The following is a 461,373-nucleotide window of genomic DNA, read 5'->3' as shown; positions in this document are numbered from 1 at the left end:
GGTGGCGGCCGACGCGGATGATGCGGGCGGCTGCGTGCAGCAGCCGGTAGCGGAGCTTCTTCGGCTCAGCGATGGCCGACTTCGACTTTCAGCAACGGTGTTTGAGTCCAGGCGAGCAGATCGACGCCGGTCAGAGCCAGTTCGAGCCAGGCGGCGTTGATCGGGAAGTGGCGGGAGGGCAAGCGACCGAAGCCGGTGGTCTTTCCGCGGATGCGGTCCTCGACGCGGGCGTGGGCGCGGTGGCGTACGTCCAGGTGCTGCAGCGAGCCTTCGCCGTCGGGGGTGTCGGTGAGGAAGACCTGGTGGTGCATGCCTTCGTCGAGGTCGAACAGGGAGAGCTGGGCGCCGGGACGGGGACGCTCGCGCCACACCAGGATGCGGGTGCCGCCGGAGTAGCCGTCAAGGTCGACCGCGCCGGTCAGCTCGGCGACCTCGGCCCCCCTCGCGCAAGGAGCCGTCCTGCTCCAGCGCGGGATGCCAGACATAGTCGGGCAGGGCTCGGATTGCCCGACGAACTGGTTCGGTGACGGGGTGTCAGACAGAGAATGAGGCGAGGACGCCCCGGTCACGCAGGGCACGGATGTGATGCAGGAATGCCTGCGCGCCTCCGGCGCTGTCGGTGTCCCGGTCTCGGCGGCCTGCAGCCACGCGACCTCCTGGGGGGGGCGGCCTGGCCGAGCGCAGGAGGGCGCGCGCCGTCGAGTCGATGTCGGCCAGCAGACGCCAGGTAGTCGGAGTGGAGGCGACGGGCCGAACACCTCCGTCTGGTCACGCAGCACGGCCAGCTCCGCTATCGCCTTGCCGCCGTCGGCGAGCATGACCGCGAGATCGATCGCGATCCGGCCGGGGTCGTGCCCGGTACCACGCGGTCGCAGTTGACGCAGCGCGTCCGCATAGGCGCTGGTCGAGCCGGTGACATCGGCGAGATCGGCCTGCAGGCGGAAGCCGGCGTGGCTCACCACCCCGTAACCGTCGGCCGACACGACGACCTTGGGACGCGACCGGGTAGTGTGCACGCAGAAGGTGCCTTCCTGCTGTAGTGATGGCAGCCCTAGACAGGCATCACCTTCCCAGCGCAGAAGGCACTTTCGCTTTTCCGATCAAGATCCGGACACCGCAGCAGGTGAAACGCGCAGGCTAGCGTCTCCACCCAGTACCGGACATCCCTGCAGACGGGTCCCGTGCACGTCGCTGCCGCTCGCGGCGGCGGCGTGCACGTGGGTGGATCGCCCCGCCCGCTCGCGCATCCGTGGAACAGACGCGGCGGCGTCCCCCGGGCCTTCCCTCTCCCTTCGCCCCGCCTCGTCACTCACCGACCCGTTCAGTGTCTTTGTCAGCGCCCGAGCGGGTGTACGGAACAGACTTCCTGCTCCTGACGTACCGCGGTCGTCCGAACGGTCGTCCGCGTGTGCCGCCACGGCTCGACACTTGTGACGCGGCGTGGCGAACCCCGGGGTCGGACGATGCCTCCAGGGCGTACGCCTGGTGGAGACGGGCCGATTGGACGGCAGGGGTGTGTTCGAGGAACGAGTCCGCGAGGAAGGCCAGGTGCTGGTCCCGGATCCCGCCGGGTACCGCGAGGTGCCCGGCAAGCTCCGCGAGACCGGCGGGTGTCCTGGCCAGATCACGCAGTCCCAGAGCCGCAAGCGCAGGAATGTACCGAGCCGCCACGGGAAGTCCGGCGCCGACGGCTTCCAGAAGGGCGAGGGGTGCGCCCTCCCAGGCAGCGGTGTGGACGTACACACTGGCTTCACCCAGCCGACGACGGATCTCGCGGCGGTCCAGCCAGCCCGTCACTCGTACCCCGGCGTCTTCAAGCAACTGCCGCAGCCGCGTGTCCCCTTCACCGATCCACACCCAGTCGAGCGACGGCGCGGCCGCCGCTGCCCGAGCGAAGAAGGCGGGGTCCTTCTGTGGGCACAGCCTCCCGACCGCGACGGCCACAGGACGCCGGTTCCGGCACGGAGAGGACAGCGGAACATCCGAGACGGGTAGGACGATATTGGGGACATGAACGACCCGCGCGGCCCCCATACGACGGGCGAGTTGAGCTTCCCGCGGGCTGCAAGCCGCCACGACGCCGGTACGCACCGTCATCAGACGCTCGGCGATCCAAAAGGCGGCCCGGACCGCTGAAGAGGTGTCCTGCCGTTCGAAGGCGTAACAGTGTGGGGTGTAGACGATGTTGTCGCTCGGAATGGTCAGCAACTGACGGCAGTAGGCGCCCGCCAGGGAGGAGTGTGCATGGACCCGGTCCGGTCGCAGTCTCCCGTAGGCCTCGGCAATGGCCCGCCTTCGGGCACGGTGCCCGCTCGGAAGGTGGATCACGGCAGCGGGGTTCACCCCCTTGGGCAGGGGCGCCGGGCATTCGGGGCGGCGAGACACCAGCAGCCAGTGCTCCAGATCGGGAGCCGCGGACACATAGTCCCCGATCGCGGCGGCGACTCCCCCGCCGAAGGCTTCCGTGACATGCAGGATGCGGCCCGGGCGGGCGTCGATGCCGAGCGACGGCTTCCGCCTGCCATGTGGAACCGTGACCTGATTCCCGGCCAAGCCCATTGCGTTACCTCCGACGGGGTCGCTCGGCATGCGCTTCTCCTGATGTCGTTCGGCCGGCAGCCCCGGAACGGAAGCCGGCCATGGTCCGGGCAGAGACGTGTTCGAGCCGGCGTGCCGATCGTCCGGCCGCGCCACGCAGGGGACAGCCTGGCTAGCGGATGAACTCGGCCACCCACAGGTCGTGGGCATTACGGCCCCGTAGGTCGTAGTGCGGCGTGGCGTGGAGCGCGATGGCCCGGGGCTGCTCAACCCAGCCGTCCCGTTCCCGGTGCAGGAACCACTCGGCCGCTGGTCTCAGACTGCCCTCGGTGATGGCGGTGTCCAGGCATGTGTTGTAGCCGCGAGGGCACGTCACCAGTATCCGGCCGTGCGGGGCCAGCAACGTCCGCAGATGCTTCACGGCGGCCGTGATTTTCCCCGGCTCCCGAGGGTGCTCGTCCCAGCCCACGTGTTCCAGGGTCGAGACGGCCAGAATCGCGTCGAACCGGGCGGCGGGCTGGTAGTCGATCACATCGACGTTCAGTACCCCGGCCGCCCTTTCGTACTTGTCGACCACGGTGTGCTCGGTCGGCTGATAGTAGGCCAGTACGTTGCCGACCTCGAGCACGCACCCCGGGTGTCGGTCGAGGAACCGACGGGCGACCGGAATCTCCACCATCCGCTCGCCGCGCCATGTCGCGTTGTACGGGTGGATGGCGTACGGCAACACCTCTTCCGCCAGGGTGAACGTGCGCCCGCCCCACCGGCGTCGTTGCACCGGTGTCATCGCGAACGCCGCCAGCTTGTCCGCCCCCCGCGTGAAAACCCCCTTGACTCCCCATCGGCGGTGCACTTCCGGAATCCGACTCGCCAGGCGCCCTACTTCCGCCAGAGCCATCATTCGATCCTGCTCTCTTCACTCGACGTGGCATGGACACCGGGCTCGACGCGTGTTCGCTGGTTCCACCCCGTTCCACGCTGCGCTTTTCGCATCCTCGCGTCAGACAGATGCCGGTTCGGTCACATGCACGCACCCATTCCCGAGCTCGTATCGGATTAACTCCCCAATCCGGGTCATGTTGAGGCACCGCGGCCACGCGGCACTGTTCCCTCCGGCCATCTGGATACTTCCTGTGCGCTATTAGACGGATGTACTGCGCCTAAGGCGGCTCTTGTCAACCGTCACCGTTAGGGTGCACGCGTGAGCCAGCGTCATTTTCCGAGGTTGAGGGGCATGTCCATGTCCACTGAAATCCGAACCAGAACCCGTTACCTGGCAAAGTCCGCCCTTCGCCCGCTGCTCTACCGGCATACACCGATCGGACTCGAACCGCAGCGACTGCACGTATGGACCGACCGCCTGGTGCGCACCCGGCAAGTTCCCGGAGCCGTAGTGGAGATCGGCTGCTCCCTCGGTGGAACTGCCGCGTGGTCGGACCGGTTGCTGCGGAATATCGGCGCTCCGAAGCGATACGTCTGTGTCGATACTTTCAACGGCTTTGTGGAAGAGCAGTTCAAGGCCGACGTCCGCCACGGTGTCGCCCCTCAGAGGCAGCGCATTTTCGCCGCCAATTCACCGAGTCTGGTCAAGCGCATCGTGACCGGGCTCGGCTCTCCGGGCATCGAGCTGATCGCGGGCGACATCATGTCGCTGCCACCGGCCCGTCTACCGCAGCAGATCTCCGCCTGCCTGGTCGACGTGGACCTGTCCGATCCGGTGCACGCGGCTCTGGAACTCGTCTACCCACGGCTCGCGTCGGGCGGGGTGATCGTTGTCGACGACTGTGACGGCCAGACCTGGCAGGCCCGGCTGGGTTACGAGCGGTTCGTCGAGGAGCGTGGCCTGCGGAAGGAATACACCTTCGGCATGGGCATCATCTCGCGGCAATCGGACGGTGAGCCGTCAAAGGCAGCGAACGCCGTCGCCGGGACCGGTTCACCGACGGCCGCCCCTCGGCCCTCACACGACCGGCCCCGTCATTCCTGAACAGCGGAGCCTTCGGGAGGCCGCGCGTACGTCGTGGCGGCCGACGCCTGAGGGGGCAGGTCTCGTACGCCGGACCGGCGATCCGCCGGCTCCTCCGCCGAGACAGTGACCGGTACGAGCATCAGGGCTCCGGTGTAGCCGACCAGTTCCGCGGCGGTGACGGCTGCCATCCCCCACGTGCCGCCGACGGCTCCCGCCCATTTCGCTCCGACCACCGCTCCCACGGGCAGCAGCACGGCGATCGACAGGCGCAGCCACATCACCACCCGGATCTGGTGCAGGGCTCTCAACCCTGCCAGAGGGCCGACAGCCGCCGCGGAGCAGGCCCGATAGGCCGTCATCGCGGGCAGGACGGCCAGGGCGCCACTCCATGAAGGGCCGAACAGCGCTTCGCCCGCCTCGTCCGGGAGGGCGAAAACGGCCGCAGCGCACAGTGCCGTGATGCCCGCGAGCCCAGCCCCCGTCATCAGACAGCGCCCTCGCAGAGCGGCCGCGGTGAGCCCTGGGGCCGCTTTGGCGTACTCGACGATGACCGCGACACGCACAGCGTTGGCCACCAGTGCGGCAGGGCCGAGTACGGTCTGCGCACTGCGCAGGGCGCCTGCGGCCACCAGCCCCGCGACGTGTCCCAACAGATAGAGCGTGGCGTATGTGCTGGTGGCCAAGGCGAGTACTTCGACCAGATAGGACCGCGACAGCGTTCCGTACGTGCGCAGCCATACCCGCAGTTGCAACGGGCGAGGGCGTACTCCGGCAACGGCGATGGCCGCCGTCGCCGAGGCCACCCCGCTTGCGGTGAAGCCGAGTAGCAGACCTGACAAGGAGTTTCCGGCTCGCGCTGCCGCCATGAGCCCGACGCACTGGGAAGCCCCCCAGAAGAGGTCGACGGCGAGGGCCGAGCCCGTGCGGCCCTCGGCGATGAGACCGAGGCGGAGCGTGTCGCACAGGAGCGCGCCGGGCAAGGCCGCGGCCATGATGCATGCCGGGGCCAACGGAGTCTGCTGGAACAGCAGGGCGAGTAGGGGCAGCGTGCCCGCTCCGGCCAGAGAGAAGAGCAGTGCACCTCCCGCCGCACCGCTCAGGGTGGCGCGAGCGGCCGCCGGAGTGCGCTGTACCAGCAGCGGTTCGGCGAAGGCCGCCTGTGACAACTGCAGCATCAGCACGTAGTAGCCGTATAGCAGGGCGAAGGCGCCGAACTCCGCGGCAGTGGTGCGGGAGGCTGCCACCGGCACGACGGCCACGCTGGTCAGGGCGAAGACAGCCTGGTCGGCCAGGGCGAACACGCGCCGGCGACGAGCGGTCACGGCCGCTCTTCTCGGCGGTCACGGCCGCTGTGCAACGCCCAGGAGAGCAGCACGGCGGCCAGGATCCCGGGAATCGCTCTGCCCTGCCCCCAGTAGAAGTAGCGGGCCAGTTCCACAGTCCCGATGAACAGGACGCTGTAGAGCAGCAGGGCTCCGGGATGCCCCGCTCTCAGGGCCCGGTAGCAGCGCCCCAGGCCATACCCGAGAACACCCCAGAACACCACCGCGCCGAAGGGCCCGTAGTCGACCACGGACGGCAGGATGCCGCCCTCGTTGTTGAACTCCGGGTTGGCGTAGCGAAACAGCGCGGCCTTCCACCCGCTCTCGGGCTCGATACCGAGGAGCAGTGGCCGGTCGATGAACAGGTGAAGTCCGGGGAAGTTCCACAGGAACTTCATAGTGTAATAGGGAAGTTCGAGATGCGGGGCCAGGTAGGTACGCAGAACGCCGAAGTTGTTGGCCGGCGTCGCGTAGTACCCGCCGAGCCGATGGACGACGAATTCCTGGTAGCTGCCGCCCTGCCGGCTGTAGTAGTCGTTCCAGCTGCGGGTGTACTCGAAGGTGCCGAACACACAGATCAGCAGTGCGGGGGCAGCCAGGGGCGCCAGCGCCCACTTCCGGTCGCTGGAGGGCCTGCTCGGAGACGGCAGGCGGATCCGGGTGCGGGGCCTCGGAGCGAGGACGGCGGCCAGCACGATCATGGGCGTGATCACTTCGAGCAGGGCGAGACGCTCCGCGTGAATCAGCGCGCGCACCGTGGCGAGCAGCAGCAGCATCGTGATCGCGACGTAATGGTTCTTTCCCGTGGCACGCTGATGGACCATCAGACACGCGGCGGCAAGGGGACCGAACTGCACCTGGGTGGTCACGCCGGCCACCGGAGTGAGCAGGCGTTTGACCTCGACGATTGCTCCTGCTTCCAGCCGCACCACGGCGAACAGCTGCGCCAGGTGGAGACCGCGCACCACTCCGATGAGCAGCCATGCGGCGTAACCGGCGAAGGTCAGCACGATCAGCAGTCGCCCGACATGCAGGAGCAGCCGCTGCTGCACGGGAGACAGCACCACGTACCGCTGTTCCCGCTTGGCCCTGTCCGATGACCTCTCCATGGTGGCGAGCAGCACACCGGCTACGAATGCAGCCAGCAATGTGAGCACGAGAGCCGCCATGGTGCCGGTGAAGAGTTTCGGCGTACGCCACCAGCTCCGGAAGGACGCGTCACTGACCAAGGTGGCGATCAGCACGCCGGGCAGTACGGACAGCACCACCGGCCACGAGGGTTGCAGCCACCACGCTCCGCGGCGCAGGGGCAGGTGCGTCTGCTGGGGACGGGGGGGCAAGCCCGGTTGCGCCGAGCACTTCTCGAGCGTGCCAGTGAGGGGCGTATGCCTAGACACCGGACCCCTCCAGGCCCGCAACGGGGACGGCGGGCAGCCCGAGGGCCCGGGCGGCCCAGGCGTCCAGCCGCGCCGCCTCGGCCCGCAGCCGCGGCAGCGCCCGGTGCACCTGTTGCCAGTACGGGTCCGGGTCTTCCTTCAGGGTGTCGATCTGGGCGCGCAGGCGTACGGGATCGAAATGCCGCGCGGAATGCAGCCATCGTTCAAGACCCAGGTCGCTGAAGGCGGCGGGACCCTTGCGCTCGTAGCTCAGGTGGATCGCGGGCACTCCGGCCAGCAGAGCTGTCAGGGCACCGTGCAGACGCACTGATACCACGGCCGCGGGCCCGGCGGTGGCGAGAGCTTCCTTGAACCGCGGCACGCCGCCCTGAGTGAGCCCGGTACCGGCCCAGAATGCCCGGTCGTCATTACTGTTTCCGGCGCATGCCTGCACCACCGGCACCAGGTCGCTGCGCCCGGCGGAAGCGTGGAACAGGGAGCGCAGTGCGTCGGGATATCCCGAACGGCCGGGCAGGGAACGCGCGGCCACCAGCACCGGGCCGTCGCGCCGAGGCTCGGCCGGAGCGACGCCGGCACGCGCGAGCCGCAGCAGCGCCATGTCGGGGAAACGGCAAGCGTGCGGCAGCGAATGCAGACTTCGTCCGTCGCGCACGGCGACTGACGGGATGTCTCGCAGCCAGCGTCGCAGGAGACGTCCTGCCGGCCCGCACAAGGGGCCGATGCTGGCGGGCAGATACAGCACCGGAACGCCTCGCCGGGCCGCAGCAGCGGCGGCCCGCAGCTGACCTCCGTGCGCCAGCAGCGTCCGGGCTCCTTCTTCCAGTCTTCCGCTGCGCAGATAGCCGCCTCCGACGGCCAGTACGGCATCGGCCTCACGGATCGCGGCACGGACCGGGTGCGGCAGGCCGGACAGCAGCGCGGCCCCGCCCAGCAGCCGTCGTCCCATGCCGCGGCCGTGGGCGAGACCATCCGTGACGTCCGGAAGGTCGGAGAAGGACGCCGGATGGAGCGCCACGACCCGTACCCGGCCGGCGGGGGTACCGAGGCGTTCCAGGAGGCTCAGGGCTTCATCGACGAGAAGTCCGTCTCCGGCATTTCCCCGGCTGTAGGCGTGCAGCACCGCGATCATCGGACAGCCCTCGCACCGGTCCGCCCTCGGCGGGCTCCGCCCCCTGCCAGCTCGGCGAACAGCTCGTGGTGGGCGGCGGCGGACTTCTCCCAGGAGAACAGGCGAGCCCGGGCCCGTCCCGCCTCGCGCAGTCGCGCCAGCTCGCCATCGTCCTGAAGCAGGCCGTTCAGCACGGATGCCAGGGCGGAGGGCGAGGGATCAGCCACGGTCAGTGCCGCCTCCCCCGCCACCTCGGGGAGCGCTCCGGCTCGCGTGGTCACCACCGGCGTCCCGCAGGCCATCGCCTCCAGTACGGGCATCCCGAACCCTTCGTAGCGGGAGGGGAACGCGAACACCCTGGCAGCCCGCATCAGCGGTGCCACAGCCTCGTGGGCGACCGGCCCGAGATATCTCACCCGGGGTGACCTGTGAAGTGCCTTGAGAATGGGGCCGGCGTCCCAAGCGGGAGCGCCGGCCACCACCAGCGGCACCCCGGCTCGTACCAGTTGCGGGTCGTCCATGGCCGCGATCAGCGCAGGAACGTTCTTACGAGGGTCCAGGTTTCCGAGGTAGAGCACGAACCGTTCGGGGAGCGCGAACTTCGCCAGCACAGCGGCGTCGGAGCGTGCGTCGGTGTGGAACCGGGCTGTGTCGACGCCATGAGGGATGACGTGGATGCGCTGCGCAGGCACGTCGAACACCCCTACCAGATCGTCGGCCGAGGAACGCGAGACGGTCACCACCGCATCCGCGAGCCTGGCCAGACGTCCTGTGCGTGTCTGCCAGAGCCACGCCGCACCCGGACGCCGAACCGGCAGATGCAGCGAGGCCGCCCCGTGCACGGTCGCGACCATGGGTGCCCTGCTGTGGATCAACGCGCCCGTGTCGGCGGGGTAGTGGAGCAGGTCGGCGTCACGCAGTGCAAACGGCAGCGGCGAGAGCACGGCGTCTGCGAGAGCGTAGGCCGTGGCGCGGCCGGCCCCGGTGAGACTGCCCAGAGTCGGCCACAGGAGCCGGTGCGTGACTCCTCGCTGGGCGAGGTGGCGGTAGAGCGTAGTGGCATAGCTGGTATTGCCGCCCACATTGCGGGTGAAGACCTTGGAACTGATCGCCACTCGCAGTGGAGACGACACGTGCACCCGCGTGACGGTCATGCTGTCACCTCCGGGTACCGAAGGGGCGAGCGGATGAGGCCGCGGGAGAGGCCAAGGGTGTTCTCGGCCGGGATGTGATGGGTGAATTCGTCGTCTCCTGCCCCGTTCCGCCGGTCCTCCGCATCGATGCCGAAGGCGGCAGCGGCACTTGCTCGCCAGGCCAGTGATCCACGCACCCTTTCCGCGTCCCTTCAAGCCGAACAGACTCCTGGGCCGAAAGCCCGTGTGAAGCTGAGCATGCTCGCCCCTGTGCGGCGTCGACACGCAACACGCTCCACGGCCGCGAAATCGACCCCTAATGCCACATTGCTTGCGCAACTACAGCTCATTCGGCGGACATTGCCTCGCCAACTCCTGCATCTCTGCGGAGCACGGGCAGGTATTACCCACCTTCATCGTGTTTGCTGCAACATGCCATCTTTGCCACTCTTTGTCGTAAAGTGGTCTGCATTTACTGGATCCGATCGGGGACGGACATCTTGGACCTGCGCGACTATCTACGGGCTCTGTCTCGCCGTTGGCGGGCCATCACTCTGCTGGCCCTCCTCGGAACGGCGGTCGGTGTGCTCACCACGCACACAGCGACCCGTGAGTACCGGGCCAGTGCGGAACTCTTCGTCTCCATGCGGGAGGGGTCCGACACGGTCCAGCTCGCTCAGGGAAATGTCTTCACCCAGGCTCGGGTTCAGTCGTACGCGGAAGTGGCCGCCAGCCCCCTGGTGACCCGCCATGTCGTGCAGACGTTGGGGCTCGACATGACGCCGACTCAACTGGGCCGCCGGATCATGGCCACCACGCAGCCCGACACCGTGCTGATCCGGCTGACCGTCACCGACAGCCGGCCGGAGCGGGCTGCCCGCATCAGCAATGCCGTGGCGGATCGCTTCGCCGAGGTGGTCCGCGGCCTCGAACGCCCGGAGGACACCCAAACGTCCCCCGTGCGGCTGAGCGTCACGCAGCCGGCCTCCGTGCCCTCCGCGCCGCATTCCCCCAAGCCGGTGCTGAACCTCGCGATCGGGCTGATGGCCGGGTTGGCCCTCGGGGCCGGCCTGGCCGTGGCAAGGGAGTCGATGGATCGCTCCGTACGCAACCTTACGGCTCTGACGGAACTCCTGGCCGGATCCGGTGGTCCTCCTGTGCTCGGCAGCATCGTGCAGGACGCACGGGCCAGCCGCCACCCCGTGGCGGTCCGCGACGACCTGCACGGACCGCGCGCCGAGGGCTTCCGGCGGCTGCGCACCAGCCTGCGGTTCGTGGACGTGGACCAGCCGCCGAAGGTGATCGCGGTGACCAGCCCGTTGCCCCGGGAGGGGAAGACCAGTGTCGCGGTCAACCTGGCGGCGGCACTGGCCGAGACGGGCGCCTCGGTGTGCCTGGTCGACACCGATCTGCGCCGTCCCTCCACTGCCCGCATTCTGGGCCTCGTCCGGGACGCCGGGCTCACCACCGTATTGATCGGCCAGGCCGAGGTGCACCAAGTACTGCAGTCCGCGGGCTCCTTCTCGGTGCTGACCAGCGGCGCTGTGCCGCCCAATCCGACCGAGTTGCTGGGCAGCGACCAGCTGAGGGCCGTGCTGCGCGTCCTCGCCGAGAAGTACGACCATGTCGTGGTGGACACCGCGCCTGCGCTGCCGGTGGCGGACGCTTCCGTGATCGCCTCCGCCGTAGATGGCTACCTGCTGGTCGTGCGTGCTTCACGTACCAGCCGCGACCAGGTCGGCGCGGCCCTGCGTACGCTCCAGCACGTCGGTGCCTCCGTGCTCGGAACCGTCCTCAATATGTCGTCGTCGAAGCAGGATGGCGGCACGTACGGCTATGCGTACGAGTACCGGCCGCAGCGCCAGGCAACCAGCCGCTTCTTCAGGCTACGCGGCCGCAAGGACGTGCCGCCCGTCGGTGAAACTCCGGCTCTGCCGACTCCTGGCGGGGAACGGGATGTCCAGGCCACCGGCACGAAGCAAGTACTCGCCGACGAGCCGTGCTCCATGACCGCCGAGCGGAGCTCTCAGCGATGAACGTCATGGCCTCGGCAGTGTGCGACGCGGCCCACCACTCGCTGGACAAGGTCCCGGCGCGGGAATCGGAGCCGGGGCCTGCTAGCCCGTCAGCAGTATGAGCGGACCTGTGTGGTTGCCTCCGGGCCGCTCCAGGGCCGGGAGCGCATCCTGGCCTCTGGTCGGCGACATCCCGGGCGTCGGCTTTTCCCTCACCGCAGTAGCCGTCGGAAGCCCGGTTCACCGGGCGGCCGGGCATGCAGAGGACCTCCTGGCCGTGGTTGGCCAGCGGGGCCAGCAGCAGCGCGGATTCCCCCGCCGGCCATGTCGATGGCTCAGGTGACGTGACGGCCGTCGGCCAGGTCGGGGCCGTCGCCGATCAGGTTCAGCAGCTCGCGCCCCAATCGGCGGCCAAGTCGTCGTGGGAAGCAGGGTGGCCAAGCTTCCGGAGCCACGAACAACGGCAGCCAGCCTGAGAGCCACACCCCGCCCCACAAGTGCCACTACGAGTGGCTGGGGTTCAGCCGTGTCCTGAAAGGTAGGGCCGCCTGATGGCCAACCCGAAGAAGAACGCCAACAACCAAGGCACCATCTACCAGCGCAAGGACGGCCGTTGGGAGGGCAGTTTCTACGTTCTGACAACGGACGGCACGTACAAGCGGCGCAGCCTCTACGGCAAGGCCTGGGACGAAGCACACGAGAAGCTGACGTGAGCTGACCAAGCTCAAAACCGACTGCCTCAACGGTCTGCCGGTCGCCACCAGCAAGATGACCATCGCCCAGTACCTGACGTACTGGCTCGCGAACGTTGCCCAGGGCAAGGTCCGCACGAGGACGTTACGTCGACTACGAGTCCTCGTCCGCAATTACGTCAAGCCCGAGTTCGGCAGGAAGAAGCTGACCCGGCTCACCGCCCGCGACATCGGGCCTTCCTGACCAAGACGGCGGCCACCTGCCAGTGCTGCGCGCAGAGCAAGGACAAGATGCGAAGAAGCGGCCCGAGCGCAAGCGGCACTGCTGCGCCCTCGGCAAGTGCTGCAGCACGCCGTACGTGAAAGCGAGTTGCCCCGCAACGTAGCCCGGAACGCGGAGCTGAGCATGGGAACGAAGCGCGCGATCGAACCGCTCACCGCCCGGGAGGGGCGTCAGCTCCTGGCGGCGGCCGTGACAACCGGCTGTGGGCGCGTACGAACTGGCGGTCCGCATCGGTCTGCGGCGGGGGGGAGCTGCTCGGGCTGCGCTAATCGGACGTGGACCTCCACGAAGGTGTGCTCATCGTCCGGCAGGCTCTACAGCGGGTCGGCGGCGAACTGCTGATCGTCGCGCCGAAGCGCAGCGCTCGGCTCGCCGCGTGGCCCTGCCGTCCGAGTGCGTGACTGCGCTCCGTGCTCAGCGTGCCCAGCAGATCGCCGACCGGAAGGCCGCTGGCGCGAACTGGAAGGGGCCCAGGGGCTCGTCTTCGCCACGAAGAACGGGACCGCCATCGAGCCGCGCAACCTGAACCGGTCGTTCGAAGCGCTGTGCGCTCGCGCCGGAGTCCGTAAGGTCCGCTTGTTGAGTCGGCCCGGGGCGCGGTGCCGGGATTGCTCCCCGTCCGTTTCCTCGGACCGCTCGCCGAACCCGCCGTACCGATCTCTCACGAACAGGGCGCCGACGCTCGCATGATCATGGAGGTCCTGGGCCACAGCTTCATCCGCGTGACCATGCACATCTACACCTTCGTCCGGCTCGACTCGCAGCGCTCGGCGTTCGATCGCGTCGGGGGTGCCCCGAGGGGTGACGGCAACGGCACGGACGATGACGACGGCACAGCCGATGTCCCCGTAGCCGTCTGATCGGCTCCCCATCCGTCTCCTGAGGCGGTTGCCGTCAAACACTGCCGTCAAGGCATGATTCAGAGGCCGGACATACCACCACCTGCGGCAAAGTCGAACGCTTCCAGCAGACGATGAAGATCTGGCTGCACGCCCAGCCCGACCAGCCCACCACCCTGCCCCAGATGCAGGCCCTGACCGACCGGTTCACCCACGCATACAACCACGAGCGCCCTCACCGGTCCCTGCCCCACCGCGCCACCCCGGCCACCGTCTACACCACCCTGCCCAAGGCCCTCCCCACGCACAGCCGCGATGCCGACATCCACACCCGCGTCCACCACGACCGCATCGACCAATCCGGCCCGGTCACCCTGCGCGTGGGCGGCCGGCTCTACCACATAGGCGTCGGACGGACCCACGCCCGAACCAGCGTGATCCTGCTCGTCGACGATCTCCACGTCCGCATCGTTAACGCCGACACCGGGGAACTACTGCGCGAGCTGATCATCGACCCCACCCGCGACTACCAGCCCCAGCACCCCACCAACACGACGAAACCCCCGAACCCATAGGTTCGAGGGTTTCCGATGTCCTGAGACATCACACTGCGCACTCGGCAGGATTCGAACCTGCAACCTTCTGATCCGTAGTCAGATGCTCTATCCGTTAAGCTACGAGTGCTTGTCTGTGTTCTGTTTTCCCGCCGCTCCCGTTCCTTCCGGCCCGCTCGCGGCGACAGGAAGAACATTACATGACTGCCGCCGTCATGTGAAATCCATTAGCCGCACCCCTTGCGACCTGCGAAAACGCGTCTTATGGGGTCCGGGGCGACCGGCCCGGAACGGCCGAAGCCCCGGTCCGGGGACCAGGGCTTCGGTGAGTGCGGAGGCGGAGGGATTTGAACCCTCGATGGGCTTTAAGGCCCAAACCGCATTAGCAGTGCGGCGCCATAGACCGGACTAGGCGACGCCTCCACTACAGCCGCTCGCGCGGGCGCGAGCGGTGTGTGCAGATGATGACACAGTCGAGCGTGCTGTCACCAATCGCCCCCTACGGTACTAGGCAGGCGGCCCGCAGGGCAAAGGGCTTCCCCGCCGGTCGGGGCGGGTGTGCCGGACGCCGGGGGCGTAGGGGCGCGCAACGTCCGGGGGCGTAGGGCGTTAGTCAGGTCATGTTGCAGGCCATGAGTCTTACGCTGCCCCGGCTCGCCCTCGCCGCCGGCGCCTCCCTCGCCGCCCTCACCTCACTGTCCGCACTGTCCGCCGCCCCCGCGGCCGCCGACGTGCCCTCCCCCTTCTTCGGCCAGCACCGCGGACCCCACCACAGCGCCGCCGATCACCTCACCGTCACCGTCCGTGGTGTGGGCAGTGGTGCTGACGGGACCTTCGAGGTGCGGTGCCACCCCAGTGGCGGGAGTCACCCGGAGGCGGGCGGGGCGTGCCGGGCGCTGGAGAGGGAGACCCGGTGGGGGCGGGGCGTCTTCGGTCCCGTGGCCCGGGACAGCATGTGCACCATGCAGTACGGCGGCCCCGCCACCGCCCGCGTCACCGGAACGTGGGCCGGACGCCCCGTCGATGCCACGTTCGATCGCAGCAACGGCTGCGAGATCGCCCGCTGGGACCGGCTCGTGCCATTTCTTCCCGAGGCCCGCGCGTAAACCTTCGTGCAGGTGCCGCCCAAGTCGCGCACAACCTTCACGCCGGTGCCGCCCGAGAGCTGCGCACAGGCCCTCGCACCCCCGTTCCCGGAAGCCCGCACCCAGACCTTCCCAGAGGCACACCGGCAAGACGTAAAGGTCCGGCGCAGGGCCCGCGAACGGCGCGTGGCGGCGATGTGCGCGGGCGCGTGACGCGCATCCGCTCCGTGTCACTTCGTCGTGCGACCTCTCTCGCATCCAGCGTCGCGAGCACAACCTCAGCCCTTAGACTCCCTCGCGTGACACGTCGCGGGCCGGTTGGCAAGATGGCTCGAGCGGTCGGCAAGGTGCGGTAACAGGAGGGAAGCGTCTCGTGAGCAGCAGGCCATCCCGAGGCGCTGCTCGCCTCGCAGCCATACTGGACGCGCTGCCCGACGCGTTGGTGCTGGTCAACGCAAACGGGACCGTCGTCAACGCGAACACGATCGCCCTGGAGGCCTTCGAGGCGCCCGGGACCGCGCTCGTCGGGCGCGGGCTGCTGGACCTGCTGCCGCAGTTCGACTCCAGGCTGATTCCCGGGTCCATGCGGCGGCCCGACCACATCGACCCGCGCGGCCGGACCAAGCCGACCCGGATGATCGCCCGGCGCACCGACGGCAGCGAGTTCCCCGTCGAGGTCACGAGCGCGAATCTCGAGAACGGTCAGCAGGCCTACGACAGTTACGGCTACGCCAGCGACGAGCTGCTCATGCTCGTGGTGCGCGACCTCTCCGGCACCGTCGACACCGAGGCCGAGCTCGCCCGCTCGCAGCGGCAGACCGAGATGATCCTGCGCGCCGCGTCCGAGGGCGTCGTCGGCACCGACACCGACGGCCGGATCGTGCTCGTCAACCCGGCCGCCGCGCAGATCCTGGGCTACCGCGCCGGCGAACTCGGCGGCAAGGAGCTGCACACCCTCGTACTGCACTCGCGCGCCGACGGCTCGCCGTTCCCGTACGACGAGTCCGCGCTCGCAGACACCCTGCGCTCCGGGCGCAAGCACCGGGTGCGCGGGCAGGTGCTGTGGTCCAAGGGCGGGGACAAGGTCTCCGTCGACCTCACGACCGCGCCCGTGCGGGACGGCGACCAGCTCGTCGGCGCCGTGATGACCTTCACCGACCGGCGGCCGTACGACGCCCTCGCCGAGGAGAAGGCCGCCGTCGAGAAGCGGCACACCGAGGAACTGGAGCGGCTGTCCGAGGAGCACGCCTCCGACCTCACCGCCCTGCGCCAGCAGCACGTCACCGAACTGGAGGACCTGCGCGAGCGGCACGCGGAGGAGGTGGCGTCGAGCGAGGAGCGGTACGCCGCACTCGCCGAGCGGGAGAAGGACCGGTACGAGGCCCTGGCCGGGCGGCACGAGCAGCTGCTGACGCTGCTCGGGCGCTCCCTGCGCGGGCCGCTCGACGAACTGCGCCGCGACCTCGCGGCCCTCGCCGCGGACGACGCCGGTCAGCTGTGGCCCGAGGCCAACCAGGTCCTGCACCACCTCTCCGCCGGGTACTCGCGGATCACCCAGCTCATCGACAACGTCCTCGGCTACCAGCGGCTCGACGCGGGCACCGAGGAGATCACGCGTACGAAGGTGATGCTGGACGCGGTCGTCGCGGCCGGTGTCGACGGGGCCGTCGAACTCGTCGGCCCGGGGCGCGTGCAGTTCGCCGTGCACGCGCCGCCCATCGAGGCCGAGGTCGACCCGCAGCGCCTCGCCACCGCCCTCGCGCATCTCGTCGCGGATGTCGCGGGCGTCGACGCGACCGGCAACGCGCCCACGTCGGCGGGCGGTTATCTGGACAACACCGTCGTGGTCGCGGCGGCACAGCGCGGCGAGGTCGTACGGATCGAGGTGCGCGGGCCGTACGCCGGGGGAGACCCGGTGCACGAGCCGATCGTGCGCGGGATCGTGCGCGCCCACGGTGGCGTGCTGCAGACACATGAAGTGCCGGGTATGAGCGGCAGTGCGTACGTCCTTGAGGTGCCGCTCGGCGGTGGAGCGGGGGCCGTTGCCGCTCCGGAAGCCGCGCCCGAGGGGGGAGAGGAGACCTCCGGTGGCGGGCGGCGGCGCGCACGGCGCGCGTCCACGGACGCCTTCCTGGAGAGCGAGGTGCCGGGGGCCAAGGCCGCCGAGCTGGAGGCCGCCGCTCCCACCGGGCGGCGCCGGCGCCGGGCCGCGCCCCAGGTGGCGGAGGCGACCGGTGAGGCTGCTGAGGCAAGTGGGGGTACCGGGCGGCGGCGTGGGCGGTCGGCCGAGGGTGCCGAGGTCGCCGTGGCGGACGGTACGGCCCTGGCGGACGGTACGACGGACAGCGCGGCGGCGGACGGAGTCGCCGAGGGCGCTGTCGTCACGGCCGCCGAGCATGCCGCGGGCACCGCGGCGGTCGCGAGCGGCCTGGGCGGGACGGTCCCGCCGCAGGGCGTGCCCGCGTCCGGCGGCGGGCGGCGGGCCCGGCGTGCGGCGGGGGAACAGCATGCGCTGCCGGCGGCGTTGCCCGCGGCCGGGTCGGAGGCTCCTGCGCCGGATGCGTCTGCCGCGGTGGTTCCGGCCGGGGCCGGTGCCGGTGCCGAGGGGCAGCAGCAGTCGACCGGGCGTCGGCGGCGGGCGCTCGCCGCGGCTCAGGAGCGGGCCGCCGCACAGGAGGCGGGACCGCGCACGGTGTTCGCGCTGCCGCCCGCCGAGGCGGATCGGGGGGCGGCCCCCGCGCCCGCACAGCCGCAGGGCCTGGGGCCGGCCGCTGTCCCGGTGCCGGGGCAGGCTGCCCCGCAGGCCGGTCCCGCGCAGGCGCAGATGCCGAGCCAGGGCACTCCCGGTGCCGTGCCCGCCGACGATCACGGCCGGCATGACGCCGTACCGCACGACCAGTCCGACGACCACACCCCGCCACAGCCGCATCCGGCGAGCGCCCCGACGGGACGCCGCCGTCGGGTGGCCGCACCGCAGGCCGAGGGGAACGGGGCGCCCGCGCAGTCGATTCCGGCCCAGGTGACTCCGGTGCAGACGGCCCAGCCGCAGGCTCGGCCTCAGGTTCAGGCCCAGCCTCAAGTCCAGGCCCCGGTCCAGGGCCAGGTCCAGGCCCTGCCTCAAGTCCAGGCTCAGCCTCAGGTCCAAGCCCAGCCCCCGCTCCCATCGGCCCCCGCCACACCCGCGGCCCAACTGCAGAACGTCCCCGCGCAGCAGCCGTCCGGGCAGGTCAGCGTGCCCGCGCAGGGCGTCGCACAGCCAGTCCCCGGGCAGCCCGCGCCGACTCAGCCCGCCCCCGGCCAGCCCGTCCCGCCGCAGCCACAGCCACAGCCCGCCCAGGCGGCCGTACCCCCGCAGGCCCCGGCCCCCGCCCGGCCCCTTCCCACCGAGGCGGCACCGGCGCACAGCGCCACCCCGCCGCCGCAGCAGTGGCCCGCCAGCGCCGGTGCGGACGAGACCCCCGCCACGGGCACACCCGCCACGGGCACCCCGGTACCTCAGCCCGGCGTCGGCACCCCCGTGCCGCCGAACGCCGCCGCGCCCGTACCGAACGCGCCCGGGATGCCCGTACCCCCGACTCCGGTCCCCGAGCAGGCACCCCCCGCACCACAGCCCCCGGCCCCCGGCGCCGCCCCGCTGCCGCCCGAGGCGGCGGCCGGTCCGAGCAGTGCGACCCAGGCGCGGATGGCGCAGCCCCTGCCCGCCGAAGCGGCCGGTTCCGGTGCCGCCGCGCCCGTGGACCCGAACTCCACCCAGGGCCGGGCGATCAGTGTGCGGACGCTGGGGCAGGGTGTGCCGTTCACGCGGCAGGCGGCGCAGGTGCAGCAGCCGTCGGCCGGGGCCACGCCTCCGCCCCATCAGCCGTCGGCCGGGGCCACGCCTCCGCCGCATCAGTCGTCGGGCGGGGGCAGGCGCCGCAAGCTGGGGACGCCGCCGGAACCGGCCGCCGCGCGCTCGCATCCGCAGGGGGAGCAGCCGTCCGCCGCCCAGCAGAAGCAGCCGTCGCTCGCCGGGCAGTCGCGGCTCGCCGGACCGGCGAGTGAGGGGGCGGGACGGTCGTACGCCATAGGCGCACCGGACGAGAACGCCGCCGAGGGTCCCGAACCGCTGGACGGTCCCGGTGGGGCCGTCGAGGTGGCGGACCCGCCCCGGCCGCAGCCGATGGACGACGAGCTGCCGCCGGAGCCGCTCGACAACCCGCGTCGGCTGCTGGTGTGGCCCGCGCCGGACGTGTCGACCCAGCAGGCGCTCAGCGACCGCGGCTACCGGCCGGTGATCGTGCACTCGCGCGAGGAGGTGGACGCGCAGATCGCCGCGTTCCCGGCGGCGCTGTTCGTCGACCCGCTGACCGGGCCGATCACGCGGACCGCGCTGCAGTCGCTGCGGCAGGCGGCCGTGGCGGCGGAGGTGCCGGTCATGGTGACGGCCGGGCTCGGACAGGCCACGCGCGAGGCGGCGTACGGCGCCGATCCCGCCGTACTGCTGAAGGCGCTCGCCCCGCGCGACAGTGAGCAGCACCCGCCGCGCGTGCTGCTGATCGAGGAGCACGCGGAGATCGCGCTGGCGCTGACCGCGACGCTGGAGCGGCGCGGGATGCAGGTGGCGCGGGCGGCGAGTGACGCGGACGCGGTGACGCTGGCGGGGCAGTTCCGGCCGAACCTGGTGGTGATGGACCTGATGCAGGTGCATCGGCGCCGGGCGGGAATCGTGGACTGGCTGCGCGCGAACGGGCAGCTCAACCGCACCCCGCTCGTCGTCTACACGGCCGCCGTCGACCAGGCCGACCTGCCGCGGCTCGCCTCCGGCGAGACGGTGCTGTTCCTCGCGGAGCGGTCCACGAGTACGGAGGTGCAGAGCCGGATCGTGGATCTGCTGGCGCGGATCGGGACCAACTGAGCCACGCCGGTCAGCTGCGGCCGGCGCCTTCCAGCGCGCTGACGACGGCCTGTTCGTCGCGGCCGTGCACGGCCTTTTCCAGGCTGTCGTCGGCCCGGCGGGAGAAGCGTTCGCCGCGTGCCACGTCCTCCTCGGTCAGGATCCGGCCGCACCATTCGCCCCGCCCGGCCGTGCGGTCGTCGAACGGGATGGCGGCGCCCTCCCCCAGGACGGCCCATCCGTCGGCCGTCCAGCGCACGGCGAGCAGATAGGTGTGGCCGGGCTCCAGGCGGGGTGCGTAGGCGGCGGTCCGTTTGACCCGGTTGCCGCTCGCGCGGTGGATGCGCCAGCCGGGGGCGGTCAGGTCGAAGCCCTCGGCGATGGGCCGGTCGGGGCGCGGGGCGGACCAGAGGACGTCGTCCGTGCGGAAGGTGACCGTCCGGTCGGTCTGGAAGCGGTACGCGCCCTTCTTGAACTCGCGCCGGTTGGTCTCCTCCTCGCGGACCGGGGTCGCCACGACGACGTGGTCGGCGTTCTCGACCCAGTCCCGCGCCGTCTGCGAGGGGTGGGGATCGTCGGCCACACCGCAGCCCACGACGGTGTCCAGACCGCCCCGGCCGACCAGCAGCGCTCCGGCGACACCGGCGAGCGCCAGGAACAACGCGACGGGGCGGCGTGGGATGCGGTCGGCTGCATACGTCAGGTCCATGACGTTCTAGACGATCACTCGGCCGGTCCGGATGCGCCGGGTGCTGTGCGTTCCTGATCACTTCCGCGGTCCCGCCCCTGCTCACTTCCGGGGTCCCGCCCGACGAAGTCAGCGTGCCGTCAGCCGCCGTGCCGCCTCCTTCACCGACGCCCGCAACCGCTCCCGGTCCGCGTCGTCCGCGCCCACCAGGATGCGCTTCATCTGCGGGACGACGGCCGCCCAGTTGGCCAGCGCGGTGAGCAGGAAGAGCAGGTCGGAGGCCGGGATGGCGTCGGTGACGACGCCCCGTTCCTGGCCGTCCCGCATCGCGGCGACCTTGCGGGCGTAGTGCTCCTGGCGTTCGGGCTCGTCGGGCAGTTCGGTGGTGCCGTACTCCAGGCCCTCCCAGAAGAGCAGGCGCAGCAGTTCGGGGTGGGCGGCGTGGTAGTCCATCAGGCGGTCGATCCAGGCCTCGATGTCGTCCGGGTCGACGGGGACCGAGATCGCGAGGTCGAGCATCTTCTTCTCCAGGACGTGGGTGAAGAGCTCCGCCTTGTTGCCGAAGTAGGCGTAGATCAGCTGTTTGTTGGCCTTGGCCTCGGCGGCGATGCGGTCGATGCGGGCGCCGGCGATGCCGTGTCGGGCGAACTCGGCGACGGCCGCGTCGAAAATGCGGGCCTTGGTGGCTTCGGGGTCCCTGACTGCCATGGATAGAGGGTAGCCGGAGAGGTAACCAACTGTTTGGTTGACGGGGAATGAGTGGTGCGCGCAGACTGTTGGGCGGTAGGTAGGTCAACCAACTGGTTAGTTGCTAGAGCAGGCTCGAGCAACTGGTTAGTTGCTAGAGCAGGCTCGAAGCGCCCGAATCGAAGCAACTGAAGCATCCGCCCCGCAGATCTGACCGGCAGATCCGACCCGCAGATCCGACTCGAACATCCGACTCGAAGGAATCCTCCGCCGATGCCGTCAGCAACCTCGGCGACCACCGCCGACCAGGCGCCCCCGACCACCCCCACGAAGCAGCCGACGCCCGCCGCCCCCACCCTCTTCCTCACCCTCATCGCCGTCTGCAGCGCCGTCACGGCAGCCAACATCTACCTCGCCGCCCCGCTGCTCACCCTCATCGCCCGCGACTTCGGCTCGGCCCCCTCCGCCGTGGCGTGGATCGCCTCGGTCGCGCAGTTCGGGTACGCGATCGGCCTGCTGCTGTTCGCCCCGCTCGGCGACACCGTCAACCGGCGCCGCCTGGTCACCGGCCTCACCCTGCTGACCACGGCCGCGCTGGCCGCCTCCGCCGGCGCGGGCGGCACGGGCACCCTCGCGGTCGCCGTGTTGGTCGCGTCCGCCGCGACCGTCATACCCCAGCTGCTCGTGCCGCTGGTCGCCGAACGCGCCCCCGCCGCACACCGGGCCCGCCATGTCGCCGTCGTGATCTCGGGCCTGTTCGCGGGCATCGTCGCGGCCCGCGTGGTCGGCGGACTCGCCGGGCAGGCCTTCGGCTGGCGGGCGGTGTTCCTGGGGGCGGGCGCCCTGACCCTCGTCCTGGGCCTGACCACGGCGCTGGTCCTGCCGTCGGAGCGGCGCCCCCGCACCGGCCGTCTGTTCTCCGGCATCCCCGCGCTGCCCGGCCTCGTCCGCCGCTCGCCCGACCTGTGGCGCGCGTGCGTACGGCAGGCGGGGATGTTCGGCGCGTGGAGCGCGCTGTGGACGTCGCTGGCGCTGCTGCTGACCGGGCCGTCGTACGGCCTCTCCATCGCCACCGCCGGGCTCTTCGGCCTCTTCGGGCTGGCGGCCAGCGTGGTCGCTCCGCTGGCGGGCGGCCTGGTGGACCGTTTCGGCACCGCGCGGGTCGTACGCTCCGCGTATCTGCTCGCGGCCGTGTCCGTGCCGCTCTTCTGGCTGGGCGGGCAGGTGATGTGGGCGCTCTTCGCGGCCGCGATCGCCGTTCACGCCGCCCTGGTCGCCTCCCACGTCGCCAACCAGACCCTGGCCCTCACCACGACCTCGACCCCGGCCACCGCCAACACCGCGTACGTGGTCGCCGGCTTCGCGGGCGGCGCGATCGCCTCCGCCCTGGCCGGGACCGCGTACAGCCACTGGGGCTGGGCCGGTGTGTGTGCGGTGGCGGGGGTGTGGCTCCTGCTGGGGTGGACGACCACGTCCGTACGGCGGTGAGGGCCACCGCCGTACGGACGTACGGGCCGCTGAGAACGGACGTACGGGCCGCTCAGAGCTTGGTGACGTCCAGCTCCCCCTCCGCGTACTGCCTGCGCAGCACCTTCTTGTCGAACTTGCCGACGCTCGTCTTCGGCACCGACTCGATGACCGTCCAGCGCTCCGGGAGCTGCCACTTGGCGATCCCGCCCTGGTCGGCCAGGAAGGTGCGGAGGGTTTCGAAGTCGGCGGTGGCGCCCTCCTTCAGCACCACGGTGGCCAGCGGGCGTTCGCCCCACTTCTCGTCGGGGACGGCGACCACGGCGGCCTCGGCGACGTCCGGGTGGGACATCAGGGCGTTCTCCAGCTCCACGGAGGAGATCCACTCACCGCCGGACTTGATGACGTCCTTGGCGCGGTCGGTGAGGGTGAGGTAGCCGTCGGGCGAGATCGTGCCGACGTCTCCGGTCTTCAGCCAGCCGTCCTCGCTGAACTTGTCGGCGGGGCGCAGGGCTTCGGCGTCCGGGCCGTTGTAGTAGGCGCCCGCGATCCAGGGGCCGCGGACCTCCAGCTCACCGGCGGACTCGCCGTCCCAGGGGAGGCGCTCGCCGCCGGGACCGGTGAGGCGGGCCTCGACGCTCGCGGGGAAACGGCCCTGCGTGAGACGGTACGCCAACTCCTCCTCCGTACCGACCGCGTGCGCCGGCGGACGGGCGATTGTGCCGAGCGGCGAGGTCTCCGTCATGCCCCAGGCGTGACAGACCCGCATGCCCAGCTTGTCGAACGCCTCCATCAGCGAGGGCGGGCAGGCCGAGCCGCCGATGGTGACCTGAGTGAGGGAGGAGACGTCACGGGGCCGGGCGTTCACCTCGGCGAGCAGGCCCTGCCAGATGGTGGGGACCGCGGCGGCGTGCGTCGGCTTCTCCCGCTCGATCATCTCGGCGAGCGGGGCGGGCTGCAGGAAGCGGTCCGGCATCAGCAGGTTGACGCCGGTCATGAAGGTGGCGTGCGGCAGGCCCCAGGCGTTGACATGGAACTGGGGAACTACCACGAGGGACGTGTCCTCGTCGGTCAGGCCCATCGACTGGGCCATGTTGACCTGCATGGAGTGCAGATAGACCGAACGGTGGCTGTAGACCACGCCCTTGGGGTCGCCCGTGGTGCCGGAGGTGTAGCACATGGCGGCGGCCTGGCGTTCGTCCAGTTCCGGCCAGTCGTACGTGGTCGGCTTGCCGGCGATCAGGTCCTCGTACTCGTGCACCTGTGCGGTGGCGTCAGCGAGGAGGGAGCGGTCACCCGGGCCGGAGACGACGACGTGCTCGACCGTCTTCAGGTGCGGCAGAAGGGGGGCCAGCAGCGGGAGCAGGGAGCCGTTGGCGATCACCACCCGGTCGGCGGCGTGGTTGACGATCCAGGCCAGTTGTTCGGGGGGCAGGCGGAGGTTGAGGGTGTGCAGGACCGCGCCCATGGAGGGAATCGCGAAGTATGCCTCGATGTGCTCGGAGTTGTTCCACATCAGGGTGCCGACCCTGTCGTCGTCCTGGACCCCGAGGTCGTCGCGCAGGGCGTGTGCCAGCTGGGCCGCGCGGGTGCCGATCTCGGCGTAGGAGCGGCGGTGCGGGTCGCCCTCGCCGGTCCAGGTGATCACATGCGACGATCCGTGGATCGTGGACCCGTGGGTCAGGATCCTGGAGATCAACAGCGGTACGTCCTGCATGGTGCTCAGCACGGCGGCCTCCCGGGGCGACATTGCCTACGCGGCGGTAAGGTGTGCGGCTGATTCTGCGCACATACCAAGCGGTATGTCACTAGATCCGGATGATCGATCGCCTCACGTTGCCCGACAGAACGGCTCGGGATCGAACAAAGCGCAGCTCACGTCACCGGACGAGCCCGAGCTCGGGGTCCTCGCGGAGCTTGCCCAGCGCCCGTGACACCGCCGACTTCACCGTGCCGACCGACACGCCGAGCACCTCGGCCGTTTGGGCCTCGCTCAGGTCCTCGTAGTACCTGAGGACGACCATCGCCCGCTGCCGGGCCGGGAGTCTCATGATCGCCCGCCACATCGCGTCGTGCAGCGCCTGCTGCTCGGCCGGGTCGTCGCCGCCGGGCAGCGGCTCCGGCTCGGGCAGCTCGTCGCAGGCGAACTCGTCCACCCGGCGCTTGCGCCACTGCGACGTACGCGTGTTCAGCAGCGCGCGGCGGACATAGCCGTCCAGCGCGCGGTGGTCCTCTATGCGCTCCCAGGCGACATACGTCTTGGTGAGCGCGGTCTGCAGCAGGTCCTCCGCGTCGCACGGGTTCGCGGTGAGCGACCGGGCGGTGCGCAGCAGCACGGGCTGGCGGGCCCGGACGTACGACGCGAAGGACGGGTACGTGAGGGTCTGCGTCCGGGGTACGGCCGCGTTCGAGGCGGTGGTGCAGACGGGTGTGGTCATGGCTCCAAGCTAGGTTCGCGGCCCCCTCGTCCGGATCGCCCGCAGGTCCCGAAGAAGAGTCCCCCTCAGGGTGTAGAGGTGGGGCTGACTGCACCTCCTGGAGGTGGACGAGGGAGGGAGTCCTACTGCGGGTGTGTCCCCTAAGGGGCGCGCAGGGGGCGTGGGGAGGGGCGGTCACCTCGGGGTCGTTGGGCGGCGGTCAGGGGGCTCGCCCTCTCGGCGGTCAGGCGGTCAGGCGGTCAGGGGGTCAGGGGGCGCGTTTCCAGGAGTCACCTCGCGGCGGTCAGGCGGCCAAGCGTCCCTCACGGGGCGTCATCCCCCCGCCGTCAGCACCAGCCCCGACGTCGGCACGCCCGTGCCCGCCGTCACCAGCACCCGCTCCGCGCCGGGCACCTGGTTCACGGACGTGCCGCGCAGCTGTCGTACCGCCTCCGCGATCCCGTTCATGCCGTGCAGGTACGCCTCCCCGAGCTGCCCCCCGTGCGTGTTCAGCGGCAGCCGGTCCTCGGCGACGAAACCGGCCCCCTCGCCGCGCCCGCAGAACCCGTACTCCTCCAGTTGCATGACCACGAAGGGCGTGAAGTGGTCGTACAGGATCCCCACGTCGATGTCGCCCGGACCGCAGCCCGCCGTCCGCCACAGCTGCCGTGCCACCACCGCCGCCTCCGGCAGCCCGGTCAGATCACCGGCGTAGAAGCTCGTCATCTGCTCCTGCCCCCGGCCCGCGCCCTGGGCGGCCGCCGCGATCACGGCCGGGCTGTGCGGCAGGTCCCGGGCGCGTTCGAGCGAGGTGACGACGATGGCCTGGCCGCCGTCCGTCTCCTGGCAGCAGTCCAGCAGCCGCAGCGGCTCGGCGATCCAGCGGGAGGCGGCGTGGTCGGCGAGGGTGATCGGGCGGCCGTGGAAGTACGCCGCCGGGTTGGCCGCGGCGTACCGGCGGGCCGTGACGGCGACCGGCCCGAAGGCCTCCTCGGGAGTCAGGCCGTAGGTGTGCAGATACCGCTGCGCCGCCATCGCCACCCACGACGCGGGCGTCAACAGCCCGAACGGCATCACCCAGCCCAGTGCCACACCCTCCGCCGACGGCTCCCGATGCCGGACGCCGGAACCGAAGCGCCGCCCCGAACGTTCATTGAACGCGCGGTAGCAGACCACCACCTCCGCCGCCCCGGACGCCACCGCCAACGCCGCCTGCTGCACGGTCGCGCACGCCGCGCCGCCGCCGTAGTGGACGCGGGAGAAGAAGGACAGCTCGCCGATGCCGCACGCCCGGGCGACGGTGATCTCCGGGTTGGTGTCCATGGTGAAGGTCACCATGCCGTCCACGTCGTCCGGCGTCAGCCCGGCATCGTCGAGCGCCGCCCGCACGGCCTCGGCGGCCAGGCGCAGTTCGCTGCGCCCGGAGTCCTTGGAGAAGTCGGTGGCGCCGATGCCGGCGATCGCCGCCCTCATGAGGTGCCCCCGGCCGAAGTGCCCCCGGCGGGCAGCCTGAGGGTCACCGTGCCGGTGACATGCCGGCCGATGCCGTTGTCGCCGGTCACCCGGACCACGGCCGTCCCTCCGTCTATCGCCTCGACGCGGCCGGTCAGCACCATGGTGTCGCCGGGGTAGTTGGGCGCGCCGAGCCGGATGGCGACCTTGCGCAGAACGGCGGCGGGGCCGAAGTGGTCGGTGACATAGCGGCCGACCAGGCCGTTGGTGGTCAGGATGTTCATGAAAATGTCCGGGGAGCCCTTCTGCCGGGCGACGTCCGGGTCGTGGTGCACGTCCTGGTAGTCCCGCGAGGCGATCGCCCCGGCCACGATCAGGGTGCGGGTGACCTCGATCTCCAGCACCGGCAGCTCGTCACCCACGTTCACGACAGCCCTCCTCGGAACAGCTCTCCTCGGAACACGGGCAGCACCAACTCGTCGTCGTACCGCCGGAACTCCAGCCGCACCGGCATCCCGATCCGCACCTTGTCGTACGGCACCCCGACCACGTTGCTGACGATCCGCACACCCTCCGCCAGCTCGATCAGGCCGACGGCGTAAGGAGGGTCGAAGGCCGGGAAGGGCGGATCGTGCATGACGACGTACGAATGGACCGTGCCGTCCCCGGCCGCGCGGACGGTGTCCCAGTCCAGACCGCCGCACGCGTCGCAGCCGGGGAGCCAGGGGAAGCGCAGGGTACGGCAGTCGGCGCAGCGCTGGATCAGCAGCTCGTGCCGCTGGACGCCCTCCCAGAAACCGGCGTTGTCACGGTTGACGACAGGGCGGGGGCGGGTGTCGGCCGGGGCCTTCTTCCGGCGGGCGGGAGCGTACTTGAGGATGCGGAAGCGATGGGTACCGGCGAGTTCGCCACCGGCGTGGATGCGGGTGCGGGTGGTGACGAAGTAGCCGGTGCCGAGCTTGGTGGTCTTCCTCGCCGACACCGACTCGATCACCGTGTCGAAGGTGATCTCGTCGCCGGGACGCAGCGGGCGCAGATACTCCTGCTCGCAGTCGGTGGCGACGACCGAGGTGCAGCCGGCCTCGTCGAGGAGGCCGAGGAGTTCGTCGTACGCCGGTGTCCGCGTCGTATGGCCTGCGAGTCCTCCCATCGTCCAGGCCTGGAGCATGGTGGGCGGGGCGATGGCGCCGGGGCCGGTGTACGCCGGGTTGGTGTCGCCGAGGGCCTCGCACCAGTGGCGGATCATGGGCAGGTTGACGGGGTCCTTGCCGGTACCGGCGAGGGTGGCGGGGCGGCCCTCGTAGGCCTTGAGGCGCGCGAAGAGGTCGTCGCCGCCGGTGCGATCCGTGCCGTCCATGGCCGTCGTACCCCCTTCCCGTAGACAGTTTCTGACTGTCCGTCAGATGACCACTGCCTGTCAAGGGCAGCACCCGCCGATGAAAATGCCTGCGCGGCGGCGCCGAAGCACCGCCGCGCGGACTGACCTTGTTCACCCCACTGAGCACACCCCACACGGAAGCCGAGGGGGCCGGCGCCGGTGCACCGGCCCCCTCGGATCACCACCAGGGATAGAAGTTGACGGCGACGTTCCCGTTGCCCTGCTGGAGGGCCGTGTACGCCGAGTCGTCGACCTGAGCGGTGTTGCTCTGGTTCGAGGCGCCGGTGCCGACCGCCTGCTGCTGGGTGGTGGACGAGTTGCCGTTGTTGTCGTCGCCGACACCGCTGCCGATGATGCCCGCGAACGCGTTGGTGACGGAGGCGGTCGATCCGTTGTCCGCGAAGGAGCCGTTGTCCGCCGTCGCAACACCGGCGAAGAGGGCGGCTGCGAGCGGAAGGGCGGAGACTGCGGCGACAACGCGGGCGGTACGGATACTTGCCATGTTTGCTTCCTCCAGTAGCAGATACGCCCGGCCGGACGGCCGTGAGCGTGAAGTACTGCGTGGACCAGGGCAGTTGGCCGACCACCCCGGCGCTGTGAGCACGACGTCGCGTGATCAGAATTGCCCACCGAATCCCCGGCGAACCATCCCGGAAGGCGCGATTCGCCCTCAAGCGTGATGACAAGTCGATAAACCCCTTAGGTCACATCGGCCTCTCACTTCAGGGCGCACGGGACGCCTCGTCCCCAAGCGACACAAGGGATGAAGCGCTCCGCCAACCTTCCGCACAATCCCCGACCCCCCGGCGCGCCGCACGCTCCCCCCTTCCCTTCTTCGAACACTCGTACGAAAATAAATCCATGGCCACCATCGATCGGCAGGCCACGACGCTGGCCCTCGCACACGCCCTGTCAGCCGCCGAGCGCGGCCTGGCCGTCATCCCCCTCTCCCGGACCAAACTCCCGGCCCTCCGCTCCCCCCACCGCGCCGACCCGACGGCCCCCGCCTGCCACGGTGAGTGCGGCCGTTTCGGACACGGGGTGTACGACGCCTCGACCGACCCGCGCCGGATCCGCGAACTCTTCGCCGCCGCCCCCTGGGCCACCGGCTACGGCATCGCCTGCGGCCTGCCCCCACGCCACCTCATCGGCATCGACCTGGACACCAAGTCGGGTACGGACTCCTCGGCCGCCCTGCGCGAACTGGCGCTGCGGCATCTGTTCACGATCCCCGAGACGGTGGTCGTCCTCACCCCCAGCGGCGGCCGCCACCTGTGGCTGACCGGACCGCCGGACGTGGCCGTCCCCAACTCGGCCGGCCGCCTCGCCCCCGGCATCGACATCCGCGGCGCCGGCGGCTACCTCGTCGGCCCCGGCTCCCGCACCGACCACGGGGTCTACGGCACGGCACCGGGCACGGCCCACCTGGCCCCGGCCCCCTGCCCACCGGCCCTGCTGCGCCTGCTGCTCCCCCCGCCGCGCACGCCAACCACACCGAGCGGCAGAACCGGCGGCCACGGCCAAGGCCTCGTCCAGTTCGTCCTCGCGGCACACGAGGGCCAACGCAACACCCGCCTCTTCTGGGCGGCCTGCCGCGCCTACGAGAACGGCCTGGCCCCCGACCTGATCCCCGCCCTGCTCGAAGCGGCCCTCGGGACGGGGCTCAGCGAACGGGAGGCCCGAGCAACCATCGCGTCGGCGGCCCGGCTGACGGGGCACCGGCCGTGAAACGCCCACGATCAGGCCGGTGGGTTCGGGCCGGGCAAGGCACGGCGGCCCCTGCCCGTTTCACGGCACCGGAAGGTCCCGCGCAGATCAGATGGGCACGAGCGCCCCGCCAAGGCCATTGGCAGCTCCGGCAGCCCGTGGGTGATCCCGCCAGGCGCCCCCATGCCGTTCGATCGGGCCCAGGAGTGACAAGCGACGCGTGCCCCTCGCGTGCCCGATCGCCCGGGAACTCACGGGGAACCGCAGTGCTCCGCGGTACTCGGACATGAACAAGCCCCCGACCTCAATCCCAGGTCAGGGGCCGTTCACCTGCGGTGGGTGTGGGATTTGAACCCACGGTGACATCGCTGCCACGACGGTTTTCAAGACCAGCCAGTTTCCCGCGCCTCCATCCCGCGTGACCTGCGCCTATCGCTCCGCACAGCGTGTGTGGTGTCCCAAGTTGGCCGGAGGTTGGCCACAGCGGGCCTCACAGGGCTCACGTGATGCCGTTACTTCCGAGCTGCGGTATCTGCCACGAGTCGGCTTGTGAACCCGGTGTCGCGCAGGCGCTCGTACGCTGCGGCCACCTCATCGGGTATGTGCTGCTCGATCATGAATCCTTGCTGCGGATAGATCATGAGCCGCTGCTGCGCACCGACCAACATGTCGATTACCAGGCGTGCGTCTCCGATCGAGTCGACGTAGTCAGCCAGGGTCATGGGTGTGGACGCGCTGAGCCACTCGACTTCGGGCCACAGTTTGCGGGCGGTCGCGTAGGCCCGTCGTTCCTCGTACGGCTTGCTGACCAGCAGGACGGACGACACGGAGACCCGGTGCTCTTCGAGCAGTGCGCGAGAGAAGCGAATGTTCTCTCCTGTGTTCCGGGCCCGCGGCTCGACGAGGATGGCGTCAGCCGGCACCCCCAGTTCCATCGCCCGCTCGCGGTAGTGCTCAGCCTCTCCTCGCGGCATTCGGTCGCGTGTGGTGCGGCTGGTCGCCCCGGTGAAGACGATCAGCGGCATCATGCCCCGGTGATAGAGATCAGCGGTTGTGTCCGCGACTCCTAGGTCATGACTGCCAAGTCCGATCGCGACAGAGCATGGGCGCGGGTCGTGGCCCATCTGCTGAAAGTCCCAGAGCCGTTGAGCGTCGGCCCATGCCTGTGCTGAGATCACTTGCTCTCGCCCTCCGCATTCGCTGAGTCGGGAACCTTGAAGTCGTACGTCCAGGCGAAGCGTGTCGCCGCGTGAACGCCGATCGCGAATTCCACCACGGTGCCGTCGGCCGTGTACGTCGTCCGGTGCAACTCCACCACCCATTCGCCCGGCGCGAGTTGGAGGAGCTGGGCCTCATCCGCCGTGGGGATGCGCGCGAAAAGCGTTTCCTGCATGTGGTCGATCTCGTATCCGGCGTCGTACAGGACACGGAAGCCACCGCCCCGACCGGCGGGCCCCGGCGTCGGGTCGACGATGCGCGTCCCTTCTACGTGCTCGGGACGGTAGTAGCTGGTCAGCGTGTGCGTCGGCTGTGAACCTTCCTTGACCACCCGCGCACGTGCGTAGACCTCGGCACCCTCCGGCAGACCGTGCGCCTGGGCGACGGCGGCTGACGCCGGGACCCGGCTGACGGTCTGAGTCTGTTCGCTCCGCTTGTACGTGCGTCCGGAAGCCACGCGGTCCGCGATGAACGCAACTTCATCGCCGTCCCGCCACTTCGCCTTGTCGTATCGCGCGATGCCGAGCCGTTTGAGCGGGGCCCGCTCACGGACGACCGTGCCGTGTCCGCGCGACGACGTGACCAGCCCCTCGGCTTCCAACGCCTTGTAGGCCGCATGAACCGTGGACTTCGAGCCTTCGCCCGCTTCCACTAGGTCCCTGATCTGCGGCAACTGGGCACCGGGCGCGTACTCGCCGTTCCTGATCTGTTCGGCCAGTCGGTCCGCAAGCTCCCGCCACTTGGGCGCCATGCAGCACTCCTTTCGACACCGACCAGTGAAACACAGTCCCAGGACTGTTGACAGTCCTGGGACTGTGCGTCATGGTCTTACTGGAACGGCCGCAGTCCTAGGACAGCGGCCCGGAGCGTCCCTATTGGGCTGCTCCTATGCCGCCCGGAGGGCTCCGTGAAACGGGCTCGAAGGAAGCGCAAGCGCCTTGAGAACTTCACACAGGGAACTGCCGGTAACCCGTGGTCCGCCTGCCCGAAGGGGTCGGAAACAAGGCGGAGAAGACCGGCGTGCCCCCTACGGCAACCCGATCGGTTCGAGTCCGATCCGGGGCACTTCGGCCGCTGCTCAGTGGCCGCGCCGCGTGTGACACGCGGCTTTCTCCAACAACGGCACACACCCCCCGGAGGCCCAACTCCGGGGGGTGCTGTTCGGGCCGTTCCACCGCTGAGAGGAACACGACCCAATGAGCCACATCGTCACTGTTCAGGACGCTGTTACCGCGTTCGCCGACTTCATGGAGCCGACGGATGCGGAGCTGGACGCGATCGAGGCCGAGTCTCCGCTGATCCTGGCGGAGGTCGACCTGTTGGACGCGCAGATCAAGACCCTCGACTGCCCCGTGAACGAGGTCGACACCCGCCGCATCCGCAGGGCCCGCAACCGGGTCCTGACCGCGCGGCGGGACCTGGCCAACCGCACGGCTGGCGCGAGCGCGCCCGGCGGTGCGGCGTGAAGGCCCGGACGGTTCTGCCCGCCGTCGCGATGACGGCGGTGTCCATGGTGCTCACCCTCGCCGTGGTGGTGATGTGGCTGGGCACCGCGATGCCGTGGCCCGTCGCTCTGGTCGTCGGTCTCGGCATCGACGGCGGATGGCTGGCCACCCTCGCCTACGAGCGCCGGTTGGCCGCGCAGGGCGACCACAGCCGCCCGGTGACCGCCGTCGGCTGGTCCTTCGGCCTGATCGCTACTGGCGTGCTGGTCGCTCACGCGCTGATGGCCGACCACTCGCGCGGCGCGTGGCTGGCCGTGGCGTGGCTCCCGGTCGCGGCGAAGGCGCTGTGGCTGGTGCATGGTCTGTGGGAGCGCACCGCGCTGACCCCGGTGGCGCTGGACGCCATCGCGGGAATCCAGCAGGAAGCCCGCGACGAAGCGGCCGTAGCCCGTGCCCGATTGCGGGCCGAAGCGGCCACCGAGGAGACCCGGCTGACGGCCGTGACGCAGGCGGGGGCGCGCGTCGCACGCGTCCAGGCCAGGACCGCCGAAACCCTCGCCGATGCGTGGTCGATGCTGGAGACGGCGCGGCGGGGCGAGGACACCGGCAGGGCGCTGACCAGCGTGACGGCCCGCGTCACACCCGACGTCACACCCGCGTGGGAACTGCCCGTGTGGGGGCCCACGGAGCCGGTTGCCGCGCTCCCTGCGGGGGACGGCAACGCCCTCTCGGACGCCGCCCTTGACGCGCTGGTCGACGAGATCCGGCACAGCGAGACGCCCGCCCTGTCCTACCGCGAGATGGCCATCCGCTTCCGCGCGTCCGGCCACTCCGCATCCGAGATGCGCCTGCGCGCCGCATGGAAGCGCGTCGTGGCCCACCCCTCCCGCTCCGCACCGTGACTGTCTGAGGAGTCCACCCATGGGCAAGCCCGACACCCGCAGCATCGACCGCGAGATCACCAAGACGAACCGGAAGCTGGAGGCGGTCCGCCGGGGCGAGACGTGGCCCCTGAACAGCTCCGAGCGGCGCGCCGTGCTCGGGGCGCTCGCCGGGGGTTCGTACCGGGTCCTGCGCGGCAGGAGCACCACCCGGCAGGAGAACCGACTGGAGTCCGTCTCGGAGCAGGCGGTCACGCGGCTGACGGCCGAGATCACCGCGCTGCACATCGAGCGGGCGCGGATCGTGCGCGAGTACGCCGCCGCCAAGGCCGCCAAGAAGGGCGCGTCGCGGTGGTGGTGAACACACCGCCCGCGAGCGGCCGTTGCCCGGCCGCGCACCCGGACGACCCGACCCCATGCGGCGGTGAGGTCGTGGTGACCGTGCTGGACCGCGTCAACGCGGGCGCGGACGGCTGCGAGCACCACGGCGCCCGCCTGCTCGCCTCCCTCGACGGCGCACGCGTCTACGGCCTGCCGCACGCCGCGCCCGGTACGGCCGTCCGCGTGTTCAGGGCGGCCGACGGTATCCGCCCGTTCTGCTGGTACGAGGACGCCCCGCGTACCGAGCCGTCCCAGTTCAGTCACGCGGAGAACCGCGCCCGTCGCGGCGCCTGAACCACCGCCCCGCCCCCGCCCGCCCTAGTTGCAGGCGGGGTCTCCCTCAACTTCCCGCCCCGCATGGGGCAGTCAGGAGTGCTCCCGTCATGGGTGACACCGTCGTCCACCTGCACAAGAACACCGACCCGTCCACCGAACCCGCCGCCGTGACCACGCTGACCGTGGTCCCCGACCCCGCACCGCCCGCCCCCGTCCCGCTGTGGGTGCGCTCCGGACGCGCGGTGAAGACTGCGCTCACGCACGAGCGGACCCGCACCGCCGCGCGAGCCGCCGCCCGCCACAGCCTCTACACCTTCAACGGCGGGCGGATCGTGGCCCGCCGGACCTGGGACGGCCGAACCGGCTCCCGCTACGAGCGGATGATCCGGGCTGCGGAAGCCGCGGGGAACCTCGAAGCGGCCGAAGAGTGGGAGGAGCGGTTGCAGCGCTTCCGCGCCGCCCGCCACCACCGCCGCATGGACCTGCTCCACTCCCCGGTGGAGGCCGCCAAGGGCGTGGCCGTCGGCACCGGGATGGGCGTCGGTGTCCTGGTCGCCCTGGGAGTGGTGATGGCCCTCAACACGGGGCAGGTCGGGGACGTCATCACGCCCCTGTCGGCGACGTTCGACTTCATCGCCCTGCTCATCCGGATCGTGCAGGTCGTCTGGGGTCCCGCGCTCACGATCGGCCCGTTCCTTGCCCTGCTCGCCCTGTGGTCGGTCGGCCGCAAGCAGCAGGCCGCGCCGAACTGGGCACTGCCCGCCAACGTCCGCAACGGTGAGGGTGAGCCGATCACGCCGTCCATCGTGGTCAAGGCCCTGCGCGACCTCGGAGTCCCCGCCCTGGCGCGAGCCATCAAGGAGATGGGCGACGCCGGCGCGTCCATGCTCGGACCGATCACCATCGCTGGATGCGGTGTCGAGGTCGACGTGACCCTTCCCTCCGGAGTGTCCACCAACGAGGTGCAGAACAAGCGCCGCAAGCTTGCCGAGAACCTGACCCGGCACGAACACGAGGTGTTCATCACCATCCCGACCGCCGCGCGGACGGTGCGGCTGTGGATCGCGGACTCCGGCGCGCTGGACGAGCCGATCGGCCCGTCCCCGCTGGTCACCGACGACACGATGACCGCCGACTACGCCAAGGGCAAGGCCCCATGGGGTCAGGACCTGCGCGGGGACGCTGCCGCGCTGAGCCTGTACCAGCGCCACCTGCTCATCACGGGCCTGTCGAACCAGGGCAAGACCGTTGCCCTGCGTTCCCTGGCTCTGTGGCTGTCGCTGGACAAGTCGGTGCAGTTCCTCATGGGTGACCTCAAGGGTGTGGGCGACTGGGCCATGTTCGACGGGCTCGCCACGACTCTGATCCAGGGTCCGACGGATGAGCACGTGATCCAGGTGACCGAGATGGTTGAGGGCGCGGTGGACGAGATGAACCTCCGTATCCAGGCGCCGCCCGGCACCGTGTTCCCGCCGCTGATCGTGCTGGTCGACGAAGCACAGGTGGCGTTCATGTGCCCGGCCAAGGACGCGGACAAGCGCCCCTACGGCGGTTCCAAGGCCAACTCCCGGTACTTCATGGCCGTCCGGAAGATCCACAACCAGGGGCGGGCCGTGAACGTGCTGATGTGGCAGGGCACCCAGGACCCGACCAACGAGAACCTGCCCAAGCTGGTCCGCGAGGGCGCCCACACCCGCGCATCCCTCGCCCTGGGCACCGAGTCGCAGGCCCGCATGGCCCTGGGAGACAAGGCCGTCGACGGCGGGGCGGCCCCGAACCTGCTGCGTCCAGGCCTGGACCGGGGAACCCTGGTCGTCGCCTCCGACGGCATCACCATCCCGGCCGGACAGTCGTCCATCACGGTGCGCACGCACTACATCGACGACGACGCCGCCGAAGCCATCACCGACCGGGCCAAGGCCCTGCGCGACGGCGTGACCACCCTGCACGCCATCGAGCGGGGCGAGGAACACGATCCGCTCGCCGACATCGCCGCCGTCGTCGGCGACGCGCCCCGCGTGCGGACCAAGGACGTGCTGGCGCGGCTCGCCACACGGAATGCGGACGCCTACGGCGGCTGGTCGTTCATCGACCTCAAGCGCGTCCTGGACGACGCCGGCGCGGAGCCGTACAAGTCCGACGGCGTGATGGTCGTCGCCCGCGACCGCGTCGCCCGCGCCCTCGCCAACCGCAACACCGAGGGTTCCGCTTCCGCCCACGGATGACAGGGAGCCGACCCCCGACGGGTCAGGGAGGCAGGGAGAACTCCCTGAACACCTCCCTGACCCGCCTCCCTCGCCCTGACCTGCGTAAATGATCGTTCAGGGAGTCAGGGAGGCGCGCAGGTCAGACTCCTGAAACACCCCTCAACACCGCACCCCGAAGGGGGTGTCTTCGCCTCCCTGACTACGCGCCGGAAGGGATTCCGCATGTACCCCGACAACACCAGCCACGCCCCCGTACCGGGGGCCGTGGAGGTCCACCAGCCGACCCCGATACAGCCGCCCGTCGTCGTCCAGACGGCGTCGCTCATCCCGGTGCAGCCCGGCGCCGTCCCGGCCGTGGCGAGCGTCGTCCTCCCGGACGGCCGCGTCGTCATCGGCTACGCCATGAACCCCATGCAGCCCGAACCGGTCACGGCCAAGCCGGTCGTCTCCCGCGCGGCCGTGAACGTCGCCCTCGGGGGCGTCGGCTTCCTCGCCGTATGCGGCGGACTGCTGCTGCTCACCACGTTCATCACCGCCCTGACCGCGCTCATCACCCAGCTCATCACCCTCGCCGCCGTCATCTTCGGCGGATGGATCGCCGTCCAGGTCTTCAGCGCCAACCGCCACAGCGCCCCCGGGACCACGGTCAACATCCGCAAGGCCGTCTTCAAGCGCAACCACTTCAACGGCTGACAGGGAGCCCCCGAGTGTTCGAGATCCGCGTCATCTGCGACCCCGCCGACACCTACCGCGTCACCACCGCCCTGACCACCACCTTCGCCACCGGGGACGTGCGCCGGTACCCGACCCGCGACGCCAAGCGCACCCGCCTCTACCTCACCGCCGACCACCGCCCCACCCCGGAGAACTGGCCCACCCCCGAGCAGGCGTACGCGAGCGCCCCGAGCATCAACAGCGAGATCGGATGGACGGCCCGCTTCCTCGCCGACGCCGAGTGCTACAGCGAGTTGGACCGGGAGTTCTACCTGCGCAAGGCGGCCCTGCTGGACCGCATCGCCCTGCTCGACAAGCCCGGCCACGCGGACGGCGACGCCACCGAGACCGCGTACGCGGCGGCCGTGTTCCTGCTCGACATGGACCAGCCCGGCCTCATCTGCGACCCGCGCGCCTACGTCCGCCAGCAGTACGCCCTCACGCTCACCGACCACCAGTAGCTACGCCAAGGGCGGCCCCCACATCTCGCCAAAGACCCGGGGCCGCCCCTGCCAACCAGCGCCCTTCAAGGAACTGGAGACATCCAGCATGACCCATGACCACCGGTCCGCGCTGCTGCGCGCGGCACTGGACGCCGCCGAACGCGGCTGGCCCGTCATCCCGCTGCGCCCGCGCAGCAAGGTCCCCGCCCTGCACGGTGAACGCCGTTGCCCCGGTACCGGCGAGTGCGCCGACGGGCACCGCACGTTCGAGCAACGCGCCACCACCGACCCCGCCCGCATCGAACGGTGCTGGGCAACGGGCCCGTTCAACGTCGGCATCGCCACCGGCCCCGCCGGGCTGCTGGTCGTCGACCTCGACACGCTCAAGCCCACAGACGAAAAGGACGCGCCTGACGGCGCGGCCAACTTCCAAGCGCTCTGCGAGCGCTCCGGCCACACCGTCCCCACCACCCGCCGGATCCGGACCCCCAGCGGCGGCCAGCACCTGTACTTCACCGCCCCCACCGGAGTCCGGTTCACCAACACAACCGGCACCCTCACACCCAAGGTCGACACCCGCGCATGGGGCGGACAGGTCGTCGCCCCCGGCAGCACGACGCCACACGGCCCGTACACGGTCCTGGACGACGCGCCGGTTACAAACCTGCCCGAATGGCTCCAAAAGGCCCTGACTGCCCCTCACAGGCCCGCCACGGCCCCGATCCTGCCCACAGCGCCCCGTGACACCAGCCGGTACGCCGCCGTGGCCCTGGAACGCGAAGTCGCGGCAGTCGCAGCCACCCGAGAGGGCGGGCGACAGGCCCAACTCCTGCGCGCGGTCCGGGCGGTGGGCCGGTTCGTGGCCTGGGGCGACCTCGACCGCGCCACCGTGGAAGCGGCCTTTACCTGCGGGGGCGAGTCGGCGGGACTGCCGCCGGCCGAGTGCCGCGCCACCATCCGCAAGGCCCTGGACTACTCCATCCGCACCGCCTGGCCCCGGGAGACGGCATGACCGCCCCCCGCCCTCGCCCCCCAGGTAAAGGCACCACACCCACCCCTGACCGGCCGCATCCCGCCGACCCGCCCGCGCCGTCGGCGGCCGTGGGCGAGCCGACAGGCGCCGCCCGTAAGGGCGTCCGAACTGCTCTTCGCCCTGACCCGCAGACCGGAGACGGCCGCCACCCGATCGCGTGGCTGCACATCGTCGCCCCGCGCGGCGCCGCACCGACCGCCACCTCCCGGTGCGCGTGCGGGCGCGACCGCAGCGCCGTCGGCCGTGCCCGCGTCCTGGCTCTGATCGCCAGCCACGCCGCCCACCGCGAGACCTGCCCGCTGCGCAACCCCCAGGAAGGGAGGCACGCGGCATGAGCGACCGCCCCGCCCCCGATGCCGAGGAACTTCCCCCGCCGTCCCACCCCATGGCCGTCGCCCGCCGTCTGCTGCCCGACTGGCAGACCGAGGACGGACAGCTCACGTACCGCCGTTGGCGCGCGTCCTGGATGCGCTGGAACGGCACCTGCTGGCGCGAGATCGATGAGGCTCAGGTACGCAAGGCCATGTACGAGCGCCTTGAGCACGCCGTCTACCAGGCACCGGTCAAGGACGGCGAGACCGAGGAACGCGACTGGGCCCCCACCAAGCAGAAGATCAGCAACCTCCTGGACGCCCTGGGATCCATCGCCCTGCTGCCGACCGACACCGACGCGCCCGCGTGGCTCGACGAGAGCGGCGCCAGCGCGAGCGAGCAGGACGGCGGGCCGATCGTCGCGTGTGAGAACGGCCTGCTCAGGATCCGCGACCGGGAGCTTCTGCCGCACACCCCCGGCTTCTTCAACATCGTGTCCGTCCCCTTCGCCTACGACGCCGCCGCCACGGCGCCGACCTGGGAGCGCTTCCTGTCCGAGGTCTGGCCCGACGACGCCGACTCCATCACCGCTCTACAGGAGTGGTTCGGCTACGTCCTCTCGGGCCGCACCGACCTACAGAAGATCCTGCTCATGGTCGGCCCCTCCCGTTCGGGCAAGGGCACCATCGCGCGGGTGCTGAAAGCGCTGGTCGGCAAAGAGAACCTTGCCGGGCCGACCCTGGCCGGACTGGGCTCGAACTTCGGGCTGTCCACGCTGATCGGCAAATCGCTCGCGGTCATCTCCGACGCCCGCCTGTCCGGCAACGACAACAGTCAGGTGGTCGAGCGGCTGCTGACCGTCTCGGGCGAAGACACCATCGACGTCGACCGTAAGTACCGCGCCGTGTGGACCGGCAAGCTGCCCTCCCGGCTGATGATCCTGTCCAACGAACTGCCGCACTTCGGCGACTCCTCCGGTGTCATCGCCAACCGGTTCGTCCTGCTCAACACGCGCCTGTCGTGGCTGGGCAAGGAAGACCCCACCCTGACCGACCGCCTCATCGCGGAGATGCCCGGCATCTTCAACTGGGCGCTGGACGGGCTCGCCCGCCTCCAGCGCACCGGCCGGATCACCGAACCGAAGTCCAGCCGCGACGCGGTCACCACCATGCGCGACACCGCGTCCCCCACTAGCGCGTTCGTCCGCGAACGCTGCACCACCGGACCCACGTGCAGCGTGCCCGTGGAAACCCTATGGGCCGTCTGGCGGGACTGGGCCGAGGACAACGGCGTCCGCCCCGGCACGAAGCAAGTGTTCGGCCGCAACCTGCTCTCCGTCGTCCCCCAGCTCAACCGCACCCGCCCCCGCGACGCCTACAACCGGCAGGTGGCCACCTACGCCGGAATCACGTTGAAGCCCTCCGAACCACATTTGCCTGAGTCGTGACTCACCGCGACTCAAGCCCCCGCCAACCCGCTCTGAGTCGCGATGAGTCGCGACTCAGAGCAATGTCACTCCAACTCTCTCCTGGTCCGATCCGCCTTCTCCGAGGAGTGTCATGGCCCGCCCCGAGAAGCTGAAGCTCTCCGAAGTGCTCACCGAGATCAAGATGAGCCGCGCCGCCTTCTACCGGATGCGCGCCCGCGGCAAGGCCCCCAAGCTCATCAAGCTCCCCAACGGACAGATCCGCTGCCGCCGCAGCGACCTGGACGCGTGGTGGGCGGAACACGAGACCGCAGCCTGATCCGACCACCCGAAGGGGGCCCCGCAGCTCAGCGGGGCCCCCTTCGCCATGAAGGAGAGCGATGCACAGCTACAACGTGCGTGTATGGAGCATCCGCAAACGCCCCAGCAAGGCCGCCCCGTTCCAACTCCGATGGCAGGTGGACGGCAAAGAAAATCAGGAGAAGTTCGCCACCAAGACGCTTGCCGACGCCCGCCGCGCGGAGCTGCTGACCGCTACCCGCAAGGGCGAGCCGTTCGACACCGAAACCGGCCTCCCCGTATCGGAGGTACGCGAGCGGAACCGCACGAGTTGGTACGCCCATGCCCGCGCGCACGCCGCGCGAAAGTGGCCGACTGCCGCAGCAAAACACCGTGCGAGCATCGCAGAGAGCCTGACCATCGCCACGATGGCTCTGTGCCCGGATGGGAAGGGACGCCCGGCGGACGATCTCTTGCGCCGTGCGCTCTACCAGTGGGGATTCAACGCGGGACGCCACGACCAGGACCCGCCGGAAGCGGAGGCCAAGGCATTGGCCTGGGTGGCACGTAACGCGCCGGCCGTCGTCGACCTGGACAGCGCGAAGCGCGTACGCATGGTGCTGGAAGCCCTGGCCAAGCGGCAGGACGGCAAGGCAGCAGCGGCGAACACGTTCCGGCGTCGCCGAGCGGTGCTGAGCAACTGCCTTCGTCTCGCCGTGGAACAGGAGCTCTTGCCCGGCAACCCCCTACACCGCGTGCACTGGGAGACCCCCAAGGCAGTGGAGGAGCTGGACGTTCGCAGCGTCGCCACACCAGCACAGGCGCGGGCCCTGCTGGACGCGGTCCGTGCGCAGGGGCCGCGCGGCGCCCACCTGGTCGCGTTCTTCGCATGCATCTACTACGCCGCTCTCCGACCGGAAGAGGTATCCATGCTGAGCGCTGATCAGTGCGAGCTCCCCGCGGAAGGCTGGGGACGGCTCATGCTCGCCGGCGCCCGTCCGCAGGTGGGGTCCGCCTGGACCGACGACGGCAAGCCGTACGAGGAGAGGCAGCTCAAGCACCGTGCCCGCCGTGCGGTCCGACCGGTGCCCATCCCGCCGGTATTGGTCGCCATCCTGCGCGCCCACCTCGAAGCCTGCGGGACCACGACCGAGGGGCGGCTGTTCAGCGCCGTACGAGGCGGGCCCGTCCGGTCGCAGGAGTACGGCGCGGTGTGGAAGGAGGCCCGCAGGAAGGCGCTCACCGCCGCGCAGGTCGCCTCTCCGCTGGCCGCGATCCCGTACGACCTGCGGCACGCCTGTGTGTCGTTCTGGCTTCGCTCCGGGGTGAGCCTTGCCGAGACCGCCCGGCGCGCGGGTCAGAGCGTCGCGGTGCTCCAGCGCTACTACGCCAAGGTGCTGGACGGCGAGGAAGCGAGGATGAACGCGCTGATCGAGCAGGGGTTGGCGGAGCAGGAAGGCGGGTCCGAAGAGCCGTAGATCCTGGCCGCAGGTTGGCCGCACGCGCTGGTCAAAGGTGGGAAACCGGCGAGTCAGGGTGAGACAAGGTCACGCCGAAGGGGTGCCCCTCCGGAGAGTGGCACCCCTTCTGACCTGCAACGCTCTGACCTGCTGCGGTGGGTGTGGGATTTGAACCCACGGTGACATCGCTGCCACGACGGTTTTCAAGACCGTTCCCTTAGGCCGCTCGGGCAACCCACCTTCGCTCCGGCCACCTGGCGCGGAGCGGGTACAGCGTACCGGCCCCGTGCGTCAGCCGTGCGAGCGTCGGGATTCCCGGACGGCGCGGGCACGGGTGACCGCGGCCGTGAACCGGTCAGCTGTCGCCCACCCGGGAGCCGAGGGTGACCTCGACCGTGTTGGTCTTGCCGTCGCGTTCGTAGGTGATCGTGACCCTGTCGCCGGGCTTGTGGGTCCAGATCTCGCCGATCAGGGTCGGGCCGCTGTCGATCACCGTGTCGTCGAGCTTGGTGATGACGTCGCCGGGCTTCAGGCCGGCCTTGTCGGCGGGGCCGCCCGCCTCGACCGGATCCGTGCCGCCCGCGCCCCTGTCGGTGATCTTCGCGCCGTCGCTGGTGTCCTCCAGGGAGACGGACGCGCCGATCTTCGCGTACACCGGCTTACCGGTCTTGATCAGCTCCTGGGCGACGTACTTCGCCTGGTTGATCGGGATGGCGAAGCCCAGGCCGATGGAGCCGGACTGGCCGGTGCCGAAGCCGCCGTTGCTGCTGGACTGGATCGCGGAGTTGATGCCGATGACATTGCCCTTGGCGTCCAGCAGCGGGCCGCCGGAGTTGCCGGGGTTGATGGAGGCGTCGGTCTGCAGGGCGCTCATGTACGACGCCTGGCTGCCGGTGCCGTCGCTGGAGGCCACCGGGCGGTTCTTGGCGCTGATGATGCCGGTCGTGACCGTGTCCGAGAGGCCGAAGGGGGCGCCGATCGCGATCGTGGCGTCGCCCACGGCCACCTTGTCGGAGTCGCCGAGGGGGAGCGGCTTCAGGCCGGACGGGGCGTTCTTGAGCTTGATCACCGCCACGTCGTAACCCTGCGCGTTGCCGACGACCTGGGCGTCGTACTTCTTGCCGTTCGGGAACGTGGCCGTCAGCTGGCCACCGTCGACCGCGTCCGCCACCACGTGGTTGTTGGTGACGATGTGGCCTTCGGTGTCGAAGACGAAGCCCGTGCCCGTGCCGCCCTCGCCGCTGCTGCTCTCGGCCTCGATCGTGACCGTGCTCGGCAGCGCCTTGGCGGTCACCGCGGCGACCGTACCGGGATCGCGCTTGAAGTCGCCGCCACCGTCGGGGGCGGAGACGGTGGTGGAGCTGGAGTCGTCGTTCCTGGCCAGCGTGTAGCCGAGACCGCCGCCCAGGCCGCCCGCGACCAGCGCGGCCACCAGGACCGCCGCGAGCAGACCACCGCGCCGGCCGCCGGGCTTCGGCGCGGGCTGCGCGTACGAGGTTCCCCAGCCGGAGCCGTCACCCGCCCCGCCGGTGCCCTGCTCGGGGTACGCGTGCGTGGGCGGCGGCGGGGGCGGCCAGCCGCCCTCGGGAGCGGTGTTCGGGGAGCCGCCCTGCGGGGTCGCCGACGCGTACGCCGGTACGCCGGGGGCGTGCGGCGGCTGCTCCGGTGCGCCGGGGGTGCCCGGAGGCGTCACCGGCATCGGTGTCGTCGGCGCGTCGGCCTCGGGGGCGTGGGTGGGCGCGGGTGCGGGCTGCCGCGGGGAGGCTGCGGGGGTGTCCACCGGCACAGGAGGTGCGGACGGGGCCGGGGGTACCGCAGTGCCCTCGTTCTCGGTGCTCACAGCTTTTCTCCTCGGTCCACTGCTGTTCGGTCAGGCGGCGATGCGCGGCGATGCGCTGGGCCTGTGCTCGCTTGTGAATTTTGTATGCCGTCAGCTTTTCCCACAGGACGTCAGGGCACCATAAGCGGTCGCTGTGGGAGTCCGACTCACCTTTATATGGGACCAGTCGGACAAAAGGTACGCATTCCCACCGCACCCGAACCGCCTCCGCCCCACGGCTACCCCGTCCCGGTGGCACCATGACGCGGTGACCCACGCACGACAGCACCGGATCCAGGTCGTAGCCCACCGCGGCGCCTCGGAGGACGCCCCCGAGCACACCCTGGCCGCGTACCGGAAAGCGATCGAGGACGGGGCGGACGCCCTGGAGTGCGATGTCCGGCTGACCGCCGACGGGCATCTCGTGTGCGTCCACGACCGCCGCATCAACCGTACGTCCAACGGTCGCGGCGCGGTCTCCGCGCTGGAGCTGGCCGATCTCGCCACCCTGGACTTCGGCTCCTGGAAGTACCGCGGGTCACTGCACCACCGGGACGAGGAGCCCGACTGGGTGCACCGCCCGGAGGACCCGGCGGAGACCTCCGTACTCACCCTGGAGCGGCTGCTCGCCCTCGTCGCGGACGCCGGGCGGCGGGTGGAGCTGGCGATCGAGACCAAGCACCCCACGCGATGGGCCGGGCAGGTGGAGGAGCGGCTGCTGACGCTCCTGAAGCGGTTCGGGCTGGACGCCCCGGCGACCCCCGAGGAGTCCGCGGTGCGCGTCATGAGTTTCTCGGCGCGCTCCCTGCAACGGATCCGGGCGGCCTCGCCGACGCTGCCGACGGTCTATCTGATGCAGTTCGTCTCGCCCCGGCTGCGTGACGGACGGCTGCCCGCGGGTGTCCGGATCGCGGGCCCCTCGATCCGCATCGTGCGCAATCACCCGACGTACATCGAGCGGCTGAAGCGGGCCGGGCACCAGGTGCACGTGTGGACCGTGAACGAGCCCGCGGACGTCGATCTCTGCGTTGGCCTGGGCGTTGACGCCATCATCACCAACCGCCCGCGCGCGGTGCTGGACCAGCTGGGTCGCTGACCCATGAAACCAACCTTGACCTGCGGGCGCGCCTGCACCATCCTCCGGTCTCGGCCACACCGTCGAAATCCAGCCAGGTACTGACCGGCCCATTACGGGGAGTGCTCCGGCGCGTTCGGTCCGTGTTCGATCGTTGCGAATGCGTCGCCGGACATGGATTGGCCGGTTTCCGGTACAGGCCAATGGGGCATCCACACCGTGGCGTGGGGCGAAGGAGGTCTCGGGGGTGGCGTTGGTGGTGGCACAGGAGGTGCCCACGTCGTCGAGCATGGCCGTACCCCATGGCCCTGCGGGCGTGGGGAAGGCGCGGCACCGGATGCGCGATCAGTTGCGCAGCGGTGGCGTGGCGGAAGCGGTCATCGACGATGCCGTACTGATCCTTTCCGAACTTTTGAGCAATGCGTGCAAACACGGCCGACCACTGGGCGACGCCCTGGCCGGGGACGGTGACGTCAGGGCCGCGTGGCGCGTGGACCCGGGCGGCAGGCTGGTCGTGGAGGTGACGGACGGCGGCGGACCGACCCGTCCGGCCCCGTCGACCCCCTCGGTCACCGCACACGGCGGCCGCGGGCTGAACATCATCACGGCACTGGCCGACGACTGGGGCGTACGGGACGACGCCCAGGGCGAGGTCACGGTCTGGGTCGTGGTCCACGACGGCGTGCACGATCCCGCTGCGGGGCACCGGCGCGACGACTTCGCTACGCGTGTCACGGCCCCGCCGGTCTCGGCCATACCCGAGCTGGACTTCGCCGACGCGTTCGACGACCTGGACTGAGACCGCGGCGGACGGCTTGGGCCGACGCCGGGTGGCTCAAGAGCTACGCCCCCAGGCACCACGCCGACGTCTTCTCCGCCCACGTTGTCCACAACGCTTCTCCGTCTACGTTTTCCACAACGCTTTCTCCGTCTACGTTCTCCACAACGCTTCTCCCCCCACGTCGTACACAACGCCCCCGTCATCCACAGGGTCCCGTTCCCCCCGCGCGCAAGCGGCTAGGCTCCCGCCGTACAGGACGAGCCGTAACCGGGAGACACCCACCATGGCCAAGAAGCGACCCCAGACGAAGGCCACGCGCCCGCAGCTCACGGATGGAGAGATCCCGGTGGTCGGCGCCCGTGAGCCCTGCCCCTGCGGCAGCGGACGCCGTTACAAGGCGTGCCACGGCCGAGCCGCCGCACAGGCCGCGACCGAGCTGGTGCACCGCCCGTTCGAAGGGCTGCCCGGCGAGTGCGACTGGGTCGCCCTGCGCGAGCTGGTCCCGGCGGCCACCGCAGAGCTGACCCTGAAGGACGGTCTCCCCGAGGGCGTCCCCTCGGTCACCCTCGCCACGGTGCTGCCGATGGCCTGGCCCGCCCTGCGCCGCGACGACGGCTCGGTCCTGCTCGGCCTGCAGAACGACACCGCCTCCGGCGACATCAGCCGCGACCTCGCCGACACGCTGCTGCGGGCGCTCCAGGCGCAGCCCGGCACCCCGGTGAAGGGCCGCCGCGCCCCCGCCGACGGGCCCCGCCTGCAGGACCTGCTCGACCCCAAGGCCCCGTTCGAGCCCGTCGTGCACCCCGGCTTCGAGTTCTGGGTGCCGGACCCGGAGAACGCCACGCCGGACGTGACCGCCTCCCTGGAGCGGGCCAACGCCGCCGCCATCCCCACGGTCAAGCTGCAGGGCGTCGACGCGGCGTACTGGTGCCAGACCCCGGAGAAGAACCACCTGCGCTGGGTCATGCCACACCCGGAGGAGCAGCTTCTGGACGCCCTCGCGCGCCTGCACGCGGCCGGCCGGTCCCACCTCGGCGAGGGCACCCGGCTCGTCGGCTCCTTCCGGGCGCACGGTCTGACCGTGCCGGTGTGGGACCTGCCGAGCGGGGTCACCGCCGATGACATCGAGAAGCCGGCGGCCGAGTTCGCCGAGCGGCTCGCCGCCGCGCTGGCCACGGACGCACCGCTCACCGCGGACGAGCGCCGCGCGCGTGGCGGCCTGACCAACCGACAGGTGACCCTCAGCTGACGCCAAGGGCGACTCACCAGCTGACTGGTCGGTCAGCCGAACGGCTCACCTGATCGGGTGAGCCGTCATAACTCCCGCTGCCAACAAGCCAGTCGGTGTCCGAATAACCGAGGAAAACAGGAGATCGAATTTGCGAACCGCCGATCTCTTGTTACCGTTCCAGTAGCCCGGTTGCTGGTGCATCCCCCGTCGCCAGCAACCGGGTCTTTCCATGTGCGGAGACCTCACGCAACGCCGCCGTTGATCAACTGCCCGTAGGCGCCCAGGAGTTGCTCCCCGAACGCAGCAGCGACGAGCCCTGTCCGCCGCGGGCCGCGAATTCCGCGACCGCCGAGTACGCCGTCGGCTCGCCCCGCGTCCGTTCCCGAGGCGTCTCGCAACTGGCCCGCTCGTCCTCGGCGCCCACCGGGCACCGCATCTGCACCGTCCGTCCGCCCGGCCCCATCAGGCTCAGTACGGCGTCCAGGGCTTCGCCGGTCGGGTTGCGGTAGTAGGTGCGCGCCCAGGACTCCTCGCCCTGCGTGAGCACACAGGTCTGTGCCTCGATGCCGTCGGGGGAGGTGACCTCGGGTCCGCAGCGGGTGGCAGTGGCCAGGCCGAGGCCGAGCAGGGAGGGGGAGCGGGCGGGGTCGGACGCGGCGGCCTCCTCGCCGGGAGCCTCGCCGTCACCGCGAGACACCTCGGCGTCAGCACGAGACCCCTCGGTGACCGGCACCTTGGCATCCCCGCGCCCCGACACCCGTACGGCCCCGGACTCATGGTCGTCGCCCACGGGTCCCGCGGACGCCATGGCCAGCGGCAGCGCGATCGCGCACGTCACGACCGCCCCGAGGGCGAGCAGGCGGAGATTCATGAGGGGACGATAACGACCGGAACGGGGCGCCCGGTCCCGCGCGCGCCCGACACCCTCAGAACTCGGGCGCGCTCACACCCGTACGAGTGAGGGCGTCGACCACGGCGTCCACCACGGCCTCCACATCGGGCACCCACGGAGCGGCCGAGCCGGGCAGCGGCGCGCGCTCCCAGCGGATCTGCCCCTGACCGGTCTCGGACGGCGGCAGCGCGAGATAGCCGCCCTCGCTGTGGAAGCGCAGGGAGCCGGGGACGAAGTCCTTGGCGTAGAGCAGTTCGCCCAGTTGTTCCATGGAGTACGGCCGGACGAGCACGGCCCAGCGGGTGCGGGAGGCGAGGACCGGGCCGAGACGCATCCCGGTGCGGTCCAGCGCGGCCAGGGCACGCGCGGCCGCGGGGGCCGGCAGGCTGACCGCGCAGGGTGCCTTGCCGCCGGTGGCCAGGATGATCGGCGCCGTGGGCCGGTTGGTCCACCACCAGCGCACCATGCGCTCGTCGGTGGTGGCCGCGAGCAGTCCGGGGTCGAAGGAGTGCGCGCCGGGCACCGTGCATTCCGGGTCCGGGCAGCCGCAGCGGGCCCGGCCCTGCGGGTCCGCCGTGACACCCGGGAGTACGGGCCATTTCCATTCCGTCGCGAAGGTCAGGGCCGCGCTGATCACCTCAGGCCTCCCGTCGTTCCGCCTGGACAGGAGCCTGCGTCGCCTTCCGAGGATCTCGCGCATGAGCGCTCGTTCCTTTCCGTTGCACGCCTGGCAACACCGTGGTCCACATCACACCATGTGTCGATCACTTCACTGTGCGTACCTGTTGGCGCATCACACCCCGGCTATCGAGCACGGGGAGCCCCTATGGGCCGAGCGTTGGCTGCGTCCGCGTCCATACTGCGTCCATCAAAAGCATGGGCGTGGCGTGGGGTGGCGAAGTGTGGCGTTTGCCGTCCCGCGTATTTCTCTTCGCCGCCGTCACGGGAGGATGGGGCTCGGTCGTCGGTGGCTAAGACGCCCGGCTCCGTCACCAGGTTCCGGGTGCCCCCCAACCACCCCTGGCCTTCACCGAGTACGTACCCATCACGACCGCTGTGACGCTCCGTCGAGCAGGCCCAGTCGACCGCAATAGGGCATTACCTCAAGCAGTTTTCAGCCAACTTCCGCTTTCCGCAAGAGATCCCGGGAGATCCGGTCCCGGAACCACGACAGAACCACGGACACCAGGAATCCCAGCAGGACAATGCTGGACATCTCCTCACGACTGCGTGTAGATGTGGAGACACTGCTAGCGGCGCAAAATGACATGGGGGTTTGCGATGCTTTTGAGCAAAACGCGCCGGTCGGAAAGCCGGACGCCATGAACGCCCCGCACCCTCCGAAAGTGGCTGGAATCGATTCAACGGTTCCGGCACCCGCACACACTGTCGCGCCCTCCTCCCCGACCGCCTCCGCCGTCACCACCGGCCCCGGCGCCCTGCTCCAGGACCGGCTCGCCGGCTGGGTCTCCGACCTCACCACGCTGCACGAACTCACCGAACGCCTGGCCCGTACGGGCACCCTGGCCGACGCGCTCCAGGAACTGCTGCGCGCCGGAGCGGCCCTGGTGGGCGCCCGGCGCGGTCTCGTCGTACTGGAACCGGCCGACGGCCTCGGCCCGCGCAGCACCATCGGTCTGGGCCTCGCCCCGGCGGATCTCGGACACATCGAGACCGTGCCGCGCGGTTCGATGCCGTACGGCGATCTGCTCGACGCCCCGGTCGGGCCGCCGGGCGGCGTCCGCGACATCGTCCGGCCCGATCTGTTCGCCGAGGACGGCCTCGACCCCCGCCACCGCGAGGTGGCCCGCCGCCTCGGCTACGCCGCCAGCTACGCCCTCCCCCTGTCCACCGACGCCGCGGGCCGCCTCGGCGCCGCCGTGTGGCTCTACGACGAACCCGCCGAGCCGGTCGAACGGCAGCGGCACCTCGTCGGCCTGTACGCCCGTTACGCCGGCGAGCACCTCGCCCGGCTGCTCGAAGTCGAGCGCACGCGCGCGTGCATGGCGACCATCTCCGAGGAACTGCTCCCCTCCCGGCTCCCCCGCGTCTCCGGCGTCCAGCTCGCCTCCCGGCACCGCACCGGCCCACGCGGCGGCGGCGACTGGTACGACGCGCTGCCCCTGCCGGACGCGGCCCTCGGTCTCGCCGTCGGGTCCGTCACCGGGTCGGGGCCCAGCGCGGTCGCCGCGATGGGACGGCTGCGGGCGTCCTTGCGCGCGTACGCCGTGATGGAGGGCGAGGACCCGGTCGCCGTCCTGTCCGACCTGGAGCTGTTGCTCCGGCTGACCGAGCCCGCCCGTTCGGCCACCGCCCTGTTCGCCTACATCGAGCCCGCACTGCACAAGATCACGCTGGCGGGGGCCGGGCACAGTCCGCCGCTGCTGATCGGGGAGCGGCGCACGGAGTTCGTGGAGACGTCGGTCTCGGCGCCGCTCGGGATGCTCGCCTGCTGGGAGGCGCCCAGCGTGGAGGTGCAGGCGGAGCGCGGAGAGACGGTTCTGCTGTACACCGACGGGCTGCTCCAGCGCACCGGCGACCCCGTGGACCGCGCGTTCGCCCGGCTGCACGCGGCGGCGGCCGGGTTGCCGCGGGCCAAGCGCCGGGATCCGGACGCGCTCGTCGACCACGTCCTGCGGACCGTGCTGCCGGACGGGCTGGACTCGGCGGACAACGAGGAGGACGTGGTGCTGCTGGCGGCGCGGTTCGAGTGACGCGCGCCTCCCGGGAGAGTTCGGTAACAGGTCCTTCGGCCCTGGGCCCCCTTTCGTGCGACCGTACGATGGAGGAGGTCCAGTGCCGTATCAAGGAGGATGACCGTGGCCGAAGAGCTCCCGGAGACCCCGGTGGAGGCTTCTGAGGAAGAGCCCGTCAAGCAGCGCAAGAACGGCCTGTACCCGGGCGTGTCCGACGAGCTGGCCGAGAACATGAAGTCCGGCTGGGCCGACACCGAGCTGCGCGACCTGGGGCCGATCCCCCAGGCCGCCGAGACCGCCGCCCGCCGCGCCGCGCTCTCCGCGCGCTTCCCGGGCGAGCGCCTGGTCGTCCCCGCGGGCAACCTGAAGACCCGCTCGAACGACACGGAGTACCCCTTCCGCGCGTCGGTGGAGTACGCGTACCTCACGGGCAACCAGACCGAGGACGGCGTCCTGGTCATGGAGCCGGTCGCCGGCGGTCACCAGTCGACGATCTACCTGCTGCCGCGTTCCAACCGCGAGAACGGCGAGTTCTGGCTGAACGGCCAGGGCGAGCTGTGGGTCGGCCGCCGGCACTCGCTCACCGAGGCGGAGCAGCTGTACGGCATCCCCGCGTCGGACGTCCGCGAGCTGGCCGACACGCTGCGCGAGGCGACCGGCCCGGTGCGGGTCGTACGCGGGTACGACGCCGGCATCGAGGCCGCGCTGACGGACAAGGTCACCGCCGAGCGGGACGAGGAGCTGCGGGTCTTCCTGTCCGAGGCGCGGCTGGTCAAGGACGAGTTCGAGATCGGCGAGCTGCAGAAGGCCGTCGACTCGACCGTACGGGGCTTCGAGGACGTGGTGAAGGTCCTCGACAAGGCCGAGGCGACGAGTGAGCGCTACATCGAGGGCACGTTCTTCCTCCGTGCGCGGGTCGAGGGCAACGACGTGGGCTACGGCTCCATCTGCGCGGCCGGGCCGCACGCCTGCACGCTGCACTGGGTGCGCAACGACGGGCCCGTGCGGTCGGGTGATCTGCTGCTGCTGGACGCGGGCGTGGAGACGCACACGTACTACACCGCGGACGTGACCCGGACGCTGCCGATCAACGGGCGGTTCAGCGAGATCCAGCGGAAGATCTACGACGCGGTGTACGAGGCCCAGGAGGCCGGGATCGCGGCGGTGAAGCCGGGGGCGAAGTACCGGGACTTCCATGACGCTGCGCAGCGGGTGCTCGCCGAGAAGCTGGTCGAGTGGGGGCTCGTCGAGGGGCCGGTCGAGCGGGTGCTGGAGTTGGGGCTGCAGCGGCGGTGGACGCTGCACGGGACCGGGCACATGCTCGGCATGGACGTGCACGACTGTGCGGCGGCGCGGACCGAGACGTACGTCGACGGTGTGCTGGAGCCGGGGATGTGTCTGACCGTTGAGCCCGGGTTGTACTTCCAGGCCGATGATCTGACCGTGCCGGAGGAGTACCGGGGGATCGGCGTCCGGATCGAGGACGACATCCTCGTGACCGAGGGCGGGAACCGGAACCTGTCGGCGGGGCTTCCTCGGCAGGCGGACGAGATCGAGGAGTGGATGGCCTCGCTGAAGGGCTGACCAGGTCACCCCCTGATTGCCCGCCCCTGAGCCTGCACCACCGGCACTAGACGGCCATCAGAGGGGCGTCCTCCCGCCACTTGAGGATCTTGTCGAAGCTCACCACGGCCCCGTCCCGGCCGGGGTTGTTGCCGATGTGGACGTGGTCGGCCAGTTCCTCGATGAGGCACAGGCCGCGGCCGTGTTCGGCGTCGGCGCGGGCGGGCAGGGGGCGCGGGTGGGGGCGGGTGAAGCCCGGGCCGGAGTCGGTGACTTCGATGCGGCACTTCTCGCCGTCGAGATAGGCGGTGACCCGGTACGCCCCCGAGGAGCGGCCCTGCGCGGTGTCCCCGCCGTGCTCCACGGCGTTCGCGCAGGCCTCGGTGAGGGCGACGGAGAGGTCGTAGGAGACGTCGGGGTCGACGCCCGCCGTCTCCATCGTGCCGAGCAGCAGGCGCCGGGCGAGCGGCACGCTCGCGGCCTCGCGCCGCAGATGGAGTGACCACCAGATGCTCATGCTCCAGCCTCCTGGCCGCGGCTCGACATACCGTTACGTATTACCGCGCGTACGCGTGCGTAAGCGCGGATTCAACGTGATGCCGCCCATATGGGGGATGCGCTGAGGGTGGCCGACGGTGTATGTGGGACCTGAGTGTTCCAGACGGGTGACCGGCGGTAGCAGGCGTGCCGGGCAGACCGGTACAGAAGGGGACCTTCCGGATCGTACGGAATCTTGCGGACCTGCCGTATGGCCGCGATAAGCCCAGTGCGATGATGAGCCCGCCATGTCTGCCCCCCACCCGCGCACAGCGCGCTCCGGAGCCGGGCTCCGGATACTGCGGGCCGCGGTCTTCGCCGCGGTCTGCGTCGTGCTGTCCGGAGCCGGACACGCCATCGCCTCCTGCGCCACGGTTCCGCTGTGGACGCTGGGCGCGGGGTTCCTGGGCATGCTCGCGGTCGCGGCGCCGCTCGCCGGGCGGGAGCGCTCACTGCCGGGGATCGCGGCGCTGCTGGCGGTCGGGCAGACCGTGTTGCACACGCTGTTCGGGCTGGGGCAGCACGGTACGGCGGCGACCGATGCCGCACACAGCGACGCCGCGCTGGTCGCGCAGGCCGCGCGGCTGGTGTGCGGGACCACGGCGGCGGCGCTCAGTCCGGCGCAGGCCCAGCGGATCCTCGTCGAGGCCCGGCTGTATCAGGGTGGCGGCGGCGAATCGGGCGCGCACGCCGGGCAGCACCCGGCGGACGCCGTGTCCGCCACCGCCGGCTCCTCCGCCGCGCTGCTGCCGTCCCTGCCCATGCTGCTCGTTCACGTCCTCGCGGCGGTCGTCGCGGGCTGGCTCCTGCGCCGCGGGGACCTCGCCCTGCTGCGGATCGCCGAGCTCTCGGCGCATTCGGTCGCGGAGGGGGCGCCCGTACGATCCCTGCGCGCGGCGTTCGCGCTGGCGCGCGCCCTGCGTGCCGGGCTCCCGGGGGCGCCGGACGCCCGCCCGCGCTTCCGACGCGCTCTCGCCCGCACGGCCCCCGAGCCTCGTACCACCGCACTCCAGCACACCGTGATCCGGCGCGGACCGCCTGCCGCCGTACTCGTTCTCGCCGCCTGACGCGACGCGCGCCGCCACTTCCTTCCGTGGGCCGCCGCCGTCGCGCGGCACGCGCGCGCGTACGGCTCGATTTCCGCGGGGCCCGCAACGGGCACCTCCACGCGCGCGTACCCCTCTTGACCAACGGAATCTCACTCGAAGTGGAGTGCTCATCGCCATGAAGGCTTCCCGTCTCGCCGGCGCCGCCGCCGTCGCCGTCTCGGCCGTCGTCGTCCTGTCCACCCCCTGCTTCGCGCACGTCACCGTGCAGCCGGAGGGCACGGCCGCCAAGGGCGGCTACGCGGTCGTCGACTTCAAGGTCCCCAACGAGCGCGACAACGCCTCGACCACCAAGCTGGAGATCAGCTTCCCGACCGAGCACCCGCTGTCCTCGGTGATGCCGGAGCCGGTGCCGGGCTGGGAGGCCAAGGTCACCAAGTCGACGCTGGACAAGCCGATCGAGTCGCACGGCCGGCAGATCACCGAGGCGGTCACCAAGGTCACCTGGACCGCCGACGGCAAGGGCATCCAGCCGGGCTTCTTCCAGAAGTTCCCGGTCTCCGTGGGCGCCCTGCCCGAGGACGCCGACGAACTCGTCTTCAAGGCGATCCAGACGTACTCCAACGACGAGGTCGTGCGCTGGATCGAGGTGCCGCAGGAGGGCCAGGAGGAGCCGGACAACCCGGCGCCCGTGCTGGAGCTGTCCGCCGCCGAGGACGGCCACCACGGCTCGTCCGGGTCCAAGGCCTCCGACGACGCCTCCGCCGCCGCCGCGAACACCACCACCACCGAGGCCGCCGAGCCGGCCGACAGCACCGACACCACCGCCCGAGTCCTCGGCGTCGTCGGCATCGTCGTCGGCGCGGCCGGTGTGGCGTACGGCGTCCTGGCCGGCCGTCGGCGCGACACCACCGCCTGACACCTCCCCCTCCGACGGTGTGCGCCGGGGCGCACGGCACGTGTCCTACGACCCGTAAGGCATCGCCGCACGACCCGTAGGGCATCGCTGCACGCCCCCGGCGCGCGCCGGAGATCTCACATCTGGGACATTTTTCTATGCGCAAGAAGACGTTCGCGGCGGCCGCGCTGCTCGCCGCCGCCAGCCTGACCCTGTCCGCCTGCGGCGGCGGTGGTGACGACGCCGGTTCGCCCGTCTCCGTGGTCTCGGAGGAAGCGGGCTCCGACAAGGCGGCCACCGTCCTCGACCAGCCGTTCGAGAAGCCGGATCTGGTGCTGACGGACACGAAGGGCGAGAAGTACGACCTCCGCAAGGAGACCGCGGGCAGGCCGACGCTGATCTACTTCGGCTACACCAACTGCCCCGACGTGTGCCCGCTGACGATGAACAACATCGCCGTCGCCAAGACGAAGCTGCCCAAGGCGGAGCAGGACGAGCTGCGGATCGTGTTCGTCACCACCGACCCGGACCGGGACACCCCGGCCGCGCTCGGCAAGTGGCTCAAGGGCATCGATCCCCAAGTCATCGGCCTGACCGGCGACTTCGACACCATCCAGGCCGCCGCCCGCACGCTCGGCATCACCATCGAGCCGCCGCACAAGGAGAAGGGCAAGATCGTCTCCACGCACGGCACCCAGGTCGTCGCCTTCTCACCGAAGACCGACGCGGGGTACGTCCTCTACGGCGAGGACGCCACCGTCGACGACTACATCAAGGACCTCCCCAAGCTCGTCAAGGGGGAGAAGCCGTGAGGCGTACGGCGGTGACGGCGGCCCTGCTGACGGGGGCGCTGGCGCTCTCGGGGTGCGGTTCGGACTCGGCGGCGGACTCCAAGGCGGACGCGAAGGCGGAACTTTCCGTCAGCGCCGCCTATATGCCGCAGCCCGTCTCGGACTCCATGGCGGCGGGCTTTCTGACCATCGCCAACAAGGGCGGTACGGCGGACGAGTTGACGTCCGTGACCAGCGACATCGGCGAGGTGACCGTGCACGAGACGGTCGACTCGGCGATGCAGGAGGTCAAGGAGCTCCCGGTGCCCGCACACGGAGAACTCGTACTGAAGAGCGGCGGAAGCCATCTGATGTTCGAGAAGCTGAAGCGCAAGCCGAAGCAGGGCGAGACGGTCTCCGTCGAACTGCACTTCGCCCAGTCCGACCCCGTCACGGTGAAGATGCCGGTGAAGTCCGCCACGTACACCCCGGGTTCCGGGCACTGAGGGAGGGACCACCTTGACACCGACCATCGCTCCCCGCGTCCGGAGCCTGGTGCTGCTGCTCCTGGCCGCCGCCGGGCTGCTCCTCGGCGGCGCCGGGCCCGCCTCCGCGCATGCCGCGCTCACCGGCAGCGACCCCCAGCAGGGGGCGGTGGTCGACAAGGCCCCCGCGCAGGTCTCACTCACCTTCTCCGAGGCCGTCTCGCTCTCCGACGACTCGCTCCAGGTGCTCGACCCCAAGGGCAAGCGGGCCGACACCGGCGGGGCGAGCAACGTCAGCGGGACGACGTACGCCGTGAAACTGCACTCGGGCCTGCCCGACGGCACGTACACGGTGGCCTATCAGGTGGTGTCCGCCGACAGCCATCCCGTCTCCGGCGCCTACACCTTCTCCATCGGCGCGCCCTCCTCGACCTCCGTCTCGCTGACGGAACAGACGGCCGGGGGCGGGGTCGTCGGGTGGCTGTACGGATTCGGGCGGTATGTATCGTACGCCGGGTTCATTGTGCTGGCGGGCGGGGCCGCCTTCGTCCTGGCGTGCTGGCCGCGCGGCTCGGGCGTTCGGGCGGTGCAGCGGCTCGTCGTCTCCGGGTGGGTGGCGCTCACGGCGGCGACGCTGGGGCTGCTGTTGCTGCGCGGCTCGTACACGCGGTCCGGGGCGCTCGGCGATGTCTTCGACCTCGACCTGCTCGGGCAGGTGCTGCAGACCAAGACGGGAGCGGCGCTGATCTCGCGGTTGCTGCTGCTCGCGGCGGCGGCGCTGTTCATCGCCGTGCTCTTCGGGGCGTACGACAAGCGGGACGACGAGGAGAAGCGTGATCTGACGTTCGGGCTGGCGGTCGGCGGGGGTGTCGTGGCCGCGGGGATCGCCGCGACCTGGGCGATGGCCGAGCACGCGTCCACCGGATTGCAGCCGGGGATCGCGATGCCGGTCGACGTGGTGCATCTGCTGGCGGTGGCGGCCTGGCTCGGTGGGCTGAGCGCGCTGCTCGTGTCGCTGTACTGGGCACCGGCGGAGACTCCGCTGCAGGCGAGTGCGGTACGGCGGTTCTCGCAGGTCGCCTTCGGCAGTGTGATCGCGCTCGTCCTGACCGGCCTCTACCAGTCGTGGCGGCAGGTCGGCTCCTGGTCGGCGCTCACCGGGACGCGGTACGGCCAGCTGCTGCTGCTCAAGGTGGGGCTGGTGGTGCTGCTGGTCGGCGTCGCGTGGATTTCGCGGCGGTGGACCGGGCGGTTGGCGGACGCCGTGGTCGCCGGTGGGGCGGGGAAGCGTAGGGAGCGGGAGAGCGCCAAGGCCGGGACGCGGTCGGGGGCCGGGGGCTCCAAGGGGGCAGGGGCGGGTTCCGGGGGCTCCAAGGGAGCTGCGGCTGGTTCCGGGGCCTCCAAGGGAGCTGCGGCTGGTTCCGGGGGCTCCAAGGGAGCTGCGGCTGGTTCCGGGGGCTCCAGAGGTTCCGGGGATTCCAAGGGCGCCGGGGCCGGTTCCGGGGATTCCAAGCGGGCCGCCCAGCTCGCCCGGCAGCGGGCCGCCGTGGACGTGGCCCGGCAGAAGCGGGAACGGGACGCCGATCCGAACCGTTACGGGCTGCGCCGCTCGGTGCTGGCCGAGGCGGGCGTCGCGGTGGTCCTGCTCGCGGTGACGACCGCGCTGACGTCCACCGAGCCGGGGCGCACCGTGGAGGAGGCCGAGGCGGCCGCCGCGTCCTCGTCGTCCGCCGCGTCCTCGGCCGCCGGGGTGGTCACCCTGGACATGGCCTTCGACACGGGCGGCACGGACGGCAAGGGCGTCGTACGGGTCGACATCGACCCCGCGCGCGTGGGCGGCAACGACATGCATGTCTACGTACAGCGCCCCAATGGGCGTGCCTTCGACATCCCCGAGGTGAAGGTCGCCTTCACCCTGGAGTCCAAGAACCTCGGGCCCCTGCCCGTCACCCCCGACCACATCACCACCGGACACTGGTCTGCGAGCGGAGTGCAGATCCCCATGGCGGGCGAATGGAAGATCGCCGTGACCGTGCGGACCTCCGACATCGACCAGGTGACCGTCTCCAAGAACGCGCAGATCGGCTGAACATCACCATGGCTGAGCACAGGGCCGACCACACGGCTGAACCGTCCATTCCGGAGGCTCGCACCGCCGGGACGTCTGAGACGCCTCCAATGGGGGGCGTTTCAGAGGACACCCTCCCCAGGGAGGGCCTCTCGCGGCGGGCGCTGCTCGGTACCGCCGGTGCCACCGGGCTGGTCCTGGGTGCGGCGGGCGGTGCCGTCGGGTACGCCGCCGCGCCCGCGCAGGCGACGCCGCTCACCTCGCTGGGCGCCGACCAGGTGATGTTTCACGGGAAACATCAGCCCGGGATCACCTCGCCGATGCAGGCGCGCGGCCACCTCGTCGCCTTCGACCTGGCCGCGGGCGCGGGCCGCAAGGAGGCGGCCGCGCTGCTGCGCCGCTGGTCGGAGACGGCCCGGCGGCTGATGGCGGGCGAGCCCGCGAGGGACGGCGACACGGATGTGGCGCGGGACGCCGGGCCGTCGTCACTGACGATCACCTTCGGGTTCGGGCACAGCTTCTTCGGCCGCACGGGCCTGGAGAAGCAGCGCCCGGTCGCCCTCGATCCGCTGCCCGCCTTCTCCTCCGACCAGCTCGACAAGGCGCGCAGCGACGGCGACCTGTGGGTGCAGATCGGCGCGAACGACGCCCTGGTCGCCTTTCACGCCCTGCGCGCGATCCAGAAGGACGCGGGCAGCGCGGCCCGGGTCCGCTGGCAGATGAACGGCTTCAACCGGTCGCCGGGGGCCACGGCCCACCCCATGACGGCTCGCAACCTGATGGGCCAGATCGACGGCACGCGGAATCCGAAGCCGACGGAGCCCGACTTCGACCGGCGGATCTTCGTGCCGGAGTCCGGTGCGGCCGACCCGGCGTGGATGGCGGGCGGCTCCTACGCCGTCGTACGCCGCATCCGCATGCTTCTCGACGACTGGGAGCAGCTCTCGCTCACGGAGCAGGAGGACGTCATCGGGCGGCGCAAGTCCGACGGGGCGCCGCTGTCGGGCGGGACCGAGACGACCGAGATGGACCTGGAGAAGACGGACGCCGAGGGCAACCTGGTCGTCCCGATCAACGCGCACGCCCGGATCAGCCGACCCGACCAGAACGGGGGTGCGGCGATGCTGCGGCGCCCGTTCTCGTACCACGACGGCTTCGCCGGGGACGGGGTGCCGGACGCGGGGCTGCTGTTCATCTGCTGGCAGGCGGATCCGCTGCGGGGGTTCGTCACCGTGCAGCGGAAGCTGGACCGGGGGGACGCGCTGTCGCGGTTCATCCGGCATGAGGCGAGCGGGCTGTTCGCCGTGCCGGGTGGGGCGGCGGACGGCACATATGTGGGGCAGGCGTTGCTGGAGGGGTGACTGGTGCTTCGGGCGCACTCCTTGGGCCCGGAGGCCCATTAGGGTGAGGACATGCCAGCGAGCTATGCGTATCTCGGTCCCGAGGGCACCTTCACCGAAGTCGCTCTGCGTACGCTGCCGGAGGCGGCGACCCGCGAGCTGATCCCGTACGTGTCCGTGCAGTCCGCGCTCGACGCGGTGCGCGCGGGTGAGGCCGAGGCCGCGTTCGTGCCGATCGAGAACTCCGTCGAGGGCGGCATCACGACGACCCTCGACGAGCTGGTCGCGGGCGAGCCGCTGATGATCTACCGCGAGGTGCTGCTGTCGATCACCTTCGCGCTGCTGGTCAGGCCGGGCACCCAGCTCTCGGACATCAAGACGGTCTCCGCGCATCCGGCGGCCCAGCCGCAGGTGCGCAACTGGCTGAAGAAGCACCTCCCGGACGCGATCTGGGAGTCGGCCGCCTCGAACGCCGATGCCGCACGCCTGGTCCAGGAGGGTCAGTACGACGCCGCCTTCGCGGGCGAGTTCGCGGCCGCCCGGTACGGCCTGGTGGCCCTGGAGACCGGGATCCACGACGCGGAGAACGCGCAGACCCGGTTCGTGCTGGTCGGCCGGCCCGCCCGGCCCGCCGCGCCGAGCGGGGCGGACAAGACGTCCGTGGTGCTGTGGCAGCGCGACGACCACCCCGGCGGCCTGCGCGACCTGCTGGGCGAGTTCGCCACCCGGGGCATCAACCTGATGCTGCTCCAGTCCCGGCCCACCGGCGCCGGTATCGGCAACTACTGCTTCTGCGTCGACGCCGAGGGCCACATCTCCGACCGCCGGGTCGCCGAGGCGCTGATGGGGCTCAAGCGGATCTGCCTGCAGGTGCGCTTCCTCGGCTCGTACCCCCGCGCGGACGTGAAGCCGGCGGATGTGCAGCCTCCGCTGCCCGGGACGTCGGACGACGAGTTCACGTCGGCGGCGGACTGGGTGGCTCGGTGCCAGGACGGCCGGTTCTAGCCAGTCTGGCCAGTCAGGTTCCAACCAGTCACCGGTCAGTCCTACCTGCTTATTTTCGTTATCCACAGGCGTTATCCACAGGTCCGCTTCTCGACCTGGGGACAAGTCGACAGTGAACCATGACACTGTCGACAAATCGCCCTACAGGGCCTCGCGACGTCCACCAGCGCGCAGGTCACCCTTCGTCCACTCTTTTCCTTCGGGCAACCCTCTGGAGCGATGCATTTCCACTCGAAAGCGGGCGTAAGGGAGGTTTGCCCTGGGAATCCAAAGATCCATCGACACCCTCCGGATTGATCAATTCCGAATCCACAGATCTTCCGCACACCCTGTGGATAACTTTTCGGGAGGTGTGCACCCCTGTGGACAACCGAGACCCCAAGTCCCGCCCCACACAAGGAAATCCAGTCAACCGGCCACCCCTCGACTTACCCGATCAAGGGATCGGGAAGATCTTTATTGACGAGGGTGCACAACAGCCGACGATTACTGCATAACGGAATGTAAGCCGCAGCTCGGAATAGTGAGTCGTGGGCCGTCGCCCCGCACCGGTAGCCTTGAGCGCGTGATTGACCTTCGCCTGCTCCGTGAGGACCCCGACCGTGTGCGCGCCTCCCAGCGCGCCCGTGGAGAGGACGTCGCGCTCGTCGACGCTCTCCTGTCTGCCGACGAGCGGCGCAGGTCGTCCGGCGTCCGCTTCGACGAGCTGCGCGCCGAGCAGAAGGGGCTCGGCAAGCTGATCCCCAAGGCCACCGGGGACGAGAAGGCCGAGCTGCTGAAGAAGGCAAGCCAGCTCGCCGCCGACGTCAAGGCGGCCGACGCGGAGCGCGACGCGGCCGACGCCGAGACCCAGGAGCTGCTCCTCAAGCTCGGCAACCTCGTCCACCCGGACGTGCCCGTGGGCGGCGAGGAGGACTTCGTCACCCTGGAGACGCACGGCACGATCCGCGACTTCACCGCCGAGGGCTTCGAGCCCAAGGATCACCTGGAGCTCGGCCAGCTGCTCGGCGCGATCGACGTCGAGCGCGGCGCGAAGGTCTCCGGCTCGCGCTTCTACTTCCTCACCGGGGTGGGCGCACTGCTGGAGCTGGCCCTGGTGAACGCCGCGATGGCGCAGGCCACGGCGGCCGGCTTCACGCCGATGCTGACGCCGGCGCTGGTCCGCCCGCAGGCCATGGGCGGTACGGGCTTCCTCGGCCAGGCCTCCCAGGACGTCTACCGCCTCGACAGCGACGACCTGTACCTGGTCGGCACCTCCGAGGTGGCGCTCGCCGGCTACCACATGGACGAGATCCTCGACGCCGACCGCCTCCCCCTGCGCTACGCGGGCTTCTCGCCCTGCTTCCGCCGCGAAGCGGGCTCGCACGGCAAGGACACCCGGGGCATCTTCCGCGTGCACCAGTTCGACAAGGTCGAGATGTTCTCGTACGTCGCTCCCGAGGACTCGCAGGCCGAGCACCAGCGCCTGCTGGAGTGGGAGAAGCAGTGGCTGACCTCGCTGGAGCTGCCGTACCGGGTCATCGACGTCGCCTCGGGTGACCTGGGCGCCTCGGCCTCCCGCAAGTTCGACTGCGAGGCGTGGATCCCGACGCAGGGCAAGTACCGCGAGCTGACCTCGACCTCGGACTGCACCGAGTTCCAGTCCCGCCGCCTGTCGATCCGCGTCCGTGAGGGGAAGACCGTACGGCCGCTGGCGACGCTGAACGGCACCCTGTGCGCCGTACCGCGCACGATCGTCGCGATCCTCGAGAACCACCAGCAGGCCGACGGCTCCGTGCGTGTGCCCGAGGTGCTGCGTCCGTATCTGGGCGGCCGGGAGGTCCTGGAGCCGGTGGCCAAGTGAGCGATACGGCTCCTGCCACCGGGTTCCCCTACCGGCTGATCGCCACCGACCTCGACGGCACCCTGCTGCGCTCCGACGAGTCGGTCTCGCGACGCACCCGGGATGCGCTCGCCAAGGCCACCGCGGCGGGCGCCGCGCACATCGTCGTCACCGGGCGCGCGGTCCCGTGGACCCGGCACATCCTCGACGACCTCGGCTACACCGGCCTCGCCGTCTGCGGCCAGGGCGCACAGGTGTACGACGCCGGTGAGCACCGCCTGCTGACGTCGGTGACCCTGGACCGGCAGCTGGCGGGGGTGGCCCTGGCCAAGATCGAGGCGGAGGTCGGCCCGCTGTATCTGGCGGCGAGCCGCGACGGCCTGGACGGCGAGGTGCTGGTCGGGCCGGGCTATGCGCTCCAGGGCGGGCTCCCCGCGACGCCCTTCACGGAGGTCTCCGACCTGTGGTCGGCGCCGCTGAACAAGATCTACATCCAGCACCCGACCCTGACCGACGACGAACTCGTGGAGGTGGCCCAGCGGGCCGCAGGCGGTTTCGTCACCGTCACCATGGCGGGCCAGGGCATCGTCGAACTCCTCCCGCTCGGCCTGTCCAAGGCGACGGGGCTGTCGCTGGCGGCCCGGCGGCTGGGTGTGAAGGCCGCGGACACCATCGCCTTCGGCGACATGCCCAACGACATCCCGATGTTCGCCTGGGCGGCCCGGGGCGTGGCGATGGCCAACGCCCACGAGGAACTGCGGGCGGTGGCGGACGAGGTGACCGCGTCCAACGAGGAGGACGGGATCGCGGTGGTGGTGGAGCGGTTGCTGGGCTGACCCAGCGGTTACCTACCCCCTGAAGTCGACCCAGTTGCAGTGACAACGTTGCGCGGAGGATGCACGGATCGAACGTGCGCGGGCTTTCCAGGCCCGACCACGGTTTAGCAAACCGGTGCCTTACCACTCGGCCAATCCTCCGGGTGGGCGGCCCACGCGAGAGCGACATCGCGTGCTCGAAGCGGCCGCCCCGGGCAGCTCCCCGTGCGGGGCGGGCTCGACGGAGCGGTAGCGACTACTCCGGAGTCCGCCGCGGGCTGCCCTGACGGGAGCTGGACGTACTGCCGTGCATGGACATCGTCCGGCTCCTCTCCCAGACCGTGGCGCCGAACTCACCGTCCGGCGATGTGGACACAACCACTATGTAGTCACGGTGAGTTGGGCGCCACCGATTAAAGGGCCGGGCAAGGCCGCGTACGTCCGCTACCGGCGGCGCCACTTGCGGCGGCGCGCCTTGCTGAAGAACCATCCCGCCGGCGGCTCGTCGGAGCGCCACGGCTGTGGCTCGGGCTCCTCACGGCGCCAGCGGGCGGTCAGCATGCGGGCTCTGGCGGACGGTTCCGACGATTCGGCCGCGCGTATGAAGTCGTCGTCCAGGACGAGGTCGTCGTCCCAGGCGTCGTCCCCGGACTGTCCGCGCTCCTCGTGCCCCGACGTACCGCCTGCCATCCCCAGTCCTCCAGTTCGTGCAGTGCATCCCCTTCGTCCAGTGTGCCTGGACAGAGGTGAAGCCCCCGTCAGGTCCGGGCCCCGTCAGGGGCCCGACCCTTTACTCCTCGCCTGCCAGCGTCAGCGACCGCAACTTCTGCCCGGCGTACCAGGTGGCCAGCACGGTGACCACGACCAGCAGCACCGTCGCCGTCGGCAGCCCGACGTCCGAGGTCACCAGCTCACTGTCCCCGACCCGCTGGGCGACCGCCAGCGACCACTGCTGGACGCTGAGCGTGCGCGCCCCGGACACCAGGGAGCCGAACAGGGCCTCCCAGACCAGCGCGTAGACCAGGCCGAACACCACCGCGTGCCGGGACACCGTGCCGAGCAGCAGGAAGAGCGCGGCGTAGGCGATGGAGGCGACCAGCGCGGCCACCGTGTAGGCGACGGCGATCTGCTGGCTGTTGCCGTTCAGGATGAACCCGGCGATCAGCGTGGGCACCGCCGAGAACACCATGGTCACCGCGATCGCCACGATCAGCTTGGTGAAGATGATCGTCGGCCGCTTCACCGGCTTGGACAGCAGATACACCACCGAGCCGTCGTCGATCTCCGGGCCGATCGCGCCCGTGCCCGCGATGACGCCGATGATCGGCACCATCGTGGCCAGCGCGAGCCCGCCCAGCAGGTCGGCCGCCGTCTGGTCGTCGGCCCCGGCGAGGCCGCGTACGACCACGGAGATCGCGATGAGCAGCAGCGGCAGCGCGCCGAGGATGAGGGCCCGGCGCCGGCCGAGCAGGGCCCGGTAGGTGAGCCGGGCGACTGTGGGGTCGTACATCTTTGGCCTCCTACGCCGCGACCAGATACGAGAACACGGACTCGAGGGACTCGTCGGACGGCGAGACCGTCAGCAGACGGATGCCGTGGTCCCGGGCCACCCGCGGCAGCAGGGCGGTGAAGCGGCCGAAGTCGACGGCCTGGACGCGCAGCGCGCCCTCGGTGAGGTCGACTTCGATGCCGGATGTCGACGGGTCGGCGATCAGCGCGGCCGCGAGGGCGCGATCGTCGCTGGAACGCACCAGGTAGCGGTGCGGCCGGTCGGTCATCAGGCGGCGGATCTTGCGGAAGTCACCGCTGGCCGCGTGCCGTCCGGCGACCACGACCTCGATGTGCCAGGCGAGTTGCTCGACCTCTTCGAGGATGTGGGAGGAGAACAGCACCGTGCGGCCCTCGTCGCCCATCCGCCGCAGCAGGTCCATCAGCTGCATGCGCTGGCGCGGGTCCATTCCGTTGAACGGCTCGTCCAGCAGGAGCAGCGAGGGGTCGTGGACCAGCGCGCTCGCCATCTTCACGCGCTGTCGCATGCCCTTGGAGTACGTGGCGATCTTGCGGTCCTGCGCGTACTCCATCTCGACGGTCGCGAGGGCCTTCTGGGCGGCCTTGGCGCCGAGGCCGTGCAACTCTGCGTTGGCGACGACGAATTCGCGGCCGGTGAGGAAGTCGTACATCGCCTCGCGCTCGGGGACGATGCCGATGTGCTGGTAGATCTTCTCGTTGCGCCACACCGGCTGCCCGTCGAGCGTGACCGTGCCGGTCGAGGGGGCCAGGAAGCCGCCCATCATGTTGATCAGGGTGGACTTCCCGGCGCCGTTGGGGCCGAGCAGGCCGGTGACGCCGGGGCCGATCGTCATGGTGATGTCGTTGACGGCGACGACGTTGCCGAACCAGCGGGAGACATGGTCGAGGGAGAGCGTGGTCACAGTCCCACCTTCTTGTAGCGGCGCATCAGCAGGCCGTAGCTCGCGGCGATGAGGCCCAGGGCGACGATGACGTAGACGACGCCCTCGGCGTTCGTGGGGCCGACCCCGCCCGGGAACGCCGAGTCCGCGCCGAGGAAGGCGGACTGCACTCCGTCGATGACGGTGATGGGCGAGAAGAGGCCGATCCAGGCGATGGAGTCCGAGGTGCCCTGCGCTTCGGCGATGGCCTGCAGGGTGGACACCGCGCCGTAGGAGATGGTCAGCACGGCGATCACGGCCGCGATGCCGAAGCCGCGGCGCGGCGTGACCGACGCGATGACCAGGCCGATGCCGGCGAAGAGCAGTGAGAGCAGTGCCACGGAGACGAGTCCCTGTGCGAATCCCTTGGTCTGGTCGGCGAAGTCGAGCTTGGCCAGCAGCGCGCCCACGTAGAGGACGAGCAGCGGGGCGGCGGTGAGGATGAACATCGCCGAGGCCAGCGCCGCGTACTTGGCGCGCACGTAGTCCGCGGTCTCGATGGGCCGCGAGAAGTACAGCGGCACCGTCTTGAAGCGCAGGTCGCGCGAGACGGCCTGGGGCGCCTGCGAGGCGATGTACAGGCTGATCACCGCCTGCATGATGATCGCGTAGCGCGTGTAGTCGACCGGCAGGTCGTTGGCCTTGGTGGCGACCGCGACGGCGACCATGATGGCGGCGGGCACGCACATCACCACGAACAGCAGCATCGGCAGCACCTTGGACTTCACCGAGCGGCCGAGGCCGTAGGCGCCGCGCAGGGACTGCGAGTAGAGGGAGCGGCGGGCGTAGGCACGGCCCAGGCGCGGGCCGTCGTACGTGCGGTAGCCGATGTTGTGGATACGGGTCTGGTCACCCGGCGCCGTGGGTACGGGCTGCTCAACCGCCATGGCGGACCGCCTCCTTCCGCTGCTCGTCGGTGTTCGTGCCGGTGTCCGTGCCGGTGTCCGTGTCCGTGTCGGTCGTGAAGACCTCCGCGATCTGGTGCCGGCGCTGCTCCATGCGCACCAGGCCGAGACCGAGGTCGGCGACCGTGTCGCGGACCAGGTCGTAGGTCTCCTCGCCCTGCGCGGTGAGCAGCAGGACATGGCCGGCGCCGGGCAGTCCGCTGCCGGCGGCGACGGTCACCCCGCGCGCCTGGAGCGCGTCGCGCACCGCGCGGGTGCCGTCCGGGTGCTCGTCGGTGTCGGTGACCTCGATGGCGAGGGTCGTGGTGGTCTGGGTGAAGTCCGTGGTGGAGCTGGAGCGCAGGAGCTTGCCGCCGTCGACCACGACCACGTGGTCGCAGGTGCGCTCCAACTCGCCCAGCAGGTGGGAGGTGACCAGCACGGAGATGCCGAAGTCGGTGTAGATCCGGCGGATCAGGCCCAGCATCTCGTCCCGGCCGACCGGGTCGAGGCCGTTGGTCGGCTCGTCCAGGAAGACCAGCTGCGGGTCGTGGACAAGGGCCTGCGCCAGCTTGACGCGCTGCTTCATGCCGGTCGAGTAGCCGCCGATCGGGCGGTAGCGCTCCTCGTACAGTCCGACATGGCGCAGGGTGTCCGCGGTGCGCTCGCGCGCGGCGGCGGGCGGGAGGCCGGACATGCGCGCCATATGGACGACGAACTCGGTGGCCGAGACGTCGGGCGGCAGACAGTCGTGCTCCGGCATGTACCCCACGCGCTCGCGGATGGCGGCGCCCTTGGTGGCGACATCGAGTCCGAGCACTTCGGCGCGGCCCTCGGTGGCGGGGGACAGACCCAGCAGGATCTTGATCAGTGTGGACTTGCCGGCTCCATTGGCTCCGACGAGTCCGGTCACACCGGGCCCGACGTCCACGGAGAGCCGGTCAAGCGCGGTCACCCGGGGGAACCGCTTGCTCAGGCTTTCGGTCGCGATCACAGTCACGTCTTCGACGGTAGTGATCCGCGCCACGCAAGTCGTCAGACCGCAGAGCCGTCTTGAAGTCACCCTCGAGTATTACGGGGCCCTAGGGGTCACCCTGAGGTCGAACAACGCGCCACGGATTGTCCACATCGTGCGGTCGTCCGGTTGTCCGCATGCATACGGTTGACCACATACGTGCGGTTGTCCACAGGCCCGCACACGCCTATTGACGCAACCTCTAACAACTGTCACATTCAGCGATGTCAAGTTACGAGCACGTACCGCAACCGGTGGGACGGTGTGCCATGGCGACGGCAGTGACCAGTGAACGCTCGGCGGAGCTGCGTGGGTTCCGCAAAGTGCAGCGCCTCGCCTACGAGTGCGCGGAGGCCGTGGCCGTCCAGCTGACGCCGGGTGTGACCGAGCGTGAGGCGGCTCGGATGCAGCGCGAGTGGCTGCGCGAGCGGGGCGTGCGGGACTGGTTCCACCTGCCGTTCGCCTGGTTCGGCGACCGCACGGCGTTCGTCGACTTCCGTATCCCGCTGCAGTTCTTCCCCACCAACCGGCGCCTTGAGCCGGGGATGCCGTTCATCCTCGACATGGCACCGGTGTTCGAGGGCTACACGGCGGACATCGGTTACTCGGGCTCACTCGGCATCAATCCCGTGCAGAACAAGCTGATGTCCGACCTGGAGGCGCACCGCGAGCTGATCCTGCGCGAGGTGCGCGAGCGGCGCTCCCTGCGGGAGATCTACGAGGACGTGGACCGCCTCATGGTCCGTCAGGGCTACGCAAACCGGCACCGCGCGTACCCCTTCGGAGTGATCGCCCACAAGGTGGACCGGGTGCGGGAGCGTCGCTGGTCCCCTCGGTTGTTCGGGTTCGGCACGCAGTCCCTGAAGGGCCTCGTCGGCGACGCGCTGCACGGCCACCGCGAGGGCTGGTCCCCGCTCTGGTCGCCGTACCGCTTCTCCGACCACCCGCCGCAGCCGGGCCTGTGGGCGGTCGAACCCCATCTCGGTTTCCGGGGCACGGGCGCCAAGTTCGAGGAGATCCTCGTCGTCACCGACTCGACGGACCCCGAGGAGAGCGCCTTCTGGCTGGACGACGATCTGCCGCACATGCGGCGCTGGGCGGAGGAGAAGTGACGATGCCGGCAGGTGCGCGGGAGCGCTGGGTGCGTACGGGCGGGGTCGAGCTCTGTGTGGCCGAGCTGGGGCATCCGGAGCAGCCGACGGTCGTCCTCGTGCACGGCTACCCGGACAGCAAGGAGGTGTGGTCCGAGGTCGCGGCCCGCCTCGCCGGACGCTTCCACGTCGTGCTGTACGACGTCCGGGGCCACGGCCGGTCGACGGCACCGCGGCCGCTGCGCGGCGGGTTCACGCTGGAGAAGCTGACGGACGACTTCCTGGCCGTCGTGGACGCGGTGAGTCCGGACCGTCCGGTGCATCTGGTGGGGCACGACTGGGGCTCGGTGCAGGCCTGGGAGTTCGTCACCGTCCGGCGCACCGAGGGCCGGATCGCGTCGTTCACCTCGATGTCCGGGCCGTCCCTGGACCATTTCGGGCACTGGATCCAGCAGCGGGTCAAGCGCCCCACCCCGCGCCGGATCGGCCAACTCCTCGGCCAGGGCGCCAAGTCCTGGTACGTGTACCTGCTGCACACACCCGTCCTGCCCGAGCTGGCCTGGCGCGGCCCCCTCGGCAAACACTGGCCGCGCATCCTGCAGCGCATGGAGAAGGTCCCCGCCGACGCCTACCCGACCGCGTCGCTGCCCACGGACGCGGCGCACGGGGCGTGGCTGTACCGGGACAACGTACGGCGCCGGCTGCGCAGGCCGCGCCCGGACGCGTACGCGCACGCGCCCGTGCAGCTCATCACGCCCCTCGGGGACGCGTTTTTGTCCGAGCGGCTGTACGACGGACTGGAGCGGTGGGCTCCGCAGCTGACCCGGCGGACGCTCCCCGCCAAGCACTGGTTCCCGCGCACCCGTCCGGACCAGCTGGCCGCCTGGATCGAGGAGTTCGTGATCGCGAACGAAGGAGGCAGGCCGGTGATCGAGGCGACAGGCCGCCACGCGGACCGTTTCGGCGGGCAGCTGGTGCTGGTCACGGGCGCGGGCAGCGGCATCGGCAGGGCCACGGCGTTCGCGTTCGCGGAGGCCGGCGCGCGTGTGATCGCCGTCGACCGGGACGCGGAGGGGGCGTCCCGGACCGCGGAGATGTCCCGCCTGATCGGTGCGCCGGACGCCTGGGCCGAAACGGTCGACGTCTCCGACGAGCAGGCGATGGAGAAGCTCGCGGAGAAGGTCGCGACCGAGTACGGCGTGGTGGACGTCCTGGTGAACAACGCCGGTGTCGGCCTGTCCGGACCCTTCCTGGACACCACTCCCGAGGACTGGCGCAAGGTCCTCGACGTCAACCTGTGGGGCGTGATCCACGGCTGCCGGCTCTTCGGCCGGCAGATGGCCGAGCGCGGGCAGGGCGGCCACATCGTCAACACCGCGTCGGCGGCGGCGTACCTGCCCTCCCGGGTGCTGCCCGCCTACAGCACCTCCAAGGCCGCCGTGCTGATGCTGAGCGAATGCCTGCGCGCCGAACTCGCCGGGCAGGGCATCGGCGTCACGGCGGTATGCCCCGGCTTCATCAACACCAACATCACCTCGACGGCGCGGTTCGCGGGCGTGGACGCGGCGGAGGAGAAGCGGCGCCGGCAGCGGTCCGCACGCCTGTACGGGCTGCGGAACTATCCGCCGGAGAAGGTCGCCGACGCGATCCTGCGGGCGGTCGTGCGCAACGAGGCGGTGGTGCCGGTGACTCCTGAGGCCCGCGGTGCCTACCTGCTGTCGCGGTTCATGCCGGGCGCGCTGCGCAGGATCGCCAGGGTGGAACCTCGGTTGTGAGCGGGGCACGCGCATGAGCGAGCCGACGTACCGCATCGAGGACCTCGCTCACCTCACCGGCACCACCGTCCGCACCATCCGCGCCTACCAGGACCGCGGCGTCCTCCCCCGCCCGGAACGCCGTGGCCGTGCCAACGCCTACACGGACGCGCACGTCACCCGGCTCCGCCAGATCGCCGGCCTCCTGGACCGTGGCTACACCCTGGCCTCGATCAAGGAGCTGCTGGAGGCCCACGACACCGGCCGCGGCCTGGGCGGGGTCCTCGGCCTGGTCGCCGAGGTGGACGGCCCGTGGACCGACGAGGAGCCGTCCCGGATCACCCGAGCCGAACTGACCGACCGCTTCGGCGGCATCCCCGACGACGCGGCGATCGCCCAGGCCGTCGAGCTGGGGGTACTGGAGCCGGTACCGGGCGACGAGGACGCGTTCGCCGTACCGAGCCCTCAAGAACTCGCCGTGGCGGTGGAGTTGCATGCTGCCGGGGTGCCGCTGTCCGCGATCTCCGATCATCTACGGGAGCTGAGGGCGCAGGTCGAGCACATCGCCTCCCGCTTCCTGGAGTTCACCACCGAGCACGTCTTCGCCCGCTACCTCGACGGACCCCACCGCCCGACGGACGCGGACGCGGCAGAAGCGGCCTCTCTCGTACGACGGCTGCGTCCACTGGCCCGTCAGACGGTGGACGCGGAACTCGCCCGCGCGATGCGGGTGTTGGCGTCCCGGCAGCTACGTCGGCACCTTGGCGGAGGCGGAGGCGGGGCCGTGGAGGCGGGGGACGAGTCGCGACTGGTGCGGATACCGGCGGACACGATGCGGGCCGTGGAGGAGCTGGTGGGCGCGGAGGAGGCGGGTACGTTTGTCGCTCTCGCCGCTGAACGGGAGGTTCGGGCGCGGGCCTTGGATTGTTTGGCGACACATCACACAAACCACCCAAATGGGGACGAAGAGTGATGAGGCAACCGGGTGCTTGTCCACAGCTCCGCCGATGCCCTTGTGGATAACTACACTTAGTTGTGGATCAAACCTCCGGAGCAAAATCAAGTGCGTGATCCCCGTCTCTCCCGGCACGCTGAGGGCATGGACGACAGACGCACCGTGAAGGTGTCGAAGTACCTCTCGAAGCACCTGCGCCACCAGCCCGAGGGCATCGGGCTCACCCTCGACGAGGGCGGCTGGGTCGAGATCGACACGCTGATCGCGGCGGCGGCCGCGCACGGGTTCCGGTTCACGCGCGAGGAACTGGACCATGTGGTCGCGAGGAACGACAAGAAGCGCTTCGCCATCGAGGGCACCCGGATCCGCGCCAGCCAGGGCCACAGCATCGAGGTCGACCTCGGACTGCCCGCGGCGACCCCGCCGCCGTACCTCTACCACGGCACCGTGGCCGGCAACCTGGACGCCATCCGCACCGAGGGGCTCAGGCCCATGAACCGCCACGACGTGCACCTCTCGGCCGACCGCGAGACCGCGACCCGTGTCGGTGCCCGCCGGGGCCGCCCCGTGGTACTGGCGGTGGACGCGGGTGCCATGCACCGCGACGGCCATGTGTTCCAGGTCAGCGCGAACGGGGTGTGGCTGACGAAGGCCGTACCGCCGCAGTACCTGCGCTTTCCCGAGCGGCACTGAGCCTGCCTGATCCCTGGTACGGACTTTGGCATGAAACGGTTCGCTGCACCACGAGGCGTTCGTCGAGTTCGGCGACGCTCACCCTCGTCACGACCCGTCGCCTCCAGTTCATCCCGCTGATCAACGCTCGGCCCGCACCGCTGGACTCCCCGGTGCTCCTCGCCCTCTGGCGACGGAATGCCCGGCGCGGGGCAATTGCTGAGGCCCCGGTGGAGCTCAGGAACAAGGACGGAGGGAACCATTCCGACACGGGGCCGCATCTGGCCCGGCGTGGGCGTCGTGGTGTTGTTCTTCGGACTGTTCTTCATGGGCGGGTGGGCGGCGGCCGTCGCTGCGCTGGTGTACGCCGTCGTCGTGCTGGTACGCATCTGGCCGCAGGACTGGCTGCGGGGCCACGGACACCCGGCGGTACGGCTGCTGGTGCCGACGCCCGCGTACCTGCGCCTCGACGTGGCGCTCGCCGTGTTGGCCCTCCTGGTCGACCTGTGGCTCGTCTCGGCGGCCATCGTGTTCGGGGCGGACGGCATCTTCACCGAGGACTGGATGGGTTACCCCGGCATGATGGATCCCTCCGGGCAGGGATACCAGGCCGGAGTGGTGAGCACGCTGCGCACGACGGCGTGGTGGACCTTCGGCACAGCGGTCCTCTGCCGGTGCTGGATCACAGCCGGCGTGCAGGTGTGCGTGCTGCCGTTGGCGGCATGGTGGATCGGATCATTCGACACCTACTACACCTGACCTGTGCGGCCGGCCACAGGCCCCGACCAGCCACGCATCGATCATCGGGCACGGTCGCCGATCCCCGTGTCGGGCCGACCTGCTGCGGACCGAGCATGGGCGACGGCAGTTTTGTACTCAGATGCCGATGAACCGAACGCGGTCACCACACAGCCGGGCCATGCCATCGCAGCCGCTTTCCCGGTAGTTCATGAACCAGTGGGTGTCGAAATAGCAGGCCATCGTGAACGGGTGGTGCGGGTCGACGAGGATGCGGCAGACGAACTCCGCGGTCTGGCAGTCGAAGGGGACGTCCTCACCGTCGAAGGACCGGACCACGACGGGCCAGCGGTCGGGGTCGTCGCCGGCGGCCCTCCAGCAGTACAGGTCCTCGTGCTCCGTGCCCGCCCAGATGAGCAGGCCGTCCTCCCTGAGATGCGTCCACGGCTCCTGGTTCAGGTCCAGGTATCCGTCGAAGGCGCCCTCGCCGAACGTCTCGACCATGCGCTTGTAGTCGCTCGGCAGCGTGGTGCCCAGGCGCGACTCCACCTCCGGCCAGTCCACGTCCGGCCGCTGGGCGGGGTGTGTCCAGCCGGTGATCCGTATGAGCCGCTCCATCCAGTCAACGTCCTCGTCCGGAGCGACCGCCAAGGGTTCGGGCACCTCCCTGTGAGCGACCACCAGCACCGGCCGCTCGACCCCCTCGGCGTCCCGCGCCGTACCCGTGCCGATCCACTGATCCCCGTACGCCCACGCCCGTATCGTCACGGCCCGGTCCTCGAAGGGGATGAGGAGAGCCGCGCCCCTGGACTCGTCGAGCGTCGGATCGGTGAAGCCGTCGAGGACGAGGGTGCGCGGGGCGCCGTACCTGCCGCCGAGCAGGCCGGTCAGTTCCTGCGGGTCCAGGTCACTGGGCAGGTACATGTATCCGTCTCCCGGGCCGAGCTGGGCCAGCAGGTCGTTGACGGTCGCTTGCGTGAGGGCCATGACGGACAGTGAAGCGCACCGCACTGACAATCGACGTTGGTCACCGGAGCGTAGGGTCGCAGGCATGCGACTGAGCACAGTGATCCTTCCCATCCATCGGTGGAACGAGGGGCAGCAGAACTGGCGGCGGGCCGAAGAGCTCGGGTTCCACGCCGCCTACACCTACGACCACCTGTCCTGGCGCAGCTTCCGGGACGGCCCGTGGTTCGGGGCCGTACCGACGTTGACCGCAGCAGCAATGGCTACGGAGAGTATTCGATTGGGTACTCTCGTGACGTCGCCGAACTTCCGGCATCCGGTGACCCTCGCCAAGGAACTCATCTCCCTCGACGACATCTCCGGCGGCCGGATCACGCTGGGTATCGGCGCGGGCGGCACCGGCTTCGACGCCACCGCGCTGGGGCAGGAGGCCTGGGCTCCGAAGGAGCGTGCCGACCGGTTCGCCGAGTTCGTGCCGCTGCTGGACCGGCTGCTCACCGAGGACGCGGTGTCGTACAAGGGCGACTACTACGCGGCGCACGAGGCGCGCAACATCCCCGGCTGTGTGCAGCGCCCCCGGCTGCCGTTCGCGGTGGCCGCCACCGGCCCGCGCGGGCTGAAGCTCGCCGCCCGCCACGGGCAGGCCTGGGTGACGACCGGCGACCCCAAGCTCTACGCGGACGGCACGCCCGAGCAGTCGGTTCAGGCCATTCGGCGGCAGGCCGAGCGGCTCGCCGACGCCTGCGTCGCGATCGGCCGCGACACCTCCGGCATGGACAAGGTCCTGCTCACCGGCTTCACCCCGGACCGCAACCGGCCGCTGGAGTCCCTCGACGCGTTCGTGGACTTCGCGGGGCGGCACCAGGAGCTGGGCTTCACCGAGATCGTGATCCACTGGCCCATCCCGGACTCGGACTTCGCCGCGGAGCAGAAGGTCTTCGAGCAGATCGCGATGGAGGCGCCGGCCCAGCTGGGCTGAGCCGAGCAGCCGTCACTGGGCACAACGGCACAGGTGACGCGGGCGGCGACCTGTACGCCCTGCGCGCCACCGCGGGTGGGGAGCGGTATCCACTCACCTGTGCGGACTCCCGCACGCCCGTGCAGGCATATGCGCGAGAATGGCCGGGTGACCTCAGCGACTCGACAGCCCGAGACCCCGGCCGCCGCAGTTCCGCCCCGGCTGATCGCCACCGACCTCGACGGCACCCTGCTCCGCGACGACAAGTCGGTGTCCCCACGCACGATCGCCGCCCTCGCGGCCGCCGAGGAGGCGGGCATCGAGGTCTTCTTCGTCACCGGCCGCCCGGCCCGCTGGATGGACGTCGTCAGCGACCACGTCCACGGTCACGGCCTCGCGATCTGCGGCAACGGCGCCGCCGTGGTCGACCTGCACGGCGGCCCCGGCACCCACCGGTTCGTGAAGGTGCGGGAGCTGGCACGGCAGAACGCGCTCGACGCCGTACGACTGCTGCGGGACGCGGCGCCCGGCACGGTGTACGCGGTGGAGCAGACGTACGGCTTCTACCAGGAGCCGGACTATCCGAAGCTGCACATGGAGGTCCCGGACGCCCTGGCGCCGGCCGAGCAGCTGCTGTCGCCGGACGCGCCCGGGGCGGGCGAGCCCGTGCTCAAGATCCTCGCTTACCACCCCGAGATCGACCCGGACGCCTTCCTCACCCTGGCCCGGCTCGCCATCGGCGAGCGCGCCAACGTCACCCGGTCCAGCCCCAGCGCCCTGCTGGAGATCAGCGGTCCCGGCGTCTCCAAGGCCAGCACGCTCGCCCTGTGCTGCGCCGAGCGCGGTATCTCCCACGAGGAGGTCGTCGCCTTCGGTGACATGCCCAACGACGTCGAGATGCTCACCTGGGCGGGCCAGTCGTACGCCATGGGCAACGCCCATCCGGACGTGATCGCCGCGGCGTCGGGCCGGACGGTCGCCAACAACGACGACGGGGTGGCGGTCGTGATCGAGCGGATGCTGGCGGAGCGGGTCTGATCGTCCGCGAGGGTGGTCAGAGACCCGCAGTCGTGTCGGCCGTTGGCTCATCGGCGTCAGAGGCGGACCCCTCGCGCCGCCAGCCACGGCACCGGATCCACCCCCGACCCCAGTTCCGGAGTGACCCGTACCTCGAAGTGCAGGTGAGGGCCGGTCGAGTTGCCGGTCGTGCCGGACTGACCGATCCACTGCCCCGGCACCACGCGGGCCCCTTGGTCGACGGCGACCGAGGCGAGGTGCGCGTACTGCGTGTAGTAGCCGCCGGGGTGCGCGATCACGATCTGGATGCCGAAGGCGCCGCCGCAGGACACCTTCACGACCCGGCCGCCGCCGACCGACCGCACCGGCGTGCCGATCGGCACCGCGAAGTCCTGCCCGGTGTGCCGGTTCGCCCACTTCGCCCCGCCGCTGCCGAACCGCGCTGACAGCTGATACGTCTCCACCGGCGCCACCCACGCGCGTTTACGGGACACGTCGGGCTGATCAAGGCGGACGGCACCCCGGCAGGTGCCCGACGCGGCGGAGGAGTCGGCCTCCGCCTGCAACCTCCGGCGGGCCTCCTCGAGCTTGCGCTCGATGTCCCGCTTCAGCGCCGCGAGCTCGGCGTTCCGCCGCTCCAGCGCCTTCCACTCCGCCGCGGCCTTGCCCTCGTCCGCCGCGAGCTTGGCCTCCGCACGACGGCTCCTGCTGATCGCGTCGTTGACAGCGAGGTCCGCCTTCGACACCGCGTGCTGCCTGCGGAGCAGATCCTCCGGATTGTCGGCGAGCAGCATGCGCGCGGTGAGGGGGACGTCCCCGCCACTGCGGTACTGGGCGCGCGCGATCCGGCCCAGGTCCTCGTGCAGGGCGGCGAGTTGCCGCCGTTCGCGGTCGAGGAGTGCGTCCAGCCTCTGAGCCCGCGCCCGGTGCGCCTCGGCCTGCCGCCGTCCCTGTTCGTACTGCCGTGTCGTCGCCGCCGCGTCCTCGTACAGCCGCGCCACCTCGACGCTGACACCGGGATCGGCGCCGCCCCGGGCCGAGCTCCTCCCGGGCGTCTCGGTGGGCCGGGCCGCGAGCACGGCGAGCGCACACAGCAGCGCCGGAACGAGCCAGCGGGGGCGGCGGGATGAGCGCATGTCAGCGATCCTGGCCCGCACGGCCGTCCGCGGTCCTGTCGAAGGCGTACGCCTGGGGGACGTCGCGCACGGATGGAGCAGAGCACTACGGCCGAACAGGGGGGGCGTCGCAAGGTCGCCTGACGGCGCGTTGGCCAGTACGACGCCTGCCGCACCACCGTCGTTCGTTCCGCCGCCGTCCTCCCCGATACCCGGCCCGTACCAGCTGTCGCCCCACCCGACTCGGCGCGGGCCGGACCAGTTGTCGCCGCCACCCGACTCGGCACGGCAGCCCGTACCAGCTGTGCCGCCGAGCGACTCGGCGCGGCGCTCGCCGTTTCTCAGGCCGCTGCGGACATCAGCAGTTCCGCCTCGGCCTCCCGTTCCGCCATGGCCCGCAACGGGCCCTCCACCACGGCCAGCTCCGCGTACGGCCCGCGCTGCACCACCCGCCCCTCGTCCAGCACGATCACCTCGTCGACGGCCTCCAGCCCGGCCATCCGGTGCGTGATGAGCAGGGTCGTACGGCCCTCGGTGGCGGCCAGCAGGTCCGCGGTGAGCGCGTCGGCCGTCGGCAGGTCGAGGTGCTCGGCGGGCTCGTCGAGGACGAGGACGGGGAAGTCGGCCAGCAGCGCGCGGGCCAGCGCCAGCCGCTGTCGCTGCCCACCGGACAGCCGCGCCCCGTGCTCGCCGACCAGCGTGTCGAGCCCTTCGGGCAGGCCGTCGGCCCAGTCGAGCAGCCGGGCGCGCTGCAACGCGTCGCGCAGTTCGTCCTCGGTGGCGTCCTTCCTGGCGAGCAGCAGGTTCTCGCGCACCGAACTGTCGAAGAGGTGCGCGTCCTGCGCACACAGCCCGACCAGCCGTCGTACGTCGTCACCGTCCAGGGCGTACGCGTCCACGCCGCCCAGGGTGTACGAGCCGGCGTCCGCGTCCAGGAAGCGCAGCAGCACCTGCGCGAGCGTCGTCTTGCCGGACCCGGACGGGCCGACCACAGCGATCCGGCGCCCCTTGTCGAGCGTCAGGTCGAGCCCGGCGAGCGCGTCCCTGTCCTGCCCGGCGTGCCGGGCCGTCAGGCCCTTGACGGTGATCGGGAACGGCGACGCGGGCGCCTGCCGCGGCCGCTCGGGTTCGCGTACGGGCTCGGGGGCGTCCAGCACTTCGTACACCCGCTCGGCGCTCTTGCGCACCCGCTGCCGGAACTGCACGGCGAGCGGCATCCCGAGCACGGCCTCGAAGGCGGCCAGCGGAGTGAGCACGACGACGGCCATCGCCACGCCGTTCAGCCGTCCGGCGGCGACCGCCTGCGCGCCCACGAGCGCGGCGGCCGTGACGGTCAGGCCGGAGATCAGCGCGGTGAGCCCGTCACCGATCGCGGTGGCGGTGGCGGCGCGCGAGGCGATCCGGGTGAGCGCGGTGTCGGCCTGCCGGGTCTCGGCGGTACGTGCGGGCAGGGCGCCGGCGACGGTGAGTTCCGCGGTGCCGGTGAGCAGGTCGGCCACGCGCGTCGCGAGCACCCCTCGGGCGGGGGCGAGCCTGCGTTCCGCGCGCCGCGCCACGGCGGCGGTGACCAGCGGGACGCCGGCGCCTGCCGCGAGCAGTCCGACGGCGAGCACCGCGCCCGCCTCGGGCAGCAGCCAGCCGGTGAAGCCGACGGCGGCCGTGGAGACGGCGACCGCGGCACCGGCGGGCAGCAGCCACCTGAGCCAGTAGTCCTGCAGGGCGTCCACATCGGCGACGAGCCGCGACAGCAGGTCGCCCCTGCGGGCCTGGCGCAGCCCGGCGGGGGCCAGCCGTTCCAGTCGGCGGTAGACGGCCACCCGGGTGTCGGCCAGCATCCGCAGCACCGCGTCGTGCGACACGAGCCGCTCGGCGTACCGGAACACGGCCCGCCCGATCCCGAAGGCGCGCGTCGCGGTCACGGCCACCATCAGATACAGCACGGGCGGCTGCTGCGAGGCCCGCGAGATGAGCCAGCCGGAGGTGGCCATGAGTCCGACGGCACTGCCGAGAGCGAGGCTGCCGAGCAGCAGGGCCAGACCCAGCCGTCCACGCCGGGCACCGGACAGGGCACGGACGCGGGCCAGGACGCCGGCACCGCCGCGTGTCGCGGGCGCGGCCTCGTGCGTGTCCCGAAGGGGTTCGGAGTCCAGGCCCGTCTCAATCGTCCCTCGAAGGACCTCATGGCGGTCCAGGCCCGTCTCGATCGTCCCTCGAAGGGCTTCGGGATGGTCCGGGCCCATTTCGATCGTCCCTCGAAGGACCTGGGAGCCCGGGTCCCTCTCGATCGGCCGAGTGGCCTCCCGCGACGGCCCGGTGGCCCCGCGAGCGGGGGGGATGGCCCCGTCGAGCCGCGTCACCCGATCCGCCTCGTCGAGCCGCGCCGCCGATTCCGTCCCGTCGAGCCGCACCACCCGATCCGCCACGCCCAGCCGCACCACCCGGTCCGCCACGCCCAGCAGCGCCGGCCGGTGCACGACCAGCAGCACGGTCCGCCCGGCCGCCAACCGCCGTACCGCCGCGACGACTTCCGCCTCGGTCTCCCCGTCGAGCGCGGCCGTCGGCTCGTCGAGCAGCAGCACGGGCCGGTCCGCGAGGAAGGCTCGGGCCAGCGCGAGCCGCTGCCGCTGGCCTGCGGACAATCCGGCACCGTCCTCGCCGAGCACGGTGTCGACGCCCTGCGGGAGAGCGTCCACGAACGCGAGCGCTCCCGCGTCCGCCAACGCCCGGCGTACGGCGGCGGCGTCCGCGTCGGGGCGGGCCAGCCGTACGTTCTCCGCGATCGTCCCGGCGTACAGGTGCGGCCGCTGCGGCACCCAGGCGATCCGGGCCCGCCACTGCTCCAGGTCGACCTCGGCGAGATCCACTCCCCCGATCCGCACCCGGCCCTCGGTCGGTCGCACGAACCCCAGCAGCGCGTTCAGCAGCGTCGACTTGCCCACACCGCTCGGCCCGACGAGCGCGACCGTCTCCCCGGGCTCGACGTCGAAGGTCACGTCGGACACGGCGGCCGTGGTCCGCCCCGGGTACCGGACGGTCACGCCCTCGAAGGACAGCGCGCCCGTCGGCGGGGTGCGGGTCCCCGACTCCGCCACCGGCGTCTGAAGGACCGAGAAGATCTCGTCGGCCGCGGCGAGCCCCTCGGCCGCCGCGTGGTACTGCGCACCCACCTGGCGCAGCGGCAGATACGCCTCCGGCGCGAGGATCAGGATGACCAGGCCGATGTAGAGGTCCATCTCGCCGTGCACGAGCCGCATGCCGATGGTCACGGCGACCAGCGCGACCGAGATCGTGGCAAGCAGTTCCAGCGCGAACGACGACAGGAACGCGATCCGCAGCGTGCGCATCGTCGCCTGCCGGTACTCGCCGGTGATTCGCTTGATCGACTCGGCCTGAGCCTTGGCCCGCCCGAACACCTTGAGAGTCGGCAGCCCCGCGACCACGTCCAGGAAGTGCCCTGACAGCCGGGACAGCAGCCGCCACTGACGGTCCATCCGGGACTGGGTGGCCCAGCCGATCAGCACCATGAAGATCGGGATGAGCGGCAGGGTGCCGACGATGATGGCGGCGGAGACCCAGTCCTCGGTGACGATCCGCGCCAGCACGGCCACCGGTACGACCACCGCGAGGCCCAGCTGCGGCAGATAGCGCGAGAAGTAGTCGTCGAGGGCGTCGATTCCGCGCGTGGCGAGGGCGACCAGCGACCCGGTGCGCTGCCCACTCAGCCAGCCGGGGCCCAGTTGCGCGGAGCGCTCCAACAGCCGCCCCCGAAGCTCCGACTTCACCGCCGCGCTGGCCCGGTGCGCGGCGAGTTCGGTGAGCCAGGAGACCAGCGCACGGCCGCAGGCGACGGCCACCAACAGCAGCAGAGGAGTGCGGAGTTCGGCGACGGACATCCCGTGCTGGAACGCGCCGACAACCGTCTCGGCGATGAGCATGGCCTGGGCAATGACCAGCCCGGCGCCGATGGCGCCCAGGCCGACGACCGCCACCAGGAAGAGGCGTGTGGCGCGGGCGTAGCGCAGGAGACGCGGATCGATGGGTTTCACGTGAAACATGCCCTTCAGTCCCGTGGGGTGTGTTTCACGTGAAACACACCCCGGCCGGACTCAATGTGCGGCTTCGGCGATGTGCTGCGTACCGATCCGCTTGCGGAACACCCAGTACGTCCACGACTGGTAGAGCAGGACGATCGGTGTGGCGATCGCCGCGCACCAGGTCATGATCTTCAGGGTGTACGGGCTCGACGATGCGTTGGTGACCGTCAGGCTCCAGGCGTCATCGAGCGAGGACGGCATGACGTTCGGGAACAGCGACAGGAAGAGCATCGCGACGGCGGCGACGATGGTGACGCCGGAGAGCGCGAACGACCAGCCCTCACGCCCGGCCTGGTTCGCCATCAGCGCGACGACCAGCGCGGCCACCGCCACCACCATGGCGACCAGGCTCTTGCCGTTCCCGCTCTCGACCTGCGTCCAGAGCAGGAAGAGCACCGCCAGCGCGGCCGTGACAAGGCCGACCTGGAAGGCCAGCTTGCGGGCCCGCTCCCGGATGTCCCCGACCGTCTTGAGTGCCGTGAACACCGCACCGTGGAAAGTGAACAGCGTCAGCGTCACCAGACCACCGAGCAGCGCGTACGGGTTGAGCAGGTCCCAGAGGGTGCCGACGTACTCGAAGTCACGGTCGATCTTCACGCCCCCGACGATGTTGCCGAAGGCCACACCCCACAGGAAGGCCGGGATCAGCGAGCACCAGAAGATCGCGTGCTCCCAATTGCGCTGCCAGTTCTCCTCGGGCCGCTTGACCCGGTACTCGAAGGCGACGCCCCGGACGATCAGGCAGACCAGGATGAGCAGCAGCGGCAGGTAGAAGCCCGAGAAGAGGGTCGCGTACCACTCGGGGAAGGCGGCGAACGTGGCGCCACCGGCCGACAGCAGCCACACCTCGTTGCCGTCCCACACCGGGCCGATCGTGTTGATCAGTACCCGCTTCTCGGGCCGGTTGCGGGCCAGCAGCTTGGTGAGGACACCGACCCCGAAGTCGAAGCCCTCCAGGAAGAAGTAGCCGATCCACAGGACGGCGATCAGGACGAACCAGACGTCGTGCAGTTCCATGACTGTGCAGCTCCCTCGGCCTAGTACGAGAAGGCCATCGGCTTGTCGGCGTCACGGGCGTCGCCGCCGATCTTCGTGGGCGGGTTCAGGTCGGCCTCGGTGAGCTCGGGCGGGCCGGCCTTGACGTACTTCACGAGCAGCTTGACCTCGATCACGGCGAGGATGGCGTAGAGCGTCGTGAAGACGATCATCGAGGTGAGGACCTCGCCCGGGGAGACGCCGGGGGAGACCGCGTCGCGGGTCTGGAACAGGCCGTAGACGACCCACGGCTGACGGCCCATCTCGGTGAAGATCCAGCCCCAGGCGTTGGCGATCAGCGGGAAGGCCATCGTCCAGACCGCCACCAGCCAGTACAGGCGGGTGAGCCGCGGCCGGAGCGGCTTCCTCAGCAGCACCACATGCGGTACCTCGTCCTCCCCCGTTCGGTACGCGGCCGGCAGCAGGAACTTCTTGCGGGTGAGCCACAGCCCCAGCAGGCCGATGGAGAACGACGCCATACCGAAGCCGATCATCCAGCGGAAGCCCCAGTAGGCGACGGGGATGATGGGCTTGTAGTCACCGGGGCCGAACTTCTCCTGGAGGGCCTTGTTGGTGTCGTTGATGCCCGGCACGTACGACTCGAAGTCGCTGTGGGCCAGGAAGGAGAGCAGGCCGGGTATCTCCAGGGCCACCTTGTTGTGCCCCTTGTCGACGTCCCCGTACGCGAACACCGAGAAGGGCGCCGGCTTCTCGCCGTCCCACAGGGCCTCGGCCGCGGCCATCTTCATCGGCTGCTGCTCGTACATGACCTTGCCGAGGGTGTCACCGCTGACTGCGGTGAGCAGGCCGCCGACCGCCACGGTGACCAGGCCGAGCCGGAGGGACGTCCGCATCACCGGGATGTGCTTCTTGCGCATCAGGTGGAAGGCGGCGATGCCCACCATGAAGGCGCCGCCCGTCAGGAAGGCCGCGGAGAAGCTGTGGAAGACCTGGTTGAGCGTGGTGTTCTGGGTCAGCACGGCCCAGAAGTCGGTGAGCTCGGCCCGTCCCTTCTCCTCGTTGATCCGGTAGCCGACCGGGTGCTGCATCCACGAGTTCGCCGCGAGGATGAAGTACGCCGACAGCAGCGTGCCGATCGAGACCATCCATATGCAGGCCAGGTGGATCTTCTTCGGCAACTTGTCCCAGCCGAAGATCCACAGGCCGATGAAGGTGGACTCGAAGAAGAAGGCGATGAGGGCTTCGAAGGCGAGGGGCGCGCCGAAGACGTCACCGACGAAGCGCGAGTAGTCGGACCAGTTCATGCCGAACTGGAACTCCTGCACGATGCCGGTGACGACACCCATGGCGATGTTGATCAGGAAGAGCTTGCCCCAGAACTTGGTCGCCCTGAGGTACTTCTCCTTCTCGGTGCGCACCCAGGCGGTCTGCAGGCCGGCCGTGAGGGCGGCGAGCGAGATCGTCAGGGGGACGAACAGGAAGTGATAGACGGTGGTGATGCCGAACTGCCATCGCGCCAGAGTCTCCGGCGCCAAAGCCAATTCCACGTCGTCTCTCCTTACATCGCCGTGGACACAACGGCAGTTTGCCCCTTTTGCTCTACACATCCCAGGCAATCGGAGCGCTTGTGAACGCGTTCACATTCACAAGCCATTATGACGCACAGATTCTCGACATCCCAGGGGGGGTCCTGTTACTTGCGTCAACCCCTTGGCAGCAAGTTCAACATATTGTTGAATCGCCGCTATGCAGACGCAGCCGACGCAGATCCGGATCTCCTGACCCTCGGGTCACCTCACCGCGAGCCTCCACGACACCCCAACCACGCAGGCCCTCATCAAGGCACTGCCGCTCGCCTCCACCGCACGCACGTGGGGCGAGGAGGTCTACTTCGACACGGGCGTCGCCGTTTCACGTGAAACGGACGCACGGCAGGTCGTCGAGCCCGGCACGGTGACCTTCTGGACCGACGGCGACGCCCTCGCACTCCCCTACGGGCCCACACCCGTCTCCCGAGGCGACGAGTGCCGCCTCGCGAGCCCGTGCAACATCCTCGGCCGTATCGACGGTGATCCCCGCCTCCTGGCGTCGGTCCACGACGGCGACCCGATCCGGGTGGAGGTCGTGGACGCCTGAGCGCGGGCGTGATCCCCAAGGGGCATGATTCCCAGGGGCTGATCCCCAAGGGCCGATCCCCAGGGACCGGGCGACCGCCCCTCGACTGCGCCGCCGCGGTCGCCGTCTCGCCCTGCCTCAGAGCTCCTTCCGGAACCCTTCCGTCACCTTCAGGAAGATGTCGTTCCCCTCGGCCTCCCCGACGGTCACACGCACACCCTCGCCCGGGAACGGCCGCACGATCACTCCCGCCTGCTCGCACGCCGCCGCGAAGGCGACCGTGCGCTCACCCAACGGCAGCCACACGAAGTTGGCCTGGGTCTCGGGGACCGTCCAGCCCTGCTCACGCAGCCCGTCGACGACGCGGTTGCGCTCACACACCAGCGACCCGACCCGGCCGAGCAGCTCGTCCTCGGCGCGCAGCGAGGCGATCGCCGCCTCCTGCGCCAGCCGGCTCACCCCGAAGGGCACCGCCGTCTTGCGCAGCGCGTCCGCCACCGGCTCATGCGCGATGGCAAACCCGACGCGCAGACCGGCCAAGCCGTACGCCTTCGAGAACGTCCGCAGGACACAGACGTTGGGCCGCTCGCGGTACAGCTCGCAGCCGTCCGGCACCTCGGGATCGCGGATGAACTCGCGGTACGCCTCGTCGAGCACGACCAGCACGTCAGCCGGTACCCGGTCCAGGAAGCGCTCCAGTTCGGCCCGCCGTACGGCCGTGCCGGTGGGGTTGTTGGGGTTGCAGACGAAGATCAGCCGGGTCCGCTCCGTGATCGCGTCCGCCATCGCGTCCAGGTCGTGCACGGCCCCCGGCGTCAGCGGCACCCGCACGGACGTGGCACCGCTGATCTGCGTGATGATCGGGTACGCCTCGAAGGAGCGCCAGGCGTAGATCACCTCGTCGCCGGGCCCGCTGGTGGCCTGCACCAGCTGCTGGGCGACGCCGACCGAGCCGGTGCCGGTGGCCAGGTGGGACGCGGGGACGCCGAAACGGTTGGACAGCTCGTTCACCAGGTCCGTGCAGAACAGGTCCGGGTAGCGGTTGAAGGACGAGGCGGCGGCCGTCACGCTCTCCATCACGCCGGGCAGCGGCGGATAGGGGTTCTCGTTGGAGGACAGCTTGTAGGCGACCGGCCGGTCGGCCGCGGCCGGCCGGCCCGGCTTGTAGGTGGGGATTCCGTCCAGCTCCGCGCGCAGCTTGGGGCTCGTCTCGCTCACCGCAGTCCTCCTCGCGACCACCGGCGGCCCCTGACCGCCGCCGGCTTCCAATGCTTCTCACCTTATGAGGATTCGGCGCCACTGCGTATGGGTGCGGACAGACACCATCAGTCTCAGCAGCATCAGGGGCATCACCGCATGAAGGCGCACGAATCGGGGGGCGCGCCACACATATATCTACGCGCCGGTGGCTCACGCCGTAGCGCGCATCCCCCGGTCAGGTGAGTTGAGACCTCTTCGAAACATCAAGGTCTTGGCAGGCCTGTGCGCGCCGACAAGTCACGTACTGCGCCAGAGAGGCCCAACTCTCTTGATATCCAAGGCATTTGATGCTTTTTGACCTTGCAGAAACGTGCCTGTCAACGGGTGCATATGCGTCCGCACTACCCCACCGCATGAGCCCTACTATCGGCTCGCCATGACAGCAGCAGGGAAGCACCAGGTGAGCCGCGCGGAAACCTCTCGTCGAGGCAGTCGGCCGGGCCGGGCGGGCATCAGAGATGTGGCCGCCGCCGCCGGGGTCTCCATCACGACCGTCTCCGACGCACTCAACGGCAAGGGCCGGCTCCCGGACGCCACCCGACGCCATGTCCGCGAGGTCGCCGACCGGCTGGGCTACCGCCCGTCGGCCGCGGCCCGAACACTCCGTACCGGCAAGTCCGGACTGATCGGCCTGACCGTGACGACGTACGGGGATGAACCTTTCACCTTCACGGAGTTCGCGTACTTCGCCGAGATGGCCCGCGCCGCCACCTCCGCCGCGCTCGCCCGCGGCTACGCGCTCGTCATCCTGCCCGCGACCTCCCGCCACGACGTGTGGTCGAACGTCGCCCTCGACGGCACCGTTGTCATCGACCCCTCCGACCACGATCCGGTCGTCAGCGAACTGGTCAGGCAGGGTTTACCGGTCGTCTCCGACGGCCGCCCGGCCGGCGCGCTCCCGGTCACGGCCTGGGTCGACAACGACCACGAGGCCGCGGTGCTCGGCATCCTCGACCACCTCGCCGACGCCGGCGCCCGCCGGATCGGCCTGCTGACCGGAACCACGACCGACACCTACACGCACCTGTCCACCACGGCGTACCTGCGCTGGTGCGAACGTGTCGGCCAGGACCCGGTCTACGAGGCGTACCCGGCACACGATCCCTGCGCGGGCGCCGTCGCCGCCGACCGACTGCTCGCCCGGCCCGACCGGCCGGACGCCGTCTACGGCCTGTTCGACCCGAACGGCACCGACCTGCTCGCCGCCGCCCGTCGCTACGGACTGCGCGTACCGGACGATCTGCTGCTGGTCTGCTGCAGCGAGTCCACCGTGTACGCCAACACCGAGCCGCCCATCACCACGCTCTCCCTGAAGCCGCGCCGGATCGGCACGGCCGTGGTCCAGCTGCTCATCGACGCCATCGAGGGCGTCGAGTCGGAGCGGACGGTCGAGCAGGTCATACCTACCGAGCTGATCGTGCGCACCTCGTCGCAGCGGCGCTCACCACGCACCACGGTCAGCCCACCGCGGACGCCCGACTAGGGCTGTCGTTTCGGATCAGGTCGGCGTCGTTCGGATCAGGTCGGCTGAGAGAGACCACGCCTTTCAGCCGACCCGAGCCGGGGCGATGGGGGTGCCCCCGTGCGAGCTCGATTCGAGCGTGGGGGAGACCGACGACGACGCGGCTGGGGGTACCCCCTCCGGGGGAGCGCCTGCCAGGCCCCGCCAGTCGGCATGATCCAATCGACAGGCCCAGAGCTGAAGCACCACACAGGCGTGCTGCGGCACGCTCATCGGGCCGATGAAAGCCCGGCTCAATCGGGGCGAAAGCCGCGGTGAACCGGAGTCCCGCTCTGATTCACCACCCCTGGGTCATCACACGGCGCGATCCGCATTCCTATGATGGGCCCACGACACCGCGGGCCGCTGCGACCAGGCAGTCCGATGCGGTGCAGATGCGGCGCGATGGTGGAGGGGTCGATGACTCAGGGGGCCGGTCAGGGACCCGAGGTGGAGCGGACGGCGACGCTGCGCGACTTCCGGGTGCCCGCTTACGTCCACGAGACCGGTCCGTACGTCCACAGCGCGCACCCCGGCGAGGTCGTCAGCCCCGTCGCCGAGCCGGTGGACTACCCGCAGGAGTACACGCCCACGGAGCGCGACCTGCCCGTCATCAACCGGGGTGACACGGTTCAGGTGACCGTCGATCCGCTGGCCGTGCCGGCCCCGCAGCCGGAGGCCACCACCGGCCCCGGGCCCCTGTACGTCGTGGGCGACGTGCACGGCTATCTCGACGAGCTGGTGGCCGCGCTGCGGGAGAAGGGCCTCATCGACGCCGCCGGCCAGTGGTGTGCGGGGACCGCCCGGCTGTGGTTCCTGGGCGACTTCACCGACCGCGGCCCGGACGGCATCGGCGTGATCGACCTCGTGATGCGGCTGTCCGCCGAGGCCGCCGCGGCCGGCGGCTACTGCAAGGCCCTGATGGGCAACCACGAACTGCTCCTGCTCGGCGCCAAGCGATTCGGCGACACGCCCGTCAACTCCGGTGCGGGCACAGCCACCTTCCAGGCCGCCTGGCTGCTCAACGGCGGGCAGAAGACCGACATGGACCGGCTCCAGGACCACCATCTGCAGTGGATGGCCCGCCTCGACGCGCTCGTCGAGATCGACGGCCATCTGCTCGTCCACTCGGACACCACCGCCTATCTCGACTACGGCGACTCCATCGAGGCCGTCAACGACAACGTCCGCGAGGCCCTCACCCGTAATGACGCGGACGAGGTCTGGGACCTGTTCCGCAAGTTCACCAAGCGCTTCTCCTTCCGCGACGAGGGCGGCGCCGACGCCGTACGCTCACTGCTCGATACGTACGGCGGCACCCGTATCGTTCACGGCCACAGCCCCATTCCCTACCTGCTCGGCGAGGTCGGCTCCGAGGACGGCGAGGACGGCACCGGCCCGGTGGTCGAGGGGCCGCACGTCTACGCCGAGGGCCTCGCCATCGCCATGGACGGTGGGGTGACCATGGCCGGAAAGCTACTGGTCCAGCAACTTCCCCTGGATATCTGAGCGTTCCCGGGGCAGGCGTATCCCGACGGCTGACCGGCGCACGACGGCGCAGGCCAGGGGCCAATTTCTTCAAACCCCCTGTCACGGCGCACCGTCACCGCTCTACCATCGCCTTATCCGTAGCAGGCTCCCCTCCGTTTCTGCCCGACGGCTCGTCAGCGTGCGAGCCCCAAGCCCTACGGAGCATCGGGGGATGCACATGAACAGCGTTCCGCAGCACCTGTTGAGCGAGGACCGCCAGGAATACGAGCGGCTCCTCGATGAGGCGCTGCGCTCCGCACACCACCGACCGGAACTGGCCGCTGTGGGACAGCGGCTCAACCCCGAACAACTGCGCACCATGGCGCTCAACGCCACCGCACTCATCACGGCGGCCGCGGCGACCGAGTACCAGTACTACGTCAAGGTCCGCGAGGAACTGCGCCGCCCGGCGCCGTCCACCCCGTCGGCCGCCCGCGAGTCCGGCTCCACCGAGCCGGGCACGGGCGCCGTGGGGCTCGCCACCACCATGGGAGAGGCCGCCGCCGAGACCGTCGGCGCGGGCGCCGTCGCCATCATCGCGGTCCTGGCGCCCGTCCTGGCCGGAACGGCCGCGGCGATCTTCCTGCTCGTCGGCTACACCCTGAAGATGCTCGACCCCGAGCTGGGCATCGCCCAGACCATGGTCACCACCGGGTGGGTGTTCGGCGCCGTGACCGCGGTCGCGATCCTGCTCGCCGCCGTGGGGCTGCTGCTCACCGCACTGCGCAACCGGCCCTCGCGCGAATCCGGGCCGTACGGCGAACTCAGCGGCGAGGTGACCAGGGCCAGGGATGCCTGGCGCCAGGCCCTGCTGGAGAACGGCATCCTGCCGTTCCTCCGGGAGGCGCTCACCGCCCCGGGTCCGGCCGCACTGCACCGTACGGCTCCGACGATCCCGACCAGTCGTATCCCGCACCTGGGCTACGACCGCCCGGGCTTCACCAGCCCCGGTGACGGCCCGTCGGGCGCGCGCCCGAGCTTCTCCAGCCCGGACTACACCAGCCCGGACTTCGGAGGCCCGGACCACAAGCCGGAATGACCTGCGGCTTGCGCCCCCGCCCGGGGTGCGCAAGCCGGAGATCCGGCAGTGACGGTGCGCTGTCGTGTGCGGGCTGGCCCGAGACGATGACGGGGTCGCGTGGCCTTGAGGACGCGACCTCCGCGCCCCGTCGGGTCGTTTCGGCTCAGTCCGCGATCGGCAAATACACCCGGTTACCGGCCGCCGCGAACTCCTCGGACTTCTGAGCCATGCCCTGCTCGATCTCCGCCTGCGTACCGCCGTGTTCGCGGCGGATGTCCTGGGAGATCTTCATCGAGCAGAACTTCGGCCCGCACATCGAGCAGAAGTGCGCCGTCTTGGCGGGCTCGGCCGGGAGGGTCTCGTCGTGGAACTCACGTGCCGTGTCCGGGTCGAGGGCCAGGTTGAACTGGTCCTCCCACCGGAACTCGAAGCGGGCGTCGGACAGCGCGTCGTCCCATTCCTGCGCACCGGGGTGCCCCTTGGCGAGGTCGGCTGCGTGGGCGGCGATCTTGTAGGTGATGACGCCGGTCTTGACGTCGTCACGGTTGGGCAGGCCCAAGTGCTCCTTGGGCGTGACGTAGCAGAGCATGGCCGTGCCCCACCAGGCGATCATCGCGGCACCGATGCCGGAGGTGATGTGGTCGTACGCCGGCGCGACGTCCGTCGTCAGCGGGCCGAGCGTATAGAACGGAGCTTCATCGCAGATCTCCTGCTGAAGGTCGATGTTCTCCTTGATCTTGTGCATCGGGACATGGCCCGGGCCCTCGATCATGGTCTGAACGTGGAAACGCTTCGCGATCCGGTTGAGTTCCCCGAGCGTGCGCAACTCCGCGAACTGCGCCTCGTCGTTGGCGTCCGCGATCGAGCCCGGCCTGAGGCCGTCGCCCAGCGAGTAGGTGACGTCGTAGGCGGCGAGGATCTCGCAGAGTTCCTCGAAGTTCTCGTACAGGAACGATTCCTTGTGGTGCGCCAGGCACCACGCCGCCATGATCGAGCCGCCGCGCGAGACGATGCCGGTCTTGCGGTTCGCGGTGAGCGGTACGTACGGCAGGCGCACGCCCGCGTGGACCGTCATGTAGTCCACGCCCTGCTCGGCCTGCTCGATGACCGTGTCCTTGTAGATCTCCCAGGTCAGCTCCTCGGCCTTGCCGTCGACCTTCTCCAGCGCCTGGTACAGCGGCACCGTGCCGATGGGGACGGGGGAGTTGCGCAGCACCCACTCGCGGGTCGTGTGGATATTGCGGCCGGTGGACAGGTCCATGACCGTATCGGCGCCCCAGCGGGTCGCCCAGGTCATCTTCTCGACCTCCTCCTCGATGGAGGACGTCACCGCCGAGTTGCCGATGTTGGCATTGACCTTCACCAGGAACCGCTTGCCGATGATCATCGGCTCGATCTCCGGGTGGTTGACGTTCGCGGGCAGTACGGCCCTGCCCGCCGCGATCTCCTCCCGTACGACCTCGGGCGAGACGTTCTCCCGGATGGCCACGTACTCCATCTCGGGTGTGATCTCGCCCCGGCGCGCGTACGCCAGCTGCGTGACCGCCTGGCCGTCGCGGCTGCGGCGCGGCAGGCGTGGGCGGCCGGGGAAGACCGCGTCGAGGTTGCGCAGCCCGCCGCGCGGCGAGGTGTGCTTGATCCCGTCGTCTTCAGGACGGACGGGACGGCCCGCGTACTCCTCCGTGTCACCGCGGGCGATGATCCAGTTCTCCCGCAGCGGCGGCAGGCCGCGGCGGACATCGGTGTCGACGACTGGATCGGTGTACGGGCCTGAGGTGTCGTACAGCGTGACCGACTGCCCGTTGGTGAGGTGCACCTGGCGGACCGGCACGCGCAGGTCGGGGCGTGAGCCCTCGACGTACGCCTTGTGCCAGCCGACGGACTTCCCGGCCTCACCGTTGCTCGCGTCGTTGGTCGCGTTCTGGGTGGAGGCAGGCGTGCGTGCGTCCTTGTTGGCCATGAGACCTATCTCCCTACGCCGGCATTACCCGGTAACAGGTTCGGCGGTCGACGCAGCGGATTCCGTCTGTCGGTGTTTCATGGGAAACATCACTCGTGCCGAGTCACGTTCCACGTGAAACATTGTGAAGACGGAGGTCAGCGCCCTCTCAGCCCGGTGCTCCGAGCTCCCGCGTGTACAAAGGTGCTCCCACGCTAGCGTCAATTCGGGCGCGGTGAACAGAGGGCCCCGGTCGTTCTTGCGATGATCGGTCGGTGACCACGAATCAGCAGCCCCCGTTCCCGCCGCACGAACCGCCGCACGGAACCGGCTCCCGCATGGGGTCGGGAAGCGGCTCGGGCATGGGTGGCAGTGGTTCTTCAGGAAGGGGGCCGGGCATGGATCGGGATGACGTTCCTGGCACGGGGCCGGGCATGGGGCGGGCTGACGCCCCTGGCACGGGGCCGGGTCATGGATCCGGGTTCGGCGGCGGTCCTGAGCATGGTGCCGGCCATGGTCCCGGCGGCCGTGTGTACGGCTCTGTGGGCGGATACCGCGGTGGTGGAGGGCCGGGGACGGGTCCCGTTGCCGAGGGTGGGCAGGGGCGCGGCTCTGGCCCGGGTGGCTGGCATGAGCACGGGGCGGGTCCCGGAGGCGTTCCCGGGCAGGGCTCCGGTCATGGCGAGGCGTCGGCGTACGGCTCGGGCCTGGGCGTTGGCCAGGGGCACGGTTCTGACGCGGGTGACGGCCACGGGCGCTCCGGGCCCGGTGGCGGCCAGGGACACGGTCCCGGCCACGGCAGCGGCCAGGGGCACGGCCATGGTGCCGGTGACGGCCCAGGAAACGGCCCCAGTGGCGGACAGGGACACGGCGGCGGACACGGGCACGGCCACTCGCACAGTCACGCGCACGGTCCCGCGGCCCCCGTCTCCATGCACCTGCGCAAGGTCATCGCCGCGGTGCTCATCCCCTTCGCCGCGGCCGTCGTGGTCGGCCTCGCCGTGCTGTGGCCCGGCGGTGCCCCGCCGCACGAGCGCACCGGCGTCGGCTTCGACCGGCAGACCCAGCAGGCCACGGTCTCCAGGATCGAGGAGTTGCCCTGCGACGCGGTCAACGCCTCGGCGGTCATACCGAACGGCGACACCTCGACCGCCGAGGGCTCCTCCGCCCAGCAGCAGGCGAACGGCATCTGCAAGCGGGCCACGATCCGGATCGACACGGGCGAAGACAAGGGCCGTACGTTCACCGAGATCGTGCAGCCGGACCAGTCACGCCAGTTGCACCAGGGCCAGAAGGTCGTGGTCGCCTACGAACCCTCCGCCCCCGAGGACCTCCAGTACTCGGTCACCGACGTGAACCGCCGACTCCCGATGACCCTGCTCGCCGGCCTCTTCGCACTGGCTGTCGTGGCCGTCGGACGGCTGCGCGGCGTCATGGCGCTGGTCGCGCTGGCCATCAGCTTCCTGGTGCTCAACTTCTTCATCCTGCCCGCGATTCTGCAGGGCTCGAACCCGCTGGTCGTGGCCGTGGTCGGGGCGAGCGCCATCATGCTGATCGCCCTGTATCTGTGCCACGGGCTGTCGGCCCGAACATCCGTGGCAGTTCTCGGCACGCTGATCTCGCTGCTGCTGATCGGCATCCTCGGTTCGCTGTTCATCGGCTGGGCCGCGCTCACGGGCAACACCGACGACAACACCGGCCTCATCCACGGCCTGTACCCGTCGATCGACATGAGCGGTCTGTTGCTGGCCGGCGTCATCATCGGCTCGCTCGGTGTGCTCGACGACGTAACCGTCACGCAGACCTCGGCGGTCTGGGAACTGCACGAGGCCAACCCGGCGATGGGCTGGCGCGGACTGTACCGGGCCGGCATCCGTATCGGCCGGGACCACATCGCCTCCGTCGTCAACACCCTCGTCCTCGCCTACGCGGGCGCCGCGCTCCCCCTGCTGCTGCTTTTCTCCATCGCCCAGAGCAGCGTGGGGACGGTCGCCAACAGCGAACTGGTCGCGGAGGAGATCGTGCGCACGCTGGTCGGTTCGATCGGCCTGGTGGCCTCGGTGCCGGTCACCACGGCCCTCGCGGCGCTGGTGGTGTCGGCCGACCGGGCCGACAAGGAGGCCGAGACACGCGCGGCTGCCGACGGGGTCGGCCACGAAGCTCCGGTACCGGCCCGCGGCGGGAGGGGACGGCGGCGCAAGCGCTGAGCACCGACAGCCTGCGCAGCCGTAGCCCCACCAACCCCACAGACCCCACCGACACCAGGCGAAGCGTTACGCCACCCACCTCATCGCACGCCTCACCCCGTGCTCTGCTCCTCCGCCAGAATCCGGTCCAGCGCCTCGTCGAGATGGGCGTCGAAGTCGGCGAGGGAGCCCTCCTGGCCCAACGGCACCAGCTTGTCCGTGCGGTCGAGAAAGGCGACCAGCGGGGCCGTCGAGGAGCGGAACAGCGCCTGGTCGCAGCCGACCTGAAGCCGGATCAGGACATCGCCCAGCGACTCGGGATCGACCGGTGAGACCCGCACATCACCCTCCCCGCACGGCCGCCCCACCCCGTCGATCAGCAGCTCCCGCCCGAAGGCCCAGGTCACAGGGGCATCCCCGGGCAGATGGAAGGTCAACCGCACGGCATAGGGATCGCACGTTTCGTAGCGCAGCTCCACAGGGATGCGGAAGGAGAGCTCCTCGGAAACGAGAAAGCTCATCATGACCTCTGCCTGTACGGACTCGCGCATCGCCTACCCCGTCACTTGCCGTTCGATTGGCCGGGAATGAACCTCTGATACCTGGTGGCATCTTGCTGAACGTACACACCAGATCACAAGGAGTGAGTTTTCAGATACTGATAGAGATCGCGAGTGACCCGAGCGCACGGCCCACCTCGCTCTGCAACTGCCGGGCTGCGGGAAGCAGTCGGTCCGCTTGGTGGCTGGGGAGCGAGATGGCCATCGTCCCCGCGCTGTCACCCACAGTGATCGGAATGGCCGCGCACACCGTTCCCAGCGCGTACTCCTGGCGCTCGGTCACCGGTTCCATCCGGCTCGTTCGTTCGAGTCGGTGCAGCAGCGCGCGGCTGTCGCGGACGGTGTGCGGGGTGATCGACTGCACGGGATAGCGGTCGAGGTGGTCCCGGCGGGTGTTCTCGTCCAGCTGGGACAGCAGGCACTGTCCGATGGCGTGCGCGTGGCCGGTCTCGCGGAAGTCGGCCCACTCCTCCACCGCCGGATTGCCGGGGGTGTCGGAGACGCACATGACCTCGATCTCGCCGTCGCGGTAGATCGCGTAGTACACGGGCACGCCGATGGAATCCCGCCAGCGTGCCAGGGCCGCGTTGACCGTGCTGCGACGTTTCTGCTGGGCTCCGCTGCTGCTCAGCCGCTCGGCCGCCTCGCCGAGGAAGAACAGACCTTTCTCCCGGCGCAGATAGCTCTCGTGCACCAAGGTGCGCAGCAGGTGGTACGTCGTGGGGAGGGCGACGCCGGTCTCGCGGGCCAGTTGCTTGGCGGGGGCGCCGTGCTCGTGCTCGGCGACGGCCTCCAGCAGGCGCATGGCGCGCTGCACGGACCCGATGAGGGTGGCGTTGTGCCGGGGCGTGGGGGGTGCGTAGGGATCTGCGGGTGCGGTGTCTGCCGTGGCCAAGGGTCACTCCCGAAGCGCGAGGGGGGCAGCCCGTGCAAGGGTGCACGGGAGGGGGTGTACGGGTGTGTACGCCGCTCGCGGGGTCTCCCCCGCGTCCGGGTTCCGGACTCTATTGGCCTGCCACCGCTCGCAGACCGTCCGCCCGGAAACTTCCCTCCCCCGAGGGAACCGGTCATTCCTGTTACCGGCTCCTGTCACCCACACCTGTTACCAGTCGCCACGCGAGGAGGAGTTCGTCGTGAACTTCCGTACGACGTAAATGAGTCCGCCGACCAGGGCCACGAAGACCAGCAGCTTGAACAGCAGGCCGATCACAAAGCCCACGACGCTGACTATCACGCCGCCGAACACGACCAGAGCGATGGCCGGCACCGCGATCCACTTCACCCACCACGGCAGACCCGCGAAGATCTCTCGCATCGCCCTCGTCCCTCTCTCCACCCGCCGGCCGCACGGCTCCCTGTGAGCCATCCGGTCCCGCCGGGTCCTGTGATGTCCTGCTTCGATGCTAGGGCTGCGAGGCACCCGACGGGTGCCTCGCAGCCCTTGTCCTCCCCTGACCCATCCCCTAGGGAATCCGGGGACGCGAGAGCCACGAACCCCGAGCCGACGGGTCAGTTCTCGGGCGGCGAGAACACCACCAGCACCCGCAGGTCCTCGCTGATGTGGTGGAACTTGTGTGCCACCCCGGCCGGGACGTACACCACGCTGCCGCGGGCCACCTCGGTGGTCTCCATACCGACGGTGATCGCGGCGCGGCCGCTCACCACGAAGTACACCTCGTCCTGGTTGTGCGGTTTCTGCGGGTCGTGCTCGCCCGCGTTGAGCGCGTACAGACCAACCGACATGTTCCGCTCCCGCAGAAACTGAAGGTAGGCCCCCTCGTTGGCGGCGCGCTCCGCCTCCAGTTCGTCCAGCCGGAATGCCTTCATCGCTTCGTCGCCCTCGCGCCCGTATTCGTAACCGATCTCGTCTGCCACGATCAGACACATGATGAATTTCGTAGTCAAGACGATCGCCAACGCGGGCGCCCTGGCGGTCGCCGTATGGCTGCTCGACAAGATCACCCTGACCGGGGACAGCACCGGGAAGAAGGTCGGCACGCTGCTCCTGGTCGCGCTGATCTTCGGCCTCGTGAACGTCGTGGTCAAGCCGATCGTGCAGCTGCTCAGCCTGCCGCTGCTCATCCTCACGCTCGGCCTGTTCACCCTGGTCGTCAACGCGCTGATGCTGCTGCTGACCTCGTGGCTCGCCGACAAGCTCGACCTGAGCTTCCACGTCGAGGGCTTTTGGACGGCCGTACTGGGCGGCCTGATCATCTCGATCGTCTCCTGGGCGCTCAACATCGTCCTCCCGGACCGGGACTGAGCGCCATGACCTACCGCGTCTGCTTCGTCTGCACCGGCAACATCTGCCGCTCCCCGATGGCCGAATCCGTCTTCCGCGCCCGGATCGCGCAGGCCGGGCTGGACGGCCGCGTCGTGGTCGACAGCGCCGGCACGGGCGGCTGGCACGAGGGTGAACCGGCCGACCCGCGCACCGTGGCCGTACTCCGGGAGCACGACTACGGCAGTGAGCACATCGCACGGCAGTTCCAGCCGTCGTGGTTCTCCCGGCTCGATCTCGTCATCGCGCTCGACTCCGGACACCTGAAGGCGCTGCGCCGCCTCGCCCGCACCGAGCAGGACGCGGCGAAGGTGCGTCTGCTGCGTTCCTACGATCCCGCCGCGGGCGACGACCTGGACGTCCCGGACCCCTATTACGGGGGCCGGGACGGCTTCGAGGAGTGCCTTGAGATGGTGGAGGCGGCGAGTACGGGACTGCTCGCCGCGGTACGTGAGCACCTGGAAGGACGGGCGGCATGAGCGGTTCTGCGCACGGTACGAGCGCGGAGGGGGGCGTCGGCGAGGGCACGCGCGCGGTGCGGGCGGGGCTGCCCGAGCCGGTGAAGTACGAGCCGACCCTGCCGGGCCCGGTGTTCGCCGCCCACTACCATCTGCCGGGCGAGCCCACGGGACCGTACACCTACGGTCGTGACGAAAACCCGACCTGGACGCATCTGGAGCGGGCGATCGGCGAACTGGAGGCGCCCGGGCGGCACGGCGTCGAGACGCTCGTGTTCGCCTCCGGGATGGCCGCCATCTCGTCGGTGCTCTTCTCGCAGCTGCGCGCGGGCGACGCGGTCGTGCTGCCCAGCGACGGTTATCAGGCGCTGTCGCTGGCGCGTGCCCAGCTGGAGGCGTACGGCATCGAGGTGCGCACCGCGCCGACCGGCGGCGACGCCCAGCTCGACGTCCTCGACGGCGCGAAGCTGCTGTGGATCGAGACCCCGTCGAACCCCGGGCTCGATGTGTGCGACATCCGGCGGCTCGCCGAGGCGGCACACGCGCGCGGGGCCCTGGTCGCCGTCGACAACACACTCGCCACACCGCTCGGGCAGCGCCCGCTGGACCTCGGCGCCGACTTCTCCGTCGCCAGCGGCACCAAGCAGCTCACCGGGCACGGAGACATCCTCCTGGGGTACGTCGTCGGCCGCGACGCCGAGGCCATGGCCGCCGTACGTCGCTGGCGCAAGATCGTCGGGGCGATTCCGGGCCCGATGGAGGCCTGGCTGGCACATCGGTCGATCGCCACGCTCCAGCTGCGCGTCGAGCGGCAGAACGCCGGCGCCCTGGCGGTGGCCGAGGCGCTGCGCGACTGGCACGAGGATCTCGGGGTGCGCTACCCGGGGCTGATGAGCGACCCGTCTTACAAGATCGCCTCGCAGCAGATGCACCGCTTCGGGTGCGTGGTGTCGTTCACGCTGCCCACGCGCGCGCGTGCGGACCGCTTCCTCGACGCACTGCGGCTTGTGGACGACGCGACGAGCTTCGGCGGGGTGCGCTCCACGGCCGAGCGGCGCGGGCGCTGGGGAGGGGACGCGGTGCCGGAGGGCTTCATCCGGCTGTCGGTCGGCGCGGAGGACGCCAAGGACCTGGTGGCGGATGTGCTGCGCGCGCTGGACGAGTCGGCGCAGTGACGCTTACGGACGCCCGGTGGGGGTCCGACTACGAAAGACGGACGGTCCGAGCCTCCCCCCTCGTGGCTCGGACCGTCCTCGGTTCCGCGCGCGAAGAACCGCGCGACCAAGGCTAGTTGACTCTCTGTCAGTGTCCAATCACTGTAGCGACAGAGACCTATCGACTTATTTATAGTTGGGCCCTGCCTCAGGCGTGGGAGCAGCGCACGGGAAGGGGGTGGCGGGCGCCATGGATCTGGCCTTGCTGCGCACGTTCGTGACCGTGCACCGGGCCGGCTCCTTCACTCGCGCCGCCGCCCTGCTGGGCCTCTCCCAACCGGCCGTCACCTCACAGATCCGCACCCTCGAACGGCAACTGGGCCGTCCCCTGTTCCTGCGGCAGGCGCGCGGTGTGACGCCGACGACCATGGGCGATGAACTCGCGCACAAGGCCGCTCCGCACCTGGACGCGCTGGTGGAGATCGCCGAGAGCGGACTCGACGACGAGTCCTCCTTACGGACGTTGCATCTGGCCGGGCCCCCGGAGTTCACCGCCGAGCGGGCGCTGCCCGCACTGGTGGAACTGACCGGGGAGGACGGCCAGGGGTTCGCCCTGCGCGCCTCCTTCGGCAACGCGGAGGAGACGCTGGAGGGGTTGGCCGCCGGCCATCATGATCTGGCCATCAGCACGGCCCGCCCACGCGGCGCCCTGCTCACCGCGACTGCGCTCTGCGACGAGGAGCATGTTCTGGTCGCCGCCCCGCGTTGGGCGGAGGAGATCGACGCCGGGACGCTGCGCCACAAGGGCGCGCCCGCCCTGGAGAACCTTCCCGTCGTCGAGGTGCACGAGTCGCTGCCCTTCGTCGCCCGCTACTGGGCCTCCGTCTTCGACTCCCGCCCGGCCGCGTCCGGCACCGTCATCGTCCCCGATCTACGTGCCGTCCTGGCCTGTACGGCCGCGGGCGCGGGGCTCGCGGTGCTGCCCCGCTATCTGTGCGCGCCTGCCCTGGAGCGCGGTGAGGTGGTCACCCTGCACGAACCGGCGGTGCCGCCCCTGCGGACGTACTTCCTGGTGGTGCGCACCGGAACGCTGGCCATGCCGCATATCGCGCGGGCCCACGAGTGGCTGCAGCGGGCGGCCACTGACTGGTGTTGAAGCTGCACGAGGGGCTGCAGCGACCGGCCACCGACGAGTGTTGAACACGGGGCCGGCTCCTGTCGGGCGAGGGCGGGGGCGGGGGCGCCCGCGGGTGACGATCCGCGATGTTTCACGTGGAACATGTCGGGCCACATTTCTCCCATGACCGTCCGACCCGTGGTCAAGCGCACCGCCCGCGCCGTTCTCCTGGACGGTGACGACCTGATCCTGATCAAGCGCACCAAGCCCGGTGTCGATCCCTACTGGGTCACTCCCGGTGGCGGGGTCGACCCCGGTGACCCCACCGTCGTCCATGCCCTGCATCGCGAGGTGTACGAGGAACTGGGCGCCAAGATCACCGATGTCGTGCCATGTTTTGTGGACACCGTCGAGCACATCGGCGAGGACGGCGGCGCGACCGGCGTGAAGGTACAGCACTTCTTCGTCTGCCGGCTCGAGTCCATGGATCCGTCCCTGCGGCACGGTCCCGAGGTCGACGAGCCCACGGGCGAGTACGAGATCGTACGAGTGCCGTTCACCCGCGTCGGGATCGCCTCCGTGCATCTCGTCCCGCTGTCGCTGCGGCACTACCTCGACGGGAACATCGAGGGCGTACGGGCCATGCACGCGCCCGACCTGGGCTGAGCTGGTCGACGTTCGGTGTCTCACCCGTCAGCTACCGGCGGCGACGAGTTCCTCCACGGAGTCGTGCCGTATGCGCTCGGACGGGATGCCGACGTCCCGCAGGGCGTCCACGCCGCTGCGGATCATGCCGGGCGGGCCCGAGAGATAGGCGTCGTACTCGTTCCAGGGGCCGTACTCCCTTATGGCGTCGGGGAGCTGGATGTGCGCCTGCTGGTCGATGATCGCGCGCACGGAGAGCCATGGGTGCGTCTGCTGGAGCCTGAGCATCGTGTCGATGTCGTACAGGTCGTGGTCGGTGCGGGCGCCGTAGAACACCTCGACCGGTCGCCGTTCGCCGTGCTCGGCGACGTCCTCGATCAGGGCCTTGATCGGCGCGATGCCGGTACCGCCGCCCAGGCAGAGCAGTCCGCTGTCGGTGGTGTGGTCCACGGTCATCGAACCGGCGGGCGGCCCGAGGCGGATGACGTCGCCGGGCCGGGCGCGGTGCACGAGGGCGTTGGAGACCCAGCCCGCCGGGACCGCCTTCACATGGAAGCTGAGTAGTCCGTCGGAGCGGGGCGCGGAGGCGAAGGAGTAGTGCCGCCATATGCGCGGCCACCACGGGGTCTCCAGGCTCGTGTACTGCCCGGCGAGGAAGGGATAGGGCTGGTCCGGGCGGACGGTTATGACGGCGACGTCCGGGGTCCTCAGGTCATGCGAGACGACCTCCGCGTACCACCAGGCCGGGGCGCGAAGCTCGTCCGCGGCCGCCGCGTCGATCATGACCTGCGAGATCGTCGTGTACGCCCGTACCCAGGCCGCCTCTGTCTCGTCGTCCCAGACGGACTCGGCGTACCGGCTCAGTGCCCCGATCAGACACTCGCCGACGGCCGGATAGTGCTCGGGCTGCGTGCCGTACTTGCGATGTCCGCGGCCCAGGTTCTGCAGATAGGGCACGAGTACGTCGGTGTTGTCGATGTGCTCGGCGGCCGTGAGCAACGCCTTGAGCAGGCGGTCGCGCTGGGCATCCATCGCGGCGGGGAACAGGGGGCGCAGGTCGGGGTGGCGGACGAAGAGCAGGGCGTAGAAGTACGAGGTGACCTTGTCGGCGACGGGGGCGACCGTGGACATGGTGCGCCGGATGAGGACGGCATCCGGGGATGCGTCCTCTTGTGGGGTGGCGGTGGCGGACGGCTCGGCGTGTGGGGCGGCCGGGCTGGAGGGGGCGGCTTGCGGGGCGGTGCCCGTTGGTGTGGCGTGCGGGTGCGGGGCGGCGGCGCTGGGCGCGTCCGGCTGTGGGTGCGGGGCGGCAGCGCTGGGCGCGTCCGGCTGTGGGTGCGGAGCGGAGCTGGGTGTCTGCGGCTGAGGGCGCGGGGCGTGGCTCGACCGCTCGCTGTGTGGGACCGCCAGGGCGGTGGACGGCTCACTGTGTGGGGCCGCCGGGGCGGTGGACGGCTCGGTGCGCGGGGCCGGAGCGGCGGAGGGCTTCCCACCGGCCGTGAAGAGGGACGGCTCGGCGTGGTCTGCCGGAGCGTGGCGCTGGGTGGGTACGCGGTGCGTGGCGGGCGGGGCCTCGGTGAGGGGCGCCGTGCGCTGGTCGGAAGGCAGCGGTTCGGTGCGCGTCGAAGGCGGCGCGGGCGTGGCTGTGGCCGCCTGGGTTATTCGCTCATGATCCGCCGCGACATCGGTGGCGGCGGGCGGGGCGCCGTAGGCGGGTGGCGCGGCGATGACCTCCCACGGTGCTGCCTGCGAGGTCTGCGGCGGCCCGAGAGGCCCCGGGCCGTGCGCTCGTTCTTGCGGCTCCGGGGGCCGCGATCCGGTCACCCCTTCCGGCGCGGAGGCCCCTCCCGGTGTCTCTGGCGCCCGCACCCACGGGGACGCGCCCGTGCCGCGTATGGGGGGCGTCGGCTCAGCGTCAGCCGCATCACCGGCGGCCGGGGCACCGAGGGTCGGGCGGGCTTGGCCGTCGGCGGCCGGGTCCGTCGTATGCCGCCGGGAGAAGGCCTCGGCGACGTAGGGCCGGGCGAGCGGCTCGTCGACTTCGGGATGTCCGTGCTGCTCCGCGCGCTGCGAGGCGGCGTTCGGTGCGGCCTCGCCGGTGGGCGCGCCCGAGTCGGTGCCCGACGTGGCCCGGCCCACCGGGCGCATGCCGGCCAGGCGGCGGCCGTCCATGGCCTCCCGCTCGGTCCCCTGAGCCGGCACCGGATTCTTCCGCGGCATGAACCAGCCGCCCCCGCCGCCCGAAGTGCCGTTGTCGTCCGACGTGGTGGCCGGAGCGTCCATGGTGTGCCTCGCCTCGAACATCTTTCGGTCGGTCTGCGCACTTCCTCGGTCGGAAGATGCCTGCTTCCTCCGCAGCCGGCTGCTGTTCCCGTTCGGCGTCGCGGCCAACGCAGCCATAGTCAACTCGTGTTCCCGCTGCGTACGGACAAGTAGGACGAGAGTGTGACATTGGCCGCAGTGTTCTCACCGCAGCGTCCCACTTCACATGGACGCCCCGGTCGCTTAACCGAGAATGCGGGTCTTCGATCTCTCCGTCCCGTTAGGCTGCATTGCCCTGCTCCCGGCCCCGACGGGAAGTGTGCTCTGCATCCCGTACGGGGAACCGGAGTCGACCATACCGGCCACCGCCCCGCACACAAGTCCCACCTTCGGCGACCACGAATTTGACTGTGGGGCAATCCAGCGATTCCCCCAATGTCGGCGCGCGCCGCACCAATTCATAGGCATCCCACAGATCCTCCTCCGGCGACGCTGCAAGTCGGGGACACGCTCGGCCGGTGCCACCGATGGATGCTCGCCGTTCGCCGATGTTTCACGTGAAACACCCCGCGCTTGTCCATGTGCCCCGCATTCGCCCACGAGTTGGCCAAAAGGGCGTACCTCTCTGCCGAAACAGGTGGACGTCAAGGGCACCGGTCAGACAGCCTGACCTGCGTGCCTACTCCTTCCCTCGCTGCTCTGCCGATTCGCCGTCTGACCCGTCGCGACCTCAAGGTCTGCGCGGACTTGTCCGAGGACCGGGGGTGGCCGCGCGAGGAACACAAATGGAGCTTCCTCCTCACCGCCGGGACCGGATACGGCATCGACGACCCTCAGGGAGGGCTCGTGGCCGCCTGTGCAGTCACCGAGTACGGGCCGCAGGAACGCCCGGAGCTCGGAGCCGTGGGGATGGTGCTGGTCGCCGAACGGCACGCACGCCAGGGCGTCGGGCGCCGGTTGATGCAGCACGTGATGTCGACGATGGGCACCACGCCACTGACGCTGCACGCCACGCCGAACGGTCTCCCGCTCTACGAAGAACTCGGCTTCAAGGTCACCGGCCGCGCAGAAATGCTGCGCGGCTCTTTCATGCCCGGCGGACCCGAGCCCAGGGTGGCCACCCGCCCAGCAACCGGCGAGGACCTCACCAAGATCCTCCGCATCGACGCGGAGGTGTTCGGTGCCGATCGCACGCACATCATCACGCGCCTGCCCGCCTTCGCCGACCAGGTACGGGTCGCCGAGGAAGACGGCCGGATCATCGGCTACGCGGCCGCCTGGCCCAACATGAACACACATGTCGTCGGCCCGCTGATCGCCCGGGACACGGAGACCGCGAAGGCGTTGATCGCCTCGCTCGCCACCCACACCGACCGCCCGCTGCGCACCGACATCGACGTCCGGCACGAGGAACTGGTCATGTGGGCGAAGGAGCGGGGCATGGCGTCGGTGGCCTTCAACGCGGTGATGACGTACGGAGTGGCGGAACTCCCGGGTGACTGGCGCCGGCGCTTCGCTCCGCTGACGGTGGCAGCGGGCTGAGGTCCGGAAAGGGAGAACGCCGGCCCCTTGGGGAACCGGCGTCCTGTCGTGGATGAACCGAGCTGCCGTCAGGCGAGCGCCTCCACGGCGGCCGTGGCGAAGCCGTGGTCCTGCTCCGGGGCGCCGCCGCCCACTCCGATGGCACCGATCAGCCATCCGTCACGGTGAATCGGCAGACCGCCCGCGATGAACAGCAGCGGCCGGTCGAGCGCGGTCTGCAGGGAGTGGAACGGCCCGTCGGGCTTGACCGCGTCGACGAGGTCGGCGGTCGGCGCGTTCAGCTGGAGGGCGGTGTACGCCTTGCGGGTGCTGGTCTCTCCGGAGATCAGCACGGCCCGGTCGTCGCGACGGAAGGCGAGCAGGTGCCCGCCGGCGTCCAGGACGGTGACGCTGACGGTCGCTCCGGCGGCCTCGGCGGCGCGGCGGGCCGCGGTGACGAGAACCTCGGCGTCGTGGATGGTCAGCGGCGCGACGGCGGTGGTGGTGCTCATTGCGGGGTTTCTCCTTGCGTGCATTGCTGGTGAGGGGTTCGGCCGGGCGGCGCGGGGACGGCCCTGGCCCCGCGTGGACCCGGCTCGGTTCAGTGGTGATCGGACGGGGGGACGTACGGCGAGGCGTGCGGTCGTGCGGCGTCCGGCGCGGTCAGTGGTGGATGGTGGCCCGCTCCTCGGCGGGGACGCCGACCCCGACGACGGCACTCGGAGTGCTCTCCCGGCGCTCCAGCGCGGCCGAAAGGACGGCGAGGAGCAGAGCGGCCGCGGCGAGGACGGCGCCGACCCAGTTCGGGGCCGTGTAGCCGAGGCCGGCCGCGATGACCAGACCGCCGAGCCAGGCGGAGAGGGCGTTGCCCAGGTTGAAGGCGCCGATGTTCACGGCGGAGGCGAGAGTCGGGGCGCCGTGCGCCTGGTCGAGGACGCGCTTCTGCAGCGGCGGGACGGTCGCGAAGCCCAGGGCGCCGATCAGCGCGATGCTGACGGCCGAGAGGATCTTGTCGTGCGCCGTGAGTGTGAAGAGCGCCAGCACGACCGCGAGGGCGCTCAGGGAGACGTACAGCATCGGCATCAGGGCGCGGTCGGCGAACTTGCCGCCGACCAGGTTGCCGCCGACCATGCCGAGGCCGAACAGGACCAGCAGCCAGGTGACAGAGCCGTCGGCGAAGCCCGCGACATGAGTCATCATCGGCGCGATGTAGGTGATGGCCGCGAAGACGCCGCCGAAACCGAGGACGGTCATCGCCATGGCGAGCAGGACCTGGACGTTCTTGAAGGCGGCCAGTTCGTGCCGCAGGTGAACACCCTCGGGCTTGGGCATCTCGGGGACGAGCTTGGCGATGCCGACCAGGCCGACTACACCGAGCGCGGCGACGACGGCGAAGGTGACGCGCCAGCCCAGAGACTGCCCGACGAGCGTGCCCAGCGGCACGCCGACGACGTTGGCGACGGTCAGGCCGGTGAACATCATCGCGATGGCTCCGGCCTTCTTGTCCGGAGCGACCAACTCGGCGGCGACCACCGAGCCGATGCCGAAGAAGGCACCGTGGGCGAGTGAGGCGACCACACGGCCGATGAGCATCACGGCGAAGGCGGGGGCGAGGGCGGAGAGCAGGTTGCCGACGATGAACAGACCCATCAGCACCATCAGCATCCGCTTCCGGGAGACCTTGGTGCCGAGCACGGTCATCAGCGGGGCGCCGAGCACCACGCCGAGCGCGTAGCCGGTCACCAGGAAGCCGGCTGTCGGGATGGAGACCCCGAAGTCGGTCGCGACCTCAGGCAGCAAGCCCATGATCACGAACTCGGTCGTGCCGATTCCGAAGGCCCCGATCGCGAGGGCCAGAAGCGCGAGAGGCATGGGGGGAATACACCTTCCCAGACGATTGCAGGAGCGCTTTGCGTGCGTTCACAATAGTTGCAGGCGCGGGCAATATGCAACCGCAGGCTATTGCGAGGCTGCTCTATCCTGGATTCAGCCGCTCCGGGACGGAGGAAACGCCAATGACAGCGACGGACCCTGCGCTCACCGCTCTCGCCCAGGGCTGGTCCGCCCTTGCTCTGCTGCACGGGAGGATCGAGGCGCACATCGAGCGCGCCCTGCAGGCCGGGCACGACTTGAGCGTGCGCGAGTACTCCCTGCTGGACGTGCTCAGCCGGCAGCACGACGGCGACGGCGGGCATCTGCAGATGAAGCAGGTCGCCGACGCGGTCGTCCTCAGCCAGAGCGCCACCACTCGGCTGGTCACCCGGCTTGAGGACCGCGGTCTACTGGAGCGGTATCTCTGCCCCACCGACCGCCGTGGCATCTACACGAACGTGACCGAGGCGGGCCTGAAGCTGCTGGAGGAGGCGCGGCCGACCAATGACGCCGCCCTGCGTGAGGCGCTCGACGAGGCGGCCAAGAACCCCGAGCTGGCCCCGCTGGTCCGGGCCGTGGAGTCGGTGAGCGTGCCCGCATAGGGTGCGGACATGGGAGATCTTGAGATACGAGCCGCGGTCACGAACGACCTCCCCGCGATCGTCGGCATGCTCGCCGACGACCCGCTGGGCGCGCAGCGCGAGTCACCGGACGACCTGACCCCGTACCAGGCCGCGCTGGAGCGCCTCGGCGCCGACCCGAACCAGCACCTCGTCGTCGCCGTTCGTGAGGGCCGAGTCGTCGGCACGCTTCAGCTCACGATCATTCCCGGGCTCTCCCGACGTGGCGCCACCAGGTCGATCATCGAGGGGGTCCGCATCCACGCCGACGAGCGCGGAAGCGGGCTGGGCACCCAGCTCATCGAGTGGGCGATCGCGGAATCCCGCCGACAAGGTTGCCAGTTGGCGCAGCTGACGTCCGACAACTCCCGTGTGGACGCCCACCGCTTCTATGAACGGCTCGGTTTCACGGCGTCCCACGTGGGTTTCAAGCTCCAGCTCTGAGCTCTGAGCTCTGAGCTCTGGAGAAACGAGCACGGCCCTGCGCAACGAACGGCCATGTTTCACGTGAAACATGGCCATCCATGCAGACCTTGAGCGCGGACGCTAACCGATCCCCCGCCACCCCTCCGGGTCCACTCCACCCGGCACTTCCGCTGTCTCGTCGTACGGCTGACGCGTGAACACGAACGACCCGAGGTCCAGATGGCTCACGGACCCGTCAGCCCGCCGTACGGGCCGCAGCACCTCTCCAGCGTAGTAGCCCTCCAGCCCGGTCCAAGTGTCGTCCCCATTGGCCCGGAAGCGCGCGCCACGCCCCTTGCCGGACAGCGGATCCAGCGACACCCCACCTCCTCCGGTCAGGCGCAGACCGAAGGCGTACGTTCCCCAGTACCACTGCCCCGCCAACTCCAGTACCGACGGGTCGATTTCATGCAACGGCCGCCACGGTTCGGGGATGCGCGGCTCCGCTTCGGCGACGATGCGGACGAGGTCGGCACCCACCGTCGACAGCAGTGGGCCGGAGGTGCAGTTGGCGAGCACCACCGCTGCCACGTCGTCCGCCACGCTCAGGGTGAGATTCGCGAGAAAGCCCGGCAGCGAGCCGGAGTGGCCCACGAGCAACCGGCCGTCCCGGTGCTGGATCTGCAGCCCGAGTCCGTACGTCACCCCGTCCGCGACATCCGCGGCCTCGGCCGGTGCCGCGGGCGCCCGCATCTCCCGTACGGTCTGCGCACTGAGCACCCGCTCGTCGCCCTGCGCGAGGAACACGGCGAACCGCGCCAGGTCCCCGGTGGTCGACCAGAGCTGACCGGCGGGAGCCATCCGCCCGAGATCCTCAGCGGGCTCCGGCAGCAGCACATCGGCCCATGGATGCACCGCCCAGCCACCGGCGTGCGGCGCCGACGGCCGCGCACTCGTCCGGTCGAGAGCCAGGGGTTCAAGCACCTCGCGCCGCAGCACGTCCTCCCAGGGGGCGCCGCGCAGCCTCTCGACGAGCGCGCCCAGCAGCGTATAGCCAGGGTTCGAGTAGTGGAAACGCCGCCCGGCCGGATGCAGGAAGGGACGTTCACCAAGCACGTCGGCCAGCTCCGGGCGCAGCGAACCCGGGCTGCGCTCCCACCAGGGGGCGGGGGACTCGGCAGCCAGCCCGCTGGTGTGAGCCAGCAGTTCGGCGACGGTGGCCTCACCGGCACTCGTGCCCGGCAGATGCTTCTCCAGCCGGTCACCGAGGTCGAGGCGCCCCTCGTCGCGCAACCGCAGCACCAGAACCGCGGTGAAGGTCTTGGTGATCGAACCGATCCGGTACTGCACGTTCTCGTCCGGCACCTGCCCGTCCACCGACGTCCGTGCCCCGTGCCACACGGTACGCCCCTCCCGCACGACCGCCGCGACCATCGACGGTGCACGCCCCTCGGACTGAGCCAAAGCAAGCCGGTGCAGCAACGCCCGGCGCGTGGAGGGCAGCAACTCTTCCTGAGATGTAGTCATGCCCCCAGTCCATCCGGCCGGACGACAGACGTCGAGCACATTTCCCCGCGCGCGGCAGCCTGCCGGTGACCGGCCAGAGCTATGTCTTCCGGGCGTCCGCGATCTTGTCCAGTTCGCGCACGGCCTCGGCGTGCGCGCTCATCCGCCGGCTCACCGTGCCGGTGGTGAAGAGCGCCCGGCCACTACCAACAGGCCGATGCCCCAGGCGCGTATCCGACTCGCCTGGTCGCGGAAGTCCAGGTCGTACTCACGTGATCGCATGGCCGCCGAATCTAGCAGCGGCTTCCCGCACGGGCGCGGGGGTCAGGTCTGGGCCATGTCCACGAACCGGGAGTAGTGGCCCTGGAAGGCGACCGTGATGGTCGCGGTCGGGCCGTTTCGGTGCTTGGCGACGATCAGGTCGGCCTCGCCCGCGCGGGGCGACTCCTTCTCGTAGGCGTCCTCGCGGTGCAGCAGGATGACCATGTCGGCGTCCTGCTCGATGGACCCGGATTCACGCAGGTCGGAGACCATCGGCTTCTTGTCGGTGCGCTGCTCGGGGCCACGGTTCAGCTGGGAGAGCGCGATGACCGGGATCTCCAACTCCTTGGCCAGCAGCTTGAGGTTTCGGGACATATCCGAAACCTCCTGCTGACGGCTCTCGGCCCGCTTGGAACCGCCGGACTGCATCAGCTGAAGGTAGTCGATGACAACCAGCCGGAGGTCGTTGCGCTGCTTGAGGCGGCGGCATTTGGCGCGGATCTCCATCATCGACAGGTTCGGGGAGTCGTCGATGTAGAGCGGGGCTGCGGAAACGTCCGGCATCCGGCGGGCCAACCGCGTCCAGTCCTCGTCGGTCATCGTGCCGGAGCGCATGTGGTGCAGCGCGACCCGGGCCTCGGCGGACAGCAGACGCATCGCGATCTCGTTGCGCCCCATTTCGAGCGAGAAGATCACGCTTGGCAGGTTGTTCTTGATCGACGCGGCCCGGGCGAAGTCCAGCGCGAGCGTCGACTTGCCCATCGCGGGACGCGCGGCGATGACGATCATCTGGCCCGGGTGCAGACCGTTGGTGAGCGAGTCGAAGTCGGTGAAGCCGGTGGGCACCCCGGTCATCTCGCCGGTCCGTGAACCGATCGCCTCGATCTCGTCGAGCGCACCCTCCATGATGTCGCCGAGCGGCAGATAGTCCTCGCTGGTGCGCTGCTCGGTGACCGCATAGATCTCGGCCTGGGCCCGGTTGACGATCTCGTCGACGTCGTCGTCGGCCGCGTATCCCATCTGCGTGATACGGGTGCCTGCCTCCACGAGGCGGCGCAGGACGGCCCGCTCATGGACGATCTCCGCGTAGTACTCGGCGTTCGCCGCCGTCGGCACCGTCTGGACGAGGGTGTGCAGATACGACGCGCCACCGACCTTGTTGATCTCGCCGCGCTTGGTGAGCTCGGCGGCGATCGTGATGGGGTCGGCCGGCTCGCCCTTGGCGTAGATGTCGAGGATCGCCTGGTAGATCGTCTCGTGCGCGGGCTTGTAGAAGTCGTGTCCCTTGAGGATCTCCACGACGTCGGCGATGGCGTCCTTGGACAGCAGCATGCCGCCCAGCACGGACTGTTCGGCGTTGAGATCCTGCGGCGGAACTCGCTCGAAGGACGAACCTCCGCCGTCCCAGGCGCCGTTCTCCCGGCCTCGCTCATGCTGCTCTTCGCGACCCCGGCCACCGTCCCCGCGGCGGCGGGAGGGCAGACGATCGCTGGGACCGCTGTCGGCCCACGGGTCGTCCAAGGGCTCGGAAATGCTCACCGAGCCACCTCCTCCCGTCCGCCGAGCGGACCTCACCGTGCCCCTCATTTCTACGGCACGGCACTGACAACTGAGAGGCCCGGCTCCGGTTCATACGCGTTGGTTTTGTGACGGTTTCACAGCCGACAGAGGGAGCGGGCGCCGGACCACGGTAGGCCCCCCGGCACCGTCAGCCAATCTGGTTATCCACAGGCCATGTGGACGACGGCCCCGATGCTGTGGACAACTCCGCGAAACCTGTGCACGACCCGGTGGACAGGCCTGTGAACAAGCCCGCACCGCCGCTCCCAAACTGCTCCTGACCTGCACCTTTCCCATCCACCGGCTGTGCAGAAGAAAAACTTCCCCAGTCAGCGCAAGATCGCTTCGAACAGTGCGCGACAGCACACGCGACGCCAGGTTGAGTAAGGGGCACAATGGCATTGCATCTCTTACCTGTGGAAGATTAGATTGGTGCTCATGACACAGGCTCCCGCGACCCCCAGGGCCGCCCGGCGACAACACGATCGGGAGATCGTCTCACTGGCCGTCCCGGCCTTCGGCGCACTGGTCGCCGAGCCCCTCTTCGTCCTGGCCGACAGCGCGATCGTCGGCCACCTCGGCACGGCCCAACTCGCCGGACTCGGCGTCGCCTCAGCCCTCCTCACGACCGCCGTCAGCATCTTCGTCTTCCTCGCCTACGCCACCACGGCGGCCGTGGCCCGACGAGTCGGCGCCGGTGACCTCCCGTCAGCGATCCGTCAGGGCATGGATGGCATCTGGCTGGCACTGCTGCTCGGGGCCGGCGTCATCGCCGTCGTCCTGCCCATGGCACCGTTCCTCGTGGAACTCTTCGGCGCCTCGGACACGGCGGCCCCCTACGCGACCACCTACCTGCGGATCTCGTCCCTCGGTATCCCTGCCATGCTCGTCGTCCTCGCCGCGACCGGCGTCCTGCGCGGTCTGCAGGACACTAGGACGCCGCTCTACGTCGCCGTCGCGGGCTTCGTCGCCAACGGCGTCCTCAACGCGGTCCTCGTCTACGGCGCCGGCCTCGGCATCGCAGGCTCCGCCTGGGGCACCGTGATCGCCCAGTGCGGCATGGCGGCCGTGTACCTCGTGGTCGTCATCCGCGGAGCCCGCCGGCACGGCGCCTCACTGCGCCCGGACGCCGCCGGTATCAGAGCGTCCGCGCAAGCCGGAGCGCCCCTGCTCGTCCGCACGCTCTCGCTGCGGGCGATCCTCATGATCGCGACAGCCGTCGCGGCCCGTCTCGGCGACGCCGACATAGCGGCCCACCAGATCATCCTCTCCTTGTGGAGCCTGCTGGCCTTCGCGCTCGACGCCATCGCGATCGCCGGGCAGGCCATCATCGGACGGTACCTCGGCGCCGATGACCCGCAGGGAGCCCGCGACGTCTGCCGCCGCATGGTGCAGTGGGGCATCGCGGTCGGCCTCGCACTCGGCGTTCTGGTCGTCGTGGCCCGCCCGGCCTTCCTTCCTCTGTTCACCAGCGACTCTGCCGTGAAGGACACCGCTCTTCCCGCCCTGCTGGTGGTCGCGCTCTCCCAGCCGATCTGCGGCGTGGTCTTCGTCCTGGACGGCGTCCTGATGGGAGCCGGCGACGGCCCGTACCTTGCCTGGGCGATGCTCCTCACCCTGGCGGTCTTCGCCCCCGTGGCGCTCCTCGTGCCCACCGTCGGTGGCGGGCTCACCGCGCTGTGGGCGGCCATGACTCTGATGATGACGATCCGAATGCTCACCCTGTGGCTGCGCACGCGCTCGGGCCGCTGGCTCGTCACGGGCGCGACGCGGTGAACAAGCTGTCTGGCAAGAAGCAGGACGTCAAGAAGCAGGAGGTGTAGTCCGGCTCGCTGTTTCACGTGAAACGACGCCCGATTGCCGATGTTTCACGTGAAACACCCACGGCCGTCCGCTCGCCACAAGAGACACGAGTGGGGCCGCACCCCGAAGGATGCGACCCCACTCCCTGCTTCAGCGAGCGCAGCGTTTACGCAGCGACGACCTCGATGTTGACCTTGGCGGCAACCTCGGGGTGCAGACGCACGGACGTCTCGTGGGCGCCCAGCGTCTTGATCGGCGCGCCGAGCTCGATGCGGCGCTTGTCGACCTCGGGGCCACCGGCGGCCTTGATCGCCGAGGCGATGTCGGCCGGGGTGACGGAACCGAAGAGACGGCCGGCGTCGCCGGAGCGGACGGCCAGGCGAACCTTGACACCCTCGAGCTGGGCCTTGACCTGGTTGGCCTGCTCGATGGTCTGGATCTCGTGGATCTTGCGAGCACGACGGATCTGCTCGACGTCCTTCTCGCCACCCTTGGTCCAGCGGATCGCGAACTTCCGCGGGATCAGGTAGTTACGAGCGTAACCGTCCTTGACGTCGACGACGTCGCCCGCGGCACCGAGGCCGGAGACCTCGTGGGTGAGGATGATCTTCATGAGTCGGTCACCCTCCCTTATCGCGCGGTGGACGTGTAAGGCAGCAGCGCCATCTCACGGCTGTTCTTGACGGCCGTGGCGACATCACGCTGGTGCTGCGTGCAGTTGCCGGTCACGCGACGGGCACGGATCTTGCCGCGGTCGGAAATGAACTTCCGCAGCATGTTCGTGTCCTTGTAGTCCACGTACGTGACCTTGTCCTTGCAGAAAGCGCAAACCTTCTTCTTCGGCTTGCGCACAGGCGGCTTCGCCATGGTGTTTCTCCTGTGTGATCAAGAAGTGTGGGTACGACCCACCCTCGGCCGCGCGAGGCCTAGAAAGGGGGCTCGTCCGAGTAGCCGCCACCGCTGCCGCCGGAGCCACCGCCCCAGCCGCCGCCACCGCCCTGCTGGCCACCGGCGGGAGCGCCGGTCGCCCACGGGTCGTCGGCGGGAGCGCCGCCGCCCTGCTGGCCGCCGCCGGGGCTACCGCCCCAGCCACCGCCACCCTGGCCGCCACCGCCGCCGTAACCGCCCTGGCCACCTCGGCCGGTGGTCTTGGTGACCTTGGCCGTGGCGTTGCGCAGGCTGGGGCCGACTTCCTCGACGTCCAGCTCGAAGACCGTGCGCTTGACACCCTCACGGTCCTCGTACGACCGCTGCTTCAGCCGGCCCTGCACGATGACGCGCATGCCTCGCTGGAGCGACTCGGCGACGTTCTCAGCCGCCTGGCGCCAGACCGAGCAGGTCAGGAACAGGCTCTCGCCGTCCTTCCACTCGTTGGTCTGACGGTCGAAGGTGCGGGGCGTGGACGCGACACGGAACTTCGCGACCGCCGCACCGGAGGGGGTGAAGCGCAGCTCGGGGTCGTCGACAAGATTGCCGATGACCGTGATGACGGTCTCGCCTGCCATGGGGGAACCTCTCGGCGGGTTTGCTGCTGCTGGCTGCTTGTGGTGCTACTCGAATCCCGGGATCAGCTGAGCGGAAGCTCAGTGGGTCTCGGGGCGGAGGACCTTGGTCCGGAGGACCGACTCGTTCAGGTTCATCTGGCGGTCGAGCTCCTTGACGACCGCAGGCTCGGCCTGCAGGTCGATGACCGAGTAGATGCCCTCGGGCTTCTTCTTGATCTCGTACGCGAGACGACGACGGCCCCAGGTGTCGACCTTCTCGACCTTTCCGCCACCGTCACGGACGACAGAAAGGAAGTTCTCGATCAGCGGGGAGACAGAGCGCTCCTCGAGATCGGGGTCGAGGATGACCATCACCTCGTAGTGACGCATGTGGAACCCACCTCCTTTGGACTCAGCGGCCACGGTCGTTCCGTGGCAGGAGGGTTGTGATGCGTACGCAACGGTATCGGCCGCCACTGACAATCGGGCCCCGATCGGGGTATCCGTCTGTGGCCTGGGCAGACACCGGTGCAGACGGTACAGAGTACCCGCACACCGCTTCCGGTTGAAATCCGGCCGTGGTGCCCGTCAATCTGTACACATCGGGTGTGTAAGGCGCTACGATGCGCCGCCTTCCGCAGGAGGTGCCCCATGGCACAGGCATTGCGACCCAACATCGCCGGATCCCTCTTCGCCACGGACGGCCGGCCCCATCCCGTCCAGGACGCACTGCTCGCGGTGACCCTGGTACTCGGAGTGGTCGCCTTCGTCACGGCGATGTTCGACGGCCTTCATCTGATCAGCTCCTGGACCGGCCTGGTGGGGATCCTCACCGGGGCATACGGCCAGTGGATCTCGGAGACGACCCGCGAACGCTTCGGACTGGTGCTGGGCCTCGGCGCCTCGGCCATCGGCTTCTTCCTGGGCATGGCTCACGGGGGTCTGTTCGGCGGGCTGTTCTGACCCGTTCGACCACAGTCTTGTGACACCGCGCTGAGCCCCTCGGGCACAGCGCTCACCGCCGCGGCCGCGACAGGCCGGGGCGAAGGTTGCGCACGCCCAGTCGGGGCGCTCATGGGGCGCAGTAGGCTTCGGCGAGAGCCGGAGCCCCTGACCCCATGGGGACACACCAGCCCGAGGAGCGCCCCGAATGAGCCTGACCCTGAGGACCATCAGTCGAGAGCAGCATCTGGCCTATATCCAGAGCCTGCCGTCGGCGAGTCACATGCAGGTTCCGGCCTGGGCGGACGTCAAGGCGGAGTGGCGCTCGGAGAACCTCGGCTGGTTCGACGAGCGGACCGGCGAACTGGTCGGCGCGGGCCTGGTCCTCTACCGCCAGCTGCCCAAGATCAAGCGCTACCTCGCCTACCTCCCCGAGGGCCCGGTCATCAACTGGTTCGCGCCGAATCTCGACGACTGGATCCAGCCGATGCTGGCCCACCTCAAGCAGCAGGGCGCGTTCTCCGTGAAGATGGGTCCGCCGGTGATCATCCGGCGCTGGGAGGCCACGTCCATCAAGAAGGGCATCCAGGACCCGGACGTCAAGCGTCTGCGGGACATCGAGGCCGACTTCATCGAGCCGCGCGCCTTCGAGGTCGCCGACAAGCTCCGTCGTATGGGCTGGCAGCAGGGCGAGGACGGGGGCGCCGGCTTCGGCGACGTACAGCCCCGCTACGTCTTCCAGGTGCCGCTGGCGAACCGCTCCCTGGAAGAGGTCCACAAGGACTTCAACCAGCTGTGGCGCCGCAACATCAAGAAGGCCGAGAAGGCCGGCGTCGAGGTCGTCCAGGGCGGTTACCACGACCTCGAGGAGTGGCAACGGCTGTACGAGATCACGGCCGTGCGCGACCACTTCCGGCCGCGCCCGCTGGCGTACTTCCAGCGCATGTGGACGGCCCTCAACACCGAGGACCCCAACCGGATGCGGCTGTACTTCGCCCGTCACAACGGCGTGAACCTGTCCGCGGCGACGATGCTGATCGTCGGCGGGCACGTCTGGTACTCCTACGGCGCCTCGGACAACATCGGCCGCGAGGTCCGGCCCTCGAACGCCATGCAGTGGCGGATGCTGCGCGACGCCTACGCGCTCGGCGCCACCGTCTACGACCTGCGCGGCATCTCCGACTCGCTGGACGAGTCGGACCACCTCTTCGGGCTGATCCAGTTCAAGGTCGGCACGGGCGGGCAGGCTGCCGAGTACCTCGGCGAGTGGGACTTCCCGCTGAACAAGCTGCTCCACAAGGCGCTCGACATCTACATGTCGCGCCGCTGAGCCACGGCATTTGCTTCGATAGCTTCCACACCCCCGATGCACCGCATCTGATACACCGCAGCCACGAGAAAGGTTCCAGGTCCGGCCATGGCGCTCACGCTCTACGTCGACACCGCGCGCTGGCGGGCGCACCACAAGCACGTGCAGGAGCAGTTCCCGGGGCTCGTCCCGGTCTGCAAGGGCAACGGCTACGGCTTCGGACACGAGCGCCTGGCGGAGGAGGCCACACGGCTGGGCTCGGACATCCTCGCCGTGGGCACGACGTACGAGGCGGCGCGCATCAAGGACTGGTTCGGCGGTGACCTGCTGGTGCTGACGCCGTACCGGCGCGGCGAGGAGCCCGTACCACTGCCCGACCGCGTCATCCGCTCGGTGTCGTCGGTCGACGGCGTGTACGGCCTCGTGGGCGCCCGTGTGGTCATCGAGGTGATGTCCTCGATGAAGCGGCACGGCATCAGCGAGCAGGACCTGCCGCAGTTGCACGCCGCCATCGAGAACGTCCGGCTGGAGGGCTTCGCCATCCACCTGCCGCTGGACCGCACCGACGGCTCGGACGCCGTCGAGGAGGTCATCGGCTGGATGGACCGCCTGCGTGCGGCCCGGCTGCCGCTGCACACGATGTTCGTCAGCCACCTCAAGGCCGAGGAACTCGCCCGGCTGCAGCAGCAGTTCCCGCAGACCCGCTTCCGCGCCCGCATCGGCACCCGGCTGTGGCTGGGGGACCACGACGCCACCGAGTACCGCGGCGCGGTCCTGGACGTCACCCGCGTCTCCAAGGGCGATCGCTTCGGCTACCGGCAGCAGAGGGCGGCCTCGGACGGCTTCCTGGTGGTCGTGGCGGGCGGTACGTCGCACGGGGTGGGCCTGGAGGCCCCCAAGGCCCTGCACGGGGTCATGCCGCGCGCCAAGGGCGTCGCCCGCGCCGGCCTCGCCACGGTCAACCGGAACCTCTCGCCGTTCGTCTGGGGCGGCAAGCAGCGCTGGTTCGCCGAGCCGCCGCACATGCAGGTGTCCATCCTGTTCGTGCCGGCGGACGCCCCGGAGCCGAAGGTCGGTGACGAGCTGGTGGCCCATCTGCGGCACACCACCACGCAGTTCGACCGCCTCTTCGACCGCTGACGACGGCGACGTCCACGACAGCCGGAAGGCCGTACACGGAATCTCCGTGTACGGCCTTTCTCATGGCCTTTCTCATGGCCCGGCTCCGGGCGTACGACGCCCCGAAAGGGCTGTTCACTCAAGGCGAACTGTCGGTCGCCTTTCCGCCGCCCCACTCCACCTGAGGCCCTTCGAACTGGGCCGCGTGCCGCGGCGGATGGGCAACAGGCCCGAGGACGAACACATCCTCCGCCCGGTCGAGGACACCCCCCGAGGGGTCGTCCTCGCCGCCCTGGCGCACCACGTCCCGGTCCGGCATGAGAATGTCGCGCACGACGACGGCGCACAGGTACAGGGTCCCCAGCAGGTGCACGCCGATCGCCCAGTGGTAGCCGTCGGTCGGCAGCCCCTTGTGGGCGTCACCGCTGGTCGTGTACGCGAGGTACATCCAGATCCCCAGGAAGTACGCGACCTCGCACGCCTGCCAGATCAGGAAGTCCCGCCACTTCGGCCGGGCCAGCGCGGCCAGCGGGACCAGCCACAGGACGTACTGCGGCGAGTAGACCTTGTTGGTGAGGATGAACGCCGCGACGACCAGGAAGGCCAGTTGGGCGAAGCGCGGACGGCGCGGAGCGGTGAAGGTGAGTGCCGCGATGCCGACGCAGCACAGCAGCATCAGAAGCATGGCGAGGACGTTGACCGTCTCGGTGCTGAGCGGGTCACTGGAGTTCTGGGCCAGGATCAGCCAGAAGGACCCGAAGTCGACGCCCCGTTCCTGGCTGAACGTGTAGAACTTCGACCAGCCGTCGAAGGCGAAGAGCATCACCGGCAGGTTCACGACCAGCCAGGCGACGACCGCGCCCGCAAGCGCCTTGCCGAAGTCCCGCCACTTGCCCGCACGCCAGCACAGCACGAACAGCGGCCCCAGCAGGAAGAGGGGATAGAGCTTGGCGGCCGTGGCGAGCCCCAGCAGCACGCCGAAGGCCACGGAACGGCCCCGCGACCACATCAGCATCGCCGCGGCCGTCAGAGCGACCGCCAGCAGGTCCCAGTTGATCGTGGCGGTCAGCGCGAAGGCGGGCGCCAGGGCGACCAGCAGACCGTCCCAGGGGCGCCGGGCGTGCATCCGGGTCATGCAGACGGCGATGACGGCCGCGCAGACCATCAGCATCCCGGTGTTGACCATCCAGTACCACTGCTGCTGGTCCTGCATGCTGCCGGTGCCGGGCGTGAGCCAGGTGGCGACCTCCATGAACACACCGGTCAGCACCGGGTACTCGAGGTACTCCATGTCGCCGGGGATCCTGTCGAAGTACGGCACGAGCCCGTCGGCGAAGCCACGCCCGCTGTAGAGGTGCGGGATGTCCGAGTAGCACGCATGCGTGTACTGCGAACTGGCGCCGAAGAACCAGGCGCCGTTGTAGCAGGGCACCTTCTGGACCAGCCCGAGGGCGAACATCCCGATCGCCACCAGCGCGATCACCCGCACGGGAGTCCACCAGGACGTCCCGAGCAAGGCGCGTCGCCCGAGGGGACCGCCGATCAGCTCACTGCCGCTCGCGGCGACCTCGTCGGCCGTGGTGGGCCGCACCGGGTCCGGCTCGTGTGCGCTCACTCGCGTCGTTTCTGCACTGGGCATGGGCCACATCCTGCCGTACGTGTCCAGGAGTACGCCGAGGGCCGCCGCACCTCAGCGGTGCGGCGGCCCCTGTTTCACGTGAAACACCCCATCTCGGTTTCACGTGAAACACCATCGATGGGAGATTCGGCGGCTAACCGGTCGTGCCTTGGAAGAGGCCGCCTCCGTTTCCGTTGCCGTTGTTGCCGTTCTCCCCACCCGACTCCGTGGGATCGGGCGATGTGGTCACACCACCGTCGGTGCCGCCGGTGTCCGTACCGCCGGGCCCCGTGCCACCGGTGTCCTGGCAGTTCCAGTCGAAGGGCTCACAGGTGTCGCTCACCGAGGGCGAGGGAGTGACCTCGGACTGCGTGGGCGTCGGCGACGTCGAAGGGCTCTCCTCCACCTCCTCGGTCTCGGTGACCGTGGGAGTCGGCGTCGGCGTGGGCACCTCGTTGACCACCTCACCGATGGGCTCGGGCTCCGGGAACGCCTTGGGCTCCTCGCCCTTCAGGGCCTGCTCCATGTAGTCGTGCCAGATTTCCGACGGGAACGAGGCACCGTGAATCGACTTCTGGTTGCCGGTTCCGTACATCTCCAGGAACGTGCGGTTCTTGATGTTTTCGTCGTCCGGGTACCGGAACATGCTGATCGCGGTCGACAGCTGCGGGGTGTAGCCGACGAACCAGGCCGACTTGTTGCCGTCGGTGGTACCGGTCTTGCCGGCCACCTCGCGCCCCGTCAGCTGGGCGTTGCTCCCCGTACCGTCCTCGACCACGGTCTTCAGGACGTCGGTGACATTGTCGGCGACCTTCGCTGTGAAGGCCTGCTCGGCCTGAACCTCGTGCTCGTAGAGCGTGCCGTCCTTGTCCGTGACCTTCTGCACGGAGTACGGGTCACGCTGCTTCCCGCTGGCCGCGAAGGTGGCGTACGAGCCCGCCATGCGGATCGCGCTGGGGTCGGAGATACCGAGGGAGAACGACGGGTAGTCGATGCCGGCCAGGCTGCTCTCCAGCACGCCCGCGCGGACGGCCGCCTCCTTGACCTTGTCCAGGCCGACGTCCATGCCGAGCTGCACGTAGGCCGAGTTCACCGAGAACTGCATCGCCTCCCGGAGGTCGATCTGGTAGTTCGGTGGGTCGCCGTACGTCTCGTCACCGTCGTTGACCTGCAGCCACTCCTCACCCTTGTCGTTGTGCCAGACCGAACCGTCATAGTTCTTGATCTTGAGCTTGTTCTTGCCGTTGTACAGGCTCTTCGGGGAGACGAGGGTGCGCTCGTCCTGGGCCTGGGTGGGGCCGAGGTCGGGATCACGGACGCCCCACGTCATGGCGGCCGCGAGCACGAACGGCTTGAACGTCGATCCGACCTGGGCGCCGGTTTCGTTGGCGTTGTTGGTGAAGTGCTTGGTCGCGTCCTCACCGCCGTAGATGGCCACGATGGCGCCGGTCGCCGGATCCACGGAAGCGCCGCCGAACTGGACGTGCGTGTCCGTGTCGGGGCGTTTCTTGGGGTCGATGTTGGCCTTCTGGACCTTTGTGACGGCCTTTTCGAGCTCATCGACCTTCTTCTTGTCGAAGGTCGTGTAGATCGAGAGGCCGCCTTCCCGAAGCTTGCGCTCGGTGACGCCGGTCTTTTCGCTGTTGTTGAGCAGGTAGCCGTTGGCGAGGTCCACGAGGTAACCGATCTGGCCGCTCAGCGCCCTGTTCGCCCGGGGGTTCTCGACCTTCGGCAGCCCGGCGTGCTCGGCTCGCTCCGCGGCGTCCAGATGGCCGTACTCGACCATCTTGTCCAGCGTGTCCTGCATCTGCCTCAGGGCCCGCTTCTTGTTGGCCTCCGGCGTGGCTGCGGGGTCGATGGACGTGGCACCGGCCGGGTCGTAGTACGTGGCGCCCTTGAGCATGGCCGCCAGGAAGGCGCACTCGCCCGCGTCCAGGTCGATGGCGTCCTTGTTGAAGTACGCACGTGCGGCCGCCTGGATACCGAAGGCACTCCGGCCGTAGTACGCGGTGTTGAGGTAGCCCTCCATGATCTTGTCCTTGGGGACGGAGGCGCCCACCTTGATGGAGACGAAGAGCTCCTTGAACTTACGGGTGAGGGTCTGCGACTGGTCGTCCAGCATGGCGTTCTTGACGTACTGCTGGGTGATGGTGGAACCACCCTGCGTCTCGCCGCCCCGCGCCATGTTGAACACCGCGCGGGCGATGCCCTTCGGGTCGATGCCGCTGTCCGTCTCGAAGGTCTTGTTCTCCTGGGAGATGACCGCGTACTGCATGTTCTTGGGGATCTGCGCCAGATTGATGATCTGCCGGTTCGTCTCCCCGCCCGTGGACACCATCTCGGTGCCGTTGGACCAGTAGTAGACGTTGTTCTGCGCCTTGGCCGTCTTCGCCACGTCCGGGACGCCCACCATCGCGTATCCGATGCCCGCGACGGCCACCAGGCTGCCGAAGAAGCCCAGGCACAGGCCGGAGACGAGCTTCCAGGACGGCACCCAGCGGCGCCAGCCGTACTTGCCCGCGCGCGGATAGTCGATGATCCGCTTCCTGTCGTAGGCCGCCGCGCGCCCCCGACCCGGTCCGGTCGCGCCGGCGCGCCGTCCGCCCCGACCGGGGTCGGCCGCTCTGCGACGACCGCCACCACCTCTCTGTGCCGCGCGCCGGGCCTCGGCGCGGCCGCCGTGCAGCCGCTCCTCTCCTCCCGACCCATAGGAACCCGATCCGTACGCGTCGGAAGGAGACCCGGTGGCGCCTCGCGGTGCCGCACGGCGGCCGGAGGACGAACCGGACTGGCCGCGTCGGGCCGCGGCACGTCCGCCTCCCTGCGGCTGCGGCGGTTTGCGACGGTGCTCGCTCATCGAACGACTACTCCTAGGGCAGGCGCACCCTGGCGCGCCTGGAAACGGCGGCTGGTTTCCGGTCCCCCCGAAGTACGGATGTGGTCCGTTCTGCATTCATCCGTACTGCACCGAGGACGAGGACGCCCCCAGAGGCAACTCGGTTCCCGGTGGTGTGCATGCCGCACAGACTACGCAGCACCAAAACGCGCCTAGTCCAGAAGTTCACCCCAAAACAGGCAAGTCGCTTCCCACGAATCAGTGATGTGACGCCGTTCACGATTCCCCCTCTTGTCGCATTCAAGGGGTCGTTCTATCGTGCTGATGTATCGAGTCGATACATCAGCACGACATAAAGACCGTGACGGCCGACCGCAGCAGAGAGGAGGCGACGATGAGCCGGCGTTCCGGGATCCTCGAGTTCGCCGTACTCGGCCTGCTCCGCGAATCTCCGATGCACGGCTACGAGCTGCGCAAACGGCTCAATACGTCACTGGGCGTGTTCCGTGCGTTCAGCTACGGGACGCTTTACCCCTGCCTCAAGACGCTGGTCGCCAACGGCTGGTTGATCGAGGAGCCGGGGAACACCTCCGAGGACGCCCTCGCCGCTCCACTCACCGGCCGCCGCGCCAAAATCGTCTATCGGTTGACGCCGGAAGGTAAGGAGCACTTCGAGCAGCTGCTCGCGCAGACGGGCCCCGACGCGTACGAGGACGAGCACTTCGCCGCCCGGTTCGCCTTCTTCGGCCAGACCTCCCGTGACGTACGCATGCGCGTGCTGGAGGGCCGCCGCAGCCGGCTGGAGGAGCGCCTGGAGAAGATGCGCACTTCCCTGGCCCGCACCCGGGAGCGCCTCGACGACTACACCCTCGAGCTGCAGCGCCACGGAATGGAGTCCGTGGAGCGCGAAGTGCGCTGGCTGAACGAGCTCATCGAGAGCGAGCGGGCCGGGCGGGACCTTCGCGGTTCCGCCACCGGGGGGCCCGCTCAGCAGGACACCACATCTGGAGCGTCGGGCGACCTGCCCCGGCCCGGGGACACGCCCCGGCCGGATTCGTCCGACGACACCGCCACGTGAGGTCCCCGTCAGGGCCTCACCGAGTACACACAGGGAGCAACCGGAATGGGTTCGGTTCGCGTAGCCATCGTCGGCGTGGGCAACTGCGCCGCGTCGCTGGTGCAGGGAGTCGAGTACTACAAGGACGCCGACCCGGCGTCCAAGGTCCCCGGCCTGATGCACGTCCAGTTCGGCGACTACCACGTTCGTGACGTGGAGTTCGTCGCCGCGTTCGATGTCGACGCGAAGAAGGTCGGTCTCGACCTCGCGGACGCCATCGGCGCCTCCGAGAACAACACCATCAAGATCTGCGACGTACCCCGCACCGGCGTGACCGTCCAGCGCGGCCACACCCTCGACGGCCTCGGCAAGTACTACCGCGCCACCATCGAGGAGTCCGCCGAGGAGCCGGTCGACATCGTCCAGGTCCTCAAGGACAAGCAGGTCGACGTCCTCGTCTGCTACCTGCCCGTCGGCTCCGAGGACGCGGCGAAGTACTACGCCCAGTGCGCCATCGACGCCAAGGTCGCCTTCGTCAACGCCCTCCCGGTCTTCATCGCCGGCACCAAGGAGTGGGCGGACAAGTTCACCGAGGCCGGCGTCCCGATCGTCGGTGACGACATCAAGTCCCAGGTCGGCGCCACCATCACGCACCGCGTCATGGCGAAGCTGTTCGAGGACCGCGGTGTCATCCTGGACCGCACGATGCAGCTCAACGTCGGCGGCAACATGGACTTCAAGAACATGCTCGAGCGTGAGCGCCTGGAGTCCAAGAAGATCTCCAAGACGCAGGCCGTCACCTCGCAGATCCCCGACCGGGACCTCGGCGAGAAGAACGTCCACATCGGCCCGTCCGACTACGTCGCCTGGCTCGACGACCGCAAGTGGGCGTACGTCCGCCTGGAGGGCCGCGCCTTCGGTGACGTCCCGCTGAACCTGGAGTACAAGCTCGAGGTCTGGGACTCCCCGAACTCGGCCGGCGTCATCATCGACGCCCTGCGCGCCGCGAAGATCGCCAAGGACCGCGGCATCGGCGGCCCGATCCTCTCCGCGTCGAGCTACTTCATGAAGTCCCCGCCGGTCCAGTACTTCGACGACGTGGCCCGCGAGAACGTCGAGAAGTTCATCAAGGGCGAAGTCGAGCGCTGAGGCTCGCTTCTTTCCGGGCTGAGGGTCCCCGAGGCAGTGCGCCCGGGGACCCTCGCCGTATGTGAGGCTGTGCCCATGGCCGTCGTACGTGATCTACGCGTCCTGCTCCGCTTCCGGAACTTCCGACGCCTGCTCGCCGTACGGCTGCTCTCCCAGGGCGCCGACGGCGTGTACCAGGTCGGGCTCGCCACCTACGTCGTCTTCTCCCCGGAACGGCAGACCTCACCCGCCGCGATCGCCTCGGCCATGGCGGTCCTGCTGCTCCCGTACTCCCTGGTGGGCCCGTTCGCCGGCGCCCTGCTCGACCGCTGGCGCCGCCGCCAGGTCTTTCTGTACGGCAACCTGCTGCGCGCCCTGCTGGCGTCGGCGACGGCCATCCTGATGATCAGCCAGGTCCCGGACTGGCTCTTCTACATCTCCGCCCTGTGCGTCACCGCCGTCAACCGCTTCGTCCTCGCGGGCCTGTCCGCTGCGCTGCCCCGCGTGGTCGACGGGGACCGTCTGGTCATGGCCAACTCCTTGTCCCCGACGGCCGGAACCCTCGCCGCGACCGCCGGCGGCGGCCTCGCCTTCGTCGTACGGCTGCTGATCGCGGACTCCGATGCCGCCGTGGTGCTGGTGGGCGCCGCGCTGTACCTCTGCTCGGCGCTGGCGTCGCTGTTCATCGGACGGGAACTGCTGGGTCCGGACCGTGAGTTGGTGCAGCCGCGGCTGAGAGTGGCGCTCTCCGGCACCGCCCGCGATCTCGTGGCGGGTCTTCGTCATCTCGCCGAACCCGCACGGCGGGAGGCCGCCTGGGCGCTCGCGTCGATGACACTGATGCGATTCTGCTACGGCGCCCTGACGGTCATGCTGCTGATGCTCTGCCGATACGCCCTCACTACCAACACCGACGACGGACTCGTCCTGCTGGGGCTGGCGGTAGGAGCGTCGGGCGCCGGCTTCTTCGCGGCGGCGGTGCTGACCCCGTGGGCCGTCGGCCGGTCCAGCCGCGTCCGCTGGATCGTCATCTGTGCCGCGTTCGCCGCCGTCCTGGAGCCCGCCCTCGGCCTCCCCTTCGCCACCGGGCCCGTCCTGGCCGCGGCCTTCGTCCTCGGCCTGACCACCCAGGGCGCGAAGATCTCCACGGACACGATCGTGCAGTCCTCGGTCGACGACGGCTTCCGGGGCCGGGTCTTCTCCGTCTACGACGTCCTGTTCAACGTCGCCTTCGTCGCCGCCGCTGGGGTGGCCGCACTGATACTGCCACCGGACGGGCGTTCGGTGCCTCTGGTGCTGACGGTGGCGGTGATCTACGGGGCGGTTGCAACGGCTATGGCCCGCTTTGAGCGCCGCTGATGTCACATCCGAGCCACAGAGCCGCTCCTGGATTCGGAGTTGTCAGCGGGGAGCTGTAACTTACGTGCGTCTTACGCGCGACTTTTCGCGCGTTCTCACGTCTACGTTTCCAGGGGGACCCCCAGTGACTACTCCGCCGCCCCAGGGCAATCCGTTCGCGCAGGGCCAGAACCCGTACGCGCAGAACCAGCCCCAGGCTCCGGTCCCCCCGGAGCAGCCGCGCCGCAAGCTGAGCTTCAAGACGATCAAGAATGTGGTCATCGTCATCGCAGTGCTCACCGTGGCCATCGGCGGCTACATCGCCAGCCGGGACGACGCCGATCAGGCCGCCGTGGGTGACTGCCTGAAGAGTGCCTCGTCCTCCTCGGACCGTATGGAGGTCGTGGAGTGCACCTCCTCCGAGGCTGAGGCCAAGGTCGTGAAGAAGATCGACGGCCACTACTCGGAGGTCACCGCCGAGACCGAGTGCCGCAAGGTCGAAGAGGCCACGGGCTTCTACGCCGAGACCGGCGACGGGGCCGAGTTCCTGCTCTGCCTCGGGGACGTCTGACCGACCCCAACGAAGAGGGGCGATGTTTCACGTGAAACATAGGCCCGCTTCACGGCCTCAGTTCTGCTCGGCCCACCATTCCTTGAGCGCCGCGACCGCCTGGTCGTGCTCCATCGGGCCGTTCTCGAGGCGGAGCTCCAGCATGTGCTTGTAGGCGCGGCCGACCGCGGGGCCCGGCTTGATACCCAGGATCTCCATGATCTGGTTGCCGTCGAGGTCGGGACGGATGGCGTCCAGTTCCTCCTGCTCCTGGAGCTGGGCGATCCGCTCCTCCAGGCCGTCGTACGCCCGCGACAACGCCGCCGCCTTGCGCTTGTTCCGCGTGGTGCAGTCCGACCGGGTCAGCTTGTGCAGGCGGTCGAGCAGGTGCCCCGCGTCCCGGACATAGCGGCGGACGGCGGAGTCGGTCCACTCGCCGGTGCCATAGCCATGGAAGCGGAGGTGGAGCTCGACCAGCCGCGAGACGTCCTTCACGAGTTCGTTGGAGTACTTGAGCGCCGTCATCCGCTTCTTGGTCATCTTCGCGCCGACCACCTCGTGGTGGTGGAACGAGACCCGTCCGTCCTTCTCGAAGCGACGCGTCCGCGGCTTGCCGATGTCGTGCAGCAGCGCGGCCAGGCGGAGGGTCAGGTCGGGGCCGTCCTCCTCCAGCGCCATCGCCTGCTCCAGAACGATCAGCGTGTGGTCGTAGACGTCCTTGTGTCGGTGGTGCTCGTCCCTCTCCAGCCGCAGATCCGGCAGCTCCGGCAGCACATGATCGGCGAGTCCGGTGTCGACCAGCAGCGTCAGGCCCTTGCGTGGGTTCCGGGACAGGATCAGCTTGTTCAGCTCCTCCCGGACCCGCTCGGCCGAGACGATCTCCAGACGCCCGGCCATCTCCTTCATCGCCTTGACGACCTCGGGTGCCACCTCGAAGTCGAGCTGGGCGGCGAAGCGTGCGGCCCGCATCATCCGTAGCGGGTCGTCCGAGAAGGACTCCTCGGGAGTGCCCGGCGTACGCAGCACCCGCGCTGCCAGATCGTCGAGCCCGCCGTGCGGGTCGATGAACTTGTTCTCCGGCAGCGCAACGGCCATCGCGTTCACGGTGAAGTCACGCCGGACGAGGTCCTCCTCGATGGAGTCGCCGTACGACACCTCCGGCTTGCGGGAAGTGCGGTCGTAGGCCTCCGACCGGTAGGTCGTCACCTCGATCTGGAAGCCGTCCTTCTGGGCACCGACCGTGCCGAAGGCGATCCCGACGTCCCAGACGGAGTCCGCCCACGGCCGGACGATCTTCAGTACGTCCTGGGGGCGGGCGTCGGTCGTGAAGTCCAGATCGTTGCCGAGCCGGCCGAGCAGCGCGTCCCTGACGGAGCCGCCGACCAGGGCGAGTGAGAACCCGGCCTCCTGGAAGCGGCGGGCAAGGTCGTCGGCGACAGGTGCGATCCGCAGCGGCTCACTCATCGCGTGGGGCGGCACCTGACTCAGGGCACGGGTGTCATCGTTGGCGTTCGGCACAACAGAACAGGGTACGTGGCCCGGACGACCGCGAGCGTCTCGATTACGGACATGCGAACACCGCCATCGATACGGCACAAGGCCAGCCGTCGCGACGTACGGAGGCGTTCCTCTTTATAGGCGCACATACGGGACAGCGGCTCCAGCTTCCCCGATCTTGTGGAGCAGTCCGCGGCACTTCCCCTCAGCGCGCCTCGTTACCATGCGGGGACGCACATTCCGACGACCACTGACGACGACGAGGGACGGGCGAGCGCGTGGCCGAGGCGGCAGACTTCCAGGGGACGAGTCCCTCACCTGCCCGCCGGTGGCTGAGGCGCACCGGAGCGTTGCTGGCCGGAGCGCCGCTGCTGGCAGGCCTGCTGCAGCTGGCCGCCGCCCCCACCGCGGACGCCGCCGGTCAGGACTCCGCGCAGCAGGCCTCCGGCTCCCGCACGGTCAGCGTCGCCGTCGACTCGCTCACCCCCAGCGCCCCCACCGAGGGCGACACCCTCACCGTCTCCGGCACGGTGACCAACAACAGCGAGCAGGCGGTCACCGACGCCCATGTGGACCTGCGCATGGGCCCCGAGCTGACCACCCGCTCGTCGATCGACAGCGCCGCCAAGCGCACCGGCTACTCCCCGGGCGCAGACGGCACGGAGATCGACGACACCTACCGCAAGGAGTTCGCCAAGCTCACGCCGGGCGTCTCACAGCGCTTCAGCATCTCCGTACCGGTCGACGAGCTGGACCTCGGCGACAGCGGCGTCTACCAGCTCGGCGTCGCCCTCTCGGGTGAGACCTCCGCGCAGCCCTGGGACCAGGTGCTGGGCATCCAGCGGACGTTCCTGCCGTGGCAGCCCGAAGCGGCGGACACGACGACGAAGACGACGTTCCTGTGGCCGCTCATCTCCACCGCGCACATGACGGCGGAGACGGGTTCGAACGAGCAGCAGACGCCGGTCTTCCTCGACGACGACCTCGCCAAGGAGATCTCCCCGGGCGGCCGCCTGGAGCAGCTCGTGTCGCTGGGCAGGAACCTCGACGTCACCTGGGTGATCGACCCGGACCTGCTGGCCTCCGTCGACGCGATGGCCCGCGGCTACCGCGTGCGGGGTGACGGTGACACCACCACGGGGGGCACGCACCAGGCGGTCGCCAAGCAGTGGCTGGCCGATCTGCAGAAGGCGGTGGCGGGCAAGGAGGTCGTCGCCCTGCCCTACGGCGACCCGGACCTGGCCTCCCTGGCCCACAACGGCACGAACGTCACCGGCTCGCTGAGCCGCCTCAAGGAGGCCACGGACGTCGTCGCCAACACAGTGGAGACGATCCTCCACGTGAAGCCGAACACCGACTTCGCCTGGCCCGTCGACGGCGCCGTGGACCCGTCGATCGTCAAGGTCGCCACCTCCGCCGGCGCCGACAAGGTGATCGTCCGCAGCGACAGCCTGAAGGAGACCGGCGGACTGTCGTACACGCCGTCCGCGGCCCGTCCCATCGGCGGCGGCACCACGGCGGTGGTCGCGGACGCGCGACTGTCGACGGCCTTCCAGGGCGATCTGACGAAGGCGTCCACCACGACGCTGTCCGTGCAGCGCTTCCTCGCCCAGAGCCTCGCTCTCAACCTCCAGACGAACCAGCAGCGCAGCATCGTCGTCGCCCCGCAGCGCATGCCGACCGCGAGCCAGGCCCGGGCCATGGCCGAGGCGATCACGGCGCTGCAGAGCGGCGGCTGGAGCGAGTCCCAGAACCTCGGCGCGGCCGCCAAGGCCAAACCGGACCCCGCGGCCACCAGGAAGGTGCCGGCGGCATCCGACTACCCCTCCTCGCTGCGCAAGCAGGAACTGCCGCGCTCGGCCTTCGAGCAGATCGCGCGGACCCAGGCCAAGCTGGACGGCTTCCGGGTGATCCTCACCGACCAGTCCCGCGTGGTGACCCCCTTCGGTCGGGCCATAAACCGTGAGATGTCCACGTCGTGGCGCGGCCGGGCCACCGAGGCGCAGAACTACCGCGACGGCGTGGAGGACTACCTCGACGGCCTCGCCGCGGGGGTCACTCTGATCGACAAGTCGGAGACCAAGCTCTCCGGCCGCAGCGCGACGATCCCGGTGACCGTCCAGAACAACCTGGTGCAGGACGTCGACCACCTGGTCCTGCGGCTCACGTCGACCAGCCCGACCCGGCTGGAGATCGACGGCAAGGCCTACGCCGAGCAGCCCGTCACCGTTTCCGGCGGCCACAGCCAGTCGGTGAAGTTCGCCACGTCCGCCAACGCCAACGGCCGGGTGACCGTGAAGGCCCAGCTGTTCACGGAGGACGGCAAGCCCTACGGCATGCCCGTCTACTTCGATGTGAAGGTCACCGAGATCACCGCCACGGTGATGCTGGTCATCGGTGGTGGCGTCCTGCTGCTCGTCCTCGCCGGCTTCCGGATGTACACCCAGCGCAAGCGCGCGGCCGCACGACAGGCCGAGGAGGACCGCCCGGACACGGCCGACGACGCCGCCGAAGGTGCGCAGAACCTTGAGGGCTCCACGGAACGTCTCAAGGAGGAGTCGGGTCCCCGGCCCGGGGCAGGCGCCCCGGAGCAGCCGAGTGACCCTGGGCCGGACACCCCAGCGGAAAGCGCAGACCCGTCCGGGACGGGTGAGAGAGTGGACCGTTGACATGTCGTGGCCGGTGGGCCCGGGACGATGAGGTGGGGTAACCATGAACGCGCCGTACGACGGTGACCGCGGCCAGGCTGCGGGCAGCTCGGGCCACCCCGAGGGCCCGCCGCCCGAGCACGGCCAGGTGCCGCCGCAGCACCCCGCGGACATGTACCTCCAGGACGCCTACGAGCAGGACCCCTACCGGGCGCAGGACCTCGCCGCCCAGGACCCGGTCACCGAGGCGCTCTACGACCGCGCCGCGCACCCGCCGCCGCCGCCCGGCACGTATCCGTCGCCGCAGCAGCTGTACGCCCAGCCACCCCAGTCGCCGTATGCGCCCGACCCGCGCGTGTGGGCCCAGACGCCGGCGCCCGAACCGGCGGGCCCCACGCAGCACCTGCCGTACGGCGACGACCCCCGCACGACCCAGTACGTGGGCGTCGACGACCTGGTCACCCAGTCCGGTGACCAGCGCCACGAGCCCGACGCCTTCGCGCACCTGTTCCGCGACCAGCAGCAGACCGGCGTCCGTCCGCCGATGGACTACCCGGGCGTTCCGGGTCCGGCCACCGCGCCGGGCACCGGGCAGGGCCCGGCAGGACAGTACGAGGGGACGCACGCTCCACAGGGTCAGTACGGCGGCGCCCAGGCGCCCGTCGATCAGTACCAGGCGCCCGCTCCGCGACCCGTCGCCGAGCCCGCACCGCCCCCCGCCGCCCCGCCCAAGAGCGGACGGGCCGGGGGTCTGCTGAAGTCGAGCGCGGTGATGGCGGCGGGCACGATGGTGTCCCGGCTGACCGGGTTCATCCGGTCGGCGATGATCGTCTCGGCGCTGGGTGTCGGCCTGCTCGGTGACACCTTCCAGGTCGCGTACCAACTGCCGACCATGATCTACATCCTGACGGTCGGCGGTGGCCTCAACTCGGTCTTCGTGCCGCAGCTGGTGCGATCCATGAAGGAGGACGAGGACGGCGGCGAAGCCTACGCGAACCGACTGCTGACGCTGGTCATGGTGGCGCTCGGCGCGCTCACGGTGCTCTCCGTGCTCGGCGCGCCGCTGCTGATCCGTCTCCTGTCCGACGCGGTCGCCGGCGATCCGGCGGCCAACGAGGTGGGCGTCACCTTCGTCACCTACTTCCTGCCCTCGATCTTCTTCATGGGCATCCATGTGGTGATGGGTCAGATCCTCAACGCCCGTGGTCGCTTCGGCGCGATGATGTGGACTCCGGTCCTGAACAACATCGTCATCATCGTGACGCTCGGCATGTTCCTGTGGGTGTACGGCACGGCCGAGCACTCCGGCATGAAGGTCACGAACATTCCGCCGGAGGGTCAGCGGCTCCTCGGCGTCGGCGTGTTGCTGGGACTCATCGTCCAGGCTCTGGCGATGATCCCGTACCTGCGCGAGACCGGATTCAAGCTGCGCCTGCGTTTCGACTGGAAGGGTCACGGCCTCGGCAAGGCCGTGACGCTCGCCAAGTGGACTGTGCTGTTCGTCCTCGCCAACCAGGCGGGAGCACTGGTCGTCACCCAGCTGTCCACCGCGGCGGGCAAGGCCTCGCCTGTCGACGGCACGGGCTTCGCCGCCTACGCCAACGCCCAGCTGATCTGGGGGCTTCCACAGGCCATCATCACCGTCTCCCTCATGGCCGCCCTGCTGCCCCGCCTCGCACGATCCGCGGTGGAGGACGACGCCGGTGCCGTCCGCGACGACATCTCGCAGGGGCTGAGGACGACGGCAGTGGCGATCGTGCCCATCGCCTTCGGTTTCCTCGCACTCGGCATCCCGATGTGCACGCTGATGTTCGGCTCCTCGGGCAGCAGCGAGGCCACGAACATGGGTTACATGCTGATGGCCTTCGGCCTCGGCCTGATTCCGTACTCCGTGCAGTACGTCGTCCTGCGCGCCTTCTACGCGTACGAAGACACGCGCACGCCTTTCTACAACACGGTGATCGTGGCCGGCGTCAACGCCAGTGCCTCGGCCCTGTGTTACTTCGTCGTCCCCGCCCGCTGGGCCGTCGTCGGCATGGCCGCCTCCTACGGCCTCGCCTACGTGATCGGTGTCGGTGTCGCCTGGCGGCGGCTGCGCAAGCGCCTCGGCGGCGATCTGGACGGGGCCCGCGTGATGCGGACATACGCACGCCTCAGCATCGCCTCGGTGCCGGCGGCGCTGCTGAGCGGCGCGGCCTGCTACTACATCTCCCAGGCGCTCGGCCAGGGCGTCGCAGGTTCCCTCGCCGCGCTGGTGGCCGGCGGAGCCGTCCTGCTGGGCGTCTTCTACATCGCCGCCCGCCGTATGCGCATCGAGGAGCTGAACTCGCTCGTCGGAATGGTCCGAGGGCGTCTGGGCCGCTGATTCGGGGGGTACGCGCACAACCATCGTCCGCCACCGCGTGTCGTGCATAGCGGCGGACTGTGGGCACAATTGGTTTCGGCGTCGGACGGCGCGCAACGGAGTTCGGCCGGCGCGCTATGGATGGGGAGGCAGGAACGACGGTGGCGGAACGGAGCACGGCTGCCGTCGACGTGGCAGACAACAGCGGCGACGAGCCGCTGACCGCCAAGGCGGACCAGGCGGACCAGTCCACGGCCGACGGGGTGGCCAAGAACCCGGAGCGGGACACGGAACACGACGTGGCACAGGGGAGTGGCGGGACCGAGGGTCCCGGAGCGAAGGCCTCACCGCCCGAACTGCACAGCGGTCACAAGCTCGCCAGACGCTACCGACTCGAGGACTGCGTCACTCGTCTGGACGGTTTCAGCAGTTGGCGTGCGGTGGACGAGAAGCTGCGCCGCGCTGTCGGCGTGCATGTCCTGCCCGCGGACCACTCCCGGGCCCGTTCCGTGCTGGCCGCGGCCCGTTCTTCCGCGCTGCTCGGCGATCCCCGTTTCGTCCAGGTCCTCGACGCCGTCGAGGAGAACGACTTGGTGTATGTGGTGCACGAGTGGCTGCCGGACGCCACGGAGCTCACCACGCTCCTGTCCTCCGGGCCCCTGGAGCCGCATGACGCCTACCAGATGGTCAGTCAGGTGTCCGCCGCCATGGCCGCCGCCCACCGCGAGGGTCTCGCCCATCTCCGGCTGAACCCCAACGCCGTCCTGCGCACGTCCACCGGACAGTGGCGCATCCGCGGCCTGGCCGTGAACGCCGCCCTGCGCGGCATCAGTTCCGACACCCCGCAGCGCACCGACACCGAGGCGATCGGCGCCCTGCTGTACGCCTCGCTCACCCAGCGCTGGCCGTACGAGAGCAACGCCTACGGTCTGTCGGGGCTGCCCAAGGACGTCGGCCTCATCCCCCCGGACCAGGTGCGCGCCGGCGTCCACCGCGGCCTGTCGGAGCTCGCCATGCGCGCGCTCGCCAATGACGGCGCGACCGCCTCACGGCACGAGTCCCCCTGCACGACGCCGGAGGAACTGGTGAAGGCGATCGGCGAGATGCCCCGCATCCGCCCGCCGGAGCCCGCGTTCACCGCGCCGCCGGACTACCAGCGCACGACGTACCAGCAGGGCACATACGGCCGCCCCGCACCCCACCCCGGCGTCACCCAGCCGGTGTCGTCGCCGCCGCCCCCGCTGCAGAGCCGTACCGGCAAGGCCCTGAAGTGGGCCGTCTCCGCGCTGCTCATCGCCGCGCTGGGGCTGGGCAGCTGGCAGCTCGCGGACGCCCTGATGGAGCGCGGCACCCAGTCGGACGACCCGAACAAGTCGCAGACCACGGACGGCAACGACAAGAGCTCCGGGGAGAAGAAGCCGGACGCCAAGCCGCTCACCATCGAAGGGGCTCGGGAGTACATCGCGAGCGGCGAGGCGCAGGCCCCCGAAGACGTCGGCAGCACCTACGACGGCGACAGCTCGACCTTCTGGCGCACCAAGCGCTACAACGACGGTCCGGAGCTGGCTCCCTACAAGCCCGGCGTGGGCATCGTCTACGACCTCGGCTCGTCCCAGGAGATCTCGGCCGCGTCGATAGGGCTCCGGTACCCGGGCGATCACACGACGGTTCATCTCTACGCGACCGACTCGCTGAGCCCTTCGACCGGGGTCGACGGAATGCAGGAGATCGGAACCGCCACCACGAGCGGCACCTCTCTGTCGGTCAAGGCGTCGAAGTCGCTGAAGACGCAGTACGTGCTGTTGTGGATCACGGCAGTGCCGAACGCACCCACCGACGGCTACAGCGGCGCCGGTTACAAGCAAGCCGTCACCGACGTGAAGTTCACGGGCTGACGTCTCACCGAAGGGGGAGGGGGTCCGATGGCGGAAGGCGCCGGGTACGAGACGGCGAGCGATCAGGATCTGCTCGCCCGGCATGTGGAAGGTGACCCCGACGCCTTCGGTGAGATCGTGCGGCGGCACCGCGACAGGCTCTGGGCGGTCGCCCTCCGGACGCTGGGCGACCGCGAGGAGGCGGCTGACGCGGTCCAGGACGCTCTCGTCTCCGCCTATCGGGCTGCCCACACCTTCCGCGGCCAGTCGGCCGTCACGACCTGGCTGCATCGGATCACGGTGAACGCCTGCCTCGACCGCGCCCGTAAGGCGGCCTCCCGGAAGACGTCCCCCGTCGACGACACCAAGCGGCTGGAGCAACTGCTGGAGCCGCACGAGTCGGCCTCGGCGCCCGCCGAACGCAACGATCTGCACCGCCAGCTCCTCGAAGCGCTCGGTACCCTCCCACCCGAGCAGCGCGCGGCCCTCGTCCTGGTGGACATGCAGGGCTACCCGGTCGCCGAGGCCGCCCGCGTCCTCGACGTGCCGACCGGGACGGTGAAAAGCCGTTGCGCCCGCGGCAGAGCCAGGCTCCTGCCGCTGCTCACCCATCTGCGACCTGAAAACACCGGCGACGACGAAGAGCCGGCCGCTGGACGGAACCGGACGCAGGGGACATCCGTCCCACCGGCAGCGGGACCGCACGATGCGGGCCCACGGAATGCAGGGCCAAGCGATTCAGCTGCTGTGAAGGGCGGAGGTGGGCGAGCGTGACTTCCACGACGGACACGGCCGGGCACCCGGACGTCACGGAGATCTCCGACCTCACCGAAGGCCTGCTCCCCCCGTCCCGGACCGCGGACGTACGACGCCATCTGGACGAGTGCGAGCTCTGCGCGGACGTCTTCGCCTCGCTGGAGGAGATCCGCGGCATGCTCGGCACACTGCCGGGCCCTGCCCGCATGCCCGCCGACGTCGCCGAGCGGATCGACGCCGCGCTCGCCGCGGAGGCGCTGCTCAATGCCACGGCGCCCGACGCGGTGAGCACCCCGGCACCCGTCGAAGCGGCCCGCGCGGGCGACGGCGCGCATGTTTCACGTGAAACATCGACCCCGGCGGATCGCCCCTCGGGTGGTGCCCGCCCCTCCACCACCGGCCCGGGCCGCAAGGAGCGCAAGCGTGGCGGGCGCCATAGGGTCGCCGTCCTGGGAGCCGTCCTCTCCGTCGGGGCCCTGGGGCTGGCGTCCCTCCTGGTGTCCTCTCTTGAGGGCGACCAGGGCACCACCGCCCAGAAGCGGCAGTCCGCAGCCGCGGACACCTTCTCCGAAGGGAAGCTGGAACAGCAGGTCGCGGACCTCCTCGCCAAGACGGAGAAGTCCGGCGGCTCGTTGCGCACCCCCCGTGATCTGCCTGGGGAGTCCACCTCCGGCTCCGACGGTCCCCGTATCCTCACCAGGCCCACGGTCACGGTGCCCGAGTGCGTGCAGAAGGGCATCGGACGCGACGACGACGCCCTGGCGACCGAACCCGGCACATACCAGGGGACGACTGCCCTGCTCGTGGTCATGCCCGACACCTCGGACCCCTCACGGGTCACGGCCTACGTCGTCAATGCCACCTGCGTGAAGGACTCGCCTTCCGCCTCGGCCGAGGTTCTGCTGAAGCATTCCTACAAGCAGCCTTGAGAGCACTCTCCGCTCCCGCTTGAGAGCACTATCCGCTCAAGGGACCGCTCTCCGTGTGCCCGGACACGGCGGGAATGCGCGCCCCTTAGGATCCGTTGGGTGGGGTGAGAGTCTGAGACGGGCTCCCACCGGTCGAACGACGCAGTCCAGAGACGAGGAATCAAGCCGTGAGCGACGTCCGTAACGTGATCATCATCGGCTCCGGGCCCGCCGGCTACACGGCGGCGCTCTACACCGCGCGCGCGTCGCTGAAGCCACTGGTGTTCGAGGGTGCCGTCACCGCCGGTGGCGCCCTGATGAACACCACGGACGTGGAGAACTTCCCCGGCTTCCAGGACGGCATCATGGGCCCCGAGCTCATGGACAACATGCGCGCCCAGGCCGAGCGCTTCGGCGCCGAACTCGTTCCGGACGACGTCGTCAACATCGACCTGACCGGTGAGATCAAGACCGTCACCGACACCGCCGGCACGGTGCACCGCGCGAAGGCCGTGATCGTCGCCACCGGCTCGCAGCACCGCAAGCTCGGCCTGCCGAACGAGGACGCCCTGTCCGGCCGCGGTGTCTCCTGGTGCGCCACCTGCGACGGCTTCTTCTTCAAGGACCAGGACATCGCCGTGATCGGCGGCGGCGACACCGCGATGGAGGAGGCCACCTTCCTCTCCCGCTTCGCCAGGTCCGTGACGGTCGTCCACCGCCGGGACACCCTGCGCGCCTCCAAGGCGATGCAGGAGCGCGCCTTCGCCGACCCGAAGATCACGTTCGTCTGGGACAGCGAGGTCGCCGAGATCCAGGGCGACGGGAAGCTCTCGGGTCTGAAGCTGCGCAACGTCAAGACCGGCGAGCTGTCGGACCTGGCGGTGACCGGTCTGTTCATCGCGATCGGCCACGACCCGCGCACCGAACTGTTCAAGGGCCAGCTTGAGCTGGACGAGGAGGGCTACCTCATGGTCGACGCCCCCTCCACCCGGACGAACGTGACCGGTGTCTTCGGCGCCGGTGACGTGGTGGACCACACCTACCGCCAGGCGATCACCGCGGCCGGCACCGGCTGTGCCGCCGCCCTCGACGCCGAGCGCTTCCTCGCCGCACTCGCGGACGAGGAGAAGGCCGAGCCCGAGAAGACCACTGTCTGACCCCCTCACCCAGCCCCACGCACCAACCAGTTAAGGAGCCCGCTGTGGCCGGCACCCTGAAGAATGTGACCGACGACTCCTTCGAGCAGGACGTCCTCAAGAGCGACAAGCCCGTCCTGGTGGACTTCTGGGCCGCTTGGTGCGGTCCGTGCCGCCAGATCGCGCCGTCCCTTGAGGCGATCGCCGCCGAGTACGGCGACAAGATCGAGATCGTCAAGCTGAACATCGACGAGAACCCGGGTACGGCCGCCAAGTACGGTGTCATGTCGATCCCGACCCTGAACGTCTACCAGGGCGGCGAGGTCGCCAAGACCATCGTCGGTGCCAAGCCGAAGGCCGCGATCCTGCGCGACCTTGAGGACTTCATCGCCGAATGACGGGCTGTGCCGTCGAGCCGACGGCACATGTTTCACGTGAAACACGAATGGGCCAACCCAACCGGGTTGGCCCATTTGCTTGACAGCGGTCGCGGTGCTGATGCCCTACAGCGGTCGCAGCGCTGGTTCCTTCTGGACGGCCCCGAGCAGCCGGTCCAGTGCCATCTCGACGTCTTCCTTCCAGGAGAGAGTCGTCCGTAGCTCCAGCCGCATGCGCGGATACGTGGGATGCGGCCGAACCGTCTTGAAGCCCACCGCCAGCAGATGCTCGGCGGGCAACACACAGGCGGGTTCCTTCCAGCGGGCGTCCCCGAAGGCCTCGATCGCCTTGAAGCCGCGCCTCAGCAGATCCTTGGCCACCGTCTGGACCATCACGCGTCCCAGTCCCTGGCCCTGGTACCCGGGCACGATAAACGCGGTCATCAACTGCACCGCGTCCGGCGAGACGGGACTCGTCGGGAACGCCATCGAACGGGGCACGTAGGCCGGTGGCGCGTAGAGCACAAAACCGACCGGTGTCTCGTCGACATAGACGACTCGCCCGCAGGAACCCCAGTCCAGCAGGACGGACGAGATCCAGGCTTCCTTCTCCAGCGCGGGCGTGCCCGCCTTTACCGCTGCCTCGCCACTGACTGGGTCCAGCTCCCAGAAGACACACGTGCGACAGCGCCGGGGAAGGTCCTGAAGGTTGTCCAGCGTGAGCGGTACGAGCCGACGCCCCATGAAGGCTGTTCCTCGCTTCCCTCGCCCGCCGCATCGCGTGCGGCAGTCAGAGCACTCCGTTCCCTGAGCAGGCTGCCGACGAATCCGCCGACCGCGCCCAGGCCCAGTCCCGCGCTCAGCAGTCCGGTCCGGCTCATCGTTCGCATGGCCCCCGCCCTCTCATAGACGTACCGCAGACGTACTGCCAGGTGGATGCGCCATACCCGAACGCATCGTATCCATGAAGCGATTCCATCGATACCGCCAGAAAGCAAAGTGCGGGCCATGTTCCGGTACACACCGGACACGGCCCGCACGAACGCCTGCTGAGCGGGATCACACCGCCGCCCGGGGCCTCAGTCGTCCGTCTCCTCGGGGTCGCCGCCCTCCAGAAGGCTCCTCTGCAGGACGGGACCCTCGCCCGGGGCAAGCGTGCCGAGGATTCGCTCAAGATCCTCCATGGAGGCGAACTCCACGGTGATCTTGCCCTTCTTCTGCCCGAGGTCGACCTTGACGCGTGTCTCGAAGCGATCCGAGAGACGGGTCGCGAGGTCGGTCAGCGCCGGAGAGACCCGAGTGCCGGCCCGCGGTCCCTTGGAACGCTGAGCCGCCTTGGGCCGCGATCCCATAAGGGTCACGATCTCCTCGACGGCGCGCACCGAGAGCCCCTCGGCCACGATCCGATGAGCCAGCCGGTCCTGCTCCTCCGAGTCCTCCACGGAGAGCAGGGCCCGCGCGTGCCCGGCAGAGAGCACACCCGCCGCCACCCGGCGCTGAACCGCCGGCGAGAGCTTCAGCAGACGCAGCGTGTTGGAAACCTGCGGACGGGACCGGCCGATACGGTCCGCCAGCTGGTCATGTGTGCAGTTGAAGTCCTTCAGCAGCTGGTCATAGGCAGCCGCCTCTTCCAGCGGGTTGAGCTGCGCCCGGTGCAGGTTCTCCAGCAGGGCGTCGAGGAGGAGCTTCTCGTCCTCCGTGGCGCGCACGATCGCCGGAATCGCTTCGAGGCCCGCCTCACGGCAGGCCCGCCAGCGCCGCTCGCCCATGATCAGCTCATAGCGAGCGGGACCCAGCTGTCGTACGACGACCGGCTGGAGAAGACCGACCTCCTTGATGGAGGTGACGAGCTCGTGCAGCGCGTCCTCGTCGAAGACCTCACGGGGCTGCCGCGGGTTCGGCTTGATGGAGTCAAGGGGAAGCTCGGCGAAGTGGGCGCCCATGGGAGGGGCGGGCATGTCCACCGCGCCGCTCACCGACGGCTCTTCGGTTTCACGTGAAACAGGCGGCAGCGTGGCCACCTTCGCCGCGGCCACGCCCCGGTCGGAGGGAAGCACCGGCACCGCCGTGGGAGACGCCGATGCAACACCTCCCACCGCAGCCTGGGCCGGCGTCTTCTCGGTCGGGGCCGCAGGGATCAGTGCCCCGAGACCACGGCCCAGCCCCCTCCGTCGCTCGCTCACTGGATCCCCTCCACCATGCTCTGTTCGCTCTGGGCGCCGATATGGGCGTGCGTCGCGTCATAGCTGACGCCGACACCCTTCAGCGCGATTTCTCGTGCCGCCTCAAGATAGGAGAGGGCACCGCTCGATCCTGGATCGTAGGTCAGAACCGTCTGCCCGTAGCTCGGCGCCTCGGAGATACGGACCGAGCGAGGAATGCTCGTCCGCAGCACTTCGTCGCCGAAGTGGCTGCGCACCTCGTCCGCGACCTGGGAGGCAAGGCGCGTCCGCCCGTCGTACATGGTGAGCAGGATCGTCGAGACATGCAGCGCGGGGTTGAGGTGCCCCCGCACCAGGTCGACGTTGCGCAGCAGCTGACCCAGGCCCTCCAGCGCGTAGTACTCGCACTGGATCGGGATGAGAACCTCCTGGCCGGCCACGAGCGCATTGACCGTCAACAGGCCGAGCGAGGGCGGGCAGTCGATGAGGATGTAGTCCAGTGGCTGCTCGTAGGACTGGATCGCTCGCTGAAGACGGCTCTCCCGCGCCACCAGGGACACCAGCTCGATCTCCGCACCGGCGAGATCGATCGTGGCAGGGGCGCAGAAGAGACCCTCGACGTCGGGGACCGGCTGGACAACCTCCGAGAGCGGCTTGCTCTCGACCAACACGTCGTAGATGGAAGGGACTTCGGCGTGGTGGTCGATCCCCAGAGCGGTGGACGCGTTGCCCTGTGGGTCGAGGTCGATCACCAGGACACGGCCGCCATGCAGAGCCAGCGAAGCGGCCAAGTTGACGGTCGTCGTCGTCTTGCCAACGCCACCCTTCTGGTTGGCGACGACGATGACACGGGTCTGTTCAGGTCTTGGCAGACCCTCACCGGCCCGGCCCAGAGCCTCGACCGCCAGTTGGGCAGCACGACCGATGGGAGTGTCGTCCATCGGGGGCGGTGTTTCACGTGAAACATCCTCCCCCGGCGACTCGGTACGGGGACCGGGGACCGGATCGGTCATCGGTCCCGCGATGTTGGCGTCGGACCGCAAGGATTCACTCTCCTCGACTTCAGGCTCGCAATGAACAGAGCCTCCCATGCCTTCGGGGTCGTGAACCAGTGAGGCCTGGTGTTCTGTGGAGAAATCCACCTCTGTGGACAACTCGGCGCCCCTTGAGGGGGACGCAGTGTCATCGGAAACCGCAGGAGCCTCGCCGAGTGAGCCAAGAGGCTTACGGTCGCGGGGTTCGGCCGCGGCGCGGCCGCGGCTGATGATGCCGTGCAGCAGTGAGCGACGTTTCACGTGAAACACGATGCACAGCAGCCGTGACCGGACTGTCGCGACACTCCGTGACGCATAGGTTTGGCAGCTTGTGTGGAGTACGTCTCGTCCTCAGGACGGATCAGCGCTCAGGACGGATCAGCGCTCAGGACGGATCAGCCCTCGGGATGGATCAGCCCTCGGGACGGTCAGCGCCGCCGGCGCGTCCGCCCCGTCCGTGCCGCCTTCGCCCGCTTCGCTGCGAAGCGCACACCGCCGGGGCTCTCCCCGACCTCGACGCGCACGACCGTGGACATGGGGTCCACGACGCCCTCGCCCACGTGCAGGATGGATGTGCTCACCGCCCCGAGCTTGCTCAACGCGGTGGCCGCGGCCTTGAGCTCTCCCTCCGCGGTGTCGCCCTTGAGCGCGAGCATCTCGCCGTAGGGCCGCAGCAGCGGAATGCCCCAGGTGGCCAGTCGGTCCAGCGGGGCCACCGCCCGTGCCGTCACCACATGGACCGGCGGCAGTTTGCCCATGACCTCCTCTGCACGACCACGCACAACGGTGACATGGTCCAGGCCGAGCAGCTCGACGACCTCGGTGAGGAAGTTCGTCCGCCGCAGCAGGGGCTCCAGCAGCGTGATCTTCAGGTCCTCACGGACCAGGGCCAGCGGGATGCCCGGCAGGCCGGCACCGGACCCGACATCGCAGACGGTGACCCCCTCGGGCACGACCTCCGAGAGCACCGCGCAGTTCAGCAGATGCCGCTCCCACAGCCGGGGCACCTCGCGAGGGCCGATGAGCCCTCGCTGCACGCCCGTCTCGGCCAGTAGCTCCGCGTACCGGACCGCGTCCGCGAAACGATCACCGAACACCGCCCGGGCCTCCTCGGGAGCGGGGGGGAGCTCCGCTGCCTCCGTCACGGGGACCGTCCTTCCGTACCCTGCAGCGCACGCGCGCTGACTACCAGGCTGACAAAGATCGGCCCCGCCTGCGCAACAGACGGGGCCGGTGGAGCGTGGGACCGCTCAGGCAGGCAGCACGACGACGAAGCGCTGCGGCTCCTCGCCCTCGGACTCGCTGCGCAGCCCCGCGGCCTTGACGGCGTCGTGCACGACCTTGCGCTCGAACGGCGTCATCGGCTTGAGCTTCACGGGCGCGCCGCTGTTCTTGGCATCGGCGGCGGCCTTGGCGCCCAGCTCGGAGAGCTCGGAGCGCTTCTTGGCGCGGTAGCCCGCGATGTCCAGCATCAGCCGGCTGCGGTCACCGGTCTCCCGGTGCACGGCCAGGCGCGTGAGTTCCTGGAGCGCCTCCAACACCTCACCGTCCCGGCCGACCAGCTTCTGCAGATCACGGGTCCCCGTGTCGCTGATGATCGAGACAGCGGCGCGATCCCCCTCGACGTCCATGTCGATGTCGCCGTCGAGATCGGCGATGTCCAGCAGACCTTCGAGGTAGTCCGCCGCGATCTCACCCTCCTGCTCCAGGCGGGTCAGGGTGTCTGCACCCTCGGCAGCGGCGGAGGTGGTGCCTTCCGTCACGGGATGGACTCCTTCTTACTTCTTGGACGAGGACTTGGGCCGCTGCGGACCCTTGCGCTGGCCGGACTGGGCCCGGCTGCGGCCCCCGCCACCGGACTTGGGCGCCGCCTTGCCGGCGGACTCGGCCGGCTTGGCGTCCTGCGGATCGTCGGACTTGCTCAGCGAAGTCGACGCCGCGGAGGTCTTCTCGGCACCGCCTGCGGGCTTGGGAGCACCGGTGGCCTGCCGCTTGGACTTGGGCTGCCGCTTGGGCTGCTGACGCTTCGGAGCGGCGGTCGTGGTCGGCGTACCGTCCTCGGTCACGGTGGCCACGGCGGCCTCGCTCTTCACGACGGTGCCGTCGGACTGGGCCGCGAGACCGGCCTTGCTCAGGCCGTTGATGAACTTGCGCTCGTAGTCATTGCGGTCCCGGCCCTTGGCGACGATGGCCTTGATGATGACACGCTCACGCCGGCTGCGGGTCTTGCCGTGGTGCGTGACGTGCTTGTACAGGCGGTCCAGGTAGGCGGCCTGGGCCTTGGAACCCGGGGTCGGGTTGTTGTGGATGACGTACATCTGCTGGCCCATGGTCCACACGTTGGTGGTCAGCCAGTACACGAGGACACCGACCGGGAAGTTGATGCCGAAGACGGCGAAGATGACCGGGAAGATGTACATCAGCATCTTCTGCTGCTGCATGAACGGCGTCTTCACCGAGGTGTCGACGTTCTTCGTCATCAGCTGGCGCTGGGTGTAGAACTGCGACAGCGACATCAGGACGATCATGATGGCGGTGACGACCCGCACATCGGTGATCGTGGAGCCGAGCGCCGCGACCTCACCGGAACTGTCCGTGAACTTCGAGGCCAGCGGGGCGCCGAAGATGTGCGCCTTCTGCGCGCTCGCCAGCAGCCGCTCGTTGATCACACCGATGGTGTCGTTCGACGCGATGCTGTTGAGCACGTGGTACAGGGCGAAGAAGAACGGCGACTGCGCCAGGATGGGAAGGCACGAGGAAAGCGGGTTGGTGCCCGTCTCCTTGTACAGCTTCATCATCTCTTCGGACTGACGCTGCTTGTCGTTCTTGTAACGCTCCTGGATCTTCTTCATCTCGGGCTGGAGCGTCTGCATGGCCCGGGTCGCCTTGATCTGCTTCACGAAGAGCGGGATCAGGCAGATACGGATCAGGATCACCAGCGACACGATGGACAGGCCCCAGGCCCAGCCCGTGTCAGGGCCGAAGAGCGCACCGTACAGCGAATGGAACTGGACGATGACCCATGAGACGGGTGTCGTGATGAAGCTGAAGAGGCTGGCAATCGTGTCCACTAATCATGCTCCTTGCGCATGGGACGAGGTCTCTGCGGCCGGGCTCGAAGGAACGTCGTTCGAAGGACTCGAAGGAACATTCTCGTCGGTGGCCGTTTCGGCGGCGGAGGGCCCGCCCTTGCGTGCGCGCCAGGCGTTGCGCAGCATTTCGTGCCACCGCGGACGCTTGCGCGGCGGGACATGGTCCACACCGCCCAGCGACCACGGATTGCAACGCAGGATGCGCCAGGCCGTGAGTGCGGTGCCCTTGAGGGCACCGTGCCGGTCAATGGCCGTGTAGCCGTAGTGGGAACACGACGGGTAGTACTTGCACACCGGCCCGAGCAGCGGGCTGATGGTCCACTGGTACAGCTTGATCAGCGCCAGCAGCGGGTACTTCATCGCGCGCCCCCTCCCAGCAGCCGCTGCAAGGCGGCATCCAGGTCTCGGGCCAGCTGTGCGTGGTCGGCGTCGCCCGCGCCGGGCAGCGCTCGTACGACTACCAGGCTACCGGGGGGCAGCAGGTCGACCCGGTCACGCATCAGATGACGCAGTCTGCGCTTCACGGTGTTGCGCACGACCGCACCGCCCACAGCCTTGCTCACGACGAAACCCGCACGCGTCGGGGGAGCGCTCTCCCCAGGCGCGTGCGGGTCCGTGGCACCGCTACGAAGGTGGACGACGAGGAGTGGGCGTCCGGCCCGGCGTCCTCGTCGTACCGCGGTCGCGAAGTCCTCGCGCCGCCTCAGCCGGTTCTCGGTGGGCAGCACGACGTCATGACCTGATCGAGATCAGGCGGACAGGCGGGCGCGACCCTTGCTACGGCGGGACGCGAGAATCGCGCGGCCGGCACGGGTGCGCATACGCAGCCGGAAGCCGTGGGTCTTGGCGCGACGACGGTTGTTCGGCTGGAAGGTGCGCTTGCTCACTCGGGGGCTCCAGAAGAAATCGGTGGTGGCGGGGTGCCGTCCTGGCTGTCACCGTGCGCCCACGAGTAGCTCGCGTTACGCCCCAGTGCACCGCTTTCCGATCACCTTGACGCGATCTGTGCCCATCGGAGGCAGGCGGCAGCAGCCATCGACAACTCGACCTGGTTACGGTACGCGCGGCTGCGCCATCCGGTCAAACCAGGGGTCACCGCGAGACACTGTCCACAGCCTGGGGACAACAACTTGAACCGCACCCGTCGCCCTGACTACCGTGGCTGGACTCCGATTCGTTCCCTTATCCCCGCCCGACCCGATTTACATCCCGACCCGTCCCACAACCACACGTTCGTGGGACCCGTGAGAGAGCGTGCCCTGTGGCTGACGTACCTGCCGATCTTGCCGCAGTGTGGCCACGAGTACTCGAGCAGCTTCTCGGTGAGGGCCGTGGGCAGGGCGTCGAGGCCAAGGACGAACACTGGATCCGGCGCTGCCAGCCGCTCGCGCTGGTCGCCGACACCGCGCTGCTCGCCGTACCGAACGAGTTCGCGAAGGGTGTGCTGGAGGGCCGCCTCGCCCCGATCGTGAGCGAGACGCTGAGCCGTGAGTGCGGCCGCCCGATCCGGATCGCGATCACCGTCGACGACTCCGCGGGCGAGCCCCCGTCCCCGCCGGCGCCCCCCGCCCATCCCCAGCCGCGCTACGAGGAGCCCGAGCTCCCGTCGTCCGGACAGTACGACGGACAGTACGAGGGCTACGGCCGCCACCGCGCCGAGCAGCCGCCGGGCTCGCCCGGCGACCAGCTCCCCAGCCCGCGCCCCGCCTACCCGTCCGAGTACCAGCGCCCCGAGCCGGGCGCCTGGCCACGGCCGTCGCAGGACGAGTACAGCTGGCAGCAGCCGCGCCTCGGCTTCCCGGAGCGGGACCCGTACGCGACGCCGTCGCAGGAGTCGTACGGCTCACAGGACTCCTACGGCTCCCCGTCCCACGACTCCTACGGCCCGCCCGCGCAGGAGTACCGCCCGCACGGCTACGAGCAGCAGCGCTCCGAGTACGACCCGTCACGCGGCGACTACGACCAGCGCGACGCGCGGCGTGAGCTGCCCGAGCCGTCGGTCGGCGGCGGGCAGGTGCACCGCGGCCCCGTCGGCACCACGCTGCCGGTGTCCAGCGGCGCCCCCGGTCCGCTGGCCGCGCAGCCCGCGCCGGCGACCGGTCCCGGGGAGCCGACCGCGCGGCTGAATCCGAAGTACCTCTTCGACACGTTCGTCATCGGCGCGTCCAACCGTTTCGCGCACGCGGCCGCGGTGGCCGTCGCGGAGGCGCCGGCGAAGGCGTACAACCCCCTCTTCATCTATGGGGAGTCGGGGCTCGGCAAGACGCACCTGCTGCACGCGATCGGACACTACGCGCGGAGCCTGTACCCGGGCACGCGCGTGCGGTATGTGAGCTCCGAGGAGTTCACCAACGAGTTCATCAACTCCATCCGCGACGGCAAGGGCGACAGCTTCCGCAAGCGCTATCGCGAGATGGACATCCTGCTGGTCGACGACATCCAGTTCCTGGCGGACAAGGAGTCGACGCAGGAGGAGTTCTTCCACACCTTCAACACGCTCCACAACGCGAACAAGCAGATCGTGCTGTCCAGCGACCGGCCGCCGAAGCAGCTGGTGACGCTGGAGGACCGGCTGCGGAACCGTTTCGAGTGGGGCCTGATCACCGACGTCCAGCCGCCCGAGCTGGAGACGCGGATCGCGATTCTGCGCAAGAAGGCGGTACAGGAGCAGCTCAACGCCCCGCCGGAGGTGCTGGAGTTCATCGCCTCGCGGATCTCGCGGAACATCCGTGAGCTGGAGGGCGCGCTGATCAGAGTGACGGCGTTCGCGTCGCTCAACCGGCAGCCGGTGGACCTGGGCCTGACGGAGATCGTCCTGAAGGATCTGATCCCCGGCGGCGAGGACTCCACGCCAGAGATCACCTCGACGGCCATCATGAGCGCGACCGCCGACTACTTCGGCCTCACGGTCGAGGACCTGTGCGGCAGCTCGCGGGGCCGCCAGCTCGTCACGGCCCGGCAGATCGCCATGTACCTGTGCCGTGAGCTGACGGATCTGTCGCTGCCGAAGATCGGCGCGCTGTTCGGCGGCCGCGACCACACCACCGTGATGCACGCGGACCGCAAGATCCGCAATCTGATGGCCGAGCGGCGCTCCATCTACAACCAGGTGACCGAGCTGACGAACCGCATCAAGAACGGCTGACAGCAGCCACCGTACGCCGCTGAGGGCGCCCCGGGCCGAGATCCCCGGGGCGCCCTTCGTCGTTCCCCGGCCATCCGGTGTTCGAATACGTGCCGCGTTACGGCCACTCTCCACAGATTCGTGGAGTTTTTTCCGTCCACATCCTGGGGACTGCGAAGTTGTCCAGATCGTATCCACAGCCGCGCCTGTTGAAAGACCATCAGACCAGGTCAGCTACTTGTGGATTGGTGGACGAACGATCTCCACAGACTGTGGACAGCAAGCGGATCCACAAGCGGTGGACGGAGTTGTCCACGGACAACCCACAGGCTGGGGGTGGTTGTCCCCAGCGATCCCCAGGTTCTCCACAGCCCTGTCCACTGTTCGGCAACCCGACGCGCCTGATCACCGGGCCGAGTGAAAGGCGTCACACAAAGGTGCCGGGTTGGGCTGTGGGAAAGGTGGGTAAAGCTGGGGACGGCCCTGGGGAGAAGTCGCCTCACCCTGTGCATGGGGTGTGCAGAACTTTCTTTTCTCCACAGACGGGCTCAGTTGTCCACCGCCGCCGCCCACAGGCCCCGTGGACAAAATCTCCGCGCTGACCTGCGCAAACGAAGTTATCCACGGTATCCACAGGCCCTACTACTACTCCCGACTAGAGAGAGCGCGGAATTCGTTTCGAAGAGGGCCCTGTGCACAACTCGCCGTTCGGCGCCCGGCTGCCCCTCGTCACGACTTGACCCCGAGAGGCACCTACTGTCAGTGCCGTGCGTCAGACTGGTCCCCGGGTGTCCTTCCCTTCCCAGGGGCCGGTGACACCGAGACAGACGACGAAGCCAGGCAGGGCGAGAAGCGCCGGCAACAGCAGGAGGCGGCAACAGTGAAGATCCGGGTGGAACGCGACGTACTCGCGGAGGCCGTGGCCTGGGCGGCGCGCAGCCTCCCGGCCCGTCCGCCGGCGCCTGTCCTCGCCGGCCTGCTGCTGAAGGCCGAGGACGGCCAGCTGAGCCTGTCGAGCTTCGACTACGAGGTCTCCGCGCGCGTGTCGGTGGAGGCGGAGGTCGAGGAGGAGGGCACGGTCCTGGTCTCCGGCCGGCTGCTCGCCGACATCTCCCGCGCCCTCCCCAACCGGCCGGTGGAGATTTCCACAGACGGTGTACGGGCGACGGTGGTGTGCGGCTCCTCCCGGTTCACCCTCCACACCCTGCCTGTGGAGGAGTACCCGGCGCTGCCGCAGATGCCGAACGCCACGGGCACGGTCCCCGGCGAGGTCTTCGCCGCCGCGGCCGCCCAGGTCGCCATCGCCGCCGGCCGGGACGACACGCTGCCCGTGCTCACCGGTGTGCGCATCGAGATCGAGGGCGACAGGGTCACCCTGGCCTCCACCGACCGCTACCGCTTCGCGGTCCGCGAGTTCCTGTGGAAGCCGGAGAACCCGGACGCCTCGGCGGTCGCCCTGGTGCCCGCCAAGACGCTCCTCGACACCGCCAAATCGCTGACCAGCGGTGACAGCGTGACGCTCGCGCTGTCCGGCTCGGGCGCGGGCGAGGGCCTGATCGGTTTCGAGGGCGCCGGGCGGCGGACGACGACCCGCCTGCTGGAGGGCGACCTCCCGAAGTACCGCACGCTGTTCCCGACGGAGTTCAACAGCGTCGCGGTGATCGAGACCGCGCCGTTCGTCGAGGCCGTCAAGCGCGTGGCCCTGGTCGCCGAGCGGAACACTCCGGTGCGGCTGAGCTTCGAGCAGGGCGTGCTGATCCTGGAGGCCGGTTCCAGCGACGACGCACAGGCTGTGGAAAGGGTTGACGCGCAGCTGGAGGGCGACGACATCTCCATCGCCTTCAACCCGACCTTCCTGCTGGACGGCCTGAGCGCCATCGACTCCCCGGTGGCCCAGCTGTCCTTCACGACGTCCACCAAGCCCGCGCTGCTCAGCGGCAAGCCCGCGGTGGACGCGGAGGCGGACGAGGCGTACAAGTACCTGATCATGCCGGTGCGACTGAGCGGCTGACGCGCGGATCCGTACACGCCCTCGGCGCCCCCAGCCTGTGGATTCACGACGTGGGCGAAGCCGCAGGTGAGGGCCGTACGCCTGAGCGCGTATGCCCACAGATGTGCGCGAGAGTCCGGGTTTAGGCTCGGACGCAGGTACGAAAGTGCCACAACGCCACCTCGCAACACCTGTCGCAACCTAAGGAACACAACTGATGGAGCTCGGTCTCGTCGGCCTCGGCAAGATGGGCGGCAACATGCGCGAGCGGATCCGCCGCGCGGGCCACACCGTCGTCGGATACGACCGCAACCCGGACCTCGCCGATGTCCACAGCCTCGAAGAGCTTGTGGGCAAGCTGAGCGGCCCGCGCGTCGTATGGGTGATGGTCCCGGCCGGTGCCCCCACCCAGTCGACGATCGACGAGCTGGCCGAGCTCCTGGAGCCCGGTGACGTCGTCGTGGACGGCGGGAACTCCCGCTGGACGGACGACGAGAAGCACGCCGAGCAGCTGGCCGCCAAGGGCATAGGCTTCGTCGACTGCGGTGTCTCCGGCGGCGTCTGGGGCCTGGAGAACGGCTACGCGCTGATGTACGGCGGCGACGCGGAGAACGTCGCCAAGGTGCAGCCGATCTTCGACGCGCTCAAGCCCGAGGGGAACTTCGGCTCGGTGCACGCCGGCAAGGTGGGCGCCGGGCACTTCGCGAAGATGGTCCACAACGGCATCGAGTACGCGATGATGCAGGCCTACGCCGAGGGCTGGGAGCTGCTGGAGAAGGTCGACTCCGTGACCGACGTCCGGGAGGTCTTCCGCTCCTGGCAGGAGGGCACCGTCATCCGCTCCTGGCTGCTCGACCTCGCGGTCAACGCCCTCGACGAGGACGAGCACCTGGACCAGCTGCGCGGTTATGCACAGGACTCCGGTGAGGGCCGCTGGACTGTGGAAGCCGCCATCGACAACGCCGTGCCGCTGCCCGCGATCACGGCCTCCCTCTTCGCGCGGTTCGCCTCGCGCCAGGAGGACTCGCCGCAGATGAAGATGATCGCGGCGCTGCGGAACCAGTTCGGCGGCCACGCGGTCGAGAAGAAGTAGTCCACACCCGAAGAAGTAGTCCACACCCTGGGGAAACCCCGGGACACCACGTAGGGGGAGGTCGGCGCACCACCATGCACGTCACGCATCTGTCGCTCGCCGACTTCCGCTCGTACGCCCGGGTCGAAGTCCCGCTCGACCCGGGCGTCACCGCCTTCGTCGGCCCCAACGGCCAGGGCAAGACGAACCTCGTCGAGGCCATCGGCTACCTCGCCACCCTCGGCAGCCACCGCGTCTCCTCCGACGCGCCCCTCGTCCGGGTGGGCGCCGAGCGGGCGATCATCCGCGCCCAGGTCCGGCAGGGCGAGCGGCAGCAACTGGTCGAGCTGGAGCTGAACCCGGGGAAGGCCAACCGCGCCCGCATCAACCGGTCCTCGCAGGTCAGGCCGCGTGACGTGCTCGGCATCGTACGGACGGTGCTGTTCGCCCCCGAGGATCTCGCCCTGGTCAAGGGCGATCCCGGCGAGCGGCGCCGCTTCCTCGACGAGCTGATCACCGCTCGCTCCCCGCGCATGGCCGGTGTGCGCTCCGACTACGACCGGGTCCTCAGGCAGCGCAACACCCTGTTGAAGACGGCCGCGTTGGCCCGGCGGCACGGCGGCCGGACCATGGACCTGTCCACACTCGACGTCTGGGACCAGCACCTCGCGCGCGCGGGCGCCGAGCTGCTCGCCCAGCGTCTCGAACTGATCGCCGCGCTTCAGCCGCTCACCGACAAGGCGTACGAACAACTGGCCCCCGGCGGCGGTCCGGTCGCCCTGGAGTACAAGCCGTCCTCCCCGGGCGACGCCCACACGCGCGAGGCACTCTTCGAGCAGCTCATGGCCGCGCTCGCGGACGCCCGCAAGCAGGAGATCGAGCGGGGCGTCACCCTTGTGGGACCTCATCGGGACGATGTGAATCTCAAACTCGGTGAGATGCCCGCCAAGGGATACGCCTCGCACGGCGAGTCCTGGTCCTACGCGCTGGCGCTGCGCCTCGCCTCCTACGACCTGCTGCGCGCCGAGGGCAACGAGCCCGTGCTGATTCTCGACGACGTCTTCGCCGAGCTGGACACCCGTCGCCGTGAGCGGCTGGCCGAGCTGGTCGCGCCCGGTGAGCAGGTGCTGGTGACGGCCGCGGTCGACGACGACGTACCGCATGTGCTGGTGGGGGCGCGGTACACCGTGGCGGACGGGACGGTCGAGCGCGCATGACCACAGACGAACCGGCCCCGAAGAAGACCCGCGAGCCCTCCGGCGTCGATCTCGCGCGCGTGGCGCTGCGGGCGGCGAAGGAGGCCGCACGCGCGCGTGGGGACGCGGTACAGCAGAAGAAGCAGGCACGCCGCGGTGGCCTGCGCTCCGGCGCGCGCGCCGACGGCCGCGACCCCATGGCGCTCGGCTCCGCCATCAACCGGCTGATCAGCGAGCGCGGCTGGGAGGCTCCGGCCGCGGTGGGCGGCGTGATGGGCCGCTGGCCGCAGATCGTCGGCGACGACGTGGCCAAGCACTGCGTGCCGGAGAAGTACGACGAGGACGAGCGGGTGCTCGTTGTGCGCTGCGACTCCACCGCCTGGGCCACCAACCTGCGGCTGCTCGCCCCCACGCTGGTCGCCCGCCTCAACGAGGACCTCGGACACGGCGCGGTCAAGGCGATCAAGGTGCACGGTCCCGGCGGCCCCGCCCGCCGCTACGGCCCCCTGCGCGCCCCGGGGAGCACCGGGCCCGGCGACACCTACGGGTGAGGCGCGCCGCTCGACGAGCCACGCCGTTCCCGCTCAAGCCACGCCGCTCAGAGGTGAGCTGTATCACGTTCTGCGAGTGACCGACGTCACGTCGGTGGCGCCCTGCGTTCGCCGTTGTCCACAGGCGCGCACCGATCGTCGTACAACCGCACGCGGTTGCGAATCCTGACCTGACCCCGGAGTAGCGAAGGGTTGACGCCCGGAAGCGCTGAGTGCCTCTGTGAGCCTCTTCTAGCCCCCTTCCGCATATCGGGACCCGGCCGAGGATGGTTCAGGGCGGCACATGCGGACTCAGGTACCGGCAAACCCCCATCACTGTCGGCGCTACCGGTAGACTGGGTGGCAATCCCGCCCCGATCGTGGGGACCGTCCGGGAAAAGCTGAGCAACGCTGAACAAGGCTTACCAACGCAACATGCCGCAGCCGCTCCGGCAACCCGCCGACGAGCCCGGCTCGTGCTGTGCCAGAAAGGGCGCTTCGTGGCCGATTCCGGCAACCCCAACGAGAACATCCCGTCCACCGACGCCGGCGTGAACGCCGTGGCCAACGCCTCGAACGGCGAGGTCACGGCTTCGTACGACGCCAGCGCCATCACCGTCCTCGAGGGTCTGGACGCGGTCCGCAAGCGACCCGGCATGTACATCGGCTCGACCGGTGAGCGAGGACTGCACCACCTCGTGTACGAGGTCGTCGACAACTCCGTCGACGAGGCGCTGGCCGGGCACGCGGACACCATCGACGTCACGATCCTCGCCGACGGCGGCGTCCGGGTCGTCGACAACGGCCGAGGCATCCCGGTAGGCATCGTCCCGTCCGAGAACAAGCCGGCCGTCGAGGTCGTGCTGACCGTGCTGCACGCGGGCGGCAAGTTCGGCGGCGGCGGCTACGCGGTCTCCGGCGGTCTGCACGGCGTCGGCGTCTCCGTCGTGAACGCCCTGTCCTCCAAGGTCGCCGTCGAGGTCAGGACCGACGGCCACCGCTGGACGCAGGACTACAAGATGGGCGTCCCGACGGCCCCGCTCGCCCGGCACGAGGCCACCGAGGAGACCGGCACGTCGGTCACCTTCTGGGCCGACAGCGACATCTTCGAGACCACCGACTACTCCTTCGAGACGCTCTCGCGGCGCTTCCAGGAGATGGCGTTCCTCAACAAGGGTTTGACGATCAAACTCACTGACGAGCGCGAGTCGGCCAAGGCCACGGCGGGCGCGGACGAGGCGGGCGCGGACGAGAAGCAGGAGCCCAAGACCGTCACGTACCACTACGAGGGCGGCATCGTCGACTTCGTGACGTACCTCAACTCCCGCAAGGGAGACGTGGTGCACCCCTCGGTCATCGACCTCCAGGCGGAGGACAGGGAGAAGAACCTGTCGCTCGAGGTCGCGATGCAGTGGAACAACGGTTACACCGAGGGTGTCTACTCCTTCGCGAACATCATCCACACCCATGAGGGCGGTACGCACGAGGAGGGCTTCCGCGCCGCGCTGACGTCGCTGATCAACAAATACGCGCGTGACAAGAAGCTGCTGCGCGAGAAGGACGACAACCTCACGGGTGACGACATCCGCGAGGGCCTGACCGCGATCATCTCCGTCAAGCTGAGCGAGCCTCAGTTCGAGGGCCAGACCAAGACCAAGCTGGGCAACACGGAGGCGAAGACCTTCGTGCAGAAGGTGGTCTACGAGCACCTCAACGACTGGCTCGACCGCAACCCGAACGAGGCCGCGGACATCGTCCGCAAGGGCATCCAGGCGGCCACCGCGCGCGTGGCGGCGCGCAAGGCGCGCGACCTGACCCGCCGCAAGGGCCTGCTGGAGAGCGCGTCGCTGCCGGGCAAGCTGTCCGACTGCCAGTCGAACGACCCCATCAAGTGCGAGATCTTCATCGTCGAGGGTGACTCCGCCGGCGGCTCGGCCAAGTCGGGCCGCAACCCGGAGTACCAGGCGATCCTCCCGATCCGCGGCAAGATCCTCAACGTCGAGAAGGCGCGGATCGACAAGATCCTGCAGAACCAGGAGATCCAGGCGCTGATCTCCGCCTTCGGCACCGGTGTGCACGAGGACTTCGACATCGAGAAGCTCCGCTACCACAAGATCATCCTGATGGCGGACGCCGACGTCGACGGCCAGCACATCAACACCCTGCTGCTGACCTTCCTGTTCCGCTTCATGCGGCCGCTGGTCGAGGCGGGTCACGTGTTCCTGTCCCGTCCCCCGCTGTACAAGATCAAGTGGGGCCGGGAGGACGTCGACTACGCGTACTCCGACCGCGAGCGCGACGCGCTGATCGAGATGGGCCGTCAGCGCGGCAAGCGGATCAAGGAGGACTCGATCCAGCGCTTCAAGGGTCTCGGTGAGATGAACGCCGAGGAGCTGCGCATCACCACGATGGACCAGGAGCACCGCGTCCTCGGCCAGGTCACCCTCGACGACGCCGCGCAGGCCGACGAGCTGTTCTCGGTCCTGATGGGCGAGGACGTCGAGGCCCGCCGCCAGTTCATCCAGCGCAACGCCAAGGACGTCCGCTTCCTCGACATCTGAGTCGGTCTCGGCTGACCGCACCAGGAAGGATCTTCACCAGCTATGGCCGACGAGAACACTCCTGTCACTCCTGTCACGCCCGAGGACGAGGGCCAGACCCTCCGTGTCGAGCCCGTCGGGCTCGAGACGGAGATGCAGCGCTCGTACCTCGACTACGCGATGTCCGTCATCGTCTCCCGCGCGCTGCCGGACGTCCGGGACGGCCTCAAGCCCGTCCACCGCCGCGTCCTGTACGCGATGTACGACGGCGGCTACCGCCCCGAGCGCGGCTTCTACAAGTGCGCGCGTGTCGTGGGCGACGTCATGGGTAACTACCACCCCCACGGCGACAGCTCCATCTACGACGCCCTGGTCCGCCTCGCCCAGCCGTGGGCGATGCGCATGCCGCTCGTCGACTCCAACGGCAACTTCGGCTCCCCGGGCAACGACCCGGCGGCGGCGATGCGCTACACCGAGTGCAAGATGGCGCCGCTGTCGATGGAGATGGTCCGCGACATCGACGAGGAGACCGTCGACTTCACGGACAACTACGACGGCCGCTCCCAGGAGCCGACCGTCCTGCCCGCCCGCTTCCCGAACCTGCTGATCAACGGCTCGGCCGGGATCGCGGTCGGCATGGCGACCAACATCCCGCCGCACAACCTGCGCGAGGTCGCGGCCGGCGCCCAGTGGTACCTGGAGCACTCCGAGGCCAGCCACGAGGAGCTGCTGGACGCGCTCATCGAGCGCATCAAGGGCCCCGACTTCCCGACCGGTGCCCTGGTGGTGGGCCGCAAGGGCATCGAGGAGGCGTACCGCACCGGACGCGGCTCGATCACCATGCGCGCGGTGGTCGAGGTCGAGGAGATCCAGGGCCGCCAGTGCCTGGTGGTCACCGAGCTGCCGTACCAGGTGAACCCGGACAACCTCGCGCAGAAGATCGCCGACCTGGTGAAGGACGGCAAGATCGGCGGCATCGCGGACGTCCGGGACGAGACCAGCTCCCGCACCGGTCAGCGTCTGGTCATCGTGCTGAAGAGGGACGCGGTCGCCAAGGTCGTACTGAACAACCTCTACAAGCACACCGACCTGCAGACGAACTTCGGCGCCAACATGCTGGCGCTCGTCGACGGTGTGCCGCGCACCCTCTCGCTCGACGCGTTCATCCGGCACTGGGTGACGCACCAGATCGAGGTCATCGTCCGCCGTACGCGCTTCCGGCTGCGCAAGGCCGAGGAGCGGGCGCACATCCTGCGCGGTCTGCTGAAGGCGCTGGACGCCATCGACGAGGTCATCGCGCTGATCCGGGCCAGCGACACGGTCGAGATCGCGCGTACGGGCCTGATGGAGCTGCTGGAGATCGACGAGATCCAGGCCAACGCCATCCTCGAGATGCAGCTGCGGCGCCTGGCCGCCCTGGAGCGCCAGAAGATCGTCCAGGAGCACGACGAGCTCCAGGCGAAGATCACCGAGTACAACGAGATCCTGGCCTCGCCGATCCGCCAGCGCGGCATCGTCAGCGAGGAACTCGCCGCGCTCGTCGAGAAGTACGGCGACGACCGCAAGACCCAGCTGATCCCCTACGACGGTGACATGTCCATCGAGGACCTGATCGCCGAGGAGGACATCGTCGTCACCGTCACGCGCGGCGGTTACGTCAAGCGCACCAAGACGGACGACTACCGGGCGCAGAAGCGCGGCGGCAAGGGCGTACGCGGCACGAAGCTGAAGGAAGACGACATCGTCGACCACTTCTTCGTGTCGACCACGCACCACTGGCTGCTGTTCTTCACCAACAAGGGCCGGGTGTACCGGGCGAAGGCGTACGAGCTGCCGGACGCCGGCCGTGACGCGCGTGGCCAGCACGTCGCGAACCTGCTGGCCTTCCAGCCGGACGAGGCGATCGCCGAGATCCTCGCGATCCGCGACTACGACGCCGCGCCGTACCTGGTCCTGGCCACCAAGGGCGGCCTGGTGAAGAAGACCTCACTCAAGGACTACGACTCGCCGCGCTCGGGCGGTGTCATCGCGATCAACCTGCGGGAGCGGGAGGACGGTTCCGACGACGAACTGATCGGAGCCGAACTCGTGTCGCCGGACGACGATCTTCTGCTGATCAGTAAGAAGGCGCAGTCGATCAGGTTCACCGCGACGGACGAGTCCCTTCGCCCGATGGGACGTGCGACATCAGGCGTGAAGGGCATGAGTTTCCGCGAAGGAGACCAACTGCTCTCGATGAATGTTGTTCGAACCGGTACGTTCGTGTTCACTGCCACCGACGGCGGGTACGCGAAGCGGACCGCCGTCGACGAGTACCGCGTCCAGGGTCGCGGCGGCCTCGGCATCAAGGCCGCCAAGATCGTCGAGGACCGTGGTTCGCTCGTCGGCGCGCTGGTGGTCGAGGAGACCGACGAGATTCTCGCCATCACGCTGTCCGGCGGTGTGATTCGCACGCGAGTCAACGAGGTCAGGGAGACGGGCCGTGACACCATGGGCGTCCAACTGATCAATCTGGGCAAGCGCGATGCCGTGGTCGGTATCGCTCGAAACGCCGAGGCGGGACGCGAGGCGGAGGAGGTCGACGGCGATCTGGCCGCCGACGAGACCGCCGAGGGTGCCGTCACCACCGGCACGGACGAGGGTGAGGCGCCCTCGGCCGAGTAGCACGAGGAGTGAGTCAGCGTGAGCGGAGCCACGGGCGCCGGATCGACCGGTACCCCGGCCGGTACTTCGACCGGCACGGAGACGGACGGCGGCGGCCGTGGCTCCGCCGCGCCTGGGACGGACCCGCACACCACCCAACTGCGGGCGATCAAATCACCCGCGAAGGACGCTCAGACGTCCTCGAAGTCGCCTGACACTCATGGATCCCAGGGGGGAACTGTGACGGACACCCGAGGCCCGCAGGCCCAGCAGTACGCGGCTGGAGCGGGCTCGGCCGCTCCGGGCGCCCAGCCGCAGCCGGCGGGGGCGCAGCAGGCGGCTTCCCCGCTGCCCGGTGAGCGACAGCCCGAGCAGCAGCCCTCCGGGCCGTACCACCCGCCGCAGGCCTACCAGACGCCCGCGACGTCCGCTTCCGGCGGCGCGGTACGACGGCCGCGCACCGGGGCGCGCACCACGCCGCGGGTGCGCAAGGCGCGGCTGCGGGTGGCCAAGGCCGACCCGTGGTCGGTGATGAAGGTCAGCTTCCTGCTCTCCATCGCGCTCGGCATCTGCACGATCGTGGCGTCGGCGGTGCTGTGGATGGTCATGGACGCCATGGGCGTCTTCTCCACGGTCGGCGGCACGATCTCCGAGGCGACCGGCTCGAACGAGTCGAACGGCTTCGACCTGCAGGCGTTCCTGTCGCTGCCCAACGTCCTGATGTTCACGGCGATCATCGCGGTCATCGACGTCGTCCTGGCGACGGCGCTGGCGACGCTGGGCGCGTTCATCTACAACCTCTCCGCCGGCTTCGTCGGCGGGGTGGAGCTGACGCTGGCCGAGGACGAGTGACGGGGGCCTTCAAACGTCCTGCGACTATCGATTTTGGGACTGCCCCAGTCGTGCGCTAATCTTCAGGAGTCAGCGCGCGGGAGACACACCGCAGAGCGCGGCGGGGCTATAGCTCAGTTGGTTAGAGCGCATCCCTGATAAGGATGAGGCCACAGGTTCAAATCCTGTTAGCCCCACCAGCACAAAGACCCCCAGTCCCATAGGGCTGGGGGTCTTTGTCTTGGGGGTGATTGCGCCCGCACGAGGTAGAGGTCGGCTAGCGGCTTCCCGTGGTCAGGCGTTCCACGCGGGCGGCCGCCGCTTTCGCCCGGCGGCGGGCCTCGGTCACGCGGCGGTCGACGAAGCGGGCGCGCTCCCGGGCCTGGCGTTCGGCGGTGACGGCCTGGCGGTGTTCCTCCTCGGCCCGTGCCAGCTCCTCGGCCAGGCTGCTGGTGCGCTGTCGCAGCTGGTCCGCCCGCTTCTTGGCGTCCTCCGCGTCGTGGGCGGCCGCCGTCGCCTCCTCCTCGGCGGCCCGAAGTTCACGCTCGGCGCTCTCCGCTTCCTCGCGCGCCTTCCCGAGGCGCTCGCGCCCGGTCTCGTCCGTCTCGTCCGCCGCGCTCTCGCGGCGGGCAGCCGGAGGTGGCGCCGCGGACACGGCGGGAGCACGTCGTACGGCATCCTGTGCGATCGCGGGGAAACCCACCGCGGCGTCGAGCGGCTTGACCAGCCGCCCCGCTGCCCATTGCCGGGCCGCGTCCGGGTCGGCGAGTACGGCCTGCAGGGTGCTCTCGACCTCCCGCTGGGCGTCCGGAGTGATCGGGCGACCCGCCTGTGCGGCGAGTTGTCCGGCCTGCCGGGACAGCGCGCTGATCAGGACGCGCTGCTGACGGATGAGTTCGCGCAGCTGACCGCCGTCCAGGTCGTGGTGGGCCTGGCGCAGGCCCTCCCCGAGCCTCAGCAGCGGTTCGACCTGGTCGGGCTGTTCGCGGACCAGGAGGTTGCTAGCCCACGCCGACAGGCTCGGGCGGCGCAGCTTGCCGATTTTCTCGGCGAGGGCGCGGTCGCCGGCCTTGCGGGCTGCCGCCGCGTGTGTGTCGCGGGCAGTGGTGAAGTGCTCCGGCCGCAGCCCGTACAGCTCGTCGGCGACAGCGTCGAAGTCCACGGGGTGCCTCTCCGCGTAACGGGGCGTCGGATGGGGGCGGCGTTCCGATTTTCTCAGAGACCGCCTGGGATGGCGCCCTCCACCGCCGCCCAGCCGACCCCCTGTCCATCGTCTGCGAGCGGGCATTGTCAGTGGCGTCTGCGATGGTGTGGTTACGAGGCGGTGCGAGTCGTCACGATCAGTGCTGGAGGGGGCATGGTGACAGGTCGGAGTGACGGGCGGGCCGGTGAGGGGTGGGCCAGTGTCCGCTGGGAGGACTGGCGGGACTACGACGCCATCCGGCGGCGTCTTGACCAGGGCGCCGATCCCGAAAAGTGGGGCGGGGGGCGTCCGCTGCACCAAGCGTCGGTGTTCGGTTCACCGGAGGTCGTCGCGGAGCTGGCCCGACGCGTCACGGACGTGGACGCGCTGGAGGACGGGGGGAGCGCGTTGTGGGCGGCCGTCCTGGCGGGGCGGGCGGACAATGCCCGCGCGCTGACCACCGCCGGGGCCGATCCCCGGCGAGTGTTCATGGGCGGATGGTCGCCGGGGCGGCTCAGCCTGGCGGGGCCGACGCCGGACCTGTTCGACGTGCCCGAAGAGGCACCAGGCCTGACAGAGACGGAGCGTGCGGCGGCCGAGGAAGGCAGACGGCTCGTCGCGGCGCTGGGGAACCTCTACTACGACGGCACGGGCCTGGCCTGCGTGGCCGGGATCGACGCCGAGGAGGCGATACGTCGCCTGGAGGTGACGCCGGTCGACGGGGAGAAGGCGGACGCGCTGCTGGAGGACCCGTACGCCTTCGACATGGACGAGAGTCTGCAGGTCGTCGGCGTGACCACCGTGCCGGGCGGCTGCGTGGTCACCCAGCCGTGGGGGTACGCGCCGCAGATGCCCGGCGTGCTGAAGCTGCTCTCCGCCGGGACCGTCTGCTACGGCCTGTACGCCAACCCCAAGAGCGGCAACCAGGGCGCCATCGCCCGCGACGGGGTCATAGAGGGCTGGGACCTCCACCCGGGCGGTGGGCCGAACCCGGAGGACCCGCCGGAGGAGGTGCTGGCGTCCTACCTCTACCGCTCCAACGCGGTGGCGTATGCGTGTGCGTACGCGGGACTGCGGCTTACGGACGCGCGAGCGGTCGTCGGGCCGGTCGACGCGTGGGTGGAGCTGCCTCGGCGGGACTACTGGGGCCACCACTGAGGCGGGCCTGGGTCGGTGCGGCGTCCCGTGCCCGGTTTTCGGGTTCCGGCCCAGCCCTCGGGCGTACGCACGTGATGATGGCCGCATGCGCAGACATCTCGACGACAGCCGCTTGAGCAGACGTATCAGTGTGTGGGTCTCGGCTTTCGGGCTCCTGCCTGCCTTGTTGCTCGCCGTCGTCGGCGTGCAGGAGTACCAGGCCGGTGGGTCGGTGCTCTGGGCCGGAGCGGGGGTCGGGCTGGTGCTGGTGGCGGTATGGGTCCTCGTCCGGGACGTACGGGCGTTGCGGGCGGCCAGGGACGGGGGCCGGTAGCGATGAGCGGCCGTCTGGCTCATCACGGTGGCCCGAGCGGCGGTGATGCGACAGGGAGGTGGTTGGAAGGGCGCGGGGAAATGGCGTGATCCGAAATTGTGGGGCACTGGGGGTGCCGGAAACATAGGTGCGTCATGGAGACCCGGAAAGCGCCGCGCCCCGAACAGGCAAGAGACGCCGCGGAATTCGTCGCGCTGCTGCGGCAGGTGAAGGAGTCCTGCGGATTCACCTACCGGGAGCTCGAACAGCGGGCCGCCGCGCGGGGCGATGTGCTGGCGCGTAGCACCCTGGCCAACGCCCTCGCACGGGACGCGCTGCCGAGAGCGGAGCTGGTGGCCGCGTTCGTACGGGCGTGCGGAACCGGGGGTGCGGACGGGTCCGACGTTGAGAAGCGCGTCGAGTACTGGCTGGCGGCCCGGGAGCGGATCGCCGCGCGCGAGGCGGGGCCTGTGCCGCCTGCGGAGCCTTCCGGGGAACGGGAAGAAGGGCACGACGTACCCCGACGGCGCCGCCCACGCCTCGCGACCGCCGTTACGACCGTCGCCGCACTCGCCCTCGCCGGCCTCGCCGCCTGGGCCCTCAACACACCGGGATCCGGCACCGACGAACAGCGGACCGGCCGCGATGCCGAACGCCAGAGCGATGCCGGTGCCAGTGCTGGTACGGATGCGGATGCGGATGCCGATGTCGCCGCCGATGGCGCGGGAGGGATCCCCGGCGGCCCCGTGCGCCTGCGGCCGGTTCAGTCCCCCACGCTGTGCCTGACCGACGGCTTCGTTCGGGACGGCCGGTACAAGTCCCACGTGGCGGTCCATCGGGCCTGTTCACAGGCCACGCCGCCGGTCACGGACCTCGTACCGGCCGGGAACGAGACGTACCACGTGCGCTGGCGTCACCCCGAGCACGGTGACGGTTGCCTGAAGGCGCTCACCAGCGGTGCGGCCCGTGGCCTGCTGGAACCGTGGGAGATGTGCGCCGCGGCGACCCGGTTCCGGATCCAGCGCGCGCCGAACGGTGACGGCGATCCGCGCACCTATGTGCTGCGCCTCGACACAGGCCAGTGTGTGGCCTCGGCCCGGCCGACGCCGGACGAGGGAACCGAGGCGACTTTCCGGCCGTGCGACGGCAGCCGTGGCCAGCAGTACGTGATCAGTGGGGCGCCGGAGACCGGCTGAGTCGGACGAATGATCCCGGACAGGCCGAGGAACTGTTCCTGTGCAGGCCGGGGGAACTGTTCCCGGACAGGCCGGGCAACGCGAAAACCCGGCCACTGCGGGAGTGACCGGGTCTCAGGGTGAGGGCGTTGTACGCAAGTTCGTCGTGACGACAGGGACGAAGAGAGGTGAAAGGAGGGGAGGCAGGGCGTGGGTTTCAGCGCTGGAGAGGCAGCGATACATGGCCGGCGGCGATGACGGGCGGCTCCGTGTCGCAGTCGTCGTTCCGGGCAGCAGCAGCGGTCGTGGGGGCGGCAACGGTCTGGCTGTTCTCGGCGAGCGGGTGGTGCCGGCAGCTCGGGGACTTTCCGTGCGCCTCGGCTCGGATGCGCTGTTTCATCGTGGGGGGCAGGGTCCGGGCGTGAGCCCAGGCCCAGGGGGCCATCGTCGGCACCGTGAGGCGTGGGCTGGTGCTATTGCGGGCCGGCTCGGTCTGCGGTACCGCCGCGGAGGCGGACGTGGTGACGAATCCGAGCGCCGTGAGCAATGCGAGGAAGGCGGTGACGATGACGTTCCACAGGTTCATGACCTTGTTCCGGGCCATGGCCCCTCACTTTCGGGTTGGGCGATTTGCGTACTTTCCTCATGATGTGTATGGGGATCGCGAAGTGGTGGACCAACGCCCATGGCGCCGCGATCTTCGGATGAACACCACCCGGACGGGTGCAAGGAGTGCGAAATCCTTGGAAGGAGGGAGGAGAGCGGCGAAGGCGGGGCAAATCTCACCATCCGTAGGGGTGTGATCACCCTCGGATCGGAGTGGTGCCGTCCGCTGTGGGATCGCCGGCTGTGCCGCTTCTAGTGCGGGATGCCGGTGGGGAGTTGGGGCAGCGCACAGGTCACCGATCGATATCGGTCGGTGTGTATAGTCGGGCGCCAGAGGTCCCCTACGTCAAGGAAAGACGAGGTCGCGCGGTGAAGAAGCTTCTCCTGGTCGCACTGGCCGCCATCGGCGGGCTCCTCGTGTACCGCCAGATCCAGGCGGATCGCGCCGAGCAGGATCTGTGGACGGAGGCGACTGACTCCGTGCCCACGGGTTCGTGAGTACCGACAACCGAGACTGAACAGACCCCGGCCGCGTCGCGGTCGGGGTTTCGCGTGTATGCGGGTGCCGGCCAAGCAGCCCGCGGGGCAGGATGAGCCAGGGCACGGACGGTTCGAGGTCGGAACTCCGGGGGTGGGTGACGCGTGATCGGGCGGCGGCGTACGGCGCGGGAGCGTGCGGTGGCTTTGCTGTTGCCGGGGGCCCTGGCACTGACGGGGCCGGTGGTGCTGTCGGGGGTTGCCGCGGCCGCGCCCATGCCGGCCTCGGCGGCGTCACCCTCTTCCTTCTCTTCCTTCGCCTTCGCGGAGGACGCCCAGCCCGTCCCCGCCGCCGCGGGTACCACCGACGCCGTACGCCTGGAGCCCGGCCGGACGTACCGGAGCACCCTCCCCGCCGGTGGAAAGGCGTACTACCGCCTCCTCCTCGACGCCGCCTCGAACGCGTACGTCTCCGCCACCGCCGTACCCGACCCGGACGCCACCGTCTCCGCGATCGAGGGCATCAAGGTGTCCGTGCAGGACGCCGACGGCAGGTCCTGCTCGTCCGACACCACGCCCTTCGGCGCCGCCCGCAGCCCGCATCCGATCGCGGCCGGGGGCGTGCGTGAGGCGGGCGGGACCCGCTGCCAGGACGCGGGCACGTATTACGTCGTCGTCGAACGCGCCGGTACGACGGACTCCGCGCCGGCCGCCTGGGACCTGGAGCTGGCCGTGGTCGAGGAGCCGGGACTGACGCGGGCCGATGCCACGAAGGCGCCGGAGGCCTGGGACTCCGCCACGCCCGTACCGCCCACGGACGAGCCCGAACTGCGGCGGGGCGGCGCCGGTTTCACGAGCGCGACCTCCGTGGGGCAGGGCGTCTGGACCGACGACATCGCACCCGGGCAGACGCTCTTCTACAAGGTCCCGGTCGACTGGGGCCAGCAGCTGTCCGCCACCGCCGAACTCGGCACGGCCACGACCGGCTCCGGCTACGTGAGCAGCGCGCTGGACATCTCCCTCTACAACCCCGTGCGTGCTTCCGTCACGGACAAGCGCGTTGGCTACGACGGCAAACAGCGGACGGCCGCGCTCGCGCCGCTCCCGCCGGTCGCCCACGCCAACCGTCACTCCTTCACCGACCGGGTGAGCGGGATGCGCTTCGCCGGTTCCTATTACCTCGTCGTACACCTCTCCGCGGAGGTGGCCGAGGAGTTCGGCGACGGGCCGTTCGGGCTGACGTTGCGTGTGGGGGTGAAGGGGGCGCCGCAGGAGGGGCCCGCCTACGCCGGGGAGTCCGTGCCGCGGGGCGTCTTCCAGGTGCGGGGAGGAAGCCTGGGCGGAGGTTTTGGGGCGGCTGCCGGTGGTGCCGGCGAGGCCGGGGGTGGGGGGGATGATGACGGGGTGATGATCGCGGTGGCCGTGGGCGGGATCGGCGCGGGCAGTGTGATTCTCGCGGCGCTCGGTGTGTGGACGGCCGTGGCGCGGCGGAGGGCCGGGCTCGCCGGGTAGACGTTCCCACGCCCACAGCTCCGACCCGCGGCAGCTCAGATGCGGGTCAGCGCCCAGAACCCCACTGCGTAGCAGGCCAGCGCCAGCAGGAGCAGCGGGATGACCGTTTTGGCGGGTGGGCCTGGCCGGTGCGTGGAGCGTCGGCCGGTACGACGATGCTGCCCGGCAGGCGGCCGTGGAATTGGAGGCGCCGACGGTGGAACTTGCGGGTCCTGAGCGGTGTATGAAGCAGTGGGGACATCAGCGCGCTGGGGCATCACCGGGGTCGCCGGGGTCGCCTGTGCCGGCGGCTGGGTGGGGTAGAGCGGTGCTCGCGGCTGCGGGGAGGCGAAGGACGGTTGGTGTGGTTGCGGGGCGTAGTGAGGGCTGGGGTGGTGGTTCGGCTTCTGTGACTGCTGTGGTTTATGCGGCTGTGGAGTGCCTGCATGCCGCCGGGGTTCTGCGGGGGAGCGCCGGGTGGTGACCGTGGGCTGGGGCGGCGGCAAGTGGAAACTGCCGGTGTCGGACATGTTGGCCGGCTGCGGGGGACTGGCGGGTTGATGCCGTGGATCGGGGGTTACGTCCGTGGCGCCGGGCCCTGGGGGAACGGACCCCATGCCGGGCAGCGCGGTTGGCGACTCCTGGCCATCCCCCGCGTCGGGCGGCGGCACGGCATGGCCTGCTGCTGACGGGCCCTCGGGCGGTATCCCGCCGTTTCTCAGTCGCGCGGCGTCGGGCGGCAGCTCACCGCGCCCTGTTCGGGCGGCATCGGGTGGCAGCTCACCGCGCCCTGTTCGCGCGGCGTCGGGCAACACCCCACCGCCCCCTGCTCGGGCGGCCTCGGGCAACAGCTCATCGCCCCCGACCCGGGACGACTCGGGCAGCGCGCCGTCGTTCCCGACCTGCGAGGCCTCGGGCGGCAACCCACCACCCCCGACCCGGGACGCATCGAACAGCTCGCGGTCTCTCCCGCCCCCCGACGCCTCGGACGACCCCAGACCGCTCCCGACCCGCGACGCCTCGTCCGCTCCCCGACCGCTCCCGACCCGCGACGCCTCGTCCGACCCCCGACCGCTCCCGACCCGCGACGCCTCGTCCGACCCCCGACCGCTCCCGCCCCCCGACGCCTCGTCCGATCCCGCCTCCCAGGTCCCGCCACCCCGCGCGAGCGGCCCGTCCGGCCCGAACCCCGGTGGCAGTGGCCCGAGTTGATCGAAGATCTCGATCTGCTCGTCATCGGGCCCGGGCTCCGGAAGCAGCTCTGCCGCAGCGGCAAGCGCCTTGCGCGCCCCCGTGGCCGTACGGAACCGGGCCGCCGGGTCCGGCTGCAACAGCGTGGCCACAACCTGCCACAGCGGTTCGGGGATGCCCTTGGGCGCACCCGGAGTCCCGTGCTCGGCGAAGTACTGGATGAGCGCCTTGGCGTCCGGCTTGGCACCCTCCAGCAGATACAGCGCGACCAGCCCCACGGCGAACAGGTCCGCCGGGAAGTCCGGTTCCGCGCCCATCATCTGCTCGGGCGCGAGATACCCGGGCGTTCCCACCACGAGGTTGGTCTCGGTCAGGCGCGGTTCGCCCAGCCGCATGGCGATGCCGAAGTCGGACAGCCGCAGCCGCGGCCGCCCGGTGCCGGTGGCCTCCAGCAGCACATTGGCGGGCTTGACGTCACGGTGCACGACGTCTTCCGCGTGCACCGCGGCGAGGCCCGACAGGAGCTGGTCGAGGAGGGTGCAGACGAAGGACGGCGGCAGGGGACCGTAGTCCCCGACGAGGTGGGCCAGCGAACCGCCGGCCACCAGATCCATCGTGAACAGGACCTTGTCGTCGTCGGCTGCCCAGCTGGCCGGTGCGAGCACATGGGGATGATCGATCCGCAGCGCCTGTTCGCGGACGAACCGCAGCAGGGAGTGCGCGTCGCGCTGTTGCAGGACCTTGGCGGCCACATAGCGGCGCCGGCGCTGGTCCCAGGCGCGCCAGACGGCGCCCACTCCTCCGCGTCCGATCGGGTCGACCAGCTCGTACCGCCCGGCGAAGACCTCACCCATCGTGGTACGCCGCTCCTCCCCCTTCGGTCCCTTCAGTCCCCCTCAGTTCCAGGGCTTCCCCCCGTTGCTTGCCCCGGTTCAGCTCTGGTGCGCCTGGTAGTGCGCGACGGCGTCGGACGTGCGCCCGGCGCCGTACACCCGGAGGAACTCTGCCAGCTCCGGGTGGGTCGGGGCGAGGGTGTCCGCGGCGTCGATGATGTCTCCCGCGGCGGCCACCGAACGCAGCAGGGACTGGATCTCACGGACCACCCGCTTGACCGTCGGCGCTCCCGAACTGTTCGTCGTCTGCGTGGTGTTGCTGAGCACCGATCCCCCCTGCGACTTCTTGATCTCCTCCATCCGGTCGGTGGCCTCGGCCGCGCTCACACTGCCGTCCGCCACCTGCGCGGCCAGTTCCTGCAGCAGCTGCACCCGCTGGACCACGGCCGGGTTGCCGATCTTCGCCCGCTGGCCGCTCATCAGCTGCGACAGCATCGGTGCGGACAGCCCCAGTACCCCCGCGAGACGAGCCTGGTTGAGACCAAGATCGTCTATGAGCTTACGGAAGAGCGCCCCCAACGGCTCCCCATACCAGTTCCGCTGCAGTTCCCGCGCTCTTGCGGTGGCTTCCTGCTGTGCGGCGTCCATTGCGTCTCCCCATCGCTTCCCCAAACGGCGGTTCGCTGTAGCGAACCACGCCGAGCATCTTACGGAGAGTGGTCGTTCACGGGGACCCCCCAATCTTTTTGCGAGATACCGGGGGTGACCCGCTACTCTGGTCTGCGGCGCCTGCCGGTACGCGGTTCTTCCGGCGGATGTCCCTCTTTCCGGGGCCTTAGCTCAGTTGGTAGAGCGCTGTCTTTGCATGGCAGATGTCAGGGGTTCGACTCCCCTAGGCTCCACACCCCGAGAGCCCTCCTGACCTGCGGAAACGCAGATCAGGAGGGCTCTCCGTGTTCATAACGTCAGCACCGCGTCAGCATCGACTGTCTTACGGTGCTGGGCATGGCGTACGTGAAAGACAGGGTCAGACGCGACGGATCGGTGTACTACACCGCGATGTGGCGAGCCGGCGGAACCGCTGGAGGCAAGCAGGAGTCGGAGGTCTTCGACGAGGAGCCGGCCGCCCAGCGCTTCGAGGATCTGGTCAACGGACATGGCCAGAACTGGCCTCCCGGGTGGATCCGCGGACAGGGGTTCGTCGCTGAGCGGCGCCGTGCGGAGACGATGTTCGAGCCCTTCGCCCTCGCCTACATCGATCGCCTCACCGGAATTCAGGCGATACACATCCACACCAAGCACGGCCTGCTCAGCGCGATCATGCAGTCCGCCGTCGATCCAGAAACGTCACTGCGTGCTTCCGACCCGTGCGCCAAGACCCGTCTGCCTCGGCTCGACTCCACCGAGGACGAGGAAGAGATCGTCTTCCTCGAACGTGAGGAGTGGGCGTGGATCCACGAATGCCTCCGCGACGACGCCAAGGAACTTGGCGAGACCATCGCGGAGACCGGCTTCCGATGGGGGAGGCGACCGCGCTCCAGCCCCCGCGACCTCCGGCGGCGCAACGGTCGCCCCGCCATCCGCGTACAGAGGGCGTGGAAGAAGGACGAGGACGGCAAGTCCGTGCTCGGCCCTCCGAAGACCCGGAAGTCGCGCCGGACGGTCGTCATTGCATCAGACGGGCGAGAAGCTGCAGGCCCACGGCCTGTGCCTCCGAACGAGTGAGCGGCACTGCGCCGGACGGCCCTGCCCGGACCCTGAACCGGCCGAACAGCGCCCCGCTGTCGAGGAAGCCCAAAGACGCCTGCACGTCGGCGATGAGATCGGCCAGTTTGAGGATCAGAAGCGGGACGCCGGGCCCGGGCAGGGTGTGCCTTGCGGCACCGGCCACGGCCAGCGGAACTGCGATGGTCCCGGGGCCCGTCAGGCCGTGTGCACGGGCGGCCGGGCGTGCCGTCCCCTGCCGGGCTGTTGCAGCCGGCGTACGACCCACCGGACGAGGGGTAGCAGCCCCAGCCACACCACCAGCATGACCGGCACGTTCGTGAAGTCGCCCACGACCAGGGCCGGAAGCGCGCACAGGGCCGCTCCGGCCGCTTCCTTGCCGCGCGTCATGAGTGTGGCGGGCAGGCCCTTCACCGCGTGGCGCCGGGCGTAGGACAGGGCTGTGCCTCCCGCGTACAGGCCGTACGCTCCGCCGGACAGCAAGGCCAGGGCGAGCGCGCACACGAAGGTCGGCTCGCCCTCCGGGGTGTCGGCAGTTTCCTGGGAGATCTTCCCGTGCCGCACTGTGGTCGCGTAGTCCCGCCACATGGTGACCGTCACGTCGTCACCGGGATGCAGGTGCTTCAGCAGTGGCCCGGAGCCGCCCATGTCGATGCGCGGCACCCGCGCCAAGCCGTTCAGATACAGCACGTACTCGGACGACTTCGCCTGCTCCCTGATCACGGTTCGGGTCACGGTCGCGTCGAACGAGCGCAGGCAGTCGTCGTGGGGAGAGGACAGGGCCGTGCACGGGGTCGCGGCGCCGAATGCTTTCGCGTCCTCGATCAGGTCGGGTACGGCGGCCAGTCCCATGACGCCGAGGAGGAGCGCCACGATGCCGAGCAGGGTCGCGCACATCCCCCACGTTCGGTGCCAGACGGTACGCCGCCGGACAGCACCCTGGGCGGGCGGCAGGCTGAGGCGGTCGCCCGTGAGCGGGTCAGCGTGGCGCGTCATGACGGCGTTCCCCTCCGCGCATGACCAGGGTGAAGACGGCCAGGGCGACCGTCGCCGCGGTACCCGTGGCCAGTGCGCCCGCGACGTACCGGCCCAGGTGAGGACGTAGTACGTCGACGAGCCCGAACAGCGTGACAGCCCCGACCAGGCCCGCCGCGACCCCAGCCGGCCACGAGCGGTGGCGCACCCAGAACCACTGGACGAGCCCCATGCCGACGAGGGGCGCAACGGACAGATTCGGGTCGTCCAGGGCGGCGAGCACTGCGTATCCCAGGCCGCTGACCGCCCAACAGGCAATGGCCACGAGCACCGCCTCACTCCAGGAAACGGCCCGGCTCACGCCTGCCGCCCCTTGGCGATGGCCCGGGCCCGATAGCGCCTCCGCCACCGGGACCCGAACGCCGCCAAGAGCGAGCCGACCACGAGCGGCCCGGCAACCCAGCGGATCACGTCCACCGGCCAGTCCGGCTTCCCGCCGGCCATCAGGATCACCGACTCGACGGAGAGCGAGATCCCCAGCAGCACATAGCCGACCCCCCAGGCACGGACCACCCACACCGGCCCCTGGATCGGCTCCGGCGGCTGACGCGGCCGGAACACGGTCCGCCATCCCAGCCACACGCAGCCCAGCCCCAAGGCCACGACGAGCACGTCCACGACCCTGTCGAACACATCCGTCACGGTCCCGAGCACCCCGCCGCCCCCTCTCACCTTCGGCGGGCTCCGGAACGCCGGGACCGCCCCTGGCTCATCATGATGACCGCCCGGACACGGGCACTCATCTGCCGAGGGCGGCAGACGCCTTCGTGTCTGATTGCCGGCATTCGGCAATTCGGCAATATGGACGACAGCGGCCTGAGACGCTACTTGAGGTACACGATCCCGTCGGTCGTGACGGTGGGGCGTCCCGACGTGGCCACGACCACGATCTTGATCGTGTGCTTGGCGCTCGATGACCACGTCTTGGTCCAGATCGCGTCCCGGTATTCGGTCGTCGAGGACTTCAGGTCGACCGTGGCCGTCTTGACGCCGTCGACGTACACGTACGCCTGGCCCGACGTGGACGCCCGGGAGACCACCCAGCCCACCGAACGGCCGGTGAAGGTCCACGTCAGCGAGGCGTTCTTGGCCGAGCTGGAGTAGGACTTGCCGCCGAGGTAGCTGGTGGAGGACTTGGTCGTCCAGGTACCGGACTTGGTGGCCGCGGACTCCTGCAGGGTGACCAGGGTGCCGGACACGGAGGCCGAGCCAGCGTTGCCCGCCTGGTCGTACGCGGTCATGGACCACGTCGTCGCCGTGCCGGGCTTGGCCGTGTGGTTCGCGCTGGTGATCGTCGGGCCGTACGTCGCGGTGGCCGGGGCGGTCAGCCTGACCTCCTTCAGCGCGGCGTTGTCGGCGGCAAGACCGGAAAGCCCGCCACTTCCCTGAAGGCCGCGCGCGAGGCCAAGGCCACCGACCTGGTGACGCTCGGCGAGGACGACCAGCAGATCACCTCCAGTGGAAGGGCGACCTGCCACAGGCCGAGCTCGAGGGGGCGCGGGCGGAGTACGTCAATGCCCTGCCGGGCGCGGACGTGGTGGTCGAGGCCACGCGCCGGGGCTCTTCGTACGCACAGGTGGTGGCCCGGGACCACCTGGCCGGACACTCGTAACAGGACCAGATTCAGAAGTCCCGGTATGCGTGGAGGCAGCCGTGGAGTCGAGTTCGGGTCGTCCCGTGCTGCTGCGTGACCTGTGGCAGTGGCTGCCCGGCGGAACGCGCTCGGAATTCCTGGGCCGCGTCGCCGAGGGCGACTGGTGGACCTTGCGGGTAGGGGAAAACGACGCGGGCTGCTGGGAGGCGATGCGCCCACTGGTCTTCGCCGAAGCGGACTACTACCGGTTTGCCGAGCTTGCGGCAGGCGTGCTGCGGTGCGCTCTGCTGTCCTGCCGTCGCCGGGCGGGCACGGCGGCGGAGCTGTACCGCGCTCTGAACGACGACCGTGACTTCCGCCTTCTGGGTCCGTCGCAGCGCCTGTCTGCCTCCGCGCTGCTGCGGATGGCTCGGCCCGACGCGCTGCTGGTCGGTGGGACCCCCTGGTTCATCGAACTGAACATCGGCCCCAATATCTACGGAGTTCCTGACCTGGAACAGCGGGGAGCGGCCTTCGCCCGCTGCTGGCCGGACGGCCGCCTCGCCGAGCCCCCTTCGACACTGCACGCTCGGGCGGCTGTCCTGGCCGATGCCGCACCGGCGTCCCGCGGTGCGCGTCGCAGGGCGCTCATCCCGGCATGGCAGGCGACCTCGGGCATAGCAGCGAGGCTGGGCAGCACCGGCGCACTGCACCGATATCTACAGCCGGCCGCCGAAGCTGCCAAGGCGGTGGGACTGGATGCCCGCGTCGCGGACCTGTCCCAGGTACACGGCGACGCGGGCGGCCTGTGGGTGGGCGGTGACCACATCGACGTGGTCTTCAACCAGTTCAGCAGTCTCGTTGTGGCTGACAGCAGGTCTCTGGACGCCCTGCGCGATGCAGCCTTGAGCGGCACCGTGCGGCTGTTCGTACCGGAGGCATCCTGCCTCGTGAGTGCCAAGCAGGTGCTGGCCTGGATGCATGAGGATCTTGAACTGTTCGACCCTGCGGAGCGCCGCCTGATCATCGGCCACGTGCCCTGGACGGCCTGGCTGGGCCCGCAGCAATCCCCCAGGCGGCGACAGCACCTCTTGGCCCAGGCGATGCGGCACCGGGTCCATCTGGTCGCCAAACCTTCCTGCGGACACGGGGGCGCCGGCTTCGTCGCCGGTCACCAGGTCGACGACGAGCAATGGCTCGAACTGCTGACGAACCAATCGAGCGAGCACACACTTGTCCTGCAACGCCGTCTCGTGCCCGACAGCACCTGGATGCCCTTCCGAAGCTCCGACGGTGTCTGCGAAGAGGCCCGCGTGCCCTACGTCGTCTCACCGTTCCTCCTGAACAGGCATGCCGCGGGTGCACACGTCCGCCACCCCGGTCCCGGAACGACCCCGCACATCGCGCCCGTGAACGCCGCCGCAGGAGCCGTTTCGAACACCATCCTGCTCCTCCCTCAGGGGGAGTCGGTCTCGAAACGCCAGGGCAGCGCCCGTGCGGCCTGCCCCCGCCAAGTCCCCGGCCGCTCAGCCCAGTTGGTTTCACGTGAAACACCGCTGTGGGGCGGGTGACCCCGTCACCCGCCCCACAGTCGCGCGTAGCCTCGGCTTTCAGCCGCGGTCGTCGCGGTCCGCGGCCCCCTCCTCGGCCTCCTTGGCCTGTACCTCGGGGTCGAGTACGGACTGACCGCTGCCGTCCACCGACGTGAGCCGGCCGGACTCGGGGACCTCGGTCGCGGCGGGGGGCTCGACCAGCCAGTCGGGGTTGGCCTGCTTGTCCCACCACTTCCAGGCGGCGAAGGCGCCGCCCGCGAGGACGCCGAGGACGGCCAGCACCTTCACGGCCCGGCCGGCCTTCGCCCGGCGCTCGTGCCTGCGGACGAGCTTGTGGATCTCCTCGGACGAGACCTGGCCGCGCAGCGCGGCCAGCACGGCCGCGCTGCGGGCCGCGGCCTCGTCCTTGACGGGCCCGGCCGCGGCCACTGCGTGCTCGATCCTCGGCCGGGAGTACTCGGCGGCCTGCCGTGCGGCCTCGCGGGCGCGCGCGGCGGCCTCCTGGGCGGCGTGGTCGACCTTCGGCGGCACATGGGTGCGGGCCTGGCAGCGGGCCTGCTCCAGGCGCGGCGCGAGATGCGACGCGTACTGGACGCGAGCCTGCCCGGCCGCCTGCGACACCTTGGGCGCGAGCCGTACGCGTGCCTCGTGTGCGTAGTGCGTGGCCCGGTCCCTGGCCGTGTCGGCGTAAGGCGCCACCACTTCCGCGGCGTGCAGCACGCTGTCCTTCGCCGAGCCGGTCGCGGCGCGCACGCTGTCGATGCGGGTCACGGGATCCTCCTCCTCGGTGGCGTACGGTATTTCGACTTTCCACCCTTTTACGGATCATGCCTCCCGGAGAGCGATGCGGCATGTGAGGGCGGGCATCCGGGTCACGATTGCGGTGGAATAGCGGATGAATACGGGGCAACAGGAGCCTGTCGTCGACAATGCCACGGATCGGCCCCCGGCGCCTGTGACCCGGGACGACTCGTCCGGATTTCCGCAACCGATACGCCCGGATACCCGCCTGTCAGCGGGCGTCGGGCGACGCCGGGCGTGGACCGTGCGAGGATCGTGGGGTCACAGGAAGACAACGGAAGGCAGATCGTGGCTGAGCAGCTCTACGCCACCCTGAAGACCAACCACGGCGACATCCAGGTTCGACTGTTTCCGAACCAGGCGCCGAACACGGTCAAGAACTTCGTCGAGCTCGCCAAGGGCGAGCGTGAATGGACCAACCCGGCCACGGGTGAGAAGTCCACGGCCAAGCTGTACGACGGCACGGTCTTCCACCGGGTCATCAGCGGCTTCATGATCCAGGGCGGTGACCCGCTGGGCAACGGCACGGGCGGCCCGGGTTACCAGTTCGGGGACGAGTTCCACCCGGACCTGCGGTTCGACAAGCCGTACCTGCTGGCCATGGCGAACGCCGGCCCGGGCACCAACGGCTCGCAGTTCTTCATCACCGTCTCCCCGACCGCGTGGCTGAACCGCAAGCACACCATCTTCGGCGAGGTCACCGACGCGGCCAGCCAGAAGGTCGTGGACTCCATCGCGACCACCCAGACCAACCCGCGCACCGACCGCCCGCTCAACGACGTCGTCATCGAGACGGTCGTCGTCGAGTCCCGCGAGGCCTGAGTCCGCGAGATCCCGCCCGGGCCGACCCCCGCGAGCGCCGAGACAGCGCCCCCGAAGCAGGGTCCGAGACCTCCCGGTGGGAACCAAACGCCCCGCTCGTCCGTAAAGATGAGCGGGGCGTTGGAGTGCCACGACGACTGAGGGGACCTCATGGACCAGGCGCAGGGCAGCCAGCAGGACGAGCAGAACGCGCCCGTCTGCTATCGCCACCCGGGCCGCGAGACCGGCGTGCGCTGCACCCGCTGCGAGCGCCCGATCTGCCCCGAATGCATGGTCAGTGCCTCCGTCGGCTTCCAGTGCCCCGAATGCGTCCGCGGCGCCGTCGGCACCGGCCACGCCCCGGGCGCCTCCCGCCCCCGCACCATCGCGGGCGGCACGGTCACCGCCGACCTCCGGCTGCTCACCAAGATCCTGATCGGGCTCAATCTCGCGGTGTTCCTCCTGGTCCATATCCGCCCGTCGGTGCTGAACGACCTGGTGCTGAGGGGCGCGTGGCCGCCGGCGCCGTGGGGGCCGACGCAAGGGGTGGCGGGGGGCGAGTGGTACCGCCTGGTCACCTCGATGTTCACACACGAGGCGATCTGGCACATCGCGTTCAACATGCTCGCCCTGTGGTGGCTCGGAGGCCCCCTGGAAGCGGCCCTCGGCCGGGCCCGCTTCCTGGCGCTCTATCTCATCTCCGGACTGGCCGGCAGCGCACTGGCCTATCTGCTGGCGCCGCCGACCACCGCCACCCTCGGCGCCTCCGGCGCGATCTTCGGACTGTTCGGCGCGACCGCCGTCCTCGTGCGCCGGCTCAACTACGACATGCGGCCGGTCATCGCCCTGCTGGTGATCAACCTGATCTTCACCTTCAACCCAGGGTTCAACATCTCCTGGCAAGCCCACATCGGCGGCCTCGTCGGCGGACTGGTGATCGGCTACGCCATGGTGCACGCCCCGCGCGAGCGACGGGCCCTGGTGCAGTACGGCGTCTGTGCGCTGATGCTGGCCGTGGTGGTCGGTGTGACGCTGCTGCGGACGGCCCAGCTCAGCTGAGCTGGGGGTTATCCACTGAGTTCGTCAGTTGTCCACAGTGGGTTGCGGATCTTGCGCAGGCTGTGCGGGAACGTCTGCGCCCCCTGCTGGTGACCTGCGTTTCCGCAGGTCAGACAGGGGGCGGACGTGTTTTCGGGGGTTCGTGTGACGGTCGTACCGGCGTCAATGCCCGATGGGTTATCCACAGATCGTAGTCTTTTCCCCAGGTCAGGTGTGGAAATTGCCCAGGCTGTGGATAACTCAGCGGACAGCCATGGGCAGAACTCGGTTCACCGCCCGGTGGTCCGCCGTTCGGCCGACTACTTCCACTGCGTGGAGACGCCGAACCCGGCCGCGATGAAGCCGAAGCCGACCACGATGTTCCAGTTGCCCAGCGCCTCGATGGGCAACGAACTGTTGGTCACGTAGAAAACGACGATCCAGGCCAGACCGATCAAGAAGAGGGCGAGCATGACCGGTGCGACCCAGGCGCGGTTGGTCAGCTTGATGCTGGTCGCCTGCCTCGACGGCGGCGGCGTGTAGTCGGCCTTCTTGCGGATACGTGACTTCGGCACGAGGGTCTCTCCTGTCGATGCGCTGCGTGGCCGCGCAGGGAACTGGGTCGGGCTCGGGGCAGCGTACAAGGGGACACTGAGCGCTCCCCGGGTGTCCGTTAGCGTAGTGCTTCCGTGGCGCCGAAGGAGATAAGGGTACGTTGAGCAATTCTGCCGACTCCCCCGGGACGGAATCCAGTGCTGACCGCCGGTGGGCCTTCCGGCCCGTGCGGCTGCTCACGGTGGCCGTCTTCGCTCTCGCGGGTCTCATTTTCGTCACCAGTTTCCATACGGCCAAAGGCACCAACATCCGTACGGACGACTCCTTGCTGAAGCTCTCGGACCTGATCCACGAGCGCAGCCGCAGCAACGGCGAGCTGGACGAGGCCAACGCGGCCCTGCGTGAGGACGTCGAATCCCTGGCCGAGCGGGACAACGGCAGCACCAAGGCGGAGGACGACAAGCTCGCCGCCCTGGAGAAGAAGGCCGGCACCCAGGAGGTCACCGGCGAGGCGATCACGGTGACCCTGAACGACGCCCCGCCGAACGCCACCGCCAAGCTCCCCGGCTATCCCGAGCCCCAGCCCGACTACCTGGTCATCCACCAGCAGGACCTCCAGGCCGTGGTGAACGCCCTCTGGCAGGGCGGCGCCCAGGGCATCAAGGTCATGGACCAGCGGCTGATCTCCACCAGCGCCGTGCGCTGCGTCGGCAACACCCTGATCCTCCAGGGCCGCGTCTACTCACCGCCGTACAAGATCACCGCGGTCGGTGACCCCGAGAAGCTCCAGAAGGCGCTCACCGCCTCCCCGGCGATCCAGAACTACATGGTGTACGTCAACGTCTACGGGCTCGGCTGGAAAGTCGAGGAGAACGGGACGGTGACTCTGCCCGGCTACTCGGGCACAGTGGATCTGCGGTACGCCCAGCCCGTGGAGTGAGCGCCTTCTCAGGAGCCGCCGGTGCGCTTAGTCGTCAGGACCGTCAGCGAACTGTGCATCACCGTCGGCACCGTGATCGTGCTCTTCGTCGTCTACGTGCTGTTCTGGACCGGCGTGCGGGCCGACACCGTCATGGACGACCAGATCGACCGGCTCCAGGAGCAGTGGGCGCAGGGCGGCGTACGGCCGACGGGCGCGCCCGTGAGCGGTCCCGCGCGGCCGGCGCCGTACGAGAACGGCAAGCCCTTCGCGATCATGTACATCCCGCGTCTTGGTTTCACGTGGAACAAGCCCGTCCTCGAAGGCACCGACACCGGCACTCTGAAGAAGGGCCTCGGCCACTACTCCGGGACCGCGCAGCTCGGGCAGCAGGGCAACTTCTCCGTCGCCGGGCACCGGCGCACGTACGGCGATCCCTTCAAGGACTTTCCGCGGCTGCGGCCCGGTGACGCGGTGGTGCTGACGGACGGGACGACCTGGTTCACGTACCGGATCGACAAGGGGCCGTACAAAACCGTGCCGACGGACATCGAGGTGATCGACCCGCTGCCACGTAAGTCCGGGTACACGCGTCCGGGCCGCTATCTGACCCTGACCACCTGCGAACCGGAGTGGGGCCACAGCCACCGCCTCATCGTCTGGGCGCATCTGGATTCCACACAGCCGGTGGAGGCCGGGAAACCAGCCGCCCTGCGCCGTTAGTCTGGTGCAGTACGGCGTGAGTTTCTGGTGCCGTGGTGCGACGGAAGGGACGGCATGTACGGCTGGATCTGGCGGCATCTGCCGGGGAACGCGTGGGTCAAGGCGCTGATCTCACTGGTACTGATCCTGGCCGCGGTCTACGTCCTTTTCCAGTACGTCTTCCCATGGGCCGAACCGCTGCTGCCCTTCAACGATGTGACGGTGGACAACCAGTGAGCGCGCGCATTCTCGTCGTCGACAACTACGACAGCTTCGTCTTCAACCTGGTCCAGTACCTGTACCAGCTGGGCGCCGAGTGCGAGGTCCTGCGCAACGACGAGGTCTCGACGGCGCATGCCAACGACGGTTTCGACGGTGTGCTGCTGTCGCCCGGCCCCGGTGCGCCGGAGCAGGCCGGCGTCTGCATCGACATGGTCCGGCACTGCGCCGCCACCGGCGTGCCCGTCTTCGGCGTCTGCCTGGGCATGCAGTCGATGCAGGTGGCGTACGGCGGTGTGGTGGACCGTGCGCCGGAGCTGCTGCACGGCAAGACCTCGCTGGTCGAGCACGAGGGCAAGGGCGTCTTCGCGGGCCTGCCCTCGCCGTTCACGGCGACCCGCTACCACTCCCTGGCCGCCGAGCCGCCCACCGTGCCGGCCGAGCTGGAGGTCACCGCGCGCACGCACGACGGCATCATCATGGGCCTGCGGCACCGGGAACTTCCCGTCGAGGGCGTGCAGTTCCATCCGGAGTCGGTGCTGACCGAGCACGGTCACCGGATGCTGGCCAACTGGCTGGTGGAGTGCGGAGACGAGGGCGCGGTGGCGAGGTCGGCGGGGCTCGCCCCGGTGGTGGGCAGGGCCACGGCGTGACCGCGCTGCGCCCCGAGCGCGAGTCCGGCGCGGCCGGGTACGGCAACGCCGGCGACCAGGGCACCTCGTACGGGCAGCAGCCGTACGAGGTGCCGGGTGCGCTCGGGGACTGGTACGGGCAGCAGCCGTACGACGCGCCGGTGGGCGAGGCGCCGCTGGGTGGGGCCCCGGTGGACGAGGAGACGATGGCCCTGCGGGTACCGCCTCCGCCGGGTGAGCCCCTCCCAGCGGGTGCCGCGACGGCCACCACAGGCGCCACAGGCGTCACAAGCGCCACAGCGGGCGCTGGAGCCGTCGGACTCACCGGACCCACCCCCGGTGGCCGTGCGGCCCGCAGAAAGGCCGCCAAGCGCCGCCACGGGCGCCACGCAGGCCACGCAGACCACGGCGTACACGCCGCTCCGCCCGCGGAGCCGTCGCATGATGACGACCAGCGCCGCCCGCTCTCCCGTGTCGAGGCCCGCCGGCTCGCACGGGCCCGCAAACCCAGCCCCGCGGTCGTCGCCAGTCGGCTGATAGGCGAGGTGTTCATCACCACCGGCGTGCTGATGCTCCTCTTCGTCACCTACCAGCTGTGGTGGACGAACGTCCGGGCGCACGCGCAGGCCGGCAACGAGGCCAGCCAGCTCCAGAACGACTGGGCGAGCGGCAAGCGCAATCCCGGCGTCTTCCAGCCCGGGCAGGGCTTCGCGCTGCTGCACATCCCCAAGCTGGACGTGGTCGTGCCGATCGCCGAGGGCATCAGCAACGACAAGGTGCTCGACCGGGGCATGGTCGGTCACTACGCCGAGGGCGCGCTGAAGACCGCGATGCCCGACGCCAAGACCGGCAACTTCGGGCTCGCCGGCCACCGCAACACGCACGGCGAGCCGTTCCGGTACATCAACAGGCTTCAGCCCGGCGATCCGATCGTCGTCGAGACGCAGGACATGTACTACGTCTACGACATGGCGTCGATCCTGCCGGTGACCTCGCCCAGCAACGTGGGCGTCCTCAACCCGATCCCCAAGGGGTCGGGGTTCACCGAGCCCGGCCGGTACATCACCCTGACGACGTGCACGCCGGAGTTCACCAGCAAGTACCGGATGATCGTCTGGGGCAAGATGGTCGAGGAACGGCCGCGCAGCAAGGGCAAGCCGGATGCGCTCGTCAGTTAAGGGCAGATGACACGTGGCAGCGACCACCGATCGTGAAGAGCACACCGACGCCGCCCCCGAGGCGCCCGAGCGACGGCGCCGCGGACCCGGCCCGATCGCCATGGCGGTCAGTTTCTTCGGTGAACTCCTCATCACCGCGGGCCTCGTCCTCGGCCTGTTCGTCGTCTACTCGCTGTGGTGGACGAACGTCCTCGCCGACCGCAAGGCGGACCAGGAGGGCGACAAGGTCCGCGACAACTGGGCCACTTCGCAGTCCTCCGGCCCCGGCGCGCTGGACACCAAGGACGGCATCGGCTTCCTGCACGTGCCCGCGATGAACAAGGACGAGATCCTGATCAAGAAGGGCACGTCGACGGAACTCCTCAACGACGGCGTCGCCGGCTACTACACCGACCCCGTCAAGGCGACCCTCCCCACCAGCGGCAAGAACGGCAACTTCTCACTCGCCGCCCACCGCGACGGCCACGGCGCGAAGTTCCACGACATCCACAAGCTGAAGAAGGGCGACCCGATCGTCTTCGAGACGAAGGACAAGTGGTACGTCTACAAGGTCTACGCCATCCTTCCCGAGACCTCGAAGTACAACGTCAAGGTCCTCGAAGCGATCCCCAAGGAGTCCGGCAAGAAGAAGGCCGGCAAGTACATCACGCTGACGACGTGCACGCCGGTGTTCACCAGCCGGTATCGGTATGTGGTGTGGGGGGAGTTGGAGCGGGTGGAGAAGGTGGACGGGGAGCGGACGGTGCCGGAGGAGCTGCGGTGAGCTGACCGCCCCTCTCCTGGAGAGAGCCCCGGCACCCTGAGAAGGGGGCCGGGGCTCAGTCGTAGGGCAGGGGGCGGTCAGTCGCCGTTGCCGCCGCCGAGGAAGCCGCCGTTGCCGTTGCCTCCGTTGTTGCCGCCGAGGCTCACGGTCCGCAGCGTGATCTGCGTCGCGGCGGGGTCGTCGACCTCTGTCTCCCCCTGCGGGTTCTGGGCGGCGACGAACGCCGAGTCGCTCTGGTCGCTGCCGTTCTCGAACTGGATGTTGGTGAAGCCGGCCCCGTTCAGGATCTGCCTGGCCTCTCCCACCGTTCGTCCGACGACGTTCGGCACCTTGGTCTTCTGCTGCAGCTTGCCGACCTTCAGGGCCACCGTCGAGTTCTTGTCGATCTGCGAGCCGACCGTCGGTGTGACGTCGATGACCTTGCCGTCCTGGTTGGGGTCGGTGACCGGCGTGTCGGTGCAGGTGCCTGTGAGGTTGTTGTCCTGCAACTGCTTCTGGGCGTCCTCACAGGTCTGGCCGACGACGTTCGGGACGGTCGCCTTCTCCTCGGCCTTGGCAATGATCAGGGTGATCGTGGAGCCCTTCTCGACCTCCTTGCCGGTGGTCGGGTTCTGCTCCAGGACGGTGTCCGGCTCCTCCGAGGAGACCCTCGTCTCCGTCTCGACCTTGAGCTGGTAGTCGTCTCCCTCCAGCTTCGACTTGGCCTCGTCGAGGGAGAGACCGACCACGCTCGGCACGGCCACCTTGGGCGCACCCGTCGACACCACGATGTTGACGGTGGTGCCCTTCCCGACCTCGGTCTTGAACTGCGGATCCTGCGAGCAGACGTTGCCCTTCTTCTGGTCCTCGCAGGCCTTGTTCTCGACCTGGAGGACAAGGTCGCTGTTCTCCGCCTGCTTCTGCGCGTCCTCCTGCGTCAGCCCGACGAAGTTCGGTACCGGCACCGTGTCGTTGCCCACACCCCCGCCGCTGAACGCGAACCGTCCGATCAGGATCGCGCCGACGAGGACCAGGACGGCGGCGACGACCAGCAGGATCGTCGAGGTGTTGGACTTCTTCTGGCGCCGCCGGTCCGGGCGGTCGTCGTAGCCGAAGCCGCCGTCGTCCGGGTTGGCCGGGGGCAGCAGGGTCGTCGCGCCCGCGTGGCCGTCGGAGCGCAGGGCCGTCGTCGGCTGGTCGTCGGGATAGCCGCCGTAGCCGCCGTAGCCGACGGAGCCCATCGCCGCCGTGGCCGCGACCGGCTGGCCGTCGAGGCAGGCCTCGATGTCGGCACGCATCTCGTCGGCCGACTGGTAGCGGTAGTTCGGGTCCTTGACCAGGGCCTTCAACACGATCGCGTCCATCTCGGGCGTGATCTCGGGGTCGAAGACCGACGGGGGCTGGGCTTCCTCCCGTACGTGCTGGTACGCGACCGCGACGGGGGAGTCGCCCACGAAGGGCGGGCGGACCGTCAGCAGTTCGTACAGCAGGCAGCCGGTCGAATACAGGTCGGATCGCGCGTCGACCTGCTCGCCCTTGGCCTGCTCCGGCGAGAGGTACTGGGCGGTGCCGATGACGGCCGCCGTCTGCGTCATCGTCATGCCGGAGTCGCCCATCGCGCGGGCGATGCCGAAGTCCATCACCTTGACCTGGCCGTTGCGCGTCAGCATGACGTTGGCCGGCTTGATGTCGCGGTGGACGATGCCGTTGCGGTGGGCGTACTCCAGGCCCTGGAGGATGCCGATGGTCATTTCCATCGCGCGCTCGGGCAGGAGCTTGCGGCCGGAGTGCAGCAGCTCGCGGAGCGTGGAGCCGTCTACGTACTCCATGACGATGTACGGGATCGAGACCCCGTCGATGTAGTCCTCGCCCGTGTCGTAGACCGCCACGATCGCGGGGTGGTTGAGCGAGGCGGCCGACTGGGCCTCCCGGCGGAAGCGGGCCTGGAACGACGGGTCGCGCGCGAGGTCCGCGCGCAGCGTCTTCACCGCCACGGTGCGGCCGAGGCGGGTGTCATGCGCGAGGTAGACCTCCGCCATGCCACCACGGCCGAGCACCTGACCCAGCTCGTACCGGCCGCCGAGGCGACGCGGCTCTTCCATAAGCTACCTACCAGCCCTCTCCGTCGGTCCCGGCCGGCATGTCGTGCGGCCGGAGACTGCCGTCCGGGCCTACCGTACCCGGCTCGCAATGTGTGACCTGGCCAAGCCCGTCAGCCGATACAGGACCGGTATCGCAACGTGCGTCGATGTGAAGACGACGTGACGGGGCTCTCACTTCTTGCTCTCGATGACCGCCTCCATCACGCTCTTCGCGATGGGCGCCGCGAGGCCGCCGCCGGAGATGTCGCCGCGGTCCGCCTGCTCGTCCTCGACCACCACGGCCACGGCGACCGGCGAGCTGCCGTCGGCGAGCTTGGCGTACGAGATGAACCAGGCGTACGGCTTCTCGCTGTTGTCGACGCCGTGCTGGGCGGTACCGGTCTTGCCGCCCACAGTGACGCCGTCGATCTTCGCGTTGGTTCCCGTGCCCTTGTCGACGACCGTCTCCATCATCGACTGCAGGATCTGGGCGTTGTCCGAGGACAGCGGCTTGCTGAGCTCCTCCGGCTCGGTCTGCTCGATGGTGTCGACGTTGGACGCCTGGAGCTTGTCGACCATGTACGGCTTCATGAGCGTGCCGTCGTTGGCGACCGCGGAGGCGACCATGGCCATCTGCAGCGGGGTCGCGGCGGTGTTGAACTGGCCGATCGAGGACAGCGCGGTCTGCGACGGGTTCATGTCGTCGGAGAACACGGACGCGTTGGCGCGGACCGGCGTGAACTGCTCCGAGGTGAAGCCGAACTTCTTCGCCGTGTCCAGCATCTTGTCGTTGCCGAGGTCGGAGCCGACCTTGCCGAAGACGGTGTTGCAGGACCACTGCAGGGCGACCCTGAGGGTCGCGTTCTTGCAGGGGATGTTCCCCTCGTTCTTCAGCTCGGTGGTGGTGCCCGGCATGGTCCACGGCAGCGGCGTCTTGGTCGGCGCGTCCGCGTCCGTGTAGAGGCCGTGCTCCAGGGCCGCCGCCGCGGTGACCACCTTGAAGGTCGAGCCCGGCGGGTAGGTCTCGCGCAGCGCCCGGTTGAGCATCGGGTCGTTCGGGTTGGCCTTCTTCTGGAGCTTGTTCCAGGCCTTCTGGTCGTCGTTGGAGTATCCGGCGATCGTCGACGGGTCGTACGACGGGTAGGAGGCCAGCGCCAAGATCGCGCCGGTCTCCGGGTCGAGGGCCACCACGGCGCCCTTGCCGCGCTTGGCCAGGCCCTCGTACGCCGCCTTCTGCGCGGCCGCGTTGAGGGTGGTGACGACGTTGCCGCCCGCCTTCTTCTTGCCGGTGAGCATGTCGAGGGTGTTGCGGAAGAACAGCCGGTCGTCGTTGCCGGTGAGGATGCCGTCCTCCAGGTTCTCCAGCTGGTTGGTGCCGAAGGCCTGGGAGGCGTAGCCGGTGACGGGCGCCCACATGGGGCCGTCCTTGTAGGTGCGGACGTACTCGAAGTCGCCGCTGGCGGCCTGCTTGGAGCCGGTGATGGCCTTGCCGTCGACGATGATGTCGCCGCGCGGGGTGGCGTACCGCTCGATGGCCACGCGGCGGTTGTTGGTGTCGGTGGCCAGCTCGTCCGCCCGGACGTACTGGAGCCAGTTGTCGCGGATCAGCAGCGTCAGTACGAGCAGGCCGCAGAAGATCGCGATCCGGCGCAGGGGCTTGTTCATGACGGGCGGACCACCTGGGTCATCTCGGCGTCGGGGTTGGGGGCGGGGGACGGCGCCGGGCGGCGCGCGGTGTCGCTGATCCTCAGCAGGATGCCGATCAGGGCCCAGTTGGCGATCACGGAGGAGCCGCCGTAGGCCAGGAACGGCATCGTCATACCGGTCAGCGGGATGAGCCCCATCACACCGCCGGCGACGACGAACACCTGGAGGGCGAAGGCGCCGGACAGGCCGATGGCGAGCAGTTTGCCGAAGGGGTCGCGGGCGGCGAGGGCGGTGCGCACGCCGCGTTCCACGATCAGGGCGTAGAGCAGCAGCAGCGCCATCACGCCGGCCAGGCCCAGCTCCTCGCCGAAGGTGGCGAGGATGAAGTCGGAGTTGGCGGCGAACCGGATGAGCTCGGAGTGGCCCTGGCCCCAGCCGGTGCCGAGGGTGCCGCCGGAGCCGAACGCCCACAGTGCCTGCATGGCCTGCTCGGAGTGGCCACCGACGCCCTGGCGGGAGAGCGTGTACTCGCGCATCGGGTCGAGCCAGGCGTCGACGCGCTGCTGGATGTGCGGTTCGAAGGAGGCCACGCCGACGGCGCCGACCGCGGACATCAGCAGACCGAAGACGATCCAGCTGGTCCGCTCGGTGGCGACGTACAGCATGATGACGAACATTCCGAAGAACAGCAGCGACGTACCGAGGTCGGTCTCGAAGACCAGGATCAGGATCGACATCGCCCAGACCACGAGGATCGGGCCGAGGTCGCGGCCGCGCGGCAGGTACAGGCCCATGAAGCGGCGGCTGGCGAGGGCGAGGGCGTCCCGCTTGACCATCAGGTAGCCGGCGAAGAAGACCGCGAGGACGATCTTCGCGAACTCGCCGGGCTGGATGGAGAATCCGGCGACCGAGATCCAGATCTTGGCGCCGTAGATGTTCTGGCCGAGGCCCGGAACCAGTGGCAGCAGCAGCAGGAACAGCGCGCCGACCATCGAGATGTACGTGTAGCGCTGCAGGGCGCGGTGGTCCTTGAGGAAGATCAGCACCACGATGAACAGCGCGATGCCCATCGCCGTGTACAGCAGCTGGCGCGGGGCGGCGGTGCCGGCCTGGCCGATGGACTGCAGCAGCTCGGACTGGTCCAGCCGCCAGATGGCGACCAGGCCGAGGCCGTTGAGGAGCGTGGCCAGCGGGAGCAGCAGCGGGTCGGCGTACGGCGCGAACTTGCGGACGACGAGGTGGCCGACGCCGGCCAGCAGTCCGAGGCCGAGGCCGTAGCTCAGCAGGCCTGCGGGCACCTCGTCGTTGATGGCGAGGCCGACGTTGGCGTAGGCGAAGACCGGGATGACGACGGCGAACACCAGGAGCCCGAGCTCGGTGTTGCGCCGGCTCGGCGTGCCGATCGAGCCGATCGTGGACGTGTGCTGCGTCGACGGGTTGGTAGTACTGCTCATCGTGTGACGGGGCCTCTCACGGCTTGCCTACTGCTTACCGCACAGCGAGACGACCTTCTGCTCTTCCTCGGAGAGGCTGGGGCCGGGGCTGGGAGTGGGCGCGGTCGCGGACTGGGTCGGGGTCGGGGATCCGGTGGCCGACGGGGTCGGCGATGCCTTGGACGTGAAGGAGGTGCGGGTGGTTCCCGTGGTACCGCCGGCCTCGCCCTGGCCGGTCTGCGCGTTGTTCTCGCTCTCGGCGGCGCGCCGCTCGGCCTCCTTCTTGCACGCGGAGGCCTGCGTGGCCAGCTCGTCGATCTTCGCCTGGGCGTTCTTCAGTCCGCCCTCGGCGATCGTCGCCTTGACCAGCTTCTGCTGGTACGGCGGCAGGTACTTGAGTTCGATCTCGGGGTGGTCCTTCTCGACCTGCGACAGCGACACCCAGGCCAGGTCCTGGCTGATGCCCCGGTACAGCGCGACGTGTTCGCCGTTGGTGCCGACGTAGTACTGGGTCTGCGTCCAGCGGTAGCCGCCGTAGAGGCCGCCGCCGATGACGGCCAGCGCGAGGATTCCGTAGAAGGATCTCTTCAGCCAGCGGCGCCGGGGCCGCGGTTTGACGAAGTCCTCGTCGCTGTAGCCGCCGAAGCCGTCCGTCGGGATGTAGCCGGTGGTGTCGCCGGAGCCGGGCGGGCCGAACTCGCCGCCGCCGCCCTGTCCGGGCACCTGGCGGCCGAGGCCCGCGGCGCGGCCGGCCGGGGTCTGCATGATGCCGTTGTCGTGCAGGTGGTGCTGGTTCTCGGCGACCGCGCCGACCACGACCGGGGTGTCGGAGAGCTGCCCGGCGAGGGTGTCGCCGGTGTCGAGGTCGAGGACGTCGGCGACGATGACGGTGATGTTGTCGGGGCCGCCGCCGCGCAGCGCCAGCTCGATCAGCTGCTGCACGGTCTCGTGCGGGCCCTGGTAGCTGGCGAGGGTCTCCTCCATCGTCTGGTGGGAGACGACTCCGGACAGCCCGTCGGAGCAGATCAGATAGCGGTCGCCGGCCCGGACCTCACGGATCGACAGGTCGGGCTCGACGTGGTCGCCGCTGCCGAGGGCGCGCATCAGCAGGGAGCGCTGCGGGTGGGTGGTGGCCTCTTCCTCGGTGATCCGGCCCTCGTCGACCAGGCGCTGCACCCAGGTGTGGTCCTGGGTGATCTGCGTGAGGACACCGTCGCGCAGCAGGTACGCGCGCGAGTCGCCGACGTGGACGAGGCCGAGCCGCTGGCCGGTCCACAGCAGGGCGGTGAGGGTGGTGCCCATGCCCTCCAGCGACGGGTCTTCCTCGACCATCTGGCGCAGCTGGTCGTTGGCGCGCTGGACGGCGGCGCCGAGCGAGGTGAGGACGTCGGAGCCGGGGATGTCGTCGTCGAGCTGGACGATGGTGGAGATCGCCTCGGAGGAGGCGACCTCGCCGGCCGCGGCGCCGCCCATGCCGTCGGCGATGGCGAGCAGGCGCGGACCGGCGTATCCGGAGTCCTCGTTGCCCTCGCGGATCATGCCTTTGTGCGAACCGGCGGCGAAGCGCAGTGACAGACTCATGCGCACCTCGCCCGTCGGCTCCGGGTACAGCCGATCGTGTCGAGCCACACTGCCCACCCTCCGGTCGGGAGCGCGCCGGGGCCCCGGGTGTGGACCGCCGCTGCGTGCTCGCTCCGCTCGCGCTCATTCATGATGCAGCACTACTTCCGCAGCTCGATGACGGTCTTGCCGATGCGGATCGGTGCACCCAGCGGAATCGGCGTGGGGGTCGTGAGGCGGGTCCGGTCGAGATAGGTGCCATTGGTGGACCCGAGGTCCTCGACGATCCACTGGCCGTCCCGGTCCGGGTAGATCCTGGCATGCCGGCTGGAGGCGTAGTCGTCGTCCAGCACGATCGTGCTGTCGTGCGCCCGGCCCAGGGTGATGGTCTGGGACTGCAGCGCGACGGTGGTGCCGGTGAGTGTGCCCTCGGTCACCACCAGTTTGGTGGGGGCGTTGCGGCGCGCCCGGCCGCCGGCCGTCTGCTGGCGCTGCTGCGGGGGCGCCTGGCGCTGGGCCTGCTGGGCCCGGCCCGCGTCCCGTCGGGACCCGCGCTGGGTGACGCGCGTACCGAACAGATCGCTGCGGATGACCTGCACGGCCACGATCACGAACAGCCACAGTACGGCCAGGAAACCCAGCCGCATGACCGTGAGGGTCAGCTCTGACATTGCCCCCGGATCACCCTTCGGCTTGCCTATAGATAACGGTGGTACTGCCCACGACGATCCGCGAGCCGTCGCGGAGCGTAGCGCGGGTGGTGTGCTGCCCGTCCACCACGATGCCGTTGGTGGATCCGAGATCCTGGATCGTCGAGGGCGTTCCGGTCCGGATCTCACAGTGCCGGCGGGATACGCCGGGGTCGTCGATCCGCACGTCGGCGTCGGTGCTGCGGCCCAGCACCAGCGTCGGGCGGGAGATCTGGTGGCGGGTGCCGTTGATCTCGATCCAGTACCTGGTGCGCGCGCCCGGTGCGGCACCGGCCGGTGCCGCGGCGGGGCGCTGCGGGGCGGCGGGCTGCGGGTGTCCCGGCTGGGGGTGAGCCGGCTGGGGATAGCCGTAGCCGCCGGGGCGGGCGCCGGGCGGGGGCGCGGCAGGCATGGGGGGAGCGCCGGAGGGCTGCGCGGGGGCGCCCGGGGGCGGGTAGCCGTAGCCGCCGGCGGCGGGGCGGGCGCCGCCGGCCGCGGGGGCGGGGGCCTGCTGGCTGCTGGAGGAGGCGAGCGTACGGCTGCGTACCCGGTACAGGCCGGTGTCGAGGTCGTCCGCCTTCTCCAGGTGGACCTTGATCGGGCCCATGAAGGTGTAGCGCTGCTGCTTGGCGTAGTCGCGGACCATGCCGGCGAGCTCGTCGCCGAGCTGGCCCGAGTAGGGGCTGAGGCGCTCGAAGTCCGGGGCGCTCAGCTCCACGATGAAGTCGTTGGGGACGACGGTCCGGTCCCGGTTCCAGATGGTGGCGTTGTTGTCGCACTCGCGTTGGAGCGCTCCCGCGATCTCCACGGGCTGGACCTCGGACTTGAACACCTTGGCGAAGGTGCCGTTGACCAGACCTTCGAGGCGCTGCTCGAACTTCTTCAGGACTCCCATGGGGCACCTCCTCCGGTGTCGCTGTCCTGTGTACTGCCTACCCGGTACTGCTTACTGATCGTATCCACGCGCCGGTTAATCGGCTGGTTCCCCCTGTCAGCCCGGTCGACGGGTGTCGACGCCTGACGAAGTTCCCTGCGGCGCTCCCCCTCGAACTTCTGGCATGGATCGTAGAGGGGCTTGCAAACAAGTGTCCCGCACCGGACTGTGGACTCCGTCCGGCTCCCGGGCAGACGGCCCGGACCGGTACGAGGTTGATACGTGCGCGGGCCTTCTGGCCGGTCGGTGTACCGGTGCGGGCGTGTCCCCGCCTCGGATAAGCGATGTGAACCGACCCTGGCCGGCGTGCTAATGTTCTGGGTGTCGGAAGGCGCCGGCCCCAAGGGGGCGGGGCCGGAGACACACCCAATGCGCGGGTGGCGGAATAGGCAGACGCGCTGGATTCAGGTTCCAGTGCCCGCAAGGGCGTGGGGGTTCAACTCCCCCCTCGCGCACCATGAGATACCGACGGAACGGGTCTCTGCAGGTGACGGAAGTCACCGCAGGGGCCCGTTTCTCGTTTCCTTGATCGTCGTGAGGCCTCGCACAGCCCGGCCGGGCCACACAACAGGCCCCGACGCGTGAGCTATCTCACGGGTGGGGCCTGTCTCGGTGGTGCTGGAGTGCCTGGGCGGAGCGATCTATGCCGCTGGTGCCAGGTGGCCGGTCGGGGCCAGCTCTTTGGTTCTCTTGTCTGTCGGCGGTGGTGGTGCGTCGGCGGGGGCGTTCGCCGCCGAGCGACAGTGTGTCCAGCAACTTCTTGATCTTGCGGCGGTTCGCGTGGGCCAGTTGGAAGGCGAGCAGGATCGTTTGTGTCGCGATGCCGCGGGATGCGGTAGCTGCGACGAGCGGCGATCAGTTTGATCCACGTCTCCCGGTCGATGCGGGCGGCGTGCAGATCGATGGTGGCGTTGATGAGGGGATCCGGCATAGAGGGGCAGCACCAGCGGCCCTCGACGAGGATTGCGCCGTGCGTTCCGGCCTGCTTGCCGAGCTGGTCCGCGCGGTAGTCGTAGACGGGCTTGTAGCCCATGGCCCGGATGGGGAGCTGCCACTCGTCGGGCTCGGAGTTGTTGTAGGTGCGGTCACCGGCGAGGAAGCCGGGTTTGTATCCACGCTCCCGGAGTCGGTTGAGGGATCTTCAGGTCGTTGTACGCGGGGCGGTGACCGGGCCTGTCGAGGGAGACGCCGAGGACGAGGGCCGGGAGGACTTCGGGGTTGGGGGTGCCATCCTCGAGGAGTACGGCTTCGTGTTCCGCGTCGCGGGTCACGATGAGGTGGGCGTCGTAGCCGAAGAGGTACTTCTTCTTGAGTGACGTCTTCTTCGTGCCCTGGGAGGTCTTGGGCTTGTGCCCTTCTTGGCGGGCGGGGGCGATGGGCGCATGGAGTCGGAGACCGGCGCGTCGGGGTCCCTGTGGTCGCCTTCCCGTACGTACCAGCCGGCGTCCGGGTCTGTTGCGAGCTCTGGCCCGTTTGTGCGGCGGCCGCGGGAGAATGTTCGGACGGGCGTGGCGTCCACGCCCAGGGAGACTTCCGCCAGCTCCGGCAGCAGCTGTGGAGAGGGCGTACGGAGGCGTCCAGCACGAACTCCGTGAACAGGGCCAGACGTCGCTCGCGCTCCGCCAGGTCGTCGATGTCCGCTGCTGCGATCAGATCGTGGGCCTCGCTGCGTGAGAGATGGCCGTTTGGCGGCAGCGGGGACGGGTTCATCGCGTCCTTCATCGCGTGGAAGAGACGGCGGACGACCGCGTAGGCCGCTTCGAAACCCTGGTCCGTGTCTGCGTACTCGGGGATGTCCAGCAGCTCGCGCAGCCGCGGGGAGATGCGGAAGTACAGGATGTCGGTGATCCGCTCCAGGACGATCTTTCCGCCGGTGTCCTGAGTGCAGAGGTACAGGCCGATGAGGAGGCTTCTGAGGTGCAGGGTGCGGTGTCGGCCTCGGGGGAGGTGGGCGAACTCCTCGAGCAGAGAAACGAGTTCGCTGTTGTCCACCTCCTCGATCGCTGCTTCGACGTCGGTGTCGTCGAGGTACCTGCGCTCCGCGCGCATCGCCATCAGGCGTTCATGGCGGTCGCTGGGCAGCCCGTGAGAGGTCGTCATGGGCCGCCTCGCAGCAAGCGGGCCGCTTCGTCGGCGGGACCGGGCTCAGGAACGGCAGGATGCGTGAGAGGCCGTGGAGGGTGTCGACGCCGGCCGCTGCCACGATGACCGTGATGGGAAGCCGCTCTTCGAAGAGTTCGACCAGCCAGGTGGACCTGAGACGGCCCATGACCAGGCGTGGGACGTCCGGGCTGGGCTGGGTGCGGGCCAAGAGTTCGTGACCGTGTTGGTGCCGCGGCTGTAGCAGTTGGGGCGGAACAGATATTGGGCTGCGCCCGTGGTGTCGAGTCGGTCGGCAGCGGCGGCCAGGACGCCTTCCGAAGGACGGCGGCAAAGAATCTCCCGTTTCCGGGGGCCGCGAGTCACCACGACGACCGAGCCGCCACCGCCTGAGGCTCTGCGGACGTCGTGGACGCGCACCGGGATGACCTCTGGTGAGTCGAGGCCGGCACCGAGCCCGAGGGCCATGAGGGTCTTACAGCCCCAGCGGAGCTCCTCGGTGGGCTGCCCACTGACCCAGCCCCACAGCTCTGCGAGATCGGTGCGGGTGTAAGGGCGTTGGGAACAGAGGCCGACAGCTTGACGGGCCTTCCGGTCCGGCATTCGCCGCCCAGGACGACCTCACTCAGCCGCAGGAGCCTGCTCCGGTAGTTGCCGCGGGTGCTCTCTCTCACGTTGGGGCAGCCGACGGCAATGAACCGCTCGATCACTTCCCGGGAGAGCCACACCTGGCCTTCCCGGGCAGACCCTCGCCGTTGCAGAAGAGTGCCAACTGGGCGAGCGCGGAGAGCAGTTCACGTGCCTTGTGGGACGTCAGGGGATCGGCGAGGCGGACGACACGGCGCACTTCGTCGCCGACGCGGCTCCACCCCGCGGGGGAGCCGCCCGGACGATAGGAATCAATGCGCTGACTCATCACATGCCGCCACACCAGCACCCCGGCAGGAGGGGGTGCTATTCGAATAACATGTATCTGCGGCAGCAGTCCTGCGCGACCGGGGAGGACCGGATGGGTCAGACTTCACCTCATGCCCCAAGGAGATGCCCGTCGACTGCCGCCGCGCGCGTACTGCGTCAGCGGCGCGTGGCCTGAGGCCGTCATGGAGGAGCATCACGGGGCGCGTGTCGCCCAAGCGCTGGCTGCCAGGCTCCATGCGGCGATCGCCGAGAAGGGCTGGTCGGCCGCGGAGCTGTCCAGGCGCAGCGGAGTCGCCCGCTACACGATTGCCAAGGCGCTGGCTGGTGAGGCCTGGCCCGATCTGCTCACCATCGCCAATCTGGAAAAGGCGCTGGGAGTGGATCTGTGGCCGGGGCGAGAAGTGTGACGACGGAGGTCGTTGAGGCCGAAAGAAGGTCGGGCGAGGGGAGGGCACCGAGGGTTACCGGCTGGTGCTGCCCAGAAGATCGCCCGCGCGCGCCAGTTCCCAGCCGAGGCGAGCGCCGACGAAACACGGTGAGAGCCGTCAGGCTGTCAGTCATTGACCACCAGCGCCTAGAAACAGTGCCCTGGCCTGCTGAACACCGGGTCGTGACCGATGTGGCTGGGTCAGGCTGATGGGACTGGCGTGACCTGCGCCTGCGCCGAGGACCCGGGCAGGGCGATGGCACGCAGGAAGGATCCGGAAGCGCGCCTGTTGAGCGTGGCGCGTACCACCGCGTAGCCGATCATTCCTCCCAGCGTGTTGGCGAGGACGTCGTTGATGTCACAGGACCGGCCGTTGTTGAAGATCACGTAACACAGCAGCTGTGTGACTTCGATGCACAGGCTCACCAGAGCGCTCACCGCGGTCGCGCGCCGCACCCTGTTCACCTGTGAGATCAGCGGGAGCAGCACCCCGAGCGGGAAGAACATGATCACGTTTGGTATGGCAGTCGCGTCGAGGGTGATCAGCGGTATGAAGTTGATCTGGCTGTACCAGGGCACCTGGTTCGCGTACTTCCCCCAGGTCACGGTGAGGGGAAAGACGGTGATCGACAGCACCGCCGCGGCGTAGACGCTCGCAGTGATCCTCAGGACCGCCTGCCGACCCGTCCAGCCTGGCTGGGACAGGCGGACGCGCAGCATGGTCACCACGGCGAAGACCGCCAGTGCAGGACACATTGCATAGACAGCGGGGATGACGACATTCACATTCACGCCAAGCTCCTACGGCGTTCGGCAGCGGATCTCCGATCACCTTCCGTTGGCGCGATGCCTGCGCGGATCTGGCGAAAGGCAGATCTTGGCCGGCACGGCTACGACTTTCGGCAGAGAGAAAGGCACGACCCGCTCGCATACGCTGCATGGCATGCGCTTTCGTCACCCAAGGTCCCGCCGTGACTCCCGTCTCGTCGGCGCCCTGCTGTGGGTGGCCGCGGTCTGCACCGCTGTGGCTGCCATCCTGCTCGACATGAGTGTCGGCACCTTTCGTCAACCTGACACGGGAACCGCGCTGACGGTCTCGGCTTCGGTGGCGGCCGCCACGCTCCTGGGCGTGCCCGCGCTCGCCGCTCGGGATGCCAGGCCGGGAGCGCTCGCCTGCGCGAGCGGAGTCGCGGCCGCCGCTTCGCTGGCCTGCACCGTGGCGATCCATCTCAGAGCCGGTGACGCGGTGGCGTCGTCCGCCTACGGTGCCTTCGAAGCCGTCGCGCTTCTGATCGTTCTGGCCGTTACCGTGCGACGGGGCGCCCCGGTGTCCGCAGCCGTGGTCACGGCGGCGCTGTGTGCCGCGATCATCGCGCGTCCCTTGGCGGTGCGCGTCCAGGAAAACAGCGTGATCGTGGCGTTCTTGCTGACGCTCGTCGCCGTGACTGTGACAGGGCTGAGTCTGGCCACGCGGCTGGTGATGGCCGACCGATGGCAACGGGAACATCGGATCCGCCTGGAGCAGAGGATCGCCCTGGCCAGAGAGCTGCACGACTTCGTGGCCCACCATGTGACCGGGATCGTCGTCCAGGCACAGGGCATCCAGGCGGTCGCCACCAAACGCCCGGACATGGTCGCGCCAGCGCTGCAACGCATCGAGCAGACCGGCGCGGAGGCACTGGTCTCGCTGCGTCGCATGGTCGGCGAGCTGCGCGCCGAGGACATCGACGCTCCCCTGGCCGCACCGGAAGGGATCAGTGGTCTGCGCGACCTGGTCGCCGACTTCAGTCTGCGCGACGTGTCCGCGCACCTCACCGAGGCCGGTCCCACCGACACGCTGCCGTCGGACGTGGCCGCCGTCGCACACCGCGTCACGATGGAATCGCTCACCAACATCCGCAAACACACCCACGGCTGCCGCCACGTCCACGTCCGCGTGCAGGTTCTGCCGCAGCAAGCCGTCGTTGAGGTCAGCAACGACGGAACGGTGCGCCAGACCTCCTCCCCGGGCTACGGGCTCAAGGGACTGGAGGAACGGGTCACACGGCTCGGAGGAACGCTCCGGGCCGGTGCCACCGCGGACGGAGGCTGGCTGGTCCGCGCCTGCCTGCCGCTCACTCCGGCCGGGACGGACACGTCGTGATCCGTGTACTGATCGCCGACGACCAGGCCATCGTGCGCACCGGCATCGCCATGATCCTCACGGCCGAGAACGACATCGAGGTAGTCGCCGAGGCCGAGGACGGGGTCCAGGCCGTGGAACAGGCCGCACGGCACCGGCCCGACGTCGTCCTGATGGACATCCGCATGCCGCGCCTGGACGGGCTGGACGCCCTGCGTGCGCTGACCCGCCCCACCGCGGACCACACCCCGAAGGTGGTCATGGTCACCACCTTCGACGACGAGGAGTACGTCACCACGGCGCTGCAGTCGGGCGCCTGCGGCTTCATCCTCAAGGACTCCGGCCCGCGGCTGCTGGCTGAGGCGGTGCGAGCCGCGGCAGAGGGAGACTCCCTCATCAGCCCGTCGATCACGGTCCGTCTGCTGCGGCGGTTGATGTCACCCGGTACCCGGCGACCAGCGGACACGGTCCTGTCCCTGCGGGAGGTGGACGTCGTCAGGCTCGTGGCGCAGGGACTCACCAACGCCGAGATAGCTCAAGCGCTCTGCATCAGGGTCGGGACGGTCAAGACCCACTTGGGCAACATTCAGAGCAAGCTCGCCGCCCGCAACCGAGTGGAGATCGCCGCTTGGGCCTGGCGGGTGGGCCTGGCCCATCAGGACTGACGCTGGCCAGCGGATCCCGATGTGCTTCGGGTGAGATTCGCTCAAAATGTCGGCCGCCATGGCTGAGGGCAAGCCCCTGCGCGAAGGACTGCGCTACCTCGCCGAAATCGACTTCAGGGTTCAGCGGTCGGGAGGCTGACCGCCACTGTCAGGGGCACGGATATTCAGCGGTACGCGGCCCGGAAAGAGGACTGTCTCCGCTCAGTCTCGCCTCAGTTCGAGTAGGGGACAGCATCAGCGGCGGACGTGTGCCAGTTGGTGACGATCGGCTTGTCGACGACGAACGAGCCGACGTTCAGGGACACCGGGTTCGGGTCGCCGTTGGAGACGGAGACGAAGAGGCTGTTCAGCTCCTTCCCCCCCACTTGGGTGGTGGTCTTCCGGGCTTGGCCTTGACCAGGTAGTAGCCGCCGGCCTCGGACTCTGAACTCAAGCTCCAGGAGATGTCATTGGTACCGCAGCTCTGTCCGTAGCCGCTCTTGTCTCCGGCCGTGGGGTTACCGTTCGTACCGGACTTGTCCGATGAGCCGCTTCCCGCGGCCCCGCCGCCGGAAGACTTCGAAGCGCCGGAACCGCTGCTTTTGCCGCTCTTGTCCCCACGCTCGCCGCCGCTGGGCGCCGTCGGGCTTGCCTGGCCGGATGCCGCCGAGGAGCCCGAGGTGGCGGTCACGTCGGGCGGTTCGCCGGAGGGCTGGGGATGCGGCGAGGTCGTGCCGGCCTCCGAGATCGGGGCATCGGAGGCTGTCAGAGGGGCACGACGCCGGTGTGCTCATTTGGTCACCGGATGGTCGGTTCGAGGACTCCTGTCACGAGTCGGCGCGCGTACGAGGTGTCGAGTCCATCGGGGCGGAAGAGGATGCGGTACATCAGGGGAGCGACGACGGCGTCGATGACCGTTTCGACGTCGGGCGTGTCCTCCCCGCGTTCGGCCGCGCGGCTGAGGATGACGTTGATCTGCTCGGCTGCGTAGGCGGAGCACTGACCGGCGTTGCTGCCGTCCGGGTCGCCGAGCAGGGCGTCGCGGATGTAGGCGCGGCCGGTGGGTGAGGCCATCTCGTCGAGGAACTGCTCGGCCCAGGCCGTCAGGTCGGACGCCAGGGCCCCGTGGTCCTTGGGTGCGGTGTCGGGCCGCAGTCGTTCGACCGCCACGTCGGACAACAGTTCTTGCAAGTCCCCCCAGCGGCGGTAGATCGTCGACGGCGTCACGCCCGCACGCTGGGCGACCAGCGGCACCGTCAGGCCGTCCCGGCCCACCTCCGACGCGAGTTCGCGTACGGCGGCGTGCACCGCTGCCTGGACCCGAGCGCTGCGCCCACCGGGGCGCACCATCTGCCTGCTCATGGAATCCACCTTAAAGCAAAATCATTGCTTCTAAGAAGTCGCACCCGCAGCGGCACCTCGTGACGTCCGCGAGAACACGGCTGTCTGCCGCGGAACTCGCTCGAGGCGCACTACGACCCCGACCACCTCTTCGACAACAACCTCGCCCCGCCGTCGGTGCGGTTCCCGGACTGAATGCAGTGTTGGCTATTACTGCCGTAGGTGGTCGCGGAGCGTCCGGGCGACTTGTGCCATGAGGGCGCCGGCACCGGGTTGAGTGCCGGCGGGGACGAAAGATTCGGTGAGGACGGCGATGGCGAAGGTCTGGCGGTCGGCGTGCTCGACGACGCCGATTTCGTGGCGGAGGTTGAGCAGGGTGCCTGTTTTTGATGACCACGTCGAGGCGTCGGAGTCGAAGTCGGGTGCCAGCCGGTGGCGCAGCAGGTTGTGGGTCATGAGGGAACGGATGCGGTGTCCGCGGCCGCTGGTGCCGGCGTCGATGGCCAGGGCGTGGGCGAGGTGTGTCTGCGGTGCGTCGAAGCGTTCGGCGGGCGTGTCCGTCAGTTCGCCGATCGTGTGGCGGACGGATATGCCCCGCAGTCCGAGTTCTTCGAGGATGGCGCTGACCTGGTCGGGCGGTGTGAGGGTGAAGAGGGCGTCCGCAGCGGTGCCGTCGCTCAGGCTTGTGCTGAGGTAGAGCAGGTCGTCGACGGCGATCCGGGCGGGGTGGCGGAAGTGGCTCAGCCCGGTGGGGCCGGGGGTGGTCAGGCGACCGGGCTGCACGTCGAGCACTGCCTCACCGTCAAGTTCTCCGCGCCGGATGCGCTCGGCCGTCGCCCCGGCCAGGGGCACTTTGACCAGGGATGCGGCCGGCAGCTGGGTGTCCGGCTCGATGCCCAACTCCTCCCCGGTCAGCAGGTCCCGCACGAGTATGTATCCGTGCAGCCCGCCCTCGTGGAGTTCGTCCTGCATGCGGCGCAGCAGTTCGGCCCTGGTCATGGTGTCGGTTCGTTCTCCGTTGTGCTCTTGGTCTCCGCGCCGAGGCAGCGTGCGATGGCCTCGCCCAGACGTGAGTGCAGGCGTTCGAGGTTGCCGTTGTCCGCCATCGCGACGGTGTAGCCGCGCGCCAGTGTGATTTCGCCGATAGGCCGCCAGTGCAGGGCGAGTTCCCTGGCCTGCATGGGGGTGCACAGCAGCAGGTCCTGGGAGCACATGACTTCCGCGGCCGCGGACGTGAGGTCGGTTGCTGTCACCAGTTGTGCGGGGCGCAGGCCCACCGCGTCCCGCAGGCGGGTCAGCGCGTCGCGGACATGCGGCACGTCGTCCTCCGGCTGGATCCAGACGCACCGGGCCGGACCGGTCTGGGTACGTCCCATCCGCAACGTTTCCATGTACACGCGCCGCTCGGCCGGCTCCTGTGCACCGGCCAGCCCGAGCGGCAGCGACCACATGGCCTGGCTCTCCGGCACGGCCAGCAGGGCGGCGCGCACCTGCCGTGCGTCGAGCAGCTCGGTCCGCTCCACCGGGGCCGCGCAACGCACGTCCAGTGTGATGCCCTCCTTGCGCGCGTCCGCCACGAGCCGGGCGAGGACGGCCGACGAGCAGACGCCGGGCACAGCGAGCCGCCACGGTTTGCGCCGGGCGCTCTCAACGCCCTGATCGCCAAGGCGGCGTCCGTGGTCGCGCGGGAGCTGTCGTGAACCGCTGTAGGACCACCGGTACCGCTGCCGAGCCCGCCCTCGTCCTCGACGCGTCGTTCACGGCTGCTTCGTGTCCGGTCCTACGGCATTAGCCGTCGTCCATCTCCGTGCGGTCGGCGGCCGACGCGCTGAGCGCGCGAGCGCATGGCGGGGCATGACGCCGGCGGCGCGGCCGGGGTCGTCCGGCCGCGCCGCCGAGCGGGTGATCGTCCGTGATATCCGAGGGGCCGTCCGGCCGCTTCAGATGCGGCTGAAGCCCGCCCACTCCTTGATCTTGAAGTGGCTGCCCTCGCGCGCCACCTCGGCGGCACCATGTCCGGGGAGGTGTGCCGGCAGGAGGAGGGCGTTGTTGTCAGCGGCCCACTCCAGCATGCGTCGTCTGGTAGCGCGCGCCTGCCGCTCGTCCTCCTCGAAGCAACTGTTGAACTCGGGGTGTTCGAGCTGCAGTGGGCTGTGCAGCAGGTCACCGATGAACGCCGCCCTGTCCGTTCCCGACTGCAGCCGGACCACGGACGATCCGGGAGTGTGCCCGGGTGCGAGGTCCAGCGTCAGGCTGGAGTCGATGGTGTGACTGCCGTCCCACAGCTTCACCAGACCGGCCTCGTGGACGGGCAGCACACTGTCTTCCCAGACGTTCTGGGTGGCCTTCGGATCCTTGGCGCTGACCGGGGGGAGATCAGGGTTCCAGAAGTCGAACTCCACCTTGGGAATCAGGTATGTGGCGTTGGGGAAGGTGGGCACCCAGTCACGGTCCTCTCGCCGGGTGTTCCAGCCGACGTGGTCGTTGTGGAGGTGGGTGTTGACCACGATGTCGACGTCCTGAGGCCGGACACCGGCACGGGACAAACGGCGCAGGAAGCCGGTGTCCATGTACTGCCACACCTCGGCGTAGGGGCGGAATTTCTCATTTCCGGCTCCCGTGTCGATCAGGATGGTTTTGCCCTCGCTGCGCAGAACCCAGGTCTGGAGCGCAATGGGGACCAAGTCGGTGTCAGGAGTCCAGAAGTCCGGGCTGAGCCAGGAACGGTTCTCCTGCCACAGTTCCTCCGGACTTTCCGGGAACAACTGGCGCGACGTCATCCCCACCGGCCCCCTGTACTCCACAACACGGGTGACGCTGACCTTGCCGAGGGAAATCGTCGACACCTGCATCGTGTCCCGGGAAGTGGCGGAGGAGGCACTCGACTCGCCACCTGTGAGGAGCCGGCCGGCGCCGAGCAGCCCGGCAGCACCGACTCCGACCCCGACGCCCGCGGCCGTTCCCATGAATCCGCGCCGACTCATGGAGCGTGAAGACATTTTCCTGCGCATAATTCCGTACTCCTTTGAAGAATGGATTCCGACGTTTCTGGGGGCTGACAGTGCGTTTCGGGGGGATGGACACGGCGGCTGTTGCCGCCTCACGAGGGGGCGTCGACCTGAAGGTCCCTGGTGCCGTCACCGCCTGGCTCGGGTGTGACCAGCCGACGTTTTCGGTCGGCAGGTCGGTACTCCGGGAGTCTTCGGCAGCCGAAGGCCGTGCGACATCTGTCAGACGACAGCGATCGCGTCCTATGACTACGTCGCCACTCGGGCGCCGTCGGGGACGCCCGTACAGGCTCAGCGGCCAGACTGAGCGGATGCCCGTTGACCGGCCGGAACCTTCGCCGATTTTTTCCTTGCGGCTTCCGGCCCTGAGAGCAGCCCAACGGTGCCCCCGGCCAGGCCGGAGCGATTCGGCCGGGCCCGAGCGCCGTTTTCAGGCCGCCGGTGCGAGTGCGAGTGCGGGCTGGGCCTGCTGGTAGGCGTGACCGATCCGCAGGAGCACGCTCTCGCCGAGGGGACGGCCGAGGAGCTGCATGCCGATCGGCAGGCCCGCCGTGTCGTGGCCGACCGGTACGGACAGGGACGGAACCCCGGTGATGTTGGCGGGGGACGACAGGCGTACATAGGCGTCGGAGACGCCCTCGACGGTGCCGTCGGCCCAGGTGATCGCCTCCTGGTCGGCCTTCACCGCGGTCGCCGGGACGGTCGGGGCGGCGATCACGTCGACGTCCTGCAGCATGCGCGCCCATTCCCGCCGCATGAGGGTGCGGGAGCGCTGGGCACGCAGGTAGTCCCCGGCGGGCATGAGCTCGCCGGCCTCGAGGAGGATGCGGACGTCGGCCTCGTAGAGCTCGGGGACCGTGCGCAGGGTGCTCTCGTGGTAGGCGGTCGCCTCGGGCACCATCAGGCCCCACTGGGTGGCCTGGATGTACCGGGTCAGGGGGATCTCGACCTCGACGAGCCGTGCGCCGAGGCTCTCAAGCTGGGCGATGGCGCGCCGGACGGCGGCCTCCACCTCCGGGTCGACGTGGTCGAAGTAGTAATTGCGCGGCACGCCGACGCGCAGCCCCGTCAGGTCCGTGCCCGTGCCCGGCCGGTAGTCGATGGCGGGTGTAATCAGGGAGGCGGGGTCGCGGGGGTCGTGTCCGGCCAGGGCGGTCAGGACCAGGGCCGCGTCCTCGACGGTGCGGGTGATCGGGCCGACGTGGTCCAGTGACCAGGACAGGGACGTCACACCGTGGCGGGGGACGAGGCCGTAGGTCGGCTTGAGGCCGACGACCCCGTTGAGCGCGGCGGGCACGCGGATCGATCCGCCGGTGTCGGTGCCCAGGGTGAAGGTCGCGGTGCCTGCGGCGACGGCGACGGCGGATCCGCCGCTGGAGCCGCCGGCGACCCGGCCGGTGTCCCAGGCGTTGTTGGTCTGCGGGGTGGTCAGGCCGTAGGCGAACTCGTGGGTGTGGGTCTTGCCGACCAGAACCGCGCCGGCCGCGGCCAGGCGTGCGGCGACCGTACTGTCGGCCTGCGCGCGGTGGTCGGCCCTGACCCGGGAGCTGGCCGTGGTGGCCGCGCCGGCGACGTCGATCAGGTCCTTCAGGCCCATTGGGATGCCGTGCAGCGGACCGCGGTAACGGCCGGCCGCGATGTCGTTCTCGGCTGCGCGCGCGGCCCGGCGGGCCTGCTCGGCGGTGACGGTGACGTAGGCCTGCAGGTGCGGCTCCACCTGTTCGACGCGCTCCAGGACGGAGTCCGCCAGCTCGACGGGGGACAGCCGGCGGGATCGGATCGCGTCGGCGGCTTGGGCCAGGGACAGTTCATACGGCTGCATCGTGCTTCTCCTCTCCCGCGCGGTAGGCGGGGGCGGGCGGGGTGTCCCCGAAGTCCAGCTCCCGCAGGACCGCGACGACGGAGTGGATGTGGTTGGCGACGGCCGCGACCACGGCGTGGCGGTCGGCAGGCAGCGGCAGCCCGGCACGGGCGGCCCAGCGGGCCGCCTCCGGCGGGGTGAGATCTGCGGCGGACATGGACTTCTCTCCTCGGGGCTGGAGCGGCGGAGCAAACCCAGCGCCAAAAGCTAAGTGTTTGCGTTAGTTGACTGTAGGGCCTACGGTGCCTTAAGGCAAACCCATTGCGTTTAGCGCCAAGGAGCCCCATGTCCACCGTCACACCACGAGCACCTGCGCCGGGCCACCCGGGAGCCCGCACCCAGACCGCCACGCGCACGGCGTCCTTCGTCCTGGACACCTCGATCCTCGCCGCCCTCCTCGCGGCATCCAGTGCGCCGACGCCCCTCTACCCCCACTACCAGGACGCCTGGAGCCTGTCCGCGCTCACCATCACCGTGGTCTTCAGTGCCTACTCCCTGACACTGCTGCTGGCCCTGCTCACCGTCGGAGCGCTTTCCGACCACCTGGGACGGCGCCCCGTCCTGGTGGGCGCCCTGGTCCTGGAAGCAGCCTCCATGCTGCTCCTGGCCTCGGCGGACGGCGCCGGCCTGCTGATCGCCGCCCGAATCCTGCAAGGGGCGGCCACCGGCGCGGCCACCAGCGCCGCGGGCGCCGGCCTCCTCGACCTCGAGGACCCCCGGCGCCCGGGCCGGTCCACGCTGACCAACAGCATCGCCCCGGTGGCGGGCATGGCCGTCGGCGTCCTGGCCGCCACCCTCCTCGTCCGCTTCGCCCCCGCCCCCACGGTCACCGTGTACGTCCTGCTGGCGGTTCTCTTCACCGCCCAGGCGATTGCGGTCACGTTCATCCCGGAGACGGCCCACCGGCACGCCGGCGCCCTGCGCTCCCTTCGCCCGCAGCTCGCGGTGCCGCCGTCGGCCCGCCGAGCCCTGCTGACGGCCGGCACCGCTGTCGTGGCCATCTGGGCCCTGGGCGGCTTCTACTCCTCCCTCGGGCCGGCGCTCGTGCGCCTCGTGGCTCCGGGCGCTCCGCAGGCGGCCGGCGGCATGGTTTTCTTCACGCTCACCGCCGCAGCCGCCCTCACCGTGTGGACACTCCGGCGCACGGCACCGCACGTCGCCGCCACCGGCGGAAGCCTGGCCGTCATCCCCGCCGCGGCCTTGACGCTGAGCGGTCTGCACGGCGACGGCCTGCCCGCCGTCTACGGCGGCGCGGCCCTGGCCGGAATCGCCTTCGGCGCCGTCTCCCAAGGGGCGCTGCGCATGACACTCGCCTCACTCGACGAGCAGGACCGCGCCACGACCCTGGCCGCCTACTACGTCCTCAGCTACCTCTCCATGAGCCTGCCCGCCATCGCCGCGGGCGCCGCCACCCAGCACTACGGGCTGGGCACCGCTGCCCACGCCTACGCCATCGCCGCCGCCCTGCTCGCCGTCGCGGCCCTGCCAGCACTCACCGCATCACGGCGCAGGGCAGCCCACAGCGCACACAACGACCATCCGTAACGAGACTGAAGGAAACGACCGATCATGAGCACTCCACCGGCCACCGACCAGACCACCATCCCCTCCTGGACCGTGGGCGACATCACCGTCCACCGCATCGACGAGGTCCTCCTGCCGCCCGCCACCGGACCCTGGCTTCTGCCGGACGCCACCACGGACGTCGTCAAGCAGCAGGACTGGCTGCGGCCCGACTTCGCCGACGACGAGGGCATCCTGCACATCGACAGCCACAGCTTCGCGTTCGTCCTGGGCGGGCTGCGCATCCTCGTGGACACTGGCATCGGCAACGGCAAGGAGCGGGCCAACCCCGCCTGGCACAACCTGAACACCGACTTCCTCCAGCGCCTGGCCGCCGCCGGATTCCCCCCGGACTCCGTCGACCTGGTGGTCCTCACCCACCTGCACGCCGACCACGTCGGCTGGAACACGCGCGAAGTGAACGGAGAGTGGGTTCCCACCTTCCCCAACGCCCGCTACCTCACCTCCCGCACCGAGCGGGAGTTCTGGGCCGGCTACGACATGGAGGAGGCGCGCAAGCAGATGTTCCGCGACTCCGTGATCCCCATCGAGGAGGCGGGGCTCCTCGACCTCGTCGACGTCCCGGCCGACGGCGTCGAGATCGTCCCGGGCCTGCGCCTGATCCCCACTCCCGGACACACTCCCGGTCACATCGCCGTCGAGCTGACCAGCCGCGGAGAGACAGCTCTGATCACCGGCGACTGCATCCACCACCCCGTCCAGTTCGCCCACCCCGCCATCGGCGCCTGCGTCGACATCGACCCGGAGCAGTCCGAGGACTCGCGCCGCAAGCTGCTCGGCTCCCTCGCCGACACGGACACCCTGGTCCTGGGCACCCACTTCGCGCCGCCCACCGCCGGCCGCGTCGTCACTCATGAGGGCGCCTACCGGCTCTCGCCCGTCCCTGCCGGCTCGCGCTGACCGGCGACGGTGCGGCCCGTGTCCGGCCGGAACTCCGCATGGCCGGACCATGTCTGCCGGGCCGAGCAGTGCAGTCAGGCGGCAGCGCCCGGGTGCATGGCCATACGGCCACGCAGCTGCGTGCCGATGTGACTCCGGCAGGGCCGGACCGTACGGGGTTCGGTCAACGCACCGACCTGATGGGGATGACGGCCAGAGCGCCGATCACGCAGACCGCGGCAGCGGCGCCGAGCAGGAGGTGGTACTCGTGGCCGCCCGCGGTGGTGAGTAGTTCAGCTCGTCGGTAGCCTCGTCGCCACGCGCGAGAATGGCCATGCCGATCTCGCTCATCGATCCACCGACCGTACGTCCGGTGACCGTGCCCGCGATGGCGACGACGGACCTCTCCGGCCGACGGAAGTCGTGGACGACCACCTCGCAGAAGGACCAGCGTCGTGACGATGCCGTCGATGACGGGAGTCAGCGCCGCGATGATGGCGTCCTGCTCCTCAGCCGACACCAATTGCTCCAGATGCCACAGGTATCCGGGCAAGAGCCTCGATCTCGATGCAGCCGCCGTACGGCAGTGCCGCCACTCCGACGCAACTCCGGGCGGGGCCGCGGCGAGGTGAAGAACCGTGCGTACGCGGCGTTGAGCCGGGCGCGGTCGGCGACGTCGGTCAGACAGGCCACCTTGGCCCAGCGGTGGATGTCCGCGCTGGCGTGAGCGCAGAGGTCGTCCACGATGTAAATGCGGGTGCCGCCGGGCGACGCGGCGCGGATCATTGGTGCACAAGGTGGGATGCCGCACCGCCTGGTCCCAACTGCTCGCGCCGGGCGTGGAAGCGGCCGCCACTGTGCCTGCGGCGGACGGCGACACGGCAGATCCGATCCCAGTGCCGAAAAACACGAACCGAATCGGGCAGCGGTTTCCTGCCGGGCCCTCCTGCCCATACCTGGCCATGTCCGGCGGCAGGATCAGTCGCTGGAGGCGGGGCGGTCGTTGATGAAGGAGTACAGCAGAGCGTTGACGAGGTCGGGGCGGGTGGCGAAGGCGAAGTGGTCGGCGCCGGGGAGTTCGGCCAGACGGGCGTGGGGGATGGTCTGGCGCAGGTGGAGGGAGACTCCGGAGGGGACTTCCTGGCCTCTGGTGCTGCTCATCAGCAGGGTGGTAGCGGTGATGGCGGGGAGCAGGTGGCGGTCGTCGTCCCGTGAGATGTTGTCGAAGAAGCCGAGCAGGGTCTCGACTCCCGCGTTGTAGCTCATCTCGCGGAACCAGGAGCCGAGTTCCGTGGCGCGAGCGGTGTCGACGTCGGCGAAGACCAGGCCGGGGTCGAGGACGGCGTCGGTGATGCCCTCGATGCCGCCGTCGCGGGCGGCGTCGGTGAAGTGGGCGATGGCGGCGTCGTCGAAGCCGTGGGGCCAGTCGTCGCCGCGGCGGAATTTGGGGGAGCCGTTGAGGACGGCGAGCTTGCCGAGCAGGTCGGGGTGCTGGGCGGCGAATCGCAGTGCGACGTGCCCTGCCGATGCGAAGCCGACCACGGTGGGCTTCTCCAGGCGGAGGTGGGTGATGAGGGCCGCGAGGTCGGCGGTGTACAGGGCGGTGACGCTCTCCACGTCGGGGGGCAGTTTGTCGGAGGCTCCGTAGCCGCGCAGGTCGAGGAAGACGTTGCGAGCGTGGGGGTCGAAGAACTCCTGCTGGGCGGCCCAGGAGCGGGAGTCCAAAGGCAGGCCGTGCACCCAGACGATGGGGCGGCTGCCCGTACCGGTCTCGTAGAAGGCGATCCTGCCTCCCTCTACGTCGAGGTGGCGGGCCTGGTCGAAGCTGAGCGGAGGCATGGTGGCGTGCTCCTGGCGTCGGGCGGGAGGTGCCGGGCGGCACCTCCCGCTGCGGGTGGTCACAGCCCGGTCGGGTAGGTGACGTTGTCCAGGCCGGGGACGGTCACCTTGGCGGGGTTGTTGTCGGCGGCGACGAGCTGGCTGACGGCGTAGTCCGTGACGGAGCCGGACAGGAGCTGGCGCGGGTCCTCCATGACCATCCGGAGGCGGGTGGTCATGGCGCGCCAGTCGTCGGGGCCGTGGATGACGGGCATCTCGCTGATCTCGGTGACGGACGGGTCGGAGATGTCGGGGACGGCGAGACGGCCGGGGGCGTAGCGGGGAAGTCCGGGGAACATCAGGTCGCCCAGTTCGACGGTGGCGCGGGTGTTGGACCAGATCTGGCGCAGGGGCTGCTCCAGGGCCGCCACCTTCGACAGGTCTCCGTCCAGCGGGGTGGTGAAGGTGGGGGCGTGGGGCGCCATGTAGAGGCGTTCGAGGGGTAGTTGGTAGCCGGAGGCGCCCAGGAGCATGGTGGCGACGCTGGAGGTGTTCCAGGTGACACCGGCGGTGGGGCGACCCTGCTTGCCGGCGATGACCACCATGGCCCGGCTCCAGTCGATCTGCTGCTCGCGGAACCAGTGGATGATGCGGCGGGAGATGTCCAGTCCGGTGAGGAAGAACGTGGCGATCATCATGTGGTTGACGGTTCCGTGCCCCTCGGCCGTGCCCTTTTCCAGGTAGTCGGTGCGCAGGGCGGTGGCGTTGAGGCGGGTTTCGTCCTCCAGGGCCGCGCTGAGGAAGCCGTCGGTGACGGCGAAGGTGTAGTCGGCCATGTCGGCGATGGCCTGCTCGCGGCCGCGGTAGGTCTCGACGGCGATGGTGTCGCGCCACAGTTCGGCACTGTTGGCCTCGCGGCTGCGCCGCACCTCGGTCAACAGCCGCTCCGTTTCGTTGCGCCAGCCGGGATCCGCGTACTTCTCCCGCAGCTGTACGAGGGTGGCGACGGCGGGGCCGAGGTGGGAGACGCCGGCGAGTTCCTTGAAACCCTTGGTGGAGAAGCGGAAGCCCTCGACCGTGGGGGGCTTGCCACCGCCGGGGTAGAGCGCGAAGTCGGTGCCGGTGGCGACGATCAAAGGTGCGTCGGCCGTGTCGGCGGCGGCCGTACGGGTCAGGTGGGAGCCGATGCTGGTGGGCCCGGCCGTGTAGGTGGTGAACAGGTCGACGAGCTCGGGACTTTCGTTGGCGGCCATGGCGGTTCCTTGTCGTGGAGCGGTGCGGAGCGGAGGAGCGGGGTTCAGGGGGTGAAGCGGTAGAGGACGGTGCGGGCGGCGAAGCGCACGTCGGCGGTGAGACTGTGGGAGACCGCGATCAGCAGCCCCTCCTCGTCGTCGTGGATGACGGCGACGTCGGTGGCGCCCGTGGTGGGGAAGGTCTCCGCGCGCACCAGCTGCCCGTCGCGCCACTGGTAGATCTCGGAGTCGAGGTCGGTGGTCGGGTCGGCCGGAGTGCCCAGGACGAAGTTCACGCGCACGACGTACAAGGTCCCGTCCGGGGCCGGCACGACGGCGAACTCGCGCGCTCCCAGCCCGTGCAGCGTCTGATGGACGACGAAGCGGGAGCCGTCCCAGCGCAGCAGCTGCGACTCGCTCTGCAGCCGGGCCACCAGCAGGAAGAAGTCGCCGTCGATGGCGAAGTGCACGAACGCGCGGCCGTGCCGGTCGGCCAGCTCCTGGTGGGGCTGGAACTTCTCTCCGTCGAAGCGGTAGAGCACCGACGGACCGACGTGCTCCGCGTGTGCCAGGAAGTGCCGGCCGTCGACTGCGAAGGCATGCCAGTTGTAGGCCCACTGGGAGTCGATGTCCTGGAAGTGGACGAAGCGTTCACCGTCCCAGACGAATATCGGGGAGGGCAGGTTGTCGTCCTCCTGCCCGGGGATGACCACTCCCTGGGCCAGGGCCAGGAAGTGACGGTCCTCGATCGTGAAGTGCTTCCACTGCTTGGCGGCGAAGCTGTCGAAGGACTGGAACTCGACGAAGGAGCTGCCGTCCCATTCGAGGACACGCGAGGTGGCGGCGAACCGATAAGGGCCTTTGCCGGTACGGATGCTTGCCACGGCGAGGAAGGAGCGGTCGCCGATGCGGAAGAACTCCGCGTCCTCGCCGCCCGGCAACGACACGCGCTGGAACGGCTCGTACCCCTGGTCGCCTCGCTTGAGCAGCAGCAGGTCGGTGTCGCTGTCTCCCCCGTTCATGTCCACCGGGGTGCCCGGCACGTCATAGGCGAGCTGGGGAATGGCGAGCAGATGCAGGCCGTCCAGGTCGAAGGGCTCCACGCCCCGGGCGCCCGAGGTGGGGATGGACTGGAACTCGGTGAGGTGTGTGCTGGGCATGGTTGTCGGGCCTCTCCGCAGGAAGTACGGGTGGTGGGTGCGTTGACCGGGCGCGGTCCGTGTCGACGTGTCGCCCCGGCGGCTTGCCGTGGGCCGGGTCACCCGGGAAGGTCCGCCGACGGCAGGGCGAAGTTGTTGTCGAAGACGTGGTCGGGGTCGTAGCGCGACTTGAGGACCATGAGCCGGTCGAGCACCGCTCCGGGGAAGGCGTCCTGCAGCTGTCGTCGTCCGGTGCCCGTTTCGAAGCTCAGGTAGAGCCCCTTCAGGTGCGGGTGGAGCCGTTCCCAGTGCCGGTCCAGGTCCTTGCGCCCCGCCGGCACGGTGGCGGCCATCAGCGAGAAGCTCTGCGTGCGGTGTGAGTAGGCCATCGCCGTCGAGGGCGTGTCGTTGACCGCTCCGCCGATGGACCGCAGCTGCACCATGGGCGCCCCTCCGGCCACCAGTACCGATGTGATGGCCGCGGCGGCGGGGTCGGTGATGTGCTCCAGCAGCCCGGACCGCGACACCGTGAGCGGCTGCTGCGCGTACTGCGTCGCGTGCGTTGCCGGCAGCAGCTGGTGGTACGGAGTGACGAAGGCCTGGTTCCGCAGCACGGGTCCGGCGGACAGCACGGGTGCGAGCGCCTCACGCGCAGTCTCGGTGTCCGCCCCCGCGTGCACGGTCATCGCCTGGGCGACGGGCTGTCCACCGGGGCCCGACATGAGCGTCAGGAAGCTGGTGACCGTTCGGGGCGCCGCCTCGACTGCGGCCCCCCACCGGGTCAGGAACGCGGCTGTGTCCCCGGCGTCGAACATGGTGACCGCGGCGATCACGTCGCCCACCGGCTCGGCCTGGAACTCGAACGCCGTCGCGACCCCGAAGTTGGCTCCCGCGCCGCGTACGGCCCAGAACAGGTCCGGGTCGTGTTCGGCGTCGGTACGCACCACGGAGCCGTCGGCCAGGACGAGTTCGGCGGCGCGCATGTGGTCGATGGTCAGGCCGTGCAGGCGGGACATGAGGCCGATCCCGCCGGTGGTGGCCAGCCCGCCGACTCCGACGTCTCCGGTGTCTCCGGAGGAAAGGGCCAGGCCGTGGGGTGCGAGCTGGGCGGCGACGTCTCCCCAGCGTGCTCCCGCCTCCACGCGTACCAGCCCGGATCGGGCGTCGAGCACCTTCACGGCATTGAGTGGGGAGAGGTCGACGACGATGCCGCCGTCGTTGGTGGAGCGGCCGCTGATGCCGTGGCCGCCGCTGCGTACGGTGAGGGGAAGCCCTGCGGTGCGGGCGTGGGCCAGGGCGGCTGCGATGTCCTCGTGATCGCGAACGCGTATCACGGCGGCCGGTGATCCGGTGCGGGTGTAGGTGTGCCGCACGGTGTCGTAGTCGCTGTCGCCCGGCCGGATCGCGACCGCGGCGAGACTGTCGGGCAGGGGCAGCCGAGAGGCCGGCGGTGAGCTGTCGATGGTGCGCATGGATGCCTCCGCGGTCTCCGTACGGGGACGGGGATCCGCACGTGTCCTTTACTGGGGCGGGGGTCCTACTGGGGTGGCGTGGTCCGCACGCCATGGGCGCGGGTGATCAGGTACTGCAGCGAGGCGTCGGCGTACGGGCCGCTGCGGGCGATGAGCCGGCCCGCGTGCCTGCCGAGGTCCTCGGCGCTGAACCAACCGGGGTTGTCCGCGCCGATCGCGGCCCGTGGGCGGGTACGGATGGGGCCGATGATGAGCTCGTACACGCGCGGACCCGCACCGTTCAGTTCCGCGTCCAGCGAGCGCACCAGCGACTTCTTCGCCGCGTTGGTGGCTCCCACGAGGGCGGCGAACGGATAGGGGATGTCCGCGCTGAAACCGCTCAGGTGCACCAGCGCTCCCTCTCGGGACAGCAGGGGGGTGAGCGCACGCAGCGCGTGGAAATGGCTCGTCAGGTTGGAGGCGATCATTTCCTGCCACTCACGGTCGGAGATGTCGAGGATGCCGGTGCGCTCCGGGCTGCCCCAGTCGCCGATCGAGACGACGGCGCCGTCCAGCGCGCCATAGGGCGACAACTGTGCGCGCACCTTCTCGCTGTCGGCATCGCCGACATTGACGACCCGGGTGATCAGGGTGCCGGGCCCGGCTTCCTTGACGTGGTCGGCGAGACCGGCCAGTCGTTCCTCGCTGCGACCGGTGGCCACGACGGTGGCTCCCTGGCGAAGCAGCGCGAGGGTCATTCCCTCGCCGATGCCACCGGTCGCGCCCGCCACCAGCACGGTCCGCCCGGACAGCAGCCGGTCCTCCTGTATGTCGCTCATGAGGCGCTCTCCTTTCTGCGTGGCGGGCCGAGACCCGCTATGGGATGGGTGTGGATGGGTGCGGTGACTGGCCTGTACTCGCGGGTGCTCGCGTCGGCAGCCTCAGGCGGCTGCGGCGGCGCGCTTGCCCAGTTCGACGGCGTTGCCGTAGGAGCGGGCGCTCATGGCCATGGCCGGGACGTTCTCCTGCATCAGGCGCATGCGGTGCGGAGCGTCGTGGAACTTGGGGTCGAGCTGGAACTCGGCGGCCAGGGAGAACCAGGTCACCGGGACGACACCGGCCTGGACCATGCGCTGCACCGCCGCGTTATGGGCCTCGCGCGAGGGGCTGGCGGAGGCGTCGACCGCCACGTGCACGCGGTAGCCCTCGCGCAGGCCGCCGAGCACGGTCTGCAGCACGCACCCGTCGGTGGCGATGCCGCCGATCACCAGGTTCTCCCGGCCCTCCGCCCGGACCGCCTCGGCGAACGACTCGTCCAGGAAGGAGTTGAAGTCGACCGCGCGCTCGATGACCGGCTGGTCACCGATGGCCTCCAGCAGCTCCGGGTACAGCGGGCCGGACGGCTTGCTGGACTGGCCGTTGGTCACCACCAGGCCGCTCTCGTACCACTTCGCGGTCTTCGCCAGGCCCACGACGTTGTTGATGTGCTCCGGGAGGTCGTGGGAGCGCAGCAGGTTCGCGAAACCGACGGCGTAGTCGACGAGGACGACGGTGGTGTTGGCCGGGGTGAGGGGCTCAGGTGCCATGACTGGCCTTCTTTCTCTTGTGGTGAACGGCAGCGCGGTTCGGCCGCCGAGCAGACGGAGCTAGCTGACTCGTTTGTGACCGCTTGGTCATTAGCGAAGGTAGTTCCTCCGACTCCTAATGTCCAGATGGTCACTTAAAAAGTTTTGCTAGCTCGGAGTAAGTGGAACAAATCTACGCAACTAGGCAAGCTGGGGTCGCCCGTCTGATGACCAGTGGGTCAGCAAAGTAGTAACCTTGTGTACACTTACGGGATGGACACGCCACCCACGACCCCCGACGACCAGGACGCTGCTCCGGTCAAGAAGCGCAGGCGGGACCCGGAAGCAAGCCGGGCCGCGATCCTCGAAGCCGCCCGGGCCGCCTTCGCCGAGCGCGGCTACGCCAAGACGACCGTCCGCGACGTCGCGCGCCGGGCCGGAGTGACCCACGGCCTGGTCCTGCGGCACTTCACATCCAAGGAACAGTTGTTCCTCGCCGCGGTCCCCAGCCCCCGCACCCTCATGGCTGAAGTGGCCGGCGACACCAAGACCTTGCCGACGCGCATCGCCCGGTCCTACGTCCGGCGCATGGCCGAGAGCGGAGGCAGCGACCCGTTCGTGGCCATGTTGCGTGCGGTGGCCTCTGAAGAGGAGACCGCCAAACGCTTGTTCACCGCGATGCAGCAGGACAGTCTGGAGATGTACCGGCAGGTGATTCCCGGCCCCGAACTGGAGGAGCGTGTGGCGTCTGTGGGCGCCTATCTCATCGGGGTGACGTTCTCCCGGTATGTCTTCAGGAGCGGACCGCTGGCCGAGATGTCGGACGAACAGCTCGTCCGGCACCTCATCCCCAACCTGCGCAGCATTCTGCTGGACTGATGATGGGTACCGCCTGAGCACCTTCGCCGCCAGAGCGTCTTCTGTGGCCGGCTCCGGCCGGCCCTTGCTGTCCTGTCGCCTCGGCGAGGCGAGCGCGAAGGGCCGTCGACGTTGCGGTCAATGGTCCTCGAGCGGGTTGGCCACCAGCGCGTCCCAGTCGAGACCGGTGAGTTCCTCGCCGGGCGGGACCAGGTCGTAGGTCTCGAAAAGCCAGTCCTCCACCCGGTGCAGGTCCAGTTCGAACAGCACCCGCATGCCGCAGCGCTCCAGGCGCAGTCGCAGCATTGGCCGCCCTTTGCTGATCCTCGGCCAGATGCGCACGTCTCCGGTCCCCGTCGGCGCCAGCAGGCCGTCGTGGAGAAGGTCACGGCCGATCTTCCAGGTGACGGGAGGCCCGATCTTCGGGCGGAAGGTGACCGAGACGACAAGGGGATCATTGCGATCGAAACAGAACTCGGCCCGGAGCGGATTGCGTTGGGAGTCCCAAAGGATCCGGAAGATCTGCAGTGACAGGGGGGCCACCCCGTTCGGATTCGGCCCTGGGGGCCAGGGACCAGGCAGGTTCTCCATCATGGGTTCGACTCTCTGGTGCGATTTCTTGTACGGAATGCTCCCTGCGGTACCACCGCCCTCTCTCGGAGACGCCCCGGACGCACGGTCATCTGGCCGTGAGACGCGTTCGGCTACCGCGGCGCATTCCGAGTCAAGCGGTGTGAAGGGCGGTATGCAGGGCGCCGGCGGCCATCGTGATGGCGGCCTCGGCGGCGTGGGTCTCGCGCAGGGCGTTGAGCATGACGAAGTCGTGGATGATGCCCTGGAAGCGCACGGCGGTGACTGGTACACCGGCCTCGCGCAGCTTGTTGGCGTATGCCTCGCCCTCGTCGCGCAGCACGTCGGCCTCGCCGGTGATGACCAGGGCAGGCGGCAGTCCGGTGAGCTGCTCGGTGGTGGCGCGCAGCGGGGACGCGGTGATCTGGGCGCGCTCGGCCTCATCGGTCGTGTACTGGTCCCAGAACCACTGCATGGCGTCGCGGCGCAGGAAGTAGCCGGTGGCGAACTGGCGGTAGGAGCCGGTGTCGAAGCTCGCGTCGGTGACTGGATAGAACAGCACCTGCTGCACCAGCGGGACGTCACCGCGCTGCTTGGCCATCAGGGTCAGCGCGGCGGTCATGTTGCCGCCGACCGAATCGCCGGCGACGGCCAGGCGGGATCCGTCCAGTCCCATGGACACGCCCTGCCCGACGACCCACTGGGCGACCGCGTAGTTCTGCTCGATGGCGACCGGGTAACGGGCCTCGGGGGAGGGGTCGTACTCGGGGAAGACGACTGCGGCGTTCGCGCCCACGGCGAGTTCGCGCACCAGACGGTCGTGGGTATGGGCGTTGCCGAACACCCAGCCCGCACCGTGGATGTACAGGATCACCGGCAAGGTGCCCTCGACGCCGGCCGGCCTGACGATGCGTGCCCGGACGCTGCCCGTCGGCCCGCCCGTAACGGTGACCCACACCTCGTCGATCGCGGGTTTGTCGATCTCGCCCGACTGCACCTCGTCGACCGCCTTGCGGCCCTCAACCGGACCGAGGTCGAACAGGTACGGCGGAATGGCGGTCGCCTCCGCGAAGGCAGCTGCAGCGGGCTCCAGGACCGGCTGAACCGGCTCGACGGCATCGAACATGTCAATCTCCTGGGATTGGGTTGGTACACCGGCCTGCGGTGACATGACACGGATCATGCGCAGATCACCCGGTGTGCGTTGATCGTCACGCTAAGACCTCTGCCCCGGGGGTGATTGATGGCGAGCGCACCGCTGCTTGTTCTTCAGCGAACGGCAGGTGCCGCCGACCGTCACCCGCCGTTGAGCGGTTCTGTTCCGCGGACCAGCCGTCCGTCTCTGGCCGCGAGACGGTCGGCGCCTGTCGACACGCTCAGTGGGTTCAGGCTTCGGGCGACGTCGCGGTCGGTGATCCTGGCACGCCGCCGACGTCACGCCGATCCGGGGGGCGCCGCGGCTCACAGCTGTCGTTCACCGACAGGCGACGCGTCGGTGCGCGGCCGGTCGAGGCGGGGGTTGGCGCGGGGCGCGGCATGCCCCAGCACCTCGCCGGGAGCCCTATGCCCTCCTGGCGCGGCTCTTTCCGCGCCCCTCAGCGAGCGGGGGCCGCAGTGTGCGCCGCCTGCCATTTGCTTGGAGACATGCCATAGGCGGCCCGGAACGCCCGGGTGAAATGGGCGGGATGGGGAAATCCCCAACGCTGTGCGATCGCCGACACGCTGGGAGCGCATCGCCCGCCGCGGTGGAGTTCCTCGCGGCATTTCTCCAGACGACGCTGCTTGATCCAGCGGCTCACGGTCGTGGCTTCGCCTTGGAACAGTTTGTGCAGGTAGCGTACGGAGATCTGGTGGGCGCTCGCGATCGCCCCCGGTGTCAGGTCAGGGTCGGCGAGGTGCTCTTCGATGAACGTTTTGATCCGCAGGAGCAGCGCACGGGAAGCATCGGGTTCGGCGCTCCCGTCCCCGTCATGGTCGAGCTGCCCGGCGAAGAGACTCGTGAGGAGGCTCATGGCGTGGCCCGCGAGCCGCTCGCCCACCTCGGGTCCGCACTCCGACGCTTGAGTGGCGAGCCCGGAAAGGAAGCAGGAGGCCAGCGCGCCCAGCCCCTGGTCTCCGCGGACGGTCGTCAAGGTGATCCGTCTCAGTTCGGCGCTGTTAAGCACCAGGGCATGGCGCGGGACGACAAAGCACACGGTTTGTCCTTCGGACCGCAGCCGGCATGGACGGGCGGGCTCGAAGACCGCGAAGTCTCCCTCCCGCAGGACCGCTTCCCTTCCGTCCTGGGTGAGTGTCCCCGGCCCGCCGCACTGAAGGGCGATGGCCAGGTGTTCCTCCCAGCCACCCGCCGTCAGGCTCGGGCCGCGGACCGGCTGGTCTGCCTCGCCGTCCACCGTGAAGATCTCCACATAGGCGAGGTGGTGGGTCGTCGCGCCGTTGCCGGGCACACTGATCAAGACATCCATGGTTCGCCCTGTGCTGGCTCACAGACGGCGCATGCGCCCGCCTCTACGTTGCAGTTCCTTGCTCCGGCATGTCGGGCAGCGGCCGCCCCAGGGCAGGCAGGCTGCTGCGTGCCTGCCACTCGCGCGGCGACATCCCGTAGGCCGCGCGGAACGCCCGGCTGAAGTGGGCCAGGTGGGTGAAACCCCAGCGCCGTGCGACCGAGCTCACCGTGGGGGTGCGGGGGCCACGGGGGTCCAGCTCGCGGCGGCACTCCTCGAGCCTGCGCCGCAGGATCCACCGGCTCACGGTCATGCCTTCGCCTTTGAAGAGCTTGTGCAGATAGCGCGTGGAGATGCCGTGCGCCCGGGCGATCGACTCGGGCGACAGGCCGGGCTGGGCCAGGTTGCGGTTGATGAAGAACCGGATCCGCAGAAGCAGGGCGCGCTCGGCGGTTTCGGCGTCGATCCTGTCGTGAGCGAGTCGTTCCGCGCACAGCGTGGCCAGCAGGTCGGTCACGTTGCGTGCGAGCTGTTCGCCGACCTCCGGGGTGTGCGATGCGGCGGTGTCGGCGAGGCGCGACAGGAACGGGGACAGGAGCCGCCCCAGTCCCTCGTCACCGGGGATGATCCCTCCGGTGAGGCCGTGCAGATCGGAATCCGGCACGAGCAGGGCAGGCCGCGGCAGCATGACCGACACGATCTCGACCGGCTCCGTATACACCGATGCATACGGGCCGTACGAGGTCAGGATGACCATGTCGCCCGGTCGCATTGCGCCGGTCTCCCTGCCGTCCTGTGCGAGCATCCTCGGTGCTCCACGGCGATGCAGGCCGACGGTCACGTATTCCTCGGGATCATGCGAGAGCAGGCGGCGGGTGCGGCTGGCATGAGCCGGACCGGACAGCACCCTGTTTATTCGCAGAGGACCGAGCTGGTCGGTGGTGATGGAGGCGGAAAACGGTCCCGGCCCTTCGAGAAAGGTCATGTCGTGGCGGAAATGCGTCTGCATCACGGCGTCGGCGAAGAAGGCCTGCCGGTCGCGTGGCGGTACCTGGTCCGTGGAAACGATGACGGTCATGGTGACTCTGTCGAAACCTTTCTGCAGTGCGGTGCCTGCGGTCATTGCCACCTGAACCAGTGCGGCAAGTACTCCGCGTCTGCGGAGTCACCGCCCGACCGACTGCGGGGTGATGCGCACGAGGCCGCCCCGTCCGCTGGTCGCCGCGGGCTGCCTCAACCGGGATCAGGCGGGCTTCCTTCATCAGCACGGGCCCGTGCGCGGTCGCGTGGCGGGGCAGGACACGGTTGGCCCTGGCCGTAAGCGTGGGCGTATGTGGAGATATCGGCACGATTGTCCATGCTGATCCGGATGTAGGGCATGGCTGGCTCCGGTTACATCGGTGTGACCGACCAACGCCTGCACATCGGGTGGTCGGCACGCCTGAGTTTCCGGTGCCCGAGGCTGCGAGACATCTGTCAAATGACAGCGGTCGGCGTCACAGGTGGGCGGGAATGGCTGCTGAGAGGCGGTACGGGAGACTCCCGCCGCACGGGCGACTCCTGCGCTCATCACCCTCCCCCGCGTGTGCCACTCCTCATCAAGAAGCCCTCGTCCGTCCCTTGCCTACGCGCCGGCCCGCGCTTACCTTTGCCGCTACTCACACGTGTCGATACCACGTGTGAGTAGCTGTGTCAGCGCTTTTTCGAGACGCCTCTCGCCACGTCCCCGTTCGCGTCTCCAGCACGAAGGCGGTCGCATGACCACCACTCCTCCCCGCCCCGACCACGCTCCTCCGTACACGGAGCAACGTCCCCCGCCCGAGCGCAGCGCCCGCCCCTGGGTCGTCACCACGATGGCCCTGGCGCAACTGGGACTGTTCCTGGCCCTGCTCACCCCGGTCTTCTCCAGCCTGGCCATCAAGGTGCAGGACATCGTCCCCAAAGACGACGAGGTCTCGGCGCTCGGCATGGTCAGCAGCCTCGGCGCACTGGCCGCGTTTCTCGCCAACCCGGTCTTCGGCCGGATCAGCGACCGGACGACAGGCCGGTTCGGCCGACGCCGGCCATGGCTGGTGATCGGCGCCCTGGGACTGACCGTCGGCCTCGCCGTCATCGCGACCGCGCAGAGTCTGGCGGTCGTCGCCGTCGCCTGGTTCCTGAGCCAGACGTTCGCCAACGCCGCCCTGGCCGCGTTCACCGCGTCGGTTGCCGACCAGGTGCCGGTCTTCCAGCGGGGCAGGGTCGCCGGCCTGATCGGCGTCATGCAGAACCTGGCCATCCTCGGCGCCGCCTACGCGGCGAGGGTCCTCGGCGCGGACATGCTCCTGCTGTTCATGGTTCCGGCGGCGGTCGGGCTCGCCCTGGTCGTGCTGTACGTGATCGCCCTGCCCGACAAGCCGCTGCCGCAGCGTCCGCCGTCCGGAGGCGGCCTGCGTACGGTGCTCAGGACGTTCTGGGTGGACCCCCGCAAGCACCCGGACTTCGCCTGGGCCTTCGTCTCCCGCTTCATGGTGATCCTGGCGATGTTCATGTTCACCACGTTCCGGCTGCTGTTCCTCCAGGACCAGCTGGGCCTGTCGGACGACCGGGCGGTGTCCGTCATGGCCACCGGCGTACTGGTCTACACCGTGGTCCTGATGGCCGCGGGCCAGCTGGCCGGATGGCTGTCCGACCGCTTGCGGCGCCGCAAGGTCTTCGTCGGGTTGTCGGCGCTCGTCTTCGGTATCGGCACCGCCATGTTGATCACGACTGACACCGTCGCCGGCTTCTACGCCGCAGAAGCAGTCCTCGGCCTCGGTTTCGGCGTCTACGCGGGCGTGGACCTCGCCCTCGTCCTCGACGTCCTGCCCGATCCGGATGATTCGGCCAAGGACCTGGGCGTGTTCAACATCGCCAATGCCGCACCGCAGTCCATCGCTCCCGCCATCGGCGCGCTGCTGGTCAACACCGCGGGCGGCCACGAATACCACCTGCTGCTCGGCGTCGCCGCCGCGGTCTGTGTGGTCGGCGCCCTGGCCGTCATCCCCATCAGGAAGGTGCGCTGATCCTTGTCCACGGTTCATCCCACGCCGCTCGGACCACCACCAACGTCAGGTGCTCCCCGGCGCCGACGCCTGGTCGCCGCGACCTGACAACGATCGGTGTCAGAGATCGGTGGGAATGGCTGCGGGGTTGCGGTTGAAGGCCTCCCGGGCGATCTCCACGCGGCTGCGCAAGCCGAGCTTGGCGAGGATGTGGGAGATGTGCGTCTGTGCGGTGCGCCGGGTGAGGAACATGCTCCGTGCGATGTCGGAGGTGGAGCTGCCGGCCGCGACCAGGAGGGCGATCTTGTGCTCGGTCGGGGTCAGGGCGTCCCAGCCGTGCGCGGGCCGCTTGGTCCGGGCGCCGCGCACGCCGCTGCGTATCCCGTACCGGCGCAGCCGCGCCTCGGCACGGCGGATGTCCCAGACCGCGCCGAATCCGCCGTAGAGGTCGAGCGCTTCGCCGATCAGGCGCTTGGACTCGCCCGTGTTCCCGTGTTCGGCCAGGACGACGGCCAGGTCCTCCAACGTTCCCGCCAGCTCCACCGGCGCGCCGACGGCCCGGTAGTGCTCCACCGCCGACCGCAACGGCGCCGGATCGCGCTCATAGAGTCCTGTGCACCAGTCGGCGGCGGCCGTGGCGCGGGCCGGGACCTGCTCGGCGGCTGCCTCGGCCCGGCAGGCGGCCAGCGCGGCCGCGGCGACGGAGTCGTCGTCCACGGCGAGTGCCAGGCGGACAACCGTCGGCAGCCACTGGTGGATCAGCGTCATCTCGCCCGGCTCCCGGGTGAGGAGACCGCCGAGGTGCGAGAGGGCCAGGTGCGGGTCCCCCTTCTGCTCGGCGGAGAGCGCCCGCGCGAACAGCAGGAAGTCGGTGTTCTCCCGATCGGCGACCGTGACCGGTGGCTGACGCAGCCCGGCCCGCAGGTGCCCCTCGGCCGCGGCGCGATCGTCCCGGCGGACGGCGATGAGGGCGGCCACGCCGTGCCACAGCCACATGGGGCCGCGCTCGCGCAGACCCCGGTAGGTCATCGCGGAGACGCTCTGGTCGACCGATTCGAGCTCCGCCAGCGTGTCGTCCCACTGGCCCAGCCAGTAGGTGAGGACTGCAGCGGTGACGCTGAACCTGGCGTCATCGGTCCGGTCGTCGTCGAGCAGGAACTGCCGCGCCTCCCGAAGGGCTGCCTCGGCGTCCGACCACCGGCTCAGGTTCTGCAGGGTGAAGATCCGGGCATGCAATGCATAGCACCGCAGGTCCGTGTGGTCGTCGGTGGCGTTCAGTGTCTCCAGCGCGCGGTCCACGCAGTCCAGCGCGGACAGGTACTGCCGCTGTACGGAATGGGTGAGCCACAGATCGGTGAGCGCGTACGCGATGGCGAACGTGTCTTCGGCACTCTCGCCGATCTGCAGTGCGCAGCGCGCGGTGGCGTCCGCGGCTTCCAGCGCGCCCGATCCGGCCCGCTGGAACATCGCCAACGAGCCGAGCAAACGGGCGCGCCAGGCGTCGGGCAGATCTTCCTCCAATGCCTGATCCAGCGCTGCGACCGCCGCGTCGTTGTCACCGCCGCTGAACAGCGCGCGGGCCAGCACCCAGTACATCCGCCCGCGGTCGGCCGGCTCCCCCGACACCGCCAGGGCCTGCCGGGCGTGGCCCGCGGCCTTCTCGTGCTCGCCCGCGCCGACCAGGATCTGGGCAAGAGCCGCGCTCAACGCGGCACGGTCACGCTGGTCCGCGACCCCGTGTTCCAGTTCCCGGTCCAGCAGCTCGGCCGCGAGGCTCGGGGCCCTGACCGCCAGCACCGGAGCGGTGTCGGCGAGCCAGCGCCGGGCCCAGCGGTCGCCGACGCGGCCCGACGCCAGCAGTTGCTGCGCAACCCGTTGAGGCTCGACACCGCCGATACCGTCCAGTGCCCTGGCCGCGTCTTGGTGCAGCGCAACGCGAAGCGCCGTCGGCATGCCGTCGTACAGCGCCTGGCGGATCAGCGGATGCCGGAACGCCATCCGCTGACCGGCATCGACGAGGATCCCGGCAGCGACCGCCTCCTGGAGATCACCTGAAATGTCGATGGTGGACCGGCCCAGGAGCGCTGCCACCTCCTCGACCGCGAACTCCCGGCCGAGCAGCGCGGCCACCCGCAGCATGTCGAGCGCGTCGGCCCGTACGAAGCTCAGCCGGCTGTCCAGCGCCGCAGCCAACGACCTTGGGACGGTGCTCAGCGAGGTGTCCCGGAGATCGGCACGCTCGCCGACCGTCACGACGCCTTCACGCACCAGGGACTCGACCAGCTCCCGCACGTACAGGGGATTGCCGCTGGCCTGGGCGGCAAGGTCGACCAGCGCGGGACCGGGCGGCGCACCGGCGACATCGGACAGCAGATCGCGGATCGCGTTCGGGCCGAGGGGTCCCAACGAGATCGTTGTCGTGGCGTGGCCGCGCAGCGCGGCGCGTAGCTGCCGCATCCCGGATCCGCGGGGCACTGGCCGGAAGGACAGGACCAACAACAACGGCAGGTGCGCGGCGGTCGACGCCAGGCGTCGGCACACGTCCAGCGACGCGTCGTCGGCCCACTGCATGTCATCGAGCACCATCATGGTCGGCGCGGTAGCGCAGTCCTCCTCGACCAGGGTGAGGAGCATCTCGATCAGCGCGGCGTGCACGGCGTTGCTCAGGAGGAGGTCGGGCCGCTCGGCGCGCGCGAAGCGCAGCATCTCGGCGCGGCGGGCATCGTTCGCGCGCTGCGTGATCTCCAGGCAGTCGCACAGCAATCGCAGCGGCAACGGGTGCGCGACCTGGTCCGCGATGCCGTGCAGTACCGTGCAGCCTGACTCCTTGCCGGCCGCGGCCGCCGCGGCGACCAGCGACGACTTTCCGATACCGGGCTCACCCTCGACCAGGACCACGCCGCCGGTGCCGGCTTGCAGCTGTGCGATGGCGTCCCGCAGCACCGCCCGCTCGGCCTCGCGTCCGACAAGACGGGTCGGGAGGCCCGACGACATCGTCGGGTTCCCTTGCCGGACAGGGGATATCCGGGGTCTACGAGTCGTATTTCCTGCCCCCGTCGTCATATGACCGCTGTCCCGCCGCTTCACCCATCTCCGACACGATTTCGACAGAAAGCGTACAGCCGTAGTCGCTGCGTGCCATGAGACGGTAAGACCTGGAATGCGGTGAGAGCGCCGGAGACCCAACTCATGATCTTGAGTGCCTGACGTTGTCATGGTCGGGTTGCCGCTGCAGGACCTGAAAACTCCCTCCATCTGCCGTCAGAAGCTGCGGGTAAGTCGCTCCGGGCGCCGTCAGTGCCGCGTGCTCAGCGGACCACGAGCTTGCGGAGCTCCGAGGCGATCTGCTCGGGGGCTTCTTCGGCCATGAAGTGGCCGCAGTCGACGGTCGTGTGGGCCAGCTTCGGTGCCCAGGCGGACCAGAGCGCTCGGGCGTCGAAGCCCAGGAAGGCGCCCCAGTCCTGCTGGAGCACGGTGACCGGCATCTCCAGTTGGCTGCCGGAGTTCCTGTCGGCCTGGTCGTGGTCGACGTCGATCTCGGCGGAGGCGCGGTAGTCGGCCACGATCGAGGGCACCGCGTCGCGGCAGGCATCCAGGTAAGCGGCGCGGATGTCAGCGGGAATGGCCTCGGGGTCGCGGGTCCAGATGTCGAGGAAATGACCGAAGAAAGCGTCCGGTGCGGCCGCGATCATCTGCTCGGGCAGGCCCGGGGGCTGGGCCATGAGGTAGAGGTGGAACCCGATGGCGGCTTTCGTGCCGCGCATCACCTGCCACATGTCGAGGGTCGGAAGAACGTCGAGGCAGGCCAGGTGGGTGATGGTGGTGGGATGGTCGAGTCCGGCGCGGAAGGCGACCAGGGCGCCGCGGTCGTGGCCTGCCAGTGCGAACCGCTCGTGGCCGAGCGCGCGGGCCAGGGCGACGATGTCGGCGGCCATGGTTCGCTTGGAGTACGCGTCCGGGCCGGTCTCGGCGGGTTTGTCGCTCGCGCCGTAGCCGCGCAGGTCGGGGCAGATGACCGTGTGGTCCGCCGCGAGGTCGGCGGCGACGTGCCGCCACATCAGGTGGGTCTGAGGGAAGCCGTGCAGGAGCACGATCGGGCTGCCCGAGCCGCCGACGGCGGCGTTGAGGGCGATGCCGTCGGCGACCTGGACGCGCTGGTAGTCGAAGCCGGGGATGCTCGGTGCTGCCACGGTGTGCTGCTTTCGTCGAGTGTGGGAGGGGTCCGCGGTCGGCGGACACCATCGAGACTGCCGCGCGCGAATCAGCATCCGATCAGCGCGTACCGTGGCAGGCGGGAAGGGCAAGGCCGGGAGGTGGGGATGGAGCGGGTCACCTTCGGTGTGCTCGGGCCAGTGGTCGCGTGGGATGCGGCCGGTGGCGTTCTCGGGCTGAAGGGGCCGCGGCACCGGGCGGTGCTCGCTCGTCTGATCACGGCGCGCCGACGCGTGGTTCCGGTCGCCCACCTCGTGGAGGACCTGTGGGACGAGCCCGGGCCGGGCGCCGTGGGTGCCGTACAGACCTTCGTCGCCGCGCTGCGCCGTGTCCTGGAGCCGGACCGCCCGGCCCGGGCCCCGGCCCGTCTGCTGGTCACCGAGGGCCCCGGGTACGCGCTGCGGGCAGCACCGGATGCCGTGGATGCCTGGCGGTTCGAGGCGGCCGTCGGTGCCGCCGCGAAGCTGCCGCCCACGCGGGCACTGGAACAACTGCAGGCCGCGCTGGACATGTGGCGTGGCCCGGCCTACGCGGAGTTCGTCCAGGAGAACTGGGCACGCGGGGAGCGCTCCCGCCTGACCGAGCTGCGGCTGCAAGCAGTGGAGCAGCAGGCGCATGCCCGGCTGGCTCTGGGGCTGGCCGTCGAGGCGGTACCCGACTTGGATGCCCACCTGGCCGAGCATCCCTGGCGTGAGGAGGGCTGGCGGCTGCTGGCCCTGGCGCTCTACCGCACGGGCCGACAGGCGGACGCACTCGCGGTGCTGCGCCGGGCCCGCACCATACTGGCCGACGAGCTGGGCCTGGACCCCGGCCCGGAGCTGCGCCGACTGGAGACGGACATCCTCACCCAGGACCCGCGCCTCGACCTGCCGGACGAACCGACGACGGCGGCGGCCCGGCTGTGGACACGGGCGGCCGCGGCCTACGACCGCACGGTCGCCGGGGGCCCGCGGGCCCGGCTGGATGCGACGGTCGGACTGATCCGCAATCTCGCAGTCACCGGAGGCAGCGGGCTGCAGGCGGCCCAGGAACACCGCCTGGCTGCCATCACCGCGGCGGAAGAGCTCGACGACCCGGAGCTGACCGCCCGCGTGATCGGTGCCTACGACGTCCCGGCGATCTGGACCCGCAACGACGACCCGCAGCAGGCGCAGCAGATCGTCGCGGCCGCCGAGCGCACCCTGGCCGCCCTGCCAAGCGGCGACCCACACGAGGCGGCGCGCTGCCGCCTGCTGGCCACGGTCGCACTGGAGATGCGCGGCACCCGCTCCGCACGCGGCCCGCAGGCCGCACGCGAGGCGGAGGAGATCGCCCGGCGCCTGGACGATCCCACGCTGCTGGCGTTCGCCCTCAACGGGGCGTTCATGCAGTCCTGCACCCGGGCCGGGCTCGCGCCGAGACGGGATGCGATCGGCGCGGAGCTGGTCGCGCTGGCCGTCCGGCACGGCCTGGTGACGTTCGAAGTACTCGGCCACCTGATCCAGGTGCAGGCGCGCAGCGCGCTCGGCGACCTCCCGGCGGCCGACGAGCACGCCGCCGCCGCGGACCATCTGGCCGAGCGCCACGAACGGCCGCTGGCGAGCGTCTTCACCCAGTGGTACCGCGCGCTGCGGCTGGCTGCCTCCGGGCAGATCGCGCAGGCGGAGGCCGCATACCGGGCCGCTGCCGCACGGCTGGACGGCGCCGGCATGCCCGGCGTCGAACACGGCCTGCTGCCCCTCGCGCAGCTGTGCCTGCGCCTGGCCGATGGCAGTACGTCGGCAGCGGCTGTAGCCGAACAGGTCGATGTGGATGCGGACTGGGGCCCGTACCGCCCCTGGGCCGAGGCCTTCGTCCCACTGCGCACCGGCCGCCGCGCCGAAGCCCGGAGGATGCTGAGCGCCTTGCCGGAGCCGCCCGCGGACCTGATGTACGAGGCACTGTGCTGCCTGGAGACAGCAGTCGCACTGGAACTCGGCGACCGGGTCGCGCTGGAGCGACTCCACACCCGCCTGCTGCCGGCCGCGGGCGAACTCGCAGGTGCGGGCAGCGGCCTGGTCACGCTCGGTCCTGTGGACGGGTGGCTCACCGCCATCACCGATGCGCTTGAGTGAGCACCGCCCTGCTCGTCGAGGCGGTGCGGGCCGCGGCGTCCGGGGAGGCGCTGATCAGTCCGGAACAAGATCGAGGCGCGCAAGCGAGTGGAGATCGCAGCCTGGGCGTGGGAGTCAGGCCTGATGAACAGCTGATCCGCGACGCGGGACGCAGGCCGGTACCCGCCTGCGGCGCGTACTGGGCGTCCTGGTGCTCGCCCGGCGACGAACGCAAGCCGTCCCTGGACGTCGTCGTGAGCGCACCGTTCCCGGCGTTCGATCCGAGGGGCCGAGGGCGTTTGTGAGTGGCGCCCCTGGTGCGCCACACCCGCCCGGCAGTGCACCGACGGCGGACACGGTTGACACTTTCTATTCTCTCAGTGAATAGTGGCTGGCGTGTCCACGCCCCATGTCCTCCTCGGTCTGCTCACCCCGCGCGCCATGCACGGGTACGAGTTGAAGCACGCCCACGACACGCACCTGCCGGGTGCCAAGCCGCTTCCCTTCGGGCAGGTGTACGCGACCCTCAAGCGCCTGGACCGCGACGGCCTGGCCGCCGAGGCCGGGCACGACCGTGTGGGAGGCCCTGACCGCACGGTGTACGAGGTCACCGACCGCGGGCGGGAAGCGCTGGCCGCATGGATCTCGCGGATCGAACCGCCGGCGCCCCACCTGTCGAACGAGCTGCTGGCCAAGGTCGTGATCACCTTGCTGGTGGCGGACGAGGCGACCGCTCGCCGCCATCTCGCCGCGCAGCGGGCCGCCCACCTCGCACGGATGCGTGCACTCACAGCGGCGAAATCCTCCGGAACGCTGCCCATCGCCCACGTTCTGGCCGCCGACTTGGCGATCGCTCACCTTGACGCGGATCTGCGGTGGATGCAGACCGCCGTGGACCGCGTCACCGACCTGCACCAGGAGGTGCACCAGTGATCATCGAAGCCCGTGACGTGGTGAAGGCCTACGGGCCGACACAGGCTCTGCGCGGCATCTCGGTCGGCATGGAGGAGGGCGAGATCGTCGCCGTCACCGGGCCGAGCGGATGCGGCAAGTCGACGCTGTTACACATCCTCGCGGGCATCCTGAGCCAGGACGCCGGCGCCGTCCGGTACCAGGGCAGGCGTGTCGACGAGTGGAGCGAGTCCCAGCGCTCGGCCATGCGGCGTACGGACTTCGGGGTGCTGTTCCAGTTCGGACAGCTCGTCATGGAGCTGTCCGCGGCGGAGAACGTGGCGTTGCCGCTGCTGCTCGGCGGTGTCCGCCGGCGCCGGGCGGCGGCGACGGCACTCGAGTGGCTCGACCGGCTCGGGGTGGCCGAACTGGCGGAGAGGCTGCCCGGTGAGATGTCCGGCGGGCAACAGCAGCGGGTGGCGCTCGCCCGGGCTCTGGTCACCGAGCCGAAAATCCTGTTCGCCGACGAGCCGACCGGTGCACTCGACACCCTCGCGAGCGAGGCCGTCCTGCAGCACATGGTCCACGCCGCCCAAACCCAGCGCACCACCGTCGTGCTCGTCACACACGACGCCACGGTCGCCGCGTACGCGGACCGGGAGATCCGGCTGCGCGACGGAGCCGTCGAAGCCGACGACTTCGCTCTGCTCGGTGCGGGCACAGCGCTTTCCGCCGGAACCGTGGAGACCTCCCGGTGAGCCCGCTCACCACGCTCCGGCTCGCTCTGGCCGGCGGCCGGGCGGACAGGACCCGCATCGTACTGACGGCGCTCGGCGCCGCGCTCGGCACACTCACCCTGCTCGCCGCGGCAACTGTCCTCGCCGTGACCGAAACGCACGCGGCCACGTACACCAACGACCTGCTCAACGACGAAGGGCTGCGCCCCGGTGTCGCGTTCGCGATGCTGCTGCTGACCATTCCGGTCCTGGCGTTCGTCGCGCAGTGCAGCCGGCTCGGCGCCCCCGGCAGGGAGCGCCGGCTCGCGGCGATGCGGATGGCGGGAGCGACACCGCGCCAGGTGGTCCGGATCGCGGCGGCCGAGACGGCCCTCGCGTGCGCCTTCGGTGTCGCGACGGGCTACTGCGTGTACTTCCTCGGCCGTGTGCTGCTCGACGCACCCGGTGCCGACGGGCGCCGGCCCCTGCCGACGGACGTCCTGCCCGGACCCGCATCGATGACCGGCATCGCCGCGGGTGTGCCGCTGTTCGTCACACTGCTGGCGGTGCTCACCCTGCGCCGCGTGACGCTCACCCCGCTCGGCGTGGTCCGCGGCATCTCGCGCGGCCGCCCGAGCAGGACGCCGGGCGTGCTCGTCCTCGCGGGTCTCGGAGCGTGCGCGCTCGTCGAACCGGTCCACCGGTACTTCACCGACCATCCGCGGAACGACGACGTGCCCCTGCTGGTCATCGGAGGACTGATCGCGGTCGGTGTCCTCACCGTCAGCGTCGGCGTCGTGTCGGGGACCGGCTGGATCGCGTACACCGTCGGCCGGGTGCTGCACCGTTTCGCCCGTCGTCCCGCCGCGCTCCTGGCCGGCAGGCGGCTGATGGCCGACCCGTGGTCCGGCAGCCGCACCTTCTCCGCGATGCTGGTCGCGCTCATCGCCGGGTCCGCAGCCGCCGGGCTCTCCGCGCTGACCGTGGCGACGGTCGCGGCCCAGGAGGAGAACACGCGGCGGTTCGCACGGCTCCTCGGTGAACCGTACGACCCGTCCGGCACGGGCTTCTACGAGCGCGCCTACGCATTGGTGGGACACGCCGTTCTGGTGGCGATGGCGATCGCCGCCATGGGCCTGCTGGTGGCGCTCGTCGACGGTGTCGCGGCCAGAAGGCGCACACTCACCTCCCTCGTCGCCGCCGGCACCCCGCGGGGCATCCTTGCCCGCGCGCTCGGCTGGCAGGTCCTCACGCCCGTCGTTCCCGCGGTCGCCCTGTCGGTGACCGTGGGCGCGCTGCTGCCGCGCCTCGCCGTACCGGACGCCCGCGAAGCGGCGCGGATGGAGGTGCACCGCTGTACACCGTTGCCGGGCGATCCGGCCGACGCCTGTCAGGACCCCGCCTACGAGCAGGCACACACCGTGCTGCTCACGGCGGAGAAGGTGCCGGTCACCGTATACGTCCCCTGGGACCGGCTCGCCCTGCTCGCCGGCGGAGCCGTCGCCGCGACCGTCGCGATCACCCTCGTCGGTCTGCTCTTCCTCCGCTTGAACACGCGGGCCACGGAGTTGCGCGTGCAGTGAGCCGAGTCGCGCATGCGGGGAAACGGGCCACGGGGCTGTGCATGCCGAGCTTGGCGAGGATGTGGGAGATGTGCGTCTGCGCGGTGCGCCAGGGCGTCCCAGCCGTTCGCGGGCGGCGCTCCCGGACGAGGAGACCGCCGAGAGGCGAGAGGGCCAGGTGCTGGTCCCCGTCCTGCTCGGCGGAGAGCGCTCGCGCGAACAGCAGTAAGTCGGTGTTCTCCGGTCGGCGACCGGCACCGGTGGCTCACGCAGTCCGGCCCGCGGGTGCGCGTCGGCCGTGGCACCGACTCCGATGCGGACAACGTCGTCCACCGGCAGAACCACAACTTCACGTGGCACAAGGAAAGGATGCGGACCAAGCAGGCGGGCGCAGGTGGAACGGCGAACGAGCGTGCCGTTCCACCGTCACCGGGACGGATCCGGTGCCGTTGCGCCATCAGTGCTGCGCGGCGGTTTCGCAGCGCCCTGCCCTCTGGCAGAGCGGCAGCCCATCGGTGCGGGCCTACCCGTCGTGCAGCGGTGTGGCCGCGCCGGTCGCACCCATGGCCCTGCGCCGCACGAGCGGGGCGGCGCCTTCAGCCCAGCAGTGAGGGGCCGTCGACCGTGCGGGTGGTGCCGTCGGCCAGGGTGAGGGTCAGGGTGCCGGTGAGCAGGCCGTCGGGGTTGCCGTCGGGCCACCAGGCGGTCCAGCGACCGTCCTGCACGGTGGCCTGCACCGTCTGGCCGGAGTCACGCACGGTCACCTCCCTCACGTCCGCCCCGGCCGACCCGAGCGCGTAGTTGAACTGGCCGGAGTCGCTGCCACGGGCGCCGAGAGTGTCCAGGGTGACGGCGTCGGCGGCGGTGCCGGCCGCCACCGTGTCGATCGCCATCGACACGCCCGACCCGTCCGAACCGGCCAGGCAGTACGTCGTCTCACCGGCGCGCGTGACGACCATGGAAGCGACCGTTCCGCGGATGTCCGCGTTGGAGATCTTGGCCGGCGCGCTGTCGTCCTGGCCTCCCTTCGAGGCGTCCAGGCACCATTTCTCGGCGGCGCCGCCGTTGCGTGAGGAGCTGTCCAGGCCCGCCGGGGTGGCGGTCCAGCTAGCCAGCTGCGCCGAGGACAGCGGCCCGGAGCTCTGCGAGCCGGGCAGGATGCCGGTGGCCGCCAGCACCGCCGCCGCCGCGGCCAGTCCCCCGGCCGTCATGAACGCCACGCGCCGCACCAGCGGACGACGGAAGGGCGTACCGGCCGCCCGCACCGGCTGCCCGGTGTCCTCCAGCACGGTGCGCAGAAGCTGCTGCTTGCGGTCGAGTTCGGCCGCGGACAGCTCGGTGCGCGGCGCGGCGTCCAGGTCGGCCAGGCGGGAGAGAAGGTCGTTGTTCACCAGGGTCTCCTATCGGGGGGGTCAGTGGATGGCAGCGACGGCGGGCGCACTGGCGCCGTTGGGGGTGAGGTGTTTGGCCAGGCGGCGTTTGGCGCGGGTCAGCCGCATGGCGTAGGCGGCGCGGGTGCAGCCCAGGACCTGCGCCGCCTCCCGGGCTGTCAGCTGCTCCCACACGTGCAGGGCGAGGACTTCCTGGTCATCCGTGGCCAGGGCCTGCCAGGCAGCGCCGAGTTCGAGCCGCTGGTCCACCCGCGCCGTGGCATCGTCGGTGGCCTCCCGCAGGCCGGAGGCGGTGGTCTGCTGAATGTGCACCACCAGCGCGGACTGCCGACGCATGCCGCGCTGGTGGTTCAGCATCGCGTTGCGGGCCGTGCGAAACAGCCACGGCCGCGGGTTGTCCGGCAGCTCACGCCTGCGGCGCCAGGCCGCCAGGAACGTCTCGCCGACGATGTCGTCGACGTTCATCGGATGCGCCCGTCGGCGCACGAACCGCACAACGTCGTCGTAGTGAGCCCGGTACACGTCCGTGAACTCGGCTTCGGAATCAATGGGCATGGCTTCCTTCCGTAGCGTCTGCCCCTACATGTCCACGACCAGCACAGGTGCAACAGGCAGACCAGAAAGAAGTCGTTCGATGTCGATGCCCACAGGAACGCCTGCCAGCAGCGGTCGGCGTCCCTCATGCCGGCGCCGGTGCCCGACACGGCAGCGTCGTGTCCCCCGGCTTGGTCAGGCTGTGAGAACAGGCCTGCCCTCAGTCGAGGACATGCCGCAAACAGGACTCCGGATCAGCGCGACAACGAGTGAGTGGCGCGGATGACGAGTAATTGTCAAAATCTGTCGATCAGTTGAGGTGGCTCAGGCGGCGCTGGGTTCGGGGCGCTCGAACGAGCCGGCCGCGTTCGAAGCGGGCTTTGGCGCGGGGAGGGCGACAAGGTGGGGTGCGTTCACGGCCCGCCCCGGCGCGGGCCGCGGCTGCCCGCCGGCAGCTACTCGCCCGCCGGCATCTCGATGGTGAACACCGTCCGCACGCCCGGCGTGCTCTCGGCACCGACCGTCCCGCCGTGGGCCTCTGTCAGCTTGCGGACGATGGACAGTCCGAGACCGCTGCCGCCCGTCCGGCGGCTGCGGGACTTCTCCGCACGCCAGAACCGGTCGAAGACCCTGGGGAGGTCGTCCGGCGCGATACCAGTGCCGGTGTCGGTGACCTGAAGGGTGACGGTGTCACCGCCGCGGCGGGCCGCGAGCGTGACGAGGCCTCCGGCAGGAGTGTGCTGGACGGCGTTGGCCACCAGGTTGCCGACGGCCTGACGCAGGCGTACCGGGTCGGCGGTGAGTTCGACGTCCGGGGCGGCGTGCACCTGGAGCGTCACCCCTGATGCGGCCGCCTGCGCCTGGTGGGCGGCCGCCACCTGGGAAAGTACGTCCGCCACGCGCAGCGGCTCGGGATGGATCCGCAGTTCGCCCGCGTCGGCGGCGGCGAGGACCTGCAGGTCGTCGACGATGCGCTGCAGGAGCACCGCTTCTTCGAGGAGGGAGCGTACGAACCCGGGGTCCGGGGAGACGATCCCGTCGTCCGCGATCTCCAGCCAGCCCCGCATGGTGGTCAGCGGTGTGCGCAGTTCGTGCGCTATGTCGCTCACCATGGCCTTGCGCTGCGCCTCGATACGGGACCGGCGCTCGGACAGGTCGTTGAAGGCGGCCGCCAGGTAACCGGTCTCGTCGCGGGTGGTGACCGGTACGGTGACGTACTCCTCGCCCGAGCGCTGCGCCGCGTCCGTGAGCGCCCGCAAAGGTCGTACCAGCCGGATCGCGACGGCCGCCGTCACCGCGACCGTCAGCGCGAGGACGGCGCCCGTCACACCGACGAGACGGATCGTGTTTCTCTTCGACAGGTCGAACCGGGGAGCGGTGTCTCCGTCCGCGGAGGCGAGGTAGAGCAGCGCGGGCGGCGCGACATACGGGTCGAGCTGCGTTCTGCGGCTGTCGTCGACGCATTCGTCCACGGCCTTTTTGGACTTCTGGTCCGTTATCTCCTTGCTCACCCAAGTGAGGTCGGGCTGGATCTGGAATATCCCGGTCACCGGGGGTTCCTGCGCGGCGAGGCACTGTTCTACCAACGTGTCGAGCCGCTTCAGGGCCCGCTGTTCCGTCGTAGTGGGTTCGCTCAGCTCGCCGTAGTCGCATTCGGCCATGTCCAGCGGGCCGTCGTCCCCCGGAGACTCCAACGAGGGCCGCCCGCTGGGGGATTCGGCCACGCGGACGTCTACACGGAAGTCGCGCAGGCAGAGCGCCATCTTCTTCGCGACCTCGTGCAGCGCGGAGCGTTCCTCGGCCGGAAGCCGGTAGGGCCCCACCGCACGCGGGTCGATGCGGTAGCCCTCCACCCGTCCGGCGCCCGAAGCGGACTCCGCACGTAGCGGATCGATGGCGGCGGAGGCACGCCGGGGGAGTGCAGCCGCCTCCGCAGCGGTGTCGGCGATCACCCGGTGGGTTTCGGTGGTCAATGCGATGCGCTGACCCGTCCCGCGGGCCAGCCGATCGAGGACCGGTCCCACACCGCTCCAGTCGGCGTGGGTGGCGGCGTATCCCGTGAGTTCGTCCCGGATGGCCGCGTCGTCCGCCAGTACCTGGCCCTGTTCCTGCTCGATCGCGCGGGTGGTGATGCGCACCGCGAGCCACGCGGTGGCCGCGATCGAGCACATCGCGATCAGCACCGAGGTGGCCAGGAGCCGCGCGAGGAGGCTGTGGCGCAGTGGGATCCTGCTCGCCACGCTACCCGCCGATCAGCTTGTACCCGACGCCGAAGACCGTCACCAGCCGGGCCGGTGACCGCGGATCCGCCTCGATCTTCTTGCGCAGGTTCATGATGTGCATGTCGATGACCCGCTCGGTCTGCATCCGCTGGTCGCCGAAGCAGCGCTGGAGCTGACGGCGTGTGAAGACCCGCCCGGGCGATGCCGCCATGGCGCTGAGGATCCCGAACTCGCCGGGTGTGCAGGACACTCGCCGCCCGTCGCACAGCACCTCGCGCCGGTCCGGGTGCACCACGAGCGTGCCCACCCTCAGCTCTCCGTCGTCGTCGGGTTCCCGGCGGCTGCGCCGCAGCATCGCCCGGACGCGGGCCGTCAGCTCGCGCGGGCTGTAGGGCTTGGTCATGTAGTCGTCCGCACCCAGGTCCAGGCCGGTCAGGATGTCCTCCTCCGAGGTGCGCGCCGTGAGCATGAGCACGAGCGCGTCGCCTTCCGCGCGCAGGACGCGGCACACCTCGAAGCCGTCGATGTCCGGCAGCATCACGTCGAGGACGATCAGGTCCGGGGGCCACCGCCGCGCCTGTTCGAGGGCGGCCGGCCCGCCATGCACGACGCAGACGACGTGTCCCTCCGGGACCAGGGACAGGCGGATCACCTCGGCCTGCTTCACGTCGTCCTCAACGACCAGGATGTGTGCGCTCATCGGCCCGATGCTAAGTCCGGTTCGCCATGGCATGGGCACGGCCGAGAGGAACCTCGCACGCTGACCACTTCTTGATATCCGTACGCCAGGCTCTGCCGTACGGCCTTGTCGCGGCGGGGGAAACGGCCCGCGGAAGGTCTGCCGGATGCCGTGCTCCGCGCGCACCCCGAACGCCGTCGCCCGACAGTCCGGAACGAGCCATGTGCACGAGAAGAGTCTGCGAAGCATGAGTGACAACCGCAGGGGGACGGACAGTGCCCACGTCAGCCCCGAGGAGACGATGCGCTTGGCCGCCGTGCGGCCGTCGGGTGACGAGGAGCCGTATACCGGGAGGTCCGGGGACGGTGCGGTGACCGAGTCGCCGGCCGACCCGGCTCCGGCGCCCAGGGGCAGGTCCGCACGGCGCCGACGAACGGCGGTCGGCGTCGCGGTGGTCCTCCTCGCGACGGGCGGCGCCGCGACGGGCACGGTCCTGTGGCCCGACGGCGGTGCCGAACGCGCCGCGGCGGAGCCCCAGCAGGTCGAGCTCGCCACGGTGAGCCGCACCACCGTCTCCGAGAGCCTCTCGCTGCCCGGCAACCTGGGGTACGGCGCCCAGCGCACGCTGCACCCGTACGGCGGCGGACGGGTCACCTGGCTACCGGAGGCGGGAGCGACGATCAAACGGGGGCAGACGATCTGGCGCGTCGACGACCGCCCGGTCGTCCTGCTCTACGGTGACACGCCGGTGTTCCGCCCCCTGGACAGGGTCGGTCTGGTGGGCCGGGACGTGCGCGTCGTCGCGGACCATCTCAGGAGCCTCGGCTACGACATCGGCGCGCAGCCCGCCGAGGGCACCTGGGTGCGCGGCACCGCGGCCGCGTCGTCGAGCGGTCCCTCCGCCGGGGCGGCGGACGCGGCGGCCACGGCACAGCCCGGCACAGGGCCCAGTCCTTCGGCGTCGGACGGCGGAGCCGGGACGTCGGACGGCGGATCCGGGACGCAGGCCGAGGACGGTCGGGCGAAGCCCTCCCCCACGCTCACCAAGGTGCGCAAGGGCGACGCCGTGCTCACTGAGAGCCTCATCGCCGCCATCGGGCGATGGCAGCGCAGCCAGGACATGGACCCCTCGGGAGTGATCCAGCCGGGAGACGTCTTCGTCACGTCCGGAGCCGTACGCGTCGGCAAGGTGCTGGCGCAGGTCGGCGACGACACGAGCACCGGTCTGATCTCCGTCACCTCCACCGGCAAACAGGTCACCTTGGCCGTCGACGCCTCGGAGGCCGGCTCGGTACGCGAGGACACCCGCGTCCGCGTGACGCTCCCCGACCAGAGGCAGGTGAACGGCACCGTCACGTCCGTCGGGACCGTCGTGCAGGACGACGAAGCGGAAAACTCAGGACAGAGCGCTACCGCGGGGCGCGTCACCGTCACCGTCCGCCTCGACAGCGACGAGGAGGCACGACGACTCGACTCGGCTCCCGTCCAGGTGGAGTTCGCCGGCCGGACGAAGCGCGACGTGCTGGCGGTGCCCGTGGGAGCCCTGCTCGCCCTGAGCGAAGGGGGCTACGCGCTGCGGACCGAGGACGGCCGACTGGTCGCCGTCGAAACCGGGATGTTCGCCAGGGGCATGGTCGAGGTCACCGGCTCCGGCCTGCGCGAGGGACTGCGTGTGGAGACCGCCTCATGAACGCCGTCATCGCCGTACGCGACGCGGTCATGGCCTACGCCGGCGGCGTCCGCGCCCTCGACGGAGTCTCCCTCAGCGTGCGGGACGGGGAGATCCTCGCGATCGTCGGGCCCTCCGGCTCCGGCAAGTCGACCCTGCTGAACATCATGGGCACCCTGGACCGGCCCACCTCCGGCACCGTCGAACTCGACGGCAACGACATCTCACGGCTGTCCGACCGCCAGGTGTCGGCCCTGCGGGGACGGCGCCTGGGGTTCGTCTTCCAGCAGTTCCACCTCACCGACGGACTCACCGCCGCCGAGAACGTCGCGACCGGCCTGCTGTACGCGGGCGTGCCCCGACGGCGCCGCCCAGCCCTGGCACGGGAAGCCCTCGCACGGGTCGGGCTCGCCCACCGCACCGACCACAGACCCGGCCAGCTGTCCGGCGGTGAACGCCAGCGTGTCGCCATCGCCCGGGCGCTCGTCAACCGGCCCGCGCTGGTCCTCGCCGACGAGCCGACCGGCGCCCTGGACACGGCCAACGGCGCCGCGGTCCTCAACCTGTTCCTGCAGCTGAACGCGGAGGGCACCACCATCGCGCTCATCACCCACGACCGCGGCATCGCCGCGCAGATGCCCCGCCGCGTCGAGATCCTCGACGGCCGCATCGTCACCGACACGCACACCGGACACAGCGCATGACCGATCTGAAGCCGCCCGCCGAGTCACCCGCCGCCGAGTCACGCGCGCTTCAGGGAGCGGCCACCGCCGCGCCCGGACGGCGCAGGGCCGCGCCTGCCGTCCCGGTCCGCCTGACGCCGCTCGACCTGCTCGGGCTCGGCCTGCTGGGCATCCGCACCAGGAAGCAGCGGGCGGCGCTGTCCGCCCTGGGAATCTCCATCGGCATCGCCACGATGATCATCGTGACGGCCATCCCGGCGTCCAGCCAGAAGGCGCTGATGCAGCAGCTGTCCGCGCTGGGAACCAATCTGCTGCGCGCCCAGCCCATGTCCAACCAGGGCAGCGACAAGCCCGTCTCCCTGCCGGCGGAATCGGTGGACATGGTCGAGCGTGTCGGCCCGGTCATCAGGGCCAGCGCCGTCGCCAACACCCATGCCACCGTGCACCGTTCGGACCGCGCGGACCCCGCGGACTACACCGGCCTGAGCGTGCTGGCGGCCCGCCGCGACCTGCTGCGGACCGTCGGCGGCACGGTGGTCTCCGGCCGGTTCCTGACCGAGGACAACGACCGGTTCCCGACCGTGGTCCTCGGCGCCGTGGCGGCCAAGCGCCTCGGCTTCGGCGCCCTGCACGCCGGTGAGCCCGCCCCGCAGATACGCATCGCCGACCGCTGGTTCACCGTCATCGGCATCCTCGGCCCCGTCCCGCTGGCCGACGACCTCGACCGGGCCGTCCTCGTCGGCTGGGACGCCGCCGTCAACGAGCTGGACTTCGACGGCCGCCCGACCGTGGTGTACACGAGGGCCGAGGAATCAGCGGTCGAAAGCGTCCGCGCCGTGCTGCCGGCCACCATCGACCCACAGACGCCCGGACTCGTACAGGTCAGCCGACCCTCCGACGCCCTGGCCGCCAAGCGGGCGACCGAGTCCACGTTCTCCGCCCTGTTCCTGGGCCTGGCCGGCATCGCCCTCCTGGTCGGCGGCATCGGCGTGGCAAACACCATGGTCATCTCGGTGCTCGAACGCCGTCGCGAGATCGGCCTGCGGCGGGCCCTGGGCGCCAGCCGGGGTCAGGTACGCGGCCAGTTCCTGACCGAGTCGGTCGTCCTGTCCGGGCTCGGCGGCGCCGCCGGGGTCCTGCTCGGCTGTGCCGCCGCCATCGGCTACGCGTCCCTGCGCGACTGGCCGCCCGTCATCCCCGCCACCGCGATCGGCGCCGGTCTGGGCGGCGCCGTCCTCATCGGCGTCGTCGCCGGCGTCTATCCCGCCGTACGAGCCTCCCGTCTGACACCCACCGAGGCGCTGGCCTCGACCTGAACCCGACCACGTACGCACACTCACGAACAGGTGCACTCCATGCACAGGATCAAAGGAAACCGTCTGCTTGCGGCACGTCGTGCCGTGGCGCCCTTCGCCGTGGTGACCGCCGTCGCCCTGGGCCTCACCGGTTGCGGTGGCTCCGGTGGGCCCGGTGACTCGGGCGGCTCCGGCAAGAAGGACGAGGTGGCGTCCCTGGAGGAGAGCGCCAAGAAGCCGTCCGCGTCGGCTTCGTCCGCCGATGCGGACGAGGGGCGGCCACGCCTTCGTGTGGACAGCACGGAGGACGAGGTGCGCGCCCTGTACAACGCGTACTACTCCTGTCTCAAGCAGCACGGCGGAAAGGTGGAGCAGGTCACCGGATCCAAGTCGGGAGGTGAGTATGTGCTGACCGGCCCCGAGGACGAGCAGCAGCCGGCGGAGGCGGTGAAGGCCTGCGAGAACAAGAATCCCCTGCCCGCGCCGGAGACCGACCCCCAGCAGAACCCGGACTATGCCGAAGACTTCCGCGCCTGGGTCACGTGCATCAACGACCGGGGACTGCCGGTCAAGACACTGCCCGACGGCAGCGGCTGGAACTATGACAGCAGCGTGTCGGAGGAGGAGAAGGGATCGGCGCGGGCCCAGAAGATCATCCGGGACTGCGAGATCGAGGCGTTCAAGTAGGAAGCATCATCTGTAGCCTCCGCGACTCCGTGGCCGGCCTGACTCGCTCGGCGAGCCGGGACGGCCGCCGTCGTGTGTCCCCTCGCACCTCCCCGCACTCCGCATCTCGCCTCTCGTCGGCTGGCTGTTCCGCAGGACGCACCGAAAGGCGTTCCAGTACGTCGTCGTGGTGCGCCCCGCAGCGGAAAGCTGGCCGCTGTCCGTCCGCTTCGCGCTCGCCCCGGAAGCCCGCTGGTGGACGACGGCCGAGAGCTGCGGTCAGCCCGAGCGCTGGTCGAACCCGCTGAACTGCTCGACTTCATGGACGGCTACTGGGATGGGTGGCTGCCGGACGGAGAGATCTCGCTCGAATAGGGGCCCGACACCGACGTTGGGCCCGGGGGCCGGAAACCGGCGGTGCCCAGCATCTTGTACGCCCGTACCCCCAGCAGGAGAACAAGCGGTGACCGTGCATGCCATCGAGATCACCTTGACCTGCTCCGTTGAAGCCGCCCGGGTTGCCCTGGGCACTAATCCTCCTCGGAGCAGTCTCTGCGGCATTGATCCCTCCGTTCCCATACCGCTCAGGTGGCCCGTTCCTATACTTGTGGCGTGGACCAGGAGCTGGAGCGAGCCGCGCTCGTCGCGCTGTTGCGGCGCGGGGATCGCTCCTGGCCCGACCTGACCGACCAGGTCGAGACCGTCGGCAGTGCGCGTGATGTCCTGGAGGGCGCGCCCGTTTCTCGTTTCCGTGATCGTTGTGAGGCATCGCACAGCCGGGCCGGCCACACAACGGACCCCGGCGCGTGAGCTATCCCACGGGGCTGGGCCTGTCTTCGTTGCGGGTGAGCTGACGCGCCGTCCGCTCGGGACGGTGGGCATGCACCCGGGGCCTGGTCTGCTCGGGCAGCTTCGCGGGACGTGATCCGCGGCGGTGCTGCTTCACCAGACGGGGCGCAAGGGCGGGATCTGGTCGTCGGCCAACGTGCGGATGATGGCCGCGAGTTCGGCTCGCGGGACCTCTCGGCCGACTTCGTGGAGCTGCTTGGTCAGCTGCGCCTCCAGCTCATGCAGGATCCGTCCGGCAACGGCGAGATGCTCCAGTGCCTTCTCGGTCAGCACGACGAGCTTGCGCCGGCCGCCGGCGGGGTGCGGTCGGCGCTCGACGTAGCCCCGCTTCTCCAGGTCGTCGATGATCTGGCCGGCCGCCTGCTTGGTGACCCCCAGTTGCTCGGCCAGCTCGCTGCTCGTCGCGCCCGAACCGTGCAGTACCTGGAAGACCAGGCCGTGCATCGGACGCAGGTCGTCATAGCCCGCTGCGTCGAGGCGGCTCACGAACTCGGAGAGGACCAGCTGGAAGGCCATCCCGAGCAGGAACGTGAGCTCGGTGCGCTCGAGGGGGTCATGGGTCTCCACCAGTTCATCTTGACACACGAATATAAAGTCGCTTTACTCGCTGCGAGTAAAGGAACTTTACACAGGAGAGCCCATGAACGTGGTCAGCGAGAGCGAGCAGCGGACGACCAAGACGCCCGCCGGTTCGATGTACGGCCTGGCAGCCCCCAGTCAGGGCAGTGCCGAGGTCAGCACTTGGCGGGTGGAGCTCCCCGCGGACTCCTCCACCCCGGTGCACATCATCGACCGTGAGCAGGTGTGGATGCCCCTGTCGGGCGCGTTCGAGGTCGAGGTCGAGGGCAGGATCGAGCAGGCCAAGGCCGGTCAGGCCGTCATCGTGCCGGCCGGCGCGGTACGGCGGCTGAAGGCCGTGGGCGGCCCGGCCGAGGCTCTGGTCGCCATGGCCGTCGGCGGCAAGGCGATGATGCCGGGCAGCGACGACAAGATCCCGCTTCCGTGGGCCGAGTGACCCTCTCCCGGTGAGCAGCCCGACCTCCCGGTGAGCAGCCCGACCACCAACCCCGGATGGTTCTGGTCGGGCTGTTCGCCTCTCCGGGCCCCGCAGTGCCGCCCGGGTGCGGCCGCTCGGCTCCGAAGGCATCGGACATCAACGGCAATCCGACCAACCCGATTGAGGACAGTATGAATCCCGAAGTGAGCAGCGGGCGCCGCCGGGCGATTCTGGCTCTGCTCGCCATCACCGTACTGATCGTGGTCATGGACCTGACGATCATCAACGTGGCGCTCAACCCGATCCAGCAGAGCCTGGACGCGACCAACGCCGAGCTCCAGTGGTCCCTCGACTCGTACCTGATCACTTTCGCGGCCTTCCTCTTCACCGGTGGCGTGTGCGCGGACCGGTTCGGCCGGAAGAAGACCCTGATAGCCGGCTTGGTGGTCTTCGGTGCCAGTTCGGTGCTCGGTGCGTACGCCGGCGACATCACGGAACTCATCGTGTGGCGCAGCGTCATGGGCGTGGGTGCCGCGGTTGTGCCGACCGTCACGCTGGCCATCATCATGAGCGTCTTCCCGCCCATGGAGCGGCCGAAGGCGATCGCGGCCTGGGCGGCGGCGGCCGGAGTCGCCTTCGCCGTGGGGCCGGTGCTCGGGGGGCTGCTGCTCGAACAGTTCTGGTGGGGGTCGATCTTCCTCATCAACGCCCCGCTGGTCGTCGTGGGCCTGGTGCTCCTGGTGTGGCTCGTCCCCGAGTCCAAGAACCCCGCACCCGCGAAGTTCGACCCCCTTGGCCTGCTGCTGTCCGTGCTCTCGATCGGCCTGCTGGTCTACGGCATCGTGACGGGCGGCGAGGACAACGACTGGCTGGCCGCCGAAACGCTGGGCTCGCTCGTCGGCGGTGTGGTGCTGCTCGCGCTGCTCGTCGTGATCGAGGGGCGGATGGCGGCGCCTTCGCTGGACGTCGGCCTGCTGCGCAACTCCCGGTTCTCCGCGGGTTCCGGCGCCATCGCGCTGTGCTTCTTCGCGCTCATCGGTGCCATCTTCATCACGCAGTTCTATTACCAGGCAGTGCTCGCCTTCTCCCCGATGGAGGCCGGTCTGCTCATGCTGCCCATGGGCATCGGCTCTGTCTTCATGTCGGCCCGCTGCCCCAAACTCATGATGCGGTTCGGCCCGCGCGCCGTGGTGGCCGGGGGTGCGGTCGTGATGGCGGTGTCCTTCGTCGTCACGAGCCAGTTCTCCGCGGACACGCCTACCTGGCTGCTGATCGTCGCGCAGCTGATCTTCGGTCTGGGCTGGGGCTGCATCATGGCGCCCGCCACCGCTTCCCTGATGTCCGTGGTGCCCCCGGTCAAAGCGGGCGCGGGGCAGGCCGTGTCGCAGACCGTCCGCCAGGTCGCCGGGGCGCTCGGCGTCGCCGTGATCGGCAGCATCCTCGGGGTGGTGTACCGCTCGGACATGGAGGAGGCCGTCGGTGTGCTCCCTCAGGCTCTGCGCGACGAGGCGGCCGGATCGATCGGTGGCACCCTGCGCGCGGTCGACGCCGCGAACCTGGGTGACCAGGCTCCCGCGCTGATCGACAAGGCCGTCGACACCTACTTGGCGGGCATGGAGATCACCATGCTCGTGGCCGCCGGTGTCGTGCTGCTCGCGGCCGCCGTGTCTCTGCGCTGGCTGCCGAAGACGGCGCCGAAGCCCCCTGTGCCGCCGGCGCCGAAGCCGGTGGCGGACGAGGCCGCCGGGGCGCCGGGAGCACGCGCCTGAGGGCTTCGTACGGTCCGAGCACGACCCCACCGGAGCTGCCCGCCGGAAGGTACACCGGCGGGCAGCTCCGCGTCTCGCATTTCTGCCAATTTGCAAGACGGAGTTGATACTTCCGAATCACCAGGCGTAGTGGGGCACAGGATTCAGGCCACGGCCTCATGGGACGAACGGGATGGAAACGGGCGGAGTTGAATGCTCCGAATATGTTTACATGACGAAGAGTAAAGGTGCTTGACTTGACGAGTTGCGGATCCGTAGTGTCAAGGCATCAAGCGGCTCGATTCAGCATCCGCAGGGCGGGTCTGAAGGTCGGGCTTTCCAAAGTCAGTTGACCGTTGAATGAATCGGCGGTCATTTTTCCTAATGTGGGCGCTCGGCGCCCGGCGTCGTTAGGACGGGGGTTCGTGGTGTCATTCGATGATGCCCGAAAGACGTCGGTCAGTGTTGATCCGGAAACGTTCGAAGGGGTCTCCTCATGGCTGCGTGCCGAGGTGGCCGCGCTGGTCGGCCGAGAGGCCGGTGAGATTTCCGAGGATGAGCTCTTCTCCAGCATCGGGATGGACTCGATGCGTGCCACCAGCCTCATGGCGGCGCTCTCGCGGGTGACCGGAAAGCGCTTGTCAGCTGCTCTTTTGTGGGCCCACCCGACGATCCGCGCACTCGCCGGCAGAGTGGTCGCCGGTGACGCCGCGGCGCAGGAGACCCATGCGCCGGACCGGAACGAGCCGCGTTCCCCCGATGAGCCCGTCGCGGTTGTCGGCATGGCATGCCGATTCCCCGGAGCGGACGGCATCGAGGCCCTCTGGAATCTGCTTGAATCAGGAACCGATGCGGTCGGGGACGCACCGGAAGGGCGGTGGAAACCCGGGCCGTCGGCCGATGGTGAGTCATTCGGGCCCGGTTGGACGGCCGTGAGGAGCGCCGGATTCCTGGACGGGCCGGTCGATGAATTCGATCCGCTCTTCTTCGGGATTTCCCCGAGAGAAGCCCAGGATATGGACCCGCAGCAACGGCTTTTCCTGGAAGTCGCCTGGGAGGCGATCGAGGACGCGGGTCTCACCGAGAGCGACCTGGCCGGGAGCGACACCGGTGTTTTCGCCGGAGCGATCTGGCACGACTACGCCGACCTCGCCTGCGGTGACACCGACGGCCTGTCCGCGCACTCCGCCACCGGCCGGGCGCTGAACATGATCGCCAACCGGCTGTCCTACGTGCTCGGGCTGCGCGGCCCCAGCCTGGTCCTGGACTCGGCCTGCTCGTCGTCCCTGCTGGCGCTCCACCTGGCCTGTCAGAGCATCCGGAGCGGCGAATCCTCCATGGCCGTCGCCGGCGGGGTCAATCTGCTGCTGAGCCCCGAGACCATGGAGTCCCTCAACCGGTTCGGAGGCCTGTCCCCCGACGGCCGCTGCAAGGCGTTCGACGCGCGGGCGGACGGGTTCGGCCGGGGCGAGGGCTGCGGAGTCGTCGTCCTCAAGCCGCTGTCGCGGGCGCTGGCGGACGGCGACCACATCTGGTGCACGATCCGCGGCACGGCCGCCAACAACGACGGCCTGAGCAACGGACTCACCGCCCCCAGTCCGGCAGCCCAGGAAGACGTGCTGCGTGCCGCCTACCGCAACGCCGGTGTCGCCCCCGACCAGGTGCACTACGTCGAGACGCACGGCACCGGGACCGCGCTCGGCGACCCCATCGAGGCCATGGCCCTCGGCGCGGTGCTGGGCCGGGACCGGCCCGAGGACCGGCCGCTGCGCATCGGATCGGTCAAGACCAACATGGGGCACCTGGAAGCGGCGGCGGGAATCGCCGGCCTCATCAAGACCGCCCTGGTCCTCACCCACCGGCGCGTGCCGCGGAACCTGCACTTCGACACCCCCAACCCGCACATCGCCTTCGACGAGATGCGGTTGACGGTGCCCACCGAGACCGAGCAGTGGCCCGAGGACGCCGGGCTGTACGCCGGGGTCAGCTCCTTCGGGTGGGGAGGCACCAACGTCCATGTGGTGGTCGAGGGCCACCGGGAGCCCGCCCCGCTGGCCCTGCCCGCCGTCGCGGCGCGCGGCATACCGGGCCGTCCCCGGATCGCCTTCGTCTGCTCGCCGTACGGGCAGCAGTGGGTCGGCATGGCGCGCAACCTCTACCGCACCGAGCCGGTCTTCCGGTCCGTTCTGCGGGAGTGCGACCGGGAACTCGCCCGCCACACGGGCTGGTCGCTGGTCGAGGAGCTGTTCCTCGACGAAACGCGGGCCCGCACCGGCGACGTCGGCGTCATGCAGCCGCTCGTCTTCGCGATCCAGGTGGGGCTCGCCGCATGGCTGGAGGCGGCCGGCGTGCGGCCGGGCGCGGTGGTCGGGCACAGCCTCGGGGAGATCGCCGCGTGCGTCATCGCCGGCGTGCTCGACCTGCCCGATGCCGTACGGCTGGTCCACCACTACAGCGACCAGCAGCGCAGGGTGGCCGGGCCCGATCGCGGGATGGCCGTGGTCGAACTGACCGCGGACGAGGTGGAGGAGCGCCTGGCCGGGCGGAACTCGTCGGTGTGCGTGGCGACCCGCAACGGGCCGCGCACCACGGCACTGGCCGGCAGCCGCGCGGAGCTGGCGGAGATCGTCGCCGCGCTCAAGGCGGAGGGCGTGCTGTGCGCCATGATCCGCGTCGATCTGCCGGCCCACAGCGCGGCGATCGACCCCATCGTGGCGGACCTGGAAAAGGCCCTGGAGGGCATCACCGGCAGGCCGGGCCGTATCCCCGTCGTGTCGTCGGTGACCGGGCGGCCGCTGGACTGGCGGGACGTGGGCCCCGCGTACTTCGTGCGGAACCTGCGAGAACAGGTGCGGCTCGCGGACGCCACCGCGCATCTGCTGCGCGAGAAGTTCGACGTGCTGCTGGAGATCAGCGCCAACCCGGTGCTCGCCTCGGCGCTCCAGCAGAGCGTCGACGACTTCGGCCGCACCGCGACCGTGATGACCAGCATGCGCCGCGGCGAGGACGACCGTACGGGGCTGACCGAGACCCTGGAGGCGCTCGCCCGGCTCGGTGCGAAGGTACGGCTGCCGGGCACGCGGGACGAGCCGATGGGCGAGCTGTTCGCACTGTCCGCCAAGTCGCCCGAGGCACTGCGTGAGCTGGCCGGGCGTACGGCCGACGGCCTCGTCGGGACGGGCCCGGAGGCCGGGGACCGTGCGGGGGGCCTGCCGGCCCTGGCGCAGGCGGCCCTGCCCCGGGCCCGCCATCCGTACCGGCTCGCGTTCCCGGCGCGCGACGAGGAGGAACTGGCCGAAGCGCTCTCGGCGTACGCCCGGGGCGAGGACCCCGCCGGGCTGTCCGTCTCCGGCCGGGCGGCGGAGAAGCGGCCCAAGGTGGCCTTCGTCTTTCCCGGTCAGGGCTCGCAGTGGGTCGGGATGGGCCGGGAACTGATACGCAGTGAACCGGTCTTCCGCGCGGCCGTCCGGCAGTGCGACGCGGCGGCCCGGACCTTCGTGGACTGGTCCATTGAAGCCGAACTGACCGCCGGTGACGCGGATCTGATGGTCGATCGCATCGATGTCGTCCAGCCCGTTCTCTTCGCCGTCGAGGTGGCCCTCGCCGCCCTGTGGCGGTCCTGGGGCGTGGAGCCCGACGCGGTGGTCGGGCACAGCATGGGCGAGGTCGCCGCCGCTCATGTCGCCGGGGTGCTGAGCCTGCACGACGCCGCGCGGATCATCTGTCTGCGCAGCCGTCTGCTGCGCCGCACCAGCGGGCAGGGCGCGATGCTCGCCGTCGAACTCACCATGGAGGAGGCGCGCGAGGCTCTCAGGGGCCGGGAGAGCGCCGTCTCCATCGCCGTGAACAACAGCCCGCGCTCCACCGTGCTCTCCGGGGACCGGGACGTGCTGGCCGAGGTCGCCCGGCAGTTGGAGGCGCAGGACGTCTTCTGCCGCTGGGTGAAGGTGGACGTCGCCTCGCACAGTCCGCAGATGGATCCGCTGCGGCCGGATCTGCTGGCGGCGCTGGACGGACTGGCGCCCCGCCGGGGGACCGTACCGGTGTACTCGACCGTCACGGGTGCCGTCGTGGGCGGCGAGGAGATGACCGACGCCTACTGGGTCGACAACCTGCGCGAGCCCGTCCTCTTCGGCGACCAGGTCGCCCGCCTGGTACGGGAGGGGACCCACGCGTTCGTCGAGATGAGCCCGCACCCCATCCTGCTGCCCGCCGTCGAGCAGGTCGCCGCCGCGTGCGGGGCCGACACCACCGTCCTGCCGTCGCTGCGCCGCAACGAGAGTGAACGGGAGACGCTGCTGGCGTCCCTGGGACGGCTGCACGTGCTCGGCGTCCCGGCGCGCCTGGACCGCGCCCTCACTCCCGCCCGCCCCAGCCGGAGGCTGCCGCACTACCCGTGGCAGCGGGAACGGTTCTGGCACGAGTCGGCCGGCGGGCCCGCGGCCGCCGGGCTCGCCCCACGGCAGGGGCTGCTCGGCGAGCGGATCGACTCGGCGATCCAGCCCGGCACCCACTACTGGCAGACGGACCTGGGCACCGCGACGGCGGCCATGGGGGACCACCGCATCGGCGGGGCGGCCGTCGTCCCCGGGGCGGCGTTCGTGGACATGGCCCTCACCGCGGCCCACCAAGTGCTGCCGGGTGAGCGGCACGTGCTCTCCGACGTGCTCTTCCAGCAGCCGTTGGTCCTGCCCGAGCCCGGACACGCACGGGTGCAGGCGGTGGTGGAGGGCTCCCGGGAACAGCGGGCACGAATCCGTTTCTTCACGTCCGAGGAGAACGGTCCCGTCTGCGTGGCCGAGGCCGCGCTGTCGGCGGCCGCGCCCGGTACGGGCCGGGATCCGGCCGACACCGGCCGTCTCGCCGCCCGGATGACGGACGCGCTCGACGGACCGGACTACTACCGGGCGCTCGCGGCCTGCGGTCTCGGCTACGGGGCCGGCTACCAGGGCATCAGCCGCATCATGCGCGGCGCCGGCGAGGCACTGGCCCGGATCGGCACGGACACCCAGGGGCGCTCGCACGGCCCGGGGCACGTCGTGCATCCCGCGCTCCTCGACTCCGCCCTCCAGACGGCCGTGGCGCCGCTGCTCGACGACGACTGGACGACGCGGGGCGGGTTCCTCAGCGAGGGCATGAGCCGGGTGGCCGTCCACGGGGCGGTCCGTGGCGAGGTCTGGGCGCATGCCGTCTGCCGGGCCGCGGGAGACGGTCTGTGGGAGGCCGAGGTGGCGATCCTCGACCCGGACGGAACCCTGCTCGCCGAGATCGCCGGCCTGCGCATCGTCCGCCTCGCGTCCGTGCCCGTGCTCGCCCCGGCACGGTCCGCGCCGGGGGACGGGGACGGCCGGTCACGATCCGCCGACTCCGGCGACGGCCCCGCCGCCCTGCGCGAGCGCATCGCCGACCTGGCCGACGGCGCGCAACGCCGTGCGGCACTGGAGTCGGCGGTGCGGGAGAACGTCGCCCACGTCGTGAAGCTCCCCGCGCGCAGGGTGGACCTCGACCGGCCGCTGAAGTCCCTCGGCATCGACTCCCTGATGTCGCTGGAGCTGCGCAACCGGCTCGAAGGGACCTTCGGGATCCGGCTCTCGGCCACCCTCATCTTCAACTACCCGACCATTCGCGACCTCGTCCCCTTCCTGGCCGAAAAGCTGCACCTGGCGCTCGACGACGAGGCCGCCACGGCACAGCGCGCCCCGGCCGTACCGGCCCAGCGCGGGGACGGTGGCAGTGCGGCGGAAGCGGGGGCGCTGAGCCCCGAAGAACTCCTCGAACGTGAACTCGCCGAGCTCAACGAGCGGATGGAGACCATCTAGCATGCGCGGCACATCCGGGACGCACACGGACCGGGACGCGGCCACAGCCGCCGACGACACCGGCATCACCAAGGCGCTCGCCGCGATCCGCCAACTGCGTGGCAAGGTCGACGCTTTGGAGCGGACGAAGCGCGAAGGCATCGCCGTGGTCGGCATGGGATGCCGGCTGCCGGGCGGAGTGACGTCACCCGACGCCTTCTGGCGGGTGGTCTCCGAAGGCGTCGACACCATCGGAGGTGTACCCGCGGACCGCTGGGAACTGCGCCGGGCGGGCGGGCCGGACGGGCCGGACGGGCCGTCCGACGGGGCCCTGCCGTCCCACGGCGGCTTCATCGACGGCGTCGACCGGTTCGACCCGTACTTCTTCGGCATCTCGCCGCGCGAGGCGGCCCGCATGGATCCCCAGCAGCGGCACTTCCTCGAAGTGGCCTGGGAGGCGCTGGAGGACGCCGGACTGACCCGGGAGAAGCTCCAGGGCAGCCCGACCGGCGTCTTCGTCGGCGCCAACGCCTCCGACTACCTCCAGCTCCAACTGGAGGACCCCGCGGCCATCGACACCTACACCGTGGTGGGCGGCACCAACTGCATCATCGCCAACCGGCTGTCGTACGTGCTCGACCTGCGCGGCCCCAGCCTGACGGTGGACACCGCCTGCTCCTCCTCGCTGGTGGCCGTGCACCTCGCCGCGCAGAGCCTGCGGAGCGGGGACTGCGACGCGGCCGTCGCCGGCGGCCTGAACCTGATCCTCTCGCCCAGCCTGGCCGAGGCGCACGCCAAGGGGCTGCCGCTGGCCCCGGACGGCCGCTGCAAGACCTTCGACGCGGAGGCGAACGGCTACGCCCGCGGCGAGGGAATCGGCGTGCTGGTGCTCAAACGCCTCTCCGACGCCGTGGCCGACGGCGACCGGATCTGGGCGGTCGTCCGCGGATCCGCCGTCAACCAGGACGGCCTGACCAACGGGCTGACCGCCCCCAACGGGCTGTCCCAGCAGGCGGTGATCCGGCAGGCGCTGCGCAACGCCCACGTCGAACCCTCCCAGGTGACGCTCCTGGAGGCGCACGGCACGGGCACCGCGCTCGGCGATCCCATCGAGGTGGAGGCACTGAACGCCGTCTACGGAGAGCCCGCTGCCGAGGGCGACGTGTGCGCGCTCGGCTCGGTCAAGACCAACATCGGCCACCTGGAGGCCGGAGCCGGTATGGCCGGGCTGATCCGGGCGGCGCTGAGCATCCACCACCGTGCCATCGCCCCCCACCTGCACCTCACGACCCTCAACCCGCACATCGACCTCGACGGCTCCCGGCTCGTCGTACCGACCTCCCTGCGCCCCTGGGACGTACCCGACGAGCGGCGGCACGCGGCCGTCAGCTCCTTCGGCGCGGGCGGCACCAACGCCCACGTGATCCTCGGTCCCGCCCCGGCGGACGCCGAGCGCGCCGACGAGCGGCCCCCGGCCGGCGAAGGGCCCTGGCTGCTGCCGCTCTCCGCGGCCGCCGGCGACGCGCTGGCCCCCCTGGCCCGCGCCTACCGCGACCACCTGCGCTCCGCCGAGGGGCTCGCCCAGCGCTTCGACGACATCGTCCACACGGCGACGGCCCGCCGCACCCGCCACGAGCACCGGCTCACCGTCGTCGCCGGATCGCACGACGAGGCGGCCGGCCGGCTCACCCGATGGCTGGACGGGGAGGAAGCGCCCGGCGTGGTCACCGGCCGGGCGAACGGCTCCGTGGCCGACGGCGTCGTCTTCGTCTTCCCCGGCCAGGGATCCCAGCGGCCCGGCATGGGCCGGGAACTGCTGGACGCCTGTCCGGAGTTCCGCGGGGCGGTCGGCGAGTGCGACGACGCCATGCGCCCCTACCTCGACGGCCGCTCGATCGTGGACGAGGTCATGCGCCTCGACGCCGACGCGGCTCTCGACCGTATCGACCTGATCCAGCCCGCCCTGTTCGCCCTCGCCGTCGGCCTCGCCGCCCGATGCCGCTCCTTCGGCGTCGAACCGGACGTCGTGGTCGGCCACAGCATGGGCGAGGTGGCGGCCGCGCACATCGCCGGGGCGCTCGGCCTGGACGACGCCGCCCGGGTCATCTGCCGGCGCAGCGCCCTGCTTCGCCGTATCAGCTGCCAGGGCGCGATGCTGGTCGTGGCGCTCCCCCTGGACCAGGCGGAACAGCTCGTCGAGGACTGCCGGGACAAGGCGTCCGTGGCGGTCAGCAACAGCCCCACCTCGACGGTGCTGTCGGGCGATCCGCGCACCTTGGTCGAGCTGGCCGAGACGCTGCGTGCCCGCAACGTGTTCTGCCGTCCGGTGAAGGTCGACGTGGCCTCGCACAGCCCCCAGGTGGACCCGCTGCGCGAGGAACTCCTGGCCGACCTCGCCGGACTGTCGCCCAGGCCGTCCCGCATTCCCGTGCTGTCCACGGTCACCGGCGAGCTGACCGACGGCTCGGACTTCGACGCCGCCTACTGGATGCGCAACCTGCGTGAACCCGTGCTGTTCTGGGACGCCGTGCAGTCGCTCATCGCCCGGGACAACGGGGTGTTCGTCGAGATGAGCCCGCATCCGGTCCTGCTGTCCGCGGTCGAGCAGGGCTTCGAGTTCACCGAGCGGGACGGGCTCGCCCTGCCGGCCATGCGGCGCGAGGAGCCCGAGACGCACGGCACGCTCGAAATCCTCGGTGCCCTCCACGCGCACGGCATGCCCGCGGCCGCGCCGGCCACGCTGCTGCCCGCGGACGGCCGCCTCGTGCGGCTGCCCGCCTACACCTGGCAGCACGAGCGCTTCTGGTTCCGCGACGCGCGGACGGCGCGGCCCGTCACCGTCACCGCGGGCTCACGGGCTCCGGAGCCGACCCCCGCCCCGGCGCCGGAACTCCCCGCGTCCTCGGCGGTGTCACCACGGACCGAGCTGTACGACCGGCTGGCGTCCGCGGCCGTGACGGAGCGCCGCGAGGTGCTGCGGGAGACCGTCCTGCGTGCCGTGGCCGATGTGCTGGAGATGCCCCCGGAGCGCATCGATCCCGACGCCGGGTTCTTCCAGATGGGCATGGACTCGATGCTCGCCGCCCGGGTCCGCGTGCAGCTCGAAGCGGGGCTCGGGCGCAAGCTGCCCGCGCCGGTGATGTTCGAGCACCCGTCGGTCGAGGCGCTCTCCGCGCATCTGCTGGACCTCGCCGAGCGGCTCATGGACCGGCGACCCGGCGGACCCGCCCCGCAGCCACCCGGTGCGCCGGCCGGCGAGGACACCGGGACCCCCACGACCCTGCCCGCCCGGCCCGACGCTCCCGCGCAGGCCCCGGCGGACGACGTCAGCGACGACCTCACCGACGACCTCACCGAGGAGGAACTCCTCGCCCTGCTGGCCGAAGAAGTCCGCGCCTCGACCCGTACCGCAGGAGGATCCCGATGACCGACAACGGTCGTGAACGCCAGTCAGTCCTCGCCCGGAGCCTGCAGGAGATCCGTCGGCTGCGCGCCGAACTCGACGCGACCGAGCAGGCCAGGACCGAACCCGTCGCCGTCGTCGGCATGGCCTGCCGCATGCCGGGCGGCGCCGACAGCCCCGAGGCGTTCTGGGAGTTCCTCGACCGGGGCGGGGACGGCATCGGCGACATCCCCGCGACGCGCTGGGACGTCGACCGGTTCTACGACCCCGCCCCGGACGCACCCGGCAAGATGTCCACCCGGCGCGGCGGTTTCCTGGACGGCATCGACCAGTTCGACGCCGCCTTCTTCGGGATCTCCGCCCGCGAGGCCGCCGCCCTCGACCCGCAGCAGCGGCTGCTGCTGGAGGTCGGCTGGGAGGCCCTCGAACACGCGGGGCGGTCACCGGAAGGACTCCGGGGCTCCGACACCGGCGTCTACTTCGGCGTCACCACGTACGACTACCTGCAGACGCAGATGCAGCAGGTCGACCCGGCCGACCTGACCGCCTACAGCCTCACCGGGAACGCCTCCACCTTCGCGGCCGGCCGGCTGTCGTACTGGCTCGGCCTGAACGGCCCCAGCCTGTCCGTCGACACCGCCTGCTCCTCCTCCCTGGTCGGCGTGCACCTGGCCTGCCAGAGCCTGCGCTCGGGGGAGACGGACCTGGCTCTGGCGGGCGGCGTGAACGTGTTGCTGGCACCCGAGTGGTTCGTCGTGGCCTCCAAGGCGCACATGCTCGCGGCGGACGGCCGGTGCAAGACGTTCGACGCGAGCGCGGACGGCTACGTCCGCAGCGAGGGCTGCGGCATCGTCGTCCTGAAGCGGCTGTCCGACGCCCGGGCCGACGGCGACCGGATCCTCGCCGTGATCCGGGGCTCCGCCGTCAACCAGGACGGGCGCAGCAGCGGCATCACCGTCCCGAACGCCGCCGCGCAGCAGGCGGTGGTCCGCCAGGCCCTGCGGGTGGCGTCCGTCGAACCGGCCCAGGTCGGCTATGTGGAGGCGCACGGCACCGGAACACCGCTCGGCGACCCGCTGGAACTGCGCGCCCTCGACGCCGTACTCGGCGAGCGCGGCGACGCCGGTCCGCTGCTGGTGGGGTCGGTCAAGACCAACGTGGGCCACCTGGAACCGGCCGCCGGTGTCGCCGGGCTGATCAAGGTCATCCTGTCCCTCCGGCACGAACGCATCCCCCCGCACCTGCACCTGTCCGAGATCAACCCGGAGATCGGCATCGAGGACCTCGCGGTCGAGATACCGGCCGACGGTCGGCCGTGGCCGCGGGGAGCCGCGCCCCGGATCGCCGGTGTCAGCTCGTTCGGCGCCAGCGGGACCAACGCGCATGTGATCGTCGAGGAGGCACCCGCCGACGCCGCCGCCCGGGCGGCAGCGGCCGTACCGGAGCGCACCGCACACCTGCTGACGCTGTCCGCCAGGACTCCCGCGGCGCTCACCGCCCTGGCCGGGCGCTACCACGACCGGCTCGCCGGCGCGACGGACACCGAACTCGGCGACATCTGCTTCACCGCCGCCACCGGCCGGTCGCACCTCCCCCACCGGCTCGCCGTGTCCGCGTCCCGCGCCGCGGAGATGGCACAGCGGCTGGCCGAGTACGCCGCCGGCCGGCAGCCCGCGGGCAGCCGGCACGGCCAGGTGCGGGCCGGCACCCGCCCGCAGGTGGTCTTCCTGTTCACCGGGCAGGGAGCCCAGTACCCGGGCATGGCCCGCACCCTCTACGCCACGGAGCCGGTCTTCCGGCGGGTCGTCGACGAGTGCGACGAGGTGCTGCGTCCGCTGACGGGCCGTCCGCTCATGTCCGTCGTCGATCCCGCGCCCGAGGACGCCGAGCTCGTCCACGACACCTGCTGGACGCAGCCGGCCCTGTTCGCCGTCGAGTACGCCCTCGCCGAGCTGTGGCGGTCCTGGGGCGTCGAGCCCGCGGCCGTGCTGGGGCACAGCATCGGCGAACTGGTGGCGGCCTGCGTGGCGGGAGCGCTGGACCTGCACGACGGCCTGCGGCTCGCCGCGCGGCGGGGCCGGCTCATGCACGACCTCGCCGACGGCGGCGCCATGGCCGCGGTCTTCGCCTCCGAGGACCGGATCGCCCCGTTGCTCCGGCCTCATGCGGCCGACCTGTCCGTCGCGGCGGTCAACGGCCCGGAGAGCATCGTCCTGTCGGGCAGCGAGACCGCGCTGGACGCCGTCCTGGCCGAGCTGTCCGAACACGGCCTGCGCGCCAAGCGGATGACCGTGACCCGTGCCTTCCACTCGCCGCTGATGGAGCCCGCGCTCGACGCGTTCGAACGCGAGGCCGCCGGAGTGACGTTCCGCGCGCCCCGGATCCCGGTCGTCTCCAACGTCACCGGGCGGATCCTGAGCGGCGAGCAGGCGTTCACCGCCCGCTATCTGCGGGAGCACGCCCGCGAGGCCGTACGGTTCCACGAGGGCATGACCACGCTGCACCGGGAGGGCTACCGCGTCTTCCTGGAGGTGGGGCCCGCGCCCACGCTGACCGGCATGGCCAAGCGGTTCCTCACGGCCGACGCGGCGCCGGACGGGCAGCCGGGCGAACAGGACCGGCCGCCGGTGTTCCTGCCGTCCCTGCGCCCCCGCCGGGACGACTGGCAGGTGCTGCTGGACAGCCTGGCCGCGCTGTACACACAGGGCGTGGCGGTCGACTGGGAGCGGTACGACGCCGGGCGCGGCCGCCGCCGCACCGAGCTGCCCACCTACGCCTTCCAGCGCGGCCGGCACTGGTTCCGGCCCAGTGCCCGCCCCGCGTCCGGTTCCGGGGCGGCGCCGGCGGTCACGGCCGCAGAGGCCGGGCTGTCGCGGACGCTGCTCGGCGAGCGGGTCGCCTCTCCGCTGCCGACCGCGCAGTTCGCCGCCACGATCGGCGCCGAGTCGCATCCGTGCCTGGGTGACTGCGTGATGGACGGACTGCCGGTGGTCAACATCGGTGTCTATCTGGAGACCGCCCTGGAGGCGAGCCGGGAACTGCACGGCACGGGCCCGGTGCTGATCGAGGACTGCCTGGTCCTGCAGAGCATGGTCCTCGAACCCGGTGAGCACGCCCAGGTGCAGTTCCTGGTCGACGAGGCGGCCTCCGGCGAGGGACGCGCCGCCTACCGGTACTTCGCCGCCCGCTCCGGCGACGGCGGCGACGGGGACGGGGCCGCACGGGGCTGGACCCTGCACGCGCAGGGCAGGCTCGGGCCGGCCTCCCCGGCCACGGCGACGGAGGACCTCGACGCCCTGCGCGGCCGGCTCACGGCGGAGATCTCCGGCGAGGACTTCCACCGCCGTATGTGGCGGCGGAAGCTGTACCTCGGGCCCTCCGCGCAGTGGATCGAGCACGTCCACGGCGGCGAGGGCGAGGCGCTGGCCCGGATGCGTCCGGCGCGCCCCGAGGAGAGCGGCGCCTACCTGCTGCACCCGGGCCTGACCGACGCCCTGTTCCAGACCCTGTTCGCCTGTCTGCCGCCCGACAGCCCGCCGGACGCCACCTACATGCTCGTGGGCATCGACCGCTTCCTCGTGCACGGCCCCGTCGGCACCGGCGCGACCCACTGCCGGGCGCGGCTGCTGCCGTCCTCCGACCCGGCCACGATGCTGCTGGCCGAGGTCACGTTGTACGACGACGAGGGACGGCCGCTGGTCGAGGCGGGCGGGGTGTGCCTGAGGCGGGCCGAACGCGAGCAACTGCTGCGCGCCCAGCCGCAGCAGGAGCAGCCCGTCCACCGGGCCCTGGCCGCGACGCCCGCCGACCCGGCGGCACCGCGTGACGCCGACGCCGTACGGGCCCTCCTGGCGCGCACGGTGGCCACGGCTCTCGGCAGCGGCGAGGCCGACCTGGACGTCCACGAGCCGCTGCAGAACCTGGGCCTGGACTCGCTCATGGCCCTGGAGGTCAAGGAGGCCCTCGCCGCACAGCTCGGCGTGTCCCTGCCTCTGGTGATCTTCCTCGACGGCCGCAGCGTGCACACGCTCGGCACGGAGATCCTCGGCCTGCTCGGCACCGACGGCGGCGGCGAGGAGCCCGGCGAGGACGGTCCGACCCGGGCCGGGCGCGGCGCCCTCCCGGTCCTCGTCCCCGACACGCGGGCACGCCATGAGCCGTTCCCGCTGACCGACCTCCAGCAGGCCTACCTGGTGGGACGGTCCAGCGCCTTCGAACTCGGCAACGTCTCGACGTACTTCTTCATCGAGGTCGACGTCGAGGACGTGGACCTCAGCCGCCTCACCGAGTCGCTGCGGCTGATGATCGCGCGGCACGACATGCTGCGCGCCGTCATGACCGAGGACGGCCACCAGCGGGTGCTCGCGGACGTCCCGCCGTACCAGATCCGCACCGCCGACCTGCGCGCGTACGACGCGGAGGAGCGGGACCGGCTGCTGCGCGGCATCCACGAGGAGGCGCGCGACCAGGTCTTCGACACCACCCGCTGGCCGCTGTTCGACGTGCGGGCCACGCTCCTCGACGAGCGGCGCACCCGGCTGCACATCGGCCTGGACGCCCTGATCATCGACGCGTGGAGCACGTCCCTGCTGTTCCGCGAGTGGGCGGCGGCGTACCGCGGCGCGGCGGCCTCGCTGCCCGAACTGCCCCTGACCTACCGGGACTACGTGGTCGCCGCCCGCTCCATCGAGGGCACCCCCCTGCACACCGCGTCGCTGGAGTACTGGCGCGGACGCATCGAGTCGCTCCCGCCCGCCCCCGAGCTGCCGCTGGCGAAGAACCCCGCATCGCTCGACCGGCCGGTGTTCACGCACCGCTCGCACCGCATCGCGCCGGAGGACTGGGCCCGGTTCAAGCAGCGGGCGGCCGCCCTCGGCGTCACTCCCTCCGCGGCCCTGTGCACCGCCTACGCCGAGGTGCTCGCCGCCTGGAGCAAGTCCAGCCGGTTCACCCTCAACCTGCTGTTCTTCAACCGGCTGCCGCTGCACCCGGACGTCGGCAACGTGGTCGGCAACTTCAGCGCCACCACCCTGCTGGAGATCGACAGCTCGGCCCGGGACGGCTTCGCCGTGCGTGCCGACCGTATCCAGAAGCAGCTGTGGAACGACCTGGAGCACAGCCACGTCAGCGGCGTCGAGGTGCTGCGCGAGCTGCACCGGGCCCGTGGCGGAGCAGGCCGGGCCGCCATGCCCGTGGTGTTCGCCAGCACGGTCAACTTCGCCGCCAAGGAGGACTCCGCGGCCGCCACCGGCCTCGCCCAGCACCTGACCTCACTGGGCAGCGCCGGCCGCGAGGTCTCCACCTCCATCCGCACCCCTCAGGTGTGGCTGGACCACCAGGTCGTCGAGGACGCGGGCGCCCTGATGGTGAACTGGGACGTCGTCGAGGAGATCTTCCCCGAGGGAATGATCGACGCGATGTTCGCGGCCTACGTGGACGTCCTGCGCGGCCTGTGCCACGACCCGCAGGCGTGGCAGCGGCCCGCCCCGGTCCTGGTGCCGGACGCCGACCTGGCCGTACGCCGGGCCGTCAACGCCACCGCGGCGCCGCTGCCCGCCGGGCTGCTGCACGAGCCGTTCACCGAGCGGGCCGCCGCCCACCCGGACCGCACCGCCGTGATCGCGGCCGAGCGCACCCTGACGTACGGCGAACTCGACGCCCGCACCAACCGGCTGGGCCGCTGGCTGCGCGACCACGGGGCGCAGCCGGGCACGTTGGTCGGCATCGTCATGGAGAAGGGCTGGGAGCAGGTCGCCGCGACCGTCGGCGTGCTGAAGTCCGGGGCGGCCTACGTGCCCATCGACGCGGCCGTCCCCGCCGAGCGGCTCCGGCTGCTGCTGGAGAAGGCCGGCATCACCCTCGTACTGACCCAGCACCGGGTGGAGGAGCGCATCGCCTGGCCGGCGGGTGCCGTACGGCTGAGCGTCGACGGACCCGGGGCCGAGGCACTGGACGCGACGCCCCTGACGCCCTCCCCGGCCCGCCCGGACGACCTGGCGTACGTCATCTTCACCTCCGGGTCCACGGGCACCCCGAAGGGCGTGATGATCGAGCACACCGGTGCCCTGAACACGTGCCTCGACATCAACGAGCGGTTCGGCATCACCGAGGACGACCGGGTGCTCGCCCTGTCCGCGCTCAACTTCGACCTCAGCGTCTACGACGTCTTCGGTGTCCTGGCCGCCGGCGGTGCGATCGTGCTGCCGGAGCCCGGCGCCCACCGGGAGCCCGCGCGGTGGGCGCGGCTCGTCACCGAGCACGGCGTCACCCTGTGGAACAGCGTGCCCACCCTGATGGAGATGTTCACCGAACACGCCCTCGGCGAGGGCCTGGGCGGCACCCTCCCGCTGCGGACGGTGATGATGAGCGGCGACTGGATCCCGGTCACCCTCCCCGACCGCATCCGCGCCCTGGTACCCGACGCGGCCGTGTGGAGCCTGGGCGGGGCCACCGAGGCGTCGATCTGGTCGATCCTGCACCCCATCACCGAGGTCGACCCCGACTGGGCGAGCATCCCGTACGGCAGGCCGATGCGCAGCCAGCAGTTCCACGTGCTGAACGACGCGATGCAGCCCTGCCCCGTGTGGGTGCCCGGCCAGCTCCACATCGGCGGCGCCGGACTCGCCCGCGGCTATCTCGGCGACGAGACGAAGACCAGGGCGGCCTTCCTGCGCCACCCGGCCACCGGCGAACGCCTCTACCGGACCGGTGACCTGGGCCGCTACCTGCCGGACGGCACCATCGAGTTCCTCGGCCGCGAGGACTTCCAGGTGAAGGTCCAGGGCTACCGGATCGAACTCGGCGAGATCGAGGCCGCGCTGGCGCAGTGCGCCGGCGTGCGCGTCGCGGTGGTGTCCGCCGTGGGCGAGCGGCAGGGGGCCAAGCAACTCGTCGCGTACGCCGTGCTCGACGAGGGCCACGACCCCGCGAGCGCCCCCGAGCGGCTGCGCGAGGCGCTGGGCAAGACGCTGCCCGCCTACATGGTGCCGCAGCACGTCCTCGTCCTGGACACACTGCCGCTCACCGCCAACGGCAAGGTCGACCGGACCGCGCTGCCCGTGCCCGGCGCCCATGCCGACGACGACGGCGCCGCGGTCGCCCCCCGGGACGACGTGGAGGCGGAACTCGCCGCCATCTGGGCCGAGTTCTTCCCCGACGCCGCCATCGGCGTGCACACCGAGTTCTTCGCGCTCGGCGGCAACTCGCTGCTCGCCGTACGCCTCATGGCGCAGATCAGCGCCCGCCTGGCCTGCTCGCTGCCCCTGTCCACCCTGTTCGCCCGGCCGACGATCGCCTCGCTCGCCCAGGCCGTCCGGGACGCCGGCAGCGGTCTGCGGCGCACGGCGCTCGTTCCGGTGCGCACCGAGGGGAGCAGGCCGCCGCTCTTCTTCGTGCACCCCGTGGGCGGCGACGTCCTGTGCTACGCCGAACTCGCCTCGCTGCTCGGCGAGGACCAGCCGTTCTACGCCCTCCAGGTACCCGACGGCCCGGAGCTGACGACGGTCGCCGAGCTGGCCGCCCACTACGCCGAGGCCATCACGGCGGCGGTCCCCGACGGCCCTTACCGGCTGGGCGGCTGGTCCATGGGCGGTGTGGTGGCCCTGGAGATCGCCCAGCAACTCGCCCGCACGGGACGCCACGTGGAATCCCTCGCGGTCGTCGACCTGATGGAACCGCCCGGCCCGGCGGGCGGCGCGCGCGTCGACGACGCCGTGCTGCTGTCCTGGTTCGCCCGCGACCTCGCGGGTCTCGCCGGCCATGCCTGGGAGCCCGAGCCGGACTCCTTCCGCGAGGCCGGCGGTCTGCCCGAGGCCCTGGGCGTGCTCCACGCCGAGGCCCGCCGCCGGTCGGTGCTGCCGCCCGACGTCGACGCCGGGACCCTCGGCGCCATCTTCGAGCGGTTCGCCCGCAACTTCCGGGCCCTGCTGTCCCACGAGCCGCGGCCCTACGCGGGGCCGGTCCGTTTCTTCCGGGCGCGGGAAGGGGCCCCGGACGCGGCGGTGACCGCCTGGCAGGCCCTGTTCCCGGACGACGCGGAGGTCGTCGACCTGCCCGGCGACCACTACACCGTCATGCAGCAACCCCAGCTGCGCCGCTTGGCGGACGAGCTGACCGACTGGCTCGACAACTCCCGCACGCAGTCACGACACGACAACGAAGGAAGCCAGCGATGACTCTCCGCTTCGGCGCGTTCATCCCGCCTTTCCATTCGCTCGACGAGGACCCCACCACCGCGTTCTGGCGGGACCTGGACCTCATCGAGTGGCTGGACGTGCTCGGCCTCGACGAGGCCTGGGTGGGCGAGCACCACTCCGGCGGCTGGTCCACCGTCAGCTCGCCGGAACTCTTCCTGGCCGCCGCGGCCGAGCGGACCCGCCGGATCAAGCTCGGCACCGGCGTCGTCAGCCTGCCGTACCACCACCCCCTCACCACCGCGAACCGCATCGTGCAGCTGGACCACCAGAGCGGTGGGCGGGCCATGTTCGGCATGGGCGCCGGGGTTTCTCCCGCGGACGCCCACATGATGGGCATCGCGGCCGGCGACCAGCGGCGGATGATGGCCGAGTCGCTGGACGCCCTGGTGCAGTTGCTGCACGGGGACGAACCGGTGACCGTCAAGACGGACTGGTTCGAACTGCGGGACGCCCGGCTGCACCTGAAGCCGTACACCAAGCCGTGCTTCGACATGGCCGTGGCCAGCGCGGGCTCGGAGCGGGGCATGCGCCTGGCGGGCCGGTACGGGCTGAACTCCCTGACCTTCGCCGGGCGGCCCGGTATGGAGGAGCCGCCGCTGGCGCAGCTGTGGGCCGCCGCGGAGGACGAGGCCGCCAAGCACGGCAGGACCGTCGACCGCTCGAAGTGGCGGGTCGCCATCTGCGTGCACATCGCGGAGACACGCGAGGAGGCTTTGAGCCAGGTCCAGGACGGCATGGCCCGGTGGTTCCGGGAGTACGTCCGGGACACCGTCGGGGCGCAGGCGACACTGCCCGAGGGGCGCGAGGCCGAAGTGGCGGTGGAGACGCGGACCGCCATCATCGGCTCGGTCGACGACGCGATCGAGGCGATCCAGCGCATGCTCGACGAGAGCGGAGGGTTCGGCACACTGCTGGTCAACACACAGGACTGGGCCACGCGCGAGCAGACGAAGCGCAGCTACGAACTCCTCGCCCGCTATGTGGCCCCTCACTTCACCGGTGCGCTGGAGAGCCGGCGTGCGTCGCAGCGATGGGTCGCGGAGCAGCGGGACGACTTCGCGGCCCAGGCGCGCGAGGCCGCTCGGCAGTCCTCGGCCGGCCGATAGCTCTCGGCGGGGAGGTGCGCATGGTGAGTACAAAGGTCGGAGACAGCCCGCCCGCTCTGGGCAGCGCGGAGTTCCGGGAGGCGATGTCATTCCTCGCGGCTCCGCTGACCATCGTCACGGCACGGGATGCCGAGGGGCGCGCGTGGGGCTTCACCGCGAGTTCGGTGACGTCCGTGTCGCTGGAGCCCCCGCTGGTCCTCGTGGGGGTATCGCATACGTCCAGTTGTTTCGGGGCGCTGTCCGAGGCCGCCGAATTCAGTATCAACATCCTCGGAAGCGACCATCGGGAACTGGCCCGGACCTTCGCCACGCGTGGTGTGGACCGGTTCTCGGGAGTGCGTCTGGCCGACTGGCCCGACTCGACCGTGCCGTACCTCGCGGACGTCGCGGTGGCCCTGCGGTGCGTTGTGACCAGTCGTGTACCGGTCGGCGACCACACGCTGCTGATCGGGGAACTGTCCGGAATGCACAGGCAGGGACCGGCGTCCGCGCCCCTTGTGTGGTACCGACGCGATTTCCGGACACCTCTGTGAACGGCTGGTCGAGGCCTTCCCCGGGACTTCCGGGTCGGCGCACAGCAGCACGCCGACCCGGAAGGCGTACCTCTCCGTACGACGGGACCCGCTGACGGAGGGGAACCGGTCGCCGATCACCGCTCGGCGGCCATGACGCCGATGATCTCCGGCCGGGCTCCCTCCTACCTGAGGGGCCCGGCCGGGGGCAGGGACACGGATCGATTTCCGGAGGCGACCGTCTCCCGTCTCCGGACCTGCGGGGCTTTCGGGATATCGGGATACCGGATACCCCCGTCACCGCGGGACGCAGCAGGCGGGCCACGTGGCCTGGCGGTCACTCCTTCGTGCCGGCCAGTTCCACCGCCCGGCGGCGCACGGCCACACCGGCCGGGGCGACGGACGACACCACCGCGAGCACCGCGCACGCGCCCACGGTCGCCCCGAGCGCCGCCCACGGGATCTCGATCGGGCTCCACACCGACAGCAGGCCCAGCGCGCTCCACATGCCGGCCAGGTCGAGCCCGGCGACCAGCAGCCCCAGCACCCCGCCGACCGCGACCACCATCAGCGCCTCGGCGCCGACCAGCCGCAGCACCTGCCACTTAATGGCCCCGGCCAGGCCGGCCGGGCCGTCGGTGCTCGGCAGGTTTTCCACAGATGAGGAGTTGTCCACAGGGTCTGACGCGATGCCGCGGCCGGTTGTACGGTCGGCACGAGTTGATGTTCGTGCGAGTCACGGGGGAGGCGGTCGTGGTGACCGAGGTCGGTGTGCAGGGTGCGGATTCCGGGACGGTGCGGATTCCGCGGGTGCGGGGCTTCGCCGAGTGGACCGGCCAGGGCGCGCGCTCGCCCAAGGAGGAGGGAAAGGCCCTGCGCGAGCGGGTCCCGCGGCACGCCCACGCCACCCTCGACCTCGACGCCGCCCGGCCCGACGCGGTGGCCGCGGTCGAGGAGTCGAACCGGGGCCGCATCCCCGAGCTCACGCCGATACGGGTGGGACGGATGGCGGCCACACCGTTCGCCTTCCTGCGCGGTTCGGCGGGCCTCATGGCGTACGACCTCGCCCGCACCCCCATGACCCGCATCCGCGCCCAGATCTGCGGCGACGCGCACGCGGCGAACTTCGGTCTGTACGGCGACGCGCGCGGCGGCCTGATCATCGACCTGAACGACTTCGACGAGACGGTGTACGGCCCCTGGGAGTGGGACCTCAAGCGGCTCGCCGCCTCGCTGGTGCTCGCGGGCCGGGAGACGGGCGCCGACGAGGACACCTGCCGGTCGGCCGCTCATGACGCCGTCGGCGCCTACCGCCGCACCATGCGGCTGCTGGCCAAGCTCCCGGTGCTGGACGCGTGGAACGCCATCGCCGACGAGGAGCTGGTCTCCCACACCGACGCCCATGACCTGCTGGGCACGCTGGAGCGGGTCTCGGAGAAGGCGCGGGCCAACACCAGCGGGCGGTTCGCGGCGCGGTCGACCGAGGCGACCGAGGAGGGGGGACGCCGGTTCGTGGACGCGCCGCCGGTGCTGCGCCGGGTCCCGGACGCGGAGGCGGCGGCGGTGGCGGCGTCGCTGGAGGCCTATCTGACGACGCTGTCGGAGGACCGGCTGCCGCTGCTGTCCCGGCACGCGGTGCACGACGTGGCGTTCCGGGTCGTGGGCACGGGCAGCGTGGGCCTGCGTTCGTACGTCGTCCTGCTCCTGGACCACCGCGGTGAGGCGCTGATACTCCAGGTGAAGGAGGCCCGCGGCTCGGCGCTGCTGCCGCATCTGCTGACCGCCGGTTTCGAGGCGCCGTCCGCCGAGCACGAGGGCCGCCGGGTGGTCCTCGGCCAGAAGCGGATGCAGGTGGTCAGCGACATCCTGCTCGGCTGGACGACCGTGGACGGCCGCCCCTTCCAGGTCCGCCAGTTCCGCAACCGCAAGGGCAGCGTGGACCCGGCGGCCCTCTCCACGGACCAGCTCGACGACTACGCCCGCATGACCGGCGCCCTCCTCGCCCGCGCCCACTCCCACAGCGCCGACCCGCGCCTGATCTCCGGCTACTGCGGCAAGAACGAGGAGCTGGACGAGGCGGTGGCCACGTTCGCCGTCGCCTACGCCGACCGCACCGAGGCGGATCACGCGGGGCTGCTGGCGGCGGTTCGGGCGGGGAGGGTTTCCGCGGAGAGAGGTGTGTGAGAGGGCGTTGGGTCGATCCGGGGCCCTACCTGGAGCAGCTACCCGCGTTCGTGGGCCGCCTCCCGGCGGGCGCCCGAGCGTTCGCCACCGATCCTGAGCACTACGACTTCTCGGGCAAGCGGTGCATGAAGCTGCGACCGGTGAGGTCCGGTGCCCGGAGGCCCGGTCCCGCCGTGGCCTACGCTGGTCGGGTGACGACCCCGGATGCAGAGCAGGGTGGTGTCGCCGGTGAGACCGAGGCGACGCCCGAGGACGGCGCGCCCCGGCCCGAGGAGCGGCTGGAGCGGGCCGTGCGGGCGGCCGAGCAGGCGCTGATCGAGTACGAGATCGCGGTGGAGACCTTCCGCGTCGAGATCGAGAACTTCTCCCGGCTGCACCACCAGAAGCTCGGCCCGATGTACGCCCGCCTCGAAGAGCTGGACGCGCAGATCGCCGAGGCGAAGGCGGCCCGGACCGGTGACCCGGAGGATCTGCGCCGGGCGCAGGAGCTGCGGGCCCGGGTGCTGCCGATGCCCTCCGTGGAGGAGCTGTTCCACGGCTGGATGGACGGCGACGGCCTGTTCCCGGAGTCCGCCGCGATGCTCACGGACCAGCCGGTCCGGCCCCCGCAGCGGGTGCGTCCCAGCGAGGAGGCCCGCCGCCTCTACCGCGACCTGGCTCGCAAGGCCCACCCCGACCTCGCGCAGGAGGAGGGGGAGCGCAAGCGCCGTGAGGAGTTCCTCACCCGCGTGAACACCGCCTACGCCCGTGGTGACGAGGCGGAGCTGCGCGAGCTGTCCGAGGAGTGGACGGCGGGACCGGTGCCCGAGGAGCGTCGCCCGAGCCGCAGCGAAGAGCTGTACGCCCGCCTGGAGTGGCTCGCCCAGCGCAAGGAACTGCTCACGGTCGTCGCCCGCGAGCTGGAGGAGGGCGCCATCGGCTCCATGCTGAAGCTGGCGCCGGACGACCCGGACCGCCTCCTCGACGAGATCGCCGAGCAGCTGCTGGCGGAGGTCGCGGGGCGCGAGGCGGAGCTGGCGGCGCTGGCCGGTCAGTGAGCGGTCGATGAGCAGTCGGTGAGCGGTCGCGGGCCGGTGAGCGGGTCAGCGAACGGTCGGTGCGTGGTCGGGGAGCCGTCGGGCCCGGCGTCCGCGCGGGCGCTTCAGGTAGCGTCGGGACCATGACTTTCGGAGCTGTTCCCACGGTCGGGGTCACGGACCTCAAGGACGACGACTTCCTGCTGGACGTCCGCGAGGACGAGGAGTGGCAGGCGGGCCACGCCGCAGGGGCGCTGCACATCCCCATGAGCGAGTTCGTCGCCCGGTACGGCGAGCTGACCGAGGCCGCCCCGCAGGACGGCCGCGTCCACGTGATCTGCCGCTCCGGCGGCCGCTCGGCCCAGGTCGCGATGTACCTCAACCAGCGAGGCATCGACGCCGTGAACGTCGCCGGCGGCATGGAGGCCTGGGAGGCGACCGGGCGCCCGGTGGTCACGGACGCGGGTGAGCCGGGGGCCGTCGTCTGACCGAGGGGGGCGGTGGGGACGCCACACGGATGACCTACGGCTCGGCGTCCCCGCGCCACTCCCGTTCACCCGGGCCTCACCCCGGCGCATGCGCCGCCAGCAGGTCCCCCAACGCCTCCTCGTGCGCCGCCGCCGGTCCCAGCGACAGTTCAAGATGCTTGGCCCAGGCGTGGTACCGGTGCAGCGGATAGTCGACGTCCGCCCCGAACCCCCCGTGCAGATGCTGCGCCGTCTGCACCACCCGCCGTACCCCCTCCGCCGCCCAGATCTTGGCGACGGCCACATCCCCGGCGGCCGGCAACACCCCCGGCGCCCCCGAGCCGATCCGCCACGCCGCCTGCCAGAGCGTGGCCTCCATCGCCCGCAGGTCGATATAGCGGTCGGCGGCCTGCACGGCGACGGCCTGGAACGTCGCGACCGGGTACCCGAACTGCTCCCGTTTCCCGGTGTACTCGCTGGTCATCCGCAGCACCCGCTCCCCGAGCCCGAGCGCCAGCGCACACGTCCCGGTGGCCAGCAACTCGCGCAGCCACTCCCAGGCCCCCTCGCCCTGGATGACGTATCGCTCCGGCACCCGCACCGACTCCAGCCGCAGCTCCCCGAGCCGCTCCCCGGTCGTCGCGAACTGCTCGGCGAGTCCGGCCCCTTCGTGCCCCCGCGGGACGAGGGCGAGGACGCTCCGGTCGGCGTCGGTGTGCGCCGGTACGACGGTGAAGTCGGCGTCGTACGCCCAGGGAACCGCCGTCTGCACCCCGTCCAGGATCCAGCCGTCCCCGTCCCGCCGCGCGGTCACCGCCCGTTCGGCGGGGTCGTGCCCGCCGGTTCGCCCCTGCGCGGCGACGGTCAGTACGACTTCACCCCGCCCGGCCGGTGCGAGCACGGCGGACTTCAACTCCGCACCGCCGTACGTCTGGACGGCCGCCAGCGCCGCACTGTTCTCCAGCAGCGGCACCCGCGCCAGGACCTTTCCCGCCTCCCGCAGCACCAGGCACAGCGCGATGGCGTCGAGGCCCGCCCCGCCGTGCTCCGGGTCGAGCAGCAGGCTCAGCAGATCCGCGTCGGCGAGCCTGCCCCACAGCGCGCGGTCGAAGTCGTCGGCCACGGCGCCCCGGATCAGCGTGGGGCTCGGCACGGCGTCCGGCGCAACATCGGCGAACACACCCCGCGCCGCCTCGGCCGCCGCCTGCTGCTCCTCGGTGAAGGTGAAGTCCACGGTCCTGTCCTCCCGACGGATCCGCACATCTGACGGAGCGTCAAGATAGAACAGGTTCCAGGAGAAGGGAACGCCTCGCAGGCAGCCCCCCGGCGGCCTCTAGCGGTCGAAGTCCAGCTCCACCTTCTCCGTCACCGGATGCGACTGGCACGCCAGCACATACCCCGCCTCCGTCTCCTCCCGCTCCAGCGCGAAGTTGCGGTCCATGCGGACCTCCCCGGAGACCAGGAACGCCCGGCACGTGCCGCAGACTCCGCCCTTGCAGGCGTAGGGGGCGTCGGGACGGTTGCGCAGTACCGTCTCCAGCAGTGACTCACCGTCCTGGACCGGCCAGGTCCCCCCGCGGCCGTCGAGCCGCGCGGTCACCGTGCTGTGGGCGGGAGCCGTCGACGGGGCGGCGGGCGGAGCGGCGTCCACATGGAAGATCTCCTCGTGGATCCGGCCGCGCGGCACCTCAAGGCCGCGCAGCGCCCGCTCGGCCTCCTGCACCAGCCCGTACGGCCCGCACAGGTACCACCCCGCCACATCGGCCACCGGCAGCAGTGCCGGCAGCAGGCCCGTCAGCCGTTCGCGGTCCAGCCGCCCGGACGGCAGGCCCGCCTGCTGCTCCTCCCGGGAGAGCACCGTCACCAGCTGGAATCGCTCGGGGAAGCGGTCCTTCAGATCGGCGACCTCCTCCAGGAACATCGTCGAGGCGGTCGTACGGTCGCTGCGTATCAGGCAGAACCGGGCCCCGGGCTCGCGCGCCAGCAGCGTCGTCGCGATCGACAGCACCGGCGTGATCCCACTGCCGCCGACGATCGCGGCGTACAGCCCGGGCGCGGGGTCGAGGGTGAAGCGGCCGGCCGGGGTCATCACCTCCAGCTCGTCGCCGACGTTGATCTCCTTCAGCGCGTACGTCGAGAAGGCGCCACCCTCCACCAGCCGCACCCCCACCCGCAGGGCGCGCGGTCCCTCGTCGTCCTGTGCTGCCGGGGAGCAGATCGAGTACGTCCGCCGGATCTCGACGCCGTCGACGGTGCGCCGCAGGGCGATGTGCTGGCCGGGCGCGTACCGGTACTCCTCGCGCAGCTCCTCGGGGACCGCGAGCGTGACGGCGACGGAGTCGTCGGTGAGCCGGTCGACCGCGGTCACCGGGAGCGTGTGGAAGCGGGCCATCACAACTCCTTGAAGTGGTCGAACGGTTCACGGCACGCCAGGCAGCGGCGCAGCGCCTTGCACGCGGTGGAGGAGAAACGGCTCAGCAGTTCGGTGTCGGCGGAGCCGCAGTGCGGGCAGCGGACGGGGTCCTGTTCCTCGGTACGCGTGCGCGTCTCCTCGGTACGCGTGCGCGTCGGGCCCAGCTCCAGGGTCACCGGCCCGGACTGCGCGCGTGTGCGGGGTGGTGCGATGCCGAACTCCCGCAGTTTGCGGCGTCCTTCGGGTGTGATGTCGTCCGTGGACCAGGCCGGCGTGAGCACCGTGCGGACGGTGACCTCCCGTATGCCGTGCTCGTGCAGCGCCCGCTCTATGTCCAGGGACATGGCCTCTATGGCGGGGCAGCCGGTGTACGTCGGGGTCAGCTCGACGTCGACCGCGTCCTCGCCGCGCAGGTGCACCGCGCGCAGCACGCCCAGTTCCCGCAGGGTGAGGACCGGCAGCTCGGGGTCGGGCACCGAGCCGGCGATCGCGATGAGTTCCGCTTCCAGGGCGGTGGTGGTCACCATGACGCCCCCGGGTGGCTGCGGTGCAGATGCTGCATCTCGGCGAGCATCCGCCCGAACGGCTCGGTGTGCAGGCCCTGCCGGCCCGCGCCCGCGCTCCACGCCCCGGACTGCGGTCCCTCGGGGAGCGTGAGCGTGGCCCGGCGCAGGACCTCGCCGACCGACTCCAGCCAGGCCGGCCTCAGCTGCTCCCCGTCCACGTCCAGGCCCTGCACCGGCTGGAACATCTCGCCGGTGAACCGCCACAGCGCCTCGCACGCCCGCCGCATCCGCGCATGGCTCTCGTCCGTGCCGTCGCCGAGCCGCAGGGTCCACTGCTCGGCGTGGTCGCGGTGGTAGGCGACCTCCTTGACGGCCTTCGCGGCGAGCGGGGCGAAGGGGCCGTCGCCGGTGGCCAGGCGGTCGTAGAGGAGGTGCTGATAGGTGGAGAAGTACAGCTGGCGGGCGATGGTGTGGGCGAAGTCGCCGTTCGGCTGTTCCACCAGCTGGAGGTTGCGGAAGGCGCGCTCCTCGCGCAGATACGCCAGCTCGTCCTCGTCGCCGGCCAGCGACAGCAGCACCCGGGCCTGGCCGAGCAGGTCCAGCGCGATGTTGGCGAGGGCGACCTCCTCCTCCAGGACGGGGGCGTGGCCGGCCCACTCGCCCAGGCGGTGGGAGAGCACCAGGGCGTCGTCGCCGAGGGCGAGGGCGGCCGTCGTGGGAACCGTGGTCGTCACAGGTGCTTCACCCCCTCCGGGATCTCGTAGAACGTCGGGTGGCGGTAGGGCTTGTCCGCGGCCGGTTCGAAGAACGGGTCCTTCTCGTCGGGCGAGGACGCCGTGATGGCGGAGGACGGCACGACCCAGATGGAGACGCCCTCGCCGCGCCGGGTGTACAGATCGCGCGCGTTGCGCAGGGCGAGCTCCGCGTCCGGGGCGTGCAGGCTGCCGGCGTGGGTGTGGGACAGGCCCCGGCGGGAGCGCACGAAGACCTCCCACAGAGGCCAGTCGGTGTTCGTCATGCGCGCGTCGCTCCCGTCTCGCTGTGCTTGGCCGCGTACGCCGCGGCCGCCTCCCGTACCCAGGCGCCCTCTTCATGGGCCCGCCTGCGTTGTGTGATGCGCTGCTCGTTGCACGGGCCGTTGCCCTTGAGGACCTCCCAGAACTCCGTCCAGTCGATCGGCCCGAAGTCGTAGTGCCCCCGCTCCTCGTTCCACTTGAGATCCGGGTCGGGGAGGGTGAGGCCGAGGGACTCGGCCTGGGGGACGCAGATGTCGACGAAGCGCTGGCGCAGCTCGTCGTTGGAGTGCCGCTTGATCTTCCAGGCCATCGACTGCGCCGAGTGCTGCGACGCGTCGTCGGGCGGGCCGAACATCATCAGCGACGGCCACCACCAGCGGTCCACCGCGTCCTGCGCCATCGCGTGCTGCTCGGGGGTGCCGCGGCTGAGGGCCAGCAGCAGCTCGTACCCCTGGCGCTGGTGGAAGGACTCCTCCTTGCAGATGCGGACCATCGCGCGTGCGTACGGGCCGTAGGAGCAGCGGCACAGCGGCACCTGGTTGGTGATCGCGGCGCCGTCCACCAGCCAACCGATCGCGCCGACGTCGGCCCAGGTCAGCGTGGGGTAGTTGAAGATCGAGGAGTACTTCTGGCGGCCGCTGTGCAGCTTGTCGAGCAGCTCGTCGCGGCCGGTGCCGAGCGTTTCCGCCGCGCTGTACAGATACAGCCCGTGGCCGGCCTCGTCCTGGACCTTGGCCATCAGGATGGCCTTGCGGCGCAGCGAGGGCGCGCGGGTGATCCAGTTGGCCTCCGGCTGCATGCCGATGATCTCGGAGTGCGCGTGCTGGGCGATCTGCCGGACCAGCGTCGCCCGGTAGGCGTCGGGCATCCAGTCGCGGGGCTCGATGCGCTCGTCGGCGGCCACGGCGGCGTCGAAGGCGCGCTCGTACCCGGCGGTGGCGGCGGTGCCGTCCCCGTCGTACGGCGCTGTGTGGTCCGTCTTCTGCGCGGCTGCTGTCGCCATGAGGCCCCCTCGACCTTTGGGTCTGCCCGGAGCATGCTCCCGACCGATCGTTCGGTTCGTGCGATTCCATGGTCGGTCGGGCGCCGTAAGGTGTCAACCGCTGTGGATAACCCGTCGGCGCGGCTGTGGACGAGCTGATCGAAAGGGCTGTGCCCGGTGGGTCGGCCTGAGTACCGTTCGCCTGCGAGGGGGGCTGCCGGGCGGCACAGAAGGACCGGAACGGGATCGGGATCGGGGCGGAATGGACGCGCAGGGCGCGAACGACACGTACGACAGGGGTGCGAGCGCTCCGCACGCGCAGGACCAGCAGGGCGCACCTGACGGCGTGAACGAGCCCCCGACGGGCCCCCGCACCGGCGTCGCCGCCCTCTCCCCGCGCTACCAGGTCGGCGTCGCGCTGGCCCTCGCCGTCGTCGCCGTCGCCGTCTGTGTGCACATCGGGATGGTCTTTCTGCACGTCGCGCCGTCGAACACGGTCACCAAGCAGCACGGCAAGGCGATCGACGAATGGATCTACCCGGAGTTCGAACAGAACTGGAAGCTGTTCGCGCCGAACCCGCTGCAGCAGAACATCTCCGTTCAGGTCCGCGCCCAGATCCGAACGGGTGACGGCAGCAGCCGCACCACCGGCTGGTACGACCTGTCCGCGCAGGACGGCAGGGCCATCGACGGCAATCTGCTGCCGAGCCACACCCAGCAGAACGAGCTGCGCCGCGCCTGGGACTTCTTCACCGCCACGCACGACGGCAGCAACCGCCCCTCGGGCCTGCGCGGTGCGCTCAGCGAGACATATCTGCGCCGGATCGTCGTGATGCGCCTGGACCGCGCGGACGCGAGCGGGCCGGGCGGTGTCGTCGAGCGGGTCCAGGTCCGCTCGCGGACCACCAACGTCCGCCCGCCCGAGTGGAGCGAGGAGCGGATATCGCTCAAGCCGGTGTACCGGATGCTGCCCTGGTGGTCGGTGCCGGGCGACGAGGCCGAGGGAGGCGTCCGGTGAGCCGCTTCGCCCTGGCCGTCTCCCGTGGCATCGCCCGGGTCACCGAGTCCGCCCTGGGCCCCTACCAGACCGCCGTGATCCGCATCGGTTTCGCCGCGACCTGGCTGCTGTTCCTGCTGCGCGAGATCCCGCACCGCCAGGAGCTGTACGGCCCCGACGGCCCGTGGAGCTGGGACCTCGCCGAGCAGCTGATCGGCGCGAACGGCGCCTTCTCCGCCCTGATGTGGTCCGACGGGCAGCTCTGGTTCGAGACCGTCTACGCGCTCGGCGTGCTCACCAGCCTGCTGCTGATGCTGGGCTGGCGTACCCGCACCATGTCCGTGCTCTTCATGGTCGGCGTGCTCTCGCTGCAGAACCGCAGCGTCTTCATGGGCGACGGCGGCGACAACGTCCTGCACCTGATGTGCATCTACCTGGTCTTCACGCGGTGCGGCCAGGTGTGGTCCCTGGACGCGCGGCGCGCTCGGCGCGCACCCGGGGCACGCGCGCGTGGGGAGCGGGTCACCGACCGCACCGGCCCCGCGCTGTGGGGCGTGCTCGGGCTGGCGCTGCTCGCCGTGACCGCGATGGGCCGGCTGGACGGCGACTGGCCGGTCCCGGCGCTGCTGTGGGGCGTGTGGGTGGCGCAGGCCCTGTGGTGGCTCACCGGGCGCCTCACACGCACCGGCCAGCCGCGGATCCTGCTCGACCTGATCGCCAACATCCTGCACAACGGCGCCCTGCTCGTGATCATGGCCGAGGCCTGTCTGATCTACGCCACGGCCGGCTGGTACAAGATCCAGGGCTCCCGCTGGCAGGACGGCACCGCCGTCTACTACCCCCTGCATCTGGACTCCTTCTCGCCCTGGCCCGCCCTCGCCGACCTGCTCTCCGCCAGCGGCACCATGGTCATGCTCATCACCTACGGGACCGTGATCGTCCAGGTCGCCTTCCCGTTCACGCTGTTCCACCGGCGGGTCAAGAACGTCCTGCTGGCCGTCATGATCACCGAGCATGCCGTGATCGCCGTGGTGCTCGGTCTGCCCTTCTTCTCGCTGGCGATGATCGCGGCGGACGCGGTCTTCCTGCCGACGTCGTTCCTGCGCCGACTGGGCGACTGGGCGGCACGCGCGCGTGGGCGCCTGGTCCGGCGCGGCCGCCCCAAGGTCCCGGCGCAGCGGACGCCGGACGCCGCCGAGCGCACCGGGGACGCCGAGCAGACCCACGTAGGCTTCACGGCATGAACGACCCCGCGGACAGGGACACCGGCGGCTCCGCGCAGCAACAGGTGAGCGCCTGGCGCCGCCTCGCCGGCACCTCCGTGCTGCTCGACGGCTTCCACGCCCTCAAGCACGCCCTGCGTTTCGGCGCGGAGGTGCCCCTCGCGGTCACCGCCGACCGCGAGGCCGCGCTCGCCCTCGCCGACGAGCTCGCTCCGGACGTACGGCAGACGCTGGCCGCGCTGCTCACCGAGGTCCCGGAGTCGACGTACGCCTCCCTGGTGCCGCGTCCGCACCCCACCGCCGTGGCCGCCCTGGCGCTACGGCCGTCCCGTGCGGCCCATCTGCGGGCGCTGGCCCGCACGCCCCGCAGCGCGCCCGTCGTGGTCCTCGACCAGCCGCGCAACCTCGGCAACGCCGGGGCGGTGATCCGGCTGGCGGCCGGCTTCGGGGCGACCGGCGTGGTCACGACCGGCACGCTCGACCCCTGGCATCCCACCGTCGTACGCGGCGGTGCCGGGCTGCACTTCGCGACCGCCGTGGAGCGGCTGGACGTCGGCGAACTGCCGCCCGGGCCGCTGTTCGCCCTCGACCCGGAGGGCGAGGACATCCGGGGCCTGAAGCTGCCGGACGACGCGCTGCTCGCGTTCGGCTCGGAACGCAGCGGCCTGTCCGCGGCCGTACGCGCGCGTGCCGACCATCTGGTCGCGTTGCCGATGCGCCCCCAGGTCTCCAGCTACAACCTCGCGACCAGCGTGGCCATGACGCTGTACCACTGGAGCGCCACCGGGGGCGCGGCGGACTGAACGGTGACCGGGCGCGGCGGTCCGAGGGGTCACGCCTCCCGGCGTACCTCCACCACCCGGAAGCGGTTCGCCACGAACGCCCCGTCGGTCAGCGCCGAGTTGGCCGCCGGGTTGCCGCCCGAGCCGTGGAAGTCGGAGAAGGCGGCGGTCTGGTTGACGTACACCCCACCGGTCAGGTTCAGCGACAGCTGGGCGGCCTCCTCCAGGCAGGCCTCCTCGATCGCCCGCTCGACCTCCTGGTCGGTCGTGTACGCGCCGACCGTCATCGCGCCCTTCTCCCGGACCGTCCGGCGCAGCAGCTCCACCGCGTCGGTGGCCGAGTCGACGGCGACCGCGAAGGAGACCGGGCCGAAGCACTCGCTCATGTAGGCGGCCTCGTCGTCCGGCTTGGCGCCGTCCAGCTTGACGATGACGGGCGTACGGACCACCGCGGCCGGGAAGTCGGGGTTGCTGATCTCGCGGGAGGCGAGGGCGACTTCGCCGAGCCCGGCCGCGGCCTCCAGGCGGGCCTTGACGTCCGGGTTGACGATGGCGCCGAGCAGCGCGTTCGCGCGCGCGTCGTCGCCGAGCAGTCCGTCGACCGCCTTGGCGAGGTCGGCGGTCACCTCGTCGAAGGACTTCGGGCCCTGGTCGGTGCGGATGCCGTCGCGGGGGACGAGCAGGTTCTGCGGGGTCGTGCACATCTGGCCGCTGTACAGCGACAGCGAGAAGGCCAGGTTGGACAGCATCCCCTTGTAGTCGTCGGTCGACTCCACGATCACCGTGTTGACGCCGGCCTTCTCCGTGTGGACCTGCGCCTGGCGGGCGTTGGCCTCCAGCCAGTCGCCGAACGCCGTCGAGCCGGTGTAGTCGATGATCCGGATCTCGGGGCGGACGGCGAGGGTCTTGGCGATGCCCTCACCGGGGCGCTCGGCGGCCAGCGCGACCAGGTTGGCGTCGAAGCCGGCCTCGGTGAGCACCTGGCGCGCGACCTGCACGGTGAGCGCGAGCGGCAGCACCGCGCGCGGGTGGGGCTTGACCAGGACCGCGTTGCCGGTGGCGAGGGAGGCGAACAGGCCCGGGTAGCCGTTCCACGTCGGGAAGGTGTTGCAGCCGATCACCAGACCGATCCCGCGCGGGACCGCGGTGAACCGCTTGGTCAGCGCGAGCGGGTCCCGCTTGCCCTGCGGCTTGGTCCACTCCGCGGTGTCGGGGGTGCGGACCTGCTCCACGTACGCGTACGCCACCGCTTCCAGGCCGCGGTCCTGCGCGTGCGGGCCGCCCGCCTGGAACGCCATCATGAAGGCCTGGCCGGAAGTGTGCATGACCGCGTGCGCGAACTCGTGCGTCCGGTCGCTGATCCGCTTGAGGATCTCCAGGCAGACCATGGCCCGGGCCTCCGGACCCGCGTCGCGCCAGGCGCGCTGGCCGGCCCGCATGGCGGGCAGCAGCACGTCGATGTCCGCGTGCGGGTAGCTGACGCCCAACTCGATGCCGTACGGCGAGACTTCATAGTCCACCCAGCCGTCCGTGCCGGGCTGGCCGAGGTCGAGGCGGGTGCCGAGCAGGGCGTCGAAGGCGGCCTTGCCCGCGGCCGCGTCCAGGCTGCCGTTCTCCCCGTAGGCCTTCGGGTGCTCGGGGTGCGGGGACCAGTACGCGCGCGTGCGGATCGTTTCCAGCGCCTGGTCGAGGGTCGGCCGGTGCTGGGTGATCAGCTCGTGGGCGGTGAGTTCGGCGGCCATGCGGGACCAACTCCTCGTCTTGTGAGCTCTTCGTCGAGCTCATGACCTGGTGAGAAACATGGGCAGGAACACGCAGTCAGAGTTAGAGTAACCGAACGATCGGTCGGTTCAAGGGGGTCCGCCGCATCTGTGGAAAACCCCGTGCGGGAGGATCGCGTCCATGACAGCACTCGACCTCAGCAGCCCCGTGGCCGTCGTCGGCACCGGCACCATGGGGCAGGGCATCGCCCAGGTGGCGCTGGTCGCGGGCCACGTCGTACGGCTGTACGACGCCGTCCCCGGGCGCGCCCGCGAAGCCGCCGCCGCGATCGGTGCCCGGCTCGACAGGCTCGTCGAGAAGGAGCGGCTCACCGGCGCCGACCGGGACGCCGCGCGCGCCCGCCTGCTGCCCGCCGAGAGCCTCGCCGAGCTCGCCGACTCCGCCCTTGTCGTCGAGGCCGTCCTGGAGCGGCTGGACGTCAAACAGGACCTGCTGCGCGAGCTGGAGGACGTGGTCGCCGAGGACTGTCTGCTCGCCACCAACACGTCCTCCCTGTCGGTGACCGCCATCGGCGGCGCCCTGCGCGCCCCGGGCCGCTTCGTCGGCCTGCACTTCTTCAACCCCGCCCCGCTGCTGCCGCTGGTCGAGGTGGTCTCCGGGTTCGCCACCGATGTCACCTCGGCCACGCGCGCGTACGAGATGGCCCGTGCCTGGGGCAAGACGCCGGTCGCCTGCGCCGACACCCCCGGCTTCATCGTCAACCGCATCGCCCGGCCGTTCTACGCCGAGGCCTTCGCCGTCTACGAGGCGCACGGCGCCGACCCCGCCACCATCGACGCCGTGCTGCGCGAGTGCGGCGGCTTCCGGATGGGCGCCTTCGAGCTGACCGACCTGATCGGGCAGGACGTCAACGAGTCCGTGACGCGCTCCGTGTGGCAGTCCTTCTTCCAGGACGTGCGCTTCGCGCCGTCGCTCGCACAGCGCCGCCTGGTCGAGTCCGGCCGGCTCGGCCGCAAGTCCGGACAGGGCTGGTACGACTACCGGGACGGCGCCGAGCGCGCCGAGCCGCACACCGCGGAAGCCGGCCGGCCGCCCGCGTACGTCGTCGCCGAGGGCGACCTGGGCCCCGCGTCCGAGCTGCTCGCGCTGATCCGCGAGGCGGGCATCCAGGTCCGTGAGGAGGACGAGGACCACGGCACCCGGCTCGTGCTGCCCGGCGGCGGCCAGCTGGCGCTCGCCGACGGCCAGACCTCGGTCGAGTTCCGGGACGTCGTCTACTTCGACCTCGCCCTCGACTACCGCCGGGCCACCCGCATCGCCCTGTCCGCCTCCCAGGACACCTCGCCGGGGACCCTCAGCGAGGCCACCGGCCTGTTCCAGGCGCTCGGCAAGAAGGTCAGCGTCATCGGGGACGTCCCCGGGATGATCGTCGCCCGTACGGTCGCGCGGATCGTCGACCTCGCCCACGACGCCGTCGCCAAGGGCGTCGCCACCGAGGAGGACATCGACACCGCGATGCGGCTGGGCGTCAACTACCCGCTCGGCCCGTTCGAATGGAGCCGCCGCCTGGGCCGCAACTGGGCGTACGCCCTCCTCGACGACCTGCACCTGCGCGATCCCTCCGGGCGCTACGCGCCGTCCCTCGCGCTGTACCGCCACGCGTACGCCACCGACAAGCGGGAGGGCAGCACGTCATGACCACCGCCAAGCGCGACACGTACACCCCGGAGACGCTGCTGTCGGTCGCCGTCCAGGTCTTCAACGAGCGCGGTTACGACGGCACCTCCATGGAGCACCTCTCCAAGGCGGCCGGCATCTCCAAGTCCTCGATCTACCACCACGTCACCGGCAAGGAGGAACTGCTGCGCCGGGCCGTGAGCCGGGCGCTGGACGAACTCTTCGGGATCCTCGACGAGGAGCACGCGCGCGTGGGGCGCGCCGCCGGGCGGCTGGAGTACGTCGTGCGGCGCATGGTCGAGGTGCTCATAGCCGAACTGCCCTACGTGACGCTGCTGCTGCGGGTGCGCGGCAACACGGACACCGAGCGGTGGGCGCTGGAGCGGCGCCGCGACTTCGACCACCGGGTCGCCGAGCTGCTGAAGGCGGCCGCCGCGGACGGGGACGTGCGCGGCGACGTGGAGGTGCGGCTGGCCACCCGGCTGGTCTTCGGCATGATCAACTCGATCGCCGAGTGGTACCGGCCCGACGGGCGCGGCATGGGGGAGCGCGAAGTGGCCGACGCGGTGGTGTGCCTGGTCTTCGGCGGTCTGCGGCAGGCGGACTGAACGGGGAGCGGTGGCCTGGAGTACGCGCGCGTTGAAGGTGTTCCGCCACGAGGCTCTCCAGGGCCTGACCGCGGGGTCTGAGTACGCGCGCGTGGAGGGGATTGAGTACGCCTCCCCATGCCCCGGCCGCACGGCGGTGACGGGGTGGGCGCATGCCTCGGAACGACGTTCCGCCTCGCGCCGTCCACCGGACCACGCGCGTGGTGGCCGTCGGCGCCGGGCTGGGATACGCCCTTTCTTCCGGGGCTGTTCGCGCCGGCCCTGGGCGCAGCCCGGGCCACGGGATGACGGCCGGTCAGGTGCTCAGCCCTGCGGCTCCAGGTCCTCCTCCTCGAACACCAGCAACGTGCGCGTGCTGAGCACCTCCGGGATCGCCTGGAGCCGGGTGAGCACCAGCTCGCGCAGTGCCCGGTTGTCGGGGGTGTGCACCAGCAGCAGCACATCGAAATCGCCCCCGACGAGGGCGATGTGCGAGGCGCCGGGCAGCTGTCTGAGCTGCTCGCGCACGGTGCGCCAGGAGTTCTGGACGATCTTCAGGGTGATGTACGCCGACGTCCCGTGGCCCGCGCGTTCGTGGTCGACGCGGGCTCCGAAACCGCGGATGACACCGTCCTCGACGAGCCGGTTGATGCGCGCGTAGGCGTTGGCGCGCGAGACGTGGACCCGTTCGGCGACGGACCGTATCGACGCGCGGCCGTCGGCCTGGAGCATCCGCAGGATGTCCTGATCGATGGCGTCCAGGGGCCGCGGGGGCGGCAGGGTCGTCTCCCTGCTCGCGGGACTCGCGGGACTCGCGGAACTCGGGGAAGGTGCGCCGGCCTCCGGGCCCTCGGCCATTTGTTCAGATGCCACCCGCCCCCGCCTCCTTACCATGGACGTACTGCGTACATCTCAGGCTGTGGAGAACCGTTTGTCCACAGCCCGGGGCTGCCTGTAGCCAAAATGTGCCGTCGACCGAACAATCGGTAGGTGAGGCGCATCACAGATGCCGCGCCTCCCCGAAGCCGCTCCCACGAGGAGGTGCCGTCATGACGGTCATGGAGCAGCGTGGCGCGTATCGGCCGTCGCCGCCGCCCGCCTGGCAGCCCCGCACCGACCCCACACCGCTGCTGCCCGACGCGGCTCCGTACCGCGTGCTCGGCACCGAGGCGGCCGCCAAGGCCGACCCCGAGCTGCTGCGCCGGCTGTACGCCCAGCTGGTGCGCGGCCGCCGGTACAACGCGCAGGCCACCGCCCTCACCAAGCAGGGCCGCCTCGCCGTCTACCCGTCCAGCACCGGCCAGGAGGCCTGCGAGGTCGCCGCCGCGCTGGCCCTTGACGACCGCGACTGGCTCTTCCCCAGCTACCGCGACACCCTCGCCGCCGTCGTCCGCGGCGTGGACCCCGTCGAGGCCCTCACCCTGCTGCGCGGCGACTGGCACACCGGGTACGACCCGTACACCCACCGCGTCGCCCCCCTGTGCACCCCGCTCGCCACTCAGCTCCCGCATGCCGTCGGCCTCGCGCACGCCGCCCGCCTCAAGGGCGACGACGTGGTCGCGCTGGCGATCGTCGGTGACGGCGGCACCAGCGAGGGCGATTTCCACGAGGCGCTGAACTTCGCCGCCGTATGGCAGGCCCCGGTCGTTTTCCTGGTCCAGAACAACGGCTTCGCGATCTCCGTCCCGCTCGCCAAGCAGACCGCCGCACCGTCCCTGGCCCACAAGGCCGTCGGGTACGGCATGCCGGGCCGCCTGGTCGACGGCAACGACGCCGCCGCCGTGCACGAGGTCCTCACCGACGCCGTGCGGCACGCGCGCGTGGGGGGCGGTCCGACGCTCGTGGAGGCGGTGACCTACCGCGTGGAGGCGCACACCAACGCGGACGACGACAAACGCTACCGCGCGGACTCCGAGGTCGACGCCTGGCGGGACCACGACCCGATCGCGCTCCTGGAGCGGGAGTTGACCGAGCGCGGCTGGCTCGACGAGGCCGGCGTCCGGGCCGCACGCGAGGACGCCGAGACGCTCGCCGCCGACCTGCGCGCCCGCCTGAACCAGGACCCCGGGCTCGACCCCATGGACCTGTTCGCCCACGTCTACGCCGAGCCCACGCCGCAACTGCGCGAGCAGCAAGCCCAGTTGCGGGCCGAGCTGGAGGCCGGGCAGGAAGCCGGGCAGGAAGGGGAGCCGCGATGACGACCGTCGCCGTCAAGCCCGCCACCATGGCCCAGGCCCTCACCCGCGCGCTGCGCGACGCCATGGCCGCCGACCCGTCCGTGCACGTCATGGGCGAGGACGTCGGCACCCTCGGCGGTGTCTTCCGCGTCACCGACGGGCTCGCCAAGGAGTTCGGCGAGGACCGCTGCACGGACACCCCGCTCGCCGAGGCCGGCATCCTCGGCACGGCCGTCGGCATGGCGATGTACGGGCTCAGGCCGGTCGTCGAGATGCAGTTCGACGCGTTCGCCTACCCGTCGTTCGAGCAGCTCGTCAGCCATGTGGCGCGTATGCGCAACCGCACCCGCGGGAAGATGCCCCTGCCGATCACCATCCGTGTCCCCTACGGCGGCGGCATCGGCGGCGTCGAACACCACAGCGACTCCTCCGAGGCGTACTACATGGCGACTCCGGGGCTCCATGTCGTCACGCCCGCGACCGTCGCCGACGCCTACGGCCTGCTGCGCGCCGCCATCGCCTCCGACGACCCGGTCGTCTTCCTGGAGCCCAAGCGGCTGTACTGGTCGAAGGACGCCTGGAACCCGGACGACCCGCAGACCGTTGAACCCATTGGCCGCGCGGTGGTGCGGCGCTCCGGCCGGAGCGCCACGCTCATCACGTACGGGCCGTCGGTACCCGTCTGCCTCGAAGCCGCCGAGGCGGCCCGGGCCGAGGGGTGGGACCTCGAAGTCGTCGACCTGCGCTCCCTGGTGCCGTTCGACGACGAGACGGTCTGCGCCTCGGTACGACGGACCGGGCGAGCGGTCGTCGTCCATGAGTCGGGCGGGTTCGGCGGACCGGGCGGGGAGATCGCGGCCCGGGTCACGGAGCGCTGCTTCCACCACCTGGAGGCGCCGGTGCTGCGCGTGGCCGGGTTCGACATCCCCTACCCGCCGCCGATGCTGGAGAGGCACCATCTCCCTGGCGTCGACCGCATCCTGGACGCCGTGGCGCGTCTGCAATGGGAGGCCGAGAGCTGATGGCACAGGTGCTGGAGTTCAAGCTCCCCGACCTCGGAGAAGGGCTCACCGAGGCGGAGATCGTGCGCTGGCTGGTGCAGGTCGGCGACGTCGTCGCCGTCGACCAGCCGGTCGTCGAGGTAGAGACGGCCAAGGCGATGGTCGAGGTCCCCTGCCCCTACGGCGGCGTGGTCACGGCCCGCTTCGGCGAGGAGGGCACGGAACTCCCGGTGGGGGCACCACTGCTGACGGTGGCGGTGGGGGCGGTGGCCTCCGGTGCTGCCGGTGACGGGGCGGACGCGGGTTCGGCGTCGGGCGCCGGGGCGGCCCGGGGCGCGGGCTCCGGTCCGGGGTCGGGGCCGGGTGCTGGTGCCGGTTCGGGATCGGGTACGGCCGAGGGCTCCGGTGCCGCTTCGGCCAACGGCTCGGGTACTGCGCGGACCGGCGGCTCCGACACCGGGTCCGGCAACGTCCTCGTGGGCTACGGCACGGGTGCGCCTCCCGCGCGGCGTCGGCGAGTACGGCCCCAGGCCCCCATAGCTCCTACGCGGGCTTCGACCGCTGCGGGCGTTCAGACCGCTCCAGCCCCGGGATCCCCGACAGCCCACGCCAACGGCGACGCCTCCCGCGGCGAAGGACCCGTGCCGGTGATCTCGCCCCTCGTACGGAGGCTCGCCCGGGAGAACGGGCTGGATCTGCGGGAGCTGACGGGCTCCGGTCCCGACGGGCTGATTCTGCGCGCGGACGTGGAGTACGCGCTGCGGGCCGCCGCCGCGCAGGGCCGTTCCGCCCAGCCGCAGGCCGAGCCGCACGCGCGCGTGGCCGCCGCACCGGCGCACACCGAGCCGCACGCGCGCGTGGCTGCCACTCCAGCCGGTGTCCCCGCACCGACGGCCGTCCCGGTCACCTCCGCGGCCCACACGCCCGGCACCCGCGTCCCCCTCAAGGGCGTCCGAGGTGCCGTCGCCGACAAGCTCTCCCGCAGTCGGCGGGAGATCCCGGACGCGACCTGCTGGGTCGACGCCGACGCGACGGAGCTGATGCGGGCGCGCACCGCGATGAACGCGGCCGGTGGCCCCAAGATCTCCCTGCTCGCCCTGCTGGCCCGGATCTGCACCGCCGCGCTCGCCCGTTTCCCCGAGCTGAACTCCACCGTGGACATGGCGGCCAGGGAGGTCGTCCAGCTGGACCAGGTGCACCTGGGCTTCGCCGCGCAGACCGAGCGGGGACTGGTCGTGCCGGTCGTCCGCGACGCGCACGCCCGGGACGCCGAGGGCCTCACCGCGGAGTTCGCCCGGCTGACCGAGGCGGCCCGGACCGGGACGCTCACCCCCGCGGACCTGACCGGCGGCACCTTCACGCTGAACAACTACGGCGTGTTCGGCGTCGACGGCTCCACGCCGATCATCAACCACCCCGAGGCGGCCATGCTCGGCGTCGGCCGGATCGTACCCAAGCCCTGGGTGCACGAGGGCGAGCTGGCGGTGCGGCAGGTCGTGCAGCTCTCGCTCACCTTCGACCACCGGGTCTGCGACGGCGGCACGGCGGGCGGCTTCCTGCGCTACGTCGCGGACTGCGTGGAACAGCCGGCGGTGCTGATGCGCACCCTTTGACCGGGTGTCCCGCCCGCGTTCCGCTTGACCGGGTGTCCCGCCCGCGTTCCGCGACACGGCAGGCGGCACGCATACTCAATGGGTGAGCGACATCCAACGCCCCGCACCGGGCGACGCCGGCGACTACGACGCCGTCGTGCTCGCCGGCGGTGCCGCGCGGCGGCTCGGCGGGGCCGACAAGCCCGGCGTGCGCGTGGGCGGACGCCCGCTGCTGGACCGGGTGCTCGCCGCGTGCGCCGACGCCCGGACCACCGTCGTCGTCGCCGAGCCGAGGCCGACGGCACGGCCCGTGACCTGGGCGCGCGAGCAACCGCCGGGCGGCGGACCGCTCGCCGCCCTCGCGGCCGGCCTGCCGCTCACCGGCGCCGACCGGGTGGTGGTCCTCTCCGCGGACCTGCCCTTTCTCAGCGAGCCCACCGTGAAGGGACTGCTCGCCGAGCTGGACGCGGGCCCGGCCGACGGCACGCTGCTCACCGACCCCGGCGGCCGGGACCAGCCGCTCGTGGCCGCCTACCGCGCACAGCGCCTGCGCGAGAGGCTCGCGCACCTCGGAGCCGAGCACGGCGGCCTCACCGGCCTGCCCCTGCGGCTCCTCACCGCCGGACTGAACCTCACCCGCGTCCTCGACCCCGTCGCGTCCTTCGACTGCGACACCTGGGACGACATCGCCACTGCCAGGGCACGCATCAGGGAGCATGGGCTCGTGTTGGATGAATGGATCTCCGCAGTCAAGGACGAGCTGGGTATCGACCTCGACGTCGACACCGGTGTCCTGCTCGACCTCGCCCGTGACGCGGCCCACGGGGTGGCACGCCCCGCGGCCCCGCTGACCACGTTCCTCGTCGGCTACGCCGCGGCCAAGGCAGGCGGCGGCCCCGAAGCCGTCGCCGAGGCCTCCCGCAAGGCCACCGCCCTGGCACTGCGCTGGGCGGAGGAGGACGCCTCCGCCACGGACGGCGCGACCCCCACCACGGACACCGCAGGCGCCGCCACCGACACCAAGTCCGCCCCCGAGCCCCGCCCGGACGCCGGATGACCGCCCCCGGTATCCGTGACGGCGAGGACGTCGAGGACCGGGACGTCGAGGAGGCACTGGCGCTCGTGAAGGAGGACCGGGACAACACCCCTCACCTGGCCCACGCCCCCCAGGACCGCCACCACAAGGCCACCCCCTGGCCCGAGGCCCGCGAGATCGCCGCCCGCGCCGTCCGAGGCGGTGCCCGCCGCGCGCCCGTCCCGCTCCCCCTCGACTCCGCCCTCGGCCACACCCTGGCCGCCCCGCTCACCGCCCTCACCGACCTCCCCTCCTTCGACACCTCCGCGATGGACGGCTGGGCGGTCGCCGGGCCCGGCCCCTGGGACGTACGCGACCAGGGCGTGCTCGCGGGCCACGCCGAGCACGCGCCGCTCGATGACGGCGAGGCCGTCCGGATCGCCACCGGCGCCCGGATCCCGCCCGACACCACCGCCGTGCTGCGCAGCGAACACGGCCGTATGGACGACCGGGGCAGACTGCACGCCACGCGCGACGCCGGCCACGGCCAGGACATCCGCCCGCGCGGCCAGGAGTGCCGCAAAGGCGACCAGCTGCTGCCGCCCGGCACCCTCGTCACCCCCGCCGTGCTGGGCCTCGCCGCGGCCGCCGGGTACGACACCCTGACCGCCGTGCCCCGCCCCCGCGCCCACGTCCTGGTGCTCGGCGACGAACTGCTCACCGAGGGCCTCCCGCACGACGGCCTGATCCGCGACGCCCTCGGCCCCATGCTGCCGCCCTGGCTGCGTGCGCTCGGCGCCGAGGTCACGGACGTGCGGCGGATCGGCGACGACGCCGACGCCCTGCACGAGGCGATCACGGCCAGCGAGGCCGACCTCCTGGTCACCACCGGCGGCACCGCCTCCGGCCCCGTCGACCACGTCCACCCCACCCTGCGCCGTATCGGCGCGGAGCTGCTGGTCGACGGCGTCAAGGTGCGCCCGGGCCACCCCATGCTGCTGGCCCGCACCAAGGAGAACCAGCACCTCGTCGGCCTGCCCGGCAACCCCCTGGCCGCCGTCTCCGGCCTGCTCACCCTCGCCGAGCCCCTGCTGCGCACGCTCGCGGCACGCCCGGCGCAGGAGCCGTACGCGCTGCCCATGCAGGAGGCGGTGCACGGGCACCCGTACGACACCCGGCTCGTCCCCGTCGTCCTGCGCGCCGACCGTGCGGTGCCGCTGCACTACAACGGTCCGGCCATGCTGCGTGGCGTCGCGGCCGCCGATGCCCTCGCGGTCGTACCGCCGGGCGGTGCACGGCCCGGTCAGGCGGCGGAGATCCTGGACCTGCCGTGGGCCACGGCCGGGATCGGCGTGTGTTTCACGTGAAACATCGACCACGCACCGTAGTCGAGCTCACACTCCTTCTGCCCGCCCGGCGGCGACCGGTCGGCTGACCGTGATGACCCGGTCCCCCGCCCGCAGCTCCGTCCGCCACCCGTCGGTGTAGTCCAGCATTTTCTTGTCCCTTACGACCGCCACGACCAGGTCCGCGCACTCGCGGGGCGTGCGGCCCTCCTCCTCCGGGGTCACCGGCCGCTCGATGAGGTCCATGCCGCTGCCGAGGGTCATGAGGTCCTCCAGCGCCCGTGCCACCGGCGGGCTGGCCATGAACGTGCCGAGCAGCCGGCCGGCCGAGCTGGAGCTGGTCACGACGGTGTCCGCGCCGCTCTGCTTGAGCAGCGGTACGTTCTCGTCCTCGCGGACCGCGGCGACGATCGTGGCGTGCTTGTTCAGCTGGCGCGCGGTGAGGGTGATCAGCGTGGCCGTCTCGTCTCGCTGCGGGGCGATGATCACGCGGGTGGCGCGGTGGATCTCGGCCTTGAGCAGGGTCTCCGAGCGGGTGGCGTCGCCGGTCACCGCCACCAGGCCGTCGTCGCCCGCCGCCTCGGCCGTCTTGCGCTGGGCGTCCACGACGACGATCCGGTCCTTGCCGATGCCCTGCCCGACCAGGGTCTGCACGGCGTGCCGCCCCTTGGTGCCGTATCCGATGACCACGACGTGGTCCCGGGTGCGGGCGCGCCAGCGGTGGATGCGGACCTGCTGGCGGGTGCGCTCGGTGAGCACCTCCAGGGTGGTGCCGACCAGGATGATCAGGAACAGCACACGCAGCGGTGTGATGACGAAGATGTTGGTGAGCCGGGCGGCCTCGCTGACCGGGGCGATGTCGCCGTATCCGGTGGTGGAGAGGGTGACGGTGGCGTAGTACGCGGCGTCGAGCAGGTCGACCTTGCCGTCGGAGCTGTCGTTGTAGCCCTCGCTGTCGATGTACACGATCAGGATGGTGGCGAGGAGGACCAGCAGCGCCATGGACAGGCGTTTGAGCACCTGCTGGAGCGGCGGTACGACGCTCAGTACCGGCATCGTGATGGCGCGGCCCGCCTCGGCGTCGGCGCGGGCCTCGTGGCGCGAGCGGCTCCAGAGCGACCGCAGCAGCGCGGACCTCGCCCCGTGCGTGGATGGATGCTCGTCGTCCCTCATCGCTGGCCCCCTGTGGCGTCGGTACGGGCAGTCGGCTCCATCGTTCCGCACCGGGTCCGGCGCCGTCGCCGTGCCCCCTCGGCCCGACACGCCGACCGGGGTGGGCTTGCGCCGGGGCGCTGGGTAGCGTCGGATCCGACGTCCGGGAGCCGTACCCCGGTCCGATGGCTCGCATACCCCGCTGGAGGTCCCCCTTGCGCGACCACACTGTCGTCGTCGGCTTCGGTACGAAGGGGCGGGCCGCGACCCAGGCCGCCTGTGCCACGGGGCTGAAGAAGGAACAGGTCGTCGTGATCGACCCGACCGCCAAGGCGGTGGACGCCGCGACGGCCGAGGGATACGCCGCCGTGCTGGGGGACGCGACCCGCAGCGAGGTACTGAAGCGGGCCGAGGTGCAGCGGGCGAAGCGGATCATCATCGCCACCCAGCGCGACGACACGGCCGTCCTGGTGGTCCTGACGGCCCGGCAGCTCAACCGGGGCGCGACGATCGTGGCGGCGGTGCGCGAGGAGGAGAACGCGCCGCTGCTCAAGCAGTCCGGCGCCGACGAGGTCATCACCAGCGCGGGCGCGGCCGGGCGGCTGCTGGGCCTGTCCGTGCTCAGCCCCGCCGCGGGGCTGGTCATGGAGGACCTCATCCGCAAGAGCAGCGGGCTCGATATGGTCGACCGGCCGGTGACCCGGGCCGAGGTGGGTCGGAGCCCGCGCGACACCGAAGACCTGGTGATCAGCGTCGTACGCGGGCACCGGGTGCTGCACTACGACGATCCGGCCGTCCGGACGCTGGAGCTGACGGACCGGGTGATCACCATCGTGCCGCGGGCCGCACCGGAGAACCGGCGCGACCCGCAGCGATGAGCCGGACGGTTCGGCACTACTTGCGGTTGTACAGCCGCATCGTGATCGGACCGAAGACCAGCACGAACACACCCGCCCAGCCCAGCGACCAGGCGATCTCGTCGGTGGGCCACTCACCGGCCATCAGCTCCCGCACCGCGGAGGCCAGATGGGTCACCGGGCTGTTGTTGACGAACGCCTGGAGCCAGCCCGGCATGGTCCGCGGGTCGACGAAGACGTTGGACAGGAAGGTGAGCGGGAAGATCACCATCATGCTGACGCCCATGACCGACTTCTCGGTGCGCAGCAGCAGCCCGAACATCGTCCAGATCCACGAGAACGCGAACGAGAACACCACCAGCAGCAGGATCCCGGCGAGCACACCGGCGACGCCGCCGTCCGGCCGGTAGCCGAGGATCATGCCGACGGTCAGCATGACCACGGACGCGATGGTGTAGCGCAGCGCGTCGCCGAGCAGATAGCCGACCATCGTCGACGGCCGCCAGATCGGCAGGCTGCGGAACCGGTCGAAGACGCCCTTCTCGATGTCCGTGTTGACCGAGACGCCCGTGTACATCGTGATCATCACGACCGACATCACCAGGATGCCCGGCAGCAGGAACTGGATGTACTCCTTCGGTGAACCGGCCAGCGCCCCGCCGAACAGGTACGTGTACATCAGCACCATCATGATCGGGAAGGCGGTGACGTCGAAGAGCTGCTCCGGGACGTGCTTGATCTTCAGGATCGCGCGCCAGCCGAAGGTCAGCGACGCCGACCACGCGCTCGGCCGCGGCGGCCGCTCCTTGGTCACGAGCAGCGCGGCCAGCGACTCGGTGCTGACGGGGGCCAGTTCCTTGGTCTCGGTGGTGGTCGCGGTGCTCATGCGGCTGCCCCGTCCTTCGCGTCGTGAGCCTGCGGCTCGTCGTGCACCTGGGTGTCGTGCCCGGTGAGGGCGAGGAAGACCTCGTCCAGGCTCGGCTGGCCGAGTGAGAAGTTGTCGACGACGACGCCGGCGCGGGCCAGCTCGGCGAGCGCGGCGGCGGCCTGCTCGGCGGCGCCCCGGCCGTTCGAGGTACCGGCGCGGACGCGCGCGGTCAGCGCCACCGGGTCCGGCTCCAGCTGTACGTCCGCCTGGAGCACCTGCCGCAGCACTCGCGAGGCCTCCGGCCGCTGTTCCGCCTCGCGCAGCCGCAGATGCACGGAGCCGGCGCCGACGGACGCCTTCAGCTCACCCTTGGTGCCCTCGGCGATCACCTTGCCGCGGTCGATGACGGCGATCCGGGAGGCCAGCTGGTCGGCCTCGTCCAGGTACTGCGTGGTCAGCAGCACGGTGGTGCCCTGGGAGACGACCGCGCGCACGATGTCCCACACCTGGTTGCGGCTGCGCGGGTCGAGGCCGGTGGTCGGCTCGTCCAGGAACAGCAGGTCCGGCGTGTTCAGGATGGAGGCGGCGATGTCGATACGGCGCCGCATGCCGCCGGAGTAGTTCTTGACCTGCTTTCCGGCCGCCTCGGTCAGCCCGAAGGCCTCCAGCAGCTGGGCGGCGCGCTCCCGCGCGGCCTTCTTGTGGTGGCCGAGGAGGCGACCGAGCAGGACCAGGTTCTCGGTGCCGGTCAGGTCCTCGTCCACGGACGCGTACTGCCCGGTCAGGCTGACCCGGCCGCGCACCTCGTCCGCCTCCCGGACGACGTCGTGGCCGAAGACGTGGGCCTCGCCGCCGTCCGGCCTGAGCAGGGTGGCGAGCATCTTCACGGTGGTGGTCTTCCCGGCGCCGTTCGGACCGAGGACGCCGTACACCGTGCCGGTGGGCACGGCCAGGTCGACGCCGTCCACGGCCCTCGTCTCGCCGAACGTCTTCACCAGGCCCGCGGTCTCGATGGCCAGACCGGGCGTCTGCTGGCTCATGTGGGGTGTCCTTCCGCGTACTTGGGTTACGCATGGGGAGACCTCCACCGTCGCGCAAACTCATCGGTCGCGCACAGGGATTTCTCAGCGGATCGGACCAATGACGCAGGGGGCCTCCGCCCGGAGACGGAGGAGTGACACAGGGGCCTGGGACCGGAGACGGGGGAGTAGCGTCCCCCTCATGCATGCGATCACGATTCCCGAACCTGGTGGGCCCGAGGCGCTGGTGTGGGACGAGGTCCCGGATCCGGTCGCCGGGGAGGGCGAGGTGCTGGTCGAGGTGGCGGCCAGTGCCGTCAACCGGGCCGACATCCTGCAGCGGCAGGGCTACTACAACCCGCCGCCCGGCGCTTCCCGCTACCCCGGCCTGGAATGCTCCGGCCGTATCGCCGCGCTCGGCACCGGCGTCGCCGGCTGGGCCGTGGGTGACGAGGTGTGCGCGCTGCTCTCCGGTGGCGGCTACGCCGAGAAGGTCGCCGTTCCGGCCGGCCAGCTGCTGCCGGTGCCCCGCGGCCTCGACGTCCGGCAGGCCGCGGCGCTGCCCGAGGTGACCTGCACGGTCTGGTCGAACGTCTTCATGGTCGCCCATCTGCGCCCCGGCGAGACCCTCCTCGTGCACGGCGGTTCCAGCGGCATCGGCACCATGGCGATCCAGCTCGCCAAGGCCGTCGGGGCCAAGGTCGCCGTCACCGCGGGCACCAAGGAGAAGCTGGAGCGCTGCGCCGAACTGGGCGCCGACATCCTGATCAACTACCGCGAGCAGGACTTCGTCGAGGAGATCAGGCAGGCCACGGCCGGGGCGGGCGCCGACGTCATCCTCGACAACATGGGCGCCAAGTACCTCGACCGCAACGTCCAGGCCCTCGCCGTCAACGGCCGACTGGCGATCATCGGCATGCAGGGCGGCGTCAAGGGCGAGCTGAACATCGGCACCCTCCTCAACAAGCGCGCCGCGATCAGCGCGACCTCGCTGCGCGCCCGCCCGCTCGACGAGAAGGCGGCCATCGTCGCCGCCGTACGCGAACACGTCTGGCCGCTGCTCGACGCCGGTCACGTCCGCCCGGTCATCGACCGCGAGCTGCCCATGCGGGACGCCGCCGACGCCCACCGCCTGCTGGAGGAGAGCGGCCACGTCGGAAAGGTGCTGCTCACGGCGTAGCGCGCGAAGAGGTCAGTCCTGCGCCCGGCGCACCCGCAGTGCCACGAAGGCGAGTCCGAGCCCGAGGCCGATGAGTACCAGCCCACTGCCGAGCGGCAGGATCCGCAGCACCGGTTCGGACGCGGCGGAGTCCGTGGCGGCCTGATCCACGGGCTCCTCCTCGTGCGTGGCCCCGGGGTCGGACGCCGGTGACGACGCGGGTACGTCGCCGGCGGCGCCGGTCCCGCTCGGGCGCGCCGTCGCCGTCCCGGGCCACGGCTCCTCCGGCCGCCCCGGCCGCATCCGCCCCTCCCCGGCCCGGCTCCCGGCCCAGCTCGGCTCGACAGAGGGGGAGGCGGAGGCGGAGGAGGAGCCGGAGGGCTCCCCGCTCGCCCACGGCTCCTTCGCGTCGTACGACGCCACACCCCTGCACCCGAGCACGACCGTACTCAGCGCCACCCCCAGCACCACCACCCCCGCCGCACGCCTCACGCGCCGCCTTGGAGTCACGTCGGTGACCCCCTCCCGGAAACAGGTCGCCAAACAATCGACGCAACGAGCCTCACATCAACTGACGAACGCGGCATTCCGGGCGCCTCCAAGTGGTCGTAATCGGTGGATCACCCTGCGCCGGGGGCGCCTCAGTGGTGGGGTGGACGTGTGCGAGAGAATGACGGCATGGAGATGCCGAGGAACGAACGGTCGTCGGAGAACGCCCAGAGGATCCTGGTCGTGGGCCAGGACGGCATGGCACTCGGCGGTGGTGGGGACGACGACTCCCACGAGACCCCGTTGACCGAGCAGGTCGAGCAGCCGGCCAAGGTGATGCGGATCGGCAGCATGATCAAGCAGCTCCTGGAGGAGGTGCGCGCGGCTCCTCTCGACGAGGCCAGCAGGGTCCGGCTCAAGGAGATCCACGCGAGCTCGGTGAAGGAGCTGGAGGACGGCCTGGCGCCGGAGCTGGTGGAGGAACTGGAGCGGCTCTCCCTGCCGTTCACCGACGAGGCCACCCCCAGCGACGCCGAACTGCGGATCGCGCAGGCTCAGTTGGTCGGCTGGCTGGAGGGACTCTTCCACGGGATCCAGACCACGCTGTTCGCCCAGCAGATGGCCGCGCGGGCCCAGCTGGAGCAGATGCGCCGCGCCCTGCCGCCGGGCATCGGCCAGGAGGGCCACGAAGACCCGCGCGCGGGCGGCCGGTCGGGCGGACCGTACCTGTAAGGACACCACCAAGGGCCCGGCACACGCCGGGCCCTTTCTTCTCAGGAAGCCGGATGTCTCAGGAAGCCGGATGCCCCGTCGACACCGCGAGCTCGATCTCCGGCATGTCCTCCGGATCCACATCCGTGCCCGCGGACGGGAACTGGTCCATGACCGTGCCGTCGCCGTAGGTGTTCTCGTCGACGTCCTTGATCTTCAGCTGCCAGCCCGCGGCCTGGAGGCACTCCCTGACCGACGAGATGTTCTTGAACTGGAAGTCCGGGATCCGGATCTTCTCGGGGTCGTTGTACGACTCGTCCGGCTCCGTGCACTTCTCCTTCTCGATCGTCTTCGACGTGTCCGGCCCGCGGTAGCCCGGCACCTCGGTCGACGACGCGGAGGTGCTCGCCGCGCCGCCCCCACCGTTGTTCTCGCTGCCGCCGTCGTTCAGCGCGAGGGCCGTGACCAGGCCGCCGACCGCGACGAGGGCCACGACGATCGCGCCGATGATCACTGGCTTGTTGCTCTTGCCGCCGCTCGCGGGCGGCGGCGTGTGCGGCGTGATGTTGTACGACGGCGGCGTGTTCGGCGTCGGCTGCGGCCCGTACGCGGCGTGCGGTGTCGGGTAGCCGCCCTGCTGCGGGTAGCCGTACGACGGGGAGGGCGGCGTGGGTGGGCCGTACGGGTTCGGCGTCGGGTGCGGCTGGTACGGCGTCTGTACGTTGCTCTGCGGCGGCGCCGGAGTCGCCTGGTCGACCGGCGGGAACACCGCGGAGCCGACGCCCGCGCCGCTCTGCGTCCGCGCGCCCGGCACGATGCTCGGCGGGGCCGCCTGGAAGGACGCCGCCACGCGCAGGCATTCGTCGCGCATGGACTCGGCCGTGGGGAAACGCTCGTTCGGGTTCTTCTTCAGCGCACGGGCGATCAGCGCGTCCACGGCCGGCGGCAGCGAGCGGTTGATCGAGGACGGAACCGGCGGTTCCTCCTGCACGTGCGCGTACGCGATGGCCAGCGGCGAGTCCGCGTCGAACGGCAGCCGCCCGGTGACCAGTTGGAACAGCATGATGCCGACCGAGTACAGGTCGGAGCGCGCGTCCACGCCCCGGCCCAGCGCCTGCTCCGGCGAGAGGTACTGCGGGGTGCCGACGACCATGCCGGTCTGCGTCATCGACGTGACACCGGACTGCATGGCGCGGGCGATGCCGAAGTCCATGACCTTGACCACACCGCGCTTGGTCACCATCACGTTGCCCGGCTTGATGTCCCGGTGCACCAGGCCCATCTCGTGGCTGATCTCCAGCGCCGCGAGCACGTCCGCGGTGACCTTCAGCGCCTTGTCGGCGGGCATCGCGCCGTACTGCCGCAGGTCCTCGTCGAGTACCGAGCCGAGCGGGCGGCCCTCGACGTACTCCATGACGATGTACGGAGTCGTCATCCCGTCGAGGCTGTCCTCGCCGGTGTCGAAGACCGAGACGATGTTGGTGTGCGTGAGCTTCGCCACGGCCTGCGCCTCGCGGCGGAAGCGCTCACGGAACGCCTGTTCGCGGCCCAGCTCGGTGTGCAGGGTCTTGATCGCGACCTGGCGGTCGAGCACGGCGTCGTACGCGAGGTGCACCGAGGCCATGCCGCCCTGGCCGAGCAAGTCACGCAGCTGATACCGGCCGCCGGCGAGTGCCCGCCCCGCGTACCGGCCCTGCGCGCCGTCCTGGCTCATGTTCCCGTATCCCCCGTAGACCGTCAGGCGCCGTTGATCGAAAGTGCCATTCCCGGCCAAGTCTGCCCCAGGGCACTGACACGTCAAGCTCGGTGCCCGTTCCGTGACCGTACGCGAAAGAAGCGTCGCGCAAGCGTTACAGCGGCCGTACGGCCGGTACACAGGATTTGCACGACGCGACGGCGCAAGGGTTGGATGACCGGTTCGACGGCCCGGCCGTCCCGGACCGGTTCCGGTATCCATCCCGGACCGGCGGCTTGCCCGAAGGCTGTAGCGTGGCCGACGGAGACCGCAACAACACCGCGCGCACCGCGGGCAGAAACGACGGCGAGGACTGATGGCACAGCAGCAGCGCGCTCAGGGCCCGTCCGACCCCGAGGCGACTGGCGGCGGGATGTCAGATGCGCCGGAAATGTGGGGTAACGGCGGGCTTGTCGGGGACGGCCGGTACCGGCTGACCGGCAGACTCGGCCGGGGCGGCATGGCCGAGGTGTTCGCCGCCGAGGACGTCCGCCTCGGGCGCACCGTGGCGGTCAAGCTGCTGCGCTCCGACCTCGCCGAGGACCCGGTGTCCAAGGCGCGTTTCACGCGCGAGGCCCAGTCGGTGGCCGGCCTCAACCACCACGCGATCGTCGCCGTGTACGACTCCGGCGAGGACGTCGTGGGCGGCCAGTCGGTGCCGTACATCGTGATGGAGCTGGTCGAGGGCCGCACCATCCGCGATCTGCTGCACAACGCCGAGGCGCCCGGCCCGGAGCAGGCCCTGATCATCGTCTCCGGTGTCCTGGAGGCGCTCGCCTACTCGCACCAGCACGGCATCGTGCACCGCGACATCAAGCCGGCGAACGTCATCATCACCCACAACGGCGCCGTCAAGGTGATGGACTTCGGCATCGCCCGCGCCCTGCACGGGGCGTCCACGACGATGACGCAGACCGGCATGGTGATGGGCACCCCGCAGTACCTCTCCCCGGAGCAGGCGCTCGGCAAGGCCGTCGACCACCGCTCCGACCTGTACGCGACGGGCTGTCTGCTGTACGAACTCCTGGCGCTGCGCCCGCCGTTCGTGGGCGAGACCCCGCTGTCGGTGGTCTACCAGCACGTCCAGGACATGCCCACGCCGCCGTCGGAGGTCTACGAGGCCTCGCCGCCGGAGCTGGACGGCCTCGTCATGCGCTCGCTCGCCAAGGAGCCCGACGACCGCTTCCAGACCGCCGAGGAGATGCGCGGGCTGGTCCAGTACGGCTTGCAGATGCTGTACGACCAGGGCGGTCACACCGGCACCTGGAACACCGGCCCCGTTGCCGTGCACGACGGCGGGCAGACCCCGACGAGGGGCATGGCGGGCACCGCCGTGCTGCCGAACACGGCCGAGGGCACCGCGCAGATCCCGCAGCCGATCATCCCCGGCTACGGAGGTCGCGACGACGGCGGTTTCGAGGGGCACGGCAACAAGGGCAGCGGCCGGGGCAAGCTGTGGATCCTCGCGGTGCTCGCGGTGATCGCCATCGCGGCGGGTGTCGCGCTGGCCCTGAACAACGGCGGCGGCGGAGAGGGCGGCACCGGCACCACGCCGACCCCGACCAGCTCGCAGACCACCGGGAACGAGACGCCCAGCGAGTCGCCGAGCGACGAGGCGACCGAGGAGTCCACGGACACGTCCACCGAGGACAGCGACGACTCGGGCTCCGGCTGGGGGGACTACACGCCGTCGGCCACCCCGACGTACACGGACTCGTACACGCCGAGCGGCGAGCCGACGGACACGCAGCCGACGGACACCGAGCCCACGGACACCGAGCCGACGGACACGCAGCCGACGGACACGGAACCCACGGACACCGAGCCGACGGACACGACGCCGACGGGCGGTACGGACGCGGGCGCGACCGGTGGACCGGTCCTGCCCTGACCCGACGGTTGGGGCCGGTTTCCCCTGACCTCACCGTCAGGGGCCGTCAGTCCACGAACGCCCCACACACCGCGTCGTACTCCCGCGTCCACCACACGGCCAGTGCGGAGGCGGCCGGGAACTGGGGGTCGGCGCGGGTGTCGCCGCGTTCGTAGTGCCAGCGCAGCATCCAGAAGTCGTTCAGCCGCTCCCACCACACGCGGTGCACGGCCGCCGCGAGCTCCGAGGGCGTGGCCTTGGCCGCACGCCGGTACGCGCGCGCGTACGCGCGTACCTTCGGCAGGTCGAGGGTCCCGACGGGCCGTACGAAGAAGATCGCGGCGGCGCGAACGGCCTCCTCCGCGCGGGGCTGCACCCCGAGCCGGTCCCAGTCGACGATCGCGGCCGGCGCGTCCCCCTGATAGAGCAGGTTGAACGGGTGGAAGTCGCCGTGCACCCAGCCCACCGAGCCGCCGCGCGGGGGACGCCGGTCCGCGTGCCGCTCCAGCAGGGCGCGCCGCTCCAGGAGGCGGTGGCGGGCCAGTTCGTCGAAGGAGTCGGCGGGGCGGTGCCGGTGTACGCGCGCGAGGAGGTCGTCGATGAGGTCGAACGTGTCTGCGGGGTCGGCGCTCTCCACGGGGTGGGGGCTCGTGGCCGGGGGCGTACGCCCCTTGGGCGGCATCACGCGCTCCAGGGTGGCGTGGACGGCGCCCAGCAGCGCCCCCAGGCGCGTGCACTGCCCGGTGCTGAGCTGCCCGCCGTGCCGGTGCCGGCCGTCGATCCACGGGTGCAGGGCGTACGCGTGGCCGCCCACCACCGCGACCGTACGGCCGTCCCGCCGGGCCAGCGGCGGGGCCACCGGGACGCCGAGGTCGGCCAGCCGCTGGGTGGCCCGGTGCCGGCGTTCGATGGCGGCGGGGTCGGCGGTGTCCGGGTCGAAGTGGTGCTTGAGGAAGTAGCGGCCGCGGGTGGTGCGGAGCCGGTAGCCCCGGTTGAGCAGGCCCTGGTCGACGGGGTCGCAGGTGAGGGCGGAACCGGCGGCGTACTGGCGCAGAAGGGCGCTCAGTGGGGGCGCATGGGGCACGGGGGGTGGTACACAAGGGCGCGGCACGCGCCAGATGCTAGGGCACGGGCCGGGCGTGTGAGCTGGGCGTTGTCACAGGAAGTCGTCGACGATCGCTTTCGGTCACAACTGTGGCCAGACGCGATAACCGGGTTTCGTGATCGTCCAGCAGAAATACTCTGACTTTTCCGCCTCGGCGCACGACGTCAGTCTCACACGCCAACTCTTCCCGTGACCTGGGTGAGCGGGATAACGTGCCGGTGTTCCGGCCCCCTGCAAGGCTGTGACCAGGCCCCCTTCCCGGCTTTTCGATTTACTTGGATTTCCAAGCAAAAACGCAGGTCAGGAGGGGTTTCACAGAAATGTGGAGCACTGGGTAACGTGACTGTTGCAGGGCGCTCGCCGGGGCACCTGTCACGCTTGTTCCGGCCGAGCGGCACCCACCCCGTGCACGGGACGGAACAGGTGAGCCGCACTGGCTTTCCCGGCAATCCCGGGGGCCGGACCGACGGAGGAGCACACGTGACCGTGGAGAGCACTGCCGCGCGCAAGCCGCGACGCAGCGCCGGAGGCAAGGCCGGCACCAAGCGCACCACCCGCAACACCGCCCAGGACACCGAACCCGAACTCGTCCAGCTGCTGACGCCCGAGGGTGAGCGCGTCAAGAACGCCGAGTACGAGCAGTACGTCGCCGGTGTCACCCCCGAAGAGCTCCGCGGCCTCTACCGCGACATGGTGCTCACCCGCCGCTTCGACGCCGAGGCCACCGCCCTGCAGCGGCAGGGCGAACTGGGACTGTGGGCCTCGCTGCTCGGCCAGGAGGCCGCACAGATCGGCTCCGGCCGCGCCCTCCGCGACGACGACTACGTCTTCCCGACCTACCGCGAGCACGGCGTCGCCTGGTGCCGCGGCGTCGACCCGACCAACCTGCTCGGCATGTTCCGCGGCGTCAACAACGGCGGCTGGGACCCGAACGGCAACAACTTCCACCTCTACACGATCGTCATCGGCTCCCAGACCCTGCACGCCACCGGCTACGCGATGGGCATCGCCAAGGACGGCGCGGACTCGGCGGTCATCGCCTACTTCGGCGACGGCGCCTCCAGCCAGGGCGACGTGGCCGAATCGTTCACCTTCTCGGCGGTCTACAACGCCCCCGTGGTGTTCTTCTGCCAGAACAATCAGTGGGCGATCTCCGAGCCGACCGAGCGCCAGACGCGCGTGCCGCTCTACCAGCGCGCCCGCGGCTACGGCTTCCCCGGCGTCCGCGTCGACGGCAACGACGTGCTGGCCTGCCTCGCGGTCACCAAGTGGGCGCTGGAGCGGGCCCGCAACGGCGAGGGACCGACGCTGGTCGAGGCGTACACGTACCGCATGGGTGCGCACACCACCTCCGACGACCCCACCCGCTACCGGCACGACGACGAGCGCGCCGCCTGGGAGGCGAAGGACCCGATCCTGCGCCTTCGCCGCTATCTGGAGGCCTCAAACCACGCGGACGAGGGATTCTTCGCGGAACTTGAGGCGGAGAGCGAGGCGTTGGGCAGGCGAGTGCGCGAAGCGGTCCGTGCGATGCCGGACCCGGACCACTTCGCCATGTTCGAGAACGTGTACGCGGACGGGCATGCGCTCGTCGACGAGGAGCGAGCGCAGTTCGCCGCCTACCAGGCGTCGTTCGCGGACGTAGAGGGGGTCTGAAGATGGCCGTGGAGAAGATGGCCCTGGCCAAGGCGATCAACGAGTCGCTGCGCCGCGCCCTGGAGGCCGACCCCAAGGTCGTCATCATGGGCGAGGACGTCGGCAAGCTCGGCGGCGTGTTCCGCGTGACCGACGGCCTGCAGAAGGACTTCGGCGACAGCCGCGTCATCGACACCCCGCTCGCCGAATCCGGCATCGTCGGTACGGCGATCGGTCTGGCCCTGCGTGGCTACCGCCCCGTCGTCGAAATCCAGTTCGACGGCTTCGTCTTCCCGGCGTACGACCAGATCGTCACGCAGCTCGCGAAGATGCACGCGCGCTCGCTCGGCAAGGTCAAGCTCCCGGTCGTCGTCCGCATCCCCTACGGCGGCGGCATCGGCGCGGTCGAACACCACTCGGAGTCCCCCGAGGCGCTCTTCGCGCACGTGGCGGGCCTGAAGATCGTCTCACCGTCCAACGCCTCGGACGCCTACTGGATGATGCAGCAGGCCATCCAGAGCGACGACCCGGTGATCTTCTTCGAGCCCAAGCGGCGCTACTGGGACAAGGGCGAGGTCAGCACGGAGGCGATCCCCGGCCCGCTGCACAAGGCCCGGGTCACCCGCGAGGGCACCGACCTGACGCTCGCCGCGTACGGCCCGATGGTGAAGCTCTGCCACGAGGTCGCGGACGCGGCCGCCGAGGAGGGCAGGTCGCTGGAGGTCCTCGACCTGCGCTCGGTGTCCCCCCTCGACTTCGACGCCATCCAGGCGTCGGTGGAGAAGACGCGCCGCCTGGTGGTCGTCCACGAGGCGCCGGTGTTCTTCGGCTCCGGCGCGGAGATCGCCGCCCGGATCACCGAGCGCTGCTTTTACCACCTGGAGGCCCCGGTGCTCAGGGTCGGCGGCTACCACGCCCCCTACCCGCCGGCCCGCCTGGAGGAGGAGTACCTGCCCGGCCTGGATCGCGTGCTCGACGCCGTCGACCGCTCGCTGGCGTACTGAGGAGAGGGTCGTGACGACGATGACGGAAGCTTCCGTACGCGAGTTCAAAATGCCCGACGTGGGCGAGGGCCTGACCGAGGCCGAGATCCTCAAGTGGTACGTCCAGCCCGGCGACACGGTCACCGACGGCCAGGTGGTGTGCGAGGTCGAGACGGCCAAGGCGGCGGTGGAGCTGCCGATCCCGTACGACGGCGTGGTCCGCGAGCTGCACTTCCCCGAGGGCACCACGGTCGACGTCGGCACGTCGATCATCGCGGTGGACGTGAGCGGCGGCGCGGCACCCGCGCAGGAGGCGCCCGCCGCGCCGAAGGAGGAGCCGAAGCAGGAGGGCCGCCAGCCGGTGCTCGTGGGCTACGGCGTGTCCACCTCCGCCACCAAGCGCCGCCCGCGCAAGGGCCCGGAGGTCCCGGTCCAGCAGGCCTCGGCGGCCCTGCAGTCCGAGCTGAACGGCCATGGCGGCCGGGCCGCGACGGCACCGGCCGCCCCGGCGCCCACCGCTGCCGCACCCGCGACGGCCCCGGCGCCCGCCGCCACGCCTTCGCAGGAGCGCCCCCTCGCCAAGCCCCCGGTGCGCAAGCTCGCCAAGGACCTCGGCGTGGACCTGGCGACGGTCACCCCGACCGGCCCGGACGGCATCATCACGCGCGAGGACGTCCACGCGGCGGCGGCCCCGGCTCCCGAGGTGGCGGCCCCGACCCCGGTCGCGGCACCCGCGGCTGCCACCACGGCGGCGTACGACACCGCCCGCGAGACCCGCATCCCCGTCAAGGGCGTCCGCAAGGCCACCGCCGCGGCGATGGTCGGCTCGGCCTTCACCGCGCCGCATGTCACGGAGTTCGTGACGGTCGACGTGACGCGCACGATGAAGCTGGTCGACGAGCTGAAGGCGGACAAGGAGTTCGCGGGCCTGCGCGTGAACCCCCTCCTCCTCATCGCCAAGGCGCTCCTGGTCGCGATCAAACGCAACCCGGACATCAACGCGTCCTGGGACGAGGCCAACCAGGAGATCGTGGTCAAGCACTACGTCAACCTGGGCATCGCGGCGGCGACCCCGCGCGGCCTGATCGTGCCGAACATCAAGGACGCGCACGACAAGACCCTCCCGCAACTGGCCTCGGCGCTCGGCGAGCTGGTCGCCACGGCCCGCGAGGGCAAGACCTCCCCGTCGGCCATGCAGGGCGGCACGGTCACCATCACCAACGTCGGCGTCTTCGGCGTCGACACCGGCACGCCGATCCTCAACCCCGGCGAGTCCGCGATCCTCGCGGTCGGCGCGATCAAGCTCCAGCCGTGGGTCCACAAGGGCAAGGTCAAGCCCCGCCAGGTCACGACACTGGCGCTCAGCTTCGACCACCGGCTGGTGGACGGCGAGCTGGGCTCCAAGGTCCTGGCGGACGTGGCGGCGATCCTGGAACAGCCGAAGCGGTTGATCACCTGGGCGTAACGTCAGCAGAGACAAGGGGCCGACCGCGCAACGGCGGTCGGCCCCTTCAAGCGTTCGCGGGCGTCAGCCCAACCTGGCGAAGCCGTAGTTGAGGAGTTTCTTCGCGTCCGTCTCGCGCTGGGCGGCGGAGGTGGAGGTGAGGACCGTGCCGATGACGGTCTTGCCGTTACGGGTGGCGGCGAAGACCAGGCAGTACTTGGCCTGGCTGCCGGAGCCGGTCTTCACGCCGATGGTGCCGCTGTAGTTGCTCAGCAGCGTGTTGGTGTTGGTCCACGTGTAATAGCGGTAGCCGCCGTTCTTCGTGGTGACCTTCTGCTTCGTGGACTTCGTCTTCACCAGCGCGCGGAAGGTGGAGTTCTTCATCGCGTTGCTGGCGAGTTTCGTCAGGTCGCGCGGCGTCGAGTAGTTCGAGCCGTTGCTGATGCCGTCGAACGAGTCGAACTTCGTGTTCGTCATGCCGAGTTGCCGTGCCGTGGTGTTCATCTTGCCGATGAACGACTTCACGCGCGCGGCCCGCGTCGAACCGGTGCCGAACTTGTCGGCGAGCGCGTAGGCGGCGTCACAGCCGGACGGCAGCATCAGCCCGTAGAGCAGCTGGCGGACTGTGACCTTGTCGCCGACGATCAGCCGGGCGGAGGAGGCGTTCTTCGACACGATGTAGTCGCTGTACGCCTTCTGGACCGTGACCTTGGCGTCGAGGTTCAGGTTCGGCTGGGACAGTACGACCTTCGCCGTCATGATCTTGGTCGTCGAACCGGTGGAGCGCTTGGTGTCGGCCGCCTTGGTGTACAGCGTCTTGCCGTTCGCGTTGTTCATGATGTAGCCGCCCTTGGCGGCGATCGTCGGCACGGTGACGGCCTGCGCGGGTGCCGCGGTGAGGGCTCCGGTGGCGAACACGGCGCCGGCGGTCGCGGTGACGGCGACGGCTCTGCGGATACGGATGCCCTTGATGCCGGTTATCAACTGAGATACCCCGAATACGTCGAATGCCCCTGTGGTGCGGCCGAGTTGGACGGGAGTACAGCAGGCCGCATGTGTGTGACACGTACCTAGCACGAAAAGTTGTGCGGATAGTTGTGCGGAATGTGGGCCGGGGCGGTCGGCCGGGTTGGGTCCGCATGGCGGACGGTCCCGCCCATGCGTACGTGTTGTATCTATCCTGTCGGCATGACCCTGGCCGCCGTGAAGCAACCCCCTGCCGCCGACCGCGTCTACACCCACGTCAAACAAGGCGTCCTGGACCGCCGTTACGAGGGCGGCACCCTCCTCACCGAGGGCGAGCTGGCCGATGCCGTGGGGGTGTCGCGGACCCCGGTGCGCGAGGCGCTGCTGCGGCTGGAGGTCGAAGGGCTCATCAAGCTCTACCCGAAGAAGGGCGCGCTCGTCCTGCCCGTCTCCGCCCAGGAGATCGCCGACGTCGTCGAGACCCGCCTGCTGGTGGAGGAGCACGCGGCGCGCAAGGCCGTACCCGCGCCCTCCGGGCTCATCGAGCGCCTCGAAGAGCTCCTGGAGCGGCAGAAGGAGCAGGCCGCCGCCGGGGACCTGGCCGCCGCCGCCGTCACCGACCGCTGCTTCCACGCCGAGATCGTGCGCAGCGGCGGGAACGAGATCCTCTCCCGGCTCTACGACCAGCTGCGCGACCGGCAGTTGCGGATGGGCGTCGCCGTGATGCACTCCCACCCCGACCGGATCGCCAAGACGCTCGCGGAGCACCAGGAGATCCTGGAGGCGCTGCGCTTCGGGGACGCCGACCAGGCCGTCGACGTCGTCCACCGGCACATCGGCTGGTTCTCGCACCTCGCACGGGGTGAGGTCCGATGAGCTCCGCGTCGGTGTCCCTGCCCGGCGACCCTCCCCCAGAGGGGGCACCCCCAGGCGGCCGGCGCGCCGTCGCCGTCTGGGGCATAGGCGTCTCGGTCTACTTCGTCGCCGTCATCTTCCGTACGTCGCTGGGGGTCGCCGGCCTCGACGCCGCCGACCGGTTCGACGTGGGCGCCTCCACGCTGTCGACGTTCTCGATCCTCCAGCTCCTGGTCTACGCCGGGATGCAGATCCCCGTCGGCCTGCTGGTCGACCGGCTCGGCACCAAGAAGGTGCTGACGCTGGGCGTCGTGCTGTTCACGGCGGGGCAGCTGGGCTTCGCGTTCTCCCCCTCGTACGGCATGGCGCTCGCCTCGCGCGCGCTGCTCGGCTGCGGTGACGCGATGACGTTCATCAGCGTGCTGCGGCTCGGCACCCGCTGGTTCCCGGCCCGGCGCGGCCCGCTGATCGCGCAGCTCGCCGGGCTGGTCGGCATGGCGGGCAACCTGGTCTCCACGCTGGTCCTCGCCCGGCTGCTGCACGGCATCGGCTGGACGGCCGCGTTCGCGGGCAGCGCACTCGCGGGGGTCGTCGTCCTCGTACTGCTCGTGCTGTTCCTGAAGGACCACCCGGAGGGGCATGAGCCGGAGCCACTGCCCCACATGGGCGCCGCGTACGTACGGCGGCAGATCGCCGCGTCCTGGCGGGAGCCGGGGACCCGGCTCGGGCTGTGGGTGCACTTCACGACCCAGTTCCCGGCGATGGTGTTCCTGCTGCTGTGGGGGCTGCCGTTCCTCGTCGAGGCGCAGGGGCTGTCCCGGGCCACGGCCGGTGAGCTGCTGACCCTGGTCGTGCTGTCGAACATGGCGGTCGGACTGGTCTACGGCCAGATCGTCGCCCGGCACCACGGGGCGCGGCTGCCGCTGGCGCTCGGGACGGTGGGGGCGACGTCGCTGCTGTGGGCCGTGACGGTGTTCTGGCAGGCCGATCGGGCGCCGATGTGGCTGCTGGTGGTGCTGTGCACGGTGCTCGGGGCGTGCGGGCCCGCCTCGATGATCGGGTTCGACTTCGCCCGTCCCGCGAATCCGCCGGAGCGTCAGGGGACGGCGTCCGGGATCACCAACATGGGTGGTTTCGTCGCCTCGATGACCACGCTGTTCGCGGTGGGCGCGCTGCTGGACGCCACCGGCGACGACTACACGGTGGCCTTCTCGTCCGTGTTCGTGCTCCAGGCGCTGGGGGTTTCGCAGATCCTACGGCTGCGGAGGCGGGCGGCGCGGCGGGAGCGGGAGCGGTTGGTGGCGAGCCGGGTGGAGACGGTGCACGTCCCCGCGTAGGCGCCCGGCGTCGGGGTGGGCGTCCTGGGGGCTTGCCGCCCCCAGACACCCGTTGTGCCGACCGGCGTTACGGCGTCACCGTGAAGTTGCGCAGGATCGCCTCCGTCAGCCCCGGGTCGCCCTCCGACTTGACGCGGTCCGCGACCGCCTCGGGCGTGACGCGGCCGCAGGCCAGACGGACGTAGGTCTCCCAGTCGAGGGTGAGGGTGGCGGCGGGGCCGAGGGCGGGGGCCGTTTCCAGGGTGCCGCGGCCCTGGATGTCGACGCGGATGGTGCGCAGGAACTCGACGGGGCCGTGCACGTCGAAGACGACCGCCGAGCTGCGCGGCGCGTTCGCCTTGGCGGCGACGACGTTCGGGAGTTCGGCCAGCAGGACGTCCCGGGCGACCTGGGCGCCGGGGGAGTCGAGGTTGCCGGGGCGGCCGAGGGCGGCGCGCAGGTCCTGCTCGTGCACCCACACGTCGAAGGCGTGGCCCCGCATCGACTCCTCCAGCGTCAGCTCCGTGCCGAGCGGGCCGCGCACCTTGGTGCCGGGGTCGCGGGACTCGTTGCGCAGCTGACGGTTGCGCCGGATGATCGTGTACTCCAGCTCCGAGGTCATCTCCGGCGCCGTGTGGTGACGGCGCACGTCGACCTGCATCTCCATGTAGCGCTGGTGCTCATTGGTGACGTGGAACAGGTCGCGCGGGAGGGTGTGGATCGGGCGCGGGTCGCCGAGCATCTCGCAGTCCAGGCCGATCACGTGAGAGACGACGTCCCGCACGGACCAGCCGGGGCACGGGGTCCGCCGGTTCCACTCGCCCTCCACAAGGGGCTGCACCAGCTCGGATATCGCTTCGATGGAGTGGGTCCAGGCGTCGGCGTAGGGCTGGAGGGTGGGATGCAGACTCACGGAACGGGACCCCTCGGCGGTCGGTACACGGGCAGGTTGTGGCGGCGGTGCCAGTGGGAGGTGGCTGCACTCGGCGTCGTCTCGAAACTCCCCCGGTTCTCGGCTTCGCTCGAACCGGGGGGACCCCCAAGTTACGCTGCTGTGAGGCACCCCGGCAGTGCTTTCGTGTGACGATCGTAGGCCTGTGTGGACGGCTCGAATGCCAGGACGGTGGTAGTGTGCGCGCCTCTCTGATCCAGATCGCCGTAGACGAGGGCGAATCGGTCGAGGAACGTCGACAGCGGGCGGTTTCTCTGGTACTGGAGCAGGCCGGCGCCGACCTCGTGGTGCTGCCGGAGCTGTGGACGACGGGCGCCTTCGCCTACGAGCAGTTCGGCCGGGAGGCCGAGCCCATCGAGGGACCGACGTACGAGGCCATGGCCAAGGCCGCGAGCGACACGGGGGTGTGGCTGCACGCGGGTTCGATTCCGGAGCGTGACCCTGAGGGGCCGCTGTACAACACCTCGCTCGTGTTCTCTCCCTCCGGTGATCTGGTCGCCGCGTACCGCAAGATCCATCGCTTCGGCTTCGACAAGGGCGAGGCCGTGCTGATGGGGGCGGGCGACGAACTGGTGACCGTCCGGATGCCGAGTACGACGACGCTGGGGCTGGCTACCTGTTACGACCTCCGTTTCCCCGAGTTGTTCCGCGGGCTTGTCGACGTGGGTGCCGAGACCTTTGTGATCCCGGCGGGGTGGCCGGAGCGGCGGCGCTCCCACTGGACGCTGCTGGCTCAGGCGCGGGCGGTGGAGAACCAGGCGTTCGTCCTCGCGTGTGCAACGGCCGGGACGCATGCGGGAGTTCCGCAGGCCGGTCACTCGATCGTGGTCGATCCGTGGGGTGAGGTGCTGGCGGAGGCGGGCGCCGACGAGGAGGTCCTCACGGTGGAGTTCGACCCCGGGAAGGTGGCGGCGACCCGGGAACAGTTCCCGGCGCTGAAGGACCGGGTGCTGGGGGTGGAGCGGCCTCGGCGCTGAAAACGGGGCTGGCCTGGCGCGGCCGCGGCGTGGAACGGATCCGACCCGGCGCGCCCTCCGCGTGGAAGGGGCTGGCCCGGCGCGGCTGCGGCGTGGAATGGATCCGACCTGACGCGCCTCCGCGTGGAACGGATCCGACCCGGCGCGCCCTCCGCGTGGAGCGGGGCTGACCCCGCGACTCCGGCATGATCCGCCGGAGGCCTCAGTCGTCCCCCCGCTCCTTGTCCGCCAGGTGGATCACGCACACCGTCACGGCGATCAGTAGCGCCGGGTCCGCGTCGTCCCGGACGACGTCCACGCCGTACGTCTCCCGCACGTGCAGGAAGCGGCGGGAGATCACGGCGAGGAGCTCACCGTCGTACTCGATGGCGAACTCGCGGTCGAGGATCTTGCCGCTGACGTCGAGCTCGGTGCCGTCGACCAGGTTCACCTTGTAGTGGTTGCGCAGCAGCGACAGCCGCTTGCGCCGGATGCGGGCCAGCGGCTGGTCGTCCCGCTCGATCAGCATGGTGTCCCGCAGGGCGAACATCTTCTGCCGGATGTCGACCAGCACCCGCCCCTGGGTGTCCTTCAGCTCGAAGGTGTCCCGCAGCCGCATCGCCTTGCCGTCGACGAGGAATGCCTTGTTGCCCTTGTCGTCCTGGATCCAGTAGTCGTCACCGAAGCCGAGGAGCCGTTCGCGTACGAGGAATCTCATGCCATGACCGGTTCCCCGGCGGCCGGTCCGAAACGCCGCCGGTAGGCCGACGGGCTGAGGCCGGTCTCGCGCCGCAGCCGCGCCCGCAGGGTCGCCGCCGTGCCCAGCCCGCTGCGCGCGGCCACCACGTCCAGCCGTTCCTCACCGCGTTCGATCAGCCGGCACGCCAGCGCCACCCGCTCCCTGGTCAGCCACGCCAGTGGCGTCGTGCCGAGCTGCGCGCGAAAGCGCCGGTGCAGGGTGGCCGGGGACACCGCCGCCCGCGCCGCCAGGTCCGCCACGGTCAGCGGCTCGCCCAGCCGATCCTGCGCCCACGCCAGCAGCGGCCCCAGGGACTCGTCCGGAATCCCCGGCAGCGGGCGCTCCACGAACTGCTTCTGACCGCCGTCCCGGTGCGCGGCGAACACCAGGCGCCGGGAGACGGCGTTGGCGATCTCGGCGCCGTGGTCCCGGCGCCAGATGTACAGCCCGAGGTCGAGGGCCGCCGCACTGCCGGCCGCGGTCAGGAGGTCGCCTTCGTCCACGAAGAGCACGTCCGGCTCCAGCCGCACCTTCGGGTGCAGCTCCCGGAACGCCTCGGCCCAGCGCCAGTGCGTGGTGGCCCGGCGGCCGTCGAGCAGCCCGGCCTCGGCGAGCGCGAAGCTGCCGGTGCAGAAGCTCATGACGCGTGCCCCGCGCGCGTGGGTGCGCCGGATGGCGTCCAGGACGGCGGGGGCGCGCGGCACCACGTTGTCGGGGCGGCCGGGTACGACGAGGGTGTCGGCCTCGTCCACGGCCTCCAGACCGGGCACGCCGGTCAGGGTGAAGAAGCCGTGGTTCATCCGGACCTCGGGCGCGGGTGTGCACAGGGTCACCTCGTAGAGGGGCGCCGGGAGTCCGAGTTCGGGACGCGGCAGCCCGAACAGCTCGGTCGCGACACCCACCTCGAACGGATTGGTGCCCTCGTCGACGATCACCGCGACGCGATGCGGTCCCGCCTGCTGAGAGGATCCTTGCGGCATATGCGATTCCTAGCACTCGTGCGCATACGGCACCACCCCGCACGATGACCCCATGGAACCGATCTCGCTGACCAAGGCCCTGGCATCCTTCACCGACCGGTGGAGCCCCCGCATCGTCACCGCCGTCAACGACTACGACGTACGCGTCGCGAAGGTCGAGGGCGAGCACGTCTGGCACGTGCACGACCACACCGACGAGTTCTTCCTGGTCATCGAGGGCGAGCTGCACATCGCCCTGCGGGAGGCGGACGGCGAGCGCACGGTCGTCCTCCCCCAGGGGTCGGTCTTCACGGTCCCGCGCGGGACCGAGCACAAGCCGTACGCCCCCGTCCCCACCGCGATCATGCTCTTCGAGCCGACCGGCACTCTCACCGTCGGCGACCGGCACGACGAGGTGCCGGCCCATGTGGACGCCACCACGGGACACGCGCTGTCCTAGTCGGTGGGCGCGAGTTCATGACCTTCGACGCTGCTGTTGGTTCACAGAGTGAGCAACTCTGGGAGGGGACATGCAGCGCTCTGATTCGCACGCCGATCTCCATCTGCGTCTGTCGCTGGACCGCGAGGGCAAGACGGCCATTGAACGGCAGGAGGCCGACTGCCGGGCCTGGGTGGTGCGGCAAGGGCTGGTCGTGCGCCGGTCCACGTCGACCGCGGGAGGTCCGGATACAAGGACGTCAACCGTAAGGGTTTCGCAGCGGCCCGGCAGGCCGTCCTGTCAGGCGTGGTTGGGACGCTGGTCGTGTGGAGGCTGGACCGGCTCAGCCGCAAGGGGACCGCCGAAGTGGGACCGCTGCTGGAAGACTTCGTCAGGGTGGGCGGACGATTGGTCTCCGTCATGGACGGACTGGATTCGAGCGCGCCCGGTGACAGGCTCGCCATGGCGTCGCTGTCGGAATGGGCGAGAGCTGAGGCGGAGACTCAGGGGCAACGCATTCGCCACGCCAAGCAGTTTTTGCGGGGCCGCGGGAGATGGATCGGAGGGCAGCCTCCCTTCGGTCTTCGGGTCGACTCCGAGTCCGGACGGCTGGAGCCGGACCAGGACACTGCTGTATACGCCCGTCTGATCGCTGATGAGGCGCTTGCCGACCAGCCGCTGGTCCGGATCGCCCGGATGCTCAACGAGTACGAGATCGCCTCGCCCAGAGGCGGCCTCTGGCAAGTGGGTTCACTGTCTCAACCGCTGAAGGCTCCTGCCTTCGCCGGACTGCTGCCGGAGACGCAAACGGTCTGGGACGAGGAGCGCGGCTGCCGTAAGTACACGGGGGTCGTCGTCCCGTATCGGGATCCGCGGACGGGGGACCCGGTCGTGGTCGGTGAGGGCATCGTCACGGTGGAGGAACAGCGGCAGATCGTCGCTCAGTTGGAGTCCAGGACAAGGCTGCGCGGCGATGGTGCGAAGCGGCCCGTCCGGAGCCCGGTCCACCTGCTGACCGGATTGCTGTACTGCGCCGTCGAGGGCTGTGGGACGCGGATGAGCAAGAGCGGCACGTCCTATGTGTGCCAGGGGGTGCGGCTCGGGCACACCTGCCCAGGGGCGCGTGCCATGGCGAACCGTGTCGAGGAAGCGGTGATCCATGCGTTTCTGGCGCGGCATCCGACACAGGTGACGCTTTGGGAGGAGAGCAGGACTTCGCAGCGGCGGGCCCTGCTGTCCGATGCCGTGGAGCGAGTGTGGGTTACCCGGGCTCCGAGGAGGGGATGCCGCTTCGATCCTGAGAAGCGGATTCGCATCGTTTGGGCCGGTCCGTAACCACGAGCATCGGGCCTGAGAACGGTGTGGTTGGCTGGGGACATGGCAAAGCGAGCACGTGTCCGTGCCCCGGAGCTGGTCGGCAGGGGCGGATGGATCAACACAGGAGGCGAGGAGCTCGGTCTCGGCAAGCTCCGCGGACGCATCATAATTGTCGATTTCTGGACATTTTGTTGCGTGAACTGCCTGCACGTCCTGGACGAGCTGCGGGAGCTTGAGGAGAAGCACCGGGACACGGTCGTGGTCATCGGGGTGCACTCGCCGAAGTTCGTGCACGAGGCCGACCACGCGGCGGTGGTGGACGCCGTGGAGCGGTACGGGGTGGAGCACCCGGTGCTCGACGATCCGGAGCTCGGCACCTGGAAGCAGTACGCCGTGCGCGCGTGGCCGACGCTCGTGGTGATCGACCCCGAGGGGTACGTCGTCGCCCAGCACGCCGGTGAGGGGCATGTGCACGCCATCGAGCGGCTGGTGACGGAGCTGGAGGCGGAGCACGCGGCGAAGGGCACGCTGCGGCGCGGCGACGGGCCGTATGTGGCGCCGGAGCCGGAGCCGACGGTGCTGCGGTTCCCGGGCAAGGCGCTGCTGCTGCCCGGCGGGACGTTCCTGGTCAGTGACACGACCCGGCATCAGCTGGTGGAGCTGGCGGAGGACGGGGAGAGCGTGGTCCGGCGGATCGGATCCGGCGCGCGCGGGTTCGCCGACGGCGCGGCCGAGGCGGCGTCCTTCAACGAGCCGCAGGGACTCGCGCTCCTCGACAACGGCTCGGTCGTGGTCGCCGACACCGTCAACCACGCCCTGCGCCGCCTGGACCTCACCTCCGGTGAGGTCACCACGCTCGCCGGGACCGGCAGGCAGTGGATGCAGGGCGACCCGACGTCCGGCCCCGGCCGTGAGGTCAACCTCTCCTCGCCGTGGGACGTGGCGCTCTTCGACGGCAGGGTGTGGATCGCCATGGCGGGCGTGCACCAGCTCTGGGCCTACGACCCCGCCGACGGCACCGTCTCCGTCGCGGCGGGGACCACCAACGAGGGCCTGGTCGACGGCCCCTCCGCCGACGCCTGGTTCGCGCAGCCGTCCGGCCTCGCGGCCACGCCGGAGCGGCTGTGGCTGGCGGACTCCGAGACGTCGGCGCTCCGCTGGGTCGACCTCGACGGCACCGTCCACACCGCCGTCGGCACGGGCCTGTTCGACTTCGGGCACCGCGACGGACCGGCCGACCAGGCCCTGTTCCAGCACCCGTTGGGCGTCACGGCCCTGCCCGACGGCTCGGTGGCCGTCAGCGACACCTACAACCACGCCCTGCGCCGCTACGACCCCGCGACCGGCGAAGTCACCACCCTGGCCACGGACGTGCGCGAGCCGAGCGACGCGGTGCTGGTCGGCGACGACATCGTGGTCGTGGAGTCGGCCCGGCACCGGCTGACCCGGCTGCGGCTGCCGGAGGAGGCGGTCCGCGTCGAGGCGGTCGCGCACCGCACGCAGCGTGCGGCGACGGAAGTCGCCCCCGGGCGGCTCCAGTTGGACGTGATCTTCCAGGCTCCCGCAGGCCAGAAGCTCGACACCCGGTACGGTCCCTCGACCCGCCTGCTGGTCTCGTCGACGCCGCCGGAACTCCTGACACACGGCGAGGGCGCGGGAACAGATCTGTCCCGCGCCCTGGAACTCAACCCCGCCGTGCCGGAGGGCGTCCTGCACGTCTCCGCGATGGCCGCGTCCTGCGACGACGATCCTGCGAACGAATACCCCGCCTGCCATGTTCACCAGCAGGACTGGGGCGTCCCGGTCCGTCTCACCGACAGCGGTGCGGACCGCCTGCCGCTCGTCCTGGCCGGCCTGGACGCCTGACCCGGCGGGGCGTCACACCCCGTATCCGTCGCTGTAGCCGTCGCGCCGGTGGTGCCGTTCCTCCTCCACGACCGGCGTCGAGGGCGGCATCACCACACGGCGCCGCCGCGCGATGCTGCTGAACGTCGTGACCCCGATCAGTCCGACGATCATCAGGATGACGCCGACGAGATCGAGGTTGACCCCCTCCATGGTCCAGTCGGTAGCGAACGTGAGGATGGCTCCCACGGCGATGAGAATGATGCACCCGCCGAGGCCCATGAGCGTTGCCTCCCTGTTCCGGTCCGGTGCTTTCCGGAGCTTCCGGTTCGAGGCGGGTACCCCGGTGCGTGAGAGCCATGCTGAAGCGGGCGCGCGGCGCTCATGTGGCCGCGTGAGCGACAACTCGGGCATAACGCCCGCTCGGACAGCCGAGGGGCGTTGCTCAGCCCTCCAAAAACGCAACCAGCGCGCGCGTCAGCAGGTGGGGGTCGTCCGCGCCGCACAGTTCGCGGGCGCTGTGCATCGACAGGATCGCCACGCCGATGTCGACCGTGCGGATGCCGTGCCGGGCCGCGGTGATCGGGCCGATGGTCGTGCCGCAGGGCATGGAGTTGTTGGAGACGAACGACTGGAACGGGACGTCGGCCTTCTCGCACGCCGCCGCCCAGACCGCGCGGCCCGAACCGTCCGTCGCGTAGCGGTTGTTGACGTTGACCTTGAGGATGGGCCCGCCGTTGACGCGCGGGTGGTGGGTCGGGTCGTGGCGTTCGGCGTAGTTGGGGTGCACCGCGTGGCCGGTGTCGGAGGAGAGGCAGACCGTGGCCGCGAAGGCGCGCGCCCGGTCCTCGTAGGAGCCGCCTCGGGCGAAGACGGAGCGCTCCAGGACGCCGCCGAGCAGCGGGCCGTCCGCGCCCGTGTCCGACTGGGAGCCGTTCTCCTCGTGGTCGAAGGCGGCCAGCACCGGGATGCAGGACAGTTCCTCACCGCCGGTCGCGGCCGCGGTCAGTGCGGCCACGCCCGCGTGCACGGAGAGCAGGTTGTCCAGCCGCGGCCCGGCCATCAGCTCCTGGTCGCGGCCGAGATACGCGGGCGGCTCGACGGAGTGCACCATCAGGTCCCAGCCGGTCACCTCGCCCTCACCGATCCCCGACTCGCTCTCCAGGAAGGAGATCAGGTCGCCGTCGCGCACGTCGTTGCCGAGGCCCCAGATGGGCTGAAGGTGCCGCTGCTTGTCGAGCTTGAGGCCCTCCGAGGACACCGAGCGGTCCAGATGGATCGCCAGTTGGGGGACGCGCAGCAGCGGACGGTCCACGTTCACCAGGTGCGTCGTACCGTCGCGCAGCGTCAGCCGGCCGGCGAGGCCGAGGTCGCGGTCCAGCCAGGAGTTCAGCAGCGGCCCGCCGTAGATCTCCACCGCCACCTGGCGCCAGCCGTGCGCCCCGGTGTCGGGCAGCGGCTTGACGCGCAGGTTGGGGGAGTCGGTGTGCGCGCCGATGATCCGGAACGGGGTGTGCGGCGCGGCACCCTCCGGGACGTACCACGCCACGATCGCGCCACCGCGCAGCACGAACCTGCCGCCGCTCGTCCCGTCCCAGGCGTCCGTCTCCGCGACCTGCCGGAAGCCCGCCTTCTCCAGCCGTTCGGCGGCGTTCGCCACGGCGTGGTACGGCGAGGGACTCGCCGCCAGGAAGGACATGAGGTCGTCGGTGTGGCCGCGGTCGAAGCGGGAGGGTTCGCTCATGGGGTTCACCTTAACGACGTACGAGGGCCCGCTCCCGGAAAGGGGGAGCGGGCCCTCGTAAGGGCGATGGGGAAATCCGGCTAGAACGCCGCCTCGTCCAGCTCCATCAGGTCCAGGTCCACGCCCTGCGCGACCTTGCGGGCCAGCGTCACGCCCGGCAGCACGGTGGCCGCGAAGAACTTCGCCGCCGCGATCTTGCCGGCGTAGAACGCCTTGTCCTTGGCGGAGGCCGACTCGATCTTCTCGGCGGCGACCGCGGCGCCCTTGAGCAGCAGGTAGCCGACGATCACGTCACCGGAGGCCATCAGCAGACGGGTGGTGTTCAGGCCCACCTTGTAGATGTTCTTGACGTCCTGCTCGGTGGCGGCGAGGTCGGTCAGCATCAGGCCGACGATCGCCTCCAGCTCGACGGCGGCCTTCGCGAGGTGCTCGCGGGCGTCGGCCAGCGCGACGCCACCCGTGCCGACGGCCAGGAACTTCTTGATGTCCTCGGCGAGGGAGTTCAGCGCGGCGCCCTGGTTGCGGACGATCTTCCGGAAGAAGAAGTCCTGGCCCTGGATCGCGGTGGTGCCCTCGTACAGGGTGTCGATCTTGGAGTCCCGGATGTACTGCTCGATCGGGTACTCCTGCAGGAAGCCGGAGCCGCCGAAGGTCTGCAGCGACTGGGCGAGCTGCTCGTAGCCCTTCTCGGAGCCGTAGCCCTTGACGATGGGCAGGAGGAGGTCGTTGAGCGCGTGCTCGGCCTTCGCGTCCTCGCCGGCCGCCTCCTTCACCGCGATCGCGTCCTGCACCGACGCGGTGTAGAGGACCAGCGCGCGCATGCCCTCCGCGTACGCCTTCTGCGTCATCAGCGAGCGGCGCACGTCGGGGTGGTGGGTGATGGTGACCTTGGGTGCGGTCTTGTCCATGAAGTTCGCCAGGTCCGGGCCCTGGACGCGCTCCTTGGCGTACTCCAGCGCGTTCAGGTAACCGGTCGACAGGGTCGAGATCGCCTTCGTGCCGACCATCATCCGGGCGAACTCGATGATCCGGAACATCTGGCGGATGCCGTCGTGCTTGTCGCCGATCAGCCAGCCCTTGGCGGGGTGCTGGTCGCCGAACGTCATCTCGCAGGTGTTGGAGGCCTTCAGGCCCATCTTGTGCTCGACGTTCGTGGCGTAGACGCCGTTGCGCTCGCCCAGCTCGCCGGTCTCGAAGTCGAACAGGTACTTGGGCACGAGGAAGAGGGAGAGCCCCTTGGTGCCCGGACCGGCACCCTCCGGGCGCGCCAGCACGTAGTGGAGGATGTTCTCCGACATGTCGTGCTCGCCGGACGTGATGAAGCGCTTGACGCCCTCGATGTGCCAGGAGCCGTCCTCCTGCTGCACCGCCTTGGTGCGGCCCGCGCCCACGTCGGAGCCCGCGTCCGGCTCGGTGAGGACCATGGTGGATCCCCACTGCTTGTCGACGGCGATCTGCGCGATCTTCTTCTGTACGTCGTTGCCCTCGTCGTAGAGGATCCCGGCGAAGGCCGGGCCGGAGGAGTACATCCACACGGCCGGGTTCGCGCCGAGGATCAGCTCCGCGTACGACCAGATCAGCGACGGGGGAGCCGTCGTACCGCCGATGGCCTCGGGGAGACCGAGCCGCCAGTATTCGGAGTCCATGAAGGCCTGGTAGCTGTTCTTGAAGGACTCGGGGACCGGCGCGGTGTTGGTCTCCGGGTCGAAGACCGGCGGGTTGCGGTCGGCGTCCGTGAAGGACTCCGCCAGCTCGTTCTCCGCGAGCCGGGTCAGTTCGTCCAGGATGCTCTTGGCGGTGTCGACGTCCATCTCCTCGAACGGGCCGGTGCCGTACAGCTTGTCGCGCCCGAGTACTTCGAAGAGGTTGAACTCGATGTCGCGGAGATTCGACTTGTAGTGCCCCATGGCGACTGGCTCCGTTGAGAGAGATCGGCGAGGCGCTGACTCCTCGCGCCCAAGTTCACGTACCAACTAGTAGCTAAGATGATGCTACCCGCCAGTAATAAGACGCAACCCCGATCCGGTCATCTGTGACGGGTCACACCGGCACCGTGAGCGTCGCCGTGTAGCCCTGCTCGACGCTGCCCGTCACCGTGGCCAGCTGCTGGTCGTAGCCGTCGCTGAAGATGTTGTCCGTCTCCAGGGACAGCTGGCCGAGGTTCTGCACGCTCTGGTCGTAGCCGTCCGTGGCGTACACCGTGTCGCAGACGTCCTTCGGCAGCGCGAGCTGGGAGGTGTTCGTGATGGAGGTGGCGGCGGTGGCGTCGGCCAGGCTGCCGTAGACCTCGAAGTGGATGTGCGGCCAGCGGCCCTGGTAGCAGGCGGGGAAGATGCTGGTGAAGGTCACCTGGCCTTTGTCGTCCGTCTCCTGGACGCCGCGCAGGTAGTTCTCCTCCGTGACGCCCTCGGAGTACAGGGAGTACCTGCCCTCCCGGTCGCAGTGCCAGAGGTAGACGGCGGCGCCCGCCTTCGGGGTGCCGCAGCCCGAGGCCGCGTCCACGACCGTGAGCGTGACGGTCAGGGGCACGCCCTCGGCGGTGCCGCCCGCGGAGTCGCCGAAGCTCTTGGTGATGTCGCTGCGGACGACGCCGCTCTCCTTCAGTACGTTCACGCCGTTCGAGCCGTCGCCGGGGTAGGGGCCGGCGGTCTCGTCCGGGATCGTCGCGCACTCGGCGGACGAGGAGGAACCGCCGGAGGAGCCGCTGGAGGAGCCGCCGGAGGAGGCCGCCGAGGACGAGGACGTGGCGGACGCCGAGGTGTCCTCGTCCGCGCTGCAGCCCACCAGCGGGACCAGGCTCGCACCCGCCAGCAGCCGGATCATGCGGCGGCGGGCGAGGACGGGAAGGTCGTAGGAGAGCCCTCTGTCGTGCTCGTGGACCTCGTCGTCGTGGTGTCGGTGCATTGCCATCCCCTTGCTGGTGTGGTGCCGTGTCCGGTTGCTGGTGTGGTGCCGTGTCCGGCACTCGTCTCTGATACGGCAGACGCTAGGAGCGGCAGCTGTGGGAGACCAGGGCGGGGACTGTCGACCCGCTGTCAACTCGCTGTCGGTTTGCCAGGGTCCCCGTACCGGCCCGCCCGCCCGGCCGCTCTCGGTACGCTTGCGCCCATGTACGGCTACGACCAGAACGTCGGTGCCCAGCAGGGCTACGTCCCCCCGCAGCAGATGCCCGGCGGGTACGGACAGCAGCAGCCGCTGTACCCCGAGCCGTCCCCGCCCTCGCTCGCGGACGCGGTGCGTGCCTTCACCACCGGCCAGATGTCCGCGGAGGACTTCCAGCAGGTCTTCGCGACCTCGAAGGTCTACTGCCCGCGCGGTGACAACCCCGGCTTCCTCGCCCTGCACAACACTCAGCAGCCGGTGATCCCGATGTTCACCTCGCTGAAGGAACTGCGGCGGTACGCGGGCAAGGAGTCCAAGTACTTCGTGATCACCGGCGCCGAGGTGATCGACCTGCTGCCGACCGGGTACGGCTTCGTCCTCGACATGGAGGGCGAGCACCGGATGGTGTTCGACGCGAAGGCCGTGGAGGAGATGGTCGACTTCGCGATGCGCAGGATGTACGGCTAGCAGGTCGGCGCAGGTATTCAGGACGTCAACGGCCCGGAGGGAATGCCCTCCGGGCCGTCGGCGTTGCGGGGTAGCAGAAAGTTCAATGCTCAACTAAAGTGGGGCGCACGTCGCCCAAGGAGGTACTGACCATGCCCGCAGTGACCGTCGAGAACCCGCTGACGCTGCCCCGCGTGACCGCACCGGCCGACGCCGTGGCACGTCCCGTGCTCGCCGTCACGACCGCGCCGAGCGGATTCGAGGGTGAGGGCTTCCCGGTGCGCCGGGCGTTCGCGGGGATCAACTACCGCCACCTCGACCCGTTCATCATGATGGACCAGATGGGCGAGGTGGAGTACGCACCCGGAGAGCCGAAGGGCACGCCCTGGCACCCGCACCGCGGCTTCGAGACCGTCACCTACATCATCGACGGGACCTTCGACCACCAGGACTCCAACGGCGGTGGCGGCACCATCACCAACGGCGACACCCAGTGGATGACCGCGGGTTCGGGCCTGCTGCACATCGAGGCCCCGCCGGAGTCCCTCGTCATGTCCGGCGGTCTCTTCCACGGCCTGCAGCTGTGGGTGAACCTCCCGGCCAAGGACAAGATGATGGCGCCGCGCTACCAGGACATCCGCGGCGGCAACGTCCAGCTGCTCACCACCCCCGACGGCGGCGCGCTGCTCCGTGTCATCGCCGGTGAGCTGGACGGTCACGCCGGTCCCGGTATCACGCACACGCCGATCACCATGATCCACGCGACGCTGGCGCCGGGCGCGGAGATCACCCTGCCGTGGCGGGAGGACTTCAACGGGCTCGCGTACGTGCTGGCGGGGCGGGGTGCGGTGGGCGCGGAGCGCCGCCCGATCCACCTGGGCCAGACGGCCGTCTTCGGCAGCGGCGGTTCGCTGACCGTCCGCGCGGACGAGAAGCAGGACTCGCACACGCCGGACCTGGAGGTCGTCCTCCTCGGCGGTCGGCCGATCCGCGAGCCGATGGCCCACTACGGCCCGTTCGTCATGAACACCAAGGACGAGCTGATGCAGGCCTTCGAGGACTTCCAGAAGGGACGGCTGGGGACGATACCGGCGGTGCACGGCATGACGGAGAGTGGCCTGCGGGACTGACGTCCTGACGATCCGTCACCCGGCCGGGCTTTCCGCGCAGGACAGCCCGGCCGTCGCGTGGTCGGGTGGGAGGCGTGCACCTGCTTCCCGTTGCCGTACGGCGGTTCGCAGCCTGGTGTGCGGTCGTGGTGCTGGCCGCCGCCGTCGGCTGGATCGTGGTCCTGCTCTGCGGCCGGCTGCGTACGGCCGTCGTGCCGGTGCTGCTCGCGTTGCTCGGGACCGCGCTGCTGAGGCCGCTGTACCGGCGGCTGGTCAAGGTCGGCGTCAACCGGTCGGTGGCCGCCGCGCTCACCTGCGTCGCCGTGGTCGCGGTGGTCGGCGGCGCGGTGTACATCGTCGTCGCCGCGCTCATCGACTCCGGCGAGCAGATCCTCGCCTCGCTGCGGCGGGCGGCGCAGGACATCGCCGAGCACTTCGGGGCGGTCGGCACCTCGCTGGACGACATCGCCTCCAACGCCCGTGAGCTGCTGAGCAGGTTCGGCCAGACGGCCGCATCCGGTGTGATCAGCGGGGTCAGCGTGGTCGGGGAGACCATCGCCATGGCCGTACTGGCGCTGCTGCTCGTCTTCTTCTTCCTGCGGGACTCCCACCGGGCCGCCGGTGGTCTGCGCGCGCTCGCCCCGCGCGGCACCGCCGACACCGTCGAGGCCATGGCGCGGCGGGCCTTCCAGGCCGTCGAGGGGTTCATGCGCGGGACCACCTTCATCGCCTTCATCGACGCCGTGTGCATCACGGTCGGGCTGCTGATCCTGGACGTGCCGGGCGCGGTCGGGCTGGGGGCGCTGGTGTTCGTCGGCGCGTACATCCCCTATCTCGGCGCGGTCCTCTCCGGTGCCGTGGCGGTGCTGGTCGCGCTCGCCGACCGGGGGTTCGTCATCGCGCTGTGGGCGCTCGGGGTGGTGCTCGCCGTGCAGATGCTGGAGGGCCATGTGCTGCAGCCGCTGATCCAGAGCCGGACCGTGCAGATGCATCCGGCGGTGGTGATGGTCACGATCACCGTGGGGGCGTCGGTCGCCGGGATCTTTGGCCTGCTGCTCGCGGTGCCGCTCACCGCCGCCGCCTTCGGGGTCGTCCACGAACTGCGGGCGCGGTACGGGACACCGCCCGAGCCTTCGGAGTCGTAGCCCAGGGCCGGGCGGCCGTAGCGCGCCTCTAATCCGGCGGCTGCCCGTCCGGCTCGTACAGCTCGAACCAGATGCTCTTGCCCTCGCCCCGCGGATCCACCCCCCACGCGTGCGCCAGCAGCTCGATCAGCATCAGGCCGCGCCCGGAGGACGCCAGTTCCCCGGGCCGCCGCTTGTGCGGCAGGTCGTCGCTGGCGTCGGTGACCTCCACCCGCATCCGCCGCGCGCCCGGCTCCCCGGCGACCTCGGCGACCAGCAGCGCGTCGGTGTCGGTGTGCACGAGGACGTTGGTGAGCGTCTCGGACAGCAGCAGCACCGCCGAGTCGACCTGGTCGGCGGAGCTCCAGTCGTGCAGCAGCTCGCGCAGCTGCTGCCGGGCCACGGCGACCCGCTCGGGCTCGGCCTGGGCCACCGTCAGCATCGTGCGCCGCACTCTCGGCCGTACGGTCATGGTGTCGCCGCAGCCGCAGCCCTCGGGCTCCCGGCACAGCAGCAGCACGGCGATGTCGTCCTCGCGCCGGTCGGCGAGCGGGCCTGTGGTGTGGTGGGAGGACGGCCCGTGCACGGCCTGGACCAGGGAGTCGGCGAGTTCCTCCAGGTCGCCCTTGTGCTCCTCCAGGATGGTGCGGATGCGCACCCAGCCGGTCTCCAGGTCGTGTCCGCCGGTCTCGATCAGGCCGTCGGTGCAGATCAGCATGGTCTCGCCGGGTTCGAGGACCAGCTGCGTGGTGGGGTAGTCGGCGTCCGGGTCGATGCCGAGCGGCAGCCCGCCGGCCGTCGGATGTTTCATGACCGTGCCGTCGGCCATCAGGATCGCCGGGTCCGGGTGCCCGGCGCGGGCGATGTCCAGCACGCCGGTCTCCGGATCGGCCTCGACGTACAAGCAGGTCGCGAAGCGCAGGTCGGCGGGGTCCTCGTCGGTGGTGCTGATGCCGTGCAGGAAGCGGGAGGCGCGGGACAGTACGGCGTCGGGGCGGTGGCCCTCGGACGCGTACGCGCGCAGGGCTATCCGCAGCTGGCCCATCAGGCCCGCCGCCCGCACGTCATGCCCCTGGACGTCCCCGATGACGAGGGCGATCCGCCCGCTGGGCAGCGGGATCATGTCGTACCAGTCGCCGCCGACCTGGAGTCCGCCGCCGGTGGGGATGTACCGGGCGGCGACGCTCATGCCGGGGATCTCCGGGCCCAGCGTGGGCAGCATGGACCGTTGCAGGCCGTCGGTCAGTTCCCGCTCGGACTCGGCGGTGCCGGCCCGGGTGAGGGCCTGCGCGAGCATCCGGGCGACCGTCGTCAGCACGGAGCGCTCGTCCGGGGTGAACCCGACGGGATGGGCGAAGGCCGCCATCCAGGCACCCATGGTGCGCCCGGCGACGGTCAGCGGCAGAAAGGCCCACGACTGGCGGCCGAACTGCTCGGCGAGGGGCCAGGTGAGCGGGTAGCGGGACTTGTAGTGGTCGGGCGAGGGCAGATAGACGGCACGGCCGGTGCGTACGACCTCCGCCGCCGGATAGTCCGTCGCCAGGGCCATGTGCGTGAAGGGACCCTCGTCACCGGGCCGCTGACCGTGGTGGCCGATGATCGTCAGCCGGTCGCCCTCCACGCCGAAGACGGCGAGCCCGTCTGGGGAGAAGCCCGGCATCGACAGTCCGGCCGCGACCCGCAGCACCTCCGCCGTGGAGCGCGCCTCGGCCAGCGCCCGGCCCGCGTCCAGCAGGAACGCCTCCCGGGAGCGCCGCCAGTCGCCGGTGACCGCACGGCGGCCCGCCGGGGTGCCCGGCGGGGGGTCGGTGACCTCCTGGAGGGTGCCGATCAGCTCGAAGGCCCGGCGTTCGTGGTCGTAGCTCGGCTTGGACCGGCTGCGGACGGTACGGATCACCCGGCCCCGCTCGTCCATGATCCGGACCCGTACCTCGGCGACCGTGCCCTCGGCGGCGGCGAGGCCGACGACGCTGACGATCTCGTTCCAGTCCACGGGGTGGAGTCGGGCCCGGGCCTGGGCCTGGGTGATGGTCGCCTGCTCGGCGGTCAACCCGAGCAGCCGAGCGGCCTCGGCGTCCACCGTGACCAGCTTCGTGGCCGTGTCCCAATGCCACAGGCCGGTCGCGAGGGCGGCGAGGACCTGCCCCACGGCGGGCAGGGGCTCACCAGTGCGCATTGCCCCACTCTAAGAAGAGGTGATCGAAGGATGCCACCGATGCCGCACGCCGGTCATCGCCGTTGATCGCCGGTAATCGCCGGTAATCGTGGAGAGGCCCTCCCGGGCGGCCGGTACTCTGGGGGTGTTTCACGTGAAACACCCCCGATCTGCGAAGGCTGGATGAACGACGATGCATCGGTACAGGTCCCACACCTGCGGCGAGCTCCGCGCCTCTGACGTCGGCACCGACGTCCGGCTGAGTGGCTGGCTGCACAATCGGCGCGACCTGGGCGGCATCCTCTTCATCGATCTGCGCGACCACTACGGCATCACGCAGCTGGTCGCCCGGCCGAACACGGCCGCCTACGAGGCGCTGGACAAGCTCTCCAAGGAGACCGTCGTCCGGGTCGACGGCCAGGTCGTCTCCCGTGGCGCCGAGAACATCAACCCCGACCTGCCCACCGGCGAGATCGAGATCGAGGTCGGCGAGGTCGAGGTGCTGGGCGCGGCCGCCCCGCTGCCCTTCACGATCAACACCGAGGACGGGGTCAACGAGGAACGGCGCCTGGAGTACCGCTTCCTGGACCTGCGCCGCGAGCGCATGCACCGCAACATCATGCTGCGTACGGCGGTCATCTCGGCGATCCGGCACAAGATGACGGCGCTGGGCTTCAACGAGATGGCGACCCCGATCCTGAGCGCCACCTCCCCCGAGGGCGCCCGCGACTTCGTCGTGCCGTCCCGCCTGCACCCGGGCAAGTTCTACGCCCTGCCCCAGGCCCCGCAGCAGTTCAAGCAGCTGCTGATGATCTCCGGCTTCGACCGCTACTTCCAGATCGCGCCCTGCTTCCGCGACGAGGACGCGCGGGCCGACCGCTCGCCGGGCGAGTTCTACCAGCTCGACATCGAGATGTCCTTCGTCGAGCAGGAGGACGTCTTCCAGCCGGTCGAGAAGCTGATGACCGAGCTGTTCGAGGAGTTCGGGGACGGCCGCCATGTCACGTCCCCGTTCCCGCGGATCCCGTTCCGCGAGGCGATGCTGAAGTACGGCTCCGACAAGCCGGACCTGCGCGCCCAGCTGGAGCTGGTGGACATCACCGACATCTTCGAGGGCTCCGAGTTCAAGGCGTTCGCGGGCAAGCACGTCCGCGCGCTGCCGGTGCCGGACGTCGCCTCGCAGCCCCGTAAGTTCTTCGACCAGCTCGGCGAGTACGCCGTCACGCTGGGTGCCAAGGGCCTGGCGTGGGTGCGGGTCGGCGAGGACGGCACGCTGTCCGGCCCGATCGCGAAGTTCCTGACCGAGGACAACGTCGCCGAGCTGACCAAGCGGCTCTCGCTGGCCGCCGGGCACGCCGTGTTCTTCGGCGCGGGCGAGTTCGACGAGGTCTCCAAGATCATGGGCGCGGTCCGGGTCGAGGCCGCCAAGCGGGCCGGGCACTTCGAGGAGGGCGTGTTCCGCTTCTGCTGGATCGTCGACTTCCCGATGTACGAGAAGGACGAGGAGACCGGCGCGATCGACTTCTCGCACAACCCGTTCTCCATGCCGCAGGGCGGCCTGGAGGCCCTTGAGACCCAGGACCCGCTGGACATCCTGGGCTGGCAGTACGACATCGTCTGCAACGGCGTCGAGCTGTCCTCCGGCGCGATCCGGAACCACGAGCCGGAGATCATGCTCAAGGCCTTCGAGATCGCCGGGTACGACCGGGAGACCGTCGAGGAGAAGTTCGCCGGCATGCTGCGCGCGTTCCGCTTCGGCGCCCCGCCGCACGGCGGCATCGCGCCCGGCGTCGACCGCATCGTCATGCTGCTGGCCGACGAGCCCAACATCCGCGAGACCATCGCGTTCCCGCTCAACGGCAACGCGCAGGACCTGATGATGGGCGCTCCGACGGAGCTGGAGGAGGCCCGGCTGAAGGAGCTGCACCTGTCGGTGCGCAAGCCGCAGCCGAAGTAGCCCCTGCTGAGCGCGGGCGGCCCGGAACCGGGGTTGGTTCCGGGCCGCTTTCGTATGCAGGGCTCTCACCCAGCTCTCACTCATGGTGCTGACAGGTGCGCTCCCTAGCGTCCCGCCCATGACGGAGAACACGGAATCCAAGAGCCATTCCCCGCGGCACAAACGGGACTTGACCCGCCGTAAGCTCGTGATCGCCGGTGGCGGAGCGGTCGTGGCGGTGGGCGTCGGCGGCACGCTCGCGGCGGGCGCCTTCGCGGGCGAGAAGAAGCAGGACACGGCGGCCACCGGCGAGGCCTGCTACCGGCTCACCTCGGAGACCACCGAGGGCCCCTACTACATCGACGCGGACAAGATCCGCCAGGACATCACCGAGGACAAGGAGGGCATCCCGCTCACCCTCCGCATCAAGGTGATCGACTCCGAGACCTGCAAGCCGCTGCGCAACGCGGCTGTGGACATCTGGCACTGTGACGCGCTGGGCATCTACTCGGGCTACGAGAGCCTGTCGACCGGCGGCGGTGGCACCCCGCCCACGGACGCCCCCTCGGGCACCCCCACCGGCACCCCCACGGGCACCCCGACCGGCGAGCCCCCGTCCGGCGCGCCGAGCGGCGGTACGGGCGGCGGCGTGCACGAGGAGCCGACGGACGACGAGCGCTACCTGCGCGGCACCTGGCGCACGGACAAGCAGGGCTTCGTCACCTTCAGGACGATCTTCCCGGGCTGGTACCGCGGCCGCTGCGTGCACATCCACACCAAGGTGCATGTGGGCGGCACCTGGACGGACGCCGGTTACGAGGGCGGTAACACCTGCCACACGGGTCAGTTCTTCTTCGACGAGGAGGCGGTCCTGGCGTCGGCGGAGGTGGAGCCGTACTCGACCTCGACGACCGAGCGCACGACGCTCACCGAGGACACCATCTACGACCAGTCCGGCACGACCGGCGGTCTGCTGAAGCTGAAGTACCGGAAGAACGACATCGCCAAGGGCGTCCTCGCCACCATCACGGTCGGCGTGGACCCGGAGGCGACGAACACGGGCACTTAGCCCCGAGCAGGGACGAGGGCGCCCGGGTGGTCGCACCCCGGGCGCCCTCGGTTCACCTCGCCACGAACTGCGTCAGGATCGCCTGCACCTCGTAGATGTCGACGCCCTTGGTGAAGGTCTTCTGGATCGGGGTCTGGGAGCCGGAGAGCCAGATCTTCAGTTCGGCGTCGAGGTCGAAGGTGCCGGCGGTCTCGACGGCGAAGTGCGTGATACTGCGGTACGGGATGGAGTGGTACTCCACCTTCTTGCCGGTGATGCCCTGCTTGTCGACCAGGATCAGACGGCGGTCGGTGAACAGGATGGTGTCGCGGATCAGCAGGTACGCGGCGTGCACCTGCTCCCCCTGCCCCAGCAGACGCGCGTAGTCCTGCTGCGCCGCCCCCGGATCGATGCTGTGCGCGTTCCCGAATAGAGCCATGGATGGACCCCCCACTCAAGTGTTCGTGATCTTGGCCGGTCGCGTGATCTTGGCCAGGTATACCTGGTGAGTGAAGGGTCCGAGAAGGGCTGTTACGCGGCTGTTTCGCCGCCGAAGCGGTCCTTGTACGTCTCCAGGTCCTCGTCCGTCAGCTTGGCGAACAGGACCGGGGGGACGGTGAAGGGGGTGCCCGGTGGGACCGAGGTGAGGGACTTCGCCTCGGCCTCGGTGACCCAGGGTGCCGTGTCGTCGGGCAGGGTGAAGACCGTGCGCATGGTGGCGGCCGTGGCCGGGATGAAGGGCTCGGAGACCACCGCGTAGAGGTGGATGAGGTTCATCGCCGTGCGGAGCGTGAGGGCGGCGCCGTCCTTGTTGGTCTTGATCTCCAGCCAGGGGGCCTTCTCCTCCAGGTAGGAGTTGCCCGCCGACCAGAGCGCGCGCAGCGCGGCGGCGGCCTTGCGGAACTGGAGGGCCTCCATCTGCTCCTCGTACTCCGCGAGCAGGCGGGCGATCTCCTCGCCCAGCGCCGCCTCCGCCGTGCCGGGCTCGCCGCCGGCCGGGACCTGGTCGCCGAAGCGCTTCTTGGAGAAGGACAGGACGCGGTTGACGAAGTTGCCGAGGGTGTCGGCGAGGTCCTTGTTCACCGTCGCCGTGAAGTGCTCCCAGGTGAAGGACGCGTCGTCCGACTCGGGGGCGTTGGCGATCAGGAAGTAGCGCCAGTAGTCGGCGGGGAGGATTTCGAGCGCCTGGTCGGTGAAGACGCCGCGCTTCTGGGAGGTGGAGAACTTTCCGCCGTAGTACGTCAGCCAGTTGAAGGCCTTGACGTAGTCGACCTTCTTCCACGGCTCGCGCACGCCCAGCTCGGTGGCCGGGAACATCACGGTGTGGAAGGGGACGTTGTCCTTGGCCATGAACTCGGTGTAGCGGACGGTGTCGTCCACGTCGTACCACCAGGACTTCCAGTCCCGGTTCTCCGGGTCCAGGTCCGACCACTCCTTCGTCGCGCCGATGTACTCGATCGGCGCGTCGAACCAGACGTAGAAGACCTTGCCCTCGGCCGCGAGGTCCGGCCAGGTGTCGGCGGGGACCGGGACGCCCCAGTCCAGGTCGCGGGTGATGGCGCGGTCGTGCAGGCCCTCGTTCAGCCACTTGCGGGCGATGGAGGAGGCCAGCTGGGGCCAGTCGGCCTCGTGGCGGGCGACCCACTCCTCGACCTCGTGCTGGAGCTTGGACTGGAGGAGGAAGAGGTGCTTGGTCTCGCGGACCTCCAGGTCGGTGGAGCCGGAGATCGCCGAGCGGGGGTTGATCAGGTCGGTGGGGTCGAGGACGCGGGTGCAGTTCTCGCACTGGTCGCCGCGGGCCTTGTCGTAGCCGCAGTGGGGACAGGTGCCCTCGACGTAGCGGTCCGGGAGGAAGCGGCCGTCGGTGGGGCTGTACACCTGGCGGATCGCGCGCTCCTCGATGAAACCGTTCTCGTTGAGCTTGCGGGCGAAGTGCTGGGTGATCTCTACGTTCTGGGGGCTGGAGCTGCGGCCGAAGTAGTCGAAGGCGAGGGCGAAGCCGTCGTAGACCGCTTTCTGGGCGTCGTGCGCCTGGGCGCAGAACTCGTCGACCGGGAGGCCCTGCTCCTTGGCGGCGAGCTCGGCGGGGGTGCCGTGTTCGTCGGTGGCGCAGATGTAGAGGACGTCGTGGCCGCGCTGGCGGAGGTAACGGGAGTAGACGTCGGCCGGGAGCATGGACCCCACCATGTTGCCCAGGTGCTTGATCCCGTTGATGTACGGAAGGGCGCTGGTGATGAGGTGTCGAGCCATCGGGGGCTGCTCCCAGGTCGCTGCGTTTACGAACCTTGAAATCGTAGCCGACATGGGTGGGCCGCCCGCTTCCCGTTTTACGGGGTGAGAGGCGGGCGGCCGGGGGTGGGGGTTTTCGCGGACGCTACGGCGGACGCTACGGGCGCCAGTTTGCGAGGACGCCCTCGTAGAACTCGGTGTCGGTGAGTTCCTTCGGGGTGGGGCCCGCGTGGAAGAAGGACGTGTTGCCGGTCTTCAGTTTGCGGAGGTAATCGAAGGCCTTGTTGTCGTGTTCACCGAAGGCGACGAAGGCGAAGTGGATGTGGGGGTGGGATTTCGCGGCGCTGGTGAGGGCCTGGGTGGCGGGGGTTTTGGCGTCGGGGGCGCCGTCGGTCTGGAAGATCACGAGGGCGCGGGTGGTGGGGGTGGTGGTCTTGTCGTGGTGGGTGAGGACGTCCTCGACGGCGACGTGGTAGCTGGTACGGCCCATGCGGCCGAGGGAGGCGTGGAGCGTGTCGATCTTGTTCTCGTGGTCGGGGAGGGTGAGCTCGCCGGTGCCGTCGAGTTCTGTGGAGAAGAAGGTGACGTGGACCGTCGCCTCGGGGTCGAGGTGGGCGGCGAGGGCGAGGGTCTGTTCGCCGAGGGCCTGGGCGGAGCCGTCCTTGTAGTACGGGCGCATGGAGGCGGAGCGGTCGAGGACGAGGTAGATCTTGGTGGGGGTGGTGGTGGCGGTGGGGATGTTGTGGGCTTTGAGGGTGGTGGCTGCTGCGGTGTAGGCCGTGCGGAGGGTGGGGGGTACTGGGATGTCGTGCCCACCCGCGCGGCTCTCGTTGTCGGGTGCGGGTGGCCCCTGTGGGGTGTCCTCGCCGTTGGTGGGTGCGGGTGCGGGGGTTGAGTCGACCGGGGCGGCGCTCTCGGTCGCCACCGCTTCCGCCGCGACCTCGGCTACCGCCTCGGTCTCCGGCTCGGGGGTGGCTTCGGCTTCGGGCTTGGTCTCCGGCTGCGCCTCGGCCTCGGCTTGGGCCTGCGCAGTCGGCTCCGCGTTCGCTTCCGTCGTCGGGTCGGCTTCCGGGGTGGTCGGCGTGGTGGCCTCAGGCTGGTCCTCGGCCTCAGTGGCGGTCTGCGGCTTCGCCGCGACCTCCGGCGTCGGCTCGGCTTCAGGCGTGGCTTCGGCCTCGGGCTTGCTCTCCGGCTCCACCTCGCCCTCAGCCTCGGCCTCCGGCTCGGGCTGCGGGGTGGGCTCGGCCGCCGCCTCGGCTTCGTGCTTGGTCTCCGGCTGCGCCTCGGCCTCAGTGGCGGTCTGCGGCTTCGCCGCGACCTCCGGCGTCGGCTCGGCTTCAGGCGTGGCTTCGGCCTCGGGCTTGCTCTCCGGCTCCACCTCGCCCTCAGCCTCGGCCTCCGGCTCGGGCTGCGGGGTGGGCTCGGCCGCCGCCTCGGCTTCGTGCTTGGTCTCCGGCTGCGCCTCGGCCTCGGCCTTGGCCTCCGGCTCGGGCTGCGAGGTCGGCTCGGTGTCGGTTTTGGCTTCGGGCTTGAGCCCCGGCTCCGCTTCCGTCGCCGGCGCGGTGGCCGCTTCGGTTGCTGCCTCGGTCAGGGAGGTGGGCTCGGTGGCGGTCTGCGGCTTCGCCGTGACCTCTGCCTCGGCTTCCGGCTGCGGCGTCGGCTCGGGCTGCGAGGTCGGCTCGGTGTCGGTCGCGGCTTCCGGCTCCGCGTCCGTTTCGGTCGTCGGGTTGGCTTCCGGTGCGCTCGGCGTGGTCGCCTGCGGCTCGGCCGTCGGCTCTGCCTCCGGCGCGGCGGCCGTCTCCGGCTTCGCCTCTGCTTCCGGCTTCGCCTCTGCCTCGGCCTCCGGCACCTCGGTCGTCGCCGCTGCCTCGGCCTCCCGCACCTCGATCGTCGCCGTTGCCTCAGCCACCGGCGTCTCGGTCGCCGCCTCGGGCCCTGCAGCCGACGCGGACTCCTCCGTGACCGTCGGCTTCTCCGTGGCCGTCGGCTCTTCCCCGACCGTCGGCTGCCCCGTGACCGTCGGTTCCTCCCCGACCGTCGGCTGCCCCGTGACCGTCGACTCCCTCGCGACCGTCGTCTCCCCCGCGACCGTCGGCCCCTCCCCGACCGTCGACTCCCCTGCGACCGTCGTCTCCCCCGCGACCGTCGACTCCCTCGCGACCGTCGGCCCCTCCCCGACCGTCAGCTCCCCCGTAACCGTCAGTTCCCCCCCAACCGTCCGCTTCTCCGAGTGCTGGGGCTTCTCCGTGGGGGTCGGTTGGGATGGAATGAGCGGTTCGTCCCGGTTTCCCGGGGCGGCTGAAAGTGAGTGGGGGGCCGTCACCCTGTCGAACGCCGCCGCCACCAGGTCGTGCTCCTCGCGGGGCTCGGGGGCCGGCGAGGTCGAGGTGGGGGTTGGTTGTGGCTGCGTGGGGACACCCTCTGCCTCGGGCCTGCGGCCCTTGCGGGAGCGGCCGAATGCGTTCCGCAGGAGAGTGAGAATGCCCATGTGCGCAACCCTTCGCGTGAGGTGATGCCCGTCAATCCCTGGCCAGGACGGACACGTAAGGTTAGCGGTCCGGGGAGGGATGACGGCGTCCGCGTCAAGGGTCGGACCAAGCCGTGATGTGCGTAAACCTCAACTCCTTGACAGATACCCCAGGTTCACGTTCCGTTCACCCCATCGCTCCGCTCCCGCACAAACGTGCTCCTACCGTCCGTCACGCTGGATTCAAGGGGAAGCAAGGGGAGTAAAAGTGCGCAATCTGCTGCCTATCGTAAGAACCAATGACTCTCATGCGGGCGGACGTTCCGCTCTGACCTGCCGTTTCCGTTGTGGTGACGCCTGCTTCCACGAGGTGCCCAACACCACCGCCAACCCGTACGTCGGCGACGTCATCGCCGGCGCCCTGAGCCGCCGTAGCGTGATGCGTGCCGCCGCCGTCGTCACCGCGGCCGCCGCTGCCGGCACCGCTGCCACCGTCGCCGCCGCCCCGCAGGCCGAGGCCGCGTCCGCCGACCGCTGGCACAAGCCGGGCAAGCCGGGCAACAAGGGTGCCCGCGGGCTGCGCTTCACGCCCGTCGTGCCGAACACCAACGACGCCGTCACCATCCCCGAGGGGTACGGCCAGAACATCGTCATCCGCTGGGGCGAGCCCATCCTGCGCGGCGCGCCCGCCTTCGACCCGGACAACCAGACCGCCAAGGCCCAGGCCGGTCAGTTCGGGTACAACTGCGACTTCCTCGCGCTGCTGCCGCTGCCCGGCGAGCGCAACCGGCAGATCCTCGTCGCGAACCACGAGTACACCGACGAGGTGCTCATGTTCCGCGACTACGACGAGGACAACCCCACCCGCGAGCAGGTCGAGATCGCGTGGGCGGCGCACGGGCTGTCCGCCGTCGTCGTCGAGGGTGACCGGAGGACCGGGAAGCTGACGCCCGTGCCTCGGCACCACCTCAACCGTCGGGTGACCGCCACGACCGAGTTCCGGCTCACCGGGCCGGTCGCCGGGTCCGACCTGGTCAAGACCTCCGCCGACCCGTCCGGCACCAAGGTCCTCGGCACCCTCAACGACTGCGCGGGCGGCGTGACCCCGTGGGGCACCACCCTGCACGGCGAGGAGAACTTCAACCAGTACTTCGCCAACGCGAGCCGGACGACGGACAAGCGCTACGGCATGCCCACCGGCGGCAGCGACCGCAAGTGGGAGCTGTTCGACAAGCGGTTCGACGTCGCCCAGGAGCCCAACGAGCCGCACCGCTTCGGCTACGTCGTCGAGTTCGACCCGTACGACCCGACCTCCACGCCGCGCAAGCACACCGCCCTCGGCCGCTTCAAGCACGAGGGCGCGACCGTGCGTCTGACGCACGACGGCCGCCCGGTCGTCTACTCCGGTGACGACGAGCGCTTCGACTACTTCTACAAGTTCGTCGGCAGCAAGCGGATGAAGAAGGGCCACTCCCGCGCCGTCCGCGAGCACAACCTGTCGCTGCTCGACGAGGGCACCCTCTACGTCGCCAAGCTCACCGGCGACTCCCCGGCGATCGAGATCGACGGCACCGGCAAGCTCCCGCGGGACGGCGAGTTCGACGGCTCCGGCGAGTGGATTCCGCTGGCCACGGCGACGGCGGACGGCGCGGTGTCCCACGTCGAGGGCATGACCGCCGAGGAGGTGTTCGTCTTCACGCGGCTCGCCGGTGACAAGGTCGGCGCGACGAAGATGGACCGGCCCGAGGACGTCGAGCCCAACCCGCACACCGGCAAGGTGTACGTCGCCCTCACCAACAACAGCGCCCGCGGTGTCGGTTCGAACGCCAAGGCGGACGAGGCCAACCCGCGCAACGCCAACAAGCACGGGCAGGTCCTGGAGCTCACCGAGCGCTGGAACCGCGCCGATGCCACCAGGTTCGCCTGGTCGCTGTTCCTCGTCGCCGGTGACCCGGACGACCCGGCCACCTACTTCGCCGGCTTCCCGAAGGACCAGGTCAGCCCGATCTCCTGCCCGGACAACGTCGCCTTCGACCGGTACGGCAACCTGTGGATCTCCACCGACGGCAACTCCCTCGGCTTCCACGACGGCCTCTTCGGTGTCGCTACGCGCGGTGACCGGCGCGGTGAGCTGAAGCAGTTCCTGAGCGTGCCGATCGGCGCCGAGACCTGCGGGCCGATCATCCAGGAGCGCCGGGTCCTGGTCGCGGTGCAGCACCCGGGCGAGGTCGACGGGGCGACCGCCGAGAAGCCCCTGAGCGCCTGGCCCGACGGTCCCGGCAAGCTCAACCGTCCCGCGGTCGTGGCCGTCTGGCGCAAGGACGGCTGCGACATAGGCGCCTGAGCAGCCGGGACAACCACGACAGGCAGTTCCCTAGGGTTGCGGTGACGCGATCGCTCGCGCCGCCGCGACCTCCTGGCGCAGGGGCTCCAGGACGCTGTCCGCCGGGCCCATCAGGTCGGTGCGGACGGGCGTGAGGGTCTCCACTTCGCGCAGGCCCTGGGACAGGTCCCTCAGCTGCAGGGCCACCTGATCGATCTCTGCCTTCGACGGCGGTGCGGATCCGTGTTTGACGCGGACCCGTGCCGCCGTCGTCGCGTCCACGATCCGTTCCACGGCGACGACCAGCGGCCACCACGCGGCGGCCCGGCGGCCGGTGGGCGGGGGTTCGGTGAGGGCGCGCTGGAATTCCGTACGGATGCCGGACAGGTCGCGGTACAGACGGCGGCGCATCCGGGCGCGGGCCGCGGGGTCCGCCGTGGCGGCGAAGGCCGTCTCGACGTAGCGGGCCGTGTCCGCCACCGCGTCGGCGAGGCGGTCGCCGACGCGGGTGTGCCAGCTCTCCGGCCACAGCAGATACCCGGCGATCAGGGCGATCGCGCAGCCCATGAGGGAGTCGACCAGGCGGGGCAGCAGCAGGCCGGTGCCCTGCTGGTTGAGGACGTCGGACAGGAGCAGGATCACCGGCGTGATGGCGGCGGTCTGGTAGCCGTACCCGCGCGGGGTGAGCGCCGGGATCAGCGGGGCGAGCAGCAGCAGGACCGGTACGTCCCACCAGCCGCGCGGCACCTCCGAGAGCACCGCCGCCGCGACGACCAGCCCGGCGACCGTGCCGAGCGCGCGCAGCAGGGCCCGGGAGAAGACCGAGCCGAAGTCGGGTTTGAGGACGAAGGTGATGGTCAGGGCGACCCAGTAGGAGCGCGGGACGGCGACGAGGGAGACCAGGGCCTGGGCGATGCCGATGCACAGGGCGAGGCGCAGGCCGTAGCGCCAGGAGTTGGCCGACAGGACGGCGTTGCGGGCGGCCAGGGCGGTGCGGACGCCCAGCGCGGCGGGGCCGCCGAGGCGGTCGTCGATGCCGCGCGGGTCGACGTCCGGCGCGGTGACGACGTCGGCGGCGTGCCGCAGGGCGTGGTTCACCGCGCGGCCGGTTTCGGTGGTGGGCGTCGGCAGGCGGAGCCGGAGCGGCTCGGTGCGGCCGGTTTCGACCGCCTCGGCGAGGGCGCGGATGGCCGCCGCGACCTCGGGCGGCAGGGTCCGTCCGCTGAGGTGGACGGCGGGGGCGGCCTCGACGAGCGGGGTGACGGCGTTCAACTGGGCGATCAGGCGGGTCAGTTCGGGGCTGCGGCCGTGATGGCGGGCGCGGTGGGACAGGACCAGGTCGTAGGCCTCGTTGAGGGCGAGGGTGGCGGAGTGGCGGGCGTCGTCGTAGGCCACCGCGGAGTCGGCGCCGCAGACGGCGAGCAGGTCGGCGACGGCCCGGTAGGTGCCGGCGACGGCGGCGCGTTCGGGGACGCCGGAGCGCAGCGGCCAGGCGAGCAGCGCGAGCAGCAGCACGAGCAGCCCGCCGCCGGCCAGCAGCAGTGGCGCCATCCACCACTCGCCCGGCAGCGGCAGCCCGGCCCCGATCACGGCGTTCAGCAGCAGGAGCAGCCCGGAGACGGAGGCGATCGCGCCGATCGTCGAGATCATCCCGGAGACCAGGGCGACGCCGGTGACGGTGGCGACGGCGATCCAGCCGTGCCCGTTGACGAGGGTGCCGAGGGTGACGCCGACGGCGCCGAAGAGCTGCGGCACGGCGATGGTCAGCACCCGCAGCCGGTAGGCGGCGGCCGTGTCGCTGATGACGCCGGACAGGGCGCCCATGGCGGCGAGGGCGCCGTAGGCGGGCCGGCCGACGGCGAGCCCGATCGCGAGCGGCAGTGCCAGCGAGACGGCCGCCCGGGCGACGGCGGGCCGGTTGACGGGCGCCTGCTGCGCCCGGAGGTTCCTGACCAGCCAGTCGGGCGGCGTGAGACTGACGTGGAACTCGCGGGCCATGGGGACATTATGACCGTTTGATCACGCCCGGTCAGGAGCGGTCGGTTCCGCCTGAGCAGGACTGAGCGGGACTGAGCGCGACTGAGTGGGACCGAGCGGGACTAGGGGACCACGCGGTCCAGGAACTCCCCCAGCGCAGCGTTGAAGTCGTCCGGGCGTTCCAAGTTCGGCATGTGAGCCGCGGACTCGATCACGTGGAGGGTGGAGTCGGGCAGGGCCGCGTGCATGGCCCGGGCGTCGGAGACCGGGGTGTATGTGTCGTCCGCGCCGACCACCACCAGGGCCGGGACCGTGACGCGGGTCAGCAGGTCGCGATAGTCGGGACGCTCGGCCCGGCCGCGCAGGGCCGCCGCGGCGCCCTCCGGCGGGGTGCCGGTCATCATGCGGTGGACGTGGGCCTTGACCTGGGGCGCCGCGTACGGGGCGACCATCTTCTCCAGCACCTCGTCGGCGTATCCCCGCATGCCCTCCCGGAGCAGCCGGTCCGCCATCGCGTTGCGGGCGCGTCTGCCCTCCGGGGTCTCGGCCGCCGGGAAGGTGTCGGCGAGGACCAGGCCCCGGACGCGGTCGCCGAAGCGGGCGTAGCACTCCATCGCGATCTGGCCGCCCATCGACAGCCCGGCCAGGACGTACGACTCCACCTTCAGCTCCTCCAGCAGGTCCCCGATGTCCTGTGCGAAGACGGAGAGCGGGGTGATGCCGGGGGTGACCGGGGACGCGCCGTAGCCCCTCAGGTCGGGGGCGATGACGCGGCGCTCGGCGGCGAACGCCGCGATCTGCGGCGCCCACATGGTGTGGTCGAAGGGGTGGCCGTGGACGAGGACGAGGGGCGGCCGGGACGACGTATCGGCGCCTTTGTCCTCGTATGCGAGGAAGGGGGTCATGTGAGCGACCCTAGGTCGGCCCAACTCCTCGGTGCAATAGGATCTTTGCTCTCGGTGCAATCCGGATCCGGCGAGGGCGGGGCGACATGGACGACTATCTGGCGCTGGCCGACCGCATCGCCGCCGACATCGCCGCCGGGCGGCTCAGGCCCGGTCAACGGCTGCCCCCGCAGCGGGCGTTCGCACGGCGGCGCGGCATCGCCGCGTCGACCGCCGGGCGGGTGTACGGCGAGCTGGTGCGCCGGGGACTGGTGGTGGGCGAGGTCGGGCGCGGCACGTTCGTCCGGGCCGCCCCGGCCGTGCAAGGGGGCCGGGCGCTCGCCGAGCCGTCGACCGCCGCTCCCGTGAATCTCGAACTCAACTACCCCACCGCCCCCGGCCAGTCCGCCCTTCTCGCCCCCGCCCTCGCGCCCCTCCTCGACCCCGACACCCTCACTGGAGCCCTCCGCCCGGCCGCCGCCACCGGCACCGCCGCCGCCCGTGAGGCCGCCGCCGCGCTCCTCGGCTGCCCCGACCCGGGACGGCTGCTGTTCACGGGCAACGCCCGGCAGGCGATCGCCGCCGCCCTCGCCTCCCTGGTCCGGCCGGGCGGCCGGGTCGGTGTCGAGGAGCTGACGTATCCGCTGGTGAAGGAGATCGCCGCCCGGCTCGGCATCACCCTCGTCCCGCTGGCCATGGACGCCGACGGGCTCCGCCCCGAGTCGCTGCGCAACGCCCACCGCAGCGCGCCCCTGTCCGCCCTCTACGTCCAGCCGACGCTGCACAACCCGACGTCCGTGACGATGAGCGAGGAGCGGAAGATCCAAGTCGCCCAGGTGGTGAGCGACGTGGAGGTGCCCGTCGTCGAGGACCGCATCTGGTCCTTCCTCCGGCCCGAGCCGCCCCTCGCCGTTCACGCGCCGCACCTCACCCACGTCGTCGACGGTCTGTCCAAGCGCGTCGCACCCGGACTCACCGTCGGGTTTCTCGTCGTACCGCCGGGGCGGGTGGACGCGGTGGCGGCGGCGATCCGGTCCGGTGGGTGGAGTGCGGGGCGGTTCGCGCTGCAGGCGGCGGTGGGGTGGCTCGGGGACGGGACCGTGGAACGGCTGGTGGCGGCCAAGCGGGCGGACGCGGCGCGGCGCCGGCGGATCGTGCGGCGGTGGCTGGGCGACTTCGCCGTACGCAGCGACCCGGGGGCCTATTACGCCTGGTGGCAGCTGCCGCCGCCATGGCGCGCGGACACCTTCACGGCGGCCGCCGCCGCGCACGGAATCGCCGTCACGCCCGGGACCGCCTTCGCCGTGGGTGCGCACCGCACGCCGGACGCCGTCAGGCTCGGGCTCGCGTCGGCTGCTGAGGCGGAACTGGAGCGGGCGTCACGGGTGCTTGCCGACGTCGTACGAGAGGGCCGTAACGGCCGGTGAGCCAGGTGGTCAGGGCCACCGTGAGGCCCAGGACCACGAGCAGCCAGGACGTGGTGCGCAAGGTCGCGGTGAGGGCGTCGTAGACCGCGCCGGCGGCGGGCCGGGAGACCGAGGCGGGCAGGTCGGACAGGGTGAGCACGCGGCCGACGGCCACGGCCGCGCCGAGCAGGGCGCCGCCGAGGGCCGTGCCGAGGGCGGTGGCGGTGATCGCGCGGCGGCGGCAGGTCGCGACGGCGATGCCGGCGACGGCGCAGGTGACGGCCGCGACCGGCAGCCACAGGACGGCGACTTCCAGCACGTCGTATCCCTTTCGGAGCCGGTCCAGTTCACGGGGCGCGAGGACCGCGACCTCGGTGTGGCGGACCGGGATGTGGTGGGCCAACGGCACGTTGTCGTTGGCGAGTTCGCGTTTGATGCGGGTCGTGACCGGGGCCAGGTCGACGGTGACGGGAGCCGCGCGGGGCCGGTCGTCGTCGCGCAGGGCGCGCAGTACGGCGTCGTGCACGGCCCCGTTCGCCGTGTCCCAGCCCGCCCGGAAGGCGTCGGTCCGGGTGAACGAGCGCACCGCGTCCCGCACGAACGGGCCCATGACGCCCTGCGTGCCGTCGATCCGGTGCAGCACCTCGTCGCCGACGGTGTCCGCGACCGCCTCCCGCACGGCCGGGTCACCGGCCAGCGGCGCCATCGTGCGGACGTAACGGCCCGTGTCGGTGAGGTCGTACGCCGCCCAGGCGGCCAGCGCGCCGAGCGGGACCAGCAGGCAGCACAGGGCGATCAGCGCGGCGGACAGGGCGGCGCGCAGGCGGGGGCCGGGTGCTGGTCTGCGGGACACCCCTTCAGGCAACGGCCTGGGGGCGGGCGATGCGAGCGGTACGCCTGCAATCGGGTGTATGGGCCGAGTCGTGGCGGCGGAGCTGGGGTTTCGCTCTCCGGTGGAGGGCTGGGCCGAACGGGTGTTTCCTGGAAGGGAAGCGTTTCTCGGGCCTCGTCGGACGACCGGGGCGTGCTGCCCGTCGTCCGGTGAGTGGAGGGATGAGGGAAGGCGTGGACCCCGGCCACCATGCCGGGGTCCACGCGTGTCCGGACGCGGGAGAGCACCACTCGAAGAGACGCGACCTAGGTACCCCGGCGGTCCGTGGCCTCGTGCGTGTAGTAGCGGTAGAACAGCACCACGAAGACGGCCCCCGTGATCACCACCGACATGCCCGCCGAGCGCAGCACGCTCTCGCCGGTCTGGCTGTACAGGAAGCCGAACGCGACGCCCCAGAAGGCCGCCCAGGCCAGGGCGTGTGCCCCGCGCCGCAGCCGCGACGCCGCTGCGCGCACGGCGGCGTACAGCACGACGAACACGAGCGCCGTGACGAAGCCGAACAGGACGTTCCAGCCGGTGATGGGGCCGCCGCCGCGGTCGTTGGCCGCCGCCCAGTAGCCGTAGAGCAGCCCGACGCAGACCGGTACGGCCCACCGCGCGACCGCGTGCGTGCGGGGGCTGAAGAGGTCGGGCGTGCGGGTGGCGCCGGGCCGGGTGGCGGGCGCGGTGGACGGGCGGGCGGCGGGCACAGGTGCGCCGGGCACAGGTGCGCCGGGCGCGGGTGCCGCATGAGCCATGGGAGGACTCCTCTCTCCTCGCCCCCGCCTTCCAGGGCACACCGCGGGAGGGCGGGCGGCAAGTCGGCCGGCCGGGGTTCGGATGCGCACGGCGCGGGGGCGTGCTTCGCTGTGGTGCATGACCAGGCCCGTGACCGGGGGCGGCGGGGGGCTGAGCCTGCTCGACCGGTATCCCCGCGCCGGGCGCCAGGAGGCGCTGCGGCATCAGATGCTGCGCGTGCGCGGCCGCAGCGTCGCCTGGGTGCCGCCGCTGCTGATCCTGATCGGGATCGCGGTGCTGGACATCTTCACCCCTGATGACTTCCGGATCATCTCCTGGATCGTGCTGGTGCCCGGTATCGCCGCCGCGATCTGCTCGGTGTGGACCACGGCCGCCTTCGTCGTGCTGTCGCTGCTGACGTACGTGGTCGTGGACAGCGTCTGGCCCGACGATTTCCATGTCGGGCTGCCCGACCTCATCCTGATCGCGCTGGGCGGCCTGCTCGCCACGGCGGCGTGCGCGGTCCGCATCCGCGGCGAGGAGCGCATCCTGCACATCCGGGGCATCGCCGAGACGATCCGCCGCACCGTCCTGCGCCCGCTGCCCATGCACTGGGGCGGCCTCGACCACGCGGCGGTGTACATGCCCGCCGACACCTACGCCCGGGTCGGCGGCGACTTCTACGACATCCAGCCCGGCCCGCACGGCACCCGGGTGCTGGTGGGCGACGTACAGGGCAAGGGCATCGGCGCGGTCGAGATGATGGCGGCCCTGCTGGGCACGTTCCGCGAGTCCGCCTACCACGAGCCGGACATCACCACGGTCGCCGAGCGCCTGGAGGTACGCATCCGGCGCCACCGGGAGCACGTCGCCGCCCTCGGCCGAACGGACTTGGACCGTTTCGCCACCGCCGTGCTGCTCGACTTCCCGCAGGACGTGAAGGACGCGGTGGACGTCGTCAACTTCGGCCACGACCCCCCGCTCATCGCCGGCCCGCACGGCGTCCGCACCCTCCCCTCGACCGGCGGCCTCCCCCTCGGCCTCGGCGACCTCGTCCCCCCGGAGGTACCCACCCTGCCCCCGGTCCGCCGCTTCCCCCTCGCCGCGGACGAGACCCTCCTGCTCACCACGGACGGCGTGACCGAGGCGCGCGCCCCGGACGGCGGGTTCTACCCGCTGACCGTCGAGGTGACCCGCGCCCTCGCCGCGGACCCGCGCACCGCGAGGCCACGGCGGCTGGCGGCCTTGGTGCGGGACGGGGTGCTGCGGCACTCCCGCGGGCATCTGGAGGACGACACGACGGTGTTCGCGGTGCGGAGGATTTAGGGCCTGTCCAAGGTGGGGCGTCCCCCGTCCCGGGCCCGGCGGGCGGCGCAGCGGTTACGGTGCTGACGTATGTGATCGACAGGGAGGGACCATGCCGGGGACCGTGTTGCTGGTGGCCGCCGCGCCCGTGGGGAAGGGGCGGCTGGTGGATGCGGCGACGGTGCTTCCCGTGCTGGCGGCCGTCGCGCCCGGGGTGCTGGCGGGCACGGACACCGCGAACGTCGTCGAGCTGGCCGACCCGGTGGAGCCGCAGGCCGTGCTGACGCGGCTGAGGGCGGCCGCCGGGACCGTGGGCCCGCTGACGGTGTTCGTCACCGGGCAGCTCCTGCTGGACCGGCGGCAGCGGCTGCCGCATCTGGCGCTGGCGCGCACGACACCGGCCACCGTGCGCTACACGGGCTTCCCCTGGCACTGGTTCCGGGAGGAACTGCGGCTGCGTGCGCCGGGCACCACGACCTTCCACCTCGATCTGCACGCGGACGCGGAGAGCTGGGAGCAGCTGCGCGGTACGCCGCTCGACTCCGGGCGGAACTGCGCCGTGTACGGGCGGATCGCGCCGCCGCCGCACCGGCGTACGGTGGCCGACCCGTCGTACATGAAGGCCGTCGCGACGATACTCCGCAGCGGGCACCGGCCGCCCGTGGAGCAGCTGCACCAGCAGGCGCTGAGCCGGATCGCGGGGGAGGCCCCCGGGATCGTGCTCGCCGCGCGGGCGCCCGGCGTGAGCGATCCGCACGCCGCCATCTCCGCCGCCGTACAGGCCGGGCGGCACGCCGACGCCGACGCGCTGGCCGCCCGGTGGGAGCAGGCCGCCGTACGGGCGCACGGCGCCGCCTCCGAGGAGGCGCTGCACTGGACGGAGGTGCGGGCGGACCTGGCGATGTTCGCGGGCGACGCGGCCCGCAGCTGCCGTACCTGGCTCGCGGTGGCGTCGGCGCGGCTGGCCGCCGGGCAGGCCCCGGACGCGCCCGCCGTCGAGGCGGCCGTCGACCGCGCCCACCATCAGTGGGGCGAGATCGGGGACCCGGCGCGGGCCCGCGAACTGGGGACGGTGCTCGCCGAGGTGCGCGGCCGGGTGCCGGGGCGGCGGGTCGGCGCCCTGGACCACGTACAGCGGCAGCTGCGGCAGCTCCAGACCCAGCACTGAACGCACCACCCGCGTCCGGACCCTCCCCAGGCGGCAACCCCGGTGCCATGATGGTGAGTTATGGCTGAGGGGGACGGAGTGACGGGCCGGGTCATCCGCGTCCGGTTGGACGAGACCGCGACCGAGAGCGACATCGGCGCGCTGCGCAAGTGGCTGGAGCGGGAGCAGGGCCTCGACGAGCTGGTGCGGGCGGGCACGCTCCGCATCCACGAGCGGCGCCGTACCGACGAGACCGGCGCTCCCATGGGCGTCGGCATGGAGATCGTCGTCGCGCTGGTCAGCGCGGCCGCGACCGTGGGCTTCAACCAGCTGATCGTGCAGGTCGGCCGGGCCGTGGAGGCCTGGCGGGACAACCGGCGCGAGGTGGAGGACGGCGATCCGCCCGAGGGCCGCGTGGAACCAGCGGACCTCGACGGGTAGACCGGTGACCCGTTTCGACCCGCGGGGGCGGGTGAACCGGGCACTGCTGGTGGGGGTCTCCACGTACGACTTCACCGAGCCGCCGCACGGTGTGCCGGGCGACCTCCCGGCCGTCGAGCACAACCTGGACCGGCTCCGGGACACCCTCGCCCGCGGCGGGGTCTTCGCCGCGGACCAGGTCACCGTCGAACGCTCGCCCTCGCTGGACGACTTCGACCGCGCGCTGCGCACGGCCGCCGAGGAGGCCGAGGGGCTGCTCCTGCTGTACTTCGCCGGGCACGGCGCCATCCCCAGCGCGGGCGACGAGCTGTTCCTGCAGATGCGCAACGCGAGCGTGATAGCGGGCGGGCACGCCGTGTTCCCCGGCGCGGAGATGTTCACGACCGTGCTGACCTGGCTGGCCAGCAGCCCGGCCGAGCGGATCGTGGTGATCCTGGACTGCTGTTTCGCGGGCAACGCGGCGTGGATCTGGGAGCACTTCCGGGACAAGCGGCGTGTGCTGCTGCTGATGAGCGTGCAGGCCAACCACCGCACCGACGCGGGGGACGGCGGGACGCCGACGCCGTTCACCGAGGAGCTGCTGCACCTCCTCGACGCGCCTGGTGAGCTGGGGTTCCGGGACGTCTCGGACGCGCTGCGCAAGCGGATGGCCGAGGGGCGGCACGAGACGCTGCGCAAGGAGCCGTGGACGCCGCAGAGCCGGGCGGAGCACGACGAGGACGTGCTGCTGTCGGCGCGGGAGGAGCAGGGCGTACGACTGACGCGTCCCGGCCCCGGTGCCGTACGGCCGCCCCAGCAGCCCCCGCCGACGCATCACCGCGTCGGCCCCGTTCCCCCGGGCCCGCTCACCGCCCGTCTGCGCCGCTTACCCGGCGTGCTCCGGGCCGCCCGCAGCCTGGCCTGCACCACCGTCCTGCTCTCCCTCACCGCCACCGGCCTCGGCGTGTACGGCCTCCTGGCCCTCGTCGGCGGCTCCCCCGCCTGCGCCCCGCCCCTGGAGCTGCGCGTCCTGACCGACCCCGACCTGGAGGCGACGGTCGGCGCCGCGGCCGACGCGTATCTGACGTCGCAGGCGAACACCACCGGCGACGGCTGCCGGCGCAGCGGCATCACCGTCTACAGCGCGGGCTCCGCCGCCGCCGTCACCGCGCTGCGCCATGAGTCGGCCGCCTGGCACGAGCCCCGGAACGAGGACCTCAACCCGCAGCGCGACATCGGCCCGCAGCCCGACGTCTGGATCCCCGCCTCGCGGGCGGACGTCGCCCGCGTCACCACCGACCAGGACACGGACGTGCTGGCCCGCCTGGAGCCGGACGACCGGGCGCTGGCGTACTCCCCGATCGTGCTGGCCGTGCCCACGAAGCTCGCCGCCACCTCCCTGGACGAGCGGGTCGGCGGCCCGCTGACCGGGATGCTCGACGCCCTGAGGGAGCGGCACGAGGACGCCGAGGTACGCCGCCCCGACCCGGAGTTCGCCGACGCGGCGCTGCTCGCCACGATCGGCCTGTACGGCACGGGCGCCGACCCGGGCCGGGTGGAGCAGCAGCTCGCCCCGCCGGGACCGCCCTCACCCACCGCCGCCGAGCTGCTGTGCGTGCTGCCCGACGACGACGCCGCCGACCACCGCACCGCCGTCCTCGTACCGGAGTTCCTGATGAAGAGCGGCGTCGGCTGCGACCGTACGACGCGCAGCCCGCGCACCGCCCAGTACCCCGGCGACGTGCCGGGCCTGGAGCCCGTCTTCGTGCGGGTCCGCTGGGAGGGCGCCGACCGGGACCGGGCCGCGCGCGACGAGGCGGCCGGGGACTTCCGGGCGTGGCTCGCCGGGGAGGGCGGACGGGCGGCGTTCGGCGCGGCCGGGTTCCGCGCCGCCACCGGCGACCGGGCGCTGCTGGACCCGGACGAGATCGCCGAGGGGGTGCTGCCCGCGCCCTCCCTGCTGATCGAGTCCGCCGGGCGGGACGCGATGGAGACGGCCCTGCGCAAGTACCGGGACGCGCGCGGGCCCGGACGGGCGCTGTTCCTGCTCGACAGTTCCGGTTCGATGGCCGGGCTGTGGCGGGGGCCGAGCGGCGGTCCGGGGCTGCTGAAGCAGTCGCTGGGCGGGCTCGGCAGGCGGGACGAGTACGGCGTGTGGGCGGTGGCGGAGACCGGGGGCCGCTCGTACGAGACCCTGCTGCCCTTCGGCCCGCACAGCCGCCGGTCCGCCGAGGCCGCGATCGACGCCGGGGCCCGCGTCCGCGACGCCGAGGCCGATCCGTACGCCGCCCTGGTGGCCGCGCTCGACCACATGGCGGAGCGCGGCGCCGCCGACGACCGGCCCCAGCTGATCGTGCTCATCACCGACGACGAGGACGCCGGCCGCCTCACCGGCGCCCGCCTCGACGACCTCCTGAGCCGGGCACGCCTGACGAACGTGCCGATCACCATGGTGTCCCTGGCCAACGGCGGCTGCGCCGCGGGCAAGCCCGACGCCCTGATCGCGGTGGCGAGCGGCGGCCGCTGCCTGGACGCCGACGACGAACTCGGCACGGGCCTGAGCGCCGAGGTCGCGCGCACCGGAACGGGGGAGCAGTGATGATCCGACGGCTCGTGGCCCTGCTGGCCCTGGTGCTGCTCGCCGGGTGCACCGGCGGCGGGGACGGCACGCGGGCCGCGCCCACCGCCGACGTGCCCGGTGACATCGTGGTCGCCGGAGGGCGGGACGTCACCGGCAAGAACGGCATCCGGCAGCAGCTCATCGACGCCTGGAACCGGCAGCAGGAGAAGGACGGCACCGGCTACCGGGCCCGCCTCGTCGAACTGCCCGGCAGCGCCGACGAACAGCGCAGCCAGCTGCTCGGCGCGCTCCAGTCCGGCAGTGCCGCCTACGACGCCGTCATCCTGGACGTGACCTGGGTGCCGGAGTTCGCCGCCGCCGGCCTGGTCCGCCCACTGCCCGACGAGGTGCTGGACAGCGACGTCATCGAGTCCGTCGCCGACACCGCCCGCTGGGACGACCAGGTGTACGCGGTGCCGTTCAACAGCGACGTCGGGCTCCTCTACTACCGGCGCGACCACCTCCGCGACGGCGGCGTGCAGCGCACCGACCTGAGCGGCGGCCTGGACTGGCGGGAGCTGGAGGCCATGGTCGACTCCCTCGACGAGAACCCGCCCGACGGCTACGAGAAGGGCTGGACCACCCAGCTCGCCGCCTACGAGGGCCGTACGGTCAACGCCGTCGAGGCGTTCGCGTCGGCCGTGCCCGACCTCGCCCTCACCGACGCCGACGGCCACTACGGCGCCACCGTCGACGAGCTGACCGACGGCATCGCGGAGCTGCGCCGGCGCACCCAGGCGCCGTACCTCCTGAAGGACGCCGTCCACTCCGACGAGGCCGCGACCCTCGGCGACTTCGAGGACGGCCGCACGGCGTTCCTGCGGCACTGGCCGTACGCCTACCGCACCCTGCACCAGAGCCTCACCGAGGAACAGCTCGGCGTCGCCCCGCTGCCCGGCCGGGCCGTCCTCGGCGGGCAGAACCTCGCGGTGACCGGGGCCTCGCCGCGCCCGGCGAAGGCGCTGGAGCTGATCAGGTACCTCACCGGCAAGGAGAGCGAACGCTGCCTGCTGGACGCCGGGTTCGCAGCGACGCGCGCGTCGGCGTACACCGACGACGCCGTCCGCTGCACGGCCCAGGCCGCCGCCTCGCCGTCCCCGTCCGGCGAGAGCACCGACCGCATGCCCCGCGACACCGCCGGCCGCCCCGCCTACGCCCGCCGCATCCTCCTCCCGGCCCTGCGCCACGCCGTACACCGCCCGCGCACCGCCCTGTACGGCGCCTTCACCCAGACCTTCACCACCCAGCTGGGCGCCCTGTTCGCCGACCGCCCACCGGGGGACGCGGCACTGGCGGAGACCCTGGACACGGCGCTGAAGCGGGCGCTGCCGGACTGACGCACGGCTACCGCTCGTCGTTACAGCGGAGGCTGTGCGGGTGCGGGACCGAGGGTGGTGGTGCCGGGGGCCGTACGGTGGCCCAGTCCCGTCCGGTACGCGTCCAGCGCGGCCTCCACCCGGCCGGTGCGGCGCAGCAGATCGCCGAGCAACCGGCACAGGTCGGCCAGGTCACCGGCGGCGCCCGCGCGTTCCAGCAGGCTGAGGGCGCGGACGTAGTGCTCCTCGGCCGACTCCGTGTCGCGCGCGTCCTCGGCGATCCGGCCGAGGAGGCGATGTGCGGCGGCGGCGTGTACGGCGCCGCGTTCGGAGGAGAGGTCGCCGAGCACGTCGTTCAGGAGGGCGGCGGCCTCCTCGGACTTTCCGCCCCGGTGCAGTACGTCGGCGAGCTCGACGGCGACCTGGCTGCTGTAGAGGGCGGCGCGCTTGGCGGAGAGCATGTCCTGGGCGGCGCGCAGTTCGGTCTCGGCGCGCTCCAGATCGCCGTTCTGGGCGTAGACGTAGCCCCGCATCCAGTGGCAGTTGGCGAGTTCGGTACGGATCTGGAGCTGGCGGTACATCTCGGCGGCCTTGGCCAGCGAGGCGTCGGCCTCGGCGAGGCGGCCCTCGGCGACCAGGGTGCGGGCGACCTGCCGGTGCATCCGGGCGACCAGGGCGGGGTCCCCGGCCTGCGGCGCGAGGGCGAGCGCGAACTCGGCGGCCTGGGCGGCGCGGGCGTGGGCGCCCATGTCCATGTAGGGGCCTATGGCGGCGGCGTAGAGGAGCAGCAGGGCGTCCGGGTCGTGCAGTCCGCCGCGGTTGAGCTCGTCGAGCGTGGACTCCAGGAGGTAGACGGCGTACCGGAGTTCACCGGCGAGGTAGTGGGCGACGGCGCGGCCGCGCAGGGCGGGGACGCGGGCCGGGAGGGGCGCGTCGTCGAGGGTCCGCTCGGCGCGCTCGAAGTGCTGCCGGGCGGCGGTCAGGTCGCCGGTGTCCAGCGCGCACTCGCCGAGGCCGAGCAGCGCGGTGGCCTGCTCGTCCATCAGGCCGTGCGTCTCCGCCTGCGCGAGCAGGGCGGCGTACTGCTCCCGCGCCTCCTCCGCCTCCCCGGTGGCCAGGGTGCGCTGGGCCTCGGTCAGCTGGAGCCTCAGGTCGGTGGCGAGGCGGGCGGGGCGGCCGGTGGCCAGCTCGTCGAAGGCGACGCCGAGGCGGTCGGCGAGGTGGCGCAGCGCGTCGTCGGAGGGGCGGACGCGGCCGGCCTCCAGGGTGGAGATGTAGGCGGGGGTGTAGGCCGGTTCTGCCAACTGCCGCTGGGTGAGGCCGCGTTCGTGCCGCAGCTGCTGCACTCTGCGCCCGATGGTCTCCGGGTCGTCCCGCTTCGCCATGGGCTTAATCATGCCAGTAAGTGGACTTATGTTGAGGGGAGTTGGGGAGGAAGACGCGCTGTTGGGGGTGGGTCGGCCGACGCCGCCCGCCGCCGGGGCCGATTGGCCAACTCCCCGGGGGGCTCTTCCGGTTGGACCTCGTGACCCCTAGGTTAGGACCGAGATTAAGGCTGCTTAACCCCCCACTGTCGTTGCGAGGTTGCCGTGCCCGGACCCACATCCGCTCCCCACGGACGCCCTTCCGCCCGTTACGCCCGAGCGTTCGCCGCGGCGATCGTCGCGGCCGCGGCCCTGATCACGGCGGCGAACGCGGGACCGGCGCGGGCGACGGAGCCGGTGCAGACGTCGGTGCAGGGGGTGCCCGGCCAGGGCCGGTAGCGGAGGTCGGTGAGCTGCCCGGGGCGCGGTTTGGGGTGGCCGGGTGCGGGTAGTCGGGCCTCGTTTCCGGGCGGGTCGTGAGTGTGGTGCCAGCAGCCTGTGACGCCACCCCACGTCGTCCGAGGCGGTCGTCGGAGGAGGGAGTCACCGTGCGGCCCAGGGACGAACCGGAACGGGCGCGGGCTGCCGAGGCGATCGCCGACGGGGTGCGGGACGCCGAGCCCGGTGAGATACCGCGCAGGCTGTGCCACGTCGCCGTCCGGCTGCTACCGGTGGCCCGGGCGAGCGTGTCGCTGTGCCACGAGGGCATGCCCGTACCGCTGAGCGCGAGCGACGACCGGGCGGCGTACCTGATGGAGGTCCAGGCCACCCTGGGTGAGGGCCCGTGCCTGCACGCCGCGCGCACCGGCACGCCCGTGATCGCGTCCGACCTCGCGGGCGGCCGGGACGCCGACCGCTGGCCGGTCTTCGCCCAGGAGGCGACGGCACTCGGGGTACGGGCCGTGTACGCGCTGCCACTGGGCGACGACGCCGGGTGCCTGGGCACGCTGGACCTCTACCGCGACATACCCGGCATGCTCGGTCCCCGCGACCTGCGCACCGCGTACCTCGTGGCCGGGGTCATGACGGTGGCCCTGATGGCCCTGCCCACCGGTGAGGAGAACGGCGGCCGCTCGTCGGACGGCCTCTGGCTCAGCGACCTGGCCACCGAGCACGACGAGGTCTACCAGGCCATCGGCATGGTCATGGCCCAGCTGGGGGTGGGCTCGGACGAGGCGCTGGCGCGGCTGCGGGGGCATGCGTTCGCGCGGGGCCGGACGGTGCTCGACGTGGCGCATGACGTGGTGGCGCACAAGGAGCGGTTCAAGCGGGACTGGCGGGACTGGCGGGACTGGCGGGACTGGCGGGACTGGCGGGACTGGCGGGACTGGCGGGACTGGCGGGACTAGCGGGACTGGCGGGACTGGCGGGACCGGTTGGACCGGCCGGGTTGGATTTACGCGGGATTCACACCGTCACCCGCCCTTGCTTACGCACCTCCGCCAGCCGCTTGGCCCCCAGCTCGGCCGCGGCCTGGGTGGCCTCGGGGTACACGGCGCCGAGCCCGCCGTTGGTGACGGTGAACGCGTCCTCGCCGACCCGGACGGCGGCGACGTCGAGGGTGAGGGTGACGGGCTCACCCTCGCCCGGACCGTCCTCGTCACGGGTGACCATGATCCGCAGCCCCTGCCGCGCATCGCCGACCGCCGGCAACGCGGAGTCGACGACCTGCACGCCCTGCACGAGCCCGCGCGCGGTGGTCGCCGTGAACTGGCGGCACTTCTGCGGCAGGGTCCGCATCCAGACGAGCGTCTGATCGACATCCGCCGGCCGCTGCGAGGACACCTGGTACCGGAGCTGGGCGTCGGCGTACCCGTCGTCGAGCCCGATGACGGCGCGGGGCGGAGCACCGAGGAGCTCGTCGCTGTACAGGGCGTCGAGCAACCGCTGGCAGTCGGTCATCCCGTGCGGCGCGGACGCCTTGAGGAACCCGTCCCGCCAGGTCGCGACGCCCTGCGTCGGCGCCCACGGGTCCCCGAGATCGGCCTCGGTGATGAGCGCGGCCCGGGCCTGGTCGTCGGTGAGGGCGGGCGGCGTCTTCGGGGGCGGGGAGATGCCGTCGGGTGAGGCGGAGGAGAACTCGGGGGAGGTCGCGTACCGCGCGACATCGGAGGCGAGTCCCGAGCAGGCACCGACGGCGACCAACCCGGCCGCCGACAACAGGGAGACGACGAAGAAGCGGGCGGACAGGCGCGGGGTCATCGGGGTGCCTCCAGGGACTTGCCGACGGGGGTGGATCAACGAGACCACCCCAACCGGCGAGTCACCAGCACGCCGGGCCGTACGGGGCAGGGGGCTGGGCCGTACGGGTGAGCCGCCCAGACCAGGGCGACCTACCAGCGCCGCCGGAAGGCCGGACGGCCCACTCGATATAGGAATGCAGCCACGACAGGGGTCCCCACTTGAAATCGCAGTACGGGGTGGAGTCCGGGTCCGCCGGTGGGACGAGAAATGCTTCGCGGCGGCGTCCGTCCCCGCGTTACCGTCTCCTCATGAAGCGCGCCCGTCCGTCTCTCACGACGACGCCGGAGAGTGTCCCGGCGCGCTGACTGCTGAACCGATGTCGAAGCCCCGGGGTGAGGACCCCGGGGCTTCGGTCGTTGCAGCGGGTCTCGCCCCGAACGCGAGAAAGAGGGAGACCCGTGCATTCGATGGAACCCGCGTACGACCACCGGCGCCTCGGGCGGGAGCTGGAGCTGTTCGGTACCGATCCGCTGATGGGGGCCGGGCTGCCGTACTGGCTGCCGGACGGGGCCGTCGTACGGCATGTGCTGGAGGAGTATCTGAGGGAGGTCGAGCGGCAGGCGGGGTATCGGCATGTGTACTCGCCGGTGCTGGCGAAACGCGAGCTGTATGCGATCTCCGGGCACTGGGAGCACTACCGCGACGACATGTTCCCGCCGATGGAGGTGGGGGCGGAGGAGGTCGTGCTGCGGCCGTCCCTGTGTCCGCATCATGCGCTCATCTATCGGGCGCGGGCGCGGAGCTATCGCGAACTGCCGCTGCGTATCGCCGAGTTGGGCGCGATGTATCGGGCGGAGCTGTCGGGCGTGCTCGGTGGGCTCACCCGTGTTCGAGGGATTCAGCTCAATGACGCCCATGTCTTCTGTACCGACGATCAGGCCGTCGACGAGGCCGCCGCCGCGCTCGGGCTGATTCGGCGGGCGTACGCCGATCTCGGGATCTCCGCTGCCCGGTATCGGCTGTCGTTGCCGGGGGCGGGCGACAAGGGCGGCAAGTACGTCGATGACGAGCGGCTTTGGCGGCAGGCCACCGCGTTGTTGCGGGACGTGCTCGATGCGGCCGGGGTGGCTTACGAGGCCGTCGGAGGTGAGGCCGCGTTCTACGGGCCCAAGGTCGATGTGCAGGTCGTGGATGCGGCGGGGCGGGAATTCACCCTGTCCACCGTGCAGATCGATTTCTACCAACCCGAGCGGTTCGGGCTGCGGTACGTCGGCGCGGACGGCGGGAAGCATCGGCCCGTCATGGTGCATCGCAGCGTCATCGGGAGCGTGGAACGGGCCGTCGCGCAGCTCATCGAGGTGCACGGGGGTGCGTTTCCGGTGTGGCTCTCACCCGTGCAGCTTGTCGTGATGCCCGTGGCGGAGGCGCACAGGGGGTGGGCCGACGAGGTCGTGCGGCGGGCCCTCGGCCGTGGGGTGCGGGCCGAGGTCGCCGGGGCCGAGCAGGGGAGTCTGGGGGCTCGGATCCGGGCGGCGCGGTTCGTGCCGTATCAGGTCGTCGTCGGGGAGCGGGAGGTCCAGGACAAGGCGGTCTCCCTGCGGCTGCGGGACGGGCGGCGGGTGGGGAGTCTGGGCGCGGACGACCTGGTCGACCGGATCGTCGCCCGGGTGGCGGCTCGCGGCACCGCGTTGTGGGAATCCGCGTAGGGTCGCTGGCGTGGGCAGGGATCGTACCGGCCCGGTGAGAAGAGCCCCGCGTGAAGGAGCACCGCGTGAACGGTCAGCCCATCCCGGTGATCATCGACTGCGACACCGGCGTCGACGACGCCCTGGCCCTGCTGTTCGCCGTACGGCACCCGGCGATCGACCTGCGCGCCGTCACCTGCGTCGCCGGGAACACCGACGTGGACGGCGTCGTACGGAACACGCTCACCGTGCTGGAGCAGGCCGGCGCCGGTGACGTACCCGTCGCCCGGGGTGCCGCACGGCCGCTGGTCGAGGCGCCGCGGTCCGCCCGGCATGTGCACGGGCACGACGGGATGGGCGACCTGGGGCTGCCCGCGCCGACCCGTACGCCGGTGGACGTGGACGCCGTGACGCTGCTGCGCCGCGAGATCCTCGCCTCCCCGCGGCCGGTCACCCTCATCCCCACCGCCCCGCTCACCAACATCGCCCTGCTGCTGCGCACCCACCCGGAGGTGACCGCCAACATCGAGCGGATCGTCTTCATGGGGGGTGCGGTGGCCGCCGGGAACGCGACGCCCGTCGCCGAGTTCAATGTGTGGCACGACCCGGAGGCCGCCGCGATCCTGCTCACCGCGGGGGTGCCGATCACCATGTACGGGCTGGATGTGTTCATGCGGGTCGTCGTCCCGGCGTCGGACGTACGGCGGCTGCGGGCGAGTTCCGAGCCGGGGGCGCGGCTCGGGGGTGAGTTGCTGGCCCATCGGGGACCGGGGACCGAGGAGGATCCGGCGGGTGGGCTCGGCGACGCCGGCGCGGTGTGCGCGGTCGCCGATCCCGCGGGGCTCACCACGCGGGCGCTGCCCGTCGAGGTGTCGCTGGCGCCGGGGCCGACCCGGGGGCAGACCGTCGTCGATCTCCGGCCCCGGCCCGGTGAGTCCGAGATCCACGGCGAGGCGCGTGAACAGCCGCTGGTCGATGTGGCGTTGGACGTCGACCAGGAGCGGTACGTGAAGCTGTGGCTGACGACCGTGGAAGGCTAGCCACGGCCTGACCTGCCCGGATGCGGGGACGCGTGCGGGGGCCTTCACTGGAGGGAGGCGACGGGTTCCTCGGGCTGGAGGCTGACATGGCCGGATGCCGGACGCGGTGGGCGGTCGCAGCCGTGCTGGTGGCGGTGGTGGGCGCCGGGACGGTGGGGTGCGGGGGCGGGGACGGCGGCGAGGAGGAGCCGGGGGCGCGGGCCTCGGATCTGTGGGCGTCCGCCACGGCGGAGGCGGAGCGCAGGTTCGACGAGATCGGGGAGGGCGTCGACGTCACCAAGGACGTGACGCTCGGTGATCCGGTGAGCGGGCCGGACGGGCGCACGACCGTCGAGGTCAGGGTGCGCAACACCGCCGACAGTACGAAGTCCTTCGTCGTGCAGGTCAACTTCACCGACGAGGACGGCGACTTCCGGGACGCCGTCGTGCTGACCGTGGCCGACGTGCCGGCCGGGGAGACCGGGACGGGCACGGCCCGCAGCACGCACGAGCTGTCCGGCGAGGTGCGCGCGGAGGTGGGGCAGGCGGTGCGGTACTGACGGGCGGGACGGCCGTCGGGATCACTCGTATGGGCCAGTTCGCGGACGCACCCACCCGACCGAACCCTTCCAATGGACGGGACCGCGGCGGACAGCCACGGCCGAGCGACGAGGCGACAGCGATGAGCGAGACAGCGGGACCGATGGGCGCGATGGACCCGGTGCACCCGGTGCACCCGGAGCACCCCGCGCACCCGGAGCACCCTGAGCACCCGGCCCCCCCGGCGCACCCCAAGCACCCGGCACACCCCGCGTACCCGACGCACCCGGTGGCGTCCGGCGACCACGACCCCATCGCCTTCACCGAGCACGACTACGCCACCCGGATGCGCCGCGCCGCCCATGACGCGGCCGCCTCCGGGCTGTCGGGGGTGCTGGTCACGCCCGGCCCGGACCTGGCGTGGCTGTGCGGGTACCGGCCCCCGGTCACCGAGCGGCTCACCCTCCTCGTCCTCACCCAGGACTCCGAGCCCCACCTCCTCGTCCCGGCGCTGGAGCGGCCGGACGCCGCGGCCGCGCCGGGGGCGGGCGCGGTGCGGATGACCGAGTGGCGGGACGGGCAGGACCCGTACGCCGTGGCGGCGGGGCTGCTGCGCACCAACGGGCGGTACGGGATCGGGGACGCGACCTGGGCGCTGCACCTGCTCGGGTTGCAGGAGGCGCTGCCGCTGACGACGTACCGCGCGCTGAGCGTCGTACTGCCGATGCTGCGGGCGGTGAAGGACGCGCACGAGGTGGAGCGGCTGGCCGCGGCGGGCGCGGCGGCGGACGCGGCGTACCGGGAGATCCTGGCCGTACGGTTCGCGGGGCGGCGGGAGGCGGACGTGGCCGCCGATCTGGCGCGGCTGCTGCGCGAGCACGGGCACAGCCAGGTCGACTTCACCATCGTCGGCTCGGGGCCGAACGGGGCGAATCCGCACCATGAGGCGGGGGACCGGGTGATCGAGGACGGGGACATGATCGTCCTCGACTTCGGCGGGCTCAAGGACGGGTACGGCTCCGACATCACCCGTACCGTGCACGTGGGCGAGCCGAGCGCCGAGGAGCGCAAGGTGCACGACATCGTGCGGGTGGCGCAGGAGGCGGCGGTGCGCACGGTGCGGCCGGGGGTGACGTGCCAGGAGATCGACCGGGTGGCGCGGGCGGTGATCGAGGAGGCCGGGTACGGCGCGTACTTCATCCACCGCACCGGTCACGGCATCGGCGTCACCACTCACGAGCCGCCCTATCTCGTCGAGGGCGAGCCGCAGCCGCTGGTGCCGGGGATGTGCTTCTCCGTGGAGCCCGGGATCTATCTGCCGGGCCGGTTCGGGGTCCGGATCGAGGACATCGTGACGTGCACGCCGGACGGCGTGCGGCGGCTGAACAACACGCCGCACGAGATGGCCGTCGTCGCGTAGGGGTACGGCGCTACTCCGGGCCGGTGACCTCCACGCAGGCCGGACGCAGCAGCTGGTCGCCGACCCGGTAGCCGGGGCGCAGGACCGCCGTGCAGGTCGGGCGGGGGCAGGACGGGGAGACGTGGTGGGCGAGCGCCTCGTGGCGGGCCGGGTCGAAGGGGTCGCCCACCTCCCCGAACGCCACCAGGCCCAGCGCCCCGGTCTGGACCTCCAGGGCCTCGGTGATCTCCCGCAGCCCCGGTGTCATCGTCTCGTGCGCGCACGCCCGGTCCACCGCGTCCAGCACCGGCAGCAGCCCGCGCAGCACATTGGCCACCGCGATCTCCCGTACGGCGAGCCGGTCCCGCCGCACCCGCTTGCGGTAGTTGTCGTACTCGGCCTTCACGCGTTGCAGGTCGGCGGTGCGCTCGGCCAGCTCCGCGCGGGTGCTCCCGCCGGAAGCCTGGGATCCGGCCATCCCGGCCACCTCCTCGCCCAAGCGAGCTGTGCCTACCAGCCCTGGGTAAGCCGAGGGCAGCGGCTTGTCAAGGGGAGCCCTGCACGGATGCGGGGGTCAGCGGCCGAGCCAGACCGTGGTGTCCGGGCCCAGGCGGCCGTCGGGCTCCAGGGGCGCGCTGGACAGCAGCGGATCGCCGGGCGGCAGGGGTACGGGACGGTCGGAGAGGTTGGCCAGGCAGCGCCAGCCGTCGGAGCGGACGAAGTGCAGCACGCCGGGCGGGGTGTCGTCGGCCCAGGTCAGCGACTCGCCCGCCAGCAGCTTGCGGCGCAGCCGCAGGGCCGTGCGGTACAGCTCCAGGGTCGAGCCCTCCACCCCGTCCTGGGCCTCGACGGCGTACGACGCGAAGCTCGCCGGCTGCGGCAGCCAGGCGCCGCCCGCGCCGAAGCCGTACGACGGACCGGTCATCGTCCACGGCAGCGGCACCCGGCAGCCGTCGCGGCCCTTGCGGACGCGGCCCGTCTGCTCCCAGATGGGGTCCTGGAGGACGGCCGTGGGCAGGTCTGCCACCTCGGGCAGGCCGAGTTCCTCGCCCTGGTAGACGTACGACGATCCGGGCAGCGCCAGCATCAGGAGCGTGGCGGCGCGGGCGCGGCGCAGGCCGGCCGCCGCGTCGACGGTGGGGGCGTTGCCGCCGGACAGCAGCCAGGCGTCGGCGTCCGTGCCGGGCGGGAGCATCAGGCGGGTGGCGTGCCGGATGACGTCGTGGTTGGACAGCACCCAGGTGGCGGAGGCGCCGGCCGCGTGGGCGGTGGCGAGGGACGCGGTGATGACCTCGCGCAGTTCGTCGGCGTCCCAACGGGCCTTGAGATACTCGAAGTTGAAGGCCTGGCCGAGTTCGTCCGGGCGGGCGTACAGCACGCGGCGGGCGCCGGGGACCCAGGCCTCGGCGACGGCCATGCGGGGCGGGGAGTAGGCGTCGAGGATCTTGCGCCAGTCGCGGTAGATCTCGTGGACCTCGTCGCGGTCGTAGAAGGGGTGGCTGCCCGGCGGCATGGACGCGAGGGCGGCCTCGTCGCTGAGTTCGGGGGCGCCGAGGTCGCGCAGCGGCTCGCTGAGGTCCTTGGCGAGGGCGTGGGCGACATCGACGCGGAAGCCGTCGACGCCGCGGTCGGACCAGAAGCGCAGCGTGGTGCGGAAGTCGGCGCGGACCTCCTCGTTCTCCCAGTTGAGGTCGGGCTGTTGGGGGGCGAAGAGGTGCAGGTACCACTGGCCGTCGGGGACGCGGCGCCAGGCGCTGCCGCCGAAGACGGACTGCCAGTCGGTGGGCGGGAGTTCGCCGTGGGCGCCGCGGCCGTCGCGGAAGACGTAACGGTCGCGGGCGGCGGAGCCGGGCCCGGCGCGCAGCGCCTCCTGGAACCAGACGTGCTGGTGGGAGCTGTGGTTGGGGACGATGTCGACGAGCACCTTCAGGCCCAGGCGGTGTGCCTCGCCGACCATCGCGTCGAAGTCGTCGAGGGAGCCGAGGCGGGGGTCGACGTCGCGGTAGTCGGCCACGTCGTAGCCGCCGTCGGCCAGTTCGGAGGGGTAGAAGGGGCTGAGCCAGAGGGCGTCGACGCCGAGGGCGGAGAGGTGGGTGAGGCGCTGGGTGACGCCCTTGAGATCGCCGAGTCCGTCGCCGTCGGCGTCGGCGAAGCTGCGGGGGTAGACCTGGTAGATGACGGCCTGGCGCCACCAGTCGGGGCTTTTGGGGGAGAGGTCGGCAGTGGTCACTCGGGCTCCTCCTACGGTCGGTCGCTCTGCGCCGGACGATACGAGGACTTTGTCCACTTCACCGGAAAGGTGAACCTCGGCGTGTGGGAGCGTGGCGTCCGGAACGGGGGTGCGGCGTCCGGAACGGGGTGCGGAGGAGGCCCGGCCAGGTGTCAGCCCAGGCAGAGGACCAGTACGCAGAGCTGGGGTGACGTGGGCGTCGTCGTCGGGGCGGAGGTCGCCGGGTCGGGGGTGGTGGGCTTCGTGCCGGTGTCGGCCGGGGGTGAGGCCGGCTGGGGCGGTGGGGTGGTGGCGCTGGGGGCCGTGTTCACCGGGGGCACCTGGGAGTCGGAGCGGTGTTGCGGGGCTTGGGGTGCCGTCGGCGGGGCCGTCGGGACCGAGACCGGTGCCTCAGGGGGCGCGCTGTGCGGGGCGGGGGCCGTGGGGCGCTGCTGCGCGCGGCTCGTCGCGGAGTCGGAATCGGAGTCGGAGTCGGAGTCCGAGCCCGGGGACTGCGACCGCGGGGCGGTCGGCCCGGGCGCGGTGCGGTGCTCGTCCGGCTGGGGCGCCGTGGGACGTATGTGCTCCGCCGGCTGCCGCCCCGCGGTGTCCAGGGTCAGCTCGGGTGCGGCGGCCGCCCGGGCGCGGTCGGTGGGGGCGCCGCGGTCCAGGGTGGTGAGGGTCAGTCCGCCGCCGACCAGGGCGACCGCCGTCGCCACCAGGGCCCGGCGCCGGCTCTTCTTCCAGCGGACCCGCTGCCGACGCCGGGCCGCGCGGCCCTCCGGCAAGGGGACCGTCTCCTCGGTCTCCGGGACCGCCGGCGCGTGCACCGGCTCCGGCTCGGCCTCGGCCCGGGCGACCGGCGCGATGTCCGGGGCGTAGGCGCCGCATCCGGGGCACACCAGGGCGCCGTTGAGATGCCGACGGCACGAGGAGCAGTAGTCCATCCGCCAGTAGTCCATCTGCGGTCTTCCTGAGTCGACAGCCCCCGAACGGCCTGCAACGGTAACGACGGTTCCCGGCCACTGTGTGCAGCCTGTGTGACGCTCCTGCACAGATTCGCCGGGGCGAGGCTCCCGTTCCCCGCACGAACTTCGGCCCCAACAGGCAACCCACACGCGGTTTTTGCCCATCTCACATGATGCTCACAGACTCTCGGGCGCCGGGCGCGTGGGGTGCGTCGGTACAGCGGTGGCCGGGGTGACGTGGGCTGTCCGGTCCGATGCCGCCCACGGGCGGCACTCGAAGACGAGGAACCGATGACCAGTCAGCAACACCGCAATCGCGTGAGGCGTTCGGCGCTCGCCGCCGGCACCGCGCTCGCCGTCGTCGTCGGCGGCGCCGCGGTCGCTTCCGGGGCCGACCCGGCGAGCACCACGCCCGGTAAACCGCAGCTCAAGCTGATCGCCGCGTCGAAGTCCGTGACGCTGGACCGCTGGGAGGGGGAGCCCGGGGTCTATCTCGACCTCGGGACGTACGTGACGGTCGACAACGCGCCGCTGGAGTTCAAGGTGACGCGCAAGTCGTACAAGGACCCGGTGGTCGCCCGGCAGATCCTGCGCGACGGAAAGAACGTCCGGACCAAGAAACTGCCCGCCGGGCTGGTGAAGGACTTCTCCGGGCTGCCGGGCTTCCTGGAGGTGTCGATCACGAACGCGGCCGGCGAGGAGGTCGCGAAGTCCAAGGGCACCTTCTGCCCGAACAACGCCTCCGGCCGGATCCACCCGGACGCCCCGGCGACCTCGCACTACCCGGAGAGCTGCCCCACGAACCCGTGGACGCTGGGCTCCGTGTGGGGCGTGGAGAAGGGCTGGGCGTCCAACTCCAGCACCGTCGACTACGACCAGCCGGTGGATCTGCCGGCCGGTGAGTACACGGCGAAGGTGGCGGTGGCGAAGAAGTACCGCGACCTGTTCGGCATCCCGAACGACCGGCCGACCATCAAGGTGAACGTCCGGCAGATCACCGACGGCGGTGAAGGCCAGGGCGCGGCCGCCGCGCGCTCCGGCGCCCACCACAGCGGGCACGGCGGCCATGACGCGGGTGGGGCCGCCGCGGGTGGGCACGCCGCCCACCACTACGGCCCCCGCGGCGCCGACGCGCCCACCCCGCCCCAGCTGTCGCACGCCCTTGAGGACCGGGGCCGTGCCTCGCACCTGGGCGACGGGCCGGGGCACACCGACGGCTCGCGGATCGCGCCCGCGCTGAAGCCGAACGCCAAGCGGCCCACCGGGCGCGCGGGTGTTCCGGCGGGCGTGCCCAAGCCCGATCTGCGTTCGCTGCCGGCGTGGGACATCGCCATCACGGACGGCGAGGACGGGGACGTACCGGGCAAGGACTATCTGGCGTTCAGCGCGAACGTGTGGAACGCCGGGCCCGCGCCGCTCGTCGTGGACGGGTTCCGCAAGCCGGGCGCGGACCTGATGGACGCGTACCAGTACTTCTACGACGCGGACGGCAAGCAGGTCGGGTACACGCCCACCGGCACCATGGAGTGGGACCCGCGCATCGGGCACGAGCACTGGCACTTCACGGACTTCGCCAGCTACCGGCTGCTGAGCGCGGACCAGACCAAGGAGGTGCGCAGCGGCAAGGAGGCGTTCTGCCTGGCCAACACCGACGCCATCGACTACACGGTGAAGAACGCCAACTGGCGCCCGTACAACACGGATTTGTCGACCGCGTGCGGTCAGCAGAACTCCATCTCCGTACGTGAGGTGCTCGACGTGGGCTCCGGCGACACGTACACCCAGTACCGTCCCGGCCAGTCCTTCGACATCACCGACCTGCCGAACGGCACGTACTACATCCAGGTGATCGCCAACCCGGAGAAGCGCCTCAAGGAAACCAACCTCAACAACAACGTCGCCCTCCGCAAGGTCGTCCTGGGCGGCGAACCGGGCGCCCGCACGGTCCAGGTCCCCCCGCACGACCTGATCAACGCCCCGTAACACCGGCCCGACGAACGCCCCCGGCTGCCACACCGGGGGCGTTCCCCTGCGAGCCAACTCCACTCCAGGGAAGCAGCCCGCGCGACACGGAACCGAAAAGTCCGCGTTTCTTCCGCAACACCGCGAGCGTTGGTCCCGTTGTGCACTGAGCGATGCCCAGCAGACACGGTCGCCGAGCCGGTCGTCTCCCGTGGGCAGGCGAGGCGAACGGAGAATGCTGTGCGAATGACCGACATCCAGCGCTGCGAGATCCGCCCCGGGCGGCTCGTGGAGTGGACGCTGCATCCGGCGGCCGTCAAGGCCGCGGCCGACATGCCGGACGACTCCCGGCCGCCCGCGTACGTCCAGGAGTCGCACGTGCGTACCGCGCGTTCCGTGCGCGAGGACGGCCTGTTCGTGCCGACCTGGCTCGGCGCGGCGTTCGACATGCCGGGCCGGGCCGATCTCGACGTACTCCAGGAGGCCCTGCGGGCCTGGACCCTGCGGCACGAGACGCTGCGCAGCGGCTTCCGCTGGATCGACGACGACATGCGGCGCTTCACGCTCGACGCGGACGTGGTCGTCCTGCACCGCGTGGACCGGGGCGCCTTCGGCGACGCGGCCAGGCTGACCCGCTATCTGCAGGACCGGTTCGACACCGTGGCGGACGCGCTGAGCTGGCCCAACTTCATCTACACCGCCGTCGTCCACGACGAGGGCACCAGCGTCTACATGGCGTTCGACCACAGCAACGTCGACGCGCACTCCCTCTACCGCATCCCCGCCGAGATCCACGAGCTGTACGCCTCCGCCCTCGCCGGCCGCCGCCTCGACGCGCCCCCCGTCGCCAGTTACGTCGACTTCTGCGCCCTCGAACGCACCGAGGCCGACCGCCTCGACGACACCCACGAGATCGTCGCCCGCTGGCGGGAGTTCATCGCCCAGTGCGACGGCAGGCTGCCCAACTTCCCCGTCGAGCTCGGCCTCGACCCCGAAGGGCCGCTGCCCGCACAGAAGTTCATGCAGGAGATGCTCGTCGCCGACGCCGACGCCACCGCCTTCGAGGCGTACTGACGCCCGTACGGCGGCAGCCTGGTCGGGGTCCTCGCCGCCACCGCGCTCATCGTCCGCGAGATCGCCGGCCAGCAGGTGTACCGCACGGTCGTGCCCTTCCACACCCGTGTCCGCTCCCAGTGGTCGGACTCCGTCGGCTGGTACGTCGGCGGCGCCCCGATCGAGATCCCCGTCGCCGAGGTACCCGACTTCGACAGCGCCCTGCGCATGGTCCGCAGCGCCCTGCGCGAGAACCGCCCCCTGTCCCGCAAGCCCATCGCCCGCGTCCTCAAACTCCTCGGCGCCGACTTCCGCCCCACCTCCCCCGACCTGTACTCGATCGTCTCCTTCGTCGACGCCCGCGCCACCACCGGCTCCGAACGCTGGCAGGACCTGAAGGCGTACGGCCTGATCCGGGTGTCGTACGGCGACCAGGTCTGCGTCTGGCTGACCCGCCTCCACGAGGGCCTCCAACTCGCCAGCCGCTACCCGGACACCGACGTCGCGCGCAAGAACATGCGGCTGTTCACGCAGCGCCTGCGCGAGCACATCGTCGCCGTGGCCCGGGAGGCCCCCCTCACGGTCGCTCCGGCGTACGCCCCGCACCCCAGGGGTAGTGGACCGATGTGACGGACCCGGGGGAGCAAGGGCTGGACGCGGCGCGCGTCGCCGAGATACTCGTGGCCGCGAGGCCCGGTCGGCGGGGCTCCGGGTATCGGGTGACCAGCGAGTGCGTGCTGACGGCCGCCCATGTCGTGGCCGGGCCCGTCGACTCCGTGCGCGTCCGCTTCGACGCCGACCGGCCCGGCGAGTGGAGCGCCGACGCCCGCGTCGCCCTGCTGGACGAGGCCGCCGACGTCGCCCTGCTGGAGCTGACCGGCGCCCCGCCCGGCCTCCCCGCCGTCGCCCCGCCCCGCTACGCCGCCGTCCCGGACGCCGACGTGGTGCTGCCCTTCAGCGCCATGGGCTTCCCCCGCTTCAAGCTCCGCAAGGACACCGCACGACCCCTCGACGACGGCTCGCCCAGCCAGTACCGCGACTCCTGCCATGTCTCCGGCACCGTCTCCGTCCTGTCCAACCGCCGCGAGGGCACGCTCGAACTGGCCGTCGTCGTCCCGCCCGCCGACGTCGAACCGGAACGCTCGCCGTGGGAGGGCATGTCCGGTGCGGCGGTGTGGTGCGGAGGCGCGGTCATCGGGGTCGTGAGTACGCACCATCGCGCGGACGGGCTGGGACGGCTCGCGGCCCGGCGGGTGGAGCGGTGGTACGACGACCTGCCCCCGGCCGCGCTGGAGGGGTTCGGCCGGTACGCCGGACTGCCCCCGCGCGCCGCACTCGCCTCCGCCACCGCGGCTCCCCGCCCGGTCACACCCCTGACCGGGCTGCCCGGCGAACTGCCCCTGCGCGAGCTGGTCGACCTCGTCGACGCCCTCACGGCCCTGCCCCTGCTGCGGAGCGGCAACGGCATGGCCCTGCTGCTGGACAGCATCAGCGACCGCATCGCGGCCAACAGCCCCCGCGACCCCCGGCTGCGGATGGACGTCTACGGCATCGTGCGCACCTGCCTGCGCTACCCGGGCACGCTCGACCAGCTCCTGGAAGCGGTACGGCTGCTGGAAGGACCGTCGCCGGAAGTGGAGCGGGTCGACCGCGCGGCCGCGCGGCTGGCCGGGCGTTACGGCTGACGTGATCTCGCCTGGGCGGCCGGGATATGGGGTTTCGACTTGTGCCCCGCTGGGTCATGATGGTTGAGACCGACAGCGCGGACTCGTAGGCACGGGAGGGGACTTGGCAGCCGTGGAGCAAACGATGCCTGCCGTCGAGTCTTGTCTCGTCGATCTCTCGGGGGTCTCTCTTGAAGCGCTGCGCTCCATGGATGGCACGGCCTTTACCGAGTCGCTGGAGCAGTTGCTGCGCCACATCGACGGCCCGCAGGCCATCACGGTGTCGTACAACCCGTCCCGGTTCGACTGACCCGGCCGTGGTGACGGGCATCGACCCGTGGGGGACCCGTGGCCGCTGACGCCATGACGACGGGGGATCTTCTGCAGTTCCACCGGCTGTCGTCGGCCGGCGCCCTGGCGCTCGCCCGAGGCGACGGCGACAGCGCGGTCGTGGCGGAACTGCTCGGCGCGGAGCGCAGCCGTCGCCTGCTGCTGATGCGGGCCCTGGACAACGCGCTGTCCCGCGAAGACGACCCGGCCGACGACACCCGGGTGTCGTACGCGCAGGCCTGGGCGCTGCTGGAACGGGCGCAGCGGCGGGCGCCCGAGGCGTTCGAGGACGTTCTGATGTCTCCCAACACGGGCATGTGGGTCTCCCTCGCGGTGCGCCGGGTGCGTGGACGCGCCTACGAGGACGCCCCCCGGTGGGTGGCCGTCGGCCATCTGGCGGCGCTGGCGGCCGCCGCGGGCACGCGGGCCGGGCTGGACTTCTCGATCACCGTCCCGGTGCGCCGCGGGCTGGTTCCGCTGCCGACCCTGGGCTGCGCCGTCCTGCCGGACCCCCACCCGTGGAACACCGCCCGGGTGACGGGACGCGCGGGTCGGCTGCGCATCACGGGGGCGCGGGGCGCGATCGTCGAGGTCGCGCCCGGATGGGACCGGCGCGGCCCGGGTTGGCTGCCGGTGCGCAGGCTGACCCTGGGATCCGGGGCGGACGCGAAGTCGCTGGTGCTGGAGGAACTGGACCCGTACCGGACATTTCCCCGCCCGAGCGAGCCCCGGCCACTGTCCACGGCGGAGGCGGCGACCTGGGAGTCGATGCTCGCCGACGCCTGGAAGGTGCTGCTGCGCGACGATCCGGTCAGCGCCGCCGCCATGCGCCAGGGGCTGATGTCGGTGGCTCCCACGCCGCCGAGAGAAAGGTTTCGGCCGCACAGCAGCACGGCCGGCGACGCCTTCGGCGGGCTCACGGCCTCCCGCCCCGACGACGTACCCCAACTCGCCGCGACCCTGGTCCACGAGTTCCAGCACACCAAGCTGGGCGGTCTCATGCACCTGGGCCCGCTGACCGAGCAGGCCCCCGACCCGCCGACCCCCGCGTGGCTGCACTACGCCCCCTGGCGTGATGACCCACGCCCGCTGGGCGGACTGCTCCAGGGCATCTACGCCTTCCTCGGCGTGACCCGGTTCTGGCGCGCCCACCGGCACACCGCCGACCCCTCGTACGCCCCGCTGGCCCACTTCGAGTTCGCGATGTGGCGCACGCAGGTGTGGTCCGTGCTCAACGAGGTCCGTGGACACGAGCAGCTGACGCCGCTGGGGCGGTGGGTGCTGGACGGTCTGAGCGAGCGGTGCGCCGAGTGGATGACCGACGAGGTGCCCGCGGCTCAGCTGAGGCTGGCCCACGAGGTCGCGGGCGACCACCTGACCCGCTGGCGGGCGCACCACCTGCGGCCTCCGGCCGCCGCCGTGGAGGAGGCCGTACGCGACTGGCGACGCGGCTCCGCCCGGCCGCCGGCCGCCCTGGTCGCCGAGCCCGCCCTTGTCCCCGACACCGAGGCCCGCCACCTGGACAGCGCTGCCGTCCTCGCCCGCTACCAGCTCAGCGATCCCGACGGGACCTGGCAGCACACCGTGGCCGGGAGCGTCGACGGCGTCGAGGCCTCCGACGTCCTGCTGATCCGCGGTCACCGCGAGGAGGCCCGGGCCGCCTACGCCGACCGGCTGTCCGGCAAGGGCGCACCCGTGGCCGCCTGGGCGGGCCTCGGCCGCTCCCTGTCCGGCGACCCGTCCCACGAGGCGGCCGCCCGCCTGCTCCTCGGCTTCCCGGAACGGGCCCGGTCCGTGCAGGACGCCCTCATCGCGACGACCGGCCGGGGTGCCGACCCTGTACGCCTGGCAGCGTGGCTGGCGGGGGACGCGGCGTCCTAGGACGCAGTCACTCCCGGCCGATCGATCCGAACGGAAGGCCCCGGGCGCGGTCCCTCACAGCGGCAGTGGGTCGATGTCGCAGTTGGCGCGTTGGCCGTCGCGGAACTGGGTGGTGGCCGGGTGTGCGGTGCCCGACTCCACCTGCAGCCGCGGGGCGTCGAGGACGCGTTCCATGCGTGCCAGCGTGTCGGCGCGCAGGGCGGTGCCCCGCTCCTCCTCGCCGACGGAGACCAGGTCCACCGACAGGTTGCCCGCGCAGGCCAGCGTGGTGGGGTGGTTTTCCCCGAACGTGGTCCGGCACAGCGCCAGCGTGTCCTCGCCCCGGTGCCGGGCCTCTTCGTGGTGCCCGAGAGCGGCCAGGTCGCTGGCCAGGTTGATGGCGCTGATGAGGGGGAGCGGATGCCCCGCGCCGAGCCGGTCGGACAGCGAGCCCAGTGCCGTCTCGTCCAGGCGTCGCGCCTCCTCGGGCCCGCCGAGCAGGCGCAGGGTGACGGCCAGGTCGACGTCGGCGGACAGGACGTGCGGGTGGTGCGGGTCGTAGATCTGCCGGTAGCCCTCGGAGGCCTTGAGGCCCCGGGTGCGGGCCGCCTGGAGGTCGCCGTTCTGCCGCAGTGCCACCGACAGGGTCAGTGCGGCGGCCAGCGACCGGGGGTGGGTGTCGCCGTAGCGGCGGGTGAACTGGGCGTGTGCCTCGGTGGCCAGCTCCAGCGAGCGCAGGTGGTCGCCCTCCTTGCGGCAGGCCTCGCTCAGCTGGCGCATCGCCTCGATCGTGGCCGGGTTGCTCTGCCCGAAGACGTCCCGGTAGGCGGCCAGTACGGATTCCTGCAGGGCGCGGGCACCAACGTAGTCGCCGGTCTCGCGCACGTCGATGGCCACGTTGTTCTCGGTGGTCAGGGCCCGCTGGTCGTCCCGGCCGAACAGGCGCAGCTTCAGGTCGAGTGTGCGCCGGTCGAGCTCCAGGGCCTGGCGGAAGTCGCCGACCAGACGCAGGCTCACCCCGAGGTTGTGGGTGATGTTGAGCGTTGTCGGGTCGTCCTCGCCGAAGGCCCGGCGGGCCCGTTCGTAGGCGATTCTGTCCAGTTCGGCGCCGGTGGCGAAGCGGCCCTCGACGCGTCGTACGGCCGCTTCCAGCTGGAGCGCGTCGAGCGCGTCCTCGCGGGTGTCCTCCTGGTCGGCCGGGGCGGTGCGGTCGTAGACCTCCCTGAGGTGGGCCACCAGCCGAGCCGCGTCGTCGAACCGGCCCACCACCCAGTACATGAAGCACAGCCACTGCCCCATGAGCAGCGTCTGCTGGTCCTCCTCGCCGAAGATGGTCAGCCAGGCCTCCCAGGTCTGCTCGGAGAAGTCGAGCGAGACGTCGTGGTCGCCCCAGTAGTACAGATACTCGGCGATGTTCCGCACCAGCTGGCGCACCCACGGCTGGTCCGACTTGATCGCGTCGGAGGCGATGACATGGCTGTAGAGCTCCGCATACCGGGGCCAACTCGCCGGACTGGTGGGCGTCTTGGGGTCGGCAGCGGCCAGCAGGGTGTGGGCGCCGTGGCGCATGCGGGACTGTTCCTCGGGGCTCATGCGGTTGTTCAGGACGAGCTGCACCAGCCGGTGCATCTCGATCGAGTTCGTCCGGTGGTCGATGCGGGCGAGGGAGTAGCGGTTCACCTCCCTTATCGCCCGGGCGAGCCGCATCGGGTCGTTCAGCGCCGCGTCCAGCTCGGGGAAGATGCTGCTGTTGCCGAGGCCGGAGAAGATCGAACGGGAGATCGGGTCGGGCGCGAAGTAGGAGCACAGCTGGAGCAGCCGCAGCGCGGCCGGGCTGCGGGTCTCCAGGTGGTCCAGGGAGACGTTCCAGGCGGCGGCGACCGGGAGTTGGTAGTCCGGCGGCGGGGCCACTTCGAGCAGCTCCATCCGCTTGTTCTCGAACAGCCGCAGATACTCCGAGGCGGGCATCCCGGTCTCCGCCCGCCAGGCCGCGGCCTGTTCCAGCGCCAGCGGCAGGTCGCCGAGCGCCTCGGCCAGCGCGTCGGCCTCCTCGTCCCGCAGCGGCGGGCCGGAGCGGCGCAGCAGCTCCTTGCTCTCCTCGCGGGTGAACACGTCCACTTCGAGGGAGCCGCCCACCTGGCCCCAGCGCCGGTTGCGGGAGGTGACGAGGATGGTGCCGTTGCCGCCCTGCGGGAAGTAGTGGCGGACCTGCTCGGGGTTGTCGGCGTTGTCGAAGATCAGCAGCCAGCGGGAGTACGGCCGGCCCTCGCGCAGCGCCTCGCGGACGGCGGGTCCGGCGATGTTGGCCTCGGTGGTGGTCACCAGGCCGAGCCGCTGGGCCAGTTCCACCAGCGCCTGCCCGATCTGGCCGGGCCGCTCGGCGGGGATCCACCACACGATGTCGTACTCGGACTGGTGCCGGTAGGCGTACTCGATGGCGAGCTGGGTCTTGCCGACGCCGCCCATGCCGTGGATCGCCTCGGGCAGCACGGTGGTGGTGCCCTCGCGCAGCCGCTGGTCGAGCAGTTCCAGCAGCTCCGTGCGCCCGGTGAAGTTCGGGTTGCGCGGCGGCAGGTTCCCCCAGACCCGCGGCTGTGTCGCGCGGTCCTCCGTCTCCACGGTCCGCTGGGGTGGTGTCGGCATCTGCGAGGCTCCTTCGGAGGCGGTCCGGGGTTCGGTGCCGGTAGCGGCTTCGCCTGCCGCGGGGGGCGAAGCGGACGGTACCGGTCCCGTCACTGCACGTCGTGGTTTCTCCAGGCTGACCGCGTAACGCCGATCGTGCCAGCTCAGCACCTGCGCCAGCATCGCGGCACGCTGGTCGTAGCGGCCCGACAGGGCCCGCAGGGCGGTCAGCTCCACCCGGAGGAAGGCGATGTTGCGGCTGCCGACATGCGGCATCGCCAGTGTGTCCAGCGGCTCGGTGGGCGGCGGCAGCAGGGTGCGGGCGAGGTCGTCCGCGGCGAACAGGGCGCGCACCTCGCGCAGCACCCGGGCGGTGGCGCTGCGCCGCCCGAGCGCCAGCAGCTCCTTGCGGATGTCGGGGGCGAAGGTGAACACCACGTCCGCCGGGCCCTCGCCGTGCTCCCAGGTGGGCCGTACCAGACCGCTGATCAGCAGCTCGGAGACATGGACCGGCCCGGCGTCCGGGGTGGTGGCGACGATCCGGCGGATGACGGGCAGGCTCAGCGGCGCGGCGGCCAGCCGGGTCGCCAGGGCGAACCCGGTGGGGCTGGCGACGGCCCGGAAGTCGGAGACCCGTTCGGCGGCGGGCACGGTGCTGAGCGGGTCGGGCAGTTCCTCCGCCCAGGGCAGCGCGCGGGCCGCGTCGGGCCGGCTCTTCCACTCGCGGGCCTGAATGGCGGACAGATCCAGCCATTCGGGCTCCGGCCCGGACACCAGCCGGGTGAGCGCCGCCGCCCACGGCCCGGTCAGCGCCAGCACGGGTACGACGACGGCGGTGCCGTCCCGCTCGGCGCCGGCCTCGTCGGTGTCCCGCAGCCCGGCCGGGGGTTCGCGTTCCTCCCAGTCCCAGGCGCTGTTGGCGGCCCAGCCGTGCGGGGCCCGGATCCGCACCCGGTACACGTCAAGGCCGGTGCGGAACCACAGCTGCTGCGGCAGCAGATGCACCACGGCGACCGGGCAGGTCCGCGCCCAGCCGCGCAGCAGCGGCTGGACGGCACCGAGCCGCCAGCCGGCCGCGAGGCCGTCGGTGAGCACCAGCACCACGCGGCGGGCCTGCTCCGGGACGGGACCTAATGGTTCCTCAGGGCTGACCCGGGCCGGGTCGGTCTCGTCGGTGCCGAGCAGCCGTACCACCCGTACGCGGGTGAAGGCGCCCGTCCGTTCGAGTTCCTCGACCAGGTCGTCGCGGACCGTCTCGTACCACACCCGCATGGTGGGGTGGGTGTCGATGACCAGAACCGCTTCCGCGGGCTCGGGCCCGCCCGGCTGCGGCCCGCCCGGCTGTCCGAGCCGGCTCAGGACATGAGCGGCCTCACGGCGTGCCCGTGCGGACTCCTCCGGTCGCTGGCCATCGTCATCATGCATGCGTGCCCTCAAGGCGTCGTAGTGACGATGAGCGGGTGGCGGAGTCGCGCAGACCCCCGGCATGCGTGACAGCCACGGGCAAAGCCTGACAGCGGTTCCGTTCGTGAAGCAAGTGCGCACGGCGGCTCGCGCCGGGTGCATACGAAAGCATGACGGAAGCAGTTAGGCCGACCTGAAACACAGGCGGGCGGATACGCGCACGCTCGTTCAATTCGGGTCACCCTTCGGCTGGCGGGTGGGCGTTCCGTGCACCTCTGACCCGGCCGGCCGCTCCCCCCGCGCGTGGTCGGGTCCCGGGGGCACGGGCCGGCGTTCCGGGTCGTCGAGCAGGATCGCCAGATGGCGTCCCACGTGGTTGTCCCACCCCTCGGGCCCCATGGCCAGCGCTTCCTTGCGCCATCTTCCGGTCCGCTCCAGCAGACCGGCCAGCCCCCGGTCCTGCACGATGTCGGCGACGGCCTCCTTGAACGCCGGGTCGGAGCAGTCGCCGCGGTGCCAGATCATGGCCGGAACGCCCGCCCGCAGGCCCGCGAGGTACTCCCGGCGGCCGGCGGCCGAGTCGGTGCCCGGCGGTTCACTGAGCACCAGGCAGACGGCGTGCTCGTCCTCCTTCAGCTCCCGCTCCAGATGGAAGTGGGAGTGGCCGGGCCGGTTCCAGTAGGAGTGGGTGTCGGCCGGACGTTCCTTGAAGTGCCGCCACTTGTTGTGCCAGGGCCGGTGCCAGGCCGCCCTTCTGAGCCGCTCGAAGCTGCGCACCAGCACGGCGTAGTCCATCACCAGCGGGGTCGGGGAGGGCGAGTCGGACTCCTTGTGCCACCACTCGACGGGTTCGCCGAGCAGTTCCCACGGGAGGATGAACTCCAGTACCACCGGCTGGCGCAGATCCGACCAGCGTTCCTCCGTCTGCTCGATGAGCTGTTCGACCTCGGAGGGGAGTTCGTCGCGGTGCAGATGCAGGGTCTCCCCGGGCACCGGATGCCAGCCCTCCGCGTCGGACTGCCGCCAGTGGGAGAGGTAGTAGCGGTCGCGGTCCACGCCGTCCGGCTCGAACTGGATCATCAGATAGGCCGGCATCAGCGAGGATGCCACCGGTTCGGCGACGCCGCTGCCGCGCTGCCACTCGGCCATCTTGTCCTCCAGGCCCCAGGTGCGGGCCTGCCGGCGGTTCCAGCGGCGCAGCCGCTCGGCGGCGTCCACCTGCCCGTCCTCGACCAGCTGGTCGGCGGCCAGGGACAGGAACGCCATGCTCACCGGGAGTTCCTTCGCCGCCGAGTTGTCCCCGGCCAGCCGCAGGAACACCGCCCAGCCCGTGTCGCACCACGGCGGCAGCTCCTGGGTGCGCGAACGGCTCGCCCGGCGCGCCATCGCCGCCAGCGTGGACGCGGAGCGGATCTCCTGCAGCAGCGGCCGCAGCGGATGCAGATCGGCCCCGTCGAAGAAGTCGACGGCCTCCCACTCGTCCACCAGCCGCCGCAGCGCCGTCACGGCGGTCGACTGCTGCTCGACATACCCCAGACAGCGCACCAGACAGGGCAGCCCGTCCGGCACGCCCGCGCACTTCTCCACCAGGTGCAGCAGCCAGGGCCGTAACGCCTCACCGCGTAACGGCTCCACCGGTGAGCCGAGTTCCTGCCCCAGCATGGTCACCAGCAGGTCCGCGCTGCTCGTGTGCCGCAGCGTGGCCGACTCCTGGAGTACGTCGACGACATCGGCCACCAGCTCGTTGCGAACCCGCGCAGGGCTGCGCCCTTCCACCCCCGTGACCTCCCGACCCGCCACCAGTCCCACCTGAGTTGCCACTGACAGTGCCGACCAGCCTACGGCCAGTCGTCCCCCCACGTCAGGGGGTAGAAACGAGCATGCTGTGGCCAGGGCCTGTCTGACAGGCCCTAGCGTTCCCCTTCCGCCTCGTCGCCCGAGATCAGCACGGCGTGGTGGGTGCCGTCCGGGGCGACGAGCTTCGGCTGCAGGGTCAGGCAGATCCGGTGCGTCCGCGAGGAGTCGACCCGCGCCTCACCGCCCGCCTCCACCACCCAGAACCGCACCTTCCCCCCGGCCCCGCCCGTCCGCCCCACGGCGACGGTCGCCTCGATCTCCACCGCCCCCAACTCGAACCGCACGGGCCCATCGCCGCCACCGGCCAGCGCGGAGTTCAGCTCCTGCCTCAACTCCCGGATCATTTCGGCTAGTTCGACCATGCGGCGATCCTAGCGGCGGGAGGGAAGGGGAGGCACCAGTTCCCGCCCGGCGGCTCAGGCACGCGCGCGCAGGGCCTCGACCGCCAGTCGGGCTGTGGTACCGATGACCGCGTCCGCCGCCGGGAGGGTGGCCGCCGGGTTGGCGGTGCGGGTGAAGACGGCCACGGCGTAGCGGCCGCCGTCGGGGTACTCGACGACGCCGACCTCGTTGCGCAGGGTCGGCAGAGTGCCGGTCTTGCCCGCGACATGGACGTCGTCGAAGGGGAAGCCGGAGGCCAGGCGGTGCGGCCAGACCTGGAGGCCGAGCAGGCGGCGGACGGTGGCGGCGTGCTCGGGGGCGCAGGCCTCGTCCCGCCACACGGCGCTCAGCAGGCGGGTCATGTCGCGGGGCGTGCTGCGGTTGGTGCGGGCCGGGTCGAGGGCCCTGAGGCGGGTCAGGACGTGCGGGTCGGTCAGGATCCGCGCGCCGCCGGGCCCGGCGTCCTCCCTGAGGGTGGCGAGGAGTTCGCCGAAGGTGTGCACGGCGTGCGTGCGGGTGAGGCCGAGGCGGGCCGTGGTGCGGTTGACGGCGTCCAGGCCGACGCGGCCCAGCAGCAGGTCGGCGGCGGTGTTGTCGCTGACGGCCGTCATCAGGTAGGCGAGGTCGCGCAGGGACATGCGTACGGGGTCCAGCATGGCGGCCAGGCCGGTGGGGCCCGGGGAACGGCCGGGCGGGCAGTCCACCTGCTCCGTGAGGTCCAACCGGCCTGCGTCGGCCAACTCGTGGAGGGTGACGAGCAGACACAGCTTGTGGACACTGGCCGTGCACACCGGCTGGTCGGCACCCGCGTCGAGCTGCGCGCCGGTGTCGATGTCGACGGCGTGCAGCCAGCCGGTGACCCCGGCTTCGGCGAAGGCCGCGCGGACACGGCCGAGGGCGTCGGTCACAGCCAGTACTCCGATGCCGGGCGCAGATGGAGCGGACGGGTCGGTACGTCGGGGGCGGCGCCGGCGGTGCCGCGCAGCGCGTGGGTGGCCGCGTCCGCGAAGGCGGTCACGGCGGTGCTGCCGCGCCCCTTGGGCCAGGCGACGGAGTGCCGCCAGGCCAGCGGGGCACCGGCCAGCGGGCGCCAGACGATGTCCGGGGCGGTGACGGTGTCGCGTGGGGTGAGGGCGACGGCCCCGGCGGACAGCACCAGGCCCCGTACGAAGCTGGCGCCCTGGGCGTGGCGTACGGCGGGCGGGGTGTAGCCGTTGCGGGCGCAGGTGGTCAGGAGGTCGTCGTACAGCGCCGGGGCGTCGGTCCGGGGGAAGAGGATCAGGTCGTGGCCGGTGAGGGAGGCGAGGGGCACCTCGGTGAGGTCGGCGGCCGGGGCGCCGGGCGGCAGCAGCACGCCGAGGTCGCGGCGCAGGACGGGGCCGAGTTCCAGGCCGGTGATGTCGCAGGGGTGGTGGATGAGGCCGACGTCCAGGTCGCGGGAGGCGAAGCGGGCCAGTTGCTGGGCGGTGGACAGTTCGTGCAGCTCCAGCTCCGGCGCGGCCAGGTCGTGGCGCCGGTCGAAGTCCGCGAGGAGGGCGGCGACCGTCTCGCCGGACAGGTCCGGCGGCAGCGCGGCCCGCAGCAGGCCGGTCTCGCCGTCCCGGATGCGGTGCGCGGTGGCGAGGAACTCACCCGAACGGGCGAGCAGTTCCCGGGCCTGCGTCAGCAGCAGGGCGCCGGCCTCGGTGAGCCGCACCTGACGGCTGGTGCGCTCGAACAGGCGGACGCCCAGTTCGCGTTCCAGACGCTGGATGCGCTGGGACAGGGGCGGCTGCGCCATGCCGAGACGGGCGGCGGCACGGCCGAAGTGTGACTCTTCTGCAACAGCCACAAAGCACTCCAGGTGCCGAACCAGGTCCACGACCAGCGACCATATCGCGAATTGATGGATCCGAGATCGATATCGGACTTGGACAGACGGGGCGGGACGTTGCTGTCCTCGGGGCATGGACAACCGCGATGCGCACACGCCGGGAAGCGACTACTCCGCCGCCACGACCTGGACGGCGAGACGGCGACGACCGCGGCGCCGGGTGAGAACGGTGGCCGCCGTCGGGGTGGTGCTCGCCGTCGGGGCCGGCGGGGCGTACGCCGCCGGGATCGGCCCCTTCGCCCGGGGCGACGCCGGGCCCGATCCGGCGGCCCTGGAGCAGGCGCGGGCGTTCCTGGCGGACTGGGCGGGCGGCCGCCTGCCGAGCGCGGCCGCGCGCACGACCAGTCCCGGTACGGCCCAGAAGGTGCTGGGCAACTTCACGGCCGGGCTCGACATCAGCAAGCCGAACCTCACGGCGGCGCAGCCCGCGCTCGCGGAGGACGGCACGGTCACCGTCCCGTTCACGGCCCGGATGCCCATCACCGACCTGGGGACATGGACGTACAAGTCGGAGCTGCCGTTGCGGGAGCAGGGGGACGGGAGCTGGAAGGTGGACTGGCGGTTGTCGCTGGTCCATCCACGGCTGAGTGAGACGGAGAAGTTCCGTCTGGAGCGGGAGGAGGCGGAGGGTCCGGAGGTCACCGATCGGGAGGGGGTCGTATTGGCGACTGACGAATTCCCGTCCCTCGGGCCGGTGCTGGGACAGGTCGGTGGGGCCGGTGCCGGGCCGCGCGGTGCGGTGCGGCTGGTGGACCGGGTGACGGGGGAGGTGGAACGTACGGAGGCCCGCTTCGGGGAGGCGCCTCAGGACGGCTCGGGCGACGACGGCCCTGTGCGTACGACGCTGGACGCCGACTGGCAGTCCGCCGCCGAGCAGGCGCTCGCTCGTGAGGCCGACGGCAAGAACGCGGCGCTGGTCGCGCTGCGGATCGACAACGGGGAGATCCTGGCGGTGGCGAACTCGCCGTCGTCCGGCTTCAACCGGGCCGTCTCCGGCACCTACGCGCCCGGCTCCACCTGGAAGATCGTCACGAGCACCGCCCTGCTGCTCAAGGGGGCCGTCGGGCTGGACGACGTCGTGGACTGCCCCAAGTACCTGACGGTGGGAAAGCAGTTCCACAACGTCGAGACCTCCGAGTTCCCGGGGGCGAGCTTCCGCAAGGACTTCACCGAGTCGTGCAACACGGCGTTCATCAGCCTGCGGGGCGAGCTCGGGGACGGGGAACTCGGTGAGGTCGCGGGCAAGTACTTCGGTGTCGGGCAGGAATGGCGCGTCGGGATCCCGTCGTACGACGGCTCGGTGCCGGTGCCCCGGGACGAGACCGAGAAGGCGGCGTCGATGATCGGGCAGGGGCGGGTGCAGGCCAACCCGCTGATCATGGCGTCGGTCACGGCGACGGCGGTGTCCGGGACGTTCCACCAGCCGACGATCACGGCGGAGGACGAGAGCGGGATCACGACCGCGACGACGCCGCTTCCGGAACATGTGGTGGCGCAGCTGCGGGAGTTGATGCGGGCGACCGTGACGGACGGTACGGCGCGGGTGCTGGCCGATCTGCCGGGCGAGGTCGGGGCGAAGACGGGCACGGCGGAAGTGTCGGAGGAGCAGGACAACAACGGTTGGATGGTGGCGTATCGCGGCAATGTGGCGGTGGCGTGTGTGGTGGAGGAGGGCGTGACGGGCGGCGGCTCGGCGGGCCCGGTTGTCCACAGCCTGTTGACGGCGGTGCCCGAGTCATGAGCAGGAGGGAATCCCGTATGCCCGGTCTGTCCCGTCGGCAACTGCTGCTGGGCGCGCTGCTGGTACCGCTGGGCGCGTCGGCGTGCGACCGCGCAGCCCCTGAGGAGCGCGCGAGCGCCACGCCACCGCGCCCCTCTCACACCCGTACGCCCGACCTCTCCCGCTACGCGGCACTCGAACGACGCCACGGCGCCCGGCTGGGCGTCCACGCCATGGCCACCGGCACGGGTGCGACGCTGACGTACCGCGCGGACGACCGCTTCGCGCTCTGCTCCACCTTCAAGGCCCTGGCCGCGGCGGCGGTACTGCACGAGCACCCCCTGAGCCACCTGAACCAGCGAGTCACCTACACACGGGCCGAGTTGCAGGCCTACTCGCCGATCACCGAGGCCCACGTCGAGACGGGCATGACGGTCCGGGAACTGTGCGACGCGGCCGTCCGTTACAGCGACAACACGGCGGGAAACCTGCTGATGCGGGACGTCGGAGGCCCGGCGGGACTGACCGCGTATCTGCGCGGCCTCGGCGACAGGGTCAGCCGCATGGACCACTACGAGCCCGAACTGAACGGAATGGCCCCGGGCGACCCGCGCGACACGACCACACCCCGGGCCATCGCCACCACCTACCGCGAACTCGTCCTCGGCGACGCCCTCACCCCCGACCGCCGCGCCCTCCTCAAGGACTGGCTCGTGCGCAACACCACCGGCGCCAAACGCATCCGCGCCGGCGTCCCCAAGGGCTGGACGGTGGCCGACAAGACGGGCACCGGCGAGTACGGCCGCGCCAATGACATCGGCATCGTCTGGCCGCCCCACACCGAACCGCTCGTCCTCGCCGTGATGACGGACCGCTCCGGATACGACACCCCGCCCAGGGAGGCCCTGATCGCGGAGGCGACGCGCTTGGTCGTGGCCGACCTCACCTGACGGAACGATCGTCAGCGCCGCGTGCCGACGCGCAACTCCCCGTCACGAAACGGCGGACTCCGCCCGCCCGCGCGGCCGGGTGCCGAACACCCACGCCCGGAACAGCAGGAACCGCAGCAGCGTCGCGGTCAGGTTGGCGGCGATCAGTACGGCGAGTTCGACGCGGGCCCCGGCCGACGGCGCCGCCTGGTGCAGGACGGCGAGCGAGCCGCTGGTGAGCGTCAGGCCGAGCAGGAAGACCGCAAGACCCCTGGCCTGGTGGCGTACGACCCCGCCGGGACCGCGGATGCCGAAGGTGAGGCGGCGGTTGGCGGCCGTGTTGCCGATGGCGCAGATCAGCAGCGCCAGCGCGTTGGCGGACAGGGCTCCCATCACCGGGCGCAACAGCGTGTACAGCAGCAGATACGCCAGGGTGCTCACCGCTCCCACGGCGGCGAACCGCACGAGCTGCATCACCAGTCCGCCCGACGGCTCGCCCTCGCCGCTGCGCCGCAGTTCGGCCGGAGGCAGGGTGCCGCGCGCCAGTGCCGAGCCGATCCGGGCGATGCCGCGCAGGTCGGCCAGGGCCGTGGCGACGATGTCGACCCGGCTGTCGGGATCGTCCACCCAGTCCACCGGCACCTCGTGGATACGCAGGCCCGCCCGCTCGGCGATGACCAGCATCTCGGTGTCGAAGAACCAGCCCGAGTCCTCCACGAGGGGCAGCAGCCGCTCGGCCACATCACGCCGTACCGCCTTGAAACCGCACTGCGCGTCGGAGAAGCCCACGGCGAGGGTGGAGCGCAGGATGGCGTTGTAGGCGCGGGAGGTGATCTCCCGCTTGGGGCCGCGCACGACCCGGGAACCGCGGGCCAGGCGGGTGCCTATGGCTATGTCGGAGTGCCCGGAAATCAGCGGGGCGACGAGCGGGAGCAGCGCGGCCAGTTCCGTGGACAGGTCCACATCGACATACGCGAGCACGGGTGCCGACGAACGGGACCACGCGGTGTTCAGGGCCCGGCCGCGGCCCTTCTCGTCGAGCCGCAGCCCTTCCACCTCGGCCAGTTCATCGGCCAGCCGGACGGCGATCTCCGGGGTGCGGTCCGTGCTGGCGTTGTCGGCGATGGTGATGCGGAACGGGTAGGGGAAGGTGTCGCGCAGGTGCGCGTGCAGCCGCCGGACGCTCGGCTCCAGATCCGTCTCCTCGTTGTACACCGGTACGACCACGTCCAGGACGGGGTCCGGATGGTCGGTCGGGACCGGCGTGCGGTGGGGCAGTGGGTGTACGTCCTTCACGGCGGCGGTCCCTTGTTCTCTCACTGGCTCGTCCTTGTTTCGTGCTCGGCGCAGGGTATGAAGGTACGCGGACGACGGCGCCCGCGGGCAGTGGGCTGCGGGTTACGGCCTGATGAGCGACGTCGGCGTGCCCGGCGCCGCCGGCTGCCCGCACCCGGAATGTAAGGCGAGTCATCTGTTTATTCCGGGCGAGGAAATCGTTTCATTACCTTGATCCTTCACCCGTTTGCTGCGCATCCGGCGCAATCGGGTGCCGTTAGTTTGGATATGACCAAGGCAACCAGGGACGGTGTTTTCGGCCTGTTGGCGAGTCAGCAGCGAGGGGGCAGGTTTGCGGGACATGCAGTGACGATGGGTCCCTATACATACATTCCCGCCCCGGCACACTGCTCGGCCAGTGTCAACGGGACACTCACCAAAGACGGACCCCCCGTCACACTCCGGGCCACCGAGCCGATTCTCCGCCATTTTCTGGATGTCATGGCCGACCTGGAAGCAGATCTCGCCCGACGGTGGATCAGGTCGCAGGGCACGTCCGCTTTCCCTGCGGCGAAATAGCAAGAATTCGCTATGTATACGCAGGGTCATGGCACTCATGGCACCGGCCGGCATCGAGGTCCGGCCGAAGCGTTCTCGCAACCCCTGGTTCCACCGGACTCCGGCTGGGATCCCGCCGAGGAACTGGCGTTCATGCTCCAGGACGCGCTGGCGGAGGAGGCCTCCGGCGTCCCCCCGGCGGATGCCTCGGTCACCGCTCCCGCCCCCGGCACACCGCTGGAGAATCTCCAGGAGATCACGGCAGAACTGCCACCACTGAGGGATTCACCGAAAGGCCACCGCAAGCCGCGTGAACGCGGTGGCCCGAACGTCCTTCGCGCAGTCAGCCGGGTCATGGCCGCGCTGGCGGCAGTCATCGCATGCGGTGTGAGTTTCTTCGGCGGACTGGCCGTCTACGAACCGCTGCGCCTTTCCGTTACCCGTATCGACAACGGCATCGTTTCCTTGTGGCCTTTGCTGATCTACGGTCCGTGGCTGGTCGCCTCGCTGTCCGTGCTGCGCGCCGCGCTGCATCAACGCCGGGCCGTGCACTCCTGGTGTGTGATCCTCTTCTTTTCGTCCGCGGCGATGCTTTTATGTGTCGCGCAGGCACCCAGAACGGTCGTGGACACCATGACGGCGGCCCTGCCGGGTCTCGCGGCGCTGGCGTGCTTTCAGCAGCTCGTACGGCAGATCACCCTGACCCGCCCGCCCCGGCGCACCCTGCCCCGCCACCGCTCGCGGCCGAACCCCCCGCCCCCGCCCACCGACGAGCCGGGCACCTCCACGACCCAGGAGATCCGCCGGGTGGACCCGAACGCCGCATCTCCCCCACCGCGACGCGACCGGCCCTCCTCACCCCGGATCATCCCGAAACAGGGCGCCACCTCCCAGTAGACGCCCTGCGGCCCGTAGGTCAGTCCTCGGCGAGAGTGTGCGCCACGAGTGCGTTGGCGTGGCCGTGGCCCAGACCGTGCTCGGTCTTGAGCCAGGTGACGAGTTCCATGTGCTTGGTCAGGGGCGAGGCGCGGATCAGGTCCTTCCACTCCGCGATCGGACGGCCGTACTTCTTCTCGATCGAAGGGAAGTAGCTGGCGGGTCCCTTCACGGGTGCGGTCATGGCGGTCGCGTCCTTGTCTGCCGGGAGATCCTGCGGTTGTCGCATGTGATGACCGGCGGAGGGCGAGTAAGTGATCGGTCCGTCGGGCGTGATCCGCGTCACTCGCCTTGGGCCGTCCGGGCGTGGTCATGGAACTTCGGGGGACGGGCAGGCGTTGCCAGGACGACGGGTGCGGACGCACGCCGGCGACCGGAACGACACGGCTGAAGCCGAGGTGGCACGGATGGCTATGTGGGATCGGATCAAGGACCAGGCCAAGAACCTGCAGCAGCAGGCGCAGGGCGCGCGTGGCTCCGGCGCACAGGGCGGACACGGTGGTCAGGGTGGACACGGTGGTCAGGGCGCTTTCGGCGGGCACGGCAGGCCGGGTTCCGGATCCTCGGGCGGCTCGCGGGCCCAGCTGGTGAGCACGCTCAAGTCGCAGCTCACCTCCCTGAAGACGGAGCTGAAGAGCGGCGCCTACCGGGACGCCAGCATGGCCATGTGCGCCCTGGTCGCGGCCGCCGACGGGCATGTCGACCCGACCGAGCGGCAGCACGTGGAGTCGCTGATCCTGAGCAACGACGTCCTGCAGAACTTCCCGCCGGAGCAGCTGCGCCAGCGTTTCAACCAGCACGTCGACCGGCTGGCGTTCGACTTCCCGCAGGGCAAGACGCAGGTCATGCAGGAGATCGCCAAGGCGGCGAAGAAGCCGGCGGAGGCCAGAGCGGTCGTCCAGACCGGGTTCGTCATCGCCGGGGCGGACGGTTATGTCGCACCGGCGGAGGAGCAGGTGCTGCGGGAGGCCTGCTCGGTGCTGGGCCTGTCTCCTCAGGAGTTCGGCCTCTGAGGCTGTGCTGAACGCCGCCGCGCCTGTCAAACCTCCCGGCGGGCACCGGTGGTCGTGCGCGCCGGGCGCGTGGGAGTGATACGTCCGCTCAGGCGGTCGCCGGGCGTCGGGAGTGCCCCGGGGCGCTCCCACGTTCCGGTGGTCGGCGCCGATCGCGCTGCCGGACGTACGCCGTCCCCCGTATCCAGGGACGTATGAATGACCACGGCACCACGATCACCACAGGCACCCACCGTCCGTTCTCCCGGCGGCAGTTCACCACCGTGGCCGGTACGGCCGCGACCGCGACGGCGCTGGGACTGACCGCCGCCGACCCGGCCGCTGCCGCACCCGCCGTACCCGCCGCTCCTCCGCAGGCCCCGGCCACCCCCTGTCCGCCCAGATCCACCGCCGACTGGGACACGTGCCTCGCCGTGGCCCGTGCGCTGCTGGTCGTCGACGAACACAACGAGCCGCTGGTGCCGACGTACCAGAAGATCCTCGGCGACGGGCTGCCCCGCGCGCGGACCAAGGACGCCAAGAAGGTGCTGGTGGTCGGCGCGGGCCCGGCCGGTCTTGTGGCCGCCTGGCTGCTGAAGCGGGCCGGGCATCGTGTGACGCTGCTGGAGGCCAACGGCAACCGGGTCGGCGGCCGGATCAAGACCTTCCGCACCGGCGGACACGAGAACGCGGCGCAGCCGTTCGCCGATCCCCGGCAGTACGCCGAGGCCGGTGCGATGCGAATCCCCGGCAGCCACCCGCTGGTGATGTCGCTCATCGACCAACTCGGCCTGGACAAGCGCCTGTTCCACCTGGTCGACGTCGACGGCGAGGGCAGGCCGGTCAACCGCGCCTGGCTGCACGTCAACGGCATCCGAGTGCGCCGCGCCGAGTACGCGCGGGCGCCCCGCAAGGTCAACCGGTCGTTCGGCGTGCCCCGCAAGTACTGGGACACGCCCTCCGGCACGATCCTGCGCACCGCCCTGGACCCCGTGCGCGACGAGTTCAGCACGGTCGGCCCGGACGGCAAGCGGGTCGACAAGCCCATGCCGGAACGGGTCGAGGGCTGGGCGCGGGTGATCCAGCGGTTCGGCGACTGGTCCATGTACCGGTTCCTGACCGAGCAGGCCGGTTTCGACGAGCGGACCATCGACCTGATCGGCACCCTGGAGAACCTGACCTCACGGCTGCCGCTGTCCTTCATCCACAGTTTCATCAGCCAGTCGCTGATCAGCCCCGACACCGAGTTCTGGGAGCTGGTCGGCGGTACGGCGACGCTGCCGGACGCGTTGCTGCGGCAGGTGGCGGACGTGGTGCGGAGGGACCGGCGGGCCACGCACATCGAGTGGTGGGACCCGGACCGCAAGGCCGACCTCTCCCACGTCCGGCCCGGCGGACCGCGTGTGTGGATCGACACGGTGTCCGAGGGGCGGAACGGCAAGGTGGTGCGCGAGGAGTTCACCGGCGACCTCGCGATCGTCACGGTGCCGTTCTCCGGGCTGCGGCAGATGCAGGTCAGGCCGCTGATGTCGTACGGCAAACGGCGTGCTGTGGCCGAGCTGCACTACGACAGCGCGACCAAGGTGCTGCTCGAATTCAGCCGCCGGTGGTGGGAGTTCGGCGAGGACGACTGGCAGCGGGAACTCGACGCGGTACGGCCCGGGCTGTACGAGGAGTACCGGCAGGGCAGGGCGCCCGCCGACGGCAGCCTGCTCGGCGCGCATCCGTCCGTGCCCCCCGGGCACATCACCCCGGGCCAGCGCGTCCACTACGCCGCCAACCGCTGGGTCACCCGCGACCAGCCCGAGGCCGCGGGGATCGTCGGCGGCGGCTCGGTCTCGGACAACGCCAACCGCTTCCTGATCAACCCGTCCCACCCGGTGCCCGGCAGCGCGGGCGGTGTCGTCCTCGCCTCCTACAGCTGGGCCGACGACGCCTCCCGCTGGGACTCCCACGACGACGACGCCCGCTACCCGCACGCCCTGCGCGGCCTGCAACAGGTCTACGGCCAGCGCGTCGAGGTCTTCTACACGGGCGCCGGCCGCACCCAGAGCTGGCTGCGCGACCCGTACGCGTACGGCGAGGCCTCCGTCCTGCTCCCCGGCCAGCACACGGAACTCCTCGCCGCCATCCGCGCCCCTGAGGGCCCGCTCCACTTCGCGGGCGACCACACCTCGGTGAAGCCGTCCTGGATCGAGGGGGCGTTGGAGTCGGGGGTGCGGGCGGCGTTGGAGGTGCACATGGCTTAGCGGTCTGCTCCGATCGCCCGATCTTTCGCTACGTACCGTTCACCATCGAGCAGGACCAGACGGCAGAACCGGAATACGAGGCCCGGTGCGTGTCCGGCGACGCAACCGAGTGCGGCGCGGAGTCCGGCACGCACCGCGACCCTGGGCCGGTCGAGGAGTGGCAGCGTCGGCACACGCAGGAGACCGGGCACCGGCGTTACCGCCGGAACTTCGGCGACTACGCGGTGATGCAGCCCCGGCGGGGCTCGGCGAGCTGGTGCGGGCGAACGGGGGCACGGCGTGACGTTCGCTCCGGCCATCGCGCGTCCGTGGCGCGATGCATGGCCGCTCATCGCGCAGACGAACGACGGGAACCAGTGGGTGACGGGTGCCTGTTGGCTGTACTGCCGACGGGAGGGCGTGCGCGTGCTGTGGGTCGGCTCCGTGACCACGCCCGGCGCGACGGGCGACGTGTACGGGTGTGGCCCGTGCATCGCCGAGCTTGACCACATGGTGCGTGTCCAGTCGCATGACCGGGACCGAGTCGGCGGCCGCGCCGTGCAGTCCGCCTCGCTCACCGTGCCCGCACACACACCCCCACTGCGCACCCTGCCCGTGGGCGTGTCCGGGGGCCGTCACCGACTGCCCCGCTGCTGAAGACTCCGCCCCTTGCCGGGGATGACCTGTTGACCGGTTCTCTCACACACCCGGCAGGGGAGCGGGAACCACCCCTGGAATCCGCCCGGCCCCGTGGGGGCTGCGCCGTATGACTCCGCTGCGCAACGGTTCTCCCTCACCGTGGCGGTACGCGGGCATTGACCCGACCACGCAGACCGGCCGATGGGTCGGGGAGGACGGAGCGATGACGCCGGCCGAACTCGGCAAGCACGGAACCAGCATGAACACCTACCCGCCCACGCAGGTTGGCAAGGACGGCAAAGTAGATGCCGACTCCGGCCACGACGCGACACAGGACTAGGGGCTGGCGCCATGGACGGACGCCCGGTGCTGGTCTGCACGGCCGGAGGGAACACGTCGTGATCGACGTGGACGCCGAGGCGTGGGCGGTCGTCTTCCAGGACGGCGGGCGGTGGATGGTACGGCAGGGTGGCGCGGCGCGACTGTGGGACGAGATCACCGAGCGCCTTGCACAGTGGGAGGCGGAGGGATGCCCTTCGGCCGACCGTATGCGGCTGCACGTCGGCCCCGACGGACAACGCCTCACGTGGGCGTTCACCGCGAGCTGACATCCCATGCTGCCTCGTCTGTCCGGTTGCGGTACCCGGCGCCACCGGCCTGATCACCTTCGAGGTCCCGTCGGCTGAACGCTGGGCGTCAGACGGGAGGGTGCGTCAGTGACTGATGTTCACCTATGTCGCTGGTTTTCAGACCAAAGTTGTCTATTTCCGGTCGGAACAAGATCCGACTCTTTCGGTGGCGCTTACAGCGATCGACAATGTCGAACGTGTGAGGCTGGAGTCACTGCGTGGTGCGGCTGAGTACGCCGCTCACGTTCAGGACCTCGTGGCATCCCGCCGCCTGTCGGCCGGTGGCCGGTGTGCCCGGCTTCTGGCAGGTCACTTCGACGGTCACGGTGTCGTTCTCAGGGATCTTGATGGGGGTCACCCAGTGATAGTCCTGGTTGCGGAAGGTCTCCAGCGCGATCGTGGTGACCTTGCGGTCGCCGAAGGTGATCGTCAACAGGCCCTCGTCGCCCTGGAAGTTGGCGACGACAATGTCCGTCACGCCGAAGACGCTGCCGTCGGGGACCTGGTAGGTGCCGGTCTTCGTCTCTCCGGCGGACGTCTCCAGGTCGATCGTCGCCGAACTCTGCTGGCCCCCACCGACCGAGGTGCCGTCGCCGGTGCCCGAGCCGCCGTCACCGCCCGGACCGGCACCGGCCGGTGCGCCCGCCTCCTGGCCGCCGCCACCGGGCCGGGCGTCCGCACCGCCGCCGGAGTCGGCGCCCGGGGCCTGCCCGCCGCCCTGCCCGGCGGGCGTCGGGCGGGGCTGGACCGCCTCGGTGGCCGCTTCCTCGGCGGCGCTGCGTACCGCAGGGCGCACCAGTGCGAACCAGGCCAGCAGCAGCGCGAGCAGCGCCGCGAGCAGCACGAGCAGCCACCTCGGGAAGATCGGGATCTGGACGAACTCCGCGTCCGGCGGCGCCGGGGTGCCGGTCTCGTCCCCGGCGGTGTCGTCCTCGTCGCGGGACTCCGCGGCGGCCACGGTGAACGGCCAGGTCACCGGGGCACCGAACCACACCGGCTTGGCCGTGCGGACCCGCAGTCCGACTTCCGTCGACTCGCCGGGCTCCAGCTTCGGCTCCGCCGGGTTGAAGGCGAAGGCCAGCTCCTCGCCCTGCTGGCCGGGGGTGAAGCCCACCCGCACCGGGGAGTTGCCCTGGTTGCGCACCGCCAGCCGGTAGCGGCCGCGCAGCCAGCCGCGCCGGCGGCGCGGGGCGAGCTCGGTGTGCAGCTCGTGGAACTCCTCGATGTGCACGGTCGTTTCGAGGACCCGCACCGACTCCGGGTGCTCGGTCGGCAGCACCCGCACTCCGAGGGGCATCTCACCGGCCCGGATCTCCGGTGAACGCGGTGGCTCCAGACGGATCGTCACCGTTTCGGAGGTGCCGGGATAGAGCGAGACCCGCGCGGGTTCCACCGTCGTCCAGGCGGCGCAGTCGCCGACGACCTCCAGGCTGTACGCCTCGACGATGTCGCTGTCGTTGCGGACGGTCACACTGGTCGTGGCGGTGTCACCCGGCGCCACCGTCACCGACGGGATGTCGAGACCGGGCGCGCCGGGACCGGAAGCGGCTGCAGAAGGCGTCACGCCAGCACGGTAGGTCCGGGCCCGGGGACGTCACGAGGAGCGCGAGGGCAACACCCGGGCAGTCGCGATGCCCGCCGAGTCAGGGTCAACTCGCATATGGGGCCGTGCTGTTCCGGCGAGCCCCCTCGCGTGCGCCGCCCGGCGCCGGCGCATCGAACTCCTGATCCACCCCCCATGAACCGATGAGACAGGTAACCCTCCATGACCTGCCCTGTGGAAAACAGCCCGGCCCCGACCCCCCCGACCCCCACGTCGTCCCGCGTACCCGCCCAGACGCGGGACACGCACCGCACCTCCCGTTCCGGACGCCCGGAGCGGGTCACCGTCGCCGTCTACGCCGCCGATCCGGTGCTGCGCGTCGGCGTCGTCCAGCAGTTGCGCCAGCGCCCCGAGGTCGACCTGCTCGACGACGCCGACGCCGAGCGGGCCCAGGTGTCGCTGGTGATCGTGGACCTCGTCGACGACGACGTCGCCGCCCTGCTGCACCGGCTGCGGCACAACACCGCCACCCGCACCGGCCTCGTCGTCGGCACCCTCGGGCCCGGCACACTGCCCCGCGTCATCGAGTGCGGGGTGGCGGCGGTGCTGCGGCGTGCCGAGGCCGACCAGGACCAGCTCCTGCACCTGGTCCTGGCGACAGCCAACGGCGAGGGCGTGCTGCCGGGCGACCTGCTCGGCAAGCTGCTCACCCACGTGGGCAGCCTCCAGCGCTCGGCGCTCGACCCGCGCGGGGTGTCCCTGTCCACGCTGACCACGCGTGAGGCGGACATGCTGCGCCTGGTGTCGGAAGGCCTGGACACCGCGGAGATAGCTCGCAAGACGTCGTACTCCGAACGGACCGTCAAGAACGTCCTGCACGAGATCATCACCCGGCTGCAACTGCGCAACCGCGCCCACGCGGTCGGCTACGCGCTGCGCAACGGGCTGATCTGACGGGCTGAGCCGAGGAAACCGGCGTTGCCCGAAAGCGCAGCACGCGCTTCCCCCGGGTGCGGCCCCGCCGCCCTGCCGCATCGTGTGCGGCTGTCGCAGGGTGGCGGGGCACATCCGATGCCGCATTCCGATGCCGCACCACACTGCGAGGGGGACCGTGATGGGAACCGCTGGCCCCGGCGGGCGGTACCGCCTGGGCAGACTCGGCACGTCGTTGCTGCTGCTGATCCCGCTGCTCGGGGTCACGGCCGCCGCCGGGCAGGGCAGCGCCGAGTCCCGGCCGCGGGCGAAGGCCGCCGCGGACACCCGGATCGCGTACGCCGGTACCCGGCACCGCAGTCTCGGCCGGGTCGACACCACCACCTCCAGCACCCCGCTGCTCGGCGCAGGTCCGGCCCACTTCGACGTCCAGCCGTCCGCCCTGGGCGATCAGATGGTCTTCGCGAGTCGGCGTGACGAGAGGAAGCCGCAGATCTATCTGCGGTCCGCGGATGGTTCCGTACGGCGGCTCACCAGCGGCATGGACGCGGCGCACCCCCGGCTGACGCCGGACGGCCGGGCCGTGGTGTTCGACTCCGCTGAACCAGGCGGGACGCAGCGTGATCTGTGGCTGGTGCGTACCGACGGCACCGGCCTGACCCGGCTCACCGACACGCCGTCCGACGAGGAGTGGCCGACGGTGTCCCCCGACGGGCAGCGGCTGGCGTACTCCAGTGACAGCGACCCGCTCGCCGGACAGCAGATCTACGTACGGCCGCTGAACGGCGGCACCGCCACCCGGGTCACCGATCCGGCGAACGGCGCGGCCACCGAGCCCGCGTGGAACCCGGTGAACGACGACGAGAACCGGAACTGGATCGCGTACACCGCCACCAGCACCGTCGACGGGCAGTCCGTGCCCCGGCTGCGGGTGACCGACGGGACCTACGACGAGCCGCTGCTCGGCGGCGCGCAGGCGAACTGGCGTGCCCACGGGGCAGCGTGGCTGCCCGACGGGGACGGGGTGCTGTTCCTGAGCCCCGAGATCACCTGTGAGTGCGAGGGCGATTGGGACCATGTGTTCCGGACGACCGCACACTCGGAGCAGGTCCCCAGGCTGGTGCTCAACGAGGAGCGCGAGGTGCTCTCGCCCACCTGGCTCGGACCGCTCGACGGGGGCGGGGTGGTGGTGGAGCGCACCTCGGCGGCCGGGCCGAACACGGTGACGCTGCAGGACGTGCGGTCGGACGGCGTCGACCCGCGCGACCTGGGGCTGACGATCCTCAACGAGGACCCGGCGGCCGACACCAACACCGATCCCGCCAAGGACCCGCTGTTCCGGCCCGCGCCCGGGTACGACCCGTGGACCGAGCGGCAGAACTACACCCCCGACGGCCGCCGGATCGTGGTGACCCGCTTCGAGGACACCCCCGACGGCCGGATCGAGCGGATCTGGATGGCCGACGCCGACGGTGCCAACGCGGCACCCCTGCCGCTCGCGGGACGCGGCCCGAACGACTGGGACACCGACCCGACGTTCTCCCCGGACGGCAAGTACCTGGCCTTCGTGCGGACGTCGCCGGGTGGTGTCGGAGAGGCCGCCGGACCCAGCCGGATCCTCATCGCGGAGGTGGCCACCGGCGCCATCACCGGTCAGATCACCCCGCCCGCCGGGCAGCTCCAGGGGCAGGACGCCCAGCCCACCTGGTCCTCCGACGGCACCACCCTGGCCTTCACCCGCAACCACGTCATCGACGGGGGCGGCGGCAACAAGCACATCTGGACCGTGCCCGTGAACGACCTGAGCGCGCAGCGCGACCTGAGCGCCACCGTCTGCCCGGGCGACTGCGAAGTCATCGACGACAGCCCGGCGTTCTCCCCGGACGGGCTCAGCATCGCCTTCAACCGCAAGAACGGCGGCGGCCGGGTCGACGAGCAGAACGGCATCCTGCTGACGTCCGTGTCCGGCGACGACTGCCGGGTACTGCTGCCCGCCGCCGCACGCGACCTTCCCGGCGCCTGCGGCCGGGAGCTGCCGGACACCTCCGCCACCGGCCCGTACCAGCCGCGGGACGCGGCCTGGACAGCCGACGGCACCGGGCTGGTGTTCAGCTCCCGCGCCGGGCTGCCGGGCAACAGCCCTGAGAAGCTGTCCCTGTTGGACATCGCGTCCGGCGAGCTGACGCCGCTCACCGCCGGTCTTCCGGGGCGGCAGAAGGAGCCGAGCGTCCAGCAGTCCGTGGATCTCGCGGTGCGGGCGCCCGGCACCACGCCGGACGTCGTCGTCGGCCGGTCCACCACGGTCCGCGTCGACGTCGTGAACAACGGCCCCGCCGCCTCCCCCGGCACCCGGCTCACCATCGCCCCGCCGCCCGGCGTCCGCGTCACCCGGCTGACCCGGCCCGGCGGCACCTGCGACGCCGCCTCCCTCCAGTGCGACGTCGGCGTGGTGCCGCCCGGCACCACCGTTGCGGTGAACGTCACCCTCACCGGCGTCACGCCCGGCGACGCGCCGGTCGACTGGTCGGTCACCGGTACGGTCCTGGACCCGCGGCCGAGCGACAACGCGGGGCGGACCGTGGTGCCGGTGCGCGAGACGCCACCGCCGACGCCGCCGACGCCGCCGACGCCCCCGACGCCGCCGACGAGCCCGGGCCCGACGCCGCCCACTTCCGTGCCGCCCACGCCTGCGCCGCCCACTTCCGCGCCGCCCACCATCGTGCCGCCGACGACCGTGCCGCCCGTCGTGCCGCCGGAGCCGGACGCGCCCGAGGCCGGGCCCGGCGTGCGTGTCACCGCCCAGCCCAACCCCGGCTACGTCGGCGGGCGCGTCGTGGTGACGTACACCGTGCGCAACGGCCGCAACGCGCTGGCGACCGGGCTGCGGCTGCGCATCGGCCTGCCCCGGGGCATCCCCGACAGCGGGCCGCCGGCGGGCTGCGACCGCTCCTGGCGGTGCGCGCTGCCGGACCTGGAACCGGGTGCGAGCACCGTCGTACGGGTCGTCCTCAGCCCCGACAAGGCGATGACCGGCCGCGTCACCGGCGACCTCACCACCACCGGCACGGACGCCGACCGGGGCGACAACAGCGCCCGGCAGCGGATCCGCGTCCTCCAGCCGCGGATCGAGGCGGTGCCGCCGATCGGCAAGCCCGGCTTCGTCACCTCGGTGCGCGGCAAGGACTTCCCGCCGGGCGTGCCGGTGCGGTTCAGCTGGAGGCCGGGGATCACCGCGGCGGCGGCGCCGACCGTGCCGAAGCCGGACGGCACGTTCATCGGCCAGCTGCTCATCCTCGCCAAGGACCAGACCGGACCGCGTGTCATCACCGCCAGGGGGCCCGGGTTCTCGCCGGTGCAGACCGACTTCCTGGTGGTCAGCGGCACCATCCAGCCGCCCGACCAGGTGGTGCGCCGGTGATCCACGAGGTCGACGAGGGGCTGCGCAGGCTGCTCGGTGAGTCGGGCCTGGAGGCGTCGGGCGTCGAGGTCGTCTTCGACGCCCCCACCCGGGACTGGGCGGCGCGCCGCAGCGGACCGACGGTCTGCGTCTTCCTGTACGACATCCGCGAGGACGCCACTCGGCGCGGCAGCGGCGCCGGGGAGGTGTACGACGAGGACGGCCACCTCGTGGCGCGGCGCAGCCCACCGCGCTGGTTCGAGCTGACGTACCTGGTCACGGCGTGGGCGAACCGCCCCCAGGACGAACACCGGCTGCTCTCGCAGGTCCTGGCCCGTCTGGTGGCCCACGACACGCTGCCCGCACGGCTGCTCACCGGCACGCTCGCCGAACTCGGCCTGACCGTGGGGCTGGACACCGCCGGCGCCGGGCTCGACGCACCGGCCGCCTCCGACGTGTGGTCGGCGCTCGGCGGGGAGCTGAAGGCGTCGCTCGGGGTGCGGGTACGGGCGCCGCTCGCCGGGGTGACCACGGCCGCCGCACCGCCGGTCACGGAGGGTCTCGTGGTGCGCTCGGCCGCCCGGGACGAGGGCGGGGAGACGAGGCCGGGGCGCCGCTTGCGCTACACGGAGGTGAGCGACCCGGGCCCGGAGGGCTTCGCCGGCGAGCGCGAACGGCCGCCCGCCGCAGCCCGTCGCCGCCGCCGGGGGGAGCGGCAGCCGTGACGCACAGTGCGGAGTCTGTTGTCAGCGGGGGGTCGGGAGTTTCCGGTGGGTCGGAGGTCTCCGGTGGGCCGAACGTCACCGGCGGGCCAGGAGTCTCCGGCGGGCCAGGAGTCTCCGGTCGTGCTGGAATCGCCGATCGGCCGGAGGTCTCCGGTGGGCCGGAAGTCTCTGGTGGATCGGAATTCACCGGCGGGTCGGAAGGCACCGGTGGGCCAGGAGTCACCTGCGGGCCAGGAGTCACCGGCGACGTCGACCACGTATGGGCGCGGCTTCGGATCGTCGAGGAGCGTGTCCGGCATGCCGTCGCCGTTCGTCGTGCCGCCGATCCCGACCCCGACGACCCGTACCGGGGCCAGTACCTCACCCCCGAGGCGGCGGTGCGCATCCTGGACGAGCCGGGTGGGCTCGACGTACCCGGGCACGAACCCTGGCACCCGCCCGCCGGTTCCGTCCTCGACGGTCTCGCCCGGCGGTTCGGGCTGGCCCCGCTGGACCTGGACCTGCTCCTGGTCGCGGTGGCGCCCGATCTGGACGCGCGGTTCGAGCGGCTCTACGGCTATCTCAACGACGACCTGACGCGGCGTCGGCCCACGGTCGGGCTGGTGCTGGAGCTGTGCGGGGCCGGCGGCGCGGCGTCAGCGCGGTTCCGGCTCGCGCCCGGGGCGCCCCTGGTCGCGGGCGGTCTGGTGGAGGTCACCGAGCCCGAACGGCCGCCGCTGTCCCGTGTCCTGGTGGTACCCGACCGGGTCACCGCGCACCTCCTGGGCGGGGCCCGGCCCGACGCCCGGCTCGCCGGGGTGCTCGGCGAGGCCGGTGAGGACCCGACCGCCGAGGCGGCGGAGGTGCAGCGGGCGGCGATCGCGGCCGGGACCGGTGTCGGGCTCGTGCATTTGCGCGGGCGGGGCGGTGACGCCGAGGGGCTGGCCGTCGCCGCCCTGCGCGCGGCCGGGCTGCGTCCGCTGGTCCTGGACGCGGTGGCGCTCGCCCGGCGCTCCGGCGACGTACCGGAACTCGCCCGGGTGGCCGCGCTGGAAGCCCGCCTCACCGGTGCCGGGGTCGTCCTCGGCCCCTTGGAGGCGCTGCCCGCCGAACCCGCCGAACGGGCCCGCACGCTGGGGGCGTTGTGCGCGGCGCTGCGGGGGCTCCCGCTGCTCACGCACGGCACCGTCGGCTGGGACCCGGCGTGGGCAGCGGACAGCCCCGTCGTACTGACCGTGCCGGCGCCGTCCCCCGAGCGCCAGGCCGCGCGCTGGCGGTACGCCCTCGAACAGGCCGCCGATGCCCAGGGGGTGGGTGCGACCGGCGACGCCGACGCGCTCGCGCGGGCGGTCGCCGCCGGGCACCGCTTGGACTTGCGGGTCGCCGGTGCGGGCCACGGGTCCGGTGTGAGCGGTGACGCCGACGTGCTCTCGCGGGCGGTCGCCGCCGCGGATGCCCTGGACTTGCGGGTCGCCGGTGCGGGCCACCGGCCCGGCGCGACCGGTGGCGCCGACGTGCTCGCCGCCGGGCACCGCCTGGACTCGCGGGTCGCCGATGCCCAGGGGGTTGGTGTGACCGGCGACGCCGACGTGCTCGCCCGGGCGGTCGCCGCGCATCGCCTGGACTCCGGGCAGTTGCGCCGCGCCGCCGATGTGGCGCTGCGCACCGCCGCCCTCGCGGGTCGCCCGGTCGGCCCCGACGACCTGCGCACCGCCGTGCGGGCCCAGAACGGCGCCGGGCTCGACCGGCTCGCCCGTCGGGTGGAGCCGGGCGTCGGCTGGGACGACCTGGTGCTCCCGCCCGCCACCCACCGGCGGCTGCGCGAACTGGCGTTGCGGGCCCGGCACCGCGAGCAGGTGCTCGGGCAGTGGGGGATGCGGCCCGGCGGCGGCCGGGGCCGCGGGGTGATCGCGCTGTTCGCCGGGGAGTCGGGCACCGGCAAGACCATGTCCGCCGAGGTCGTCGCGGCGGACCTGGGCATGGACCTGTATGTGGTGGACTTGTCCACAGTTGTGGACAAGTACGTCGGCGAGACCGAGAAGAACCTGGAGCGGATCTTCACCGAGGCGTCCGCGGTCAACGCCGTGCTGCTCTTCGACGAGGCCGACGCGATCTTCGGCAAGCGCTCCGAGGTGAAGGACGCGCACGACCGGCACGCCAACATCGAGTCGGCGTATCTGCTGCAGCGCATGGAGTCGTTCGACGGCATCGCGGTGCTGACCACCAATCTGCGGGCCAACCTCGACGATGCGTTCACCCGCCGCCTGGACGTGGTGGCGGACTTCCCGGTGCCCGACGCCGGCCAGCGCCTCGCCCTGTGGGACCGCTGCCTGGGCGAACGGCTGCCCCGCGCCGACGACCTCGACCTCCGCTTCTGCGCGGATCGCTTCGAACTGGCGGGCGGCTCGATCCGGGCCTGCGCGGTGACCGCGGCCTACCTCGCGGCGGAGTCCGGCAGGCCGCTCACCATGCGGCAGGTGGTGACGGCGGTCGCCCAGGAGTACCGCAAGCTCGGACGGCTGGTCCTGGAGAGCGAGTTCGGCCCGTACACGGCGGAGGCCGGCAACGCCTGATCAGGAGCCGGTGGACATCCGGTCGTCCTCCCAGTCCGGATCGGATTCGCTGCTCTGCGAGCCGTACTGGATGCTGGCGAACGGCTGTCCGGGCGACGGCAACTGGGAGTCGTCGGACATCTCGACGTCGGACTCGCTGCTGGAACCGACGTCGCTGTCGGGCGCGGGAGCCGGGACGTCGTCCAGGGTGTAGGTCGCGGCGGCGCCGGTGCCGTTCCTGGTCACCCAGCCTGCGCTGATGTACGAGTCGATCAGCTTGTCCCGGCGGTCCTTGGGGAAGTTCGAGCGGGTCATGCCCTGCAGGTGGGTGCCGGCGGTACTGCTGCCGGGGTGCTGGCCCTGGGCGACCGCGGCCTCGTAGTCCTGGTAGGCGAGGAAGGTGGCCCGGTCCTGGGACAGCGCCGCCAGGGCGAAGTTCTGCATCTCGTCCTCGGTGAGCGTCGTGCGGCCGTTCAGCGCCTCCTTCGCCTCCATGTAGTACTGCGCCGCGTCGCTCGGGTCCCGGCCCGCCCTGATCAGGTCGTTGACGTCCGGTTCGTTCTCCCACCTGCTGTAGGAGGCGTTGTCGAGGTGGATGTCGATCCTGACCGGGACCATCACCCGCCGGTGATTGCCCTGCCCGGTCTGGTAGTTCACCTCGAAGCGAAGGTCACCCGAGCTCACCCCCACCAGCGCCTGCTCGATCCGGCGCCACATGCCGGTGCCCTGGTTCAGGGACCACTGGGGGACGATGTTCTGGGTGACATCGCTGCCGCCCACCTCCAGCCCCATGACGTGGCCGCGGTCGTAACCCGCCCCGCCGAACAGGTCCTTCCACACCTGCGCCTCGGTGGGCGCCCCACGCGCACCTTTCTTGTTCTTGTAGGCGGCGTGCAGCGTCTTGACCGCGATCGGGTTCGGCGCGCCCGGCCGGCCGGCGGTGCCCGTCGGGGTGATGGGGCCGGTCACCGTCCTGGGGCGCTGGATGGTGAGGTCCCGTGCGGGCTCGGCGTTTCTCTTGCTGGGGCTGTAGTGCGTCACGACCGCGTTCTCCAGCACGGTCGTGCTGGCCCGCTGCACCGTGTCCACCCCCGCCCCCACGTGGGCCTCCGCCGCCGGCAGCCGCTGCACGTCCGGCACCGGCCCGGACATGACCTTGTGCGCGTTGGCCTCGGCGGCCCGCTCGAAGCGGTCGCCCGGATCCGACAACGCGAACCCGTGCCCGGTGGCGCTGCCCGACACCGGACCGTTGCGCTGCTGGACGACATGGGTGAGTTCGTGCGCCAGGGTGTGCTTGTCGCCGCACCCGGCGCCGAGGACGACATGGCTGCCGGAGGTGTAGGCGCGGGCGCCGATGGCGCGGGCCGAGCGGGCGGCGGCGGCGCCGGTGTGCAGTCGTACGTCGGAGAAGTCGGTGCCGAACCGGGACTCCATCTCCTGGCGCACCGGCCCGGCCAGGGGTTTACCGGCGGCGCCCAGCACCTCGTGCACCCCGGGGTCCGGCTGCTCCGGGGCGGGTGCGGTGCGTGCGCGGCGGGCGATCATGGCGGTCACCGCGGCGTTGCCCGCACTGCGCTGCACCGCTCGGAGCACCTCGGCGGTGAGCGGGGGCGGCAGGGCGGCGCCGCCCCCTGACGTCTCCTGTCGGGCGGCGCCGCCCCCGGACGTCTCCCACCGGGCGGCGCTGCCCCCGGCCGTCTCTCGTCGGGCGGCGGCCTGGCGGCGCGCCGGCTGCCGTGGTTCGGTCCGCTCGGTGCGCGGCCTGGACGTCTGCACCTGCTGCCTCCTCGTCGGCGCACCCCTGCTACGACCCCCCAGTGGAAAGCGCGGGCGGACAGGGCGTCCAGGTCCGCGCGGGCAGTGTGAGGGCAAGGACACGCGACGTCCGGACGGTCAGCGCGGGGCGTCCGGAAAGGCAGCGGTCTTGCCCCCGCCCAGGTCCGCAGGTCCCTGTCGCCGTGCCGGGGCCCTCGCCGAGACTCGGCCTGGACACAGGTGACCGACCCGCAGGACGCGAAGGAGCGAGCATGCCGACGTACCTCACCCCGGGCGTGTACGTGGAGGAGGTGCAGTCCGGTGCCCGACCGATCGAGGGGGTCGGTACCGCCGTCGCCGCGTTCGTCGGGTTCGCCGAGCGCGGGCCGTTCCACACGCCGACGCTGGTCACCAGCTGGGACCAGTACACCCAGCTGTTCGGCGGCTTCACCGAGGGCACCTATCTGCCCCACGCGGTCTACGGCTACTTCGCCAACGGCGGCGGCGCCGCGTACATCGTCCGCATCGGCGGCTCGGCCGAGGACACCTCCGCCCCGGCGGCGGGCGGTGACCGGCGGGGCCGGGAGACCAAGGCGGCGGAACCGGTGGAGCTCGGCGGCTTCCTGGTCGCGGCCCGGCCGGGCGTCTCCGGAGTGTCGGTGGAGGTCGCCGACGCCGGTGGCGAGAACCCGCCCGAGGACCGCTTCAAGGTGCTGGTCCGCCAGGGCGAGCAGGTGGCGGAGACGTACGAGGTCTCCACCCGCAAGAACGTCAAGGGCTACCTGGTCAACCAGGCCCGCGCCTCCAAGCTGATCGAGGTCACCGAGCAGCAGGGCGCCGCCCAGAGCAGGCCCGCCAACCAGACCGTGACGCTGGCCGACGCCCCGGCCGCGCCCGCCACGCCCGGCTCCGGCTCCGGCGAGGTGGTCCGCCTCGACCCCGCCGAGTACGTCGGCGACGCCGCGGCCCGCACCGGCTTCGGCGGCCTGGAGACCATCGACGAGATCACCATGGTCGCGGTGCCGGACCTGATGAGCGCCTACCAGCGCGGCGACATCGACGCCGAGGGCCTACGCACCGTACAGCTCGCGGTGATCTCGCACTGCGAGCAGATGGGCGACCGGGTCGCCGTCCTGGACGCCCCGCCCGGGCTCACCGCCCAGCAGGTGCGCACCTGGCGCAACGACGAGGCGGGCTACGACTCCCGGTACGCCACCCTCTACTACCCGTGGGTGCGGGTCTTCGACCCGGCCGCCGGACGCAACACCACCGTCCCGCCGAGCGGTCACATCGCCGGTGTGTGGGCGCGCAGCGACGCCGAGCGCGGCGTGCACAAGGCGCCCGCCAACGAGGTGATCCGCGGCGCGGTCGACCTGGAGATCCGGCTCAGCAAGGGCGAGCAGGACCTGCTGAACCCGATCGGCGTGAACTGCGTACGGGCCTTCCCCGGCCGGGGCATCCGGGTGTGGGGCGCCCGCACCCTCTCCTCCGACCCCGCCTGGCGCTACCTCAACGTGCGCCGCCTGTTCAACTACCTGGAGGAGTCGATCCTCCTGGGCACCCAGTGGGTGGTCTTCGAGCCGAACGACGACCGGCTCTGGTCGAGCATCCGGCGCAACGTCACGGCGTTCCTCACCGAGGAGTGGCGGCGGGGCGCGCTGTTCGGCCGCACCGCCGAAGAGGCGTTCTACGTCAAGTGCGACCGCGACAACAACCCGCAGGAGTCCATCGACCAGGGCCGGGTCGTCTGCGAGATCGGCGTCTCGCCGGTCAAGCCCGCGGAGTTCGTGGTGTTCCGGCTGGCCCAGTTCTCCGACAGCACCAGCCTCGTCGACGAGTGACCTCATCGACGAGCGAGACGAGTGACCCGCGGGTCAGCAAGGAAAGGTGACGGACAGTCATGGCAACGGGCGATGCTCTTTCCACCCATGTCTTCGGCGTGCAGCTCGGTGGCTACCTGGTCGAGTCGATCCAGGAGATCAGCGGGTTCACCGTCGAGGAGGATGTCGTCGAGGTCAAGCAGGTCACTGCGGAGGGCAAGCAGATCATCCGCAAGCAGCCGGGCGCCCGGCAGGCCGGCGAGATCACGATCACCCGGGGACTCGACCAGAGCAGCGAGTTCACCAACTGGATCAAGGAGACCCTGAACAACGGCGCCGTGAACTCCGCGCGGCAGAACCTCACCATCGAGATCAAGGACACCGAGGGCACCACGGTCCGCCGCATCCAGCTGATGCAGGGCTGGGCCTCCAAGTGGGAGGGCCCGTCGCTGAAGGCGGGCGAGTCGTCCCCGGCCACCGAGTCCGTCACGATCGTGTTCGAGGAGATCGTCGTCGAATGAAGCGCCGTACGGTGACGGCGGGCAACCTGGACGAGATCCTCCAGATGACGGCGCCCGCCCCGGGCCCGGAGCAGGCGGCGGCACCTCCCGCCGCCGCGCAGGCGCCCCGGCAGGACCACGGGCTGCGCACCGAGTTCGAGTTCGAACTGCCGCGCGGATACGTCGACGAGGCGGGCACGGTGCACCGCCACGGCGCGATGCGCCTGGCCACGGCCCGGGACGAGCTGCGGCCGCAGATCGATCTGCGGGTCAAGGAGAACCCGGCGTACCTGAGCGTCGTACTGCTGAGCCAGGTGATCACCCGGATCGGCGACATCACCGATGTGCACGCCGGGATCGTGGAGCGGATGTACGCCACCGACGTCGCGTTCCTCCAGGACTTCTACCGCCGCGTCAACAGCGAGGGCCACACCCGGGCGGCGGTGACCTGCCCGCACTGCGAGGGCGGCTTCGAGGTCGACCTCTCGGGTGGGCGCCTGGGGGAATCGTGACGTACGCCCTTCCCCGGCTCCGGGAGGAGGTCGCGTACATCGCCTATCACTTCCACTGGCCACGCGAGGAGATCCTCGACCTGACCCACGGCGAACGGCGGCAGTGGGTGGCGGAGATCGCCCGTATCAACACCCGCATGAACGAAGGCGGTTGAGTACATGGCATGGCGGGACAGGTGGCGCCGCCGCCGGGCGGGATCCGCTGCCCCGGACGGTGACATCGCGGGTGTCTCCGGGCCGGCCGGTGCCGCGGGTCCTTCCGTGCCCGGCGACTGGGACGGCGGCTGGCGCCGTACGGCGGCGCCGGAACTCACCGTCTCCCGCGCCCCGCTCGGCGTGAGCGACGGTCTCGTCTTCCGCGCGGGCCTCGCCGCCTGGCAGAACCCGTCGTTCGACAGCGACCTCGGCCACGCCGTGCTGCCCACGGCCCCGGCCGGCCTGGTGCGCGGCGTTACGCGCCCGGCGGCTCCGCAGGCCGTCCGTGCGGGCACGGGTGGGGGGCCGTTGCTGCTTCGGGCGGTGCGGGCGGAGGGGGCGGAGGGCGATACGTCGGATGCTGGGAACCTCGGCAACGCGGGGCGGCCGTCGGTCGGCGGGGCGACGCCCGTTGTGCGTGGGGCGCGTGCGGGGGTGCGGTTGTCGGGGGCGGTGGCGGGGGGTTCGGGTTCGGGAGCGTCGGGCTCCGGGTCGGGCTCGTCCGGTGCGACGGCGGCTGGTTCGGGCTCGTCCCGATCGTTGGGCTCCGGTTCCGGTTCGTCCCGTACGACGTCCAGTTCGGCCCGTACGACGTCCGGCTCGGCGGACAGGTCCCAGCCCGTGGTCGCGCGTTCCGGCGACAACAGCGCTGCGGGGGAGGGCCGTTCGGCCGATGCTCCGCGCACGCACACGCGTGGCATCACGTCCGCGGATTCCCCCGCCGTCCTCTCCTCGTCGCTTCCCGCTGTCCAGCGGGCCGCGGAGCCGGGCACGGCCCCGGTCGTGACGCCCGCCGACATCGGCCGCCCGGCCGCCGCTCGGGAGATTCCGCTGGTACGACGAGTCGCGGTGGTCCCGGGTACAGCAGTCGACGGACCCCTGAACCGGCCCGCCCCGACGGCACGGCCCAGCGCGCCCGGGCCGGACTCCGGGAGCGCCTCACGGTCGCCGGGCGGTTCAGGTGGGCGTACGTCTTCCGGCCCGGCCGTCCAGCGCGCGGTGACGGGGACGACGGGGGCACGGTCGGAGGTGTCCATCGCCGCCGGCGCCGACGTGTCCCACCTGGCCGTCCAGCTCCGCCCGGTGGGGCCCCGCCTGACCGTCGCCCGGCGCCAGGCCGGACCCGTGCGCCGTGTCCCCGCCCTGCGGCCGGTCGCCACTCCGGCGCCGGGCCATGGCACCATCCCTGACGCACCCGGCTCCGCCACGACAACACCGGCCGGTACCGGGGCGCCCTCGACGGCCCCCGTACAGCGTGCCGCCACGCGCGCGGGCAGCCGTGCCCCTCTCGGCGCCCCGCTGACCGAACTCCCCTCCACGGCCACACCGTTGGCGGAGGGCACCCCTGCCCCGAGCCCGGCGTCCGATCCGGTGCTTCCCGTCGTCCAGCGGCAGACGGAAGGCGCGGGCACGTCCGACGGCGGCGGGCAGGGAACGGTTCAGGAAGGCCCTGCTCCGCGCCGGACGTCCGACTCGGGTCGGTCCGGTGCACGCGCGCGTGGCGGCCTGGGCGCGCCACTGCCCGCGCTGCCGCCGAGCGCCGACGTGCCCGGTTCGGCCGCGTCCGGCGCCCGCGCTTCGCGCCGCCCGGCGCCCGGCCCGGAAATTCAGCGCGCTCCGGCCCGCCAGAGCGACCAGGGGCCCGCGCCCTCGCCGGTTCGCGACCTGACGCCGACCGATTCCGCACTGCCCGCGCGCGAAGAGAGCGGAGCGAACGCGCCGCTGCTGGGGTCGGTCGACGTGCAGCGGCGCCTCGCGGACGACTCCTCCACGCAGGGCACCTCGGCGCCTGGTCCTACGGCCCACGGGGACGTGCCCGCCGCGCCGTTGCTGGGGTCGGTCGATGTTCAGCGGCGCCTCGCGGACGGCTCCTCCGCCCAGGGCATCTCGGCGCCTGGTCCCACGGAGCAGGGAGACGTGCCCGCCGCGCCGTTGCTGGGGTCGGTCGATGTTCAGCGGCGTCTCGCGGACGGCTCCTCCGCCCAGGGCACCTCGACACCCGGTCCCACGGACCACGGGAACGTGTCCGCTGCGCCGCTGGTGACGCCGCCGTCCCCGGCCGCCGCGCCGGAAGGTGCCGTGGGCGTGGCAGTTCCGGTGGACAACGCGCCACACCTCGGCACCCAACGCCCCCAAGTCCCCGGCGCCCCGGGCCCGGTCGTCGTGGCCCGCGCCCTGGCCGAAGGCGCTCCGGACGCGCGGACCTCTGCCACCGACCAGCCCGCCCCGGCGGCAGCCCACCCCCACGGCACCGAAGGCGCGGCCCGGACCCCCGACCCGCGCCCTCTCACCGTGACCGGCTCCGCGGCGCACTCCACCCCGGCGGCACCCCGCCCCCACGGCACCGGAGGCGGGGCCTCCGACCCGCGGCCCCTCACCGTGACCGGCTCCGCCGCACACTCCACCCCGGCGGCACCCCTCACCCTCCAGCTGCTCTCCGCGCGCCCGCTCACCCTGAACACCCGGACCCCGGAAGGCGTGGCACAGCCCCCCGCCGCCCGCTCCGGCCCCCGACCGGTGGTGGCCATGCGCTGGCCGGGCGACCCGGCCGCCCCCCAGGGCCAGGGCGACACCGGGACACCCGCACGCCCGGCTCCGGGTACGTCCGCTGCTGCACCCGCGACGCCTCACATGCAGCGAGCCGCGACCCTGAACCCCGGACCCGCGACCCCGAACCCCGGACCCGCGACCCCGGCGACACCGCCCGTCCAGCGGGCCGCAACCGCGCACCCGGGCCCGGCGAACTCGGGCGCACGAACCGCCAGTTCCACCGTCGCCGTCCAGCGCGTCCCGGTCGTCCGCCCTGCGCCACCCCACCGCGAGACCCACGGAGCGCCGGCCCCAGCCGCCGCCGCGCCGGCTCGGGCCCTGCCCGTGACCGCCCCGCGGACGCCGCCGCTCACGGATCGCCCCTCGGCCCCGTCGGCCTCGGCACCGACGGCGAACGTACCCGTGGTCCGCCCCCGGACCGCAGCGCCCGGCGGCGCGGCAACCCCCGTCCAGCGCGCGCCCTACAGCGCGGACGACTCCGTACTCCCGGGGAACATGGACAAGGCGCTCCCGACGCGCGGTCGGCAGCGGTCGGCCTCCGCGGCCGGCGACCTCGCCGTACCCCATGCCGAACCGGCCAAGTCGGCGCCGGCGCCCAGCCGGTCGCGGTCGGCCTCCGCCAAGCGCACGGCCCACCGCACGGCCCACCGCGCCGAGACACCCGGCGCGCTCCAGGACCCCGCCATCGACCTGGACGACCTGGCGCGCCGCCTGCTCGACCCGATGGCCCGGCTGCTGCGCACCGAGCTGCGGCGGGGCCGGGAACGTACAGGCCGCCCCTACGACGGACGCCGCTGAGGACCCGGCACGGAACGGATGACGGACGAATGACGGACAACATCTTCGCGACCAGCGTGTTCTTCCGGCTCGCGATCGGCGGCAACGACCTGGGCGCCTTCCACACCTGCTCCGGCATGGGCGCCGAGGTCGAGATCGAGACCTACGCCGAGGGCGGCAACAACGGCTTCACCTGGAATCTGCCCGGGCGTGTGACCTGGTCGAACATCACGCTCACCCGGCCGGTCACCGCCGACACGGCGAAGATCGGCCGCTGGCTCGACGAGACGCTGAAGCGGGTGGAGCCCAAGGACGGCGAGATCGTGGCGCTGAAACCGGACCTGACCCGGATCATCAGCTGGCAGGTGTTCGGGATCGTGCCGGTGCGCTGGCAGGGCCCGTCCTTCGACCCCAGCAGCTCCCAGGCCGCCGTGGAGACCCTGGAGATCGCCCACGAGGGGCTGCGTCCTTCCTGACCCACTCTCATGAACCCCGCGCACGTGATCGTCCCGGAAAGGAAGTCCCGGCATGTCCCCAGCGTCCCGCACCAGTCGGGCCAGGGCCCAGCTGACCCTGAAGGAGCCCCCCGCCTCGGTCGGCGCGAAGCCCGGCGGGACGCTCGCGCGGATCAACCTCCAGTTCAACCCCTCCACCCTGGAGCTGCGCAAGACCACCGAGTGGCGGCGCTCCCCGTCCCGGATGGCGGAGGAGTCGGCGCTGCCCGAGTTCGTCGGCAGCGGCCCGCGCGAGCTGAGCCTGGAGGTGTTCCTGGACGCCACCGCCAAGCACGACAACTCCGTGGAGCAGGCGGTGGAGAAGCTGATGAAGGCCTGCGTGCCGACCAAGGCCAGCCTGGGCCGCAAGAAACCGGCCAGCCCGTGGGTGCGGTTCGAGTGGGGCACCGCGCGGACGACGTCGTTCGACGGGGTGCTCTCCAGCCTGTCCGTGACGTACACGCTGTTCGACGTGGACGGCAAGCCGCTCCGGGCCACCTGCCAACTGTCCATCGAGGAGGCAAGCGTCGGCCCGGCGGGCCAGAACCCGACGTCCGGCGCCCGCACCGCCCGCAGTACGCACCTCGTCGTCGCGGGCGACAGCCTGGCCCTGCTGGCCTGGCAGGAATACGGCGACGCGACGGCCTGGCGGGTCATCGCGGAGGCGAACGACATCGACGACCCGATGACGCTCGTACCCGGCACCGAACTCGTGGTGCCGGCACTGAGCGACGCGGGCGCTGAGGAGGAGCAGTGACAGCGGGGGCACGGGACGGCCGGTCGTTCGCGGCGGACCCCATCGTGGAGGCGCCCGGCGAACTTCCACCGGCCTGGGCCGCCCAGCTGGTGAGCTGTGTGGTCGACGAGAACGTGGGCCTGCCGGACGCGGCGGTGCTCACCTTCCGCGACCCCGACCACGAGTTCCTGAGGAAGACCGGCATCACCATCGGCACCCCGCTGAAGGTCTCGGTGGTGACCGTGACCGGGCAGGCCCGCGAGCGGCTGTTCAACGGCGAGGTGACCGCCCTGGAGGTGGACCGGGACCGCACGGGCTCGTTCACGGTGGTGCGCGCCTACTCCAAGGCCCACCGTCTGCAGCGGGGCCGGAAGGTGGTGGCGTACCGGAACATGACGGCGTCGGCCATTGTCCGCAAGGTGGCCGCCGGGGCGGGGCTGGCCTGCGGGACCGTGCAGGCCGCGCCGGTCACCTACCAGCAGTTGTCGCAGGCGAACGTGTCCGACTGGGAGTTCCTGCAGTTCCTGGCGGCCGAGAGCGGCGCGCAGGTGCGCGTCGACGACAAGGGGCTGCTGCAGTTCACCAAGCCGCAGAAGGCGTCCGGCGCACCCGCGCCGTCGACCTCGGCCACCCGGAACCCGATGGTGCTGGAGTACGGGCGCAACCTGCTGGCGCTACGGGCCTCCCTGTCGGCCGCGGACGGTGCGCAGCAGGTCGAGGTGCGCGGCTGGGACGTCACCACGAAGCGGCCGCTGGTGGCCAGGATGCCGTCGGTGAACAGCGACACGGTGGTGCCGGGTCTGAGCCCGGCGCTGGCCGCCCGGTTCGGCACGTCCTCGAAGCTGACCGTCACCGACACCCCGTACCGCACCCAGGCCGAGACGAAGGCGGTCGCGGACGCGGTGGCCGATCAGGTCGGCGCGGGCTTCGGGGAGCTGGAGGCGGTGGCCGAGGGCAACCCGCTGCTGCGGGCGGGCAAGCCCGTGGCGCTCGGCAACGTCGGGCAGGCGTTCTCGGGCCGCTATACGGCGACGGCGGTGCAGCACGTCCTCGAACCGCACGGCGGATACCGCACGACGGTGTGGGTCAGCGCCAGCCCCGACCGCTCCCTGACCGGCCTGGTGACCGGCGCCAACGCACCCGCCCGTGGCCCGCGCATGCCGGGCCTGGCGATCGGCGTGGTGACGGACGTACGCGAGCCCGGCGGCGCCGAGAACGGCGCGGTGAAGCTGACGTTCCCCTGGCTGGACGACACGTACACCACCGACTGGGTACGCACCGTGCAGTGGGGCGGCAAGGGCGGCGGGGGAGTGGTGAGTCCGGAGGTCAACGACGAGGTCCTGGTCGGCTTCGAACAGGGCTTGCTGGACAGCCCGTACGTCATCGGCGGCCTCTACAACGGCGTCGACAAGCCGTCGCCGCACGACGTCCCGCTGATCGACAAGACCACCGGCAAGGTCAACCGCCGCTCCTTCGTGTCGCGTTCGGGGCACCGGATGGAGCTGCTGGACGCGAGGGCTCCGGGCCTGTCGGGGGTCCGGCTCGTGAGCGCCGACGAGCGTCTCGAAGTACGTCTCGACCAGCGGCGGGGCCGGATCGAGCTGACGGTGTACGCCAGGAAGGGCAGCAGCCCGCTCAGCTCCGTCGTGCTCGACAAGAAGGGCATCACCCTGGACGCGGGGCGCGGTGACGTGAGCGTGTCCGGCCGGAACGTGGACATCCAGGGCAGGGTCGGGGTGACGATCGGCGGCCGTGACGTGAACATCAGCGGCAGTTCGGGCGTCACCGTCGACGGCGGTCTGCTCGGCGTCCTCAAGGCCAAGCTCATCAAGATCAACTGATCCTCAGTCCCTCACCTGCCGCAAGGAGCGCCGTATGCCAGCCGCAGCCCGTACCGGTGACCCCACCAACCACGGCGGTGTGATCGCCATGCCGCCGCCCGGCCCCGCCGCTCAGGCGGTGGCGCGCGTGCTGATCGGCGGCCGCCCCGCCGCCGTCGCCACCACCGTGGTCAGCGGCGTGGGCAGCGTGATCACCTGCCCGATCCCACAGCACGCGGCCCTCGGACCGACCAACGTGATCAAGCCCGACCCGACCGCGCTCGCCAAGGGCCAGGTCCTCATCGGCGGCTTGCCGGCCGCACGGGCACGCGACCGGACGACATGCGGCGCGATGATCGTGAACGGCGCCCCGAACGTGCTGATCGGGGGTGTGTGATGAGGCAGCACCCCGATCCTGCGCGGCACCGTGATCGTCCTGACCGGGGGTGTGTGATGAGCGGGCGGTTCGTTCGGCGCGGCTCTCTGCTCCGGTTGCGGGGCGGGCGTGCCGCGTGCGGGACCGTGATTCTGATCGGCGACCCGGACGTGCTGATCGGGGGTGTGTGATGAGTGCGTGGTTCGTTCGGCGCGGCTCTCTGCTCCGGTTGCGGGGCGGGCGTCCGGCGTGCGGGGCCGTGGTCCTGATCGGTGACCCGGACGTGCTGATCGGGGGTGTGTGATGAGCGAGCGGTTCATCGGCCGTGGCTGGGCGTTCCCGCTGCGGGTCGGGCCGACCGGTGGGGTCGCCATGGTCGAGCGGGAGCGGGAGATCGAGGAGGCGATCCGCCTGGTCCTCGGCACCGCGCCCGGTGAGCGCCCCATGCGCCCCGAGTTCGGCTGCGGCATCCACGACTACGTCTTCGCCCCCGGCGACGGCGCCACCGCCGGACGTATCGCACAGCAGGTGCGCGAGGCACTGGAGCGGTGGGAGCCGCGGATCGCGGTGGACGACGTGGTCGTCGCCTTCGACGCCGTCGAGGACGGCACCCTCTACATCGACGTGCACTACACGCTGCGTTCCACCAACGACCGGCGCAACCTGGTCTTTCCCTTCTACACGATCCCCTCCGAGGAGGGGGCCGAGGAACTGGTCGCGGACTGATGGCCCTGCCCTCCCCCAACCTGGACGACCGACGGTTCCAGCAACTCGTCGACGAGGCGAAGCGGTACGTGCAGCAGCGCACCCCGGAGTGGACCGACCACAACGTCTCCGACCCGGGCGTCACCCTGATCGAGACGTTCGCCTACATGGTGGACCAGCTGCTGTACCGGCTGAACCGGGTCCCGGACAAGAACTACACCGCGTTCCTGGACCTGCTGGGCATCCGCCTGTTCCCGCCCGCCGCGGCCTCCGCCGACGTCGACTTCTGGCTGTCGGCGCCGCAGCCCGACACGGTCGCGTTGCCCGCGGGCACCGAGGTGACCACCGCGGGCGGCGAGAGCGACGAGCCCGTGGTGTTCGCCACCACGGACGAACTGCGCATCGTACCCAGCGAGTTGACCCGCCTGGTGACCGCGCCCCGGACCGGTGAGCAGACTGACGTGACCGGCACGCTCGCCGAGGGCCACGACATCCGCTGCTTCCAGGCGGCTCCGGAGCCGGGCGACGCGCTGCTGTTCGGCCTGCCGACCGCGGTCCCGCGCTGCATCGTCGCGGTGCGCCTGGACAGCCGCGTGGAGGGCGTCGGCGTGGACCCGCGCCAGCCCCCGCTGGTGTGGGAGGCGTGGGACGGCGGCGGCTGGCGGGTGTGCGAGACCGGCACCGACACCACCGGCGGGCTGAACCGGCCCGGCGAGGTCATCGTGCACGTACCGGCCGGACACACGGCGTCGGTGATCGGCGGGACCCGGGCGGGCTGGCTGCGCTGCCGGGTCACCCAGGCGGAGCCCGGCCAGCCGTTCTACTCGGAGTCCCCGACGGTGCGCGAGGCGGCGGTGTTCACCGTCGGCGGCACCATGTCCGTCGAGCATGCCGAGACCGTGACCGACGTACCGCTCGGCACCTCGGAGGGGGTCGCCGGGCAGACGTTCCGGCTCGCCCGTCCGCCGGTCCTCCTCGACGGCGAGCCCCCGCTGGTGGAGGTGTCCTCGGCCGACGGCTGGCAACGCTGGGACGTGGTGGACCACTTCGGCCGCTCCGGCCCCGACGACCGGCACGTCCGCGTGGACGCCACGACCGGCGAGTTCGGCTTCCCCCCGGTGCTGCGCGAGCCGGACGGCACACTGCGGCAGTGCGGCGCCGTACCGCCCAAGGGCGCCCGGATACGGGTGGCCCGCTACCGCACCGGCGGCGGGCCGGCGGGCAACGTCGCCCGCGGCGCCATCTCCGTGCTGCTCAGCTCCGTTCCGTACGTCGCGCAGGTCACCAACCGGGAGGCGGCACGCGGCGGCGTCGCGGGCGAGACGGTGGAGAACGCCAAGCTGCGGGCGCCGGACGTGCTGCGCATGCAGGAGCGCGCGGTGACCGCCGAGGACTACGAGATCATCAGCCGCCAGGCCGCACCCTCGGTACGCCGGGTCCGCTGTCTGCCCGCCGCGGAAGGCGCGGGCGCGGTACGCGTCCTCGTCGTCCCGGACGCGGTGGCCGACGAGGGCGACGACCGGCTCCGCTTCGAGCAACTGATCCCCTCCGACCAGGTACTGCAGGCCATCACCGCGAGCCTCGACGAGCGACGCCTGATCGGCACCCGCCTCGTGGTGGAGCCGCCGGTCTACCAGGGCGTCACCGTGGTGGCCCGGCTCGCGGCGGCCCCGGGCGACACCGACCGCGTGCGCGACGCCGCGCTCGACGCGCTGTTCCGCCACCTCAACCCGCTGAGCGGCGGCCCGGACGGCACCGGCTGGCCCTTCGGCCGTCCGGTCCAGTACGGGGAGATCTTCGGCGTCCTGCAACGCGCCACCGGCAACGCCCTGGTGGAGGAGATCCGCCTGTTCCCCGCCGACCCGATCACCGGCCGCCGGGGAGCCCCGACGGACCGCATCGACCTGACCGCGGGCGCGCTGGTCTTCTCGCACCAGCACCAGGTGGTCGTGACGGCGGTCGAGCCGGGGGTGCGGGGATGAGCCGCGCCGCCGTAGAGCCGGAGGTACGGCGATGAGCCGCGCCGCCGTGGAGTTGGAGGTGCGGGGATGAGCCGTGCCGTCGTAGAGCCGGAGGTACGGCGATGAGCCGCGCCGCCGTACCCGGTCTGCCCAGCCGCCACCCGATCGGCGAGCAGCTCCCCGCCCTGTACGCCGACGACGACTTCGCGCAGCGCTTCACCGCCGGTCTCGACACCGTCCTCGCCCCGGTGTTCGCGACGCTCGACAACCTCACCGCCTACCTCGACCCCCGGGTGACGCCGACCGACTTCCTGGCCTGGCTGGCGTCCTGGGTAGGTGCCGCCGACGACCCGCAGTGGCCCGTGCAGCAGCGCCGCGAGGCGGTCGTCCGCGCGGTGGAGCTGCACCGGTGGCGCGGTACCAGGCGCGGCATGGTCGAGGCCCTGCGGCTCGCGCTCGGCGTGCACGCGGAGGTGACCGGGGACGGCGGCGCGGTGTGGTCGCGCACCGCCGGTGCCGACCTGCCGCCGGAGCCTGCCGCCGAAACGCTGGTCCGGGTGTGGCCGGGCAGCGAGCAGCGCGTGGACCCGGTGCGGGTCCGCGAGATCGTCCGGGCCATGTGCCCGGTGCACACCGTCTGTCGGGTGGAGGTCCTGCCCGGCCCGCCCGCCGACGAAGGGAGGTGACGCCATGCGCACGTGTCCCGCGTGCGGGGCGTCCAACGGCCCCGGGGACGACTTCTGCGGCAACTGCGGGGCGTATCTGGGGTGGTCCGATACGACACCGGCGGCGGGCGCATCGGCAGAGTCCGGGGAGCGCGCGGCCCCGGGTGCACCGGCAGAGTCCCGGGAGCGCGCGGCCCCGGGCACGCCGTCGGAGGCCGGGGAACCGTCGGCACGCAGCGCGCCCTTGGAGCCCGGGGAAGCGTCGGCCTTCAGTGCGCCGCCGTTCAGCGCGCCCTCGGAGCGCGAGGGGCCGTCAGCACGGAGCACACCGTCGCAGCCACCGGCGACACCGGACGCCACCCCGGCGGCCGCGCCTGCGGCGCCGGCGTCCGCCGCGACGCCCGGCCGCGCCTCGGCACTGCGCACCCGGCTGACGGGCCGCAGCCGCGGCCGCGGCGCGACGCGGCGCCCAGGCCAGGTGGAGACCACGAGCCCTGGGCCCCATCCCGGCACCGACGACGCCCGCACCGAGCCCGCCGCCCCCGCGCACGGTACGACCACCGGCGACGACGAAACCCCCGATGGGACTCCAGGGCCAGAACCCGCCGGACCCGCAACGGGAACACGACCACCGCAATCCCCGTCCGCCCCCACTCCCCGTGCGCCGACCGACCGCAACGCGCCCGCCGCCCCTACCCCCGTTGCGCCGACCGACCGCGACGCGCCCGCCGCCCGCATCCCCGATGCTTCGACTGACCCCGACGCGCCGGGCCCCCGGCCTCAGGCCGCCGCCACTCCCCGTGCGTCGATCGACCGCAATGCGCCCGCTCCTACCCCTAACCCACCGACCGACCGCAACGCGCCCGCCCCTACTCCCAATGCGCCGACCAACCGCAACGCACCCACCCCTACCTCTAACCCACCGACCGACCGCAACGCGCCCGGCCCCCGACCCCCCGCCGCCCCCACCCCCGACCCACCGACCAACCACAACGCCCCCGCCCCCCGGCTCCCGGCCACCACTCCCACCCCCACCCCCACCCCACCGACACCAGACCCCGTCCCCGTCCGCCCCGCCAAGCCGGTGGCCCCCCGCCCCGTCGTGCGGCCCGTGGCGGTGCCGGAGGACGACGTTGCGGGGGCGCCCTGCCCCGTCTGCGGTACGCCCAACCCACCGGGTCGCCGGTTCTGCCGGCGCTGCGCGGCCGAGCTGAGTCCCGCGGCGAAGCGGGAGCCGTTGCCGTGGTGGCGGACCGTGTGGCCGTTCCGGCGCCGGGTGCGGGCGAGTTCGGGCCGGGCGGTGCGACTGCTGGTGATCCTGGGCGTGGTGGTGGCGCTGTGCGCGGCCGGTCTCCTGCTGCTCCCGGCCGGACGCGCCCTGTTCGAGGACACCCGGGACAAACTGGGCAAGGCCAAGCCCGTGACCCCGGCGGACATCGAGGCGAGCGCCGAGGTCGCCCGGCACCCGGCGACGAACACGACGGACGGGCTGAGCAACCGCTACTGGGGCGCGCCCGCGCCGGGCGCCTCGGTGACGTACACCTTCCGCAAGCCGTTCCGGCTGGTCGACCTGATCATCACCAACGGCGCGTCCGCGAAGCCGGAGGACTACGCCCGTCAGGCACGCGCGCTCCAACTGGACATGGAGGTGACGACGCAGAACGGCGAGAAGCTCCACAAGGAACTCACCCTCAGCGACAAACCGGGCGCACAGACGATCCCCACCGGTATCAGCGACGTGCGGACGGTCCGCCTGGTCCTGCGCTCACCCGTCGGCCTGACCCCGGGCCGTCATCTGGCCCTGGCGGAGGTCGAGTTCTTCCAGCGAAGCTGACAGCCCTCACCCGGCGGGGGACGGGACGGTGGGCGCACCGGCGAGGACACCGCCGTCCACGATGAACTCGGTCCTCAGCGGTGCTCCGGGTTCTCGTAGTCGTGGCGGCAGCCGGCGTCCCAGGCGGTGCGCTGGTTGCCGTAGACGGGGATGCCTCCCGCGTCCTTGAGGAGGCGCGCCAGATGCAGCAGGTTCCAGGTCATGAACGTGGTGTTGCGGTTGGTGAAGTCGTTCTCCGGGCCGCCCGAGCCGGGATCGAGGTAGGAGGGACCGGGACCGGCTTCGCCGATCCAGCCGGCGTCGGCCTGCGGGGGGACGGTGTAACCGAGGTGCTGGAGGCTGTAGAGGACGTTCATGGCGCAGTGTTTGACGCCGTCCTCGTTCCCGGTGATCAGGCAGCCGCCGACCCGCCCGTAGTAGGCGTACTGCCCCGAGTCGTTGAGGAGGCTGGAGCAGGCGTAGAGGCGTTCGATCACCTGCTTGGTGACCGAGCTGTTGTCGCCGAGCCAGATCGGCCCCGCCAGCACCAGGATGTCCGCCGCCATGACCTTCTCGTACAGCGCGGGCCAGGCATCGCTCTGCCAGCCGTGTTCGGTCATGTCCGGCCACACTCCGGTGGCGATGTCGTGGTCGACGGCGCGCACGACGTCGACCTGGACGCCCTGAGCCGCCATGATGCGCACGCTGCGGTCGATGAGCCCCTGGGTGTTACTGCTCTCCGGTGACCGCTTGAGCGTGCAGTTGAAGACGAGGGCGCGCAGGTCGTCGTAGTGCGCGGGCGGTGCGTCGGCGATCGGTGAGAGGTCGGTCACGGGCTCTCCGGGGGTACGTGCCACCGCGCCTTCGCGGTGTCTCAACGCCTCCATCGTCGCTGGCGCGGCGGCCGTCCCGACGGCTGCGCCACCACCGGTCCCCGGTAACCACCCCGACAGCCGAACGGCCGCGACAGGCCGGAGCCTGCCGCGGACCTTGACCTGCTCCGCAGGCCTATTCGCCCTTCGGACCCTTCGGAGCCGCCTGCTGGATCACCTCGAAGGACCAGAGGGTCGAGCCCGAGGCCGCGGGCTTGGGGCGCTCCCCGCCCGCCCCTTCACCGGCGCCCTGGTGGGCCGCCTTCATCGGGCCCTCCATCCAGGCCTGGAAGGACTCCTCGTCCCGCCACCGGGTGTAGACCAGGTAGTTGTCGGTGCCGTCGACCGGGCGCAGGAGCTCGAACCACTCGAAGCCGTCGGAACTCTCCACGGCGTGCGCCCGGGAGGCGAACCGCTTCTCCAGAACCTCCCGCTGCTCGGCGGGCACGGTCAGCACATTGATCTTGACTACGCTCATGGCTCCATCCTGCCCGCTTTTCCGCGCGTACGACGTCCCGGACCGGCCCGCGCAGGGCGCCGGTGCCGTGCACCCGTAGGGATGCCGCAGCGGATGTGCCGGCAAGCCCGTAGGGGGCAACGGGGGATCTCCGTAAGGGGTCAATGGGGGACCCGTAAGGGGTCAGCCGGGGACCCCGTAAGGGATCAACAGGGGATCTCCGTAAGGGATGTCACAGCTCGGCCGCAAAGCCGGGTCCGGAACCCGGGGCCCGGCCCACCGCTCTCCGAGACCAGGTACGTTCGATGACGTGGCTGGATTCAGGATCGGACGCGGCGGCCGGAACGACCGCGCCCCGCACACGCGACCGCAACACCCCCCGCACGGACAGCAGGCGCCGCAGGGGCCGTCGTACGGCTACCCCCAGGCCCCGCAGCCGCACCCGTACCCCGGGCAGCAGAGCTATGGGAACGCGGGGAACGCCCCCTGGCCGCAGACGAACGGCGGTTACGGCGGTCCGGGCGGCGGCGAGCCCGAGTACTTCGGCGACGACGGCGCGTACCAGCAGGGCGGGCCGGACCCGTACGCCGCGAACAACCCGGGTCACACGCAGGCCTTCGCGGTCGGCGAGGACCCGTACAGCCAGGGCGGCACCTACCGCGCCGGCTCGGCCCCGGCCGCCCCGGTCGGCCCGCGGCTGCACTGGAAGGACCTGCTGAGGGGCATCGTCCTGGCCCCCCAGCAGACGTTCCTCCAGATGCGCGACTACACGATGTGGGGTCCCGCCCTCATCGTGACCTTCCTCTACGGCCTGCTCGCGGTCTTCGGCTTCGACGGCGCCCGCGAGGACGCGATCAACGCCACCCTCTCCAACGCCATCCCGATCGTCCTGACGACGGCCGTCGCGATGGTGCTCAGCGCGTTCATCCTGGGCGTGGTCACGCACACCCTGGCCCGCCAGCTGGGCGGCGACGGGGCGTGGCAGCCGACGGTCGGCCTCTCCATGCTGATCATGTCCATCACGGACGCTCCCCGTCTGCTGGTCGCGATGTTCATGGGCGGCGACGCCCCCTTCGTCCAGATCCTCGGCTGGGCCACGTGGGTCGCGGGCGGCGCCCTCCTGACCCTGATGGTGTCCAAGTCGCACGACCTGCCGTGGCCGAAGGCGCTGGGCGCGTCGGCGATCCAGCTGATAGCGCTGCTGTCGATCGTGAAGCTGGGCACGGTGTAGTCCGCGTCTCGCGTCTCCACGACTTCTTCTCTTCGCTCATGGAAAGGGCCCCGGCGATACCGCCGGGGCCCTTTCGCCGCTGTCCTGATACGTCCGTCCTGATACGCCTGTCCTTATACGTCGTACGTCTGTCCCGACGCCTCAGGCGTCGAGCACCTGCCCGGCACGCCGCACGACGGGCGGCTGAACGGACCACGGGAAGTTGATCCACTCGTCGGTGCGCTTCCAGACGTACTCGCACTGCACGAGGGAGTGGGACTTCTCATAGATCACGGCGGAGCGCACCTCGGCGACGGCGTCGAGGCAGAAGTCGCGGACGAGCTTGAGCGTCTTGCCGGTATCGGCGACATCGTCGGCGATGAGGATCTTCTTGTCGGAGAAGTCGACGACGTTGGGGACGGGAGCAAGCATGACGGGCATTTCGAGGGTGGTCCCCACGCCCGTATAAAACTCCACATTCACCAGATGAATGTTCTTGCAGTCGAGGGCGTAGGCGAGCCCACCGGCCACGAACACCCCGCCACGGGCGATGCTGAGCACTATGTCGGGCTCGTACCCGTCGTCGGCGACAGCCTGCGCGAGCTCGCGGACGGCGACGCCGAACTGCTCGTAGGTCAGGTTCTCTCGTAGGTCACTCATGTCGCTGATGTCACTCACGTCAGTCGAGGGGCCTCAGACCTGGGTCCGATGGAAGTTGACGAAGGACCGGGAGGCGGTGGGCCCGCGCTGCCCCTGGTACCGCGACCCGTACCGCTCACTCCCGTACGGGAACTCGGCGGGCGAGCTGAGCCGGAACATGCACAGCTGGCCGATCTTCATGCCGGGCCAGAGCTTGATGGGGAGCGTCGCGAGGTTGGACAGCTCCAGGGTCACGTGCCCGGAGAAGCCCGGGTCGATGAACCCGGCGGTGGAGTGGGTGACGAGCCCGAGCCGGCCGAGGGAGCTCTTGCCCTCCAGGCGGGAGGCGAGATCGTCGGGCAGCGTGATGACCTCGTACGTCGAGGCGAGCACGAACTCACCGGGGTGCAGGATGAACGGCTCGTCGCCCTCGGGCTCGACCAGCCGCGTCAGGTCGGCCTGCTCGATGGAGGGGTCGATGTGCGGGTACCGGTGGTTCTCGAACACCCGGAAATACCGATCCAGCCGCACGTCGATGCTCGACGGCTGCACCATGGATTCGTCGTAGGGATCGATCCGTACCCGCCCGGCGTCGATCTCGGCCCGGATGTCCTTGTCAGAGAGAAGCACGCCCCGAGGATACGCAAGACGCGCGGAGCCACCACAATCGCGACGACTCCACGCGCCCACGGCGAGACCAGTCTCTCCTCTGCTCTCTTCCTCTTTTTGCTACCGCTTCTGCAGACTCACCGGCACGACGCTGCGCAAGCGCGCGCATCGCGGACAGCGGAGAAGCCGACCAGGGCCGAGGCGCTCGGCCTGCTGCATCGGGAACGAAGCGGTGGTGAACACGTGCCCATCGGCACAACGGACGACGGTGCGCTCCATCAAGTCCTGAAGTCCCTTCCCCAAAGAGCCGCGTCTGGCTGATGCCCGGACGAGGAAGGCCACATTACGGGATGAATAGGACGCCCCTCCAGGCGGCACTCCGACCCCGCCCAGCCCCTCTCCCACCCCTTCACCGTACGCCCCAACTCCCGCTCCCCGCAGCCCGCATCCCACCCCCCGAACAACGGCAGGCCCCGCGGTGTGAGCACCGGGGGCCTGCGATGAGGTACAGTAAGCGAGCGTTCGGACACCGATCTAGGTCGGCGTCTTACGCGGGTGTAGTTTAATGGTAGAACATCAGCTTCCCAAGCTGAGAGCGCGAGTTCGATTCTCGTCACCCGCTCAGAGAGAAACCCCAGGTCAGCGGCCTGGGGTTTATTGGTTGTCTAGACCATTTTTAGGGCTCCGTGCCCTCCGCGTGCCCTAAGTCGCGCGAATGCGCACCAGGAGGAGCGCCGGAAGGTGCTTTCCGACGATGCGTCAGTCGATCGTCTCGAATGGTGAGACCCATATTCTGTGACCTGCACCACTAGCTGGTGGGGAGTCGGTGAAGTCGCATACACAAAGCGGTAGTTCAGGGTGGTGCGGAGATCCGCACTACCACGTGCGGGGGTGTGCCGGGAGCGGGGACCGGCGAGGGGCCCACCGTTGCGGTCATCGCACGGTCCGGTCGGCAGCCGAAGGCGAGATGCGCGCCGAGGCTGGAGTTGGTCATGCCCGGATCTCTGCTGTGCCTGAGCGGTTCGTGGTCTACCCCGCCGGCAGGTTGCGTGTCCTGGCGCGGCGGGTCGCGCCGGTCCGAGCGGCGGACGGGGGCGGGCCGGCCGCCTTGACCGTGCGCAGGATGGGAGCGGGCAGAGCCATCCCGACCTCCGTGGCAAACAACCGCGCCCGCGGCGTGTACAGCTTCTCCACGTAGACGACCTCCGGGCCGCGCAGGACGCACAGATGGATGGTCAGCACGCGGCCGATACGGAACACGTCCAGCAGATCGAACGCCTTCTGCATGACCGACGACGGACCGGCCGTCTCCCGCACTGCGACTCCATCGCCCATGTGCAGTCCTTTCAGGAACACCTTGGGAATGACCGCTCTCGGGTCTGTCTCGCAGATCGGTGCGGGGGCGCGGCTCGCGGTGATCTGCGGGACAGACCCGGGGGTGGTCAGGCCCTGATCAGCTTGGCGATCCGCAGCCCGTGCTCGGCGGCCTGCTCGTGCCCCGTCTTCATCGACTCTTCGGCCAGCCCTCGCAGGTGCACCATCTCCGGGTTCCAGAACGCGTGGGTCAGCTCCGCCTCGGCGATCTGCAGGTCGAGGCCGAAGACGTCGGCCAGGATCCTGCGCAGGTAGGGCGTGGCGTAGTCCCAGCCCTCCTTGGGGGAGCCGGGCCCGTAGCCGCCGCCCCGGCTCAGCGTCAGGAGCGCCGGCTTGCCCTGGAGCGGCCGGTCACCGTGTATCCCCACCTGGGGGTGCTTCAGGATCAGGTCGATCCAGGTCTTCACCTGTTCCGGGACATTCCAGTTGTACATCGGCACGGCGAACAGGAACGCGTCGGCCTCAAGCAGTTCCACGCCGAGACGGTCGAGGAGCTCGTGCGCCTCGCGCGGGGCCGGTGCGGCCGGGTTGACGACTTCATGGGCGAGCGCCGTCCACGCGTCCCCGGGCAGCGGCTGGACCCCGAGGTCGCGCCGGATCACGACGCCGCCCGGGTGCTGGGCGAGCCACGCCTGCTCGGCGGTGTCGGCGAGGGCGCGGCTCACCGATCCTTCGGTACGGATGCTCGCGTCGAGACGGAACAGCTTCATGGTGCCGGTACCTCCGAGTAGTCCTGCTGTGGTGCAGATAGTATGCATGGCAGAACATCTGCTCGCAAGAAAGATGCTCTGGATAACATTGCGCCCCGACACCGGCACCGAACACGCCCCGAGATGCTATGCCGGGAAGATGTTCTGCAATCCAGACTATCTGCCTTGATGTAGAAAAGTGCTATGGTGACGGGATGCCCTCCGAACCCCGCGACCGAGCGAACAGCAGCGCCAAGTGCCTCGCCCTGGACAACGACCTGGTCTGGGCCATTCGCATGATCTCGGGGGCGCTTCGGCGCGCCGCGGCCGACGCCTCGGAGACCCTGCCCGGAGGATCACGCGCCTACCTGGTGCTCGTGGCATTGGCCGAGGCCGGGGACAAACCCCCCACGCAACTCGAACTGGCCGGCCAGGTCGGTCTCGACCGGACGGTGATGACCTACCTTCTCGACGACCTGGAGGGGCAGGGTCTGCTGTCGCGACGCCCGAACCCGCAGGACCGGCGGGCCCGCCACGTGATCCTGTCGGACGAAGGCCGATCGCAACTGCTGCGCATGCGAACTGATGTCGCGGCCGCCGAAGAACGGCTGCTCGCGGAGTTGAACGACGAACAGCGGGCCCAGTTCCGAGACCTCCTGACCCGGGTCGCGCTCACCGCTCAGCGGGGCACTCTCAAAGACTGAGATATCGTAGACGGCGGCACTCATCCTTGAGACAGGCGGCGGAATTCGGTGGGCGTCCCGCACTGTGGTGGCACTCTGCCTGCGCTGGCCGACCGTATTGACGCCTTCATGCGACTGTTCTTGTCCGGCCAAGGTTCCGGGGCTCCTGACGCCGTGGCCCAGCTTCGACGTCTGTACTACGACACGGCTGGTACTCCCTTCCCTCGCCAGCTCCCCGCTCTGCTGGGTCTGGCCGACCCTTCACGGCTGCTCCTCGGCAGTGACTACTGCTGGACTCCTGCCGCAGCCGTCGAGGCACATGCCGCGTCCTTCGATGCCGCCGGCCCGATCGACGGCACCACGTGGCGAGGCTTGACCGCCACCAACGCTCACCGGCTGATTCCCCGTCTCATTCGCTGATCGAGGTCACGTCGTGGATCGACACCTGGAGCGACAACCCGCGGCCCGGCCCTTCACCAGGACCAGGACCAGGACCCCCGACGAAATCCTCGACTCCGTCGCCCATCACCTCAGCAAGGTCACACCCCGTCCGGCCTCCCGCGCCGGCCAGATCCAACGCGATGTCGGTGATCATGTCCTCCTGGCCGCCGACCATGCGCCGCCTGCCGGCCTCGACGAGGATGCTGCGGGTGTCCAGGCCGTAGCGCGCGGCGGCGGTCTCGGCGTGGCGCAGGAAGCTGGAGTACACGCCTGCGTAGCCGAGGCTGAGCGTCTCGCGGTCCACCCGTACCTCGCGGTCCTGCAGCGGACGTACGAGATCGTCGGCGGCGTACATCAGCGGGAACAGGTCGCAGGCGTGCTCCCGGCCCATCAGGTCGGCCACCGCGACGAAAGCCTCCAGGGGACAGTTGCCCGCGCCTGCCCCCTGACCGGCGAACACGCTGTCCGCCGACGTCGTACGGGCCGCCTGTGTCGGAGGGGCGGAGATCACGGGCTGACGGCCGCCGTCGGAACGTACATCGACGGATGTACGTCGCTCAGCCCGCGGATGCAGACGCGGCCCCCCGTAACGTCGCTCCTCGGTCCGTCGATCCGGGCGGGATGCGGGGTCATGGCGGGCGCTCGCCGCCACCCATTGTCTTCTTCTGTCTTTTTCGCGGTCCTGGAAGAGGGCCGCTGGCCTCTGGGCCCGGCACGACTGTTGCATAAGAACGCCCCACATGCGTGAGCGATGCATGAGCGGACGGTGTGGGACGAGCCGTCACACGCTGGTTCGCCCTCCTGTGCCGTGTGGCGCTGATCAGGCAGAACAGCACTACACGGCAGAGCCCGTCACCCCCCGGCAAGGATTCGATCCCACTCCACCAGCGGTGGCGCGGGCGATGCGGCCGCAGCCCGCTGGTCGAACCGAGCCTCTTCCGCGGGATCGGCTTTCCCGCCGCACTGACGGCATCCGTGCTCTTCTTCGCCGCGGTCAACTCTGATGCCGGTGATCGCGGTGCAACTGCAAGTGGGGCTGCACAGCGACGCGCTGACAGCGGGCCTCACCCTGCTGCCGTGGTCGGTCGCGATGGCCCTGTCGTCCTGGGCCGCCGGCGCCTGGCTCGTACCGCGGTACGGCGCCCGCGTCATGTCCGCCGGCCTGCTGGCCCTGCTCGCCGGCACCGCGGCCGCGGCGATGGTGTACGCCACCGGCCGACCCGGCGCCTACCCGTGGCCGCTGCTCCCGGCGCTGGCGGTGGCCGGCCTCGGACAGGGCCTGTACGCCGTACCGTTCTTCACCACCGCCCTGCCACGTCCGCCCGCACGAGACCGGCTCGGCGGCCGGACTGCTCAACGCCGTCCAGCAACTCGGCGGCACCCTCGGCGTCGCCCTGCTCGGCAGCGTCTTCTTTCGCACCACTGCGTCCGGCGCGCACGCGCACGGGAGCGCCGCGCTGACCGGCGCACGGAACGCCTTCTGCGTCGCGGCGGGGCTGGTCCTCGCCACGGCTGCCGCCACCGCCTTCATCGCCCCGCGACAGCAGCGGAGTTCTGCATCCGCCGGTCCCACCTCAGATCACGCGTCGGCAATCCGGCACAGCTCTCAGCGGTGAGCGGCCACGCGGCCCGCGAGGTGCTCACGGCACGCCGCTCCGCCCGGGACGACTGATGTCCACCAACGCGGTGCCGACGATGAAGCACGTGGCCCCGGCCGGAAGTCCGCCGAGGCCACGTCGACTGCCGTCGGTTACCCCTCGCGGGCCTCCTGGCGCCCGCCGCCCGCTTCGCGCAGCTGCTGCCGTACCTCGGCATCAATGCCCTGGGCGAGCTTGCGCTGATGCTTCGCCGTCGAATGCTGGTAGATCAGCTGGGCCCGCTCCGAGGACTGGCCGGCGCGGACCATGAGGTCCTTCAGCTTGGCGCCGGTGTCGGCGGCCAAGGTATTGCCGGTGTGCCGGAGGTCGTAGGAGCGGAAGTTGTCCGGCATCCCGACCTTGGTCCTCGCCTTGCGCCACTTCCGTCCGAAGGTCGAGCGGCGGAAGGGCGCTCCCTTCTCGCCCACGAACAGGAGGCCGTCCGGCTCCTTCTCGGCGAACCACTGCAGGTGGCGACGCAGCTCGGGCTTCAGGAAGTCCGGCAGGTAGACAGTGCGCTTGCCTGCCCGTGTCTTGGGATCGCCGGTGACGCGCCTTCCGTTGGTCAGCTCCGGGGAAGCCTGGGTGACACGCAGGGAGCATTCGTCGAGATCGACACTGCGACGGCGAACTCGCCCGCTACCGGCCGGCTCGCGCCGCCCGCGAGGTCGCCGTCGCCGCCGGACAACCCGATGCTCTTAGCGTGCCGTGCCGCTGGTGCCACGTCGGCCAGGGCGAACCCTGCCGCAGCCGGCGCCTGGGGCTCGACGGCCGTGCCCAGGGCAACGCACCCCGCACGACCCCGCACCCCACTCGCGTTGACCTCGCTGTAGCAGCGCTGGCTCGGCAGAAGGCCGCGTGACCCGCGGTCTGCGTGCCGACGCCGACACCTGACCGGCAGCCCCTCCGCCGCTCGCCGCCAGCGCCAACGCCTAGCCTGCGCGTTTCACTCGCGGCGGTGTCCGAGTCTTGATCGGAAAAGCGAAAGTGCCTTCTGAGCTGGGAAGATGAGGCTTGTCGAAGGTCTCTGTCATCACAGCAGGAAGGCACTTTCTGCGTGCACCCTACCCGGTCGCGTCCCAAGCTCGTCGTGTCGGCCGACGGTCACGGGGTGGCCAGTCACGCCGGATCCCGCTTGCTGGCCGATCTCGCCGATGTCACTGGCCTGACCAGCGCCTTCACGGACGCACTCCGTCGGCTGCGACCGCGTGGCACCGGGCACGATCCCGGCCGGATCGCGGTCGATCTCGCGGTCATGCTCGCCGACGGCGGCGATGCGATAACGGACCTGGCCCTGCTGCGCGACCAGGCGGAGGTGTTCGGCCCCGTCGCCTCCACGCCGACCGCCTGGCGCCTGCTGGCCGGCATCGACTCGGCTGCACTCGCCCGCCTGCGCTCGGCCAGGGCCACCGCCCGGGAGGTCGCATGGCTGCAAGCCGCCGAGACCAGGGCAGGGATACCCGCAGCCCGCGCGGGCGGACGCGACCTGCCCGGTCTTGTCCTGGACCTCGACGCCACCCTGGTTACCTGCCACTCCGAGAAGGAGCAGGCGGCGGCCACCTACAAGCGCGGCTTCGGCTACCACCCATTGCTGTGCTTCCTGGACAACACCGGCGAAGCCCTGGCCGCACTGCTCAGGCCCGGCAACGCCGGTGCCAACACCGCCGCTGACCACATCACCGTCCTCGACCAGGCCCTTGCCCAGATCCCCGACGCACACCGCCACGGCACACCCATCCTCGTCCGCGCGGACAGACAGTGCCGGAGGAGCGAAAGCGTTCCTGGACCACGTGCGGGCCCTGCGCTCATGTGGGATCCTCACCTACTTCTCCGTCGGATACGCCGTCACCGAGTCGGTCCGCCAGGCGATCCGGGCCCTGCCCGAGCAGGTCTGGCATCCCGCACTCGAACAGGACGGCACCCTGCGCCAGGGCGCGGAAGTCGCCGAGCTGACCGGCATGATCGACCTGGCCGGCTACCCCGACGGCACGCGCATCATCGTCCGCCGTGAGCGCCCGCACCCCGGCGCCCAACTGTCCCTGTTCGACCGGGACGAGGGCATGCGCCACCAGGTCTTTCTCACCGACACCCCCTACGGCGAGGGCTCCCTGCAGCACCTGGAGGTCCGCCATCGGGGCCACGCCCGCGTTGAGGACCGCATCCGCTGCGGCAAGACCACCGGCTTGGGCCGCTTCCCCTCCCGTCACTTCGCTGTCAACCAAGCGTGGCTCGAGCTCGCGCTGACCGCCACAGACCTGCTTGCCTGGACCCAGACTCTGCTGCTGGAGGGCGAGTTGGCCACCGCCGAGCCGAAAAAGCTCCGCTACCGGATCCTGCACGCAGCCGCCCGCATCACTCGCGGCGGCCGCCGCATCCGACTGCGGATCGCCGCGAACTGGCCCTGGCGGCACGAACTCGCCAGTGCGTTCGCCCGCCTCACGGCACTGCCACGACCGGCCACCTGACCTGCGGCACCGACCCTGCCCGCCCCAAGACCCGAGGAACCCTGGAGCACCCGGCCCGAGCGTCGGGCCCCAGCCATGCCCGCCGAGCGACCAGCAACCGACACCACCGGTCCACCGCCATCAGCGCAGCCCAGCCATCCGAAGTGAAACGGGGAGGCTAACACGCCATGGCCTTGTTCCCCCCGATCGGGCGCCGAAGCTGCCTGCGGGGGTAACCGGCGTCTGGGTCGGGTACCTGTCCGACCACACGCAGGTCCTGCACTGGGACACCGAGACCGGGTGGACCTGCCACCTGTTGACAGGCACCTTGCCGTCATCCATCTGCCAGCGGTAGCGCAGAGACTCCGCCCGCCGGGTACCTGGGGCGGAGCCTCTACGATCACTGCCGCAGGTCGGCTCGACTGGCGGTCACAGCTCCTTCGCGAAGGCGTCCTGGTACGCCGCCCCCCTCCGAACACGTTGAGGTCGACGTGTCCACTCGTATAGGTCATGTCCGTCACTTCGGTGATCCGCGCGCCGTTCAGGAGCAGCTGGATGCGGTTCCCCTCGGCGCGGATGCGATCGGATCACGGGGCATCGAGAACTCCATGACCTAGTCGAGGCCAGCTGGTGCGTCGATGACCTCGATGCTGGTCACACCGCTTGGTTGAGCCACGTACGCGGGAGGGAGCATCGCCGCACCGAGGAGGTCGCGGTCAGGCCGGCGCCGAAGGAGGCCAGGTCGGACTGGACGCAGTTCGCGTTCGAAGTGACCGACGCGGACTTCCCGGCCCGGCTGGACGGGCCGGGCCGGGAACCGTTGATCTGCTGACCGATCGACGGGGTTGTCGATGAGCGGTGAGCTCAGGGATACGAGACCACGTTGGACGGGATGGTCGATGTGCCTGAGGTCGGCGCGCCGGTGTCGTTGATGACGTGTTCGTACTGGCCGTTGCCGCCGAGTGAGACGACCAGGAGGTGGTGGAATTTCACGCCCGGTGTGTTCGGGGCAACGAAGCCGTTGTGCTGGACGATGGTCGGGTCGACGTTGTAGTTGCAGTAGCTGCCGAGTCCCCATGCCTCGTGTGTGGTCACCGAGTCGGCCACTTTGTAGGCCGCGTAGCCGTTGACGGAGCCGTTCTGGATGGCCGCCTGGTTCGGGGCGTCGTACGCCTTCTCGTTCTGGAAGAAAATGGTGCGGCCGCGCTGTCCGTTCCATTGCACGTCGTACTTGTTGAAGTGCTCGACGAACAGGCCGGTGGCGAGGACGTCGTCGCCGTTCACGACGACGCCGTAGTCGGCCCGGTTGGTCTCCCAGCCCACGCCGTCACCGTGGTCGGCGCGCCAGAGCCAGGTGTGGTCGATGATGGTGTGACGACTGTTGATCACCATGCTCGTGGTTGCCTTGCCGGGGCCGGTTCCACCGATGCGGATGAACACGTCCTGCACGGTGATCGGGTTGACGCTGTGGCCGGCCGAGCAGCCGGGTTCGCCGACTTCGAGCAGGGTGCGGGAGTTGACCGGCCCGGCGTCGATGAGGAAGCCGGCCAGGCGCACTCCGTCGACGTCGGCGACCTTGAGGGCGGTGACGCCGTTGTTCGGGATCAGCGTGGCGTAGCCGAGTCCGAGCACCACCGTGTTGGGCCGCCTGACGCGGACCGTCTCGTCGAGGTGATAGATCCCCGGGGTCAGCAGCAGGTGGAGTCCCTGGGCGAGTGCCCGATTGAGAGTGGCCGCCGTGACACCCGGTTTGGCCACGTAGAACCGCGACAAGGGCAGTGAGGTGCCTCGCGGCGTGCCGTTGCCCCAGCTGACTCCGCGGGCGTTGGTGCGCTTCGCGGGCAGGAAAACCCGGTACTCGCTTCCCCGCAGGTAGAGGAACGGCTTCTCACGCGAGATGGGGGTCGTGTCGAGTGTGGTGTAGGGCGGGGTGGGGAAGCTTTGCGCGGGTGCGCCTTCGACGCCGGAGAACACCATGTTCCAGACGGCGTTGAGCCACCCGCCGATCGCGCTGTCGCGGGTGTACCACTGCTGCTGGGAGTACGGTCCGACGTGGCCGTCGATGCGGCTGTCGGCGATGTAGCCGCCGCTGGCCCAGCCGTAGCCGGTGGGGGCAAGGTTGAGGTTCCCGCGGACGTGCATGCGCCGGAAGGGCGCCGCCTGGGAGACGGCCCAACGGTTCGTGCCGTTGGCCGGTACCACCGCGAGGTTCTCGGCGGACCGCCAGAAGTTCGACGTGGCCTTGCCGCCGTTCCATTCGGCGTCGACTGTGATGTCGCCGTTGATGGTCGTCTCGTCGGGAGTCAGCCCGAGGCCGGCGATGGAGGTGTGGAACCCGATCTGGGCGTTGAGGCCGTTGTAGGTGCCGGGCTTGAACAGGAACGCGTAGCGGCCGGTGCCGAACTCGTCCGATTCCTGTTGGTGGAAGACCTTGTCCAGTGTGGACTGGATGCCGGGGGTGGACGGGTCGAAGACGATGACGTTCGGGCCGAGATCACCGCCGCCGGTCAGGGGCTGCGGCGGCTTGGTCTGTGGGGCGGCTGACGCCGGCCCGGGAAGGGTGACTGCTGCGGCGGCCGCGGCGCCTGCCGCACCGAGAACGGTGCGGCGGGCGACGGCTGGACGTCCGGACGGGGAGGGATTCGAGGCAGGGGTCATGGGACTGTCTCCAGGTTCAGGATATGAGGGGACAAAGTGGGTGGAGAGTGCGCTCTCGGGTCGAGTGGTTCATTCGGGAACGGCAGGAATGCGGCGGCCTGGCGGAACTGGGGATCGTGGGGGCGTCGTCCTCCACGGCCGGGATGTTCTGCCGGAATTCGCGGTAATCGCACGCTGGTTGGGCGGCGTTTACGCCGCGCGGCCTTTCCCGTTGAGCGTGTCGGTGCCGAATTCCTTGATCTCAAGCGGCAGGAGCTGCCATGCGTCGATCGAGTAGTTGAGCTGTGCGCCGGGCGCGGTGTGCGCCTGCAGGTGCCAGGGGCCTTCGCCCACCGGGTAGAAGCGAACGGTGAGGACCTGGCCGGTCGAGAGGAAGATCTCGGCGATGGAATGGTCGACCACGACGCGCAGGTCGACCGGCCGACCGCTGGGGCAGGGCATCGTGTAGGCGCCGCCGTGGGCGCGAGGGTCCAGTGAGGCGTTGTCGCGGTTGACGACCAACTGGCCCGCGTCGGCGTCGAGGAGGATGTCGAGGTACTCGGAGTCGTCGGGAGCGGTGACCAGGCGCAGGCCGGTCTTGCCGGTGGCTTCGAGACGAGCCGTGAGGTCGAAGCTGCGGCTGACTTCGCCCAATTCCACTGGAGCGGACTCTGCGGCCAGTCCGGCTGCGTGGACGGTACGTTCCCCGCGTAGTGCGAGCAGTTCCGCGGCGGGCCGCTGGTGTATCCGGCCGTCCTCGGTCAGTTCTATCTCGCGGGGGAGCGTGAGCGTTCCGGCCCAGCCTTCGGCGTTGGACCACTCCTGGTTGCGGGCTTCCCAGGACCAGCCCCACAGCAGCCATCTGCGGCCGGGTGCGCGGAGCAGGGCGGGGGCGTAGAAGTCCGGGCCGTGGTCGAGGAGTTGGGGCGGGTCTGCTTCGAAGACGTCACCGCGGTCCTCACCTGCCAGGGCCAGCACGCCTTGCGGGCCGTCGCGTTCGTACCAGGCGGAGAGGATGAGGGCACCTCGCCCGGAGGCCGCTGGCAGGTACTGGGGGCACTCCCAGCCTTCGCCGGTGAGCAGTCCGGCGTCGCCGACGGGTTGCGGTGCGCGGGCGAAGAAGGGGCCCCGGTAGGTCCAGGTCTGCAGGTCCGGTGAGTCGTACAGCAGGGCCGCGGCGCGGCCGTCGGCGAGTGCGGCGCCGACCAGCATCCGCCAGCTGTTGCCGTCCTGCCAGACGTAGGGGTCGCGGTACATGGTGGTGCCGTCGGGCGGCTCGGGTATGAGGAGGTCGCCGCGGGGGCGGAAGGTCAGGCCGCCGTCGCGGGAGATGGCGGTGGTGACCAGCTGGTGCTGCGGGCGTTCCTGGCGGTGCGCGGAGTAGAAGGCGACGAGCCGGTCACCGTCGGAGACGGCGTTGCCGGAGAAACAGCCGTCGGCGTCCTCGCCCCCGGGGGTGGGGGTAAGGGCTAGGGGCAGCGGCTCCCAGCTCACTAGGTCAGGGCTGCGGAAGTGGCCCCAGTGCATGTGGGCGTGGTCGGTTCCGTACGGGTTGTACTGGTAGCAGACGTGGTAGTGGCCGTCGTGGTGGACCAGCCCGTTGGGGTCGTTGATCCAGTTGCGGGGCGGGCGCAGGTGCGCGACGGGGCGGTGCCGGTCGCGGTCAAAGGGCGCGGTGGACACACGCGTGCCTTTCGAGGTGTTGGAGAGCGTCGGAGGGGTGAGGGTGGCTCAGCGGAAGGAGCCGGCGACGATGCCCTCGACGAAGTACCGCTGGGCGGCGAGGAAGATCAGCACGCTGGGGATCAGGGCGATGATCACTGCGGCGAGCACGATGGAGACGCTGCCGGTGCCCATGTTTCCCTGCAGGGTCACCAGGCCCAGGGGCAGGGTGAAGTTGTCGGTCGACTGCAGGAAGATCAGCGGGCGGAAGAATTCGTTCCAGTAGGCGGAGAAGGTGAGCACTCCAAGGGTGGCCATCGGGGCGCGCGCCATGGGGGCGTAGATGCGGGCGAAGACCTGGAAGTGGGAGGCTCCGTCCACCCGTGCCGCCTCGCCGAGTTCGCGTGGCATCTGCAGGAAGTACTGCCGCATCAGGAAGGTGCCGAAGGCGCCTCCGACGGCGGGCAGGACGAGCGCCATGCGGCTGTCGGTCAGGCCCAGGTACTTGATGATCAGGAAGACCGGGATGATGGTCGTCTGGATCGGGACCATCATGGTGGCCAGGATGACGGCGAACAGGGCCTTGTTGCCGCGGAAGCGGACCATGGCGAAGGCGTAGCCGCTCATCGTGGAGGTGATGAGCTGGCCGACCACGATGAGTCCGGTGACGATCACGCTGTTGAGGAAGAACCCGGTGAAGGGGACCTTGTCGAAGACGGCCTGGTAGTTCGACCAGACCGGATCCGTGGGGATCCACTGCGGCGGATTGTCGAAGGACGTGGCCGGGGTGCGCAGGGAGGTGGCCAGGGCCCACACGAGCGGCGCCACCACCAGCACGGCCGTAACCGTCAGCACGGTGAGCGACAGCAGACGTCCGATGCGGACCCGCCGGCGTCGGCGGGGGGCGCGGGCGGTGGTTGCGGGCTGCTTGTCGAGGATGGCGGTCACGAGTAGAACACCCACTTTCGGCTCACCGTGAACTGCACGGCCGTGATGATCAGCAGGACGGTGAACAGCACCACGGAGATGGCCGAGGCATAGCCGAACTGGAGGTTCTGGAAGGCCGTCCGGTACACGAGCAGCACGGTGGTGTAGGTCGACTCGCCGGGGCCGCCCTTGGTCATCACATAAGGCTGGTCGAACAGCTGCATCGTGTTGATCAGTCCCACGGTGGAGGCGAACAGCACGGTGGGGCTGATGAGGGGCAGCTTGATCCGCCAGAACATGCGGGCGGGCGATGCGCCGTCGATCTGCGCGGCCTCCAGGACGTCGCCCGGCACGGAGCCCAGGGCGGCGACGAAGAGGATGAAGGTGAAGCCCAGTTGCTGCCACACGGCGACCAGCACGATGGTGGCCGTCGCTCCCCCGGTGGAGCTCAGCCACGAGACCTCGGGCAGGTGGAGCAGGTCCAGGTAGTAGTTGATGACGCCGAACTGGTCGTTGAACACGTACGCCATCACGATCGAGATGGACGCCGCAGAGGCCAGCATCGGCAGGAAGAACGCCGCGCGGAAGAGGTGCTGCACGATCTTCGACGCCCGCTGGGCGACCAACAGCGCCAGTCCCAGGCCGAGGGCGACCTGGAGGAAGACGATGATCACGGCGAGACCGGAGGTCACCAGCAGCGAGTGGGTGACCGTCTCGTCGCTCAGCAGCGCGTCGAAGTTGTCCAGCCCGACGAACTCGGGGCTGGAGATGGCGTCCCACTTGAACAGGGCCAGGACGAACGAGGCGAGGATCGGCGCCACGGTGAACACGACGACCACGACCAGGGCCGAGGCCACCATGGCGTAGCCGAACAGGGTCTCGCGGCGGGAGCGTCGGTTCTGGGCGCGGCGACGCAGCGCCGCGCTCTGCTCTTCCTGTTGCCCGGGAGGGCGGCCGGACCGCGCGCCCGACGGGGCGGACGCGCGGCCACGGTTTCGGACAGCCTGTGAAGCCTGTGACATCAACGCCTCACCCTGTCTTCATGGCGGTCTCGAGGTCGCTCTGCAGACCGTCCAGGGCCGCCTTCGCCTTGCCCGAGGACATCGCCTCGGTGGTGCGCTTGTTCAGCGCGATGGCCATCGCCTGGTAGTACGGCGGGGCCGGGATCGGCGCGGTCTCGGGGAACTTGGTGAGGGTGTCGTAGAAGACGTGCCAGTTCTCGGGACCGGTGGTCGAGTACCTCTCGGCCGTCATCATCGACTTGCGCGGGAAGGTGGTGGTGTTGCCCGGCATCAGCACGTCCAGGTTCTTCGCCGACACCAGGGACTTCACGAACTCCCAGGCGAGGTCCTTGTTCTTGGACGACTTGAGGATGCCGTAGCCGCCCGCGCCGAACAGGTGCCGCTGAGTACGCCACTTGGGGAAGTACTGCACGTCGAAGGAGCCCGTCTCCATGCCGGCGTTGTGCAGGCCACCCGCCCAGAACCCGCCGCCGACCGACATGCCGATCTTGTTGCTGGCGAACAGGCCCTGCAGCGTGGCGCCGCCACCGACGTCAGGCTTGGCCGACAGGCCCTCCTTCTGCAGCTGGATCATGTAGTCGAGAGACTCGACGACCGGGGCGGAGTTGGCGGTCGGATCCCCCCAGCGCCAGCCGCCCTTGCGGCCCGAGGCGGCGGGGTCGTTCGGGTAGAAGGTGTTCCACAGCCAGTCGCCGCCGTCCCACTTGCCCTCGGTCAGCAGGTTGCCGCCGTTGGCGTACATCCAGGACGTCCAACTGCCCCACAGCCGCACCACCCAGTTGTAGGGGACGGCCGAACCGCCCTTGCGGGCAATCTTGGTGGCGATGTCGTAGAAGTCGTCCTTGGTCCAGTCGTCGGCCGGGCGCCCCACGCCGGCGCTTTCCAGCAGGGAGGTGCTGTAGAACATGTTGCCGGCGTTGAAATCGGTCGGCAGTTCGTACAGGTGGCCCTGGTACATCATCGCTTCGATCAGCGCCGGGTGGACATCGGCGAAGTACGACTTGAGCTGGGAGGCGTCCCGCTTCACGTAGTCGTCCAGCGGTTCGGCCAGGCCCTTGGCCGCGAAGAGCTGCAGGCCCTCGGTGGCGACGGAGGCGATGTCGGGGGCGTTGCCGGCGGCGATCTGGGTGAGCAGCTTGCTGAAGAAGTCGTTCCAGTCCGTGCCCGAGATGCCGGTGAACTTCACCTTCATGCCGGGGTGCGCCTTCTCGAACGGCGCGGCCACCTTGCTCAGCTTGTCCGCGGACGCCTGGTCGGTGAAGACCAAGACGTTCAGCACGTTCGAGCCGGAAGAGCTCGACGAGCCGGAGGAACAGGCGGAGGCCAGCCCGCCCACGCCCGCCACCGCGGCGGAGGCGACGCCGGCTCTCAGCACGCCACGGCGGCTGAACGGCTCCTTGAAAATGCCAGAGGACATGCGTGTACCCTCACTGTGTTCCAAGTACTGACAGGGATGACGACCGGTTGCGACGGTCGCCTGTCGTAGTGCGAAAGCTTCGCCGTCCCGGGTTCAGAGCCGGGGCGGCGAAGTGACCGATGCCCGCGCCACCAGCGGGCAGTGGAGCACTTCCTGTGCGACCGGGCCTGGTGGCGAACCCGGCGTTCCGGTGAGCGCGAGCAGCTGTGCGACGGCCCGCGCCCCCATCTCGTAGTGCGGAAGCTGGACCGTGGTCAGCTGGGGGTAGAGCGCCTCGGCGACCAGCTCCTGGTTGTCGAACCCCACGACCGACAGGTCGTGAGGGATGGACAGTCCCAACTCCGCGGCAGCCCGGTAGGCGCCGGCGGCCATCCGATCGGTGTAACAGAACAACGCCGTCGGGCGCTGCTCCGCCGTCAGCAGACGCCGGGCGGCCCGGTAGCCCGAGTCCACATCACCGCCGACCGTGTCGAACGGCACCGCCGTCTCGGCGGCGACCAGGGACGGGTCGTAGGGGATGCCGGCCTCGGCCAGCGCCTTGCGGTAGCCCTCCAAGCGGCCCTCCCGGGCGGGAAGGTCGCGGGTCTGCACGGTCACGCCGATCCGGCGATGGCCATGGTCGATCAGCTCGCGTACCGCCGTGTAACCGCCCTGGACCTCGTCGGGCACCACGAAGGGGACGGCGGGGTCGTCGCAGCGCGCGTCCAGCAGTGCGGTGGGCGTCGAGCGCAGGGCCTCCGGCAGTTCCACGATGCGGTGGTACATGGCCGCGTACAGCACGCCGTCCACCTGCCGCTGGAGCAGCATCTCGATGCTGGTGCGCTCCAGTTCCGCATCTCCGCTCGTATTGACCAGCAGCAGCACCAGGCCCTGGGCCGCGGCGGCCTCCTGGGCACCCAGGATCATCCGGCCGGCATGGGGGGTGGTGGCGATCTCGTCGCTGACGAAGCCGATGGTCTGCGACCGCTGCGTCGCCAATGCCTGCGCCAGACTGTTCGGCGCATATCCGAGCTGCTCGGCGACCCGCCAGATGCGCTGCTGGGTCTCCTGGCTGATCCGCTTGCCCTCGACCCGGTTGAGGACGTGCGACACCGTCGCCTTGGACACACCTGCCGCGGCAGCCACGTCCTTGATCCCGATCCGGCGCGCCATCATCCCCGCCCATACTGGTTGAAACCGGGTTGCCTAACCGGTTAGGCAACCGTGTGCACATGAGAGTGCCTTCGGCCAAAGCTCCTGTCAATGGCTGGTTACAAACTCATGTCCAGGCATTTGCGAGGGGTGGTGCGTACCCACGGTCCCGGGGCGCCGTCGGCCGGCCATCGAACGGGAGCTGGAGTCGGAGGAGTGGCTTGCGGCACTACCGCGCTTCCCCGGCTGTTGTTCGTCCTGGACAGCACCGGCCCCACCCAGCTCCTCCGGCGCAGCACGGCCCCGTCCCGCTCGCCGGCGCGTCGCCGGACTACTGACTTCCTCGGGGTGTTGTCGGGGGTGGTGACGGGTGGTGATCCCTGCGGTAGGCCGGTGGTATGCGGTACGCGTGCGGGGCCGCTCCTGGCGCCGCTGGTCGATCGCCGCGATGTGCTGCTACAAGCCGGGTGAGAACTCCCGGTTGATCTACCGGCCGCGCCGCCACCGCGAACACAAAGGCAAGGGACGCGACACCTTCGCCTGGAGCGACTATCGCGACCTGGTCGTCCGGGCTCACATCCAACTCCAGGCACCTATCGTGCTGATCTGGGACAGTCTCAACACCCGTCGGGCAGCCGGGATGCGTGAGTACGCGGCCGCACACGACTGGCTCACTATCATCCAACTGCCTTCCTGTGCCCCGGACTTGAATCCGGTCGAGGGTGTCTGGTCGCTGTTACGGCGCGGACCGCTGGCCAACACCGCCTTCGCCGACGACGAGCACTTTGAACGCACCCTCCGCCGGGGCTTACGTCATATCCAGCTCCGGCCCGCCCTCATCGACGGCTGCCTGGCCGGCACAAGACTGACCCTCACCCAGCAGCCGAAAACAACCCGAGGAAGTCAGTAGCCACCGAGGCGACCACCGGTCTGCTGCGTCGGCCCGAGGCCGGCGGACGCCAGCCTCGGCACTCGCGGTGGTCCCACGGTGTCGATCACACGCGAGGCCGGTTCAACAGCCGGGAGAGCACGATGGCGCTCTCGGTCCGTTCCACAGGAGGGGTGGCGCGCATGCGTTGGATGGCCTGTTCCAGGTGGGGGATGTCGCTGGCGAGGATGTGGACGACTGCGTCGGCGGCCCCCGAGACGGTGCAGGCTTCGACGACCTCGGGGATGGCCTCCAGGGCCTGGCGCAGTTCGGCGGGGGTGGGATTGCCGGTGCAGTAGACCTCGACGAAAGCCTCGGTGTGCCAGGCCAACGCCTGAGGATCGACGAGAGCGGTGAAACCGCGGATCGCTCCGGTAGCCACGAGGCGGTCGAGACGCCGCTTGGCGGCGGGCGCGGACAGCCCGGACGCCTTGCCGATCTGGGCGTATGTGGCCCGCGCGTCGTGCAGCACGTACCGGACGATCGCTTGATCGATGGCGTCCATGACCTCACTCCAGACATCAGAACCTGCGGCCCAGCGCAAGAAATGACCACGGGCCCGCTGACATTGCAAGAAAGCGACAGTAGGCAGCAGCAAATGGCGATTGCTTGCGTTGTCCGCCGAACATAGTCTCCGGCTTGTCCTGATGTCACGTGCTGGGAGCAGTGTTGAGATGACAGCAAGCCTGAGCGATGTGGAAGCCTCGGCACTGGCCGCGGTGGACGAGGCGGCCATCGCCCGGCTGCTGCTGGAACTTCTCGTTGTTCCGAGCGTGACGGGGAGCGCCGCGGAGTCCGAGGTTCAGCACGTCCTGGCCCGGCATCTGAAGCGGATGGACCTCGATGTCGACCTGTGGTCCATGAACCTGCCCGAGCTACGTGACCATCCCCGTTTTCCCGGCAGCGAGGCCCCGCGCACCGAGGCGTGGGGCCTGGTGGGCGGCACGGTGCCCCAGGGCGACGGGCCGACCCTGATCCTCCAGGGGCACGTCGACGTCGTCCCTTCCGGAGACCTGGCGCGTTGGGAGGGTGACCCCTTCCGCCCTCGGGTCACCGGGGACGTGGTGCACGCACGAGGAGCGTGCGACATGAAGGCGGGGGTGGTGGCGATACTCGCCGCCCTGGCCGCGATACGGGAGGCGGGCGCAAGGTTGCGCGGCCAGGTGTCCGCGCATTTCGTAGTCAGCGAAGAGGACGGGGGACTCGGGGCGTTCGGCACCCTCCAACGCGGTCACACCGGCGACGCCTGCATCATCACCGAACCGACCAGCGGCGCGGTCATGACTGCGAACGCCGGCGCCCTGACCTTTCGCATCCAAGTACCCGGCCGGGCCACCCACGGCAGCACCAGATACGTGGGAGTGAGCGCCATCGACGCATACCTGCCCATCCACCGCGCGCTCGCCCATCTGGAAGCCCGCCGCAACGTCGGCGCCGACCCGCTCATGTCCGAATACCCCATCCCCTACCCGCTGTCCGTCGGTACCGTCCATTCCGGCGACTGGGCCAGCAGCGTGCCCGACCTCCTGGTGGCCGAGGGAAGACTGGGCGTCCGGCTGGGCGAGGATCCGGCCCAGGCACGCACCGAACTGGAGGCGTGCGTGGCCGAAGCCTGCGCGGCCGACCCCTGGCTGCGTTCCTACCCCGCCACGGTGACGTGGCCCGGCGGACAGTTCGCCAGCGGACGGCTGCCGACCGGGCATCCGCTCGCGGCCCAGGTCGCCGACGCGCACGCCGACGTCACCGGCGGCCCGCGACCTTCCGAGCGAGGCGCCCCCTACGGCAGCGACCTGCGACTGTACTCCGGGGCGGGCATCCCTACGCTGCAGTACGGCCCCGGCGACGTACGCCTCGCACACGGTCCACAGGAACAGGTCCGCGTGAGCGACATCGTCACCGTCACCCGGGCACTCGTGCTCGCCACACTGCGCACGGTCGGCACCAAGTAGTAGCCCCCGGCCTCACCCCCTACCGGCTGCTTGTGACCCGGTGGAAGTGACTGTTGGGGCGAGCCGGAGGCGGTCGGAGGGGCGGCCAGCGGCGGTTCCGACAGTACGGCAGTCCTCGGCCACCGGCCCGAGAGCGATCACCGCAGTCCTCTCACCACGGCCGAACCGCCTACCTGCCTCGTACCGGATCCGCTCACGAAGCCGTCGCCCCTCGGCGGTCAGCCCGCCACCCTGCGCGTACCGCATACCACCGGCCTACCGCAGGGATCACCACCCGTCACCACCCCGACAACACCCGAGGAAGTCAGCAATCAGGCCGTGTCGACCGAGCGAGGAACCAATCCGCCAGTAGTGAAAGGCGGTTGTGCACGGTTCTCACTGGCAGGCCCTATTCCGCAGCCCGCTCCGTCGTCTTATCCTCGCGATCAGCCGAGGGAGGGGGACCAGTGGCGACAGAGGCGACGAGCTGGCAGCAGGAACAACTCAGTCGTGCCTACGTGCACGTCCTCGCCACACAGGGCGGCTACACGATCTGTGACTGGAACGTCGACAAAGACGGCGTTGATGTGACTCTGCGCTCACGAGGCTTAATGGTTGACATCCAACGCCACCACCAGGCACCCTCCTCACGTCGAGTTCAACCGTGCCGCGATCGACATCGTGGACCGCGTATCGGCACAACTGAAGACGCGCGTCTACACCAGCCGACACCTGATCTACGGCATCGTCACCGACCTCAGCCGTCACCCCGAGGACGAGACCGGCCGTGTAGGAGTCCAAACGCTGATCAAGCGACGCAGCAGGACTGTCTGGATGGACCTACATGACACGGATTACCACACGGCCGTTCAGTGCCACGACGCTGGCATACCGGTCCGCGTCCAGGGTTCGCTGACCAGCCCACCCGGTGGGCACGCCACGATGGAGGTCGACGACTTCGGCCCCGATCCCTCCCTACCTACAGGTCAGGGCCAGTAATGAATCGAGATCCGCCTTCGGCTTCTACTGCCAGGCATGAGTGGTACGTACCCGGCGGAGTCCCCGTCTCATAAGTTCTGCAGGTCGCTCGGCCAGCAAATCCGTTTTAGAGTGAAATGATCAGTCTGGCGGCAGGGGTGATGTCAGTGCCGTAGGGAAGAATCCCTTGCTGTGGGGAGGGAAAAACCACACCGCGTACCCAGCCAACCGCGAGCCTTCCGGCCTCCCCCTGCTGAGGTTGCGAGCCACTGTCATCCTGCTCCTGGGAGTCCTTAGCGGTGTCGGCGCGGGCGTCCTCACCTTCTTCGCTGGCAACGGCCTCGCCACCTGCACGATGGCCAGTTGCGGCTCCGCCCCGATGGCCGTGCTCTTCTTCCACACCATCATCAACTGAGCCCGCAGTGATGGTTCCTCCGCCGATCACGACTGCAATACCCTGATCCGCCCGACAAACAGGTCAAGTTGCCGCGCAACGGTTCGGGCAGGTGAGCCGCCCGAAGAGGCGCAGATGCGGGTCCGTGCCCAAGCCGTGCCCATAAGACCGGTAAACCACGGTCAACAGCGGTGCGATCCCGCGGCCCCCAGCGCCACATAGGAGGACAAACGCCCAGCTCAGAAGCCATCCGCCTCCCCAAGCGCCGTCGCTTCCCAAGCTGAGAGCGCGAGTTCGATTCTCGTCACCCGCTCCATGATGAAACCCCAGGTCAATGGCCTGGGGTTCGTTTGTTGTCTAGTCCAATTTGAGGGTGGCGTGCCCTTACGACGATCGGCAGAGCCGGTCAGGTTCCGTCGATGAGCCGCTCGGCAACGTGCCAGCTGGGATGCCCTGGCCAATCCCGCAGGAACCGTCCGAGTCTCCGGGGTACTTGATCCACAACAGGTAATCGGCTCCGGCGACACCGATCGAGCTGGGGATGCCGAGCGACGGCCAGCCGGATTGCACCAGTTGACGTGCTGGCCGACCGCGTCCATGGCACCGTTGCCGTTTCGGGCGGCGTCCACCACGAAGCCCTTCCCGGCCACGCCGAGCCGCGCCAATGTTCGAGCGCTACTTGGGCACGCCGGCGCCCAATCGTCTCGAATACCGAGACCCATTTCAGGTCAACTGGGTCAGTGCTGATGCTGCTATGCATGGAGTCGCCTCTTGGAGGAGCGCGGCTTGGCCCCTACCACCGTCGACCGTTACGACCGGACCGGCACCGCGTCAGGCAGGCACCGAGGGCGAGGTCCCTCGGAAGTCCCTGCGCAACGGCATGCCGGACCGGCCGTCATCGCCGGTCCTGACCGCCAGCACCTGGTTGACGCCCATCGCGTTGTTCTCGAACCCGACCGCCGAGGCAGCCATGTACAGGCGCCATACCCGCGCCCGCCCGGGCGAGGTCAGCTCGACCGCCTCGTCCCAGTGCGCTTCGAGGTTGGCCACCCACTCACGTAGCGTGAGGGCATAGTGCTCGCGCAGGGACTCGACGTCGCGCACCTCGAAGCCCGCTTCTTCCAGCAGCGACACGGTGGAGCCGACGGGAGCCAGCTCGCCGTCGGGGAAGACGTACCGGTCGATGAAAGGATCCATTCGGTACTTTCCTTCGTCCCGCACAGGGCGCCGCGCTATCTGGTGGTTGAGCAAACGCCCGCCAGGCTTCAGCAGTTGGTGCAGTATGTCCGCGTACGCGCGGTACCGCTTCCCGCCCACGTGCTCGGCCATACCGATGGAGGAGATCGCGTCGAAGGGGGAGTCGTCGATCTGCCGGTAGTCCTGCACCCTGATCTCCACCAGGTGCTCAAGCCCCGCCGCGACAACACGCTCGCGAGCCAATGCCGCCTGCTCGACCGAGATGGTGACCCCGACGACCCGTACGCCGTAGCGTTCGGCCGCGTGTATGGCCAGCGAGCCCCAGCCGCAGCCCACGTCCAGCAGCCGCTGCCCCTCGCGCAGGGCGAGCTTGCGGCAGACCAGGTCCAGTTTGGCCTCCTGCGCCTGCTCCAGGGTGCCGCCGGAGCCGGAGGCCGGGTCGCCCTGCCAGTAGGCACAGGAGTAGACGAGCGAGGGGCCCAGCACCAGGGCGTAGAAGTCGTTGCCCACGTCGTAGTGGTGACTGATGGCCGCCTTGTCACGGCGCAGGCTGTGCGCGGGACCGCGACGGCGCACCACCTCTTCGGCGGGCGGTGCCGGAGGGAGCCCGATCCCCGCGAGGCCGAGCGTCCGGCTCACCGTACGCAGGCTGCCGGGTGTGGTCAGCACGCTCAGCGCTCTGCGGAGCGCCGCCGTGCGGCTGCCGGGCTCGTCCCGTTCCCACAGCAGTGTCGAGATTCGCTTCAGCAGTTCGTACAGGTCGCCGTCGACGTCGAGGTCTCCGGCCACCCAGGCGCGGGCGAGCCCCAGCTCGCCGGGCCGCCACAGCAGACGCCGCAGGGCTTCGCGGTCGCGCAGGACGAAGGCCGGCCCGTCCTCGGGACCGGCCGTGCTGCCGTCCCAGAGGCGGATTCCCACGGGCAGGGGGAGACCCAGCACCTGTTGACTGAAACGGGTCAGAACCGCTGCGGCTGCTTCGGCCATGCGCACTTCTCCGTTCAACACAGGGGGTCCCGCCCGTTTCGTACTGCGGTGGGCCTGGCAAGGTTCCACCGCGGCGCGGCCGGCGCCGGTGAGTATATGCAGACATTGATTGAAACCTGAACAGGTCTTTTTTGAGCAGCCGATGGGGGGCATGGTCGGGTTATCCGGTCCGGGTCACGACAGGATCGCTGCGTCAGGCCGTCGCGACCGCGGCTCCCCTCTCCTCCGCCAGCCGCAGCGCCGGCCGTGAAGCCCCGCTGGGGACCGGAGCCGCGGTGCGGCGTCGTGATCGGGAGCGGCGACCTCAGGCCATGGCCAGGACGGCTGAGACCAAGGCCCGCAGGCAGACGCGCTCGGCTTCCTCGTCCGGCAGGGAGAGGTGCTGCATCGTCAGTCCGTCGAAGCCGGCCAGGAAGAACCTCGCGATCGTCTCGGCGGGCTGGCCGAGCTGGTGACCGGTGCGTTCGGCGGCCTGGTCGACCAGTTTCGTCGTTACTGCCAGGACCTCGCTGTAGTGGCTCTGAAGAGCCTCCTTCAGGTGTGGCGTACGCATGGCGAACATGCTCAGCTCGGTGAGCAGTTGGTGCGAGGCGGGCTGTTCGAGCACGGTCCGCCAGAGTGCTTCGGCGAGCGTGACGATGGTTTCCTCGAAGCTCGCGTCCGTGGGCGCGGCCTGTGTCACCTGGGTGATCAGGTCGTGCGTGAGCTGTTCCATGACGGCCCGGTACAGCTCCTCCTTCGTGCCGAAGGTGTAGTGCACGGTCGCCTGTGCCACGCCGAGCTCGGTGGCGATGGCGCGGGTGCTGCCGGCGGCGACGCCCTCCCTGGCCATGAGGGCGATGGCCGCCTTGATCAGTTGGGGGCGGCGCTCCGCCGCGGACACATGAGCCATGACACGATTCTATCCGACTCAGTCTGTCGATCAGGTCGCTCGACAAGGCCAGAAACCGCCGCCTGTCAGAGGGCGATCCTCGATGCCTCGGAACGGAGCAGGACGTCTAGGGTGGTCATGAGGTGCGCCCACCGGCTTTGGACCGGGCGGAACTCGAAGGTGTTGGTGACGTCCTGGAGCGGGGCGAATCCCGGTGCCGGTGTCGACGCGGCGCTTGAGGGGTTCGATCTCCCTGACGGTCCAGACCGAGTCGGTCTTGAGGGGGCCGAGGGTGCGGTTGCGCTCGGCGTAGGTCTTGCCGACGGTGGCGACGCCGTGGTGGTCGGTGACCTCGATGGCTCCGGCGACCCACTCGGCGTACCGGTCGGTGCGGGAGATGACGTCCCACACCCGCCCGAGGGGGCGCCGATGACGGCCTGTTCGGATCGTGGTCCTTGCCGCGCTCATCACGTGTGCCGGCGTCTTCGGCGGCAAGCTCGACGACCGCTTCACCGTGCCGGGCACCGAGTCCCAGCCGCGTGGGCACGTTTCGGCAGGACACTGCCCGCAGCCCAGCCCCCCCCGGAGCGGGCGCCCAGCTCGTCTTCACGGCCACTGAGGGGCACCGCGTCACGGACGCCCCGTACCTCGCGGCCACGCCGGATCCGAGGCGGTGGTCGCGAAGGCGCCCCAGATCAAAGCCGTCGTAGGCCCAGGCCTTTCCGTGGCTGTCCCGCCGACCGGAGCACGGCGATCGTGCAGGTGCAGTACTCGGTGCAGCGGGCCGAGGTACGCCCCTCGTCCCTGGACGTGATCGAACGGGCGGCCGAGTAGAGCGGGCTCAGGACCTCAGTCGGCGGCAGTGCATACGGCAGCAACGGCGCGCCCTCAGGCCCGTCATCCGGCCTCTGCCCCAGCGGTGGGTGATCGAGCGGACTACGCCGGCGGGCCGGCCGCGCTCCGCTACGGGATTGTGCCGGACGGGTGGTAATGCGCCACCCACCAGGCAGCGACCCGGGCGCGGGAGCGGAATCCGAGCTTGGCCAGGATGTGCTCGATATGGCGGTCCACCGTGCGCGGTGACAGTCCGAGCGCCGAGGCGATCTGCCGGTTGCTCATGCCCTCGGCCACCAGCGCGGCCACCTCCTTTTCCCGGGGTGTCAGGGGGCATGGGTGGGCAGCTGAGGCACTGCGCCCGGCGTCGGCCGACGCCGCCAGGGCCAATTCGACGGCACAGGCCGGACTGTCGTACTGACTGCCTTCCGTGATGGCCTTCTCGAACGCAGTCGGGCCGAGGGCCTCCACGGTTTCCTTCTCGAAGTGGGCCTGGAACTGGGACATATGAGGGCCGAACGCGCCGATGGATGTGCCGATGACCCGCCATAGAGCACGTGTCGCGCCCTGCAGACGGGCCGCCATCCGGTGGTCGCCGTAGGAGCTGGTGATCCAGGCGAGGAGGCCCACCAGCATCGCGCTTCCTATGGGGTCGTTGAAGCTCTGTTGAATCTCCAGCCCGGCCCGCGTCGACCGGACGGCGGCGTCGTAGTCGCCTTGTAGCCAGGCGTCGAAGCCGAGTGCCCACAGCGCGTAGGCGCGGCACAGCCACTCCCCGTGCGCCTCCGCCACAGCCACCGCCTGTCTACCGGTCTGCGCGGCGCCCGCGTCCCGGAGCTGCCCTTTGGCGACGGCCAGCAGAAAGAGCCAGAACACCGTCGCGCGTGTTTCGTTCAGCGCGTCCAGTTGGTCCACGGCCTGCTCGCACATGGCCACGGCTGCCTCCGGACTCCCCCGGAACAGTGCCGACATGCCGCGGAATCCCATGACCAGCGCCCGCGTTCGCTGATCGTCCAACTGATCACTCAGCGTCCCGGCCTCGTCGAGCCACCGGTCGGCCACTTCCAGATCGCCTTGAAGGAGCGCCACCCAGGCAGCCGCCACCAGGGCGGTTGCCCGCGTCCGGGTGGGTTCGGGCGAGGTTGCGAGCAGTCGGCCGAGCCAGCGGCGTCCGTCACCGAGGGCACCGCCGGCGCACCAGTGGATGCTCAGGGCCTCGGCCAGTGCCAGCGCCGTCCGGGCGTCTCCGGGGTCCGACGCCGCGGTCTGTGTCCGGTCCGGATCCTGGGCCGAGGCCCGTGCGTCTGCTCGTGCATCGCTGCGCTTCAACGCTGCCAGGAAGTTGTCGTGTTCGGTGCGAAGGCGTGCCAGTGCCGCTTCCTGTCCGGGACCGTACCAGCCGTCAGCGGTGCGCTTCGCGAGGGCGAGGAAGTACGCACAATGCCGCCGCCGCAGGACGGGCTCTTCTCCTGACTCCGTAAGCCTGCGCATCCCGTACTCACGAATGGTCTCCAGCATCCGGTAGCGGACCACATCCCCGCGCTCGACGACCAGGACGACCGACTGGGCGATCAAAGCGTCGAGGAGGTCCAGCACGTCAGAACGGGCGATCCCCTCACCTGGACAGACATGCTCGGCTGCCTCCAGGCTGAAGCCACCCACGAACACCGAGAGCCTGTTCCACAGGATGCGCTCGGCAGGAGAGCACAACTCGTAGCTCCACTCGATCAGCGCGCGCAGGGTGCGATGCCTGGGGCGGGCGGTTCGGTTGCCGCTCGTGAGCAGTGCGAAGCGGTCTTCCAGACGGTCCGTCAGTTGTCCGATGGTGAGGGTCCGCAGCCGTGACGCGGCCAACTCGATGGCCAGCGGCAACCCGTCCAGTGCGGCACACAGACGAGCCGCCTCGTCTCCATTCGCGTCACGGAGCCGGAATTCCGGCTGGACGGCGGCTGCCCGGGCCACCAGCAGGTCCACTGCCTCGTTCAGAGACAGCGCGGGTACATCGAACACGTACTCGCCGACGATGCGCAGCGTCCGGCGGCTCGTTGCGAGGATACGCAGCTGCGGAGCGGCCGACAGAAGCATCTGAGCCAGCTCCGCACTGGCATCCACGACGTGTTCGCAGTTGTCCAGCACGATCAGGGCATGGCGCCGGGAGAGATGAGCCGCGAGTTTCTCGACCACGGGTCTGGAACCGACGTCCCGCACGCCCAGAGCTGCCGCCGCCGCGCCGACCACGGCCTTCGGATCCAGTACGGGGGCCAGGTCCACCAGCCACACCCCGTCCGGAAAGGCATCGCCGGCCGCGGCAGCCGCCTCCAACGCCAGCCTGGTCTTACCGATACCGCCCGGCCCGGTGAGTGTCAGGAGCCTCGCGGCTCCGAGGAGACGACGGATCTCGGCGATATCGCGCCGCCGGCCGATGAAAGTGGTCAGCGCCGCAGGCAGGTTCCCCGCCCCTGAGGCCGCAACGGTCACCGGTGTCTCGCTCCCTGCTGTCTTTCCGCTGTCTTTCCGCCCGTCAGAAAACGCCACTGCGCGGAGGGCTGACAGCCATGGCCGCACCGCCGACTGTGCCACCAGGGGCACCACGTACAGCCAGTGGCCTGTCCCGGAAGGCCGTGGAAGCCGCCCGTGGCCAGGACGCCGACGTCCCGAGCCGGCAGCCGACACCTTATGCCCGCGGTCCCGGTCACGGAACGGATCCGCAGTGGTGACCAGGAACGCAGGGCCGGTGGGCCGCCCGAGCAGTGTCGGCATCGCGGCCGGCACGGTGTACGGGCGCATCGTGAGCGTCCTGGCCGGGTACGCATTCAGCTCCTGGGCCCGAGCCGGGACTCGAAAAGGGCCCTGCATCCCGAAGTCCCGTGGGCCCCCTGTAGAACTACCCATAGTCAAGAACAGGCCAGGCGTAGATGCTTCTCTGCATGAAGCGCACGCCGTCGGCACCGGTTGCGCGCCCATGGCCGTGGCGCGTGCCGTGGACGCCCCACCGGAGGGGCCTTGACCCCGCTGGGCCCGTCACCACGGGCATCGCGCGGCGGGACACCCAGCAGGACCAGGGGCAGGGCGCCGGTGGAACCGCCGCCCGAGTTCTCGGAGGGATTGCCGGACCTCCCACTGCGGGCACACTCGTTTGAGCCCCGCCGCACAGCCCGGCCCGAGCACGGGCCGCGCCGACGCCACCGGCCCTGACATCGGCGACACCGCCAGGCGGCTCCTCTTACCGCGCGGTCCGTCGGCGCCAGGATCTCCAGCTGACGCCACCGGCATCGTCACCCTCCCCCCTCCGTGCACCGCGGCAGGGCCGGCCGCGGTTCCCACCGGACACCCTGCGAGACCCCCCTTGTAAGGAACCGTCAGCAGTATGATCCCGCCCCCCACCGGCCTCAGAATCCGCTACTGCACCAGTGGCGTGGCCCGCCGTCGGCCGGGCACCGTTGCCTCCCTCGTCGACCTGGGTTCCGGCGGTGTGATCCGCTGCCCGCACCTCGGGCACCTCACTGCGCACGACGACGACCTGCCCCGGAGAGGCAACGCCCGCGTCCAGGGCCGCGCGTGGTCCGAGCTCGCCGTGACCATCGCGACCGAGACAGGCTCGCCCTGTCTCCTCGGCCCCGGGGGCAAGCGCCTTCCGACGCGGTCCCGACCGCTCTCCCGCGCCGGGCGAGGTGTCTCGCCGGGCGGTCCTCGGGGCACTCACCGGCCGGCGGGGCGGCGGCCCTTCTCCGAGAGGAGCGCCGCAACCGGACGCGTGGCAGCGGCTCGTGCACGCGTCGAGACGGTTCTGACGGCCGCCGAACACTGCCGGGTTCCACAGGCCAGCGCGCGGGAGATGTTCGGGGTCGCCCCTGGAGTCCTCCACCGCGCACCGCGCGAGGGGATCTGCTGCGACGCCCCTGCCCGGGCCGAGGCGTCCGAAGGAGGGGTCCACCGGCTCCTGACTCCCGGGCTTCGGGCTCGTCCAGGCCGTGAGGAAGTGCGTCGTCCACGAGCTCTCCCCCCCCGGACCGTGTCACCCGGCCCGGCGACCGCACAGACCGCGAATCGGCGTGTGCGTCGGCCACTCTGGTGTTCAAGCGGATCAGCGGTGGACGGGAGGCGCCGGCGGACCTCTGGTCCGCGGTCTCTGGCTTGCCCCACGTCGCGGCCGGACTCACTGCCGGACATGCCGGTCCCACCCTGCGCCGGCACGCGCACACCACGCACATCCCTTCGCCTCACTCACCGGTCCATACACAGTTGCTTCATATGACTATGTCCAACAACCCAGTCAGCCGACATTGTCACTCGACAATGTCTGCCTGTAGATTGACAGCCATCGCTTGCCACCCATGATCGAAAGGCACGCTCATGTCCCATGCGCCTCTCTCCGAAACCGAGCGGATCCCCGAGCGCCCGGCTCTTCCCCTGATCGGGCATGCGCTCGACGTCCCCGGTGGGGCCGAAGGTCTCGCCTATGTCATGAAGGAGGCCAAGGAGCTGGGGCCGCTGTTCAAGCTCCGGATCTTCGGCACCGAGATCAACTTCGTCTCCGGCCTGGATCTCGTCTCCGAACTGGCGGACGAGAGCCGGTTCCGCAAGAACGTCCACCCCGATCTCGTGATCCTGCGGGAGATCGGCGGGGACGGGCTGTTCACGGCCTATGGCGACGAGCCCAACTGGCGCAAGGCGCACGACGTCCTGATGCCGGCGTTCTCCCTGGGCGCGATGCGGGGCTACCACGCGACGATGCTCAAGGTCGCCCGGGAGCTGATCGCCAAGTGGGACCGGGCGGCCGGGGAGCTTCCGGTGGACGTGGCCGCCGACATGACCCGGCTGACCTTCGACACGATCGGACTGTGCGGCTTCGGCTACGACTTCGAATCCTTTCGCCGCGATGAGCCGCATCCCTTCATCACGGCGCTTGCGAGGGCACTGGACTTCGCTCAGGCCAAGGGCGAGTCCATCCCCGGGACCGAGTTCTTCCAGTGGAAGAAGGCGGAGCAGTTCCGCAACGACGTCACCCTGATGAAGGACCTGGTCGATGATGTGATCCGGCAGCGCAGGGCGGACGGCGACCAGAGCACCGACGACCTGCTGGGCCGGATGCTGCACACCCGCGACGACGTGACCGGCGAGTCCCTGGACGACGTCAACATCCGCTACCAGGCGATCACCTTCCTCATCGCCGGCCATGAGACCACCAGTGGCCTCCTGTCGTTCGCGCTGTACTACCTGACCAAGCACCCCGAGGTACTGGCCCGCGCCCAGGCGGAAGTGGACGCCCTGTGGGGCGATACGGCCGACCCCGACCCGCAGTACGCGGACATCGGCAAGCTCACCTACGTCCGCCAGATCCTCAACGAGAGCCTGCGGCTGTGGCCCACGGCGCCGTCGTACGCGGTCGAGCCCCTGGCCGACACAGTCATCGGCGGCAAGTACGCCGTGCGCCAGGGCGAGTCGCTGATGGTGCTGATCCCTCAGCTGCACCGGGATCCCGCCTGGGGGGACAACGTCGAGCTGTTCGACCCGGAGCGATTCTCGGCCGAGCGGGAGGCCGCACGCCCGGTCCACCTGTTCAAGCCGTTCGGCAACGGCGAAAGGGCCTGCATCGGCCGCCAGTTCGCGCTGCACGAGGCGACGCTCGTCCTCGCCCTGCTGGTGCACCGGTTCCGCCTGATCGACCACACCGACTACCAGCTCAAGATCAAGCAGTCCCTCACCCTCAAGCCCGACAACTTCACCCTGAACCTGGCCTGGCGCGACAGCGGCGAGCGCCGCCTGCCCACCGCCGCCGCCACCATCAGCGCACCCGCCGAACAGGCGCGGCCCGCCGCCCGGCGTGCGGCCGGTACGACGCTGACCGTGCTGCACGGTTCCAATCTCGGGACCTGCTCCGGCATCGCCGCCGATCTCGCCGTGGACGGCGACGAGCACGGCTTCGCCGCCGCCGTCGCCTCCCTCGACGACGCCGTGGGCGAACTCACCGGCACCGCCGGCCCGGTGGTGATCGTCGCCGCCTCCTACAACGGCAGGCCCACCGACGACGCCGCCCGGTTCGTGTCATGGCTGGAGGAGTTGGAGCCCGGCTCGCTCGACGGCGTCGAGTACGCGGTGCTCGGCGTCGGCGACCGCAACTGGGCCGCCACCTACCAGCGCATCCCGACGCTCATCGACGAGCGGCTCGCCGCCGCCGGTGCGACGCCCCTGCTGGAGCGTGGCGCCGCCGACGCCGCGGGGGACTTCGCAGGCACCGTCGACCGGTGGACCGGCGACCTGTGGAACGCCCTGCTGGAGAAGTACGGAAGCCCGGTGCGGGCCGGCGCCGAACCGGCCGGACAGAGCGGCGAAGCCGACGCCGACCAGGGCCTGTACGAGCTTCAGGACGCCACTCAGTCGGTCACCGGCCCACTCGCGGCACGGCACGGCGTACAGCCCATGGAGGTGCTGGACGCCTACGAACTGGTCGACATGGACCATCCGCTCGGCCGCTCCAAGCGCTTCATCCGGCTGCGGTTGCCCGACGGCGTCACCTACCGCACCGGCGACCACCTCGCGGTGCTCCCGCGCAACCCGGCCGCCCTCGTGCGGCGGGTCGCCGACCGCTTCGGCCTCGACCTGGACCGCACCGTACGGCTGAAAGCACGCCGCCGCAGCCGCAACGCCCTGCCCGTCGACCGTCCGCTGACGCTGCGTCAACTGCTTGCGGACTTCGTGGAGCTGCAGGACACCGCAACCCAGGAGCAGGTCGCCGTACTCGCCGAGCACACCGCCTGCCCGCCCGAGCGCCGTCCCCTGGTGGAACTCGCCGAGGCGCAGCCCGACGTCTTCCGCGAGCGGGTCACCGACGCCGGGTGCAGCCTCCTGGACCTGCTGGAGCGCTACCGCGCCTGCGAGCTGCCGTTCGAGCACTTCCTGGAACTGTTGCCCGTCCTGCGGCCACGGCACTACTCGATCTCGTCGTCCGCCGCGGCCGCGCCCGGTGAGGTGGACCTGATGGTGTCGCTCCTCAAAGCACCGCACCGCAGCGGCGAGGGCACCTTCCACGGCATCGCCTCCCACTACCTGCAGACTGTCAGCGCGGGCGACACCCTCCAGGCGCGGGTGCTCCCCTGCAGCGAAGCCTTCCGTCTGCCGCAGGACCCGGCCGTCCCCGTGATCCTGATCAGCGCGGGCACCGGAGTGGCGCCTTTCCGCGGCGCCGTCCTCGACCGGCTGCACGGCAAGGCGACCGGGACACTGCTGTGCTACTTCGGCTGCGACCACCCGGACGTCGACTTCCTCCACCGCGAGGAACTCCAGGCGGCCGAGGACGCCGGAGCCGTCAGCCTGCGCCCCGTCTTCAGCCACGCCCCCGAGGACGGCGTCCGTTTCGTCCAGGACCGCATCGCCAAGGAAGGTGCGGAGGTCTGGTCGGTCCTGCAGGCCGGAGGACGGGTGTACGTCTGCGGCGACGGGCGCCGCATGGCCCCCGGCGTACGCGCAGCGCTCCAGGCCGTCTACCGCGAGCAGACCGGAGCCGACGCCGACCAGGCCGCCGCCTGGCTGACCGCCATGACGGAGTCCGGCACGTACGTCGAGGACGTCTGGGCCGGCTGACCCCCGTCGGCACGCACTCTGCACATCAAATGACCAAAGCCTTGCATCAGCGACCAAAGGACAGATCATGACCGATACACAGAGCACTGCGGCCGCAGACCACCGCGGGAGCCGCACCACCGATGTCGTGGTGGTCGGTGCGGGGCTGGCCGGTCTGACGGCGGCGCGGGAACTCGTCGCGGCGGGCAAGTCGGTGGCCGTGCTGGAGGCCCGCGACCGGGTCGGCGGCCGACTGCTCAACCACCACCTCGGCGACGGCCAAGTCACGGAGATCGGCGGGCAGTTCGTCGGCCCCACCCAGGACCACATCCTGGCGCTGGCCAAGGAGGTCGGCGTGGCCACCTACCAGGCCGCCGTCCCCGGCGAGACCGTCTACGTCAACGACGGCAAGGCCAAGCGGTTCACCGGGCACACCCCGCCGGACCTGTTCGCCCTGCCTGACATGGGCATCGCCCTGGCCCGGATCGGCCAGGCCGCGGCCAAGGTGGACCCGGCCGCCCCCTGGCAGACCCCCGACGCCCGCGAACTGGACGGCATGACCTACGAGACCTGGCTGCGCAAGGCCGAGATCACCGGCGACGCCGTCGACATGGTCAACCTCTTCCTCAACTCCGCCTACGGCGGCGAAGCCCGCGACGCGTCCGCCCTGTTCAGCCTCTGGTACGTCTCCACCTTCGGCAACGAGACCCACCCCGGCACCATGGAACGCGGCACCGGCACCACCGGCGGCGCCCAGGACAGCCGGTTCGTCGGCGGCTCACAGCTCGTCGCGCAGCGGCTGGCCGAGGAACTCGACGGCCGGGTCCATCTGTCGGCGCCGGTGCGGCGCATCAGCCAGGACTCCACCGGTGTCATCGTGGTCTCCGACGCCGGCGACTGGCGGGCCGACCGAGTGATCCTCGCCGTACCGCCGCTGGTGGCCTCGCGGATCGTGTGGGACCCGCTGCTGCCGGCCCAGCAGGACCAGCTCTTCCAGCGGCTGCCGTTCGGCACCCTCATGAAGTGCGTGGCCGTCTACGACAAGCCGTTCTGGCGTGAGGACGGACTGTCCGGCATGGGCCTGCTGCGCGGCGGCTCCCCCATCCGCGAGATGTTCGACAACACCCCGCCCGACGGCGGACCCGGCGTGCTCATGGGCTTCCTCGGCGGCAAGGAATGGCGCAAGTGGGCCCACCGCCCGGCCGCCGAACGCCGCGGCGCCGTGCTGCGCTGCTTCGCCCAGGTCGTCGGGGACCGCGCCTTCGACACCGTCGACTACGTCGAGCAGGACTGGACCGTCGAGCAGTGGACCCAGGGCGGCCCCACCTCCGTCGCCGCCCCCGGCGTGCTCACCGACTTCGGCCAGTGGATGGGCCGCCCCCACGGCCGCGTCCACTGGGCGGGCGCCGAGTTCTCCCCCTACTGGAACGGCTACATGGACGGCGCTGTCCGCTCCGGCAAGCACACCGCCACCGAACTCCTCCACCACGTCTGAGCGCAAGAACCACCGACAAGCAAGGGAACCCTGCCATGAACCGTTTCGTCGTCGCCGAGACCGGCGTCATCGACGCCCCCATCGGACGGGTCTGGGACGTCATCTCCCGCACCGACCGGTACGCCGAGTGGGTCGCCGGAGCCATCGAGGTCACCGACCACCACGGCGTCGCCACCGTCGGCAAGACCTACGCCGAGCGCAACCGCACCCTCGGCCCCCTCAAGACCGACTCGGTCTGGACCGTCAGGGAGATCGAACCCCTCAAGCGCCGCGTCGACACCGGCACCGGATTCGCCCCGCTCCAGGACGTCACCAACACCTTCGAGTTCCGCCCGGTCCAGAGTGCCGACGGCCGGGAGGCGACGGAGATGCTCTACCAGGTCGAGTACACCATCGGCCTCGGTCCACTGGGCCTGCTCCTCGACTCCATACAGCAGCCCGCGATGCGCGCCGGCATGCGCACTTCCATGGCCAACCTCAACACCCTGCTCCGATCGGAGGACTCGAGCACCGGTCGACGGTGACGCCGGTCAGCGGTCGCCCGCCCCTCCCCTTCCCGGAGATCCATCCCCTTTCAGAGAACCGAGGTTCGCATCATGTCCACCACCATGCTGGCCGGACGCCTCCACCTGGACACCCGCACCTTCGCGGTCGAAGAGGTCCCCGTTCCCGTCCCCGGTCCCGGAGAGGTGCTGATCGAGGTCAGGGCCGCCGGAGTGTGCCTGTCCGACGTCCACCTGATCGACGGCAGCCTCACCCCTGCCTTTCCTGTCGAGGCGGTCACCCGTTCGGGCGCGGTCACCCTCGGCCACGAGGTCGCGGGCGTCATCCACGCGCTGGGCCCCGGCCTGTTGGGGGACTGGGCCCCCGGCATGCGCGTCGCCCTGCAGGCCGGCCAGTCGTGCGGAGTGTGCGCCGACTGCATGCGCCGCTCCCCCTGTCCACGGCCGCTCACGCGCGGCGTCGACTACGACGGCGGCTGGGCCGAGTACGCCGTCGCCCGGGAGGACACCCTCGCCCCCATCCCCGACCACCTGCCCTTCGACCAGGCCGCCATCATCCCCGACGCGGTCTCCACCCCGTATGCCGCGATCATCGAGAGCGGGGCGGTCCGGCCGGCGCAGTGCGTCGGTGTCTGGGGCGCCGGCGGTCTGGGCGCCCACGGCATCCGGCTCGCCCGCCTGGCCGGCGCCGCGCCCGTCATCGCCGTCGACCCGCTGCCCGAGGCCCGCGAACGGGCCCTCGCCTTCGGCGCCGACCTCGCACTCGACCCCGCCGACCCGGGATTCGCCGAAGCCGTGGGCCGGGCCACCGGCGGCCGCGGCCTCGACGCCGCCTTCGATTTCGCAGGTTTCCCAGCGGTCCGCGAGCAGGCTGCTGCGCTCCTGGGCGCCGGCGGTGTCCTCGTCCTGGCCGGTCTCACCCCTGAACCGCTCACCATCACCGACAGCACGTCCTTCAGCTACCGCGGCAACCAGATCCGCGGTCACTACGGCTCCGGACCCGAGCACGTGACCCAGCTCATCCGCCTGGCCGCCGCCGGCAGGCTCGACCTGGCGCCTTCCATCACCGATCGTATTCCCCTGGCCGAGGCGGCCGACGCCGTCACCCGACTGGAGAAGAAAACCGGCAACCCGATCCGCCTCGTCCTCACTCCGTGAATCATCGAGGAGTTCAATAAGATGCTCAGGGGCGAGCAGATCTGCCGCGTGCTGTCCAACTCCGCGGAATGGGTCGCACGGTTCAATCTCCAGCGTCTGCATTCTGCGACCGACACTATTCGGCCCGTCGAACACGAGGCCAACTACTACCCTCGACACCAGCCCCAACCGGCCGCTGGACCCAACCCGTAGAGCTTCCACTGATCCCGGGGTGGTTCAGTGCGTGCAGGTGGGTGGGCCGCCGCGCGGGGAATTCACCACTCAGTCGATCACTCAGCGAATGGCTACGAACGAGTCCGGTCACCAATTACCGGCAGATCGAGTCTTTCTGACGATTACACGTGCCCCTGTGATCGTTCCTTTATCGGCTTCCCAGTGCCAAGTTGGTGTCACCCTTGCTAGGTTGAAGCCCACGCCTCCGAGACAACGTCAGGTAAGTCTCGCAGTTTCACAGAGGCAGTATTTCCCCTGAGCCTTCACCAAGGCTTTCCTTGGATGCCCGAAAACCGTAACGGCTGAGCCTTGCTGCTTCCAGCCACGCCTCTCGGCATCCCCCCCAACACACCAGAAAGCGCGCGTAAGTGATGAGATCCCTACAGCGTTTCGGCTCCCCGCTGGCTGTCTCCGCCATGACGATCGTGCTGAGCACGCCCGCACTGGCCACCGCCGACGAGGCGACCGGCGGCAAGGACACCACGTACTACATCTCGCTCGGCGACTCCCTGACCACCGGCTACCAACCGGACGTCGACAAGGACACCGACGCCGCCTACACCGACCAGCTCTACGCGCAGCTCAAGCAGCGCACCCCCGGACTGGAGCACATACGCCTGGGCTGCACCGCCGAGACCACCGAGTCTCTGATCAACGGCGGAAAGTGCGACTACCCGAACGCCAAGTCCCAACTGGACGCCGCCCTGAAGGCCATGGCCCAGCACCGGGGCAAGGTCGCCTACGTGACCCTCAGCGTGGGCGCCAACGACATCCTCCTCAACTGCGTCAGCCCGGCCGGCACCCTCGACGGGGCGTGCCTGAACAGCCGGAGCCAGACCATGGCAACGAACCTCGCCCAGATCGCGGGCGCGCTGCGCAAGGCGGGCACGGACAACACCCAGTTCGTGGGCTCGACGTACCACAACCCGTTCCTGGGAGCCTGGCTGCAGGGCCCCGCGGGACAGCAGGCAGCCAAGGAGTCGGCACCCCTGCTCAAGGCCGCCAACACCGGGATCACCCAGGTGTACAAGTCCACCGGCTTCAAGGTGGCCGACGTGGCCGGGGCCTTCTCCTCGGACGACTTCACCACCATGGTGAACGTGCCCGGCGCGGGCGAGGTGCCGGCGAACGTGGCCAAGATCTGTCAGCTGACCTGGGCGTGCATGAAGCAGGACCCCCATCCCAACGCCGACGGCCACAAGGTGGTCGCAGGCGCCTTCGCGGCGGTGCTCGCCGAGAACGACGCGCCCGGTGCGGGCGCGTCCCCGTCGCCCAGCGAGCCGGCCACGCCCGGTGCGGGCGCGTCCCCGACGCCCAGCGAGTCGACCACGCCCGAGGCCGGCACGGACACGGGGGCGAACGACCCCACCACGAACGGAGATCTCGCCGAGACCGGCGCGTCGAGCAGCACTCCCGTTCTCGCGGGTACCGGTCTCGCCGTCCTGGCAGCCGGCGCCGCCGCCGTCTACTTCGCGCGCAAGCGCCCTACGAGCGAGCAGAGCTGACGGCTAGTCAGTGAATCGAACGTGAGCCGCAGGCCGCTCGTGGTGTCGCGGGCGGCCTGCTCGGCTCGGCTACGGAAGCGGGCGCGCCGACTCGGTCGCCCTGAACAGGTGCGCGGTAACCGGAGCTGGGGACGGCGTCGTTGTGCCAGGACCTCTGGTCGTGTTTCGGGCCTCGACACCTCCGTGCCCGTCAGGACCGTCCAGGCCGCCGCCGCTCTCCCCGCTCCGGGACAGTTACAGCCCACTTGCCGCGCCTCCCGCACACTGCCGTTGCCGGTATCCCCAACTCCCGTCTCCGCCTCGCCCACGCCTGATCACTGCGGCCGCCCCCGGCGGAGTGCCGTAGTCGTCACCCGCGGCAACCGGGTTCGGCTCAAGAAACCGGTCGCGAACTGTCACGGACGGCGTCGGAGTCCGAGCCGGCGTAGCGCAGCAGCCGCCGCATCGGCCCCGGCCGGGCCAGGTCGGCCTGTTCGGCCGGCTGCCGGTAGTTCTTCCGCTCCGCCTGAAGGCCGAGTGGCATCACTTCTCCTCGATATTGATCAGGCAGGCGAGCGGCGGGTGACTCCCGAACTCGTGTCGGAATGACGTCCGCGGAAAGTGACACACCCAATGTGTCTTATCGCATGTGTCGGGCCAGTCCGGTCGCCTTGCCCATCGGCCATTCGAGCGGCCCCCGCTGGAAGAAGCGGGACCAGATGGTGGCGAGGACGGTGACGGACGCGATGAGGCCGAGCAGGATGTGCAGCGGCGGGACGGCCGATTTCTCGGTGTCCAGGAGCCAGATGGCGACGATGTGGTAGACGTACGCGGTCAGTGACATCGAGCCGACCGCGATGACGGGCGTGGCCAGGCGCCGCAGCCAGGGAAAGGCGTCCATGGCGGCCAGGCACGCGGTGACGACCAGGATCGCCACACCGGTGTTGGCCACGATGGACAGGGTCGCCTCGCTGTGCGGGGAGGCGACCAGCATCCCGGCGGGGGTGTCGCCGAAGATGCCCTGCTTGCCGGGCGGTGCGGACAACATGGACGACATGCCCGGTTCCCCTGCGGGTTCCCGGACGGCTTCGGCGGCACCGGGCACGAGACGCAGTGCCAGCCAGGAGCCGCCGTAACCGGTGACGGCGAGGGCGACGCCGGTGAGGGCGAGGCGTATCCGGACGGCCGTGGCGGCCAGGTCGAGGCGGGCGAGGGCCATACCGGCGATGACGAACGGGACCCAGGTCAGGGCCGGATAGCCGCCGGTGAAGAGCAGCGAGACGATGCCGTCGGCCTGGCCGACGGTGGGGAAAGCGCGGCCGCCGACCACCGGCTTCAGCAGGTACAGCAGCTGCGGGCCGGCCAGGGCCCACCCCGCGGCGATCACCGCCAGCGGCTTGGCACCCAGCCGGTACAGCGGCAGCACCAGCAGGAGGAACAGTCCGTAGAAGGCGAGGATCGGGACGACCGGGGTGCCGGTCATGGTCAGGGCGGTGCCGAGGGCCAGCAGGATCACGGCCCGGATGACGACCTTGGCGACGGCCTGGCGGCCGGCCGGCCCGGTCTTCGGTGTGCCGCGTCCGGTGATGAGGGCGACCGCGAAGCCGGCCAGGACGGCGAACAGTGCGGATGAGCGGCCTTGCGCCAGCTCCATCAGGAAGCCGATGACACCGCCCTGGTCCGGGGCGGGACCGACATGGACCGCGTACATGCCGAAGACGGCCAGGCCGCGGGCCAGGTCCAGCCCGATCAGCCGGCCCACGCCTGGCGCCCCGGTCGAAGGCTCACCACGCTCGCGTTCAAGAGACGCGGCGTCGGCCGGGGGCAGCGCGGAGTCTGGGTGCTGTGTCATGCCGTCAGGCTGGAGACGGGGCCGATCATGGACTATCCGGCAGGAGGCTGTGATGTCCCTGCCGACTGGTGGGTGCTCCCCCGCCGTGTGGCTGGAGCTGCCGCTCGTCGGGCCGCCGGGGCTCTGCATGGCTTTAGGGTCGAGGCGGCATGGGCCGGACGGCATGAACGAAGGTGAGGCGGAGCGCGTGATCCGGGTAGTGGTGGTGGATGACGAAGCCCTGGTCCGCTCGGGCTTCGAACTCATTCTGGGCGCCTCGCAGGACATCGAGGTGGTCGCGACCGCGAGCGGGGGTGACGCCGTCGAGACCGTCCGCCGGGAGCGGCCAGACGTAGTGCTGCTGGACATCCGGATGCCGGACGTCGACGGGCTCACCGTCCTGCGCGAGCTGCGGACGATGCCGGACGCTCCAGTGGTGGCGATGCTGACCACGTTCGACGCCGACGAGTACATCCTGACCGCCCTGCACTGCGGTGCGGCAGGTTTCCTCCTCAAGGACACCGAGCCCGAGCAGCTCGCCCACCTGGTGCGCACCCTGGCCGCGGGCGGCGTGGTGCTCTCCCCCAAGGCATCGCGGACCCTGCTGCACAGCCACCCCGGCACCGAGGCGGCCGTCGACGAGGACGCGGCCCGCGTGCGGCTGCTCACCGCCCGCGAACGCGACGTCCTCGTCCTGGTGGCGGAGGGGCTGTCGAACGCCGACATCGGCGCGCGCATCCACCTGGGTGCCGGCACGGTCAAGGACCACGTCAGCGCGATCCTCACAAAGCTACGGGTGACGAGCCGGGTGCAGGCCGCGCTGCTGGCGCAGCGGGCCGGACTGCTCGACGAGCACCCGCGGTCGGAAGCCGACCGATGAGCCGCGCACGCGAGCTGTGGCAGCGGGTTCCCACGCCGGTCATCGACATCGTCCTGGTGGCGGTGGCGGCCGTGGACGTATGGCTGAACATGTGGGAGCACACGCGCCTCAGTGTCGCGCTGGCCGCGGTCGGCTGCGCCGCGTTGGCCTTCCGGCGCCGGTTCCCGCTCGCCGTGTTCCTGCTCACCCTGCCCATCGCGCTGATGCAGGATGTCCCGGTCGCTGTACTCGTGGCGCTGTTCACCCTGGCCGAACGCTCCCGCAACCGCCGTCTCCTCGCGGTGTGCGTCGCCCTGTCCGCCGTCGCGGGCAGTACTCCGTGGCCCTTGGCCGAGGTCGACCGGAGCATGACACTGGTCTTCTTCGCGTATAGCCTGGCCATTGCTGCCGCACCGGTCCTCATAGCACAACTTCTCCAGACGCATCGGGACTTGGCGCGGCGGCTGGTCGAGGTCGAGGAGGCCAGGGAGCACGAGCGGGCACTGCACGCCCAGACCGTGCTCGCCCGCGAACGCGCCCAACTGGCCCGCGAGATGCACGACGTGGTCTCCCACCAGGTCAGCCTGATCGCCGTACGGGCCGGAGCGCTGCAGGTCGCCACCAAGGACGCGGACGCCAAAGAGGCCGCCCGCACCATCCGCTCACTGAGCGTCACCACCCTCGACGAACTGCGCACCATGGTCACCCTGCTGCGCGCCTCCGGCGGCAACGCCACCGAACTGACCCCGCAACCCACCCTGGCCGACCTGCGCAAACTCGTGGAATCGAGCGGCACTCACGCACAGCTGACGGGTGAACTGCCGCCCGCCGTGGGCACACCCACCCAACGCGCCCTCTACCGCACGGTCCAGGAAGCGCTGACCAACGTCCGCAAACACGCCCCCGGCGCCACGGCGTGCGTCGAGCTGTGGCAGGACGGCGACGGCATCGGAGTGACCGTCACCAACACCCCTCCCACGCGTCCCTCCCTGTCCCTCCCCGGTTCACAGCAGGGCCTGGTCGGACTGCGCGAACGGGCCGAAATCCTGCACGGCACCCTGGAGGCGGGCCCAACTGCGGAGGGCGGCTACCGAGTGCGGCTGCGGATCCCCCTCAACGCGGACTGACCGACCAGGCAGCCGGGCGGCACGGCCGCCGCCCGGCTGCCGGCCACGGCATGCCCTCTCATGCTGTCCCGTCCGGTGGTGTCGACTCACGAGACGACGGGAGCTTGCGGCCGGATCTGTCCTGTCACGGGCACCCTTCAGACGGTGTTGAGTCCTCGGCCGGTCGGCTGATCCTCGTGGATCTCGTACGCGGGCTTGCCGACGGCCCCGGCATGGCGTCAGCGCCTGACGGAGGCCGGACAGGGGCCGATATGCGACTCGGTGACATCGGCCATGCCCTCCTCACCGGCATCTGCGACAAGTCGCCGCATCACTTCAGCAGGGTGCTGACCAAGGCGACGGCCACTCCCAGAAGCGCGTCGACGCAGCCGATCCTGACGGCTCGTCCCCATGTGCGGCCTGCGGCCCGGGAGGCGAGCAGGCCCCAGCCCAGCAGCAGGACGGTGTTGATGCCGAAGGCGACGTACTCGATGCCTGTGGAGCGCCACCAGCCAAGGCCCGCCCCGCACAGCAGCAGTGTGGTGGGCAGCGCCGCCACCACCAGTGGCCATTCGGCTAGGACGGCACGCACCACACTGCGTATGCCGGGATGTCCTTGGGCGTCGCGGTGGGCGATCTGGTGGGCGTAGCCATGGGCCAGGGCCGAGGCGAGGGCGGTGAACAGGACCCACAGGGCGTCGTCCATGCGTGCCGCTCGAGTCGTCTGGCCGAACTGGGTGAGCGCGGCGACGGCCGAACTCGACACCAGGAGCCCGTACACGCCGCCGAACAGCGCAGTCGGCTGGGCCAGCCAGTTCCACACCGCACGTCTGTGACGGATGGCGGACTCGGTGCGCATGCGGGGCCTTTCGCGGTCTCGGTTTGCGTGGGTGTCGGGGCGTGGGGTTGTCCGGCCGGGCATGGAGCAGTGGCCGACCGGACAACCTGGCGCGTGGTGGGTCATCGCGCGGGGGTCAGGAGCTGGGTGGCCGCCAGCCGCGCGTACAGCGGGTCCTGGGCCACCAGTTCCTCGTGGGTGCCCACGGCCCGGACCCGGCCGGCGTCCATGACGACGATCCGGTCCGCGCCGGTCACCGTCGACAGGCGATGGGCCACCACCAGCACGGTGGTCTCCCGGGCCACCTCCGTGATGACGTCCCGCAGCGCGAGCTCGTTGACGGCGTCGAGCTGCGAGGTCGCCTCGTCCAACAACAGCAGCCGGGGCTTGCGCAGAAGTGCGCGTGCGATGGCGACGCGCTGCCGCTCGCCTCCCGACAGCTTCGAGCCGCGGTGCCCGACCGGGGTGTCCAGGCCGTGGGGCAAGCTGTCGACGGGGGAGTCGAGCCTCGTCCGTGCCAGGACGTCGCGGATGTCGTCGTCCGTCGCATGGGGAGCGGCGAAGACGAGGTTCTCGCGGAGCGTGCCGGCCAGCACCGGGGCGTCCTGCTCCACGTACCCGATGGCAGACCGCAGCTCGGCCAGGGACCAGTCCTGTACGTCCTTGCCGTCGACCAGGACCCGGCCGCCGGTGGCCTCGTGAAACCGCTCGATGAGCGCGAACACCGTCGACTTGCCCGCACCGGACGGGCCCACGAAGGCGGTCATCCCGGTGCGCGGCACCTCGAAGCTCACCTGCCGATGGACGTACGCCTGGCCCGGGCGGTAGCGGAAGGACACGTCCTCGAAGCGGACCGACGCCGGTCCCGGCACCGATGCCCCCTGCCTGGGCAGGCCGTCCTGCCGCCCGGCAGACGGCTCGGTCGCCAGGCGTTCCACGTGCGCGATCCGGGAGATCGCGGCCGCCCCCTCCTGATAGGAGGACACGGCGTCGACCAGCCTGGACACCGGCTCGATCAGGTAGAAGAGGTACAGCAGGAAGGCGATGAGGGTGGACACGGGGATCTCCCCGGACGCCACCCGCGCCCCGCCGACCGCGAGCACCGCGAGGAAGGCCATCTGGACGGCGAGTTCGTCGGCCGAGCCCGCCACGGCCTCCCACTTCGCGCTCTTCACGCCGTACCGCCACGCCCGCCGCGCCGCCGCCTGAACCCGGGCGGTCTCCCGCTCCTCGGCACCGGACGCCTTGACCGTACGGAGCGCTCCGAGGGACCGCTCCAGCGCGACGGAGATCTCCCCGACCGCCTCCTGCGACCGCTCGGTGGCCTGCGCGATCTTCGGCATCACCAGCGCGACGGCCCCGCCGACCAGCACGACCACCCCGAGCGTCACACCCAGCAGTACGACATCCAGGAACGCCATCATCACGATCGCCGCCACGAAGGCCACCGCGCCGGTGGCGGCGGAGACGACCGCCTGGGTGCTGACCGCCCGCAGCAGCGTGGTGTCCGAGGTGACCCGGGACATCAGATCACCCGGCGGGATCCGCTCCCACTGCGCGATCCGCAACCGCAGCAACCGCCCCACCAGGGTGCGCCGCGCGGCCAGGACCACCGACTCCGCCGTCCGCTCCAGCACATACGCGCCGAACGCCTCGACCGCCGTGCCCAGCACCACCAGGACGGTGAGCGCGATCAGGATCCCGGCGATGGTCTCACCCGTCGCCAGCCGGTCCACCAGCGCCTTCGTGGCCAACGGCTGCAGCAGCCCCCCGGCGGCCCCGACCAGGGCGCACAGCAGGCCGAGGGCGACGGCCCACCGGTGCGGCCGCACATACGCGTACAGCGCCCTGACCGTCTCCCGGGCGGACAGGGAAGTCTCATCCGTCGTCGGGGCGGATGCGGTGTTCACGAAGTTCCCTTCTTCTGCAGTGTCGCGGCGTCACAACCCGGTACGCAGGCCGGAGTGCCGAGGCAGTCCTCGCGCTCCTTGTGCCGGCGCGGTGTGTCATGCCTCCAGCCTGGAAGCCCGGCCGCCTCGCGCCCATCCGGCAACCGTCGGGTCCACCCCCGCCAAGTGGCTGAAAAGGACCGCCGTCCGGTCGCACCGGACCGGCCGGTGAGGACGAGACTCCACCGGTCGGCAGGGCGGTAGCCACCGATCGGCGGGGGAGTTACCGAAACCTGCCGGATGGTCCGCCCCCGGACGTCCACGCGAGGTTCTCCCTATGACACAGACACAGCCGCCGCAGGAGACGTCAGCTCCCCAGGAGAACTCGCCTCCGCCGCCCCGAACCTCCCCCGAGTCCGCCGCGCCGGCCTCGCCCGGTGCCTCGATGGGGCGCCTCGTCGGGGTGGACCTGGCCCGCGCGCTGGCGGTGTTCGGCATGTACGTCGTGCACATCGGCCCCCCGCTGTCGGCCACGGACGGCGTCGCAAGCTGGATCCGGTACCTGGCGGACGGTCACTCGTCGGTCCTGTTCGCCACCCTCGCCGGGTTCTCGCTGATGCTGCTCGCCGGCCGCAGCGAGCCCAAGACCGGCCTGGCCGGCCGGCAGGCGAAGGCGCGGATCGCGATCCGCGCCGTCGTCCTACTGGCGCTGGGCACCGCGATGGCCATGGAGTACGGGGGAGTGATCATCCTCGGCTTCTACGGGGTCTACTTCCTGCTGGCCCTGCCCCTGGTACGCCTGTCGGCCAGGACCCTCGCAATCATCGCGGCCGCGTTCGCCCTGGTCACACCGCAGTTGGCGTTCGCCCTCAACTCGCTGCTGACCGAATCCGTCCAGCAGAGCATCAACGCCTACGACCCGCTCCGCCGCCTCAGCGAGGTGGGCGTCCTCGATCTGCTGCTCACCGGCTTCTACCCGGCGCTCACGTGGATGTCGTTCGTGATCGCGGGCATGGCGCTGGGCCGCCTCGACCTGTCCTCCGGCACTGTCCAGAAGCGCCTGGCCGCGCTCGGTGCCGCCCTCACCGTGGCCGCCTACGGCATGTCCCTGCTGCTCGCCGGCAAGGGCGCGCTGCGAAGCCTCGCGGAAGACGGGCCGTCGTCCAGCGGCTCCGGGTCACTGTCCCCCGACAGCGGGTCGGCACCCCTCGACGGCGGGTCGTTCCCCGATATGCCGGCGTCGTCGCTCCTGGCGGCCGGGCCGCACAGCGGCACCACGTTCGACATCATCGGCAGCGTGGGCGTCGCGATCCTCGTGATCGTGGGCGCGACGGTGGCGATGGACCGCCTGCCGCGACTGCGCCGCCTGGCGAAACCGGTCATCGCCGTGGGCACCATGTCCCTGACCGCCTACGTCGGCCACTTCCTCGCACAGTCCGCACTGTCCCTGCCCGCCGGGACCAGCACCCAGCAGTCCTGGCTGCCACTGCTCATGTTCATCCTCGGCGCGACCGTGTTCGCCGCGATCTGGTCCCGCTTCTTCCGCCGCGGCCCCCTGGAGTACCTCCTCAACGCCGCCACCAAGCCGGCGAAGCACATCCGATGAGACCCGGCCGGGGCGGGACGCCGCCACGCCCCACCCCGGCCCGGGCCACTCATGGATCCAGCATCTGCCACGGCTGCCCCAGCCCTCTTGGAGGACTGGCCGGCACGAACCATGAGGTCCTTCAGCTTGGCGCCGGTATCGGCGGCGAGGGTATTGCCGGTGTGGCGGAGGTCGTGGAAGCGGAAGCTCTCCGGCATCCCGACCTTGGCCCGCGCCCTTCGCCATTTCCGCCCGAAGGTGGAGCGGCGGAAGGGCGCGCCGCGCTCCCCTGTGAAGAGGAGTCCGTCCGGCTCCTTCGCGGCGAACCACTGCAGGTGGCGGCGCAGATCCGGAAGCAGGAAGTCGGGTAGGTAGATGGTGCGTTCGCCCGCCCGGAACTTGGGGTCGCCGGTGACGCGTCTGCCATTCGTCAGCTCCGGGGAAGCCTGGGTGACGCGCAGGGAACACTCGTCCAGATCCACGCTGCGGCGCCGAAGCTCGGCCAGTGCCTCGGGGCGGAGGGAGGCAAAGGCGCCAAGCAGGACCATCAGGCGCCAGCCGGGCAGCCCGACCGTGCCGAGAACGGTGGGACCAACTCATCGACAACGCCCGGGAGTTAGTAGCGGCGGGCAAGCAGTACCGCAACGCCCACCGCGACGGCTTCGAGGACTTCATGGCGAACCTGGGCCTCGTCGAGCGCTTCAGGCAGCAGCTCACTCTCTACGTCGGCGAGGTGCGGGGCGCCCTCCCCGGCCGGATCGGCGACCGCTGCTCCGTCCCTCGTGCACGCCTGCAGCGAAGGCTTTCCGGCCGGCGCTTGCTTCCTCAGGGTTCGGCAGCTCGCCAGCACCAAGAGGGACTCCTGGCGACCCCGAGCAGACGACGTGCCCATGGCGTGCCCGTAAGACCGGTCAATCACGGTCAACGGGGGTGCGACGCGGCACGTCCGGATGCCACGCCGGAAGACATACACCCAGGTCAGGGGTTATCCGGCGATGCAAGCGCCATCGCTTCCCGTTTGCGAGTGCTCCTGCACCCCGAGATTGGGCACGCGGAGGGCACGCGCGCCTCGCGAGAGCGGCCCCATCACGTCGCGACGTGGCGCTGACCTGCGCTTTCACTTGGATGAGCCGGAAGCGAGCCCTCAGCCTGCTGTTCCCGGGCGATGGCGGACACCCGTCCTGCACGTGCTTCGTCGTGGGCGGTGCACAAGCCCCTTGTGGGAGCGGGCACTTGACCGCCGAGGGTACTGCGTCAGAGCGGGAGGTCGTCGGGGAGCACCCGGAACGCCTTGTAGCGGCCCAACGGGCGTACGGCCCGGAAGTCTCGTCGGGCGAGGGTGAGAATCGCGTCCGTGTCGTAGTCGGCGGCAAGCGCCACGTTCACAGCGTCGGCGAGGCCGAGGTCCAGCGCGCGGTGGCGGACACGGACAGACTGGGCGGCAGCCAGGTGGTCCTCCGTGATCTCCGGCATGACGACACGACCCCGGCTCATCCAGCGCCTCAGGTCATCGACCGCGCTGAGGAAAGCCTCCCTGCCGAGCTCACGTGTCGCCACGTGATCCAGTTCGGCCAGCAGGAGCGGGGACATGACCAGCAGGCCCGCCGCCATGATCGCCTCGTTCGCCGCCCCGTGTTCCGGATGAGCCGAGTCCAGGGCTGCCAGAAGGCCGGACGCGTTGGCGATGACAATGATCACGCGGCGGATCCGGAACCCGAGCCGGTCTCCCGCCGGACGGCCTCCGCGACCGTGTCGCGGACCTCCGGCTTGGACAGTGTGCGCCCCGGCCCCTCGAAGGTGCGTGAGAACAGCGGCTCGTCCCAGACCCGGTTCGCCATGGCTGCAAGGTGGATGCCCTGGCGGATGATCTCGGCCTCGCTTATGCCCCGGCGCTTGGCGGCCTCTTTGATGATCGCCAGGGCCTCGGGGTCGGCGTAGACGTTGGTGCGCTTCATGGGCATGTACCAAGTGTGGTCCATGTACCGGTTTGGTGTATCCGCGCGCTTCACCTTGTCCCACTGGCCCCGCCCATGGGCAGGCGGCCTCGAGTCCGCAACCACAGCTGTCCTGGGCACGAGACACCTGGCGACGGATTCCTCCCAAGACCCGTCGCCCCACCCCCGGGACCAATTACTCGGGAGCCGTCCATGGCGTGCCCGTAAGGACAGAGGACCACGGTCAACAGCGGTGCAATTCCGGCCAGCACGACCACCTCAAGGGCCAGGTACCTGCCCTGGTCGGAGCCCATGCGGCGTGGGCGAGTGGGTGGTGGACGCGCTACCGGGAGAACGAGAAGTACAGGGTTCGACCGTAGTCGCCCTTCGCCGTGGTGGGGCCGCCGCTGGGGCCGAGGGCGGCCGGTGGGTCGAACTTGGTGCCGATCGGCGGAATGGCGTCGAGGAAGGAGAGATCGCCCTTCGGGAAGGGGGGCGCGGTGTGGCGGGGATCGGGTCCGAAACGAGGTGTGAAGAGGCGGAGGTAGAGGTTCTCGTCCTCGGAGACCATGGTGAGACGTCCGGCGGTGGTGTGGAGGGACGCCCACCGGACGCCCGCGTGGTAGCCCTTGAACTCCGGGTACACCCAGCCGTCGGCACCGGTCGCGGTGTCGTTGTACTGCTTCGTCCAGACGTCCGTCGCGACGCCGCGCAGCCGGTTCTTCCACACCCTGTGGGGTCCGTGGCCGAGCCATGTCACTCCGGTCACCTGCGATTCGGGATGGTCGAAGCCGACGCCGAAGAAGTCGTGCTCGCCGGTGAGGTGGTAGCGGTAGTGCAGTTGCAGCCAGCCGCTGGGGTGCAGACGCCACCGAACGTGGCGCAGCACGCCGGAGTACTCGGCCTCCACCGTGTAGCCGTAGCCGTCGGGCCCGTGCGTGAGGCGGGTGAGGTCGGCCGTTCCGGTGGTGGGCAGCGGGCCGCGGGACAGCGCGAAGTCCCTTCCCCGGTGGGTGACACCGGCCAGCATGCCCGTCGTGGCGTCGAGCGTGACCGTGGTGTGGCGGGATGCGAGGGTGAGCCTGTCGTCCGAGAGCGAGCCGCGTACGGCCGGTCCCGGGCCCGTCCGGACCAGCCGTCGGGCCTGGTCGGCGGCGGACGCGACGGTCCAGGTCCAGCGGCGGATCTCGCGGCCGTCGGCATCGGTGACGGTGAGCGCCACGGCGTCGGCGCGTCGCCAGCCGGACGGCAGGGGCAGGCGCAGCACTCCCTGCGCGCCGGGCCCGATGTCCGGAGCGGAGGCGGTGCCCTGGGCGCGCACCGTGTGGCCGTCCCGCCGCTGCGACGGGGTGGGGAAGTCCAGGAGTCGCCAAGTGAACCGGCACGTGCGGGTGTTGGTGAAGGCGTAGTGGTTGGTGAGGGCGATCCGGCCGTCGAAGTCGTCCGGCAGGCCGGCGGTGAACCGCTCCGGCTCGGCGAGTTGTACGGGAGACCAGATGTCCTTGATCGTGTAGAAGCTGGCCTCCTTCTCACGGAAGGGGCCGAGGATGCCGTCGGGTGCGGCGTTGCCCGCCACATCGATGGCGCCGCCGAGGTCGTCCCGCACGATGCCCTCGTCGACCAGTGCCCACAGGAAGCCTCCGGCGGAGAGCCGTTCACGGCCCATCAGCTTCCAGTAGTCGTCGAGGCCGGCGCCGGCGCCGCCGTCGTAGAGGCCGTGGAGGAACTCGGTGGGCATGAAGACGTCGCCCTGTTCCTGGAGGATGCGGCGCGTGCTGTCGTACGTCTCGTAGTGGTCGGTGTTGATGCCGCCGAAGTTCGCCCAGGGGTGGAGGACGGTGCGCTGCTGGGGGTCGTGGCGGGCGTAGTCGTCGTCGAGGGCGGTGTTCCAGCCGCCTTCGTTGCCGTTGCACCAGAACAGGACCGACGGGTGGTTGACGTCACGGGTGACCATCGAGGCGACGAGGGGCCTGCCCGCCTCCTCGTCGTAGGACTTCTGCCAGCCGGCCAGTTCGTCGAGCACGTACATCCCGAGTTCGTCGGCGAGGTCGAGGAAGTGCGTGTCCGGCGGGTAGTGGGACATCCGGACCGCGTTCATGTTCATCTCCCGCATCAGGAGGATGTCCTTGCGGCTGATGCGGGCGCTGGTCGCCCGGCCGGACGTGGGCCAGATGGTGTGCCGGTTGGCTCCCTTGAGGAGGATCTTGACCCCGTTGACGTACACGCCGTCGCCGGGGCGCACCTCGACGGTGCGGAAGCCGAATCTCTCGTCGACGCGGTGGACGGTACGGCGGTCGCCGGCGCGGAGGGCGACCTCGACGCGGTAGAGGTGGGGGGTCTCCGCCGTCCACTGCCGGGGGGAGTCGACGGCGGTTTTGAGGGTCACCTTCGTGTCGCCGGGAGCGACGGCCGCGGTGAACGGGGCGCCGACCGGGCGCCCGGAGAGGTCGGTGACCCGGGTGACGAGACGGTCGGCGGAACCGGTGCCCGACAGATGGGCGTCGATCCGCAGCGTGCCGTCGGCGCGGGCGTCGACGGCGATGCGTTCGATGTGCTGGAGCGGGAACGCCTCCAGATGGACGGGGCGGTAGATGCCGCCGAAGTTCCAGTAGTCGCCCAGGCGTTCGGCCCGGTTGACGGAGTCGTCGGTGGACTCCTTGCTGACCGTCACCTCCAGGAGGTTGTCCTGGCCCGGCCGCAGCCTTCCGGTCACCTCGTGGCGGAACCGGTAGAAGCCGCCGCGGTGGACGGGCCCGGCCGACTCGCCGTTGATCCACGCCTCGGTATCGGTCATCGACCCTTCGAAGACGAGGAACACGCGTCTGTCACGCCAGTGGGCGGGGGGCGTGAAGGTGTGCCGGTAGCGGCCTTTCTCCTCCGGGCGCAGATTCCACCCGTAGTTGTACGTGCCGTATCCGTGGAACTCCCAGTTGGACGGAACCGGGATACTGCCCCAACTGCCGCTGCGCCGACCGCTGGTGCACAGGAAGTCCCAGTCGACCGGGTGGTCGGCGTCCTCTCCGGACAGATAGAGGCGCTCGGTGCGCGAGGAGGCATCCGTTCCGTCGGCCGTCCCGGCGGCCCGGGCCGAGCCCGCGGGAAGGCCTCCGGCGACGGCCGCGCCGGCGCCGAGGATCAGAACGCCACGGCGTGACAACTGCATGACATCTCCAGCCTTCAAGGAACCGTCGGGGTGGGGGATGGCAGGGACGTGCGGGGTAGCCGACGGGCCCGGTCGGCCACACGGCAATCGAAGCGCTTGCGCACACAACGCCGCAGGTCAGAGCAGACGTGCAGGAGTGACGACGACATTAGGAGTCGAATGAATCGAACACAAGAGGGCAGCAGAAGGTACAGGCGCCTACGGAACCGCCATCTCAGCAGGGTGCTTTGACGACGAGGAGCGCAGCGCCCGGACGACCGCGTTTATCCCGCGTCGATCATTTGGTTATGCGCGTCCCTCAGTCTGGGCCGTGCGCGTTCCGTGCCTACGTCCTCGACGTCGGAGGCAGTCGTTGCTGAGAATCCACTTCACCAGCCAGGACTTGGAGAACATCCGGATCGCCCGGAGTCCCGACCCGCTCTGGGAGATTGTTTGCAGCGTCTGCCGACTCCAGAGCAAGGACGGTTCCCTCGCCTTCGGCCCCTGGCGGCGGGTGGTTCGTACGCGCATCCGGAGCGATGAGGCGTCCCGGTGGGCGGCGCGGATGCTGCGGACCCTCGTGCCGTACGCCACCTACATGCCGGACTTCCTGACCCCGCATCTCGAGGGTGAGGACATCAACCTGGCGGCCGGAATCGATCGGGTGCTGTCCACTCCCGAACGCCAACTGCGCGCCGAAATCACGTCGTTGGCGAGGGCGGTCGGGAAGCCGGTCGTCCATCCGGCTCTGGCCCGGGGCGACACGGAGGCGTTGCGCCTGCTGGGCAATGGGCTGCGGACCTACCACGAGGCGTTTCTGGCACCCGCCTGGGACCGGATCGACGCGGCTGTCCGCGCCGACTTCGCGTGGCGGTCCCGCGCCCTGGCGACCGGCGGCACGCGGGCTCTGCTGGAGACGTTTCGTCCCATGGCGGTGTGGCGTCCGCCCGTGCTGGAGGTGGACTACCCGGTCGAGCGGGACCTGCACTTGCGCGGGCGCGGCCTGCGGCTGATCCCCTCGTACTTCTGCTGGCGCCGGCCGATCACCCTGATCGACGAGAAGATGCGGCCGGTGCTGGTCTACCCGGCGGACAAGACGGTCGCCCCGCTCTCGGCGGCCGCCACCCCCGAACTCGCCCGGCTCCTCGGCTCCACCCGGGCCTGTCTGCTCCACGAAACGGCGGCGCGCGAGTGCGGCACCACCTCGGAGTTGGCGGCAGCGGTGGGCATTTCCCTGCCGAGCGCCAGTCAGCAGCTGGCGGTGCTGCGGGAAGCGGGGCTGCTGACCAGCCGCCGCGACGGCAAGCACGTACTGCACACGGTGACGCCGATGGGACAGGACCTGTTGGGCGTTCGATGTGGCTGAGGCCAAAGAGTGGTGCGCGACGGTCACCCTCGGTCCGAACCTGTTCATCAGGCGCAAACCCCGACGGAGGGAAACCCCATGGAGTTCAAGGCCAGGACCACGAAGCGCACCGCAGCCCTGCTGTGTGGCATAGCGGTGGCACTCGGAGCCGGCACTGCCACCGCGGCCGCTGCCGACCGGGCCGCGCAGTCGGCCGAGTCGGTGTACGCGGCGGAGGCGAAGGCGGTGGGCCTTTCGGACCGGCAGGCGGCCCAGCTGCAGGACCGGGTGGACGCCCAGTTGGCGGACATGAAGGTCCCGGCGGAACAGGTGAGTTACAACGAGATCCGGGCCAAGGACGGTAGCGCGAGCATCACGGTGTCCGCGCCCGGCGCGGCGGCCAGCACCAGCTGTTCCTACACGTACCTGTGCCTGTGGGACGGCGCGAACTGGACCGGCACCAAGCTGTCGTTTTACGTGTGTGCATTCCGCGACCTGAGCGACTACGGCTTCAGTGACCGCCTCACCTCGTACAAGAACAACCAGACCTCCGGCACGCGGTCCCTGTTCTACAACTGGCAGGGCTCTTGGGTCTACAAGTTCGACAGCCACGCGTACCACACGGAGGACAGCCTCGCGAACACTTCCTGGAACAACATGATCGACGGGGTCCGGGTCTGCTGAGCTCCTGCCGGTAGCCCGATCCGCTGAGCAGCTGCGCGTTCCGGGCGGGCCGGACGGTGATCGAGCACATGGCGATGAGGGACGGCCGGTCGGTCACCTTCTTCGTTGCCTCGACCGCTCGGGGAGCGCGTTCGGGTCCAGGTCGCCGTCCGGCTTCGCGATCAGCTGCCGCACCGTCTTGAGCAGGGCTTCTCCCGGCCGCGGAATGCCGCGGTTGCGGTAGGAGGGCCGCAGCAGGCTGATGCCGTGGACAGCCAGGAAGCGGTCGGGTTCAGCGGCGATGCAGCCCTTGTCCGCCAGGATCAGCAGGCCGGGCCGGGAGGCGGCCAGGTGTGGTTCGTTGTCGATCAGGGCGGCCAGGACCTGCCGTTCGTCGACCTTCGGATCGGCCAGGGCCCAGGTGACCGGCAGCCCGGCGGGGGTGCATACCAGGTGCAGCTTCAGGCCCCAGTAGAAGCGTGAGTGGGAGCGGCAATAGCCGTAGTTGGCCCATCCGCTCAGGTCGGAGCGGCGCACGGTCTCACGGGAGCGGGCGCACTCGACGGGCGTGGAGTCCACAATCCACACGTCGTCCAGCCACAGGTCGGTGTCTGCGGCCAGGCACCGGACAGCCCGCTTGACCAGGCCCAGCGCGGCCCGCAGGCGCGAAGCGCAGCCAGCGGGCCTCGCAGTGGAAGCCCAGCATGGCCTGGGCCACGGCCAGGGTGACCAGTTCTGAGTGCACGTACAGTGCGGTCAAGAGGGTGTCCAACTCGGGCGTCACAACCCGATGTCGGGCACTCCGACCGCCGCGGGTCCTTCTTCGAACTGCACCGCTACAGCCGGGCGGTGGAGGTGACCGGCCGCCCCTTCCCGGTCGCGCAGGTGAACTTCTCCAGCTCCCGGCGGGGAACCCGGCGCGGCATCCACGGCACCCTCACCCCACCGGGCCAGGCGAAGATCGTGACGTGTGTGCGCGGCGCGGTGCTCGACGTCGTCGTCGACACACGCATCGGTTCGCCCGCCTTCGGCCAGTACGACCGACGACGCCTGCGTCTGCTGTCTGTGCTCCTCCGAGTTCATTCCGGGCAGCCAGGTCGACATCAACGCCCTGGACCCTGAACTGGGCATCCGCTGGGGGCTGACGGACGAGCCTTTGATGTCGGACAAGGACGCCGCCGCCATGAGCCTCGCCGAGGCCGCCGCGGCGGGACTGCTGCCGACGTACGAGGAATGTCTCGCCCTGCAGGCGGACCTACGCGGCGCCGGATGAACGCCCCCGGCGGCACCTCCTCCAGCACCTCCACGCCGCCCGGCACCTCGCCCGGGTCCTCCTCACCGACGAGGGGACACTGGCGGCTCGACAGTTGAGGGCACTGCAGGCCGACTCGGTTGCACGATTCGTCCACGCGTGCCACGCCCTGCTGTACTGGCTGTTCCAGACCGGTCGCGGCCGAGAAGTCGTAGAGGTCGGGACGTCCTTCACACGGGTACCAGCCCGCGAAGTCCTCGTCGCACCACAGCCCGTCCAGCCGGTCTCTCACCCACATCGCCGTCGTACCGCCCGGATTGCCCGCCCGCGCGATCTACGCGGTCAGAGACGGGACCTGCTCACCGGAACGGGGACGGAGCGACAACGGAACTACCTCGGCAACTGCATCGGTCTTCGAAACAGCACCGAGCATGCCCGGGCCCCCTCCGGCTCACCGGCCGCACAAACATCGCCGTCGGCCTCCGCCACCACGTCCGCAACCCGCCGGGCCCTTGGCCACCTCGGGCATCAGGTGATCGAACCGGACACCCCGCGAGCACGACGCAGCCCTGGCGGCGTGGCCCACCGGTGGGACCTGCGGCCCCCGCCCATGGTCACGCTCCGGGGTGCAGCCCGAGCCAGCCCGGCGTGGGGTCGCCCTTGACCTCGCCGAAGTACAGGGCGAACGTCTGCTTCCAGCGCTCCACTTCGGCACGGTCGGCCATGAAGCGGGGGAAACCGTCGAGGTGGGCGTTCGGGTACTTCCAGATCGGCTTCAGCCCGCCCGCGGGAGTGACGTCGGTCCGTACCGACCAGCCGAAGCGGGCTGCTTGCTGCCGTTCGGCGGACAGCACCCAGTTGATGTAGAGCTTGGCCGCGGTCGGGTTCTTGGCCTGCCTCAGGAGCGCGAGGCGCTGCCCCCACGCCACGAACGGATGCCCGTCGGCCACCGCCCACCGCAGGGGCTCCGACGCCGGCGCCGCCAGCGACCCCGACCCGCCGACACCGATCGCCGCCTGGCCGCCGCTCACCTCGTCCTCGGGGAAATCGGTGCCCCGCCCGAACCGCACGTCCTGTGCGGCCAGCCGGGCCACCCAGTCCCAGCCGTACCGCTCGGTGTACAGCTTGTAGAGATACAGGACCGCGTCGTCGTCATGCGGGTACGACGAGGCGATCTTCCCCTTCCACTTCGGGTCGACCAGGTCGAGCGGAGTGCGCGGCGCGTCCGAACCGACCGCCGCCGGGCCGTACATGAAGCTGAAGGCGATCACCGCGCCCGCCACCCAGGCGCCCTGCGGGTCCCGGAAGCGGTGGTGCAGCTTGGAGAACCCGGCGGGCTTGTAGGGCAGCAGACGGCCTTGCTCCTTCCAGCGCGTGAAGTCGTGCAGAGTCTGCAGCTGGACGAGGTCGGGGACGAGGCTGCCGGTCGCGAGCTGGTTGTCGACACGGGTGCCGTGGTACTTGCTGTAGTCCACGATCAGCGTCATGTCGATGCCCGGGAAACGCCGCATGAAGCCCGCCCTGAGGCCATCCAGCTGGTTCGGCGTGTCACCGCCGGCGTACAGCACGAGCTTGCCGCCCTCGGCGAGGGCGGCCCGGTGCAGCTCGTCGAGCGTCCTGGTCTCCTCGGGGCCGGAGGCGTGCCGGGGCGCGGAAGGAGAGGCTGCGGCTGCGGCCGGAGCCGCGGCGGCGCCGAGACCGAGGGCGGCACCCGCGCCCGTGGCGAGGACACGTCTCCTGCTGAGGAAGCTGGACATGTAGGAAAGACCTCTCTGCTGGGGGGAAAGCACGAGACCCGGCGCCATGGGCACGGGCCGTAATCAGGGCGTGCGCCGAGTGCAGACAGCGCGTAGTCCGTACGGGGTCTTCGGTACTCGGACGGACCGCCCGACGTGGTGGCGATCCTGCCGCTCTTCGCCACCGGCAACCAGCCGCTGCTTTCCCTACGAGCGGTCTTCCTACTACTGACAGGGACAGGCTGTGGAGAGGGCAGAGCAGGAGTGTGCCCGGTTCGTGCGGACCTGGTCCGGTTGACGGTGGCGGCGAGCCCCACCGCCGGATGCCGAGCCCACACCGAACGCCACCGCTTCCTCGCCCTCTACGCATCACACGATCAACCGGACATCCGAGAAAAGCGCAGGGCCCTGGCTTGCTGTCAGGGCAGGCCGGCATGGGCCGGCCTCGTCGGCGATCGTCTCCCCCTACGTCACCACGCGCTACGACAGAGGTGGTTCCAGGTGGACGGGTTGTGGTGAGGTCGGCCGCCGCGGTCGCGAGGAGTCCGGCGCCGAACGTCCGGATGACCTGGCGGCGGGCCGGCTTGTCATGCTTCTCCCTGGGGTGTCGGCCCGGACCAGGTCAGGCGGACGGCGGTTACCGGGCAGCGGCCTCCTCGGTGGTGAGGAAGCGCAGGTTCTGCACGTGCTCGTTGACGAACATGGGCACGCCGTCCGAGGCCAGGTACCAGCGCGGCTTGTCCCCGCTGTCGCGGATCACCCTGCCGTTGACACGGAGGTTCTCGAAGGTGACGTCCTTGACGGTGCGTTCCGCGTCGGTCCCGGCGATGATCGACGTGTCGGCGTTCTTGCCGTTGTAGCTGAGGTCCTTGATGTAGACGTTCTCGATGCCGCGGCCGGACGCCTTGTTCCACCTCGGGTTGTTGACGACCCGCATGTGGACGAGCTGGCCCCAGCGGAAGTCCTCCACGCGGATGTCGTCGAACCTCACATCCCGGACGAGGTTGCCGTCGGCGGCATTGATGGCGATGCAGCCCTGGGCGTTCACCTGCGGCTCACGGTGGTCGAGGATGTCGATGTTCTCGAAGTTCAGGTTCTCCAGCATCTCGGGGTTGTCGGGGTCGGGGTTGCCGTGCACGGCCATGTTGATCGGGTGGGCCACGTCGGCCCAGAGGGAGCAGTTCTTGACGGTGATGTTGCGGGTGTCGCCGTAGAAGTCCCAGCGGTGGGTGTAGAGGGCGATGCAGTCGTCGGAGGTGCGCAGGAAGCAGCCGTCGATCGTGACGTTCTCGGAGCAGTAGAGCTGGATGCCGTCGCCCCAGCCCTCGCGGCTGAAGGCGCGCAGGTTCTTGATGGTGAGGTTCTGGCACTCGGCCACCCGGATGTTCTCGTACCGGGGGTTGAGGATCGTGATGCCGTCGATCGTGACGTTCTCGCAGTTGCGGATGAACAGTGCGCCCGCCTTGGAGTTGTAGAGCACACCGCGGCCGATCACCCGGGAGTTCTCCACCTCCTCGATTATCACGCGTGCGACGAGGACCGCTCCGGGGGCCAGGTAAACCGTGGTGTTGCCGGGCACCATCAGCTCACCGTTGGTGGGGGTGTGCAGGCCGGGCCCGAAGTACATGACGTGCTTGTCGCCCTCGGCGGGCACGTCCTGTTCGATCGGGTTCGCGAACAGGTGCAGGCAGTCGAAGATCTTGTCGTCGACCTGGACGACGACGTTGCGGGGCCGGTCCAGGGTGAAGCGCGCGGTGCTGCCGAGTACCTCGGGGGTGATGCCGTACGAGTCCGGCCGGATGCGGAACTTCTCGGCGCCGCCCGGGTTGTAGGTGACCTCGACCTCGACGGTGCCGGAGAAGTCGAAGGAGGCCCAGGAGGAGTTCTGGACCGGGTTGCGGCCGGTGACGGCGTCGATCAGAGCCAGCTTGGCCAGGTAGACGTCGAGCCTCTGCCAGGTGCCGCCGAGCGGCCGGACTTTGACGGTGAAGGAGTTGTTGACCGGCACCTGCGGCAGGGCCGGGTGGACGACAACGATGTCGCGTGTGGAACCGGTTCCTGCGGCTGCAGCCTGAGCGGTGCCCCCGACACCGCTGACCATACTGCCGACAGCGACGGCGCCAGCGGCCTGGAGGGCGGTTCGCCGGGACAGGGACGAGCTCATGAGGACTCCTTGACGGACGTGGGCGGGTCGCCGTCTGCGGCCGGAGGCGGGGCCCGGCGGCCGCTGAACATGCGGGCAGAGCGCCGCCCCTTCACAGATGGGGCGTTCGGGTAGCAGGAGGCGTTTGACGATCAGAGGGGACGTTCGGGCCATGACGAAGTGGAACCGTCAGGCCGAAATCTGCGGCACGGCCGAAATCTGCGCAAGGGTTTGGCGAGTTTTCGAAACAACCGGTTGCTATAGCGGGGCCGTGCGCCGTCCCGGTCGAAAGCTGGGCACGGCGTGCTCGATCGCAGGCCCGACGTCCGGGCCTCGTGGTCGGCGCCAGGTGGCGGCGCTCGGCGGCGCGGGAGCGGGCGACCTGGGCGGTGACCTGCGGCATCGGCGTCCGGGCGGCATCCGTCCACAGGGTGCGCAAGGCAGCCGTGCGGCTCGCCGTGGGCGGGCCAGGGGCGATCGGCGTGAGTGATCAGTGGCCGTCCGGCGGTGTACCACTCGGTCAGCCGTTGGAAACCGGTTGGGCAACTTGGGACCCCTCATCTCCTCGCTCCAGGAGAGCCTGAACCGCCCACCACGCGCGGAGGAAACCGCCCGGGGGCGCTGTCCCGCCGGAGCATGCTCACGGGCGCGGCCCGGGCGGCCGCCAAGTACCGGCTGCTGATCGACATGCACGACGACGTCCGGCCGTTCGGCTACGAGCGCACGTACCCGAACTACCTGAGCCTGGAGGGCGTCCGCGGCAACGAGCAGTTCCCGACCGCCACCCACAACGTGACGCTGCCCTTCGCCCGCGATGCGCCGTAATTCGGCTCGGCGGTGTCGCCGTATCCGGCCCCGCCGGACGCTGTGGGCGATCGCTCACAGGAGGGCGATCCGGTGGTTCACAATGCGCCGCATGTCCGCCAGTACAGACCCTTGAAGACGCCGGCCAGCGTCACGGTGTGGGCGTCCCACGCAGAAGGGGACGCCGTGCAAGCTCCCGCAGGAGATTGGTCGCGGCTGCCGCCACCATGCCACGCGGGCCGAACGCGAAACAGCGGCGGCGTAGGCAGAAGCACGAGCCGAGAGAGCAAGACAGCCGGCCGAACGAGAGCGGCGAACGCCGCCAAGGAGCATGTTCCCACCATGGCGGCGTCGTCCCGGAGCTCCTGGGCGACGTTGCTCTCCTCTTGATCCGGGCGGGTCAAACATCGACACGCGCCGTCTGAACTCCCGGTCGACAACGGCTGTGCGGCCGTCCCTATCGCTCCCGGATCATGCCGGACTCCCATGCCCAGGCGGCGATCTCGACCCGGTTACGGGCGTCGATCTTCTGCTGGATGTTGGCCAGGTGCGTCTTGACGGTGGACAGGGACACCACCAGTTGGTCGCAGATCTCCTGGTTGGTGCGGCCCACCGCGACCAGGCGGGCCACGTCCAGTTCCCGTTCGGTCAGCGGGCAGGCGGCATCCGGCTCGCCTCGCGTGGCGGACAGTTCCTTCAGCAGCCGGACAGTGACGGCGGGGGAGACCAGCGCGTCACCGCGGGCGGCGGCCCGCACCGCCTCGATCAGAAGGCTCGGCGGGGCGTCCTTGAGCAGGAAGCCGCAGGCTCCGTTGCGCAGCGCGGTGTGCACGTAGTCGTCCTGGTCGAACGTGGTGATCACGACCACCCGCACCGGGGCGTGGACCCCGGGTCCTGCCAGGGCCCGGGTGACGTCCAGGCCGTCAAGTTTCGGCATGCGGATGTCGACCAGGCAGACGTCCGGCCGCAGCCGGCGGGCGAGTTCCACGCAG

At 70.7% G+C, this 461,373-nt stretch carries 380 protein-coding genes, 8 tRNA genes and 17 pseudogenes (2 of these 405 running past the window's edge); 219 read left to right on the top strand and 186 right to left on the bottom strand.

Annotated features, from left to right (window positions below):
- The 3 genes and pseudogenes from HJD23_RS21090 to HJD23_RS21080 all read right to left on the bottom strand — a co-directional run.
- A pseudogene (locus HJD23_RS21090) lies at positions 1 to 1,049 on the bottom strand (transposase) (it extends 92 nt beyond the left edge of the window).
- Between the two features lie 256 nt (positions 1,050 to 1,305).
- A complete protein-coding gene (locus tag HJD23_RS21085; protein WP_171110353.1) occupies positions 1,306 to 2,589 on the bottom strand; it encodes a glycosyltransferase in 1,284 nt (427 codons plus the stop codon).
- A 121-nt stretch (positions 2,590 to 2,710) separates the two neighbouring features.
- Complete coding sequence (locus HJD23_RS21080; RefSeq protein WP_171110354.1) at positions 2,711 to 3,316, bottom strand: hypothetical protein; 606 nt, start codon at positions 3,314 to 3,316, stop codon at positions 2,711 to 2,713.
- Between the two features lie 462 nt (positions 3,317 to 3,778).
- Here HJD23_RS21080 and HJD23_RS21075 point away from each other — a divergent pair, with 462 nt between their 5' ends.
- Positions 3,779 to 4,525 carry a class I SAM-dependent methyltransferase gene (locus tag HJD23_RS21075; RefSeq protein WP_171110355.1) on the top strand — a complete coding sequence of 249 codons (747 nt, stop codon included), beginning with the start codon at positions 3,779 to 3,781 and terminating at the stop codon, positions 4,523 to 4,525.
- On the opposite strand, the gene HJD23_RS21070 is transcribed toward HJD23_RS21075, so the two are convergent.
- From HJD23_RS21070 to HJD23_RS21055, 4 genes are all read right to left on the bottom strand, one after another.
- On the bottom strand, positions 4,516 to 5,829 hold the full coding sequence (locus HJD23_RS21070; RefSeq protein ID WP_171110356.1) for a hypothetical protein: 1,314 nt from the start codon (positions 5,827 to 5,829) through the stop codon (positions 4,516 to 4,518). The genes HJD23_RS21075 and HJD23_RS21070 overlap by 10 nt on opposite strands.
- On the bottom strand, positions 5,826 to 7,097 hold the full coding sequence (locus HJD23_RS21065) for an O-antigen polymerase (protein ID WP_171110357.1): 1,272 nt from the start codon (positions 7,095 to 7,097) through the stop codon (positions 5,826 to 5,828). Before HJD23_RS21065 ends, HJD23_RS21070 begins: the two co-directional genes overlap by 4 nt.
- A 121-nt stretch (positions 7,098 to 7,218) precedes the next feature.
- Positions 7,219 to 8,355, bottom strand: a complete 1,137-nt coding sequence (locus HJD23_RS21060) for a polysaccharide pyruvyl transferase family protein (protein ID WP_171110358.1) — start codon at positions 8,353 to 8,355, stop codon at positions 7,219 to 7,221.
- Positions 8,352 to 9,488, bottom strand: a complete 1,137-nt coding sequence (locus tag HJD23_RS21055; protein WP_171110359.1) for a glycosyltransferase family 1 protein — start codon at positions 9,486 to 9,488, stop codon at positions 8,352 to 8,354. Before HJD23_RS21055 ends, HJD23_RS21060 begins: the two co-directional genes overlap by 4 nt.
- 479 nt (positions 9,489 to 9,967) lie before the next feature.
- Here HJD23_RS21055 and HJD23_RS21050 point away from each other — a divergent pair, with 479 nt between their 5' ends.
- The gene (locus HJD23_RS21050; protein ID WP_232107535.1) at positions 9,968 to 11,503 is read left to right on the top strand and encodes a polysaccharide biosynthesis tyrosine autokinase; all 1,536 of its coding nucleotides are present in this window, start codon (positions 9,968 to 9,970) and stop codon (positions 11,501 to 11,503) included.
- A 157-nt stretch (positions 11,504 to 11,660) separates the two neighbouring features.
- Here the strand turns inward: HJD23_RS21050 and HJD23_RS43980 are convergent.
- Positions 11,661 to 11,792 (bottom strand): annotated as a pseudogene (locus HJD23_RS43980) (IS110 family transposase); the annotation flags it as partial.
- A gap of 241 nt (positions 11,793 to 12,033) precedes the next feature.
- On the opposite strand from HJD23_RS43980, the gene HJD23_RS43975 reads away from it, so the two are divergent.
- The 5 genes from HJD23_RS43975 (at position 12,034) to HJD23_RS43960 (ending at position 13,871) form a co-directional block, all read left to right on the top strand.
- Positions 12,034 to 12,195 (top strand): hypothetical protein, encoded by a 162-nt coding sequence (locus HJD23_RS43975; RefSeq protein WP_232107534.1) that lies wholly within the window; start codon positions 12,034 to 12,036, stop codon positions 12,193 to 12,195.
- 55 nt (positions 12,196 to 12,250) lie between these two features.
- On the top strand, positions 12,251 to 12,418 hold the full coding sequence (locus HJD23_RS43970; RefSeq protein ID WP_232107533.1) for a hypothetical protein: 168 nt from the start codon (positions 12,251 to 12,253) through the stop codon (positions 12,416 to 12,418).
- Between the two features lie 314 nt (positions 12,419 to 12,732).
- Positions 12,733 to 12,858, top strand: a complete 126-nt coding sequence (locus tag HJD23_RS44745) for a hypothetical protein (RefSeq protein WP_269475776.1) — start codon at positions 12,733 to 12,735, stop codon at positions 12,856 to 12,858.
- 207 nt (positions 12,859 to 13,065) lie between these two features.
- A complete protein-coding gene (locus HJD23_RS43965) occupies positions 13,066 to 13,317 on the top strand; it encodes a hypothetical protein (RefSeq protein ID WP_232107804.1) in 252 nt (83 codons plus the stop codon).
- 41 nt (positions 13,318 to 13,358) lie between these two features.
- Entirely contained in the window at positions 13,359 to 13,871 is a 513-nt protein-coding gene (locus HJD23_RS43960; protein ID WP_277347808.1) for an integrase core domain-containing protein, read from the top strand.
- A gap of 36 nt (positions 13,872 to 13,907) precedes the next feature.
- Here the strand turns inward: HJD23_RS43960 and HJD23_RS21035 are convergent.
- Together HJD23_RS21035 and HJD23_RS21030 are read right to left on the bottom strand one after the other, a co-directional pair.
- Positions 13,908 to 13,980: transfer RNA gene (locus HJD23_RS21035), tRNA-Arg, on the bottom strand.
- 202 nt (positions 13,981 to 14,182) lie between these two features.
- Positions 14,183 to 14,273: transfer RNA gene (locus tag HJD23_RS21030), tRNA-Ser, on the bottom strand.
- 209 nt (positions 14,274 to 14,482) lie between these two features.
- Between HJD23_RS21030 and HJD23_RS21025 the strand changes: the two genes are divergently transcribed.
- Entirely contained in the window at positions 14,483 to 14,956 is a 474-nt protein-coding gene (locus tag HJD23_RS21025) for an SSI family serine proteinase inhibitor (protein WP_240980771.1), read from the top strand.
- 352 nt (positions 14,957 to 15,308) lie between these two features.
- A complete protein-coding gene (locus HJD23_RS21020; protein ID WP_240980770.1) occupies positions 15,309 to 19,829 on the top strand; it encodes a PAS domain-containing protein in 4,521 nt (1,506 codons plus the stop codon).
- 10 nt (positions 19,830 to 19,839) lie between these two features.
- On the opposite strand, the gene HJD23_RS21015 is transcribed toward HJD23_RS21020, so the two are convergent.
- Together HJD23_RS21015 and HJD23_RS21010 are read right to left on the bottom strand one after the other, a co-directional pair.
- Positions 19,840 to 20,517: a hypothetical protein gene (locus HJD23_RS21015; protein ID WP_171110361.1), complete on the bottom strand. Its 678-nt coding sequence runs from the start codon at positions 20,515 to 20,517 to the stop codon at positions 19,840 to 19,842.
- Positions 20,518 to 20,625: 108 nt separating this feature from the next.
- Complete coding sequence (locus tag HJD23_RS21010) at positions 20,626 to 21,204, bottom strand: TetR family transcriptional regulator (protein ID WP_171110362.1); 579 nt, start codon at positions 21,202 to 21,204, stop codon at positions 20,626 to 20,628.
- 252 nt (positions 21,205 to 21,456) lie between these two features.
- Here HJD23_RS21010 and HJD23_RS21005 point away from each other — a divergent pair, with 252 nt between their 5' ends.
- A complete protein-coding gene (locus HJD23_RS21005) occupies positions 21,457 to 22,671 on the top strand; it encodes an MFS transporter (protein WP_171110363.1) in 1,215 nt (404 codons plus the stop codon).
- A 52-nt stretch (positions 22,672 to 22,723) separates the two neighbouring features.
- Here HJD23_RS21005 and HJD23_RS21000 read toward each other — a convergent pair whose 3' ends face one another.
- The 6 genes from HJD23_RS21000 to HJD23_RS20975 all read right to left on the bottom strand — a co-directional run bounded on the left by HJD23_RS21000 (position 22,724) and on the right by HJD23_RS20975 (position 28,399).
- Positions 22,724 to 24,400, bottom strand: a complete 1,677-nt coding sequence (locus HJD23_RS21000; protein ID WP_171110364.1) for a long-chain fatty acid--CoA ligase — start codon at positions 24,398 to 24,400, stop codon at positions 22,724 to 22,726.
- A gap of 130 nt (positions 24,401 to 24,530) precedes the next feature.
- The gene (locus HJD23_RS20995; RefSeq protein ID WP_171110365.1) at positions 24,531 to 25,088 is read right to left on the bottom strand and encodes a SigE family RNA polymerase sigma factor; all 558 of its coding nucleotides are present in this window, start codon (positions 25,086 to 25,088) and stop codon (positions 24,531 to 24,533) included.
- A gap of 312 nt (positions 25,089 to 25,400) precedes the next feature.
- Positions 25,401 to 26,540, bottom strand: a complete 1,140-nt coding sequence (locus tag HJD23_RS20990) for a lipid-transfer protein (RefSeq protein WP_171110366.1) — start codon at positions 26,538 to 26,540, stop codon at positions 25,401 to 25,403.
- Positions 26,537 to 26,947, bottom strand: a complete 411-nt coding sequence (locus tag HJD23_RS20985) for a MaoC family dehydratase (RefSeq protein WP_171110367.1) — start codon at positions 26,945 to 26,947, stop codon at positions 26,537 to 26,539. The genes HJD23_RS20990 and HJD23_RS20985 overlap by 4 nt, the downstream gene beginning before the upstream one ends.
- Positions 26,944 to 27,876, bottom strand: coding sequence for an OB-fold domain-containing protein (locus HJD23_RS20980; RefSeq protein ID WP_171110368.1), 933 nt, complete (start codon positions 27,874 to 27,876; stop codon positions 26,944 to 26,946). Before HJD23_RS20980 ends, HJD23_RS20985 begins: the two co-directional genes overlap by 4 nt.
- Before the next feature lie 199 nt (positions 27,877 to 28,075).
- On the bottom strand, positions 28,076 to 28,399 hold the full coding sequence (locus HJD23_RS20975) for a hypothetical protein (RefSeq protein ID WP_171110369.1): 324 nt from the start codon (positions 28,397 to 28,399) through the stop codon (positions 28,076 to 28,078).
- Between the two features lie 359 nt (positions 28,400 to 28,758).
- On the opposite strand from HJD23_RS20975, the gene HJD23_RS20970 reads away from it, so the two are divergent.
- A complete protein-coding gene (locus tag HJD23_RS20970; protein ID WP_171110370.1) occupies positions 28,759 to 29,625 on the top strand; it encodes a bifunctional DNA primase/polymerase in 867 nt (288 codons plus the stop codon).
- Positions 29,626 to 30,116: 491 nt separating this feature from the next.
- On the opposite strand, the gene HJD23_RS20965 is transcribed toward HJD23_RS20970, so the two are convergent.
- A complete protein-coding gene (locus HJD23_RS20965; RefSeq protein ID WP_171110371.1) occupies positions 30,117 to 30,782 on the bottom strand; it encodes a YdcF family protein in 666 nt (221 codons plus the stop codon).
- Positions 30,779 to 31,573 (bottom strand): GntR family transcriptional regulator, encoded by a 795-nt coding sequence (locus HJD23_RS20960; RefSeq protein WP_171110372.1) that lies wholly within the window; start codon positions 31,571 to 31,573, stop codon positions 30,779 to 30,781. The genes HJD23_RS20965 and HJD23_RS20960 overlap by 4 nt, the downstream gene beginning before the upstream one ends.
- A gap of 445 nt (positions 31,574 to 32,018) precedes the next feature.
- On the opposite strand from HJD23_RS20960, the gene HJD23_RS20955 reads away from it, so the two are divergent.
- From HJD23_RS20955 to HJD23_RS20900, 12 genes are all read left to right on the top strand, one after another.
- The gene (locus tag HJD23_RS20955) at positions 32,019 to 32,288 is read left to right on the top strand and encodes a DUF6284 family protein (RefSeq protein ID WP_171110373.1); all 270 of its coding nucleotides are present in this window, start codon (positions 32,019 to 32,021) and stop codon (positions 32,286 to 32,288) included.
- On the top strand, positions 32,285 to 33,169 hold the full coding sequence (locus HJD23_RS20950; protein WP_277347777.1) for a protein spdB: 885 nt from the start codon (positions 32,285 to 32,287) through the stop codon (positions 33,167 to 33,169). Before HJD23_RS20955 ends, HJD23_RS20950 begins: the two co-directional genes overlap by 4 nt.
- 19 nt (positions 33,170 to 33,188) lie before the next feature.
- Positions 33,189 to 33,509: a hypothetical protein gene (locus tag HJD23_RS20945; protein WP_171110374.1), complete on the top strand. Its 321-nt coding sequence runs from the start codon at positions 33,189 to 33,191 to the stop codon at positions 33,507 to 33,509.
- Positions 33,500 to 33,823: a hypothetical protein gene (locus HJD23_RS20940; protein ID WP_171110375.1), complete on the top strand. Its 324-nt coding sequence runs from the start codon at positions 33,500 to 33,502 to the stop codon at positions 33,821 to 33,823. Before HJD23_RS20945 ends, HJD23_RS20940 begins: the two co-directional genes overlap by 10 nt.
- An 89-nt stretch (positions 33,824 to 33,912) precedes the next feature.
- Positions 33,913 to 36,030 (top strand): ATP-binding protein, encoded by a 2,118-nt coding sequence (locus HJD23_RS20935; RefSeq protein WP_171110376.1) that lies wholly within the window; start codon positions 33,913 to 33,915, stop codon positions 36,028 to 36,030.
- A gap of 204 nt (positions 36,031 to 36,234) precedes the next feature.
- On the top strand, positions 36,235 to 36,705 hold the full coding sequence (locus HJD23_RS20930; RefSeq protein WP_171110377.1) for a hypothetical protein: 471 nt from the start codon (positions 36,235 to 36,237) through the stop codon (positions 36,703 to 36,705).
- A 14-nt stretch (positions 36,706 to 36,719) separates the two neighbouring features.
- Entirely contained in the window at positions 36,720 to 37,187 is a 468-nt protein-coding gene (locus HJD23_RS20925; protein WP_171110378.1) for a hypothetical protein, read from the top strand.
- A gap of 88 nt (positions 37,188 to 37,275) precedes the next feature.
- On the top strand, positions 37,276 to 38,181 hold the full coding sequence (locus tag HJD23_RS20920; RefSeq protein ID WP_171110379.1) for a bifunctional DNA primase/polymerase: 906 nt from the start codon (positions 37,276 to 37,278) through the stop codon (positions 38,179 to 38,181).
- Positions 38,178 to 38,537, top strand: coding sequence for a hypothetical protein (locus HJD23_RS43955; RefSeq protein WP_206326037.1), 360 nt, complete (start codon positions 38,178 to 38,180; stop codon positions 38,535 to 38,537). Before HJD23_RS20920 ends, HJD23_RS43955 begins: the two co-directional genes overlap by 4 nt.
- Positions 38,534 to 39,961, top strand: a complete 1,428-nt coding sequence (locus HJD23_RS20910; protein WP_240980769.1) for a phage/plasmid primase, P4 family — start codon at positions 38,534 to 38,536, stop codon at positions 39,959 to 39,961. The genes HJD23_RS43955 and HJD23_RS20910 overlap by 4 nt, the downstream gene beginning before the upstream one ends.
- Before the next feature lie 112 nt (positions 39,962 to 40,073).
- Complete coding sequence (locus HJD23_RS20905; protein ID WP_171110380.1) at positions 40,074 to 40,259, top strand: helix-turn-helix domain-containing protein; 186 nt, start codon at positions 40,074 to 40,076, stop codon at positions 40,257 to 40,259.
- Between the two features lie 61 nt (positions 40,260 to 40,320).
- Complete coding sequence (locus HJD23_RS20900; protein WP_171110381.1) at positions 40,321 to 41,697, top strand: site-specific integrase; 1,377 nt, start codon at positions 40,321 to 40,323, stop codon at positions 41,695 to 41,697.
- 135 nt (positions 41,698 to 41,832) lie between these two features.
- Here the strand turns inward: HJD23_RS20900 and HJD23_RS20895 are convergent.
- Both HJD23_RS20895 and HJD23_RS20890 read right to left on the bottom strand, forming a co-directional pair.
- Positions 41,833 to 41,919: transfer RNA gene (locus HJD23_RS20895), tRNA-Ser, on the bottom strand.
- Positions 41,920 to 42,034: 115 nt separating this feature from the next.
- Entirely contained in the window at positions 42,035 to 43,519 is a 1,485-nt protein-coding gene (locus HJD23_RS20890) for a trypsin-like peptidase domain-containing protein (RefSeq protein ID WP_171110382.1), read from the bottom strand.
- A 247-nt stretch (positions 43,520 to 43,766) separates the two neighbouring features.
- Here HJD23_RS20890 and HJD23_RS20885 point away from each other — a divergent pair, with 247 nt between their 5' ends.
- The 3 genes from HJD23_RS20885 to HJD23_RS20875 all read left to right on the top strand — a co-directional run bounded on the left by HJD23_RS20885 (position 43,767) and on the right by HJD23_RS20875 (position 46,603).
- The gene (locus tag HJD23_RS20885; RefSeq protein WP_171110383.1) at positions 43,767 to 44,594 is read left to right on the top strand and encodes a glycerophosphodiester phosphodiesterase; all 828 of its coding nucleotides are present in this window, start codon (positions 43,767 to 43,769) and stop codon (positions 44,592 to 44,594) included.
- 139 nt (positions 44,595 to 44,733) lie between these two features.
- The gene (locus tag HJD23_RS20880) at positions 44,734 to 45,372 is read left to right on the top strand and encodes an ATP-binding protein (protein WP_171110384.1); all 639 of its coding nucleotides are present in this window, start codon (positions 44,734 to 44,736) and stop codon (positions 45,370 to 45,372) included.
- A gap of 265 nt (positions 45,373 to 45,637) precedes the next feature.
- Positions 45,638 to 46,603 (top strand): DUF5926 family protein, encoded by a 966-nt coding sequence (locus HJD23_RS20875; protein WP_171110385.1) that lies wholly within the window; start codon positions 45,638 to 45,640, stop codon positions 46,601 to 46,603.
- A gap of 244 nt (positions 46,604 to 46,847) precedes the next feature.
- Here HJD23_RS20875 and HJD23_RS20870 read toward each other — a convergent pair whose 3' ends face one another.
- Together HJD23_RS20870 and HJD23_RS20865 are read right to left on the bottom strand one after the other, a co-directional pair.
- Entirely contained in the window at positions 46,848 to 47,456 is a 609-nt protein-coding gene (locus HJD23_RS20870) for a hypothetical protein (protein ID WP_171110386.1), read from the bottom strand.
- A gap of 55 nt (positions 47,457 to 47,511) precedes the next feature.
- On the bottom strand, positions 47,512 to 48,177 hold the full coding sequence (locus HJD23_RS20865) for a bifunctional DNA primase/polymerase (RefSeq protein WP_171110387.1): 666 nt from the start codon (positions 48,175 to 48,177) through the stop codon (positions 47,512 to 47,514).
- Positions 48,178 to 48,682: 505 nt separating this feature from the next.
- Between HJD23_RS20865 and HJD23_RS20860 the strand changes: the two genes are divergently transcribed.
- Both HJD23_RS20860 and HJD23_RS20855 read left to right on the top strand, forming a co-directional pair.
- Positions 48,683 to 50,191 (top strand): PP2C family protein-serine/threonine phosphatase, encoded by a 1,509-nt coding sequence (locus HJD23_RS20860; RefSeq protein WP_171110388.1) that lies wholly within the window; start codon positions 48,683 to 48,685, stop codon positions 50,189 to 50,191.
- A 99-nt stretch (positions 50,192 to 50,290) separates the two neighbouring features.
- Positions 50,291 to 51,757, top strand: a complete 1,467-nt coding sequence (locus tag HJD23_RS20855) for an aminopeptidase P family protein (RefSeq protein WP_171110389.1) — start codon at positions 50,291 to 50,293, stop codon at positions 51,755 to 51,757.
- Between the two features lie 46 nt (positions 51,758 to 51,803).
- On the opposite strand, the gene HJD23_RS20850 is transcribed toward HJD23_RS20855, so the two are convergent.
- A complete protein-coding gene (locus HJD23_RS20850; protein WP_171110390.1) occupies positions 51,804 to 52,253 on the bottom strand; it encodes an ATP-binding protein in 450 nt (149 codons plus the stop codon).
- A gap of 268 nt (positions 52,254 to 52,521) precedes the next feature.
- On the opposite strand from HJD23_RS20850, the gene HJD23_RS20845 reads away from it, so the two are divergent.
- From HJD23_RS20845 to HJD23_RS20805, 9 genes are all read left to right on the top strand, one after another.
- Positions 52,522 to 53,340, top strand: a complete 819-nt coding sequence (locus HJD23_RS20845; RefSeq protein ID WP_171110391.1) for a hypothetical protein — start codon at positions 52,522 to 52,524, stop codon at positions 53,338 to 53,340.
- Between the two features lie 157 nt (positions 53,341 to 53,497).
- Positions 53,498 to 54,238, top strand: a complete 741-nt coding sequence (locus HJD23_RS20840) for a YcnI family protein (protein WP_171110392.1) — start codon at positions 53,498 to 53,500, stop codon at positions 54,236 to 54,238.
- Positions 54,239 to 54,375: 137 nt separating this feature from the next.
- The gene (locus HJD23_RS20835) at positions 54,376 to 55,029 is read left to right on the top strand and encodes an SCO family protein (RefSeq protein ID WP_171110393.1); all 654 of its coding nucleotides are present in this window, start codon (positions 54,376 to 54,378) and stop codon (positions 55,027 to 55,029) included.
- Positions 55,026 to 55,493 (top strand): copper chaperone PCu(A)C, encoded by a 468-nt coding sequence (locus tag HJD23_RS20830; RefSeq protein WP_171110394.1) that lies wholly within the window; start codon positions 55,026 to 55,028, stop codon positions 55,491 to 55,493. Before HJD23_RS20835 ends, HJD23_RS20830 begins: the two co-directional genes overlap by 4 nt.
- 13 nt (positions 55,494 to 55,506) lie before the next feature.
- Positions 55,507 to 57,561, top strand: a complete 2,055-nt coding sequence (locus tag HJD23_RS20825; protein ID WP_171110395.1) for a copper resistance protein CopC — start codon at positions 55,507 to 55,509, stop codon at positions 57,559 to 57,561.
- An 89-nt stretch (positions 57,562 to 57,650) separates the two neighbouring features.
- Complete coding sequence (efeB, locus tag HJD23_RS20820) at positions 57,651 to 58,901, top strand: iron uptake transporter deferrochelatase/peroxidase subunit (RefSeq protein ID WP_171110396.1); 1,251 nt, start codon at positions 57,651 to 57,653, stop codon at positions 58,899 to 58,901.
- A gap of 51 nt (positions 58,902 to 58,952) precedes the next feature.
- Positions 58,953 to 59,885 carry a prephenate dehydratase gene (gene pheA, locus HJD23_RS20815; RefSeq protein ID WP_171110397.1) on the top strand — a complete coding sequence of 311 codons (933 nt, stop codon included), beginning with the start codon at positions 58,953 to 58,955 and terminating at the stop codon, positions 59,883 to 59,885.
- A gap of 565 nt (positions 59,886 to 60,450) precedes the next feature.
- Positions 60,451 to 61,728 carry a serine--tRNA ligase gene (gene serS / locus HJD23_RS20810; protein ID WP_171110398.1) on the top strand — a complete coding sequence of 426 codons (1,278 nt, stop codon included), beginning with the start codon at positions 60,451 to 60,453 and terminating at the stop codon, positions 61,726 to 61,728.
- Positions 61,725 to 62,543, top strand: coding sequence for an HAD family hydrolase (locus HJD23_RS20805; protein ID WP_171110399.1), 819 nt, complete (start codon positions 61,725 to 61,727; stop codon positions 62,541 to 62,543). Before serS ends, HJD23_RS20805 begins: the two co-directional genes overlap by 4 nt.
- Positions 62,544 to 62,596: 53 nt before the next feature.
- Here the strand turns inward: HJD23_RS20805 and HJD23_RS20800 are convergent.
- From HJD23_RS20800 to HJD23_RS20775, 6 genes are all read right to left on the bottom strand, one after another.
- Positions 62,597 to 62,684 (bottom strand) — tRNA-Ser (locus tag HJD23_RS20800).
- A gap of 282 nt (positions 62,685 to 62,966) precedes the next feature.
- Complete coding sequence (locus HJD23_RS20795; RefSeq protein WP_171110400.1) at positions 62,967 to 63,212, bottom strand: hypothetical protein; 246 nt, start codon at positions 63,210 to 63,212, stop codon at positions 62,967 to 62,969.
- A gap of 100 nt (positions 63,213 to 63,312) precedes the next feature.
- Entirely contained in the window at positions 63,313 to 64,032 is a 720-nt protein-coding gene (locus HJD23_RS20790) for an ABC transporter permease (protein WP_171110401.1), read from the bottom strand.
- A gap of 10 nt (positions 64,033 to 64,042) precedes the next feature.
- Positions 64,043 to 64,954: an ABC transporter ATP-binding protein gene (locus HJD23_RS20785; RefSeq protein ID WP_171110402.1), complete on the bottom strand. Its 912-nt coding sequence runs from the start codon at positions 64,952 to 64,954 to the stop codon at positions 64,043 to 64,045.
- Positions 64,951 to 65,859 carry an ABC transporter permease gene (locus HJD23_RS20780; RefSeq protein ID WP_171110403.1) on the bottom strand — a complete coding sequence of 303 codons (909 nt, stop codon included), beginning with the start codon at positions 65,857 to 65,859 and terminating at the stop codon, positions 64,951 to 64,953. Before HJD23_RS20780 ends, HJD23_RS20785 begins: the two co-directional genes overlap by 4 nt.
- Positions 65,849 to 66,850, bottom strand: coding sequence for an ABC transporter ATP-binding protein (locus HJD23_RS20775; protein ID WP_171111756.1), 1,002 nt, complete (start codon positions 66,848 to 66,850; stop codon positions 65,849 to 65,851). The genes HJD23_RS20780 and HJD23_RS20775 overlap by 11 nt, the downstream gene beginning before the upstream one ends.
- Positions 66,851 to 67,140: 290 nt before the next feature.
- On the opposite strand from HJD23_RS20775, the gene HJD23_RS20770 reads away from it, so the two are divergent.
- From HJD23_RS20770 to HJD23_RS20750, 5 genes are all read left to right on the top strand, one after another.
- Positions 67,141 to 67,983 (top strand): M24 family metallopeptidase, encoded by an 843-nt coding sequence (locus HJD23_RS20770; RefSeq protein ID WP_171110404.1) that lies wholly within the window; start codon positions 67,141 to 67,143, stop codon positions 67,981 to 67,983.
- Positions 67,980 to 69,737: an SDR family oxidoreductase gene (locus tag HJD23_RS20765; RefSeq protein WP_171110405.1), complete on the top strand. Its 1,758-nt coding sequence runs from the start codon at positions 67,980 to 67,982 to the stop codon at positions 69,735 to 69,737. The genes HJD23_RS20770 and HJD23_RS20765 overlap by 4 nt, the downstream gene beginning before the upstream one ends.
- A 13-nt stretch (positions 69,738 to 69,750) precedes the next feature.
- Positions 69,751 to 70,689: a MerR family transcriptional regulator gene (locus HJD23_RS20760; protein WP_171110406.1), complete on the top strand. Its 939-nt coding sequence runs from the start codon at positions 69,751 to 69,753 to the stop codon at positions 70,687 to 70,689.
- A 126-nt stretch (positions 70,690 to 70,815) separates the two neighbouring features.
- Positions 70,816 to 71,364, top strand: a complete 549-nt coding sequence (locus HJD23_RS20755) for an RNA 2'-phosphotransferase (RefSeq protein ID WP_171110407.1) — start codon at positions 70,816 to 70,818, stop codon at positions 71,362 to 71,364.
- A 279-nt stretch (positions 71,365 to 71,643) separates the two neighbouring features.
- Positions 71,644 to 72,102 (top strand): hypothetical protein, encoded by a 459-nt coding sequence (locus tag HJD23_RS20750; RefSeq protein ID WP_240980768.1) that lies wholly within the window; start codon positions 71,644 to 71,646, stop codon positions 72,100 to 72,102.
- A 117-nt stretch (positions 72,103 to 72,219) separates the two neighbouring features.
- Here the strand turns inward: HJD23_RS20750 and HJD23_RS20745 are convergent, their stop codons facing one another.
- Positions 72,220 to 73,068, bottom strand: coding sequence for a hypothetical protein (locus HJD23_RS20745; RefSeq protein ID WP_171134053.1), 849 nt, complete (start codon positions 73,066 to 73,068; stop codon positions 72,220 to 72,222).
- Positions 73,069 to 73,132: 64 nt separating this feature from the next.
- On the opposite strand from HJD23_RS20745, the gene HJD23_RS20740 reads away from it, so the two are divergent.
- Both HJD23_RS20740 and HJD23_RS20735 read left to right on the top strand, forming a co-directional pair.
- Complete coding sequence (locus HJD23_RS20740; RefSeq protein WP_171118385.1) at positions 73,133 to 74,026, top strand: LLM class flavin-dependent oxidoreductase; 894 nt, start codon at positions 73,133 to 73,135, stop codon at positions 74,024 to 74,026.
- 129 nt (positions 74,027 to 74,155) lie between these two features.
- Positions 74,156 to 75,043 (top strand): Cof-type HAD-IIB family hydrolase, encoded by an 888-nt coding sequence (locus HJD23_RS20735; RefSeq protein ID WP_171118387.1) that lies wholly within the window; start codon positions 74,156 to 74,158, stop codon positions 75,041 to 75,043.
- A 56-nt stretch (positions 75,044 to 75,099) separates the two neighbouring features.
- On the opposite strand, the gene HJD23_RS20730 is transcribed toward HJD23_RS20735, so the two are convergent.
- The 4 genes from HJD23_RS20730 to HJD23_RS20715 form a co-directional block, all read right to left on the bottom strand.
- Positions 75,100 to 76,158 carry a M23 family metallopeptidase gene (locus HJD23_RS20730; protein WP_171118389.1) on the bottom strand — a complete coding sequence of 353 codons (1,059 nt, stop codon included), beginning with the start codon at positions 76,156 to 76,158 and terminating at the stop codon, positions 75,100 to 75,102.
- Positions 76,159 to 76,478: 320 nt separating this feature from the next.
- Entirely contained in the window at positions 76,479 to 80,192 is a 3,714-nt protein-coding gene (gene cydD, locus HJD23_RS20725) for a thiol reductant ABC exporter subunit CydD (RefSeq protein WP_171118391.1), read from the bottom strand.
- Between the two features lie 51 nt (positions 80,193 to 80,243).
- Positions 80,244 to 81,248: a cytochrome d ubiquinol oxidase subunit II gene (gene cydB, locus HJD23_RS20720; protein WP_171118393.1), complete on the bottom strand. Its 1,005-nt coding sequence runs from the start codon at positions 81,246 to 81,248 to the stop codon at positions 80,244 to 80,246.
- A 20-nt stretch (positions 81,249 to 81,268) separates the two neighbouring features.
- On the bottom strand, positions 81,269 to 82,774 hold the full coding sequence (locus HJD23_RS20715; RefSeq protein ID WP_171118396.1) for a cytochrome ubiquinol oxidase subunit I: 1,506 nt from the start codon (positions 82,772 to 82,774) through the stop codon (positions 81,269 to 81,271).
- A 199-nt stretch (positions 82,775 to 82,973) separates the two neighbouring features.
- On the opposite strand from HJD23_RS20715, the pseudogene HJD23_RS20710 reads away from it, so the two are divergent.
- Positions 82,974 to 83,363, top strand: a pseudogene (locus HJD23_RS20710) (cyclophilin-like fold protein).
- Positions 83,364 to 83,480: 117 nt separating this feature from the next.
- On the opposite strand, the gene hisC reads toward HJD23_RS20710, so the two are convergent.
- Positions 83,481 to 84,560 carry a histidinol-phosphate transaminase gene (hisC, locus tag HJD23_RS20705; RefSeq protein ID WP_171118398.1) on the bottom strand — a complete coding sequence of 360 codons (1,080 nt, stop codon included), beginning with the start codon at positions 84,558 to 84,560 and terminating at the stop codon, positions 83,481 to 83,483.
- Positions 84,561 to 84,978: 418 nt separating this feature from the next.
- Here hisC and HJD23_RS20700 point away from each other — a divergent pair, with 418 nt between their 5' ends.
- The 3 genes from HJD23_RS20700 (at position 84,979) to HJD23_RS20690 (ending at position 88,672) form a co-directional block, all read left to right on the top strand.
- The gene (locus HJD23_RS20700) at positions 84,979 to 86,085 is read left to right on the top strand and encodes a LacI family DNA-binding transcriptional regulator (RefSeq protein WP_171118400.1); all 1,107 of its coding nucleotides are present in this window, start codon (positions 84,979 to 84,981) and stop codon (positions 86,083 to 86,085) included.
- 423 nt (positions 86,086 to 86,508) lie between these two features.
- Positions 86,509 to 87,612 (top strand): metallophosphoesterase, encoded by a 1,104-nt coding sequence (locus HJD23_RS20695; RefSeq protein WP_260463361.1) that lies wholly within the window; start codon positions 86,509 to 86,511, stop codon positions 87,610 to 87,612.
- Positions 87,613 to 87,805: 193 nt separating this feature from the next.
- Positions 87,806 to 88,672, top strand: a complete 867-nt coding sequence (locus HJD23_RS20690) for a hypothetical protein (protein ID WP_171118404.1) — start codon at positions 87,806 to 87,808, stop codon at positions 88,670 to 88,672.
- Positions 88,673 to 88,817: 145 nt separating this feature from the next.
- Here the strand turns inward: HJD23_RS20690 and thiC are convergent, their stop codons facing one another.
- A complete protein-coding gene (gene thiC / locus HJD23_RS20685; RefSeq protein ID WP_171118405.1) occupies positions 88,818 to 90,614 on the bottom strand; it encodes a phosphomethylpyrimidine synthase ThiC in 1,797 nt (598 codons plus the stop codon).
- A gap of 686 nt (positions 90,615 to 91,300) precedes the next feature.
- Here thiC and HJD23_RS20680 point away from each other — a divergent pair.
- Positions 91,301 to 92,800, top strand: a complete 1,500-nt coding sequence (locus HJD23_RS20680) for a YibE/F family protein (protein WP_171119256.1) — start codon at positions 91,301 to 91,303, stop codon at positions 92,798 to 92,800.
- A gap of 92 nt (positions 92,801 to 92,892) precedes the next feature.
- Here HJD23_RS20680 and HJD23_RS20675 read toward each other — a convergent pair whose 3' ends face one another.
- The 4 genes from HJD23_RS20675 to HJD23_RS20660 all read right to left on the bottom strand — a co-directional run bounded on the left by HJD23_RS20675 (position 92,893) and on the right by HJD23_RS20660 (position 95,166).
- Positions 92,893 to 93,330 carry an SsgA family sporulation/cell division regulator gene (locus tag HJD23_RS20675; RefSeq protein ID WP_171118407.1) on the bottom strand — a complete coding sequence of 146 codons (438 nt, stop codon included), beginning with the start codon at positions 93,328 to 93,330 and terminating at the stop codon, positions 92,893 to 92,895.
- 100 nt (positions 93,331 to 93,430) lie between these two features.
- On the bottom strand, positions 93,431 to 94,156 hold the full coding sequence (locus tag HJD23_RS20670) for an IclR family transcriptional regulator C-terminal domain-containing protein (RefSeq protein WP_332109448.1): 726 nt from the start codon (positions 94,154 to 94,156) through the stop codon (positions 93,431 to 93,433).
- 285 nt (positions 94,157 to 94,441) lie between these two features.
- Entirely contained in the window at positions 94,442 to 94,654 is a 213-nt protein-coding gene (locus tag HJD23_RS20665; protein ID WP_171118409.1) for a DUF5326 family protein, read from the bottom strand.
- A 194-nt stretch (positions 94,655 to 94,848) separates the two neighbouring features.
- The gene (locus HJD23_RS20660; RefSeq protein WP_141312150.1) at positions 94,849 to 95,166 is read right to left on the bottom strand and encodes a cupin domain-containing protein; all 318 of its coding nucleotides are present in this window, start codon (positions 95,164 to 95,166) and stop codon (positions 94,849 to 94,851) included.
- Between the two features lie 58 nt (positions 95,167 to 95,224).
- Here HJD23_RS20660 and HJD23_RS20655 point away from each other — a divergent pair, with 58 nt between their 5' ends.
- The 5 genes from HJD23_RS20655 (at position 95,225) to HJD23_RS20635 (ending at position 99,015) form a co-directional block, all read left to right on the top strand.
- Positions 95,225 to 95,602: a phage holin family protein gene (locus HJD23_RS20655; protein ID WP_171118411.1), complete on the top strand. Its 378-nt coding sequence runs from the start codon at positions 95,225 to 95,227 to the stop codon at positions 95,600 to 95,602.
- 5 nt (positions 95,603 to 95,607) lie between these two features.
- A complete protein-coding gene (locus HJD23_RS20650; protein ID WP_171118413.1) occupies positions 95,608 to 96,099 on the top strand; it encodes a low molecular weight protein-tyrosine-phosphatase in 492 nt (163 codons plus the stop codon).
- The gene (locus tag HJD23_RS20645; protein ID WP_171118415.1) at positions 96,096 to 97,253 is read left to right on the top strand and encodes a cystathionine gamma-lyase; all 1,158 of its coding nucleotides are present in this window, start codon (positions 96,096 to 96,098) and stop codon (positions 97,251 to 97,253) included. Before HJD23_RS20650 ends, HJD23_RS20645 begins: the two co-directional genes overlap by 4 nt.
- Positions 97,254 to 97,482: 229 nt before the next feature.
- A complete protein-coding gene (locus HJD23_RS20640; protein ID WP_171118417.1) occupies positions 97,483 to 98,388 on the top strand; it encodes a LysR family transcriptional regulator in 906 nt (301 codons plus the stop codon).
- A 144-nt stretch (positions 98,389 to 98,532) separates the two neighbouring features.
- The gene (locus HJD23_RS20635; protein ID WP_171118419.1) at positions 98,533 to 99,015 is read left to right on the top strand and encodes an NUDIX hydrolase; all 483 of its coding nucleotides are present in this window, start codon (positions 98,533 to 98,535) and stop codon (positions 99,013 to 99,015) included.
- Between the two features lie 27 nt (positions 99,016 to 99,042).
- Here the strand turns inward: HJD23_RS20635 and HJD23_RS20630 are convergent, their stop codons facing one another.
- On the bottom strand, positions 99,043 to 100,404 hold the full coding sequence (locus HJD23_RS20630) for a globin domain-containing protein (protein ID WP_232107807.1): 1,362 nt from the start codon (positions 100,402 to 100,404) through the stop codon (positions 99,043 to 99,045).
- 1,527 nt (positions 100,405 to 101,931) lie between these two features.
- Here HJD23_RS20630 and HJD23_RS20625 point away from each other — a divergent pair.
- On the top strand, positions 101,932 to 102,798 hold the full coding sequence (locus HJD23_RS20625; protein ID WP_171118421.1) for a GNAT family N-acetyltransferase: 867 nt from the start codon (positions 101,932 to 101,934) through the stop codon (positions 102,796 to 102,798).
- Positions 102,799 to 102,866: 68 nt separating this feature from the next.
- On the opposite strand, the gene HJD23_RS20620 is transcribed toward HJD23_RS20625, so the two are convergent.
- Complete coding sequence (locus HJD23_RS20620) at positions 102,867 to 103,289, bottom strand: heme-binding protein (RefSeq protein WP_171118423.1); 423 nt, start codon at positions 103,287 to 103,289, stop codon at positions 102,867 to 102,869.
- A gap of 151 nt (positions 103,290 to 103,440) precedes the next feature.
- Positions 103,441 to 104,649: an MFS transporter gene (locus tag HJD23_RS20615; protein ID WP_171118425.1), complete on the bottom strand. Its 1,209-nt coding sequence runs from the start codon at positions 104,647 to 104,649 to the stop codon at positions 103,441 to 103,443.
- Between the two features lie 143 nt (positions 104,650 to 104,792).
- Between HJD23_RS20615 and HJD23_RS20610 the strand changes: the two genes are divergently transcribed.
- On the top strand, positions 104,793 to 105,251 hold the full coding sequence (locus HJD23_RS20610) for a MarR family transcriptional regulator (RefSeq protein ID WP_171118427.1): 459 nt from the start codon (positions 104,793 to 104,795) through the stop codon (positions 105,249 to 105,251).
- A gap of 9 nt (positions 105,252 to 105,260) precedes the next feature.
- Complete coding sequence (locus HJD23_RS20605) at positions 105,261 to 105,713, top strand: GNAT family N-acetyltransferase (protein ID WP_171118429.1); 453 nt, start codon at positions 105,261 to 105,263, stop codon at positions 105,711 to 105,713.
- A 102-nt stretch (positions 105,714 to 105,815) separates the two neighbouring features.
- Here the strand turns inward: HJD23_RS20605 and HJD23_RS20600 are convergent, their stop codons facing one another.
- The 3 genes and pseudogenes from HJD23_RS20600 to dnaB all read right to left on the bottom strand — a co-directional run bounded on the left by HJD23_RS20600 (position 105,816) and on the right by dnaB (position 108,980).
- A complete protein-coding gene (locus tag HJD23_RS20600; RefSeq protein ID WP_171118431.1) occupies positions 105,816 to 107,201 on the bottom strand; it encodes a serine hydrolase domain-containing protein in 1,386 nt (461 codons plus the stop codon).
- A 79-nt stretch (positions 107,202 to 107,280) separates the two neighbouring features.
- Positions 107,281 to 107,462: pseudogene (locus tag HJD23_RS43950) on the bottom strand (hypothetical protein).
- A gap of 42 nt (positions 107,463 to 107,504) precedes the next feature.
- Entirely contained in the window at positions 107,505 to 108,980 is a 1,476-nt protein-coding gene (gene dnaB, locus HJD23_RS20595; RefSeq protein WP_171118433.1) for a replicative DNA helicase, read from the bottom strand.
- 459 nt (positions 108,981 to 109,439) lie between these two features.
- Between dnaB and HJD23_RS20590 the strand changes: the two genes are divergently transcribed.
- A complete protein-coding gene (locus tag HJD23_RS20590; RefSeq protein WP_171118435.1) occupies positions 109,440 to 110,777 on the top strand; it encodes an MATE family efflux transporter in 1,338 nt (445 codons plus the stop codon).
- Positions 110,778 to 110,970: 193 nt separating this feature from the next.
- Here the strand turns inward: HJD23_RS20590 and rplI are convergent, their stop codons facing one another.
- The 4 genes from rplI to rpsF all read right to left on the bottom strand — a co-directional run bounded on the left by rplI (position 110,971) and on the right by rpsF (position 112,678).
- A complete protein-coding gene (gene rplI / locus HJD23_RS20585) occupies positions 110,971 to 111,417 on the bottom strand; it encodes a 50S ribosomal protein L9 (RefSeq protein ID WP_171118437.1) in 447 nt (148 codons plus the stop codon).
- A 17-nt stretch (positions 111,418 to 111,434) separates the two neighbouring features.
- Positions 111,435 to 111,671 carry a 30S ribosomal protein S18 gene (rpsR, locus tag HJD23_RS20580; protein WP_003949403.1) on the bottom strand — a complete coding sequence of 79 codons (237 nt, stop codon included), beginning with the start codon at positions 111,669 to 111,671 and terminating at the stop codon, positions 111,435 to 111,437.
- Between the two features lie 59 nt (positions 111,672 to 111,730).
- Entirely contained in the window at positions 111,731 to 112,309 is a 579-nt protein-coding gene (locus HJD23_RS20575) for a single-stranded DNA-binding protein (protein ID WP_171118439.1), read from the bottom strand.
- Between the two features lie 78 nt (positions 112,310 to 112,387).
- Positions 112,388 to 112,678, bottom strand: coding sequence for a 30S ribosomal protein S6 (gene rpsF, locus HJD23_RS20570; RefSeq protein ID WP_009189556.1), 291 nt, complete (start codon positions 112,676 to 112,678; stop codon positions 112,388 to 112,390).
- Between the two features lie 261 nt (positions 112,679 to 112,939).
- Here rpsF and HJD23_RS20565 point away from each other — a divergent pair, with 261 nt between their 5' ends.
- The 3 genes from HJD23_RS20565 (at position 112,940) to HJD23_RS20555 (ending at position 115,679) form a co-directional block, all read left to right on the top strand.
- Complete coding sequence (locus HJD23_RS20565; RefSeq protein ID WP_171118441.1) at positions 112,940 to 113,251, top strand: hypothetical protein; 312 nt, start codon at positions 112,940 to 112,942, stop codon at positions 113,249 to 113,251.
- 187 nt (positions 113,252 to 113,438) lie between these two features.
- Complete coding sequence (gene femX, locus HJD23_RS20560) at positions 113,439 to 114,560, top strand: peptidoglycan bridge formation glycyltransferase FemX (protein WP_141312132.1); 1,122 nt, start codon at positions 113,439 to 113,441, stop codon at positions 114,558 to 114,560.
- An 87-nt stretch (positions 114,561 to 114,647) separates the two neighbouring features.
- Positions 114,648 to 115,679 carry an alanine racemase gene (locus HJD23_RS20555; protein ID WP_171118443.1) on the top strand — a complete coding sequence of 344 codons (1,032 nt, stop codon included), beginning with the start codon at positions 114,648 to 114,650 and terminating at the stop codon, positions 115,677 to 115,679.
- A gap of 118 nt (positions 115,680 to 115,797) precedes the next feature.
- On the opposite strand, the gene HJD23_RS20550 is transcribed toward HJD23_RS20555, so the two are convergent.
- Both HJD23_RS20550 and HJD23_RS20545 read right to left on the bottom strand, forming a co-directional pair.
- Complete coding sequence (locus HJD23_RS20550) at positions 115,798 to 117,297, bottom strand: glycosyltransferase 87 family protein (RefSeq protein ID WP_171118445.1); 1,500 nt, start codon at positions 117,295 to 117,297, stop codon at positions 115,798 to 115,800.
- 133 nt (positions 117,298 to 117,430) lie between these two features.
- Positions 117,431 to 120,133, bottom strand: coding sequence for a transglycosylase domain-containing protein (locus HJD23_RS20545; protein ID WP_171118447.1), 2,703 nt, complete (start codon positions 120,131 to 120,133; stop codon positions 117,431 to 117,433).
- A 373-nt stretch (positions 120,134 to 120,506) separates the two neighbouring features.
- Here HJD23_RS20545 and HJD23_RS20540 point away from each other — a divergent pair, with 373 nt between their 5' ends.
- The 4 genes from HJD23_RS20540 to HJD23_RS20525 all read left to right on the top strand — a co-directional run bounded on the left by HJD23_RS20540 (position 120,507) and on the right by HJD23_RS20525 (position 124,206).
- Positions 120,507 to 121,190, top strand: coding sequence for a PadR family transcriptional regulator (locus HJD23_RS20540; RefSeq protein ID WP_171118449.1), 684 nt, complete (start codon positions 120,507 to 120,509; stop codon positions 121,188 to 121,190).
- 45 nt (positions 121,191 to 121,235) lie between these two features.
- Positions 121,236 to 122,318, top strand: coding sequence for an inositol-3-phosphate synthase (locus HJD23_RS20535; RefSeq protein WP_171118451.1), 1,083 nt, complete (start codon positions 121,236 to 121,238; stop codon positions 122,316 to 122,318).
- Between the two features lie 75 nt (positions 122,319 to 122,393).
- Positions 122,394 to 123,656 (top strand): MFS transporter, encoded by a 1,263-nt coding sequence (locus HJD23_RS20530; protein WP_171118453.1) that lies wholly within the window; start codon positions 122,394 to 122,396, stop codon positions 123,654 to 123,656.
- A gap of 124 nt (positions 123,657 to 123,780) precedes the next feature.
- Complete coding sequence (locus HJD23_RS20525; protein ID WP_232107801.1) at positions 123,781 to 124,206, top strand: hypothetical protein; 426 nt, start codon at positions 123,781 to 123,783, stop codon at positions 124,204 to 124,206.
- Positions 124,207 to 124,263: 57 nt separating this feature from the next.
- Here the strand turns inward: HJD23_RS20525 and HJD23_RS20520 are convergent, their stop codons facing one another.
- Positions 124,264 to 125,703: a CCA tRNA nucleotidyltransferase gene (locus HJD23_RS20520; protein WP_171118455.1), complete on the bottom strand. Its 1,440-nt coding sequence runs from the start codon at positions 125,701 to 125,703 to the stop codon at positions 124,264 to 124,266.
- Between the two features lie 257 nt (positions 125,704 to 125,960).
- On the opposite strand from HJD23_RS20520, the gene HJD23_RS20515 reads away from it, so the two are divergent.
- From HJD23_RS20515 to trxA, 7 genes are all read left to right on the top strand, one after another.
- A complete protein-coding gene (locus HJD23_RS20515) occupies positions 125,961 to 128,351 on the top strand; it encodes a DUF6049 family protein (RefSeq protein WP_171118457.1) in 2,391 nt (796 codons plus the stop codon).
- 43 nt (positions 128,352 to 128,394) lie between these two features.
- Positions 128,395 to 130,695, top strand: coding sequence for a murein biosynthesis integral membrane protein MurJ (gene murJ, locus HJD23_RS20510; RefSeq protein WP_171118458.1), 2,301 nt, complete (start codon positions 128,395 to 128,397; stop codon positions 130,693 to 130,695).
- A 140-nt stretch (positions 130,696 to 130,835) separates the two neighbouring features.
- Positions 130,836 to 132,569: a protein kinase family protein gene (locus HJD23_RS20505; RefSeq protein WP_171118460.1), complete on the top strand. Its 1,734-nt coding sequence runs from the start codon at positions 130,836 to 130,838 to the stop codon at positions 132,567 to 132,569.
- A 27-nt stretch (positions 132,570 to 132,596) separates the two neighbouring features.
- A complete protein-coding gene (sigM, locus tag HJD23_RS20500) occupies positions 132,597 to 133,322 on the top strand; it encodes an RNA polymerase sigma factor SigM (protein WP_171118463.1) in 726 nt (241 codons plus the stop codon).
- On the top strand, positions 133,319 to 134,233 hold the full coding sequence (locus tag HJD23_RS20495; RefSeq protein ID WP_171118465.1) for a hypothetical protein: 915 nt from the start codon (positions 133,319 to 133,321) through the stop codon (positions 134,231 to 134,233). The genes sigM and HJD23_RS20495 overlap by 4 nt, the downstream gene beginning before the upstream one ends.
- Before the next feature lie 167 nt (positions 134,234 to 134,400).
- Positions 134,401 to 135,369, top strand: coding sequence for a thioredoxin-disulfide reductase (gene trxB, locus HJD23_RS20490; RefSeq protein WP_171134052.1), 969 nt, complete (start codon positions 134,401 to 134,403; stop codon positions 135,367 to 135,369).
- A 44-nt stretch (positions 135,370 to 135,413) separates the two neighbouring features.
- On the top strand, positions 135,414 to 135,746 hold the full coding sequence (gene trxA / locus HJD23_RS20485; protein ID WP_141316111.1) for a thioredoxin: 333 nt from the start codon (positions 135,414 to 135,416) through the stop codon (positions 135,744 to 135,746).
- Between the two features lie 105 nt (positions 135,747 to 135,851).
- Here the strand turns inward: trxA and HJD23_RS20480 are convergent, their stop codons facing one another.
- The 9 genes from HJD23_RS20480 to rpmH form a co-directional block, all read right to left on the bottom strand.
- The gene (locus HJD23_RS20480) at positions 135,852 to 136,469 is read right to left on the bottom strand and encodes a GNAT family N-acetyltransferase (protein WP_171113795.1); all 618 of its coding nucleotides are present in this window, start codon (positions 136,467 to 136,469) and stop codon (positions 135,852 to 135,854) included.
- 335 nt (positions 136,470 to 136,804) lie between these two features.
- Positions 136,805 to 137,908, bottom strand: coding sequence for a ParB/RepB/Spo0J family partition protein (locus HJD23_RS20475; RefSeq protein ID WP_171113794.1), 1,104 nt, complete (start codon positions 137,906 to 137,908; stop codon positions 136,805 to 136,807).
- Positions 137,905 to 138,978, bottom strand: coding sequence for a ParA family protein (locus HJD23_RS20470; protein WP_171118705.1), 1,074 nt, complete (start codon positions 138,976 to 138,978; stop codon positions 137,905 to 137,907). The genes HJD23_RS20475 and HJD23_RS20470 overlap by 4 nt, the downstream gene beginning before the upstream one ends.
- A 371-nt stretch (positions 138,979 to 139,349) precedes the next feature.
- A complete protein-coding gene (rsmG, locus tag HJD23_RS20465; protein ID WP_171113793.1) occupies positions 139,350 to 140,066 on the bottom strand; it encodes a 16S rRNA (guanine(527)-N(7))-methyltransferase RsmG in 717 nt (238 codons plus the stop codon).
- 105 nt (positions 140,067 to 140,171) lie between these two features.
- Positions 140,172 to 140,684 (bottom strand): R3H domain-containing nucleic acid-binding protein, encoded by a 513-nt coding sequence (locus HJD23_RS20460; RefSeq protein ID WP_171113792.1) that lies wholly within the window; start codon positions 140,682 to 140,684, stop codon positions 140,172 to 140,174.
- A gap of 15 nt (positions 140,685 to 140,699) precedes the next feature.
- A complete protein-coding gene (gene yidC, locus HJD23_RS20455) occupies positions 140,700 to 141,992 on the bottom strand; it encodes a membrane protein insertase YidC (RefSeq protein ID WP_171113791.1) in 1,293 nt (430 codons plus the stop codon).
- A gap of 3 nt (positions 141,993 to 141,995) precedes the next feature.
- A complete protein-coding gene (yidD, locus tag HJD23_RS20450; protein ID WP_171113790.1) occupies positions 141,996 to 142,373 on the bottom strand; it encodes a membrane protein insertion efficiency factor YidD in 378 nt (125 codons plus the stop codon).
- Complete coding sequence (gene rnpA / locus HJD23_RS20445; RefSeq protein WP_141316125.1) at positions 142,370 to 142,741, bottom strand: ribonuclease P protein component; 372 nt, start codon at positions 142,739 to 142,741, stop codon at positions 142,370 to 142,372. Before rnpA ends, yidD begins: the two co-directional genes overlap by 4 nt.
- Before the next feature lie 21 nt (positions 142,742 to 142,762).
- The gene (gene rpmH / locus HJD23_RS20440) at positions 142,763 to 142,900 is read right to left on the bottom strand and encodes a 50S ribosomal protein L34 (protein WP_003956500.1); all 138 of its coding nucleotides are present in this window, start codon (positions 142,898 to 142,900) and stop codon (positions 142,763 to 142,765) included.
- 374 nt (positions 142,901 to 143,274) lie between these two features.
- On the opposite strand from rpmH, the gene dnaA reads away from it, so the two are divergent.
- The 9 genes from dnaA to HJD23_RS20395 all read left to right on the top strand — a co-directional run bounded on the left by dnaA (position 143,275) and on the right by HJD23_RS20395 (position 156,139).
- On the top strand, positions 143,275 to 145,158 hold the full coding sequence (dnaA, locus tag HJD23_RS20435) for a chromosomal replication initiator protein DnaA (RefSeq protein WP_171113789.1): 1,884 nt from the start codon (positions 143,275 to 143,277) through the stop codon (positions 145,156 to 145,158).
- A gap of 859 nt (positions 145,159 to 146,017) precedes the next feature.
- Entirely contained in the window at positions 146,018 to 147,148 is a 1,131-nt protein-coding gene (gene dnaN, locus HJD23_RS20430) for a DNA polymerase III subunit beta (RefSeq protein WP_141316129.1), read from the top strand.
- 196 nt (positions 147,149 to 147,344) lie between these two features.
- Complete coding sequence (gene gnd / locus HJD23_RS20425) at positions 147,345 to 148,220, top strand: phosphogluconate dehydrogenase (NAD(+)-dependent, decarboxylating) (RefSeq protein WP_171113788.1); 876 nt, start codon at positions 147,345 to 147,347, stop codon at positions 148,218 to 148,220.
- A 74-nt stretch (positions 148,221 to 148,294) separates the two neighbouring features.
- The gene (recF, locus tag HJD23_RS20420) at positions 148,295 to 149,416 is read left to right on the top strand and encodes a DNA replication/repair protein RecF (RefSeq protein WP_171113787.1); all 1,122 of its coding nucleotides are present in this window, start codon (positions 148,295 to 148,297) and stop codon (positions 149,414 to 149,416) included.
- Positions 149,413 to 149,946 (top strand): DciA family protein, encoded by a 534-nt coding sequence (locus HJD23_RS20415; RefSeq protein WP_171113786.1) that lies wholly within the window; start codon positions 149,413 to 149,415, stop codon positions 149,944 to 149,946. Before recF ends, HJD23_RS20415 begins: the two co-directional genes overlap by 4 nt.
- A gap of 479 nt (positions 149,947 to 150,425) precedes the next feature.
- Positions 150,426 to 152,486 carry a DNA topoisomerase (ATP-hydrolyzing) subunit B gene (gene gyrB / locus HJD23_RS20410; RefSeq protein WP_180686096.1) on the top strand — a complete coding sequence of 687 codons (2,061 nt, stop codon included), beginning with the start codon at positions 150,426 to 150,428 and terminating at the stop codon, positions 152,484 to 152,486.
- Positions 152,487 to 152,528: 42 nt separating this feature from the next.
- Positions 152,529 to 155,129 carry a DNA gyrase subunit A gene (gene gyrA / locus HJD23_RS20405; protein WP_171113785.1) on the top strand — a complete coding sequence of 867 codons (2,601 nt, stop codon included), beginning with the start codon at positions 152,529 to 152,531 and terminating at the stop codon, positions 155,127 to 155,129.
- Positions 155,130 to 155,147: 18 nt separating this feature from the next.
- The gene (locus tag HJD23_RS20400) at positions 155,148 to 155,960 is read left to right on the top strand and encodes a DUF3566 domain-containing protein (protein WP_171113784.1); all 813 of its coding nucleotides are present in this window, start codon (positions 155,148 to 155,150) and stop codon (positions 155,958 to 155,960) included.
- Between the two features lie 102 nt (positions 155,961 to 156,062).
- Positions 156,063 to 156,139 (top strand) — tRNA-Ile (locus HJD23_RS20395).
- Between the two features lie 77 nt (positions 156,140 to 156,216).
- On the opposite strand, the gene HJD23_RS20390 is transcribed toward HJD23_RS20395, so the two are convergent.
- The gene (locus HJD23_RS20390) at positions 156,217 to 157,101 is read right to left on the bottom strand and encodes a hypothetical protein (protein WP_171113783.1); all 885 of its coding nucleotides are present in this window, start codon (positions 157,099 to 157,101) and stop codon (positions 156,217 to 156,219) included.
- Positions 157,102 to 157,296: 195 nt separating this feature from the next.
- Here HJD23_RS20390 and HJD23_RS20385 point away from each other — a divergent pair, with 195 nt between their 5' ends.
- The 3 genes from HJD23_RS20385 (at position 157,297) to HJD23_RS20375 (ending at position 159,768) form a co-directional block, all read left to right on the top strand.
- Positions 157,297 to 158,280 carry an ankyrin repeat domain-containing protein gene (locus HJD23_RS20385; protein ID WP_171113782.1) on the top strand — a complete coding sequence of 328 codons (984 nt, stop codon included), beginning with the start codon at positions 157,297 to 157,299 and terminating at the stop codon, positions 158,278 to 158,280.
- A gap of 85 nt (positions 158,281 to 158,365) precedes the next feature.
- Positions 158,366 to 158,593, top strand: coding sequence for a hypothetical protein (locus tag HJD23_RS20380; protein WP_232107811.1), 228 nt, complete (start codon positions 158,366 to 158,368; stop codon positions 158,591 to 158,593).
- 134 nt (positions 158,594 to 158,727) lie between these two features.
- Positions 158,728 to 159,768 (top strand): XRE family transcriptional regulator, encoded by a 1,041-nt coding sequence (locus HJD23_RS20375; protein ID WP_171113781.1) that lies wholly within the window; start codon positions 158,728 to 158,730, stop codon positions 159,766 to 159,768.
- Between the two features lie 196 nt (positions 159,769 to 159,964).
- Here HJD23_RS20375 and HJD23_RS20370 read toward each other — a convergent pair whose 3' ends face one another.
- Positions 159,965 to 160,351, bottom strand: coding sequence for a DUF6344 domain-containing protein (locus HJD23_RS20370; RefSeq protein WP_171113780.1), 387 nt, complete (start codon positions 160,349 to 160,351; stop codon positions 159,965 to 159,967).
- Positions 160,352 to 160,722: 371 nt separating this feature from the next.
- Between HJD23_RS20370 and HJD23_RS43945 the strand changes: the two genes are divergently transcribed.
- The gene (locus HJD23_RS43945) at positions 160,723 to 160,851 is read left to right on the top strand and encodes a DLW-39 family protein (protein WP_003999697.1); all 129 of its coding nucleotides are present in this window, start codon (positions 160,723 to 160,725) and stop codon (positions 160,849 to 160,851) included.
- A 180-nt stretch (positions 160,852 to 161,031) separates the two neighbouring features.
- The gene (locus tag HJD23_RS20360; RefSeq protein WP_171113778.1) at positions 161,032 to 162,342 is read left to right on the top strand and encodes a hypothetical protein; all 1,311 of its coding nucleotides are present in this window, start codon (positions 161,032 to 161,034) and stop codon (positions 162,340 to 162,342) included.
- A gap of 35 nt (positions 162,343 to 162,377) precedes the next feature.
- Here the strand turns inward: HJD23_RS20360 and HJD23_RS20355 are convergent, their stop codons facing one another.
- Together HJD23_RS20355 and HJD23_RS20350 are read right to left on the bottom strand one after the other, a co-directional pair.
- A complete protein-coding gene (locus HJD23_RS20355; RefSeq protein WP_171113777.1) occupies positions 162,378 to 164,366 on the bottom strand; it encodes a serine/threonine-protein kinase in 1,989 nt (662 codons plus the stop codon).
- Positions 164,367 to 164,444: 78 nt separating this feature from the next.
- A complete protein-coding gene (locus HJD23_RS20350; RefSeq protein WP_171113776.1) occupies positions 164,445 to 164,993 on the bottom strand; it encodes a DNA-binding protein in 549 nt (182 codons plus the stop codon).
- A gap of 181 nt (positions 164,994 to 165,174) precedes the next feature.
- Between HJD23_RS20350 and HJD23_RS20345 the strand changes: the two genes are divergently transcribed.
- Positions 165,175 to 165,247: transfer RNA gene (locus HJD23_RS20345), tRNA-Ala, on the top strand.
- A 103-nt stretch (positions 165,248 to 165,350) separates the two neighbouring features.
- Positions 165,351 to 166,070, top strand: a complete 720-nt coding sequence (locus tag HJD23_RS20340) for a hypothetical protein (protein ID WP_232107812.1) — start codon at positions 165,351 to 165,353, stop codon at positions 166,068 to 166,070.
- A gap of 198 nt (positions 166,071 to 166,268) precedes the next feature.
- On the opposite strand, the gene HJD23_RS20335 is transcribed toward HJD23_RS20340, so the two are convergent.
- From HJD23_RS20335 to HJD23_RS20320, 4 genes and pseudogenes are all read right to left on the bottom strand, one after another.
- A complete protein-coding gene (locus HJD23_RS20335) occupies positions 166,269 to 167,066 on the bottom strand; it encodes a hypothetical protein (protein ID WP_171113775.1) in 798 nt (265 codons plus the stop codon).
- On the bottom strand, positions 167,050 to 167,406 hold the full coding sequence (locus tag HJD23_RS20330) for a hypothetical protein (RefSeq protein ID WP_171113774.1): 357 nt from the start codon (positions 167,404 to 167,406) through the stop codon (positions 167,050 to 167,052). Before HJD23_RS20330 ends, HJD23_RS20335 begins: the two co-directional genes overlap by 17 nt.
- Positions 167,403 to 167,747: a hypothetical protein gene (locus HJD23_RS20325; RefSeq protein ID WP_240980767.1), complete on the bottom strand. Its 345-nt coding sequence runs from the start codon at positions 167,745 to 167,747 to the stop codon at positions 167,403 to 167,405. The genes HJD23_RS20330 and HJD23_RS20325 overlap by 4 nt, the downstream gene beginning before the upstream one ends.
- Before the next feature lie 182 nt (positions 167,748 to 167,929).
- Positions 167,930 to 168,466: pseudogene (locus HJD23_RS20320) on the bottom strand (N-acetylmuramoyl-L-alanine amidase); the annotation flags it as partial.
- Positions 168,467 to 168,782: 316 nt separating this feature from the next.
- On the opposite strand from HJD23_RS20320, the gene HJD23_RS20315 reads away from it, so the two are divergent.
- Positions 168,783 to 170,249 (top strand): hypothetical protein, encoded by a 1,467-nt coding sequence (locus HJD23_RS20315; RefSeq protein WP_171113772.1) that lies wholly within the window; start codon positions 168,783 to 168,785, stop codon positions 170,247 to 170,249.
- Between the two features lie 39 nt (positions 170,250 to 170,288).
- On the opposite strand, the gene HJD23_RS20310 is transcribed toward HJD23_RS20315, so the two are convergent.
- A complete protein-coding gene (locus HJD23_RS20310; protein WP_171113771.1) occupies positions 170,289 to 171,002 on the bottom strand; it encodes a DUF5324 family protein in 714 nt (237 codons plus the stop codon).
- A gap of 318 nt (positions 171,003 to 171,320) precedes the next feature.
- Between HJD23_RS20310 and HJD23_RS20305 the strand changes: the two genes are divergently transcribed.
- Both HJD23_RS20305 and HJD23_RS20300 read left to right on the top strand, forming a co-directional pair.
- Positions 171,321 to 171,854 (top strand): peptidylprolyl isomerase, encoded by a 534-nt coding sequence (locus HJD23_RS20305; protein WP_141312711.1) that lies wholly within the window; start codon positions 171,321 to 171,323, stop codon positions 171,852 to 171,854.
- Between the two features lie 150 nt (positions 171,855 to 172,004).
- The gene (locus HJD23_RS20300; protein WP_171113770.1) at positions 172,005 to 172,892 is read left to right on the top strand and encodes a rhomboid family intramembrane serine protease; all 888 of its coding nucleotides are present in this window, start codon (positions 172,005 to 172,007) and stop codon (positions 172,890 to 172,892) included.
- Between the two features lie 299 nt (positions 172,893 to 173,191).
- Here HJD23_RS20300 and crgA read toward each other — a convergent pair whose 3' ends face one another.
- Positions 173,192 to 173,446, bottom strand: coding sequence for a cell division protein CrgA (crgA, locus tag HJD23_RS20295; protein ID WP_171113769.1), 255 nt, complete (start codon positions 173,444 to 173,446; stop codon positions 173,192 to 173,194).
- A gap of 140 nt (positions 173,447 to 173,586) precedes the next feature.
- Between crgA and HJD23_RS20290 the strand changes: the two genes are divergently transcribed.
- Genes HJD23_RS20290 through HJD23_RS20265 form a run of 6 tightly spaced genes read left to right on the top strand, consistent with a single transcriptional unit; the run spans position 173,587 to position 177,839 of the window.
- The gene (locus tag HJD23_RS20290; RefSeq protein ID WP_171113768.1) at positions 173,587 to 174,366 is read left to right on the top strand and encodes a DUF881 domain-containing protein; all 780 of its coding nucleotides are present in this window, start codon (positions 173,587 to 173,589) and stop codon (positions 174,364 to 174,366) included.
- A 21-nt stretch (positions 174,367 to 174,387) separates the two neighbouring features.
- Positions 174,388 to 175,068, top strand: a complete 681-nt coding sequence (locus tag HJD23_RS20285) for a class E sortase (RefSeq protein WP_171113767.1) — start codon at positions 174,388 to 174,390, stop codon at positions 175,066 to 175,068.
- Positions 175,069 to 175,122: 54 nt separating this feature from the next.
- Positions 175,123 to 175,284 carry a hypothetical protein gene (locus tag HJD23_RS20280; protein ID WP_171113766.1) on the top strand — a complete coding sequence of 54 codons (162 nt, stop codon included), beginning with the start codon at positions 175,123 to 175,125 and terminating at the stop codon, positions 175,282 to 175,284.
- Positions 175,281 to 175,919 (top strand): aminodeoxychorismate/anthranilate synthase component II, encoded by a 639-nt coding sequence (locus HJD23_RS20275; protein ID WP_141312701.1) that lies wholly within the window; start codon positions 175,281 to 175,283, stop codon positions 175,917 to 175,919. Before HJD23_RS20280 ends, HJD23_RS20275 begins: the two co-directional genes overlap by 4 nt.
- Positions 175,916 to 177,076 (top strand): class E sortase, encoded by a 1,161-nt coding sequence (locus HJD23_RS20270; protein WP_171113765.1) that lies wholly within the window; start codon positions 175,916 to 175,918, stop codon positions 177,074 to 177,076. Before HJD23_RS20275 ends, HJD23_RS20270 begins: the two co-directional genes overlap by 4 nt.
- A gap of 13 nt (positions 177,077 to 177,089) precedes the next feature.
- Positions 177,090 to 177,839: a class E sortase gene (locus HJD23_RS20265; RefSeq protein WP_171113764.1), complete on the top strand. Its 750-nt coding sequence runs from the start codon at positions 177,090 to 177,092 to the stop codon at positions 177,837 to 177,839.
- Positions 177,840 to 177,916: 77 nt separating this feature from the next.
- On the opposite strand, the gene pknB is transcribed toward HJD23_RS20265, so the two are convergent.
- The 6 genes from pknB to HJD23_RS20235 all read right to left on the bottom strand — a co-directional run bounded on the left by pknB (position 177,917) and on the right by HJD23_RS20235 (position 186,123).
- Positions 177,917 to 179,920, bottom strand: coding sequence for a Stk1 family PASTA domain-containing Ser/Thr kinase (pknB, locus tag HJD23_RS20260; protein ID WP_171113763.1), 2,004 nt, complete (start codon positions 179,918 to 179,920; stop codon positions 177,917 to 177,919).
- Positions 179,921 to 180,091: 171 nt separating this feature from the next.
- Positions 180,092 to 181,564 (bottom strand): penicillin-binding protein 2, encoded by a 1,473-nt coding sequence (locus tag HJD23_RS20255; RefSeq protein WP_171113762.1) that lies wholly within the window; start codon positions 181,562 to 181,564, stop codon positions 180,092 to 180,094.
- Positions 181,561 to 183,000: an FtsW/RodA/SpoVE family cell cycle protein gene (locus tag HJD23_RS20250; protein ID WP_171113761.1), complete on the bottom strand. Its 1,440-nt coding sequence runs from the start codon at positions 182,998 to 183,000 to the stop codon at positions 181,561 to 181,563. Before HJD23_RS20250 ends, HJD23_RS20255 begins: the two co-directional genes overlap by 4 nt.
- A 27-nt stretch (positions 183,001 to 183,027) precedes the next feature.
- Positions 183,028 to 184,560: a Stp1/IreP family PP2C-type Ser/Thr phosphatase gene (locus HJD23_RS20245; RefSeq protein WP_171113760.1), complete on the bottom strand. Its 1,533-nt coding sequence runs from the start codon at positions 184,558 to 184,560 to the stop codon at positions 183,028 to 183,030.
- 140 nt (positions 184,561 to 184,700) lie between these two features.
- Positions 184,701 to 185,210 carry an FHA domain-containing protein gene (locus HJD23_RS20240; protein ID WP_171113759.1) on the bottom strand — a complete coding sequence of 170 codons (510 nt, stop codon included), beginning with the start codon at positions 185,208 to 185,210 and terminating at the stop codon, positions 184,701 to 184,703.
- 10 nt (positions 185,211 to 185,220) lie between these two features.
- A complete protein-coding gene (locus HJD23_RS20235; RefSeq protein WP_171113758.1) occupies positions 185,221 to 186,123 on the bottom strand; it encodes a DUF3662 and FHA domain-containing protein in 903 nt (300 codons plus the stop codon).
- A 410-nt stretch (positions 186,124 to 186,533) separates the two neighbouring features.
- Between HJD23_RS20235 and HJD23_RS20230 the strand changes: the two genes are divergently transcribed.
- Both HJD23_RS20230 and HJD23_RS20225 read left to right on the top strand, forming a co-directional pair.
- Positions 186,534 to 186,620: transfer RNA gene (locus tag HJD23_RS20230), tRNA-Leu, on the top strand.
- A 672-nt stretch (positions 186,621 to 187,292) separates the two neighbouring features.
- Positions 187,293 to 187,478 (top strand): hypothetical protein, encoded by a 186-nt coding sequence (locus HJD23_RS20225; RefSeq protein WP_171113757.1) that lies wholly within the window; start codon positions 187,293 to 187,295, stop codon positions 187,476 to 187,478.
- A 746-nt stretch (positions 187,479 to 188,224) separates the two neighbouring features.
- On the opposite strand, the gene HJD23_RS43940 is transcribed toward HJD23_RS20225, so the two are convergent.
- Together HJD23_RS43940 and HJD23_RS43935 are read right to left on the bottom strand one after the other, a co-directional pair.
- Positions 188,225 to 188,473, bottom strand: coding sequence for a hypothetical protein (locus tag HJD23_RS43940; protein ID WP_240980766.1), 249 nt, complete (start codon positions 188,471 to 188,473; stop codon positions 188,225 to 188,227).
- 495 nt (positions 188,474 to 188,968) lie between these two features.
- Positions 188,969 to 189,178 carry a hypothetical protein gene (locus HJD23_RS43935; RefSeq protein WP_240980765.1) on the bottom strand — a complete coding sequence of 70 codons (210 nt, stop codon included), beginning with the start codon at positions 189,176 to 189,178 and terminating at the stop codon, positions 188,969 to 188,971.
- A gap of 112 nt (positions 189,179 to 189,290) precedes the next feature.
- On the opposite strand from HJD23_RS43935, the gene HJD23_RS20215 reads away from it, so the two are divergent.
- Complete coding sequence (locus HJD23_RS20215; RefSeq protein ID WP_232107813.1) at positions 189,291 to 189,587, top strand: helix-turn-helix transcriptional regulator; 297 nt, start codon at positions 189,291 to 189,293, stop codon at positions 189,585 to 189,587.
- A 221-nt stretch (positions 189,588 to 189,808) separates the two neighbouring features.
- On the opposite strand, the gene HJD23_RS20210 is transcribed toward HJD23_RS20215, so the two are convergent.
- On the bottom strand, positions 189,809 to 190,363 hold the full coding sequence (locus tag HJD23_RS20210; RefSeq protein ID WP_171113756.1) for a VanZ family protein: 555 nt from the start codon (positions 190,361 to 190,363) through the stop codon (positions 189,809 to 189,811).
- Between the two features lie 16 nt (positions 190,364 to 190,379).
- Between HJD23_RS20210 and HJD23_RS20205 the strand changes: the two genes are divergently transcribed.
- Positions 190,380 to 191,750 (top strand): histidine kinase, encoded by a 1,371-nt coding sequence (locus tag HJD23_RS20205; RefSeq protein ID WP_171113755.1) that lies wholly within the window; start codon positions 190,380 to 190,382, stop codon positions 191,748 to 191,750.
- Positions 191,747 to 192,394, top strand: a complete 648-nt coding sequence (locus HJD23_RS20200; protein WP_171113754.1) for a response regulator transcription factor — start codon at positions 191,747 to 191,749, stop codon at positions 192,392 to 192,394. Before HJD23_RS20205 ends, HJD23_RS20200 begins: the two co-directional genes overlap by 4 nt.
- 212 nt (positions 192,395 to 192,606) lie before the next feature.
- Here the strand turns inward: HJD23_RS20200 and HJD23_RS20195 are convergent, their stop codons facing one another.
- The 7 genes from HJD23_RS20195 to HJD23_RS20165 all read right to left on the bottom strand — a co-directional run bounded on the left by HJD23_RS20195 (position 192,607) and on the right by HJD23_RS20165 (position 198,740).
- Positions 192,607 to 192,759 (bottom strand): hypothetical protein, encoded by a 153-nt coding sequence (locus HJD23_RS20195; protein WP_171113753.1) that lies wholly within the window; start codon positions 192,757 to 192,759, stop codon positions 192,607 to 192,609.
- Between the two features lie 412 nt (positions 192,760 to 193,171).
- Positions 193,172 to 193,735, bottom strand: a complete 564-nt coding sequence (locus HJD23_RS20190) for a TetR/AcrR family transcriptional regulator (protein ID WP_171113752.1) — start codon at positions 193,733 to 193,735, stop codon at positions 193,172 to 193,174.
- A 189-nt stretch (positions 193,736 to 193,924) separates the two neighbouring features.
- A complete protein-coding gene (locus tag HJD23_RS20185) occupies positions 193,925 to 194,713 on the bottom strand; it encodes a serine hydrolase (RefSeq protein ID WP_171113751.1) in 789 nt (262 codons plus the stop codon).
- Entirely contained in the window at positions 194,710 to 195,330 is a 621-nt protein-coding gene (locus tag HJD23_RS20180) for a LysR family transcriptional regulator (protein WP_206326266.1), read from the bottom strand. Before HJD23_RS20180 ends, HJD23_RS20185 begins: the two co-directional genes overlap by 4 nt.
- A gap of 324 nt (positions 195,331 to 195,654) precedes the next feature.
- Positions 195,655 to 196,560 (bottom strand): MBL fold metallo-hydrolase, encoded by a 906-nt coding sequence (locus HJD23_RS20175; protein ID WP_171113750.1) that lies wholly within the window; start codon positions 196,558 to 196,560, stop codon positions 195,655 to 195,657.
- A gap of 592 nt (positions 196,561 to 197,152) precedes the next feature.
- Positions 197,153 to 198,544, bottom strand: a complete 1,392-nt coding sequence (locus tag HJD23_RS20170) for an amidase (RefSeq protein WP_171113749.1) — start codon at positions 198,542 to 198,544, stop codon at positions 197,153 to 197,155.
- Positions 198,531 to 198,740, bottom strand: coding sequence for a hypothetical protein (locus tag HJD23_RS20165; RefSeq protein ID WP_171113748.1), 210 nt, complete (start codon positions 198,738 to 198,740; stop codon positions 198,531 to 198,533). Before HJD23_RS20165 ends, HJD23_RS20170 begins: the two co-directional genes overlap by 14 nt.
- A 128-nt stretch (positions 198,741 to 198,868) precedes the next feature.
- Here HJD23_RS20165 and HJD23_RS20160 point away from each other — a divergent pair, with 128 nt between their 5' ends.
- Both HJD23_RS20160 and HJD23_RS20155 read left to right on the top strand, forming a co-directional pair.
- On the top strand, positions 198,869 to 200,128 hold the full coding sequence (locus tag HJD23_RS20160; RefSeq protein WP_171113747.1) for an MFS transporter: 1,260 nt from the start codon (positions 198,869 to 198,871) through the stop codon (positions 200,126 to 200,128).
- 24 nt (positions 200,129 to 200,152) lie between these two features.
- Positions 200,153 to 201,067: an MBL fold metallo-hydrolase gene (locus HJD23_RS20155; RefSeq protein ID WP_171113746.1), complete on the top strand. Its 915-nt coding sequence runs from the start codon at positions 200,153 to 200,155 to the stop codon at positions 201,065 to 201,067.
- Positions 201,068 to 201,334: 267 nt separating this feature from the next.
- Here the strand turns inward: HJD23_RS20155 and HJD23_RS43930 are convergent.
- From HJD23_RS43930 to HJD23_RS20120, 7 genes and pseudogenes are all read right to left on the bottom strand, one after another.
- Positions 201,335 to 201,566, bottom strand: a pseudogene (locus HJD23_RS43930) (PAS domain-containing protein); the annotation flags it as partial.
- A gap of 458 nt (positions 201,567 to 202,024) precedes the next feature.
- Entirely contained in the window at positions 202,025 to 202,885 is an 861-nt protein-coding gene (locus tag HJD23_RS20145) for an alpha/beta hydrolase (RefSeq protein ID WP_171113745.1), read from the bottom strand.
- 59 nt (positions 202,886 to 202,944) lie between these two features.
- Positions 202,945 to 204,117, bottom strand: a complete 1,173-nt coding sequence (locus HJD23_RS20140) for a DUF5624 domain-containing protein (protein WP_171113744.1) — start codon at positions 204,115 to 204,117, stop codon at positions 202,945 to 202,947.
- Positions 204,118 to 204,161: 44 nt separating this feature from the next.
- Entirely contained in the window at positions 204,162 to 205,256 is a 1,095-nt protein-coding gene (locus HJD23_RS20135; RefSeq protein WP_171113743.1) for a hypothetical protein, read from the bottom strand.
- A 98-nt stretch (positions 205,257 to 205,354) separates the two neighbouring features.
- On the bottom strand, positions 205,355 to 206,707 hold the full coding sequence (locus tag HJD23_RS20130) for an FAD-binding oxidoreductase (protein WP_171113742.1): 1,353 nt from the start codon (positions 206,705 to 206,707) through the stop codon (positions 205,355 to 205,357).
- Between the two features lie 65 nt (positions 206,708 to 206,772).
- Positions 206,773 to 207,525 carry an SDR family oxidoreductase gene (locus HJD23_RS20125; protein WP_171113741.1) on the bottom strand — a complete coding sequence of 251 codons (753 nt, stop codon included), beginning with the start codon at positions 207,523 to 207,525 and terminating at the stop codon, positions 206,773 to 206,775.
- Between the two features lie 102 nt (positions 207,526 to 207,627).
- Complete coding sequence (locus tag HJD23_RS20120; protein ID WP_171113740.1) at positions 207,628 to 208,272, bottom strand: isochorismatase family protein; 645 nt, start codon at positions 208,270 to 208,272, stop codon at positions 207,628 to 207,630.
- A gap of 252 nt (positions 208,273 to 208,524) precedes the next feature.
- On the opposite strand from HJD23_RS20120, the gene HJD23_RS20115 reads away from it, so the two are divergent.
- Positions 208,525 to 209,130: a TetR family transcriptional regulator gene (locus HJD23_RS20115; protein ID WP_171113739.1), complete on the top strand. Its 606-nt coding sequence runs from the start codon at positions 208,525 to 208,527 to the stop codon at positions 209,128 to 209,130.
- A gap of 117 nt (positions 209,131 to 209,247) precedes the next feature.
- Here the strand turns inward: HJD23_RS20115 and HJD23_RS20110 are convergent, their stop codons facing one another.
- The 4 genes from HJD23_RS20110 to HJD23_RS20095 all read right to left on the bottom strand — a co-directional run bounded on the left by HJD23_RS20110 (position 209,248) and on the right by HJD23_RS20095 (position 213,246).
- Positions 209,248 to 209,703, bottom strand: coding sequence for an SsgA family sporulation/cell division regulator (locus HJD23_RS20110; RefSeq protein WP_171113738.1), 456 nt, complete (start codon positions 209,701 to 209,703; stop codon positions 209,248 to 209,250).
- Positions 209,704 to 209,833: 130 nt separating this feature from the next.
- The gene (locus HJD23_RS20105; protein WP_171113737.1) at positions 209,834 to 210,805 is read right to left on the bottom strand and encodes an alpha/beta hydrolase; all 972 of its coding nucleotides are present in this window, start codon (positions 210,803 to 210,805) and stop codon (positions 209,834 to 209,836) included.
- 469 nt (positions 210,806 to 211,274) lie between these two features.
- Positions 211,275 to 212,144 carry a helix-turn-helix domain-containing protein gene (locus HJD23_RS20100; protein WP_171113736.1) on the bottom strand — a complete coding sequence of 290 codons (870 nt, stop codon included), beginning with the start codon at positions 212,142 to 212,144 and terminating at the stop codon, positions 211,275 to 211,277.
- 43 nt (positions 212,145 to 212,187) lie between these two features.
- Positions 212,188 to 213,246: a helix-turn-helix domain-containing protein gene (locus tag HJD23_RS20095; protein WP_240980764.1), complete on the bottom strand. Its 1,059-nt coding sequence runs from the start codon at positions 213,244 to 213,246 to the stop codon at positions 212,188 to 212,190.
- 634 nt (positions 213,247 to 213,880) lie between these two features.
- Here HJD23_RS20095 and HJD23_RS20090 point away from each other — a divergent pair.
- A complete protein-coding gene (locus HJD23_RS20090; RefSeq protein ID WP_171113735.1) occupies positions 213,881 to 215,167 on the top strand; it encodes an MFS transporter in 1,287 nt (428 codons plus the stop codon).
- Between the two features lie 99 nt (positions 215,168 to 215,266).
- Here HJD23_RS20090 and HJD23_RS20085 read toward each other — a convergent pair whose 3' ends face one another.
- Both HJD23_RS20085 and HJD23_RS20080 read right to left on the bottom strand, forming a co-directional pair.
- On the bottom strand, positions 215,267 to 218,140 hold the full coding sequence (locus HJD23_RS20085; protein ID WP_171134051.1) for a LuxR family transcriptional regulator: 2,874 nt from the start codon (positions 218,138 to 218,140) through the stop codon (positions 215,267 to 215,269).
- A 314-nt stretch (positions 218,141 to 218,454) separates the two neighbouring features.
- Positions 218,455 to 219,336, bottom strand: a complete 882-nt coding sequence (locus tag HJD23_RS20080) for an alpha/beta hydrolase (protein WP_240980763.1) — start codon at positions 219,334 to 219,336, stop codon at positions 218,455 to 218,457.
- Between the two features lie 129 nt (positions 219,337 to 219,465).
- Between HJD23_RS20080 and HJD23_RS20075 the strand changes: the two genes are divergently transcribed.
- The 4 genes from HJD23_RS20075 to HJD23_RS20060 all read left to right on the top strand — a co-directional run bounded on the left by HJD23_RS20075 (position 219,466) and on the right by HJD23_RS20060 (position 224,620).
- Entirely contained in the window at positions 219,466 to 221,451 is a 1,986-nt protein-coding gene (locus HJD23_RS20075) for a BTAD domain-containing putative transcriptional regulator (RefSeq protein ID WP_171113732.1), read from the top strand.
- Positions 221,452 to 221,826: 375 nt separating this feature from the next.
- The gene (locus HJD23_RS20070) at positions 221,827 to 222,363 is read left to right on the top strand and encodes a PadR family transcriptional regulator (RefSeq protein ID WP_171113731.1); all 537 of its coding nucleotides are present in this window, start codon (positions 221,827 to 221,829) and stop codon (positions 222,361 to 222,363) included.
- The gene (locus HJD23_RS20065; protein WP_240980762.1) at positions 222,360 to 223,079 is read left to right on the top strand and encodes an ABC transporter ATP-binding protein; all 720 of its coding nucleotides are present in this window, start codon (positions 222,360 to 222,362) and stop codon (positions 223,077 to 223,079) included. The genes HJD23_RS20070 and HJD23_RS20065 overlap by 4 nt, the downstream gene beginning before the upstream one ends.
- Positions 223,076 to 224,620 carry an FtsX-like permease family protein gene (locus tag HJD23_RS20060; protein WP_171113730.1) on the top strand — a complete coding sequence of 515 codons (1,545 nt, stop codon included), beginning with the start codon at positions 223,076 to 223,078 and terminating at the stop codon, positions 224,618 to 224,620. Before HJD23_RS20065 ends, HJD23_RS20060 begins: the two co-directional genes overlap by 4 nt.
- 575 nt (positions 224,621 to 225,195) lie before the next feature.
- On the opposite strand, the gene HJD23_RS20055 is transcribed toward HJD23_RS20060, so the two are convergent.
- The 4 genes from HJD23_RS20055 to HJD23_RS20040 form a co-directional block, all read right to left on the bottom strand.
- A complete protein-coding gene (locus HJD23_RS20055) occupies positions 225,196 to 225,990 on the bottom strand; it encodes a hypothetical protein (RefSeq protein WP_171113729.1) in 795 nt (264 codons plus the stop codon).
- 21 nt (positions 225,991 to 226,011) lie between these two features.
- Complete coding sequence (locus HJD23_RS20050) at positions 226,012 to 226,545, bottom strand: sigma-70 family RNA polymerase sigma factor (protein WP_171113728.1); 534 nt, start codon at positions 226,543 to 226,545, stop codon at positions 226,012 to 226,014.
- 434 nt (positions 226,546 to 226,979) lie between these two features.
- Complete coding sequence (locus HJD23_RS20045; RefSeq protein WP_171113727.1) at positions 226,980 to 228,764, bottom strand: HAMP domain-containing sensor histidine kinase; 1,785 nt, start codon at positions 228,762 to 228,764, stop codon at positions 226,980 to 226,982.
- Between the two features lies 1 nt (position 228,765).
- A complete protein-coding gene (locus HJD23_RS20040; RefSeq protein WP_171113726.1) occupies positions 228,766 to 229,446 on the bottom strand; it encodes a response regulator transcription factor in 681 nt (226 codons plus the stop codon).
- A gap of 226 nt (positions 229,447 to 229,672) precedes the next feature.
- On the opposite strand from HJD23_RS20040, the gene HJD23_RS20035 reads away from it, so the two are divergent.
- From HJD23_RS20035 to HJD23_RS43925, 5 genes are all read left to right on the top strand, one after another.
- The gene (locus tag HJD23_RS20035; protein WP_232107815.1) at positions 229,673 to 231,115 is read left to right on the top strand and encodes a peptidoglycan-binding protein; all 1,443 of its coding nucleotides are present in this window, start codon (positions 229,673 to 229,675) and stop codon (positions 231,113 to 231,115) included.
- The gene (locus HJD23_RS20030) at positions 231,112 to 231,798 is read left to right on the top strand and encodes an ABC transporter ATP-binding protein (RefSeq protein ID WP_171113725.1); all 687 of its coding nucleotides are present in this window, start codon (positions 231,112 to 231,114) and stop codon (positions 231,796 to 231,798) included. Before HJD23_RS20035 ends, HJD23_RS20030 begins: the two co-directional genes overlap by 4 nt.
- Positions 231,795 to 233,093, top strand: a complete 1,299-nt coding sequence (locus HJD23_RS20025) for an ABC transporter permease (RefSeq protein ID WP_171113724.1) — start codon at positions 231,795 to 231,797, stop codon at positions 233,091 to 233,093. The genes HJD23_RS20030 and HJD23_RS20025 overlap by 4 nt, the downstream gene beginning before the upstream one ends.
- A 39-nt stretch (positions 233,094 to 233,132) precedes the next feature.
- Positions 233,133 to 233,759 (top strand): hypothetical protein, encoded by a 627-nt coding sequence (locus HJD23_RS20020; protein ID WP_171113723.1) that lies wholly within the window; start codon positions 233,133 to 233,135, stop codon positions 233,757 to 233,759.
- Between the two features lie 591 nt (positions 233,760 to 234,350).
- Positions 234,351 to 234,548, top strand: coding sequence for a hypothetical protein (locus HJD23_RS43925; protein ID WP_232107816.1), 198 nt, complete (start codon positions 234,351 to 234,353; stop codon positions 234,546 to 234,548).
- A 132-nt stretch (positions 234,549 to 234,680) separates the two neighbouring features.
- On the opposite strand, the gene HJD23_RS20010 is transcribed toward HJD23_RS43925, so the two are convergent.
- Positions 234,681 to 235,154 (bottom strand): MarR family transcriptional regulator, encoded by a 474-nt coding sequence (locus tag HJD23_RS20010; RefSeq protein WP_206352702.1) that lies wholly within the window; start codon positions 235,152 to 235,154, stop codon positions 234,681 to 234,683.
- 73 nt (positions 235,155 to 235,227) lie between these two features.
- Here HJD23_RS20010 and HJD23_RS20005 point away from each other — a divergent pair, with 73 nt between their 5' ends.
- The 7 genes from HJD23_RS20005 to HJD23_RS19975 all read left to right on the top strand — a co-directional run bounded on the left by HJD23_RS20005 (position 235,228) and on the right by HJD23_RS19975 (position 256,367).
- A complete protein-coding gene (locus HJD23_RS20005; RefSeq protein ID WP_171113722.1) occupies positions 235,228 to 235,602 on the top strand; it encodes a cupin domain-containing protein in 375 nt (124 codons plus the stop codon).
- A 185-nt stretch (positions 235,603 to 235,787) separates the two neighbouring features.
- Positions 235,788 to 237,353: an MFS transporter gene (locus HJD23_RS20000; RefSeq protein WP_171113721.1), complete on the top strand. Its 1,566-nt coding sequence runs from the start codon at positions 235,788 to 235,790 to the stop codon at positions 237,351 to 237,353.
- A gap of 557 nt (positions 237,354 to 237,910) precedes the next feature.
- A complete protein-coding gene (locus HJD23_RS19995) occupies positions 237,911 to 243,151 on the top strand; it encodes an acyltransferase domain-containing protein (protein ID WP_346770339.1) in 5,241 nt (1,746 codons plus the stop codon).
- A gap of 1 nt (position 243,152) precedes the next feature.
- The gene (locus tag HJD23_RS19990; RefSeq protein WP_171113719.1) at positions 243,153 to 246,557 is read left to right on the top strand and encodes a type I polyketide synthase; all 3,405 of its coding nucleotides are present in this window, start codon (positions 243,153 to 243,155) and stop codon (positions 246,555 to 246,557) included.
- Complete coding sequence (locus tag HJD23_RS19985; RefSeq protein ID WP_171113718.1) at positions 246,554 to 254,707, top strand: non-ribosomal peptide synthetase/type I polyketide synthase; 8,154 nt, start codon at positions 246,554 to 246,556, stop codon at positions 254,705 to 254,707. Before HJD23_RS19990 ends, HJD23_RS19985 begins: the two co-directional genes overlap by 4 nt.
- Positions 254,704 to 255,834, top strand: a complete 1,131-nt coding sequence (locus tag HJD23_RS19980) for an LLM class flavin-dependent oxidoreductase (RefSeq protein ID WP_171113717.1) — start codon at positions 254,704 to 254,706, stop codon at positions 255,832 to 255,834. The genes HJD23_RS19985 and HJD23_RS19980 overlap by 4 nt, the downstream gene beginning before the upstream one ends.
- Positions 255,835 to 255,854: 20 nt before the next feature.
- Positions 255,855 to 256,367, top strand: coding sequence for a flavin reductase family protein (locus HJD23_RS19975; RefSeq protein WP_171113716.1), 513 nt, complete (start codon positions 255,855 to 255,857; stop codon positions 256,365 to 256,367).
- A gap of 316 nt (positions 256,368 to 256,683) precedes the next feature.
- On the opposite strand, the pseudogene HJD23_RS19970 reads toward HJD23_RS19975, so the two are convergent.
- Positions 256,684 to 256,968, bottom strand: a pseudogene (locus tag HJD23_RS19970) (ABC transporter permease); the annotation flags it as partial.
- Positions 256,969 to 257,069: 101 nt separating this feature from the next.
- On the opposite strand from HJD23_RS19970, the gene HJD23_RS19965 reads away from it, so the two are divergent.
- From HJD23_RS19965 to HJD23_RS19955, 3 genes are all read left to right on the top strand, one after another.
- Complete coding sequence (locus HJD23_RS19965) at positions 257,070 to 258,530, top strand: DUF2252 domain-containing protein (protein ID WP_171113715.1); 1,461 nt, start codon at positions 257,070 to 257,072, stop codon at positions 258,528 to 258,530.
- Positions 258,531 to 258,721: 191 nt separating this feature from the next.
- Positions 258,722 to 259,567 (top strand): hypothetical protein, encoded by an 846-nt coding sequence (locus HJD23_RS19960; RefSeq protein ID WP_171113714.1) that lies wholly within the window; start codon positions 258,722 to 258,724, stop codon positions 259,565 to 259,567.
- A gap of 122 nt (positions 259,568 to 259,689) precedes the next feature.
- Complete coding sequence (locus HJD23_RS19955; RefSeq protein WP_171113713.1) at positions 259,690 to 260,034, top strand: rhodanese-like domain-containing protein; 345 nt, start codon at positions 259,690 to 259,692, stop codon at positions 260,032 to 260,034.
- Between the two features lie 76 nt (positions 260,035 to 260,110).
- Here the strand turns inward: HJD23_RS19955 and HJD23_RS19950 are convergent, their stop codons facing one another.
- The 6 genes from HJD23_RS19950 to paaA form a co-directional block, all read right to left on the bottom strand.
- Positions 260,111 to 261,247: an acyl-CoA dehydrogenase gene (locus HJD23_RS19950; protein ID WP_171113712.1), complete on the bottom strand. Its 1,137-nt coding sequence runs from the start codon at positions 261,245 to 261,247 to the stop codon at positions 260,111 to 260,113.
- Positions 261,248 to 261,346: 99 nt separating this feature from the next.
- Positions 261,347 to 262,405, bottom strand: coding sequence for a 2Fe-2S iron-sulfur cluster-binding protein (locus tag HJD23_RS19945; RefSeq protein ID WP_171113711.1), 1,059 nt, complete (start codon positions 262,403 to 262,405; stop codon positions 261,347 to 261,349).
- Positions 262,405 to 262,953 carry a 1,2-phenylacetyl-CoA epoxidase subunit PaaD gene (gene paaD / locus HJD23_RS19940; RefSeq protein WP_171113710.1) on the bottom strand — a complete coding sequence of 183 codons (549 nt, stop codon included), beginning with the start codon at positions 262,951 to 262,953 and terminating at the stop codon, positions 262,405 to 262,407. The genes HJD23_RS19945 and paaD overlap by 1 nt, the downstream gene beginning before the upstream one ends.
- Positions 262,947 to 263,666 carry a 1,2-phenylacetyl-CoA epoxidase subunit PaaC gene (gene paaC, locus HJD23_RS19935; RefSeq protein WP_171113709.1) on the bottom strand — a complete coding sequence of 240 codons (720 nt, stop codon included), beginning with the start codon at positions 263,664 to 263,666 and terminating at the stop codon, positions 262,947 to 262,949. The genes paaD and paaC overlap by 7 nt, the downstream gene beginning before the upstream one ends.
- A complete protein-coding gene (gene paaB / locus HJD23_RS19930) occupies positions 263,663 to 263,950 on the bottom strand; it encodes a 1,2-phenylacetyl-CoA epoxidase subunit PaaB (RefSeq protein ID WP_073944895.1) in 288 nt (95 codons plus the stop codon). The genes paaC and paaB overlap by 4 nt, the downstream gene beginning before the upstream one ends.
- Complete coding sequence (gene paaA, locus HJD23_RS19925) at positions 263,947 to 264,951, bottom strand: 1,2-phenylacetyl-CoA epoxidase subunit PaaA (protein WP_171113708.1); 1,005 nt, start codon at positions 264,949 to 264,951, stop codon at positions 263,947 to 263,949. The genes paaB and paaA overlap by 4 nt, the downstream gene beginning before the upstream one ends.
- Before the next feature lie 241 nt (positions 264,952 to 265,192).
- Between paaA and HJD23_RS19920 the strand changes: the two genes are divergently transcribed.
- From HJD23_RS19920 to HJD23_RS19910, 3 genes are read left to right on the top strand one after another with little or no spacing between them, the layout of a single operon-like run.
- On the top strand, positions 265,193 to 265,948 hold the full coding sequence (locus tag HJD23_RS19920; RefSeq protein WP_171113707.1) for a DUF5819 family protein: 756 nt from the start codon (positions 265,193 to 265,195) through the stop codon (positions 265,946 to 265,948).
- Complete coding sequence (locus HJD23_RS19915; RefSeq protein ID WP_171113706.1) at positions 265,945 to 267,171, top strand: HTTM domain-containing protein; 1,227 nt, start codon at positions 265,945 to 265,947, stop codon at positions 267,169 to 267,171. Before HJD23_RS19920 ends, HJD23_RS19915 begins: the two co-directional genes overlap by 4 nt.
- Positions 267,168 to 267,953 carry a TrmH family RNA methyltransferase gene (locus tag HJD23_RS19910; protein WP_171113705.1) on the top strand — a complete coding sequence of 262 codons (786 nt, stop codon included), beginning with the start codon at positions 267,168 to 267,170 and terminating at the stop codon, positions 267,951 to 267,953. Before HJD23_RS19915 ends, HJD23_RS19910 begins: the two co-directional genes overlap by 4 nt.
- Positions 267,954 to 267,982: 29 nt before the next feature.
- Here the strand turns inward: HJD23_RS19910 and paaN are convergent, their stop codons facing one another.
- Complete coding sequence (gene paaN, locus HJD23_RS19905; protein ID WP_171113704.1) at positions 267,983 to 269,674, bottom strand: phenylacetic acid degradation protein PaaN; 1,692 nt, start codon at positions 269,672 to 269,674, stop codon at positions 267,983 to 267,985.
- A 160-nt stretch (positions 269,675 to 269,834) separates the two neighbouring features.
- Between paaN and HJD23_RS19900 the strand changes: the two genes are divergently transcribed.
- Complete coding sequence (locus HJD23_RS19900; protein ID WP_171113703.1) at positions 269,835 to 271,352, top strand: 3-hydroxyacyl-CoA dehydrogenase; 1,518 nt, start codon at positions 269,835 to 269,837, stop codon at positions 271,350 to 271,352.
- Positions 271,349 to 271,939, top strand: coding sequence for a TetR/AcrR family transcriptional regulator (locus HJD23_RS19895; protein WP_171113702.1), 591 nt, complete (start codon positions 271,349 to 271,351; stop codon positions 271,937 to 271,939). The genes HJD23_RS19900 and HJD23_RS19895 overlap by 4 nt, the downstream gene beginning before the upstream one ends.
- Positions 271,940 to 272,242: 303 nt before the next feature.
- Here the strand turns inward: HJD23_RS19895 and HJD23_RS19890 are convergent, their stop codons facing one another.
- Positions 272,243 to 272,812, bottom strand: coding sequence for an Lrp/AsnC family transcriptional regulator (locus HJD23_RS19890; RefSeq protein ID WP_240980761.1), 570 nt, complete (start codon positions 272,810 to 272,812; stop codon positions 272,243 to 272,245).
- Between the two features lie 155 nt (positions 272,813 to 272,967).
- On the opposite strand from HJD23_RS19890, the gene pdhA (HJD23_RS19885) reads away from it, so the two are divergent.
- The 5 genes from pdhA (HJD23_RS19885) to HJD23_RS19865 all read left to right on the top strand — a co-directional run bounded on the left by pdhA (HJD23_RS19885) (position 272,968) and on the right by HJD23_RS19865 (position 279,070).
- A complete protein-coding gene (gene pdhA / locus HJD23_RS19885) occupies positions 272,968 to 274,116 on the top strand; it encodes a pyruvate dehydrogenase (acetyl-transferring) E1 component subunit alpha (RefSeq protein WP_171113701.1) in 1,149 nt (382 codons plus the stop codon).
- The gene (locus tag HJD23_RS19880; protein ID WP_171113700.1) at positions 274,113 to 275,117 is read left to right on the top strand and encodes an alpha-ketoacid dehydrogenase subunit beta; all 1,005 of its coding nucleotides are present in this window, start codon (positions 274,113 to 274,115) and stop codon (positions 275,115 to 275,117) included. The genes pdhA (HJD23_RS19885) and HJD23_RS19880 overlap by 4 nt, the downstream gene beginning before the upstream one ends.
- The gene (locus HJD23_RS19875; RefSeq protein ID WP_171113699.1) at positions 275,117 to 276,709 is read left to right on the top strand and encodes a dihydrolipoamide acetyltransferase family protein; all 1,593 of its coding nucleotides are present in this window, start codon (positions 275,117 to 275,119) and stop codon (positions 276,707 to 276,709) included. Before HJD23_RS19880 ends, HJD23_RS19875 begins: the two co-directional genes overlap by 1 nt.
- 82 nt (positions 276,710 to 276,791) lie before the next feature.
- A complete protein-coding gene (locus HJD23_RS19870; RefSeq protein WP_171113698.1) occupies positions 276,792 to 277,745 on the top strand; it encodes an NTP transferase domain-containing protein in 954 nt (317 codons plus the stop codon).
- Positions 277,742 to 279,070 (top strand): molybdopterin molybdotransferase MoeA, encoded by a 1,329-nt coding sequence (locus HJD23_RS19865; RefSeq protein ID WP_171113697.1) that lies wholly within the window; start codon positions 277,742 to 277,744, stop codon positions 279,068 to 279,070. The genes HJD23_RS19870 and HJD23_RS19865 overlap by 4 nt, the downstream gene beginning before the upstream one ends.
- A 27-nt stretch (positions 279,071 to 279,097) precedes the next feature.
- Here the strand turns inward: HJD23_RS19865 and HJD23_RS19860 are convergent, their stop codons facing one another.
- A complete protein-coding gene (locus tag HJD23_RS19860; protein ID WP_171113696.1) occupies positions 279,098 to 280,222 on the bottom strand; it encodes a potassium channel family protein in 1,125 nt (374 codons plus the stop codon).
- A 170-nt stretch (positions 280,223 to 280,392) separates the two neighbouring features.
- Between HJD23_RS19860 and HJD23_RS19855 the strand changes: the two are divergent.
- Positions 280,393 to 281,079, top strand: a pseudogene (locus HJD23_RS19855) (NAD(P)-binding protein); the annotation flags it as partial.
- A gap of 16 nt (positions 281,080 to 281,095) precedes the next feature.
- On the opposite strand, the gene HJD23_RS19850 reads toward HJD23_RS19855, so the two are convergent.
- A complete protein-coding gene (locus tag HJD23_RS19850) occupies positions 281,096 to 281,944 on the bottom strand; it encodes an ABC transporter permease (RefSeq protein ID WP_171113695.1) in 849 nt (282 codons plus the stop codon).
- A complete protein-coding gene (locus HJD23_RS19845; RefSeq protein ID WP_171113694.1) occupies positions 281,941 to 282,966 on the bottom strand; it encodes an ATP-binding cassette domain-containing protein in 1,026 nt (341 codons plus the stop codon). Before HJD23_RS19845 ends, HJD23_RS19850 begins: the two co-directional genes overlap by 4 nt.
- Positions 282,967 to 283,147: 181 nt before the next feature.
- On the opposite strand from HJD23_RS19845, the gene HJD23_RS19840 reads away from it, so the two are divergent.
- Positions 283,148 to 284,125 (top strand): NAD(P)H-quinone oxidoreductase, encoded by a 978-nt coding sequence (locus HJD23_RS19840; RefSeq protein ID WP_171113693.1) that lies wholly within the window; start codon positions 283,148 to 283,150, stop codon positions 284,123 to 284,125.
- A gap of 12 nt (positions 284,126 to 284,137) precedes the next feature.
- On the opposite strand, the gene HJD23_RS19835 is transcribed toward HJD23_RS19840, so the two are convergent.
- The gene (locus tag HJD23_RS19835) at positions 284,138 to 284,596 is read right to left on the bottom strand and encodes a hypothetical protein (protein WP_171111895.1); all 459 of its coding nucleotides are present in this window, start codon (positions 284,594 to 284,596) and stop codon (positions 284,138 to 284,140) included.
- 186 nt (positions 284,597 to 284,782) lie between these two features.
- Here HJD23_RS19835 and HJD23_RS19830 point away from each other — a divergent pair, with 186 nt between their 5' ends.
- A complete protein-coding gene (locus tag HJD23_RS19830) occupies positions 284,783 to 285,325 on the top strand; it encodes a bacterial proteasome activator family protein (RefSeq protein WP_171113692.1) in 543 nt (180 codons plus the stop codon).
- 58 nt (positions 285,326 to 285,383) lie between these two features.
- Here HJD23_RS19830 and HJD23_RS19825 read toward each other — a convergent pair whose 3' ends face one another.
- Entirely contained in the window at positions 285,384 to 287,018 is a 1,635-nt protein-coding gene (locus HJD23_RS19825) for a protein kinase (RefSeq protein WP_171113691.1), read from the bottom strand.
- A 337-nt stretch (positions 287,019 to 287,355) separates the two neighbouring features.
- Here HJD23_RS19825 and HJD23_RS19820 point away from each other — a divergent pair, with 337 nt between their 5' ends.
- A complete protein-coding gene (locus HJD23_RS19820; protein WP_171113690.1) occupies positions 287,356 to 288,930 on the top strand; it encodes a protein kinase in 1,575 nt (524 codons plus the stop codon).
- A gap of 46 nt (positions 288,931 to 288,976) precedes the next feature.
- Here the strand turns inward: HJD23_RS19820 and HJD23_RS19815 are convergent, their stop codons facing one another.
- A complete protein-coding gene (locus HJD23_RS19815; RefSeq protein ID WP_171113689.1) occupies positions 288,977 to 289,993 on the bottom strand; it encodes a phosphotransferase in 1,017 nt (338 codons plus the stop codon).
- Positions 289,994 to 290,494: 501 nt separating this feature from the next.
- Here HJD23_RS19815 and pdhA (HJD23_RS19810) point away from each other — a divergent pair.
- Genes pdhA (HJD23_RS19810) through HJD23_RS19800 form a run of 3 tightly spaced genes read left to right on the top strand, consistent with a single transcriptional unit; the run spans position 290,495 to position 294,097 of the window.
- Positions 290,495 to 291,670, top strand: coding sequence for a pyruvate dehydrogenase (acetyl-transferring) E1 component subunit alpha (gene pdhA / locus HJD23_RS19810; protein ID WP_171113688.1), 1,176 nt, complete (start codon positions 290,495 to 290,497; stop codon positions 291,668 to 291,670).
- Positions 291,671 to 291,672: 2 nt separating this feature from the next.
- Entirely contained in the window at positions 291,673 to 292,653 is a 981-nt protein-coding gene (locus HJD23_RS19805) for an alpha-ketoacid dehydrogenase subunit beta (protein WP_171113687.1), read from the top strand.
- Between the two features lie 10 nt (positions 292,654 to 292,663).
- Positions 292,664 to 294,097 carry a dihydrolipoamide acetyltransferase family protein gene (locus HJD23_RS19800; RefSeq protein ID WP_171113686.1) on the top strand — a complete coding sequence of 478 codons (1,434 nt, stop codon included), beginning with the start codon at positions 292,664 to 292,666 and terminating at the stop codon, positions 294,095 to 294,097.
- Between the two features lie 63 nt (positions 294,098 to 294,160).
- On the opposite strand, the gene HJD23_RS19795 is transcribed toward HJD23_RS19800, so the two are convergent.
- On the bottom strand, positions 294,161 to 295,060 hold the full coding sequence (locus tag HJD23_RS19795; RefSeq protein WP_171113685.1) for a D-alanyl-D-alanine carboxypeptidase: 900 nt from the start codon (positions 295,058 to 295,060) through the stop codon (positions 294,161 to 294,163).
- Positions 295,061 to 295,264: 204 nt separating this feature from the next.
- Here HJD23_RS19795 and HJD23_RS19790 point away from each other — a divergent pair, with 204 nt between their 5' ends.
- Complete coding sequence (locus HJD23_RS19790) at positions 295,265 to 295,918, top strand: GntR family transcriptional regulator (protein ID WP_171113684.1); 654 nt, start codon at positions 295,265 to 295,267, stop codon at positions 295,916 to 295,918.
- A complete protein-coding gene (locus HJD23_RS19785) occupies positions 295,915 to 297,234 on the top strand; it encodes an MFS transporter (protein ID WP_171113683.1) in 1,320 nt (439 codons plus the stop codon). The genes HJD23_RS19790 and HJD23_RS19785 overlap by 4 nt, the downstream gene beginning before the upstream one ends.
- 67 nt (positions 297,235 to 297,301) lie before the next feature.
- Here the strand turns inward: HJD23_RS19785 and HJD23_RS19780 are convergent, their stop codons facing one another.
- A complete protein-coding gene (locus HJD23_RS19780; RefSeq protein WP_171113682.1) occupies positions 297,302 to 298,126 on the bottom strand; it encodes a maleylpyruvate isomerase family mycothiol-dependent enzyme in 825 nt (274 codons plus the stop codon).
- A 218-nt stretch (positions 298,127 to 298,344) separates the two neighbouring features.
- On the opposite strand from HJD23_RS19780, the gene HJD23_RS19775 reads away from it, so the two are divergent.
- On the top strand, positions 298,345 to 299,142 hold the full coding sequence (locus tag HJD23_RS19775; RefSeq protein ID WP_171113681.1) for a carbon-nitrogen family hydrolase: 798 nt from the start codon (positions 298,345 to 298,347) through the stop codon (positions 299,140 to 299,142).
- Between the two features lie 202 nt (positions 299,143 to 299,344).
- On the opposite strand, the gene HJD23_RS19770 is transcribed toward HJD23_RS19775, so the two are convergent.
- A complete protein-coding gene (locus tag HJD23_RS19770; protein ID WP_171113680.1) occupies positions 299,345 to 299,839 on the bottom strand; it encodes an LURP-one-related family protein in 495 nt (164 codons plus the stop codon).
- A complete protein-coding gene (locus tag HJD23_RS19765) occupies positions 299,836 to 300,840 on the bottom strand; it encodes a helix-turn-helix domain-containing protein (RefSeq protein ID WP_171113679.1) in 1,005 nt (334 codons plus the stop codon). The genes HJD23_RS19770 and HJD23_RS19765 overlap by 4 nt, the downstream gene beginning before the upstream one ends.
- A 52-nt stretch (positions 300,841 to 300,892) precedes the next feature.
- Between HJD23_RS19765 and HJD23_RS19760 the strand changes: the two genes are divergently transcribed.
- The 3 genes from HJD23_RS19760 (at position 300,893) to HJD23_RS19750 (ending at position 304,441) form a co-directional block, all read left to right on the top strand.
- Positions 300,893 to 301,279 carry a cupin domain-containing protein gene (locus HJD23_RS19760; protein ID WP_171113678.1) on the top strand — a complete coding sequence of 129 codons (387 nt, stop codon included), beginning with the start codon at positions 300,893 to 300,895 and terminating at the stop codon, positions 301,277 to 301,279.
- Between the two features lie 159 nt (positions 301,280 to 301,438).
- The gene (locus HJD23_RS19755; RefSeq protein ID WP_346770338.1) at positions 301,439 to 302,593 is read left to right on the top strand and encodes a recombinase family protein; all 1,155 of its coding nucleotides are present in this window, start codon (positions 301,439 to 301,441) and stop codon (positions 302,591 to 302,593) included.
- A 42-nt stretch (positions 302,594 to 302,635) separates the two neighbouring features.
- Positions 302,636 to 304,441 carry an NHL domain-containing thioredoxin family protein gene (locus HJD23_RS19750; protein WP_171113676.1) on the top strand — a complete coding sequence of 602 codons (1,806 nt, stop codon included), beginning with the start codon at positions 302,636 to 302,638 and terminating at the stop codon, positions 304,439 to 304,441.
- Between the two features lie 12 nt (positions 304,442 to 304,453).
- Here HJD23_RS19750 and HJD23_RS19745 read toward each other — a convergent pair whose 3' ends face one another.
- From HJD23_RS19745 to HJD23_RS19730, 4 genes are all read right to left on the bottom strand, one after another.
- On the bottom strand, positions 304,454 to 304,702 hold the full coding sequence (locus HJD23_RS19745) for a DUF6458 family protein (protein ID WP_171113675.1): 249 nt from the start codon (positions 304,700 to 304,702) through the stop codon (positions 304,454 to 304,456).
- 163 nt (positions 304,703 to 304,865) lie between these two features.
- Positions 304,866 to 306,164, bottom strand: a complete 1,299-nt coding sequence (locus HJD23_RS19740; protein ID WP_171113674.1) for a M18 family aminopeptidase — start codon at positions 306,162 to 306,164, stop codon at positions 304,866 to 304,868.
- Between the two features lie 80 nt (positions 306,165 to 306,244).
- Positions 306,245 to 308,071, bottom strand: coding sequence for an acyl-CoA dehydrogenase (locus tag HJD23_RS19735; RefSeq protein ID WP_171113673.1), 1,827 nt, complete (start codon positions 308,069 to 308,071; stop codon positions 306,245 to 306,247).
- Positions 308,072 to 308,204: 133 nt separating this feature from the next.
- A complete protein-coding gene (locus tag HJD23_RS19730) occupies positions 308,205 to 309,068 on the bottom strand; it encodes an intradiol ring-cleavage dioxygenase (protein WP_171113672.1) in 864 nt (287 codons plus the stop codon).
- A gap of 204 nt (positions 309,069 to 309,272) precedes the next feature.
- On the opposite strand from HJD23_RS19730, the gene HJD23_RS19725 reads away from it, so the two are divergent.
- The 3 genes from HJD23_RS19725 (at position 309,273) to HJD23_RS19715 (ending at position 311,967) form a co-directional block, all read left to right on the top strand.
- The gene (locus HJD23_RS19725; protein WP_171113671.1) at positions 309,273 to 309,734 is read left to right on the top strand and encodes an SseB family protein; all 462 of its coding nucleotides are present in this window, start codon (positions 309,273 to 309,275) and stop codon (positions 309,732 to 309,734) included.
- 131 nt (positions 309,735 to 309,865) lie between these two features.
- A complete protein-coding gene (locus HJD23_RS19720; protein WP_171113670.1) occupies positions 309,866 to 310,843 on the top strand; it encodes a pirin family protein in 978 nt (325 codons plus the stop codon).
- Between the two features lie 74 nt (positions 310,844 to 310,917).
- Positions 310,918 to 311,967, top strand: coding sequence for an AI-2E family transporter (locus HJD23_RS19715; RefSeq protein ID WP_171113669.1), 1,050 nt, complete (start codon positions 310,918 to 310,920; stop codon positions 311,965 to 311,967).
- A gap of 28 nt (positions 311,968 to 311,995) precedes the next feature.
- On the opposite strand, the gene HJD23_RS19710 is transcribed toward HJD23_RS19715, so the two are convergent.
- Positions 311,996 to 314,122 carry a SpoIIE family protein phosphatase gene (locus HJD23_RS19710; RefSeq protein WP_171113668.1) on the bottom strand — a complete coding sequence of 709 codons (2,127 nt, stop codon included), beginning with the start codon at positions 314,120 to 314,122 and terminating at the stop codon, positions 311,996 to 311,998.
- A 172-nt stretch (positions 314,123 to 314,294) separates the two neighbouring features.
- Here HJD23_RS19710 and aspS point away from each other — a divergent pair, with 172 nt between their 5' ends.
- Positions 314,295 to 316,058, top strand: coding sequence for an aspartate--tRNA ligase (gene aspS, locus HJD23_RS19705; protein WP_171113667.1), 1,764 nt, complete (start codon positions 314,295 to 314,297; stop codon positions 316,056 to 316,058).
- Positions 316,059 to 316,176: 118 nt separating this feature from the next.
- The gene (locus HJD23_RS19700; RefSeq protein WP_171113666.1) at positions 316,177 to 317,106 is read left to right on the top strand and encodes an intradiol ring-cleavage dioxygenase; all 930 of its coding nucleotides are present in this window, start codon (positions 316,177 to 316,179) and stop codon (positions 317,104 to 317,106) included.
- Between the two features lie 52 nt (positions 317,107 to 317,158).
- Here the strand turns inward: HJD23_RS19700 and HJD23_RS19695 are convergent, their stop codons facing one another.
- The 3 genes from HJD23_RS19695 to HJD23_RS43920 form a co-directional block, all read right to left on the bottom strand.
- Complete coding sequence (locus HJD23_RS19695) at positions 317,159 to 317,524, bottom strand: PH domain-containing protein (protein ID WP_171113665.1); 366 nt, start codon at positions 317,522 to 317,524, stop codon at positions 317,159 to 317,161.
- A gap of 92 nt (positions 317,525 to 317,616) precedes the next feature.
- On the bottom strand, positions 317,617 to 319,335 hold the full coding sequence (gene metG / locus HJD23_RS19690; protein ID WP_171113664.1) for a methionine--tRNA ligase: 1,719 nt from the start codon (positions 319,333 to 319,335) through the stop codon (positions 317,617 to 317,619).
- A 136-nt stretch (positions 319,336 to 319,471) separates the two neighbouring features.
- A complete protein-coding gene (locus HJD23_RS43920) occupies positions 319,472 to 320,905 on the bottom strand; it encodes a VWA domain-containing protein (RefSeq protein WP_240980989.1) in 1,434 nt (477 codons plus the stop codon).
- Positions 320,906 to 322,049: 1,144 nt separating this feature from the next.
- On the opposite strand from HJD23_RS43920, the gene HJD23_RS19680 reads away from it, so the two are divergent.
- Positions 322,050 to 324,125: a PhoX family protein gene (locus HJD23_RS19680; protein WP_171117226.1), complete on the top strand. Its 2,076-nt coding sequence runs from the start codon at positions 322,050 to 322,052 to the stop codon at positions 324,123 to 324,125.
- Positions 324,126 to 324,155: 30 nt separating this feature from the next.
- Here the strand turns inward: HJD23_RS19680 and HJD23_RS19675 are convergent, their stop codons facing one another.
- Positions 324,156 to 326,102 (bottom strand): FUSC family protein, encoded by a 1,947-nt coding sequence (locus HJD23_RS19675; RefSeq protein ID WP_171117228.1) that lies wholly within the window; start codon positions 326,100 to 326,102, stop codon positions 324,156 to 324,158.
- A 101-nt stretch (positions 326,103 to 326,203) separates the two neighbouring features.
- Positions 326,204 to 326,986, bottom strand: a complete 783-nt coding sequence (locus HJD23_RS19670; RefSeq protein WP_171117230.1) for an alpha/beta hydrolase — start codon at positions 326,984 to 326,986, stop codon at positions 326,204 to 326,206.
- An 86-nt stretch (positions 326,987 to 327,072) separates the two neighbouring features.
- Between HJD23_RS19670 and HJD23_RS19665 the strand changes: the two genes are divergently transcribed.
- The gene (locus HJD23_RS19665) at positions 327,073 to 328,392 is read left to right on the top strand and encodes a PLP-dependent aminotransferase family protein (protein WP_171117232.1); all 1,320 of its coding nucleotides are present in this window, start codon (positions 327,073 to 327,075) and stop codon (positions 328,390 to 328,392) included.
- Here HJD23_RS19665 and HJD23_RS19660 read toward each other — a convergent pair.
- The gene (locus HJD23_RS19660; RefSeq protein ID WP_240980760.1) at positions 328,298 to 329,224 is read right to left on the bottom strand and encodes a hypothetical protein; all 927 of its coding nucleotides are present in this window, start codon (positions 329,222 to 329,224) and stop codon (positions 328,298 to 328,300) included. The two genes, HJD23_RS19665 and HJD23_RS19660, sit on opposite strands and share 95 nt — an antisense overlap.
- A 284-nt stretch (positions 329,225 to 329,508) precedes the next feature.
- Positions 329,509 to 330,000 (bottom strand): hypothetical protein, encoded by a 492-nt coding sequence (locus HJD23_RS19655; protein ID WP_171117236.1) that lies wholly within the window; start codon positions 329,998 to 330,000, stop codon positions 329,509 to 329,511.
- Between the two features lie 118 nt (positions 330,001 to 330,118).
- Here HJD23_RS19655 and HJD23_RS19650 point away from each other — a divergent pair, with 118 nt between their 5' ends.
- From HJD23_RS19650 to HJD23_RS19630, 5 genes are all read left to right on the top strand, one after another.
- The gene (locus HJD23_RS19650; RefSeq protein WP_171117237.1) at positions 330,119 to 331,306 is read left to right on the top strand and encodes a PP2C family protein-serine/threonine phosphatase; all 1,188 of its coding nucleotides are present in this window, start codon (positions 330,119 to 330,121) and stop codon (positions 331,304 to 331,306) included.
- Positions 331,307 to 331,397: 91 nt separating this feature from the next.
- Positions 331,398 to 332,453 (top strand): hypothetical protein, encoded by a 1,056-nt coding sequence (locus HJD23_RS19645; protein ID WP_171117239.1) that lies wholly within the window; start codon positions 331,398 to 331,400, stop codon positions 332,451 to 332,453.
- 60 nt (positions 332,454 to 332,513) lie between these two features.
- The gene (locus HJD23_RS19640; protein ID WP_171117241.1) at positions 332,514 to 332,873 is read left to right on the top strand and encodes a hypothetical protein; all 360 of its coding nucleotides are present in this window, start codon (positions 332,514 to 332,516) and stop codon (positions 332,871 to 332,873) included.
- Positions 332,874 to 332,877: 4 nt separating this feature from the next.
- Positions 332,878 to 335,451: a caspase family protein gene (locus tag HJD23_RS19635; protein ID WP_171117243.1), complete on the top strand. Its 2,574-nt coding sequence runs from the start codon at positions 332,878 to 332,880 to the stop codon at positions 335,449 to 335,451.
- On the top strand, positions 335,451 to 336,809 hold the full coding sequence (locus HJD23_RS19630; protein WP_171117245.1) for an extracellular solute-binding protein: 1,359 nt from the start codon (positions 335,451 to 335,453) through the stop codon (positions 336,807 to 336,809). The genes HJD23_RS19635 and HJD23_RS19630 overlap by 1 nt, the downstream gene beginning before the upstream one ends.
- A 20-nt stretch (positions 336,810 to 336,829) precedes the next feature.
- Here the strand turns inward: HJD23_RS19630 and HJD23_RS19625 are convergent, their stop codons facing one another.
- Entirely contained in the window at positions 336,830 to 338,173 is a 1,344-nt protein-coding gene (locus HJD23_RS19625) for a helix-turn-helix domain-containing protein (protein ID WP_171117247.1), read from the bottom strand.
- Positions 338,174 to 338,377: 204 nt separating this feature from the next.
- On the opposite strand from HJD23_RS19625, the gene HJD23_RS19620 reads away from it, so the two are divergent.
- Both HJD23_RS19620 and HJD23_RS19615 read left to right on the top strand, forming a co-directional pair.
- Positions 338,378 to 338,551, top strand: coding sequence for a hypothetical protein (locus tag HJD23_RS19620; RefSeq protein WP_167529710.1), 174 nt, complete (start codon positions 338,378 to 338,380; stop codon positions 338,549 to 338,551).
- A gap of 149 nt (positions 338,552 to 338,700) precedes the next feature.
- On the top strand, positions 338,701 to 339,501 hold the full coding sequence (locus tag HJD23_RS19615; RefSeq protein ID WP_171134048.1) for a GAF and ANTAR domain-containing protein: 801 nt from the start codon (positions 338,701 to 338,703) through the stop codon (positions 339,499 to 339,501).
- Between the two features lie 58 nt (positions 339,502 to 339,559).
- On the opposite strand, the gene HJD23_RS19610 is transcribed toward HJD23_RS19615, so the two are convergent.
- Positions 339,560 to 340,354 carry a hypothetical protein gene (locus HJD23_RS19610; protein ID WP_171117251.1) on the bottom strand — a complete coding sequence of 265 codons (795 nt, stop codon included), beginning with the start codon at positions 340,352 to 340,354 and terminating at the stop codon, positions 339,560 to 339,562.
- A gap of 449 nt (positions 340,355 to 340,803) precedes the next feature.
- Between HJD23_RS19610 and thrS the strand changes: the two genes are divergently transcribed.
- The 4 genes from thrS (at position 340,804) to HJD23_RS19590 (ending at position 345,000) form a co-directional block, all read left to right on the top strand.
- Positions 340,804 to 342,042: a threonine--tRNA ligase gene (thrS, locus tag HJD23_RS19605; RefSeq protein ID WP_171119096.1), complete on the top strand. Its 1,239-nt coding sequence runs from the start codon at positions 340,804 to 340,806 to the stop codon at positions 342,040 to 342,042.
- A 65-nt stretch (positions 342,043 to 342,107) separates the two neighbouring features.
- Entirely contained in the window at positions 342,108 to 343,061 is a 954-nt protein-coding gene (locus HJD23_RS19600; protein ID WP_171117254.1) for a nucleoside hydrolase, read from the top strand.
- 86 nt (positions 343,062 to 343,147) lie between these two features.
- On the top strand, positions 343,148 to 343,600 hold the full coding sequence (locus HJD23_RS19595) for a hypothetical protein (protein WP_171117256.1): 453 nt from the start codon (positions 343,148 to 343,150) through the stop codon (positions 343,598 to 343,600).
- 326 nt (positions 343,601 to 343,926) lie between these two features.
- On the top strand, positions 343,927 to 345,000 hold the full coding sequence (locus HJD23_RS19590; protein ID WP_171119100.1) for an aminopeptidase P family protein: 1,074 nt from the start codon (positions 343,927 to 343,929) through the stop codon (positions 344,998 to 345,000).
- 10 nt (positions 345,001 to 345,010) lie between these two features.
- Here the strand turns inward: HJD23_RS19590 and grpE are convergent, their stop codons facing one another.
- The 3 genes from grpE to HJD23_RS19575 all read right to left on the bottom strand — a co-directional run bounded on the left by grpE (position 345,011) and on the right by HJD23_RS19575 (position 348,150).
- Positions 345,011 to 345,457 carry a nucleotide exchange factor GrpE gene (gene grpE / locus HJD23_RS19585; RefSeq protein WP_141312177.1) on the bottom strand — a complete coding sequence of 149 codons (447 nt, stop codon included), beginning with the start codon at positions 345,455 to 345,457 and terminating at the stop codon, positions 345,011 to 345,013.
- Positions 345,458 to 345,553: 96 nt separating this feature from the next.
- Positions 345,554 to 347,209 (bottom strand): glycoside hydrolase family 13 protein, encoded by a 1,656-nt coding sequence (locus tag HJD23_RS19580; RefSeq protein WP_171117258.1) that lies wholly within the window; start codon positions 347,207 to 347,209, stop codon positions 345,554 to 345,556.
- A 152-nt stretch (positions 347,210 to 347,361) separates the two neighbouring features.
- Positions 347,362 to 348,150 (bottom strand): hypothetical protein, encoded by a 789-nt coding sequence (locus tag HJD23_RS19575; RefSeq protein WP_240980759.1) that lies wholly within the window; start codon positions 348,148 to 348,150, stop codon positions 347,362 to 347,364.
- A 297-nt stretch (positions 348,151 to 348,447) separates the two neighbouring features.
- Here HJD23_RS19575 and HJD23_RS19570 point away from each other — a divergent pair, with 297 nt between their 5' ends.
- The 5 genes and pseudogenes from HJD23_RS19570 (at position 348,448) to HJD23_RS19550 (ending at position 355,046) form a co-directional block, all read left to right on the top strand.
- A complete protein-coding gene (locus HJD23_RS19570; RefSeq protein ID WP_171117260.1) occupies positions 348,448 to 350,139 on the top strand; it encodes a lysyl oxidase family protein in 1,692 nt (563 codons plus the stop codon).
- 219 nt (positions 350,140 to 350,358) lie between these two features.
- A pseudogene (locus tag HJD23_RS19565) lies at positions 350,359 to 351,801 on the top strand (condensation domain-containing protein).
- Positions 351,798 to 352,856, top strand: coding sequence for a trypsin-like peptidase domain-containing protein (locus tag HJD23_RS19560; RefSeq protein ID WP_171117265.1), 1,059 nt, complete (start codon positions 351,798 to 351,800; stop codon positions 352,854 to 352,856). The pseudogene HJD23_RS19565 and the gene HJD23_RS19560 overlap by 4 nt, the downstream one beginning before the upstream one ends.
- A gap of 103 nt (positions 352,857 to 352,959) precedes the next feature.
- A complete protein-coding gene (locus HJD23_RS19555) occupies positions 352,960 to 353,145 on the top strand; it encodes a hypothetical protein (RefSeq protein WP_171117266.1) in 186 nt (61 codons plus the stop codon).
- 38 nt (positions 353,146 to 353,183) lie between these two features.
- Positions 353,184 to 355,046, top strand: a complete 1,863-nt coding sequence (locus tag HJD23_RS19550; protein WP_171117269.1) for an HEXXH motif domain-containing protein — start codon at positions 353,184 to 353,186, stop codon at positions 355,044 to 355,046.
- Positions 355,047 to 355,100: 54 nt separating this feature from the next.
- Here the strand turns inward: HJD23_RS19550 and fxsT are convergent, their stop codons facing one another.
- The 5 genes from fxsT to HJD23_RS19525 all read right to left on the bottom strand — a co-directional run bounded on the left by fxsT (position 355,101) and on the right by HJD23_RS19525 (position 363,120).
- Complete coding sequence (fxsT, locus tag HJD23_RS19545; RefSeq protein WP_171117271.1) at positions 355,101 to 359,072, bottom strand: FxSxx-COOH system tetratricopeptide repeat protein; 3,972 nt, start codon at positions 359,070 to 359,072, stop codon at positions 355,101 to 355,103.
- A 207-nt stretch (positions 359,073 to 359,279) separates the two neighbouring features.
- The gene (locus HJD23_RS19540; RefSeq protein WP_171117272.1) at positions 359,280 to 360,851 is read right to left on the bottom strand and encodes a hypothetical protein; all 1,572 of its coding nucleotides are present in this window, start codon (positions 360,849 to 360,851) and stop codon (positions 359,280 to 359,282) included.
- A gap of 110 nt (positions 360,852 to 360,961) precedes the next feature.
- Entirely contained in the window at positions 360,962 to 361,270 is a 309-nt protein-coding gene (locus HJD23_RS19535) for a trypco2 family protein (protein ID WP_171117275.1), read from the bottom strand.
- Positions 361,271 to 361,324: 54 nt separating this feature from the next.
- Positions 361,325 to 362,197 (bottom strand): serine hydrolase, encoded by an 873-nt coding sequence (locus tag HJD23_RS19530; RefSeq protein WP_171117277.1) that lies wholly within the window; start codon positions 362,195 to 362,197, stop codon positions 361,325 to 361,327.
- Complete coding sequence (locus HJD23_RS19525) at positions 362,194 to 363,120, bottom strand: LysR family transcriptional regulator (RefSeq protein WP_240980758.1); 927 nt, start codon at positions 363,118 to 363,120, stop codon at positions 362,194 to 362,196. Before HJD23_RS19525 ends, HJD23_RS19530 begins: the two co-directional genes overlap by 4 nt.
- Positions 363,121 to 363,235: 115 nt before the next feature.
- On the opposite strand from HJD23_RS19525, the gene HJD23_RS19520 reads away from it, so the two are divergent.
- Together HJD23_RS19520 and bla are read left to right on the top strand one after the other, a co-directional pair.
- On the top strand, positions 363,236 to 364,903 hold the full coding sequence (locus HJD23_RS19520; protein ID WP_171117281.1) for a penicillin-binding transpeptidase domain-containing protein: 1,668 nt from the start codon (positions 363,236 to 363,238) through the stop codon (positions 364,901 to 364,903).
- A 17-nt stretch (positions 364,904 to 364,920) separates the two neighbouring features.
- Positions 364,921 to 365,832 carry a class A beta-lactamase gene (bla, locus tag HJD23_RS19515; protein WP_232107819.1) on the top strand — a complete coding sequence of 304 codons (912 nt, stop codon included), beginning with the start codon at positions 364,921 to 364,923 and terminating at the stop codon, positions 365,830 to 365,832.
- A gap of 42 nt (positions 365,833 to 365,874) precedes the next feature.
- Here the strand turns inward: bla and HJD23_RS19510 are convergent, their stop codons facing one another.
- Positions 365,875 to 367,107 carry a bifunctional glycosyltransferase family 2/GtrA family protein gene (locus HJD23_RS19510; RefSeq protein ID WP_171119105.1) on the bottom strand — a complete coding sequence of 411 codons (1,233 nt, stop codon included), beginning with the start codon at positions 367,105 to 367,107 and terminating at the stop codon, positions 365,875 to 365,877.
- Between the two features lie 570 nt (positions 367,108 to 367,677).
- Here HJD23_RS19510 and HJD23_RS19505 point away from each other — a divergent pair.
- Positions 367,678 to 368,541 (top strand): hypothetical protein, encoded by an 864-nt coding sequence (locus HJD23_RS19505; RefSeq protein ID WP_232107820.1) that lies wholly within the window; start codon positions 367,678 to 367,680, stop codon positions 368,539 to 368,541.
- 19 nt (positions 368,542 to 368,560) lie between these two features.
- Here the strand turns inward: HJD23_RS19505 and HJD23_RS19500 are convergent, their stop codons facing one another.
- Positions 368,561 to 368,764: a DUF4287 domain-containing protein gene (locus HJD23_RS19500; RefSeq protein WP_171117284.1), complete on the bottom strand. Its 204-nt coding sequence runs from the start codon at positions 368,762 to 368,764 to the stop codon at positions 368,561 to 368,563.
- Positions 368,765 to 368,987: 223 nt separating this feature from the next.
- Between HJD23_RS19500 and HJD23_RS19495 the strand changes: the two genes are divergently transcribed.
- The 5 genes from HJD23_RS19495 to HJD23_RS19475 all read left to right on the top strand — a co-directional run bounded on the left by HJD23_RS19495 (position 368,988) and on the right by HJD23_RS19475 (position 373,047).
- A complete protein-coding gene (locus HJD23_RS19495) occupies positions 368,988 to 369,593 on the top strand; it encodes a tellurite resistance TerB family protein (RefSeq protein ID WP_171117286.1) in 606 nt (201 codons plus the stop codon).
- 194 nt (positions 369,594 to 369,787) lie between these two features.
- Positions 369,788 to 371,821, top strand: coding sequence for an NAD(P)/FAD-dependent oxidoreductase (locus HJD23_RS19490; RefSeq protein WP_171117288.1), 2,034 nt, complete (start codon positions 369,788 to 369,790; stop codon positions 371,819 to 371,821).
- 279 nt (positions 371,822 to 372,100) lie between these two features.
- Complete coding sequence (locus HJD23_RS19485) at positions 372,101 to 372,457, top strand: hypothetical protein (protein WP_232107821.1); 357 nt, start codon at positions 372,101 to 372,103, stop codon at positions 372,455 to 372,457.
- A gap of 79 nt (positions 372,458 to 372,536) precedes the next feature.
- On the top strand, positions 372,537 to 372,779 hold the full coding sequence (tgmA, locus tag HJD23_RS19480) for a putative ATP-grasp-modified RiPP (protein WP_277347807.1): 243 nt from the start codon (positions 372,537 to 372,539) through the stop codon (positions 372,777 to 372,779).
- 58 nt (positions 372,780 to 372,837) lie between these two features.
- On the top strand, positions 372,838 to 373,047 hold the full coding sequence (locus tag HJD23_RS19475) for a hypothetical protein (protein ID WP_232107822.1): 210 nt from the start codon (positions 372,838 to 372,840) through the stop codon (positions 373,045 to 373,047).
- Positions 373,048 to 373,279: 232 nt separating this feature from the next.
- On the opposite strand, the gene HJD23_RS19470 is transcribed toward HJD23_RS19475, so the two are convergent.
- On the bottom strand, positions 373,280 to 374,632 hold the full coding sequence (locus HJD23_RS19470) for a hydrolytic protein (RefSeq protein WP_240980757.1): 1,353 nt from the start codon (positions 374,630 to 374,632) through the stop codon (positions 373,280 to 373,282).
- Between the two features lie 213 nt (positions 374,633 to 374,845).
- On the opposite strand from HJD23_RS19470, the gene HJD23_RS19465 reads away from it, so the two are divergent.
- From HJD23_RS19465 to HJD23_RS19450, 4 genes are all read left to right on the top strand, one after another.
- Positions 374,846 to 375,565, top strand: coding sequence for a LuxR C-terminal-related transcriptional regulator (locus HJD23_RS19465; protein WP_240980756.1), 720 nt, complete (start codon positions 374,846 to 374,848; stop codon positions 375,563 to 375,565).
- 160 nt (positions 375,566 to 375,725) lie between these two features.
- Positions 375,726 to 378,962, top strand: coding sequence for a hypothetical protein (locus HJD23_RS19460; protein ID WP_240980755.1), 3,237 nt, complete (start codon positions 375,726 to 375,728; stop codon positions 378,960 to 378,962).
- Positions 378,959 to 379,666, top strand: a complete 708-nt coding sequence (locus tag HJD23_RS19455; protein WP_171117296.1) for a DUF4255 domain-containing protein — start codon at positions 378,959 to 378,961, stop codon at positions 379,664 to 379,666. The genes HJD23_RS19460 and HJD23_RS19455 overlap by 4 nt, the downstream gene beginning before the upstream one ends.
- Complete coding sequence (locus HJD23_RS19450; protein WP_240980754.1) at positions 379,663 to 382,218, top strand: ATP-binding protein; 2,556 nt, start codon at positions 379,663 to 379,665, stop codon at positions 382,216 to 382,218. Before HJD23_RS19455 ends, HJD23_RS19450 begins: the two co-directional genes overlap by 4 nt.
- On the opposite strand, the gene HJD23_RS19445 is transcribed toward HJD23_RS19450, so the two are convergent.
- A complete protein-coding gene (locus tag HJD23_RS19445; protein ID WP_346770313.1) occupies positions 382,219 to 383,973 on the bottom strand; it encodes a DUF4157 domain-containing protein in 1,755 nt (584 codons plus the stop codon).
- Between the two features lie 251 nt (positions 383,974 to 384,224).
- Between HJD23_RS19445 and HJD23_RS19440 the strand changes: the two genes are divergently transcribed.
- From HJD23_RS19440 to HJD23_RS19380, 13 genes are all read left to right on the top strand, one after another.
- Positions 384,225 to 385,793 (top strand): phage tail sheath family protein, encoded by a 1,569-nt coding sequence (locus HJD23_RS19440; protein ID WP_171117298.1) that lies wholly within the window; start codon positions 384,225 to 384,227, stop codon positions 385,791 to 385,793.
- Between the two features lie 59 nt (positions 385,794 to 385,852).
- Positions 385,853 to 386,293, top strand: a complete 441-nt coding sequence (locus HJD23_RS19435) for a phage tail protein (protein WP_171117300.1) — start codon at positions 385,853 to 385,855, stop codon at positions 386,291 to 386,293.
- Positions 386,290 to 386,784: a zinc-ribbon domain-containing protein gene (locus HJD23_RS19430; protein ID WP_171117302.1), complete on the top strand. Its 495-nt coding sequence runs from the start codon at positions 386,290 to 386,292 to the stop codon at positions 386,782 to 386,784. The genes HJD23_RS19435 and HJD23_RS19430 overlap by 4 nt, the downstream gene beginning before the upstream one ends.
- On the top strand, positions 386,781 to 386,939 hold the full coding sequence (locus HJD23_RS19425) for a DUF6760 family protein (protein WP_171117303.1): 159 nt from the start codon (positions 386,781 to 386,783) through the stop codon (positions 386,937 to 386,939). The genes HJD23_RS19430 and HJD23_RS19425 overlap by 4 nt, the downstream gene beginning before the upstream one ends.
- 4 nt (positions 386,940 to 386,943) lie before the next feature.
- Complete coding sequence (locus HJD23_RS19420; RefSeq protein WP_171117305.1) at positions 386,944 to 390,327, top strand: hypothetical protein; 3,384 nt, start codon at positions 386,944 to 386,946, stop codon at positions 390,325 to 390,327.
- A 29-nt stretch (positions 390,328 to 390,356) separates the two neighbouring features.
- Positions 390,357 to 390,782 (top strand): phage tail protein, encoded by a 426-nt coding sequence (locus HJD23_RS19415; protein WP_171117306.1) that lies wholly within the window; start codon positions 390,357 to 390,359, stop codon positions 390,780 to 390,782.
- A gap of 52 nt (positions 390,783 to 390,834) precedes the next feature.
- On the top strand, positions 390,835 to 391,557 hold the full coding sequence (locus HJD23_RS19410) for a LysM peptidoglycan-binding domain-containing protein (RefSeq protein WP_171117308.1): 723 nt from the start codon (positions 390,835 to 390,837) through the stop codon (positions 391,555 to 391,557).
- Positions 391,554 to 393,377 (top strand): VgrG-related protein, encoded by a 1,824-nt coding sequence (locus tag HJD23_RS19405; RefSeq protein WP_171117310.1) that lies wholly within the window; start codon positions 391,554 to 391,556, stop codon positions 393,375 to 393,377. Before HJD23_RS19410 ends, HJD23_RS19405 begins: the two co-directional genes overlap by 4 nt.
- 34 nt (positions 393,378 to 393,411) lie before the next feature.
- Complete coding sequence (locus HJD23_RS19400) at positions 393,412 to 393,753, top strand: PAAR domain-containing protein (protein ID WP_171117312.1); 342 nt, start codon at positions 393,412 to 393,414, stop codon at positions 393,751 to 393,753.
- 282 nt (positions 393,754 to 394,035) lie between these two features.
- Positions 394,036 to 394,458, top strand: a complete 423-nt coding sequence (locus HJD23_RS19395) for a GPW/gp25 family protein (protein ID WP_171117314.1) — start codon at positions 394,036 to 394,038, stop codon at positions 394,456 to 394,458.
- Positions 394,458 to 396,419, top strand: a complete 1,962-nt coding sequence (locus tag HJD23_RS19390; RefSeq protein WP_171117316.1) for a putative baseplate assembly protein — start codon at positions 394,458 to 394,460, stop codon at positions 396,417 to 396,419. Before HJD23_RS19395 ends, HJD23_RS19390 begins: the two co-directional genes overlap by 1 nt.
- 101 nt (positions 396,420 to 396,520) lie before the next feature.
- Positions 396,521 to 397,084 (top strand): phage tail protein, encoded by a 564-nt coding sequence (locus tag HJD23_RS19385; protein WP_171117318.1) that lies wholly within the window; start codon positions 396,521 to 396,523, stop codon positions 397,082 to 397,084.
- Between the two features lie 1,090 nt (positions 397,085 to 398,174).
- Entirely contained in the window at positions 398,175 to 398,897 is a 723-nt protein-coding gene (locus HJD23_RS19380) for a zinc ribbon domain-containing protein (protein ID WP_240980753.1), read from the top strand.
- Between the two features lie 74 nt (positions 398,898 to 398,971).
- On the opposite strand, the gene HJD23_RS19375 is transcribed toward HJD23_RS19380, so the two are convergent.
- Both HJD23_RS19375 and HJD23_RS19370 read right to left on the bottom strand, forming a co-directional pair.
- Positions 398,972 to 399,709 carry a flavodoxin family protein gene (locus HJD23_RS19375; protein ID WP_240980752.1) on the bottom strand — a complete coding sequence of 246 codons (738 nt, stop codon included), beginning with the start codon at positions 399,707 to 399,709 and terminating at the stop codon, positions 398,972 to 398,974.
- Positions 399,710 to 399,884: 175 nt separating this feature from the next.
- Positions 399,885 to 400,226 (bottom strand): antibiotic biosynthesis monooxygenase, encoded by a 342-nt coding sequence (locus HJD23_RS19370; protein ID WP_171115780.1) that lies wholly within the window; start codon positions 400,224 to 400,226, stop codon positions 399,885 to 399,887.
- A 208-nt stretch (positions 400,227 to 400,434) separates the two neighbouring features.
- On the opposite strand from HJD23_RS19370, the gene HJD23_RS19365 reads away from it, so the two are divergent.
- Positions 400,435 to 401,436 carry a Yip1 family protein gene (locus HJD23_RS19365; protein WP_171115778.1) on the top strand — a complete coding sequence of 334 codons (1,002 nt, stop codon included), beginning with the start codon at positions 400,435 to 400,437 and terminating at the stop codon, positions 401,434 to 401,436.
- A 141-nt stretch (positions 401,437 to 401,577) separates the two neighbouring features.
- Here HJD23_RS19365 and HJD23_RS19360 read toward each other — a convergent pair whose 3' ends face one another.
- Together HJD23_RS19360 and dcd are read right to left on the bottom strand one after the other, a co-directional pair.
- Positions 401,578 to 402,075, bottom strand: coding sequence for a phosphoribosyltransferase (locus HJD23_RS19360; protein WP_171115776.1), 498 nt, complete (start codon positions 402,073 to 402,075; stop codon positions 401,578 to 401,580).
- 33 nt (positions 402,076 to 402,108) lie between these two features.
- Positions 402,109 to 402,684: a dCTP deaminase gene (gene dcd / locus HJD23_RS19355; protein ID WP_171115774.1), complete on the bottom strand. Its 576-nt coding sequence runs from the start codon at positions 402,682 to 402,684 to the stop codon at positions 402,109 to 402,111.
- Positions 402,685 to 403,214: 530 nt separating this feature from the next.
- On the opposite strand from dcd, the gene HJD23_RS19350 reads away from it, so the two are divergent.
- A tRNA-Gly gene (locus HJD23_RS19350) sits at positions 403,215 to 403,285 on the top strand.
- 231 nt (positions 403,286 to 403,516) lie between these two features.
- On the opposite strand, the gene HJD23_RS19345 is transcribed toward HJD23_RS19350, so the two are convergent.
- The 3 genes from HJD23_RS19345 to HJD23_RS19335 form a co-directional block, all read right to left on the bottom strand.
- Complete coding sequence (locus HJD23_RS19345; RefSeq protein ID WP_171115772.1) at positions 403,517 to 403,657, bottom strand: hypothetical protein; 141 nt, start codon at positions 403,655 to 403,657, stop codon at positions 403,517 to 403,519.
- Between the two features lie 35 nt (positions 403,658 to 403,692).
- The gene (locus tag HJD23_RS19340) at positions 403,693 to 403,998 is read right to left on the bottom strand and encodes a hypothetical protein (RefSeq protein WP_171115770.1); all 306 of its coding nucleotides are present in this window, start codon (positions 403,996 to 403,998) and stop codon (positions 403,693 to 403,695) included.
- A 107-nt stretch (positions 403,999 to 404,105) separates the two neighbouring features.
- Complete coding sequence (locus HJD23_RS19335) at positions 404,106 to 404,747, bottom strand: NAD(P)H-dependent oxidoreductase (RefSeq protein ID WP_171115768.1); 642 nt, start codon at positions 404,745 to 404,747, stop codon at positions 404,106 to 404,108.
- Positions 404,748 to 404,941: 194 nt separating this feature from the next.
- Here HJD23_RS19335 and HJD23_RS19330 point away from each other — a divergent pair, with 194 nt between their 5' ends.
- Positions 404,942 to 405,430, top strand: coding sequence for a MarR family transcriptional regulator (locus HJD23_RS19330; protein WP_240980751.1), 489 nt, complete (start codon positions 404,942 to 404,944; stop codon positions 405,428 to 405,430).
- Positions 405,431 to 405,974: 544 nt separating this feature from the next.
- Here the strand turns inward: HJD23_RS19330 and HJD23_RS19325 are convergent.
- Positions 405,975 to 406,304, bottom strand: a pseudogene (locus HJD23_RS19325) (4-hydroxy-2-oxovalerate aldolase); the annotation flags it as partial.
- A 555-nt stretch (positions 406,305 to 406,859) separates the two neighbouring features.
- Here HJD23_RS19325 and HJD23_RS19320 point away from each other — a divergent pair.
- On the top strand, positions 406,860 to 407,522 hold the full coding sequence (locus HJD23_RS19320; RefSeq protein ID WP_171115766.1) for a hypothetical protein: 663 nt from the start codon (positions 406,860 to 406,862) through the stop codon (positions 407,520 to 407,522).
- A gap of 78 nt (positions 407,523 to 407,600) precedes the next feature.
- On the opposite strand, the pseudogene HJD23_RS19315 reads toward HJD23_RS19320, so the two are convergent.
- A pseudogene (locus HJD23_RS19315) lies at positions 407,601 to 408,119 on the bottom strand (tyrosine-type recombinase/integrase); the annotation flags it as partial.
- On the opposite strand from HJD23_RS19315, the pseudogene HJD23_RS43915 reads away from it, so the two are divergent.
- From HJD23_RS43915 to HJD23_RS19305, 3 genes and pseudogenes are all read left to right on the top strand, one after another.
- Positions 408,119 to 408,349, top strand: a pseudogene (locus HJD23_RS43915) (hypothetical protein); the annotation flags it as partial. The pseudogenes HJD23_RS19315 and HJD23_RS43915 overlap by 1 nt on opposite strands.
- Before the next feature lie 195 nt (positions 408,350 to 408,544).
- A pseudogene (locus HJD23_RS19310) lies at positions 408,545 to 409,952 on the top strand (IS1380 family transposase).
- 646 nt (positions 409,953 to 410,598) lie between these two features.
- Entirely contained in the window at positions 410,599 to 410,763 is a 165-nt protein-coding gene (locus HJD23_RS19305) for a hypothetical protein (RefSeq protein WP_171109593.1), read from the top strand.
- Between the two features lie 32 nt (positions 410,764 to 410,795).
- Here the strand turns inward: HJD23_RS19305 and HJD23_RS19300 are convergent, their stop codons facing one another.
- From HJD23_RS19300 to HJD23_RS19275, 6 genes are all read right to left on the bottom strand, one after another.
- On the bottom strand, positions 410,796 to 412,589 hold the full coding sequence (locus HJD23_RS19300) for a coagulation factor 5/8 type domain-containing protein (protein ID WP_171109592.1): 1,794 nt from the start codon (positions 412,587 to 412,589) through the stop codon (positions 410,796 to 410,798).
- A gap of 189 nt (positions 412,590 to 412,778) precedes the next feature.
- Positions 412,779 to 414,251: a glycoside hydrolase family 32 protein gene (locus HJD23_RS19295; RefSeq protein WP_171109591.1), complete on the bottom strand. Its 1,473-nt coding sequence runs from the start codon at positions 414,249 to 414,251 to the stop codon at positions 412,779 to 412,781.
- Between the two features lie 48 nt (positions 414,252 to 414,299).
- Positions 414,300 to 415,178 carry a carbohydrate ABC transporter permease gene (locus tag HJD23_RS19290; RefSeq protein ID WP_171109590.1) on the bottom strand — a complete coding sequence of 293 codons (879 nt, stop codon included), beginning with the start codon at positions 415,176 to 415,178 and terminating at the stop codon, positions 414,300 to 414,302.
- Complete coding sequence (locus tag HJD23_RS19285; RefSeq protein WP_171109589.1) at positions 415,175 to 416,179, bottom strand: sugar ABC transporter permease; 1,005 nt, start codon at positions 416,177 to 416,179, stop codon at positions 415,175 to 415,177. The genes HJD23_RS19290 and HJD23_RS19285 overlap by 4 nt, the downstream gene beginning before the upstream one ends.
- A gap of 7 nt (positions 416,180 to 416,186) precedes the next feature.
- Complete coding sequence (locus HJD23_RS19280; protein WP_206326017.1) at positions 416,187 to 417,596, bottom strand: sugar ABC transporter substrate-binding protein; 1,410 nt, start codon at positions 417,594 to 417,596, stop codon at positions 416,187 to 416,189.
- Between the two features lie 93 nt (positions 417,597 to 417,689).
- The gene (locus HJD23_RS19275; RefSeq protein WP_171109588.1) at positions 417,690 to 418,751 is read right to left on the bottom strand and encodes a LacI family DNA-binding transcriptional regulator; all 1,062 of its coding nucleotides are present in this window, start codon (positions 418,749 to 418,751) and stop codon (positions 417,690 to 417,692) included.
- 424 nt (positions 418,752 to 419,175) lie between these two features.
- Here HJD23_RS19275 and HJD23_RS19270 point away from each other — a divergent pair, with 424 nt between their 5' ends.
- Positions 419,176 to 419,637: a transposase gene (locus HJD23_RS19270; protein WP_206326142.1), complete on the top strand. Its 462-nt coding sequence runs from the start codon at positions 419,176 to 419,178 to the stop codon at positions 419,635 to 419,637.
- Between the two features lie 85 nt (positions 419,638 to 419,722).
- On the opposite strand, the gene HJD23_RS19265 is transcribed toward HJD23_RS19270, so the two are convergent.
- Positions 419,723 to 420,160, bottom strand: a complete 438-nt coding sequence (locus HJD23_RS19265) for an Lrp/AsnC family transcriptional regulator (RefSeq protein WP_171109586.1) — start codon at positions 420,158 to 420,160, stop codon at positions 419,723 to 419,725.
- A 169-nt stretch (positions 420,161 to 420,329) separates the two neighbouring features.
- Between HJD23_RS19265 and HJD23_RS19260 the strand changes: the two genes are divergently transcribed.
- The 3 genes from HJD23_RS19260 (at position 420,330) to HJD23_RS19250 (ending at position 422,976) form a co-directional block, all read left to right on the top strand.
- Complete coding sequence (locus HJD23_RS19260) at positions 420,330 to 421,604, top strand: ArgE/DapE family deacylase (protein WP_206326016.1); 1,275 nt, start codon at positions 420,330 to 420,332, stop codon at positions 421,602 to 421,604.
- Between the two features lie 594 nt (positions 421,605 to 422,198).
- Positions 422,199 to 422,582, top strand: coding sequence for a hypothetical protein (locus HJD23_RS19255; protein WP_240980750.1), 384 nt, complete (start codon positions 422,199 to 422,201; stop codon positions 422,580 to 422,582).
- Positions 422,583 to 422,820: 238 nt separating this feature from the next.
- The gene (locus HJD23_RS19250) at positions 422,821 to 422,976 is read left to right on the top strand and encodes a hypothetical protein (RefSeq protein WP_171109585.1); all 156 of its coding nucleotides are present in this window, start codon (positions 422,821 to 422,823) and stop codon (positions 422,974 to 422,976) included.
- Between the two features lie 363 nt (positions 422,977 to 423,339).
- Here the strand turns inward: HJD23_RS19250 and HJD23_RS43910 are convergent.
- The 4 genes and pseudogenes from HJD23_RS43910 to HJD23_RS19235 form a co-directional block, all read right to left on the bottom strand.
- Positions 423,340 to 423,596, bottom strand: a pseudogene (locus HJD23_RS43910) (glycoside hydrolase family 6 protein); the annotation flags it as partial.
- Between the two features lie 190 nt (positions 423,597 to 423,786).
- The gene (locus tag HJD23_RS19245; RefSeq protein ID WP_171109584.1) at positions 423,787 to 425,136 is read right to left on the bottom strand and encodes a class I SAM-dependent methyltransferase; all 1,350 of its coding nucleotides are present in this window, start codon (positions 425,134 to 425,136) and stop codon (positions 423,787 to 423,789) included.
- 304 nt (positions 425,137 to 425,440) lie between these two features.
- Positions 425,441 to 426,028 carry a TetR/AcrR family transcriptional regulator gene (locus HJD23_RS19240; protein WP_031116104.1) on the bottom strand — a complete coding sequence of 196 codons (588 nt, stop codon included), beginning with the start codon at positions 426,026 to 426,028 and terminating at the stop codon, positions 425,441 to 425,443.
- Between the two features lie 942 nt (positions 426,029 to 426,970).
- Complete coding sequence (locus HJD23_RS19235) at positions 426,971 to 429,319, bottom strand: LuxR C-terminal-related transcriptional regulator (protein WP_171109583.1); 2,349 nt, start codon at positions 429,317 to 429,319, stop codon at positions 426,971 to 426,973.
- Positions 429,320 to 431,194: 1,875 nt separating this feature from the next.
- On the opposite strand from HJD23_RS19235, the gene HJD23_RS19230 reads away from it, so the two are divergent.
- The 5 genes from HJD23_RS19230 to HJD23_RS19210 all read left to right on the top strand — a co-directional run bounded on the left by HJD23_RS19230 (position 431,195) and on the right by HJD23_RS19210 (position 439,275).
- Complete coding sequence (locus HJD23_RS19230) at positions 431,195 to 434,422, top strand: cytochrome P450 (protein WP_171109582.1); 3,228 nt, start codon at positions 431,195 to 431,197, stop codon at positions 434,420 to 434,422.
- Positions 434,423 to 434,489: 67 nt separating this feature from the next.
- Positions 434,490 to 435,896 (top strand): flavin monoamine oxidase family protein, encoded by a 1,407-nt coding sequence (locus HJD23_RS19225; protein ID WP_171109581.1) that lies wholly within the window; start codon positions 434,490 to 434,492, stop codon positions 435,894 to 435,896.
- A 35-nt stretch (positions 435,897 to 435,931) separates the two neighbouring features.
- Positions 435,932 to 436,420: an SRPBCC family protein gene (locus HJD23_RS19220; protein WP_171109580.1), complete on the top strand. Its 489-nt coding sequence runs from the start codon at positions 435,932 to 435,934 to the stop codon at positions 436,418 to 436,420.
- 72 nt (positions 436,421 to 436,492) lie between these two features.
- Positions 436,493 to 437,557, top strand: a complete 1,065-nt coding sequence (locus HJD23_RS19215; RefSeq protein ID WP_171109579.1) for a zinc-binding dehydrogenase — start codon at positions 436,493 to 436,495, stop codon at positions 437,555 to 437,557.
- A gap of 629 nt (positions 437,558 to 438,186) precedes the next feature.
- The gene (locus HJD23_RS19210; RefSeq protein ID WP_171109578.1) at positions 438,187 to 439,275 is read left to right on the top strand and encodes an SGNH/GDSL hydrolase family protein; all 1,089 of its coding nucleotides are present in this window, start codon (positions 438,187 to 438,189) and stop codon (positions 439,273 to 439,275) included.
- A 373-nt stretch (positions 439,276 to 439,648) separates the two neighbouring features.
- Here the strand turns inward: HJD23_RS19210 and HJD23_RS19205 are convergent, their stop codons facing one another.
- The gene (locus HJD23_RS19205) at positions 439,649 to 439,798 is read right to left on the bottom strand and encodes a hypothetical protein (protein WP_171107091.1); all 150 of its coding nucleotides are present in this window, start codon (positions 439,796 to 439,798) and stop codon (positions 439,649 to 439,651) included.
- A 96-nt stretch (positions 439,799 to 439,894) separates the two neighbouring features.
- Complete coding sequence (locus tag HJD23_RS19200) at positions 439,895 to 441,106, bottom strand: DUF418 domain-containing protein (RefSeq protein ID WP_171109577.1); 1,212 nt, start codon at positions 441,104 to 441,106, stop codon at positions 439,895 to 439,897.
- 163 nt (positions 441,107 to 441,269) lie between these two features.
- On the opposite strand from HJD23_RS19200, the gene HJD23_RS19195 reads away from it, so the two are divergent.
- Together HJD23_RS19195 and HJD23_RS19190 are read left to right on the top strand one after the other, a co-directional pair.
- Positions 441,270 to 441,965 (top strand): response regulator transcription factor, encoded by a 696-nt coding sequence (locus tag HJD23_RS19195; protein WP_171109576.1) that lies wholly within the window; start codon positions 441,270 to 441,272, stop codon positions 441,963 to 441,965.
- Positions 441,962 to 443,071 (top strand): histidine kinase, encoded by a 1,110-nt coding sequence (locus HJD23_RS19190; RefSeq protein ID WP_171109575.1) that lies wholly within the window; start codon positions 441,962 to 441,964, stop codon positions 443,069 to 443,071. The genes HJD23_RS19195 and HJD23_RS19190 overlap by 4 nt, the downstream gene beginning before the upstream one ends.
- 310 nt (positions 443,072 to 443,381) lie before the next feature.
- On the opposite strand, the gene HJD23_RS19185 is transcribed toward HJD23_RS19190, so the two are convergent.
- Positions 443,382 to 443,909, bottom strand: a complete 528-nt coding sequence (locus HJD23_RS19185; RefSeq protein ID WP_171109574.1) for a hypothetical protein — start codon at positions 443,907 to 443,909, stop codon at positions 443,382 to 443,384.
- 101 nt (positions 443,910 to 444,010) lie between these two features.
- Complete coding sequence (locus tag HJD23_RS19180; RefSeq protein ID WP_171109573.1) at positions 444,011 to 445,798, bottom strand: ABC transporter ATP-binding protein; 1,788 nt, start codon at positions 445,796 to 445,798, stop codon at positions 444,011 to 444,013.
- 316 nt (positions 445,799 to 446,114) lie between these two features.
- Here HJD23_RS19180 and HJD23_RS19175 point away from each other — a divergent pair, with 316 nt between their 5' ends.
- Positions 446,115 to 447,383, top strand: a complete 1,269-nt coding sequence (locus HJD23_RS19175; protein WP_240980748.1) for a DUF418 domain-containing protein — start codon at positions 446,115 to 446,117, stop codon at positions 447,381 to 447,383.
- 80 nt (positions 447,384 to 447,463) lie between these two features.
- Here HJD23_RS19175 and HJD23_RS19170 read toward each other — a convergent pair.
- The 5 genes and pseudogenes from HJD23_RS19170 to HJD23_RS19150 form a co-directional block, all read right to left on the bottom strand.
- Positions 447,464 to 447,934 (bottom strand): annotated as a pseudogene (locus HJD23_RS19170) (tyrosine-type recombinase/integrase); the annotation flags it as partial.
- Between the two features lie 44 nt (positions 447,935 to 447,978).
- A complete protein-coding gene (locus HJD23_RS19165) occupies positions 447,979 to 448,215 on the bottom strand; it encodes a hypothetical protein (RefSeq protein ID WP_171109572.1) in 237 nt (78 codons plus the stop codon).
- A 401-nt stretch (positions 448,216 to 448,616) separates the two neighbouring features.
- Positions 448,617 to 449,060: a PIN domain-containing protein gene (locus HJD23_RS19160; protein WP_171109571.1), complete on the bottom strand. Its 444-nt coding sequence runs from the start codon at positions 449,058 to 449,060 to the stop codon at positions 448,617 to 448,619.
- Positions 449,057 to 449,323, bottom strand: coding sequence for a CopG family transcriptional regulator (locus tag HJD23_RS19155; protein ID WP_171109570.1), 267 nt, complete (start codon positions 449,321 to 449,323; stop codon positions 449,057 to 449,059). Before HJD23_RS19155 ends, HJD23_RS19160 begins: the two co-directional genes overlap by 4 nt.
- Positions 449,324 to 449,639: 316 nt before the next feature.
- Positions 449,640 to 452,459, bottom strand: a complete 2,820-nt coding sequence (locus HJD23_RS19150; RefSeq protein ID WP_240980747.1) for a glycoside hydrolase family 2 TIM barrel-domain containing protein — start codon at positions 452,457 to 452,459, stop codon at positions 449,640 to 449,642.
- 352 nt (positions 452,460 to 452,811) lie between these two features.
- Here HJD23_RS19150 and HJD23_RS19145 point away from each other — a divergent pair, with 352 nt between their 5' ends.
- Both HJD23_RS19145 and HJD23_RS19140 read left to right on the top strand, forming a co-directional pair.
- Positions 452,812 to 453,804 (top strand): DUF5937 family protein, encoded by a 993-nt coding sequence (locus tag HJD23_RS19145; RefSeq protein WP_171109569.1) that lies wholly within the window; start codon positions 452,812 to 452,814, stop codon positions 453,802 to 453,804.
- A 78-nt stretch (positions 453,805 to 453,882) separates the two neighbouring features.
- A complete protein-coding gene (locus HJD23_RS19140; RefSeq protein ID WP_171109568.1) occupies positions 453,883 to 454,467 on the top strand; it encodes a hypothetical protein in 585 nt (194 codons plus the stop codon).
- 159 nt (positions 454,468 to 454,626) lie between these two features.
- Here HJD23_RS19140 and HJD23_RS19135 read toward each other — a convergent pair.
- A pseudogene (locus HJD23_RS19135) lies at positions 454,627 to 455,230 on the bottom strand (transposase); the annotation flags it as partial.
- On the opposite strand from HJD23_RS19135, the pseudogene HJD23_RS19130 reads away from it, so the two are divergent.
- Positions 455,197 to 455,584: pseudogene (locus HJD23_RS19130) on the top strand (dTDP-4-dehydrorhamnose 3,5-epimerase family protein); the annotation flags it as partial. The pseudogenes HJD23_RS19135 and HJD23_RS19130 overlap by 34 nt on opposite strands.
- A 728-nt stretch (positions 455,585 to 456,312) precedes the next feature.
- Here the strand turns inward: HJD23_RS19130 and HJD23_RS19125 are convergent.
- Positions 456,313 to 457,455: an extracellular solute-binding protein gene (locus HJD23_RS19125; RefSeq protein ID WP_171109567.1), complete on the bottom strand. Its 1,143-nt coding sequence runs from the start codon at positions 457,453 to 457,455 to the stop codon at positions 456,313 to 456,315.
- Between the two features lie 616 nt (positions 457,456 to 458,071).
- Positions 458,072 to 459,598: a glycosyl hydrolase family 28 protein gene (locus HJD23_RS19120; RefSeq protein WP_171134046.1), complete on the bottom strand. Its 1,527-nt coding sequence runs from the start codon at positions 459,596 to 459,598 to the stop codon at positions 458,072 to 458,074.
- 615 nt (positions 459,599 to 460,213) lie between these two features.
- Here HJD23_RS19120 and HJD23_RS19115 point away from each other — a divergent pair.
- Positions 460,214 to 460,402, top strand: a complete 189-nt coding sequence (locus HJD23_RS19115; protein WP_232108091.1) for a glycoside hydrolase family 97 catalytic domain-containing protein — start codon at positions 460,214 to 460,216, stop codon at positions 460,400 to 460,402.
- A 436-nt stretch (positions 460,403 to 460,838) separates the two neighbouring features.
- Here HJD23_RS19115 and HJD23_RS19110 read toward each other — a convergent pair whose 3' ends face one another.
- Positions 460,839 to 461,373, bottom strand: the 3' portion of a protein-coding gene (locus HJD23_RS19110) for a response regulator transcription factor (RefSeq protein WP_171109845.1). It continues 125 nt past the right edge of the window; 535 of the gene's 660 nt are visible here — the last part of the coding sequence; its start codon lies beyond the right edge, outside the window; the stop codon is at positions 460,839 to 460,841.

Source organism: Streptomyces sp. Z423-1 (assembly GCF_013009255.1).
Taxonomy (GTDB): Bacteria; Actinomycetota; Actinomycetes; order Streptomycetales; family Streptomycetaceae; genus Streptomyces; species Streptomyces gossypiisoli.
Note: the sequence above shows the minus strand (reverse complement) of the source record. Positions and strands in the feature narration are given on the sequence as shown.

Coding starts and splice junctions, on each gene's coding strand:
- HJD23_RS21085 (WP_171110353.1), bottom strand. CDS start 2,589: ATGCCGAGCGACCCCGTCGGAGGTAACGCAATGGGCTTGGCCGGGAAT.
- HJD23_RS21075 (WP_171110355.1), top strand. CDS start 3,779: ATGTCCACTGAAATCCGAACCAGAACCCGTTACCTGGCAAAGTCCGCC.
- HJD23_RS21060 (WP_171110358.1), bottom strand. CDS start 8,355: ATGATCGCGGTGCTGCACGCCTACAGCCGGGGAAATGCCGGAGACGGA.
- HJD23_RS21055 (WP_171110359.1), bottom strand. CDS start 9,488: ATGACCGTCACGCGGGTGCACGTGTCGTCTCCACTGCGAGTGGCGATC.
- HJD23_RS43975 (WP_232107534.1), top strand. CDS start 12,034: ATGGCCAACCCGAAGAAGAACGCCAACAACCAAGGCACCATCTACCAG.
- HJD23_RS43970 (WP_232107533.1), top strand. CDS start 12,251: ATGACCATCGCCCAGTACCTGACGTACTGGCTCGCGAACGTTGCCCAG.
- HJD23_RS21025 (WP_240980771.1), top strand. CDS start 14,483: ATGAGTCTTACGCTGCCCCGGCTCGCCCTCGCCGCCGGCGCCTCCCTC.
- HJD23_RS21015 (WP_171110361.1), bottom strand. CDS start 20,517: ATGGACCTGACGTATGCAGCCGACCGCATCCCACGCCGCCCCGTCGCG.
- HJD23_RS21010 (WP_171110362.1), bottom strand. CDS start 21,204: ATGGCAGTCAGGGACCCCGAAGCCACCAAGGCCCGCATTTTCGACGCG.
- HJD23_RS21005 (WP_171110363.1), top strand. CDS start 21,457: ATGCCGTCAGCAACCTCGGCGACCACCGCCGACCAGGCGCCCCCGACC.
- HJD23_RS21000 (WP_171110364.1), bottom strand. CDS start 24,400: ATGTCGCCCCGGGAGGCCGCCGTGCTGAGCACCATGCAGGACGTACCG.
- HJD23_RS20995 (WP_171110365.1), bottom strand. CDS start 25,088: ATGACCACACCCGTCTGCACCACCGCCTCGAACGCGGCCGTACCCCGG.
- HJD23_RS20990 (WP_171110366.1), bottom strand. CDS start 26,540: ATGAGGGCGGCGATCGCCGGCATCGGCGCCACCGACTTCTCCAAGGAC.
- HJD23_RS20980 (WP_171110368.1), bottom strand. CDS start 27,876: ATGGACGGCACGGATCGCACCGGCGGCGACGACCTCTTCGCGCGCCTC.
- HJD23_RS20975 (WP_171110369.1), bottom strand. CDS start 28,399: ATGGCAAGTATCCGTACCGCCCGCGTTGTCGCCGCAGTCTCCGCCCTT.
- HJD23_RS20970 (WP_171110370.1), top strand. CDS start 28,759: ATGGCCACCATCGATCGGCAGGCCACGACGCTGGCCCTCGCACACGCC.
- HJD23_RS20960 (WP_171110372.1), bottom strand. CDS start 31,573: ATGGCGCCCAAGTGGCGGGAGCTTGCGGACCGACTGGCCGAACAGATC.
- HJD23_RS20955 (WP_171110373.1), top strand. CDS start 32,019: ATGAGCCACATCGTCACTGTTCAGGACGCTGTTACCGCGTTCGCCGAC.
- HJD23_RS20945 (WP_171110374.1), top strand. CDS start 33,189: ATGGGCAAGCCCGACACCCGCAGCATCGACCGCGAGATCACCAAGACG.
- HJD23_RS20935 (WP_171110376.1), top strand. CDS start 33,913: ATGGGTGACACCGTCGTCCACCTGCACAAGAACACCGACCCGTCCACC.
- HJD23_RS20930 (WP_171110377.1), top strand. CDS start 36,235: ATGTACCCCGACAACACCAGCCACGCCCCCGTACCGGGGGCCGTGGAG.
- HJD23_RS20920 (WP_171110379.1), top strand. CDS start 37,276: ATGACCCATGACCACCGGTCCGCGCTGCTGCGCGCGGCACTGGACGCC.
- HJD23_RS43955 (WP_206326037.1), top strand. CDS start 38,178: ATGACCGCCCCCCGCCCTCGCCCCCCAGGTAAAGGCACCACACCCACC.
- HJD23_RS20910 (WP_240980769.1), top strand. CDS start 38,534: ATGAGCGACCGCCCCGCCCCCGATGCCGAGGAACTTCCCCCGCCGTCC.
- HJD23_RS20905 (WP_171110380.1), top strand. CDS start 40,074: ATGGCCCGCCCCGAGAAGCTGAAGCTCTCCGAAGTGCTCACCGAGATC.
- HJD23_RS20900 (WP_171110381.1), top strand. CDS start 40,321: ATGCACAGCTACAACGTGCGTGTATGGAGCATCCGCAAACGCCCCAGC.
- HJD23_RS20880 (WP_171110384.1), top strand. CDS start 44,734: ATGCGTCGCCGGACATGGATTGGCCGGTTTCCGGTACAGGCCAATGGG.
- HJD23_RS20875 (WP_171110385.1), top strand. CDS start 45,638: ATGGCCAAGAAGCGACCCCAGACGAAGGCCACGCGCCCGCAGCTCACG.
- HJD23_RS20870 (WP_171110386.1), bottom strand. CDS start 47,456: ATGAATCTCCGCCTGCTCGCCCTCGGGGCGGTCGTGACGTGCGCGATC.
- HJD23_RS20865 (WP_171110387.1), bottom strand. CDS start 48,177: ATGCGCGAGATCCTCGGAAGGCGACGCAGGCTCCTGTCCAGGCGGAAC.
- HJD23_RS20860 (WP_171110388.1), top strand. CDS start 48,683: ATGCTGGACATCTCCTCACGACTGCGTGTAGATGTGGAGACACTGCTA.
- HJD23_RS20855 (WP_171110389.1), top strand. CDS start 50,291: ATGACCGTGGCCGAAGAGCTCCCGGAGACCCCGGTGGAGGCTTCTGAG.
- HJD23_RS20850 (WP_171110390.1), bottom strand. CDS start 52,253: ATGAGCATCTGGTGGTCACTCCATCTGCGGCGCGAGGCCGCGAGCGTG.
- HJD23_RS20845 (WP_171110391.1), top strand. CDS start 52,522: ATGTCTGCCCCCCACCCGCGCACAGCGCGCTCCGGAGCCGGGCTCCGG.
- HJD23_RS20840 (WP_171110392.1), top strand. CDS start 53,498: ATGAAGGCTTCCCGTCTCGCCGGCGCCGCCGCCGTCGCCGTCTCGGCC.
- HJD23_RS20835 (WP_171110393.1), top strand. CDS start 54,376: ATGCGCAAGAAGACGTTCGCGGCGGCCGCGCTGCTCGCCGCCGCCAGC.
- efeB (WP_171110396.1), top strand. CDS start 57,651: ATGGGGGGCGTTTCAGAGGACACCCTCCCCAGGGAGGGCCTCTCGCGG.
- pheA (WP_171110397.1), top strand. CDS start 58,953: ATGCCAGCGAGCTATGCGTATCTCGGTCCCGAGGGCACCTTCACCGAA.
- HJD23_RS20795 (WP_171110400.1), bottom strand. CDS start 63,212: ATGGCAGGCGGTACGTCGGGGCACGAGGAGCGCGGACAGTCCGGGGAC.
- HJD23_RS20790 (WP_171110401.1), bottom strand. CDS start 64,032: ATGTACGACCCCACAGTCGCCCGGCTCACCTACCGGGCCCTGCTCGGC.
- HJD23_RS20780 (WP_171110403.1), bottom strand. CDS start 65,859: ATGGCGGTTGAGCAGCCCGTACCCACGGCGCCGGGTGACCAGACCCGT.
- HJD23_RS20770 (WP_171110404.1), top strand. CDS start 67,141: ATGGCGACGGCAGTGACCAGTGAACGCTCGGCGGAGCTGCGTGGGTTC.
- HJD23_RS20760 (WP_171110406.1), top strand. CDS start 69,751: ATGAGCGAGCCGACGTACCGCATCGAGGACCTCGCTCACCTCACCGGC.
- HJD23_RS20755 (WP_171110407.1), top strand. CDS start 70,816: ATGGACGACAGACGCACCGTGAAGGTGTCGAAGTACCTCTCGAAGCAC.
- HJD23_RS20745 (WP_171134053.1), bottom strand. CDS start 73,068: ATGGCCCTCACGCAAGCGACCGTCAACGACCTGCTGGCCCAGCTCGGC.
- HJD23_RS20740 (WP_171118385.1), top strand. CDS start 73,133: ATGCGACTGAGCACAGTGATCCTTCCCATCCATCGGTGGAACGAGGGG.
- HJD23_RS20735 (WP_171118387.1), top strand. CDS start 74,156: ATGCGCGAGAATGGCCGGGTGACCTCAGCGACTCGACAGCCCGAGACC.
- HJD23_RS20730 (WP_171118389.1), bottom strand. CDS start 76,158: ATGCGCTCATCCCGCCGCCCCCGCTGGCTCGTTCCGGCGCTGCTGTGT.
- cydD (WP_171118391.1), bottom strand. CDS start 80,192: ATGTTTCACGTGAAACCCATCGATCCGCGTCTCCTGCGCTACGCCCGC.
- cydB (WP_171118393.1), bottom strand. CDS start 81,248: ATGGAACTGCACGACGTCTGGTTCGTCCTGATCGCCGTCCTGTGGATC.
- HJD23_RS20700 (WP_171118400.1), top strand. CDS start 84,979: ATGACAGCAGCAGGGAAGCACCAGGTGAGCCGCGCGGAAACCTCTCGT.
- HJD23_RS20695 (WP_260463361.1), top strand. CDS start 86,509: ATGGTGGAGGGGTCGATGACTCAGGGGGCCGGTCAGGGACCCGAGGTG.
- HJD23_RS20690 (WP_171118404.1), top strand. CDS start 87,806: ATGCACATGAACAGCGTTCCGCAGCACCTGTTGAGCGAGGACCGCCAG.
- thiC (WP_171118405.1), bottom strand. CDS start 90,614: ATGGCCAACAAGGACGCACGCACGCCTGCCTCCACCCAGAACGCGACC.
- HJD23_RS20675 (WP_171118407.1), bottom strand. CDS start 93,330: ATGCGCGAGTCCGTACAGGCAGAGGTCATGATGAGCTTTCTCGTTTCC.
- HJD23_RS20665 (WP_171118409.1), bottom strand. CDS start 94,654: ATGCGAGAGATCTTCGCGGGTCTGCCGTGGTGGGTGAAGTGGATCGCG.
- HJD23_RS20660 (WP_141312150.1), bottom strand. CDS start 95,166: ATGAAGGCATTCCGGCTGGACGAACTGGAGGCGGAGCGCGCCGCCAAC.
- HJD23_RS20655 (WP_171118411.1), top strand. CDS start 95,225: ATGATGAATTTCGTAGTCAAGACGATCGCCAACGCGGGCGCCCTGGCG.
- HJD23_RS20650 (WP_171118413.1), top strand. CDS start 95,608: ATGACCTACCGCGTCTGCTTCGTCTGCACCGGCAACATCTGCCGCTCC.
- HJD23_RS20645 (WP_171118415.1), top strand. CDS start 96,096: ATGAGCGGTTCTGCGCACGGTACGAGCGCGGAGGGGGGCGTCGGCGAG.
- HJD23_RS20640 (WP_171118417.1), top strand. CDS start 97,483: ATGGATCTGGCCTTGCTGCGCACGTTCGTGACCGTGCACCGGGCCGGC.
- HJD23_RS20635 (WP_171118419.1), top strand. CDS start 98,533: ATGACCGTCCGACCCGTGGTCAAGCGCACCGCCCGCGCCGTTCTCCTG.
- HJD23_RS20620 (WP_171118423.1), bottom strand. CDS start 103,289: ATGAGCACCACCACCGCCGTCGCGCCGCTGACCATCCACGACGCCGAG.
- HJD23_RS20615 (WP_171118425.1), bottom strand. CDS start 104,649: ATGCCTCTCGCGCTTCTGGCCCTCGCGATCGGGGCCTTCGGAATCGGC.
- HJD23_RS20610 (WP_171118427.1), top strand. CDS start 104,793: ATGACAGCGACGGACCCTGCGCTCACCGCTCTCGCCCAGGGCTGGTCC.
- HJD23_RS20605 (WP_171118429.1), top strand. CDS start 105,261: ATGGGAGATCTTGAGATACGAGCCGCGGTCACGAACGACCTCCCCGCG.
- HJD23_RS20600 (WP_171118431.1), bottom strand. CDS start 107,201: ATGACTACATCTCAGGAAGAGTTGCTGCCCTCCACGCGCCGGGCGTTG.
- HJD23_RS20590 (WP_171118435.1), top strand. CDS start 109,440: ATGACACAGGCTCCCGCGACCCCCAGGGCCGCCCGGCGACAACACGAT.
- rplI (WP_171118437.1), bottom strand. CDS start 111,417: ATGAAGATCATCCTCACCCACGAGGTCTCCGGCCTCGGTGCCGCGGGC.
- rpsR (WP_003949403.1), bottom strand. CDS start 111,671: ATGGCGAAGCCGCCTGTGCGCAAGCCGAAGAAGAAGGTTTGCGCTTTC.
- HJD23_RS20575 (WP_171118439.1), bottom strand. CDS start 112,309: ATGGCAGGCGAGACCGTCATCACGGTCATCGGCAATCTTGTCGACGAC.
- rpsF (WP_009189556.1), bottom strand. CDS start 112,678: ATGCGTCACTACGAGGTGATGGTCATCCTCGACCCCGATCTCGAGGAG.
- HJD23_RS20565 (WP_171118441.1), top strand. CDS start 112,940: ATGGCACAGGCATTGCGACCCAACATCGCCGGATCCCTCTTCGCCACG.
- femX (WP_141312132.1), top strand. CDS start 113,439: ATGAGCCTGACCCTGAGGACCATCAGTCGAGAGCAGCATCTGGCCTAT.
- HJD23_RS20555 (WP_171118443.1), top strand. CDS start 114,648: ATGGCGCTCACGCTCTACGTCGACACCGCGCGCTGGCGGGCGCACCAC.
- HJD23_RS20550 (WP_171118445.1), bottom strand. CDS start 117,297: ATGCCCAGTGCAGAAACGACGCGAGTGAGCGCACACGAGCCGGACCCG.
- HJD23_RS20545 (WP_171118447.1), bottom strand. CDS start 120,133: ATGAGCGAGCACCGTCGCAAACCGCCGCAGCCGCAGGGAGGCGGACGT.
- HJD23_RS20540 (WP_171118449.1), top strand. CDS start 120,507: ATGAGCCGGCGTTCCGGGATCCTCGAGTTCGCCGTACTCGGCCTGCTC.
- HJD23_RS20535 (WP_171118451.1), top strand. CDS start 121,236: ATGGGTTCGGTTCGCGTAGCCATCGTCGGCGTGGGCAACTGCGCCGCG.
- HJD23_RS20530 (WP_171118453.1), top strand. CDS start 122,394: ATGGCCGTCGTACGTGATCTACGCGTCCTGCTCCGCTTCCGGAACTTC.
- murJ (WP_171118458.1), top strand. CDS start 128,395: ATGAACGCGCCGTACGACGGTGACCGCGGCCAGGCTGCGGGCAGCTCG.
- sigM (WP_171118463.1), top strand. CDS start 132,597: ATGGCGGAAGGCGCCGGGTACGAGACGGCGAGCGATCAGGATCTGCTC.
- HJD23_RS20480 (WP_171113795.1), bottom strand. CDS start 136,469: ATGGGGCGTCGGCTCGTACCGCTCACGCTGGACAACCTTCAGGACCTT.
- HJD23_RS20470 (WP_171118705.1), bottom strand. CDS start 138,978: ATGGGAGGCTCTGTTCATTGCGAGCCTGAAGTCGAGGAGAGTGAATCC.
- yidD (WP_171113790.1), bottom strand. CDS start 142,373: ATGAAGTACCCGCTGCTGGCGCTGATCAAGCTGTACCAGTGGACCATC.
- gnd (WP_171113788.1), top strand. CDS start 147,345: ATGGAGCTCGGTCTCGTCGGCCTCGGCAAGATGGGCGGCAACATGCGC.
- recF (WP_171113787.1), top strand. CDS start 148,295: ATGCACGTCACGCATCTGTCGCTCGCCGACTTCCGCTCGTACGCCCGG.
- HJD23_RS20415 (WP_171113786.1), top strand. CDS start 149,413: ATGACCACAGACGAACCGGCCCCGAAGAAGACCCGCGAGCCCTCCGGC.
- gyrA (WP_171113785.1), top strand. CDS start 152,529: ATGGCCGACGAGAACACTCCTGTCACTCCTGTCACGCCCGAGGACGAG.
- HJD23_RS20385 (WP_171113782.1), top strand. CDS start 157,297: ATGGTGACAGGTCGGAGTGACGGGCGGGCCGGTGAGGGGTGGGCCAGT.
- HJD23_RS20380 (WP_232107811.1), top strand. CDS start 158,366: ATGCGCAGACATCTCGACGACAGCCGCTTGAGCAGACGTATCAGTGTG.
- HJD23_RS20375 (WP_171113781.1), top strand. CDS start 158,728: ATGGAGACCCGGAAAGCGCCGCGCCCCGAACAGGCAAGAGACGCCGCG.
- HJD23_RS20370 (WP_171113780.1), bottom strand. CDS start 160,351: ATGGCCCGGAACAAGGTCATGAACCTGTGGAACGTCATCGTCACCGCC.
- HJD23_RS20355 (WP_171113777.1), bottom strand. CDS start 164,366: ATGGGTGAGGTCTTCGCCGGGCGGTACGAGCTGGTCGACCCGATCGGA.
- HJD23_RS20350 (WP_171113776.1), bottom strand. CDS start 164,993: ATGGACGCCGCACAGCAGGAAGCCACCGCAAGAGCGCGGGAACTGCAG.
- HJD23_RS20340 (WP_232107812.1), top strand. CDS start 165,351: ATGGCGTACGTGAAAGACAGGGTCAGACGCGACGGATCGGTGTACTAC.
- HJD23_RS20335 (WP_171113775.1), bottom strand. CDS start 167,066: ATGACGCGCCACGCTGACCCGCTCACGGGCGACCGCCTCAGCCTGCCG.
- HJD23_RS20300 (WP_171113770.1), top strand. CDS start 172,005: ATGGACCAGGCGCAGGGCAGCCAGCAGGACGAGCAGAACGCGCCCGTC.
- HJD23_RS20280 (WP_171113766.1), top strand. CDS start 175,123: ATGTACGGCTGGATCTGGCGGCATCTGCCGGGGAACGCGTGGGTCAAG.
- pknB (WP_171113763.1), bottom strand. CDS start 179,920: ATGGAAGAGCCGCGTCGCCTCGGCGGCCGGTACGAGCTGGGTCAGGTG.
- HJD23_RS20255 (WP_171113762.1), bottom strand. CDS start 181,564: ATGAACAAGCCCCTGCGCCGGATCGCGATCTTCTGCGGCCTGCTCGTA.
- HJD23_RS20250 (WP_171113761.1), bottom strand. CDS start 183,000: ATGAGCAGTACTACCAACCCGTCGACGCAGCACACGTCCACGATCGGC.
- HJD23_RS20245 (WP_171113760.1), bottom strand. CDS start 184,560: ATGAGTCTGTCACTGCGCTTCGCCGCCGGTTCGCACAAAGGCATGATC.
- HJD23_RS20240 (WP_171113759.1), bottom strand. CDS start 185,210: ATGTCAGAGCTGACCCTCACGGTCATGCGGCTGGGTTTCCTGGCCGTA.
- HJD23_RS20235 (WP_171113758.1), bottom strand. CDS start 186,123: ATGGGAGTCCTGAAGAAGTTCGAGCAGCGCCTCGAAGGTCTGGTCAAC.
- HJD23_RS43935 (WP_240980765.1), bottom strand. CDS start 189,178: ATGAGTCAGCGCATTGATTCCTATCGTCCGGGCGGCTCCCCCGCGGGG.
- HJD23_RS20215 (WP_232107813.1), top strand. CDS start 189,291: ATGCCCCAAGGAGATGCCCGTCGACTGCCGCCGCGCGCGTACTGCGTC.
- HJD23_RS20210 (WP_171113756.1), bottom strand. CDS start 190,363: ATGTGTCCTGCACTGGCGGTCTTCGCCGTGGTGACCATGCTGCGCGTC.
- HJD23_RS20205 (WP_171113755.1), top strand. CDS start 190,380: ATGACGACATTCACATTCACGCCAAGCTCCTACGGCGTTCGGCAGCGG.
- HJD23_RS20190 (WP_171113752.1), bottom strand. CDS start 193,735: ATGAGCAGGCAGATGGTGCGCCCCGGTGGGCGCAGCGCTCGGGTCCAG.
- HJD23_RS20185 (WP_171113751.1), bottom strand. CDS start 194,713: ATGACCAGGGCCGAACTGCTGCGCCGCATGCAGGACGAACTCCACGAG.
- HJD23_RS20170 (WP_171113749.1), bottom strand. CDS start 198,544: ATGCAGCCGTATGAACTGTCCCTGGCCCAAGCCGCCGACGCGATCCGA.
- HJD23_RS20165 (WP_171113748.1), bottom strand. CDS start 198,740: ATGTCCGCCGCAGATCTCACCCCGCCGGAGGCGGCCCGCTGGGCCGCC.
- HJD23_RS20160 (WP_171113747.1), top strand. CDS start 198,869: ATGTCCACCGTCACACCACGAGCACCTGCGCCGGGCCACCCGGGAGCC.
- HJD23_RS20155 (WP_171113746.1), top strand. CDS start 200,153: ATGAGCACTCCACCGGCCACCGACCAGACCACCATCCCCTCCTGGACC.
- HJD23_RS20145 (WP_171113745.1), bottom strand. CDS start 202,885: ATGCCTCCGCTCAGCTTCGACCAGGCCCGCCACCTCGACGTAGAGGGA.
- HJD23_RS20140 (WP_171113744.1), bottom strand. CDS start 204,117: ATGGCCGCCAACGAAAGTCCCGAGCTCGTCGACCTGTTCACCACCTAC.
- HJD23_RS20135 (WP_171113743.1), bottom strand. CDS start 205,256: ATGCCCAGCACACACCTCACCGAGTTCCAGTCCATCCCCACCTCGGGC.
- HJD23_RS20130 (WP_171113742.1), bottom strand. CDS start 206,707: ATGCGCACCATCGACAGCTCACCGCCGGCCTCTCGGCTGCCCCTGCCC.
- HJD23_RS20125 (WP_171113741.1), bottom strand. CDS start 207,525: ATGAGCGACATACAGGAGGACCGGCTGCTGTCCGGGCGGACCGTGCTG.
- HJD23_RS20120 (WP_171113740.1), bottom strand. CDS start 208,272: ATGGCACCTGAGCCCCTCACCCCGGCCAACACCACCGTCGTCCTCGTC.
- HJD23_RS20115 (WP_171113739.1), top strand. CDS start 208,525: ATGGACACGCCACCCACGACCCCCGACGACCAGGACGCTGCTCCGGTC.
- HJD23_RS20110 (WP_171113738.1), bottom strand. CDS start 209,703: ATGATGGAGAACCTGCCTGGTCCCTGGCCCCCAGGGCCGAATCCGAAC.
- HJD23_RS20105 (WP_171113737.1), bottom strand. CDS start 210,805: ATGTTCGATGCCGTCGAGCCGGTTCAGCCGGTCCTGGAGCCCGCTGCA.
- HJD23_RS20100 (WP_171113736.1), bottom strand. CDS start 212,144: ATGGATGTCTTGATCAGTGTGCCCGGCAACGGCGCGACGACCCACCAC.
- HJD23_RS20095 (WP_240980764.1), bottom strand. CDS start 213,246: ATGACCGCAGGCACCGCACTGCAGAAAGGTTTCGACAGAGTCACCATG.
- HJD23_RS20090 (WP_171113735.1), top strand. CDS start 213,881: ATGACCACCACTCCTCCCCGCCCCGACCACGCTCCTCCGTACACGGAG.
- HJD23_RS20085 (WP_171134051.1), bottom strand. CDS start 218,140: ATGTCGTCGGGCCTCCCGACCCGTCTTGTCGGACGCGAGGCCGAGCGG.
- HJD23_RS20075 (WP_171113732.1), top strand. CDS start 219,466: ATGGAGCGGGTCACCTTCGGTGTGCTCGGGCCAGTGGTCGCGTGGGAT.
- HJD23_RS20050 (WP_171113728.1), bottom strand. CDS start 226,545: ATGCCCATTGATTCCGAAGCCGAGTTCACGGACGTGTACCGGGCTCAC.
- HJD23_RS20040 (WP_171113726.1), bottom strand. CDS start 229,446: ATGAGCGCACACATCCTGGTCGTTGAGGACGACGTGAAGCAGGCCGAG.
- HJD23_RS20035 (WP_232107815.1), top strand. CDS start 229,673: ATGAGTGACAACCGCAGGGGGACGGACAGTGCCCACGTCAGCCCCGAG.
- HJD23_RS20030 (WP_171113725.1), top strand. CDS start 231,112: ATGAACGCCGTCATCGCCGTACGCGACGCGGTCATGGCCTACGCCGGC.
- HJD23_RS20025 (WP_171113724.1), top strand. CDS start 231,795: ATGACCGATCTGAAGCCGCCCGCCGAGTCACCCGCCGCCGAGTCACGC.
- HJD23_RS20020 (WP_171113723.1), top strand. CDS start 233,133: ATGCACAGGATCAAAGGAAACCGTCTGCTTGCGGCACGTCGTGCCGTG.
- HJD23_RS20005 (WP_171113722.1), top strand. CDS start 235,228: ATGAACGTGGTCAGCGAGAGCGAGCAGCGGACGACCAAGACGCCCGCC.
- HJD23_RS19995 (WP_346770339.1), top strand. CDS start 237,911: ATGGACTCGATGCGTGCCACCAGCCTCATGGCGGCGCTCTCGCGGGTG.
- HJD23_RS19990 (WP_171113719.1), top strand. CDS start 243,153: ATGCGCGGCACATCCGGGACGCACACGGACCGGGACGCGGCCACAGCC.
- HJD23_RS19985 (WP_171113718.1), top strand. CDS start 246,554: ATGACCGACAACGGTCGTGAACGCCAGTCAGTCCTCGCCCGGAGCCTG.
- HJD23_RS19980 (WP_171113717.1), top strand. CDS start 254,704: ATGACTCTCCGCTTCGGCGCGTTCATCCCGCCTTTCCATTCGCTCGAC.
- HJD23_RS19975 (WP_171113716.1), top strand. CDS start 255,855: ATGGTGAGTACAAAGGTCGGAGACAGCCCGCCCGCTCTGGGCAGCGCG.
- HJD23_RS19965 (WP_171113715.1), top strand. CDS start 257,070: ATGTTCGTGCGAGTCACGGGGGAGGCGGTCGTGGTGACCGAGGTCGGT.
- HJD23_RS19955 (WP_171113713.1), top strand. CDS start 259,690: ATGACTTTCGGAGCTGTTCCCACGGTCGGGGTCACGGACCTCAAGGAC.
- HJD23_RS19945 (WP_171113711.1), bottom strand. CDS start 262,405: ATGGCCCGCTTCCACACGCTCCCGGTGACCGCGGTCGACCGGCTCACC.
- paaD (WP_171113710.1), bottom strand. CDS start 262,953: ATGGTGACCACCACCGCCCTGGAAGCGGAACTCATCGCGATCGCCGGC.
- paaB (WP_073944895.1), bottom strand. CDS start 263,950: ATGACGAACACCGACTGGCCTCTGTGGGAGGTCTTCGTGCGCTCCCGC.
- paaA (WP_171113708.1), bottom strand. CDS start 264,951: ATGGCGACAGCAGCCGCGCAGAAGACGGACCACACAGCGCCGTACGAC.
- HJD23_RS19920 (WP_171113707.1), top strand. CDS start 265,193: ATGGACGCGCAGGGCGCGAACGACACGTACGACAGGGGTGCGAGCGCT.
- HJD23_RS19910 (WP_171113705.1), top strand. CDS start 267,168: ATGAACGACCCCGCGGACAGGGACACCGGCGGCTCCGCGCAGCAACAG.
- paaN (WP_171113704.1), bottom strand. CDS start 269,674: ATGGCCGCCGAACTCACCGCCCACGAGCTGATCACCCAGCACCGGCCG.
- HJD23_RS19900 (WP_171113703.1), top strand. CDS start 269,835: ATGACAGCACTCGACCTCAGCAGCCCCGTGGCCGTCGTCGGCACCGGC.
- HJD23_RS19895 (WP_171113702.1), top strand. CDS start 271,349: ATGACCACCGCCAAGCGCGACACGTACACCCCGGAGACGCTGCTGTCG.
- HJD23_RS19890 (WP_240980761.1), bottom strand. CDS start 272,812: ATGGTAAGGAGGCGGGGGCGGGTGGCATCTGAACAAATGGCCGAGGGC.
- pdhA (WP_171113701.1), top strand. CDS start 272,968: ATGACGGTCATGGAGCAGCGTGGCGCGTATCGGCCGTCGCCGCCGCCC.
- HJD23_RS19880 (WP_171113700.1), top strand. CDS start 274,113: ATGACGACCGTCGCCGTCAAGCCCGCCACCATGGCCCAGGCCCTCACC.
- HJD23_RS19875 (WP_171113699.1), top strand. CDS start 275,117: ATGGCACAGGTGCTGGAGTTCAAGCTCCCCGACCTCGGAGAAGGGCTC.
- HJD23_RS19865 (WP_171113697.1), top strand. CDS start 277,742: ATGACCGCCCCCGGTATCCGTGACGGCGAGGACGTCGAGGACCGGGAC.
- HJD23_RS19860 (WP_171113696.1), bottom strand. CDS start 280,222: ATGAGGGACGACGAGCATCCATCCACGCACGGGGCGAGGTCCGCGCTG.
- HJD23_RS19850 (WP_171113695.1), bottom strand. CDS start 281,944: ATGAGCACCGCGACCACCACCGAGACCAAGGAACTGGCCCCCGTCAGC.
- HJD23_RS19845 (WP_171113694.1), bottom strand. CDS start 282,966: ATGAGCCAGCAGACGCCCGGTCTGGCCATCGAGACCGCGGGCCTGGTG.
- HJD23_RS19840 (WP_171113693.1), top strand. CDS start 283,148: ATGCATGCGATCACGATTCCCGAACCTGGTGGGCCCGAGGCGCTGGTG.
- HJD23_RS19830 (WP_171113692.1), top strand. CDS start 284,783: ATGGAGATGCCGAGGAACGAACGGTCGTCGGAGAACGCCCAGAGGATC.
- HJD23_RS19825 (WP_171113691.1), bottom strand. CDS start 287,018: ATGAGCCAGGACGGCGCGCAGGGCCGGTACGCGGGGCGGGCACTCGCC.
- HJD23_RS19820 (WP_171113690.1), top strand. CDS start 287,356: ATGGCACAGCAGCAGCGCGCTCAGGGCCCGTCCGACCCCGAGGCGACT.
- HJD23_RS19805 (WP_171113687.1), top strand. CDS start 291,673: ATGGCCGTGGAGAAGATGGCCCTGGCCAAGGCGATCAACGAGTCGCTG.
- HJD23_RS19790 (WP_171113684.1), top strand. CDS start 295,265: ATGACCCTGGCCGCCGTGAAGCAACCCCCTGCCGCCGACCGCGTCTAC.
- HJD23_RS19785 (WP_171113683.1), top strand. CDS start 295,915: ATGAGCTCCGCGTCGGTGTCCCTGCCCGGCGACCCTCCCCCAGAGGGG.
- HJD23_RS19770 (WP_171113680.1), bottom strand. CDS start 299,839: ATGAGATTCCTCGTACGCGAACGGCTCCTCGGCTTCGGTGACGACTAC.
- HJD23_RS19765 (WP_171113679.1), bottom strand. CDS start 300,840: ATGCCGCAAGGATCCTCTCAGCAGGCGGGACCGCATCGCGTCGCGGTG.
- HJD23_RS19760 (WP_171113678.1), top strand. CDS start 300,893: ATGGAACCGATCTCGCTGACCAAGGCCCTGGCATCCTTCACCGACCGG.
- HJD23_RS19750 (WP_171113676.1), top strand. CDS start 302,636: ATGGCAAAGCGAGCACGTGTCCGTGCCCCGGAGCTGGTCGGCAGGGGC.
- HJD23_RS19745 (WP_171113675.1), bottom strand. CDS start 304,702: ATGGGCCTCGGCGGGTGCATCATTCTCATCGCCGTGGGAGCCATCCTC.
- HJD23_RS19740 (WP_171113674.1), bottom strand. CDS start 306,164: ATGAGCGAACCCTCCCGCTTCGACCGCGGCCACACCGACGACCTCATG.
- HJD23_RS19735 (WP_171113673.1), bottom strand. CDS start 308,071: ATGGGGCACTACAAGTCGAATCTCCGCGACATCGAGTTCAACCTCTTC.
- HJD23_RS19730 (WP_171113672.1), bottom strand. CDS start 309,068: ATGCACCGACACCACGACGACGAGGTCCACGAGCACGACAGAGGGCTC.
- HJD23_RS19725 (WP_171113671.1), top strand. CDS start 309,273: ATGTACGGCTACGACCAGAACGTCGGTGCCCAGCAGGGCTACGTCCCC.
- HJD23_RS19720 (WP_171113670.1), top strand. CDS start 309,866: ATGCCCGCAGTGACCGTCGAGAACCCGCTGACGCTGCCCCGCGTGACC.
- HJD23_RS19710 (WP_171113668.1), bottom strand. CDS start 314,122: ATGCGCACTGGTGAGCCCCTGCCCGCCGTGGGGCAGGTCCTCGCCGCC.
- aspS (WP_171113667.1), top strand. CDS start 314,295: ATGCATCGGTACAGGTCCCACACCTGCGGCGAGCTCCGCGCCTCTGAC.
- HJD23_RS19700 (WP_171113666.1), top strand. CDS start 316,177: ATGACGGAGAACACGGAATCCAAGAGCCATTCCCCGCGGCACAAACGG.
- HJD23_RS19695 (WP_171113665.1), bottom strand. CDS start 317,524: ATGGCTCTATTCGGGAACGCGCACAGCATCGATCCGGGGGCGGCGCAG.
- metG (WP_171113664.1), bottom strand. CDS start 319,335: ATGGCTCGACACCTCATCACCAGCGCCCTTCCGTACATCAACGGGATC.
- HJD23_RS19675 (WP_171117228.1), bottom strand. CDS start 326,102: ATGGCCCGCGAGTTCCACGTCAGTCTCACGCCGCCCGACTGGCTGGTC.
- HJD23_RS19670 (WP_171117230.1), bottom strand. CDS start 326,986: ATGACCCCCTTCCTCGCATACGAGGACAAAGGCGCCGATACGTCGTCC.
- HJD23_RS19665 (WP_171117232.1), top strand. CDS start 327,073: ATGGACGACTATCTGGCGCTGGCCGACCGCATCGCCGCCGACATCGCC.
- HJD23_RS19655 (WP_171117236.1), bottom strand. CDS start 330,000: ATGGCTCATGCGGCACCCGCGCCCGGCGCACCTGTGCCCGGCGCACCT.
- HJD23_RS19650 (WP_171117237.1), top strand. CDS start 330,119: ATGACCAGGCCCGTGACCGGGGGCGGCGGGGGGCTGAGCCTGCTCGAC.
- HJD23_RS19645 (WP_171117239.1), top strand. CDS start 331,398: ATGCCGGGGACCGTGTTGCTGGTGGCCGCCGCGCCCGTGGGGAAGGGG.
- HJD23_RS19640 (WP_171117241.1), top strand. CDS start 332,514: ATGGCTGAGGGGGACGGAGTGACGGGCCGGGTCATCCGCGTCCGGTTG.
- HJD23_RS19630 (WP_171117245.1), top strand. CDS start 335,451: ATGATCCGACGGCTCGTGGCCCTGCTGGCCCTGGTGCTGCTCGCCGGG.
- HJD23_RS19625 (WP_171117247.1), bottom strand. CDS start 338,173: ATGGCGAAGCGGGACGACCCGGAGACCATCGGGCGCAGAGTGCAGCAG.
- HJD23_RS19610 (WP_171117251.1), bottom strand. CDS start 340,354: ATGACCCCGCGCCTGTCCGCCCGCTTCTTCGTCGTCTCCCTGTTGTCG.
- thrS (WP_171119096.1), top strand. CDS start 340,804: ATGGAACCCGCGTACGACCACCGGCGCCTCGGGCGGGAGCTGGAGCTG.
- HJD23_RS19595 (WP_171117256.1), top strand. CDS start 343,148: ATGGCCGGATGCCGGACGCGGTGGGCGGTCGCAGCCGTGCTGGTGGCG.
- HJD23_RS19590 (WP_171119100.1), top strand. CDS start 343,927: ATGCGCCGCGCCGCCCATGACGCGGCCGCCTCCGGGCTGTCGGGGGTG.
- grpE (WP_141312177.1), bottom strand. CDS start 345,457: ATGGCCGGATCCCAGGCTTCCGGCGGGAGCACCCGCGCGGAGCTGGCC.
- HJD23_RS19575 (WP_240980759.1), bottom strand. CDS start 348,150: ATGGACTACTGGCGGATGGACTACTGCTCCTCGTGCCGTCGGCATCTC.
- HJD23_RS19570 (WP_171117260.1), top strand. CDS start 348,448: ATGACCAGTCAGCAACACCGCAATCGCGTGAGGCGTTCGGCGCTCGCC.
- fxsT (WP_171117271.1), bottom strand. CDS start 359,072: ATGCATGATGACGATGGCCAGCGACCGGAGGAGTCCGCACGGGCACGC.
- HJD23_RS19535 (WP_171117275.1), bottom strand. CDS start 361,270: ATGGTCGAACTAGCCGAAATGATCCGGGAGTTGAGGCAGGAGCTGAAC.
- HJD23_RS19520 (WP_171117281.1), top strand. CDS start 363,236: ATGGACAACCGCGATGCGCACACGCCGGGAAGCGACTACTCCGCCGCC.
- bla (WP_232107819.1), top strand. CDS start 364,921: ATGCCCGGTCTGTCCCGTCGGCAACTGCTGCTGGGCGCGCTGCTGGTA.
- HJD23_RS19505 (WP_232107820.1), top strand. CDS start 367,678: ATGTATACGCAGGGTCATGGCACTCATGGCACCGGCCGGCATCGAGGT.
- HJD23_RS19500 (WP_171117284.1), bottom strand. CDS start 368,764: ATGACCGCACCCGTGAAGGGACCCGCCAGCTACTTCCCTTCGATCGAG.
- HJD23_RS19495 (WP_171117286.1), top strand. CDS start 368,988: ATGGCTATGTGGGATCGGATCAAGGACCAGGCCAAGAACCTGCAGCAG.
- HJD23_RS19490 (WP_171117288.1), top strand. CDS start 369,788: ATGAATGACCACGGCACCACGATCACCACAGGCACCCACCGTCCGTTC.
- HJD23_RS19460 (WP_240980755.1), top strand. CDS start 375,726: ATGGGAACCGCTGGCCCCGGCGGGCGGTACCGCCTGGGCAGACTCGGC.
- HJD23_RS19440 (WP_171117298.1), top strand. CDS start 384,225: ATGCCGACGTACCTCACCCCGGGCGTGTACGTGGAGGAGGTGCAGTCC.
- HJD23_RS19435 (WP_171117300.1), top strand. CDS start 385,853: ATGGCAACGGGCGATGCTCTTTCCACCCATGTCTTCGGCGTGCAGCTC.
- HJD23_RS19430 (WP_171117302.1), top strand. CDS start 386,290: ATGAAGCGCCGTACGGTGACGGCGGGCAACCTGGACGAGATCCTCCAG.
- HJD23_RS19420 (WP_171117305.1), top strand. CDS start 386,944: ATGGCATGGCGGGACAGGTGGCGCCGCCGCCGGGCGGGATCCGCTGCC.
- HJD23_RS19415 (WP_171117306.1), top strand. CDS start 390,357: ATGACGGACAACATCTTCGCGACCAGCGTGTTCTTCCGGCTCGCGATC.
- HJD23_RS19410 (WP_171117308.1), top strand. CDS start 390,835: ATGTCCCCAGCGTCCCGCACCAGTCGGGCCAGGGCCCAGCTGACCCTG.
- HJD23_RS19400 (WP_171117312.1), top strand. CDS start 393,412: ATGCCAGCCGCAGCCCGTACCGGTGACCCCACCAACCACGGCGGTGTG.
- HJD23_RS19395 (WP_171117314.1), top strand. CDS start 394,036: ATGAGCGAGCGGTTCATCGGCCGTGGCTGGGCGTTCCCGCTGCGGGTC.
- HJD23_RS19390 (WP_171117316.1), top strand. CDS start 394,458: ATGGCCCTGCCCTCCCCCAACCTGGACGACCGACGGTTCCAGCAACTC.
- HJD23_RS19385 (WP_171117318.1), top strand. CDS start 396,521: ATGAGCCGCGCCGCCGTACCCGGTCTGCCCAGCCGCCACCCGATCGGC.
- HJD23_RS19370 (WP_171115780.1), bottom strand. CDS start 400,226: ATGAGCGTAGTCAAGATCAATGTGCTGACCGTGCCCGCCGAGCAGCGG.
- HJD23_RS19365 (WP_171115778.1), top strand. CDS start 400,435: ATGTCACAGCTCGGCCGCAAAGCCGGGTCCGGAACCCGGGGCCCGGCC.
- HJD23_RS19360 (WP_171115776.1), bottom strand. CDS start 402,075: ATGAGTGACCTACGAGAGAACCTGACCTACGAGCAGTTCGGCGTCGCC.
- HJD23_RS19345 (WP_171115772.1), bottom strand. CDS start 403,657: ATGACCAACTCCAGCCTCGGCGCGCATCTCGCCTTCGGCTGCCGACCG.
- HJD23_RS19340 (WP_171115770.1), bottom strand. CDS start 403,998: ATGGGCGATGGAGTCGCAGTGCGGGAGACGGCCGGTCCGTCGTCGGTC.
- HJD23_RS19335 (WP_171115768.1), bottom strand. CDS start 404,747: ATGAAGCTGTTCCGTCTCGACGCGAGCATCCGTACCGAAGGATCGGTG.
- HJD23_RS19330 (WP_240980751.1), top strand. CDS start 404,942: ATGCCCTCCGAACCCCGCGACCGAGCGAACAGCAGCGCCAAGTGCCTC.
- HJD23_RS19300 (WP_171109592.1), bottom strand. CDS start 412,589: ATGACCCCTGCCTCGAATCCCTCCCCGTCCGGACGTCCAGCCGTCGCC.
- HJD23_RS19285 (WP_171109589.1), bottom strand. CDS start 416,179: ATGTCACAGGCTTCACAGGCTGTCCGAAACCGTGGCCGCGCGTCCGCC.
- HJD23_RS19280 (WP_206326017.1), bottom strand. CDS start 417,596: ATGTCCTCTGGCATTTTCAAGGAGCCGTTCAGCCGCCGTGGCGTGCTG.
- HJD23_RS19275 (WP_171109588.1), bottom strand. CDS start 418,751: ATGATGGCGCGCCGGATCGGGATCAAGGACGTGGCTGCCGCGGCAGGT.
- HJD23_RS19270 (WP_206326142.1), top strand. CDS start 419,176: ATGTGCTGCTACAAGCCGGGTGAGAACTCCCGGTTGATCTACCGGCCG.
- HJD23_RS19265 (WP_171109586.1), bottom strand. CDS start 420,160: ATGGACGCCATCGATCAAGCGATCGTCCGGTACGTGCTGCACGACGCG.
- HJD23_RS19260 (WP_206326016.1), top strand. CDS start 420,330: ATGACAGCAAGCCTGAGCGATGTGGAAGCCTCGGCACTGGCCGCGGTG.
- HJD23_RS19245 (WP_171109584.1), bottom strand. CDS start 425,136: ATGGCCGAAGCAGCCGCAGCGGTTCTGACCCGTTTCAGTCAACAGGTG.
- HJD23_RS19240 (WP_031116104.1), bottom strand. CDS start 426,028: ATGGCTCATGTGTCCGCGGCGGAGCGCCGCCCCCAACTGATCAAGGCG.
- HJD23_RS19230 (WP_171109582.1), top strand. CDS start 431,195: ATGTCCCATGCGCCTCTCTCCGAAACCGAGCGGATCCCCGAGCGCCCG.
- HJD23_RS19225 (WP_171109581.1), top strand. CDS start 434,490: ATGACCGATACACAGAGCACTGCGGCCGCAGACCACCGCGGGAGCCGC.
- HJD23_RS19220 (WP_171109580.1), top strand. CDS start 435,932: ATGAACCGTTTCGTCGTCGCCGAGACCGGCGTCATCGACGCCCCCATC.
- HJD23_RS19215 (WP_171109579.1), top strand. CDS start 436,493: ATGTCCACCACCATGCTGGCCGGACGCCTCCACCTGGACACCCGCACC.
- HJD23_RS19210 (WP_171109578.1), top strand. CDS start 438,187: ATGACGATCGTGCTGAGCACGCCCGCACTGGCCACCGCCGACGAGGCG.
- HJD23_RS19205 (WP_171107091.1), bottom strand. CDS start 439,798: ATGCCACTCGGCCTTCAGGCGGAGCGGAAGAACTACCGGCAGCCGGCC.
- HJD23_RS19200 (WP_171109577.1), bottom strand. CDS start 441,106: ATGACACAGCACCCAGACTCCGCGCTGCCCCCGGCCGACGCCGCGTCT.
- HJD23_RS19195 (WP_171109576.1), top strand. CDS start 441,270: ATGAACGAAGGTGAGGCGGAGCGCGTGATCCGGGTAGTGGTGGTGGAT.
- HJD23_RS19190 (WP_171109575.1), top strand. CDS start 441,962: ATGAGCCGCGCACGCGAGCTGTGGCAGCGGGTTCCCACGCCGGTCATC.
- HJD23_RS19185 (WP_171109574.1), bottom strand. CDS start 443,909: ATGCGCACCGAGTCCGCCATCCGTCACAGACGTGCGGTGTGGAACTGG.
- HJD23_RS19175 (WP_240980748.1), top strand. CDS start 446,115: ATGACACAGACACAGCCGCCGCAGGAGACGTCAGCTCCCCAGGAGAAC.
- HJD23_RS19155 (WP_171109570.1), bottom strand. CDS start 449,323: ATGCCCATGAAGCGCACCAACGTCTACGCCGACCCCGAGGCCCTGGCG.
- HJD23_RS19150 (WP_240980747.1), bottom strand. CDS start 452,459: ATGCAGTTGTCACGCCGTGGCGTTCTGATCCTCGGCGCCGGCGCGGCC.
- HJD23_RS19140 (WP_171109568.1), top strand. CDS start 453,883: ATGGAGTTCAAGGCCAGGACCACGAAGCGCACCGCAGCCCTGCTGTGT.
- HJD23_RS19125 (WP_171109567.1), bottom strand. CDS start 457,455: ATGTCCAGCTTCCTCAGCAGGAGACGTGTCCTCGCCACGGGCGCGGGT.
- HJD23_RS19120 (WP_171134046.1), bottom strand. CDS start 459,598: ATGAGCTCGTCCCTGTCCCGGCGAACCGCCCTCCAGGCCGCTGGCGCC.
- HJD23_RS19115 (WP_232108091.1), top strand. CDS start 460,214: ATGCTCACGGGCGCGGCCCGGGCGGCCGCCAAGTACCGGCTGCTGATC.